Annotated in this window: 413 protein-coding genes, 23 tRNA genes, 3 rRNA genes, 1 other RNA gene, 3 pseudogenes, 3 riboswitches and 2 other annotated features (2 of these 448 cut by a window edge); of the genes and pseudogenes, 320 read left to right on the forward strand and 123 right to left on the reverse strand. The window is 43.7% G+C overall.

The features are described from left to right. From ACXAFV_RS04705 to trxB, 10 genes are all read left to right on the forward strand, one after another. Window positions 1-48, forward strand: partial view of an ATP phosphoribosyltransferase regulatory subunit gene (locus ACXAFV_RS04705; protein WP_475124788.1) — the final stretch only. It extends 1,146 nt beyond the left edge of the window; only the last 48 of its 1,194 coding nucleotides appear in the window; its start codon lies beyond the left edge, outside the window; it ends in the stop codon at window positions 46-48. Further along, window positions 45-671 (forward strand): ATP phosphoribosyltransferase, encoded by a 627-nt coding sequence (gene hisG, locus ACXAFV_RS04710; protein ID WP_475124790.1) that lies wholly within the window; start codon window positions 45-47, stop codon window positions 669-671. Before ACXAFV_RS04705 ends, hisG begins: the two co-directional genes overlap by 4 nt. Before the next feature lie 31 nt (window positions 672-702). After that, the gene (gene hisD / locus ACXAFV_RS04715; protein WP_475124792.1) at window positions 703-1,977 is read left to right on the forward strand and encodes a histidinol dehydrogenase; all 1,275 of its coding nucleotides are present in this window, start codon (window positions 703-705) and stop codon (window positions 1,975-1,977) included. A gap of 54 nt (window positions 1,978-2,031) precedes the next feature. After that, a complete protein-coding gene (gene hisB / locus ACXAFV_RS04720) occupies window positions 2,032-2,619 on the forward strand; it encodes an imidazoleglycerol-phosphate dehydratase HisB (RefSeq protein WP_475124793.1) in 588 nt (195 codons plus the stop codon). Window positions 2,620-2,622: 3 nt separating this feature from the next. Then, window positions 2,623-3,261 (forward strand): imidazole glycerol phosphate synthase subunit HisH, encoded by a 639-nt coding sequence (gene hisH / locus ACXAFV_RS04725; RefSeq protein WP_475124795.1) that lies wholly within the window; start codon window positions 2,623-2,625, stop codon window positions 3,259-3,261. Then, window positions 3,258-3,998 carry a 1-(5-phosphoribosyl)-5-[(5-phosphoribosylamino)methylideneamino]imidazole-4-carboxamide isomerase gene (hisA, locus tag ACXAFV_RS04730; protein WP_475124796.1) on the forward strand — a complete coding sequence of 247 codons (741 nt, stop codon included), beginning with the start codon at window positions 3,258-3,260 and terminating at the stop codon, window positions 3,996-3,998. Before hisH ends, hisA begins: the two co-directional genes overlap by 4 nt. Beyond that, complete coding sequence (gene hisF / locus ACXAFV_RS04735; RefSeq protein WP_475124797.1) at window positions 3,992-4,750, forward strand: imidazole glycerol phosphate synthase subunit HisF; 759 nt, start codon at window positions 3,992-3,994, stop codon at window positions 4,748-4,750. The genes hisA and hisF overlap by 7 nt, the downstream gene beginning before the upstream one ends. Further along, a complete protein-coding gene (gene hisIE, locus ACXAFV_RS04740; protein ID WP_475124799.1) occupies window positions 4,747-5,394 on the forward strand; it encodes a bifunctional phosphoribosyl-AMP cyclohydrolase/phosphoribosyl-ATP diphosphatase HisIE in 648 nt (215 codons plus the stop codon). The genes hisF and hisIE overlap by 4 nt, the downstream gene beginning before the upstream one ends. Window positions 5,395-5,822: 428 nt before the next feature. Continuing rightward, on the forward strand, window positions 5,823-7,331 hold the full coding sequence (locus ACXAFV_RS04745; RefSeq protein ID WP_475124801.1) for a tetratricopeptide repeat protein: 1,509 nt from the start codon (window positions 5,823-5,825) through the stop codon (window positions 7,329-7,331). Between the two features lie 115 nt (window positions 7,332-7,446). Then, a complete protein-coding gene (gene trxB / locus ACXAFV_RS04750; protein ID WP_475124802.1) occupies window positions 7,447-8,394 on the forward strand; it encodes a thioredoxin-disulfide reductase in 948 nt (315 codons plus the stop codon). A gap of 39 nt (window positions 8,395-8,433) precedes the next feature. On the opposite strand, the gene ACXAFV_RS04755 is transcribed toward trxB, so the two are convergent. Then, window positions 8,434-8,580 (reverse strand): hypothetical protein, encoded by a 147-nt coding sequence (locus ACXAFV_RS04755; RefSeq protein WP_475124803.1) that lies wholly within the window; start codon window positions 8,578-8,580, stop codon window positions 8,434-8,436. 170 nt (window positions 8,581-8,750) lie between these two features. Here ACXAFV_RS04755 and ACXAFV_RS04760 point away from each other — a divergent pair, with 170 nt between their 5' ends. The 14 genes from ACXAFV_RS04760 (at window position 8,751) to ACXAFV_RS04825 (ending at window position 26,976) form a co-directional block, all read left to right on the forward strand. Continuing rightward, complete coding sequence (locus ACXAFV_RS04760) at window positions 8,751-9,065, forward strand: MerR family transcriptional regulator (RefSeq protein WP_175990317.1); 315 nt, start codon at window positions 8,751-8,753, stop codon at window positions 9,063-9,065. Between the two features lie 366 nt (window positions 9,066-9,431). Beyond that, window positions 9,432-10,148: a GDSL-type esterase/lipase family protein gene (locus ACXAFV_RS04765; protein ID WP_475124804.1), complete on the forward strand. Its 717-nt coding sequence runs from the start codon at window positions 9,432-9,434 to the stop codon at window positions 10,146-10,148. 482 nt (window positions 10,149-10,630) lie between these two features. After that, entirely contained in the window at window positions 10,631-11,089 is a 459-nt protein-coding gene (locus ACXAFV_RS04770) for an NUDIX domain-containing protein (RefSeq protein WP_475124806.1), read from the forward strand. Window positions 11,090-11,300: 211 nt separating this feature from the next. Continuing rightward, window positions 11,301-12,197, forward strand: a complete 897-nt coding sequence (rapZ, locus tag ACXAFV_RS04775; RefSeq protein ID WP_475124807.1) for an RNase adapter RapZ — start codon at window positions 11,301-11,303, stop codon at window positions 12,195-12,197. Next, complete coding sequence (locus ACXAFV_RS04780) at window positions 12,194-13,153, forward strand: gluconeogenesis factor YvcK family protein (RefSeq protein WP_475124809.1); 960 nt, start codon at window positions 12,194-12,196, stop codon at window positions 13,151-13,153. Before rapZ ends, ACXAFV_RS04780 begins: the two co-directional genes overlap by 4 nt. Before the next feature lie 57 nt (window positions 13,154-13,210). After that, entirely contained in the window at window positions 13,211-14,158 is a 948-nt protein-coding gene (whiA, locus tag ACXAFV_RS04785) for a DNA-binding protein WhiA (RefSeq protein ID WP_475124810.1), read from the forward strand. Window positions 14,159-14,183: 25 nt separating this feature from the next. Then, window positions 14,184-14,441: an HPr family phosphocarrier protein gene (locus ACXAFV_RS04790; RefSeq protein ID WP_475124812.1), complete on the forward strand. Its 258-nt coding sequence runs from the start codon at window positions 14,184-14,186 to the stop codon at window positions 14,439-14,441. A gap of 382 nt (window positions 14,442-14,823) precedes the next feature. Beyond that, window positions 14,824-16,425, forward strand: coding sequence for a diguanylate cyclase (locus ACXAFV_RS04795; protein ID WP_475124814.1), 1,602 nt, complete (start codon window positions 14,824-14,826; stop codon window positions 16,423-16,425). Between the two features lie 4 nt (window positions 16,426-16,429). Next, window positions 16,430-17,470, forward strand: a complete 1,041-nt coding sequence (locus ACXAFV_RS04800; RefSeq protein ID WP_475124816.1) for a HEAT repeat domain-containing protein — start codon at window positions 16,430-16,432, stop codon at window positions 17,468-17,470. Beyond that, window positions 17,470-18,882, forward strand: coding sequence for a glycosyltransferase family 2 protein (locus ACXAFV_RS04805; protein WP_475126066.1), 1,413 nt, complete (start codon window positions 17,470-17,472; stop codon window positions 18,880-18,882). The genes ACXAFV_RS04800 and ACXAFV_RS04805 overlap by 1 nt, the downstream gene beginning before the upstream one ends. After that, entirely contained in the window at window positions 18,879-22,106 is a 3,228-nt protein-coding gene (locus ACXAFV_RS04810; RefSeq protein ID WP_475124818.1) for a hypothetical protein, read from the forward strand. Before ACXAFV_RS04805 ends, ACXAFV_RS04810 begins: the two co-directional genes overlap by 4 nt. 2 nt (window positions 22,107-22,108) lie before the next feature. Next, window positions 22,109-22,480: a response regulator transcription factor gene (locus ACXAFV_RS04815; protein ID WP_475124820.1), complete on the forward strand. Its 372-nt coding sequence runs from the start codon at window positions 22,109-22,111 to the stop codon at window positions 22,478-22,480. Beyond that, window positions 22,467-25,328: an ATP-binding protein gene (locus ACXAFV_RS04820; RefSeq protein ID WP_475124822.1), complete on the forward strand. Its 2,862-nt coding sequence runs from the start codon at window positions 22,467-22,469 to the stop codon at window positions 25,326-25,328. Before ACXAFV_RS04815 ends, ACXAFV_RS04820 begins: the two co-directional genes overlap by 14 nt. 718 nt (window positions 25,329-26,046) lie before the next feature. Next, a complete protein-coding gene (locus ACXAFV_RS04825; protein ID WP_475124824.1) occupies window positions 26,047-26,976 on the forward strand; it encodes a DUF6454 family protein in 930 nt (309 codons plus the stop codon). 252 nt (window positions 26,977-27,228) lie between these two features. Here the strand turns inward: ACXAFV_RS04825 and clpP are convergent. Next, window positions 27,229-27,828 (reverse strand): annotated as a pseudogene (clpP, locus tag ACXAFV_RS04830) (ATP-dependent Clp endopeptidase proteolytic subunit ClpP); the annotation flags it as partial. 238 nt (window positions 27,829-28,066) lie between these two features. On the opposite strand from clpP, the gene ACXAFV_RS04835 reads away from it, so the two are divergent. From ACXAFV_RS04835 to ssrA, 15 genes are all read left to right on the forward strand, one after another. Then, window positions 28,067-28,138 (forward strand) — tRNA-Arg (locus ACXAFV_RS04835). Between the two features lie 214 nt (window positions 28,139-28,352). Continuing rightward, on the forward strand, window positions 28,353-28,772 hold the full coding sequence (locus ACXAFV_RS04840) for a GNAT family N-acetyltransferase (RefSeq protein ID WP_475124826.1): 420 nt from the start codon (window positions 28,353-28,355) through the stop codon (window positions 28,770-28,772). A gap of 211 nt (window positions 28,773-28,983) precedes the next feature. Beyond that, window positions 28,984-30,306 (forward strand): RNA polymerase factor sigma-54, encoded by a 1,323-nt coding sequence (gene rpoN, locus ACXAFV_RS04845; RefSeq protein WP_475124828.1) that lies wholly within the window; start codon window positions 28,984-28,986, stop codon window positions 30,304-30,306. A gap of 340 nt (window positions 30,307-30,646) precedes the next feature. Next, window positions 30,647-30,892, forward strand: a complete 246-nt coding sequence (locus ACXAFV_RS04850; RefSeq protein WP_475124829.1) for a glutaredoxin family protein — start codon at window positions 30,647-30,649, stop codon at window positions 30,890-30,892. 240 nt (window positions 30,893-31,132) lie between these two features. Then, a complete protein-coding gene (locus ACXAFV_RS04855) occupies window positions 31,133-32,155 on the forward strand; it encodes a sugar-binding transcriptional regulator (protein WP_475124831.1) in 1,023 nt (340 codons plus the stop codon). Window positions 32,156-32,212: 57 nt separating this feature from the next. Further along, window positions 32,213-33,220, forward strand: coding sequence for a type I glyceraldehyde-3-phosphate dehydrogenase (gene gap / locus ACXAFV_RS04860; protein WP_475124832.1), 1,008 nt, complete (start codon window positions 32,213-32,215; stop codon window positions 33,218-33,220). Between the two features lie 179 nt (window positions 33,221-33,399). Next, a complete protein-coding gene (locus tag ACXAFV_RS04865) occupies window positions 33,400-34,584 on the forward strand; it encodes a phosphoglycerate kinase (RefSeq protein ID WP_475124834.1) in 1,185 nt (394 codons plus the stop codon). 41 nt (window positions 34,585-34,625) lie between these two features. Then, window positions 34,626-35,387: a triose-phosphate isomerase gene (gene tpiA, locus ACXAFV_RS04870; RefSeq protein WP_475124836.1), complete on the forward strand. Its 762-nt coding sequence runs from the start codon at window positions 34,626-34,628 to the stop codon at window positions 35,385-35,387. Then, window positions 35,380-36,915 carry a 2,3-bisphosphoglycerate-independent phosphoglycerate mutase gene (gene gpmI, locus ACXAFV_RS04875; protein ID WP_475124838.1) on the forward strand — a complete coding sequence of 512 codons (1,536 nt, stop codon included), beginning with the start codon at window positions 35,380-35,382 and terminating at the stop codon, window positions 36,913-36,915. The genes tpiA and gpmI overlap by 8 nt, the downstream gene beginning before the upstream one ends. A gap of 231 nt (window positions 36,916-37,146) precedes the next feature. Next, a complete protein-coding gene (gene eno / locus ACXAFV_RS04880) occupies window positions 37,147-38,439 on the forward strand; it encodes a phosphopyruvate hydratase (protein WP_475124840.1) in 1,293 nt (430 codons plus the stop codon). Between the two features lie 617 nt (window positions 38,440-39,056). Next, on the forward strand, window positions 39,057-39,284 hold the full coding sequence (gene secG, locus ACXAFV_RS04885) for a preprotein translocase subunit SecG (protein WP_341985205.1): 228 nt from the start codon (window positions 39,057-39,059) through the stop codon (window positions 39,282-39,284). A 427-nt stretch (window positions 39,285-39,711) separates the two neighbouring features. Beyond that, entirely contained in the window at window positions 39,712-40,458 is a 747-nt protein-coding gene (locus tag ACXAFV_RS04890) for an alpha/beta hydrolase (RefSeq protein WP_475124842.1), read from the forward strand. A 27-nt stretch (window positions 40,459-40,485) separates the two neighbouring features. Continuing rightward, window positions 40,486-42,813, forward strand: coding sequence for a ribonuclease R (gene rnr / locus ACXAFV_RS04895; protein ID WP_475124844.1), 2,328 nt, complete (start codon window positions 40,486-40,488; stop codon window positions 42,811-42,813). Window positions 42,814-42,993: 180 nt separating this feature from the next. Continuing rightward, on the forward strand, window positions 42,994-43,464 hold the full coding sequence (gene smpB, locus ACXAFV_RS04900) for an SsrA-binding protein SmpB (RefSeq protein WP_475124846.1): 471 nt from the start codon (window positions 42,994-42,996) through the stop codon (window positions 43,462-43,464). A gap of 158 nt (window positions 43,465-43,622) precedes the next feature. Beyond that, window positions 43,623-43,963: a transfer-messenger RNA gene (gene ssrA, locus ACXAFV_RS04905) on the forward strand. Window positions 43,964-44,367: 404 nt separating this feature from the next. Here ssrA and ACXAFV_RS04910 read toward each other — a convergent pair. Next, the gene (locus tag ACXAFV_RS04910) at window positions 44,368-45,936 is read right to left on the reverse strand and encodes an alkaline phosphatase family protein (protein ID WP_475124848.1); all 1,569 of its coding nucleotides are present in this window, start codon (window positions 45,934-45,936) and stop codon (window positions 44,368-44,370) included. Window positions 45,937-46,204: 268 nt separating this feature from the next. On the opposite strand from ACXAFV_RS04910, the gene ACXAFV_RS04915 reads away from it, so the two are divergent. Both ACXAFV_RS04915 and ACXAFV_RS04920 read left to right on the forward strand, forming a co-directional pair. Continuing rightward, the gene (locus ACXAFV_RS04915; RefSeq protein ID WP_475124849.1) at window positions 46,205-46,588 is read left to right on the forward strand and encodes a cupredoxin domain-containing protein; all 384 of its coding nucleotides are present in this window, start codon (window positions 46,205-46,207) and stop codon (window positions 46,586-46,588) included. 201 nt (window positions 46,589-46,789) lie between these two features. Continuing rightward, window positions 46,790-47,350 carry a hypothetical protein gene (locus tag ACXAFV_RS04920; RefSeq protein WP_475124851.1) on the forward strand — a complete coding sequence of 187 codons (561 nt, stop codon included), beginning with the start codon at window positions 46,790-46,792 and terminating at the stop codon, window positions 47,348-47,350. Between the two features lie 3 nt (window positions 47,351-47,353). On the opposite strand, the gene ACXAFV_RS04925 is transcribed toward ACXAFV_RS04920, so the two are convergent. Beyond that, window positions 47,354-48,766 carry a PQQ-dependent sugar dehydrogenase gene (locus tag ACXAFV_RS04925; protein ID WP_475124853.1) on the reverse strand — a complete coding sequence of 471 codons (1,413 nt, stop codon included), beginning with the start codon at window positions 48,764-48,766 and terminating at the stop codon, window positions 47,354-47,356. An 893-nt stretch (window positions 48,767-49,659) separates the two neighbouring features. On the opposite strand from ACXAFV_RS04925, the gene ACXAFV_RS04930 reads away from it, so the two are divergent. The 9 genes from ACXAFV_RS04930 (at window position 49,660) to ACXAFV_RS04970 (ending at window position 65,385) form a co-directional block, all read left to right on the forward strand. Beyond that, complete coding sequence (locus ACXAFV_RS04930; protein WP_475124855.1) at window positions 49,660-50,919, forward strand: helix-turn-helix domain-containing protein; 1,260 nt, start codon at window positions 49,660-49,662, stop codon at window positions 50,917-50,919. Window positions 50,920-51,238: 319 nt separating this feature from the next. Then, on the forward strand, window positions 51,239-55,408 hold the full coding sequence (locus ACXAFV_RS04935) for a S8 family serine peptidase (RefSeq protein WP_475124856.1): 4,170 nt from the start codon (window positions 51,239-51,241) through the stop codon (window positions 55,406-55,408). 619 nt (window positions 55,409-56,027) lie between these two features. Beyond that, entirely contained in the window at window positions 56,028-59,444 is a 3,417-nt protein-coding gene (locus tag ACXAFV_RS04940; RefSeq protein ID WP_475124857.1) for a S8 family serine peptidase, read from the forward strand. 224 nt (window positions 59,445-59,668) lie between these two features. Next, window positions 59,669-60,052 carry a protease inhibitor I9 family protein gene (locus ACXAFV_RS04945; RefSeq protein ID WP_475124858.1) on the forward strand — a complete coding sequence of 128 codons (384 nt, stop codon included), beginning with the start codon at window positions 59,669-59,671 and terminating at the stop codon, window positions 60,050-60,052. A gap of 350 nt (window positions 60,053-60,402) precedes the next feature. Further along, entirely contained in the window at window positions 60,403-61,632 is a 1,230-nt protein-coding gene (locus tag ACXAFV_RS04950) for a helix-turn-helix domain-containing protein (RefSeq protein WP_475124860.1), read from the forward strand. A 16-nt stretch (window positions 61,633-61,648) separates the two neighbouring features. Next, the gene (locus ACXAFV_RS04955) at window positions 61,649-61,909 is read left to right on the forward strand and encodes a hypothetical protein (protein WP_475124862.1); all 261 of its coding nucleotides are present in this window, start codon (window positions 61,649-61,651) and stop codon (window positions 61,907-61,909) included. Window positions 61,910-62,067: 158 nt separating this feature from the next. Beyond that, a complete protein-coding gene (locus tag ACXAFV_RS04960) occupies window positions 62,068-62,859 on the forward strand; it encodes a LysM peptidoglycan-binding domain-containing protein (protein ID WP_475124863.1) in 792 nt (263 codons plus the stop codon). 418 nt (window positions 62,860-63,277) lie between these two features. After that, window positions 63,278-64,708, forward strand: coding sequence for an aspartate ammonia-lyase (gene aspA, locus ACXAFV_RS04965; RefSeq protein ID WP_475124865.1), 1,431 nt, complete (start codon window positions 63,278-63,280; stop codon window positions 64,706-64,708). A 158-nt stretch (window positions 64,709-64,866) separates the two neighbouring features. Beyond that, complete coding sequence (locus ACXAFV_RS04970; RefSeq protein ID WP_475124866.1) at window positions 64,867-65,385, forward strand: undecaprenyl-diphosphatase; 519 nt, start codon at window positions 64,867-64,869, stop codon at window positions 65,383-65,385. Window positions 65,386-65,406: 21 nt separating this feature from the next. Here the strand turns inward: ACXAFV_RS04970 and ACXAFV_RS04975 are convergent, their stop codons facing one another. Next, the gene (locus ACXAFV_RS04975; protein WP_475124867.1) at window positions 65,407-66,321 is read right to left on the reverse strand and encodes a superoxide dismutase; all 915 of its coding nucleotides are present in this window, start codon (window positions 66,319-66,321) and stop codon (window positions 65,407-65,409) included. 206 nt (window positions 66,322-66,527) lie between these two features. Here ACXAFV_RS04975 and ACXAFV_RS04980 point away from each other — a divergent pair, with 206 nt between their 5' ends. After that, entirely contained in the window at window positions 66,528-68,063 is a 1,536-nt protein-coding gene (locus tag ACXAFV_RS04980; protein ID WP_475124869.1) for a BCCT family transporter, read from the forward strand. Window positions 68,064-68,120: 57 nt separating this feature from the next. On the opposite strand, the gene ACXAFV_RS04985 is transcribed toward ACXAFV_RS04980, so the two are convergent. Beyond that, window positions 68,121-68,621, reverse strand: a complete 501-nt coding sequence (locus ACXAFV_RS04985) for a hypothetical protein (RefSeq protein WP_475124871.1) — start codon at window positions 68,619-68,621, stop codon at window positions 68,121-68,123. Window positions 68,622-68,783: 162 nt separating this feature from the next. Between ACXAFV_RS04985 and ACXAFV_RS04990 the strand changes: the two genes are divergently transcribed. The 5 genes from ACXAFV_RS04990 (at window position 68,784) to qoxD (ending at window position 73,863) form a co-directional block, all read left to right on the forward strand. Further along, complete coding sequence (locus ACXAFV_RS04990) at window positions 68,784-69,611, forward strand: DUF2935 domain-containing protein (protein WP_475124873.1); 828 nt, start codon at window positions 68,784-68,786, stop codon at window positions 69,609-69,611. A 330-nt stretch (window positions 69,612-69,941) separates the two neighbouring features. Beyond that, entirely contained in the window at window positions 69,942-70,964 is a 1,023-nt protein-coding gene (gene qoxA / locus ACXAFV_RS04995) for a cytochrome aa3 quinol oxidase subunit II (RefSeq protein ID WP_475124874.1), read from the forward strand. Window positions 70,965-70,983: 19 nt separating this feature from the next. Continuing rightward, a complete protein-coding gene (gene qoxB, locus ACXAFV_RS05000) occupies window positions 70,984-72,948 on the forward strand; it encodes a cytochrome aa3 quinol oxidase subunit I (RefSeq protein ID WP_475124875.1) in 1,965 nt (654 codons plus the stop codon). Window positions 72,949-72,950: 2 nt separating this feature from the next. Continuing rightward, window positions 72,951-73,562 (forward strand): cytochrome aa3 quinol oxidase subunit III, encoded by a 612-nt coding sequence (qoxC, locus tag ACXAFV_RS05005; RefSeq protein ID WP_475124877.1) that lies wholly within the window; start codon window positions 72,951-72,953, stop codon window positions 73,560-73,562. Window position 73,563: 1 nt separating this feature from the next. Beyond that, window positions 73,564-73,863 (forward strand): cytochrome aa3 quinol oxidase subunit IV, encoded by a 300-nt coding sequence (gene qoxD / locus ACXAFV_RS05010; protein ID WP_475124879.1) that lies wholly within the window; start codon window positions 73,564-73,566, stop codon window positions 73,861-73,863. A gap of 175 nt (window positions 73,864-74,038) precedes the next feature. Here the strand turns inward: qoxD and ACXAFV_RS05015 are convergent, their stop codons facing one another. Next, window positions 74,039-75,604, reverse strand: a complete 1,566-nt coding sequence (locus ACXAFV_RS05015; RefSeq protein WP_475124880.1) for a phosphodiester glycosidase family protein — start codon at window positions 75,602-75,604, stop codon at window positions 74,039-74,041. A 269-nt stretch (window positions 75,605-75,873) separates the two neighbouring features. Here ACXAFV_RS05015 and ACXAFV_RS05020 point away from each other — a divergent pair, with 269 nt between their 5' ends. Together ACXAFV_RS05020 and ACXAFV_RS05025 are read left to right on the forward strand one after the other, a co-directional pair. After that, window positions 75,874-76,497 (forward strand): TetR/AcrR family transcriptional regulator, encoded by a 624-nt coding sequence (locus ACXAFV_RS05020; RefSeq protein WP_475124882.1) that lies wholly within the window; start codon window positions 75,874-75,876, stop codon window positions 76,495-76,497. Beyond that, complete coding sequence (locus tag ACXAFV_RS05025) at window positions 76,494-77,786, forward strand: MFS transporter (protein WP_475124884.1); 1,293 nt, start codon at window positions 76,494-76,496, stop codon at window positions 77,784-77,786. The genes ACXAFV_RS05020 and ACXAFV_RS05025 overlap by 4 nt, the downstream gene beginning before the upstream one ends. A gap of 83 nt (window positions 77,787-77,869) precedes the next feature. On the opposite strand, the gene ACXAFV_RS05030 is transcribed toward ACXAFV_RS05025, so the two are convergent. Beyond that, on the reverse strand, window positions 77,870-78,508 hold the full coding sequence (locus ACXAFV_RS05030) for a spore coat protein (RefSeq protein ID WP_446244247.1): 639 nt from the start codon (window positions 78,506-78,508) through the stop codon (window positions 77,870-77,872). 549 nt (window positions 78,509-79,057) lie between these two features. Between ACXAFV_RS05030 and ACXAFV_RS05035 the strand changes: the two genes are divergently transcribed. The 4 genes from ACXAFV_RS05035 to ACXAFV_RS05050 all read left to right on the forward strand — a co-directional run bounded on the left by ACXAFV_RS05035 (window position 79,058) and on the right by ACXAFV_RS05050 (window position 82,918). Then, the gene (locus tag ACXAFV_RS05035) at window positions 79,058-79,690 is read left to right on the forward strand and encodes a LysE family transporter (protein ID WP_475124886.1); all 633 of its coding nucleotides are present in this window, start codon (window positions 79,058-79,060) and stop codon (window positions 79,688-79,690) included. 64 nt (window positions 79,691-79,754) lie between these two features. Then, entirely contained in the window at window positions 79,755-80,495 is a 741-nt protein-coding gene (locus tag ACXAFV_RS05040; protein WP_475124888.1) for a YqcI/YcgG family protein, read from the forward strand. A gap of 322 nt (window positions 80,496-80,817) precedes the next feature. Beyond that, a complete protein-coding gene (locus tag ACXAFV_RS05045) occupies window positions 80,818-81,762 on the forward strand; it encodes an arginine deiminase family protein (RefSeq protein WP_475124890.1) in 945 nt (314 codons plus the stop codon). A 175-nt stretch (window positions 81,763-81,937) separates the two neighbouring features. Further along, entirely contained in the window at window positions 81,938-82,918 is a 981-nt protein-coding gene (locus tag ACXAFV_RS05050; RefSeq protein WP_475124892.1) for a zinc-binding dehydrogenase, read from the forward strand. A gap of 91 nt (window positions 82,919-83,009) precedes the next feature. Here ACXAFV_RS05050 and ACXAFV_RS05055 read toward each other — a convergent pair whose 3' ends face one another. Beyond that, a complete protein-coding gene (locus ACXAFV_RS05055; protein ID WP_475124893.1) occupies window positions 83,010-84,227 on the reverse strand; it encodes an iron-containing alcohol dehydrogenase in 1,218 nt (405 codons plus the stop codon). A 229-nt stretch (window positions 84,228-84,456) separates the two neighbouring features. Between ACXAFV_RS05055 and ACXAFV_RS05060 the strand changes: the two genes are divergently transcribed. After that, window positions 84,457-84,648: a hypothetical protein gene (locus tag ACXAFV_RS05060; RefSeq protein WP_175990372.1), complete on the forward strand. Its 192-nt coding sequence runs from the start codon at window positions 84,457-84,459 to the stop codon at window positions 84,646-84,648. Between the two features lie 99 nt (window positions 84,649-84,747). Beyond that, window positions 84,748-85,194: a DUF4385 domain-containing protein gene (locus ACXAFV_RS05065; RefSeq protein ID WP_475124894.1), complete on the forward strand. Its 447-nt coding sequence runs from the start codon at window positions 84,748-84,750 to the stop codon at window positions 85,192-85,194. Window positions 85,195-85,278: 84 nt separating this feature from the next. On the opposite strand, the gene ACXAFV_RS05070 is transcribed toward ACXAFV_RS05065, so the two are convergent. Then, on the reverse strand, window positions 85,279-85,470 hold the full coding sequence (locus tag ACXAFV_RS05070; RefSeq protein ID WP_475124895.1) for a hypothetical protein: 192 nt from the start codon (window positions 85,468-85,470) through the stop codon (window positions 85,279-85,281). A 353-nt stretch (window positions 85,471-85,823) separates the two neighbouring features. Here ACXAFV_RS05070 and ACXAFV_RS05075 point away from each other — a divergent pair, with 353 nt between their 5' ends. The 3 genes from ACXAFV_RS05075 to ACXAFV_RS05085 all read left to right on the forward strand — a co-directional run bounded on the left by ACXAFV_RS05075 (window position 85,824) and on the right by ACXAFV_RS05085 (window position 89,236). Next, window positions 85,824-86,804 carry a nuclease-related domain-containing protein gene (locus ACXAFV_RS05075; RefSeq protein WP_475124896.1) on the forward strand — a complete coding sequence of 327 codons (981 nt, stop codon included), beginning with the start codon at window positions 85,824-85,826 and terminating at the stop codon, window positions 86,802-86,804. A gap of 215 nt (window positions 86,805-87,019) precedes the next feature. Next, window positions 87,020-88,369, forward strand: a complete 1,350-nt coding sequence (locus ACXAFV_RS05080) for an aspartate aminotransferase family protein (RefSeq protein ID WP_475126068.1) — start codon at window positions 87,020-87,022, stop codon at window positions 88,367-88,369. An 18-nt stretch (window positions 88,370-88,387) separates the two neighbouring features. Beyond that, the gene (locus tag ACXAFV_RS05085; protein ID WP_475124897.1) at window positions 88,388-89,236 is read left to right on the forward strand and encodes a MurR/RpiR family transcriptional regulator; all 849 of its coding nucleotides are present in this window, start codon (window positions 88,388-88,390) and stop codon (window positions 89,234-89,236) included. An 84-nt stretch (window positions 89,237-89,320) separates the two neighbouring features. Here the strand turns inward: ACXAFV_RS05085 and ACXAFV_RS05090 are convergent, their stop codons facing one another. Continuing rightward, on the reverse strand, window positions 89,321-92,389 hold the full coding sequence (locus tag ACXAFV_RS05090) for an efflux RND transporter permease subunit (RefSeq protein ID WP_475124899.1): 3,069 nt from the start codon (window positions 92,387-92,389) through the stop codon (window positions 89,321-89,323). Window positions 92,390-92,662: 273 nt separating this feature from the next. Here ACXAFV_RS05090 and ACXAFV_RS05095 point away from each other — a divergent pair, with 273 nt between their 5' ends. Next, on the forward strand, window positions 92,663-93,538 hold the full coding sequence (locus ACXAFV_RS05095) for a TetR/AcrR family transcriptional regulator (RefSeq protein WP_475124901.1): 876 nt from the start codon (window positions 92,663-92,665) through the stop codon (window positions 93,536-93,538). A gap of 121 nt (window positions 93,539-93,659) precedes the next feature. Here the strand turns inward: ACXAFV_RS05095 and guaC are convergent, their stop codons facing one another. Both guaC and ACXAFV_RS05105 read right to left on the reverse strand, forming a co-directional pair. Beyond that, window positions 93,660-94,643 carry a GMP reductase gene (guaC, locus tag ACXAFV_RS05100; protein WP_475124903.1) on the reverse strand — a complete coding sequence of 328 codons (984 nt, stop codon included), beginning with the start codon at window positions 94,641-94,643 and terminating at the stop codon, window positions 93,660-93,662. 590 nt (window positions 94,644-95,233) lie between these two features. Next, a complete protein-coding gene (locus ACXAFV_RS05105) occupies window positions 95,234-95,668 on the reverse strand; it encodes a MarR family winged helix-turn-helix transcriptional regulator (RefSeq protein WP_475124905.1) in 435 nt (144 codons plus the stop codon). 182 nt (window positions 95,669-95,850) lie between these two features. Between ACXAFV_RS05105 and ACXAFV_RS05110 the strand changes: the two genes are divergently transcribed. Next, complete coding sequence (locus ACXAFV_RS05110; protein ID WP_475124907.1) at window positions 95,851-97,053, forward strand: MFS transporter; 1,203 nt, start codon at window positions 95,851-95,853, stop codon at window positions 97,051-97,053. 62 nt (window positions 97,054-97,115) lie between these two features. Here ACXAFV_RS05110 and ACXAFV_RS05115 read toward each other — a convergent pair whose 3' ends face one another. Then, on the reverse strand, window positions 97,116-98,321 hold the full coding sequence (locus ACXAFV_RS05115) for an MFS transporter (RefSeq protein WP_475124909.1): 1,206 nt from the start codon (window positions 98,319-98,321) through the stop codon (window positions 97,116-97,118). A 399-nt stretch (window positions 98,322-98,720) separates the two neighbouring features. On the opposite strand from ACXAFV_RS05115, the gene ACXAFV_RS05120 reads away from it, so the two are divergent. From ACXAFV_RS05120 to ACXAFV_RS05150, 7 genes are all read left to right on the forward strand, one after another. After that, window positions 98,721-100,070 (forward strand): diaminobutyrate--2-oxoglutarate transaminase, encoded by a 1,350-nt coding sequence (locus tag ACXAFV_RS05120; RefSeq protein WP_475124911.1) that lies wholly within the window; start codon window positions 98,721-98,723, stop codon window positions 100,068-100,070. 5 nt (window positions 100,071-100,075) lie between these two features. Continuing rightward, window positions 100,076-101,602 (forward strand): pyridoxal phosphate-dependent decarboxylase family protein, encoded by a 1,527-nt coding sequence (locus tag ACXAFV_RS05125; protein WP_475124913.1) that lies wholly within the window; start codon window positions 100,076-100,078, stop codon window positions 101,600-101,602. Next, window positions 101,595-103,391 (forward strand): IucA/IucC family protein, encoded by a 1,797-nt coding sequence (locus tag ACXAFV_RS05130; protein ID WP_475124915.1) that lies wholly within the window; start codon window positions 101,595-101,597, stop codon window positions 103,389-103,391. Before ACXAFV_RS05125 ends, ACXAFV_RS05130 begins: the two co-directional genes overlap by 8 nt. A gap of 16 nt (window positions 103,392-103,407) precedes the next feature. Beyond that, entirely contained in the window at window positions 103,408-103,938 is a 531-nt protein-coding gene (locus ACXAFV_RS05135) for a GNAT family N-acetyltransferase (RefSeq protein WP_475126069.1), read from the forward strand. Beyond that, window positions 103,935-105,272: a lysine N(6)-hydroxylase/L-ornithine N(5)-oxygenase family protein gene (locus tag ACXAFV_RS05140; RefSeq protein WP_475124917.1), complete on the forward strand. Its 1,338-nt coding sequence runs from the start codon at window positions 103,935-103,937 to the stop codon at window positions 105,270-105,272. The genes ACXAFV_RS05135 and ACXAFV_RS05140 overlap by 4 nt, the downstream gene beginning before the upstream one ends. A gap of 40 nt (window positions 105,273-105,312) precedes the next feature. After that, on the forward strand, window positions 105,313-107,124 hold the full coding sequence (locus tag ACXAFV_RS05145; RefSeq protein ID WP_475124919.1) for an IucA/IucC family protein: 1,812 nt from the start codon (window positions 105,313-105,315) through the stop codon (window positions 107,122-107,124). A gap of 90 nt (window positions 107,125-107,214) precedes the next feature. After that, window positions 107,215-108,447, forward strand: coding sequence for an aspartate kinase (locus ACXAFV_RS05150; protein WP_475124920.1), 1,233 nt, complete (start codon window positions 107,215-107,217; stop codon window positions 108,445-108,447). 37 nt (window positions 108,448-108,484) lie between these two features. On the opposite strand, the gene ACXAFV_RS05155 is transcribed toward ACXAFV_RS05150, so the two are convergent. Together ACXAFV_RS05155 and ACXAFV_RS05160 are read right to left on the reverse strand one after the other, a co-directional pair. Continuing rightward, complete coding sequence (locus tag ACXAFV_RS05155; RefSeq protein ID WP_475124922.1) at window positions 108,485-109,234, reverse strand: sugar phosphate isomerase/epimerase family protein; 750 nt, start codon at window positions 109,232-109,234, stop codon at window positions 108,485-108,487. A gap of 122 nt (window positions 109,235-109,356) precedes the next feature. Continuing rightward, window positions 109,357-109,572, reverse strand: a complete 216-nt coding sequence (locus ACXAFV_RS05160) for a hypothetical protein (protein WP_475126071.1) — start codon at window positions 109,570-109,572, stop codon at window positions 109,357-109,359. Between the two features lie 205 nt (window positions 109,573-109,777). On the opposite strand from ACXAFV_RS05160, the gene ACXAFV_RS05165 reads away from it, so the two are divergent. Both ACXAFV_RS05165 and ACXAFV_RS05170 read left to right on the forward strand, forming a co-directional pair. Continuing rightward, the gene (locus tag ACXAFV_RS05165; RefSeq protein ID WP_446244221.1) at window positions 109,778-109,933 is read left to right on the forward strand and encodes a DUF1540 domain-containing protein; all 156 of its coding nucleotides are present in this window, start codon (window positions 109,778-109,780) and stop codon (window positions 109,931-109,933) included. 388 nt (window positions 109,934-110,321) lie between these two features. Further along, window positions 110,322-111,338 carry a nuclease-related domain-containing protein gene (locus ACXAFV_RS05170; protein WP_475124924.1) on the forward strand — a complete coding sequence of 339 codons (1,017 nt, stop codon included), beginning with the start codon at window positions 110,322-110,324 and terminating at the stop codon, window positions 111,336-111,338. A gap of 8 nt (window positions 111,339-111,346) precedes the next feature. Here ACXAFV_RS05170 and ACXAFV_RS05175 read toward each other — a convergent pair whose 3' ends face one another. Beyond that, a complete protein-coding gene (locus ACXAFV_RS05175) occupies window positions 111,347-111,661 on the reverse strand; it encodes a winged helix-turn-helix transcriptional regulator (protein WP_475124925.1) in 315 nt (104 codons plus the stop codon). 149 nt (window positions 111,662-111,810) lie between these two features. Between ACXAFV_RS05175 and ACXAFV_RS05180 the strand changes: the two genes are divergently transcribed. Then, window positions 111,811-112,662 carry a VOC family protein gene (locus tag ACXAFV_RS05180; RefSeq protein ID WP_475124927.1) on the forward strand — a complete coding sequence of 284 codons (852 nt, stop codon included), beginning with the start codon at window positions 111,811-111,813 and terminating at the stop codon, window positions 112,660-112,662. A gap of 46 nt (window positions 112,663-112,708) precedes the next feature. Here the strand turns inward: ACXAFV_RS05180 and ACXAFV_RS05185 are convergent, their stop codons facing one another. The 6 genes from ACXAFV_RS05185 to ACXAFV_RS05210 all read right to left on the reverse strand — a co-directional run bounded on the left by ACXAFV_RS05185 (window position 112,709) and on the right by ACXAFV_RS05210 (window position 116,973). After that, on the reverse strand, window positions 112,709-112,873 hold the full coding sequence (locus tag ACXAFV_RS05185) for a hypothetical protein (RefSeq protein ID WP_475124929.1): 165 nt from the start codon (window positions 112,871-112,873) through the stop codon (window positions 112,709-112,711). 207 nt (window positions 112,874-113,080) lie between these two features. Continuing rightward, entirely contained in the window at window positions 113,081-113,653 is a 573-nt protein-coding gene (locus tag ACXAFV_RS05190; RefSeq protein ID WP_475124931.1) for a DUF6944 family repetitive protein, read from the reverse strand. A 239-nt stretch (window positions 113,654-113,892) separates the two neighbouring features. Next, window positions 113,893-115,080, reverse strand: coding sequence for an NAD(P)/FAD-dependent oxidoreductase (locus ACXAFV_RS05195; protein ID WP_475124933.1), 1,188 nt, complete (start codon window positions 115,078-115,080; stop codon window positions 113,893-113,895). Window positions 115,081-115,218: 138 nt separating this feature from the next. After that, a complete protein-coding gene (locus ACXAFV_RS05200; protein ID WP_475124935.1) occupies window positions 115,219-115,629 on the reverse strand; it encodes a VOC family protein in 411 nt (136 codons plus the stop codon). Between the two features lie 220 nt (window positions 115,630-115,849). Beyond that, on the reverse strand, window positions 115,850-116,386 hold the full coding sequence (locus tag ACXAFV_RS05205; protein ID WP_475124936.1) for a flavodoxin family protein: 537 nt from the start codon (window positions 116,384-116,386) through the stop codon (window positions 115,850-115,852). A 131-nt stretch (window positions 116,387-116,517) separates the two neighbouring features. Beyond that, window positions 116,518-116,973, reverse strand: coding sequence for a hypothetical protein (locus ACXAFV_RS05210; RefSeq protein ID WP_475124937.1), 456 nt, complete (start codon window positions 116,971-116,973; stop codon window positions 116,518-116,520). Window positions 116,974-117,065: 92 nt separating this feature from the next. Between ACXAFV_RS05210 and ACXAFV_RS05215 the strand changes: the two genes are divergently transcribed. Beyond that, complete coding sequence (locus ACXAFV_RS05215; protein WP_475124939.1) at window positions 117,066-118,496, forward strand: DEAD/DEAH box helicase; 1,431 nt, start codon at window positions 117,066-117,068, stop codon at window positions 118,494-118,496. 516 nt (window positions 118,497-119,012) lie between these two features. Next, on the forward strand, window positions 119,013-120,593 hold the full coding sequence (locus tag ACXAFV_RS05220; RefSeq protein ID WP_475124941.1) for a long-chain-fatty-acid--CoA ligase: 1,581 nt from the start codon (window positions 119,013-119,015) through the stop codon (window positions 120,591-120,593). A 54-nt stretch (window positions 120,594-120,647) separates the two neighbouring features. Here the strand turns inward: ACXAFV_RS05220 and ACXAFV_RS05225 are convergent, their stop codons facing one another. Next, on the reverse strand, window positions 120,648-121,265 hold the full coding sequence (locus ACXAFV_RS05225) for an acetate uptake transporter (protein WP_475124942.1): 618 nt from the start codon (window positions 121,263-121,265) through the stop codon (window positions 120,648-120,650). Between the two features lie 394 nt (window positions 121,266-121,659). Here ACXAFV_RS05225 and ACXAFV_RS05230 point away from each other — a divergent pair. From ACXAFV_RS05230 to ACXAFV_RS05245, 4 genes and pseudogenes are all read left to right on the forward strand, one after another. After that, window positions 121,660-121,875: pseudogene (locus ACXAFV_RS05230) on the forward strand (KGG domain-containing protein); the annotation flags it as partial. 164 nt (window positions 121,876-122,039) lie between these two features. Next, window positions 122,040-122,255 (forward strand): annotated as a pseudogene (locus tag ACXAFV_RS05235) (KGG domain-containing protein); the annotation flags it as partial. A 285-nt stretch (window positions 122,256-122,540) separates the two neighbouring features. After that, window positions 122,541-123,401 carry a dimethylarginine dimethylaminohydrolase family protein gene (locus ACXAFV_RS05240; protein WP_475124943.1) on the forward strand — a complete coding sequence of 287 codons (861 nt, stop codon included), beginning with the start codon at window positions 122,541-122,543 and terminating at the stop codon, window positions 123,399-123,401. 172 nt (window positions 123,402-123,573) lie between these two features. Next, window positions 123,574-124,953, forward strand: coding sequence for an alkaline phosphatase (locus ACXAFV_RS05245; protein ID WP_475124944.1), 1,380 nt, complete (start codon window positions 123,574-123,576; stop codon window positions 124,951-124,953). A gap of 39 nt (window positions 124,954-124,992) precedes the next feature. Here ACXAFV_RS05245 and ACXAFV_RS05250 read toward each other — a convergent pair whose 3' ends face one another. Next, on the reverse strand, window positions 124,993-125,172 hold the full coding sequence (locus ACXAFV_RS05250; RefSeq protein ID WP_475124946.1) for an H-type small acid-soluble spore protein: 180 nt from the start codon (window positions 125,170-125,172) through the stop codon (window positions 124,993-124,995). Window positions 125,173-125,286: 114 nt separating this feature from the next. Here ACXAFV_RS05250 and ACXAFV_RS05255 point away from each other — a divergent pair, with 114 nt between their 5' ends. Further along, window positions 125,287-125,442, forward strand: coding sequence for a hypothetical protein (locus ACXAFV_RS05255; protein WP_475124948.1), 156 nt, complete (start codon window positions 125,287-125,289; stop codon window positions 125,440-125,442). Window positions 125,443-125,523: 81 nt separating this feature from the next. Here the strand turns inward: ACXAFV_RS05255 and ACXAFV_RS05260 are convergent, their stop codons facing one another. Then, window positions 125,524-125,664 carry a hypothetical protein gene (locus tag ACXAFV_RS05260; RefSeq protein ID WP_475124949.1) on the reverse strand — a complete coding sequence of 47 codons (141 nt, stop codon included), beginning with the start codon at window positions 125,662-125,664 and terminating at the stop codon, window positions 125,524-125,526. Window positions 125,665-125,884: 220 nt separating this feature from the next. Between ACXAFV_RS05260 and ACXAFV_RS05265 the strand changes: the two genes are divergently transcribed. From ACXAFV_RS05265 to ACXAFV_RS05285, 5 genes are all read left to right on the forward strand, one after another. After that, window positions 125,885-126,880, forward strand: a complete 996-nt coding sequence (locus ACXAFV_RS05265) for a permease (RefSeq protein WP_475124950.1) — start codon at window positions 125,885-125,887, stop codon at window positions 126,878-126,880. A gap of 13 nt (window positions 126,881-126,893) precedes the next feature. Then, on the forward strand, window positions 126,894-127,796 hold the full coding sequence (locus ACXAFV_RS05270) for a TIGR03943 family putative permease subunit (protein WP_475124951.1): 903 nt from the start codon (window positions 126,894-126,896) through the stop codon (window positions 127,794-127,796). A 99-nt stretch (window positions 127,797-127,895) separates the two neighbouring features. Then, window positions 127,896-129,047 (forward strand): FAD-dependent oxidoreductase, encoded by a 1,152-nt coding sequence (locus ACXAFV_RS05275; RefSeq protein WP_475124953.1) that lies wholly within the window; start codon window positions 127,896-127,898, stop codon window positions 129,045-129,047. 18 nt (window positions 129,048-129,065) lie between these two features. Then, entirely contained in the window at window positions 129,066-130,247 is a 1,182-nt protein-coding gene (locus ACXAFV_RS05280) for a GTP-binding protein (RefSeq protein ID WP_475124954.1), read from the forward strand. Between the two features lie 150 nt (window positions 130,248-130,397). After that, a complete protein-coding gene (locus tag ACXAFV_RS05285; protein ID WP_475124956.1) occupies window positions 130,398-131,852 on the forward strand; it encodes an esterase/lipase family protein in 1,455 nt (484 codons plus the stop codon). Between the two features lie 65 nt (window positions 131,853-131,917). On the opposite strand, the gene ACXAFV_RS05290 is transcribed toward ACXAFV_RS05285, so the two are convergent. After that, window positions 131,918-132,232: a thioredoxin family protein gene (locus tag ACXAFV_RS05290; RefSeq protein WP_475124957.1), complete on the reverse strand. Its 315-nt coding sequence runs from the start codon at window positions 132,230-132,232 to the stop codon at window positions 131,918-131,920. Between the two features lie 146 nt (window positions 132,233-132,378). Between ACXAFV_RS05290 and ACXAFV_RS05295 the strand changes: the two genes are divergently transcribed. Further along, complete coding sequence (locus tag ACXAFV_RS05295; RefSeq protein ID WP_475124958.1) at window positions 132,379-133,422, forward strand: oxidoreductase; 1,044 nt, start codon at window positions 132,379-132,381, stop codon at window positions 133,420-133,422. Window positions 133,423-134,133: 711 nt separating this feature from the next. Here the strand turns inward: ACXAFV_RS05295 and ACXAFV_RS05300 are convergent. The 4 genes from ACXAFV_RS05300 to ACXAFV_RS05315 all read right to left on the reverse strand — a co-directional run bounded on the left by ACXAFV_RS05300 (window position 134,134) and on the right by ACXAFV_RS05315 (window position 139,343). Continuing rightward, window positions 134,134-135,234 carry a Ger(x)C family spore germination protein gene (locus tag ACXAFV_RS05300; protein ID WP_475124959.1) on the reverse strand — a complete coding sequence of 367 codons (1,101 nt, stop codon included), beginning with the start codon at window positions 135,232-135,234 and terminating at the stop codon, window positions 134,134-134,136. Beyond that, complete coding sequence (locus tag ACXAFV_RS05305; protein WP_475124960.1) at window positions 135,231-136,337, reverse strand: GerAB/ArcD/ProY family transporter; 1,107 nt, start codon at window positions 136,335-136,337, stop codon at window positions 135,231-135,233. Before ACXAFV_RS05305 ends, ACXAFV_RS05300 begins: the two co-directional genes overlap by 4 nt. Next, complete coding sequence (locus ACXAFV_RS05310) at window positions 136,334-137,836, reverse strand: spore germination protein (protein ID WP_475124961.1); 1,503 nt, start codon at window positions 137,834-137,836, stop codon at window positions 136,334-136,336. The genes ACXAFV_RS05305 and ACXAFV_RS05310 overlap by 4 nt, the downstream gene beginning before the upstream one ends. 541 nt (window positions 137,837-138,377) lie before the next feature. After that, entirely contained in the window at window positions 138,378-139,343 is a 966-nt protein-coding gene (locus tag ACXAFV_RS05315) for an ABC transporter substrate-binding protein (RefSeq protein WP_475124963.1), read from the reverse strand. A 204-nt stretch (window positions 139,344-139,547) separates the two neighbouring features. On the opposite strand from ACXAFV_RS05315, the gene ACXAFV_RS05320 reads away from it, so the two are divergent. Genes ACXAFV_RS05320 through ACXAFV_RS05340 form a run of 5 tightly spaced genes read left to right on the forward strand, consistent with a single transcriptional unit; the run spans window position 139,548 to window position 143,493 of the window. Beyond that, a complete protein-coding gene (locus ACXAFV_RS05320; RefSeq protein WP_475124964.1) occupies window positions 139,548-140,537 on the forward strand; it encodes a FecCD family ABC transporter permease in 990 nt (329 codons plus the stop codon). Window position 140,538: 1 nt separating this feature from the next. After that, window positions 140,539-141,594 (forward strand): FecCD family ABC transporter permease, encoded by a 1,056-nt coding sequence (locus tag ACXAFV_RS05325; RefSeq protein WP_475124965.1) that lies wholly within the window; start codon window positions 140,539-140,541, stop codon window positions 141,592-141,594. A 15-nt stretch (window positions 141,595-141,609) separates the two neighbouring features. Beyond that, window positions 141,610-142,425, forward strand: coding sequence for an ABC transporter ATP-binding protein (locus ACXAFV_RS05330; protein WP_475124967.1), 816 nt, complete (start codon window positions 141,610-141,612; stop codon window positions 142,423-142,425). Next, the gene (locus ACXAFV_RS05335) at window positions 142,422-143,195 is read left to right on the forward strand and encodes a (2Fe-2S)-binding protein (RefSeq protein ID WP_475124969.1); all 774 of its coding nucleotides are present in this window, start codon (window positions 142,422-142,424) and stop codon (window positions 143,193-143,195) included. The genes ACXAFV_RS05330 and ACXAFV_RS05335 overlap by 4 nt, the downstream gene beginning before the upstream one ends. Before the next feature lie 34 nt (window positions 143,196-143,229). Further along, entirely contained in the window at window positions 143,230-143,493 is a 264-nt protein-coding gene (locus tag ACXAFV_RS05340) for a DUF2573 family protein (protein ID WP_475124971.1), read from the forward strand. Between the two features lie 446 nt (window positions 143,494-143,939). Here the strand turns inward: ACXAFV_RS05340 and ACXAFV_RS05345 are convergent, their stop codons facing one another. Both ACXAFV_RS05345 and ACXAFV_RS05350 read right to left on the reverse strand, forming a co-directional pair. Further along, a complete protein-coding gene (locus ACXAFV_RS05345) occupies window positions 143,940-144,302 on the reverse strand; it encodes a spore coat protein (RefSeq protein WP_475124972.1) in 363 nt (120 codons plus the stop codon). Window positions 144,303-144,318: 16 nt separating this feature from the next. Beyond that, window positions 144,319-144,582, reverse strand: coding sequence for a hypothetical protein (locus tag ACXAFV_RS05350; RefSeq protein WP_475124974.1), 264 nt, complete (start codon window positions 144,580-144,582; stop codon window positions 144,319-144,321). Between the two features lie 297 nt (window positions 144,583-144,879). Between ACXAFV_RS05350 and ACXAFV_RS05355 the strand changes: the two genes are divergently transcribed. Continuing rightward, complete coding sequence (locus ACXAFV_RS05355) at window positions 144,880-145,797, forward strand: proline dehydrogenase family protein (protein ID WP_475124975.1); 918 nt, start codon at window positions 144,880-144,882, stop codon at window positions 145,795-145,797. Window positions 145,798-146,063: 266 nt separating this feature from the next. Beyond that, window positions 146,064-147,527: a potassium/proton antiporter gene (locus tag ACXAFV_RS05360; protein WP_475124976.1), complete on the forward strand. Its 1,464-nt coding sequence runs from the start codon at window positions 146,064-146,066 to the stop codon at window positions 147,525-147,527. A 36-nt stretch (window positions 147,528-147,563) separates the two neighbouring features. Here ACXAFV_RS05360 and ACXAFV_RS05365 read toward each other — a convergent pair whose 3' ends face one another. Then, window positions 147,564-148,520 (reverse strand): bile acid:sodium symporter family protein, encoded by a 957-nt coding sequence (locus tag ACXAFV_RS05365; protein WP_475124978.1) that lies wholly within the window; start codon window positions 148,518-148,520, stop codon window positions 147,564-147,566. 172 nt (window positions 148,521-148,692) lie between these two features. Between ACXAFV_RS05365 and ACXAFV_RS05370 the strand changes: the two genes are divergently transcribed. Further along, window positions 148,693-149,391: a DUF421 domain-containing protein gene (locus ACXAFV_RS05370; RefSeq protein WP_475124979.1), complete on the forward strand. Its 699-nt coding sequence runs from the start codon at window positions 148,693-148,695 to the stop codon at window positions 149,389-149,391. 15 nt (window positions 149,392-149,406) lie between these two features. Continuing rightward, the gene (locus ACXAFV_RS05375; protein ID WP_475124980.1) at window positions 149,407-150,114 is read left to right on the forward strand and encodes a DUF421 domain-containing protein; all 708 of its coding nucleotides are present in this window, start codon (window positions 149,407-149,409) and stop codon (window positions 150,112-150,114) included. Window positions 150,115-150,143: 29 nt separating this feature from the next. On the opposite strand, the gene ACXAFV_RS05380 is transcribed toward ACXAFV_RS05375, so the two are convergent. Both ACXAFV_RS05380 and ACXAFV_RS05385 read right to left on the reverse strand, forming a co-directional pair. Continuing rightward, a complete protein-coding gene (locus tag ACXAFV_RS05380) occupies window positions 150,144-150,773 on the reverse strand; it encodes a YczE/YyaS/YitT family protein (RefSeq protein WP_475124982.1) in 630 nt (209 codons plus the stop codon). 508 nt (window positions 150,774-151,281) lie between these two features. Further along, complete coding sequence (locus ACXAFV_RS05385) at window positions 151,282-151,416, reverse strand: YuzL family protein (protein ID WP_475124983.1); 135 nt, start codon at window positions 151,414-151,416, stop codon at window positions 151,282-151,284. A 334-nt stretch (window positions 151,417-151,750) separates the two neighbouring features. On the opposite strand from ACXAFV_RS05385, the gene ACXAFV_RS05390 reads away from it, so the two are divergent. The 33 genes from ACXAFV_RS05390 to ACXAFV_RS05550 all read left to right on the forward strand — a co-directional run bounded on the left by ACXAFV_RS05390 (window position 151,751) and on the right by ACXAFV_RS05550 (window position 184,438). Further along, on the forward strand, window positions 151,751-154,135 hold the full coding sequence (locus ACXAFV_RS05390; RefSeq protein ID WP_475124985.1) for a 3-hydroxyacyl-CoA dehydrogenase NAD-binding domain-containing protein: 2,385 nt from the start codon (window positions 151,751-151,753) through the stop codon (window positions 154,133-154,135). A 33-nt stretch (window positions 154,136-154,168) separates the two neighbouring features. Beyond that, entirely contained in the window at window positions 154,169-155,347 is a 1,179-nt protein-coding gene (locus ACXAFV_RS05395) for an acetyl-CoA C-acetyltransferase (protein WP_475124987.1), read from the forward strand. A gap of 398 nt (window positions 155,348-155,745) precedes the next feature. Continuing rightward, entirely contained in the window at window positions 155,746-157,530 is a 1,785-nt protein-coding gene (locus ACXAFV_RS05400) for an acyl-CoA dehydrogenase family protein (protein WP_475124988.1), read from the forward strand. Window positions 157,531-157,894: 364 nt separating this feature from the next. Beyond that, on the forward strand, window positions 157,895-158,677 hold the full coding sequence (locus tag ACXAFV_RS05405) for an SDR family NAD(P)-dependent oxidoreductase (protein ID WP_475124990.1): 783 nt from the start codon (window positions 157,895-157,897) through the stop codon (window positions 158,675-158,677). 32 nt (window positions 158,678-158,709) lie between these two features. Beyond that, complete coding sequence (locus tag ACXAFV_RS05410; RefSeq protein WP_475124992.1) at window positions 158,710-159,012, forward strand: ArsR/SmtB family transcription factor; 303 nt, start codon at window positions 158,710-158,712, stop codon at window positions 159,010-159,012. A gap of 150 nt (window positions 159,013-159,162) precedes the next feature. After that, on the forward strand, window positions 159,163-159,519 hold the full coding sequence (locus tag ACXAFV_RS05415) for an arsenate reductase family protein (protein ID WP_475124993.1): 357 nt from the start codon (window positions 159,163-159,165) through the stop codon (window positions 159,517-159,519). Window positions 159,520-159,665: 146 nt separating this feature from the next. Beyond that, window positions 159,666-160,049, forward strand: coding sequence for a glycine cleavage system protein GcvH (gcvH, locus tag ACXAFV_RS05420; protein ID WP_475124994.1), 384 nt, complete (start codon window positions 159,666-159,668; stop codon window positions 160,047-160,049). 94 nt (window positions 160,050-160,143) lie between these two features. Then, a complete protein-coding gene (locus tag ACXAFV_RS05425; RefSeq protein WP_475124996.1) occupies window positions 160,144-160,380 on the forward strand; it encodes a YusG family protein in 237 nt (78 codons plus the stop codon). A 250-nt stretch (window positions 160,381-160,630) separates the two neighbouring features. Continuing rightward, on the forward strand, window positions 160,631-160,993 hold the full coding sequence (locus tag ACXAFV_RS05430; protein WP_475124998.1) for a toprim domain-containing protein: 363 nt from the start codon (window positions 160,631-160,633) through the stop codon (window positions 160,991-160,993). A 2-nt stretch (window positions 160,994-160,995) separates the two neighbouring features. Continuing rightward, the gene (locus tag ACXAFV_RS05435) at window positions 160,996-161,319 is read left to right on the forward strand and encodes a thioredoxin family protein (RefSeq protein WP_475124999.1); all 324 of its coding nucleotides are present in this window, start codon (window positions 160,996-160,998) and stop codon (window positions 161,317-161,319) included. A 296-nt stretch (window positions 161,320-161,615) separates the two neighbouring features. Beyond that, on the forward strand, window positions 161,616-161,969 hold the full coding sequence (locus ACXAFV_RS05440) for a hypothetical protein (RefSeq protein WP_475125000.1): 354 nt from the start codon (window positions 161,616-161,618) through the stop codon (window positions 161,967-161,969). A gap of 117 nt (window positions 161,970-162,086) precedes the next feature. Beyond that, window positions 162,087-162,192: riboswitch (SAM riboswitch) on the forward strand. Window positions 162,193-162,350: 158 nt separating this feature from the next. Further along, window positions 162,351-163,373, forward strand: a complete 1,023-nt coding sequence (locus tag ACXAFV_RS05445; protein ID WP_475125001.1) for a methionine ABC transporter ATP-binding protein — start codon at window positions 162,351-162,353, stop codon at window positions 163,371-163,373. Further along, window positions 163,370-164,038 carry a methionine ABC transporter permease gene (locus tag ACXAFV_RS05450; RefSeq protein ID WP_475125003.1) on the forward strand — a complete coding sequence of 223 codons (669 nt, stop codon included), beginning with the start codon at window positions 163,370-163,372 and terminating at the stop codon, window positions 164,036-164,038. Before ACXAFV_RS05445 ends, ACXAFV_RS05450 begins: the two co-directional genes overlap by 4 nt. Before the next feature lie 15 nt (window positions 164,039-164,053). After that, window positions 164,054-164,875, forward strand: coding sequence for a MetQ/NlpA family ABC transporter substrate-binding protein (locus ACXAFV_RS05455; protein ID WP_475125005.1), 822 nt, complete (start codon window positions 164,054-164,056; stop codon window positions 164,873-164,875). Between the two features lie 132 nt (window positions 164,876-165,007). Beyond that, a complete protein-coding gene (locus ACXAFV_RS05460; protein WP_475125006.1) occupies window positions 165,008-165,373 on the forward strand; it encodes a carboxymuconolactone decarboxylase family protein in 366 nt (121 codons plus the stop codon). A 575-nt stretch (window positions 165,374-165,948) separates the two neighbouring features. After that, window positions 165,949-166,095: a YuzK family famiily protein gene (locus ACXAFV_RS05465; RefSeq protein WP_475125008.1), complete on the forward strand. Its 147-nt coding sequence runs from the start codon at window positions 165,949-165,951 to the stop codon at window positions 166,093-166,095. A gap of 340 nt (window positions 166,096-166,435) precedes the next feature. Beyond that, complete coding sequence (sufC, locus tag ACXAFV_RS05470; protein WP_446244158.1) at window positions 166,436-167,221, forward strand: Fe-S cluster assembly ATPase SufC; 786 nt, start codon at window positions 166,436-166,438, stop codon at window positions 167,219-167,221. Between the two features lie 17 nt (window positions 167,222-167,238). Then, complete coding sequence (gene sufD / locus ACXAFV_RS05475) at window positions 167,239-168,549, forward strand: Fe-S cluster assembly protein SufD (protein WP_475125009.1); 1,311 nt, start codon at window positions 167,239-167,241, stop codon at window positions 168,547-168,549. Continuing rightward, window positions 168,549-169,778: a cysteine desulfurase gene (locus ACXAFV_RS05480; protein WP_475125011.1), complete on the forward strand. Its 1,230-nt coding sequence runs from the start codon at window positions 168,549-168,551 to the stop codon at window positions 169,776-169,778. Before sufD ends, ACXAFV_RS05480 begins: the two co-directional genes overlap by 1 nt. Continuing rightward, on the forward strand, window positions 169,768-170,211 hold the full coding sequence (gene sufU, locus ACXAFV_RS05485) for a Fe-S cluster assembly sulfur transfer protein SufU (protein WP_475125012.1): 444 nt from the start codon (window positions 169,768-169,770) through the stop codon (window positions 170,209-170,211). The genes ACXAFV_RS05480 and sufU overlap by 11 nt, the downstream gene beginning before the upstream one ends. Before the next feature lie 41 nt (window positions 170,212-170,252). Next, the gene (gene sufB / locus ACXAFV_RS05490) at window positions 170,253-171,650 is read left to right on the forward strand and encodes a Fe-S cluster assembly protein SufB (RefSeq protein WP_175990449.1); all 1,398 of its coding nucleotides are present in this window, start codon (window positions 170,253-170,255) and stop codon (window positions 171,648-171,650) included. A gap of 578 nt (window positions 171,651-172,228) precedes the next feature. After that, window positions 172,229-173,080 (forward strand): DUF72 domain-containing protein, encoded by an 852-nt coding sequence (locus ACXAFV_RS05495; RefSeq protein ID WP_475125014.1) that lies wholly within the window; start codon window positions 172,229-172,231, stop codon window positions 173,078-173,080. Window positions 173,081-173,147: 67 nt separating this feature from the next. Next, window positions 173,148-173,972: a sulfite exporter TauE/SafE family protein gene (locus ACXAFV_RS05500; protein ID WP_475125016.1), complete on the forward strand. Its 825-nt coding sequence runs from the start codon at window positions 173,148-173,150 to the stop codon at window positions 173,970-173,972. 25 nt (window positions 173,973-173,997) lie between these two features. Beyond that, window positions 173,998-175,356, forward strand: a complete 1,359-nt coding sequence (locus tag ACXAFV_RS05505; protein WP_475125018.1) for a bifunctional metallophosphatase/5'-nucleotidase — start codon at window positions 173,998-174,000, stop codon at window positions 175,354-175,356. A gap of 57 nt (window positions 175,357-175,413) precedes the next feature. Further along, window positions 175,414-175,716 (forward strand): YunC family protein, encoded by a 303-nt coding sequence (locus ACXAFV_RS05510; protein WP_175990453.1) that lies wholly within the window; start codon window positions 175,414-175,416, stop codon window positions 175,714-175,716. Between the two features lie 177 nt (window positions 175,717-175,893). Beyond that, on the forward strand, window positions 175,894-176,127 hold the full coding sequence (locus tag ACXAFV_RS05515) for a hypothetical protein (protein WP_475125019.1): 234 nt from the start codon (window positions 175,894-175,896) through the stop codon (window positions 176,125-176,127). A gap of 93 nt (window positions 176,128-176,220) precedes the next feature. Further along, window positions 176,221-176,529 (forward strand): hypothetical protein, encoded by a 309-nt coding sequence (locus ACXAFV_RS05520; RefSeq protein ID WP_475125020.1) that lies wholly within the window; start codon window positions 176,221-176,223, stop codon window positions 176,527-176,529. 178 nt (window positions 176,530-176,707) lie between these two features. Beyond that, the gene (locus ACXAFV_RS05525) at window positions 176,708-177,820 is read left to right on the forward strand and encodes an HD-GYP domain-containing protein (RefSeq protein ID WP_475125021.1); all 1,113 of its coding nucleotides are present in this window, start codon (window positions 176,708-176,710) and stop codon (window positions 177,818-177,820) included. 58 nt (window positions 177,821-177,878) lie between these two features. Continuing rightward, a complete protein-coding gene (yunB, locus tag ACXAFV_RS05530) occupies window positions 177,879-178,643 on the forward strand; it encodes a sporulation protein YunB (protein WP_475125022.1) in 765 nt (254 codons plus the stop codon). A 422-nt stretch (window positions 178,644-179,065) separates the two neighbouring features. Further along, window positions 179,066-179,248: riboswitch (Lysine riboswitch) on the forward strand. 114 nt (window positions 179,249-179,362) lie between these two features. Beyond that, window positions 179,363-180,925 (forward strand): Na+/H+ antiporter NhaC family protein, encoded by a 1,563-nt coding sequence (locus ACXAFV_RS05535; RefSeq protein WP_475125023.1) that lies wholly within the window; start codon window positions 179,363-179,365, stop codon window positions 180,923-180,925. A gap of 171 nt (window positions 180,926-181,096) precedes the next feature. Then, window positions 181,097-182,572, forward strand: coding sequence for a flavin monoamine oxidase family protein (locus tag ACXAFV_RS05540; RefSeq protein ID WP_475125025.1), 1,476 nt, complete (start codon window positions 181,097-181,099; stop codon window positions 182,570-182,572). A gap of 230 nt (window positions 182,573-182,802) precedes the next feature. After that, entirely contained in the window at window positions 182,803-184,329 is a 1,527-nt protein-coding gene (locus tag ACXAFV_RS05545; protein WP_475125026.1) for a sodium-dependent transporter, read from the forward strand. A 1-nt stretch (window position 184,330) separates the two neighbouring features. Next, a complete protein-coding gene (locus ACXAFV_RS05550; protein WP_224876331.1) occupies window positions 184,331-184,438 on the forward strand; it encodes a methionine/alanine import family NSS transporter small subunit in 108 nt (35 codons plus the stop codon). Between the two features lie 109 nt (window positions 184,439-184,547). On the opposite strand, the gene ACXAFV_RS05555 is transcribed toward ACXAFV_RS05550, so the two are convergent. Continuing rightward, window positions 184,548-185,540 (reverse strand): M23 family metallopeptidase, encoded by a 993-nt coding sequence (locus ACXAFV_RS05555; RefSeq protein WP_475126073.1) that lies wholly within the window; start codon window positions 185,538-185,540, stop codon window positions 184,548-184,550. A gap of 232 nt (window positions 185,541-185,772) precedes the next feature. On the opposite strand from ACXAFV_RS05555, the gene lipA reads away from it, so the two are divergent. Continuing rightward, entirely contained in the window at window positions 185,773-186,693 is a 921-nt protein-coding gene (gene lipA / locus ACXAFV_RS05560) for a lipoyl synthase (protein ID WP_475125028.1), read from the forward strand. 151 nt (window positions 186,694-186,844) lie between these two features. On the opposite strand, the gene ACXAFV_RS05565 is transcribed toward lipA, so the two are convergent. Next, window positions 186,845-187,567 carry a YhcN/YlaJ family sporulation lipoprotein gene (locus ACXAFV_RS05565; RefSeq protein WP_475125030.1) on the reverse strand — a complete coding sequence of 241 codons (723 nt, stop codon included), beginning with the start codon at window positions 187,565-187,567 and terminating at the stop codon, window positions 186,845-186,847. 106 nt (window positions 187,568-187,673) lie between these two features. Here ACXAFV_RS05565 and ACXAFV_RS05570 point away from each other — a divergent pair, with 106 nt between their 5' ends. Next, on the forward strand, window positions 187,674-187,949 hold the full coding sequence (locus ACXAFV_RS05570; RefSeq protein WP_475126074.1) for a YutD family protein: 276 nt from the start codon (window positions 187,674-187,676) through the stop codon (window positions 187,947-187,949). Between the two features lie 44 nt (window positions 187,950-187,993). Here the strand turns inward: ACXAFV_RS05570 and ACXAFV_RS05575 are convergent, their stop codons facing one another. Then, window positions 187,994-188,296, reverse strand: coding sequence for a cytosolic protein (locus ACXAFV_RS05575; RefSeq protein WP_475125032.1), 303 nt, complete (start codon window positions 188,294-188,296; stop codon window positions 187,994-187,996). Window positions 188,297-188,681: 385 nt separating this feature from the next. Then, entirely contained in the window at window positions 188,682-188,951 is a 270-nt protein-coding gene (locus ACXAFV_RS05580) for a DUF3055 domain-containing protein (protein WP_475125034.1), read from the reverse strand. Between the two features lie 138 nt (window positions 188,952-189,089). Between ACXAFV_RS05580 and ACXAFV_RS05585 the strand changes: the two genes are divergently transcribed. The 3 genes from ACXAFV_RS05585 (at window position 189,090) to ACXAFV_RS05595 (ending at window position 190,917) form a co-directional block, all read left to right on the forward strand. Continuing rightward, a complete protein-coding gene (locus tag ACXAFV_RS05585) occupies window positions 189,090-189,527 on the forward strand; it encodes a DUF86 domain-containing protein (RefSeq protein ID WP_475125036.1) in 438 nt (145 codons plus the stop codon). A 92-nt stretch (window positions 189,528-189,619) separates the two neighbouring features. Continuing rightward, window positions 189,620-190,384, forward strand: a complete 765-nt coding sequence (locus tag ACXAFV_RS05590) for a TIGR01457 family HAD-type hydrolase (protein WP_475125037.1) — start codon at window positions 189,620-189,622, stop codon at window positions 190,382-190,384. Between the two features lie 290 nt (window positions 190,385-190,674). Beyond that, window positions 190,675-190,917 carry a helix-turn-helix domain-containing protein gene (locus tag ACXAFV_RS05595; RefSeq protein WP_475125039.1) on the forward strand — a complete coding sequence of 81 codons (243 nt, stop codon included), beginning with the start codon at window positions 190,675-190,677 and terminating at the stop codon, window positions 190,915-190,917. Here ACXAFV_RS05595 and ACXAFV_RS05600 read toward each other — a convergent pair. Further along, window positions 190,898-191,038, reverse strand: a complete 141-nt coding sequence (locus ACXAFV_RS05600; RefSeq protein WP_475126076.1) for a sporulation histidine kinase inhibitor Sda — start codon at window positions 191,036-191,038, stop codon at window positions 190,898-190,900. The two genes, ACXAFV_RS05595 and ACXAFV_RS05600, sit on opposite strands and share 20 nt — an antisense overlap. Window positions 191,039-191,335: 297 nt before the next feature. Next, a complete protein-coding gene (locus ACXAFV_RS05605) occupies window positions 191,336-191,836 on the reverse strand; it encodes a phosphatidylglycerophosphatase A family protein (protein WP_475125041.1) in 501 nt (166 codons plus the stop codon). Window positions 191,837-192,061: 225 nt separating this feature from the next. On the opposite strand from ACXAFV_RS05605, the gene yutH reads away from it, so the two are divergent. Further along, on the forward strand, window positions 192,062-193,063 hold the full coding sequence (yutH, locus tag ACXAFV_RS05610; RefSeq protein ID WP_475125042.1) for a spore coat putative kinase YutH: 1,002 nt from the start codon (window positions 192,062-192,064) through the stop codon (window positions 193,061-193,063). A 72-nt stretch (window positions 193,064-193,135) separates the two neighbouring features. Next, the gene (locus tag ACXAFV_RS05615; protein ID WP_475125043.1) at window positions 193,136-194,098 is read left to right on the forward strand and encodes a 2-hydroxyacid dehydrogenase; all 963 of its coding nucleotides are present in this window, start codon (window positions 193,136-193,138) and stop codon (window positions 194,096-194,098) included. A gap of 45 nt (window positions 194,099-194,143) precedes the next feature. Here the strand turns inward: ACXAFV_RS05615 and ACXAFV_RS05620 are convergent, their stop codons facing one another. After that, a complete protein-coding gene (locus ACXAFV_RS05620; RefSeq protein WP_475125044.1) occupies window positions 194,144-194,599 on the reverse strand; it encodes a hypothetical protein in 456 nt (151 codons plus the stop codon). Between the two features lie 214 nt (window positions 194,600-194,813). Further along, on the reverse strand, window positions 194,814-195,050 hold the full coding sequence (locus ACXAFV_RS05625) for a NifU family protein (RefSeq protein WP_032086472.1): 237 nt from the start codon (window positions 195,048-195,050) through the stop codon (window positions 194,814-194,816). A gap of 514 nt (window positions 195,051-195,564) precedes the next feature. On the opposite strand from ACXAFV_RS05625, the gene ACXAFV_RS05630 reads away from it, so the two are divergent. Next, the gene (locus ACXAFV_RS05630) at window positions 195,565-195,891 is read left to right on the forward strand and encodes a YuzD family protein (protein ID WP_475125046.1); all 327 of its coding nucleotides are present in this window, start codon (window positions 195,565-195,567) and stop codon (window positions 195,889-195,891) included. A 97-nt stretch (window positions 195,892-195,988) separates the two neighbouring features. Here the strand turns inward: ACXAFV_RS05630 and ACXAFV_RS05635 are convergent, their stop codons facing one another. Beyond that, window positions 195,989-197,056: an NAD(P)/FAD-dependent oxidoreductase gene (locus tag ACXAFV_RS05635; RefSeq protein WP_475125047.1), complete on the reverse strand. Its 1,068-nt coding sequence runs from the start codon at window positions 197,054-197,056 to the stop codon at window positions 195,989-195,991. Window positions 197,057-197,354: 298 nt separating this feature from the next. Here ACXAFV_RS05635 and ACXAFV_RS05640 point away from each other — a divergent pair, with 298 nt between their 5' ends. Beyond that, complete coding sequence (locus ACXAFV_RS05640; protein WP_175990762.1) at window positions 197,355-197,597, forward strand: YuzB family protein; 243 nt, start codon at window positions 197,355-197,357, stop codon at window positions 197,595-197,597. 147 nt (window positions 197,598-197,744) lie between these two features. On the opposite strand, the gene ACXAFV_RS05645 is transcribed toward ACXAFV_RS05640, so the two are convergent. Next, window positions 197,745-198,452: a DUF2225 domain-containing protein gene (locus tag ACXAFV_RS05645; RefSeq protein ID WP_475125048.1), complete on the reverse strand. Its 708-nt coding sequence runs from the start codon at window positions 198,450-198,452 to the stop codon at window positions 197,745-197,747. Window positions 198,453-198,772: 320 nt separating this feature from the next. On the opposite strand from ACXAFV_RS05645, the gene ACXAFV_RS05650 reads away from it, so the two are divergent. Further along, complete coding sequence (locus ACXAFV_RS05650) at window positions 198,773-199,135, forward strand: HesB/IscA family protein (protein ID WP_475125049.1); 363 nt, start codon at window positions 198,773-198,775, stop codon at window positions 199,133-199,135. 59 nt (window positions 199,136-199,194) lie between these two features. On the opposite strand, the gene ACXAFV_RS05655 is transcribed toward ACXAFV_RS05650, so the two are convergent. Beyond that, a complete protein-coding gene (locus tag ACXAFV_RS05655; protein ID WP_475125050.1) occupies window positions 199,195-199,836 on the reverse strand; it encodes an SDR family oxidoreductase in 642 nt (213 codons plus the stop codon). A gap of 130 nt (window positions 199,837-199,966) precedes the next feature. Continuing rightward, complete coding sequence (gene yumC, locus ACXAFV_RS05660; RefSeq protein ID WP_475125052.1) at window positions 199,967-200,965, reverse strand: ferredoxin--NADP reductase 2; 999 nt, start codon at window positions 200,963-200,965, stop codon at window positions 199,967-199,969. A gap of 657 nt (window positions 200,966-201,622) precedes the next feature. Between yumC and ACXAFV_RS05665 the strand changes: the two genes are divergently transcribed. Continuing rightward, window positions 201,623-202,840: an NAD(P)/FAD-dependent oxidoreductase gene (locus tag ACXAFV_RS05665; protein ID WP_475125053.1), complete on the forward strand. Its 1,218-nt coding sequence runs from the start codon at window positions 201,623-201,625 to the stop codon at window positions 202,838-202,840. A gap of 373 nt (window positions 202,841-203,213) precedes the next feature. Next, complete coding sequence (locus tag ACXAFV_RS05670; RefSeq protein ID WP_475125055.1) at window positions 203,214-203,696, forward strand: NUDIX domain-containing protein; 483 nt, start codon at window positions 203,214-203,216, stop codon at window positions 203,694-203,696. A 53-nt stretch (window positions 203,697-203,749) separates the two neighbouring features. Here the strand turns inward: ACXAFV_RS05670 and ACXAFV_RS05675 are convergent, their stop codons facing one another. From ACXAFV_RS05675 to ACXAFV_RS05685, 3 genes are all read right to left on the reverse strand, one after another. Further along, on the reverse strand, window positions 203,750-204,712 hold the full coding sequence (locus ACXAFV_RS05675) for an alpha/beta hydrolase (protein ID WP_475125056.1): 963 nt from the start codon (window positions 204,710-204,712) through the stop codon (window positions 203,750-203,752). Next, window positions 204,709-205,344, reverse strand: a complete 636-nt coding sequence (locus ACXAFV_RS05680) for a GNAT family N-acetyltransferase (RefSeq protein ID WP_475125057.1) — start codon at window positions 205,342-205,344, stop codon at window positions 204,709-204,711. The genes ACXAFV_RS05675 and ACXAFV_RS05680 overlap by 4 nt, the downstream gene beginning before the upstream one ends. A gap of 240 nt (window positions 205,345-205,584) precedes the next feature. After that, window positions 205,585-206,352: an STAS domain-containing protein gene (locus ACXAFV_RS05685; RefSeq protein WP_475125058.1), complete on the reverse strand. Its 768-nt coding sequence runs from the start codon at window positions 206,350-206,352 to the stop codon at window positions 205,585-205,587. 323 nt (window positions 206,353-206,675) lie between these two features. Between ACXAFV_RS05685 and ACXAFV_RS05690 the strand changes: the two genes are divergently transcribed. The 3 genes from ACXAFV_RS05690 (at window position 206,676) to ACXAFV_RS05700 (ending at window position 209,079) form a co-directional block, all read left to right on the forward strand. Beyond that, the gene (locus ACXAFV_RS05690) at window positions 206,676-206,801 is read left to right on the forward strand and encodes a YuiA family protein (RefSeq protein WP_162266043.1); all 126 of its coding nucleotides are present in this window, start codon (window positions 206,676-206,678) and stop codon (window positions 206,799-206,801) included. A gap of 1,011 nt (window positions 206,802-207,812) precedes the next feature. Next, window positions 207,813-208,130, forward strand: a complete 318-nt coding sequence (locus ACXAFV_RS05695; protein WP_475125060.1) for a YuiB family protein — start codon at window positions 207,813-207,815, stop codon at window positions 208,128-208,130. Between the two features lie 241 nt (window positions 208,131-208,371). Further along, window positions 208,372-209,079 (forward strand): 3D domain-containing protein, encoded by a 708-nt coding sequence (locus ACXAFV_RS05700; protein WP_475125062.1) that lies wholly within the window; start codon window positions 208,372-208,374, stop codon window positions 209,077-209,079. Window positions 209,080-209,147: 68 nt separating this feature from the next. On the opposite strand, the gene ACXAFV_RS05705 is transcribed toward ACXAFV_RS05700, so the two are convergent. Beyond that, window positions 209,148-209,951 carry a cobalamin-binding protein gene (locus ACXAFV_RS05705; protein WP_475125063.1) on the reverse strand — a complete coding sequence of 268 codons (804 nt, stop codon included), beginning with the start codon at window positions 209,949-209,951 and terminating at the stop codon, window positions 209,148-209,150. A 10-nt stretch (window positions 209,952-209,961) separates the two neighbouring features. Continuing rightward, window positions 209,962-210,441, reverse strand: coding sequence for a divergent PAP2 family protein (locus ACXAFV_RS05710; protein ID WP_475125065.1), 480 nt, complete (start codon window positions 210,439-210,441; stop codon window positions 209,962-209,964). Between the two features lie 158 nt (window positions 210,442-210,599). Here ACXAFV_RS05710 and ACXAFV_RS05715 point away from each other — a divergent pair, with 158 nt between their 5' ends. The 3 genes from ACXAFV_RS05715 (at window position 210,600) to ACXAFV_RS05725 (ending at window position 214,735) form a co-directional block, all read left to right on the forward strand. Further along, complete coding sequence (locus ACXAFV_RS05715; protein ID WP_475125067.1) at window positions 210,600-212,105, forward strand: leucyl aminopeptidase; 1,506 nt, start codon at window positions 210,600-210,602, stop codon at window positions 212,103-212,105. A gap of 647 nt (window positions 212,106-212,752) precedes the next feature. Further along, on the forward strand, window positions 212,753-214,069 hold the full coding sequence (locus tag ACXAFV_RS05720; protein WP_475125069.1) for a Na+/H+ antiporter family protein: 1,317 nt from the start codon (window positions 212,753-212,755) through the stop codon (window positions 214,067-214,069). Window positions 214,070-214,522: 453 nt separating this feature from the next. Then, a complete protein-coding gene (locus ACXAFV_RS05725; protein ID WP_475125071.1) occupies window positions 214,523-214,735 on the forward strand; it encodes a hypothetical protein in 213 nt (70 codons plus the stop codon). 119 nt (window positions 214,736-214,854) lie between these two features. On the opposite strand, the gene ACXAFV_RS05730 is transcribed toward ACXAFV_RS05725, so the two are convergent. Beyond that, window positions 214,855-215,259, reverse strand: coding sequence for a YuzC family spore coat inner layer protein (locus tag ACXAFV_RS05730; protein ID WP_475125073.1), 405 nt, complete (start codon window positions 215,257-215,259; stop codon window positions 214,855-214,857). A 285-nt stretch (window positions 215,260-215,544) separates the two neighbouring features. On the opposite strand from ACXAFV_RS05730, the gene ACXAFV_RS05735 reads away from it, so the two are divergent. Beyond that, a complete protein-coding gene (locus ACXAFV_RS05735) occupies window positions 215,545-215,928 on the forward strand; it encodes a PaaI family thioesterase (RefSeq protein ID WP_475125074.1) in 384 nt (127 codons plus the stop codon). 108 nt (window positions 215,929-216,036) lie between these two features. Beyond that, window positions 216,037-216,405 carry a DUF2188 domain-containing protein gene (locus ACXAFV_RS05740; RefSeq protein WP_475125075.1) on the forward strand — a complete coding sequence of 123 codons (369 nt, stop codon included), beginning with the start codon at window positions 216,037-216,039 and terminating at the stop codon, window positions 216,403-216,405. Between the two features lie 88 nt (window positions 216,406-216,493). On the opposite strand, the gene mnhG is transcribed toward ACXAFV_RS05740, so the two are convergent. The 7 genes from mnhG to ACXAFV_RS05775 are packed head-to-tail and all read right to left on the reverse strand — an operon-like array spanning window position 216,494 to window position 222,249. Next, on the reverse strand, window positions 216,494-216,853 hold the full coding sequence (gene mnhG, locus ACXAFV_RS05745) for a monovalent cation/H(+) antiporter subunit G (RefSeq protein WP_475125076.1): 360 nt from the start codon (window positions 216,851-216,853) through the stop codon (window positions 216,494-216,496). Continuing rightward, on the reverse strand, window positions 216,837-217,121 hold the full coding sequence (locus ACXAFV_RS05750; RefSeq protein WP_446244111.1) for a Na(+)/H(+) antiporter subunit F1: 285 nt from the start codon (window positions 217,119-217,121) through the stop codon (window positions 216,837-216,839). The genes mnhG and ACXAFV_RS05750 overlap by 17 nt, the downstream gene beginning before the upstream one ends. Then, on the reverse strand, window positions 217,121-217,597 hold the full coding sequence (locus tag ACXAFV_RS05755) for a Na+/H+ antiporter subunit E (RefSeq protein WP_475125077.1): 477 nt from the start codon (window positions 217,595-217,597) through the stop codon (window positions 217,121-217,123). Before ACXAFV_RS05755 ends, ACXAFV_RS05750 begins: the two co-directional genes overlap by 1 nt. Before the next feature lie 6 nt (window positions 217,598-217,603). Further along, on the reverse strand, window positions 217,604-219,085 hold the full coding sequence (locus tag ACXAFV_RS05760; RefSeq protein ID WP_475125078.1) for a Na+/H+ antiporter subunit D: 1,482 nt from the start codon (window positions 219,083-219,085) through the stop codon (window positions 217,604-217,606). Beyond that, window positions 219,078-219,419, reverse strand: a complete 342-nt coding sequence (locus ACXAFV_RS05765; protein WP_475125079.1) for a Na(+)/H(+) antiporter subunit C — start codon at window positions 219,417-219,419, stop codon at window positions 219,078-219,080. The genes ACXAFV_RS05760 and ACXAFV_RS05765 overlap by 8 nt, the downstream gene beginning before the upstream one ends. After that, a complete protein-coding gene (locus ACXAFV_RS05770) occupies window positions 219,419-219,847 on the reverse strand; it encodes a Na(+)/H(+) antiporter subunit B (RefSeq protein WP_475125080.1) in 429 nt (142 codons plus the stop codon). The genes ACXAFV_RS05765 and ACXAFV_RS05770 overlap by 1 nt, the downstream gene beginning before the upstream one ends. Then, window positions 219,844-222,249: a Na+/H+ antiporter subunit A gene (locus ACXAFV_RS05775; protein WP_475125082.1), complete on the reverse strand. Its 2,406-nt coding sequence runs from the start codon at window positions 222,247-222,249 to the stop codon at window positions 219,844-219,846. The genes ACXAFV_RS05770 and ACXAFV_RS05775 overlap by 4 nt, the downstream gene beginning before the upstream one ends. 316 nt (window positions 222,250-222,565) lie before the next feature. Between ACXAFV_RS05775 and ACXAFV_RS05780 the strand changes: the two genes are divergently transcribed. Then, entirely contained in the window at window positions 222,566-222,835 is a 270-nt protein-coding gene (locus ACXAFV_RS05780) for a hypothetical protein (RefSeq protein ID WP_475125084.1), read from the forward strand. A gap of 185 nt (window positions 222,836-223,020) precedes the next feature. Then, window positions 223,021-223,596 carry a DUF5366 family protein gene (locus ACXAFV_RS05785; RefSeq protein WP_475125085.1) on the forward strand — a complete coding sequence of 192 codons (576 nt, stop codon included), beginning with the start codon at window positions 223,021-223,023 and terminating at the stop codon, window positions 223,594-223,596. 303 nt (window positions 223,597-223,899) lie between these two features. On the opposite strand, the gene ACXAFV_RS05790 is transcribed toward ACXAFV_RS05785, so the two are convergent. Together ACXAFV_RS05790 and ACXAFV_RS05795 are read right to left on the reverse strand one after the other, a co-directional pair. Then, on the reverse strand, window positions 223,900-225,750 hold the full coding sequence (locus tag ACXAFV_RS05790) for a transglycosylase domain-containing protein (protein WP_475125087.1): 1,851 nt from the start codon (window positions 225,748-225,750) through the stop codon (window positions 223,900-223,902). A gap of 17 nt (window positions 225,751-225,767) precedes the next feature. Then, window positions 225,768-226,982: an MFS transporter gene (locus ACXAFV_RS05795; RefSeq protein WP_475126077.1), complete on the reverse strand. Its 1,215-nt coding sequence runs from the start codon at window positions 226,980-226,982 to the stop codon at window positions 225,768-225,770. Between the two features lie 277 nt (window positions 226,983-227,259). On the opposite strand from ACXAFV_RS05795, the gene kapD reads away from it, so the two are divergent. Then, a complete protein-coding gene (gene kapD, locus ACXAFV_RS05800; protein WP_475125089.1) occupies window positions 227,260-227,880 on the forward strand; it encodes a 3'-5' exonuclease KapD in 621 nt (206 codons plus the stop codon). Window positions 227,881-227,962: 82 nt separating this feature from the next. Here the strand turns inward: kapD and kapB are convergent, their stop codons facing one another. After that, window positions 227,963-228,370, reverse strand: coding sequence for a kinase-associated lipoprotein KapB (gene kapB, locus ACXAFV_RS05805; protein ID WP_475126078.1), 408 nt, complete (start codon window positions 228,368-228,370; stop codon window positions 227,963-227,965). 93 nt (window positions 228,371-228,463) lie between these two features. Here kapB and ACXAFV_RS05810 point away from each other — a divergent pair, with 93 nt between their 5' ends. The 3 genes from ACXAFV_RS05810 to ACXAFV_RS05820 all read left to right on the forward strand — a co-directional run bounded on the left by ACXAFV_RS05810 (window position 228,464) and on the right by ACXAFV_RS05820 (window position 230,695). Further along, a complete protein-coding gene (locus ACXAFV_RS05810; protein ID WP_475125091.1) occupies window positions 228,464-229,204 on the forward strand; it encodes a peptidylprolyl isomerase in 741 nt (246 codons plus the stop codon). A gap of 388 nt (window positions 229,205-229,592) precedes the next feature. Next, entirely contained in the window at window positions 229,593-229,796 is a 204-nt protein-coding gene (locus ACXAFV_RS05815; RefSeq protein ID WP_475125093.1) for a hypothetical protein, read from the forward strand. A gap of 362 nt (window positions 229,797-230,158) precedes the next feature. Continuing rightward, complete coding sequence (locus ACXAFV_RS05820) at window positions 230,159-230,695, forward strand: superoxide dismutase family protein (RefSeq protein ID WP_475125095.1); 537 nt, start codon at window positions 230,159-230,161, stop codon at window positions 230,693-230,695. Window positions 230,696-230,805: 110 nt separating this feature from the next. On the opposite strand, the gene ACXAFV_RS05825 is transcribed toward ACXAFV_RS05820, so the two are convergent. Together ACXAFV_RS05825 and ACXAFV_RS05830 are read right to left on the reverse strand one after the other, a co-directional pair. Continuing rightward, window positions 230,806-231,969 (reverse strand): MalY/PatB family protein, encoded by a 1,164-nt coding sequence (locus ACXAFV_RS05825; protein ID WP_475125097.1) that lies wholly within the window; start codon window positions 231,967-231,969, stop codon window positions 230,806-230,808. 280 nt (window positions 231,970-232,249) lie between these two features. Continuing rightward, window positions 232,250-233,152, reverse strand: coding sequence for an alpha/beta fold hydrolase (locus tag ACXAFV_RS05830; RefSeq protein WP_475125099.1), 903 nt, complete (start codon window positions 233,150-233,152; stop codon window positions 232,250-232,252). A gap of 166 nt (window positions 233,153-233,318) precedes the next feature. On the opposite strand from ACXAFV_RS05830, the gene ACXAFV_RS05835 reads away from it, so the two are divergent. Next, entirely contained in the window at window positions 233,319-233,819 is a 501-nt protein-coding gene (locus ACXAFV_RS05835; protein ID WP_475125100.1) for an Lrp/AsnC family transcriptional regulator, read from the forward strand. Next, a complete protein-coding gene (locus ACXAFV_RS05840; protein WP_475125101.1) occupies window positions 233,816-234,991 on the forward strand; it encodes an aminotransferase in 1,176 nt (391 codons plus the stop codon). Before ACXAFV_RS05835 ends, ACXAFV_RS05840 begins: the two co-directional genes overlap by 4 nt. Before the next feature lie 833 nt (window positions 234,992-235,824). Here ACXAFV_RS05840 and ACXAFV_RS05845 read toward each other — a convergent pair. Further along, window positions 235,825-236,184, reverse strand: a complete 360-nt coding sequence (locus ACXAFV_RS05845) for a helix-turn-helix domain-containing protein (protein ID WP_475125103.1) — start codon at window positions 236,182-236,184, stop codon at window positions 235,825-235,827. Window positions 236,185-236,327: 143 nt separating this feature from the next. Then, entirely contained in the window at window positions 236,328-237,668 is a 1,341-nt protein-coding gene (locus tag ACXAFV_RS05850) for a sodium-dependent transporter (protein ID WP_475125104.1), read from the reverse strand. Window positions 237,669-238,024: 356 nt separating this feature from the next. On the opposite strand from ACXAFV_RS05850, the gene ACXAFV_RS05855 reads away from it, so the two are divergent. From ACXAFV_RS05855 to ACXAFV_RS05890, 8 genes are all read left to right on the forward strand, one after another. Next, window positions 238,025-238,321, forward strand: a complete 297-nt coding sequence (locus ACXAFV_RS05855) for a spore morphogenesis/germination protein YwcE (protein WP_475125105.1) — start codon at window positions 238,025-238,027, stop codon at window positions 238,319-238,321. A 182-nt stretch (window positions 238,322-238,503) separates the two neighbouring features. Continuing rightward, complete coding sequence (locus ACXAFV_RS05860) at window positions 238,504-239,061, forward strand: RNA polymerase sigma factor (protein ID WP_475125107.1); 558 nt, start codon at window positions 238,504-238,506, stop codon at window positions 239,059-239,061. Next, window positions 239,054-240,337 (forward strand): hypothetical protein, encoded by a 1,284-nt coding sequence (locus ACXAFV_RS05865; protein WP_475125108.1) that lies wholly within the window; start codon window positions 239,054-239,056, stop codon window positions 240,335-240,337. Before ACXAFV_RS05860 ends, ACXAFV_RS05865 begins: the two co-directional genes overlap by 8 nt. A gap of 208 nt (window positions 240,338-240,545) precedes the next feature. Beyond that, window positions 240,546-240,953, forward strand: a complete 408-nt coding sequence (yugI, locus tag ACXAFV_RS05870) for a S1 domain-containing post-transcriptional regulator GSP13 (protein ID WP_224945389.1) — start codon at window positions 240,546-240,548, stop codon at window positions 240,951-240,953. Window positions 240,954-241,065: 112 nt separating this feature from the next. After that, window positions 241,066-241,632: an MEDS domain-containing protein gene (locus ACXAFV_RS05875; RefSeq protein WP_475125109.1), complete on the forward strand. Its 567-nt coding sequence runs from the start codon at window positions 241,066-241,068 to the stop codon at window positions 241,630-241,632. 185 nt (window positions 241,633-241,817) lie between these two features. Beyond that, a complete protein-coding gene (adh, locus tag ACXAFV_RS05880; protein ID WP_475125110.1) occupies window positions 241,818-243,338 on the forward strand; it encodes an aldehyde dehydrogenase in 1,521 nt (506 codons plus the stop codon). Between the two features lies 1 nt (window position 243,339). Continuing rightward, window positions 243,340-243,672 carry a DUF779 domain-containing protein gene (locus tag ACXAFV_RS05885; protein WP_475125112.1) on the forward strand — a complete coding sequence of 111 codons (333 nt, stop codon included), beginning with the start codon at window positions 243,340-243,342 and terminating at the stop codon, window positions 243,670-243,672. Window positions 243,673-243,863: 191 nt separating this feature from the next. After that, window positions 243,864-245,324 (forward strand): catalase, encoded by a 1,461-nt coding sequence (locus tag ACXAFV_RS05890; RefSeq protein WP_475125113.1) that lies wholly within the window; start codon window positions 243,864-243,866, stop codon window positions 245,322-245,324. 379 nt (window positions 245,325-245,703) lie between these two features. On the opposite strand, the gene ACXAFV_RS05895 is transcribed toward ACXAFV_RS05890, so the two are convergent. Beyond that, window positions 245,704-247,095, reverse strand: coding sequence for a sigma-54 interaction domain-containing protein (locus ACXAFV_RS05895; protein WP_475125114.1), 1,392 nt, complete (start codon window positions 247,093-247,095; stop codon window positions 245,704-245,706). 263 nt (window positions 247,096-247,358) lie between these two features. Here ACXAFV_RS05895 and pruA point away from each other — a divergent pair, with 263 nt between their 5' ends. The 4 genes from pruA (at window position 247,359) to ACXAFV_RS05915 (ending at window position 253,220) form a co-directional block, all read left to right on the forward strand. Beyond that, on the forward strand, window positions 247,359-248,903 hold the full coding sequence (gene pruA, locus ACXAFV_RS05900) for an L-glutamate gamma-semialdehyde dehydrogenase (protein WP_475125115.1): 1,545 nt from the start codon (window positions 247,359-247,361) through the stop codon (window positions 248,901-248,903). A 142-nt stretch (window positions 248,904-249,045) separates the two neighbouring features. Then, window positions 249,046-250,242, forward strand: coding sequence for an ornithine--oxo-acid transaminase (locus ACXAFV_RS05905; protein ID WP_475125116.1), 1,197 nt, complete (start codon window positions 249,046-249,048; stop codon window positions 250,240-250,242). 196 nt (window positions 250,243-250,438) lie between these two features. Further along, on the forward strand, window positions 250,439-251,683 hold the full coding sequence (locus tag ACXAFV_RS05910) for a Glu/Leu/Phe/Val family dehydrogenase (protein ID WP_475125117.1): 1,245 nt from the start codon (window positions 250,439-250,441) through the stop codon (window positions 251,681-251,683). 139 nt (window positions 251,684-251,822) lie between these two features. Beyond that, entirely contained in the window at window positions 251,823-253,220 is a 1,398-nt protein-coding gene (locus ACXAFV_RS05915; RefSeq protein ID WP_475125118.1) for an aldehyde dehydrogenase, read from the forward strand. A gap of 267 nt (window positions 253,221-253,487) precedes the next feature. Here ACXAFV_RS05915 and ACXAFV_RS05920 read toward each other — a convergent pair whose 3' ends face one another. Then, window positions 253,488-253,721 (reverse strand): DUF378 domain-containing protein, encoded by a 234-nt coding sequence (locus tag ACXAFV_RS05920; protein ID WP_032086367.1) that lies wholly within the window; start codon window positions 253,719-253,721, stop codon window positions 253,488-253,490. A 188-nt stretch (window positions 253,722-253,909) separates the two neighbouring features. Here ACXAFV_RS05920 and ACXAFV_RS05925 point away from each other — a divergent pair, with 188 nt between their 5' ends. The 3 genes from ACXAFV_RS05925 (at window position 253,910) to ACXAFV_RS05935 (ending at window position 257,561) form a co-directional block, all read left to right on the forward strand. After that, on the forward strand, window positions 253,910-255,073 hold the full coding sequence (locus ACXAFV_RS05925) for an iron-containing alcohol dehydrogenase (RefSeq protein ID WP_475125119.1): 1,164 nt from the start codon (window positions 253,910-253,912) through the stop codon (window positions 255,071-255,073). A gap of 467 nt (window positions 255,074-255,540) precedes the next feature. Then, window positions 255,541-256,890, forward strand: coding sequence for a glucose-6-phosphate isomerase (locus tag ACXAFV_RS05930; protein ID WP_475125121.1), 1,350 nt, complete (start codon window positions 255,541-255,543; stop codon window positions 256,888-256,890). Window positions 256,891-257,153: 263 nt separating this feature from the next. Beyond that, window positions 257,154-257,561, forward strand: coding sequence for a YugN-like family protein (locus ACXAFV_RS05935; protein ID WP_475125122.1), 408 nt, complete (start codon window positions 257,154-257,156; stop codon window positions 257,559-257,561). 61 nt (window positions 257,562-257,622) lie between these two features. Here ACXAFV_RS05935 and ACXAFV_RS05940 read toward each other — a convergent pair whose 3' ends face one another. Together ACXAFV_RS05940 and ACXAFV_RS05945 are read right to left on the reverse strand one after the other, a co-directional pair. Beyond that, window positions 257,623-258,636 carry a potassium channel family protein gene (locus ACXAFV_RS05940; RefSeq protein WP_475125123.1) on the reverse strand — a complete coding sequence of 338 codons (1,014 nt, stop codon included), beginning with the start codon at window positions 258,634-258,636 and terminating at the stop codon, window positions 257,623-257,625. A gap of 197 nt (window positions 258,637-258,833) precedes the next feature. After that, complete coding sequence (locus tag ACXAFV_RS05945) at window positions 258,834-259,385, reverse strand: GNAT family N-acetyltransferase (RefSeq protein WP_475125124.1); 552 nt, start codon at window positions 259,383-259,385, stop codon at window positions 258,834-258,836. Window positions 259,386-259,758: 373 nt separating this feature from the next. Between ACXAFV_RS05945 and ACXAFV_RS05950 the strand changes: the two genes are divergently transcribed. Both ACXAFV_RS05950 and ACXAFV_RS05955 read left to right on the forward strand, forming a co-directional pair. Continuing rightward, the gene (locus ACXAFV_RS05950; protein WP_475125125.1) at window positions 259,759-260,037 is read left to right on the forward strand and encodes a hypothetical protein; all 279 of its coding nucleotides are present in this window, start codon (window positions 259,759-259,761) and stop codon (window positions 260,035-260,037) included. 155 nt (window positions 260,038-260,192) lie between these two features. Continuing rightward, window positions 260,193-260,477, forward strand: coding sequence for a hypothetical protein (locus ACXAFV_RS05955; protein ID WP_475125126.1), 285 nt, complete (start codon window positions 260,193-260,195; stop codon window positions 260,475-260,477). A 44-nt stretch (window positions 260,478-260,521) separates the two neighbouring features. Here the strand turns inward: ACXAFV_RS05955 and ACXAFV_RS05960 are convergent, their stop codons facing one another. Further along, window positions 260,522-261,175, reverse strand: coding sequence for a hypothetical protein (locus tag ACXAFV_RS05960; protein WP_475125127.1), 654 nt, complete (start codon window positions 261,173-261,175; stop codon window positions 260,522-260,524). Continuing rightward, window positions 261,168-261,722 carry a sigma-70 family RNA polymerase sigma factor gene (locus ACXAFV_RS05965; protein WP_475125128.1) on the reverse strand — a complete coding sequence of 185 codons (555 nt, stop codon included), beginning with the start codon at window positions 261,720-261,722 and terminating at the stop codon, window positions 261,168-261,170. Before ACXAFV_RS05965 ends, ACXAFV_RS05960 begins: the two co-directional genes overlap by 8 nt. 171 nt (window positions 261,723-261,893) lie before the next feature. Between ACXAFV_RS05965 and ACXAFV_RS05970 the strand changes: the two genes are divergently transcribed. Both ACXAFV_RS05970 and ACXAFV_RS05975 read left to right on the forward strand, forming a co-directional pair. Beyond that, the gene (locus ACXAFV_RS05970) at window positions 261,894-262,328 is read left to right on the forward strand and encodes a hypothetical protein (protein ID WP_475125130.1); all 435 of its coding nucleotides are present in this window, start codon (window positions 261,894-261,896) and stop codon (window positions 262,326-262,328) included. A gap of 35 nt (window positions 262,329-262,363) precedes the next feature. Then, a complete protein-coding gene (locus tag ACXAFV_RS05975) occupies window positions 262,364-262,531 on the forward strand; it encodes a hypothetical protein (RefSeq protein ID WP_475125131.1) in 168 nt (55 codons plus the stop codon). Between the two features lie 35 nt (window positions 262,532-262,566). Here the strand turns inward: ACXAFV_RS05975 and ACXAFV_RS05980 are convergent, their stop codons facing one another. Continuing rightward, window positions 262,567-263,964, reverse strand: coding sequence for a cryptochrome/photolyase family protein (locus tag ACXAFV_RS05980; RefSeq protein WP_475125133.1), 1,398 nt, complete (start codon window positions 263,962-263,964; stop codon window positions 262,567-262,569). Window positions 263,965-264,450: 486 nt separating this feature from the next. Between ACXAFV_RS05980 and ACXAFV_RS05985 the strand changes: the two genes are divergently transcribed. From ACXAFV_RS05985 to ACXAFV_RS06000, 4 genes are all read left to right on the forward strand, one after another. Beyond that, window positions 264,451-266,130, forward strand: a complete 1,680-nt coding sequence (locus tag ACXAFV_RS05985) for a serine hydrolase domain-containing protein (protein ID WP_475125136.1) — start codon at window positions 264,451-264,453, stop codon at window positions 266,128-266,130. 18 nt (window positions 266,131-266,148) lie between these two features. Beyond that, window positions 266,149-268,254 carry a glycoside hydrolase family 3 N-terminal domain-containing protein gene (locus tag ACXAFV_RS05990; RefSeq protein WP_475125138.1) on the forward strand — a complete coding sequence of 702 codons (2,106 nt, stop codon included), beginning with the start codon at window positions 266,149-266,151 and terminating at the stop codon, window positions 268,252-268,254. A 26-nt stretch (window positions 268,255-268,280) separates the two neighbouring features. Continuing rightward, window positions 268,281-269,558 carry an exo-beta-N-acetylmuramidase NamZ family protein gene (locus tag ACXAFV_RS05995; protein ID WP_475125139.1) on the forward strand — a complete coding sequence of 426 codons (1,278 nt, stop codon included), beginning with the start codon at window positions 268,281-268,283 and terminating at the stop codon, window positions 269,556-269,558. A 539-nt stretch (window positions 269,559-270,097) separates the two neighbouring features. After that, on the forward strand, window positions 270,098-270,712 hold the full coding sequence (locus ACXAFV_RS06000; RefSeq protein WP_475125140.1) for a PH domain-containing protein: 615 nt from the start codon (window positions 270,098-270,100) through the stop codon (window positions 270,710-270,712). A gap of 63 nt (window positions 270,713-270,775) precedes the next feature. On the opposite strand, the gene ACXAFV_RS06005 is transcribed toward ACXAFV_RS06000, so the two are convergent. Continuing rightward, window positions 270,776-271,189 (reverse strand): hypothetical protein, encoded by a 414-nt coding sequence (locus ACXAFV_RS06005; RefSeq protein WP_475125142.1) that lies wholly within the window; start codon window positions 271,187-271,189, stop codon window positions 270,776-270,778. Window positions 271,190-271,343: 154 nt separating this feature from the next. Here ACXAFV_RS06005 and ACXAFV_RS06010 point away from each other — a divergent pair, with 154 nt between their 5' ends. Beyond that, window positions 271,344-272,801, forward strand: coding sequence for a L,D-transpeptidase (locus ACXAFV_RS06010; RefSeq protein ID WP_475125144.1), 1,458 nt, complete (start codon window positions 271,344-271,346; stop codon window positions 272,799-272,801). 91 nt (window positions 272,802-272,892) lie between these two features. On the opposite strand, the gene ACXAFV_RS06015 is transcribed toward ACXAFV_RS06010, so the two are convergent. Next, window positions 272,893-272,965: transfer RNA gene (locus tag ACXAFV_RS06015), tRNA-Ala, on the reverse strand. 198 nt (window positions 272,966-273,163) lie between these two features. Here ACXAFV_RS06015 and ACXAFV_RS06020 point away from each other — a divergent pair. The 6 genes from ACXAFV_RS06020 to ACXAFV_RS06045 all read left to right on the forward strand — a co-directional run bounded on the left by ACXAFV_RS06020 (window position 273,164) and on the right by ACXAFV_RS06045 (window position 281,172). Beyond that, on the forward strand, window positions 273,164-273,985 hold the full coding sequence (locus ACXAFV_RS06020; RefSeq protein ID WP_475125146.1) for a PRD domain-containing protein: 822 nt from the start codon (window positions 273,164-273,166) through the stop codon (window positions 273,983-273,985). A 245-nt stretch (window positions 273,986-274,230) separates the two neighbouring features. Then, window positions 274,231-275,754, forward strand: coding sequence for a glycine betaine uptake BCCT transporter (locus ACXAFV_RS06025; RefSeq protein ID WP_475125147.1), 1,524 nt, complete (start codon window positions 274,231-274,233; stop codon window positions 275,752-275,754). A 241-nt stretch (window positions 275,755-275,995) separates the two neighbouring features. After that, window positions 275,996-277,369, forward strand: coding sequence for a sucrose-specific PTS transporter subunit IIBC (locus ACXAFV_RS06030; protein WP_475125149.1), 1,374 nt, complete (start codon window positions 275,996-275,998; stop codon window positions 277,367-277,369). Window positions 277,370-277,449: 80 nt separating this feature from the next. Further along, on the forward strand, window positions 277,450-278,403 hold the full coding sequence (locus ACXAFV_RS06035; RefSeq protein WP_475125151.1) for an aminoimidazole riboside kinase: 954 nt from the start codon (window positions 277,450-277,452) through the stop codon (window positions 278,401-278,403). Window positions 278,404-278,406: 3 nt separating this feature from the next. Then, on the forward strand, window positions 278,407-279,852 hold the full coding sequence (locus tag ACXAFV_RS06040) for a glycoside hydrolase family 32 protein (RefSeq protein ID WP_475125152.1): 1,446 nt from the start codon (window positions 278,407-278,409) through the stop codon (window positions 279,850-279,852). Window positions 279,853-280,350: 498 nt separating this feature from the next. Then, window positions 280,351-281,172 (forward strand): Cof-type HAD-IIB family hydrolase, encoded by an 822-nt coding sequence (locus tag ACXAFV_RS06045; RefSeq protein ID WP_475125154.1) that lies wholly within the window; start codon window positions 280,351-280,353, stop codon window positions 281,170-281,172. Between the two features lie 564 nt (window positions 281,173-281,736). Here ACXAFV_RS06045 and ACXAFV_RS06050 read toward each other — a convergent pair. Together ACXAFV_RS06050 and ACXAFV_RS06055 are read right to left on the reverse strand one after the other, a co-directional pair. Further along, window positions 281,737-282,225, reverse strand: coding sequence for a CotY/CotZ family spore coat protein (locus tag ACXAFV_RS06050; protein WP_475125155.1), 489 nt, complete (start codon window positions 282,223-282,225; stop codon window positions 281,737-281,739). Between the two features lie 81 nt (window positions 282,226-282,306). After that, window positions 282,307-283,509 (reverse strand): ATP-grasp domain-containing protein, encoded by a 1,203-nt coding sequence (locus ACXAFV_RS06055; protein ID WP_475125157.1) that lies wholly within the window; start codon window positions 283,507-283,509, stop codon window positions 282,307-282,309. Between the two features lie 377 nt (window positions 283,510-283,886). Here ACXAFV_RS06055 and ACXAFV_RS06060 point away from each other — a divergent pair, with 377 nt between their 5' ends. Next, the gene (locus ACXAFV_RS06060; RefSeq protein WP_475125158.1) at window positions 283,887-285,137 is read left to right on the forward strand and encodes an ATP-grasp domain-containing protein; all 1,251 of its coding nucleotides are present in this window, start codon (window positions 283,887-283,889) and stop codon (window positions 285,135-285,137) included. Between the two features lie 185 nt (window positions 285,138-285,322). Here the strand turns inward: ACXAFV_RS06060 and ACXAFV_RS06065 are convergent, their stop codons facing one another. From ACXAFV_RS06065 to ACXAFV_RS06075, 3 genes are all read right to left on the reverse strand, one after another. Continuing rightward, window positions 285,323-286,429, reverse strand: a complete 1,107-nt coding sequence (locus ACXAFV_RS06065; protein WP_475125159.1) for a UDP-N-acetylmuramoyl-tripeptide--D-alanyl-D-alanine ligase — start codon at window positions 286,427-286,429, stop codon at window positions 285,323-285,325. A gap of 13 nt (window positions 286,430-286,442) precedes the next feature. Beyond that, complete coding sequence (locus tag ACXAFV_RS06070; RefSeq protein ID WP_475125161.1) at window positions 286,443-287,492, reverse strand: YheC/YheD family endospore coat-associated protein; 1,050 nt, start codon at window positions 287,490-287,492, stop codon at window positions 286,443-286,445. Between the two features lie 123 nt (window positions 287,493-287,615). Further along, window positions 287,616-289,634 carry a DUF2817 domain-containing protein gene (locus tag ACXAFV_RS06075; protein WP_475125162.1) on the reverse strand — a complete coding sequence of 673 codons (2,019 nt, stop codon included), beginning with the start codon at window positions 289,632-289,634 and terminating at the stop codon, window positions 287,616-287,618. A gap of 288 nt (window positions 289,635-289,922) precedes the next feature. Here ACXAFV_RS06075 and ACXAFV_RS06080 point away from each other — a divergent pair, with 288 nt between their 5' ends. The 6 genes from ACXAFV_RS06080 to ltaS all read left to right on the forward strand — a co-directional run bounded on the left by ACXAFV_RS06080 (window position 289,923) and on the right by ltaS (window position 298,767). Continuing rightward, on the forward strand, window positions 289,923-290,318 hold the full coding sequence (locus tag ACXAFV_RS06080) for an N-acetyltransferase family protein (protein ID WP_475125163.1): 396 nt from the start codon (window positions 289,923-289,925) through the stop codon (window positions 290,316-290,318). Between the two features lie 19 nt (window positions 290,319-290,337). Continuing rightward, window positions 290,338-291,732: a UDP-N-acetylmuramoyl-tripeptide--D-alanyl-D-alanine ligase gene (locus tag ACXAFV_RS06085; RefSeq protein ID WP_475125164.1), complete on the forward strand. Its 1,395-nt coding sequence runs from the start codon at window positions 290,338-290,340 to the stop codon at window positions 291,730-291,732. 16 nt (window positions 291,733-291,748) lie between these two features. Continuing rightward, the gene (locus ACXAFV_RS06090) at window positions 291,749-293,134 is read left to right on the forward strand and encodes a Mur ligase family protein (RefSeq protein WP_475125165.1); all 1,386 of its coding nucleotides are present in this window, start codon (window positions 291,749-291,751) and stop codon (window positions 293,132-293,134) included. 51 nt (window positions 293,135-293,185) lie between these two features. Next, window positions 293,186-294,571, forward strand: coding sequence for a Mur ligase family protein (locus ACXAFV_RS06095; protein ID WP_475125166.1), 1,386 nt, complete (start codon window positions 293,186-293,188; stop codon window positions 294,569-294,571). A 151-nt stretch (window positions 294,572-294,722) separates the two neighbouring features. Next, the gene (locus tag ACXAFV_RS06100) at window positions 294,723-296,231 is read left to right on the forward strand and encodes a C40 family peptidase (RefSeq protein WP_475125168.1); all 1,509 of its coding nucleotides are present in this window, start codon (window positions 294,723-294,725) and stop codon (window positions 296,229-296,231) included. Between the two features lie 562 nt (window positions 296,232-296,793). Continuing rightward, window positions 296,794-298,767, forward strand: a complete 1,974-nt coding sequence (ltaS, locus tag ACXAFV_RS06105) for a lipoteichoic acid synthase (RefSeq protein ID WP_475126080.1) — start codon at window positions 296,794-296,796, stop codon at window positions 298,765-298,767. Window positions 298,768-298,873: 106 nt separating this feature from the next. Here the strand turns inward: ltaS and ACXAFV_RS06110 are convergent, their stop codons facing one another. After that, window positions 298,874-299,083: a hypothetical protein gene (locus tag ACXAFV_RS06110; RefSeq protein WP_475125170.1), complete on the reverse strand. Its 210-nt coding sequence runs from the start codon at window positions 299,081-299,083 to the stop codon at window positions 298,874-298,876. Between the two features lie 718 nt (window positions 299,084-299,801). Between ACXAFV_RS06110 and ACXAFV_RS06115 the strand changes: the two genes are divergently transcribed. From ACXAFV_RS06115 to ACXAFV_RS06130, 4 genes are all read left to right on the forward strand, one after another. Further along, on the forward strand, window positions 299,802-300,554 hold the full coding sequence (locus ACXAFV_RS06115; protein WP_475125171.1) for a DeoR/GlpR family DNA-binding transcription regulator: 753 nt from the start codon (window positions 299,802-299,804) through the stop codon (window positions 300,552-300,554). Further along, window positions 300,551-301,462, forward strand: coding sequence for a 1-phosphofructokinase (gene pfkB / locus ACXAFV_RS06120; RefSeq protein ID WP_475125172.1), 912 nt, complete (start codon window positions 300,551-300,553; stop codon window positions 301,460-301,462). Before ACXAFV_RS06115 ends, pfkB begins: the two co-directional genes overlap by 4 nt. Before the next feature lie 15 nt (window positions 301,463-301,477). Further along, window positions 301,478-303,352, forward strand: coding sequence for a PTS fructose transporter subunit IIABC (locus ACXAFV_RS06125; RefSeq protein WP_475125174.1), 1,875 nt, complete (start codon window positions 301,478-301,480; stop codon window positions 303,350-303,352). A gap of 264 nt (window positions 303,353-303,616) precedes the next feature. Continuing rightward, window positions 303,617-304,288, forward strand: a complete 672-nt coding sequence (locus tag ACXAFV_RS06130) for an MgtC/SapB family protein (protein ID WP_475126081.1) — start codon at window positions 303,617-303,619, stop codon at window positions 304,286-304,288. Between the two features lie 165 nt (window positions 304,289-304,453). Here ACXAFV_RS06130 and ACXAFV_RS06135 read toward each other — a convergent pair whose 3' ends face one another. Continuing rightward, entirely contained in the window at window positions 304,454-305,146 is a 693-nt protein-coding gene (locus ACXAFV_RS06135; protein WP_475125175.1) for an MgtC/SapB family protein, read from the reverse strand. 143 nt (window positions 305,147-305,289) lie between these two features. Here ACXAFV_RS06135 and ACXAFV_RS06140 point away from each other — a divergent pair, with 143 nt between their 5' ends. Further along, the gene (locus ACXAFV_RS06140; protein WP_475125176.1) at window positions 305,290-306,219 is read left to right on the forward strand and encodes a DMT family transporter; all 930 of its coding nucleotides are present in this window, start codon (window positions 305,290-305,292) and stop codon (window positions 306,217-306,219) included. After that, the gene (locus ACXAFV_RS06145; protein WP_475125177.1) at window positions 306,200-306,697 is read left to right on the forward strand and encodes an N-acetyltransferase family protein; all 498 of its coding nucleotides are present in this window, start codon (window positions 306,200-306,202) and stop codon (window positions 306,695-306,697) included. The genes ACXAFV_RS06140 and ACXAFV_RS06145 overlap by 20 nt, the downstream gene beginning before the upstream one ends. A gap of 62 nt (window positions 306,698-306,759) precedes the next feature. On the opposite strand, the gene ACXAFV_RS06150 is transcribed toward ACXAFV_RS06145, so the two are convergent. Next, window positions 306,760-306,939 carry a hypothetical protein gene (locus ACXAFV_RS06150; RefSeq protein WP_475125178.1) on the reverse strand — a complete coding sequence of 60 codons (180 nt, stop codon included), beginning with the start codon at window positions 306,937-306,939 and terminating at the stop codon, window positions 306,760-306,762. A 356-nt stretch (window positions 306,940-307,295) separates the two neighbouring features. Here ACXAFV_RS06150 and ACXAFV_RS06155 point away from each other — a divergent pair. The 34 genes from ACXAFV_RS06155 to ACXAFV_RS06320 all read left to right on the forward strand — a co-directional run bounded on the left by ACXAFV_RS06155 (window position 307,296) and on the right by ACXAFV_RS06320 (window position 330,471). After that, window positions 307,296-308,847, forward strand: a 16S ribosomal RNA gene (locus ACXAFV_RS06155). Between the two features lie 207 nt (window positions 308,848-309,054). Then, window positions 309,055-311,990, forward strand: a 23S ribosomal RNA gene (locus ACXAFV_RS06160). Between the two features lie 152 nt (window positions 311,991-312,142). Beyond that, window positions 312,143-312,259, forward strand: a 5S ribosomal RNA gene (gene rrf / locus ACXAFV_RS06165). Together the 16S, 23S and 5S rRNA genes with 21 tRNA genes alongside form the textbook arrangement of a ribosomal RNA operon. A gap of 7 nt (window positions 312,260-312,266) precedes the next feature. After that, a tRNA-Val gene (locus ACXAFV_RS06170) sits at window positions 312,267-312,342 on the forward strand. Between the two features lie 97 nt (window positions 312,343-312,439). After that, window positions 312,440-312,515, forward strand: a tRNA-Thr gene (locus tag ACXAFV_RS06175). A gap of 24 nt (window positions 312,516-312,539) precedes the next feature. Then, window positions 312,540-312,615 (forward strand) — tRNA-Lys (locus tag ACXAFV_RS06180). A 39-nt stretch (window positions 312,616-312,654) separates the two neighbouring features. Continuing rightward, window positions 312,655-312,739: transfer RNA gene (locus ACXAFV_RS06185), tRNA-Leu, on the forward strand. Between the two features lie 5 nt (window positions 312,740-312,744). Next, window positions 312,745-312,819, forward strand: a tRNA-Gly gene (locus tag ACXAFV_RS06190). 8 nt (window positions 312,820-312,827) lie between these two features. Beyond that, a tRNA-Leu gene (locus tag ACXAFV_RS06195) sits at window positions 312,828-312,916 on the forward strand. Between the two features lie 95 nt (window positions 312,917-313,011). Beyond that, window positions 313,012-313,088: transfer RNA gene (locus ACXAFV_RS06200), tRNA-Arg, on the forward strand. Between the two features lie 7 nt (window positions 313,089-313,095). Continuing rightward, window positions 313,096-313,172, forward strand: a tRNA-Pro gene (locus ACXAFV_RS06205). An 8-nt stretch (window positions 313,173-313,180) separates the two neighbouring features. After that, window positions 313,181-313,256, forward strand: a tRNA-Ala gene (locus ACXAFV_RS06210). 118 nt (window positions 313,257-313,374) lie between these two features. Further along, a tRNA-Met gene (locus ACXAFV_RS06215) sits at window positions 313,375-313,451 on the forward strand. Window positions 313,452-313,455: 4 nt separating this feature from the next. Then, a tRNA-Ile gene (locus ACXAFV_RS06220) sits at window positions 313,456-313,532 on the forward strand. 16 nt (window positions 313,533-313,548) lie between these two features. Beyond that, window positions 313,549-313,641, forward strand: a tRNA-Ser gene (locus ACXAFV_RS06225). 172 nt (window positions 313,642-313,813) lie between these two features. Beyond that, a tRNA-Met gene (locus ACXAFV_RS06230) sits at window positions 313,814-313,887 on the forward strand. Window positions 313,888-313,964: 77 nt separating this feature from the next. Continuing rightward, window positions 313,965-314,041, forward strand: a tRNA-Asp gene (locus ACXAFV_RS06235). Between the two features lie 160 nt (window positions 314,042-314,201). Next, window positions 314,202-314,277, forward strand: a tRNA-Phe gene (locus ACXAFV_RS06240). Between the two features lie 26 nt (window positions 314,278-314,303). Beyond that, a tRNA-His gene (locus ACXAFV_RS06245) sits at window positions 314,304-314,379 on the forward strand. An 8-nt stretch (window positions 314,380-314,387) separates the two neighbouring features. Next, window positions 314,388-314,461 (forward strand) — tRNA-Gly (locus ACXAFV_RS06250). Between the two features lies 1 nt (window position 314,462). Beyond that, window positions 314,463-314,539 (forward strand) — tRNA-Ile (locus ACXAFV_RS06255). 9 nt (window positions 314,540-314,548) lie between these two features. Beyond that, a tRNA-Asn gene (locus ACXAFV_RS06260) sits at window positions 314,549-314,623 on the forward strand. A 3-nt stretch (window positions 314,624-314,626) separates the two neighbouring features. After that, window positions 314,627-314,717, forward strand: a tRNA-Ser gene (locus tag ACXAFV_RS06265). Window positions 314,718-314,721: 4 nt separating this feature from the next. Then, window positions 314,722-314,793: transfer RNA gene (locus ACXAFV_RS06270), tRNA-Glu, on the forward strand. A gap of 300 nt (window positions 314,794-315,093) precedes the next feature. Then, the gene (locus ACXAFV_RS06275) at window positions 315,094-317,007 is read left to right on the forward strand and encodes a PTS mannitol transporter subunit IICBA (RefSeq protein ID WP_475125179.1); all 1,914 of its coding nucleotides are present in this window, start codon (window positions 315,094-315,096) and stop codon (window positions 317,005-317,007) included. A gap of 153 nt (window positions 317,008-317,160) precedes the next feature. Then, a complete protein-coding gene (locus ACXAFV_RS06280) occupies window positions 317,161-319,239 on the forward strand; it encodes a BglG family transcription antiterminator (RefSeq protein ID WP_475125180.1) in 2,079 nt (692 codons plus the stop codon). Between the two features lie 5 nt (window positions 319,240-319,244). Then, the gene (locus ACXAFV_RS06285) at window positions 319,245-320,384 is read left to right on the forward strand and encodes a mannitol-1-phosphate 5-dehydrogenase (RefSeq protein ID WP_475125181.1); all 1,140 of its coding nucleotides are present in this window, start codon (window positions 319,245-319,247) and stop codon (window positions 320,382-320,384) included. Window positions 320,385-320,607: 223 nt separating this feature from the next. After that, window positions 320,608-321,624, forward strand: coding sequence for a phosphotransferase family protein (locus ACXAFV_RS06290; RefSeq protein WP_475126082.1), 1,017 nt, complete (start codon window positions 320,608-320,610; stop codon window positions 321,622-321,624). A 20-nt stretch (window positions 321,625-321,644) separates the two neighbouring features. Continuing rightward, complete coding sequence (fosM, locus tag ACXAFV_RS06295; protein WP_475126083.1) at window positions 321,645-322,064, forward strand: FosM family fosfomycin resistance protein; 420 nt, start codon at window positions 321,645-321,647, stop codon at window positions 322,062-322,064. 474 nt (window positions 322,065-322,538) lie between these two features. After that, window positions 322,539-324,410, forward strand: coding sequence for a 1,4-alpha-glucan branching enzyme (glgB, locus tag ACXAFV_RS06300; RefSeq protein ID WP_475126084.1), 1,872 nt, complete (start codon window positions 322,539-322,541; stop codon window positions 324,408-324,410). A 1-nt stretch (window position 324,411) separates the two neighbouring features. Then, window positions 324,412-325,569, forward strand: coding sequence for a glucose-1-phosphate adenylyltransferase (locus tag ACXAFV_RS06305; protein ID WP_475125182.1), 1,158 nt, complete (start codon window positions 324,412-324,414; stop codon window positions 325,567-325,569). A gap of 36 nt (window positions 325,570-325,605) precedes the next feature. Beyond that, window positions 325,606-326,634: a GlgC family sugar phosphate nucleotidyltransferase gene (locus tag ACXAFV_RS06310; protein WP_475125183.1), complete on the forward strand. Its 1,029-nt coding sequence runs from the start codon at window positions 325,606-325,608 to the stop codon at window positions 326,632-326,634. Continuing rightward, the gene (glgA, locus tag ACXAFV_RS06315) at window positions 326,631-328,076 is read left to right on the forward strand and encodes a glycogen synthase GlgA (RefSeq protein WP_475125184.1); all 1,446 of its coding nucleotides are present in this window, start codon (window positions 326,631-326,633) and stop codon (window positions 328,074-328,076) included. Before ACXAFV_RS06310 ends, glgA begins: the two co-directional genes overlap by 4 nt. Beyond that, window positions 328,066-330,471: a glycogen/starch/alpha-glucan phosphorylase gene (locus ACXAFV_RS06320; RefSeq protein WP_475125185.1), complete on the forward strand. Its 2,406-nt coding sequence runs from the start codon at window positions 328,066-328,068 to the stop codon at window positions 330,469-330,471. Before glgA ends, ACXAFV_RS06320 begins: the two co-directional genes overlap by 11 nt. Window positions 330,472-330,884: 413 nt before the next feature. On the opposite strand, the gene ACXAFV_RS06325 is transcribed toward ACXAFV_RS06320, so the two are convergent. The 4 genes from ACXAFV_RS06325 to ACXAFV_RS06340 all read right to left on the reverse strand — a co-directional run bounded on the left by ACXAFV_RS06325 (window position 330,885) and on the right by ACXAFV_RS06340 (window position 335,609). Beyond that, window positions 330,885-331,751, reverse strand: coding sequence for an RNA polymerase sigma-70 factor (locus tag ACXAFV_RS06325; protein ID WP_475125187.1), 867 nt, complete (start codon window positions 331,749-331,751; stop codon window positions 330,885-330,887). Next, window positions 331,752-332,972: an NAD(P)/FAD-dependent oxidoreductase gene (locus ACXAFV_RS06330; protein ID WP_475125188.1), complete on the reverse strand. Its 1,221-nt coding sequence runs from the start codon at window positions 332,970-332,972 to the stop codon at window positions 331,752-331,754. It abuts the gene before it with no gap. Between the two features lie 435 nt (window positions 332,973-333,407). Next, window positions 333,408-334,169, reverse strand: coding sequence for a TraR/DksA C4-type zinc finger protein (locus tag ACXAFV_RS06335; RefSeq protein WP_475126085.1), 762 nt, complete (start codon window positions 334,167-334,169; stop codon window positions 333,408-333,410). 516 nt (window positions 334,170-334,685) lie between these two features. Further along, the gene (locus ACXAFV_RS06340; protein WP_475125189.1) at window positions 334,686-335,609 is read right to left on the reverse strand and encodes a 1,4-dihydroxy-2-naphthoate polyprenyltransferase; all 924 of its coding nucleotides are present in this window, start codon (window positions 335,607-335,609) and stop codon (window positions 334,686-334,688) included. A gap of 637 nt (window positions 335,610-336,246) precedes the next feature. Here ACXAFV_RS06340 and ACXAFV_RS06345 point away from each other — a divergent pair. The 6 genes from ACXAFV_RS06345 to menC all read left to right on the forward strand — a co-directional run bounded on the left by ACXAFV_RS06345 (window position 336,247) and on the right by menC (window position 343,716). Then, window positions 336,247-337,656, forward strand: a complete 1,410-nt coding sequence (locus ACXAFV_RS06345) for an isochorismate synthase (RefSeq protein WP_475125190.1) — start codon at window positions 336,247-336,249, stop codon at window positions 337,654-337,656. Beyond that, on the forward strand, window positions 337,649-339,388 hold the full coding sequence (gene menD / locus ACXAFV_RS06350; protein ID WP_475125191.1) for a 2-succinyl-5-enolpyruvyl-6-hydroxy-3-cyclohexene-1-carboxylic-acid synthase: 1,740 nt from the start codon (window positions 337,649-337,651) through the stop codon (window positions 339,386-339,388). Before ACXAFV_RS06345 ends, menD begins: the two co-directional genes overlap by 8 nt. Beyond that, window positions 339,385-340,209: a 2-succinyl-6-hydroxy-2,4-cyclohexadiene-1-carboxylate synthase gene (gene menH / locus ACXAFV_RS06355; RefSeq protein WP_475125192.1), complete on the forward strand. Its 825-nt coding sequence runs from the start codon at window positions 339,385-339,387 to the stop codon at window positions 340,207-340,209. Before menD ends, menH begins: the two co-directional genes overlap by 4 nt. A 1-nt stretch (window position 340,210) precedes the next feature. Then, window positions 340,211-341,029, forward strand: a complete 819-nt coding sequence (gene menB / locus ACXAFV_RS06360; protein WP_475125193.1) for a 1,4-dihydroxy-2-naphthoyl-CoA synthase — start codon at window positions 340,211-340,213, stop codon at window positions 341,027-341,029. A 79-nt stretch (window positions 341,030-341,108) separates the two neighbouring features. After that, window positions 341,109-342,620: an o-succinylbenzoate--CoA ligase gene (locus ACXAFV_RS06365; protein WP_475125195.1), complete on the forward strand. Its 1,512-nt coding sequence runs from the start codon at window positions 341,109-341,111 to the stop codon at window positions 342,618-342,620. After that, on the forward strand, window positions 342,610-343,716 hold the full coding sequence (gene menC / locus ACXAFV_RS06370) for an o-succinylbenzoate synthase (protein WP_475125197.1): 1,107 nt from the start codon (window positions 342,610-342,612) through the stop codon (window positions 343,714-343,716). The genes ACXAFV_RS06365 and menC overlap by 11 nt, the downstream gene beginning before the upstream one ends. Window positions 343,717-343,846: 130 nt before the next feature. On the opposite strand, the gene ACXAFV_RS06375 is transcribed toward menC, so the two are convergent. The 4 genes from ACXAFV_RS06375 to yidD form a co-directional block, all read right to left on the reverse strand. After that, window positions 343,847-344,875: a cytochrome d ubiquinol oxidase subunit II gene (locus tag ACXAFV_RS06375; protein ID WP_475125199.1), complete on the reverse strand. Its 1,029-nt coding sequence runs from the start codon at window positions 344,873-344,875 to the stop codon at window positions 343,847-343,849. 20 nt (window positions 344,876-344,895) lie between these two features. Then, on the reverse strand, window positions 344,896-346,254 hold the full coding sequence (locus ACXAFV_RS06380) for a cytochrome ubiquinol oxidase subunit I (RefSeq protein ID WP_475125200.1): 1,359 nt from the start codon (window positions 346,252-346,254) through the stop codon (window positions 344,896-344,898). Window positions 346,255-346,417: 163 nt separating this feature from the next. Then, on the reverse strand, window positions 346,418-347,386 hold the full coding sequence (locus ACXAFV_RS06385) for a metal ABC transporter solute-binding protein, Zn/Mn family (RefSeq protein WP_475126086.1): 969 nt from the start codon (window positions 347,384-347,386) through the stop codon (window positions 346,418-346,420). Between the two features lie 177 nt (window positions 347,387-347,563). Next, a complete protein-coding gene (yidD, locus tag ACXAFV_RS06390; RefSeq protein ID WP_475125201.1) occupies window positions 347,564-347,815 on the reverse strand; it encodes a membrane protein insertion efficiency factor YidD in 252 nt (83 codons plus the stop codon). A 224-nt stretch (window positions 347,816-348,039) separates the two neighbouring features. Here yidD and ACXAFV_RS06395 point away from each other — a divergent pair, with 224 nt between their 5' ends. Beyond that, window positions 348,040-348,513 carry an S-ribosylhomocysteine lyase gene (locus tag ACXAFV_RS06395; protein WP_446244008.1) on the forward strand — a complete coding sequence of 158 codons (474 nt, stop codon included), beginning with the start codon at window positions 348,040-348,042 and terminating at the stop codon, window positions 348,511-348,513. Between the two features lie 407 nt (window positions 348,514-348,920). Here ACXAFV_RS06395 and ytzI read toward each other — a convergent pair whose 3' ends face one another. Continuing rightward, on the reverse strand, window positions 348,921-349,106 hold the full coding sequence (gene ytzI / locus ACXAFV_RS06400; RefSeq protein ID WP_475125202.1) for a YtzI protein: 186 nt from the start codon (window positions 349,104-349,106) through the stop codon (window positions 348,921-348,923). A gap of 182 nt (window positions 349,107-349,288) precedes the next feature. Here ytzI and ACXAFV_RS06405 point away from each other — a divergent pair, with 182 nt between their 5' ends. Continuing rightward, window positions 349,289-349,471 carry a polyribonucleotide nucleotidyltransferase gene (locus ACXAFV_RS06405; RefSeq protein ID WP_446244006.1) on the forward strand — a complete coding sequence of 61 codons (183 nt, stop codon included), beginning with the start codon at window positions 349,289-349,291 and terminating at the stop codon, window positions 349,469-349,471. Window positions 349,472-349,526: 55 nt separating this feature from the next. Here ACXAFV_RS06405 and ACXAFV_RS06410 read toward each other — a convergent pair whose 3' ends face one another. After that, a complete protein-coding gene (locus ACXAFV_RS06410) occupies window positions 349,527-349,772 on the reverse strand; it encodes a DUF6154 family protein (protein WP_032087259.1) in 246 nt (81 codons plus the stop codon). A gap of 333 nt (window positions 349,773-350,105) precedes the next feature. Between ACXAFV_RS06410 and ACXAFV_RS06415 the strand changes: the two genes are divergently transcribed. Both ACXAFV_RS06415 and ytkD read left to right on the forward strand, forming a co-directional pair. Then, complete coding sequence (locus ACXAFV_RS06415) at window positions 350,106-350,429, forward strand: hydrolase (protein ID WP_475125203.1); 324 nt, start codon at window positions 350,106-350,108, stop codon at window positions 350,427-350,429. 85 nt (window positions 350,430-350,514) lie between these two features. Continuing rightward, window positions 350,515-350,979: an RNA deprotection pyrophosphohydrolase gene (gene ytkD / locus ACXAFV_RS06420; protein ID WP_475125204.1), complete on the forward strand. Its 465-nt coding sequence runs from the start codon at window positions 350,515-350,517 to the stop codon at window positions 350,977-350,979. On the opposite strand, the gene ACXAFV_RS06425 is transcribed toward ytkD, so the two are convergent. From ACXAFV_RS06425 to ACXAFV_RS06435, 3 genes are all read right to left on the reverse strand, one after another. Further along, window positions 350,969-351,769 carry an ABC transporter permease gene (locus ACXAFV_RS06425; RefSeq protein WP_475125206.1) on the reverse strand — a complete coding sequence of 267 codons (801 nt, stop codon included), beginning with the start codon at window positions 351,767-351,769 and terminating at the stop codon, window positions 350,969-350,971. The genes ytkD and ACXAFV_RS06425 overlap by 11 nt on opposite strands. Further along, window positions 351,750-352,526, reverse strand: a complete 777-nt coding sequence (locus ACXAFV_RS06430; RefSeq protein WP_475125207.1) for an ABC transporter ATP-binding protein — start codon at window positions 352,524-352,526, stop codon at window positions 351,750-351,752. Before ACXAFV_RS06430 ends, ACXAFV_RS06425 begins: the two co-directional genes overlap by 20 nt. Before the next feature lie 91 nt (window positions 352,527-352,617). Further along, entirely contained in the window at window positions 352,618-353,619 is a 1,002-nt protein-coding gene (locus tag ACXAFV_RS06435) for an ABC transporter substrate-binding protein (RefSeq protein ID WP_475125208.1), read from the reverse strand. A gap of 190 nt (window positions 353,620-353,809) precedes the next feature. Between ACXAFV_RS06435 and ACXAFV_RS06440 the strand changes: the two genes are divergently transcribed. From ACXAFV_RS06440 to ACXAFV_RS06455, 4 genes are all read left to right on the forward strand, one after another. After that, a complete protein-coding gene (locus ACXAFV_RS06440) occupies window positions 353,810-354,595 on the forward strand; it encodes an alpha/beta hydrolase family protein (RefSeq protein WP_475125210.1) in 786 nt (261 codons plus the stop codon). A gap of 12 nt (window positions 354,596-354,607) precedes the next feature. Then, on the forward strand, window positions 354,608-354,850 hold the full coding sequence (locus ACXAFV_RS06445; protein WP_475125211.1) for a DUF2584 family protein: 243 nt from the start codon (window positions 354,608-354,610) through the stop codon (window positions 354,848-354,850). 83 nt (window positions 354,851-354,933) lie between these two features. Continuing rightward, entirely contained in the window at window positions 354,934-355,464 is a 531-nt protein-coding gene (locus ACXAFV_RS06450; RefSeq protein ID WP_475125212.1) for a CBO0543 family protein, read from the forward strand. Window positions 355,465-355,542: 78 nt separating this feature from the next. Next, the gene (locus tag ACXAFV_RS06455) at window positions 355,543-356,106 is read left to right on the forward strand and encodes a biotin transporter BioY (protein ID WP_475125213.1); all 564 of its coding nucleotides are present in this window, start codon (window positions 355,543-355,545) and stop codon (window positions 356,104-356,106) included. Window positions 356,107-356,244: 138 nt separating this feature from the next. Here the strand turns inward: ACXAFV_RS06455 and ACXAFV_RS06460 are convergent, their stop codons facing one another. Continuing rightward, window positions 356,245-357,030, reverse strand: coding sequence for a GNAT family N-acetyltransferase (locus ACXAFV_RS06460; protein WP_475125214.1), 786 nt, complete (start codon window positions 357,028-357,030; stop codon window positions 356,245-356,247). A 149-nt stretch (window positions 357,031-357,179) separates the two neighbouring features. On the opposite strand from ACXAFV_RS06460, the gene ACXAFV_RS06465 reads away from it, so the two are divergent. After that, window positions 357,180-357,329 carry a lmo0937 family membrane protein gene (locus ACXAFV_RS06465; protein ID WP_446243996.1) on the forward strand — a complete coding sequence of 50 codons (150 nt, stop codon included), beginning with the start codon at window positions 357,180-357,182 and terminating at the stop codon, window positions 357,327-357,329. A 417-nt stretch (window positions 357,330-357,746) separates the two neighbouring features. On the opposite strand, the gene pckA is transcribed toward ACXAFV_RS06465, so the two are convergent. Then, window positions 357,747-359,336 carry a phosphoenolpyruvate carboxykinase (ATP) gene (pckA, locus tag ACXAFV_RS06470; RefSeq protein ID WP_475125216.1) on the reverse strand — a complete coding sequence of 530 codons (1,590 nt, stop codon included), beginning with the start codon at window positions 359,334-359,336 and terminating at the stop codon, window positions 357,747-357,749. 370 nt (window positions 359,337-359,706) lie between these two features. Continuing rightward, window positions 359,707-359,852, forward strand: a riboswitch (SAM riboswitch). A 236-nt stretch (window positions 359,853-360,088) separates the two neighbouring features. Here pckA and metK point away from each other — a divergent pair. Then, window positions 360,089-361,288: a methionine adenosyltransferase gene (metK, locus tag ACXAFV_RS06475; protein WP_475125218.1), complete on the forward strand. Its 1,200-nt coding sequence runs from the start codon at window positions 360,089-360,091 to the stop codon at window positions 361,286-361,288. A gap of 466 nt (window positions 361,289-361,754) precedes the next feature. Here the strand turns inward: metK and ACXAFV_RS06480 are convergent, their stop codons facing one another. Continuing rightward, entirely contained in the window at window positions 361,755-362,270 is a 516-nt protein-coding gene (locus ACXAFV_RS06480) for a gamma carbonic anhydrase (RefSeq protein WP_475125220.1), read from the reverse strand. Between the two features lie 84 nt (window positions 362,271-362,354). Between ACXAFV_RS06480 and ACXAFV_RS06485 the strand changes: the two genes are divergently transcribed. The 4 genes from ACXAFV_RS06485 (at window position 362,355) to ACXAFV_RS06500 (ending at window position 367,954) form a co-directional block, all read left to right on the forward strand. Then, window positions 362,355-363,158 (forward strand): lysophospholipase, encoded by an 804-nt coding sequence (locus ACXAFV_RS06485; protein WP_475125222.1) that lies wholly within the window; start codon window positions 362,355-362,357, stop codon window positions 363,156-363,158. A 14-nt stretch (window positions 363,159-363,172) separates the two neighbouring features. Further along, window positions 363,173-364,237 carry a tetraprenyl-beta-curcumene synthase family protein gene (locus ACXAFV_RS06490; RefSeq protein WP_475125224.1) on the forward strand — a complete coding sequence of 355 codons (1,065 nt, stop codon included), beginning with the start codon at window positions 363,173-363,175 and terminating at the stop codon, window positions 364,235-364,237. Between the two features lie 237 nt (window positions 364,238-364,474). Then, complete coding sequence (locus ACXAFV_RS06495; RefSeq protein ID WP_475125226.1) at window positions 364,475-366,841, forward strand: immune inhibitor A domain-containing protein; 2,367 nt, start codon at window positions 364,475-364,477, stop codon at window positions 366,839-366,841. A 111-nt stretch (window positions 366,842-366,952) separates the two neighbouring features. Next, window positions 366,953-367,954, forward strand: coding sequence for an LLM class flavin-dependent oxidoreductase (locus tag ACXAFV_RS06500; protein WP_475125227.1), 1,002 nt, complete (start codon window positions 366,953-366,955; stop codon window positions 367,952-367,954). A gap of 47 nt (window positions 367,955-368,001) precedes the next feature. On the opposite strand, the gene mnmM is transcribed toward ACXAFV_RS06500, so the two are convergent. Beyond that, window positions 368,002-368,574 (reverse strand): tRNA 5-(aminomethyl)-2-thiouridylate-methyltransferase MnmM, encoded by a 573-nt coding sequence (mnmM, locus tag ACXAFV_RS06505; protein WP_475125228.1) that lies wholly within the window; start codon window positions 368,572-368,574, stop codon window positions 368,002-368,004. Continuing rightward, complete coding sequence (mnmL, locus tag ACXAFV_RS06510) at window positions 368,571-369,524, reverse strand: tRNA modification radical SAM protein MnmL/YtqA (protein ID WP_475125230.1); 954 nt, start codon at window positions 369,522-369,524, stop codon at window positions 368,571-368,573. Before mnmL ends, mnmM begins: the two co-directional genes overlap by 4 nt. A gap of 210 nt (window positions 369,525-369,734) precedes the next feature. On the opposite strand from mnmL, the gene ACXAFV_RS06515 reads away from it, so the two are divergent. From ACXAFV_RS06515 to ACXAFV_RS06525, 3 genes are all read left to right on the forward strand, one after another. Beyond that, window positions 369,735-370,028: a YtzC family protein gene (locus ACXAFV_RS06515; protein WP_475125231.1), complete on the forward strand. Its 294-nt coding sequence runs from the start codon at window positions 369,735-369,737 to the stop codon at window positions 370,026-370,028. After that, window positions 370,025-370,189, forward strand: a complete 165-nt coding sequence (locus ACXAFV_RS06520) for a glycogen biosynthesis protein GlgD (protein WP_475125232.1) — start codon at window positions 370,025-370,027, stop codon at window positions 370,187-370,189. Before ACXAFV_RS06515 ends, ACXAFV_RS06520 begins: the two co-directional genes overlap by 4 nt. A gap of 307 nt (window positions 370,190-370,496) precedes the next feature. Then, window positions 370,497-371,684, forward strand: a complete 1,188-nt coding sequence (locus ACXAFV_RS06525; RefSeq protein ID WP_475125233.1) for an MDR family MFS transporter — start codon at window positions 370,497-370,499, stop codon at window positions 371,682-371,684. Window positions 371,685-372,584: 900 nt separating this feature from the next. Here ACXAFV_RS06525 and ACXAFV_RS06530 read toward each other — a convergent pair. Then, the gene (locus ACXAFV_RS06530) at window positions 372,585-373,106 is read right to left on the reverse strand and encodes a cupin domain-containing protein (protein WP_475125235.1); all 522 of its coding nucleotides are present in this window, start codon (window positions 373,104-373,106) and stop codon (window positions 372,585-372,587) included. Between the two features lie 189 nt (window positions 373,107-373,295). On the opposite strand from ACXAFV_RS06530, the gene ACXAFV_RS06535 reads away from it, so the two are divergent. The 6 genes from ACXAFV_RS06535 (at window position 373,296) to ACXAFV_RS06560 (ending at window position 380,856) form a co-directional block, all read left to right on the forward strand. Beyond that, window positions 373,296-374,660: a sigma-54 interaction domain-containing protein gene (locus ACXAFV_RS06535; protein ID WP_475125237.1), complete on the forward strand. Its 1,365-nt coding sequence runs from the start codon at window positions 373,296-373,298 to the stop codon at window positions 374,658-374,660. Between the two features lie 273 nt (window positions 374,661-374,933). Further along, window positions 374,934-376,256: a GntP family permease gene (locus ACXAFV_RS06540; RefSeq protein ID WP_475125239.1), complete on the forward strand. Its 1,323-nt coding sequence runs from the start codon at window positions 374,934-374,936 to the stop codon at window positions 376,254-376,256. A gap of 15 nt (window positions 376,257-376,271) precedes the next feature. Further along, the gene (locus ACXAFV_RS06545; RefSeq protein ID WP_475125241.1) at window positions 376,272-377,048 is read left to right on the forward strand and encodes a 3-hydroxybutyrate dehydrogenase; all 777 of its coding nucleotides are present in this window, start codon (window positions 376,272-376,274) and stop codon (window positions 377,046-377,048) included. 175 nt (window positions 377,049-377,223) lie between these two features. Next, window positions 377,224-377,445 (forward strand) — a binding site (T-box leader). A gap of 109 nt (window positions 377,446-377,554) precedes the next feature. Beyond that, complete coding sequence (gene leuS, locus ACXAFV_RS06550) at window positions 377,555-379,969, forward strand: leucine--tRNA ligase (protein WP_475125242.1); 2,415 nt, start codon at window positions 377,555-377,557, stop codon at window positions 379,967-379,969. 275 nt (window positions 379,970-380,244) lie between these two features. Beyond that, window positions 380,245-380,559, forward strand: a complete 315-nt coding sequence (locus ACXAFV_RS06555) for a rhodanese-like domain-containing protein (protein WP_475125244.1) — start codon at window positions 380,245-380,247, stop codon at window positions 380,557-380,559. Between the two features lie 114 nt (window positions 380,560-380,673). Then, entirely contained in the window at window positions 380,674-380,856 is a 183-nt protein-coding gene (locus tag ACXAFV_RS06560) for a sporulation protein Cse60 (protein ID WP_475125245.1), read from the forward strand. A gap of 47 nt (window positions 380,857-380,903) precedes the next feature. Here the strand turns inward: ACXAFV_RS06560 and ACXAFV_RS06565 are convergent, their stop codons facing one another. Further along, window positions 380,904-382,163 (reverse strand): BaiN/RdsA family NAD(P)/FAD-dependent oxidoreductase, encoded by a 1,260-nt coding sequence (locus ACXAFV_RS06565; protein ID WP_475125247.1) that lies wholly within the window; start codon window positions 382,161-382,163, stop codon window positions 380,904-380,906. A 306-nt stretch (window positions 382,164-382,469) separates the two neighbouring features. On the opposite strand from ACXAFV_RS06565, the gene ACXAFV_RS06570 reads away from it, so the two are divergent. Then, window positions 382,470-384,089, forward strand: coding sequence for a putative polysaccharide biosynthesis protein (locus ACXAFV_RS06570; RefSeq protein WP_475125248.1), 1,620 nt, complete (start codon window positions 382,470-382,472; stop codon window positions 384,087-384,089). A 55-nt stretch (window positions 384,090-384,144) separates the two neighbouring features. On the opposite strand, the gene ACXAFV_RS06575 is transcribed toward ACXAFV_RS06570, so the two are convergent. After that, window positions 384,145-384,372, reverse strand: coding sequence for a hypothetical protein (locus tag ACXAFV_RS06575; RefSeq protein ID WP_475125250.1), 228 nt, complete (start codon window positions 384,370-384,372; stop codon window positions 384,145-384,147). 139 nt (window positions 384,373-384,511) lie between these two features. On the opposite strand from ACXAFV_RS06575, the gene ACXAFV_RS06580 reads away from it, so the two are divergent. Further along, window positions 384,512-385,228 (forward strand): pseudouridine synthase, encoded by a 717-nt coding sequence (locus ACXAFV_RS06580; protein WP_475125251.1) that lies wholly within the window; start codon window positions 384,512-384,514, stop codon window positions 385,226-385,228. Window positions 385,229-386,047: 819 nt separating this feature from the next. On the opposite strand, the gene ACXAFV_RS06585 is transcribed toward ACXAFV_RS06580, so the two are convergent. Beyond that, the gene (locus tag ACXAFV_RS06585; RefSeq protein ID WP_334219342.1) at window positions 386,048-386,269 is read right to left on the reverse strand and encodes a DeoR family transcriptional regulator; all 222 of its coding nucleotides are present in this window, start codon (window positions 386,267-386,269) and stop codon (window positions 386,048-386,050) included. 372 nt (window positions 386,270-386,641) lie between these two features. On the opposite strand from ACXAFV_RS06585, the gene pepV reads away from it, so the two are divergent. From pepV to ACXAFV_RS06600, 3 genes are read left to right on the forward strand one after another with little or no spacing between them, the layout of a single operon-like run. Continuing rightward, window positions 386,642-388,042 (forward strand): dipeptidase PepV, encoded by a 1,401-nt coding sequence (gene pepV / locus ACXAFV_RS06590; RefSeq protein ID WP_475125252.1) that lies wholly within the window; start codon window positions 386,642-386,644, stop codon window positions 388,040-388,042. 21 nt (window positions 388,043-388,063) lie between these two features. Further along, window positions 388,064-388,930, forward strand: coding sequence for a D-amino-acid transaminase (gene dat / locus ACXAFV_RS06595; RefSeq protein WP_475125254.1), 867 nt, complete (start codon window positions 388,064-388,066; stop codon window positions 388,928-388,930). A gap of 13 nt (window positions 388,931-388,943) precedes the next feature. Next, window positions 388,944-389,231 carry a hypothetical protein gene (locus ACXAFV_RS06600; RefSeq protein WP_475125256.1) on the forward strand — a complete coding sequence of 96 codons (288 nt, stop codon included), beginning with the start codon at window positions 388,944-388,946 and terminating at the stop codon, window positions 389,229-389,231. A 135-nt stretch (window positions 389,232-389,366) separates the two neighbouring features. Here the strand turns inward: ACXAFV_RS06600 and cysK are convergent, their stop codons facing one another. Beyond that, the gene (cysK, locus tag ACXAFV_RS06605; protein ID WP_475125258.1) at window positions 389,367-390,296 is read right to left on the reverse strand and encodes a cysteine synthase A; all 930 of its coding nucleotides are present in this window, start codon (window positions 390,294-390,296) and stop codon (window positions 389,367-389,369) included. Window positions 390,297-390,546: 250 nt separating this feature from the next. Between cysK and thpR the strand changes: the two genes are divergently transcribed. The 5 genes from thpR to ACXAFV_RS06630 all read left to right on the forward strand — a co-directional run bounded on the left by thpR (window position 390,547) and on the right by ACXAFV_RS06630 (window position 396,227). Beyond that, on the forward strand, window positions 390,547-391,113 hold the full coding sequence (thpR, locus tag ACXAFV_RS06610; protein WP_475125259.1) for an RNA 2',3'-cyclic phosphodiesterase: 567 nt from the start codon (window positions 390,547-390,549) through the stop codon (window positions 391,111-391,113). 26 nt (window positions 391,114-391,139) lie between these two features. Then, a complete protein-coding gene (locus tag ACXAFV_RS06615) occupies window positions 391,140-392,117 on the forward strand; it encodes a nuclease-related domain-containing protein (protein ID WP_475125261.1) in 978 nt (325 codons plus the stop codon). Then, window positions 392,114-393,067 carry a diacylglycerol/lipid kinase family protein gene (locus tag ACXAFV_RS06620; protein WP_475125263.1) on the forward strand — a complete coding sequence of 318 codons (954 nt, stop codon included), beginning with the start codon at window positions 392,114-392,116 and terminating at the stop codon, window positions 393,065-393,067. Before ACXAFV_RS06615 ends, ACXAFV_RS06620 begins: the two co-directional genes overlap by 4 nt. Beyond that, window positions 393,061-395,208 carry a type I pullulanase gene (gene pulA, locus ACXAFV_RS06625; RefSeq protein ID WP_475125265.1) on the forward strand — a complete coding sequence of 716 codons (2,148 nt, stop codon included), beginning with the start codon at window positions 393,061-393,063 and terminating at the stop codon, window positions 395,206-395,208. The genes ACXAFV_RS06620 and pulA overlap by 7 nt, the downstream gene beginning before the upstream one ends. A gap of 245 nt (window positions 395,209-395,453) precedes the next feature. Further along, a complete protein-coding gene (locus ACXAFV_RS06630) occupies window positions 395,454-396,227 on the forward strand; it encodes a phosphotransferase (protein ID WP_475125267.1) in 774 nt (257 codons plus the stop codon). Here ACXAFV_RS06630 and ACXAFV_RS06635 read toward each other — a convergent pair whose 3' ends face one another. Further along, complete coding sequence (locus ACXAFV_RS06635; protein ID WP_475126087.1) at window positions 396,228-396,506, reverse strand: YtzH-like family protein; 279 nt, start codon at window positions 396,504-396,506, stop codon at window positions 396,228-396,230. 314 nt (window positions 396,507-396,820) lie between these two features. Here ACXAFV_RS06635 and trmB point away from each other — a divergent pair, with 314 nt between their 5' ends. Both trmB and ACXAFV_RS06645 read left to right on the forward strand, forming a co-directional pair. Further along, the gene (gene trmB, locus ACXAFV_RS06640; protein WP_475125268.1) at window positions 396,821-397,462 is read left to right on the forward strand and encodes a tRNA (guanosine(46)-N7)-methyltransferase TrmB; all 642 of its coding nucleotides are present in this window, start codon (window positions 396,821-396,823) and stop codon (window positions 397,460-397,462) included. 542 nt (window positions 397,463-398,004) lie between these two features. Then, a complete protein-coding gene (locus ACXAFV_RS06645) occupies window positions 398,005-398,847 on the forward strand; it encodes a YtnP family quorum-quenching lactonase (RefSeq protein WP_475126088.1) in 843 nt (280 codons plus the stop codon). Window positions 398,848-399,010: 163 nt separating this feature from the next. Here the strand turns inward: ACXAFV_RS06645 and ACXAFV_RS06650 are convergent, their stop codons facing one another. After that, window positions 399,011-399,328, reverse strand: coding sequence for a PepSY domain-containing protein (locus ACXAFV_RS06650; RefSeq protein ID WP_475125269.1), 318 nt, complete (start codon window positions 399,326-399,328; stop codon window positions 399,011-399,013). A 167-nt stretch (window positions 399,329-399,495) separates the two neighbouring features. On the opposite strand from ACXAFV_RS06650, the gene ACXAFV_RS06655 reads away from it, so the two are divergent. From ACXAFV_RS06655 to ACXAFV_RS06665, 3 genes are all read left to right on the forward strand, one after another. Beyond that, on the forward strand, window positions 399,496-400,569 hold the full coding sequence (locus ACXAFV_RS06655; RefSeq protein ID WP_475125270.1) for a M42 family metallopeptidase: 1,074 nt from the start codon (window positions 399,496-399,498) through the stop codon (window positions 400,567-400,569). A 133-nt stretch (window positions 400,570-400,702) separates the two neighbouring features. Then, the gene (locus ACXAFV_RS06660) at window positions 400,703-401,227 is read left to right on the forward strand and encodes a DUF84 family protein (RefSeq protein ID WP_475125271.1); all 525 of its coding nucleotides are present in this window, start codon (window positions 400,703-400,705) and stop codon (window positions 401,225-401,227) included. Between the two features lie 113 nt (window positions 401,228-401,340). Further along, entirely contained in the window at window positions 401,341-401,655 is a 315-nt protein-coding gene (locus ACXAFV_RS06665) for a hypothetical protein (RefSeq protein WP_475125272.1), read from the forward strand. Window positions 401,656-401,756: 101 nt separating this feature from the next. Here the strand turns inward: ACXAFV_RS06665 and ACXAFV_RS06670 are convergent, their stop codons facing one another. Further along, window positions 401,757-403,250, reverse strand: coding sequence for a peptide MFS transporter (locus ACXAFV_RS06670; RefSeq protein ID WP_475125273.1), 1,494 nt, complete (start codon window positions 403,248-403,250; stop codon window positions 401,757-401,759). Between the two features lie 246 nt (window positions 403,251-403,496). Beyond that, window positions 403,497-403,943 carry a YtoQ family protein gene (locus ACXAFV_RS06675; protein WP_475125274.1) on the reverse strand — a complete coding sequence of 149 codons (447 nt, stop codon included), beginning with the start codon at window positions 403,941-403,943 and terminating at the stop codon, window positions 403,497-403,499. Window positions 403,944-404,145: 202 nt separating this feature from the next. Here ACXAFV_RS06675 and ACXAFV_RS06680 point away from each other — a divergent pair, with 202 nt between their 5' ends. From ACXAFV_RS06680 to murC, 9 genes are all read left to right on the forward strand, one after another. Next, window positions 404,146-404,652 carry a hypothetical protein gene (locus tag ACXAFV_RS06680; protein ID WP_475125276.1) on the forward strand — a complete coding sequence of 169 codons (507 nt, stop codon included), beginning with the start codon at window positions 404,146-404,148 and terminating at the stop codon, window positions 404,650-404,652. A 534-nt stretch (window positions 404,653-405,186) separates the two neighbouring features. Then, a complete protein-coding gene (locus ACXAFV_RS06685; protein WP_475125277.1) occupies window positions 405,187-406,221 on the forward strand; it encodes a PTS sugar transporter subunit IIC in 1,035 nt (344 codons plus the stop codon). 1 nt (window position 406,222) lies between these two features. Then, the gene (locus tag ACXAFV_RS06690) at window positions 406,223-406,540 is read left to right on the forward strand and encodes a thioredoxin family protein (RefSeq protein WP_475125278.1); all 318 of its coding nucleotides are present in this window, start codon (window positions 406,223-406,225) and stop codon (window positions 406,538-406,540) included. 141 nt (window positions 406,541-406,681) lie between these two features. Beyond that, window positions 406,682-407,476 carry a DUF1444 domain-containing protein gene (locus ACXAFV_RS06695; protein ID WP_475125280.1) on the forward strand — a complete coding sequence of 265 codons (795 nt, stop codon included), beginning with the start codon at window positions 406,682-406,684 and terminating at the stop codon, window positions 407,474-407,476. A gap of 15 nt (window positions 407,477-407,491) precedes the next feature. Beyond that, window positions 407,492-408,097 carry a YtpR family tRNA-binding protein gene (ytpR, locus tag ACXAFV_RS06700; RefSeq protein WP_475125281.1) on the forward strand — a complete coding sequence of 202 codons (606 nt, stop codon included), beginning with the start codon at window positions 407,492-407,494 and terminating at the stop codon, window positions 408,095-408,097. Window positions 408,098-408,962: 865 nt separating this feature from the next. Continuing rightward, window positions 408,963-411,776 carry a DNA translocase FtsK gene (locus tag ACXAFV_RS06705; protein WP_475125283.1) on the forward strand — a complete coding sequence of 938 codons (2,814 nt, stop codon included), beginning with the start codon at window positions 408,963-408,965 and terminating at the stop codon, window positions 411,774-411,776. A gap of 87 nt (window positions 411,777-411,863) precedes the next feature. Beyond that, a complete protein-coding gene (locus tag ACXAFV_RS06710) occupies window positions 411,864-412,967 on the forward strand; it encodes a nicotinate phosphoribosyltransferase (RefSeq protein WP_475125285.1) in 1,104 nt (367 codons plus the stop codon). A gap of 26 nt (window positions 412,968-412,993) precedes the next feature. Continuing rightward, complete coding sequence (locus tag ACXAFV_RS06715) at window positions 412,994-413,641, forward strand: hypothetical protein (RefSeq protein ID WP_475125286.1); 648 nt, start codon at window positions 412,994-412,996, stop codon at window positions 413,639-413,641. Between the two features lie 387 nt (window positions 413,642-414,028). Beyond that, window positions 414,029-415,345, forward strand: a complete 1,317-nt coding sequence (gene murC, locus ACXAFV_RS06720; RefSeq protein WP_475125287.1) for a UDP-N-acetylmuramate--L-alanine ligase — start codon at window positions 414,029-414,031, stop codon at window positions 415,343-415,345. Window positions 415,346-415,559: 214 nt separating this feature from the next. Here the strand turns inward: murC and ACXAFV_RS06725 are convergent, their stop codons facing one another. Further along, complete coding sequence (locus ACXAFV_RS06725) at window positions 415,560-416,675, reverse strand: aminopeptidase (protein ID WP_475125288.1); 1,116 nt, start codon at window positions 416,673-416,675, stop codon at window positions 415,560-415,562. Window positions 416,676-416,875: 200 nt separating this feature from the next. Here ACXAFV_RS06725 and ACXAFV_RS06730 point away from each other — a divergent pair, with 200 nt between their 5' ends. From ACXAFV_RS06730 to ACXAFV_RS06745, 4 genes are all read left to right on the forward strand, one after another. Beyond that, the gene (locus ACXAFV_RS06730; RefSeq protein WP_475125289.1) at window positions 416,876-417,391 is read left to right on the forward strand and encodes a DUF948 domain-containing protein; all 516 of its coding nucleotides are present in this window, start codon (window positions 416,876-416,878) and stop codon (window positions 417,389-417,391) included. Between the two features lie 17 nt (window positions 417,392-417,408). Next, the gene (locus ACXAFV_RS06735; protein ID WP_475125291.1) at window positions 417,409-417,885 is read left to right on the forward strand and encodes a YtxH domain-containing protein; all 477 of its coding nucleotides are present in this window, start codon (window positions 417,409-417,411) and stop codon (window positions 417,883-417,885) included. A gap of 115 nt (window positions 417,886-418,000) precedes the next feature. After that, complete coding sequence (gene ytxJ, locus ACXAFV_RS06740) at window positions 418,001-418,315, forward strand: bacillithiol system redox-active protein YtxJ (protein WP_475125293.1); 315 nt, start codon at window positions 418,001-418,003, stop codon at window positions 418,313-418,315. A 585-nt stretch (window positions 418,316-418,900) separates the two neighbouring features. After that, the gene (locus ACXAFV_RS06745; protein WP_475125295.1) at window positions 418,901-419,467 is read left to right on the forward strand and encodes a YtxH domain-containing protein; all 567 of its coding nucleotides are present in this window, start codon (window positions 418,901-418,903) and stop codon (window positions 419,465-419,467) included. Window positions 419,468-419,509: 42 nt separating this feature from the next. Here ACXAFV_RS06745 and ACXAFV_RS06750 read toward each other — a convergent pair whose 3' ends face one another. Continuing rightward, the gene (locus ACXAFV_RS06750) at window positions 419,510-421,669 is read right to left on the reverse strand and encodes a cell division FtsA domain-containing protein (protein ID WP_475125297.1); all 2,160 of its coding nucleotides are present in this window, start codon (window positions 421,667-421,669) and stop codon (window positions 419,510-419,512) included. Between the two features lie 200 nt (window positions 421,670-421,869). Between ACXAFV_RS06750 and ACXAFV_RS06755 the strand changes: the two genes are divergently transcribed. From ACXAFV_RS06755 to motS, 4 genes are all read left to right on the forward strand, one after another. Then, on the forward strand, window positions 421,870-422,946 hold the full coding sequence (locus ACXAFV_RS06755; protein WP_475125298.1) for a bifunctional 3-deoxy-7-phosphoheptulonate synthase/chorismate mutase: 1,077 nt from the start codon (window positions 421,870-421,872) through the stop codon (window positions 422,944-422,946). A 624-nt stretch (window positions 422,947-423,570) separates the two neighbouring features. Continuing rightward, window positions 423,571-424,569, forward strand: coding sequence for a catabolite control protein A (gene ccpA, locus ACXAFV_RS06760; RefSeq protein ID WP_475125299.1), 999 nt, complete (start codon window positions 423,571-423,573; stop codon window positions 424,567-424,569). A 57-nt stretch (window positions 424,570-424,626) separates the two neighbouring features. Continuing rightward, on the forward strand, window positions 424,627-425,442 hold the full coding sequence (gene motP, locus ACXAFV_RS06765; RefSeq protein ID WP_475125300.1) for a flagellar motor protein MotP: 816 nt from the start codon (window positions 424,627-424,629) through the stop codon (window positions 425,440-425,442). After that, window positions 425,432-426,169 carry a flagellar motor protein MotS gene (motS, locus tag ACXAFV_RS06770; RefSeq protein WP_475125301.1) on the forward strand — a complete coding sequence of 246 codons (738 nt, stop codon included), beginning with the start codon at window positions 425,432-425,434 and terminating at the stop codon, window positions 426,167-426,169. The genes motP and motS overlap by 11 nt, the downstream gene beginning before the upstream one ends. A 134-nt stretch (window positions 426,170-426,303) precedes the next feature. Here motS and ACXAFV_RS06775 read toward each other — a convergent pair whose 3' ends face one another. The 3 genes from ACXAFV_RS06775 to ACXAFV_RS06785 form a co-directional block, all read right to left on the reverse strand. Then, window positions 426,304-427,479 (reverse strand): acetoin utilization protein AcuC, encoded by a 1,176-nt coding sequence (locus ACXAFV_RS06775; protein WP_475126089.1) that lies wholly within the window; start codon window positions 427,477-427,479, stop codon window positions 426,304-426,306. Continuing rightward, window positions 427,476-428,123, reverse strand: coding sequence for an acetoin utilization AcuB family protein (locus ACXAFV_RS06780; protein WP_475125303.1), 648 nt, complete (start codon window positions 428,121-428,123; stop codon window positions 427,476-427,478). The genes ACXAFV_RS06775 and ACXAFV_RS06780 overlap by 4 nt, the downstream gene beginning before the upstream one ends. Window positions 428,124-428,188: 65 nt before the next feature. Further along, window positions 428,189-428,821: a GNAT family N-acetyltransferase gene (locus ACXAFV_RS06785; RefSeq protein ID WP_475125305.1), complete on the reverse strand. Its 633-nt coding sequence runs from the start codon at window positions 428,819-428,821 to the stop codon at window positions 428,189-428,191. A gap of 266 nt (window positions 428,822-429,087) precedes the next feature. Between ACXAFV_RS06785 and acsA the strand changes: the two genes are divergently transcribed. Then, complete coding sequence (acsA, locus tag ACXAFV_RS06790; protein WP_475125307.1) at window positions 429,088-430,806, forward strand: acetate--CoA ligase; 1,719 nt, start codon at window positions 429,088-429,090, stop codon at window positions 430,804-430,806. A gap of 106 nt (window positions 430,807-430,912) precedes the next feature. Here the strand turns inward: acsA and ACXAFV_RS06795 are convergent, their stop codons facing one another. After that, a complete protein-coding gene (locus ACXAFV_RS06795; RefSeq protein ID WP_475125309.1) occupies window positions 430,913-433,837 on the reverse strand; it encodes a transglycosylase domain-containing protein in 2,925 nt (974 codons plus the stop codon). A gap of 181 nt (window positions 433,838-434,018) precedes the next feature. Further along, window positions 434,019-434,229, forward strand: a binding site (T-box leader). A 73-nt stretch (window positions 434,230-434,302) separates the two neighbouring features. On the opposite strand from ACXAFV_RS06795, the gene tyrS reads away from it, so the two are divergent. After that, a complete protein-coding gene (tyrS, locus tag ACXAFV_RS06800) occupies window positions 434,303-435,565 on the forward strand; it encodes a tyrosine--tRNA ligase (RefSeq protein WP_475125311.1) in 1,263 nt (420 codons plus the stop codon). Between the two features lie 471 nt (window positions 435,566-436,036). Here the strand turns inward: tyrS and rpsD are convergent, their stop codons facing one another. Then, on the reverse strand, window positions 436,037-436,639 hold the full coding sequence (gene rpsD / locus ACXAFV_RS06805) for a 30S ribosomal protein S4 (protein ID WP_475125313.1): 603 nt from the start codon (window positions 436,637-436,639) through the stop codon (window positions 436,037-436,039). 523 nt (window positions 436,640-437,162) lie between these two features. Here rpsD and ACXAFV_RS06810 point away from each other — a divergent pair. The 3 genes from ACXAFV_RS06810 (at window position 437,163) to megL (ending at window position 441,036) form a co-directional block, all read left to right on the forward strand. Continuing rightward, window positions 437,163-437,759, forward strand: coding sequence for a hypothetical protein (locus ACXAFV_RS06810; protein ID WP_475125314.1), 597 nt, complete (start codon window positions 437,163-437,165; stop codon window positions 437,757-437,759). 38 nt (window positions 437,760-437,797) lie between these two features. Continuing rightward, on the forward strand, window positions 437,798-439,636 hold the full coding sequence (locus ACXAFV_RS06815) for a sensor domain-containing diguanylate cyclase (RefSeq protein ID WP_475125316.1): 1,839 nt from the start codon (window positions 437,798-437,800) through the stop codon (window positions 439,634-439,636). Between the two features lie 197 nt (window positions 439,637-439,833). Further along, a complete protein-coding gene (gene megL, locus ACXAFV_RS06820) occupies window positions 439,834-441,036 on the forward strand; it encodes a methionine gamma-lyase (protein ID WP_475125318.1) in 1,203 nt (400 codons plus the stop codon). Between the two features lie 54 nt (window positions 441,037-441,090). Here megL and ACXAFV_RS06825 read toward each other — a convergent pair whose 3' ends face one another. Then, window positions 441,091-441,576, reverse strand: a complete 486-nt coding sequence (locus ACXAFV_RS06825; protein WP_475125320.1) for a GAF domain-containing protein — start codon at window positions 441,574-441,576, stop codon at window positions 441,091-441,093. Window positions 441,577-441,820: 244 nt separating this feature from the next. On the opposite strand from ACXAFV_RS06825, the gene refZ reads away from it, so the two are divergent. Further along, window positions 441,821-442,474: a forespore capture DNA-binding protein RefZ gene (gene refZ / locus ACXAFV_RS06830; RefSeq protein ID WP_475125321.1), complete on the forward strand. Its 654-nt coding sequence runs from the start codon at window positions 441,821-441,823 to the stop codon at window positions 442,472-442,474. A gap of 51 nt (window positions 442,475-442,525) precedes the next feature. On the opposite strand, the gene hisJ is transcribed toward refZ, so the two are convergent. Beyond that, window positions 442,526-443,323, reverse strand: coding sequence for a histidinol-phosphatase HisJ (gene hisJ, locus ACXAFV_RS06835; protein ID WP_475125323.1), 798 nt, complete (start codon window positions 443,321-443,323; stop codon window positions 442,526-442,528). A 216-nt stretch (window positions 443,324-443,539) separates the two neighbouring features. Between hisJ and ezrA the strand changes: the two genes are divergently transcribed. Further along, window positions 443,540-445,234, forward strand: coding sequence for a septation ring formation regulator EzrA (ezrA, locus tag ACXAFV_RS06840; RefSeq protein WP_475125324.1), 1,695 nt, complete (start codon window positions 443,540-443,542; stop codon window positions 445,232-445,234). A gap of 136 nt (window positions 445,235-445,370) precedes the next feature. Here ezrA and brnQ read toward each other — a convergent pair whose 3' ends face one another. Continuing rightward, window positions 445,371-446,708 (reverse strand): branched-chain amino acid transport system II carrier protein, encoded by a 1,338-nt coding sequence (brnQ, locus tag ACXAFV_RS06845; protein WP_475125325.1) that lies wholly within the window; start codon window positions 446,706-446,708, stop codon window positions 445,371-445,373. 317 nt (window positions 446,709-447,025) lie between these two features. On the opposite strand from brnQ, the gene ACXAFV_RS06850 reads away from it, so the two are divergent. The 6 genes from ACXAFV_RS06850 (at window position 447,026) to rarD (ending at window position 454,467) form a co-directional block, all read left to right on the forward strand. Then, the gene (locus tag ACXAFV_RS06850; RefSeq protein ID WP_475125327.1) at window positions 447,026-448,177 is read left to right on the forward strand and encodes a cysteine desulfurase family protein; all 1,152 of its coding nucleotides are present in this window, start codon (window positions 447,026-447,028) and stop codon (window positions 448,175-448,177) included. Further along, window positions 448,174-449,385, forward strand: coding sequence for a tRNA uracil 4-sulfurtransferase ThiI (gene thiI, locus ACXAFV_RS06855; RefSeq protein ID WP_475125328.1), 1,212 nt, complete (start codon window positions 448,174-448,176; stop codon window positions 449,383-449,385). Before ACXAFV_RS06850 ends, thiI begins: the two co-directional genes overlap by 4 nt. Window positions 449,386-449,474: 89 nt before the next feature. After that, window positions 449,475-449,681 (forward strand): alpha/beta-type small acid-soluble spore protein, encoded by a 207-nt coding sequence (locus ACXAFV_RS06860; RefSeq protein ID WP_175990678.1) that lies wholly within the window; start codon window positions 449,475-449,477, stop codon window positions 449,679-449,681. Between the two features lie 321 nt (window positions 449,682-450,002). Continuing rightward, window positions 450,003-451,586 (forward strand): acyl-CoA synthetase MbcS, encoded by a 1,584-nt coding sequence (gene mbcS / locus ACXAFV_RS06865; RefSeq protein WP_475125329.1) that lies wholly within the window; start codon window positions 450,003-450,005, stop codon window positions 451,584-451,586. A 298-nt stretch (window positions 451,587-451,884) separates the two neighbouring features. Further along, window positions 451,885-453,474: an amidohydrolase gene (locus ACXAFV_RS06870; protein ID WP_475125330.1), complete on the forward strand. Its 1,590-nt coding sequence runs from the start codon at window positions 451,885-451,887 to the stop codon at window positions 453,472-453,474. A 75-nt stretch (window positions 453,475-453,549) separates the two neighbouring features. Continuing rightward, window positions 453,550-454,467: an EamA family transporter RarD gene (gene rarD / locus ACXAFV_RS06875; RefSeq protein ID WP_475125331.1), complete on the forward strand. Its 918-nt coding sequence runs from the start codon at window positions 453,550-453,552 to the stop codon at window positions 454,465-454,467. A 192-nt stretch (window positions 454,468-454,659) separates the two neighbouring features. Here rarD and ACXAFV_RS06880 read toward each other — a convergent pair whose 3' ends face one another. Beyond that, entirely contained in the window at window positions 454,660-455,460 is an 801-nt protein-coding gene (locus ACXAFV_RS06880; protein ID WP_475125332.1) for an NAD kinase, read from the reverse strand. A 151-nt stretch (window positions 455,461-455,611) separates the two neighbouring features. On the opposite strand from ACXAFV_RS06880, the gene sppA reads away from it, so the two are divergent. The 7 genes from sppA to ACXAFV_RS06915 all read left to right on the forward strand — a co-directional run. After that, a complete protein-coding gene (gene sppA, locus ACXAFV_RS06885) occupies window positions 455,612-456,622 on the forward strand; it encodes a signal peptide peptidase SppA (RefSeq protein ID WP_475125333.1) in 1,011 nt (336 codons plus the stop codon). A gap of 14 nt (window positions 456,623-456,636) precedes the next feature. Then, window positions 456,637-457,203, forward strand: a complete 567-nt coding sequence (locus tag ACXAFV_RS06890) for an RDD family protein (RefSeq protein WP_475125334.1) — start codon at window positions 456,637-456,639, stop codon at window positions 457,201-457,203. A gap of 162 nt (window positions 457,204-457,365) precedes the next feature. Next, on the forward strand, window positions 457,366-458,079 hold the full coding sequence (locus tag ACXAFV_RS06895; RefSeq protein WP_475125336.1) for a DUF2953 domain-containing protein: 714 nt from the start codon (window positions 457,366-457,368) through the stop codon (window positions 458,077-458,079). A 15-nt stretch (window positions 458,080-458,094) separates the two neighbouring features. Beyond that, window positions 458,095-458,589: a GerW family sporulation protein gene (gene ytfJ, locus ACXAFV_RS06900; protein WP_475125337.1), complete on the forward strand. Its 495-nt coding sequence runs from the start codon at window positions 458,095-458,097 to the stop codon at window positions 458,587-458,589. Window positions 458,590-459,055: 466 nt separating this feature from the next. Further along, window positions 459,056-459,556 carry a thiol peroxidase gene (gene tpx / locus ACXAFV_RS06905; protein ID WP_475125339.1) on the forward strand — a complete coding sequence of 167 codons (501 nt, stop codon included), beginning with the start codon at window positions 459,056-459,058 and terminating at the stop codon, window positions 459,554-459,556. 130 nt (window positions 459,557-459,686) lie between these two features. Next, window positions 459,687-460,673: a class I SAM-dependent methyltransferase gene (locus ACXAFV_RS06910; RefSeq protein WP_475125341.1), complete on the forward strand. Its 987-nt coding sequence runs from the start codon at window positions 459,687-459,689 to the stop codon at window positions 460,671-460,673. A gap of 270 nt (window positions 460,674-460,943) precedes the next feature. Next, window positions 460,944-461,373, forward strand: partial view of an acetate kinase gene (locus tag ACXAFV_RS06915; RefSeq protein WP_475125342.1) — the beginning only. It continues 764 nt past the right edge of the window; only the first 430 of its 1,194 coding nucleotides appear in the window; the start codon lies at window positions 460,944-460,946; its stop codon lies beyond the right edge, outside the window.

Consider the following 461,373-nt stretch of genomic DNA (forward strand, 5'->3'; position numbering starts at 1 on the left):
TTTGTCGTGGGACAGGACCGGAACGGAAATGGTGGTGAAAATCGATGAGCAGTTTGACGATTGCCATGCCAAAAGGCAGGATTTTTGAAGAAGCGCTTGAACTTTTAAGAAAAGCGAATTATGATCTGCCTCCGGAATTTGATGATTCAAGAAAACTGATCATCGAAGTGCCGCAGGAGGATCTGCGGTTTATTTTAGCAAAACCAATGGATGTACCGACGTATGTCGAGCATGGAGTCGCGGACCTTGGGATCGCGGGGAAAGACGTGATGCTTGAAGAGGAGCGCGATGTGTATGAACTGCTCGACCTCAAGATCAGCGGCTGCTACCTGGCTGTTGCAGGACTTACCGATACAAAAATGAACGATGTGGCTCCGAAAATCGCGACCAAATATCCGAACGTGGCTTCATCCTACTTCAGGGAACAAGGTGAGCAGGTGGAAATCATCAAGCTAAACGGTTCCATCGAACTTGCGCCGCTGATCGGCCTCGCCGACAGGATCGTCGACATCGTATCAACGGGGAGGACGCTGAAGGAAAACGGCCTCGTGGAATACGAAACGATAGTGGACATCACCTCAAGACTGATTGTGAACCCGGTCAGCTACAGGATGAAGGACGAGAAAATCGAGGACCTTGTGGCAAGGCTGACCCGGATTATTGAAGGTTAAGGAACTTTTTTTATAAAGGCTGGTGGAATGAATGAAGATTATCAGAGAGGTCGAAGGTGCGTCGATTAAGCGCTCAGTCGACAGCGGAACCGAAGAACAGCGCAAAGCCGTTCAGGAAATCATCGCAGCTGTCCGTGAAAAAGGGAACACCGCCCTGACTGGATACACTGAAAAATTCGATGGGGTTTTAATAGAGGATCTCAGCGTATCCGAAGAGGAAATCGCTAATGCCTTTGCGGACATGGACACGGAAATGATCAAAGTAATCCAGGAAGCGGCAGATAATATCAGGGCGTTCCATGAAAAGCAAAAGCAGTCCTCCTGGTTCACCACTCAGCCGGACGGCACGATGCTCGGACAGAAGCTGACTCCCCTTGATTCGGTCGGAGTGTATGTACCGGGTGGAACGGCGGCATACCCATCTTCCGTATTGATGAACGTGATGCCAGCAAAAGTGGCCGGGGTCGAACGGATCTCGATGGTCTCGCCGCCTGGAAAAGACGGCAAGCTGTCACCGGGCGTGCTCGTCGCCGCAAAGATCGCCGGAGTGGAGGAAATCTATAAAGTCGGCGGTGCCCAGGCAGTGGCCGCATTGGCGTATGGAACGGAGACGATTTCTCCGGTTGATAAAATCACCGGTCCAGGGAACATCTTTGTGGCACTCGCCAAACGGGAAGTGTTTGGAGACGTGGATATCGATATGATTGCCGGTCCGAGTGAAATCGTCGTGCTGGCGGACGGAGACCAGCATGCGGATGAAATAGCGGCAGATTTGTTGTCGCAGGCTGAACATGATGCACTGGCATCTGCGGTTCTCATTACGACATGTGAAGAACTTGCCGAAAACGTATCGAGGGAAGTCGAGCGGCAATTATCGACGCTGCCACGCGAGGACATCGCCCGGCAGTCCATCGGCGATTTCGGGGCGATCTATGTGGTTACCGATATGGAAAAGGCTGTTGAGCTGGTCAACCGGCTGGCCCCTGAGCACCTGGAAATCCTGACGGCAGATCCGTTCGAAACGATGGCCGGGATACGCCATGCCGGAGCCATTTTCCTGGGACGATACAGCTCGGAACCGGTCGGCGACTATTTTGCAGGACCGAATCACGTATTGCCGACAAACGGGACGGCACGATTCTCAAGTCCCTTGAACGTCGATGAATTCATGAAAAAATCAAGCATCATTTCCTACAGCGAAAGAGCACTGAAGGAAAATGTAGATAAAATAGCGAAACTTGCGCGGCTCGAAGGCCTCGAAGCCCACGCCCGTGCAGTCGAAATACGATTCAAAAAGAGGGACTGACGCTTTAGTGCGCTAAACGCCCGTCCCTCGGTACTTTAAAGGAGTGAAGCAGCGATGGAGAGAAGAGCGGAGATTGTGAGGAAGACGAATGAGACGGATATCCGTTTGAGTTTTGGAGTAGATGGTGAAGGGAATTCGGAGATTGAGACGGGTGTTCCGTTCATGAGCCATATGCTGGATTTGTTCACGAAGCATGGCCAGTTTGACTGCAAGATCGATGCGAATGGAGATACGGAGGTGGATGACCACCACACGACGGAGGATATCGGGATCTGCCTTGGACAGGCACTCGTGAAGGCCCTTGGCGACAAGAAAGGCATCAAGCGTTACGGTTCGGCGATGGTTCCGATGGATGAAGCGCTGGCAACGGTCGTCGTCGATCTCAGCAACCGTCCGCATCTGGAATTCAGGGCGGATCTTCCAAGCCAGAAAGTCGGTACGTTCGACACAGAAAACGTCCACGAATTCCTTTGGAAGCTTGCGCTTGAGGCAAGGATGAACCTTCATATCATCGTTCATTACGGCCACAACACGCATCACATCATAGAGGCGATATTCAAGGCACTCGGCCGTGCGCTTGATGAAGCGACGACCATCGACCCGCGGGTCAAAGGAATTCCTTCCACAAAGGGGATGTTGTAACTCATGATCGGCATCGCAGATTACGGAATGGGAAATCTGTTCTCAGTCAGCAAAGCGCTCGAGCGGCTGAACGTCCCTTATTTTATCAGTGACGACCGTGAAAAACTGCTCGAAGCAGACGGTTTGATTTTACCTGGAGTCGGCGCCTATAAGGACGCCATGAACCTCCTAGAGTCCACTCATCTGAAAGAGACGATCCTGACCTTTGCAGACAGCGGAAAGCCGCTGCTCGGGATTTGCCTCGGGATGCAGCTTCTTTTTGAAAAAAGTGAAGAAAACGGCCGTACACCGGGCCTCGGCCTGCTTCCCGGCGAAGTCATCCATATCCCCAAGCGGGACAATGAAGGAAACGAATATAAAGTCCCTCATATGGGATGGAACCATCTTTCGTTTAAAAAAGAATCCCACCTTCTTGACGGATTGGTAGAAGGCTATGTCTATTTCGTTCATTCCTACTATGTACAAGGTTCTGAAGAAGTACTGACAGCGACTGCAGACTACGCAGGCGTTGAAATCCCGGCGGTCGTCAGCAAAGCTAACATTTACGGTATGCAGTTCCACCCTGAAAAAAGTGGACAATTGGGCATGCAGCTACTGGAAAACTTCACAAAACGAGTGAAAGAATCGGAGGCAGTCTCATGAGTTTTACAATCTATCCCGCCATCGATATGCGCGGCGGAAAATGTGTACGATTGATTCAAGGCGACTACAATCAGGAGACGGTCTACGGCGACTCCCCTTTTGATATGGCAAAAAAATTCTCGGATGAAGGCGCGGAATGGATCCATATGGTCGATCTCGACGGAGCAAAGGAAGGCACGCGGATCAACGATGAATTCGTCGTTGCCGTTGCTGAAAAACTGGACGCCAAAGTCCAAATCGGCGGAGGGATCCGTTCGGCAGAAGATATCGAGCACTATCTCAACCAGGGTGTCGACCGCGTCATCATCGGCAGCATCGCTGTGTCCAACACGGCATTGGTGAAAGAATGGCTGGCGGCATACGGCGGTGACAAGATTGTGATAGGACTCGACGCCAAGGATGGCTATGTCGCCACGCACGGCTGGATCGAAACATCCTCCTTAAAGGCGGTCGACCTAGGAAAAGAATTGGCTGCAGCCGGAGCGGAAACGTTCATTTTCACCGATATCGCGACAGACGGCATGCTTTCCGGACCGAACGTCGAAGCGGTAGTCGAGCTTGCCAGGGAAACGGGAAAATCAGTCATTGCATCCGGAGGAGTCAGTTCTTTGGAAGACCTGGCTGCTCTAAAAAAATTGAGTGAGCAGGGAGTTTCCGGTGCAATTTGCGGAAAATCTCTTTATACCGGCAAGTTCACTGTCGCTGAAGCGCTAAAAGAGGTGAAGGAATCATGCTGACAAAACGGATCATTCCCTGCCTTGATGTAAAAGACGGACGTGTAGTAAAAGGCGTTCAATTCGTGGAACTGCGGGATGCCGGAGACCCGGTTGAGCTTGCCAAAGTCTATGATAGACAGGGTGCAGATGAACTTGTCTTTTTAGATATATCGGCTTCCCATGAAGGCAGGAAAACGATGGTCGAAGTCGTCCGGCATGTGGCGGCGGAACTCGCCATCCCCTTTACAGTCGGCGGGGGCATCAATGCTGTTGAGGATATGAAAGCTATTTTAAGAGCCGGTGCCGACAAGGTTTCCTTGAACACTGCAGCCGTTCTGCGCCCTGAACTGGTCCGTGAAGGGGCACAGTATTTCGGATCACAATGTATCGTGGTCGCAATCGATGCGAAGTTTGACGCAGAAAGCGAAGGCTGGAAAGTCTACACGCACGGCGGACGAAAGCTTCGCGACCTCGATGCAGTGGAGTGGGCCAAGCAGGTTGAAGAGCTTGGTGCCGGAGAAATCCTGCTGACATCCATGGACAGCGACGGAGAGAAAAAAGGATTCAATGTTGCGTTGACGAAAGCTGTAAGCGAGGCTGTCTCGATCCCGGTCATCGCTTCGGGCGGAGCCGGCAATGCAGAACATTTTAAAGAAGTGTTTACTGAGGGGAAAGCCGATGCAGCCCTCGCAGCGTCCATTTTCCACTACAAAGAAACGAGCATAGAAGAAGTGAAGAGTTACCTTAAAGAGCAGGAGGTGCATGTACGATGACGAACAACGACTGGATTAGTGACGTAAAATACGATGAAAAAGGCCTGGTGCCGGCAATCATCCAGGATGCGGATACCAAGGAGGTCCTGACGTTGGCTTATATGAATGAGACATCTTTGGCGAAGACGCTTGAAACAGGCGAGACCTGGTTCTACTCACGGTCCCGCCAAGAGCTCTGGCACAAAGGCGGAACGAGCGGCAATACGCAGACGGTCAAGAGCATCGTCTGGGATTGCGATAAGGATGCGCTTCTCGTCGTCGTGGATAAAAAAGGCCCGGCCTGCCATAAGGGTGAGGAGAGCTGCTTCCATGAGAAGGTGTCCGAAGATAGCACCACCCGACCTGAGACTTCTGAGTCTGAGGAAAACATACTGCTGACGCTTGAAGCACTCATCGCCGACCGACAAAAAGAACGTCCGGAAGGCGCCTACACCACCTACCTGTTCGAAGAAGGAGTCGACAAGATCCTGAAAAAAGTAGGCGAAGAGGCATCCGAAGTGATCATCGCGGCGAAAAACAGGGACGCAGAGGAACTGAAATGGGAAGTGGCAGATCTGCTCTATCACGTATTGGTGCTGCTGCGCGAACAGGAACTTCCGTTGGAAGAAGTCCTCGGGGTTCTTGTGGAGCGGCATAATAAATAATGATTTTTGGAGAGGGGCGGGCCTTCAGTCAGTTGAAGCCCGTCCCTTTTATGTGTTTTCTGAACGAAATTGATAAGATTTCTTTTGAGATGGATCTGAATGGTATGATTTCCTCAAAATTGTTCCTGAATAGTGGAGGTCTGCTAGAGTGTATTCTTTATTGAAGAGCGGGATTGCGCCTATTTCTATATAATTGCGCCGGAATCCAGATTATTGCGCCAATTTCCACATAATTGCGCCGGAATCCAGATTATTGCGCAAGAATCTTGATAATTGCGCCGCATGTCGAAAAATCCCTGTCTTCATCAAACCTCCTCCCCCTGCATCCCCCGACGAAACTCCCACCCCCTCAAAATATGGTAGTTTAGTCCAACTATGTTGTATGTTATACTATCTTAGTTATACTATGAACGTTTCGGAGGACTTTGATGAGAAAAGGGTCAAAATTAAGAAGTGAGCAAGCTAAGGTGTTGTCTTTTGTCCCGACAGGTGAGTATTACTACAACAAGGGAATGAAAGCTTATCAGCGCCGCGAGCTTAAGCGGTCGTTAAAATATTTGAATAGAGCGTTTCAATTGGAACCTTTAGAGCCGATGATTGCGTGTCAGTTATCGATTGTCTATACAGAGCTTGGCGAGTTCAAGCACGCGAATGAATTGCTGAATGAAATCCTTAACAATCTGGATCCGCATATGACGGAATGCCATTATTTTTTGGCCAATAATTATGCGCATTTAGGGTTGTTCAAGGAAGCGTATGACCATGTGAGCGTTTATCTGGATAAAGAGGAACATGGCGAGTTCATCGAGGATGCCGAGGATCTCCTTGAATTGCTGGAACTCGATTCCGATCTGACTGTGGAAGATTTATATGAACACGATGATTTGATCATGCAGCAGGAGAAGGCAAAGGACCTGCTGGAATCAGGTCATTTTCAAAAAGCCGTTGAGACTTTGAAAAAAGTGATCGAAGAATATCCGGAATTCTGGTCTGCTTATAATAATCTTGCACTTGCGTATTTCTACTTGGGTGATGTCGATCAAGCTTCTGCCACACTTGAAGAGGTGCTCGAGAAGAATCCGGGAAATCTTCATGCGCTTTGCAACACGGCTGTTTTTTATTTTTATCAAAAGAGGAATGCCGAACTGGATGAGTTGGTCGCGGGGCTTGAAAAGGTCCGTCCGTTACTGCATGAACATCGTTTCAAGCTTGGGGCGACCTTCGCATTGATCGGTCAATCCGAAAAAGCATATGAGTGGTTGAAGTCGCTGCAGAAGATCGGGTTTGAAGGAGATGCGAGCTATTACTATTGGCTGTCCCATTCAGCATATGAAACCGGGCACCATCAGACAGCGCGCAATGCCTGGAAAAAGGTTATCGAGCTCAACCCTGAAAAAGAGGGGAACGAGCCTTGGAATGATAACCGTGCTTCAGGATTTGAGAATCACGTCACATCGATTTTAAAGAAGCTTCAAAGTGACTATACAGAAGAGAAGCTATTCGGCCTTTTCCTTACTTCCGTGTCGGAACATCAGAAGTCGGTGCTTACACATGCCGATTTTTGTGAGGTGGAGGAACTGTCGATTGTCGAAAAGGTGTACCTTGCCCATGTACTGAACACCAATGGGAATACCTCGATGAAGGTGAATCAGGAAATCAAGAATATGCATGAGGTCGCGCTTCATCTATATGATTCCCATCACCCGATTTCAAGCGTTGATTCCGGTTTGTTCCTTACATGGTTCACGGTTGCATACCGGGGCTTGAAAGAGCGTGAGACATTCAAGAATACAAAAGCATTTGCGGCGGCAGCAGACTATGTATGGAACCGCCTTAGAAATGAAAAGGTGACAAAGAAGCAGGTGTGCGACAGCTACAGTGTTTCTGCAAGCACGCTGACTAAATATATTTCCGTGGTGGAAAGCTACCTTCCATGAGCATATTTTTGGACGATACAACCCTGTTTTTTATAGGATAGGGATAGACAGTAAATACTATATAGGGAATATAAAAAACTTGCTTAGAAGAACGTATCGGAAGGAGTAATTTAGAATGTCAGAAGAAAAAATCTATGACGTCATTATCGCCGGTGCCGGTCCTGCTGGAATGACCGCGGCTGTATATACGTCACGTGCAAGCCTTTCAACGCTGATGCTTGAAAGAGGTGTGCCGGGCGGACAAATGGCAAACACGGAAGAAGTGGAAAACTATCCAGGCTTCGACCATATACTTGGTCCGGACCTGTCGAATAAAATGTTTGATCATGCGAAGAAATTCGGTGCGGAATACGCATACGGAGACATCAAGGAAATCGTCGACGAGGGCGATTACAAGCTTGTCAAAGCGGGATCGAAGGAATACAAGGCACGTGCTGTCATCCTTTCAACAGGTGCCGAATATAAGAAAATCGGCGTGCCTGGTGAAAAAGAACTTGGCGGACGCGGAGTATCTTACTGTGCCGTTTGTGACGGGGCATTCTTCAAAGGGAAAGACCTTGTAGTCGTAGGCGGAGGAGACTCTGCAGTCGAAGAGGGCGTGTACCTCACAAGATTCGCGAACAAAGTGACAATCGTTCACCGACGCGACGAACTTCGTGCGCAGAAGATCCTTCAGCAGCGTGCATTCGATAACGAAAAAGTTGATTTTATCTGGAATCACACAGTGAAGGAAATCAATGATAAAGAAGGCAAGGTTGGCAGCGTCACGCTTGTTTCAACTGAGAACGGCGAAGAAACAGACTTCCAAACGGATGGTGTCTTCATCTACATCGGAATGATTCCATTGACGAAACCATTCCAAAACCTTGGCATCACCAATGACATGGGCTACATCTTGACCAATGAACAAATGGAAACGAAAGTCCCTGGTATCTTCGCAGCAGGCGACGTACGTGAAAAAGAACTTCGTCAAATCGTTACGGCAACAGGTGACGGAAGCATCGCGGCTCAGGCAGCCCAGCACTATGTAGAAGAATTGAAGGAAAAAGTTAAACACGTTTAATAGATAAAGCCTTGGGAAACGAACCCCAAGGCTTTTTTATTATTTTCTGAGGTGCTTATCGTAAATCGCAATCAATTCGGTCAGCGTCCATTTTTCCACTTCCGGACCTTCCGCAACTCCATTTTGCACTATGAGACGAATAAAATGCTCGCGCTGCTTCTGGACAGCTTCTCTTAAAAATGGCATAGCATTCACTCCTTTAGTTAGCGTAGTTTCATTGTAAAACCTTCCAGGCATACATTCCGCAACTTTGTCAGGTTTCCTATCAAATAAAAGATTGTTTGTCAGACTTTCTTACATAAACCTCAAGTTACCTGCCAATCCATGTATAATGAAGCAAAGAGGAGGAGGGTAGTGTGGGACAGGAATCTTCCTATAAGGATAAAAAAGTGATCTCGATCGGCGTAGTCAGTGAATTAACAGGCCTGACAGAAAGAAAAATCAGGTACTACGAAGAAAAGAACCTTATCTTCCCAGAACGGACCAACCGGGGATACCGGAAATACTCTTTCAACGACGTAGAACGATTAATGGAAATTGCGGACCATAGAGAAGAAGGCGTCACAACCAAAGAAATCAAGTACGAACTGACCAAAAAAGAGAGACAAGAAGCGAAACAGAAAATGATCAGGGGCCAAATAAACGCACGGTTCGGAATCCAGAAGAATTGATGGATTCCAGGAGGAGAGGCAAACTCTATTGGGGGAGTTTGTCTTTTTTGTTGTTGCTTTAAAAGGTGTTAATTGGAAAAATGAGAGATTATGCCGGATTTCTCATAGATTAATTCAGGTTTCTCATAGAATAAACCCTCAAACTCATAGAATAAAGGCTATTTCTCGTTGAATAGTCACCAAAACTCATAGATTGACCCGGCAGACGGGAGGTCGAGAAACGCATATCCTGCCTCAGAAGAGCAAATGTCTGCAGCACAAAGGAACAGTCGAAGTTGGTACCAAAAATATACAGGATTACACCCCCGCCAAAAGGGAATAAACACAGCATGAACGGCAGCACAGACCAGGAAGGTATGATCATCAATGTCAAAATGGAAAATCATCATCCCAATCATGGTATTGGCACTTATACCTGTCATCTACTTCAGTTTCTTTGCAGAAGAGAGCAAGTCTGAATCGAAGAAAAGGGTCATCGCCCTCGGAGATTCGCTGACGTATGGTTATGGGGATGACAAGGATACAGGCTATATCGGCCGCCTTGAAGAAAAGGTGAACGAGAAGAATACGAAAGAAAGTTACCAGTTTCAGAACCTCGGGATTCCAGGCCAAAAATCATCGGGCCTTCAAAAGCAGCTGATGAAACCGAGTGTGGCTGAGGACTTATCCGAAGCAGATGTATTTATCTTGAACATCGGAACCAATGATTTGATCAAAAGTAATGGAGGAGATTTAGTCCCCCTCCAACATGATAAAATCATGGAAGCAAAACAAGAGTATGTGGATAACCTGAACTTCATTCTGGATATGCTTGAAGAAACGAATGAGGACGCAGAGATCCTGGTAATTGGGCTTTATAATCCTTATCCAGACAAAGATAGTGATAAAATCGAAGCGTATGTCGATGAATGGAATCAAACGATCGTAAAAGAAGTGAAGAAGCACGGGAAAGTAAAATATGTATCTTCCAATCCATTATTCAAGGGGAAGGATAAAGAGCAATACTTCCATGATTCCCTCCATCCGAATGGGAAAGGATATGAACTGATGGCAGATCAAATCATGAAAAAGTATGACTTTTAAGAATAACCATTCATGCATATGAATGTTCATTCACGGAGTTTTATACAAATTCCTGCAAAATTCGATTCACTATTAATAAAAATTCGTCAAAATTAACAATTCCGTAATACCGTTTTAAATCTGTTGTAACACTAGTGAAACAATTATCGGGTATTATAGAAAGTAAGAAATTGACCCCCTTTTTAGTAATAAATCCCGTAGACGACACAGGAATCGCCTGTGTCTATTTTTTTTGCCTTTTTTCCTGTTATAGTGACGGAGAAAGGGCTGTACCACTCGAAATTTAGGGAAGCTTGTCAGTTTCTTTGTAAAGGTAAATCGACAATTTTTATTTAAAAGAGCCTCCGATTTATTCTTCCAGGGAATCTTAGATGTTTACATCGAATGCAGAGACATTGTGGCTTGTCTGCAATCATAGTATAATATAAGGAATGAGAAAGGACGGAACGATGTCCTAATGAACTAGACTTGAGGTGAAGGAAGTGCAGCGTGTCACAAATTGCTTATATCTGGATGGAGACAAAGTACTCCTTCTCCAAAAACCCCGCCGGAATTGGTGGGTGGCACCGGGCGGCAAGATGGAGCCGGGTGAATCGATTCGCGATGCGGTCATACGCGAGTACCGCGAAGAGACAGGGATTTATCTGAAGAATCCCGATCTGAAAGGTGTATTCACATTCATCATCAAAGACGATGAAAAAGTCGTTTCCGAATGGATGATGTTTTCCTTCTTTGCAACGGAAGCTGACGGTGTGAACCTGCAGGAATCGGAAGAAGGAAAGATCAAATGGCATAAATTCGAAGACATCAAGGACCTGCCGATGGCTGAAGGGGATTACCATATCCTTGACTATCTATTGCACGGAAAGAAAACCATCTACGGAACATTTACGTATACACCGGATTTCAAGCTGTTGTCATACCGCTTAGATCCGAGCTGATAGAAGATACAATTATGTTAGGACTGTTCTAGCAGGTTGATTGGAGTGCAAGACGAAGACTCCTGCGGGAAGAGTAGCTAATGTGAGACCCCGCAGGAACGCAGTGACGAGGAGGCTCACGGGCTACCCGCGGTAAGCGAAGTCTTGCACGGAAATCAACTGCGGTATTCAGAAGCGAAACACAAATTTTAAAATAAAGCGGGGGAAGAGTATGAGTACAGGTGCTACGAATGACGTACAATTAGTGATCATAACAGGAATGAGCGGAGCCGGTAAAACCGTCGCCATTCAAAGCTTTGAAGATTTAGGGTTTTTCTGCGTAGATAATTTGCCGCCGACTCTTCTGCCTAAATTTCTTGAACTGATGAAAGAGTCCGGTAATAAGATGAATAAGGTCGCGCTGGTCATGGACCTCCGCGGAAGGGAATTCTTCGATCATCTATTCAAGGCGCTGGACGATTTGGCGGAAACTTCTTGGGTGACGCCGCAGATCCTCTACCTGGATGCGGATGATTCTGCCCTTGTCAGACGCTACAAGGAAACGCGCCGTTCGCATCCTCTTGCTCCATCTGGCCTTCCGCTTGAAGGGATCAAGCAGGAACGTGAGCTGCTCGAAGAATTGAAAGGCCGGGCTCAGTTGATTTATACAACTTCAACGATGAAGCCGAGAGAGCTGCGCGAGAAGATCCTTACAGAGTTCTCTGTGAACAAGAAAACGATATTTACGGTGAATGTCATTTCATTCGGATTCAAGCACGGGATCCCGATCGATGCGGATCTTGTATTCGATGTGAGATTCCTGCCGAATCCTCACTATATCGATCATATGCGTCCGAAAACAGGGCTTGATGAAGAGGTTTCAACCTATGTCCTGAAGTGGAATGAAACCCATAAATTCCTCGATAAGGTAACGGATCTGCTTTCGTTCATGCTTCCTCATTATAAGCGTGAAGGGAAGAGTCAGCTGGTGGTGGCCATCGGCTGTACAGGCGGACAGCATCGCTCGGTTGCGTTGGCGGAACATATCGGCCATCACTTTGAAGACGATTATCATACTAAAATCTCTCATCGTGATATCGAAAAGAGAAAGGCTGTTCAGACACCATGACCACACTGCCAAAAGTTGTCGTCATCGGAGGGGGAACAGGGCTTCCTGTCCTCCTGCGCGGACTGAAACGCCACCCGCTGGATCTCTCTGCGATCGTGACAGTTGCGGATGACGGTGGAAGCTCAGGGCGGCTCAGGGATTCACTGGACATTCCGCCGCCGGGGGACATCCGGAATGTGCTGGCCGCACTATCAGAGGTGGAACCCCTTGTGGAGCAGATGTTTCAGCACCGTTTCGAAACAGAGAACGAGCTGTCGGGGCATGCGTTAGGCAACCTGATCATAGCCGCCCTTGCTTCGATTACGGGTGATTTTGTCCACGCCATCCAGGAAATGAGCCGGGTCCTGAACGTGAAAGGAAAGGTCCTGCCTTCTGCCAATCAGAGCGTCATTTTGAATGCCGAGATGGAAGACGGTACGATCGTAACGGGGGAATCGACCATTCCGAAGGCTGGAAAGAAGATCAAGAGAGTCTTTTTAAAGCCTGACAACATCAAGCCCCTCGCAGAAACGCTGAGGGTAATCAAAGATGCGGATCTGATTGTCATGGGACCTGGAAGTCTTTATACAAGCATTATACCGAATCTCCTCGTACCTGGGATCGGTGAAGCGGTCTGCCAGTCGGGGGCCAAGAAGCTTTATATCTGCAATATCATGACTCAAATGGGTGAAACCCTCGGGTACACGGCAAGCGATCATGTAGACGCCATATCGAAACATATGGACCCTTCATGCATCGATGCGATCCTGGTCAATAACAAGCAGGTGCCGGTTGAAGTGCAGGCCCGTTATGATAAAGAACAGGCGAGTCCGGTACATTTTGATATCGATCGTTTGAATTCCATGGGGATCGAGGTTCTTGCCCATGATATTCTTTCATATAATAATGGACTGGTACGTCACAATACGGAAAAAGTAGCGAAGATCATTCATTCCTATATGGAATCCAATAAATGACAGAAAAGAATTTCTGTTGTATAAGCTTGTGCAAGCGTTTGCTAGGAGGTGATGGGGTTGTCGTTTGCGTCAGAGACAAAAAAAGAACTAACCAATATCGAAGTCAAGGATTGCTGTGCCAATGCTGAATTATCAGCTCTCATTAGAATGAACGGCTCGCTTTCCTTCTCGAACCAGATGCTGGTCGTCAATATTCAAACGGAAAACGCCGCGATTGCCAGAAGGATTTATACATTGATAAAAAAGGGATACGACACCCCTGTAGAACTTTTAGTGCGGAAGAAAATGCGCCTGAAGAAAAACAATGTCTACATCGTGCGGATTAAAGAAGATACGAAAAAAATCCTCGAGGACTTGAAAATCCTTGGTGAGGGATTCACGTTTATTCATAATATTTCAGATGATCTGATAAAAAAGAAGTGCTGCAGACGATCCTATTTAAGAGGAGCATTTCTGGCAGGGGGATCCGTGAACAACCCGGAAACATCTTCCTACCATCTCGAGATTTTCTCCCTTTATGCCGAACACAACGAAGCGTTGTCGGAGCTGATGAACACATTTGGTTTAAACAGCAAGACCCTCGAACGAAAAAAAGGGTTCATTACGTATCTGAAAGAGGCAGAGAAAATTACCGAGTTCCTCAATATCGTGGGAGCCCATAATTCTCTCCTTCGATTTGAGGATGTCCGGATTGTAAGGGATATGCGTAACTCTGTGAACCGTCTTGTCAACTGTGAGACGGCCAACTTGAATAAAACCATCGGGGCGGCATTAAGACAGGTAGAGAACATCAAGTTCATCGAAAAGCATGTCGGCCTGGGAGTGCTTCCTGATAAATTACGTGAAATTGCAGAACTGAGAGTGACCTATCAAGACGTCACGTTGAAAGAACTGGGGGAAATGGTTTCAGGCGGTACCATAAGTAAATCGGGAATCAATCACCGCTTACGGAAAATCGATCAAATAGCCGAGAAAATCAGAGCGGGAGAGAAACTAAGCAAATAATCAGAAGCAAAGGGGAGAAATGACAATGGTAGAAAAACAAGTGGAAGTGAAATTGAAAACAGGTCTTCAAGCGCGTCCTGCAGCACTATTCGTCCAGGAGGCAAACCGCTTCTCATCCGAAATCTTTTTAGAAAAAGGCGGAAAAAAAGTTAATGCCAAAAGCATCATGGGTCTCATGAGCCTTGCGATCAGCACAGGTTCCGAGATTACCCTGGCAGCAGACGGCAGTGACGAAGAAGAAGCGATCGCTGCCTTGGAAAAGTTTGTAGGAAAAGAAGGATAAGGTCAACTTCACATTTTAAAAGCCAGCAGCCCAAAGGGGCTGCTGGCTTTTTTCGGCTTGTTGACATATGCATCCTTGCTTTCCGCTCGTATAGTCCATCAACATCCAGATGTATGGATTCCACCCTTTCATTAAACTGTAATTTTTAGTTGGAAATGATCATGGATATGTATGGTATTTTTTGTTACATTTATATTTTCAGGGGATATTTCCATCTGCTGAAAACAGTCAAATTTTGATAAGTTTAATACCAAGCAAGAAACATTCAAAAAAACTATTAAACTTTCAAAGCCAGCAGTATAATAGTACAAATTGGCTCAGATAAAGCTAAGAAAAGAGAATTACCCCGAAAGAATTCCAATAAAAAGGCAGAAGATGATATATGGAAAAATACCAAAAACATTTTTTAAATAACTTTCGAAAGAAATTAGAGGAGTGGGAATCGAAACCGGAAGTCCCGCATAAGGACGTTTATCGGTTTGTCCACTCCCTGGCAGGATCTGCTTCAACCCTTGGTCTGGATCACATCGGAAACCTTGCCAGACAATTGATGGACACGATGGATGAAAAGGATGACCGATTGTTGACGATTCCTGAACTGAGAACCATGCTTTTTGACATCATTGAAGCGTATTATCGATTAGAGGAAGGGACGGTCTCTGATTTTAAAGGCAAGCAGGACAGACAGGGAGAGGAGCCTGTCGTGCTTGTCATCGACGATGATACGTCCTTCCTCATGTACATGAAAGAGGAGCTTGAAAATATCGGGTGGTATGTCGTACCGATCGCTAACCCTAAAAAGGCCGTGATGTCTTATTATGATGTCAGGCCGGATTGCGCCATCATCGATATTCATATGGATGAGGCGAATGGTTTTGAAGTACTTGATTTCTTCAAGCAAAAGCTGAAGCAGCAGTTCATCCCCACTGTCATGGTCAGTGGCGATGACCGGAAAGAAACGAGAATGAAGTGTTACGAATTAGGAGCGGATGATTTCATCCAGAAGCCCTTTGATCTCGACGAGTTCGTTGTCCGTGTAAAGAGGCAGATCGAGCGGAAAAAGCAGATAGAAGAACTCATATTACTTGATGAATTGACTCATGTATACAATCGTAAATACCTGGCTCAAGCATATGACCAGGTCAAGAGCATCTGGAACCGGAGAAAAGAACCTTCTTCCATTGCCGTGATTGATATCGATCATTTCAAAAAGGTGAATGATCAATATGGTCATCTTGCAGGAGACAAAGTATTGGCGGAATTTGCTTCATTTTTAAAGAAGAATACAAGGGGACAGGACGTAGTGGTTCGATATGGAGGCGAGGAGTTTGTCGTCATATGCCTGAGCACCCCTGTTCAAGATGCATATACCTTCCTTGATCGCTGCCGTAAGGAATTCAGCAAGCTCATTTTTAATGATATTGACCCTTTCACTTGCACGTTTTCTGCCGGAATCTCTGAAATTACTGATCCGTCCAAGCCAATGGATGAGTGGATAAGGTTAGCCGATCAAGCCCTTTATGAGGCAAAAGAAAACGGAAGGAACAAGGTGGAAATCGACTCGAAATCAACCGATATACAACATAACAAGACCATTAAGGTTGCCATCGTGGATGACGATCCGATTATCCGGACGGTGATGAGGGATATTGTTTCAAAGCTGCCGGCAGAGCAGAATGTTAAGTATGATATCAAAAGCTTTAAAGATGGTGCGGTTTTTCTGGAATCGGAGTGGCACCGGGAATCTCTTTGTCTGGTGATACTGGATGGTGTGATGCCGAAGATGGATGGACTAGAAGTTCTTGAGAGGCTCCGTAATCAGGAAGAGTCAGACCGTTATAAGGTCCTGATGCTGACGTCGCGCAGCAGCGAAAAAGACATTTCAAGATCTCTTCAGTTGGGAGCGGATGATTACATGACAAAGCCATTTAAACTGCTTGAGCTTGAAGCGCGCTTAGGTCAAATTTTGAAGAGGATGAGGTAAGAACGTGTTTGAAAATGAGATTTTTTATTTCTCTGTGGCGCTTGTCAGCTTACTGCTCATACTATTTTTGTTGTTCAGTTATTTAGTCATAACGAAATTAATTGAAAATGACAGGCGGGCCAAGGTGGAGAAGTATAAGGAAGACTACCAGCTTCCCCTTTTCCAGTATTTTAAAGATGAAGCGGATGAAAAGGCACTCGATTTCCATTCACCGCTCGAAATAAAAGCATTCATTGAATTGACGGCAGGCTTTGCCAAGGTACTTGACGGTGACACGATTCATGAACGTATCAGGAAGTTTGCTGAAACCCGGTTCGAGTCGTATATTCGATCACGATTGACTCATCGGCGCTGGAGCATGCGGATGAATGCCCTTTATTGGATTCAGGAATTCGACATGAACAATATGTTTGAGCATCTTGATAAATTGTATGCTTCAAAGAAATTAACGAAGAGTGAAGAGGTACAGCTCCTGAAGATATATATTCTAAACGACGATGCAAAAATCGCTGGAAAAATGACCACTACTAAACATCCGTTAACAGAATTTGATTATAGTCTGCTGTTTAAATCATTTAACGGTAAACAGCTCGATCGATTCATACGAATGTTTGATGAATTGCCCCAGGAGATAAGGTATGCCCTGGTTGATTCCATCGGGCTCAGGAGCAGGCAGACTGACAGCCAGTTCCTTGAAAAGCTCCTCGACGATCAATCGGTGGAAATCCGTATCCGTGCATTGAAAGCAATCGTTGAAATGGAGTATTTCCTTGCGCCATCCAAATTGACGAAACACCTTCTTTCATCGTCCTGGCAGGAGCGCCTGATGGCCATTAAAGCATGCGAATACATCAGGAGCCCTGAACTCCTCCAGTATCTTGAGGACCTTATGAGCGATTCATCCTTTTATGTTCGTTCTCAAGCGGCCAAAAGCTTATTAAGGCTGGAGACAGGTAAAGAGGTATTAAAACAGATTGCTGCCTCCAAGGAGGATATGTACGCAAGCAATATGGCGGAACAATGGCTGGAAAGAGGGTCGGTATGATGGATATAACAGCACAATGGGGAACATTCCTGATGGCCATCGGATGGGTTGTCCTGGTCTATATGATCCTCGTCATTTCCTTTTATTCTATTTTACTGCTGATCTCTTTCGTTCAGTTGAGGAAGACGTATCAATTGGATGAACGGGAGCCCTATGAGGAGCTGCTTCATTTACACCAGACCAAGCCTGTATCCATCCTGGTGCCCGCTTACAATGAATCGGTCGGGATCATGGCTACTGTCCGGTCTTTGCTCAGTATTGAATACCCGGAATATGAAATCATCATCATCAACGATGGTTCGACGGATGACTCTCTCGAGAAGCTCATCGATTCTTTTCAACTCGTAAAGATAAAGTGGGTCATCCGCCAGCAGTTGAAAACGAAACAGGTAAAGGCTGTGTATCAATCAAAGATTTACAAGAACCTGCTAGTCGTCGATAAGGAAAATGGAGGGAAGGCCGATGCCTTGAATGCCGGCATCAATGTGTCCAACTATCCTTTTTTCTGCTCGATTGATGGTGATTCCGTCCTTGAACGTACAGCTTTCTTAAAAGTGATGAAGCCGATTGTCGAATCGGACGGCGAGGTCATAGCTTCAGGAGGGAGTATCCGCATTGCGAATGGCTGTGAAATAGAAAGCGGTGAAATCGTGAAAGTCGGGTTGTCGCGGTCACCCATCGTTGTGATGCAGGTGATCGAGTATTTGAGGGCATTCCTGATGGGCAGAATCGGCTTGAGCCGACATAACCTCCTCCTCATCGTTTCTGGGGCGTTCGGCGTTTTCTCAAAGCGCTGGGTCGTGGAAGCCGGGGGATATTCGCATACAGTCGGTGAAGATATGGAACTCGTAGTCCGGCTGCACCGCTATGTAAAAGAGCAGGAAGCAAATAAGAAAATCGTTTATGTCCCGGACCCTGTCAGCTGGACGGAAGCACCGGAATCATTAAAGTATTTACGCCGTCAGCGTAGAAGGTGGCACAGGGGACTCTTTGAAAGTCTATGGATTCACCGCAGGCTGATATTCAACCCGAAATACGGGTCCATCGGAATGGTCTCGATCCCCTACTTTCTCATTATTGAATTCTTAGGCCCCGTGGTCGAGTTGATGGGGTATTTGGTGATGATCCTTTCTTTATTCATGGGGGGAGTGTACCTCGAATTCGCCATTCTATTATTCTTGCTGTCTGTCATCTATGGTTCCATCCTTTCAATGGCTTCCGTGCTCCTTGAGGAGTGGACCATCCGGAAGTATCCAAAGGCGGCGGATATCATCCGCTTATTTTTCTATTCCCTGACAGAAACGCTCTGGTATCGTCCATTGACGGTATTGTGGCGCTGTGAAGGGATCCTTGACGTACTGCGGAGAAAGACAGGCTGGGGAGAAATGGCCAGAAAAGGAGTATCAAAATGACAAAGCTCAAATTATACGGATTCCTCTTATTCATTGTAGGAATTGTACTCGTTATTTCGTCTCCATTCTGGCTCTGGCAGTTGAAGGACAATCGGAAGCTTGATGTCCTGATCATTGATAAGACCGTACCTGACACGACGTACCGTGAACATAAGGGATTGGTTTGGCTGCTGAATCAGCAGAAATTCACTAAATCAGACGGCAAGCCATATGAGCTGAATGAAGATTATATCGGATTCGTCCCTGATGCAGAGGAACATACAAATACGAAAGACTTTCCGTCTTCGCTAAAAAGCTACGATGCTGTCTATGTAGCGGATACGTATGGTGTATATAAAGAAGACCTAGACAATGAGAATACTTCCGGGAAGCGCTCTTCGAAAGTGTACGGCGGATTGACCAATGAAGATATGGATGCTTTAAGGGAAATGGCAATGAAAGATGGTAAAACTCTCATTGCTGAATTTAACTCAATGGCGCATCCGACGACGGAAGAAACCCGTCAATCCTTTTATTCCCTATTTAACTTAGAGTGGTCAGGCTGGATCGGGCGGTACTTCCCTGATCTTAGAAGCAGTGAAGTCCCTGCATGGGTTCAAGAAAACTATGAGAATCAATACGGGAAACCCTTTACCTTTACAGGACCTGGATATGTTTTGGTGGATAAAAACGACAGGCTGGTCATCCTTGACAAGAATGCCATTGGAAAAGAAGGCGTTGTCTTTTCCACGACTTCTGAAGGAGAAAAACAGTTTGGTGAAAAAATGAATGTTCCATACTCCTATTGGTTTGATATCGTCGAACCTATCAATGAGGAAGACGTGCTGGCCAACTACACATTATCTCTTTCAAAAAGCGGGAAGGAAACCTTAAAAGCTCTTAATCTTCCGGAAACGTTCCCGGCAGTTGTTCACGGAGATAACCAGGTGTATGAAACCTATTATTTCAGCGGGGATTATGCAGACCATCCGGACGTTCCGAATCTCTACCAGACGACAGGCTTTTCAAAATGGAGAAAATGGACGGAAGCTTCGAGCCCGGACAACTCATCTGCCTTCTACTGGAAAGCGTATGTCCCGATGATGACAAGCATCCTGGACCGGATTCATACAGAAAAAGATCATGAACCTCCGGAAAACATTGAAATCAGATCGGAAAATGATGTAAAGATGGCCGGTAAAGCCGGATCTGACTATATTCAAATCAATAAGAATGGTAATTGGGAAGACCTGCTTATAAAGGGAGTCAATATGGGGATTGCAAAGCCCGGTTCATTCCCGGGTGAAACAGCCATAACCAAAGAGGAATACTTAAGGTGGTTCAAGCAGATAGGCGCCATGAACGCAAATGCTTTGCGTATCTATACGATTCATCCCCCGGCATTTTATGAAGCATTCTACGAATATAATCGAATGGCGGAAGAGCCCCTTTATCTATTCCATGGTGTGTGGGTGAATGAAGAAATCTTTTTAGAGACAAAAGATGCCTTCGCCAGTGAGAATACAGAGGAATTCCGCACCGAAATAAAGCGTACAATCGACCTTATTCACGGAAAAGCAGAGCTTCCTGAAAGAAAAGGCCACGCATCTGGTGCTTATAACTATGATATTTCTCCGTATGTACTCGGCTGGATCTTCGGAGTGGAGTGGGATCCTGAAGTCGTTCTGTCTACAAACGAGAAACATGAGGGCATGGAAGACTTCCAGGGCGATTACTTATCTACGGAAAGTGCAGAGCCGTTCGAGATTTGGCTCGCAGAAGTGATGAATGAAGGGATCGCTTATGAAACGGAGAAGTACAAGTGGCAGCGCCCGGTCAGTTTCACGAACTGGGTGACGACAGACCTGCTCCATCATCCAAGCGAACCATCTGAAAAAGAAGACATGGTATCGGTTGACCCGAATGTAATGAAGGGGACAGGCAATTTGCACACAGGCTTATTTGCCTCTTATCATATCTATCCATACTATCCGGATTTCCTGAACTATGAGCCTGAGTACGTCAACTATGTCGATCACCGCGGCGAGAAGAACAACTATGCCGGTTATCTGAATGATATGAAAAAGGCTCATTCCATGCCGCTGCTGGTGGCGGAATTCGGTGTCCCGGGCTCACGCGGCCTTACCCATCGAAACGTGTATGGGTGGGATCAGGGACACCATTCAGAAAAAGAGCAAGGAGAGATCAACCGCCGCTTATTCGAGGATATTGTGGAAGAAGGAGCAGCGGGCGGACTCGTCTTTGCCTGGCAGGATGAGTGGTTCAAACGAACGTGGAACACGATGGATTATGATAACCCTGACAGACGCCCCTACTGGTCCAATGCCCAGACGAATGAGCAGCAGTTCGGGCTCTTGAGTTTTGACCCCGGTCCAGATGAAACATCGATGATCCATGTGGACGGACGCAATGGAGATTGGCAGTTGAACGGAGTGGAACCTGCCTTTACGGATGACAGCCATTCCATGTATGTCACAAGTGATGAGCGTTACTTGTATGTGAGGGTGGATACCGATGAGGTCACTGAAGGAAAAGACACCTATCTTTTATTTGATACGGTGGGTGCTCAAGGACAGTCTTCACTCCCGGGGGTGTCTGATGTGAAAACATCGGGCGTGGACTTTGCCCTTCACATTCAAGGGGAGGAAGAGGCCCGTCTATTAGTAGATAGTTATTATGATACGTTTCATTATCATTACGGCGAAGTCCTCGACATGATTCCACGCGAGGAGTATGCGAACAAGAAGGATAACGGAAACTATCACCCGATCAGGCTGACGTTGAATAAAGAATTGAACATAGACGGGAAGGTGCTCCCGTTTGAATCCTACGAAACTGGTACATTGACATTTGGGAATGCACATCCGGATGATCCTGAATATGATTCTCTCACAGATATCAGTGTCAGCCCGACAAAAGACAGCTATGAAATCCGGATTCCTTGGCAGCTCTTGAATATCAAGGATCCAAGCCAGAGAGAGGCGATGGGGGATGTCTGGAATAACGGGCTGGATTCAAGCAGGACGATCGACGGCATAAAAATCGGACTGTACGAAACGAATGGAAATCAAACATTTTCTTATCCGGAACGAAAAGCAAACAACATGGATCCGGCTGGATTTTATCATTACTCCTGGGGAACCTGGAATCAGCCTGCATTTCATGAGAGGTTAAAACAGTCATATTACGAAATGAAGAAGGCTTTTGAAAAAGGAGAGGACTAACCATGGCGAAGATCTTAATTGCCGAGGATGAAGAAGTATTGAGGATGCTTGTGGTAGATACGCTGGAGGATGAAGGTCATGAGCTTGATGAAGCATCGGATGGCCAGGAAGCCATCACAAGCATCATGGAAAATGACTATGACCTGATCCTTCTCGACTATATGATGCCTTTATATACAGGCCTTGAAGTCATTGAAAAAGTACGGAGCATCCCGGAGAAAAAAGACGTGAAAATCATGATGGTATCGGCAAAAAGCCAGCAAGCGGATAAGGAACGAGTCATGCAGTCCGGTGCCGATTATTTCATTGCAAAACCTTACAGCCCGATGGAGTTAGTACAGCGAATCGAGGGCATTTTGAATGAAGAGAATTAGGGAGTTCTTCCAAACGAGTCTGCGGAATCAGTTCATCGGTGTAATGAGCAGTTTCATACTGATCTTTCTGGCCGGTGCTGCGTGTTTATTCTTATACGATCAGTACATTACGAGTGAATATCAGGAACTAAGAAGTAAGCTTGATGAAAAAGAAGGGGTAGCAGAACGTCTCAATAAGGAGTTTAATCAGGCTTTCTTTGACGCACGCGGTTATATCGCATTCGGCAGAGTTGAATTTAAAGAGAGCATTTATCGTCAGGAAATAGAAGTGGAGAATGCTATTGAAAAATTAAGGACGATTGCGACAGAACCCGAGGATCAAAAATTTACAAAAGATGTAGAAGAATTCTCTTCTTACTATTTTCAGCAAGTTGTCGCAAATGCGATATTCAATTATGAAAACGGCGATATAGAAGCTGTCATGAAGGCTTCGGCTGACGGGGCGACTGCTTCCATCGATACCTTCCAGAATCAGTTGAACAGATATGTCACTCAGATTGAACAACAGAGCGATGAAGCATATCAAGAAGTTCAGACAAAGGAATCCATCAGCCAAGGTGCATTCGTTCTCTTCATCTTCCTGATGCTCCTGGTATTGATGAGGATCATGAGGATCCTTGCCAAGCAGATTGGATCACCCCTCACTCAAGTGGCAACTGCAGCTGAGAGAATTGCAGAAGACGAATCGTACCGGCGCTGGTCCTTTGAAAACAATCGCAAAGATGAGATCGGGAAGGTGTCACGCGCGTTTGAAAAAATGATCCATAGAATCCAGTTGAAGGAAGAGGATTTGCTTGCTCATAATGAAGAGCTGGTTGCCCAGCAGGATGAGCTTGAGTCACAGCAATCCAAGCTTGAACATTTACTCAATGATGCCAATATCCGTGAGGAACAGCTGGAGCGGCGCAATGATTTCATCAATGGGATTTCACATTCCCTCAATAAACAGGAAGTACTGGACAGTATCGTACAAACGATGTGCGGAGTCCTGGGCGCATCCCGGGGCATGATTGTCCTGTTGGATGAGCATAAGTCCCATGCTGCCTTTGGGATTTCTGAGAAGGGCGCGAATCAATTCCTGGGCTATATGTACAATGGTTTACACCAGCGTCTGTTTGAACAAAAGGAACCTTTCTCCATTAAGCGTGAATTGGTGGATTCAGAAAAGGGCTATCATGAAGAGATTTCATATTCCTATGATCTCTTTATCCCCGTCCTATCGTTGGAAAAAGAAGTGGAAGCCATCATGGTCTTCAGCCGCTTTGGACAAGATTTCAGCCCAGAAGAGATCGAAGAGTATAGAAGCCTAAGCAAACAAATTTCGATTTCCCTGCAAAAGATTCACCTTTTCGAAGAATCGGAAAAAGACCGCCATATGAATCAGGACATCCTGAATAATATCCAGGAAGGGATTCAGCTCGTTGATAACATAGGAAACAGCCTGTTGATGAACACGAAATTATCGAAAATCATTAAAGGCGAACTATGCACTCTTCAGCAGGCTCATTATGAGGAGTGGAAGCAGGCCCTTCTGAGTCAGGTAGAAAATAAAAAAGGACTCAACAAATATTATGAAATGGTCATCGAAGCAGGAAAAGCCGGCAGGCATCTTCATACGTACCACCTTGAGGATGGCCGGACGGTCTATCAGGTATACTCGGAATCCCTATATCGCGGGGATGAGAAAGTAGGGACCATCTTCGTTCACAGGGATATCACAAAAGAATTCGAAGTGGATCAGATGAAATCGGAATTCGTCTCAACCGTCAGCCATGAACTTCGCACCCCGCTGTCGAGTGTCCTCGGCTTCACTGAATTAATGCTGACCAAAGACTTAAAGCCAGAAAGAACGAAGAAGTATCTGACAACGATCTATCAGGAAGCGAAACGATTGACGTCTCTTATCAATGATTTTCTAGATGTCCAGAGAATGGAATCCGGCAGGCAGACCTTTGATAAACGGTACGAAGATATCATCCCAATCATACAAAATGTCATCAGTACCCAGAAAGTCAATGCACCGGATCATACATTCACCATTGAGAAAGAAACGGATTGTACGATGGTACTTGGCGATAAAGATAAATTATCTCAAGCCTTTACGAACCTGATCAGCAACGCCATCAAGTATTCTCCTGATGGAGGGAATATCACCGCACGGGTTTATGAAAAACAAGATAAGGTGTTCATCAATATCATCGATGAAGGCCTGGGAATCCCGGACGATGCATTCCCGAAATTGTTCACAAAGTTCTATCGGGTCGATAATTCAGACCGCAGAAGAATAGGTGGAACAGGATTAGGCCTGACGATCGTGAAGGAAATTATCGAAAACCATGACGGCAGTATCAGAGTAGCCTCTGAAATTGGGAAAGGAAGCACATTCACCATCAGCCTGCCGATGGTGACCCTGCAAACCTTTAAGGAAGAAGAGAGCAGCGGGGACGGAATGACGATCACTGTCATAGAAGATGATATCAACCTGGCTTCTTTACTGACCACAGAACTTTCAGGCAGCGGATTCCAAGTGCAGCACGCCAAAACCGGGGAAAGTGCGATTGAAAAAATCAATAAGCACAAGCCAAATGCGGTCGTCCTGGATATCATGCTGGAAGGAAGCATGACAGGATGGGATGTTCTCGAAGCCCTTAAGGCAAATGAAGAGTTGTGCGACATTCCAATCATCATTTCATCCGCACTTGATGAAAAAGAAAAGGGAATCACACTCGGCGCAGTCGACTATCTCGTGAAACCCTATCATCCAAGTGAACTATCAAAAACCATCCTCCACCTGTTACTGAAACAAGGGAGAAATGGGGAAGTGCTCATCCCGTTTAAAAAAGAATAAAAATTGAAGACCATTTTTGAAGGCCCGTCCCAGAATGCGTTAACGTATCAACGCATCGAGGGACGGGCCTTTGGTGTTTATGGAAGCCTCTTTTCGCATAGATTGTTGCTATTTTGACCATCCTTATAAGAGGTGATAAAATACTCAGATAATGCCTTTATTTTTTCTCATAGTTCAGATGATAACTGCAATTGTCATAAGCCAAAAACAGGAATGCTTTAATTTATATGATTGAAATTCCTTGTAAAAATCATCGAGAGTAGCTTCACCTCTACTAATTCTATGTTGATTAGTACAAGCAAAAGTTTTAATATTATTATCCTTTAAAATTTGTAATGTATCTCTACTGAACGAATATGGAAATAAATCTTTTGGATGTATAAAGTGTCCATTGCCATAGTTCCATCACGGTCAACAAAAACTGCTTCAATATTCATTGGTATGGTATTCCCCCTTTTATTCCATATTCAACTTTCCTTCCCGTTCGCTGAATAAGCCTCTCTTTACGTAATACCATAAAAAGTAAATTATTCCTTGTTCTAATTAAAAGCAACAATTTTTACGAAAAGAGTCTTGTGAATTATTTAAAGCTGATGTAATTTCTGTGTAAAATCTTTGTAGGAATCTATCGTTCCTTCTAATTTGCTTTTAAAATGCTAGTGAAAAGGGATAATGCCAAATTATTTCTTTATCACAGATAGTCATTAGGAGGAATCGTATGAGAAACGTAATGGCATTACTTACAGGTGTTTTGTTCATCAGTATGATATCAACGGCAGTAGTTGCGGAAGATAATCAGAATTTGGAAGGTTCATTCAAAGAGCTTTCACGCAATACTGAATGGAAAAAAACAGATCGGATTGAGCTTCAATTCGATGCCTATCATCCTCAAGGAATGACAAAGGTCGGGGATACATACTATATGTCTTCTGTAGAAATCCTTGAAAAACCCGAGAAATATGAGACTCCTGAAAATGGATATGACCGGTCTGCCGGGAAAGGTATCGGCCACTTATTCATTTTCGATGAGCAGGGGAAATTATTGAAAGATATTAAGCTGGGCGAAGCTGATATGTATCACCCGGGCGGAATTGATTTTGATGGGGAAAATATTTGGGTCCCTGTTGCAGAATATCGTCCAGATAGTGAGTCGATTGTCTATAAAGTTGATACAGATACACTTGAAAGCAAAGAAGCATTTCGTGTGAATGACCATATCGGCGGCGTCGTTCATGACGATAAAACGGGGAAAAATCTCGGTGTCAGCTGGGGATCCCGTGAATTCTATGAATGGGGAAAACAGGGTAAAGGGTTGAAGAAAGAAAAGAATGACAGCCACTTCATCGATTATCAAGACTGTGAGAATGCAGGCGGAGGGAAAATGATTTGCAGTGGTATTGCCGAATTGAACAATCCGGCATCCGAAACAGGAAAATACGAACTTGGCGGTTTAGCGCTGCTGGATATGAAAGACTTTTCTGTTGAACATGAAGTCCCTCTTGCTGAGTTTTCTTCCCAAGGGCATGTCATCACTCGTAATCCAGTCTTTTTAGAAGAATCTGATGGCAGGCTTCAACTTTTTGCTGTACCTGATGATGATGACGAAGCGTCGCTTGTCATTTATGAGACAGGTATAGATGAGGAATAAACAGGGTCATTCGCTATTGAGGAACCTCACTTAAACTCAGACAAGTTCATCACATCATCATTCTGAAAAATGATCTCGTAGTTGCTGCGGGGTCATTTTTTTGAAAGGGATTTTCTCGTAACAAGTATTCGTTGTTGTAGACAGTCTAAATAGTCTACAGTATTAATACGAAAAGCAACAATCTATTAGAAAACAGCCTTATGAAAAAACCCCGACGGCATTAACCGTCGGGGCAGTCTCTCAATAAGAGAATTATTTATTGTTCATTTCGTTGCGAGTGATGATGCGGTCGATCAATCCGTATTCAAGTGCACGTTCAGCAGTCATGAAATTGTCTCGGTCCGTATCTTTTGAGATCACTTCAAGCGGCTGCCCAGTACGGTCTGCAAGGATTTGGTTCAGTTTTTCGCGAAGGAATAGAATACGCTTCGCAGCGATTTCGATTTCCGTCGCCTGACCTTGTGCTCCGCCAAGTGGCTGGTGAATCATCACTTCTGCATTTGGAAGTGCAAGACGTTTACCCTTTGCACCTGCAGCAAGAAGGAATGCACCCATAGAAGCAGCCATACCGATACAAATCGTTTGTACATCAGGCTTTATGTACTGGATTGTATCGTAAATCGCCATTCCGGCCGTAATGCTTCCGCCAGGGGAATTGATGTAGATGGAGATATCCTTCTCAGGGTTTTCAGACTCCAAGAAAAGAAGTTGTGCTACAATAGAGTTCGCCACATTATCATCGATGCCGCTTCCAAGCATGATGACACGGTCTTTTAACAGACGCGAATAAATGTCGTACGCACGCTCACCGCGGTTTGTTTGTTCAATAACTGTAGGAATTAAGTTCATCCTTCGTTCCTCCTTAGATACGCATTTTTCTTTTTAATAAATACATATTCACTTTGTACTGTAATCATACACTGTTGGTCAATAAAGGTCAAACCTAACGCATCAGTGAATCATACACTATGTAATCCTTTCTACATCATACCCATCCATTCCTTTTTTAAACAGAGAAAACGTATTGCAATCCTCAAAAAAGTAACTTATAATATACTTTCGTACGATAGTTTTTCAAAATCCTATACATGCCCTCGTGGTGCAACGGATAGCACGTAAGATTCCGGTTCTTAAAATGGGGGTTCGATTCCCTCCGAGGGCGTACGATGAAGCGTCTCAACTCTGAAAAAGTGTTGAGACGCTTTTTTATGTACGAACTATCATTTTTATCACGCTTCTTTGGTTAAAAAACATTTCCATTGTACGGTTAACCATTTAACATAGATATAAGTCTGCATAATATGGACTAACTTCGGAATTTGTATGAAATCGAATCTATTTATGGACATAAATATCAATCAGGAGTGGTGTGAATCATGGAGTATGAGTTTGTCGAAAAATTGACCGATGATCAGATTCAATGCCTGCATCAGTTATTTCAAGCGGAATGGTGGACGGCAGACCGTGAGTTAGACGATATCAAAGTCATGGTGGAAAACTCAGATGTGATTCTAGGAATCTGCCAACCAGAAACGAATGAACTTATTGCTTTTACAAGGGTCCTTACAGATTATACATATAAGGCATTGATCCTCGATGTCGTTGTGAAAAGAGAGCATAGGGGTAAACAATTGGGAAAAATATTGTTTGATAGAGTGGTCGAACATCCTTCGATAAAGAGGGTCAAACATATTGAACTATATTGTAAACCAGAGATGCTCGCATTCTATCAACGCTGGGGATTCTCTGAGGAATTGGGAGAACTGCACTTTATGAGGATGACAAGGGGTTCTTAGTTCACTGTCAGAATGGTACATATAGTTGGTGTTTTTGAGAAACCTTCAAGATGCAATGGAGCCTTCCACGTGTCCTTCTACTAATCTTGCAGACAACCATACATCTTTCCCCCTTCACCCTCATAAAATGAAGGTGAAGAAACCGTTACCAAACAATTCCCATTAACGAAAGCCCCATTTTCATGTAAAATGAAGGGAGGAGGTTAGAAGGATGAATTTGAACACAGGATTATGGCAAAAACAACAAATGAAACTTCAAATGACACAGCAGCTTTCTCAAGCCATCACCATCCTCCAATATTCCACAATGGAACTGAATGCTTTCCTTGAAACGAAGGCATTGGAGAATCCCCTCATACAATTAGAAGACCCCGTTATGGACATACCCAATCGAGGAGAGTCTTATCAATATAAAGGCAAAGACGCGATAGATTTCACAGAGTTTCTATCAGTCTCGAAGAAAACGCTTGAGGAACATCTTTTTCTTCAATTAAATTTGAAATCGCTTTCTAATGTTGACTTGAAAGTCATGAAAGACCTGTTTTACAGCTTGGATGATAACGGCTATTTGCGAATCGAGACAGAAGACTTCCTGTCCCGGAACAACCTGCAACCGTTTCAGCTGGAACACTATATCGGCAAGCTGCAGGAATTGGAACCTGCAGGAATCGGAGCGTGCTCCCTTCAAGAATGCATTTCCCTTCAATTAAGGCGCAAGGATTCCACGGAATTGGCCCTGGCGATAGTGGAGGGGCATTTCGATGATTTTGCCGCGAAAAGGTGGAAGGGAATCGCGAAAGAATTGAATGTGGAACTGAAAGACATCCAGAAAGCCGCTGATCTCATCCAGCAATGCAATCCGCGTCCGGGCGCCATTTACAGCGATGGACCTTCTCATTACATCGCCCCGGAATTAATGGTGAAAGTAATGGACGAAAAGGAAGTCACCGTCTCATTATTTGACGGTACGACAGTTAAAGTGATCTATAATGACGAATATAAGGATTTTCTTGAGCATCACCCTGATAAGGAAGTCGGGAGCTACCTTCGGGAGAAAGAACAGGAATTTCAGTGGCTGCTTCAAAGCTTACAGCAGCGCAAACAGACGATTCTAAAAGTGGGAAAATTGATTGTTGAAAAGCAGAGACCTTTCTTCCTGGAAGGACCAGCCGGCCTGCAGCCCCTGACGTTAAAAGAAGTAGCGGAAGAAGCCGGTGTCCATGAATCAACGATCAGCCGTGCTGTGAAAGGGAAGTATATGCAAACGCCATATGGTATCTTTGAAATGAAATACTTCTTCAGTGCTGCCATCAAATCGGCCCATTCAGAAGACAGCGGAGCCGCTTCTTCCACGACGATCAAAAATGAAATCCAGCGCCTTGTGAACGAAGAAGATAAGAAAAAACCGCTGTCTGATCAGAAAATCGTCAATATGTTAATTGATAAAGGTTACGACGTTTCGCGCCGGACCATCGCAAAATACCGCGATCAGCTCGGGATATCTTCTTCAACGATGAGGAAGCGGTATGAATAGAGCTGGGAAGCATCACGGTTAGCGGCCGAATTGTGGGATTCAGACCAACCCGAGGTATTGCGGACAATTTTTTCTGGAATACCGACGAAAAATAGAATTTACAAACATTTTCTCGGGTTTACCACCAATAATTAATGAGTTACCAACAATTTTCGATTACTTACCGACAATTCTACATCATCCGACAAATTTCGCCGAATTGGTCACATGCCCATACCATTTCCAACGAACCAGCATATATAGTACTATCGGTTGTACCAGGTACAAACATCCTGAATTGTACCAGGTACAACTCACACTATACACTCGGCCCATAATCACTTAACGGAGGACCAGCCCAATGAACCCAGTCATCTTCTACACAAGAAACCAATGCCATCTATGCACCGACGCCAAACTAAACCTGAAACTCGTCCAGGACGATTTGAAGTTCGACATCATTGAAAAGGATATCGACCAAAGCGATGAGTTGACGGAACGTTTCGGTTTGATGATTCCTGTGGTGGAATACGATGGAGAAATCATTCAATACGGGCAAATTGACTATTTTACACTTAGCAAGCGTTTACATGAAAAAACTCAGTAGTTTCTAGTTGAATTACGATTTCCACCCTGATAGAATGAACGTTGAAAGCAGGGATGAATTTTTTTTGGAGGTAGTGGGACATAATATGTCTATGCGGGACTTTTTTAGTCCAACGGCATGATTCTGCAAAAGTACAGAACAGCCTTCCGCAATGCAGCGTGCAGTGTTTAAATGCGTGATACTTGTGGAACTACATTTGCGAAAGGCAGTCACTCACTTCCATGTAAGGAGCTTTTACCGATGGAATCCATTATTGATATACAAAAGCGATTATTACCAGACCTGCTTGAAGTTATGCAAAAAAGGCATCAAATTCTCCGTTCGATTCAATTCTTACAGCCGGTCGGCCGCAGGAGTCTCGCGCAGAACCTGGGACTGACGGAACGGGTGCTTAGAAGTGAAGTGGAATTCCTGAAGAATCAGGATCTCATTTCGATCAAAACGTCCGGGATGATCATGACCGAGGATGGCATGAAGCTGCTGGATAAAATCGAAAACATGATGAGAGAGATTTCGGGAATCAATGAAATGGAGAAAAAATTACAGTCTTTACTCAATCTTAATGAAATTGTCATCGTTCCTGGGAATAGTGATGAGTCTCCTTGGGTAAAAGAAGAATTGGGGCGTGCGTCAGCTTTTAGTATGAAACAGCGCCTTGAGGGGAATAATATCATCGCTGTGACTGGCGGTTCGACCATGGCGGCTGTAGCAGAAATGCTTACACCCGACTTTTCCGGGTCCGATACCTTGTTTGTTCCTGCGCGGGGCGGAATCGGGGAAGATGTAAAGAACCAGGCCAACACGATCTGCGCGAAGATGGCAGAGCATACAGGGATGCGGCATCGCGTTTTGTATGTTCCCGATCAGGTTAGTAAAGAAGTTTACAAGTCCTTTTTAAAAGAACCAATGATTAAAGAGGTCTTAAATTTAATTCAGTCAGCAAACATGGTTCTTCATGGAATTGGAGATGCTATTACAATGGCAGAAAGACGGAAGACGTCGCCGGCCGATTTTGAAAAAATCACCGCCGGGCACGCTGTCGGTGAAGCATTCGGTTATTATTTCAATGAGTCGGGGGAAGTGGTACATAAAGTGCCGACCATTGGACTCCAGCTTGAAGACCTGAAGAACATTGAACATGTATTTGCCGTAGCTGGCGGCAGCTCGAAGGCGAAAGCGATTCGGGCATATCTGAACAGTGCTCCCTCTTCAACGATCTTGATCACAGATGAAGGAGCAGCGAGAGAGCTTTTAAAAGGCTGATGGCCTTTTGAAATATAAAAAATCATCCTTACAAACACTAAAGGAGGAAATAGTATTATGGCAACTAAAATTGGTATTAACGGATTTGGACGTATCGGACGTAACGTTTTCCGTGCAGCACTTAAAAACGATAACGTAGAGGTAGTGGCAGTTAACGACTTAACTGATGCAAACATGCTTGCTCACCTTTTACAATATGACACAGTTCACGGAACTCTTGAAGAGAAAGTAACTGTAGACGGTGACACTCTTATCATCGGCGATAAAAAGGTAAAAGTACTGGCTGAGCGCGATCCTGCTCAACTTGGCTGGGGAGATCTTGGTGTAGAAGTGGTAGTAGAATCCACTGGACGTTTCACGAAGCGTGCGGACGCTGCTAAACACATCGAAGCAGGTGCGAAGAAAGTCATCATCTCTGCTCCAGCAACAGATGAAGACATCACGATCGTTATGGGTGTTAACGAAGACAAATACGATGCAGGAAGCCACGATGTTATCTCTAACGCTTCTTGTACTACAAACTGCTTAGCGCCATTCGCGAAAGTATTGAACGAAAAGTTCGGCATCAAGCGTGGAATGATGACAACGATCCACTCTTACACAAACGATCAGCAAATCTTAGACTTACCACATAAAGACTACCGTCGTGCTCGTGCGGCAGCTGAAAACATGATCCCGACAACTACGGGTGCTGCTAAAGCTGTATCACTGGTACTTCCTGAATTAAAAGGTAAACTGAACGGTGGAGCAGTACGTGTTCCAACTCCAAACGTTTCTCTAGTAGACTTAGTGGCTGAGCTTGACAAGAACGTAACAGCTGAAGAAGTAAATGCAGCGTTCAAAGAAGCAGCTGAAGGCGACCTTAAAGGAATCCTTGCATACAGCGAAGAGCCATTAGTATCAACTGACTACAACGGAGCTCCTGCTTCTTCTACAATCGATGCATTATCAACGATGGTGCTTGAAGACAGCATGGTGAAAGTCATCTCTTGGTATGACAACGAGAGCGGATACTCTAACCGTGTCGTTGACCTTGTTGGTTACATCGCTTCTAAAGGTCTTTAATCCGTCATTGACAAAATTGACATTATAAAAAGGGTGAGGATGGATAAATTCTGTCCCACCATCTATAATGGAAAGGGATGAAGGGGAGCGGGGAAGATTCCCCACTCCCCTTTTCTCATTGCTATTACTGAAAATTTCTTTTCGCTTTTGAAAAGAAAAACAAAAGGAGGCCTTTTACGATGAATAAGAAATCAATCAAAGATGTTGATGTAAAAGGGAAACGCGTATTTTGCCGAGTGGACTTCAACGTACCGATGTCAGAAGGCAAAATCACTGATGAAACCCGCATCCAAGCTGCACTTCCAACAATCAAGTATTTAGTAGAAGGCGGCGCAAAAGTCATCCTGGCGAGTCACTTGGGACGTCCTAAGGGTGAAGTAGTAGAAGAACTTCGTTTGACTCCGGTAGCAGAAAGACTTTCCGAGTTACTTGGTAAAAACGTTGCAAAAGCAGACGAAGCATATGGGGAAAACGTACAATCAAAAATCAGCGAAATGGCTGACGGTGATGTACTCGTTCTTGAAAACGTGCGTTTCTACGCAGGTGAAACGAAGAATGACCCTGAACTTGCAAAAGAATTCGCGGCACTTGCCGATCTTTACGTAAATGACGCATTCGGTGCAGCCCACCGCGCTCACGCTTCAACTGAAGGGGTGGCAAAACACCTTCCGGCTGTCGCAGGACTTTTAATGGAGAAAGAGCTTGAAGTATTAGGCAAAGCTTTATCCTCTCCAGAGCGTCCGTTCACGGCCATCATCGGTGGAGCGAAAGTGAAAGACAAAATCGGTGTTATCGATAACCTTCTAGATAAAGTGGACAACCTGATCATCGGAGGCGGACTTGCTTACACATTCGTGAAAGCGCAAGGCCACGAGGTTGGAAAATCCCTTTTAGAAGAAGATAAAATCGATCTTGCAAAGCAATTCATGAAAAAAGCTGAAGAAAAAGGCGTTAACTTCCTTATGCCTGTCGATGTAGTCGTTGCTGATGACTTCTCAAACGACGCAAATACGAAAGAAGTAGATATCGAATCTATTCCATCTGATTGGGAAGCACTTGATATCGGTCCTAAGACAAGAGAATTATTCCAAGCGACAATCAAGGATTCCAAGCTTGTCATCTGGAACGGACCTATGGGTGTATTCGAATTGGACACATTTGCAAACGGAACAAAAGCCGTAGCTGAGGCGTTGGCCGATGCGACAGATACATATTCTGTCATCGGCGGCGGTGACTCTGCAGCAGCTGTCGAAAAGTTCGGCTATGCTGACAAGATGAGTCATATTTCTACAGGAGGAGGCGCATCCCTTGAGTTCATGGAAGGTAAAGAACTTCCAGGTGTTGTGGCCCTTAACGACAAGTAATTCAGCATTTTAAATATGGTAGCTAAGAAAGGATGAGCAGTATGCGCAAGCCGATCATTGCAGGTAACTGGAAAATGCATAAGACTGCATCAGAAGCAAAGACTTTTACAGAAGAAGTAAAAGGATTGGTTCCTGACACAGACAAAGTTGACTCTGTCATCTGTGCACCAGCCCTATTTTTAGAAAACCTGGTTGAACAGACAAAAGAGAGCAAGGTTTCAATCGGAGCTCAAAACATGCACTTTGAAGAAAGCGGAGCCTTCACTGGCGAAGTAAGTCCGGTGGCACTTGCTGACATCGGTGTGGAATATGTGATCATCGGTCACTCCGAGCGACGTGAAATGTTCAATGAAACAGATGATTCTGTCAACAAAAAGACGTTGGCTGCATTCAAACACAACCTTACTCCGATCGTGTGTGTCGGTGAAACATTGGAACAGCGTGAAAACAACGAGACGAAAGATCTTGTGGGAGCTCAAGTGAAACAAGCACTTACTGGCCTTACAGAAGATCAAGTCAAGCAAACAGTCATCGCCTATGAACCAATCTGGGCTATCGGAACAGGCAAATCTTCCACAGCAGAAGATGCCAACGAAGTTTGCGCTCACATCCGTCAAGTCGTGGCAAGTGAATTCTCACAAGCTGCAGCTGACTCTGTACGCGTACAATACGGCGGAAGTGTAAAACCGAACAACATCAAGGAATACATGGCTCAATCTGATATCGATGGTGCTCTGGTAGGCGGTGCAAGCTTGGAACCTCAATCGTTCCTGCAACTACTGGAGGCAGGTTCACATGAGTAAATCACCAACAGCTTTAATCATCTTAGATGGCTTTGCATGCCGTAACACAAAAGAAGGGAACGCTGTTGCACAAGCGAACAAACCGAACTTTGACCGTCTTTGGAACAAGTACCCTCATAACCAGCTGACAGCGAGCGGCGAAGCGGTAGGGCTGCCTGAAGGACAAATGGGGAACTCCGAAGTGGGCCACTTGAATATTGGGGCCGGCCGTATTGTGTACCAAAGTCTTACTCGTGTGAATTTGGCGATCCGCGAAGGTGAATTCGAAACGAATGCAACCTTCCTCGATGCCATCAACCATGTGAAAACAAAAGGGACAGACCTTCATGTCTTTGGTCTCCTCTCAGATGGCGGGGTACACAGCCACATCGAGCATTTATATGCACTCCTTGGCTTAGCAGCACAGGAAGGCGTGGAAAATGTCTATGTCCATGCGTTCCTTGATGGACGTGATGTGGGACCTCAGACAGCACCAAAATACATTGAAGAAGCTGAAGCGAAGATGAAGGAAATCGGCGTCGGTCAATTTGCCACGATTTCCGGACGCTACTATTCAATGGATCGCGACAAGCGCTGGGAACGTGTAGAAAAGTCTTACCGTGCCATGGTGTACGGTGAAGGACCTGATTACACAGATCCAATGCAGCTGATCAATGATTCATATGAAAAAGGAATCTACGACGAATTCGTCCTTCCTTCTGTCATCACAAAAGAAAATGGAGAGCCGGTAGGAACGATCAAGGATGACGATGCTGTTATTTTCTATAACTTCCGCCCTGACCGCGCCATCCAGATTTCAAATACATTCACGAACGTAGATTTCCGTGATTTCGTTCGCGGTGAAAAGCATCCGAAGAACCTTCACTTTGTGTGCCTGACAAAGTTCAGCGAAACGGTTGACGGCTTCGTTGCCTTCAAACCGACGAACCTGGATAACACACTCGGTGAAGTACTGTCTCAAAACGGCTTGAAGCAGCTCCGCATTGCCGAAACGGAAAAATATCCTCACGTCACGTTCTTCATGAGCGGCGGCCGTGAGAATGAATTCCCAGGGGAAAAGCGGATCCTGATCGATTCTCCTAAAGTTGCAACATACGACCTGCAGCCGGAGATGAGTGCATACGAAGTGACAGATGCGCTGCTTGCCGAAATCGAAGCAGACAATCACGACGCGATCATCCTGAACTTCGCCAACCCTGATATGGTTGGCCACTCCGGAATGCTTGAGCCGACGATTAAGGCAGTCGAAACAGTCGATGAGTGCCTTGGCAAAATCATCGACCTGATCGAGAAAAAAGGCGGAACAGCCATCATCACAGCCGATCACGGAAACGCTGACGAAGTGATCACAGAAGAAGGCAATCCAATGACCGCCCACACAACGAACCCGGTTCCAGTCATCGTGACAAAAGAAGGAATCGAACTGCGTGACGGCGGTATCCTTGGAGATCTTGCTCCAACGATGCTGGATCTTCTGAATGTTGATCAACCGAAGGAAATGACCGGGAAATCATTGATTAAAAAGTAAGTTCGCAGGACTTATACAGAACTTAGTAAGGGTTATTGGGTTAATACCCAGAGTTGATTGGAGCGGAAGGCACTCGACTCCTGCGGGATATGCGGGACAGGTGAGACCCCGCAGGCGAAGCCGAGGAGGCTCACCGCCCGCCCCGCGGAAAGCGAGTGCCTGCAGCGGAAATCAACGGCCCTTTTTAGAAGAGTATGATAAAAAACCTAACTATAAAGGAGAGTTATTTTTATGCCATTCATTACAGACGTATACGCACGTGAAGTACTAGATTCACGCGGAAACCCAACAATCGAAGTAGAAGTTTACACTCAATCAGGCGCTTTCGGACGCGCACTTGTTCCATCCGGTGCATCTACTGGTGAATACGAAGCAGTAGAACTACGCGACGGCGACAAAGGCCGCTACCTTGGTAAAGGTGTAGAAAAAGCTGTAGATAACGTAAACAACGAAATCGCTGAAGAGATCATCGGTTTTGACGTAACTGAGCAAGTGGCGATCGACCAAGCAATGATCGCGCTTGATGGTACAGAAAACAAAGGTAAATTAGGTGCTAACGCAATCCTTGGTGTATCCATGGCTGTTGCCCGTGCAGCTGCTGACTTCTTCGGAGTGGAATTATACCAATACCTTGGCGGATTCAACTCTAAGCAGCTTCCAGTTCCAATGATGAACATCGTTAACGGCGGAGAGCACGCTGACAACAACGTTGATATCCAGGAATTCATGATCATGCCTGTAGGAGCTCCTACTTTCAAAGAAGGACTTCGCATGGGTACTGAAATCTTCCACAGCCTGAAATCAGTTCTTAAGTCTAAAGGCTACAACACAGCTGTAGGGGACGAAGGCGGATTCGCTCCAAACCTTAAGTCTAACGAAGAAGCTCTATCTACAATCATCGAAGCAATCGAAAATGCAGGCTACAAGCCAGGAGAAGAAGTTCTTCTTGCAATGGACGTAGCTGCATCTGAAATCTTCAACAAAGAAGACGGCAAATACCACCTTTCTGGTGAAGGCGTAGTTCGTACTTCAGCTGAAATGGTTGACTGGTATGCTGAAATGTGTGAGAAATATCCAATCATCTCAATCGAAGATGGTCTTGACGAAAACGATTGGGAAGGTCATAAACTTCTGACTGACCGCATCGGTAACAAAGTTCAGCTTGTTGGAGACGACTTATTCGTTACAAACACAAACAAGCTTTCTCAAGGTATCGAACAAGGCGTTGGTAACTCAATCCTGATCAAGGTTAACCAAATCGGTACACTTACTGAAACATTCGACGCGATCGAAATGGCGAAGCGCGCAGGCTACACTGCAGTTATCTCTCACCGCTCTGGTGAAACAGAAGACAGCACAATCGCTGACATCGCAGTAGCGACAAACGCTGGTCAAATCAAGACAGGTGCACCATCACGTACAGACCGTGTAGCGAAATACAACCAATTACTTCGCATCGAAGACCAATTGGCACACACTGCACAATACCTTGGTGTGAACACATTCTATAACGTTAAGCGCTAATTGATTTGAGATTAGTGATAGGAAGCAGCCCCGTTTGGTGACGGGGCTGTTTTTTTGGTGTTTAGGTGTCGTGTGGCATCTGCTGCCGGACTGAGCGCTCGGTCGGCGAGGGTGAGAGACTTATCAGCGGCAGAATAAGTAGTTTTTCATCGGAATGCATTCGTTTTCCCTGTTTTTTATTAAAATAGACAAATTAGTCTTTTAAAAAAGCTGCCGGGAGGCAAAACAGCGGTGGTTTATTGATGGGATATCCTTTCGAAGAGGGTTTTCATGCCACTTTTTCAACTTTTCAATCCACTTTTCGGATTTACATTCCACTTTTTAAAAATACGTTCCGGTTTTCTAAAATACGTGCAACTTTTCATTTTTATGAGCCACTTAGAATCATTCTAATCTGCCGGCACAGTACAGTACCGTACCCAATGCTTAAAACCTTAATTAGTCTGTTTTGGCTGCCCTGGTTCCATTTTATATAGGGATTCATCCTGGCCCGGAATAGGATCAGTCTCTGCCCAATCACCAACACTTTCCACAATTATGCGAATATTACCTTGTCCGTACCATATCCCTATGGTAAACTAATAATGTTGTAATGTTCGTATCAGGAGGTGGGACTCATGCACGCTTTATTAGTCACTTTACTTATCATTGATTCAATCGCACTTATCGCTATTGTTTTACTTCAATCAGGTAAGAGTGCTGGACTTTCAGGGGCCATCTCTGGTGGTGCAGAACAGCTTTTTGGTAAACAGAAGGCACGTGGTATCGACTTAGTACTTCACAGAATCACAATTGTGTTATCTGTTTTATTCTTTGTTCTAACAACTGCAATCGTAGCTTTATAATACAAAACCTGATCTCTCATAGGGTCAGGTTTTTTTATTTTTGGCTTGTAACCTGTTAAACGATTGATAGCAGAATGGGCTAATCTTTTGAATGGTGTTCAGTTTAAGGCTCACGGGTCACCCGCGGAAAGCAAAGTCTTGCACGGAAATCAACAGCGAAAATATAAAACGAAATATTGGATTATAACCACCATCTTTGCTAAAAATAAAGGGTAAACCATTTAAACGATCGTTTAACATGACGAGCCCATACGTACCAAGGGTTCCCTAATTTTAATCAAACGTTTGTTTAAAAAATATAAGCAAAATCCCATTACATAAACAATCTATTTAAACAACCGTTTAAACCAATAAAGCCCGAAGCGTCAGGCTTTTACAGTTTTAATCAAACGTTTGTTTAAATTCAGAAGAAAAGGAGTTCTTATAAATGAAGACCGTTTTACCAAAACCATTTACATTCGAAGCCGGTCCGAGAGCCGTACTTCTGCTGCATGGATTCACAGGAAACTCGGCGGATGTGAGAATGCTCGGCCGCTACCTCGAGAAGAAAGGCTACTCGTCACATGCACCGCATTACAAAGGACATGGAGTCCCGCCAGAAGAATTGGTCCACACAGGCCCTGAAGATTGGTGGCAGGATGTCATGAATGGATATCAGCATCTGAAGGATAAAGGCTACGATGAAATTGCGGTGGCAGGACTTTCTTTAGGTGGGGTATTTTCCTTGAAATTAGGTTACACTGTACCTGTAAAGGGTATTGTACCAATGTGCGCGCCTATGTATATAAAAAGTGAAGAAGTCATGTATAAAGGGGTAGTGGAATACGCCCGCGAGTTTAAAAAATTTGAAGGAAAACAGGAAGATCAAATTGAAAAAGAAATAGAAGAGTTCAAGAAAACACCGATGAACACATTGAAGGCTCTTCAGGAACTGATTGCCGATGTACGTGAAAATGTCGACATGATCTACTCGCCGACGTTTGTCGTGCAGGCAAGAAACGATCACATGATCAACACAGACTCGGCGAACATCATTTATGATAACGTTGAATCTGATGTGAAGGACCTGAAATGGTACGAAGAATCTGGCCATGTGATTACATTAGATAAGGAAAAAGAACAGCTTCATGAAGATGTTCACAGTTTCTTGGAAAAATTAGATTGGACTGTTTAATGAATAGTAAGAGCAGGAGGGATTGTCATGGACGAAAATATTAAAGAGCATGTGGATAAACTCCTTTCCTACATGAAAGAAGAGGCCTATAAACCGCTGACGGTACAGGAGCTTGAAGAAGCATTCGGGATTGAAGGCTCGACCAACTTCAAGGATTTTGTAAAGGCGCTCGTGGTCATGGAGGAAAAGGGGCTAGTGGTACGTACCCGCAGCAACCGCTATGGTCTGCCAGAAAAAATGAATCTAGTAAGAGGAAAGGTATCCGCCCATGCAAAAGGGTTTGCTTTCGTCATACCTGAAGAATCAGGTCTGGATGATATCTTCATCCCTCCGAATGAAACGAACAACGCGATGCATGGGGACATCGTACTTGTCCGCGTATCATCCAATACGTCAGGGTCGAGACGAGAAGGAACGGTTGTACGCATCGTGGAACGGGGCGTCGACCAAATCGTCGGAACGTTTACTCAGAGTAAGCATTTCGGATTTGTCATCCCGGATGATAAAAAGTTTGCAAGCGACATCTTTATTCCGAAGTCTGCCCAAAAGGGAGCGATCGAAGGGCATAAAGTCGTTGTGAAATTGACGTCGTATCCTGAAGGACGCAAGAGTGCTGAAGGGGAAGTTGTCGAAATCCTCGGCCATAAAAATGATCCCGGGGTCGATATCCTTTCGATCATCCATAAGCACGGTATCACGGTCGATTTCCCTGAGGAAGTGATGGAACAGGCAAATAAGGTTCCGGATACGATCGATGAATCCGAGATTCCGAATAGAAGGGACCTTCGTGATCAAACCATCGTAACAATTGACGGAGCGGACGCGAAAGACCTGGATGACGCAGTAACGGTGACAAAGCTCGACAACGGCAATTACAAGCTGGGTGTACATATCGCTGACGTAACCTACTATGTAAAAGAAAGCTCTCCGATTGATGAGGAAGCGTTTGACAGAGGAACTAGTGTGTACTTGGTTGACCGGGTGATCCCGATGATTCCGCATCGCCTGTCGAACGGAATTTGTTCATTGAATCCGCAGGTGGATCGTCTGACGCTTTCCTGTGATATGGAAATCTCGCCTGAGGGGGATGTCGTCAAACACGAAATCTTCCAGAGCGTGATTAAGACAACGGAAAGAATGACTTACTCCGATGTAAATAAGATTCTTGTCGATAAAGACGAGCAGCTTCGTAAACATTACGAGCCGCTTGTGCCGATGTTCGAACAGATGGAAGACCTTGCTCAGATCCTCCGTACAAAACGCATGAAGCGCGGCGCCATCGACTTTGATTTTAAAGAAGCAAAAGTACTTGTCGATGATGAAGGTGAACCGACGGATGTGGTTCTCCGTGAACGTTCTGTTGCTGAAAAACTGATTGAAGAATTTATGCTTGTTGCCAACGAAACGGTGGCGGAGCATTTCCATTGGATGGAAGTGCCGTTCATTTATCGTATCCATGAAGACCCGAAAGAAGACAAGCTGCAGCGCTTCTTCGAGTTCATCACGAACTTCGGATTGATTGTAAAAGGGACAGCCAATTCCGTACACCCGCGTGCCCTTCAGGAAATCATTGAAGATGTACAGGGTAAATCGGAGGAAATGGTTGTATCCACGATGATGCTTCGTTCGATGCAACAGGCGAAATACGATCCGGAAAGCCTGGGTCACTTCGGACTGGCGACAGAGTTCTATACTCATTTCACATCACCGATCCGCCGTTATCCTGACTTGATCGTTCACCGCCTGATCAGGACGTATCTGATTGAAGGGAAGATCGATCAGTCAACACGTGAAAAATGGGGAGCGCAAATGGGTAATATCGCTCAGCATACCTCAAGCCGTGAACGCCGAGCAGTAGATGCAGAACGTGAAACGGACGAACTGAAAAAAGCGGAGTACATGGAAGACAAGGTCGGGGAAGAATACGACGGCATCATTTCTTCCGTCACAAACTTTGGTTTGTTCGTCGAACTGCCGAACACGATCGAGGGTCTTGTCCACGTAAGTTACATGACAGACGATTACTACCGCTTTGACGAACGTCACCTCGCCATGATCGGTGAGCGGACAGGGAATGTATTCCGAATCGGTGACGAAATCACGATCCGCGTCGTCAGCGTCAACAAAGACGAACGCGCCATCGACTTCGAAATCGTCGGTATGAAAAACAACCGCCGGGACCGCGGTACAGAAGTGCGATCCAGCCGTCCAGACAGCGGAAAAGGAAAATCCCCTTCCCGCAAAAAAGAAGACGGAGAATGGTCAACCCGACCGCCAAAAAACAACAAAAAGAAAAAGAAAAACAAAAAACACTACGAAAACGCCCCAAAAAGCAAACGTAAAAAGAAGAAGTAGGTTGTTTTCTAAAATGAGTTTTGCTTTTTGATTTAATTAGAAGGGAAAAATGATTTCAAGCGGTTTTTAAGAGGGGAGCAATCGGTTTTCACCGTTGCTCCTTTCCTTTTTATACAAATCTTCACCAAAATATGAGATAATAATAAACACACTCGACAGAAAGAGAAAAGAGGGGATCATATGCCAAAGGGAGAAGGCAAACTCATTGCCCAAAATAAAAAAGCACGCCATGACTACTCGGTAGAAGAAACATACGAAGCGGGACTCGTGCTGCAAGGTACCGAAATCAAAGCCATCCGTGCCGGACGCGTGAATCTGAAGGATTCCTTCGCCCGAATCCGAAACGGTGAAGTATTCGTTCACAACATGCACATCAGTCCATATGAGCAGGGTAACCGTTACAACCATGAACCGCTGAGAACACGTAAACTTCTGCTTCATCGCTCGCAAATCAACAAATTAATCGGTGAATCGAAAGAAGCAGGCTATTCAATCGTTCCGCTTAAGCTCTATATCAAAAATGGTGTAGCGAAACTGTTGATTGGCCTGGCGCGAGGTAAGAAGAAGTATGATAAACGCGAAGATCTAAAGCGCAAAGAAGCAAATCGTTCCATCCAAAGAGAACTGGCACACAGACAAAAAGGAATGTAAGAATACTGATTTCCGGAATCTTACAATTGCATTCTGCTGTAGATTTGTTATAATAATAAATGTCGCGAGGTAATCAAGCGGCTGTAAGAACAATTGAATAAGTGACTTACACGCTGAACTTATTCTTTCCCGTTCTTCCCTTTCTAATATGGGGACGTTACGGATTCGACAGGGATAGTTCGAGCTTGGGTCGCGAGCCGTAGGGATCGTCTACGTTAAAACGTCAAAGCCAATAATAACTGGCAAAACTAACAACAACTTAGCTTTAGCTGCGTAATAGCGCTTTAGCTGTTCCTCCCTCCATCGCCTATGTGGTAGGGTAAGGGACTCACTCTTAGTAGGCTACGCCGGAGTCCACCGTCTGAGGACAAAGGAAGAGACCAATCAGACTAGCTGCACGGACGCCCGTCGATAGGCAGAAGCTGCAGTGAACTTGCGAATATATCGACTACGCTCGTAGACGCTTAAGTGGCGATGTTTCTGGACGTGGGTTCGATTAGTTAATAGTCGCCTTATGTGGCAACACATAAGTGAAAATTTGGCTTTATCGGTGAAACCTAAGTCACACACAGTGTGATAAGGCAATGCCGAGCGGTATGTGGAGCAATCCAACAGCCGTGTATCGACTTATAGGCTGCCAAGCTTTGGCAGTACTAGGATGCGGGATCCTATCTGACAACAGATAAATCTATATTTCGCATAATACGCCAAAGGACCTCTACTACAGGTTCAAGATATAGTCAGTGCCATGTCGAAAGCATGGAAGTGCACGTCCCACCGTCTCCACCAAATACATATTTGGTGGTTTTTTATTTTTCCGACAAAATCACGCTTAAAATAGTAATATTTTGCGTCAATATTTGAATAAAAGCCATGCTTGTATACAGCAAGCATGGCTTTCTTTTATCTTTGGATAATCTCCATAATCCAGTCCTTTAAATCAACGATTCTTAAGTTCTCAATGCTTTTATCTGTTCCTGCCACGATGAGTGGAACCGTTGAGTCCACCTTATGCATCGAGCCATGGGCACCTCCGCCGGAATGCTCCGGTGAACTTTCTCCTATGAATTCATATCCTGGTTTGGCATCCGTGATAAGAAAGCGGCCATTTTGTGATTCTGCTGCTCCATATAGCCTTGCTAAAGCATCGGGATAATTTACGAAGTTGATTTTATTCTCTTCAATTTTCATATCAAGGATATCATTGTTTCCTTTTACGGACCATGACTGATGATATTGGTCCATATAGGGGCCCCCTGGTTGAAATGACAGTTCTCCCTGATGATCAGGGGAAATAACTTTAATACCTTCGTTGTCCTTCCATGCTATCCAAGAAATACGTGACTCTTTTTGTAGTTTTTTCGCCATTTGCCGCAGCTGAATGTCCTTTTTAAGAATATAAAGATACGCCATCCGTTCATTTGCGGTGATAACAATTTCGTCTTTAGCCCGGACAGCTTCGCCCAGCTCCAATATATTGTATTCAGATAGTTCTTTTCTTAGGTCTATGAGAGCTTCTTTTTTATTTGATTTCACTGTGGACTGGTTGCTGTCACCCATAATAACCCACACGATGTCATTGAGTGCATCGTTCCAATCAGGGAAGCTGTTCAGAACATTTTGGAGCTGTTTATCTGTATCTTCTATCCCCTTAATCGATGAAGGACCTTTTCTGTGTACCGTATAATCATTTTCCGGTAAGTACAGGATTGTAAAGGAAGGCAGCGTGTTGTTCTTAAGAAGGTAGGTCAACTCCTCGGCTGCAAAAGTATCATTCAGGCCAATCCGATTGACGATATGATTGTTTTCCTGATTCACCTTTGAAAACAATCCTAATGACAGCGTTTCAGGGCCCTTCGTTTGTATTTCATCAGGAAGTTTGGTCACTGCCGAAATGAAGCCGGGAACCTTCAGAGTGTGAGGATAATTTCCGCGGTAAATCAACGCGTTTATAGAAGCAGTCTTAAAGCCTGCATTGTCCAGGTCTTCATGTATGGTTGTTACATTGCTGCTCAAGTCTTGATTGTTATAGGAATAAAGTCCATTTCTTGCAAAATCGGAAACGCCAAGCTTTAAGATTTCAAAAAATCCATTTCCATAGGTTATGATTCGTTTTTCTTCATCATCAAACCAGACAAGTCCTGGAATTTTATGCTGATCTGGATAAGTGCCTGTTATTAAAGAACTGTCTATCGTGACCGACATGGTCGGATACGAACTTACCAGGTCAGTGCTGTACTGGCCGTTCTTTTTTAAAAATTCCAGTGCGGGAGCTTTACCTTCCTCAATTGCCTTGTTCAGCGATTTATCCATTAAAGAGTCAATGACGAGGACAATCACTTTCGGATGGGACTGGCTGCCGGTTTGCAGAGGAACCGGTATCTTGGTATCGAGGGGAGAGACCTGGCTCCTGCCTGTACACCCGATAGCAAAAATAAGAAAAGAAAAAATGATTACGAAACGTTTTATCATGGCTTCATCCCCAGTAATGGTTTGTTTCTTACCTTTTAGTATGAACAGATGAATTAAATTAATGAGTTATAAAAATTAATGGGGGAGGGTACTGTTCTATGGTTATTGAGTAAAGTTTTAAAAGGTCAGAAATAATTCCTGATATGCTTGACGATCTTGACCGTTATCAATAGACATCGGTTGGCATAAGGGGACAGTCCGGCCGATATTTATTGGATAATTTCATATGAATTAGAAAAAATACTGCTTAGAAAGGAGGTAATTTCGAATGTCTGTGAAAAAGGTAACAGGATTGTTTGTGGTACTTGCAATGTTCATGGTGACAACGATTGGGGCACTTAGCGTATTTGCGGAATCGGGTGCGGTAACTCAGCCTGTGGAAACGGAGAAACCGATGGAGATCGAGCTGAAGGATGATTCCTTTAATCCGAAAGTCATCACGATCCCAAATGGAACAAGCACAACGTTGATATTGAAAAACAAAGGTGTGAAAGAGCACACGTTCACAGTGGAAAAGCTCGGAGTAGACGCGGAGGTCCAGCCTGGAAAAGAAAAAACCATTACCGTGAACCCGAAACAGCCCGGTACATATGAACTGATATGCCGGTACCATTTCCAGGAAGGAATGGTTGGGAAAGTAATAGTCAAATAAAAGCGGGCCAATATCGGCTTGCTTTTTATTTTGGCCAAGGAAATCCACTTATATTACCGTGCCGTCAAGCTGGATTTCCTCCACAAAAGGACATTCTTTTTTACAGGGTATTGATGTTTGGTTTATTCATAGTAGTTCCATCTCTAATAAATGATAAATATCATGTAAGATAACCAATACCATTTAGAAAGAGGGGGAAAAGTGAGTTTTTTTAAACCTATCTCTGATGACGTTCGTTCATCTCAAATTATTTTCAATAAACATACAAAAACGATGAAGTTCAGTTTGGTATCTCTTTTTGCTTGTATTGCTGCTATCCTGCAGGCTGCAGGCGGATTTTTACCGGGTATAGGGTATCTGATAAGCCCACTTGCCACTGCACCTATTCTGTTAAGTACCATGTATTCCATTCCATTTGGAGTAATGTCGTACTTCCTGACAATTATGTTGTTATTCATCCTGCAGCCGACTGAACTTATTGTATTCCCTTTTACAACAGGGTTGTTGGGACTTGGTATAGGGGGCTCTTTTTCCTTTTATAAGAAGAGATTAAGTATCATTGTAACAGGTGCAATTTTTTTAATGACCGGGATTATGAGTCTGTTAGTTATTTTTCATTTTCCTGTTTTAGGTCCAGCGTTCCCAGCTTCCTTTTCATTTCTCACAATCGGGAGTATCTTTTTATTTGCTTTCTTTTACAGTTGGTTATGGGTTCAAATTGCTTTACTAATTTTTAAAAGAATAAAAGTGATTATCCTTTAGTGATCATGGAATTATTTCAAATACAGTACCTCGGTTATAATCAGTCACTTTCGTGGAACCATAAACCCCTAAATATAATCTGGTTTGATTCAGATTTGTTCCCAAGTTAACAAAATAGGCTGATTGAGATCCAAAATCATAATCGGTTTCTATCACACTAAAATCATTTTGCTTACCATTTGGCCTTGCGGTGGTGTAAGCTAATGCCCCTCGAACCCGGGGTTGAGAATCTTTCCGGGCAAGATCGGTAAACACAACGGTTCCTGTTAAACCAGGGATCCTATTTCCCATATATGGCTGGACGCCTGTAAGTGCAGTTCCCCAAAACTTATCGGGTCTAGTGTCTTTATGAAAATAACTGGTTAAAGGCTGAAGGCGGCTCCCTGAAAGTGTTACTGCTTCATTGTAATAAGCAATTATATTCTCTTCCAAATCCGGATCACTTGTGCAGCTTCTTATAATCGGTGAAGGAAAAGCACCTTCCCAGCCTCGCCAGCCAAAGTTAATGAATCCTTCTTTGTCATATTCAAAATTCATGTTAGAAGCTTGAACAAGCTGGGTAACCGGTATTGGCTTATAATGAACAAATGAAAAAATCGACTCGGCCAAATGCTGGCCGACATTTCCCACATATTTAATATATTGATTATAAAATCTTTGGAATGAAATGCCTGGTATATTGCGGACCCCTTTGGCCATTACCGAGAGCGTTTCCTGAATAGCTGTGGGAAGTTCATTAAAACGAGTGACAATGGGAGGGTTTGTGAAGTGTGTATTCTTACCTATATCAATTTCAATTATTTTACCGGCGATCTCCAGGTCGTCCTGACTTAAGTTAAATGGATCATAGCCCGATCCGCCATCTCCGGTTGTTAACACAAGTTTACCTGTTTCAGGTGAGAAATTTAAACTATTGAATCCATTATGGTTATAAAATGGTCTTCTTACATTAAGTAATGTCCGCCGTTTCCTGGGTTTCCCATTCGATTGTAAAATCCATTCTTCAAGTGTATCAATATGATCGTATTGCTTTTCTCTATTACTCCACTTTAGATTTAACGTTGCAGGATCACACGGGTCAGGCTCAAAAGATTCAGAAAGAGCCCCTGGTCCTTGTGTTCCAGCTGCTGAATAATGAAGATAAAACAGACCGTTATAATAAAACTCTGGATGAAACGCCAGTCCCAGCAATCCCCGTTCATCATATCCGCGGCGAGAAACGCCCAGTTTTATAATTCGAGGGCGAATATCTAAAAAAGTTCTTAGACTTTCGTTTCCTATGAAAAAGATCTCTCCCACCTGTGTTGCAATAAAAAGTCTTTCCTTAGAGTCACCTGGGAATAAAGCTGTTTTCAAAACAGTGGGTAAATTTATCTTATTTACGATGGGCCGTAAACCAACCTTCACTTTTTTCAACAGACTTTGCACCCCTTCTTATTGTTTTCTTTTAATAAGAATATGATTTCTACTGTCTATTAGTACAAAATAAGGCCGGGTAATCTGAGAGGGTATTGTGCACTATCTTCCAAAACAACGAATGAGGTGGTTCTTTCTTAATGGAGGATGGGAGAAGCAGTAAAGGAGTGGAATTGGGGAAGTTACAAAGGTAGGCGTGCTCCTGACTAAGAGGGTTACACCATAATGATTGAGCCACATTGTTAAAGAATTAAATCCCAATGTCTTAGTGTTATATGAGACATTGGGATTTCTAATGCCGTAATATCATTAACGTTGTAAATATGATTTTAATGTTAGCGGTACCCTGATTACTGCATAAAATGTATCAGGTGATCAACAACGGGTATCTCAAAAGGAACGCTAAAAAAGCAGACATGAAAATTTTAGTAAAAAAGATATGAAGGAGGAAAATATGGATAGAAAAAGTCATTTACAATTTGTACAGTGTGGTAAGGTGTTTAATCGTGATTTACCATTTTCAGTTAGATGCAAGTGAACCTCCCTAGTATTAGGAGAGGTGAATGTAATTCCAAAGCTCTTTTCCAAAGTGAATTTCCAGGGTGAAAGATGCTCCGAAACCAAAGGATAAGTATAAAGGTCAACGTTGGAAGACATAAAAGTTCAATTGGGAATTGAATAATCAATAGAAAGAAGCTGGCTTATAACCGATGTATATGAGCCAGCTTCTTTTACGATTGAACTAGATTTTCCCTATAAAAGGAATAAATGTATATTTATTTAGAGTTTATATATTTTATCCACCGTAATAAGGATAACTACTTAGTTTATTAGCTTATAAGATTCGGATTTCCTATGTATAATGATAGGTATATACAGGGGGGAGTGAAACGATGTCTATCGGCAGGATTATTTACTATCATCGGAAAAAACAAAATAAAACACAAGAACAGCTCTGCAGAGGGATATGTTCAACCACCCATCTGAGTAAGATTGAGAATAGTTCTAAAGAGGGCAATCTGGAAACATTGGAATTACTCTGTAAACGACTTGGAGTATCGATTGAAGAGGAAACGAAGAAGACGCTGTATTTAAAACGACAGCTCTCGCAATTCTATGAAGCGATGGAAAGACTTCATAGGGATCATGCCGAAAGGCTGCATGGGGAACTGGAAATGCATCGGGACTACATACAATGTACGGAAATGGTGTATCTGTATGAGCTTTACATGCTTCGATATTTGTTGTTTACGAATAACTTGACCGAGTATGAGCAGGCATCCCTTGGATTAAAGAGAAATATGAGTAAGTTCTCATCCTTTGAACAATATCTGTGGGAATTCTTCCAGGGAATCTTTTATGGTCAAAAACAGCAATATTCCAAGGCGATATCCACCCTAGATAAAATCGAGGATAAAGCGGAATTCTTCAGTGAAAAAGTAACAGATTTTTATTATTATAAAGCCGCCAATCATGGGCTGTTAAAACATTTTACGCTCTCCCTTCATTATTCACATAAGGCTTTGCGGATCTTTCAGAATACAGGGAATATCTTACGGATCCTGCACGTGAAAATAGGTCTATCAGCGAACTTAATCTATATTAACGATCTTGAACGGGCAGAAGTCATGCTGCATACAGCCTTGAACGATGCAGAAATGTTGAAGGATAACGAGACCAAAATTACGGCTCTTCACAATTTTGGCTTGTTATTCAATAAAAAAGGAAGGCTTCAAAAGTCTTTAGAGTATTTCTCCCAATCCCTCAATCTGAAGAAAAAGCATACAATCAGTTATTACGGTACATTGGTTGAGTTGGCACAAGTCATGTTGGACTTAAATGAGAATGAGCGCGTAGAAAGCCTTCTGAAAGACGTACTGAGAGATTTTAAAGAACAGCAATCCAGTAAATATATTGCATTGATGGTGTTGTATCTAGAAGCGATAAAAGATGAGAAACGATTGACCGATTACCTAATCGATTATGGTCTGCCAATGATGAAGCAACATGATCTTTATAAGGCCATAAAATACTCGGAGAGGTTGGCCGATTACTTTAATCAGAAGGGAGATCTTGTCTCTTCCAATCAATATTTGCGTTTATCAAATGAACTGTTTAAAAAACTGCTTTTCAACCATCCAGAACCAAGGTAAAAGAGTAAACAAGCAACTGTTGACGGTTGCTTGTTTTTTCATTCGTTCACCATTGTCATAATTAGTTATTTATACCTGTTTATCTGGCGGGATGAGAAAGAAAAATAGGTATTTCGACTTCTCCGCAAGAAACTTTCCCAACTTTCCCTCTAACTTTGGAACATTGATTGAGGGAAACATACCTTTCCATCAGATAGGCCGAATAACGAAAGCCTGAAGGTGTATGGAATTTTCCCAATTAACAGACTTCTCTCGAAGGGATACCATGTAGGTTGTAATCAAATATCAACTTGAGTGATTTTTAAAGAGGGGGAAGAGTATGAATAAGAAGCGCTCCGTCAAACTATTGACCGCAGCATTGACCGTAAGTCTATTGGGGACATCAGGTGTACCGATGAATGTGATGGCCGAAACGAAGCCTGTATTCAAACAAGTCAAAAATGCAGAAGAAGTGTTGATGAATCTATCAGATGAACAAAGAAGTGCCCTCAAACAAATTGAGGCACAGCCTGATTTTAAGATTTCTCCGAGTATCAATACCGAAAGTGACGGTATGGTAGACATCATCATCGAATTCAATCAAGCACCAGCCAAAGTTGAAGTAATGAAGCAGGCGGCAAAGGGACTCCGTACCACTGCAAAAGATGTTTCAGTAAAGGTAGAGAAGGCGCATAGTAAATTTAAACAGAGTGTCGACTCTCTTAAAAACCAAAAGAGTGCGAGCCCGCAATTAAAAGAGGTAAAAATTACGAGGGAATACCGATCGGCCATTGTCGGTGTTGCGATGTCCATACCTGGAAATGAGATTGAGAGCTTACTTGATTCTGGAGTGGTGAAACGGGTTTGGAAAGATGAGACGATTCAGCTTGATCTCCCTGACATCGAAGAAGCAGGAGCGTCCCAATCCAAAATGATGGATAGTATCCCGCAGATCAATGTGGACAAGCTTCATGCTGAAAACGTGACAGGTGAAGGAGTCAAGGTTGGGGTACTGGATACAGGAATCGATTACAACCACCCTGATTTGAAAGAGTCATATAAAGGCGGATATGATTTCGTAGATAATGATGATGACCCGATGGAAGCAACATATGAAGATTGGAAATCATCCGGTCTGCCTGAAATCAATCCGGCTTCAGGGACTTCCTACTATACCGAACACGGAACACACGTATCAGGAACGATCGCTGGAAATCAAAAGAACTCAATTGATTATGCCGTGAAAGGGGTAGCACCCCATGTAGATCTTTACGGTTATCGTGTTCTTGGACCGTATGGATCCGGAGCGACAGCAGGGATCCTTGCAGGGATTGACAAAGCCGTAAGTGATGGAATGGATGTTATTAACCTTTCATTGGGAGCTGCAACGAATGATCCTTTGTATCCGACCTCCGTAGCTGTTAACAATGCGATGCTGTCGGGAGTGGTCACGGTTGTCGCGGCAGGAAACAGCGGACCGAACGAAGGGACTCTCGGAGCTCCGGGTGCAGCTGCGCTCGGGATAACGGTCGGGGCAAGTGATTTTGCCATGGATATCCCTTCATTTGAATCCATGAGTGTGAATGGTGAAACATTTGAGAATGTTTTATTGATGGGCAAGAATTTTTCTGACGATCTTACTTCTCTTCAAAATCAGTCCAAAGAAGTGGTTTTTGCCGGGCTTGGATTTGCTGCTGATTTCGAAGGGAAAGACTTAACGGGTAAAATCGCACTGATTCAGCGTGGTGACATTACGTTTGTCGATAAAATGAAGCATGCGAAAGATGCAGGTGCGGATGCTGTTATCATCTACAATAACGTTGACGGAAATATTCCGGCTTATTTAGGGGAGGGGTCTGAATATATCCCGACCTTCCGTATGACAAAAGCCGACGGTGAACGGTTAAAAGGATTAGGAGATAACGTTGCCATTACGTTTGGTGATCTGGCAAGTGTTCAAACAGAGGGCGACAACTTGGCTGACTTCAGTTCAAGGGGACCAGTGGGCGGCAGCTATGATATCAAGCCGGATGTTGTGGCACCAGGGGTAGCGATCTTCTCAACGATTCCAGAATATATCAACAGTCCGGAAGAAGGAGTAGATTACTCATCAGCATATTCCCGTCTGCAGGGAACTTCGATGGCAACCCCTCACGTTGCAGGAGTGGCTGCCCTTATGCTTCAAGAAAATTCGGATCTATCACCATTTGATGTAAAAGCAGCCCTGATGAACACAGCGGAAGACTTGAATGGTGACGTATCCGTATTTGAACAAGGAGCAGGGCGCATTGATGCCTATGAGGCGGTGCACGCAGATGTGTCCATTAAAGTGATGGATAAAACAGAGAATATCGAAAATGGTGCTGTCGTAGAAATTGAAGAAGAAACAGCTTCCATCTCTTTCGGAAGTCACTACAAAAATGACAATGGAATAAAAGCAGACAGCAGCATGGTCATAGAGAACAACGGTGAAGAAGAAAAGTCATTCAAGGTAGAAGTCGAATACCATGGAGAACGTCCAGGTATTAAGGATTCAGCCGAAAACGGTATTGTTTTAGACGTACCAACGAGTGTAGCGGTCTCCGCTGAAGGATCAAAAGAACTTTCCCCAGTGATCACGGTTCCGGCAGATGCAGAAGAAGGTCGTTATGAAGGGTACATCCATCTGACGAATGCAAATGATGCTGGTGAAACGTATCAGGTTCCGTATGCCATCAGAGTTACAGGAAAAGGCTTCGACTACCTTGAAACAAACCGTCCGGCACTAGCTAATAATACACCTAAGTGGCAGTACTACAATCCATTCATCTCAGCAGCATTCCAAATGAAAAACCCGCTGACGAGGATCGATGTTGTGGTGAAAGATGGACAATCAGGTGATGCAATCGGATTCATTGCTTCCCTCACACAAGCGAATGCAAAGCCTGACTTCAGGTATTACATTCCGGCTGTTTTTGCTGGAGGCGTTTATCCATTCACAAATGACGAACAAAATCCGATATCAGATCAATTCATTGATTTGCCAGAAGGGGACTATGAAATAGAATTCATAGGGCATGATGAGGAAGGAAAAACGTATACAATTGACACTCCTGTCTTCGTTGATAATACAAAACCACAAGTGGAATTTGATAAAGCTCCTGGTGTGTATGAAATCAGTGAAGATATGTACACAGAAGAGTTTGGGCACAAAGCTTTCTGGATCCATGGAAATGTGCAGGATGAAACAGTGGAGGTCTTACAATCAAAAGGGATGGAGTATGATCAATCATCGAACAAATTTTTGATAGCGACCGGATTCCGCGAGTACTTCAATTGTTGTTTCCCACCAGCGGATTCTGAAGGGGATACGCAGTTTGGAATAGAGCCTTCTGATATTGCAGACGAACCATTAAGATTGAGTCTGGCAGCTACTGATATTGCAGCAAACGTCAATTACCAAAGATATATCTTCCTACAAGAAGGCACGGAGTATCTAACATCCGATTACAACAGGGAAGAAGTCGGGTTGGACGATACTGTGACCATGACTCTGAGCCTTAATAATGTAAAAAATCTTATTTCCGGAGAGTACACGATTCAGTATAAAGGGGAAATGTACTCATTCGAATCGGCAAAGCTGAATGATGAATTTAAAGCTTTTGCAGAAGAAAACGGACTTCAAGCATCTCTTAAAGATCCTGTTGTCAGCGGTTCAGGCTATTACCAGACCGTAACGGTAGGAGCTTCATTGAATGAAGAAGGATACTCCGGCTTGAATGGGGACATGCCTGTAGTGGACGTTACTTTTAAGATCACTAAAGATGACTGGTTTTATGGATATGACAAACTTGATGTCACAAAGTCAAGCTATACAAAAGTCGGTGAAGATAAGACTGCATCTCTTCCATATTACAGCACTTCATCCTATGATTTCGTGTCCAAACATTCAAGAGTGGAAGGGAATATTAAACCGGAAGCATTTTTGAAGACAAGTGGAAGTGGCAATCTTTTTTTACCAAATGGTGTAGCTCAAAATATCGGAGCGAAGGTATATGCCTTATCACCGGATGGTGAAAAATATGAAGGCAGCATCGCTTCAAATGGGAAGTACACAATCTATGGTGTCCCGGCTTCACGTGAGACATACAATGTCGTAGTGGAAATCCCAGGACATGTAAAGACCTACACGCCATTTATACCTGGATTTGAATTGAAAGGGGAAGAGTATGGAAGGTTCATTTCAGGAGGAACCAAAATCAGTCTTGCCGGAGATGTTAACAGTGACAGCTTGATCGACATAAAAGATGTCCGTGACATCGTTGAGTACTACGGTAAAGAGAACCCTGAAATTCAAACCTATGACGTGAATCAGGACGGTGTTGTAAACGAGACAGACGTTCGATTCATTGAAAAGAACTTCCTGACAAAAGGACCGGATGCCCCTAAAGGGAAATCACCAAAGGAAACTAACGGGAAAAAAGATCTGACCCACTACTTAAATGAAATGGGACTGGAACTAACTGAATAATAAGTTGGAGAAAGAATCGTCCATGGGCGGTTCTTTCTCATTTTTATAGGCTCTTTCTTACTGGTCTAATAGAAAGTAAATTCGAAAAGTAACACTCCCTATAAATCGATTGGTAAATGTCAATCCAAAAATATAAATGGTTCTAGCTGTTGGTTGGAGTGCAAGACGAAGACTCCTGCGGGAGAAGTGGCCAATGTGAGACCCCGCAGGCGAAGCCGAGGAGGCTCACGGGTCACCCGCGGAAAGCGAAGTCTTGCACGGAAATCAATAGCGGTGATAAAAAGAGTTCAGGAATGAAATAACCCAACAAATATTTGTAATATTCATTCTTTCAACCTATCAATCAGTCGTATTAGGATGAAATCATCAATGATTAAGGGTGAATAGTCCCGTTTATGAAACAGTCATAGACTCCGAAATCCCCCAAAAGGATGATTCTCAACTTCATAGAAATAGAAAAGTAGCGCTCACAATTAAAGAGAGAAGAATCAAGAGGGAGAAGGGGGAGAGGATCAAACCTTAATAAGGATGGCCTAGTAAGCCAGGGGATTTAAAGAACCAGGTGAGTGCTTAAGCCAAATACCAAACTATTGAAAAGGGTGAAAAGATGAAGGGTTCCATGAAAAGTAAACTATCCATCGGATTAATGACGGTGTTACTGGGCAGCACCATGACCACACCGGCCAGTGCTGAATTCTATCAATCTAATGAGGGACAGGCGCCTGCTCAGATCCAAAAAGCAAAACTTCCATTGGCTGATTTTGATAAGAAGTCAAGCGACGATCCGTTATATGGACAGGATCTCAAAGCTTTCAATCCAAATGAAAATGTTCGCTTAATCGTAGAAGTGGATGTGAATGAGAAACAGCAAACATCGCCTGAAAAGCATGTAGAGCAAGTGAAAAATACGTTTATGAAAAAGAGGGATGCATCTTCTAAAGTCATACATACGTATTCAACAGGATTTTATGGATTCAGTATGGAAACGACGATGAAAGACGCAGAGAAAATCAAAGTTATAGAGGGTGTTAAAGATATCCGTGTCGCTAAAACATATGAGCATATGGACATAAAGAGCAATGAACTCGTGGAAGCGATGAATGTATGGACGAAGTATAATTACAGCGGCGACGGGATGGTCGTGGCAATCGTGGACTCTGGAATCGATTATCGCCATGAAGCCATGACTCTTTCAGAAAAAGGAAAGAAAAATGCTAAGTTCAATGAAACGAACATCCAAGAGAAGCTTGAAGAATCAGAAGTAAAGGACGTTTGGTATACGGATAAAGTACCGACGGGTTATGACTGGGCAGATCATGATACCGATGTCATCCCGGCAAGTGATTCACATGGGACACATGTAGCCGGGATTGTCGGGGCTTACGAAGAATCCCAGAAAAAAGCGATGGGAGTGGCACCGGACGTACAGCTGTTAGCAGAAAAAGTATTCTCTGATAAGAGAAGCGGTGCGTATGATGATGATATATCAGCCGGGATCTATCATGCGGTGGAGTTGGGGGCAGATGTCATCAATTTGAGCTTGGGATCTGACGCAGGAAATGTGGATCCGAACGATCCTGTACAGCGTGCAATCCAATACGCAACAGAAAATGGGGTGCTGGTCGTAGCCGCTGGAGGTAATGCTTCTTACAGCACGAAACAAAGTTTATTGGAAAGGTCTCAATTGCCGTTGGCGAAAAATCCTGATATCGGACTCGTTGGTGACCCTGGTGTTACACCATCCGCCCTGCAGGTAGCTTCTTCAGAGAATGATCAGATGAGTGTTAATGCTTTTCAGTTAAGTGATGGAAGCATGCTTGGTTTCCAAACACAATACAGTTCCAAAAAGCTCAGTGATGTACTTGAATCTGGTAAAGAATACGAATTGGTTTTCGGCGGTGAAGGGTTTGGCAGCCACCTCGATGGCCTGGATGTACAAGGGAAGATCGTGGTGGCAAAACCGGCAAAATTGTATTCGATTTATTCGTCCCTGCAATTTGACGCAGCAAGAAAGGGGGCGGCTGCCATTATCGTGATCCCGCCAGATAAATCTCCGTCGTATGCGAATTTGAATTTCTCACGCTACACCATTCCAGCCGTTACGACTGGGCATACAGAAGGAGATCAACTGGTTGAAAGATTACAAGGCGGCGAGAAGATCTCGGTACAATTATCAGAGGAAACAATATGGGTGCAAAACCCGACGACAGAGCCGATGTCTTCATTCTCATCATATGGTTCACCGACAGACCTAAGCTTTAAACCGGAAATCACTGCCCCTGGTGGAAAAATCAGCTCAACCGTGTTGAACAATGAATATGAAACAATGAGTGGAACATCCATGGCCACGCCGCACGTTGCAGCCGGAGCTGCTTTATTGCTTCAGAAGTATTATGAGGAGCTGGGGCTGCCAAAGAACGAAGAAACCATTTTAAAAGCAAAGAATGCGTTAATGAACACTTCTGAAATATTGACAAACCCGGATCATGATAATTCACTGTATTCACCAAGACGACAAGGATCTGGATTGATGAAGATTGAACAAGCGATCAAATCTCCATATCTATTGAAGCAAGAGGGTGCTCCGCTGGAGAAGGCTGCATCAGTGGCGTTAAAAGAAGTGGAACGCACATTTGATTTCACATTGGATGTAGAGCCGTTGGCAAAGAATATGGAAAAAGCTAACGACCAATATGAAATCGTCATAGATGTACTGACGGATGAAACAGAGAAGAAAACCTATGATGGGGTGGAACGGGAATACCTTACGTTGCATTCGATCCCTATCGATGGTGCTGTTGTCAAAATCAATGGAAAGCAAGTGACGGATGATAGTAAATTTCAATACAAACCACGCCGTGATGACGAAGTGACAATCTCGGTCACGCTTCCGGAAGACTTAAGTGAAGGGCGCTTCGTGGAAGGGTTTGTCCGTTTTGTACCGAAAGGCAGCTCTGTAAAAGACTTAACGACTTTGACGATGCCGTTTATGGGCTTTTACGGTGATTGGGATTCACTTGATAATATTGACGAGAGTCCGGTGAACGGAGATCCATATTTAGGGTATACGGTGCTTTGGAATGATATGCTGAATTATCCTTTGGGATATGACACCTCGAAAGGTACATTTGATCCAACACATGTAGGCTATTCGCATAATGCCATACCTACAGGGATTTATCCATCCTTTACGGCGTTTAGAAATTTGAAGGAAATGTCACTGAAAGTTGAAGATGAAAATGGCAATACTGTTGCTCATATCACGAATTTTGGTGAATTTACTGAAGATGGTAGTCCTTACTCTTTCAGAAAAAACATCATGTCATATGGTAACTATTTGTATAAGTTCGATGGTATGTTCTGGAGCGGTACAGATGATGAAGGAAATAAGCTGCCTGATGGCAATTACCAGTATGTATACGAAAGTACGTTGAACTATGAGGGAGCAGAACCGCAGCAAACGAAAATTCCGTTTAAAATTGATTCTGTTGCACCGACTGTAAAAAACATCAATATTTCTGAACAACCTGATGGTAAATACAAAATTACGTGGGATGTCACGGAACAAGGAAGCAAACATATCGGAAACTTCATTTGGGTCAATGATGGGTATCAGAAAGCTGTCAACTCAGACCTCAACGAGTATATTTCAGATGCGAAGCCAGAGGTTGTCATGATTTCAGCCATTGATGCTTTCCGGAATGTCGGCGTCGGATATACTGGCAATGAAGAATTGCTGCATGCAGGTCCATTTATCAACTATCTTCAGGTTTCAGGGACCAATGTAAATGAAACAAAGCCTGCTTCCATTTTAATTTTTGGATATAAACGAATGGATTGGCATATCGAAATTTCCAATTCGGAAGGCGATGTCATCGAGTATGCTGATATCGAAGATGAGCATTCCATTTATGGTTTGAAATGGTACGCTGGATCAGAGTACCCGGATGGTGACTACTTTGTGACCGTAACGGGGACAGATGAAACAGGATTATCTTTGACATCCGAAAAGAAGAAAATCACAGTGAAACATTAATATTGAGAGGCCAGGCATACCCGTCAACCGTATGCCTGGCTTTTTATTATTAGGTTGCTCCATTTGGAACAACTGCAGTTTAGAGATTCTAATCTTTTCGGGACTGTACACAAATATCATTTAAAAAGCGTGAATATAATCGTGAGTATATTGGAAGGAAATACAATTGTATGAGAAACTGCAATTAGTAATGATATTACAGAAAAAAGGTGGTGGAATGAACAATGAGAGCTCCTGTCGAGATAGATCCGCGCATCAATCTTTCAAGCACTCAGACCATCTCGATCATCATACAGTTCATCATCAAACCTGCGAAAGCAGCTGTGCTTGAAGCCAAATGGAAGGGAATCGACCTGACGCTGGAAGAAGCCGTGCGGCAGGTGGAGTATAGTCACATGCAGTTCCAAGAGGAAATCCGGCTGGCTTTAGAACATAATCAAATACCATATCGGATCAACCATCGATATAAGTCGGCCTTTAACGGAGTATCGATGGAGATGCCAGCCAACGAAATCTTGCGCTTGGCAAATTCCTCTGTCATCCAAAAAATCTATCCAAATGAAGAAATAAAGATAGATCCGCCCATACATCCTTCAGGACTGTTTTAGAAAAAATGAAGAAGAGCCACCGTCATTCTAGAGGAAGATGTGGTTCTTTCTTTTTGGAGGGAGGGGAAAGGAGGGGCTGAGCAACAAATTTGGGAAAGTGTGAAAGGTCTAAAGTCATGGTTTTCTGGTGAATGACAGGAACATTCGATTTGAAATGATTCGTCCTTTTCCCTTTGTAACGGGAATTTCTCCGCCGGAAGGCAGGTGATTAAGGGTTTATGTAATGGGCACATAGTCCTTGAACTATGTGATGTCGCTGCCAGCGAATAACCCAATTTTGTCAGGGGTGCCTCTTGGTATAATAGTCGTAGACGCTTATACTGCTATTTCATTCCTGGAGGTCTAAAGTAATGCATATCGGGACGTTCATTAAATATTGTCGGATTTTTAGGGGGCTGACCCAAAAGGAAATCAGTATCGGGATTTGCTCGCCTGCCCATATGAGAAGGATAGAAAGTGGAGAGAACGTTGTTACAAAAGATACGATTCGGAAAATTAACCAAAAGGTAAAAATGGATATCGAAATGATGCACCGTTCCTATAAAAAATGGCAAATGGACCTTGAATTATGGCATGATTTCATGGTGAAAGATGTCACAAGAGAAATTGAGTTATTAAAAGAAATCATTGAGCAGAACCAGTTGGTCCAGATTGAAACCATGAACGGAACGTACAAGCTGTTAAAAGCGAGATATTTGATCATGAATGGAAAGTTGCTGGAAGCTGAGTCGTATTTGAACTTATTCCTGAATATAAAAAGTTCTTTTTACATGTCAGGCTACGATTTTCAATTATATTATCACGTAAAAGGGATGCTGGAGCTTTCAAGAGGAAATCATCTTAAGGCAGCCGAATTATTGGAAAGCATTCATAAAGCTCAGTATCCGAACAGGGAATATTATCTTCACTTAGCATTTGCGTATCTGGGGTGCAGTGAAGAGGATAAGTCAAGACGATGTATTGAGATTGCAATGAATCATTTCAAAGAGACTTATAATTTTTCTCGAATGATGGACGGCTCTATTTTTCTTTTGAAAGCAGAGGGAACAAAAGGGAATATAAGCATGAGAGTGCTCGAAAAAAAATATGACAAATTGATACAGCGTTGTGAACATCTTCAAGATGATAAGAGTAAATCGATTCTTTATATTAATTTGGGGAATGAATATGTTAACGCTAAAGAATATCAACGTGCAGTAGACACCTATTCTATAGCGTATCATCTATTAAAAGAGAAGCCTGACTCTGCAGATTATTTTGTGAGCTTAATAGGAGTGGTCAGAAGTTCGGCTCTCTTGAATAACCATAAAGATAAAGAACGCAATCTTGTCATGCTGGATAAAGGAATCTATTTTGCAGAAACAATAAGAGATTCATATAATTGCACACTGTTGAAAATGCTTAAGAGACGTATAACCGAAGGGGAATATGCGTATATACAATACATTGAAGAGATCGTTATACCTTTGCTGATAAAAGAACGAAGATATGCAGAACTCAGCAAGTATATGAATGAGGTATCCTTATATAAAAAAAATAATAGCTGTCTGATTCAGGATCCCAATATGGCAGTGTACTAAAAGGGAGAGGTTGATGATGAATAATCCGGATCGTCTAATGAATACATTTGAAGAAGTGACCTTAAGTGATTTCAAACTACCAATCATATGCATATATTGGAGTCCTGAAGATTATAAAGGGATGTATGTAGCAAGGGTTTTCGATGTTGAAAAACCGACTCAGCACATACTGATGAGGCCGACACTGGAAGCGATCAGGAGTGAAATTCCGGAGAGGTTTTCAAGGATTTCGAATTCTGCTCAGGAGGAATTGAGAGTTGTAGAAACTTGGATTTGAATAAGGAAGGGCTACAGCAGTTGAATGGAACGGACCATTATTAATGGATATAAATGGTTTCATAGGAATATTTTTATTTAACACCCTCAAAAAGACCCCCTACGTTCGAATGGTATAAGGTTGAAAATATTTAAACGAGCACATTGGGGGATGTAAAATTGACTGCGATTACAATGAAGAGAAAACACAGAATAGCAGAGGCCCGAAAGAAAAAGGTAAGAGCGAGAAACAAAAAAATTGCAGCGGCAACCGCTGCCGGCACCATTACCGCACTGCTTCTGGCGAATGGCAAGGCAGACGCATGCAGTACGGAATACACGGTCAAAAAAAACGACACTCTATATAGTCTGGCTAAAAAATATGAAGTGACTGTCGAACAGCTGTTGGAAGCGAACGTCTTGTCATCAGATAAGATTGTCGCCGGCCAGCAATTGCTTGTACCGGATAGAGAGCATCGTAAGGGTTTTATCACTTATAAAGTTAACAAAGGAGATACGCTATACTCCTTGGCGAAACAATATGGGACCACAATCGAGGAAATAACATATATAAATAAAAAAGATACAGACCAAATAAAAATTGGTGAGAAACTTTCTTTACCAACCGGACAAGCCTCAAGCGAAGTTGGAGAATATTATACCGTCGTGGCTGGAGATACTCTTTGGGGAATCTCTCATCGCTATGGAGTGAACCCCAAAGAAGTAGCGAAGGCAAACGGATTGAAACTGGACATGGTCCTGATCGGCCAAAATCTCTTTATACCAGGGGAAGCTGAAGTGTCCCAGGCTGTCATAATTGGAGCGGTTGACAATTTTTCAGTGGAATTCAAAGGCGAACACCGGGAATTCGTCTTAAAAGTCCCGTATGGAACCTCCCAAGGATATCAAAAGAAGTCCGGACAGTTGGTCACGGTCATACAAAAAAATGGTGCTGTCATTTCCACATATTAATTGATAAGACTGGGACAGAAGTATTTTAGAGTAAGTAAAACCCGAACTAGTTTGCGTTCTAAATGGCAAATTATTTCGGGTTTTTAATTTGTTTAAATGTACACTTAGATTTTAGCTCTTTCCAGCGGTTGATTGGAGTGCAAGACGAAGACTCCTGCGGGAGAAGCGTGTTAGGTGAGACCCCGCAGGGAGGTACGACTGAGGAGGCTCACCAACCGCCCGCGGAAAGCGAAGTCTTGCACGGAAATCAATAGCGGCAATAAGAGCCTATACTGAAATTGTTTGTCTTTATAGGTGGTTTTATCGTTTTGCCCCAGCCGCTTTTCTTTAAGATGCGATTAAAAACCATTGCTTACTCCCCCATAAATTGATAGAATCTCGAATGGTAGTACTGAAAACGAACAAGAGGGGTAGAGACATGATAACTGCTGCTAGCGGATATAGAGTTGAAAAAGATTTTCTTGGGCAAAAGGAAGTGCCTGAGCATGTATATTATGGGATTCAAACGTTACGGGCGGTTGAAAACTTCCCGATAACAGGTTATAAAATTCATAAAGAAATGATCGATGCGCTGGCTGTGGTCAAAAAAGCGGCAGCGCTTGCGAATATGGAGACGACTCGTCTATATGAAGGAATCGGTCAGGCCATCGTACAGGCTTGTGATGAAATCCTTGAAGGGAAGCTGCATAAACATTTCATCGTCGACCCGATTCAGGGAGGCGCAGGGACGTCCATCAATATGAATGCAAACGAAGTCATTGCCAATCGTGCGCTTGAACTGCTTTCCCATCATAAAGGGGAATATGGGAAAGTCAGTCCGAACAGTCACGTGAATATGGCGCAGTCGACCAATGATGTGTTCCCTACGGTCATCCATATTTCGACACTAACGTTATTGGATAAGCTGCTGATCACAATGGAAGATATGCTGGATGTTTTTAAAAAGAAAGCCCAGGAGTTTGATCATGTCATCAAAATGGGCCGCACCCATCTGCAGGATGCCGTGCCAGTCAGACTTGGTCAGGAATTTGAGGCGTATAGCCGGGTACTTGAAAGAGATATCAAGCGAATAGGACGGACTCGTGAGCACCTGTATGAAGTGAATATGGGAGCGACAGCTGTTGGGACAGGTTTAAATGCCGATCCAGCATATATCAAGAGTGTCGTGAAGCATTTGGCTGAAATCAGCGGATTGCCATTGACGGGAGCCGAGCACCTTGTTGATGCGACGCAAAATACAGATGCCTATACAGAGGTTTCTTCTGCTTTGAAGGTATGTATGACGAATATGTCCAAGATCGCCAATGATTTACGCTTGATGGCCTCAGGGCCGCGCACCGGCTTGGGGGAAATCTCCCTTCCTGCAAGACAGCCTGGTTCCTCCATCATGCCTGGAAAAGTCAATCCGGTCATGCCGGAGCTCATTAATCAGGTAGCATTCCAGGTGATGGGGAATGATCAAACGATTTCCCTGGCTTCTGAAGCGGGCCAGCTTGAACTGAACGTAATGGAGCCTGTCCTTGTGTTCAATCTCCTTCAATCCATCAGCATCATGAATAATGCGTTCAGAAGCTTCACCGACAACTGTCTGAGCGGCATCGAAGCGAATGAAACGCGAATGAAGGAATATGTGGAAAACAGTGTGGGCATCATTACAGCAGTCAATCCGCACTTAGGGTATGAAGTGGTTTCAAGAATCGCCAGGGAAGCGATCCTGAAAGGGAAATCAGTAAGGGACCTTTGCTTGGAATACGATGTTCTGACAGAGGAAGAACTTGATTTGATCTTAAACCCTTACGAAATGACCAACCCGGGGATTGCGGGCCGAGTGCTGTTTGATCGGGAATAAATAGAAAAATAATAACCTGCAGACAGCTTCTGCAGCAAAAAGCTTGTAGACAGAGTCCATGAATTGGACCAGGTCTACAAGCTTTTTTGTTTTGTTGGTTACATACTTCCTGCGTAACAGGGAATTTTATAGGTATCTGCGAAAAAGGAGGCATACTTATGGACTACAGACTATTCAGGGCAATCAATCTGCTTTCTGGACGCTCGGCCCCGATTGATTGGCTGATGATCTTTTTATCAAAAAAGGTTCGATATGTGTATATATTTGTATTGATATTCATGTGGTTACGAAATGACCATTATAGAAAAGTGTCTTGGAATGCAATGGTGTCATCAGGTATATCTTTGATTCTTCACACTTTGATCAAGTTGTTTTACTTTAAGCCGCGTCCATTTGTCAAACGAAGGGTGGGCATACTCATCCCCTCAAAAATGGATTCTTCATTTCCAAGTAAGCATACCCTGCTTGTGTTTGCCGTATCTACTTCTATCTGTCTTTATGACCGTGCCTTTGGATCAGTGATGTGGCTATTATCATTGTTGACAGGTATTTCTCGTATTTGGCTGGGGCACCATTATCCATCTGATATTATCGGCAGTGCTTTTATTGGCACCATGACCAGTATTGTAGTGGGTGAACCTGCTGGTAAATGTTCGGATAAAGGAACACCCGACTGAGTGAAGGTTTCACTTTACTGATCAATAAGCCTTCCATTTTACTTTTCTGGCTTCGTTGTAACGTTTTTCAACTTCGTTCCAATTGACGACATTCCACCAATTATCTACATATTTTCCTCTGTTATTTTCATATTGCAAGTAATAGGCGTGCTCCCAGACATCCAGCACGAGGAGAGGAATGACGTCCCATTGGCTCAGGTTTTGATGTTTCTCCGCCTGCAGTATTTCAAGGCGTTGTGATCGCGGTGCCCATACGAGAATCGCCCATCCGACCGCTTCCACTTTTTTCGCGGCTTCTGAAAAATGACGCTTGAATTGATCGAAACTTCCAAACGACTGATTGATTTCAGATAAAAGGGCACCTTTAGGTTTTCCGCCGCCTTGAGGTTTCATTACGTTCCAGAAGATTGTATGCAAATAATGCCCCGCACCATTGAATGCCGCTTCCCGTTCCCAATGCTTGATCAATGAATAATCATTGTTCCTTCTGGCTTTCTCCATTTCCTTTTCGGCTTTATTGAGTCCATCTACATAGCTTTGATGATGTTTATCGTGATGAAGTCTCATGATTCTCCTGTCAATGTAAGGTTCGAGGGCATCATAGGAATAAGGGAGTGGGGGAAGTGTATGGTTGCCAATGGGAACAGGGGAGTGGCTTCTCTCTTCATATGTTTCCCGTAAGTCCCATAGTGTTTTCCATTGTTCGGTTAAACTGGTGCAAGTTAGTTCCAGTTGATGTGCCGTATGATGATCAAACATGTTGCGGTTCATTTTGATTTGTTCTAAGTGATTGAGGAAATCGTCCAATTGGTCGCTGTATTGTGTAGTCTCTTCGCAAACCGGAAGTTGGTTGAGATCGCATGCTTTGTTCCATTCCTCGATTAAAAGCAAAGCCCGCCGGTCCATGCCATCCAATAATTTCTGTAACTCGCTCATGTATAATCCCGCCTTTCTTCATCGTTACACTATATGTACTTCAGGCAATTTTTAATTCTAATAAATGCTTTTCATGTCATGATTCTTGTCGAAAATGGCCATGGATTTATTTTTCTTCAAATTATCAGTTTTTATCTAGTAAGAAAGGGTAATGGAATATAGGGAAATAGGCGTAGATTTACTGAAAGAGGAGGACTTAGGTTTCAATGGGTAATAAGCATTTGATCGATTACAGAATTTTTCTTCCCTCATTACTGATTGTAATAGGGATCAGTATTCCCTTTGCCTTTTATGAGGCAGAGTCTTTGGAGCTGCTGAACTCCATTTTTAATTTTATTGTAGACGTATTCAGCTGGGGCTACCTTTGGTATGGGGTGATCCTAGTAGGAGCGGCATTGTATTTTTCTTTTTCAAAATACGGACAGGTGGTCTTAGGAGATCCGGCTGAGAAGCCCCGCTTTACGTTATTCGAATATGCGTCGATTCTGATTGCGATGGGGATCGGATCGACGATTATGAGAACGGGGATGCTGCAGTGGACGTCAGTGGCAAATGATCCGCCTGCTGGAGTGGACCCCGGATCTGCCGAGTCTTTATTGTGGGGTAATTCCTACAGCATGTTCCTCTGGGGATTTCAGGTGTTCGCGATATTTGTGATGATTGCGCCGGCAATGGGATATGTTCTTCATGTTCAGAAGCGGCCATTAATGAGAATTTCAGAAGCATGCAGGGTTCTGTTTGGTAACCCGTTTACTGATGGATGGGGCGGAAAGGTCCTCGATATCTTATTCCTTATCAGTATTTTGACAGGTGCCGCCGTGACACTTGGGCTCGGGGCTCCGATCATTACACATAATTTATCAGCACTATTAAATATGGAAGTAACCTTTGGAATGACGATCATCGTCACTGTTATCTGGGTATTCTTATTTTCACTCAGTGCGTATTTGGGAATCGAGAAGGGTATTAAACGCTTAAGTACATTCAATATGTATTTGGCTGGATTTTTTGCGATTTTAGTCCTTGTTGCAGGACCAGGCGTCTTTATTTTAAATTATTTCACCGACAGTGTTTCATTTTTATTCAGTCATTATCTTACATTTTCTTTAAATACGGATTCCGTGCACCAGGGAGTGGCATCCCATATACAGAGCAATACTGTGTTCTGGTTTGCCTATAGTGCAACATGGGCCATGCTGCACAGTGTGTTTGCCGCTAAGATTTCCAGGGGGCGCACGATCAAAGAGATGATCCTTACCTATCTCTTGGCACCGACCCTGATTTCCTGGATAGCGACAGGTGTTCTGGGCGGATTGGGGGTTCATCGCTATTTGACAGGGGAGCTGTCCATCCTGCAGCTTGTCAAGCAGGATGAACGGATGGCGGCGATCCCCGAGATCCTTAATACCCTGCCTATCGGCGGCATCATGATTGTGATCTTTATGATCGTAGCACTGATATTCCTCACGACTACACTTGATTCGACTACCTATACCGTAGCGGCCTATACAAGTACGAGGGATATGAGTGAACATGAACCTGCCAAGCTGCTCCGCATCGTGATTGCAGGAGTAATCGCAGCCCTTGCTTTATTACTGATGCGCATCGGCGGGCTGGCGCCGCTTGAAGTGATCTCCGGCCTGATGGGGCTGCCGATCATAGTCGTTCAGTTCATACTGATATATGCTGCGAAGAAGATGATGGATAAAGATAAAGCGTGGAAATATAATATACGAAAATAGTAATGGCATATAAAACCTCTTATCGTCCGACTGCGATGAGAGGTTTATTTTATGCAGTTACCTTTTCGGGATACTTTCCATTTGTTCGTCATTTTTCATCCTGCTGGAAAAAAATCTTTCATATAAATATTGAAACCCATACATGGATAATGATTTCAGTAAAAAGAGTAACGATAGCTGTATTCTGGTAAACCTGATCAAGGTGACATACCCGATTTTCTTAAACCAATTCAGCATGATCGTGGTGAAAAAAGAATCAACGATCAAGTTCAGGAGGAAATACATTAAGAATCTGCCATACGTGAATTTAAATATCCAAAGTGAACCAACAAAGAAAGGACCCAGTATCAGAGGAAGTTCAGCTGCTACGTTCGGTTTTACGTGGAAAGGGAACCACCACCATTTCCTTTTCGTTGCTATAGTGCCTTCTGCCAGAAGATATACGCTCATAAAAAGTGTGCCTGGTAAAAATCTTTTGAACGTTTTATTGTCCAGAAACGGGATGGATAACCAGGGGAGCAGGGCCATTAACGTTATCATCAGTGTTCTATTTTTCATGAAAGGACACCCTTTACATCATAGTCGTACATCTATTTTTCCTTTTTTATGAAAATTTTATGTATCCTTGCTCGGGAACTTTTCATAGCATGAAAGTTGTAAATGAATCCTTCTTTTTTACCTCCTAACTAAATATATACATAATAAAAAGGAGGTAAAGATGTGGCTAATCAAATGATCTCGATCTGGGAGGAGCATTTATTCTGGCTCGAAGTTTTACAGGATCATGCCTATTTCATCAGGGACCACTTATCTGTAGTAGAAGAAGAGTATGTGGATGCTTCACAGCAGTACATTCAGCTATTTGGGGAGCTGATCGAATTATTGAATCATGTTCCTCGTACAGCCGGTCATGGGGATGAAGTCATGGTTCAGTTTTCAACCAGAGTATGGCCGGTGGCAAAAGGCTACTTTGAATTCGAGGGAATGCTGCAATCGTTAAGAATCGATAATAAGGTAAACCTGGATTTTTCACCAACTTACTTGAACGGCACGCTTGCAGAGAACCAGGAATACTTGCGGTTTCTGGGATATCTGCTGAAAGGGGAAAAGCCGGAGCCTCTTCCTCTGGTGGATTTGATGGATTTGTGGCTGGAAGATCAGCTGGGGCACGTGTTATTATTCCAAAACTTGCTGGATCCGATTGAGATAGGTGCCAGCATGCGGGCAGAGGCGTATATTGACCAATATCAGGTATATATCATTCAAAACCGGCATCTGAAGGGGTATCTCAGATTTAAACAGCCGGGATTTGCCAGACAGAGGGAATTTGCACTTGAAGTTGGGCAGACGACTTTGGAGATGAGTCAGTATATCTCCGGAATGGTTGAAAAGTACGATAAAAAGAAACTGCTGAATAAAACGACCCTTCGATTCTTAGAGCATCACTTTCCGGAAACCTGTTATTTCATCAAAAAGCTCAGCTATTATTCTCCAAAACTAAAGGAAGCTGCCGGGGCTTGTTCTTTAAAAAGAGCTTCCTATTTATGATTTTTTGAAGGTTATAAAAAAGTGTCCTTTATTATTGCCTTTGAACTTCTTAATAGAAGGTGAATGGCAGAAGTGAGGATGCTTTGTAAATCTTTATTATTCGGAATATTTTATTCATAAAACGCTCTCAACGTTATTCAAAAATAATGTTGAGAGTTATTTTTTTGCCATAAGAACATTTCTTTCCAACATTGTTACCGTTTTGTGAATAACTTTCGTCTAAATTTCGAAAATCAGGTTACAGTTAGGTTAAATGAGGGTACCTTCTTTAAAGAATTTGATAATATGGTGCTACAACTGATAAATACGAGATAAAGGAAGGTGAACCCTTTGTTTGATAAATTCAAGCCATACTTGATTGTTTTGATAAGTTTGGTTTCTTTATTTTTCATCATCATTTTCAGTTCGGGAAGTGAGATGATCATTCTCGATCCGAAGGGACCTGTAGGGGTCGTACAGAAAGACCTGATCATGCTGTCGATTTATTACATGCTTGGCATTATGATCGTTGTTCTATCATTCTTTACATTTATTCTATTAAGATATCGAAGCAGCCGGAATGGTGATTATAAGCCTGAGATGCATGGAAGCACGAAGCTTGAGATCATCTGGACGCTGATTCCTGTATTGATCGTCATCGCTTTGTCGATTCCGAATACGAAGGCACTGTATGAGTTAAAAGAGGCTCCTAAAGCGACTGCTCATAAAGAGCCGATAGTGATTCATGCTACGGCTGTCGACTGGAAATGGATCTTCAGTTATCCGGAGGAAGGGATCGAGACGGTGAACTATGTCAATGTGCCGGAAGATCACCCGATTTTGTTCAAGGTGACAGCTGCAGACTCCATGGCTTCATTCTGGGTGCCGCAAATCGGCGGTCAAATTTATGGAATGCCTGGAATGGTGAATGATTTATACTTACAGGCTGATGAGCCGGGAACATACGATGGACGTAACTCAAACTTCACCGGTGAGGGAATGACACACCAGAAGTTTGATTTTGTTGCGATGGAAGAAGGAAAGTATGAGACGTGGGTAAAAGATGTTCAGGCCAATGAACCGAAGCTTACCGAAAAAGAATATGAACAGCTTATTCTGCCTGGGCATGTTGAAAAGATGACATTCTCCTCCACTCACTTGTCCATTGTCGATCATGGCAAGAATTCTGAATATGCATTTGCGATCCGTGAGAAATACGGCGTCACTGAAAGATCGCATGGTGCGGATGCGGATGCCGAATCCACCCATAGTGGGCACGGTGACCACGGAAGTGACCACGAAAACCATCAAGATCAAGAAAGTCATGATGGGCATTCTGAAGACAAAGAAAAACAAGAAGGACACGAGCATTAAGAAAGGAGGACCACTCTAGATGTTTGATTTTATCAAGGATAATTTAATCCTCAATGATCCGTTGATCCTTGGAGCAAATATTTCGATTGTATTCACAGTAATCGGGATTGTCGCCACACTGACATATTTTAAAAAGTGGAAATGGCTTTGGAACGACTGGATCACGAGTGTTGATCATAAAAAGATAGGTATCATGTATATTCTCGCTGCATTGGTCATGCTCTTCCGCGGAGGGGTCGATGCACTATTGATGAGGGCACAATTGACGGTGCCGAATAACGAATTTTTATCATCACAGCACTATAACGAAATCTTTACGACTCATGGTACGATCATGATCCTTTTCATGGCGATGCCATTCTTACTTGGATTGATGAACGTTGTTGTACCTTTACAAATTGGTGCAAGGGACGTTGCATTCCCTTACTTGAATAACCTTAGTTTCTGGTCATTCATGTTCGGGGCGATCCTGTTCAATATGTCATTCGTATTTGGTGGTTCACCGGATGCCGGGTGGACGAACTATGCGCCGCTTGCGATTGAAGGAAGCCCTGGTCCGGGTATCAACTATTATCTACTCGGATTGCAGATTTCAGGGATCGGTACGTTACTGACAGGTATCAACTTTGTTGTCACGATCATTAAGATGCGTGCGCCGGGTATGACGCTCCTTCGCATGCCGATGTTCACGTGGACGACATTGATCACTGCATTCATCATCGTGTTTGCATTCCCGATCTTGACAGTGACACTTGCACTGATGACATTTGACCGTTTGTTCGGCACACACTTCTTTACGCTGACCGACGGCGGGAATCCGATGCTTTGGTCGAACCTGTTCTGGTTATGGGGACACCCGGAAGTGTATATCGTTATTTTACCGGCTTTCGGTATCTTCTCAGAAATCATTGCTACTTTTGCAAGAAAGACATTATTTGGTTATAAATCGATGATCATCTCACTTGCTGCCATTTCATTATTGAGTTTCGTCGTGTGGGTCCACCACTTCTTCACGATGGGCGGAAGTGCGGCAGTGAACAGTGTATTCTCGATTTCGACGATGGCGATTGCCATCCCGACCGGTATCAAGATATTCAACTGGCTGGGGACCCTTTATAAGGGACGGATTGAATTTACGACCGCGATGATGTGGTCTGTTGCATTCATCCCGACATTCCTGATCGGTGGAGTGACAGGGGTCATGCTCGGTATGGCCGCAGCTGACTTCCAGTATCACAACAACTATTTCTTGGTTGCTCACTTCCACTACACGCTGATTGCCGGTGTTGTTTTTGCCTGCTTCGCAGGACTCGTCTACTGGTATCCGAAGATGTTCGGAATCAAGATGAACGAGCGAATCGGGAAATGGGCTTTCTGGTTCTTCTCAATCGGTTTCAACGTATGTTTCTTGCCGCAATTCGTATTAGGATTCGCCGGTATGCCAAGACGTGTGTACACGTACGGACCTGAAGACGGATGGACAGCATTGAATGTCATTTCTTCTGTCGGTGCATTCGGTATGGGTGTAGGATTCATGATCATCGTGTACAACGTGTATTACAGCTACCGTTATGCGAAGAGAGAGGTTTCAGGAGATGCTTGGGATGGCCGCACACTTGAGTGGGCAACAAGCTCAGCGATCCCTCCACACTACAACTTTGCACACGTACCTGAAGTGAAGGGTGTGGATGCATTCCATTACATGAAACAGGAATGGAAGGAATCAGGCAAGCCTGAAGATCCGGAATACAAACCGATTCACATGCCGAACAATGCAGGGGTGCCGTTCATCATGTCGGGTCTCTTCTTTGTCGCAGGATTCGGATTGGTGTTCGAGCTATGGTGGATGGCGATCCTTGGACTTGTGGGTATCATCGGAACCATGGCACATCGTTCACTGACTTCACACTCGTATGATAAAGGCTATTATGTAAGTGTGGATGAAATAGAAAAGACTGAAAATCGGTTCAAGAGGGAGGCGTGAGTATGGCACATAGTACAAATGTAAATCCAAACACGCCACTGGAATATCAATCGGAAATCGGGAAGCTGAATATTTTCGGTTTCTGGATTTTTATCGGAGCGGAAATGGCGCTCTTTGCCACCATTTTTGCCACGTTCTTTGCCCTTGAAAGCGGAACGGTCGGCGGTCCGCTGCCAGGTGAAGTGTTTGATCTGAAGAATACGATCATCATGACGCTGCTATTGTTAATCAGTAGTTTCACGTCAGGTTTATCGATAAATGAATTAAGAAGAAGAAATGTCAAAGGAATGATGATCTGGCTGATCATCACACTGCTCTTCGGTGCAGGATTCCTCTACATGGAGATAGCCGAGTTCCTTCACCTCATTCATGAAGGAGCGACGATGGGAACCAATGCATACTGGTCTTCCTTCTATCTGTTGACCGGGACGCATGGTCTCCACGTTTCATTAGGTATTCTCTGGATCATCCTTGTCATGTTCCAGGTGAAGAAACAGGGATTGAACCCTGATACCGCGAAAAAACTATTTGTATCCAGCTTGTACTGGCACTTCCTTGATTTCGTATGGATCTTCGTGTTTACAAGCGTGTACTTGTTAGGGATGGTGGGATAAAATGTCAAATAACACATCAAACCACAGCCGTATACCTTGGACTCAAATCATTGGATTTCTATTGTCAGTAGGATTGACCTTCCTCGCAGTCTGGTGGGGACTATACACAGACCTTGCCCGCGGAACCATCGTGGCCATTGTCTTCGTCCTTGCATTCCTGCAAGCGGCAATCCAGCTGTTCATGTTCATGCACGTAAATGAAGGAGAAGGAAAATGGCAGGTCGGCAAAATGCTCTCCGCCAGCTTCATCGCCATCGTCATCGTAGCCGGATCCGTCTGGGTCATGAACAGCATGCACTAAAAACGGGACATGGGGACAGGTTTGTTGTCCCAATGGTTAAATAGAGGAAACATGAAAAAGGAAGCTTCTTAAAGCAGAAGCTTCCTTTTATATTGGGGAACGAATAGAACGGCCATCAAAGGAGATAACAATCATAAAGGTCAGGCACGGTAATGTGCCTGACCTTTCGTATCCATTATTCTAGTATGAAAATCCCATCTGATACCGGGCGTTCACCAGTGGGATCTGAAGGCTGGTTGACCAGCTTGTCATCAACGACCATCGCTGATGAACCTCCACCATCAAGGTTCAATCCTTTAACGGCCCCAAGGGACTGAAGTATTTGGGCACTCTCCAGGAAACTGACTCCAATGCTCTCTTCAGGGCTGCGGCCTTCAACGGTGACAAGCAAAATATTTCCGTTTTCCTTGATCCCTGCAAACGATCTTGGATGACGATATTGTGCAAAATGATAGTAGAAATCATTGCTCCATGCAAAGCCTTCTTCTTTTGCCTGAATATCGATCTTTCCTTCATCTAGTAGTTGAGGTGCCCCGCCGATGATATCTAAATTTGATGGGGTTTTCAACTGCTTCTCATCAGCCGTGATGTTTTGGTTGATCGTTAATGTTTCTCCTTTTGAAACATTGTGTTTCAGCCATTCTGCCCGGTCACCTGTTGCTGAGAGGACGATTCCGCTCTCTGGGATGTTATGGCCCCTCTGGGAGTAAGTCTCAACCACTTCTCCACTTGCATTCAGCACAACTTCGAAGCCTTCTCCTTTAGGAGTTGTATCTCCGAAATAAGCGTTATATTCGATGATTTCCTCTGGATCAGTACAGGTCACATCATGCTTTGGCTGATTGGTTTCCGTGTCATCGACCCCGCCGCAGCTCCTGATCAATCCAGGCTTTCGGTTGATTCCGTCAATCACAGCCGTTTCTCCGTTTTTCGTTTTTACATGTGATGTAGTCGACGTTTCTGCAATCTTTGCTTCGTTCCCCGAAAGAAGAAGACTTGTGCGCTCTCCAATCGCTTCGCTGACCAATTGGCCGTCGACAACTGATATCCCAGCCGGATCCCCGGGTACACCATCGTTTGGACCTACGACAAAGTAGCCGCCATTCATCCCAGCTAAAGCTTGATTCCGTTCAGCCATGGAGGAAACCGTTTCACGTCCGGTAATTTCATCATTTGCCAGGACGTTCGTCAGTTCACCTTCAAATGTTGACGGATCGATTTCAAGTACATCAATCTTCCATGGTCCTGTTGTTTTGGTGGTCCCGTCATATTCTGAAAAAGTGACCTTTGCTTTTTCATAACCACTTGTACTCAATTGATCAGCGTGTTCTTTTGCTCCATTCTCATTTTCAAACTCACCCGAACGAACCACATAACCAATTTCTTTTTCTTCAACATCTGTATATTTAGACTGTTTATTTTTTACTTCATGAAGCGTTGCATCGTACCCTTTTTCTTTCAGCTCATGTAACAGAGAGTTTGCTTGTCCCCTTGTTTCAAAGAAAGATACATCCACCGTATAATAGGCTTTCTTTGAATAATAGCCTCTAGTAATGTCGGTATGGGTAACACCTTTGGTTACTTGTTTAGTAATTCGTGATTCTGGCAAGTCGGACTCTCCTATTGAAAGTGTCTCTTGAGATGTGTTGGCCTGTACATCTTCCCCTGCTGGCAAAATTGAAAGTACAGTAGAGAGTGACAGGGCAGATACAATGGCCGTTTTTACAAATGGGCGGTACATGGCATAAAACCTCCAAACATATTGTTGATACACCACCATACTAGAGGGTAATTAATAATAGAAAGTTACATGGGATTAAAGATTTGGTTAACAATAGGCGGTCCATTAATCTATCTTATTCATTTGCAGTAAAGGGTTTGAAAAGGGCTGCTTTTAATAGAATGGGTTTTGTCGAATTTTCATGTAAGAAAGGGTGTTGACTTTGGAAGTAAATTACAATAATATAATGATTGATTAATCAATCAATTTTTAAAAGGGAGAGATTTCACATGTCTGCTTCACTTTCACTAGAAGAAAAAAAGAAACGGAAAAGAGCGGTGATTCTTCAGGCTGCTGTAAAACTGTTCAGCGAGAATGGGTTTGCAGAGACTCCAATTGCTGCTGTCGCTAAGGAAGCAGGGGTCAGCTTCGGGTCCGTTTTTACGTATTTTGAAACAAAGGAAGTCCTGTTTCAGGCTGCTGTCCTGGAGCCCCTCGAAGAGATAAAGCCTTATTTTTATGAAATAGAAGAACGCTACAGTGGAAATCCAATGGAGATGATAAAACAAATGATCCATTGCCAGGCTGATATATTTTCAAAGAGCAAGGATTATCTGCGTCTGATCCAGCAGGTGCTTGCTAGACCTGAGAGGTATCCGGTGCTATTTAATGAGCTTGATGATTTTGTCAATGTATTCATCGATAAAATCTATCCGGTAATCGCCGAAGGGCAGGAGATGGGGCTCTTCTACAAGGATGAACCGCCTTTGATCGCCCAGTCGTATTTATCCCTGATCAACGGGATGCGGTTGACATTTGTCGATGACTATACCAACTTGGTATGGAGCGATATGAAAATACAGGCACTTCGGCTGTTTGGACCGGTACCGAACGCAAGGGAGGAAATGCGATGAAACTGCGGGACATCCATCCCAACATCAAATTACGGCTTGGCATGCAGTTCCTGGGCGGACTTGTGTCCATGGCCGTCATTCCGTTCCTGGCCATTTATTTTTCACAAAAAATCGGGGCAGCCGTCACAGGCGTCATTCTCATTTTGATTGTCATCAGCGGAGTGATCGGGGGATTTATCGGCGGGCACATATCAGATAGGATCGGACGCAGGAAGATCATGATTTATTCTGAGGCAGGTGTGTTGATTACATATCTGTTCATTGCTTTTTGCAACTCTCCCTGGTTCGACCTTCCGTATGTATCGGCTGCTTTTTTTCTGCTCAACATGTTTGCAGGCGGGATGTTTCAGCCGGCTGCCCAGGCGATGATCATCGATGTGACGGATTCAGAATCGAGAAAGCTCGTGTTCACGATCAGCTACTGGCTGGGGAATCTTGCCACGGCACTCGGGGGCATCATCGGCGCATTCTTGTTTAAGAGTTATTTGTTCGAACTGTTTATTGGAATTTCGGTCATCTCCCTTTTATCAGTTGTCATCACCATCTTCTTCATCTCAGAAACCTACACGCCAATTTCGAAGGCAACTTCAACAGCACCACCCAAATCTTCACCTTTAGAACTCTTCCACAGCTATTCAGCCGTTTTGAAAGACAAACTTTTCATGTTTTACATCATAGGGGCTGTGTTCATTTTTACTTTGGAACAATCATTGACCAACTATATCGGGATCCGCCTGGAAAGGGATATACCCGAGCAAGGCGCTTCCCTCTTAGGCTTTGACTTCACGATCGACGGCACAAAGGTACTTGGATTTCTCAAAACAGAAAATACACTTCTGGTCGTCCTTTTGTCCGCTGTTGTCTTATTCTTGTTTAAAAAATGGAAGGACCGCTGGACACTCGTAACGGGAATGTTCATTTTTTCTGTCAGCTTCAGTGCACTTGCTTTCACCAACAGTATCTTGTTTCTTTTTATCATCATTTTTGTCGGGACGATAGGTGAACTTATGTATGTTCCTGTCAAACAGGCGATGATCGGTGACCTTGCACCTTCGAATGCCCGCAGCACTTACATGGCATTTTACAGTCTGACGTTTTACGGGGCGATGATCATCGCATCGCTTCTGATCATCATCGGCGAATGGATCAGTCCCCTGATGATGGGAGGCATCTTGCTGGCTCTTGGACTTACGGGTACTTTCCTTTACTACTTGATCACCAGATCCTTGGCGTCCAACGTAACCGATGCAAAAGAAATAAAAGAAGTGAAAGCTTCCATTCCTTCGTAAAAAAGGGACACCGGGACAGGTTTCGTGTCCCGGCATTAAATTGAAATGGGACGCAGGACTGAGTCCCCGCGTCCCACACTGCTTTAGTGAGGCATGTTGCCAGGCTGTTGAGGGACCGTTGTGTAGCTTTGAAGCATCGCCGTCATGTCCTGGTTGTTCAGCTGCGGTACCTGGTAATATCCGTGCTTATTCTGGTACAAGAAAATTTCGTAGCTCATCTCGATGAAGTTCGGAACGCTGTCCGCTACGACACGGCGCAGGACCGGATTGGTCATCTCAAGGGCAGTCATCGCAAGCAGGGAAGCGAGTGATTTCGTTTGCCCGAGCATGTAAGCTGACAGTCCTTTGTCTGACAGGTCGTTGACTGATTGGTTCGGTTTCTTTGGCTGTCCCGGTTTGATTCCATAAACCGTGTCATTGTTTTGCGTCATTTTATATTGCTGGGTCGGCACTTGGGGATCGCGGCCTGTGGAAAAGCTTCCGACGATCGTATTGTACATGGTCGTCACAAAGGCAGTCTGGCGTTTGACGATATCTTTCAGCTCGGGATCCTGGATGTGCTGATCATACATTTGATACTGATCGAGCATGCTGATGATCCCTGCAATGATCTCATGTGCGTCAAATAATTCGTGGCCGCCATGGTTTGTATTCATTTGATTCATTCCCTGCTGGGGATTGTTTTGAGTTTGGTTTTGCTGGTTATTTTGTTGATTGAACATGATGTTTCCCTCCTTAGTCGTTGACATCGGTGTTAGATTTCCCTTTGGAGATGGAATCATGTATGGAATTCCTTTGCAGTTTTTAAAAGGCTTTTTTCTAGAAGAATCTTATTTAAAATAAAAAGTATATATATGTAAATAGTGAATTTTCTGATAAAATAATAATATCTAAAAAATGGAAACTTCCTTTTACAAGGGGGTGATGTTCTTGACCGAACTCATAATAATTTTTATTAGTCTCTTGATATCTGATATTGTTTCCGATTGGACACATTCTCTATTCGGTACTGATTATAATTGGGTTACTGATCAATTTGATTTGTTATTGCTATTGGTTGATTTCAGTATTCTCTTGATAATCTACTTGACAATTTATATGATTTTAAAAAAGTTAATCATTAGAAAAGAAAATTAGACCTCGTCTGGGGTCTTTTTTAATCCTTTTGAAAACTGCCTTTTTTTAAAAAACAGTCAATATCACCAGAGACTAATACATGAGGGCCCGTCCGAATATAATAGGGAGAAGTAATGTAGAGGTGGTTTTGAAGAATGAGCGTATTCATCAGTTATATTGCATTGGGATTATCGCTGTCAGCACCGATGGGCCCGATCAATGCACTCCAATTGGACAAGGGGATCCGGTTCGGGTTCTGGCATGCATGGCTTGTAGGAGTAGGCGGCATGGCGGCGGATGCCATATTCATGCTCCTCATCTATTTCGGTCTCGCTCAGTTTGCGGACATGCCTATCGTTCAATTGTTTTTATGGCTGTTCGGTTTTTTTGTGCTCGTTTATACAGGGATTGAAAGTGTGGTGAAGGCTGGTGCTGCCGCTCAGCAGCATCAACATAGAGGACGGGAAACGAAAGCGAAGGCGTTTCGTACCGGTTTTCTAATGGCGATTTCAAATCCCCTGAGTATTTTGTTCTGGCTCGGGATTTACGGGTCGATCCTGGCCGAGACCTCCAGTAAATATCAAGGCGGGCAAATATTGATATACAGTATGGGGATTTTCCTGGGGATTACGCTTTGGGATTTCGCGATGGCGTCTGTCGCGGCAGGAACCAGGAGATGGTTCAATCAAAACATCATTCGGTGGATCTCGATCATCTCCGGCATCGTCCTGATCGGATTCGGGATTTATTTTGGTGTGAAGGCTGCCGGGATCATACTCGGAGCATAGACAGACACCCAATCGAACACCTCCTAATAGGATAGTGTGTAGTCTTTTAGGAGGGATTTGTCCGATGTTACTTTCAAAAAACTGGATCGACAAACATATAGATGAACTTACCCCATGGCAGCAGTCTGCCTACACCGATTTCTCAGACATGATGTGTGATGAACAGCGTCCATATCCATGTGTACCGGGGAAACAGGGGTTTCAAAGAGATATGCTGCGATTTGGGTTTGCGGATGACCCGAGAACACCCGGATCCATTGAACAGCTCGCTTCGCTGCTTAAGGATTATGGAGAAATCTCAAGGGATACCGGGAATTATGCTTCACTGGTAGTTTTCTTTCACTCAGAAGGTTTGGAAGGGGCAAATATTGATAACTATCAGGACTTGTTCTGGACAGTATTGAACAAGGTGCATGATCTTGATGAAACACCTTGGCCGAAAGATATCTCAAGAGATCCCCATCATCATACTTGGGAATTTTGCTTTGGCGGTGAGCCATACTTTGCGTTTTGTGCTACGCCTGCACATAAAATAAGAAAAAGCCGGCATTTTCCTTATTTCCTCATCGCCTTTCAGCCGCGCTGGGTATTTGATGAAATCAATTCCTCCACCGCCTTCGGTCAGAAATTGAAAAAAGTGATCCGGAAACGGCTGGTGGAATACGATGAAATCGATGTGCACCCGAGCCTTAAATGGTACGGACAGGAGGATAACCACGAATGGCAGCAGTACTTCCTCAGTGATGATGATTCGTCACTTTCGAAGTGCCCATTTATGAATAGCCAAAAAAGGATCAAGAGTTGAAGCGTCTGCTTTGGCTCTTTTTTATATAGGGTTGCGGTCTGTATACAGTGATGGGTATATGCGTCTTCGATTTGTCGAATAATCTTTAATTCGAGCATAAATTCCCGATTTCGCGCATAAAATGAAAATTTCGCGCATATATCGTGGATTTCGCTCATAAAATAAAATTTTCACTCATAAACATTTCAGGATACCCCATACCCCTCATCAGAAAACTCCTCCAATATACGGCCTCACATTCATTTTCTGAATCGGTGCACTTGCCGAATGTTTTTCATAAATAAAGGAGAAAGTAAAGGGGTAATCAAAAGGAGGTCCGCGAATGCTCAACATATATCCAAACTGCTGGAGTGAACACGAAGAATTAAAAACGGTCGTTGTTTGCTCGCCTACAACAATAGATGTCCCAGATCAGCGCACCGCGGATTATGTCGGCTGGGAAAAACCTGTTAAGCAGGAAAAGGCACGTGAAAATCATGAAAAAATGGTACAGGCTATGGAACGTGCCGGAGTAAGGGTAATCGATTATTCCACCTATTTAAACGGTGAACACGCAGAACTCAATCATCAGCTCATCAATCGGGTATTTGTCCGTGACCACGCTTGTGTCTTCGGGAATAAGCTGATCCCGGGAGTTGCGGGGTCGACGATGAGAATGCCGGAATATATTCACTGTCATCAGATCCTCCAACAGTGGTTTGACGAGAAGACATTCTCAATAGAAGATAATAACCGGGTTAAGGCCTGGGAAAATGGCGACGTATTAGTATTGAATAAAGATGCCGTGTTTATCAACACTGGCCTCAGAACGAGCATCGAGAGTCTGGAAGTGATGAAAGAAAAGATCTTGGAAGCGGGATTCTCTGAAATTGGAGTAATCGATCTGCCCCGGAAGACTGAAACGATGCATCTTGATATGAATTGCAATGTGGCAGGACCTGATCTTATGATCTCTAAAAGCTACATGCGGCTGTTTCCAGTACAGATCATCACAGAAAAAAACGCCACGTACAGGATGACGGAGGAATTCCTGAACCGCCATGGATTCGATGTACTGTGGACTGACAAAGTAAAGCACACCGTTGCAGATATTAACTTCTTGAATCTGAACCCGGAAACACTCCTTGTCAGTAACAAAATGAACAAGAGTATCTTGCATGACCACCCAAAATTAAAGAACAAAATGATTGTAGAAGTAGAAGTGAATGAATTGGAAAAAGGGGGAGGCGGCATCCGCTGCATGACGCTTCCGTTGGAGAGGAGATAACGATTTGAAAAAGGACTTGTCGATTTGGGACAAGTCCTTTCCTTTTCCATAAAGTTCAGCACAAGGTATCCAAAGGGTAAGTAGGTTACAAAATAGTGCCTGCTTGTTTCACTCGTTGACAGTAGTTATCATATACCTTGAGACAAGATACAAATGATTATAGGAGTGGCCAAATATGAAAGCATTGCTTTTAAAAGATAAAGGTTTATGGAAAGACATGAAAGTGGAAGAAATCGATGCACCCAGTCCCGGGAACGGGGAGCTGTTAGTAGAAGTGCATGCTGTCGGATTGAATCCGGTTGATTATAAGACGGGGACAAACGGGATTCCGAGCTGGTCTTATCCGCATATCCTCGGGCTGGATGTAGCCGGTGTTGTTGCAGGAGTTGGTGAAGGTGTGACTGGCTGGGAACCGGGTGACCGTCTCGTCTTCCACGGGGATTTAACGAAAAAAGGTGGTTTTGCAGAATTTACGCTGATCAGTGCGCACACAGCATCTAAAATTCCAGACGCCATTTCGTTTGAAGAAGCGGCTGCCCTGCCGACTGCAGGCTACACAGCTTATCAGGCACTACACCGCAAACTGCCGATGGATCAAATGAACACGATCCTGATCCATGGCGGTGCCGGCGGAGTGGGCGGATTCGGTGTCCAGCTGGCGAAACTCGCAGGAAAAACAGTGATTTCCACGGCATCCTCACACAACCATCAGTATGTGTCATCACTTGGAGCGGACTACGTCATCGACTATCGTGAGGAGGATGTGACGGCAAGGGTGATGGAGATCACGGATGGCCGCGGAGTGGATGCGGTCGTTGATGCGGTCAGCAGGCAGAGTGCAACCGGCTCGCTGGACATGCTCGCTTACATGGGACATATCGTCTACATCGCAGGCTTGCCTGATTTTACAAAAGTAAAACCATTCACCAAGGTCATTTCATATCATGAAATTGCCCTGGGGGCCGGCCACCAATCCAATGACGTGCTTGCTCAGAAGGATTTTGCCGTCATAGGTGATCACATGATGTTACTCCTGGAGCAGGGAAAATTGGATGCGATGTTAAAAGAGGTCATTGGGCTCGATGAGGTTCCGGAGGCGCTTATCCGTTTGTCGGAACGCCATGTAAAAGGGAAGATCGTGGCGAAAGTAAAATAATTAAAGAAGGTGCTCATCCGTTTTGGATGGGCACCTTTTTACATGAGATGGGAAAGTGGGTTTAATAAAAACGTCTATTCTATTTGCAGAATTATACGATACTCTGCTGCTGTTCCCTGATCATTTCATAAAGAATGTTCATGTCGTTTTCCGAAAGAATCTTTGGAACCGGATAAAACGGATTGGCTTCTGTCAAAGCCCGTTTAATCATGAGCGGGATATCACTGTCTGAAATACCGGTTATTTTAGTGGGGATGTTCATGTCTCTGTTGAGCTTTTTGATGGCTTCAATGAATGCGATAGCCTTTTGACTGGCCGTATCGGAATTTCCGCCGATGCCGGCTGCGTCCGCCAATTCTGCCAATGGCTGATGAATCGATTCCCCGTAATACTCGAGGACATAAGGAAGGATGACTGCGTTAGCCAGCCCATGGGGAGTCGAGTAGAATCCGCCGAGGGTATGAGCGATGGCATGCACATATCCGACGTAGGCACGCGTGAACGCAATGCCCGCCAGATAGGAGGCTTTCTGCATATTCGTCCGGGCCTTGATATTCTCTCCGTTGGAAAAGGCCTCATATAGATTGTTGAATATCAGTTTTACAGCCTGCTTGCTGCACGCCATGGTCTCTGCTGTCCTGCTTCTGCCGATGTACGCCTCCACAGCATGTGTCAATGCGTCCATTCCGGTCGTCGACGTGATATGCGGAGGAAGTTTTATCGTAAGCAGGGGGTCGAGCACCGCAGCATGCGGAATCAGCGACAGGTCATTGATTGCATATTTTTCATGGGTATCAGGGTTCGAAATGACAGCGGCAAGCGTTGCTTCGCTTCCTGTACCGGCCGTCGTCGGAATGGCAATAAGGAAAGGAAGCTGTCTCCTGACCTTGAGCTGCCCCTTCATCTGAGGGATGGTTTTATCCGGTCTCACAACCCGGGCACCCACAGCTTTGGCGCAATCGATCGGAGACCCCCCGCCAAAGGCGATGATTCCTTCACACTTATTTGCGTGATACATGTTCAAAGCCTCTTCAATATTATCGATGGTCGGATTCGGGACGGTCTTATCATAGACGGAATAATCGATTTTATCCCCATTTAACGCATCGAGCAATCCATTCATCAAACCGAGTGTAGAAATCCCTCTATCGGTGACAATCAAGACGCTGTTTATCCCTTTGTCTTTTAAGACAGCCGGCAAACTGTACAGGCTGTTTTCCCCTTCGATCAACTCCGGTTTCCGCCATGGTAAGAAATATAAAGCGCCCCGATAAGCGGTTTGATAAGCCCTGCAATACATTTTGTACATGACAATCCCTCTCTTTTATAAAAAATAGGTATCATTTATGGCCGGTCTAAGGGTGTCGATGTCTCTTCTAATATATATTTGTGTTTTATCTTATTTATAAGTTTCATTTTCTAATCTGTATCTATGATTTTATCAAGCATCCATACAGGAGACTAGCGAAACTTTGTTTAATCCCAAAAGGTTGTTATAATGGTACTTCATTGTAATGCTAAAAAGGAGTTGAAAACCCTTGAAATATATACGTTCTCAAATGAAACGGCTGATGAAAGATGAAAAAGAACTGCAGGACCGTTTAAAGAAATTGATGGATGAACAAGGCTTGGAGAGAAGTTTTGCCATGAAGGCCCTGTACCATTCGGAAGTGGCGGATGGCGGTAAGTATCAGGCTAAGTACCAGGCGCTGGATGAGCCGAAAAAGTAGATTTTACCTGTATAGAGTTGCTCTATACAGGTTTTTTACAGTTTGAGGGGTTACTAACGGAAACACCCGGGTAAGGTGAAAAGTAAAAAGGATGATACGATGCCATTCGATTATTCACTGGACTTTGACGCCACCGATTTCAGGGAAAAACCGGAATTGTACCGGGTCGGCAGGGGAGAGCAGGGGGTCCTGCTCGTGGAGCCATATAAAAGTGAGATCCTGCCGCATTGGCGTTTTAAAACCCCGGATATTGCGAAGGAATCTTCGGATGAAATTTATGACATGTTCCTCGACTACAAAGAAAAGGACGACTTCGTCGGAATGGACATGGCCCGGAAATTCCTTCAAATGGGCTACACCAGAGCCCGCCGCTATGCGAATTATAAAGGCGGCCGGAAATATGATGAAGACGGGGATGTGAAGGAAAGGCAGATCGATTCGGAGAAAGCAGAATCCGCCGCCATTTTTGAAGAGAAATGGAAGCTTGCAAGAGAAGACGAAGACTATCTCAAGATGAAGCGGGAGCATCAGAAGAAATATGGATGAAGAAAGTGAAGGCCAATAGTGAAGGCCCGTAGTGAAGGCCCGTCCCTGAACTGCACTAAAGCAGTGAGGGACGGGCCTTTTTCATTATGATCTCCTGCTGTCGATCAGATGGATGACACCTTTGAGAATGAGAACGATTGAGAATAAAAGAACAGCCAATACCCCAATGACATCTACAATCGGGTTAATCGGCGCCAAAAATCCTGTCAGCGGCACCCGGAGCAGTGCAAACCCTGAAAGAATGCCTAAAAAAAATAACCAAATTGAACTACCCATTTGAATTCACTCCTTCCTCATGATTAATTTATTCGGGGAGTGGTAAAAGCGTTTGAAAAATGGTAGATTTGGCCTAATTAGAGCATCGTCTGCGATTCGGAAAAAAAGTTGTAGTATTTTGAAAGAACATATTGTTATAATATGGTAAAAGGAGGCGGTATTTATAAAACTGAAAGATTATTAAGCAAAACTCGAAGATTAATAGGTGTTTCTCGATGATTTTCACTAAAAACTCGATGATTATTAGAGAAAACTCGATGATTCTCATCACCATCACTCTCCACGCTCTGAAATGCCTTCAAATTTCTGTCCAATCCCTATCAAAAACTCATTTTTCCAAAAGGAGTGGTCGATTGATCAAGAAAATGCACGTTCCCCCAATCAAAATCCTTAAGTTGTATGCCCTCTTAAGAAGGATTCTTCCAAATCACCCATTAAAACAAGAGATTGAAGGAGAGTTAAGGAAACTTGAAGCAGGATATAAAGGGGAGATTTCCCTCGATTATCATTTAAGCTTTTTACCCGATAAAGAGTATTTGATTTTGCATAATCTGCGCCTTTCTTATAAAACATTTTTCTTCCAGATTGATACTTTGGTTCTTCATACCAACTTTATTTTGATCTTGGAAGTTAAAAATATAGCGGGTGAAATATATATTGACACTGAATTCAATCAGATGATCCGCACAAAGAATAATACTTCAGACATTTTTCCTGATCCGATCCTCCAGGCATACAAACAAAAGGAAAAGCTTGAGAGTTGGCTGATTTCAAAGAGTTTCCCCGGCATTCCCGTTGAATATCGTGTCATTCTTACCAACTCACATACTCTCATTAAAAATACTTCGCAAAACAATTTGGTTTTAAATCAGCTGATTCGCAGCGAAAGGCTAGCCTATGTAATAAAAAACTTATCGGTAAAATATACGAAGCAGGTGGTTACTGCCAAAGAGCTGAACCGAATTGCGAATCGACTCATTAAATCTCATGTCCCTCATGACCCTGATGTCCTGTCACAATTCCAACTTTCTAAATCGGATGTACGATCCGGAGTGTATTGCACCCAGTGCAAATCCCTTTCAATGGAAAGAATCAGCGGAACATGGAAATGTTCATTTTGTTTATTGAGGCAAAAAGATGCCCATATAGCAGCTTTAACAGACTACGCACTGCTCATGGACACAACGATTTCCAATAAAGAAACGAGGAAATTCATGAATTTGAAGAAGCCTTCCACTGCAGCCAGGTTGCTTTCTCAGATGAACCTCCCCTTCGAAGGAACCACAAAGGATAGAAGATATTACCTTGATTCATTAATTACGAATTTGAATTAAAAAATGTTAAGCATCTTGAATTTCAAGGTTGCTTTCTTAGAGGGTTGTGTTTTGCCGAACGTACTCAACTTTTTACAAAAACTTTACCACCATTAATCTTCCATAACAGAAAGGGGTATCAACTTAATGAAATAAATGTTTCATGATAACCTAAATAAAGAAATAAATATTCAACAACGGAGGTCTTACTTTTGCATCAAAAAAAGCTCAACCTAATGTCCCGAGACACGAAGAATTCAGCTGAATTATTTGAGAGAGCCAAAAACGTCATCCCCGGAGGTGTCACGGCCAATATCAAGTATATGGCACCTCACCCGATCATGATGGAAAAAGGAGACGGCAGCAGGCTGATTGATGTGGATGGAAATGAATACATCGATTATCTGCTCTGTTATGGAGCGTTGATCCTCGGTCATGGTCATCCGCGGGTGTATGAAGCAGCGATGAACCAAATGAAGGAAGCGGGAACGACCATATTCGGCACCCCGCACAGGCTGGAGACCGTCATGGCTGAAAAATTGATTTCGCTATTCCCCGGAGTTGAAATGGTCCGGTATACGAATTCAGGTTTGGAGGCCACTTTGCTTGCCATCAGAACTGCGGCGGCATATACAGGAAAACCGAAGATCGCGAAATTTGAAGGCCATTATCATGGCGGGTATGATCAGGTGCTGCTTAGCGTGAATCCTGAAATCGACAAGGCAGGGGAAGAAACAGAACCGAATGTGGTTCCTGAATCACCCGGTATTCCTGATTACTATCGGAAGAATACGGTCATACTTCCTTTTAATGATATCGAGGCAACAGAACTGATTTTACGGAATAGCGCCCATGACATCTCCGCCATCATCATGGAGCCGGTTCAAGGAGGATTCATTCCTGCTGAGCAAGCATTCATGACAAGGCTCAGAGAGATAACAGAAGAGCTTGGGATCCTCCTGATTTTTGATGAAGTGAAAACCGGTTTCCGCCTCACCGTTGGAGGAGCGCAGAACCTATATAATATCAAACCGGATCTTACGGCTCTCGGAAAGGTGCTTGGCGGAGGATTTCCTGTAGGCGCAATCGGTGGAAAGAAAGAAATCATGGAAATCAGTGCGCCGGATGGAGGCAGGGACATCCTTACAGCCGGTGCTGAAAACGGAAGCAAAAAAGATCCGTTATTTCACAGCGGAACCTACAACGGTCATCCGACAATCCTGGCATCCGGGCTTGCGACGATTGAGATACTCGAAGAACAAGGGACGATGGACAGCCTTCTCGCTAAAACGACTTCACTGAGGGAAGGGCTTGAAGAAGTATATAAACGAAATGATATCCCAATGCAGACAGTCGGAAGAGGGAGCATTTTTAACATCATCCTGGCTGAAGGAAACATTAAAAATTATCGCGATATGGGGAAAGCCGACAGTGACTTAAGAAGCAAAATCGACTATGAGCTATTAAAGCTTGGAATCTATACAAAGCCCCTTAACCGGTATTCCATGTCTGCCGTACACAGCGGGGAAGATATCGAAAGAACCATCAATGCGCACGAAAAAGCGATTAAAATGGTCCGGAAATAAGTCAGAAAGAGGTGAAATATGAACATAAATGTGTACAAAGTCATCACAGGGAAAATGCCGGAAATGAGTAAGGCACAGGTTAAAATTGCACACTTTATACTCGGAAATCCGAATCAAATTCCATTTTTAACAGTCGGTAAGCTGGCGAAGATCGTAAATGTCAGTGATGCTACAGTCGTTCGCTTTGCCACCTTTTTGGGTTTTTCAGGATATCCAGAGTTTCAGCGCCACATCCAGTCTTCTGTTCAGCAGCAATTGACGGCGACTGAGAGGCTGAAACTGTCAAAAGAAGTTTATGGTCAAGAAGATCAAGGAATATCCCACATTATTGGGGGAGACATTGAAAACATCCAGCTGACGCTTAAAAATCTGGATGTTGAAAATTTCCGTAATATGGTCGCCTCCTTACTGGAGGCAAGTAGAGTCTATATTGTGGCGAATAGAAGTGCCGGAGCCCTGGGAGTTTTCCTTCACTATTATTTAAACATGATTCTAGACCATGTCGAATTGCTGGATTCAATTGAGAAGAATGCAGATCGTCTTCACGACCTGGGGGAGGATGACTTCGTCTTGGGCATCAGCTTTTCCAGATATACAAAAAGCACGGTGGACATACTTCGATTTGCAAATGAAAAGAATGCAAAAACGGCAGCGCTGACCGACAATCTATTATCTCCGCTCATCCAGCACGCAGATATTTCACTGACAGCAGAAAGTAATATGCCTGCCTTCATCGACAGCTTCACCGCACCGCTCAGTGTCATCAACGCACTCATCATCTATGCCGCCAAGCAAAAGCAGGATGGGTTTGAGAAGCGGCTCGATGAACTCGAAGAAGTGTGGGAAAGATTCGATGTATTCCATTAAACGCAAAAGGCCCGCCTTCACTGCTCTAAAGCAGTGAGGGACGGGCCTTTAGCGATTTAGAGAGATGAGGGACGGGCCTTCATATCAATGTGCTGCTCGTTCTCTTTTTTTACGTCGGAATCGATCGAATACTAGGTAAAGCATCGGCACGATCATCAGCGTGAGGATGACCGAGAATGCGATTCCGGAGATGATGGTGACTGCAAGCGGTGTGAATAGGGCATCCCCGCTGACCGCCACAGGAATCAAAGCGACAATTGAAGTTATCGCAGTCAAAACGATCGGACGTAATCTTGCGCGCCCGGCTTCGACGACTGCTTCTTTTACATGCATGCCTTCCCTTAATCGCTGTTCGATGAATTCGATGAGTACGATCGAGTTCCGTACCACTATCCCCGTCAGTGAAACCATCCCCATGACAGCAAGGAAGCTGATCGGAGTCTGGGTGACGAATAGTCCAAGTATGGCTCCGGCAATGGCTAAATATACGGCAACCAGTACAAGGAAAGGCATCGATAAAGAATTGAATTGAAGAGCGATCAGCAGGTAAACAAGGAAGATCACGATCGTGAACAGAATGGTGATTTCCGAGAAGAAGCTGTCTTGAGCTTCGTTTTCCCCGCCGAGAGTCACACTGTATTCAGGAGCAAGGTCTTTCTTGGCCTCATCGACGATTTCCTGTACTTTTTCTTCATACCCTTCTTCGTTCTCAGGAAAGGCGCGGATTGTAATAGCGCGTTCTCCGTCGACATGAGGGATTTGCTGGATTTCTTCTTTCTTTTCGACAGTCACCAGTTCATCCAGCGAGACAAGTTTAGGCGGTCCGGCAGGGGTCTGGCCGCCAACAGCCGGTAATTCTAACGAAGAAAGATCGACTTCCCCTTCATTGCCGTCAAGCACAAGGTTCATGTCACGCTTCGTGACGCCATTATCAAACGCTTTAAGCGGGATTCCTTCAGTCGCCAGGCGTATTTGTTCACTGATCTGGTTAACGGTGATGCCATTTTCCTCAAGGGCTTCCCGGTCAGGGATATATTCCTGAACAGGAGAGAGTTCCCCTACATTATCAACGACAAGATTTGTTTCAAGATTTCCGATTTCATTTTTGATTGAATCGCGTAGCTCGAGAAGCTTCTCCATTTCAGGTCCGGACACGGTCACCGTTACAGGTGCTCCAGCCGGCGGTCCCTGTTCAATGGTTTCCATGAAAAGAACCGCGTCAGGGAATTCACTGCGGAGCTTTTCGGTCCACTCCTCAATCAAGCCTTGGGCCGTCTGGTTTTCCCTGTCAACGCGGGCCACGATCTGGCCTGTATGTTCACCCGCATTTTGGAGGGAACTGTTGAATAGATTCGGAAGTCCTGTACCGGCGAATACGCTTGTTTCATAGACTCCTTTATCGGTTTTCAACCTGTCTTCCATCTCAGCAAGCGTATCTGACGTTTCTTCCAGTGTCGTCCCGATCGGAAGGGTGACGTCAATCGTCACTTCTTCGCGATCTGCAGATGGGAAGAATTCAAATGGTGTAAATGCGATCAGACCGAAGATGGCTGTCGTGAACACAAGTCCCAGAGCGGCTGTCAGGAAAGGTTTCTTGGAAAATCGTTTTAATATGACGTCTGCGTAAAAATCTGCAAGCTTATCAAGCGGTTTTCCAATCAAGCCTGGTGAATCTGATATTTGTTTCTTCGTTTTACTGTACATCATATAACGGAGCACAGGTACAAATACCAAAGCAGCCAGCGTCGACGCAAGAATCGTTGTAATCAAAACGGTCGGCAGCGCCCGGATAAATGCTCCGTTCCCGCCTGATAAAAAGACAAGCGGCAGGAACGTAAACACAATGGCTAGTGAAGACGTTAAAATGGACACCCACATTTCCTTCACGCCATTCACTGCGCCTGCCAGGGCATTGTCACCGAGTTTATAGCGGCGCTGGATATTGTCATTCATGACGATCGAGTCATCAACAAGGATACCAAGTGCGATAATTGCCCCGATGACTGATATCTGGTTAAGGTCGACTCCTGCATAAGGAAGGGGGATCAAACCAGCCAGAACAGAAATCGGTATTGCCAATGCGACTACGATAACCCCGGATCCGGTAAGTCCCAAGGCTGTTGTGACGATGACTGCCAATACGGAAATCCCCAGCGAAGTGAATAACCCTTTGAATATATCCGTCACAAGGCTTGCCTGTGAATAATAAGGAACTAACTTCACGTCTTCCGGAAGGTTAGTGGAGAGTTCCACCACTTTGTCGCTCACACGTTCATCGACTGAAGGGATATCTTCCCCTTGTTTTACAAAAGCAGTGAAAGATACAGCAGGTTTCCCTTCGAATGTGATGATATCCTCTGCGTCTTGAGGTGAAATCTTCACCTCAGCGATATCGCCGAGCAGCACGGATTCCCCTCGAGGATTCTTTCCTACAAATACCTCTTTCATCTCGTCAATCGTCGAATAATGTTCTACCGTCAGCTGGACGACTTCATTATCGATCGTTTCCTTTCCTAGAGGGGTAGGATAGTATTCATCGTTGATGGCTTTCATGACATTGGACACATTAAGTCCTGATTCTTTTAAGTCTTGAACATTAAGTTCAATGAGTATTTGCTCCTCTGGCAGTCCCTTCACGGCAACTCCGGAAACACCTGATAATTCTTCGACTTCCGATTTCCAGCGGTCCACCTCATTCTTGAATTCTTGCAGACTCTCACGGTTTTCACTTGTGAGTTGATAAGAAACAATCGGCATCTTCACCGTGGATTCATTGATCTCAGGGTCAAAAACCTCTTCTGGAAACGATGCGGAAGCATCGGACACTGCCTGCCGCACATCGCTGAACACTTCTTTTTTGTCTTCACCATCCTCTACCTCTACAATAACAGTAGAGAATCCGGCAGCAGACGACGAACTCAGCTCCTTGATTCCATCGATGGATTGGAGCGAATTCTCAATCGGATTCGTGACGGTCCGTTCCACCGTACCAACGGTAGCTCCCGGATAAACGGTAGAAACCGTCCCGATATTCACTTCTGTTTCAGGGATTTCTCTCTGAGGCAGTTGAAAAAATGTGAAAATCCCGATAATGGCAAACAGCAGGACAAAAATCAATGTGATCTTTGAACGCTTCAAGATTGCTTGAATCATCAAATTCCCTCCTATTCCGTTGCTTGACTCAATGGTCAAATGGATATTTTTAAATGCTTTGTTTTACTGTTATAATAACGTTTAATTAAGTTGACTCATAAGTCATTTTTTCATGATTGTCATTTTTAGTCAAGGAATAATGTGCCGGTATCGGGAGGGAAGGATTGACAGGTAAAAACTATGATAAAATGGTTTTGAACAGGTGTATAATTCCATTCCACCATCATGTTAAAATAGATATTCTGAACTTCAGATAGAAGACAGGTGATAAATGTGAATAAACGAAAAGCAATACTAGAAGCGGCAGTAGAACTATTTGCAGAACAAGGCTACAACCAAACCTCGATGCAGCAGATCGCAGACAGCATCGGAATCTCCAAAGGTTCTTTGTACTCATTTTTCCAATCCAAGGAGGATTTAATCATCTCCATCTATGAACATTATCAGCAGCTCGTGTTCGAGCGGGCGTTTGTGGTCGGACTGGACGGGAACATGCCTCCGGAGGAACGCTTGGCTAAACAGTTTCAGGTCCAATTCGAAGGGATCCTTGAGTACAAATCATACATGAAGATGCATATGAGGGGAGAAACCGCCAAGAACAGCGAAAAGCTTGCCGCAATGGAGCACAGGATGAGGGGCCGGTTATTCAGCTGGCTGCAGCATAATCTCCAGCGGTTGTATGGAAATAAAATCGATCCATATAAATGGGATTTGATGTGGATGACCCAATCCATATATTCTTCCTATATGATGCTCCTGATTTCTACGGAGAGTGATCTAAAACCTGCCGATCTCGGCAAGCATATCGTCAGACAGATCATGATTCTGGCAAATGACTATTTCGAAGGGAAGAGCACCGCGCTCCTTGATGATGATATGATGAAACCATTCTCTGTCGACATGGATCGTGAAGGGGCATTTATTTCATTTGAAAAAAGGGAAGAGGCCTGGACGAATCTTTATGATAAGATACATTCCTTAAAAAGTGATGAAGCAGGGGAATATGTAAATATTGCAGACAGGATTTCGGAAGAATGCAAGAAATCAAAACCCGATGAATTAATTATTAAAGGGATGTTCCGGTTGCTCGCCGATGCAGACGGGTTGAAAAAGGAAATATCCGAATTGGAAAAACAGCTGCTGCCTTAGTCTATCCTATGGCAGCAGCTGTTTTTTTTTAAAAAAGTGATTTAACAATCATTGTTTGTAAAACTTCACACTCTAAAGCGGTGAGGGACGGGCCTTCGAAAAGGTCCGTCCCTTGAAATGTTTAATATACTTTATCTCCGTTAAAGATAGAGTTCTTCACGACTACATAATCGACATGACGGATCGCGTCAAGATTTGTTCCTCCTGCGTAAGAGATGGAGGACTGAAGATCCTGTTCCATTTCGATCAATGTATCTTCAAGCGTTCCTTTATGTTCCACGAACATTTTCTTTCCTTCGACGTTTTTCTTTTCGCCTTTTTGGAATTCGGACGCTGAACCGAAGTATTCTTTAAAGAGCTTGCCGTCTTTCTCGAATGTCTCACCAGGAGACTCTTCGTGTCCTGCAAACAATGAACCGATCATGACCATTGATGCACCAAATCGGATGGATTTCGCAACATCACCGTGTGTACGGATTCCGCCATCTGCGATAATCGGCTTGGATGCCGCTTTGGCACACCAGCGAAGTGCTGCCAGCTGCCATCCCCCGGTACCGAATCCTGTTTTGATTTTCGTAATGCATACTTTACCAGGTCCGATGCCGACCTTAGTCGCGTCCGCACCCGCATGCTCAAGTTCTCTGACCGCTTCGGGAGTCCCGACGTTGCCGGCGATCACAAAGCTTTCAGGAAGCTGTTTTTTGATGTGCTGGATCATATTGATCACGGCATTGGAATGGCCGTGTGCGATGTCGATTGTAATATATTCAGGAGAAAGCTGCTCTTCTGCCAGCTGTTCCACGAAGGTGTATTCTTCCTCTTTCACACCCACGCTGATGGAAGCGTATAAGCCCCGTGCGTTCATATCTTTTATAAAACTGATTCTTTTTCCGGGTTCAAAACGGTGCATGATATAGAAATAATTATTTTCTGCCAAATAAATAGCGATTTTTTCATCTATGATCGTCTGCATATTTGCAGGAACGACTGGAAGCTTGAAGGAACGGCCGCCAAGTGTAATGGACGTATCACATTCCGAACGGCTGTTTACCACACATTTTGCAGGAATTAATTGAATATCTTCGTAATCAAATACATTTTCCATGAATAACACCCCTAAAAACGAATATTAAAGTTATTTTAATTTAAAAATGTTCGTTCCTATCGTAATATACAACATTTTCTATCAGGGTGTCAAAGGTTATTTTCTGAAATTTTTTCCTGATTTGCAAAATAAAAAAGAGCAGGGGACAAAACTAAAAACCCCCTGCCTCAAGACGAACATTTTTATGCAGACTCTAATCAACGCTATTGATTTCCGTGCAAGACATCGCTTTCCGCGGGTAGCCCGTGAGCCTCCTCGTCGCGTTCGCTCCTGCGGGTTAGAAAAGCGGAAGGGCTTTGGTTAGAGGCGGGTGGCATAAGGCGAATCGGCCATGAAGGCGTTCTTTGCCTTCTTGGACGAGTTGACTTATGACATGTGCCTCTAAGCCCTGGAGCTGGACAAGTCTCACATTGGCCACTTCTCCCGCAGGAGTCTTCGTCTTGCACTCCAATCAACCGCTGGAAAAGCTAAAACTAAACGAACATTTAAACAAAACTATAAAAAAACCGAACCAATATGAATTCAGGGATCCACATTGATTCGGATTTTACTTAGAATAAAACACTTTTGTCCTACCTCGTTTTTGTAGTTCAGGATCTTTCAATATTTTCGTTCATTTTCACAAGGACACTTCGGTAAACCATCAGCTCTTCTTCAGAAATACCGGATAGGATGTTCTCTTCCCATATCCCCTCGATAATAGGTGTCAATTCCTCTTTGAGGGCGATTCCTTTATCTGTAATAAACAGGATGAACGAGCGGCGGTCCTCTTTATTTTTTTTCTTGATAATCAGCTCTTTCCGCTCAAGGATATCAAGGATTCTGGTGACGGTTGGCTGATCCTTTTCAGCTTTGACCGCCAATTCCTTCTGATTGATTCCATCATTTTCAGATAGCCGCTTCAGAACGGTCCATTGTTCTGGAGTGATATCGAAATTCTTAATGTTCATAGATAAGAAACGGATAATGTTCTTAACCGTATTACTGGTAAAAAGTCCGATTGATTCATCACGTGTATCATGCATGCCTTATCACCTACTACGAATATTGTCTGCTTCTATCATACTACAAAAGTCACTGGGAATGAGAACGATTTCAATTTAATTGTTATAACAAGTATATTTACTTTTGTTATTGTTGTATATATAATTAGTATAACAACTAATTGATAAAACATACTTGAGAGCTTTAAAGAAAGGGGATATTCATGAAAGATACGACAAACAGCATTTGGACAAAGCCCTTTTTGATGGCTTTATCAAATAACTTTTTCGTCTTTTTAGTATTTTATTCTTTGTTGACTGTGCTGCCTGTCTACGTCATTGCTGAGCTTCAAGGCAGTGAAGCACAGGCCGGACTTGTGACAACGATGTTTTTATTGTCGGCGATCATCGTTCGGCCATTTTCAGGGAAAATCATCGATAGGCTCGGGAAAAAGAAAACCTTGGTGATTTCGGTGTTTTTCTTTGGTGCTTCTTCCTTCTTTTATTTTCTGATAAGCGATTTGTATCTATTACTGGGATTGCGCTTTTTCCATGGAATCTGGTTCAGTATCGCTTCGACCGTTTTGGTTGCGATAGCAGCGGATATTATTCCAGAGCATCGAAAGGGAGAAGGAATGGGATACTTTGCGATGTCGATGAATCTTGCCGTTGTAGCCGGTCCCTTCCTTTCATTGGCACTGGTTCAATTCATTCCTTACTCTGTGCTCTTTCTTCTTTTAGCTGGCATGATGGTTATCGCATTCATCCTTACTTTCGCCATAGAAACAGCTGAAGCTCCTGCTTCCGTAACGAAAGCTGCCAAGCGTCTTACAGTGAAGGATCTGATTGAATTAAGGGCGATACCTATTGCATCGGTAGGGTTCCTGACTGCATTCGCATATTCGGGCATCATGTCGTTCATCTCCGTCTACGCCAAATCGGTCGGCCTTTTTGAATCAGTCAGTGTATTTTTCGCTGTCTTTGCGGCAGTCATGCTGTTATCAAGACCTTACACAGGGAGGCTATTTGATCATAAGGGACCCGATTCGGTCATTTATCCCTCCTTATTTATTCTTGCGGGCGGGCTCATCGTTTTGAGTGTCACGCATTCCACTGTTATTCTCCTGCTCGCAGGTGCACTGATCGGGCTGGGATACGGTGCGTTGCTGCCCAGCTATCAGACGATGGCGATCCAGTCTGCAGCGAGGGAGAGAACGAGTCACTCAACAGCCACATTCTTTATTTTCTATGACCTTGGAATCGCAGCCGGTTCCGTCATTCTTGGAATGATTTCTGCAGGACTTGGGTTCACAAGTCTTTATCTGGTTTCGGGTTTCGTTGTTCTGCTGACCATCTTTATTTATAAACTTGTCTCAGATCAATCTCAGAAAAAGCAGTCCCGAAACGCAGAAGTGATGGAACAATAAAAAATCTGCCCTGAATCGGTTGTACGATGAACCGATGGGGGGGCAGATTTTTTTATTGTTTATCAGCTTGCCTGTTCAGCCAGCACGGTATGTTTCAGCTGACGGTATTTTGAATAAAAAAGTCCGGTCATGATCAGGGACAGGCATCCAAATAACACAGTCATGATCTGTAAGCCGACCAGATCCAAAAGTAAGCCTGTAATGAGCAGGACAACCTGGAAAATCAAGCGGTCCAGCATGTTTCGGAATGAGAAGAAGCGGCCATGGAATTCCTTGGGCATCCTGGTTTGGAAAATAGTCGCAGCCGTCGGGAAGAAGCATCCCACCGCAAATCCGAAGATGGCAAACGAAACAACCGACATCACAGGATTGTCTGCGAAATAAAGCAGCAGCTGTGAAATCCCTATGACAAACGAAAAGAAGAATAATATTCTATATGGGGACATCATTTCCCCCATTTTTTTCACAAAAAACGCACCAGTCATAAATGCAATTCCTTCAGCCGTATAAATCCACCCTTTGATCGCAGAGCTGTCCTGAAGCTCACTGATATTGATGACCATGAGATTAAACCCGCCGATGAACAAGAGTGGAACCAGCGTCAAGATCAGGGTCATCAGTACAATGGGAAGCCCTTTGATGATAGGGAAGACCTCATTGAAGCTGGCGCCTTTTGCTTTCTGTCCTTTGACTTCTGGTGTAATGGACTTTTCATCAATCGACAAGAACCATGTCAGTATAAACAATGCGATATACGCTGCCAGCGACAATATATAAAGCATTGACAATGACATGACGACTAAGAGTATACCTGCAAGTGCAGTACCGAGGATCCTTGAAAGCGTGGCTACATTCATATGCACGCCATTCATCTGCAGTAAATCCTTCTCTTTGACCACCATGGGAATGGCAGCTTGGAGAGCTGGAAAATAAAAGGCTGCCGAGATTTGAATACTCACAAGGAAAACAATCATCCACAGAACAGAACCTGTTTCAATCGCGATCAGCATGAAAATGACGCTCAGTGCCCGTGTGAAACCAGAGACCAGCATCACTTTTTTCTTTTTCACCTGATCCGTCAATCTTCCGGCAAGGGGGCCGACAGCGAGTCCGGCGAGCAGGCCTGAAGCGAGAATCAGTGACTTAAGAAAATCGGACGGCACCTTTTCCTGCATGAACTCCAGATTCCCTATAATCCCAAGCCACAGACCGAGACCTGCCACAAATTCCCCTATCAATAAAATCCAAACATTTTTGTTTTTCCACATGCTGTACAGCTCCTCATCACGTTCTAAAATATTTCGATACCCTAAATATACTACGAAGTGAGATGGTTTGAAATAGTTTTATAGCAGTCAATATTTTCTCATTATCATTTTCATACCTCTGGGTCTAATTTCCCTTTTTACACAAAAGTGTATGGATGCAGTTTTAAAAAAAAATCCACAAGATCGGCCGTGATATTTTCAAGCCAGACCTTTTCAAAAGCTGCTGTCATCACATCAGAAGGCCATATGAGTGCCATGAAAGATTGTATGACAAATGAACCAAGGTGTCCGTCAATTACTGAGAACGGTTATCAATTACTCATTGACACTGATAATCATTATCAATTAATATGACGAAGAAAGCAAAAACGGAAACAACCAATGAAAGGATGATAACGAATGACAGTTCAAACTTTGAATTCAAACAAAGAATTACTAAGCCAGCAGGAGAAACGCGAATCGAATGCAAGATCCTATCCGAGAAGGATTCCTCTTGCTATCAGTGAAGCAGAGGGAATCCATGTGACCGATATGGAAGGGAAGAAGTATTACGACTGCCTGGCAGGAGCCGGTACATTGGCTCTGGGGCACAACCATCCTGCGGTCATCGAAGCGATGGAGCAAGTGATCCGTGATAAACGTCCATTACATACATTAGATCTTACAACGCCGGTGAAAGAAGAGTTCGTAAATGAACTATTCGCTTCCCTGCCGGAAGGATTCCGCGACCGTGCAAAAGTACAATTCTGCGGGCCGACCGGGGGAGATGCGGTCGAAGCTGCCCTGAAGCTGGTCAAGACAGCAACCGGCAGACAAAGCATCCTGACCTTCCAGGGAGGCTACCACGGTGCCACTCACGGAACGATGGCAATATCTGGGAACCTCAGTCCGAAGAAAAACGTCAGCGGCCTCATGCCTGATACACATTTTCTTCCTTACCCATACACGTACCGCTGCCCGTTCGGGGTTGGTGGAGAAGAGAGCCACCGCATCTCGGCACGCTATATCGAGAACTTGCTTGATGATCCTGAAAGCGGCATCCTGCCTCCAGCTGCGATGATTTTCGAGACGGTACAAGGTGAGGGCGGTTCGGTTCCGGCACCGATCGAGTGGCTGCAGGAAATGAGACGGATCACAGAAGAGAGAGGCATTCCTCTTATCATCGACGAAGTGCAGACCGGAATCGGACGGACAGGGAAGCTATTCTCATTCGAACATGCAGGAATCGTACCGGATGTATTCGTCCTTTCGAAAGCAATCGGCGGCAGTCTCCCGTTATCAGTAGTTGTGTATGACAAGAATCTGGACTGCTGGGAACCGGGAGCGCATATCGGAACGTTCCGCGGAAACCAGATGGCGATGGCCGCGGGTACGGCGACCCTGAAATATATCAAGGAAAATGACCTGGCTCAGCATGCTGACAAAATGGGACAAAGACTCCTCCAGTCGTTAAGCGGACTTCAAAGCGAGTTTCCTGAGATTGGTGATGTGAGAGGAAGAGGCTTGATGCTCGGCGTCGAAATGGTGGATCCTTCCCTGCCGCAGTCAACTTCCGGGAGCCATCCGGCAAATCCTGAACTCGCAAGCCGCATTCAACAGGAGTGCTTCAAACGCGGCTTGATCCTTGAAGTAGGAGGCAGACACGGAGCCGTCGTCCGATTCCTTCCGCCGCTCATCATTACGGGGGAGCAATTGGATGAAGTCTTCGCCATCTTCAATGAAGCTGTCTCGGCTTCAGTCGTGAGGTAATCCAAATGAGCGCAGTCATGATGTCAACATATAAAAAAACGGCGTTTGACTCCTTCTTTCTTCACCAGGGGAAAGAAGGGCTCACCGCTTTTGAACAAGGAATGGAACAAGTAAGTAAAAAACTGAAAGACGTTTATGAGGATACCGGGCAGCCTTTTATAGGAAAAACACCTTCTGAAATAGAGAAAGAAATCGCGGGGATCATGAATTTTTCCCGGGAAGGCAGATCGATTCAGGAAGTCCTCGATGAGATCGAAGGCCCTGTCCTAAAGAACAGTCTTCATATCTCACATGAAAAGAGCATGGCTCATCTACACTGTCCGCCGCTTCTCCCGGGGATCATCGGCGAATGCATCATCGGTACATTGAATCAGTCCATGGACTCCTGGGATCAAAGCACCGCAGCTACGTATGTAGAAGAAGGAATGGTGGAATGGCTGAAGGAAACCGTCCTTTATCCAGCAAACTCAGACGGTGTGTTTACAAGTGGCGGTACGCAATCCAACTACATGGGGCTTTTACTTGCCAGGGATTCCTTCTGCCAAAACCTTTGGGGCCATAACGTGCAGAAGCATGGTTTGCCGGCCGACTTTCAAAGGCTGCGCATCCTTTGTTCAGAAGATGCCCATTTTACCGTAAAGAAGTCAGCCTCTCAGCTGGGTCTGGGTGAACAGGCTGTCATCACGGTAAAAACGGATGAGCATCATCGTATGTGCGTGAACGATTTGCAAACTGCACTGGGCAGGCTGGAGGAAGACGGCATGCTGCCGTTCGCCCTCGTCGCTACATGCGGTACCACTGATTTCGGAAGCATCGATCCATTGCCGGAACTCGCTTCCATCTCTGAGGAATATTGCCTTTGGTTCCATGTGGACGCGGCTTTCGGAGGAGGATTGCTCCTGAGTCATTCTCACCGCGATAAGCTTGAAGGCCTTGAAAAGGCAGACTCGATCACAATCGATTTTCATAAATTATTCTATCAGCCTGTCAGCTGCGGGGCGTTCATGGTGAAGGATCGCCGGCATTTCGGATTTCTTTCTCACCATGCTGATTATTTAAACCCCTTAAAAGATGAAAGTGACGGCATCGTGAATCTCGTGACGAAATCGACCTCTACGACTAGAAGGTTCGATGCATTGAAGCTGTATCTTTCGCTCAAGACAGCAGGGATTAGAACTTTTGGAAAAATGATCGACCATACGATGGAGCTGGCCCGCTATACAGCAGGGTACCTTGAAGGGCTTGACAGCATCGATCTCAAAAATAAACATCCTGAAATCAATACCATCATCTTCAGGTACAAGCCGGAGACTGAAATCGGCATCGGCCTTGATGAACTGAACAGGGCGATTCAGCAGTCGCTCCTGCATGAAGGAAAAGGTGTCATCGCAAAGACAACCGTTGAGGGAGAAACCTTCTTGAAGCTGACTCTCCTGAATCCGAGAACAAGGGAAGAAGATATCCATGAGCTGATGGATGAAATAGAAAAGACTGCAACTCAACTAATGAACGGAGGTTTGGCCCGTGTATGATACGAAGCAACTAGCCGAGAACGCGACGATACAAAGCTTTCTGAATTGTTATTTAAGGGAGACCGGGAATTTTGAAGAAGCGCCCGAGTATAAGGAACATCCTTTATTGATGACCGAAGGAATAGAAAAAGTGCTCGTCTCTAAATTGGTCCTTCAGAAAATTGAATTGGTAGCCGGGTTGACATACTGGTCTGAAACAGACCGCCATTTATTCTCTTTCCCGATCTACTATCGCACCGCAGGCAGCGAGGACTTGCAGCCGATTGACTATATCACGCTTACGTCCCTAATCGTAAAAGAATTCTTATTGGATAAAAGTTTCAGTGGAGCCGAGGATGAACTCATTTACCGTGTCATCCTGAGCTGCCGCAGTATCAAGACGTATCTGGAGGACCGCGTGGAGGACGCGGAGTCTCTGGCACAAGAAGACTTTGAATTCATCGTAGCGGAGCAGTCACTTTTATTCGGGCACCTGCTCCACCCGACCCCTAAAAGCAAACAGGGTCTGACGGAAACGGAGGATGCGACCTATTCCCCCGAGCGTAAGGGAGAGTTCCAGCTTCACTATTTTGCAGCGGAGAAATCACTCGTTCTCCAGGATTCCAGCCGACAGCTGTCTGCAGCATCGATCATTTTCGAAGAATTGCAGAATGATGCCGAAGTCGATCAGAATTGGCTGAGCGAGATCATTGAAAAAGAGGAGAAAGTACTTATCCCCGTTCACCCGCTCCAAGTGAAGGAACTGATGGAGCAGCCGGAAGTCCAAACGAGGCTCTCTAATGGGGAGCTTGAGTATATAGGTCCCGTAGGGAAGAAATTTACGGGCACTTCATCATTCAGAAGCGTGTACAGTAAAGACTCTAAATATATGTATAAATTCTCTGTGCCTGTCAAAATCACAAACTCCCTCCGCATCAACCAGGCGAAAGAGCTTGCAAGGGGAGTGGAGGTTTCAAGACTTCTGGAGACTGAGGTTGGACTAAGTATCAAACGGAATTTTCCCAACTTTCGGATTTTGGAGGATCCGACTTACTTGAATCTTGTATCGCGACATGAACTTTCAGGATTTGAAGTGGTGATCCGCGACAATCCTTTCTATGAAAATAGCAAAAATGTCAGCCTAATCGCAGGACTGTGTCAGGATCATGCCTACGGTGGAAAACCAAGGCTGCATAGCATCATCAAGGGGATCGCCGACCGTGAAAATCGTTCGGTGGAAGAAGTCAGCATCGACTGGTTCAACCGTTACCTGTCCATGACGCTCGACCCGATGATATGGCTCTTTGGCACTTATGGAATCGCGCTTGAGGCCCATCAGCAGAACTCGGTCATCAAGCTCAAGGACGGTTACCCTGAAACCTTCTATTACCGCGACAATCAAGGGTACTACTACAGCGAATCAAAGGCAGGCAAATTGATGGAGCTGCTGCCTGAATTGAATACGCTGAGCGACACGATCTGCGCTGATGACGTGGCTGAGGAGCGCCTGAGATATTACTTCTTCTTCAATCATCTGTTCGGTCTCATCAACGGCTTTGGAGTCAGCGGCTTGATCAAGGAAGAAAAGCTGATCAATGTATTGAAGGAGCGTTTGAAGACGCATGAAGAAACGATGCCATCAGACCTTCTAAGCAGCCTGTTGTATCAGCCGGTGCTTCCTTGTAAAGCCAACCTGCTGACCCGTTTCTATGACATGGACGAGCTTGTCGGCCCGATGGAATCACAATCCGTTTATACGATGGTGAAGAACCCGATTGCGGGAGAGGTGGAGATTCTCCATGCGCTATGAGTTTTATGATGAAGAAATAGGAAAGAAGATTTCTTTTGAAAAAGTAGAGTTTGAGCGGGATGTGGAAATGATTCACGACTGGATGACCGAGGAGCATGTTCATCCGTTCTGGAACCTTAACATCCCTCTTGATAAGTTTAAGGAACATTTGAAAAACGCATTGAACGATGACCACCATACGCTTTATATCGGGTATTTGAATGATGTACCGATGAGCTACTGGGAGGTCTATTGGGTCAACGGAGATGTGCTGGAAAAAACGTATGACGCCGCTCCTCATGACCAAGGTGTCCATTTATTGATCGGTGATACAGAATTTTTAGGAAAGGGATACTCTTTACCGCTGTTAAGGGAAATGGTCCGGTTCCAATTCCAGGATGACCGGACAGAAAAGGTCATGGCGGAACCCGATATCCGGAATGAGAAAATGATCCATGTGTTTACAAAATGCGGCTTCAAGAGAATCGAACCGATTGAACTGCCGGATAAAACCGGACTGCTCATGACATGTGAGCGGGAAGAATTCGAAAAGAGGTGGACCTCATGAACAACAATGAAATCTATGACGTAATCGGCATCGGGATCGGTCCCTTCAACTTAGGTTTGGCAGCCTTGCTTGATGAAGTGCCGGATATAGAGGCACTGTTCCTCGAAAAGAAATCGGAATTCAATTGGCATAAGGGCATGCTGATTGATGGGACGACCCTGCAGGTACCGTTCTTCGCAGACCTCGTTTCGATGGCCGATGTCAGAAGCAAATACAGCTTCCTCAACTATTTGCAGGCTCACAACCGGCTGTATCACTTTTATTTTCTTGAAAAGTTCCATATTCCGAGAAAAGAATACAACCATTATTGCCGCTGGGTCTCCGAACAGTTGACACAATGCCGGTATGGAATGGAAGTGGAGCGGGTCGTGCCGGTTAAGTTGGAAGGCGGCGGACAGGGCTATGAAGTATCCGTTTGGAATAACGGGACGCACACTGAAGAACAGTTCGTGACGCGGCATCTCGTGATGGGCATCGGATCTGTCCCTTCTGTGCCTGAACATTTCAAAGAACATCTCGGAAGAAGCGTCTTCCATTCTTCAGAGTATCTGGAGAAAAAAGAAATCTGTAAAAAGGCACGCTCAGTAACGGTCATCGGCTCGGGCCAGAGTGCAGCAGAGGTATTCCTGGATGTTGCAAAAGAACAGGAGGAGAGCGGATTCACCCTGAATTGGTTCACCCGTTCAAAAGGATTCTTCCCGATGGAATATTCCAAACTCGGTCTTGAATACTTCTCACCGGATTATACGAATTTCTTTTACAGCCTGCCGCAGGAAAAGAAGGATGCTCTCCTGAAGGATCAGGACCTCCTGTATAAAGGAATCAGCGCCGACACGATCGAGGAGATCTATGACTATCTGTACGAGCGCTCGATCGGAAGTGAATACCCTCCGATTTCCCTGCAGGCCATGACGGAAATCACCGGGCTTGAATCTCGAGGCCGTGGCTATGAAATCCATGGTTATCAGCGTGTGAAAGAAGAAGGATTCACCCAAGACACCGACGTCGTCATCTTCGGAACAGGTTACAAAACGACGGTCCCATCGTTCCTGTCCGGGATAAAGGATGATTTGGCATTTGATGACGCCGGCAGATTCAAGATTACAAAGGATTACCGCCTGGAGACCTTCTTCGGCGATGCTGGCAGCATCTTCATTCAAAACGGGGAAATGCACACACATGGTGTCGGAGCACCGGACCTTGGACTCGGCGCACACCGGAATGCAGTCATCATCAATCAATTGGCTGGAAGGGAAGTATATCCGGTTGAGACGAAGAATGTTTTTCAGACATTTGGCGTGGAGAAGGTTTCAAAATCACCGGTTACAACGTAACGAAACGTTTTAAAAATAATAGACAGAAAGAAGGGTTACAATGCAATTTGCCAGCGAAATACAAAAGGTATTGAACAAAGACAACTGGAAAAAGGTCAACCGCAAACTGATTGCAAAGATGTTATCGGAGTATATGTACGAAGATATGCTTCAGCCTGACATTCTTGGCGAAGAAGAAAAGACCATCACATACTCCTTACAGATTTCAAAGGACAAACAGTATCGCTTCCAGGCCGAGAAACGATTCTTTGACAGCTTCGATGTGAAGTGGGACACGATTGACATCGCAAAGGGTGGAGAAACAAAGCCGGCAGAGAGCGCGATCGAGCTGCTGGTCGATCTTCAGGGACTCATACCGATGTCATCCGAGACAGTCGGACATCTGATCAAAGAATTGAACGCCACCTTGATTGCCGATGCCCACCTGCTCGAAAAAGAGTCGAAATCATCAGATGAACTCATCCATGTTGATTATGCAGAGCTTGAAGGCTTTATGACCGGCCATCCCTGGATTACATATAACAAGGGCCGCATCGGCTTCGGCTACGATGACTACCTGAACTATGCTCCCGAACATGGGAACGAGATCCGCCTATCATGGATTGCCGTTGCGAAAGACATTGCTTCTTTCCAATCAATCGATCGTTTGAAATATGATGACCTGCTTGCGTCTGAACTGTCTGAAACAGAAAGAACTTCTTTTGAAGAGATAGTGAAGGAGCAAGGGGCAGATCCGGCAGATTATTTCTTCATGCCTGTGCATGAATGGCAGTGGAAGAATGTCCTGATTCAGAATTTCCCGGAAGAGCTTGCCGGAAAATCAATCATTCCTTTGGGAGAAGGCAACGACAGCTATCTTCCTCAGCAGTCGATTCGCACATTCGTGAATATGACGAGCAAAGAGAAGCACCACGTCAAGCTTCCGATGAGCATCCTCAATACCCTGGTATATAGGGGGCTGCCGTCCGAACGGACATTGATTGCTCCGCAGGTGACTGAACTCATCAAAGGCATCGCTGACAACGATTCATTCCTGAAGGACGAATGCCGTGTCATCCTGCCGGGAGAGAACGCAAGCATGAACGTCGATCATCGTTATTATACCGGGATGAAACAGGCTCCTTATCAATATCTTGAGATGCTCGGGACGATTTGGAGAGAAAGCATTTATACGTATCTTGACGAAGGCGAACAAGCCATCACACTTGCAGCGCTTCTTTATGAAGATCATGTCGATAAACCATACGTGCAGAGTTTGATTGAAGACTCCGGACTTCAGGCCGACGAATGGATGAAGACGTTCTTCAAGGTGGTCATGGATCCGCTGCTTCATTACCTGTATCAATACGGGACAGTATTCTCGCCGCACGGTCAGAACACCATCGTCGTCCTAAAGGATTCCGTTCCACACCGGTTAGCGATCAAAGACTTTGTCGATGACGTCAATATTTCAGACCAGGACTTCCCTGAGCTCAGGGGCTTATCGAAAGAATTCAAAGAGGTGCTGAGAAGCGAGCCGCCGGAAGGGTTGACTCAATTCATCTTCACTGGTTTGTTCATCTGCCATCTGCGTTACCTGAGCAATATACTCGTCAACCATGAACTTATGGAGGAAGAAACATTCTGGAGCCTGCTGGCGCAGTCCATCCAGGATTATCAGGACAGATTCCCTAAGCTGAAGGAACGTTTCGAGCTGTTCGACTTCTTCAAGCCCCAGCTGACGAAACTTTGCCTGAACCGTAACCGCATGGTGGATTACGGATATTCAACCGGCGATGACCGTCCTCATGCTTCAGAGTTCGGCAAAGTGAACAATGCCCTGGCGTTATTCAAGGTGAAAGAAACGGTTTAAAAAAGTGATAAAAGCAGCCGCCAACATAGTTCGGGCAGCTGGAGATCATAACGGATCAGCACCAGATCCTCAAGAAAGAAGGTTTAGCATATGAGTATAATCGTACAGAAATTCGGCGGGACCTCTGTCGGTTCTGCAACAAATATCAAACGGATGGCTTCAAGGGTGATTGAGGAAAAGAATAGGGGAAATGATGTCGTCGTAGTCGTCTCAGCCATGGGGGATACTACCGACACCCTGACAAGGCTTGCAAGCGAAGTATCCATCCAGCCGAAAAAAAGAGAAATGGATATGCTCCTGTCAACAGGGGAGCAGGTGACGATCGCTCTCCTAGCCATGGCCCTCCAGGAAAAAGGGGTGGAATCGATTTCATTCACCGGCGGACAGGCAGGGATTCATACAGATTCTGTTCACGGCAACGCCAAAATCAAAACGATTGACCCCAAGCCGATTTTAAAAGAGCTCGATGCCGGGAAAATCGTGGTGGTGGCTGGTTTTCAAGGCGTAACCGAAGAAGGGTATATCTCTACTTTGGGCAGGGGCGGATCCGACACGACAGCAGCCGCGATCGCAGCCCAGCTTGGTGCGGAACGCTGTGATATCTATACGGACGTCGATGGCGTGTACACCTCCGATCCCCGCTATATCAGGAAAGCTGCCAAAATTTCATCCCTTACGTACGATGATATGCTGAACCTGGCAGCGAGAGGAGCGGGTGTCCTGCACCCAAGATCAGTCAAGTACGCGAAAAAACATGGGATCCCGATGGTGGTCCGTTCCAGCCTGACAAAAGAAAGGGGGACGTTCATCAACTATTCCTCCAAACGGTCAGACAGATACCCTGTCATCGGAATCGTCTTTCAAGGCGAAAGAACAAGTATCACCCTCGGTGCATTTGACGGCGGAAGCGAAATTCAATCAGCTATAAGATCGACCCTTGCAACCCGGAACATCGAGTGTGACTTTTTCAAGAAGCCACAGGATAGCGAACTGACACTGCTCGTCCAACACAGTGACTTGAAAGAGTCACTGGAGCTTCTTTCAGAAAGAAAAGAGCAGCTCAAGTTTGACCGGTTCAATACCCAGGAGGATCTGGCAAAAGTAGCGGTCATCGGAAGCAACATCCATACGCACCCTGTCATCCAGGGAAAAGCCGCCAAAGTGCTGGCTGCTGCACACATTGAATTCAAGCTCATCGAGGATTTGCCTGGAAGTGTCACTGCAGCCGTGAAACAACATGACATGTACCGGGCCGCGGAGCTTCTGCATACTGCTTTTGGATTGGATGTTCAGGAAATGAGAAAGGTTGTTGCGATTCATTGAAAAAAAAGGAAACTTCCTGCCGGGAAGTTTCCTTTCGTCATTTTGTCTTTAAAAACTGCAAACTTCGCTCTACACTTTCGATCGGGGAAGTCCCGCACTCATCCTGCTCGACGATCCACCAATCAATGCCTCCTCCATTCCCGAACCCCAGCACCGTTTCAAGATTTACTCCGCCAGTTCCGAGTTCTGCAAAAAAACGTTCGCCATCCGTGGTCATATCCTTTAAATGAACAAGAGGAGAGCGGTCCCTGTAGCGATTCAGCCATTTATCAGGTCTTTCCCCGGCAAAGGTCAACCAGTAGATATCAAATTCCGCTTTGACCCAATCGGGGTTTGTTTCATCCAGGATGGTCTCCAGCGCGGTCCGTCCGTTGCTTAATGCTTCTAACTCAAAATCATGATTGTGATAACAAAGAGATATGCCTTCACGCGCACATTTTTCACCGATTTCATTCAAATCATCAATCAACCGGAAATAGTCCTTTTCCGTTCTTTCTTCAGGCTCTAGATATGGGCACACCACAAAGCTCGAGCCTAATTCCTTTTGATCATATATGACCTTGTCCGCATCTGATCTTAATTCAGAAAGCGCGATATGACTTGAAGCGGCTTTTAGCCCCAAGTCATTAAGCACCCGCCTTAATTTTTTCATTGTTAAATCTCCGTAACCTGCAAGCTCCACTCCATCGTAACCAATCTGGGCGACCTTTTCCAGTGTACCTGTAAAATCGCGGTCGGCTTCATTACGCAGCGTGTACATCTGCAGCGCGATGGGAATGTGATTCATTTTATGTACCTGCCTTTCTGGACCCCTTTTAATAAGACTTCTGAAAGTAAGGCAGAAATCCTTTATTACATATAAAAAAACTGCCCAAAACGGTTGGTTGCAACCAGCTTGGGCAGGCTTTTTTATTTTACGGCCGGTGACTTGACTTTCAGACACGCAAGCTTCTTTTTATTTTGAAAAACAGAATAATGTGCTGCCGCAATTTTTTCTTCTACATAATCCAATGAAAATGTACCAGAAGGATCAGCCAGACTCCCGATGGCCCTCGACAAATGATCGACCACATGCTTCAAATCAACTCTATCTCCAAGCTCGCTGTCAGCGTTCATTTCATCCATAATTTCATAAGCGAGATTTTGAACATGATACAAACGTCTCTGCTCCAATTTGAATCCCCCTTTGTCATATTCGTGTCTTTTCTGATTATATGGCCGGAAAGGGATGGTTATGATAACGAACATTAGGGTATAGGTTTTTAACACCCCAAGGTATGAACAGAAGAGAAATAGTGAATTCTAATGATAACTGAGGAGGTGAAGAAACATGGCACAAGATGTACTATGTGAAGTAAGCAACTGCAAATACAACAAAGAAGGTAAACAATGCTCAGCCGACCAAATCTTCGTCGTGAGCCACAAAGGGAACAAAGCTCATAACAGCGAAGAAACGGATTGTAAAACGTTCGAACCTGGTATGTAATCGATCTGTTAAATGATATTAGGAGCCTATTCATTTTTGAATGAAGTTCCGGCAGGCAACCATTGGCGTGGTTGTCTTGTTTTTAAATAGTATTGATAATAATTATCATTCTTATTCGTGGATTAGGTGATTTTTGTTAGAATATGAACGGGGGAAGGGTGTGTAGTGTCGATATTTGTCGGGAATTCGGTGGTTCGCCCATAAATTTAAAATATCGCCCCTATATTCAATATTTAGCCCTTATATGGAGAATTTAGCCCATATATCGCAAATATCGCCCATATTAAGACTACCAAAGGATAATTTTTACAATTTTTAACCTGAAATAAAGGATTTTCACCTCCCGATAGAGAAGTATAAGAAGAAAATATCTGATTGGAGTGGTGAAATGATCATACAAGATCGCGAAATACCCCGAATTATACTAAAACTGCAAGCTTTACTTCGAAGACTTCCTCTGCATCATCCGAAAATACAAGTCCTAGTGGACGAACTTAACAGAAGGTCGGCAGGGTATAAAGGAGAAGAGGCACTAGATTACCCGCTCAGCCTTCTAGATCCTAAGAAATACCTGATTTTCCATGGACTTCGTTTGCAAATAAACAATAACTTCTTTCAAATCGACACGTTGGTCATATCCAAGAATTTTATTCTCCTTATTGAAGTGAAAAACTTAGCTGGCAGTATTTATTTTGACCCTGTTTTCAGTCAGTTGATTCAAATGAAAGATGACCAGAAAATTGCTTTTCCGGATCCTCAAATCCAGCTTCAAAGGCAAGCAGAACAATTTAAAAAATGGCTTCTTCAAAATGGATTTTCAACTATCCCTGTATTCAGCCTAGTAGTAATAAGTAATGATAAAACAATTATTAAAACTTCTCCCGATAATATTAATCTTAATTCCAAGGTAATCCACCGTCACCTTTTCCCAATGCAAATCCACAAATATGAAAAATCTCACCAATATGAAAATTATAATGACAAAGAAATTAAAAAGTTGATTCGCTTATTAAAGAAAAAACATGAGATGGCAGACCATTCAATTTTAGAGAGATTCAATCTATCTCCAAGTGAAATCAGGCAAGGGGTCATATGCGACTCATGTGATCATAGTCCTCTAGTCAGGAAACACGGGTCCTGGTTCTGTATTAAATGCAAAAATAAAAATACTGATGGACATATCCAGGCTTTAATTGATTACCAGCTGCTAATCAACCCGACAATCACAAATGGAGAAGTAAGAAGATTTCTTAATGTCGAATCAAGATACGTTGCCAAAAGACTTTTAATATCTCTCAACCTCCCAACCACCGGGACAAAAAAAGGCACCACCTACGACCTCACCAAACTCACCAAGCAAAAACCTCACCCAAATCCAAACAAAAAACCCGCCACCACCAAGTGACGAGTCCATCATTCCTTCTCAATCCATTCCCGGGACCACTTTTCAATATTTTTCATCAGCGGTTGCAATGAATATCCTTTTTCAGTAAGGGAATATTCAATTCTCACCGGGGTTTCCGGATACACTTTACGTTCAACGATGCCTTCTTCTTCAAGCTCTTTCAGGCGTTGGGATAGAAGTCGGCCGCTGATGCCGGTTGCATCTTTTATTGTGCAGTTGCGCTGGGGGCCGGATAGTAATTGGTAGATGATGAGTGCGCTCCAGCGCTGGCTTATGATGCTGATGGCTTTTTCAAATCTCGGGCATATTTCTGAAGTATTCACCTGACTATCCCTCCTTTTGAAAGGATTATACCATAATAGATAATAAAATATAAATTAGTTACTTGACTATAAATGGTTATTAAAATACTATAAGTTACATAAAGTAACTAAACGCCAAATCAACCAACTTTAAAAAGGAGATCAACTTAATGAACTTTCACCAACCTCCAAATACTCATGTAGGTCAAGTCACGATAAATGTCCAAGATCTAAAAAGATCACTGAATTTCTATCAAAAAGTCATCGGCTTCAACGTCTTAGATCAATCACAAAACAAAGCACACTTGACTGCGGATGGCCATACACCGCTGCTTACAATCGTGCAGCCGGAAAATGTCACTGGAAAACAGCCACGAACGACAGGGCTCTACCATTTTGCGATCTTATTGCCGGAGAGGGCTGACTTAGGAAGAATATTAAACCACTTTGTCCAATTGAGTATCCCTCTAGGATCGTCCGATCATCTTGTGAGTGAAGCACTTTACCTGAGTGATCCTGATGGAAATGGAATAGAAGTCTATTGGGATAAACCTTCATCCGACTGGACTTGGAATGGCGGACAGGTAGAGATGGCAGTCGACCCGATCGATGCAGAAGCCATCTTAGCGGAAGGGAAAGGAGAACCATGGAAGGGACTGCCGCCGCAAACACTGATGGGTCATATTCATTTGCATGTTGCCGAACTAAATGAAACTGCAGATTTTTATACGAGGGGACTCGGCTTCGAAGTCGTATCCAGATTTGGGAATCAGGCGCTGTTTATCTCTACAGGAAGCTACCATCATCATATTGGGCTGAATACGTGGAACGGGGTAGGTGCGCCGCAGCCCGCCGAAAACAGTGTGGGATTAAGTTCGTTTGACATATGTTTCCCAAGCGAAGATGAAAGGAAAATGGCAATCACCCGTCTTACAACTCTCGGGGTGAAAATAAACCATGAACAAAACGGAAAGATTTCAACAGTAGATCCGTCAGGAAACAAGATGTACTTATCGATCTAATAGCAAAGCCGCCACGGAACCAAAACGAGGCGGCTTTTTCAAAACGTCATCCTTCACTGGGATCATACTCATCATAGATGAGCCTTGTGACCATTGTTGCTTCTCCCTTTTTTACATCCTCTTCCGTTGCTTCTTCACCAAACGATTGTTCTTCATCATAAGTGGGTGCCACTTTGCTTTCTTCTGATTGGTATGGATTTTTCTTTTTCATATAGGATCCTCCTGTTATCGATTTCTTACTTAGTGTGAAAGGAAAACTGAAAAGTATACCGTTTATTTTTAAAACGGAGAAGGAGGGGGGAACCAAGGCGTACGAGTATATACGCCGGAATAAATAAAGGAAGGGCTGCAGGTGGAATTTATGTTATGGACAATGGATGATTGAGGGTGTATCAGATTTTGAAAGTAAATGAAGGTATTATGAATGGCTTGCGGGGGCACTGCAAGATGAAGAGGTGGATTGACTTTGAACCAAAGCGGACAGGATCGATCCGACCGCCTGGATCCAGCTTCCGATTACATTCAGGTCCCCGCTGTCTTCGTTGTTTAATTCCAGGATTCCCGAGATGGCCTGTAAAGAGTTGCCGATTACCTGCAGGGCATTTCCGTATATCGAAAGCAATTCGTCCAATGTTCGTTCCTCATCTAAGGAATCGGCGACAGCGGCAGAACCACCCAAAGCCTGAAGGAGGTTTCCTTTGATATTGAGTTCTTGGTTCGTCACTTCATTAAAATGAATCATCAGACCGGTAATGACCGTTAAATTTCCAATGGATTGAATTTGGTTGCCGATTTTTGATAAGCTGACTGGATCTTTGATTGTATCGGCTTCGAGGGCATTCCCTGTAGCCTGCAGTTCATTTCCAATGATGTCGATGTTTTGGAGTGTGTCCTCAGACACATACTTGTTCGGAGTATTTCCTATCGCAGAAAGGACTGTCCCGATCGCTTGAATCCAAGCTCCAAATGTGGCTTTAAACTCATTCCCCATGTAAATCGCCTACTCTTTGAGTTCTACGATAGTTTATACAAAAGTGGCGGAGATGGTTAATCGCATATGTTGCTGCTTAACATTTGTACGTCCGTTTCTCGTATGAGCTTGAGTTCGAAAGAGCACGTACACACGTTACATTCAGACCACTGGCCTATGTAAGAAAAGAAGCAAACTCTCAGAAAATACCTGTCATTTAAAGTGAAAAGGCAGAAGCGGGAAGGTCTTCTGCCTTTTTATTATCTGTCAAGCTTCACAATATCTGCATCGGGGTTTGGACGATCGAGTATCAGGTCCCTTAATATCCGGGAGCCGAGCATGCTGTATACGGTGCCGTTTCCACCATAGCCAAGTAAATAGTAGGTCCGCTTTTTATCAGGATGCCTCCCGATATACGGCAGGTGATCGAGGGACTCACCGAAACTCGCTCCCCATGCATATTCCATTTCAATGTTCAAATCGGGAAACATCTTCTGCAATTCTTTTTCAATCCGTTTTCCTTGTTTCTCGATTTTTTCTTTCGTTTGCGGAGCCTCAGGCGGATCTTCATCCAGTCCGCCGGCAATGATTCGATTATCCACGGTGGTCCGCAGATACAAGTAGGGTCTGTTTGTTTCCCAAATCAACGATCTTTCATGCCACTGCGATAGATCATCAACCGGTTTCGTGGCGATAGCATAGGAACGATTGATTTCTGTGCCGATATTTTTACCAAGAGAAGTTGTCTCGTAACCTGTCGAATAAACGACGTGAGAAGCCGATAGCGTTCCTTTAGTCGTTTCGATTAACACCTTGTCCCCGTCTTCTTTTACCTCGACCGCTTCTGTCCCCTCAAATGCGGACATATTGTGTTCTTTTAAAAATTCGAATATTCCATTCACAAACCGGAATGGGTTCACTTCCGCATCTCCGTGGGTGATCAGCGCTCCCGTCTTTGAGAATGGAAGATGTTCTTTCATATCCTTGCGTGACCAATAGTCCACAGGAAACCCATGCTGTTTCAGAGTTTTGTACTCTTTTTTCAGTTTGGGCAGGTGGAGTGGTGTACTCGCATAATAAATACTCTTTCTCCGGGTGAACTCCGGAGAAACCGGCACACTCATCGCCACCTCTTCCAGATGATCAATCGCTTCCTGACACAGTTTATAAAATCGGACGGCTTTCTCCTCACCGATTTGCTCGATCAGTTCGTGCAGCATGATATCATTCGAAAAATGAAGCAGCCCGGTGTTGGCGGAAGTGCTGCCGGAAGCCAGCTGCTTTTTTTCAATGATCGCGACTTTCAAATCTTCCTGAGAAAGGACATAGGCACAGAGTGCACCTGACATGCCCCCTCCGATGATCGCCACATCGTAATGCGTTCGAAAGTCTTTCTCTGCATCGTTATAGGTGGTCGGCCAAAAAAGTTTCCCGTTGTGTAATTCCATCTTCTATTGATCCCCCAATGAGTAGTGACTATTAGAATTTGTTTCTATTGCATTCCCTTTGGGAAGGGGATTGAAACTTAGATTAGTATTAAACCATCAGGAAGAGGCCGGGATGCTGCATCCCGGCCCCAGTTTTCATCATTCTTTTGTATAATTCAAATCCCAAGTCACTCCAAATGGATCTTGTACTTTTGCGTAAACGGCTCCCCAGAACGTATCTTGCAGCTCCATGTGGACAGTACCTTTTTGTGAAAGGCGTTGATAATATTTTTTAATATCTTCTTCATTTTCAAATTCAAGGACGAGGGAAATGTGGTTTCCGGGGGTGACGGACTGATCCCCGAATGAATCAGACACCATTAGGAATAACGCTTCTTTTTTAAACTGGGCATGCATGATCCGCTCATCATATTCGGGAGGTGTTGGAAAGTCTGCGTCACCAAACGTCTGAACGTTCATCACTTCACCATCGAACACTTCTTTGTAATAGGCCAGTGCTTCTTTAGCTTTTCCGTCAAAAGTCAAATAGGGTGTAGCTTGATGTTTCATGAAATCCACTCCAGTCATTTTGTTTTATGTATTACTCCTTTATTATAGACGATTCGGGTTTTAACAATCATGTAAAATGATAGGTTGATTGCCTTTTATAGCTGTTACACATCTTTGCTGGTTTTCGAGCGAGGCTCTGCTTTTCCTCAGAAGTCTATCTTGAGCTTCAAATAACAGCTGGACTAAAAAAAGGATGACCCCAAAAGGATCATCCATCAGCTTATCTAAATAATACATTCCAGCGCTCAGCCTTTTCAAGTGCGGCATGGTCATTGACCACTTCGCCCGGTTTCACACCGGCACCGATCATGTAGTCTGCAAATTCCATGTTAACGAATTCAAAGATATAATTGAACTGCTGAACCAGGGGCAGCCCCTTGATACGGGCGCTTGGTCCGCCGCTGATGACGACATAGGCTTTTTTCTTTGTCAGCTCTTCTTTCAGATTAAACCGTTCATCACGTAAGTATTGACTCCAGCGGTCAAAGAAATTCTTCATCGGTCCGCTCATGCCGTACCAGTATAGCGGAGTGGCAAACAGAAGGATGTCGTGTTCTTGAATCAATTCAACGAGTTCTTCATAATCATCTTCGACAGGTGAGAAGCCTTCTTCAGAATGTCTCATATCCACGATCGGCTTGATATCCAAGTCTGCAAGCGTCACAATCGTATGGTCGGTTCCCTCGACGATTTTCTTGGCAAGATATTCAGAATTCCCGTCTTTCCTCGTACTTCCCAGCAAGGCTAATACTTTCATCTGTAACTCTCCTTCTCTTATATCAGCTGTTATCCTCAGTATATTCAACCATGGGCGAACAGGGAATGGACCCGGAAGCTTCATGGGTTGTCTTTCGTTTATTTGACAGGGTTAAGTCCCTTTTTTAAAATTTATCGAATCTTAAATCCTTCTTCTCTTAAATACAAAGCAGCTTCATCATACCCGCCAAAACTGTCCTCCAAATTTTCACCCGCGTAAATATTCCAGCGGTCATCTTCTTCCACCAGCAGAAGAGTATGGCCTTCGGAATCTTTCCACGTTTGTTCGACTGCAGGTTCGATTTCTTCCTCTTCAGAAAGATATGAAATGGAAGCGGTGATGATTTCGCGAAGCTCATCTTCATTGAACTCCCGGATATTAACGAGCCCTTTTTTATCAGCTTCATATTGGGGAAGATCTCCCGTATAAACAAATCCGTTTCCGTTAGGATGCAGATGATAGACTACGATGGTCTTGTCATAAAGACTCTCTTCAAAATGAAAATTCACCCGATTGAGTGACACATCTTTCTTTGTGAGCTCATCGAATGTTTCAATGATATCCAGTTTCTCTTGGAATGTCAGCATGTAAATTCCTCATTTCTATATCAACGATTTTTTCATTATAGCACAGTCCCCTATTTTTAAAGAAAAGTTAGGGGTATAATGAGGGGAAAGAGGTGACCAAATTGAAAGATTTCACATCCTTAGGCCTGCAGCCTAAGTACGCAGATGCATTAAAAGAACAATCCATTACAGAACCGACACCAATCCAGGTTGAAACGATACCTGTTTTATTAAATGGCGAAGATGTTATTGGACAAGCACAGACAGGTACGGGAAAGACAATGGCCTTCCTGCTGCCGATGCTTGCTAAAATCGATAAAGAAAAAGAAAGTATTCAATCCCTGATCGTCACTCCCACAAGGGAACTGGCGATACAGGTGACGGCGGAGCTCAACCAGCTTCTGTCCGCTTCAAAAGAAGAAATCAATGTGCTCGCCGTTTACGGGGGACAGGACGTTGAGAAGCAGATCAACCGATTGAAAAATAGGGCGATCCACATTGTCATCGGGACCCCGGGACGGATCCTGGATCACGTACGCCGTGGAACGATCGATTTTTCAGAAGTATCGTTCCTTGTTTTGGATGAAGCGGACCAGATGCTTCATATCGGATTTTTTGATGAGGTAGAGGCGATTATCCGCGAGACCCCTTACACGAGACAGACTGCCTTGTTCTCAGCGACCATGTCAAAGGACATCCGGAAAATCGGAAAGCGCTATATGAACAATCCTCATAACGTACAGATCCGTGAAAAAGAAAAGATCGTCGAGGAAATCCATCAGGAAGTCGTCGAAACGACCGACCGCCAGAAGCTTGACGCCCTCAGTCAAACAATCCATGATGTCCAGCCGTTTCTCGGCATCATTTTCTGCCGGACAAAAAGACGGGTAAGCAAGCTGCACATGGATCTGAAAGCAAGGGGATTCCTTGTCGATGAGCTTCACGGAGACCTTTCCCAGGCTAAAAGGGAAGCCGTCATGAAAAAGTTCCGCGAAGCCAAAATCCATTTACTGATCGCGACGGATGTTGCGGCCCGCGGTCTGGACGTGGAAGGCGTCACACACGTCTTCAACTATGACATCCCGCAGGATCTCGAGAGCTATATTCACCGGATCGGCCGTACCGGTCGTGCCGGAAAAGACGGACTCGCGATTACCTTCTCTGCATTGAAAGATAAGCAGGCACTTGAAATGATCGAGCAAGGAATCGAGCGTTCATTGCCGAGGCGAGAGGTTGAAGTGTCTCCTTCATCCGGCCAAAGCTCTTCCCGCAGTAAAGGGAACAATGAGAGTGCCAAAGAAAGAAGAGAGCGGAACATCCAGGCAAGCCGGGAACGCAGTGGGAAAGGCGGACGGGCATCAGCCGGACGGGGCGGCAGTCGCGGATCAAGCGATCGTTCATCTGCTAAATCTGATGGTAGAAGTCCATCTGGAAAAGGTTCTTCATCTGCTGGCAGAGGCGGCGGCCGTGGAAGCGGCGGAAGGTCCGGGGGACGCAGGGGCAGCTCAAGCCAGGGCTCAGGCGGCAGAAGAGGCCGGTCTTAATTTAATTTTTTATTATAGGGAAAAAGCATGGTGCGTGGTGGTGCGCAGCCATGCTTTTTTGTTGTAATTTTGTGGTTAATATTGGTAAGTGACGGAATTATCCGCAGAATCGAAAGAATAATGGGGTAAACTCGAAGAATCTAGGTGAAAACTAAAAGATTAATAACTGAAACTCGAAGATTATGACCCAAAACCGAAAGATTAGCCTATTTTACTCCAATTCAGCCTGCTCCAATCCCCCAATTCTACTCCATTGGGTTCCTTCAACCTAGCCCCATCCCCAAAATTCCACTCCATTGCCTTCCTTTAACCTAGCCCCATCCCCAAAATTCCACTCCAAACCGGGTCAATCTCTAAAGCTTCAACCCTCAATTCCAACAAGCATAGGTTCGGTTTATCATAAATGTTACTCTTGATTTGTCAGAAAATTAACATAACTAACTTGATATCTATCTCTCATTCCCTTATAAATATAGTAAACGCTTTACTATTTTGGAAAGGGGATGGAATGACGGAATGCATGTACCTTTAGTGTTAACGGAATTTCTTGATCGGGCAGTCGAGCAATATGGGGATAAGACTGCCATCATCGATGATGAAAAAAGGCTTACGTATAAGCAATTGAACGCACGGGTGAATCAATTATCACGCGGGCTTCAAAAACTAGGCATCGAAAAAGGGGATAAAGTCGCTTATCTCGCACCGAATACGACGGAAATGCTGGAAGGGTTCTATGGAGTGTTCGGGGTCGGCGGTGTAATGACCCCCCTGAATACCCGCTTGAAGCCTCTCGACTATGAATTCATTTTGACCCACAGTGAAAGTAAAGCATTGTTTGTCGATGAGGAGCTGTACCCTCTTGTTCAGCCGATTCTATCAAACGTTCCAAATCTAAAACATGTCATCATCCATGGGGACTCCCGAGACGATTACCCTGGATATGACGATTGGCGGGGCGAATTCAGTCAGCAACAATTTGCCAGGGTGCCGCTTGAAGAAACGGATATCGCCTCCCTGCTGTACACGAGCGGGACGACCGGGGATCCGAAGGGCGTTCTCCTGACGCATCGTTCCAATTATCTTCACGCACTGTCAACCATGCATCATTTGAAGGTTTCAGATCAGGATACGCTGCTCCATGTATTGCCGATGTTTCACGTGAATGGCTGGGGATCTCCTTTTTATTACACGGCGAACGGTGCGACTCAAGTGATGCTGAGGAAGGTCGACCCAAAGTTCATTTTGGAAAAAGTAAAGAAGCATGGGGTATCGGTCATGCATATGGCCCCGACCGTCCTGAATATGATCTTGGAACAATATGAATCTGATAAATCGGCCATCGACCAGCCGCTGAGAGTCGTGATTGCAGGCTCGGCACCTCCTCCGGCTTTTGTAAGGAAAGTGGAAGAGGATTTGAAGTGGGAATTCATACAAGTGTATGGAATGACGGAAATTTCGCCGCTCATCACGACTTCTGTGATCCGTTCAACTGAGCTTGATAAGACGAAGGAAGAGAAGTACCGATTAAAGGCTAAGGCGGGATACAGCATGGTCGGAGCAAAGGTCAAGGTCGTAGATGAGTTAGGGAACGAGGTCCCGCATGACGGGAAAGCAATCGGAGAAATCGTCACCAGGACGAACACGGTCATGGAGGGTTATTTTAAAAATCCGGAAGCGACGAATGCAGCGATCCGTGATGGCTGGTTACATACAGGCGATATGGCGGTCGTCGACGGGGACGGTTATATCGAGATTGTCGATCGTATGAAAGACGTCATTATCAGCGGCGGGGAAAATATCTCTTCCATCGAAGTTGAGGGAGCGCTTTATGAACATCCTGGTATCCTGGAAGCAGCGGTGGTCGCCGTACCTCATGAACGATGGGGTGAGGTGCCGCACGCGGTGGTCGTCACCCGCGATGGCCACAGCCTGAGTGAAGAAGAACTCATCTCCTTCTGCAGGGGGAAATTAGCCCATTTCAAAGTGCCGAAGGGCATTACATTTGCTGAAGAGCTTCCGAAAACCGCATCGGGCAAAATCCAAAAAGTCGTCATTAGGAAGGAATTCTGGAAGGACCATGACCGGATGGTTCATTGAATAGAAAATGAATAGATAAAAAAATGACGTGTGGGCCCACACGTCATTTTTTTCTTATTTAAATATCCCGAATGGTTTCCCGACCGGAAGCGTCACTTTTCCAAAATGGGTATTCAGCACACTTGCTGCAGATCCATAGAAACTGAAGATCGAAATCAGAAGTTCTGAAATGGCGGCCAGTTCATGCATGGCCTCAGGCATGATCCCCAATGTGGAAAGCGAAAGACCGATGAACAAGAAATCGATCAATACGAAAATGATAAACAATACTTTATGGGTCTCCATCGCCCCGATGGTCATAAATAAGCTGAAGATCAAGTAACCGATGAATGCGATTCCTAATTGCTCAGTATCGACGGCTGCTGCCGCTTCCTTGCCGAATACACCGAACTGGATCAGCCAGGACGTCCCGACACCAAGCCAGAACAGCCCGAACGCACCAAATGCAGTCGTACCGAATGTATTGTTGTGTTTGGCATCTTGGATGCAGGCAAAAAGCTGAGCGAATCCGCCGAGAAAGACCGCCCAAGGCAAGACAAATGATACCCCGTCAGTCCAGCCAAGCTTGGCAGATGAAGCTACAAGCGTAACCATTGCCAATCCGAATAACCCCAAAGCAGAGGGGTCCGCTGACGTTATTTGAACTCGTTGAGTTGTTTGTGATTGATTCATGATGATTCCTCCTAAAAAAACATACCTGACTAATTTACAGAAAAAATCAGCCCGGCACAATAGAAAAAATCATGTAAGCGAAACTTTCATAAAAAGTTTTAAATGGGCGAAGATTCGTCTTAACAGGGTTCGGATGTTTTTACAAAAAATTACAGAGTATCGGGATGTTTATCTTTCCAAAAAGATGGTAAATAAGCAAATGTATCATCAAAAATCAAAGGAGGATTCTTACAATATGGCCTTCCGTTTTAAAAGAAAAGATAAGCCATAGGGAAGCTGAGAAAGAAGTCACAAGAGAATTCTACTTGGGTTTTAGCAAAGTCATTGGAAACATCACTTCTGAAAAAGGGTCATTGGTCATTACACTAATCACACTTAAAGGAGAGGAAACAAAATGGCAAACAACAATAATCGAAACAACAATAATAACAATGGAACAATGAGTCGTGAGGAAAGAGGACGTAAAGGCGGAGAAGCAACCTCCCGCAATCATGACAAGGAATTCTATCAGGAAATCGGGGAAAAAGGCGGAGAAGCCACTGCCAGCAATCACGATAAAGAATTCTACCAGGAGATTGGTGAAAAAGGCGGCAGAAACTCGAGCAACTCAGGGAACTCAAGTCAATCACGAAGCAACAGTTCTAACTCTAATAACTCAAACAACAGTTAAACGATTAAGTTTTAATCAACGTGCTATCGACTGTCATTGGAAACGTCTTTTCTTGAAAGAGTCATTGGGTAATCACTAATCACACTTAAAGGAGAGGAAACAAAATGGCAAACAACAATAACAACAAAAACAACAACAAAATGAGTTATGAAGAAGCAGGTCGTAAAGGCGGAAAGGCTACAGCCCGCAACCACGATAAAGAGTTCTATCAGGAGATCGGGGAAAAAGGCGGAGAAGCCACCTCAAACAATCACGATAAAGAATTCTATCAGGAAATCGGTGAAAAAGGCGGCAGCAGCTCCAATAATAGCTCCAATCGTTCGAGAAACAACAATTCAAATAACAACAATTAATTTTATCGTAACAAATAAAAGGGATCCTTCGCAAAGGGTCCCTTTTTTGATGGGTGAATGGAAGTTTGGGTTACTCCCGCCAATGAACACCTTACTCATTCATAAAAGACATCCTCCCACCCAGCACCCGACTCTCTCTTTTCTAACATTCTACCCAATCGCCTTTCGAAGAAAAAATGATTTCCAAGGTTTTATCTCAAATCAAACAGGGAATAATCCTTTCGTAACGAATTTATCGGGAGGTAAAACCCTATGAACCTGTCAAGGAAAGCAGTAGAGGACAATGCAGTGAATTGCCCTGCTGAATATGGAAAGCTGAAAAAGGTATTGGTGGTTTCACCTCAGAATATGAGGATTACCGAAGTAATCAATGAGACTCAAAAACATTTCTTGAAAGACAATATCAATATAGATAAAGCCATCCGGCAGCACGAGGAGTTTGTTAGTATCCTTGAGGAAAACGGAGCGGAAGTGAATCATTTAGAGCCAAGGGAAAAATTCAACGAGCAAGTATTCACCAGGGACATCGGTTTCTGCATCGGAAATGAGTTCATCGTTTCATCCATGAATACAAGCTTGAGAGAGGGAGAAGTGAAGGTCCTCCTTCAATGGCTGGAGGAAAACAAGATTCCCCACACACATTTGGAGGCTCACTCCATCGAAGGCGGAGATGTGCTCGTAGATGGGAAAAACGTATGGGTGGGAATCAGCGGACGGACAAATCGTCTGGCGATACAATCCTTGAAAAAGCTGCTGCCCGATTATACCGTCCATGCTCTTCCCATAAGAAGCGATATCCTTCACCTGGATTGTGTCTTCACGATCATCTCGGAAGAAGCTGCACTCGTATATCCGCCTGCCTTTACAAAAAAAGATCTGGAAAAAATCAAAGAGCACTACAACATCATCGAAGTTAGTGATAGGGAACAGTTCCAGATGGGACCGAATGTACTGGCGATCGGTGATAAGAAGATCATCAGTCTCTCTCAAAATAAACAGTTGAATGAGAGAATCAGGGAGAAAGGCTTTATTGTGATTGAAACCGACTTCTCTGAAATCATTAAATCAGGCGGATCCTTCAGATGCTGCACCCTTCCTGTTATAAGAGAATAAACCTAGGCCCGTCCCTCAATGCTTTAAAGCAATGAGGGACGGGCCATTAATTTTATCTGAAGACTAATTGCTCCTTTACAAACCTTTTACACGATTGTAGCCTCTTTGCAAAAGGTTCTTTATAATTCTCTACTATTCTAGTAACTGTATTCATAACTTAGGAGGTAGGGAAATGAAGAAATCTATGAAAAAAATCCTGCCACTGGCAGTTGTATCATCTTTGGCAATTGGCAGTGTAATAGGAATGAATCAAGAAAACCCTGAAGCAAAAGCTCAAGAATCTAAAAATGGCAAAGCCAAGAATGTCATTTTCATGATTGGCGACGGCATGGGTGTTCCTTATACAACAGCACTTCGTTATATGAATGACAATCCGGAAACACCGGAATTTGAAAAAACGGCATTTGACCCATATCTGGTGGGTCTGCAATCGACTCATCCGGAAGATGAACATGAAAACGTGACAGACTCAGCGGCTGCTGCAACAGCGATGAGCGGCGGAGTGAAGACGTATAACAATGCGGTGGCGGTTGAAAATGACAAGTCAAGAGTGAAAACAGTGCTGGAGCAGGCTAAGGAAAACGGTATGTCAACTGGTATCGTTTCAACGTCTCAAATCACGCACGCAACACCAGCTTCATACGGTGCGCATGATGAACACCGTGACAATGAGAATGAAATTGCCAATGATTATTTTGATGAAATGATCAAGGGTGAACATAAAATCGACGTCATGTTGGGTGGAGGGACGGACTTCTTCGAACGTGAAGACCGCAACCTTACAGAGGAATTCAAGAAAGACGGATACAGCTATGTGAAGTCAGCAGAAGAAATGAAGAAAGATGATAACGAACAGATCCTTGGTCTTTTTGCCGAAGAAGGCATGGACAAGATGATCGACCGTGATGAGAAACAGCCTAGCCTTGCTGATATGACGACATCTGCACTTGATCGTCTGAAAGGTGACGAAGACGGATTCTTCTTGATGGTGGAAGGAAGCCAGATCGACTGGGCTGGTCATGACAATGATGCGGTCGCTGCCATGAGTGAAATGAGAGATTTTGAAAAAGCATTTGAAAAAGTTCGTGATTTTGCGAAAGAAAATGGCGAAACATTAGTCGTTGTTACGGCTGACCACTCAACTGGAGGATTCTCTATCGGTTCTGATGGCGAATATAATTGGAATCCGGACGTAATCGATGCTGCAAAACGCACGCCTGACTTTATGGCAGAAGAAATCGCAAACGGCGCTTCTGTAGAAGACACATTAGCACAATATGTTGATCTGGAACTGACAAGTGAAGAAATTGCTTCAGTAAAAGAAGCGGCAGCAACAAAGGACAAAGTTGAAATCGACAATGCGATTGAAAAAATCTTCGATAAGCGTTCCGGTACAGGCTGGACGACGGATGGGCATACAGGCGATGATGTTCCTGTCTATGCATTCGGTCCTCAGAAGGAAAAATTCGCAGGAATGATCGATAACACGAATCAAGCACAATTAATCTTTGAGATCTTGAAGAATAAAGGCAAAATCAAAGAAGATAAATAATGAGAAAAGCCACGCGGATATGGACCGCGTGGCTTTTTCTTAGGTTTCTTGCAGATCTGCTATGCTGACTTGCGATCTTTCTTCAAGGGGACCGCGAAGATGCACGACTGCTGTCTGCCCATCTTCCATTACTTCATCAATCCAGACAGAAGTATCATTATATTTCACTTCTATGTCTGCGGAAGAAGATAAGATTTGTTTCACACGTTTAAGTTCCATAGTCCATTTCCTCCTGAATATCGTTTTCCTTTGTTTAGTGTGTCCAACTGCTTTAAGAAAATGCCGGTATACTTTATATTCTTGAAGAGATTCTATAATAGAAAGGGTGATTTCATGAAGGAAAAAGAACAAATGTCAACGACTCAGGCAAATATGGAAATGAATGAACGTTTTTACGGTAAAGACGAAGCAAAACAAGACTCACATGCACCGACCTACCTTCAAGCTGGCGGTACCCCGGCGATTAAAATTACCGGAGACGAAAAGTAAAGGATGGCCGATTTCAGGATTAATACTGGAATCGGTTTTTTTATGCGTATAAAAAGCCGCCTATTACAGGCAGCTCACTCATCAATCTGTCTTATTTTTTTGATCTTTATTATGTTTGTTGCCTTTACTGTTGTCGCCGCTTGTCAGTTCAGCAGCAAATTCAGTTGTCCCTCGTTTAGGGGAGTTTTGATTGCTGCTTCCTTTGTTGAATTTCTTGGTCATGAGGCATTCCTCCTTTGTCTATTCAGGTTAGTTTTTGAAGGAATAGTTAAAGTTATGCGTGAAATCAATTTACATCATCACTATTGATTCTGTGCAAGACTTCGCTTTCCGCAAATTTTTCAGAAAAGGAAAAAATAATCATAGTTTTTTCATATGGACATACGTTATAATATAAAGCGTAATGATTACGATTTAATAATAGAATAGAAAGGATTACGACATGAATTCTTTAAGAAGTCTTGGTCAAGATACGCTGGGTATATTACTGTTTCTGGGAATCATCGCTCTGTTCCTGGCAGGTGACTTGATTTCAATCCCGGATGAAGTGATGTCTTCTTCGGTTGTGAACGTCACGACCATCTTCCTGAGTATTTTGTTAGAAGCCATTCCTTTTATCTTAATAGGTGTTTTTGCTTCAGCGGTGATACAGGTATTTGTATCGGAAAACATGCTGAGAAAATGGATTCCCAAGCGGTATCCGTATCTTGCCCTTTTTCCTGCAGCGATGGTGGGGGCACTGCTTCCTGTCTGTGAGTGTGCAATCGTCCCGGTTGCGAGAAGGCTGATCAAGAAAGGGGTCCCGGCTCATCTTGCCATTGTTGTCATGGTGACCGCACCCATATTGAACCCGATTGTGCTCGCATCGACCTATTATGCTTTTCAAAACAATATGACGGTTGTATGGGGAAGAATGATTCTCGGATTCATCGCGGCGATTTTAATCGGTGCATTCGTGTACAAGCTCTTTGGTAAACGAAATCCATTGATTGAGGAGAAGCATACTCATCACCATGAGCACCATCACGCCAGCCATGGGAAAATCATGCAAACCATCGTACATGCAAGTGACGAATTCTTTGATATGGGGAAGTATCTTGTCATTGGTGCATTCGTGGCTGCTGTTTTCCAAACATACCTGGATCGCGAACTATTGGTGGGAATCGGATCCGACGCTGTCGCCGGACCGGCTGTTATGATGGCATTCGCATACATCGTTTCACTTTGCTCAGAAGCGGATGCGTTTGTAGCTTCATCATTCGGCAGTCTCTTTACAACCTCATCACTACTGGCATTCCTGGTTTATGGACCTATGATTGACTTTAAAAACACACTATTGATGCTTGCTTATTTCAATAAAAGGTTCGTTCTCACATTTATAGCGATTGTCACGATCGCTGTGTATATCTGTACATTCATTTTTGGAATGCTGGTGTAAAGGAGGAGATCATTTGAAATCATCGGAACAATTTCACACATACATAAGGGGCATTATCTTAATCGGTTACGCGCTCTTAGTTTTGAAGCTTTTCCTGACGTTCAATCTGCAAAATTTCGTCGCACCAAAGATGCATATCTATATGTATTTCTCGCTTGGCGTCTTCCTTGTGCTTGGTGTGATCCAGATCATTCGGGGAACCTCTTCAAAAGGGAAAGCGCATCATTGTGACTGTGAAGGACATGAGCTTCCAAAAGGATTCCTGCGTTCTACAATTGTCTACTCGCTTTTCGTCATTCCGGTTGTTCTCGGATTCCTGATGCCTGATAACCTTCTGGACAGTTCGGTTGCAGCTAAAAGGGGGGTAAAGGTTGGGAATGGTTTATTTACTACCGCTCCTCAAGCAGAAAAAGGGCCGGATGTAAGCAATGAAGAGAACAAGGAGACACAACAGCATACGAATCAACCGACCCTTGGATCATACGAAGAGTTCCCGATAGAAAAAGACTTTGATAAGCTTAAAGAACTTATGGCTAAACAAGATAAAATCATTGTCCGGGATGAGCAGTATATCCAAACGCTGAGTGCTGTAGATGAAAACCTGGATGAATATGTCGGGAAGGAAATTCAATTGACGGGCTTTGTGTATAAGGATGAAGGGTTTGCCGAAGATGAATTGGTCATATCTCGCTTCACTGTTACATGCTGTGTAGCGGATGCTTCGGTATATGGAATCCTTGCTAGAGATGGTGAGCTTGGTAAACTGGAGCCTGATACATGGATCAATGTCAGCGGCATCATCGATAAGACAGATTTCAATGGGATGCAGATGCCGGTCATCAAGAACCCTGTGTTCGAAGTGGTAGATCCCCCGGAGAATCCATATGTAGAAGAATTTTATATTAAAATTGAATAGTAAAAAAACCCCTGTCCAACCAGATAAGAAGGGCCGGGGTTTAATTTTAAGAGTTAAATCGTAATAATTACGATTTATCGAGTGTAAGGAGGCTGGATAATGTTTGAATGTGTCATTGCAGGCGGGGGTATTCATGGATGCACCGTCGCAAATTATTTAGTCAAAAAGAAAAAGATACCGATCGATCAACTATGCATCATAGATCCTCACCCTGAGCCATTAGCAAAATGGAAGATGCTGACGCAAAGAATTGAGATGCCCTATTTGCGTTCTCCTTCAGTTCATCATCTTGACCTGAATCCATTCAGTTTGCAATCGTTTAAAGAAAAGGACAATAACTCCTTCTATGGATACTATAAGCGTCCTGCACTGAATTTGTTTAATGAACACAGTGAGTCTGTCCTGGGTGAAATTGAAATCCGCAAGGCGTGGAAGCAGGGATCTGTTCAGAAAGTGAGAAGAAACAATTTCGCGTGGGAGGTTCAGCTGGATTCGGGACAAACGATTAACGGGAAAAATTTAATCATTGCAACGGGCATGAACGAAACCCTTTCTTATCCGGATTGGGGACAAGAGCTTGTAAAAGAATATCCCGAACAGGCAGGTCATGTGTTTCAAAATAATATACCTCCAATGAAGCCGCCTATAGCGGTGATTGGTGGGGGAATATCGTCAGCACATCTCATCGTGAAACTCAGTAAAAAGTTCAAAGGCGAAATATATCAAATCTCACGACATCCATACAGAGTGCATGACTTCGATAGTGATCCGGGCTGGCTCGGCCCAAAATACTTGAATGACTATCAAAATATCACATCATTTACAGAAAGAAGAGAGGTCATACAAAAAGCCAGACACAAGGGGTCGCTGCCAAAAGAATTAGTAAATCGACTAAGGTGGCTTCAAAAGGAACATGCTTTCACCTTTATCCAGGATGAAGTACAGTCATGGGAAAAGGATTCTTCAGGGATTAGGCTGAAGCTGAAAGAGACAAAAGACATGAACGTGCAAACAGTTCTTTTTGCGACTGGATTTTCCCCGGAGCCAATGAGGGTGGAATGGCTGGAGAATCTTATTAAACAAGAAAAACTGATGTGTGCCAATTGCGGTTTTCCGGTGGTGAAAGGGAACTTGGAGTGGTGCGATCATTTATTCGTGTCAGGCCCGCTGGCTGAGCTTGAAATAGGCCCGTCAGCCCGGAATATCTCAGGGGCCAGAAAAGCAGCACAACGTATAGCGGACAGTTTATAAAAAAGGAGATTGGCTTAAATGAAAGTACCAGTTACAGTATTAAGCGGCTATTTAGGATCAGGGAAAACGACACTGCTTAATCATATATTACACAACAAAGAAGATAAAAGAATCGCTGTGATCGTGAATGATATGAGCGAACTGAATATTGATGCTGCCCTCGTTAAGGACGCAGGTTTTTCACGGACAGAGGAAAAGCTTGTAGAGCTGCAAAACGGCTGCATATGCTGTACCCTGAGGGAAGATTTATTAGTAGAGGTAAATCGTTTGGTCGAACAGGGAGATATTGATTATATCGTCATTGAATCTACCGGTATATCAGAGCCGATTCCCGTTGCGCAGACATTTACTTATAGCGATGATGATACGGGAGTGGATTTAACCGATAAAACCCGACTGGATACCATGGTGACAGTAGTGGATGCGAATCGCTTCTGGCATGATTTCGCGAGCGGAGAGACATTATTGGATCGACGGCAGGGGAATGATGAGCGTGATCAGCGTGAGGTGGTTGATCTTTTGATTGACCAGATTGAATTTGCCAATGTCATATTGCTGAATAAAATCGATTTGGTAGAAATGGAAGATGTACATGAACTAAAGGCGATTCTCAAAAAGCTCAATCCGGGAGCAAGAGTGATAGAGTCAGCTCATTCGAGGGTCGAGCTCGGCCAAGTGCTGAATACGGGTTTATTCGATTTTGAATCGGCAAGCCAAAGTGCCGGTTGGATCAAAGAGCTTCATGAAGAACACACTCCCGAAACGGAGGAGTATGGGATATCTTCCTTTGTATACCGTAGGAAGAGACCGTTTCACCCGGAGCGTTTCATGAAATGGATGGAAGAATGGCCGGTTGATGTGGTAAGGGCAAAAGGGTTCTTCTGGCTGGCAAGCCGCAATGACATGACCGGACTTCTTTCTCAGGCAGGCCCTTCCATCACCATTCAAGGTGCAGGTGAGTGGGTGGCTGAATATCCGGAAGAGGAAATCCAGGAAATTTTAAAAGAAGAAAAAGAATTAGCGGACAAATGGGATCCAATCTATGGTGACCGGATGAGTGAAATCGTCTTGATCGGACTTGAAATGAATCGTGAGGAGATTGAGAGCTCTTTGGACCAGTGTTTGTTGACCGATGATGAAATGAGGATGGACTGGACAGCCTTTCTTGATCCCGTTCCTCCATTTATTGTAGCTGAATAAGTGTAAAAAGCCTGGTTCTCGGCTTCCGAGAGTCAGGCTTATTTATTGCTTCAGGGGGTAACCCATGAGCAATCATTCCTATTAAACAAGTGAATAAAGGAATTTACGTGATGAAGAGAGAATGAAGAAAGAAAAAGGAGGTGCCAAGCTGTGAATGAAAAATCAACGATCTTCCCGTCACATCAACAAAAAGGAGCTGTCTATGGAAGCTGGTATTCCGGGGAAAAGCCAGAGAGAATAAAAGAAGGAAGCTATCCGATTCTTTTCATCCACGGAATTAATACCACTTCTGAAACATGGTCGATTGACGGAAATGACATCGGTGAAACAGCCCGTTCCCGTGGGTTTGAAACAGCGTTTATCAATTTGTCCGGCACTGATGACATGTGGACAAACGGCTTGCTGCTTGCTGAAAAGCTTGGAGAGATATCCGGGCACTTCAAGAAAAAAGTGGTCATCGTCGCTCACAGCAAAGGGGGAATCGATGCCCAGACGGCATTGGTTTACCACGGTGCATCCCGATATGTTAAACGAGTGATTACCCTTTCAACCCCTCATCATGGGTCTGAGCTTGCAGATCTTGCTTACAGTAAGTGGGCGGATTGGCTGGCGGAAACCCTAGGAAGCCGGAGTGATGCAGTATTCTCGCTTCAGACTGGATATATGAAGGCCTACCGTAATCGGACGGATTCAGTCGCTGATCGGCTGGAGCCGCGGTTCTATACCTTCGGAGGTACGGGGTGGGGCGGCATGGGTTCCGAATTGTTTTGGGGAGGACTGTATCTGAGTCGATTTGGTACAAGTGACGGAGCGGTGACGGTGGAGAGCTCCCGGCTTCCTTACGGGCAGGAAGTGATGGTTGATGATTGGACCCATAAAACGATCAAGCAGGGCGAAGAGATATTTGCTTATCTAGAAAGACTGGTATTGGAAAAAGTCGACAAAATCCCCGTATCAGCTTTCTCTACTTCGGATGAAGAGGAGGTTCAAACATCGGTGCTTCACAGGGGAGGAAAGTATACCGGTGTTCGAAGAGAAAGGTTTTTAGTGGAAGATAGAGTGGATAAAATCACGGTCGATTGGATCAGCTGTTTCAGGGAAGTATCATTGGTATTGAAAGATCCTGAAGGCAGGACATATACAAGCTTTTTGACAACAGGAGATGAGACAGGATTCTTTCCAAATGCTTTTCATCATTCGCTGATGATCGATAAGCCATCTTACGGTAAATGGGTACTCGAAAGCCGGAACGATCAACCTGAAACGTATTTGTTGAACGTGATGTTTTCAAACGGAGTGAATCCACAAATGGACGACATCTTCAGGGGCTCAGAGACTGATGTAAGGAATGAAGGAATGAAAATGGCCAGTACACCAAATCTCATTCATCATACTCATCTGACTCACTTTCCGGTTACAAAACAGGATAGTGAGAAATCCATCGAAAATCCAGCCAGTCTCAGCTCAGGCTATTTAGCACAATACGGAGAAGGCATCCACAATATCACAATAGACATAAAAGGGACTACCCTGCGTGGAAATGAATTTGAACGGACAATCGTCAAAACCCTTTTTGTCGACAAGGATGGAAATATCCATGAATAGGCCAATACAAAGGCCCGTCCCTCACTGATGCTTTAAAGCATTGAGGGACGGGCCTTTGCATTTGGTTATATTGATTTCATGAAGTCTGTCACCTGGTCCGGTGTTTTGGCATTCGCGCTGTGAAGATGGGCGATTTTTTCGCCGTTTTTCCAGACGAGCAGGCTTGGGATTCCCATAACATCATATTTTTCCGCTATTTCCGGAAGTTCATCTTTGTTGATGTCATACCATTTATATTGGTTGTATTGGTCCACGATCTCATCAATGAACATGTCCATGCGGCGGCAGTCAGGACACCAGTCGGCATGGAATTTTACGACTACGGGCTGTTCCGAAGAAATGATCTCTTCAAACGTTTCTTTATTTTTGATCGATTGCATGTGTAACCCCCCTTTCCCTTTTATTTTAACCACATGTGAATCTGACGTAAACTGCAAGGTTTCATAAATGACCAGCAAAGAATTTCCCCGGCATCACGTGAACATGATAGTATAGAAAATACATTCTAAGGAAAACAGGTGATAACATGAAACCGATCAATGTAGGATTAGCAGGCTACGGATTCTCGGGGCAAAGCTTTCATCGCCCGCTCCTGCAGCATTCCAAAGACTATAACATACATACGGTTATGACTTCGAATAAGGAGAAAGTACAGAAAGACTTAGAAGGCGTCAACGTGGTCCCGACATTGGATGAACTGCTTAGGGAAGACATTGAACTTGTGGTCATCACGACTCCCAACCATCTGCATTATGACATGATCAAGCAGTCACTCAAGGCAGGGAAGCATGTTGTGGTGGAAAAACCATTCGTTACAAAGAGCAGTCAGGGCGAAGAGTTGATACAGCTTGCCGAAGAAAAGGGCCTCCTGCTGTCTGTCTTCCATAACCGCCGCTGGGATGCAGACTTCCTGACGATCCAGAAGCTGATGGAAAAAGGGCAGCTAGGTGATGTCACTACATATGAAGCACATTTTGACCGTTACCGTCCTGCTGTAAAGGATCGCTGGAAGGAAAACAAAATCGAAGGCGGAGGGGTATTGTATGATCTAGGCGCACATTTGATCGACCAGGCATTGACTCTCTTCGGGAAACCGCAATGGGTGTTTGCAGATGTCTTCCCACAGCGTGACCCTGAAAAAGCAGAGGATTATTTTCAGATTACGTTTGGATATGACACAGCTAGGATTGGTCTCTACTCCCGCTCGATTGTGTTGGAACCGGGCCCCCGCTATCAAGTGCATGGCCGGAAGGGAAGCTTTGTGAAATACGGTATGGATCGTCAGGAAGCTGACCTTAAAGAAGGACTTGATCCTTATTCCGAGACTTGGGGCAAAGAAGTTGAGGAGTCCTGGGGAACTTTATCCCTGGTGGAGGGTGAAAAGGTGAACTCCGTTAAGCTTCCGTCTGAAAAAGGTGATTATACTCGATATTACCAAGGAATTCATCAAGCCATTAGAAACAACCAATCACTTCCGGTGACCCCAGTAGAAGCTCTTGATGTCATACGCATCATTGAAGCCTGCATGCAAAGTGCCGAGGAGAAAAAGGCTGTTTACTTGGGAAAATAAATTTTTCACGTTGCAGGGAAATAGCTAAACGTCTGCAAGAAGAAAAAAGAAGAGGCTGGGACAAAACTAAAAAACACCAAATAAAAAACGAACAATTTATGTTTAGGCTCTTAATACCGCTAATGATTTCCGTGCAAGACTTCGCTTTCCGCGGGTAGCCCGTGAGCCTCCTCGTCACTGCATTCCTGCGGGCTAGAAATGCGGAGGCGGCTTGCCTAGAGGCGACAAGCATAAGGCGAGAAAGCCGGAAAGGCGATTTTTGCCTTTTTGGCTTTCTTGACTTATGACCTCGAGCCTCTAGCCGCCGGAGCTGGACAGGTCTCAATTGTCTAGCTGCAGGGCTTAGAGGCACATGTCATAAGCCAAACCGACCAAGAAGTCAAAGAACGCCTTCGTGGCCGATTCGTCTTATGCCACACACCTCTCTTCAAAGCCCTTCCGCTTTTCTAATTAGCTACTCTTCCCGCAGGAGTCTTCGTCTTGCACTCCAATCAACCGCTGGAAAGTGCTATATCTAAATCTCTATTTGATCAAATTAAAAACCCGAACTAATTTGGCTCATAAATGGCAAATTAGTTCGGGTTTTACTTAGGCTAAAACACTTTTGTCACAGCATCTTCTCTTTTATTAAACAGGTCTGTTAAGTTTCAGGTTATTTTTAACCTCTAGCCGCTGCACTTTATTCAAACCGAACAGTTCAATAAAAAATCTTTATTCCACCGTACCACCTTCTACAATTTCAACGTTTGGTTCTACTTTAAATTGAACATTGGGATAGAGCTTGCTTTCCCACTCTTTAATGTCGAATCCTCTTACTCCATGTTTTTGAATTTGTCCGATACCGATCGGGTCGACACCATTCTTTTGAAATTTAGTAAGCATTTGTATTGCTTTGTCTTTAATATCCTTCTCCATGGTTTTTTCAATATCGGTGATTTTATCAGGTGTCAATTTTTCGCCTGTGTATTCTTTTATGATACCTTTTATTTTTATTTTTATCGTAACCTTAACCGGGTTCTTTTTGTACGTAACTTTAATCCTGTGTTTCGCTTTGAGACTTGTGATGGAGGCTTCTACTTTTTGGCCGCCTTTTTTATTCTCTTCATCAAGTCTCACCACGTGGCTGCCTTCCGAGACTTTATCCACCAGGATTTTGAAGAAGAACATGTCTTCAGCAGCGATCGTATCCACCATTTTATCTTTATGGAATAGGGCAATTCCATCGACTTTCAGCGTGGTATCTGAAATTTTCCGGATGATCGGCAGGTAAGGCGTCTGTCCTAATTGGTAATAATCGAAAAGGAACATGTGAAGGTTCGTTTCAGGCAGTTCCCGTCTTTTTATGTTCTGCTTAAGCAAATTGGAGATATACATCCCGTTTCCTCTAATCCCATATTGTCCTTCAAGAATCTCTCTAGCTTCCCCTTTGCTGACCATCATATACACCCTTGCTCCGATACTGGCATCCCTCTGCATGGAATCGGCAATATCGATGACCCCTTTTTTCGCAAGTTCCTCTCCTAGGACAACCACATCAAGCCCCCCTCTGACCAAAGGCTGCTGGGACATTCTTGAGAGAGTTTCCAGTACCTCCCTGGTGGAAGAAGCTTCAGCGGAAATCGTCATATTTTGAATTGATTGATCAGGCTGATAGATAGGGAACATGGCAGTCCCTCGAATGGTGTTTTCTTCTACCAAGTCATATCCTTTTCCTGTCTCGATATATAAGTCATCCAGAATTTCTCTTTCTACACATCCTGAAGTCAAAAACGAAAGAATCATTACTATTCCACATATAAGAAACTTTTTCATGATTTTTTTCTCACCTTCTTCATAAGAATGACGAGTACTAAAAGGAGCGGAATATAAATGTAATTGATATAGAATCCGATTTGACCAGCCATATCATTCAGCAGGTTGACTTGTTTTCTGTTAGTGAAAAAAGTAAGCGTGCCTATACTTACCAAAATGATGCACACTAAAGATTGCCGATGTTTGAGAGGGGTCATCCGTTTTAAAATCCTGCTTGCACACCAAAGTGTGATACAAACGTTTGGAAGAATGACAAGACACCAATTTGCAATCCCGATATATTCAAAACGTTCTACAAAAGGTATCTCTACAATTTTCCACATGGATAAGGTGGCCCATACCGTTTTTTCAAGCTGCTTCTCACTGAAGAAGGCAAAAGAAATGATGGCGATGAGTGTATAGACAGCAGTGGTGGTGAATAATCCCCATTGAGCATATTTTTGGGATTTCTTAGCATCTTTAATGAAAGGGTAGAGCAATAGTATTGATTCATAGCCTAAGTAAGTAAGAGACATGTTCTTCATTGAGATTAAAATGTCTTTCATTGAATGATCGAAGACAGGCAAGATATTCCTGTAGTCAGAGAACGGAATTGTAAAAGCAAACGTAAGCAGCAGGTAACTGGGTAAAATCGTGCCGAAAAAGGCCGTTCCTGCAATGATCCGTACCCCGCCGCTGACAAAGTAATAGCAAAGGATAAGAAAAGACAGTGAAAAAATAAATGTGCTTAGCCTTGGGTACATCCAAACTTGGAGGACCTCGACGTACGTTCTTAAGATGGTGATGACAAGAAGAGTGAAGTATAGGACAAATACAGCGTCAAATACTTTTCCAATCCATTTCCCAAAAGCCAGTTTGTGAGCTGATACAAGATCTCCTCCGCTTTTATCCAAAAGCTTATACATAATAAACATCAAAACATGTGTGAGTATGCCGGCAAGGATAACAGAAATCCATCCATCGTAACCGGCATTCATGGCGATGATTCGTTGAAATCCCAGGACCCCTCCCCCGACTTGAATGGAATGGATGAGAAAGAAAATCAAAAATGGGCTGACTTTTCTTCTTTCAGGAATCGCTTGCATCATTTCACCTCTATTCATTCATCAATATCCAGCTTTTTCTTCCCTTCCTGAGAATTGAAGCGGACCTTCTTATTCGTCCGAAGGTAATGAGGACGGGCTGCTTGTTTATGAAATGGAAACCTGATGAGTGCATCCTTTAAATCCTTCATTCGCGGTGGATACAAAGGCGACAGGAAAGGCCGTCCCAATGACGTGAGCCTTAAAAGATGCCCCATAAGGAAACAGAAACAAAAGACGATCCCAAGTAATCCCCATAGTTGTGCAAGAAGCAAGAATGGAAAACGCAGTATACGGATTGTATTACCCATTCTGTAGACCGGTGTCGTAAACGATGCCAGGGCTGCAAGTGCAACGAGAATGAGCAGTACGTTACTTGTCAGGCCTGCTTCAACCGAAGCAGTCCCGATCACGATTCCGCCAACGATACCGATTGTCTGACCGACCTTTGTCGGCAGTCTTGCCCCGGCCTCGCGTAAAAGTTCAATCGTCAATTCAAGAAACAATGCTTCCAGAATTGGCGGTAAAGGGATCTCCTGCCGGGACGTGACAAGTGTGGCCATCAGGTCTTTAGGAATCAATTCATAATGATAGGTGAGTGCTGCCACATAGATGGGTGTGATTAAGATGGAAAACGTAACAGCGAATACTCGTACCAATCTTAAAAAAGAAGCCACAATGAAATTAAGAAAATAATCCTCATAGGCACTAAAGAACTCAACCAGTGTGGTCGGACCGATTAACGCATGGGGAGAACCGTCCACCATTACGGCAACTTTCCCCTCGATCAACACAGAAGCTACCCGGTCAGGACGTTCAGAATCGAGCAGCTGAGGAAATGGAGAATAGCTGTTATCCGCAATGAGCTGTTCAATGAATGAGGAGTCCATGACCTGATCAAAGTTAATATCTTGCAGGCGCTGTCGCATCGTATTCACATTCGCTTCATCTGTCAGACCATCCAAATAAAGAAGGGCGACTCTTGTGTGCGTAATGGATCCGACATTGAATTCTTCAACAGTCAATTCCTTTATAGGAATGCGCTTTCGCAATAGATTTAAATTATCACTCAGAGATTCAACGAATGCTTCTTTAGGGCCGACAACGCTGAACTCCACTTCCGGTTGGGATACCTTTCGTCCCATTTCATTCTTCGTGGCGATGAATGCGAACTTACGATTCGAAGCATCCATCGTTAACATGGAATATCCATTAAATAATTTTTGTTCTATGATGGATTCATCTTTTGAAATTTGTATGTCAACGATCGGCACCAAGGTCTTAAGGTCTTCGAAATCATGGAAATCCTTTGATAGCAAAGAAGGAAGTACATCCTCCTGCAGAATTTTCCCGTCAATCAAGGTGGTGATGAAGTGGAGACTGAACTTCGCCCCAGTAAAGGGATTTTGGTAAAAGGCCTGTTTATAATCAGCCGATTTTTCCATTTCTGATTTAGTGCTTTCATATGACTGTTTCTTTTGCGTTTTATCTGAATTCTTATTTTTAAAGAATGAAAACATACGAATCCCTCATGTTCATGTGGTGTATTCTGTAGTGTTTCCGAAATAGGGAGAATTATGAAAAGTTGAGGAGAGGTGAAAATGGTAAAGAGGGTTCTATAAAAATAAGGTTTTTTTGAAAAAGCACTTTTAACACCGCAGTTGATTTCCGTGCAAGACTTCCCTTCCGCGGGCGGCCGGTGAGCCTTCTCGTCGCTGCGCTCCTGTGGGTAAGAAAAGCGGAGGGGCTTTGCCCAGAGGCGGATGGCATAAGGCGAATCGGCCATGAAGGCGTTCTTTTTCTTCTTGGTCGGTTTGACTTATGACATGTGCCTCTAAGCCCTGCAGCTAGACAAGTCTCACCTGTCTCGCTTTTCCCGCAGGAGTCTTCGTCTTGCACTCCAATCAACTGCTAGTACCCAGTTAAAAACAACTATAATATTCAACAGAGCCGAGTTGAAAAATTTGTGGTCGAACGGGGTATTCAAAAACACTCAACATCAACAATTAGTAAACACTAAATAAAAAAAGACCAGGGAATCATCCCTGGTCTCTTAATTACTTATTGCTCCATGAAAAATTTCTCGATATCATCAAGCATTTTGTTCGCTGCTATGACACCGCCGGCAGTGTTCCAGATGTCATCACTTACTTCGTGTACGTTTCCTGCTTTAGCAGCTTCAAGATTCTTGAATAACGGGTCATTGATCCATTCTTCTGCTAATTTGTTCGCTTCTCCGTCTCCAGTTTCATATGTGAAGTAGAAGAGAACATCTCCATCCATTGCAGGGATGCGTTCTTTCGTTACACCTTTTTCAGCAAAGTCATTCACATCCTGACCTTCAGGGCGTGCAAATCCTAGTTGGTCAAGGATGACGCCTGAGAATGAATCTTTATGGTAGATACGAACGTCACCGGCAAGGAAACGGACCATCGATACTTCCTGGTTCAGCTTATCGCCTAATTTCCCTTTCATGTCTTCGATGCGCTGATCGTATTCAGCAATGACTTCTTTCCCTTTTTCTTCTTTATTCAATGCTTTGGAATATAGTTCGAAATTTTCTTTCCAGTTACCCTTAAGAGTTTCGGACATTACCGTTGGAGCGATTTCTTTCAATTGGTTGTATTGCTCTTCCTGACGAAGTTTTGTTCCGATGATAAGATCCGGTTGAAGCTTGGCGATCGCTTCGATGTTCAGTTCACTTTCAGTACCAACCACTTCAACATCTTTCATGTCGTCAGCGATGTGATCATACCAAGGATCACCAGTCCATGATTGAACTGCACCTACAGGAGTGACATCCATAGCCAATAGTGCTTCAGTTCCTTCATTTGTAAGGATGACTACCTTTTCAGGTGTCCCTTCAATTTCAGTTGTACCCATTGAATGTTCTACTGTATACGTTTCTTCTTTTTGCTTGTCATCTTTACTTGCTGATGTATCTTTTTCTTCGTCTTTGTTCCCGCAAGCTGCAAGGAAAAGAAGAGAAGCAATCAGCAGTAATGATAATAAACTTCTTAATTTCATATGTATAATTCCTCCTGAAATATGTATTGATTGATAATGATTATCATTCACAAACCTAATGATAGATGAGAAGGTTTTCATTGTCAACAACTAATTGATAATGATTTTCAAAGTCATTGACGACGATATCAATCTTCTCTAAAATAAGAAGTAGGTAATAGAAGATAATATTTTCATTTAAACAGTGATCTGAAAGGTAAACATATGATTAAATCGCAAAAACAATTTATTTTATTTTTAGGGACTACATTGTTCCTTATATTGTGTATCGGGATAAGCATTGTCTATGGGTACACAGATACATCGTGGAAACTGGCACTTGAAGCATTTACGAACCCGAATCAGTCGACTGAACACCTGGTGCTGCAGACAATCAGGCTGCCAAGGGCGCTGGTTGCTGCCGTTGTCGGTGCATCACTCGCCATTTCGGGAGTCCTCATGCAGACATTGACGAAAAATCCGCTTGCATCACCGGGGATTTTTGGAATCAATGCAGGCGGCGGGTTCATGGTGGTAGTGGCAGTGACATTGTTCGGCGTGTCGGATCTTCAGACATTCACCTGGCTTTCCTTCCTGGGAGCGGGGATTGCGGCATTTGGCGTATATGCCATCAGTGCTGCCGGTAATAACGGACTGACACCGATGAAGCTGACATTGGCAGGGGCTGCGATTACGGCCATGTTTTCTTCCTTTACACAAGGGCTGCTTGTACTGGATGAATCGGCGCTTGAACAAGTGCTTTTCTGGCTTGCAGGATCTGTGCAGGGAAGAAGCCTCGGGATATTGTCCGGAGTTTTTCCTTACATCCTCATAGGCTGGATCGGGGCTCTCATACTCGCCGGCAAAATGAATATATTAGCTATGGGTGAAGATGTAGCCAAGGGCTTGGGCTTGAAAACCAACCTTATTAAGTTTCTTGCGCTGCTGGTCGTGGTTCTTCTTGCAGGCGGTTCTGTCGCGATTGCAGGACCGATCGGGTTCATTGGGATTGTCATTCCTCATCTGGCCAGAAAGTTGATAGGTGTCGATCACAAGTGGCTTATTCCTTATGCAGGCTTATTGGGCGCGGTCCTTCTGCTGACTGCCGATGTTGCTGCACGCTACATCATCATGCCCCAAGAGGTGCCTGTAGGAGTGATGACCGCTGTCATCGGTGCTCCATTCTTTGTGTATGTGGCCAGGAAGGGGTTCTAAAATGAATAGATTCATAGGAAAACGATGGTTTAAAGATCAAATATCTCTTCTGATAGATTTGTCTGCATTAAAAAAAGTGACGATACTTGGACTTTTAGTCATCCTTGTATTAATTGTCAGTACTGGAATTGGAGATATGAAGATTGCCCCTTGGAAGGTAGTCAGTGTCTTTTTTGGAGGGGGTACGGGTCTTGAACAGCTGGTTGTGAAAACTTTCCGGCTGCCGCGTATCATCATCGCCCTCCTTGCAGGGATGGCACTTGCGGTAGCGGGCGGTATTTTACAGGGAATGATCAGAAACCCGCTTGCTTCTCCGGATATCATCGGCATCACTGGTGGCGCGGGAGCAGCGGTAGTTGCATTCTTGACGATTTTCAGCAATGAAGATGGTACGCTTCCGGTCAGTATTCAATGGATGCCTGTTGCCGCCTTTATTGGCGCAGCAACAGTCGCCTTTCTAGTCTATTTTCTGGCATGGAAAAAGGGTGTTTCTCCCGTCAGGCTCGTCCTTATCGGTATAGGGATTTCAGCGCTGACCCAGGCAGTGACGACCCTTTTGATGATCATGGGTCCCATTTACAGGGCCAGTCAGGCAAATATTTGGATCACTGGTACAGTCAATGGATCAGACTGGCAGGATGTAGGGATCCTGCTGCCATGGAGTATCGTGTTCATACTTATAAGCTTTTTTATCACACGTCAATTGAATATCCAGGAACTTGGAGAAGAGCTGGCCAAGGGAGTGGGAGGACACGTTCAACGGCAGCGGTTCTTTCTTCTTCTAATGGCAACAGTTCTCGTAGGAGGGGCGGTTTCTTTTGCAGGCGGCATCGGCTTTGTCGGTTTGATGGCTCCTCATATGGCCAGAAGAATGGTAGGGTCTTCTTACGGGGCATTGCTACCGGCCTCTGCCTTCATCGGGGGGATCCTTGTGATGCTCGCTGATCTGATCGGCCGCACGCTATTCCTGCCTCTCGAGGTTCCTGCAGGTGTATTTACCGCTGCAATCGGTGCACCATATTTTATCTATCTGCTATTTAAAACGAGAAATTCTTAAGGAGTTGGCCGCGAAATGAGCATGCTGCAAACAAAAGACTTGACCCTTGCTTATGGTGAAAGAACGATCATCGATGAACTGAATATTGAGATTCCAAAGGGAGAAATCACCGTATTCATCGGTGGAAACGGATGCGGGAAATCGACTTTGCTGCGTTCCATCGCACGTTTATTGAAACCGAAGCAGGGATCTGTACTTTTAGAAGGGGATGCCATCGCCAAGTTGTCCACTAAAGAGGTGGCCCGTAAAATGGCCATTCTTCCTCAGTCGCCGACAGCTCCCGAAGGACTTACCGTACTACAGTTGGTAAAGCAGGGAAGATACCCTCATCAGACGTGGCTGAAACAATGGTCGCATGAAGATGAAGAAATCGTCCAGAACGCATTGAGGGCAACCAAAATGGAAGAACTGCAGCATCGCAAAGTCGATGAACTGTCTGGCGGACAGCGCCAGCGTGCCTGGATCGCACTCACCCTTGCACAGGATACGGATATTATTCTATTGGATGAGCCCACTACCTATTTAGATATGACTCATCAAATCGAGATCCTCGATTTATTGTTTGAGCTAAATGAACAAGAAGACCGGACGATCGTCATGGTACTCCATGACTTGAATCTTGCCTGCCGTTACGCTCATAATATCGTGGCCATCCGTGATCAGAAAATCTATGCACAGGGTAAGCCCGAAACGATCATCAGCTGTGAGTTGGTGAAGAATGTGTTTGATATGGATTGTCAGGTAACGAGCGATCCGTTATTCGGCACCCCGCTTTGCATTCCATTCGGTAAAGGCAGATGCATTCTTAAACAGATCGGTGAACCTGTATGAAGATTTCTTCCTTAACGGATCAACAATGGTCTCTGTTGAAGCAATATCGCTTTCAGAAGTGGAATCCGTCTGATGGGGAAGGAACCGTTGCACGGACACTTTTAGATGAACATGAAATGGTGAATTATCTGCAGGACCGGCTCTCGTTGATGGGAGCCCATGACTTGAAGACCGCCGGCTCCCTTTTTTTGAAGCGTTATGCATTTGTCGCTGCACTGGGGATGCTTTCCATGACCTTTTGGAACAAGAAGCTGAATGTTTCACCGGAAAATCTTGTGCTGGTCGATTACGTGAATGAAAACGGCTTGTGGCTGCCGCAAATCTGCCTGAAGGATCCGAGTGTGGAAGAATTTACGTCCTGGTCCGAAAAAGAAGAGTTTATCCGGTCCCTGTTCAGCGGACACCTTGATCAATTCATAGGAGTAATGAAACGCTCTGTTAAGCTTTCCAATCTGATACTGTGGGAAAATATTGCTGTCTATCTCTATTGGATCTATGAAAACGACGCGTTGATTACGGATGAAAAAGTGCTGGGCAGGAGAGAACATGATTATGCACATTTATTAAGCAATGAAAACAGTCATTGGTTTGGAGAGTATAATAATAATCCTCTGAACAGATATTATACTGAAAAAGTCCGTGTAGAAGGTCTTGATGATAAAATCCGCGTACGGAAGACATGCTGTTTTTCTTATCGATTAGAGAATGGCGAGCAATTTCGCTGTAATAGCTGCCCGCAGACCTGCAAGGTGAAGCGGATGGCTTACTAGAGGAGACTAAACTTTAAACTGGAGGTTCTAATTCATGAGCGAATTCCCGAAACAATTTGACGCACTGCTGGATAAATACACCGAGCTTCTCATTGGAGAATCCTCTCATGAGAAAAAAGAAATGGTGACCCAATATGCCCTTTACACCTTTATTGCCAAAAACATGCCGGCACTCGTGAAGCATTGGAACTCACTTTATCCTGAAGGAAAAGAAGAAATGAAGAATATCGTCGGTGAAATCAAAAAGTTGAACGACGCTCATCGTGAAGAGATGAACCGAAAGAAGAAGGATGAATAGCCTTGAGTTAGGTGAAGAGAGTACCCTGGGATGGGTGCTTTTTTTGTGGGACGGAGGTTCGGGTCTATGCTGTGGTTTTAATGTACAGCTTGGGAACTGGGGTGTCCCTTTCAATTTAAAGAAAAATCGACAAGTTGGTCCGTAAATCGTGAAAGTGGAATGTAAACCTTCAAAGTGGAATGTATTTTGGAAAAGTGGCTCGTAAATCTGAAATCTGGAATGTATTTTTGATGAACGACGGATGCTGCAGGGAAATGCAGCACGAATTTTCAATAGAAGGAACAGTTTCAATTCATATCCCGAGTTAAATGGATGAATTTAATCAAATTCCATTTTAAATGGAGCGAGCGCAGTCCCATTAATTTCCCACCAATTCAAAAAACACTCTCCCAAAAGCGCCACACACAAAAAAGCGACCCCACAAAGGAGATCGCCACGCCAAAAGCTTATTGAAGCTGTCCGCCGCCGGCACTAGTCCCATATGGGAACTGGGAAGAGTACTGCTGATGCTGCTGGTAGGACTGCTGGATTTTCTGGCTGTCTTCAGCTTCAAGCTTGTACCAGCCTTTACGGAACATTTCATTGAATAACTCGCGCTGGGCATTTTGCGTTTCGTTGAAAATAGTCAATAAGTCTTGATACAGTGCTTGGTGACTAGCTTCATTAAGGGCTGTGCAGTAAGAAGCTGTCATATATTTTTCATGTGAAAGGACGTCAGTAATGAAGTCCCGATCATTCATTTGCGGAGTGGACGGCACTTGGGTTTTAGGATTTTGGATTTTTTGTTGATTTTGATTTTGCTGGTTCATGCGATTCGTCTCCTTTCTACATCATGCCTTGGTTCTGGTTTGACGTGTTCAAGTGCGCCAATAATTGTTCGTAGTGGCGCTGGTGCATTTGACCGCACTTATCGAGTTCTGCTTTGATTTCCTGATCCTGGCACTGAGTGGCTGCAAAATGACATTTTTTCATCGCCGTTAAGTTCCAGGCCAGCATGTCATTCAAGTATAGTGAATCCTTTGTCGTTAACATTTGCGGCGGCTGTGTGTACGTTTGCTGCTGATTTCCTTGTTGAGGTTGTTGCTGCATCTTTTATTCCTCCTTGATAAATGCTGATTCGATGGGTCCATAGGCCTATTGTGCTTTATGCAGATGAAACAATTTTCAGGCTTTAACAAACGTTATTCTGCCTAATTTCCCGCAGGTTATGCACCGCTTACAAATTTCGATAATATTCTACTAAGAAAGTAACAAAAGTATATTCAAAACGTTTAAATGGTGATAAAATGTTGGTAAACAGAATACTACTCGAAATCTTTTCTTTTTATCAAATAAGAAAACGTTTTCATAGTATGACATATATGTTCTTTTCAGGGAGGTAGCAACATGGAGCAAGCTATGCGTAATTTCTTTTTATTCCTTTCTAAAAACAAGCCGATCACCAAACTGGCTAAGAAATATGGCCTACGTTTTGGGGCGGCGAGATTTGTTGCAGGTTCATCAATCGAGCAAGCAGTCGAAGTCATTCGTGAATTGAATAAACAGAACCTTGTGGTAACGATTGATTATTTGGGGGAGTTTGTCGATAACGTTGAGGAAGCCAATGAAATGGCCCTTGAATGTGTGGAAGCTGTCCGTGCAATTGGCAGAGAGAAACTGCAATCTCAACTATCGCTCAAGATGACTTCAATGGGACTTGATCTTAAAGAAGATGTCGTGACGAAGAATATGAGGATGATCCTGGATGAAGCAAAGAAACATGGTGTCTTTGTGACCATCGACATGGAGGATTACTCACGGTGCGGCAAGACGCTCGAAATCTTTAAGACACTGAAATCAGAATATGACAACATCGGTACTGTCATTCAAGCCTATTTATATAGAACAGAAAAGGACATGGAAGAGTTAAATGCGTATTCCCCGAATCTGCGTCTTGTGAAAGGGGCTTATAAAGAGTCGCCTAAAGTTGCATTTCCTGATAAAAAAGATGTTGATGAGAACTTCAAGAAAATCATCAAGATGCATATGTTAAACGGAAACTACACGGCCATCGCCACTCATGATGATAATATCATTGAATATACAAAGAAGCTTGCTGAAGAACATAATATCCCTCGTGATCAGTTCGAGTTCCAGATGCTCTTTGGTATCTGTGTAGAGCGCCAGCATGAACTTGTGAAGGAAGGCTACAAAATGCGCGTCTATGTTCCGTATGGCACAGACTGGTACGGCTATTTCATGAGACGTCTGGCTGAACGCCCTGCGAACGTGGCATTCGTACTGAAAGGCGTTATAAAAAAATAATAGAATCGAACTTCACGGATGGATGTCTGTGAAGTTTTTTCTTTGTTAAAGGTGCGGTTACATGGTTATCGGCGTTGGAATTGCCTTAGGACGAGACTCGCAGGTCATGTGCAAAAATTTAAGAGGATCAAGCTGGAGGCTGGATACCATAATATGTGCGTGGAACTAAGGTCGCATGCCGATCCTCAGTAGGCATATCAATTGTTACGACTTTCACAATATAGTATAATTTTTCATAAGAACATTTTATAATATGAGGCGATTACATGGATTTTTCGATTCAAAATGTTTTAATGCTATTAGCCCTCTTGCTCCTTGTTGGAGTCATTTTTGCCAAGTTTTCCTCCCGTTTAGGCGTTCCCTCACTCATTCTCTTCATCGCAGTAGGAATGATCTTAAATACATACTTTTTCTTCGACAATGCCCATATCACACAATTTATAGGAACCATCGCCCTGATCATCATTTTGTTTGAAGGTGGTCTCCAGACGAAGTGGAGCAATGTGAAGAGTGTTTATAAACCAGCCCTTTCGCTGGCTACAATCGGGGTCCTGATCACGACTCTTTCCATTGGTGTAGCAGCAAAGTTCATTTTGGACTTGAACTGGCTTGAAGGTATGCTATTTGGTGCCATTGTAGGGTCGACCGATGCAGCTGCCGTTTTCTCTGTGTTGGGTAATAAAAATATCAAAACGAGAATTTCATCCACCCTGGAGGCGGAATCGGGAAGTAACGATCCGATGGCGATCTTTTTGACGGTTGCCTTTTTACAACTGATCCAACTCCCAAACTTAAATCCATTCAATTTGATTTTAAGCTTCTTCTGGCAGATGGGGATGGGGCTTGTTCTGGGGGCACTATTCGGAATGGCTTCTGTATGGATCATCAACAAAATCAACCTGGATTCTTCCGGATTGTATCCCGTACTTTCTGTTTCCCTGGCTATTTTGACATATGCCCTGACATCGATCATCGATGCCAGCGGACTGCTTGCCGTTTATGTCATGGCCATCATCGTCGGCAATCAGGAATTAACCTACCGCCATTCGATCATCAAATTTAATGAAGGTTTTGCATGGATGCTGCAGATTGTCATGTTCATCTTATTGGGATTACTCGTGTTCCCGCAGCACCTTCCTGGAATCGCGCTGCAAGGAATACTTCTATCCGTGCTCCTGATTTTCATTGCAAGACCATTAGGGGTATATATTAGCCTTGCTTTTGATAAAAGCTTCAATGTAAAGGAGAAATTCTTTATCTCTTGGGCAGGGCTGAAAGGAGCTGTACCGATTGTACTGGCGACATTTCCGATGGTGGCCAATTTGGAAAACAGTGAAATCATTTTTAACGTCGTCTTCTTCGTCGTCCTGTTATCTGCTCTTGTTCAGGGGACGACGATCAGCCCTTTGGCGAATTACTTGAAGCTGGCTGGAAAAGAAAAACCACCGCTCGCTCATACGCTTGAGCTGGTCAGCATCGGAAAGACCAATAATGAAATGATTGAAGTCCACATCAACCAGGGTGCTTCTATCACCGGAAAGGCAATCAAGGAAATCGAATTGCCGGAAAAAACCTTGATTTCAGCGGTCATCAGGAAAGATGACGTGATCACCCCGACTGGAGACACTGTCATAAAGCCAGAGGATACGTTATATGTCCTTGCCAATAAGAGTCAAAGAAAGCGCATCAATCAGCTGTTAAATGCAAATAAAGAATCTGAATCAAGTTAAAAAAGGATCCTGTCAAAAGGATCCTTTTTACTCATTTTAAGTATCTGCAGCATGAACCCGCAGTTCATACCGGTGAAAGAGAAATCCGAAGAACGAAGCAAGCACTTGCTGAAAGAGCATGCCGATCACGACGGGAACTGCAACGGCAGCAGGGAAGTATTGAACGGCGATGACGGCACCTGCGCTGATGTTTCTCATCCCCCCGGTGAATAGAAGGCTTGCCTTGGTATCTCTTGTTTGTTTAAGCAAGGATCCAAGCAGCCATGCCAGAGCGAATCCCGAGATAGCGATGAACAGCACTGTGAAAGCAATCAGGAACAGCTTTAGACTGATATTTTTTAAATATGGAGCGACAGCCGAACTATTGATGGCGACCACCACCCCGATGCCGATTTTAGTAAAAGGGGATAAATGTTTCCCGACTGTGTCCTTGATGGCTCCTTTTGTAAGGTGATTACAAAGCATCCCGATGATGGATGGAATCACCACCATCCATAATAATCCACTCATAATGCTCCAGCTGTCCATTTCAACCTTCTGGCCGACAATCAGCGACAGGCTGGCAGGCACGATAAAGGGGGAAAGGATCGTATCGACAAGTATGATGGAAAGGGCAAGCCCAATGTTCCCCTTGTAAATGGTCACCCATACGAAGCTTGTGATCCCGGTCGGAATGACCATCGCAAGCAGCAAGCCCGTCACTGTCAACCCATCCTCTGGAAAGACAATGCTTCCCATTCCGAACGCCCAAAGCGGCATGATGATGTGGAGGATGAGGAGAGAGGTCAATAATGGCAGCGGAAATTGAACGGCCCGCTTAACAGAATGGAAGTTCGAGCTCAGGGACCCGGAAAACGTCATAAGCGCGAATACCCAAGGCACAATGAACGTCAAAGGTGATAAATAGGGAGCAAACAATACGCCGATCAAAACGGCCGAGGGTGTGATGAACGGCATAAGCTTCTCCAATTTCTTATTTAATACCTGCAGCATAAAAAACGCTCCTAATAATTAAATAGAATAATAGAATCATCATATCATTTTTGGGATTATTTTTGATGTAAAAGGTATTAAGAACAGGAGTTTATGTTACCGATGTATTGTCTGCAATAAACGAACAAACAATAGGAGAAAGGACTTAGCAACACGAACAGGAGGAATTGAGGTGGAATGGAAAGATATACTTTTTAAGGCAGAAGAACTGAGTTATCTGGAATTGTTCCTCCGTACGACAATTTTATATTTTGTCCTTTTCCTTGCTGACAAATCATTAGGCTTTAGGCAGCCGGGCATTATGACACCTTATAATTTCCTGGTTGGGGCGGGGATCAGTCATATTGCAGCTTCGCGTATGGTGCAGCCTGAATCCCGTCCGATCGACGCCATATTGATCATAACAGTTTATATTATCATCATACTCTTGCTTTCCTACAGTTATTTAAAACTGTCACCCTATTTTGCATCAAAAAGACAGAGTATCATTGTAGAAAAGGGGAAGGTAAACAAAAAGAATTTGAGAAAGACGCTGCTTACCATTGATAATATGTTTTCAATCCTGAGACAGAAGGATGCCTTTGATTTGAAAAATGTGGAATACATGATCGCAGAGCCAAACGGGGATTTCAGTGTGGCTAAAAACAGTAACACCCTGCCAGTAACAAAGGCTGTCATGCAAATTCCAATGACCACTAAGCAGTTATCGGATATCGTCATTTACGAAGGCAGGATTGACAAGAACGTAATAAAGAAACGGAAGCTGGATGTGAACTGGATCATGGCAGAATTGGAAAGACAGAACATTGCAGGTTTGGAGAAGATCTATATCGGACTTCTGACTCCTGCAGGTGAACTGTACATTAATTAAGCGGGAGGGGTATAGATGCCGGAAGTATTTGGAATAGTTGAGGATATCACCTTGGCAGGCTTTCTGATTAGAACGGTGATAGTAGGGTGCATAGGGTATTTGGTCGGGAGAAATGTATATAAAAGGGCCGTCAATCAGCTGACCACCTACGATTTTGCACTTATATGGATCCTTGGTGCCATTACCGTATCACCTGTACTTGACGGAAAGGTTTCTTTCACCTATATGATTGTACCCTTGCTCACCCTTTTTTTCTGGCATACCTCATTCAGTTTCATTTCGTTGAAAAATCGAAAGTTCAGCTTCTTCTTTAATGGAAAACCAGCCATTTTGATCGATAATGGTAAAGTGGTAGTGAAAAACCTGAAACGTCAGTTCATCAGTGTTGATTTACTTCTATCTGAACTGAGGATACATAATGTTTTTGATATAAGCGAAGTGAAGTATGCGATCTTGGAGCCAAATGCCCAAATATCCGTCATGAAGTTTGATTCAGGATCACCTGTTACCCCTGCAGATATGAACCTGACAGTGAAACCTTTAAACATCCCTATGATTGTCATAAATGAAGGAAAATTCATCCGTGAAAATCTTGAAAAAGCGGGTGTGGATGAGAGATGGGTGTTGAATCAACTGAATATGGAACAAGTAAAGGATATCGATTCCGTCTTTCTTGCCACCCTGGACAGTTCAAAAAAAGTATATCTATTAAAAAAAGGATGAAACCCTCTGGGTCACATCCTTTCAGACATTTATTCAGTTGGAACTGCCGCTTTGGAATAAGATTTTTTCTCAAACAATTGTTCAAAGATCGGATACATATATTGAACGACGAACCCTAATAGAACCGTTACAAGAATCGTTCCGATCCCGATGTCCCCTTTGAATAAGAAAGCAAGTGTCAATGCAAATCCCTCAGAGAGGATCCTTGAGTTTCGAAGGTTCAATCCGAAGCGGGTATGAATCGCCACCATAAGTGTGTCCATAGGACTTGCAGGGAATTTGGCCTGCAGGTAAATGGAAACACCTAATCCGACCGTAAGGATTCCAATACCAAGTGCAATAAATTGATTGACCAGCATCACTGGAGCAAAGTCAGCTAATATAATCAGCAGCCAGAAATCAATTAATAGTCCAATAACAAAAATCGTCAGTGTCGCCAGGATATCTGGGCGTTTTTTCATAATGACTGCGTTGAGTATGATCAACACGATTCCATTTATGAACACCGCAGTACCGACCGTGATTCCGAACATTCTCGACTCACCCACGGCAAGAGCATCCCAGGCAGAAGCCCCAAGGCCCGATTTAATAATCAATGAAACACCCATCGTCAAAATGAATAATCCTATAGTAAAAAATGCTGATCTGCGAATCATCATCAATTATCTCTCCTTATCTGTAAACGTTATCATTAAGCAGCCGGGTTGTCCTCCTTTAACTGATTGAAGTAGGAGGTCTGACAACCAAACACAATACACTTAGTTTACTCGATAACGTACAGGGAAGCAAAGTTAATTTTTGCATTTCAATGTAATTGTTTTGTCAGTTTGGTGTCTGTACTTTAGTACTTTATCGTAGCGAGGGACGGGCCTTTGGGGAATCGACTGTAGTTAAGGTGAGGTACATTTCCAATTATTTCTAAAATCAGCATATATTTAAATAATTCAGCATAAATGAAAATTTTTCAGCATATATTAGAAAAAGTCAGCATATAATGATATTTTTACGCATAAAACGAAAAAAGTCAGCATAAACCCATTCCGACTGGATTAAGAAGTTGGTCCAAGCAGCCGAATCCTTCCTGTTTACTCCTTAAAATCACCAATCAACCTAAAAATTGAACAAAAAACAATCACAGGAGCCCTCAAAGACGCCTGTGATCATACCTTATTGCTTTTTAAATTGATTGTTTTGACTGTTTACTTTTTTGCCGCCGTCTTCTTCGACTGTCGGACCGGCATTGCCTTTCACACTGGCAGCACTGACTCCAGCTCTAGAAGGATCTTTTTTGCGTTTTGCCATGAAAAAACACCTCCATTCATAAAGTGTCCTGGAAGGAGGCAGTTTATAACTTATAAATTTTGGGCTCTGTTCATGGGGAATAGTTCTTGCAAACGGACATCAAAACGTAATAGACAGTAGAGTAAGAAAAAAATTTGTAAAAACATACATTTTTAAACGTTTAAATATTGCGATATTTTAGAAAATCCGATATATTATAGATAACAGAAATTCATTCGGGTCTTTTTTTTGACCAAAAAATGAATGAGTATTCATTCAAAGTTGTCCGGACTGCATGTCAGACCGGTTATCCAATGAAATCATTATCACAGTGCAACCAAAGGGGGAGAACACATTGACGCGCAGAATTCAGAAAGCTGCAGTATTAGGTTCAGGAGTCATGGGATCGGGAATTGCAGCACATTTAGCGAACATCGGTATTCCGACAATGTTATTAGACATCGTGCCACGCGAATTAACAGAAGAAGAGAAAGCGAAGGGTTTGACAGAAGAGAGCACTGCATTTCGTAATCGCTTGAGTGAAAACGCTTTAAAAAAGCTCTTGAAGCAAAAACCAGCTCCTTTAACCACTAAACAAAATTTATCGCTGATTACAGCAGGTAACTTTGAAGACGATATGGAGAAAATCGGCGAGTGCGACTGGATCATCGAAGTTGTTGTGGAAAACCTGGATATCAAAAAGAAGGTATTCGAACAGGTTGAGAAATACCGTAAACAAGGAAGCATCGTAAGTTCAAATACATCTGGAATATCAATCGAGGCAATGGCAGAAGGACGTTCAGAAGATTTTCAGAAAAACTTCCTGGGAACTCATTTCTTCAACCCGCCTCGTTACCTGAAGCTTCTTGAAGTCATCCCGACGAAGAAGACGGATGGGGATGTAGTGGATTTCATGAAAACATTCGGTGAAGATGCCCTTGGCAAAGGCGTGGTCTTTGCAAAAGATACACCGAACTTCATCGCGAACAGAATCGGAACATACGGCCTTCTGGTAACCGTACAGGAAATGCTCAAAGGCGGTTACAGCGTCGGAGAGGTCGATTCCATCACAGGTCCTGCAATCGGCAGACCGAAAAGCGCTACCTTCAGAACGCTTGACGTTGTTGGTCTTGATACATTCGCGCATGTTGCGAAAAATGTCTACGACCAGGTGGATGGCGAAGAGAAGAAGGTATTCGAAGTACCGGCATTCATGCGCAAGATGCTTGAAAACGGCTGGTATGGAAGCAAGAGCGGCCAAGGATTCTTCTTGAAGCAAGGAAAAGAGATCCTTGAACTGAACCCTGAATCACTTGAGTATGAACCTCGTAAAAAGCTTAAAACTGCTTCTATTGAGATGAGTAAGAATGAAAAGGGACTCCCTAATAAAATCAAGTCCCTGGTCTATGCGAAAGATAAAGCTGGTTCCCTGCTATGGAACATTTTATCACCGGTGCTCAACTATTCCGCTCAGCTTCATGGAGAAATCGCAGATGACATCACAGCCATCGACCGTGCAATGAAATGGGGATTCGGATGGGAGCTCGGACCTTTTGAAACGTGGGATGCGATCGGTGTTGAAAAGTCCGTCACACGTATGAAAGAAGAAGGCGTAACCGTACCGCAGTGGGTAGAAGAAATGCTTGAAGCGGGACACACTCATTTTTACAAAGAAGAAGAGGGTGAGCTGTATTTTTATCATAATGGAGAATACAAGCTTGTAGAGCGCAATCCGAAAGTGATCGACTTGAAGCTTCTGAAGAAGCAAGGAAAGCTGATCAAGAAAAATTCCGGAGCCAGCCTCATCGATATCGGGGACGGCGTGGCGCTTCTTGAGTTCCATTCTCCAAATAATGCGATCGGCCTGGACATCATCCAGATGATCAATTTCGCTGTAGATGAAGTGGAGAAAAACTTCAAGGGTCTTGTCATCGGAAATCAGGCGAAGAACTTCTGCGTGGGGGCCAACCTCGCCATGATCCTGATGGAAGCTCAGGATGATAACATTTTTGAAATCGACATGGTCGTACGTCACTTCCAGCAGGCCATGATGAAGATCAAGTACTCCTCTAAACCGGTTGTCGCAGCGCCATTCGGCATGACACTGGGCGGAGGAAGCGAAGTCTGTCTGCCTACTGCCCATATTCAAGCCTCCATGGAAACGTACATGGGTCTTGTAGAAGTCGGTGTCGGCCTGATCCCGGGCGGCGGCGGAAACAAAGAGCTGTATATGAAGCACTTGGCGAACCTTCCGAATGGAGTGGAATTCGACCTGCAGAAGATAGCAAATAAAGTATTCGAAACGATCGCCATGGCAAAAGTTTCAACTTCAGGCGATGAAGCGAGAGATAACAACTTCCTAAGCAAAGCTGACGGAGTGAGTGTAAATGGAGACCACTTATTATTTGACGCGAAACAGGCTGCCCTGGCACTTTTTGAAAGAGGTTACAAAGCACCGGTTCGCAAGAAGGTCCCTGTAGTAGGGGAAACTGGCTACGGAACTCTCTTACTGGGAGCACAATCGATGTATCAATCAGGTTTCATTTCTGAACACGATCTATTGATCGCCAAGAAACTGGCGTACGTGATTGCCGGCGGAAAAGTGCCATTTGGAACGGAAGTCGATGAACAATATTTATTAGATCTTGAAAGAGAAGCATTCCTGAGCCTGATCGCTCAGCCGAAATCACAGCAAAGAATGCAGCACATGCTTGTTAAAGGTAAGCCACTACGCAATTAATCATAAAACCTATTCAGAAAGCGGGGGAACATCATGCGAGAAGCAGTCATAGTGGCTGGTGCCAGAACACCAGTCGGAAAATCAAGAAAAGGGTCATTGGCAGGAGTTAGACCGGATGACCTTGGTGCCCTTGTCGTAAAAGAAACGTTGAAGCGTGCGGGGAACTATGAAGGAAATATCGACGATTTGATTATCGGTTGTGCGATGCCGGAAGCCGAGCAGGGATTGAATATGGCAAGGAATATCGGAGGTCTTGCAGGGCTTCCTAGCTCGGTTCCTGCAATCACGATCAATCGTTATTGCTCATCAGGATTGCAGTCAATCGCTTATGCAGCAGAAAAAATCATGCTTGGCCACTCAGATACGGCAATCGCCGGCGGAGCGGAATCGATGAGCCTGGTACCGATGATGGGGCACGTGGTACGCCCGAATGCAAAGCTTGCTGAAACGGCTCCACAGTACTACATGAGCATGGGTCATACCGCAGAAGAAGTGGCGAAGAAATTCGGCGTTTCCCGTGAAGACCAGGATGCGTTTGCAGTGAGAAGCCACCAGAAAGCTGCAAAGGCGATTGCAGAAGGGAAATTCGATGATGAAATCGTCCCGGTGGATGTCGTCCAGCGCTCAGTGAACGCTGAGAACAAACTGATTGAAAAGACGTTCCAATTCACAAGGGACGAAGGTGTCCGTGCTGAAACAAATTCACAGGTTCTTGGCAAACTGCGCCCTGCCTTCAATGTAAAAGGTTCAGTCACAGCAGGGAACTCGTCTCAAACGAGTGACGGGGCAGCTGCAGTGATGGTCATGGACCGGGAGAAAGCAGTTGGACTTGGCCTGCAGCCGATGGCGAAATTCAGAAGCTTTGCTGTAGCAGGAGTGCCGCCTGAAATCATGGGAATCGGTCCTGTCGAAGCGATTCCGCGTGCACTTAAAATGGCTGGCCTTGAGCTGTCGGATATCGGATTATTTGAATTGAACGAAGCATTTGCTTCGCAGTCGATCCAGGTCATCCGCCAGCTGGGGCTGGACGAAGACAAAGTGAACGTAAACGGGGGAGCCATCGCACTCGGTCACCCGCTCGGATGTACAGGTGCAAAGCTGACCCTGTCACTCGTACACGAAATGAAACGCCGCAATCAGCAATTCGGTATCGTCACGATGTGCATCGGAGGCGGAATGGGAGCAGCCGGGGTGTTTGAACTGATTGGGTAAATCATAGCCATAATTGAAATGATAATTGATTGTGTACATTTCAATAAAGAAGATTAGAATAGATACTTTTAAATTCCACATTGAAAACGAGAGTGGATTGGAACGGAAGGCACTTGACTCCGACGGGATATAGAGGAAAGGTCGAGACTTGTCCAGCTCCGGCGGCTAGCCCCTCGAGTTCATAAGTTAATTGGCCCAAGAAGGTAAAGAACGACTTCACGGTCCATTCATCTTATGCTTGTCGGGTCTGAGCGAGCCGCCTGCGCTTTTCGTCCCGCAGGAGCGCAGCGACGAGGAGGCTCGACTTCCTCCCCGGGGAATCTTGTGCCTGTAGCGGAAAGGAACGGTCTGCGTTTTAAAGTTTCTCAATTATAAAAAACGTTAAGGGGATGTCAAATATGGCAAATCAAACAGACAAATTGATTAAGGGTGGAAGCTTTTTAATTGAAGATGTGAGCTTTGAACAAGTATTCACACCGGAAGAGTACTCTGATGAGCAAAAAATGATCGCGAAAACAACGGAAGATTATGTTCTGAATGAAGTGGTTCCTGTCATCGATAATCTTGAAAACCACGAGTTTGACCACTCTGTGAGATTATTGAAAGAAGCAGGAGAACTTGGTCTACTTGGAGCGGATGTTCCAGAAGAATACGGCGGACTTGGTCTTGATAAAGTGAGCTCAGCCCTAATCGCTGAAAAAATGTCCCGTGCAGGCGGTTTCTCCATCTCCCACGGTGCCCATGTCGGAATCGGTTCACTTCCGATCGTTCTTTTCGGTAATGAAGACCAAAAGCAAAAGTACCTTCCAGCGTTGGCATCAGGTGAAAAACTTGCGGCTTATGCTTTGACAGAACCAGGTTCAGGATCTGATGCACTGGGTGCGAAGACGACTGCGAAACTGAACGACGCGGGTACGCACTATATTTTAAATGGTGAAAAGCAATGGATCACAAACTCTGCCTTCGCTGATGTATTCGTCGTTTATGCGAAAATCGACGGCGAGCATTTCTCGGCATTCATCGTTGAAAAAGATTATCCTGGCGTTTCTACAGGTCCTGAAGAAAAGAAAATGGGAATCAAGAGTTCTTCCACACGTACATTGATTCTGGAAGATGCTGAAATCCCTGCTGAAAACCTTCTTGGCCAGGCAGGAAAAGGCCATATCATCGCATTCAACATCTTGAATATCGGCCGTTACAAGCTTGGAGTAGGTGCGGTAGGTGCAAGTAAGCGTGCGTTTGAAGTAACGGTTGGATACACAAATCAGCGCCAGCAGTTCAAGACATCAATTTCTTCTTTCAACCTCACGAAAGAAAAACTGGCGACGATGGCAGCGAAATTGTATGCAGCTGAAAGCTCCGTATACCGTACTGTCGGCTTATTCGAAGATCGCATGAGCAAACTTACGGATGAAGAGGTCAAAAACGGAACGGAAGTAGCGAAGTCAATCGCCGAATATGCAATCGAGTGTTCACTGAATAAATTCTTCGCGACAGAAGTACTCGACTATGTGGTCGACGAAGGCGTTCAGCTTCACGGCGGTTACGGATTCATGCAGGAATATGAAATCGAAAGAATGTACCGCGATTCCCGCATTAACCGTATCTTCGAAGGAACGAATGAAATCAACCGTCTTCTTGTACCGGGGACATACCTGCGTAAAGCAATGAAAGGTGAACTGCCGCTCCTTCAAAAAGCACAGGCTCTTCAAGAAGAATTAATGATGCTTATGCCTGAAGAAGTTGGCGACGAGCCATTGGCGCAGGAGAAATACCTTGTGAAAAACGCGAAGAAAATCGGCTTGATGCTTGCTGGATTGGCAGCTCAGAAGTTCGGTAAAGCTTTGGAAAAAGAGCAGGAAATCCTTGTGAACATTGCAGATATCGTATCGAATGCATACGCAATGGAATCTGTCGTTCTTCGTACAGAAAAAGCGCTCGAGAAGGGTGGAGCTGAAAAAGCGAAACAAAAACTACTTTACACTCAGATTTTCTGTCAGGAAGCGTTCAATGAAATTGAAGCTCATGCAAAAGAAACACTTGTGGCGACGGAACAGGGCGACACTCTCCGCATGATGCTTTCAGCACTCCGCAAATTCACACGCCATACACCGATCAATGTGATCGCGGTTAAGCGTGAAGCGTCTGAAAAGCTGATCGATGCTGAGAAGTATGTTGTTTGATAAGTGAATTTTTGATAAGAGCAACGGACCTCCGAATGGCGGGGGTCTGTTTTTTATGGTTGGGGGGATATTTTTAAGGGGGAATATTTTAATTCCGTCATAAGTTCAATTAATTCCATCACAAATCAATTTAATTCCGTCATAAGTTCTATTAATTCCATCAACTACTCAATTAATTCCGTCAATCAGCCTCTCAATTCAATCAACCGATCTTCTATCCCAATTGGCGCCCAAGGTACAAACTCCATGCCATTCACAATACCTGTTCTCTTGACTTATCCCCCAACAACAATTATTATATGTTTAAACACTTAAACGTTTAAGTGTTTAAACATAACAAAATAAAAAAGGTGGTAACATATAAATGAACAACAAAACCGTACTGATAACAGGAGCATCAAGCGGAATTGGGCTGCATTTCAGTCATAAATTTGCACAAGCTGGCCATAACTTGGTCCTTGTAGCGAGAAGCGAGGATAAGCTTCTTTCTCTTGCAAAAGAATTAGAAGGGAAGTACAACATTAAAGCACACGTAATTAAGGCAGATTTAGCCGAGCCAGGAGCATCCCGCTCAATATACGAACAGGTTACTGCAAAAGACATTCAAGTTGATATTCTCATAAACAATGCCGGGTTTGGGTTGTTCGGTGAATTTGAACAGACTGAGATACAAAAAGAAGTAGATATGATTCAAGTGAACATTACAGCCTTGACGGAGCTTAGTAAGTATTTCGGCAAAGAAATGGTGAAGAGGAAAAGTGGGCAAATCCTGAATGTTGCTTCCACTGCCGCATTTCAGCCGGGACCGTTAATGTCTGTATATTATGCTACCAAAGCGTATGTCCTGTCACTATCTGAGGCACTTGCGAATGAGTGGGAGGGACACGGCGTTCAGGTGATGGCGCTATGTCCGGGTGCTACCAAAACGGGGTTCAGTGATGCAGCCGAACTTCAGCAATCAAAACTCTTCCAATCGGGTGTCATGACCGTAGAGGAAGTCGTAGACGAAGCGTATAAGCAGATGACCGATCATAAGAAGGTGGTCATCATACCGGGGGTGAAAAATAGATTGCTTGCCGGCTCCATTCGTTTCATGCCGCGTAAAATGGTCACAAATATTGTCCGCAAAGTCCAAGAACGGATATAATAAAAACTGAATGAAATAGAAGGGGGAAAATTATGGGGCAAAAAGCCATTGATACATTTCGTGCTTGTACACCTTTATTTCAAGCATTAAGTGATCCGTATCGGCAGGACATCATTGTCCTTCTTGCTGAAAAAGAGCCGCTGACGGTCAATCAAATCACAGAGCATCTTACACTTTCCCGTCCGGCAGTCTCCCACCATTTAAAGATTCTGAGAGATCAGCAGCTTGTATCCCTTGAGCAAAAAGGGACGCAGCGTTTTTATTCGTTAGAGCTTGATAAGGCGGTTGAACTTCTAAAACAACTGGTGGGTACTATAGAAAATCACTGTGAATAAACCTTCTGCAAAAGAAGGAAAATAACGAAGGCTGTCGAATGTAGTCTAGTAGGTGACACTGAAAAACAAGGGAACGGTGATTCATCCGGTTCCCTACTTTTTAATATTGAAGGGTAATTTCCAATAGCAAAATCGAAAGGTGGTGGTAACATGTCATTGTCTTTTTATTCATATCCAAAATGCGGGACGTGCCGGAAAGCAAAAAAATGGCTTGAAGACAATAACGCAGATTTTAATGAAATACATATCGTTGAAAATCCCCCGTCCAAGGACGAACTGAAAAGCCTCTATGAAAAGAGCGGGCTGCCGTTGAAAAAGTTTTTCAATACGAGCGGGAAAAAATATCGCGAGCTTGGATTGAAGGATAAAGTGAATACTGCTTCTGATGAAGAACTGCTTGAAATTCTGTCTTCTGACGGCATGCTGATCAAGCGTCCAATCACGTCAGATGGTTCCAAGGTGACGGTCGGATTCAAAGAAGAAACGTTTGAAGAGACATGGAAATAAGAGCAGTTCCATATTGTGTGAACCGGTCAGGAGAGCTCCTGTAACGGCTTATAAAAAGTTTTGAAGGAAACTCTTTGTTTTCTTGCTTTTTTATGAAAGAGTGTGTCAATATTAGGTTGTATACCAAGTATTTGGAGGGATTTGAAATGAGTACACCGAAAGATCTTCGCTATTCTGAAGAACATGAATGGGTCAAAACCGAAGGGGAAAACGTACGTATTGGAATTACTGCATTTGCACAATCTGAACTTGGCGATATCGTATTCGTTGAACTGCCTGAAGTAGGCGACGAAGTAACGGCTGACGAACCATTCGGAAGCGTTGAATCAGTAAAAACTGTTTCTGAGCTGTACGCACCTGTTTCAGGTAAAGTCGTTGAAGTAAATGAAGAACTTGCTGACAGCCCTGAGTTCGTAAACGAGTCCCCTTATGAAAAGGCTTGGATGATCGTTGTTGAACCAACTGATGCTGGTGAAGTGGACAAGCTCATGACAGCAGAACAATATGATGAAATGATTAACGAAGGTTAATACGATGAAAACACCTTGAGTATATTCTCAAGGTGTTTTGTTTTTTATTTGGGGCATTCTAATTGTAGACGCCATTAAGGAAAGGATGTCCGCTATGACTCTTGAACCAAAGAAACTGGATGTCACAGACCGTGTGACTGGAAAACTGAAAAATGGAGAGTTGGAATTGTATCTCGATAATCAGCCGATCGGCAGAATGGCTGTGCCCCTTGAAGGAATCTCCATGGAACCTAATTTTGAAGCGAAAGAAAATAAAATCTTTCAAAACTACACCGCCACCGAAGGAACTGAAGCACGTTATACTGACTGTGATGAAGGCGGCTGGTGTTGAGTTTCACTACTTGAAAGGGTGCCAGACTTCTCCCGATGGAAAGCCGGCACCCTTTTGCTTATTTTCAAGCAGGGACTTTGACCTGTGAAGAAAGAAGATGTGTGAATCCAAATCATCAGCGGAGTAAAAACAGCCTTTTTTCTTTCTATTTCCAAAAAAAAATGAGAAGATATAAGTAAGTAGTGGACATCATCTCTAATTAATTGAATATACTATCCTAATCTTATTTTTGAAAGATAAGGTGATGACAATGTTGGAAATTGGTGATGAAAAAGTAATTATCGTAGAAGGTACAACAGATAAACGAAAAGTGGAAGGAATCATTAAAGAACCCATTGAGATTATCTGTACAAATGGAACCATCAGTATTACAAAAATGGACGAACTGATTGATTCGCTGGAACAGAGAGATGTTTATATATTGGTGGATGCCGATCACGCTGGGGAAAAGCTTCGAAAACAATTCAAGCGTGAATTTCCGGAGGCAGAGCACTTATATATCGACCGGATGTATAAAGAAGTGGCCTCTGCGCCTGAATATCATCTGGCTTCTGTACTGATTGGCGCCAATATTGATGTACACACGGAATATTTGGAAAAAAGGATGAGTTGACGTTGAATGAGGTAAGTAGTACAAGTGCGCTATATGATTCCATAAACACACACGATTTAAATGCCGTTTATCTCTACACCCCGATGTGTGGGACATGCCAGGTAGCAGGAAAAATGATGGAAGTCGTCAAAAAGCTTCCGCAATCCTTTCATTTTGATAAAGTCAATTTGAATTACTTACCACAGTTTGCAGAAGAACAATCTATTGAAAGTGTACCATGTTTAATCCTGTACAATAATTCTGAGGAGATGGAAAGGATCTATGCCTTTCAATCTGTTCCCTATCTATATGAAATGTTGAAGAAAACGGAGGCCTTTAGTAGATAAAGGTCTTTTTGTTTGGCTATTTTCGCAAGCACTTCACGTATCGGGAAAGCAAGCGGCTACACGTGAAAATCAAACAGCCTTTTTAGCAGTTTCATCATAAAACCTTTCTACAAACTAGGACATATTTCTTGGGAAATGAAGAGAAATTGCTCAGAATTTATATTCTGAATATTCAAAACTATCTATTTCGACAGAAACTCATTACCTCTTTTAAAATCATGTCGAGCGACTAAAAAAGGATAAAATACCCAAAAGTAGAATTAAGTAGTAGTAAGAAGATTCGCGGGAGGGTATGTATGAGAAACTATTTACAGGCGCTAATTGACCAATGTCATTCGAAGTACCATCTGCAGCTATTATTTCCTTCAAATCCATTCATTCTTACATTTGAATGTGAAGATCAGCTTTACTCAATTTCCCTGTCAAATAAAGAATGTTTTATTGTGGAGGATGCTATTGAATGTGATCCTCAATTTGTCATTGATGGAAGTGAAGAAATGATCACATGTGTACTTAAGGGGCATGAGCTATTGTCGCGAATGGTCGAGAACAATCAATTATCTGTTCGGGGAGGTTACCGCCCTCTGTTGTTCGCCGAGTCTGTGTTATGGCTCACAAGACCCATGATAAAAGAAACTGTTGAAATATAGCGATTACTTTAATCTTCTGAAAAAAAGAATTGACACCCCCTATACGTGGTGATAAAATCACTTTTGTAGTAAATTTTCTGAGACTTTACACTCATTAACTTAATATATTTAGACTTACTCTTATTCAGAGTGGTGGAGGGACGTGCCCTATGAAGCCCGGCAACCGTCAATTTTATTGAAATGGTGCCAATTCACTCAAAGCATATGCTTTGAAAGATAAGAGGAAGGATAGTCATATGATTATGCCTTTCTGCTTATCTGCGGAAAGGTTTTTTTATTGTTCATTTATTAATGGTGACTGACACGCATAGTAGATTAGAGAGAACATTAATTCGTATTAGAACGATCGTTTTACTTGGAAGAAAGAAGGTGGCTGACAACATGATCACGATCTCAGACGTGAAGAAAATCTATCAATCAAAAGCAGGACCCATTTCAGCAGTGGATGGGGTAAACCTTTCCATTCAGGAAGGAGAAATATTTGGAGTGATCGGCTATAGTGGCGCCGGTAAAAGTACGTTGATCAGGATGCTGAACGGACTAGAGGTTCCGTCTGAAGGAACAATCGATGTGAACGGTCAGACGGTGTCAAAGATTAAAGGCAAGAAGCTGCGTGAAGCACGACAGTCCATCGGAATGATCTTTCAGCACTTCAATCTATTATGGTCAAGGACAGTCCTTGAAAATATTCAGTTCCCGTTGGAGATAGCCGGGGTTTCTAAAAAAGAAAGAAATCGCAGAGCCAAGGAACTGCTGACACTGGTCGGTCTTGAAGGGAGAGGGGATGCGTACCCTTCACAACTGAGCGGAGGGCAGAAGCAGCGTGTTGGAATCGCCAGGGCACTGGCGAACAATCCAAGTGTACTACTGTGTGACGAAGCAACTTCTGCACTGGATCCCCAGACGACTGATTCAATTCTGGATTTATTGGTCGATATCAATAAGCGTCTTGGACTGACCATCGTTCTGATCACTCATGAAATGCATGTCATCCAAAAAATCTGTCACCGTGTGGCAGTCATGGAGAATGGAATCGTTGCTGAGCTGGGAGATGTGCTTGAAGTATTCCGTAATCCTAAGCAGCAAGTGACGAAGCGTTTTGTAAAAGAAGTGTCGCAGGATCAGGATTCAGAAGAAGTGATGAACCAGTTGATCAACCGCTATCCAACCGGGAAGGTTCTGAAGTTTACCTTTGTTGGAGAGTCGACCGGACAGCCGTTGATCACTTCGCTGATCAGGAGGTTTGACCTTGAGGTAAACATCCTGCAAGGCCAGATTTCCCAGACACAGAAAGGTGCATATGGCACACTGTTTGTTCATTTGGACGGAGAAGAATCACAGCTTAGAGAAGCTCTTCAGTTCGCTGAAGGCCAGCTGGTGAAAGTGGAGGTGATGGCAGGATGATGGAAACGATATTTCCGAATGTTGATTGGGAAAAACTTTGGGAAGCAACGGTGGAAACCCTGTATATGACAGGGATGTCTGTTATCATCACATTTATTTTAGGTATCATTCTAGGTATCATTCTATTTCTGACTTCCAAAGAAAACCTATGGGAAAACAAACTGACTTACACTGTAACAAGCTCTGTGGTGAATGTATTCAGGTCAATTCCGTTCATTATTCTGATTGTACTGTTGATCCCATTTACTAAATTTTTGTTGGATACAATCCGCGGAGCCAATGCTGCATTGCCGGCATTGATCATTGGAGCAGCACCGTTCTACGCCAGAATGGTCGAAATCGCGCTCAGAGAAGTGAATAAAGGGGTAATCGAAGCTGCCAAGGCGATGGGAGCAAAAACGAGTACGATCATCCTGAAGGTTCTCCTGCCGGAATCAATGCCTGCATTAATTTCGGGAATAACGGTCACAGCCATTGCACTTGTTGGTTATACAGCGATGGCAGGTGTCATTGGAGCCGGCGGCCTGGGTAACCTTGCTTACCTGGATGGTTTCCAGAGAAGCCGTGAAGATGTAACACTTGCGGCAACGATTATGATCTTGGTCATAGTGTTTGCCATTCAAATCATTGGTGATTTCTTTACAAATAAATTAGATAAACGATAAAAGGAGAGAAAGAACATGAAAAAATGGGTAGCAGGAGTTATTGCAGCAACAAGTATTTTTGGATTGGCAGCTTGCGGAAGTACAACAGGAGGAAGCGAAGATAAAAAGGAATTGGTGGTGGGGGCTTCAAATATCCCTCATGCAGAAATTCTTGAAGAAGTAAAACCGATTCTTGAGGAAAAAGGAATCGAATTACAAATCGAAACGTACCAAGACTACATTTTACCTAACAAAGATCTTGAAAACAGCGACTTGGATGCCAACTACTTTCAACATATCCCGTACTTGGAATCCCAAAAAGCAGAGCACGGCTACGAATTTGAAAACGCGGGCGGAATCCACATCGAACCAATCGGCGTTTATTCCAAGAAATATGATTCATTAGAGGAGCTGCCGGAAGGCGCGACGATCTTAATGAGTAATTCCGTCGCAGATCATGGGCGTATCCTTACCCTGCTTGAAGAAAAAGACTTGATCACCCTCAAAGATGGTGTGGACAAAACGAAAGCGACGCTTGAGGACATTAAGGAAAATCCGAAGAAGCTGAAGTTTGATTATGAATATGAAGCTGCCCTTCTGCCTCAATTATATGAAAACGAAGAGGGCGATGCTGTCCTGATCAATTCAAACTATGCGATTGATGCGGGGTTGAATCCTTTGAAAGATTCGATTGCAATCGAAGATAAAAATTCACCTTACGTAAACGTAATTGCAGTTAACAAAGGTGATGAGAACAAGGAAGAAGTAAAAGCACTTGTAGAAGCTCTCCGTTCAGATGAAATCCAGGAGTTCATTACGAACGAATGGGGCGGAGCAGTCGTCCCTGTAAAAGAATAAATATGAATGCAGAGAACCTGTGGCGCGGCCATGGGTTCTTTTTTGACGGGAGATGTATTTTCTTAACATAAAACACCAGTGAAAAGACCATACTATTTTCGATAATCTAATTCGAAAATGGAGCTGAATAAGATGCAAATGGAACCAAGAAATACAACTGAAGCTGCACTTCATGATTATAAAATGGGTCTTGGGATCTTTACGGAAAAAATGCCTGAGCTTGCCGAGCATTATAATACATTCACTGAACATTGCTTTAGAGAAGGGGTCCTTACGAAAAAAGAAAAGCAGCTCATCGCTCTCGGAATCAGCCTTTACTCCCAGGATGAATATTGTATCATCTACCACACTAAGGGGTGTCTCGATCAAGGATGTTCTGAACAGGAAATCCTGGAAGCGGTCGGTGTCACTGCAGCATTCGGCGGCGGGGCGGCAATGAGCCAGGCTGTGACCCTTGTGCAGCAATCGGTGCAGGAACTGAACCAGCTTAAACAATAACTAGAAAGCGGAAGGGCATGGATAGCAGCCCTTCCGTTTTTTAGTTTCTTCTATTATATGTAGGACTTTAGTTCATGATTGGCATGCAGGGTGGTGGCTGCTGCTCCGAATGCATAAAGATTATTCGACAAGTTGCACGTAAATGGGAAAAGTGGCATGTATTTTCGAAAAGAGGATTGAATAACAGATATTTGGTTCGTATTTTTAAAAAATGGAACGGAAACGTGGGAAAGTGGAACATAAATAAAAATGGACTTGGAGTTACATCCAAGTTCAAGGGTGTCCCCCCCCTATTTTAACCATTTTACCAATGTAAGCGCTTTATCTTTATACAAGCATCTGGATATTTACTAACTTACCTATTATTTGCTAGTATAATGGCGGAATTTTGTGAAAACTTAATGATACCCTCTTGTAAAAATCTTCTGTACATGATTTTTCAGAAAAAATGAAGAAATTCGGGTTTTGTATTTAGAAAGAGGGGGTAGTATAGTTATGAATATAAAATTTGAAAGGAATGATTCACTATCGACTCTCTTGAGGGTTTAACGTACACAAGTGAAATGGAAAAGGCGATGCATAGTGCCCATGGAATTGGATACGAGGTGTACAAACGAAAGCATGATGTCAGAATGCAAGTAGAGAAACAAAGAGAGCAGGAATACAAGGAAAGCCGAAGAATGATTGCTGCACTTGATAGAAAAGTGCATGCTAATATATAATAAAAGCAAAGAAAAAACCAGTGTTGATCCAACACTGGTTTTTTTCGTGAAGGTGACAATCAACAGCGTGCTGGATAACCACGTACAGGGTATCATGTAATTTCTTCCTATTTATATAAGAAGAAACCCGGACAGGCTCCTTCACAGCAGGCCCTACATTTTTATGGTGTTTTCAGCAAACAATAGTGAAGGATGTACATGCCGGATAACCTTGTCCACTGGTGCTGAAAAAGTTGATTATACCTTTTATTTGTTATAAGATTGTAATGATAATAAATTGAGAATGAGTAAGGGAGTAAACTCTTACATTCATTTTATAAAGTCACGGAGGTATATACACATGGCAGGTTCTACTTTAACGATTAAAGATCTTCATGTTGAGATTGAAGGAAAGGAAATCCTGAAAGGGGTTAACCTTGAGATTAAGGGTGGAGAAATCCACGCAGTAATGGGACCGAATGGTACAGGTAAATCTACTTTATCTTCTGCTATTATGGGTCACCCTAAGTATGAAGTTACGAAAGGAAGCATCACGTTTGACGGTGAAGACGTTCTGGAAATGGAAGTCGACGAGCGTGCACGCGTAGGTCTATTCCTTGCTATGCAGTACCCAAGTGAAATCAGCGGTGTTACAAATGCGGACTTCTTACGTTCTGCAATCAACAGCCGTCGCGAGGAAGGCGATGAAATTTCATTGATGAAATTCATCCGCAAAATGGATTCTGAAATGGAATATCTTGAAATGGATCCGGATATGGCACAGCGTTACCTGAACGAAGGTTTCTCCGGCGGTGAGAAGAAGCGTAATGAAATTCTACAATTGATGCTGCTTCAGCCTAAGATCGCAATCCTTGATGAGATCGATTCAGGTCTTGATATCGATGCACTTAAAGTTGTATCCAAAGGAATCAACAAGATGCGCGGAGAAGAGTTCGGTTGCTTGATCATCACTCACTATCAGCGTCTTCTTAACTACATCACACCTGACCGCGTTCACGTCATGATGCAAGGGCGTATTGTGAAATCAGGCGGTGCGGAATTAGCACAGCGTCTTGAGGCGGAAGGTTATGACTGGATTAAAGAAGAGTTAGGAATCAAAGACGAAACTGTTGGCCAAGAAGCGTAAGTGTTAGGGGGATAATAATGACTGTAGAAACGAAACTATCAGTAGATCAGGACTATGTCAGCTCCTACTCAAAGCAGCTTGGAGAGCCAGAATGGTTAACAACCCTTCGTACAGATGCCTTTAACAAAGTTAAGGATCTAAGCCTTCCGGTTGCAGATAAGACGAAAATCACGAACTGGAATTTTACTCAATTCCAAAAGCATACAGTTGAAAGTGATTCGTTCTCATCATTGAGTGAGCTGCCAGAAGAAGCAAAAGCACTAGTTGACTTAGACAGCAATGATCAAAGCTTATATATTCAACGCAATAACACACCGGCTTATCTTTCACTTTCAAATGAATTAAAAGACAGTGGTGTTATTTTCACAGATATCTTCACAGCGGCAAAAGAGCACAGCGAACTTGTTCAGAAGTATTTCATGACAGAAGGCGTGAAAACGGATGAGCACAAGCTTACAGCTCTTCATGCAGCATTGATGAATGGAGGAGCGTTCCTTTACATTCCGAAAAACGTGGAATTGGCTGAACCGATTCAAGCAGTTTATGTTCACGACAATGCTGAAGTTGCGATGTTCAACCACGTATTGGTGGTTGCGGAAGACAACAGTTCAGTGACATATGTGGAAAACTATATTTCTACAACGGATGTTGAAGACGGCGTATACAATATCGTGACCGAAGTAGTTGCGAATAATAATGCCAAAGTGTCCTACGGTGCAGTGGACAATCTTGCAAGCGGATTGACGACTTACGTGAACCGCCGCGGTGTTGCAGCCAGGGATGCCCGCATCGAATGGGCGCTCGGACTGATGAATGACGGTGACACTGTCTCTGAAAACGTGACGAACCTGATGGGTGACGGTTCTTACGGTGATACAAAGACGGTGGTTGTCGGCAGAGGCAAGCAGAAGCAGAACTTCACGACAAAGATTGTTCACTTCGGCAAAAATTCCGAAGGTTACATCCTTAAGCACGGCGTCATGAAAGATGAAGCTTCTTCCATCTTTAACGGAATCGGTAAAATCGAACACGGTGCATCAAAGTCGAACGCAGAGCAGGAATCACGCGTATTGATGCTGAGCGAAAAAGCACGCGGGGATGCAAACCCGATTCTTCTGATCGATGAAGATGATGTAACGGCTGGACACGCAGCTTCAGTCGGACGCGTCGATCCGCTGCAGCTTTACTATCTGATGAGCCGCGGAATTCCGCAGAAAGAGGCTGAACGTCTTGTCATTCACGGTTTCCTAGCTCCTGTGGTAAACCAATTGCCGATTGAAGGAGTTAAGAAGCAGCTTGTCGAGGTAATCGAAAGGAAAGTAAACTAATGGATGTTAAAGAGATTCGTAAGCATTTTCCGATTCTCGACCAGGAAGTAAACGGCCATCCACTCGTTTATTTAGACAGCGCGGCGACTTCCCAAAAACCGATTTCCGTCATTGAAGCGATCAATGATTATTATCGCGGCTATAACTCGAACGTTCACCGCGGTGTACACACGCTGGGGACAAGAGCGACGGATGGCTATGAAGGAGCCCGTGAAAAGGTTCGTACATTCATCAACGCTTCGTCTACTCAAGAAGTCATTTTTACACGCGGGACGACAACCGCGATCAATACGGTAGCGGCAAGCTATGGTCGTGCAAACCTGGATGAAGGCGACGAGATCGTCATCACTCACATGGAGCACCACAGCAATATCATTCCTTGGCAGCAGCTTGCTAAGGAAACAGGTGCCGTATTGAAATATGTTCCTCTTCAAGAGGATGGAACGATCACACTTGAAGATGTAAAAGAAACCGTAACAGCCCAAACGAAGATTGTTTCAATCATGATGGTATCGAACGTACTCGGTACGATGAACCCAATCAAAGAAATCACGCAAATTGCACATGATCACGGTGCAGTGATGGTCGTGGACGGGGCACAGGCTGCTCCTCACATGAAAATTGATGTTCAGGATCTTGACTGTGATTTCTTCGCTTTCTCAGGCCATAAAATGGTCGGTCCTACTGGAATTGGTGTTCTTTACGGTAAGAAAAAGCACTTGAACAAGATGGAACCGGTCGAGTACGGCGGCGAAATGATCGACTTCGTCGGGCTGCAGGAATCCACTTGGAAAGAGCTTCCTTGGAAGTTCGAAGGCGGCACTCCGATTATTGCAGGCGCAATCGGTCTCGGGGCAGCAATTGATTTCCTGGAAGATATCGGGCTGGACAATATCGAAGCATATGAGCACAAGCTTGCTGCTTATGCGTTGGATAAAATGAATCAAGTTGAAGGGATGACCATCTACGGTCCAAAAGATCCAGGCCAGCGTGCCGGACTTGTTACGTTCAACATTGATGATGTACATCCTCATGATGTTGCGACTGTTCTGGATGCAGAAGGAATCGCTGTCCGTGCCGGCCACCACTGTGCACAGCCGCTGATGAAATGGCTGAATGTCTCGGCGACTGCACGTGCCAGCTTCTACCTGTATAATACGGAAGAAGATATTGATAAACTTGTTGCAGGCCTAGTGAAGACAAAGGAGTTTTTCAGCGATGTCTTTTAATAATTTAGATCAGCTGTACAGACAAGTCATCATGGACCATTATAAAAACCCCCGCAATAAAGGGTCTTTGGAAGATGGCAGCTTTACAATCGATATGAATAATCCGACCTGCGGCGACCGTATACACTTAACATTGAAAGTGGAGGATGGCGTCGTTCAGGATGCCAAGTTTGACGGCGAAGGATGTTCGATCTCGATGGCATCGGCATCCATGATGACACAAATCGTAAAAGGTAAAGAAATTGACGAAGCCCTTAAGCTATCGAAGATTTTTTCTGATATGATGCAAGGTAACGAATATGATGAAGATGTGGATTTAGGAGATATTGAAGCACTTCAAGGAGTCGCTAAATTCCCTGCCCGCATTAAATGTGCGACACTGGCGTGGAAAGCGATGGAAAAAGGAGTGAAAGAAGAAGAGCAGGAGGAATAAGCTCTTCTCCCTACACTCTATCAAAGAATGGAGGAATCAACATGGCAAAGAAAATGCCTGAGATCGGAGATTATAAGTACGGATTTAGTGATAAAGACGTCTCAATTTTCCGTTCAAAACGTGGTTTAACGCGTGAGATTGTAGAAGAGATCTCCCGCATGAAGGAAGAGCCTCAATGGATGCTTGATTTCCGTTTGAAGTCACTTGACCATTTTTATAACATGTCAATGCCACAATGGGGCGGCGACTTACAAGAACTGAATTTCGATGACATTACGTATTACGTAAAGCCTTCTGAAAAGTCAGAGCGCAGCTGGGATGAAGTACCTGAAGAAATCAAGCAGACGTTTGATAAATTGGGTATCCCTGAAGCTGAGCAAAAGTATCTTGCAGGGGTATCTGCCCAGTACGAATCTGAGGTAGTATACCACAATATGCAGGAAGACCTTGAAAATATGGGGATCGTATTTAAGGATACAGATTCTGCCCTTAAAGAAAACGAAGACATTTTCCGTGAGCACTGGGCAAAAGTCATTCCTCCGACGGATAACAAATTTGCTGCATTGAACTCAGCGGTATGGTCCGGCGGATCGTTCATCTATGTTCCTAAGGGTGTTAAGGTCGATACGCCGCTTCAAGCGTACTTCCGTATCAATTCTGAGAACATGGGTCAGTTCGAACGTACACTGATCATTGTTGATGAAGGCGCAAGCGTGCACTATGTAGAGGGTTGTACAGCACCGGTGTACACAACGAATTCCCTTCACTCCGCGGTTGTTGAAATCATCATCAAAAAAGATGCGTACTGCCGTTACACAACGATTCAAAACTGGGCGAACAACGTATTCAACCTGGTAACGAAGCGTGCTGTGTGTGAAGCAAACGCAACAATGGAATGGGTAGACGGAAACATCGGATCAAAACTGACGATGAAATATCCGGCTGTCATCCTTAAAGGAGAAGGCGCACGCGGTATGACACTTTCCATTGCACTAGCAGGTAAAGGTCAGCACCAGGATGCAGGAGCTAAGATGATTCACTTGGCACCGAATACTTCTTCAACGATCGTGTCGAAGTCGATCTCGAAACACGGCGGTAAAGTAACATACCGCGGTATCGTTCACTTCGGACGCAAAGCGGAAGGTGCCCGCTCAAACATCGAGTGTGACACTTTGATCATGGACAATCAGTCAACTTCCGATACGATCCCTTATAACGAAATTCTTAACGACAATATCTCGCTTGAACACGAAGCGAAAGTATCGAAAGTATCAGAAGAACAATTATTCTATCTGATGAGCCGCGGAATTTCAGAGGAAGAAGCAACAGAAATGATCGTAATGGGCTTCATCGAGCCATTTACGAAAGAACTTCCAATGGAATACGCAGTTGAAATGAACCGTCTGATCAAGTTCGAGATGGAAGGTTCGATTGGATAATCGATATTGAATTTAAACCCCCTTTTGCTCCGGCAGAAGGGGGTTGTTTTGTTTGTTTAGTCCAGATGGTTGTAGAGGTGGAATGAGGATAGTCTAATTTTGTTGTTTAATCGGTAGTTCGCACTTAAATAATATATATCGCACATAAAATGGGGATTTCGCACATATATTCAAAATTTCGCACATAAATGATCCTATCGAGTCCATGTTTACTAGTGAAGCATCCTTTTGAAAGGAGAGAGGTCACAAAACGGAAATCATACTTGGATTCTTTTAATAACATGAAATTCTTCAAGCTAAATCAGTAATTCTTTAATAAAAGTCTTCAGTACCATCCTCATCATAGAGCCCAAAAGAACAAATAAAAGTTGAGGAGATTAACCTGAACAGCATTCAATATTATTAAAAAATCATGAGAGCCATCAACATTCTCCATCTCCTTAAAATGATCTGTAAAACCCTATACTATCCACTACCAGCTAATAAAAATACCAATCACTACGACTCCGAACACCTCTTATGATAAAATGAAAACCAAACCAAAAGAAGTTCATCATTAATAAAGAAGGTGAATACGGATGATCTATGTAGGAGTCACAGGTTGGGGAGATCATGATTCTCTTTATGAGAATGTTTCTCCGCGGGACAAGCTGAAAGAATATGGTGCGCATTTTCCGGTTGTGGAGGTCGATGCGAGCTTTTATGCTGTGCAGCCGGTTCGAAATGCTGAGAAATGGGTGAAGGATACCCCTGAGGATTTTAAATTTATTGTGAAGGCCTATCAGGGCATGACTGGACACCAGCGCGGTGACATTCCTTTTGAAACGAAAGAAGTGATGTTCAGTGCTTTTAAGGAATCTCTTGTGCCATATCTGAAAGCTGATAAGCTTGCGATGGTGCTTTTACAGTTTCCGCCATGGTTTGATTGCTCGCGTGACAATGTCGCCTATATCAGGTACTGTAAGGAGCAGTTAAACGATTTGCCGTTAGCACTCGAGTTTCGCCATCAAAGCTGGTACAGTCCTCCATATAAAGACAAGACACTCACTTTCATGAAGGAACAGGACTGGATCCACAGTGTGTGTGATGAACCCCAGGCAGGGGATGGGTCGATACCGAGAGTATTGGAAGCCACCCATGAAGAGGCGACCTTGATCCGTTTCCATGGCCGTAACGTTCATGGCTGGAACAAAACCGGCAGCGGGGATGAATGGCGTGAAGTCCGGTATTTGTATCGGTATAATGAAGCAGAATTAAAAGAGTGGATTCCTCATATTCATAAGCTTCACCAGCAATCCAAGGATGTGTATGTCCTTTTTAATAACAATTCGGGCGGGGACGCAGCGGACAATGCCAAACAGCTGATTGATATGCTCGGGGTTGAATATAAAGGTCTTGCACCGAAGCAGCTGGATTTATTCCAGGAATAGAATGATTTGAGAGATGACTCTCACATGGAGAAACGTTTTTGTCAATTAGAACTGGAGATGAAAGTTAGTGGAATGGATCGTATTGATTTGCATTGGTTTATTTGCAGGAACAGTCGGCTCTCTTGTCGGCCTCGGCGGCGGGGTCATCGTGGTTCCCGCATTGATTTATTTTGGTACATATACAGCATGGCTTGAAAACATAACACCTCAAACGGCTGTCGGTACTTCATTGATGGTCATGATCTTCACCGGATTGTCATCGACACTCGCTTATTTAAAGCATAAGACCGTCGATTATAAAAGTGGATTCATTTTCTTTGCGGGTGCCGGGCCTGGATCGATCATCGGTGCCTGGGTAAATAAATATTTGAATATGGAAGACTTCAATCTTTATTTTGGGATTTTCATGATCATCATGGCGATCATCCTGATGGTCCGTAATAAGCTGAAGCCTATTGAAAAATTTAAGACGGCATCCTTTCAAAGGGAATTCACCGATCCGAGCGGGGAAACCTTTCAATATGGCTATCCGCCCCTTATAGGGGCATTGATTGCGCTAGTGGTGGGGTTCACGTCAGGGCTGTTTGGCATCGGCGGCGGATCGCTGATGGTGCCTGCGATGATTCTGATTTTCCTGTTTCCGCCTCATGTAGCGGTAGCGACTTCGATGTTCATGGTCTTTCTGTCCGCGCTGGTGAGTTCCGGGACACATGTGGCATTAGGTAACGTTAAATGGCTGTATGCGCTGGCTCTGATTCCTGGAGCATGGTTCGGGGCTAAATTGGGATCATATTTAAATACAAAGCTGGAATCGAAAGCACTGGTGAGCGTGCTGCGCATTATACTGATCTTAATAGGAATTCGATTGATTTATCAAAGCATAACGGGATAACCTCCATCGGGAGAGTGAGCATACAATGAAAGAATTTATTCATATCTATCATACAAACGACCTTCATAGTCATTTTGAGCATTGGTCGAGAATACGGGATTTTCTGCAAAAAAGAAAAGCGTGGCATATCAATGAGGGAGAAGATGTATTCCTCTTCGATATCGGTGATCACGTCGACCGCTGGCACCCTTATACGGAAGCTACTTTGGGCAAAGGAAATGTCGGTTTATTAAATGAAGCCGGATACGACGCTGTGACGATCGGGAATAACGAGGGCATCACCCTTGATTATGGGGACTTGGATACTTTGTATCAAGATGCTGAATTCCAGGTCATTGTAGGCAACTTGTTAAACAGGGAGAAGAAGGTTCCGGACTGGATCAAAACTCATCATATCTATGAAACAAAATCAGGATTGAAGGTTGCGGTGCTTGGTTTGACCGCTTATTTCTTTCCTTTTTACAGAGCGCTTGGCTGGAATATCACCCCTCCGCTGGATGAACTGAAAGAGCAGGTGGAACAGCTGAAAAGCGAAGCGGATGTATTGGTGCTCTTATCCCACTTGGGGATTAGGGATGATGAACTCATTGCCGGGTCCTTCCCGGAAATAGACGTGATCCTGGGTGCGCATACCCATCATATTTTACATGAGGGAAAAGAAATAAACGGCGTCATGCTTGGGGCGGCAGGTAAGTTCGGGAATTATGTCGGTCATATGATGATTGAAGTGGATCCGGATAGGAAAGAAGTGCTCTCAAAAAAAGCGCAGCTGTATGCACATGACGATCTGCCTCACTCATCTCAAGAAGAAGAAGAGAAGCTCGAGTGGTTTAAGGAAGGGGAAAACCTGCTTAGGACAGAGGTTACGAATCTGCCGGGACCATTATCGGCAGATTGGTTCAAAGAATCACCGCTTCCCCAGCTTTTGAGTGATGCCTTGAAAGAATGGTGCAAGGCGGATTGTTCATTCCTGAATGCGGGCCTTCTCATAGAAGGGCTGAATGAAGGTCCGGTAACCAAGCATGACCTTCACCGCATCCTTCCTCACCCTATCAACCCTTGTCTGATCGAGCTTTCAGGGGCAGAACTTAAGGAAATCATCAAACAGACGTTTAATGAAGAATGGCCGCATCTGCAGCTGAAAGGGCTCGGCTTCAGGGGGAAAATCATGGGTGAGTTTGTGTATACCGATATTGCTTTCGAAGAAGATAAACAAAGCATGTATATCAAAGGGGAGCCGTTAAACCCCAAAAAAATCTATAAGCTTGCAATCCCTGATATGTTCACATTTGGACACTTCTTTCCTGATCTACAGAGGCTGGAGAAGAAATACTTTATGCCGGAGTTCCTAAGGGATATCCTTGCCTGGAAATTAGGTCAGTAAATGTTTCACCGTTCTTCCGCTCTTATCATACATATGAGTTGAGAGGAGTGATGCAGAATGATGAATCTTTCTCCGATTACCATTCAAGGACATACCTTTTTAGCTATTTCTGTTGCGTTACCGAAAACTAACCTGCTCGTCGTGACGAGCGATAAGGGATATATCATGTGCGGGGCACTGGATGTTGCTTTACTCAATGAAAAATTAAGTGACAGAGGAATCATTGCTGGCAGAGCCGTGGGAGTCAAAACGATCGACCAGCTTCTGGATGCTCCCCTTGAATCGGTGACGATTGAAGCGGAAAACCGTGGAATAAGTCCGGGTATGATCGGTCGCGATGCATTATTGAAAATGCTGTAAACCTTGATGGGATGATTGCTTCTATGCCATGTGCATGGAAGCTTTTTTATATTGGATCATTGCAACCCATGCTTTAAGCCTTGATTTGCGGTAGTGATGAAATTTTACACTATGTATAGAAGACACGTCCTTTCTTCGGTAGAATGAGGGAAACTAGTTCTATATAGAGGTGTAAATATGCATGATAAAATTGGGATTCAAATGATGTACCCATTGACAAGGACCCAGCGCAAAGCTGTTAAACCTTATACTAAACGTTCCCGTGTAGCTGGGGCGGGTCCTGAAATGATATTTCAGCATCAGCGCTTACATGCCGTGATGTTTTATAAAAAATCACTTTTCAATGTCAGCCACGATATCAGTGAATTCGTGGTTCTTGACGACCTAGATGAAGTCATTCACGATGCTTAACTGTCGCTTGAAGTGTTAAAGCTCTATAAAATTTTATATTTTACATTCAGAACAAAGATGCTTATAACCGAGACTCTGACAGTAAGCAAATTCTTGGTTGAAGAAAGAGATTATTTACATAGCTTGAAGTTTCACAATGCAATGGTCGAATTATTCGGATACGAGAATGAGAGATATGGACTGACTTTTGATAGGTTAAAGCAATTAGTGAATACGGGTGCAGCAAATAAGGAATCCGCTCACTTGAAGAAGGACATCACTGATTTTTATGATACCATTCTGGATAAAAGTACGTTCTCTGAGAAAGAAGGGACAGAATTGAAAGAAAAGACTGCTGACATGCTGAATGTAGACTACATTGCCTCAGAGACATTGAAGGAAGCGTGGGTACTGAATAACTAATTCTAAAAATCCCCTTCAACCTGCATAGACATGCCCCACCTTTACATCCGCTTAATATTCTTTCATGAATATTTACTATGTTTTGCTTAAATTCAGCTTGCATCGGCCTTTTTATCCATTATAATGGAGGTACTAGTAAAATATGTCGAAAAATGAAAGAATTACATAGGAGAATTCTATGAGGCTGATATCAACTAGGGCTTTGAGGCCGGGAATGGTTATGGCGACAACTGTATATAATGTAAGGGGTCATGCGCTGATCCAGCAAAATGTTGCGATCACGGAACGGATGATTTACCGGTTGCAGGAACTTAATATTCAGTATGTCTATATTGAAGATTCTCTGTCTGACGGTATTAAAGTGACTGAGTCTGTACCGAGCAAAGTAAGGCATGAAGCGGTTGCGGGTATTGAAAATGTGTTCAGCCGGATCAATGAAGCAAAGATGCCTCAGAATTTAGTTGTATTAGAGGACAGTGCTAAACAATTAAAGCAAATTATCGATGTTGTCTTAAAGGAAGTAAAGGCAAATGACGAGCTGCTGACCGTTCTGACTGACGTCTTTACATATGATTCTTACGTATTTCATCATTCATTCAATGTAACTTTATATACTCTTTCGATCGGGATTGAACTGAATCTTTCCCCAAAACAGCTGGAAGAGCTCGGAATAGGGGCGATTCTTCATGATGTTGGTAAGATGCTGGTTTCTGAAGACATTCTTATGAAACCAGGAAGACTTACAGAAGAAGAATTCCTTGAAGTCAAGAAACATACCGAGCACGGCTTTGATATTCTTAGAAAACTTCAGTCTGTATCTCTGCTGGTGGCTCATTGCGCATATCAGCATCATGAAAGATTAGACGGATCAGGATATCCCCGGGGACTAAAAGGGGATGATATACATCCTTTTGCTAAAATTATTGCAGTCGCAGACGTCTTCGATGCGATGACATCCAATCGCGTGTATCGTAAAGCCATGCTTCCTCATGAAGCGCTCGAAATCCTTTACGCAGGGTCGGGTTCCTTATTTGACATGAATGTCATCGAAGCGTTCAGGAGATCCGTCGCGATTTATCCGAACGGGATGGTTGTTGAATTGAACGACGGAAAAAAAGGGATTGTCACTGGTCAGAATAAAGGTCTGACGGACAGGCCAGTCATTCGGGTGATTGAAGAAAAAGGGGAAGAGCTTTATTCTCCTTATGAATTGGACTTGCGGAACGAGCTTGATAAGGTCATCGTCGGTTTTGATGCCGATTATGAACCAGCAGCCACTAAAATAAAATAAATTTTTGCGTTAAACCCTCCTTAAAGAGCATAAGAATAGCTTGTAAGGGGGGATTTTTTTGTCAAAGTTTAAAACACACAAACCCCGAAGAGGAGGACCGCTGCCTTTTCGCCACGTGATGATCATTACCATCGTTTTCTTTATCTTTTCCACAGGAGCGGGTCTTTGGATCGTAAACCTGGGTTTGAAGCCAACCCTGCTTGCCTATGCAGAAACGCAAACGAGCAGAATCGGTACGATGGTCATCAATAAAGCGATCAACAAAAAAGTGGCCGGATCCATTGAGTTAGAGGAGATAACAGAAGAAGTAAAAAATGCAGAAGGGGAGGTGGTCTCTCTCAGTTTCAATACACAGAACATCAACCGCGTTCAGGGAGAAATCACTAATTTAGTACAATTATATTTAAAGGAAGCTGAAAAAGGAAATATCGAAAATCTGGAATACATCACCGACATTGAAATAGACGAGGAAGGAACAAAGGCGGATGAAGGAATCGTTTATTCCGTTCCTCTTGGTCAGGCTACAAACAATGCCTTACTCGGGAACTTGGGACCTAAAGTTCCGATCAGGTTCCATTCTATCGGGGACGTGCGTTCGGACATCAAACATACGGTAGAAGAGTTCGGGATAAACAATGCTCTCGTCAAGGTCTATGTGACCCTGACCGTAAATGTCCAAATCATCATCCCATTTGCAACCAAAACAGAAACCATCAAACAGGATGTATTAATCGCTATGGATACTGTTCATCTAGATGTTCCTCAGTTTTTCAATAACAGCGGCGACGGTGCATCACCATCGATTGAAATCCCGACGAACTGATTTAGGTTTTCTGATTTCAATGTTTACTTTTTTGCTAATAAATGATCTGAAGATTTCAGCAGGTTCCATCAATTGATTGGAGTGCAAGACGAAGACTCCTAACAGAAAAGCGGAAGGGCTTTGAAGAGAGGCGGGTGGCATAAGACGAATCGGCCATGAACGCGCTCTTTGCCTTCTTGGTCGGTTTGGGTTATGACATGTGCCTCTAACCTGCAGCTGGACAGATGGAACCCCTCAAATCTATACGACCAAAAAGGCTCACCAACTGCCAGCGGAAAGCGAAGTCTTGCAAGGAAATCAATTGCGGTAATCACGGATGGAAAAACCTGCCCATCCCCCATCCCGAATAAAAAGTTGTCAAAATAATGATAGTTTGATATATTTAAAAAGGAAATTTTAATATTATAACCACATCATCAATCCGATGGGGTAGAGGTGCAGGGTTCAAGAGTAAGCTGTTTGAGGATGACAACTGAGAGAACAGATGAAAGGGAACCTTTGCCGAAGCTGATATACTTGTCAAAAGTATATTTGCTGGGGTTATCTTGAAAAAGGGTAACACTGTCATTATAGGGGATACTCTATGATGGGGAGCTACAGATCGTGATGGAGCACTTACATTACTTATTAAAGGTAATGATAGGATCCTCTATCATTGCCTTTTTTTATTCCTCTGTCATGCTATGAGGTTCCCCCCTATCAAATAGGAGGAGGACATTATGGAAAACACGATTTATTCAATCATCCCGCCCCTTTTAGCCATTCTGATGGTTATCTTGACGAGACGCGTACTGCTTTCGCTGGGTGTAGGGATCATCGCTTCAGCACTTCTTATCACAGATTTCTCAATCACAGGCACATTCAGTAAGATATGGGAAGCCGTCAAGGGCATTTTCGTCTCCGACGGTGCATTGAATACCTGGAATGTGTACATCATTTTATTCCTATTGATTCTTGGAGTCATCACAGCTTTCGTTAACATTTCAGGCGGAAGCCGAGCATTCGGTGAATGGGCAATGAAACGGGTGAAGACAAGAAGAGGCGCGCAATTATTGGCGGCTGTTTTAGGTATCATTATCTTCATTGATGATTATTTCAATGCGCTTGCGGTCGGACAGGTTGCTAGACCGATTACGGACCGCCACAAAATCTCACGTGCGAAACTCGCTTATATCATTGACTCGACATCGGCTCCGGTCTGTGTGGTTTCACCGGTATCAAGCTGGGGAGCATATATCATCGGTATCATCGGATCGATTCTTGCCGCACACAGCATCACTGAATACACAGCTTTCTCAGCATTCATACAAATGATCCCAATGAACCTCTATGTATGGGCAGCTCTACTATTAGTGTTGATCGTTGCTTACAGAGGATTTGATTTCGGGAAAATGAAGGAACATGAAGAAAGAGCGATTTCGACTGGAAATCTTTATGACCCGAATAAAGATATCCCGGGTGAACTTAAGAACGACCTGCCTGTAAGCTCTAAAGGTTCGGTCGGTGATCTGGCATGGCCGATCATCGCCCTGGTTGTCGGAACAGTCGGTATGATGCTATGGACGGGATATAAGGCAGTTGGTTCGTTTGATATCCTCCCTGTATTTGAAAATACAGATGTTACAAAATCATTATTATATGGAAGTTTATTCGCATTGGCAATTGCATTTATTCTTTTCTTCCGCCAAGTCAGCTTGAAGGGAGTTGGAGGAAGCGCAGCTGGAACAGCAGTTGTCGAAGGAATCAAATCCATGCTTCCTGCTGTTTACATCCTTATCTTTGCATGGGCGATCGTCACTCTGATCGATGAGCTTCAAACAGGAACGTATTTAGCTGGATTGGTTGAAAAATCGAACATGCCAGTTGAGATCCTGCCTGTGCTGCTATTCTTGGTGGCCGGCGTCATGGCATTCTCTACAGGGACTTCCTGGGGATCATTCGGAATCCTGCTTCCGATTGCGGGAGAAATCGCAGCAGCAACCGATGTAAGTGTCTTACTTCCTGCAATGGCAGCTGTTTTAGCAGGTGCGGTCCTTGGAGACCATTGTTCACCAATTTCCGATACTACGATCCTGTCTTCAACCGGAGCCGGAAGCAATCATATCGACCACGTACTCACGCAGATTCCGTATGCACTCATCGGCGCAGTGGCAGCTTCGATCGGTTACCTCGTATTAGGATTCACCGGAAGCACCCTGCTTGGATTACTCGTAGTCATCGTGCTGGTCGCGGCTCTTGGATTTATAAAAGGAAAGAGTTCAGATACAACAGTTTCACAATAAGTGCACTCCAAAAACCAGAGGCAGATTTGCTTCTGGTTTTTTTGTTGTCCAGCTCCAGGGCTTAGAAGCACATGTTGACTAAATCTTCCATTAAATAGAAGATAAGTCATTAGACATGCTTCTACCAGTCCCCATTTTCTCATATCTATAGGAGGAGAGAGGTGAGTTGACGTGAAGGTAAAGGTGATTGGTTATGATGACTTGCACTATCCCCAAGACTTATTATCCATTGTAAGAAACGGGCTGCCGGAAACTGAGTCGGACCCAAAACGTGTATTGATATTAGGAGCGGGGATGTCTGGGCTGGTTGCGGCATCCCTGCTTAAAAGAGCTGGTCATAAAGTGATCGTTTTAGAAGGGAATGATCGGATAGGCGGCAGGGTCTATACGGTACGAGAACCATTTACGTACGGAAATTACCTTGATTTTGGGGCGATGAGGATCCCTGAAAATCATGAGCTTGTATTCGAATACATCAATAGATTTAATCTCCCTGTTAATCGCTTCTTGAATTCCACCCCTCAGGATATGTTATTTGTAAACAATGTCCTGGTCTCGAAAAAGGAGTATAGAAGAAATCCGGATATATTGGGCTTCCCTCTTGAAGGAGAAGAAAAAGGAAAGAGCGCAACTGAGCTTTTCCTTGAGGCGACCCGGCCTTTCTTTGATGTGTATTCCGCCAGCACTCAAGAACAGAAGGATGAGTTGAAGCAGAAATTTTCCACTTACTCCATGGGCGATTATTTACTTGCCAATCCGTATGGGAAATCACTTTCAGAGAACGCAGTGCGGAAAATTGCTGTCATGCTGGGGATTGAAGGCTTCCCTAACTTCTCTTTCATAGATATAATAACGGACATCATTTACCCGATATTCAGTGAAAAAATAAAGTTTTATGAAATAACAGGTGGAAATGATCAACTTCCCCGTTCCTTCATCAGCGAGCTTCAAAAAGAAATCAAGCTAAATCGCAGAGTGGAGAAAATCATCCAGGAAGATCATGGCGTATCAGTACGTACTGTAAACCCGGTTACAGGGAAGATATACCGATATACGGGGGACTATGCCATCGTAACCATGCCGTTCACTGTCCTTCAATTCGTCGACATTGTTCCATATGATTCAGTTTCATTTAAAAAATGGCAGGCAATTAGAGAAGTGAATAATGTCCAGGCAGTGAAGATCGGAATCGAGTTTAAAAGCAAGTTCTGGGAGAAGATGGGGTATGGCAATATAACCAGTGACCTGCCGTTAAAATTCACTTACATTCCAAGCCACGGGATTGGTTCTGATGGTCCGGGGATATTGCTGGCAAGTTACAGCTGGGGAAGCGATGCCGTATTATGGAATAGCTTATCGAATGAAGGTTTGGTTCGACTCGTGCTGAAGGATTTAGCAAAGATATATGGAAACATCGTATATACGGAATTTTTGAAGGCAGTTTGGTTCAATTGGAGTCAAAACCCTTACTCTGCGGGATGTTTTACACTCTTTACCCCGCAGCAGCAGAAAAATTTTGATGAGATTACCCGGAAACCGGAAGGAAGGCTCCATTTTGCGGGAGAACATACTTCCTCCTTCCACGGATGGATAGAAGGGGCCGTAGAATCAGGAATCCGGACGGCCTATGAAGTCCATCATAGATAAACACAAAGTAAAATTTACTAGTAAATGGGATTAAAAGTGATTATTTTCCATCTAATTCTCTGATAGAGGGCAAATCGAACTATAAAAGTAGATATTGTCTCGAAAATAGAAAATTTTGCTTTGACAATTGTCCTAGAACTAGCTATACTGACTTTAGATTAAATAATCTGAAAATATAAAAATTTCAATTACCTTTTAATTGGTAGTTGGAAACATTGGGGGGAACCAACATGGAAAAACGTGCCCAGTTTGGAACACGTGCAGGATTTATCCTGGCTGCAGTAGGGTCTGCTATCGGGTTGGGAAACATTTGGCGTTTTCCGGCGGTAGCGTATGAAAATGGTGGAGGAGCATTCTTTATACCTTATCTTTTTGCTCTTTTGACTGCCGGTATTCCATTACTGGTATTGGAATTCACGATAGGACATAAGTACCGCGGCTCTGCACCATTATCTTATTTCCGCATGAATAAAAAGACAGAATGGCTTGGATGGTGGCAGGTACTCGTGGCATTTGTCATTTCCACCTATTATGCCGTCATCATAGCATGGGCGATGGCTTACAGTGTATTCGCTTTCAACAAAGGCTGGGGAGACGATACAGAAGGATTCTTATTCGGTGAGTATCTGAAGCTTTCCGTAGATCCTGGGCAGACCGGAAGCATTGTCGGCGGAGTTTTCATCCCGCTTGTCATCGTTTGGGTCATTACACTTGGCATCCTCTTTAAAGGTGTAAAGAAAGGTATCGAAGTAGCGAACAAGATCTTTATTCCTGCACTTGTTATTTTATTCCTGATCATTGTGGTTCGCGCTTTAACGTTACCAGGGGCACTTGATGGACTGGATGCATTCTTCAAACCGGATTTCAGTAAGATTGCAGATCCAGGTGTATGGGTCGCTGCATACGGACAGATCTTCTTCAGTTTATCGATTGCATTTGCGATCATGATCACGTACTCAAGTTATCTTCCGAAGAAATCGGATATCACGAACAACGCATTCATCACAGGATTCAGTAACTCTGGATTTGAGCTTCTTGCCGGTATCGGTGTATTCGCGGCACTTGGATTCATGGCTCAAACACAGGGAGTCGGGGTTCAGGAAGTAGTAAGCGGGGGAGTTGGCTTGGCATTCGTTGTCTTCCCGCAAATCATCAATGAATTCCCTGCTCTGAATGGTCTGTTCGGATTCTTGTTCTTCGCTTCACTTGTACTGGCGGGATTATCATCACTTATCTCGATTTCAGAAACTTATGTAGCGGCGATTAAAGAGAAATTCGGCATTTCCCGTACAAAGGCAGTAGCATTCGGTGGAGGGCTTTCTGCAGTCATTTCACTTCTGTTCGCAACGCAGGGCGGATTATTATTCCTTGATGTTGCCGACTACTTCATCAACCAATTCGGTGTAGCGTTCATCGGATTAGTGGAAGTAATCGTAGTGGCATGGTTCTTGCGTAAGATCAATACGTTCCGTGATCATTCAAACGGTATCTCAGACATCCAGCTTGGCGGCTGGTGGAAGGTTTGCCTTGGTGTCATCACACCGGTTGTGCTCGGATGGATGATGTTTGGATTATTCAAGATGAACCTTCTTAAAGAATTCGAGACGGAAACAGGGAACTATGGAGGATACTCAGATGCCTTTGTCCTTTACAGCGGCTGGTTCGTAGCAGCCTTTGCTATAATTGTCGGAGTGGCATTAACCTTCAAACGCTGGCATTCCAAAACAGAAGCTGAAAGCTATAAGGAGGTAAGCTGACATGAGCGGTAGTGCAATCATTATGTTAGTTGTCGGTGTCGTCATCATTTGGGGAGGCCTTGCAGCAAGTATCACTAATGCAGTGTCCAAATCAAAAAAAGCATCATAATATGAGCTGTATGAAGAAGCAGGCGATGGAGCATCCATCGCCTGTTTTTCTTTACTCCATTAAAGGCCCGTCCCGCATCGCTTTAAAGCGGTGCGGGACGGGCCTTCTGTTATCGTTTTTTGCTTTTGATACGGTCTTGCCGTTCCCATTGCCGCAGATGTGGATAGGGATCGAAGGACCATTCTGTCAAGCCGTTGTCTTTGTACATACCGTAATGGAGGTGAGGAGGGAATTTACCGGATGTTCCGGGAGGTCCGTACCCTGAGCTGCCTACTCCCCCAATCACCATCCCGGGTTCAACAACTTGACCGACTTTCAGATTTTCCGAAAACCCGCTTAAATGTGCGAAGTAATGATAGGTGTTATTAATATCCCTGATACCGATTCTCCACCCGCCATAGCGGTTCCAGCCTTTCATTTCAATGATGCCGTAGGAGGTCGCTCTCACGGGAACACCATAGTCCGCAAATAGGTCAGTTCCTTCATGAATGCGCCGGCCGCCCCATCCGCGTGCGTCCCCCCAAGTATTACGGTAGCTGTAATTAAATCTGAGCGGGAGAGGGAATGCTTTGTCATTCAGATGAATCGTACCGAAGTGCTTGTAGATCTTCGCTTTGCCCATAATGATACTGACAGTCTTATCACGTTTGTAGTAATCCCATAAAGCCAATTTGAAATTATCACGGTCGATTCCGTACTGTAAAATATAATCAGTAAAGGCTGCCAGGATATCTTCATCACTTTTGATATTTGCCTTACCGTCAAAATCCCCGTCTCTTCCGAATCCGTTAAATAGAGTGATGGTCTTCGGATTTTCGTCTTGGATATTGGGATTTAAAGGGCCTGCCCATTTCTCTGGATCGATATAAATGGAAATCAATGAGGAGGGCTTTTCTCTATCTTTACGCGCAAAGCGCAAGCTGCGTTCGTATTGATCCACAGCTGCAAGATAATACCAAGGAATATGAGTAAGAGATTCACTTTTTTGAAATAACTCCATTCGTTTCGTGTGTATCTGTTCCTCTGACAACTTCTCTTCTGCTTGTGTCTGGACAGGACATATAAGAACAAGGAGTAAGGTAAGTGTCAGAACTAATCGTATATACAAGTCAATCCCTCCAACTTATAGTTCTGCCCTTAGTTTGTGACGAGCTATCAGGAATCATAATCATCAATAAATGGTAAAAGAGTAACATGCTTGTTTTCATTTTTTTAGTATGATAAAGTGACAAAAGAAGTATATTGATGATGGCTTTATTTACATAGAATGAACGATCAGTAAGCGTTTCACTCTTTGCCTAAATCAGAAATTGTTGGGATTGGAGATGAGGGGTATGACGAAGAAAGACGAATATGTTCGTAAACCGGATTGGCTTAAGATCAAGCTGAATACGAATGATAACTATATGGGCTTAAAAAAAATGATGCGGGAAAAAAACCTTCACACAGTTTGTGAAGAGGCAAAATGTCCAAATATCCACGAGTGCTGGGGGACAAGAAGAACCGCAACATTTATGATTCTAGGGGATATTTGTACTCGTGCCTGCCGTTTTTGTGCAGTTAAAACAGGATTACCGAACGAACTGGATCTGAAAGAGCCGGAACGCGTAGCCGATTCCGTTCAACTAATGAACTTGAAGCACGTTGTCATCACGGCTGTTGCACGTGATGATTTAAAAGACGGCGGATCGCAGGTATTTGCTGAAACAGTGCGTGCCATCCGCCGCAAAAGTCCTTTTACATCCATTGAAGTACTGCCTTCCGATATGGGCGGAGTGTTTGACAACATCAAGACACTAATGGATGCAAAACCGGATATCATGAACTACAATATTGAAACGGTCCGCCGATTGACTCCAAGAGTTCGTGCGCGTGCAACATATGACCGTACTCTCGAGTTCCTGCGCCGGGCAAAAGAACTGAATCCTGATATTCCGACGAAATCAAGCATCATGGTTGGACTTGGGGAAACCAAGGAAGAAATTCTTGAGACATTCGATGACCTACGTGCAAATAATGTGGATATCGTAACCCTTGGTCAATATCTGCAGCCAACGAAGAAACACTTAAAGGTGCAGAAATACTACCATCCGGATGAATTTGCCGAACTTCGTGAAGCGGCTATGGAAAAAGGCTTCAGCCACTGTGAAGCTGGACCGCTTGTGCGTTCTTCTTATCATGCCGATGAGCAGGTAAACGCAGCTGCCAAAGCGAAGCAAGAAGCAGGAGAGAAAGAACTGAAACAGCAGGCATAAATGTAGCAAGGACTGACTATTTGAGATGTCTCTCGTAGTCAGTCCTTTTTTAAAAACTCTTTGAAACGTTGATGGTGTTTATGGGATGACAAGCCGCTGGACTTATCCACCATTCACAAACGATTAGCTGCGTACTGATTGGGATTAATCGTTAGTCCATCATTGTTTGTGAGTTATCAATTCGCTTTTGACGTTCTTTATTGATTTGATGTACATCATCTTCATTCATATTCTGTTCATCAATCATTTCACCGTTGGCATTTTCACCTGCATCAATGTTTTTACCTTGCGGAGATGCTTTTAGCATCAAGTTAATCGTATCATCGATGGCTGTATTGACATTTTTGCTGTCGCTGTCCATTTTTGCAAGGTTTTCTACATTCTGCATCAAGTTAGGGTCATCGGTCACATACACATGGTACCAGCGCGGGATGACGGACATTGCCGTTTTCTTTACCTGATCGGAGACATTAAAACGGGCATCCTTGTCCTTTTTATCGGTTTTATAAGAGATCAACACCTCTTCATCCGTGACAAGGGTTGCACAATCATCCACGTTAGGTATGGCTACGCTCATTTTACTGATGCTGTCGGCAACCTGCTCCCGGTCTAAACGATACATATTTTCATTCGAAATGGCTTGTCCTTGCACAGGGCTTTTTTGCTGACGGACATATCCGAAATCTTCCCCGTTTCGTTTAGCATTCTTGCTGACATTTTCATTAAAAAGTTCTTCCTGGTCGTTTACATTGATGGTGTTGCCATTATCGTGGAACATCTCTTCGTTTGCCTTATCAATACCATTACAGGCAGCACCGAACAACGCAAAACTCAATACCGTTGTACCGAGAATATATTTGTTCAATTGAAACACCCCCTATTTGTTAGGGTGACCATCTCATTTTATAATTTTTCATAGTAATTAATGGACAATCCGTTATAATTTAAAGTAAGGATAAGGAAGAAAGAGGGTGGATGGAATGATCTGTGTGCAAAACATTTGCTATGAAATCGTGGAAGAATTCAGGGACGGATTTAATGAAGAAGCATTCAAAGAGAGATACAGCGATATTTTAAATAAATATGACTTTATCCTCGGTGACTGGGGATATGGCCAGCTGCGCCTTAAAGGTTTTTTTGATGATCAGAATCAGAAAGCATCCTTCGACACAAAGGTGAGTACGCATAAGGATTATCTTTATGAATACTGTAACTTTGGATGTGCATATTTTCTTTTGAAAAAAGTAAAAAAATAAGGGTGCAAAAGGAACATCTCTTCGTTACGAGATGTTCCTTTGTTTTATTCATTCTCCGTATACGGAGGTTCTTCATTTCGTTCCTGGTCTGCGTGGACTGGATGAGAACCGGGTTCCTGACGGGGGATATCCTGGTGAAGGGACTTATTTTCATAATTGAAGGCACTGTAATATCGCTGTCCCTCTTCCCAATTTGTACTCTTATTTTCAACCGGTGTATATTTTCCGCGCGGAGATCCATATGGTCCTTCTGGTAGCGTCTCGGGCACCAGGAAATTACGCTGTGTCTCTACAGTGGAAAAATCGCTGTATACTTCTTCTTCCTTGTCGCGCTGCTCTTTTTTCATTTATCTCCCACCTTTCTTAGGTTTAGTATGTGAGAGGCAGGAGAGGTTCATTCGGAATGTTTGTTGATTAGGGTGTGAAATATGGGAGTGGGAATGCTGTTGTTGTGTAGAATGAGGAATGAGATGTGGATGAGGAGGCTTGGCTGTGGAGAGGGAGTGGAGAATTTGTCGGAAATTGAAAAATTGTCGGTAAATGCATGTTTTTTGTCCGTATATTTGAAAAAATGTCGGTAAAATCAATTTTTCGTCCGTAAATCGTCCGCATTCGTGAAAGCATTTTCCGGTTTCATCAACAATTTCAAAAAGCGGCAAATTTCGCAAAGCCCCAATCCCACATAAACGCCAACTCCACATAAATACCTAACTCACACATTCAATAAAAAAATCATATAATCGTTTCACTCAAAAAGTCCCGCAGCTCGGCTGCTTCTTCTGGCGTCAGTTTGTAAACACTCTCCAGGTAGCCAGGTTCATCGAGGTCGTCGCGGCCGATGATGGCGAAACGGCTTCCTTGAAGGTCGAGTACGAGTGATTTTCCATAATATCGATCGGTCTGGGTGATAGCCAAATCATAGCGCTGGTTTTCTCCCATAAAACTTACAAAGCGTGTTTTTGTCTGTTCGATATCATCATATAAATAAAATCGGTCTGTCATCACGATTCCTCCTCTAATTCGTCAGCTTTCTTCATCATAACAAACTGAAGCGCGAATTGCAGTGAAGACGCCACTATATAGACTGCACAAAAATTATGTTAAACTATAAGAGGATGTCAATCAGAAGAGGTGAACAGAATGTATTTCGTGGACAGAGAAAAAATTGAAGAAATTTTACTATTTATGAATCATCAATTAAGCATGTTAACTAATCAATCAGAATGGGAATCCAACATGGAAAAGCTCGGTCTTGAAAGAATCGGCCATATTCTTATCGAATCGGTACTTGATGTGGGGAACAGCATGATTGATGGTTTTATCATGAGAGATCCCGGCAGCTACGAAGACATCATTGATATATTGCTGGATGAAAAAGTCATCAATGAAGAGATGAGCGAGGATTTAAAACGATTGATCGAACAGCGTAAAGTTTTGGTTCAAGAATATACAAACGTCGATCATGAAGCACTACAGCGGATCCTTCATGACGTACGTTATACATTAAAGCAATTTCCTGTTCATGTACGCAGCTATTTGGAAAATGAACTTGGACCCGTTTCAGCATTCAAAAAATAATGCACATCACCGGCGCTTTCTTTTAAGAAAGCGTTTTCTTTATATAATTCAAAAAAACTTACATACTAAAAGTATCAAAATGGAGGTACAAAATGAAACAATACAAAGGCTATTTAATCGACTTGGATGGAACGATGTATAGAGGAAAAGAAGTCATCAAGGAAGCGGGAGACTTTGTCCGCCGCCTGCAGGAAAAAGGGCTGCCATATCTGTTTGTGACGAATAATTCATCACGCCGCCCTGAACAGGTCGCTGAAAAGCTCCAGACATTCGGCATTTCAGCTGAGAAAGAACAGGTATTTACGACTTCAATGGCGACTGCCCAATTCATTGCTGACAAAAAGCCCGGCAGCACAGCCTATGTCATCGGAGAAGAGGGAATCCGCTCGGCATTGGAGGAAAAAGGCATTACCCTGCAAGACGAAAACCCCGATTATGTCGTGGTAGGGATCGACCGCGGCATCAATTATGAGAAACTTGCCCTTGCATGTCTTGGGGTGCGTAATGGGGCGACGTTCATTTCAACAAACGGGGATATCGCCATTCCTACAGAAAGAGGTTTGCTGCCCGGAAATGGTTCACTGACTTCTGTCGTTGCGGTTTCGACCCAGACAGAGCCGATCTTCATCGGCAAGCCTGAATCCATCATCATGGAGCAGGCATTGGAAGTGCTTGGTGTCGCAAAAGAAGATACATTAATGGTCGGCGATAATTATGATACAGATATTAAAGCCGGAATGAATGCAGGATTGGATACTCTTCTCGTCCATACCGGTGTCACAACAAAAGAGATCTTGAAACAGATGGAAAAACAGCCCACATATACAATCAACACGCTGGATGAGTGGGATGTTTAGAAAAGGAAAAGGTGATGGACACTTAGTCTATCACCTTTTTTAATAAAAATGATGTTCTGGAACATATTTGAATTAGACAAGATCTTTTTATGTAGGTAAAATAAATCAGGGAAATGAAATATATTTCCTGAAACTTTGTACAAAAGGGGAGACGGAATAAATATATAAAAGAAAAGGAACGAATGACGTTTTAGTCATTTTTTTTAGGGTAGAGGGGTAGTAATAAGTAAAAATTAATCCTGTCCTATTGACTCTTTTATTTGGTAAAAATGAAAAAGGTAGTGTGAATGATGAGTATTACTGAGTTGATTGGAAAAAACATCAGAATGCACAGGCGGGCGAAAGACATTACAATTCAAGAGCTCAGCGAAAGAAGTGGATTGACTGTAAATTATATTTCTTTGATTGAAAAAGGGGATGCAAATGCATCAATAAACAAAATTCATGCGATCATTCAAGGCTTACAGATTCACTGGGTAGACATCATACCTACTCCTGAAGAAGAGAAGATGCTCAATGCTGTTTCTGAGTAAAGAAAATGAGGTTTCTTCTGGACATCTCGTGCTTGATCAATTGTATAAACTCTTTGTCTAAATGCAATGCATTTGCTTTTTTATACGCTTCTAATAAGGCTTGATCACTGAGTATCTTAATTTGGACTCACCTCGATCCTTTTCATTGTTGCAACCAATGGAAAAGGTGGGAATTTTTATGAATCGTGATAGCCTTATATTGTGTATAAGAAGTAATGATTTTACAAAAATAATTACAATTATTACAACTATATTTGTAATTATAGTGAAAAAATTTTTAGCATGCAATAAAAAACTTTCTAAAACATAAATGTTTTTACGAAATGTTGTATGCTGTTTACACGAAAAAACAGACACTCGAAAAAGAGGTCTGTTTTTCTTTTTATAAACATTTTCCAATATGATTTGCAGGTTTCATCTATTCCTGATTCTCATTCCGATGAGCAAGACGGCTTGAAGCGGCAGCTGCAATGGCCCCGACGATATCATCTAGGAAGGTATGGCACATACCAGAAGATTTATCATTTAAATTCTTCAAAATACCGGGTTTCTGTTTATCGATAAAACCGTAGTTAGTAAAGCCGATCGATCCATACACATTCACAATCGAGAAGGCAAGGATTTCATCCACTCCGTATAAACCTTCATCCACTTCCACAATCGATTGCAGGGGCTCTTCAAGCATTTTCTTTTCTGCTAACCGGTCCAATTGAATTCCCGTTAGAATGGCATTCTGAACTTCACGTTTTGTTAACACTCTTTCCACGTTATAAATGCATTCTTCCAGTTCAAGGTCAGGATGGTATTTCTGTTGAAGGTACATAACTAAATTGGCGATGTCTTCAATTTCGACTCCTCTTTCATGCAGCCATCTTCTTGAGGTTTCTTTTAATATATCCATTGATTTTTTGTCCTTCATCCAATTCACCTTTTCTGTTTATAAATATTATTCAAGCGACAGAGCCTTGTTTTACTCATATGATTCCCTTTTTAAAAATAGACATAATAATAGCTTCTATCCTCATTCTTGCCCATCAGTACAGGGGGATATTCCTTGGAAAATTGATTTAATGTAAAAATGAAGAATCTAAGGCAGCGGACTTCACCATGAAAGCCGCTTTGTATAAAGATAGGAGAGGGTAATATGTCTCATGAGATGTTAGCGAAGCATTACGGGTTGACCCCTGAACGCACCTACTTTGACGGTGTGATGGACCGCTATATGGCCGGGGAATTATTATATAGTATTGTTGGCGTTTCAAATGTGGAACAGGAAACTTTGGTGGAAATCTATAAATTAACAGAGCATATGAAGTCACAAGGGGACCGTTATGTTTCTTCGTTCGTGCAGAGTACCGAGGGACGTTATCTAGTAACTGAAAATAAACAGGATTATGCGGTGGTGCGAAATGAAGAACTTCCCCCCGTTGCTGACAGCAAGGTGGGAAGAAAGCTCGGGAAGTTTCATTTTCGCGGCAGGTTATTCGAAGAGAAAGTAGAGAAAATCAGCAGGATGGGGCAGTGGAAAGCGTTATGGGAACGAAGGCTGTCGCAACTGGAAAAAGCCTACTTCGGGGTGCTGGAGAATCAGCCGATTGATGAATTTGAACGCCTATTCGTTGAAAGCTATCCTTATTATAATGCATTATCCGAAAACGCCATTCAATATCTTGTCGATACTGAGCTCGATGAAGATCCGAAACCTGAAGATGCAGGTACGATCTGTCACGAACGTTTTCAGCACACTACATGGGGGACCGAGACCTGTATTCACTTTCCGTTTCACTGGGTCTTCGATCACGCGAGCCGGGATCTTGCTGAATGGGTCAGGGAGCAATACCTCATGAAGAGCCAAACATTTCATCCCGGCATGCAGGAATTCTTAAGGGAATACGAAACGATTGCGCCGCTTTCACCTTTCGCATGGAGACTGTTGTACTCAAGAATTCTATTCCCGCTCCATTATTTTGAATGTATAGAAGAATACTATATCTCACAGTCAGATCAGCAAAAGAAAACGGCAGAAGATAAACTCGAGCGCTACTTGAAAAACTCAAATCATTACGAATCATTCTTGTCTGATTTTTATCACTTGTCTGAGGTACCGGTGAAAAAATGGGGGATTCCATTGGTAGGCTGGCTGTAAACCTTCGAACCATCAATGAAAGCCCTTTTATGGTACACTGTAAGGAAACGGAAGTGAAGGCAGGGAATCTCTATGAAACCATCTATTTTTATCACAAGAAAATTACCTCAGACAGTAATTGAACCATTGAATCAGGAATTTCAGGTGGAAATGTGGGAAAAGGAAGACGTGCCGGTTCCAAGAGACATTCTGCTTGAAAAGGCGAACGGGGCAACGGCATTGATCACCATGCTCTCAGATAAAGTGGACACAGAACTCCTTGAGCATGCCCCGTCACTTAAGGTAGTCGCGAATCTGGCAGTAGGCTATGATAATATCGATCTCGAAGCTGCCAAGCAAAATGGAGTGGTCATTTGTAATACTCCCGATGTGCTGACCGATACAACAGCTGACTTGACTTTTGGTTTGCTGATGGCGGCTGCACGCCGGATCGTCGAGGCTGACCGATATATAAAAGAAGGTAAGTGGGAAAGCTGGTCCCCTCTGCTTCTGGCAGGGGCAGACATCCATCATAAAACGATTGGAATCGTCGGGATGGGGAGTATAGGGGAAGCGGTGGCAAAAAGAGCGAAAGGCTTTGATATGAACATCCTCTATCATAATCGGTCAAGAAAGCCTGAAGCAGAAGAAACGTTGGGCGCCGTTTATGTGTGTCTGGAGGAGCTTCTGGCCGAATCTGATTTTGTGGTCGTTCTTGCCCCTCTTACTGCAGAAACGGAAGGGTTATTCCAAAAAGAACAATTTCAAGCCATGAAAAAGTCTGCCTTCTTCATCAATGCTGCACGCGGCGCAATCGTGAATGAAGAGGCATTGACAGAAGCGCTGAAGACAGGTGAAATAGCAGGTGCGGGGCTGGATGTATTTGTGAAGGAGCCGATCGATTCAGATCATCCGCTGCTCTCTTTTGAAAATGTCGTGGCACTGCCTCACATTGCAAGCTCTTCTACCGAAACCCGAATGGGGATGATGAATCTGTGTGTACAGAATATCCAGGCAGTTTTAAAAGGGGACAAGCCTAAGACGGAGGTAAAATAAAATTCAAAAAAACACGCATGGCATCATGCGTGTTTTTAACTGCCATTATGCAGGTAAAAGGTCTTTTTCAACAGCCAGGTAATATGGAGCCATCGACTGGCACTCAATCTTTTCAAGGAAAGAAGGTGCCACATCCGGTAATATACTCCGGGCGAATTTCCAAGCATTTTCTTCGATCCTCAGCATCAATCTGTTTCTTTCACGTTCATCGGCGCAACCTAAACTGTCAGCCAATTCCTCAAGCTCTTCGTCATGTGCATGCCCAAGTTCATGGGCAAGAACAACTTTAAAATAATCAGGTAAGCATTCATCTTCAGGAAACAGGCGAAGACATTGCTCAGTGACATCATCGGTGAACATTGTGATGGAATGGGTACTCATGCTGTACTTCCCTCCAACAAGCCGCCTGCCGGGGAAAGCATCCTCCAATGTCACACTCAGCACAGAATCCAAACGGCCTAACATCTCATCAACAACGTTTTGAAATATCTTTTTAGTCAATCCTTCTCTTTCTCCCCTTAAAATAAAAATCTTCGTCATTATAAGATGTATATGGGAAAAAGGAAACAGCATGCGTCAATAAGTTAATGGGAAAATTGGTATTTATTGTATTTAAGGGTGGGGAAGTAAGGAGAAATCCTATGGAAACCGGTGGAATGGAACTGGAGGACATAAAAAAGATGACTCAACATGTTGAGTCATCTGTACGTTTAAATTAGAAAACTTGTTCTACTTCAACGATTCCTGGTACTTCTTCGACTAGCGCACGTTCAATACCAGCTTTAAGAGTGATTGTTGAACTTGGGCAGCTTCCGCATGCGCCTAACAGACGAAGCTTCACAATACCATCTTCCACGTCAACCAGTTCACAATCTCCGCCATCGCGAAGTAGGAACGGACGTAATTTATCTAGTACTTCCTGTACGGAATCAAATTGTGCTTGATCAGCCATCATTATCTACTCCTTTCCTTACTCTCTATTATAATGACATATCTGTAAAAAATCTATCAACCCGCAAACAATTGGGAATTTCTTTTTTGTTGTTTACAGATTTTTACGCATCATTTGATCTCCGTGGGAGGCTTCGCTTTCCGCGGGCAGTTGGCGAGCCTTTTTGGTTGTATAGATTTAGGGGTTCCATTTGTCCAGCTTCAGGGCTTAGAGGCACATGTCATAACCCAAACCGACCAAGAAGGCAAAGAACGCCTTCATGGCCGATTCGTCTTATGCCCCCCGCCTCTCTTCACAGCCCTTCCGCTTTTCTGTTAGGAGTCTGCGTTTTGCACTCCAATCAACCGCTGGAAACGGTTAAAATACCTCTTAATTTTATTTGTATGAAAATTCAATAACAGGGGGAGAGGACAATGGACATAGTTTTATCTGGTAATCTGCCATTTTTGTTCCCACTTTGCTGATTTTTTTGTAGAATGGGTGTATGAGGGGAAATAAAGGGGGAGAAGAGAGTATGGAGCGTAAATCAGTTGAAATTCATGTTTACGGCACTGAGGTCCTTTGCCCGAGCTGCGTGAATCTTCCATCATCAAAAGAAACATACGAATGGCTTGAAGCGGCAGTCGGACGCAAATACCCGGATCAGCCATTCATCATCAAATATATAGACATCCATAATCCGCCGGAAGACGAAGCCATTAAAAGCTTTGCGGCCAAGGTGATTGAAGAGGATATGTTCTATCCAATCGTCCTCTTGGAAGGCACAGTCGTAGGAGAAGGTAATCCGCGTCTGAAGACGATTTATTCCGAGCTAGAGAAGCATGGTTATAAGGCGGTATAGTATTCTTTAATAAAAAGACTTTTCCTTAGGGAGAGTCTTTTTTATATTGGGGAAATCAAAAAAGAAACCGCACGTAAAACGCGGTTTCTTCATACAATCATCCATTATGATATTTATACATCCATAAAACACCCGATTTCAGCAAACGGGCGACGCGCCCTGTGATGGAACGCTCGTTCACCAATCCGAATCCGTGCTTCTTACCGAGTGATCCGAGGATACCTTTTAGTTTGATTTTAGGCAGTTCTTCCGGAAGCGGCTCGTTTTTCCAGCGTTTCAGGAGAATCTGTACGATCTGCTCAGCCTGTCCTTCGGCTAACTGTGCACTTGGAGCTTGTGGAAGGCTCGCACAGTCTCCGACGACATACACGTGTTCATCGTCCGGGAGGTTATGATATTTTGAAATCACAACACGGCCGCTTGAATCTTTCTCGACATCCATTTCACGAACAACCTGTGTAGGCTGGATCCCCGCTGTCCAAACGATGGCATCGCAATAGATTTGTTCTTCGTGGTTATGAAGCGTATTAGGCTCCACTTTTGTTATGTTTGAATTATTGACGATTTCCACATTATTCTCTTCAAACCAGCCGTGGACATAGGAGCTTAAACGTTCCGGGAAGGCGTTCAGGATACGGGTTCCACGATCGAAAAGCTTAATTTTTAAATCAGAACGACTTTCTCGCAGCTCACTGGCAAGCTCGATTCCGCTCAGTCCGGCACCGACGATTCCGACGATTGAGCCAGCAGGAAGATTATTCAGTGTTTGATATGTTCTACGCGACTTGTCGATTGTTTGGATGCTGTAAGTGAATTCATCTGCACCGGGTACATTATGATATTTGTCCTCACAGCCAAGACCGATGACAAGGTCATCATACGGTACAGCATCCTGATCTTGAAGCTGGACCGTTTTATTTTTTGTATCAATCTTTGAAATCTCACCGTACACATAGGATAAACGGGCATGTTCCGGGAATGATACACGTACATGATGATCAGAAATCGTTCCGGCAGCCAGAGCATAGTATTCTGTTTTCAGGCTGTGATATGGGTTGCGATCAATTAATGTAATGGACACGTCTTCCGGGAGTTGGTTAGGTAACAAGCGAAGAAGCACGCGCATATTGCCATATCCTCCGCCAAGCAGCACTAATTGTTTCATGTTAATTTCCCCTTTTTGGCTCTCTGCAATTTTGTCGAAATGGTGTGTTTATATAAGATTCTCTACAAAGTAGAGGGAAAAAGGACTTTTGTCCTGATAAGTAAGCATTTTCAATATGATTCATAATTAGACGTTTTTTTCAATAAGTAAACCTATTAACATTAAAAGTATATCGAAATAACCTCGTTTTCACAACAGAAATAAGGGAAATTGTTCACAATCTGTTATACGGATATACAATGCACCATGATTGACGATTTTCTCAAAAAAAGGTAGCATTACAAAGAGTAGTGAGGTGATGGAATTGCAGCCTATTATTGAATTTTGTATTAGTAACTTAGCTAGCGGTGCGCAAAAAGCGCTTGAAATATTAGAAAGAGATCCGAACCTCGATGTCATTGAGTACGGATGTTTAGGCTATTGCGGAAAATGCGCTTCATCTTTTTACGCATTAGTGAACGGAGAGCCTGTCGAAGGGGATACTCCTGAAGAACTGGTGGAAAATATCTATCAGTTCTTAGAAGAAAATCCAATGTTCTAATGGTAGAAGCTGATCTTAGGATCGGCTTTTTTTGTTTTAGCAGTATTAAAATGCCTAAAACTTAAAAAATGACTATTAAAGATAGCTTATTTAAATAACACCAAAAAAGCTGGAGTTCATCCCCAGCTTTTTATTATGAAAATATATTCAAGCAAGGTTATTCTGCTTCTGCTCCTTAAAGCTTTCCCTCATTTCATACCACTGTTCTTTTGCCATTTCTACAATCTTTGGCTCGGTTGATAGATGTTGTTTCTCAATCACCTTTGACAGGTATTTCACGGATTCTTCAAATTTATCCTGACGTCGCAGCAGTTCAGCTATTAGGTATAGAAGCTTCGTTTCAGACATTGCGGTTCCTTTAAAGTCATCGTTTAAGTAAGATTCGATGTATTCATGAGTGGCGAGATTAATGAATCTTCTTTCCTGTTCTTCTTGATTTGTTTTCCGGTATAGCCAGGCTGTCCTTAAATATAACCCGGCGATGGTGATTTTCTTTTCTTTTTTGATCAGCGCACAATAGGCAGCGAGCTTGTACGTTTTGATTGCCTCATCCACTGAACGGATATGGCCGTAATCCTGAGGCTGCCAGTGACGGCTTATTTTCTTTTCCAGATCTGTTTTTAAAACCGGAACGATATACTTGGTGAATTCATCGGTGAATGAAAAGCCGCATTGAGGGCAGACGGATACATTGTAGAGTAAAGGGTTGAGTTCATCAGAGCCATAGACAGGACAAAAATCACTTTCATGACCTTTGACTTTGACGAAACGGGAGCGGATTTTAGTAGTGGAATAGGAATGTTTACAAGCAAGACATTGGACTTTTTTATCGTAAAAGGGGGTTACTTCAGTCATTATTCTCACCTCGATTTAGGGACTATTTTCCTTATTATACCTTGAAAGGGGAGAATTGGACTAGTGTTTTTTGTGGTTGAGTTAAAAATAACCGGGACTTTAGGGCGTGTTCAGCGCTTGGAGCTTTAGATGACAGGTTTTGAGACATGCACGAATGGAATCGATTGAGTCAGGCTCAATGTACTGTTCCTCTTTGACATCCCAAAAAGCTGCACTTGTTTTGAAAGTCAAAATCAGTCACATAGTTTCCCTCGGTTGAGTAGTAAAATAGAAAGGAGTATACTAATGAATAAGAAGAGAAAAGGTTGGAGGTGTAGTGAATGAGTGAAATTGTGAATCTGACAGAAGCTGCTGCCCTTCAGATTAAAGATATGATGAAGGAGCATGACGAAACGGATGCCCTATTGCGTGTCGCGGTAAAAGGGGGAGGCTGCAGCGGCCTTTCTTATGGAATGGGTTTTGAGCATGAAATTCAAGATGGTGATGAGGTGCTGGAACAGCACGGGATCAAGCTTGTCGTAGCGAAAAATGATGCAGCCATTCTGAACGGCACAAAAATCGATTACAAGCAATCCATGATGGGTGGAGGCTTCACGATCGACAATCCAAACGCCATCGCGTCATGCGGGTGTGGATCATCATTCGTGACGGCGACGAATAAAGGTACGCCTGAGAACTGCTAAATGATAAATAGGGAAGGACCAGTGCTCAGAAGAGCGCTGGTCCTTCTTAATTGAATCGCTTATATTTTCTTTAGCGCTTCTTCGATCGGAGCTTCCCCATTTAGGATTTCAAACACCTTGTGATTTGTTTCTAAAGTAGTCAATGATTCCACGAGGACTTTGGCTACGTCCGCCCGCGAGATGCTGCCGCTTTTATCGGCTATAGAGCGTTCTGCGATGATATTTCCGGTCGCATCGTCAAAGGTCAGGGCACCCGGCCGGACAATCGTATAGTTCAGGCCGCTTTCTTGAAGGTGCACATCCGCTTCATGTTTGGCTTTTAAATAGACGTGCATGCCTTCAGGAGCATTCTCCGGCTGATCAGATCCCATCGAACTTAACATGATAAAACGTTCGATTCCCTTTTGCTTCGCGTAATCAACCGCTCTCTTTGCTCCCTCTTGATCGATTGCAATCGTTTTATCCTCGCCTGTTTTGCTTCCGCTTCCCGCAGCAAAAATGACAGCATTGACATTTTCAAGGGCATAGGAAAAATCTTGTTCAAGATCGGCGACGATTGGTCTGGCACCGAGGTCTTCCATATCTTTTGTCTGTTCGGACATGCGGATCATGGCTTTTGCGAAGTGCTGAGTACTGTTTACAAGTTCTTTTATAATGAGGCGGCCGGTGTGCCCATTTGCTCCAATAACAAGTACATTCATCTCATCTCAACATCCTTTTTTGAGTTTTTTCCTTTATTATTGGTCTACCCATTACTTTCGAAAATAAACAAGGCTTAATTTCATACAAAAAAAGATCCAGGAACAATCCCTGAATCTTTTTTGGAAAAATTTAATCTGAAAACATGGACGTACTGTGCATCGGCTGGACTCTTGCTTTCGGATCCATGTAGGCTTTTGCATTGTTGACGGCAGTAGGGGCTTCACCGAAACCGCTGGCAATCAGCTTTACTTTTCCATCGTAAGTGGAGATATCCCCTGCTGCGTAAATACCTTCTATGTTCGTTTCCATCCGTGAGTTGACGACGATTGAGTTTTTCTCGATTTCAAGTCCCCAATCTTTGATAGGTCCGAGTGAAGAGACAAACCCGAAGTTGACGATCAACTCATCGATATCGAGGATTTCTTTTTCATCTCCACGGACTTCTTCTAAAATAATCTGATGAACCTTTGACTCATCCCCAACAATTTCTGCAGGTACATAAGGTGTCTTAAGCTCCACAGAAGAATTATGGAGATTTTCCACACTGTGCTCATGGGCTCTGAACTTATCCCTGCGATGGATCAGGTAAACCTTATCAGCAATCGGTTCGAGCATGAGTGCCCAATCGACCGCGGAATCCCCGCCGCCGCAAATCGCCACTTTTTTGCCTCTGAACTGCTCCATGTTATCGACAAAGTAATGAAGGTTTTTGCCTTCATATTGAGAGGCGTTCTCCAGTTCCAGCCGTCTCGGCTGAAATGCTCCGTTCCCGGCCGTGATGATGATAGTCCTTGAATAGTGAACTTCTTTATCAGTTGAGAGCTTGAAGCAGCCGTCACCTTGCTTTTCAACACTTTCTACCGCCTGCTCCAGACATATGGTCGTTTCGAACTTAGCCATTTGTTCCTTCAGGTTATTGACAAGGTCCTGAGCCTTCACCTTTGGGAAACCTGCCACATCATATATGTATTTTTCAGGATAAAGGGTGGATAACTGCCCGCCCAGTTGCGGTAAACTTTCGATGATCTTTACTGAAGCTTTTCTCATCCCGCCATAGAAAGCCGTGAATAACCCTGTTGGGCCGCCCCCTATGATCGTTATATCATAAACTTTTTGATCTTCCTTCAAGTAGATCCCTCCCAGAATAAGATACATCATTTTAATTTATTCTATCATAGAGAAATCAATCCTTCCCAAAATTTAGATTGTTTTTTTTAGAATAGTCAGTTCAAAAAAACTTCTATATTATAGAACAAAAAAATATTCCATTTTAAATACAGAAACAGATATGTTTCATTACACGTTGACCTGCCAAATCATGCTAATAAACGGGATTGCACATTGGTCATGCCTCCAACCGATATTTACAACGCAGCTCATAACTTACTCCATAACGGCATTTTACCTTATTTCAGCATCAAACGGATGCCTGAATCGCAACATATTGTCGCAATTTTCCCAAGAATGATTATTTATCTTTAATACCTTGAAAAGATAGGGTAAAAAGAATATTATGTAATGTAGGCATATTGTTAAGAATTTATGACAATTTTCGCGTTGTGCCTTAGTACGTGAAAGATGTCACATACTTATTGTTTTGTTTTTATACTACTTATACAGTAATCTCTTTTCATTTGAAAAGAATCATCCCGCATAATTTGTTTTGAATTCCGCTTTAACGGGGAATGAGATAGTAGCAGCAGATTGACGGGATAAAAAAGACCCATGTGGAGGACTCTAAAAGTATCCGACGCAAATTCAATCAAAAAGGTGGATGTGATTCAGTTGAGAAAGCCAAGAATCGTTGTTTTAGGTGCAGGTTATGGCGGGCTTATTACAGTAACTCGTCTTCAAAAGCAATTAGGTACGAACGAAGCGGAAGTCATCCTTATTAACAAGAATGATTACCATTATGAAACAACATGGTTGCATGAAGCTTCTGCAGGAACTCTTCATCACGATCGTGTACGTTATAACGTACAGGATGTTGTGAACACAAGCAAAGTGAACTTCCTGCAGGCAAGTGTTGAAGATATCAAAGTTGAAGAAAAGAAAGTCATCACAAGTGAAGGCGAAGTAGAATTCGATTATCTAGTCATTGCACTTGGTGCGGAGTCTGAGACTTTCGGTATTCAAGGCTTACATGAGCATGCTTTCATGATTTCAAACATTAACACTGCTCGTCAAATCCGTGAGCATATTGAACTTCAATTTGCTACGTACAAGAACGAAGAAGAAAAGAATGATGAGCGCCTGACAATCGTAGTAGGCGGAGCAGGCTTCACTGGTATCGAATTCCTTGGTGAACTTGGTAACCGTGTTCCTGAGCTTTGCAAGGAATACGATATCGACCGTTCCAAAGTACGTATCGTATGTGTGGAAGCAGCTCCAATGATTCTTCCTGGCTTTGATCCTGAGCTTGTGAAATACGCACGTGCCGCTCTTGAGAAAAAAGGCGTTGAATTCCACATCGGAACTCCGCTTAAAGAAGCAAAAGAAGGCAGCGTACTGATTGCAAAGAGTGAAGAAGAAGTAGAAGAAATCAAAGCAGGTACGATCGTTTGGGCAGCAGGTGTCCGCGGTAACCGTATCATTGAAAAAGCCGGCATCGAAAACATGCGTGCACGCGTCAAGATTAACAAAGATCTTCGTGCTCCAGGACATGACAACATCTTCGTCATCGGTGACTGTTCACTGATGATCAACGAAGAAACAGAGCGCCCATACCCGCCGACTGCTCAAATCGCGATGCAGCAAGGTGAAGTATGTGCACGTAACATTGCAGCTCTTCTGCATGGCAAAGACCATCTGGAAGAATTCACTCCAGACATCAAAGGTACTGTATGTTCACTTGGTGAAGACGACGCAATCGGTGTTGTGTACGGCAAAAAACTTACAGGTACAAAAGCATCATTCATGAAGAAGGTAGTAGACAACCGTGCATTATACATGGTTGGCGGACCTTCACTAGTATTCAAAAAAGGTAAATTCAAGTTCTTTTAAGATGAATAGTACGTGAAAGAGAAGAGTGGGATTTAATTCCACTCTTCTTTTTTATGTGAGGGGGTAAGCGTGGAACATGTGCGGAATTTGTCGAATCTTGAAGAATGGCAGATATAATGAGATTTTGGCAGATAAAAATTTTTTTTGGCAGATAAAACGAGAATATGGCAGATAAATTTAATTTTTGGCAGATTAAACGAAAAAACGGCAGATATCCAAGTCGTCCTCACCCATAGATTCGTACAGATCCCATTTCGAAACAACAATTAACACCTAGACCATCCTTCCTAAAAATCCACACATGACTTTTCTATCTTCCCAACCTGTAGTACCTTAAAGTAAAGAGAACTTCTATAAGAAGAGGAGGAGTAGGTTGAAAAGGGGAAAGGTGTGGCTGGCTGTTGCCGGACTTGTTATAGATAAAGATGGAAACTGGCTTGTTGTAAAGAAAAAATACGGCGGATTGAAAGGCATGTGGTCACTGCCTGCCGGATTCGTCGATGAAGGCGAAACAGTGGATGAAGCTGTTCTTCGCGAGGTTAAAGAGGAAACAGGCCTCACGACTACCGTTAATGGAATCATCGGGGTACGCACAGGTGTGATCGGGAATGAAATCAGTGATAATATGATCATTTTTCATTTGAATCATGTCGATTCGGATCTGTTAAAAATAGAAAAAAGTGAACTGTTCGATGTGCAATGGAAATCTCCCAATGCTCTGATGGTGGATGGAAAAACATCCGTCATGATTCATGAAATGCTGAAGCAGGGTGATTTATTCCAGCGCCATCAGGCCATTGAAGGATTGGATCCCGGTGAGCAGTTTGGATATACGAGTTATAAATTGTTTATGTAAAACTAAAGGTTATAGAAGCGTGCTTCTATAACCTTTTTCGATGTGTGCGTATCTCAGGAATGCATGATATCACGGAGAGCAGCAGTCATTTCATCAAGTGCCAGCTTGGCTCCTTCAACAGTTCCAATCATATTAATGAAGCTGTGAACGAGGTCTTCATAATGAAGATTCTTTACAGGTACACCGGCGCTTTTCAACCGTTGTCCAAATGCCAATCCTTCTTCACGGAGCGGATCGAATTCAGCCGTAACAAGTAATGTTTTTGGAAGGTCACAAACGCTTGGGCTCCTGAGCGGCGAAGCGAATATTTCATCGCCTTGGGCAGGGTCGATCAAATAGTGATTCCAGAACCATTTCATCTTTTCATTCGTTAAGTTATACTGATGATTTTCCCGGTAAGACTCAGTGTTAAAATGATAATCCATAACAGGGGTGATCAGGAATTGAGCAGTAAGCGGAAATTGTTTATCATTTTTTAAATAAATGGCTGCAGCAGCTGCCAGGTTGCCGCCGGAGCTTTCACCGCCGACCGCAAACTTTTTCGAATCGCCATTCAATTCCATTGCATTCCTGAAAGTCCATCTAATCGATTCCACTGCATCATGAAAAGCGGCTGGGTATTTATGCTCCGGCGCCAGGCGATAGCCCACCGATACAATGACAGCACGGGCATGTCTTGCAAAATAACGACAGACATTGTCAGAGCTGTCCAAATCACCGAACACCCATCCTCCGCCATGAAAATAAATCAGTACAGGAAAGGGGCCTTCACCAGGTGGAGTATAAATTCGGAGCGGTATGTCATATCCGTCAGCAGATGTGAAATATGTATCATTTACCGTAACTTCATATACAGGGATACTGGTAAAATAGCCTCTTGCCACCCTATAGAAATCTCTTGATTGCACGGGGGTAAGTATGTCAAGCGGAGGATGATCAAGCTCCTTCATTTTATCACCTATTGTTTTGAGTAAGGCGCTGACTGCCGGGTCAACTGCTGTTTTCACTTTTATCATATTAACGTATTCTCCAGTCTCGAAATCGATTTAAGCATTTCAACGCTGAGGTTCATTTCTTTCATTTTAGTATTTACTTTATGCCTCTCTCCCACGATTAAGGTTGCCTTTTTATTGGGCAGTTCAATTTGGCCGAATACCTCACCACCTAATTCTTTCAATATTGGAATGACAATTCGATTGCGGATATCAGGTTCACCGATGATCCGTTTTGCACCATACTGATGAAATAAGAATACAATCATCGCTCTTATGAGTGATAGACCATCTTTTTTATTCAAATATGGACGCGGGCCTATCAGTAAATGCATCCCTAAATCCCCATATTGATAATCATAATATTCTTGAATAGGATCATCTTTTACCGAATATGCAATTAAGTAACATACTGGCTCTCCGTTGTAATAACCGATATAAACGTCTTTATGTTTTGCTTCTATTGACCCCGACAGCCATTCTTCAAATTCCGGCATGGGAAGGTCCAGCTTCCAAAACGGTGCAATATGGCGTTCATGCATCCACTCATATAACATAGTCAAATCTTTATCGAAATCCACCGGCCTGAATAAGAAGTTGTCGGCATGGTCTCCATCTATGATAAAAAATTCTGATTCAGATAATAATTTAATCATGAAATTCCTCCTGTTCCAATATTTCCTTTTGTTGATAATGATTCTCATTATCATATATGTATATTGTAAGAATATGTGATTATTCTTGTCAATAAAGCTTTTGTCCTATAAAGACAGGTTGAATAGTTGAAACAAAGAGGGAAGAAAGGGAAGAAAAGGAAGAAAATAAAACAAGAGAACCTGATTAAGTTCTCTTGTTCACTTAGTTTTATAGGATTTTTACACAAAAGGAATCTAAAATTAGAGCAAATCTTTATCTAATCTGCCCATGATATATTTAAGCCCTGTACTTGAATCACTGTAAGTCAACACGTTTTCAAACTCCCCGATACTCATCGCAAGTTCCGGGGTAATCCCAACAATGATGCATTCAACCCCGATCAATTTTAAACAATCATACAGATTCTGGAGGTTTTGTCTGATACTATCGTCAAACCTGCTGATACCACTGATACTGATCATGACGTATTCAATCCGATTAGATACACACTCCTCAAGTACAGTGCTGATCACTATTTCCCCCCGATCAAGATCAAGCTCGCCTTTTAGCGGCAGGGCAATAGTTTTATCCCAGATATGTAAAATAGGTACTGACAGCTCCCGGATCATTGTTTCCCTACTCTTTTCTTCTTCAGCTTTTGACGTAACATCCATGAGCATGACCATGTAGCCTTCCACTTGTCCGGATTGCGTAGAACTTGTGATAGGTGTGATCACGATATCTGCAGCGAGCCTGTCCCTGATTTTGATTCTCGCTCGATGTCCTTCTTGAAGATTGTCCATAATCCTGCGCTGATAATCAGGTATTTTATGAAATTCATCCATATTCATTCCGATCATGTCTTCTGAGCTGTTAAGTCCGAATAAAGGGGCGATGGCTCTCATTGACTTGGCTGCTTTTGTATTCATCCACGTAACGATATAATCCTTATCGGCAATAATGATATTTTCACCTATGCTGTTTAACGCATCGGTGCTGGTAATCTCAATCGGAATCGGTCGATTCATTTTGGTATTCCACCTTGTTTATTCGATTTATACATGTATTTCTAATACAAGTATATCTCAAACAAGTAAAATGTAAAATGAATTGGGAGAGGCGAGGCGGGTGAAACCCCCTGATAAGTAGTGTAATGGAGATAAAAGTACGAGCTTCCATAATTTATTTAAAAATTCAGTAAATTATGTGAAAAAGAGAGATATTGAAAGATAACAAGCAATGTATTCGCTTTCTTAGAGGTACATCCTCTAATATGTCCCTTTTCATTCACGAAGATAGATGATATATTATCAGAAAATTAAGAAATTAAACTCAAAAAGGAGAGGGAATCATGAGAGCTACTGCAAGTACGAAAACAAAATTTTGTCTATACTGTTCAGGAAAAGGATACTTTCAGTTAGTGTTGGGTGGTTCTGAAACATGTCCTTGCTGCGGAGGCAGCGGAAAGCAAAAATAGAACGCACGGTCATCTGGACATATAAGCAGACCCGGGGGATCCGGGTCTGTTTTTGCTTGGCATCAGTTTTTGAAATTCAGATGCGGAACGGAATGCGAGTTATAACCTTGAAATCAAGAATTTTCGAAAAGCAGGCTATTATCGATAGATACATATCCCATTTTAGATATCCCAGCTTAAATTTGAATAAACAAATCGTCTTCAAAGAGGATTTAGGGTTGATCATCAGAAATTCAAGTGAAATGCGCATCTTTCTGTCATGCGAGATGGAAATATGCTGACCTTTTTCGATTTATGCTGAAAAATATGAGTTTATGCTGGTATATGCTGAAAAATATGAGTTTATGCTGGTATATGCTGAAAAATATGAGTTTATGCTGAATTATTTTAATATATGCTGACTTTAACAATAATTGGAAAAGACTACACTCAATCACTGCCCGCCCCCTTAAAACCCAAACTCAGCACGTTAAAACCTTTCAGTCAATTTTGCCATTCAAATTATTCTTGTCGCTTCTGAACGAGCTGCCTCCGCTTTTCTCTTGTCCAGCTCCAGGGCTTAGAGGCACATGTCATAAGCGAAACCGTCCAAGAAGGCAAAGAGCGCCTTCCAGTCCGGTTCGTCTTATGCCACCCGCCTCTGAGCGAAGCCCTTCTGCTTTTCTCTTGTCCAGCTCCGGCGGCTAGAGGCTCGAGACATAAGCCATGCCATCCAAAAAGGCAAAAAACGCCTTTATGGCTGCCCTGTCTTATGCTTGTCGCCTCTGAACGAGCTGCCTCCGCTTTTCTCTTGTCCAGCTCCAGGGCTTAGAGGCACATGTCATAAGCCAAACCGGCCAAGAAGGCAAAGAACGCCTTCCAGTCCGGTTCGTCTTATGCCACCCGCCTCTGAGCGAAGCCCTTCTGCTTTTCTATTTTTGTTTATTTTGTGAATACCTCTTTCAAAAGATTGACGCTTTCATAAACATTGAGTACACTAAACTTTAGTGTTTATGGAGGTGCAGACGGTAAATGCCTATACATGTAATGATTATTTCGATGCTACTTTTCCTGGTTCTGTTTTTCGGAATCGGCTTTTTGTTAAATATGTTATTGCGTATGACATGGATTATGGCGATTATCTATCCGATCATTGTCATATTTATCGTAGATGATGTCCGTTTTATTGAATATTTCCGGAGTGCAGGCGAGTCGTTTTCGGAATTGGGGACTAAGATCAGTAGTTTAGCTTTGGCTGATCTTTTGATACTTGGCAGCGGACTTGCAGGAGCGATTCTTTCGGGAATTGTGATGAGACTCTTGAGAGCCAAGGGATATAGAATGTTTTAATTTGTTTCCGTTTACCCCGTGAATGCCCGGGTTGAACGGATTTTTTTGTGGAGTTTAACAAATAGTAAGAGAGCAATGATGCTCAAAATTTCAGCGTATTTCCCATGGAAAATCCTCATTTTCACCTCGAAAACTCTCAATCCTAATATTTTCCAAAAATTGAAACTATTCGATTTTTTTATCAATTTATGAATAAATACCATCCTTGTGGGGAAGGAATAAGGGTGGGAGGAGTGAATTCATGAATTTGGTAATAAAATGGACGAAACGAATCATCATGGTTAGTTTATTTGTACTAGCCTTAGGCACCACCTTTCAATCGGTATCGGGGGTAGAAGCCCAGACGTTTAAATCCTGGCTGAACGAAAATAAAGGAAGTCAGTCGGAACGCTATTCAGAAAATCATAAAACAAATCATATATCATTGTCATTTAAATTTTTGAAGAGATTAGCAGGTGTAAAGACGATGATCTCTTCTAGCAAACCTGTGGAAGGGAAGCTTCCGACATTGGAAGAATCGGTCAATTGGGAGCAGTATCCGAAGAATACCGTTGTGGCAACCGGATATACGGCCGGTGTCGAATCAACGGGCAAAAGTCCGGGTCACCCTGGATACGGGATTACATACTCGGGAGTAAAAGTGAAAAGAGACTTATATTCTACGATTGCAGCAGATACATCCGTCTACCCGATCGGTACGATCCTCTTCATACCTAACTATGGCTATGGGGTCGTGGCTGATACGGGGAGTGCAATCAAAGGAAATAAGCTCGATTTATATTACGATACCGTTGAACAGGTCTATGATGAATGGGGAAAACAAACCCTTGAAGTGTATGTCGTTCAAGTGGGAACAGGCAAGCTGACAGAGGAAGACCTGGTGGAGTTGAACAATAATGAAGCGATGCAGGTCTTCAGGCAGCAAATTCTATCAACTAAAGTGGAATAATGAAAAGCTCGTACGCAGACATTCTGTGTACGAGCTTTTTTTACGAATTAGAAAAGAAAGTGTAAATTCTACCTCAAGAGTTGAAGGTCCAATCCTTCGTATTCAGCAGGATGAAGCTTTCTGGCAAGCTCCACAGCTCCTTTTAAGAGAAGGGGGGAAGGCCTGCAGTAAAGGGCTTCTTCCAGGATGAGTATCCGGTTTTCCTGAACGGCTTTCATGCTTTCCCAATCTGGGCGTTTCTTCACAATTCCGGGATTCACCCGCTTCTGCTGGACACCTACCCATGCAAGGCAGATATAATCGGGATCGCGCTTCCTCACATCTTCCCAGTCTGTTTGGACGCTCGCAAGTTCCACATCCCGGAAACAGTTTTTGGCTCCTGCCAGCTCACTCAGTTCCGTGAGCCAATTTATTTTTCCAGGAGTAAATACGGGCTTTGGCCACCATTCCCAGTAGAGGACCGGCTTGTTGCCGACGGTTTTGCTCAACCTCTTTAGCTCCTCGACCGTATGTAAAAAGGTCTGATGCATTTGGACCGCAGTTTCTTCTATTCCACACGCTTTTCCGACCGTTAAAATATCCTCGGCGATATCCTGGAAGCTTTGAGGATTGAGGGTGATATGCGGAATGTTCCTGCTATTTAATTCTTCGATATTCTTTTCCATGCCAGGGACGCTAAGTGAAGAAAAGACGAGATCAGGTTTCAATGCCTGCAGTTTATCCATATCGATGGATAGGTCAGGTCCTAGCCTTGGAAGTGAACGGACCTCTTCAGGATAATCGGAAAAATCATCAACACCGACCAGACTGGAGGTGAGACCAAGATAATCAATGATTTCAGTATTACTGGGGCAAATAGAGACAATTCTCACTGAATCACTCCTAGCTAAATAATAGATAATGCAGAAGCAGGGTCAGTACAATTCCTGAAAGGCCGCCGAAGAAGACCTCGATTGGTTTGTGTCCAAGCAGTTCCTTCAGCTCTTTCCGTTTTTCCTGCTCAGGTTTGTTCTGCCAGCCTTTGGCTTCTGTCATGAATTTTTGAAAATCGATCGTTAACTGGTTCAATACGATTGCCTGCTCACCCGCCTGTCTTCTGACACCTGTCGCATCAAACATGGTGATGATTGCAAAAATCGCCGACACGGCAAATATAGGGGATGCTAGGCCGGTTTCCAAGGCGACACCTGTTGATAAAGCCGTAACTGCGGCAGAGTGGGAGCTTGGCATACCGCCTGTAGAAGTAATCAATGACCAGTTTAATTCCCTCGTCGCAATAAATTGTATGGGCACCTTAACAAATTGTGCAAAGAAGATTGCAAACAAAGAGGCCCACAATGGAAAATTCAAAAATATTTCCATGCTGTCTTATTCCACCTTTTTAAAGAGTCTGAATTAAAATAATGTTCTTATTATATCATACCCGGTTGAAAGCAGAACTAACTTGCACTCTCTAAAAGCCAGTAAGTCGAAATAAACTGACATCTCCGTTATAATGGAGGGTGGAGGTGTCAGGGGAAATGAATTTTACAATCAATCAAAAAGACATAACAGAAGCAGCCGGGGAATGTTTAGTGGTCGGAGTTTATCATCAGCCATCATTTGAAGGGGAGCTGAAAGAGCTTGATCACGCATTTGAAGGATATCTGACTTCATTAGTGAAGGATGGAGACATTTCATCAAAACCTAAGAAAATATCAAAAATACATACGTACGGAAAAATCGGCAGCAAGCGGATCCTGTTTGTCGGTCTTGGAAAACAAAAGGAGTTAACCTTCGATCTTTTAAAAGAGGCGATGGGTGTGGCATCGAAAGCACTGAAAGAAATGAAAGTTTCCGCTTTTTCAGTGGCGATTGATACGTTTTCATCAGAAGAACTGCCTGCAGTAGACGCGGCTCATGCCTTCACGGAAGCATTCACGATGGCTACGTATACATTCGACGGCTACAAGCAAAAATCAAATGAACCTGAAGTCAATATAGACAGCATTGAATTTTTTACAAAAGAAGACGAAAAAGAAGTTAAGACTGGGCTCGAAGTGGGAGCAGCTTTCGGAAGAGGAGTCAACTCTGCCCGTACACTGGTGAACACACCGGGAAATCTGCTCACATCCACCAAAATGGCGGAATATGCGCTTGAACTTGCAAAGCGCTATGATTTCGAAGCGGAAATCTTGGACAAAGAAGAGATGGAAAACCTGGGAATGGGAGCGCTTCTTGCCGTCAATCAGGGGTCGGTTGAGCCGCCTAAGATGATCGTCCTGAAATACAACGGCAAAGATGAATGGAAGGATGTCATCGGGTTAGTCGGAAAAGGGATCACCTTCGATACCGGCGGCTACTCAATCAAACCGAAGGACGGCATTGTCGGAATGAAGACGGATATGGGAGGAGCTGCAGCTGTCCTGGGTGCGATGGAAATCATCGGGGAAACAAAGCCTGAGCAGAATGTGGTAGCCGTCATTCCTTCAACAGACAACATGGTCAGCGGTTCAGCATTCAAGCCTGATGACGTGATCACGGCGATGAGCGGTAAAACGATCGAGGTGCTTAATACGGATGCAGAAGGACGCCTCGCGCTGGCTGACGGGATGACGTATGCGAAGCATCACGGAGCGAATTACCTGGTGGATGTAGCGACACTGACCGGCGGTGTCATCGTGGCGCTGGGAGAAGATAAAACAGGTGCGCTGACAAACAATGAAGCATTCTTCGAACAGGTACTAGAAGCCTCAAGCGAGTCCGGCGAATTCATCTGGCAGCTGCCGTACACGGAACATGATAAAAAACGTGTCCGCAGCAGTAAGATTGCAGACCTTAACAATTCACCCGGACGGGCAGGACATGCCATCATGGGCGGTGCTTTCGTTGGCGAATTTGCTGAAGGCCTCCCGTGGGTCCACCTGGACATCGCAGGAACAGCCACGACGAAGAGTCATTATGAACTTGGCCCTTCAGGTGCCACCGGAGTCATGGCCCGTACACTGGCAATCCTTGTGGAACGATTCCAGCCGTTAGAAAAATAAATGAGAGTAAATAAAGCCTTTTCCTATCCAGCTTTGGATCGGGAAAGGCTATTTTTATATAGATTTTTTAATAGGTGTAGATTCTAACATGATTGGATACAGTTCGTATGAGGAGATGGAAATTCAAAAGTATATGTTGAAAGATTTTCTGGATTTAGAAGCGGTTCCAGTTGTTGATTGGAGTGGAAGACGTAGACTCCTAACAGAAAAGCGAAAGGGCTTTGAAAGAGGCGGGTGGCATAAGGCGAATCGACCATGAAGGCGTTCTTTGCCTTCTTGGTCGGTTTGGCTTATGACATGTGCCTCTAAGCCCTGCAGCTGGACAGAAACTACCGAAGCCGAGGAGGCTCACGGGCCGCCCGCGGAAAGCGAAGTCTTCCACGGAAATCAACAGCGGTGTTTAAAACCACCGCCCCCTCCTTAAGAACCATACAAAAACTTACCAACAAACATTTTAATGATTCATCAGACTAAAGTATTGACAACCTCTCTTTATCTTGTTAAAGTTAAACACGTTGTTTTATCGCTCTACCAATTTAGCGAACTAAAGTAAAATAATCTATTGAACTACTAATAAACGAATCAGCTGGTGGTAGTATAGCATTTTTAAAACAGGCTGAAGAACATTTTTAAGGGAGGAATAAACGATGAACGCAGTTGTCATTGCTGTTCTGGTTATGCTCATATTGAGTTTAGTGCGTGTCAATGTCGTCTTTGCCCTAATCACGGGTGCACTGATCGGAGGTCTGATCGGCGGCATGGGCATGAGTGAGACGATCACGGTTTTCTCTGAAGGATTATCAGGGGGTGCCAATATCGCCTTAAGTTATGCATTACTTGGGGGATTCGCTGTAGCGATCTCTTATACAGGGATTCCGAATCTTCTAGTAGACTGGGTATTGAAAGTTGTCGGGAAAAAAGGAGATTCAAGAAAAGCAGCCCTTTCTAAAGCACTTATTGTCTTTGCTATTTTAATCATGGCTGTCTTTTCGCAGAACTTGATTCCGATTCACATTGCATTTATCCCTATCCTGATTCCGCCGCTGTTGAAGGTCATGACGGAACTGGAATTGGATAGACGCTTGATCGCTTCAGTCATCACATTCGGTTTGACTGCTCCTTATATCCTTTTACCAGTAGGGTTCGGTTTGCAGTTCCATGAGATCATTGCACAGAATATGGCAAGCAGTGGAATGCAGGTTGCTCTGGGAGACATCCCTAAAGCCATGCTCATCCCTGTCGGAGGTATGTTCATCGGATTACTGATTGCGGTGTTTGTAAGCTACCGCAAACCAAGAAAGTACAGTGAAGCAAAAGAAGTCATTTCTGTGGAAAAAATGGTCTACAACAAAAAAGCGATGGTCTTCGCCTTTATTTCGATCATTGTGGCGTTGTATGTGCAGCTTCAGCTTGAATCCATGATCTTTGGTGCACTGGCGGGTATTGCCGTTCTTTATCTGTCAGGCTCAGTGAAGTGGAAGGAAGCTGACGGGCTGTTGAATGAAGGAATGAAAATGATGGCGTTCATCGGGTTCGTGATGATCACAGCTTCAGGATTTGCCGAAGTGATGACATCGACAGGACACGTCGAATCACTAGTTGAGGCGACTTCGGATGCGATCGGGGGCAATAAAGCATTGGCAGTACTTCTTATGCTTGTTGTTGGTCTCCTTGTTACGATGGGGATCGGTTCATCGTTTGCGACGATCCCGATCATTGCGGCGATTTTCGTGCCTCTTTGCATGGAGCTTGGTTTCAGCCCGATGTCGACAATCGTCATTGTTGGAACAGCCGGTGCCCTGGGTGATGCGGGTTCTCCTGCTTCAGACAGTACGCTTGGACCGACAGCCGGGTTGAACGCGGATGGTCAGCACAATCACATTTGGGATACATGTGTGCCGACATTCTTGCACTATAATATTCCGCTGATCATCTTTGGATGGATTGCGGCGATGATGTTTTAAGTTTTATTTGATTTTTTAGCAGGGGATTTTTTAGTCCTCTGCTTTTTTTATGGTAGAAGAGGCACTTTCATAAAAAACGAGCAGCTTTTATAGGTAGATAAAACCCGGTTTCAGAAAATACGTTCCACTTTTCGGATTTCCAAGCCACTTTCAGGAAAATACGTTCCACTGTCCAGATTTACAAGCCACTTTCTCAAAATACGTTCCACTTTCCAAAAATACGTTCCACTTGTCGAAAAATCTTCACATGAAAAAATCCGCACTCATACCACCTACATATAGAATCCAACACTTGAATCTTACCACCCCAACACCGTCATCTTTCCTCCAACTCCATTCTCAGAAGTAAATCATTAGCCCACTCAAAACCACCCTCATCCGCATAAAACAGTAGTAAAGCCGATAAAAATAGATGGCTGTCCCAGGTAAACTGAAGAAGAGGAGGAAGTGCGAATGTATAGTCGAGTGTATGATAGAAGACCAAGACCAAGGCCGTATGGAGTCGGCAGAAGACCATTCTACGGAGGGGGCTTTGGCGGACCGTTTGTTGGCGGCGTGTTAGGCGGTCTTTTGGGTTCTGCTCTCTTATATCCAAGACCATATTATCCATATTATCCGCCATACGGGTATGGTTATGGATATCCGGGGTATTACCCATATTATTGATCATAGATGAATAGGGGCTTCAAGGATCATCCTTGAAGCCCCTTTTTTCAATTAATCGCATGGGGGAACATCACCAAGCGGTGCATTCCTTATGTCAAGCAAACCTGCACGTGAATAAACTACATTTCCCTCCAGCGCACGTCGACAATCAGATGGCAGCAGTCCACTTCGCCAAGTTTCTCATCAAACACCATGTGGATCCCGTCGGGATTAAATGAGACGACGGGCACGACCTTTACCCCGGTCCTGCGGATGAGCTTAAGGACCTCTGGAGTGTTTGACTGCTGAGCTAACTCCATGATCTGATGGGCGAATGAAGAATCATTCTTTATTTTCGTCAATACAAGATTGGCACTTTCCATTAACGTTAATGTTTTATCTGCAGAAGACATAAATGTTTTTGTTTCAACTGGAGGGAAGTTATTGCGATAATGAAAATTAGGGTATAGTGGATAATTTCTTCTCGAATGATGGGGCTGATAGGGGCTCTGGACAGGATGGTAAAATGGGTGATATCGATTCATGGAATACCTCCTTATTCCTGGCAAATAGGCTCTAAGGAAATGTATGTAGCTGAATACGATATTATTCTTGCAGGCTGTTTCCTAAACGGCGTCTGTTTTTTGTATGTTGTTTAATAAGTCTGTATGAAGCGGGTGTATGTGTTTTAAAAAACTCCGGAAGCCCGAGTTGCGACCGAAATACCATATATAAAAACAACAATGTATGCATAAAGCGCCTTCTAAAAAAGGGTTTTTACTCTTTATACCGAAATTCTACTATATGAAGACTATAATGAGGTGAACAGAATGAAAATTGAAAATACATTAATCAGTGCGCTTGGAATTGAGTTTGTGGAATTAGGTAAAGGAAAGGTGATCGCGACCATGCCTGTAAATGAGGCAACCCGCCAGCCTTTCGGGTTCCTCCACGGCGGAGCGTCGGTGGCACTCGCAGAGACGGTGGCGAGTGTGGGAGCTGTGGAATTAATCAATCTTGAGAAAGAAATCTGCTTCGGTCTTGAAATTAACGCAAATCATATAAAAGCAAAGCGTGATGGAGTGGTTACCGCGACGGCAACGGTCATGCACCAGGGGAAAACGACGATGGTCTGGGATATCAAAATCACCGATGAAGAGAATCAATTGATTTGTGTCTCACGCTGTACGATGGCGGTTGTGCCGAAACGCTGACCTGTTTTCGGTAGCGGTTCACTGCTAAGGGAGAGTACATATTCAAGGGACGTTTAAAAGCTGTCACAATGGGAAATCAATAAGTAACCAACATAAGGAGGTTACACGATGCCTTGGAGCAAAAATGATTATCCCGCTTCATTAAAAAATCTCCCTGCAGATGTCCGGAATAAAGCAATAGAAATTGCGAACGCCCTCCTGGATGAAGGGTACGATGAAGGAAGAGCCATTGCGATTGCCACTGATCGGGCTCATAAGTCCGAGGAAGGGAAGGTTACAGATAAGACCGAGTATCATGTAAAAACGCATGAAGATGGCTGGCAGTTGATCAAGAAGGGCAGCAGCCGTGCCATTATGGTAGAAGGGACGAAAGATGACCTTCTTTCAAAAGCGAAGGATTATGTGAATGACCATTCCGGTACGCTAGTCATCCATAAGCAGGATGGCAGTGTGGATAAGGAATTGTATGATCAATAAAAGAAGCTTGACTGGAAGGGGCATCCCTCTACCAGATCAAGCTTCTTTTGTTGAGGAAGGACAGACCTGAAGGGCCTGCTTTCCTTTTCTATGAATTCTGCTTCTCATATTCCTCTTTATCTTTTAAATCATCCTTAACACTTTTATCCCACAGTCTGACGCCGGAATTGTAAGCCGCACGTGCAATGAGATGACCTGCCACAGGAGCGGTCACAAAGATAAAGATGATGGCCAGTATCAGATTGGAGTTGAAGTGGCCGTGCTCTTGGTAAAAGTAGAGGAACGTCGCAATCAGAATCGACATGATTCCAAGCGTCGCACCTTTGGATGCTGCATGGTTCCTTGTATAGATATCAGGAAGCCTCAGGACCCCAAATGTGGCGACCAGGCTTAGCAGTCCTCCGACCAGTAAGAAAAATCCGATGATCCAACTAATGATTACGCTCACGTTCGATGATCTCCCCTTTCTCCAAAAACTTTGAAAAGGCTACGGTTCCCAGGAATGCCAGGATTCCGAGAAGGAGAATCACCGATAAGAAGGCATACGTATCAATGACCATTGAAATAAGGGCAACGATCGCAATCAGATTGATGCCGATTGCATCCAGCGCAACGACCCTGTCAGGGGTTGTCGGTCCCTTAATGACCCGATACACAAGGCCAAGCATGGAAATGGAGACGAGGAGCAGGGTGACTTGAATGATTGTATGCAGCATCAGCGGCTCACCTCCATAATGGCTTTTTCAAATGAATTCTTGATTTCATCAATGGCTTCATCAACATCAGCGATATCAATCGCATGGATGTAGAGAATTTTATTGTCAAAAGAAACATCCACTACCAATGTCCCGGGAGTCAAGGTAATGAGATTTGCGAGTAACGTAATTTCCCAGTCTGTTTTTAATTCAGTCGGGAGGGCGAAAATGCCGGGTTGAAAATCGAGCTTAGGCTTCAATACCACTTTTAACACCGAAATGTTCGCCAGGATCAGCTCTTTAATAAATAAAAATAGTAAACTGATCACCGCTCCCACTCTTAATAGATAGAAGCGGGACGTGAAAAATCTTCTGAATGCAAAAATCACAAGCAATCCTAATATGAAGCCGATAAGAAATGACTGTGCAGTAAAGGACACCGAAAGAAACATCCAGACAAAGGCTAAGAAAAAGTTTAATAAAATTTGAAAGGCCATTCTACATTACTCCTTTAACACTGCGTCTATATAGAGATTCGGGTCCATTAATACATCTGCAGCCTGCGTGAACAACGGTCGCAGGGCTTCTGCCCCAAAACCGTAAAAAACGGCTAATGCAACCAGTACGGCCGATGTCATCCATAAATAACGGGCGTGCCCTTTGGTAATACCGTTATATTCTTTAGGTGCTCCCCAAATACCATTCAAGAAGATTTTAATCACTGAATAAAGCACCAGTAGGCTTGAAGCCAGGATGACCCCTGCTCCGACATAGGCTCCTTCACTAAAGCTTCCTTTCAGGATCATCAATTTTCCGATAAAACCGCTTAAAGGAGGAATCCCTGCCAGTGAGAATGTCGCTACTAAGAAGGTCCAGCCGAGCCACGGATACTCTTTAATGAGTCCGCCCATTTTTTTCAGGTCTGTTGTGCCGGTGATTTTGATCATGACGCCGATAAGCAGGAATAAAGCTGCTTTGATGATCATGTCATGAACGAGATAATAAACCGAACCTTCCATTGCATCCGGGTTCATCGTTGATACACCGAATAAAATGACACCAACTGCAATGATGATGTTATAGATGATGATCTTCTTAACATCCCAATACGCGATGGCTCCGATGCATCCGAACACAATCGTAAGAATTGCAAGGATCGCGAGGATCTGATGCGTATAGCCGATATCGTGATGGAAGAACAACGTATAGGTTCTTAAAATCGAGTAGATCCCCACTTTGGTGAGCAGGGCCCCGAATAATGCGAGAACCGGTGCAGGCGGCGCATAATAAGATCCCGGAAGCCAGAAGTACAGCGGGAATATCGCACCTTTTAACCCGAAGACTACGAGGAAAAGGACGGCGATTGCCGTAAGGATCCCAGGCTGGTTCACTTCAGCTATCTTTCTCGAAATATCGGCCATGTTCAACGTTCCCAGTACAGAATACAAATAGGCAACCGTGATGACAAATAGTGCGGAAGAAATGACATTCACAAGAATGTATTTGATCCCCTCACGCAGCTGACCTTTTGTTCCGCCCAATACAAGGAGCACATAGGAACTCATCAGCATCACTTCAAAGAAAACGAATAGATTGAAAATGTCTCCTGTTGTAAAGGCCCCGTTCACTCCGACAAGCAGGAATTGAACGACGGGATAATAATAAAAACGTTCTCTGTCCACTCCAATCGACTTAAAGGAATAGAAGAGGACGATCAGCGTGATGATACTCGTTGTTGTCACCAGCAATGCGGAAAGCATGTCTGATACGAGTATGATCCCAAATGGAGCTTTCCAGCTTCCGAGTTCAATCGTCTGGATGCCGTCCCGATGAATTTTATTGATGAGTACAAGGGATGCTGCAACAGTCGCCAAGGTTGAAACGACTGATATCCCTCTTTGTACTTTAATAAATTTGCTGATAAACATTAAGATGACCGCTGTAAATAGCGGAATTAAAATTGGTAAAATCAATAAGTTAGTCATTGCCTTCAGTTCCCCTCATCTGATCCACATTATCCGTGCCGAGCTCTTGATATGCCCTATAAGCAAGAACAAGGAAAAAAGCTGTAACCCCGAAGCTGATGACGATAGCTGTCAAAATCAAGGCTTGCGGTAATGGATCCACATAAGATTCAGCGTGTTCGCCCAAAAGAGGGGCAGCTCCCTCTTTTAGACCGCTGATTGAAAGTAGAAGCAAATGAGCACCGTGACTCAATAAAGCAGTGCCGATGATGATCCTGAGCAAGCTCTTAGATAACATCAGGTACACAGCGCTTGTAAATAGTATTCCAACAACAATTGCCATAAGTATTTCCATTATTCACTCACTCCTATTGTTTGAATAATGGTCATCGTTACACCGATAACAACAAGATACACTCCTGTATCGAACAATACTGCCGTATGCAGGGAGGTTTTCCCCAAGAGAGGCAGGTAGAAATAATCGTACGCATGGGTCAGGAACGGGGCATTGAATAACAGTGCTCCCGCCGAAGTAGCGACGGCAAACAGCAAGCCGATGGCCGTGATGATTTTATAATCCACCGGCAGGATGTTAGCTACTGTCTTAATATCATAAGCCAGTAACAGTAAAACGATTGCGCCTGAAGTCATTAAGCCTCCAATGAAGCCGCCTCCTGGAGTGTAATGACCAACGAAGAAGATCCTCAATGAAAACAAGATGATCAAGAAAGCGACAACGTTCGTTACAGTTTGTAAGATGATGTCATTTGTTTTTGTTTTCATCCTTCTTTCCTCCTAGTCAGACGTAATTTGATCATGGAATAAATGCCAAGAGAAGCAATGGCCAGCACACAGATTTCAAACAGTGTATCGAATCCACGGAAATCAACAAGGATGACGTTCACCATGTTTTTCCCGCCTGCTTCTTCATAAACATTCTCTATATAATAGCTTGAGATCGAATCGAACAGCTTTGAACTGTAAGAAGAAATGGCGAACAGTGTAACAACGACCCCGACTCCAATCGAAATCAGCGCATTTTCCAGTTTGAACTTCATTCTTTCCTCATGTCTGCTGAGTTTCGGCAGGTGATAGAAGCATAGAAGGAATAAAGCAACGGATACGGTCTCGATCACGAGCTGGGTAAGTGCCAGGTCAGGGGCTCGGAATAATACAAAGAACAGGGAAACCGTGTAACCTGCAGCACCCAGCGAGATGATGGATGTCAGTCGTGACTTCGCGAATAAAATGGTCACGGAACTAATCACCAGCAGAAGTGCAATCGCTATTTCATAGATACCGATAGGAGCCAGCTCCTCGGTGTTGATCGTAAATGCTCCTTTGAACCATAAGCTGAACATCAGAATCCCAATGAAGAAAGCAAATATATACACCAGGTAAGAACGGATGAACCCGGTCATGTATCCTCTGGTGAAAGAGAAAGCAGCACGTTCGCCTCGCACCAATCCTCCATCATACATTGAATTAAGCGTTAAGCGTTCAGGGATCCATGAGTAGATTTTCTTCCATTTTGGAAGTAAATGATAAAGCAAGGTACCGAACAGAATGACACCGATTGTCATAAATAGTTCTGGCGTAGGACCATGCCAGAAGGTAATATGCGCTTTAACTGCATGACCTTCTTCGACCAGACTTGGAGTAATTGCTTCAACAGCAGGAGCAATGATCCGTTCGGACAGTATGTTAGGGAAGAACCCGAACACAATCACAAGTGACGCCAGAATGATCGGAGAAATCAACATACCGAACGGTGCCTCATGAGGTTTCTTCTCCAATTTTTCAGGCTGGTGTTCACCTGTAAATGTCTTGAACACGAGGATCATGCTGTAGATGAACGTAAATACGCTTCCTACCCAGGCAAGGACAGGGAAGATTATTCCGGCTGTATCCAGGCTGAAAATATCCATCTCAAGTACACGGACCATCCCTGTAAAGAACATTTCTTTACTCAGGAAGCCGTTGAATGGAGGAAGACCTGCCATGGAAAATGCACCAATCATCGCAACTGTAAAGGTAATCGGCATAAAGCTCATCAGCCCGCCGAGTTTACGTATATCCCTTGTGCCGGTTTCATGGTCGATGATACCGACAACCATAAAAAGGCTTCCCTTGAAGGTAGCGTGGTTGATCAAGTGAAAAACGGCTGCAAGAGTTGCAACCATATAAATATTGTCGTCCAAGTAAGTGTAGTGCAGGGCGGCTGCACCAACTCCGAGCAGCGACATGATAAGACCAAGTTGACTGACAGTGGAGAATGCAAGGATCCCTTTTAAATCAGTCTGTTTGACAGCATTGAAAGATCCCCAGAATAATGTGAAAATCCCGAATCCGCCGACAAGCCATAACCATAAGCTTGTCTCAGCAAATATCGGACTCATGCGGGCAACAAGGTAGATCCCCGCTTTTACCATCGTTGCCGAGTGCAGATAAGCACTGACAGGTGTCGGGGCTTCCATTGCATCCGGAAGCCAGATATGGAATGGGAATTGAGCCGATTTAGTGAAAGCTCCCAGCAGTACGAGAAGCATTGCCGGAATGAAAAGAGCGTTCGTCATGAGCTGGTCTGATTGTGAAACCAACTCGCGGATACTGAACGTTCCGCCCATAAGATAAAGAAGGATGAATCCCCCCAGCATGGACAATCCGCCAAAAACAGTGATCAGCATTGATTTTTGGGCACCGTATCTTGAGCGTTCGCGATGATACCAATAACCGATCAATAGGAAAGATGAAATGGACGTAAATTCCCAGAACATATAAAGGACGATCAGATTATCGGACAGGACCACACCAAGCATGGCTCCCATGAACATCATTAAATACACATAGAAGTTATGTAATTGTTCTCTTTTCTTATCGAGATAGTAAATCGAATAAAGAACGACGAGCGAACCGATACCGGTTATGAGAAGTGCGAATAGCAGCCCGAGCCCGTCTATGTACGCAATGAAATCGATGCCGAAAGAAGGCATCCATTCAGCTGTTTCCTTTATCGTATTTCCATCCCTCGTAATCGGCATGAACTGAATGAAATAGCTGAATAACGCTACCGGCAGCAGCAATACGAACCAGCCGGTATGGACCCTCCTAAATGCCTTATAAAGAAATGGAATAAGAATTGCAAATAAAAAGGGCGTTATAATTGCCCAATGTAACAATGTCATAAAAAACCCCCCTCTTATAAAATTCATGTATTCTTCAACTTAGTCTTATGTAGATTCATTTACACATTCTAGAAAATTTGTCATCCGCTCTCCCAGTATGCCCGGAAATCTTAACCTAAAGAGCATTATAACGTAAAAAAACAATGCTTGCATTACTCAGGCTTCTGGCTCAATCGATTTTTACTTTGCGTATTAAATATGTAGAAACGCGGTTGATCACCACGAAAATTTTTAAGGATTTCCTTTTAGAAATACGGCTTTTTAAGAATAGTTTTGGTTATTTTGGAGAATCCTATCCATAAGGTGGTGGTTAAAAATGAAAAGGAAAACAGTGGCGTTCACGACGATACTTTTTACATTCATCGGATTTGGGTGGCTGGTTGAATCTCAAGACCGGTTTAACCGCGGCATCATTGAAACAGATGATCCGGCAACGGCTAATTTGCAGCCTGTACAATATGACGGCACAGAAGAGATGGAGGAAGTGCCGGCGAATAACCAGGGAATCCGTCAACCGTTTAGATCGAGGGAATACATCCGCATTGTACCGAACAGATCTACAAAAACTGATGAAGTATTTGACTGACTGTCTTTTTCATGTCCGCATGGGAGAGGCAGTCAATTTTATTTCTCGCTATTTCGAAGTATTTTCGCGTTGGAGTCAGCACGACAAAATGCCCAGGATTTTCTTATTAATACCCTTTTCAAGACTCCTATAAACGATTATGATGTAAGTGCTGTATGGAATAATCATTATAGGAGAGTACTTAATTGAAGAATACATATTTAACAAGCTACCTGCCTTTGTTTGCCATCCTTTTATTCAGCTTGACCTTCTCCGTCTACGGGGTGGAAGTGTTTGTCGACCTTTTCAAGAAAATCGGCGTCTATCCGGGGATGCGCGAATTTCTATCAGATATTCAACTGAAATTTGTGTTATTGATACTCTTGATGATCGTCTTCTTCATGGTGTTTGCAGCCTTGAAACTCATAGCCGAAACCATCAATGGGGTCTCCATGCTGTTCTTCTCGAAAGATTCCGAAGGCCAGCTGTATAACCGGGTCAGATCCGGCTCCATGATCTATTTCATCGGTGGTCTCGTATCGGTTGTCAGCCTCAAATCCTTCATGGGGTTAATCGCGATTTTCGCCGTCACTTCTGTTGTTTATTTTGTTTACTTTGTTTATAAAATAAGCGTCACCGTTTCCAAAGCAGGTATCATCGGCGTCATCAGCCTGCAATTGTTTACATGGTCATCGCTCTTCATGACGATCTTTTTTGTGATTTTAAAATTATATAATGGTGTCATGGCGAGTTTACCGATCATGTCGAAGGTGAAGCTGTGACTGTTGTTTGAAGAGTATGAAACGGTTGTTTTGTACTCTTTTTTTATAGGGTGAAAAAAAAGCAGGGCGTTGTGAATGTTGTAGAAGAACAATCGACAGTTCGAGCAAATATCTCGGATTTCGAGCATAAGTAGAGGGATTTCGAGCGGAAACTTGGGATTTTCGAGCAAAAGCCAATGAGTTTCGAGCATATGTATTTGATTTGGGGGGATGCAATCATTTCGTCTGTCCCGCACAATGGCATGACATCTTCAATATGCCGATCCATATTGAAAAAAACGCCCAGAGACGAATCTCCAAGCGCTATTTCATAATCGTCTGCCATATCTTATGACTCGGCCGCAGTCTTTCGATTCTGCTCATGTTCTGCGGGATGTCATGGCCGACCCAGACACCCGTTGTGTATTCATTCGTCAGTCCCATCACCCAGTAATCATGATAATTGTTGGTGGTTCCTGTTTTAATGCCGACATAAGGCTTGGATACGTAAGCGGCTTTTCCAGTACCGATCGATGCTGCATTTGCAAGCATCTGCCTCATTTTTGCCGTGGTATCTTCAGACCATATTTGCTTCGGCTTATCTTTCCATTCGTAAAGGATCTTTCCATTTCCGTCCTTCACGTTCACGATGGCGTGGCTTTTTTTATAGCTTCCGTCGATGAAGGATGTATAGGCATCTGTCATTTCGAGCGGGCTGAAACCGTAGGTGAACCCGCCGATCGATGCCGCATATGTGTGATCCTCTGCTGTCATACGCTCGAAGGAAAAGGATGACAGCTTTTTGAATGCTTCTTCGACACCGACTTTTTCCATCAAACGGAGAGCGGGCGTGTTGTACGATTGAGCCAGCGACTGATTTAGCGTGACTGTCCCCGGCTGTACGCCTCCGTAGTTGATCGGGCAATAATTTCCGATACAGTAATTGTTGGCGTTCACTTTTTCTTGAATGGACGCCTTGGATTTGTCCAGATACGGTGCATATACGAGCAGCGGCTTGATGGAGGAGCCAGGCTGCCTGTAGGCTTGGAAGGCATGATTGAAATTATATTTCTGATAATCTTTACCGCCGGTCAATGCAGCGATCCTTCTGGTTTCATTATCGATGGTGACAGACGCACCCTGCAGTTTTTCACCACCGAGACCGGTGTTCAAGGCTTCTGCGCTTTTTTTCTGCAGTGCAGGGTCAAGGGCAGTCTGAATTTTGACGCCTGAGGAAATCACGCTTTCAACCCGGTCATCCAGTTTTTTGATGATCTGGTTCTTCTCCTGAGGTGAAGAGGCGTTTTCAAGCTGTACCTTGTAGCCTTCATGAATTGAAATCAGCTCTCTTAATTCCTCTTCCACATAGAATGCATAATCAGGATAGCGGTCTATTTTCTTGCGGATATTCAGCTTGATAGCAACTTTTTTCAGTTTGTCCGCTTCTTCTTTTGCGAGCTTTTCAGTGTTCACTAGGATGTCAAGCAGACGCTCCTGGCGAACTTTGGTCTGATCGAAATGGTCGACAGGGTCGTACTTGCCTGGATTATTCGGGATCGAGGCAATGAACGCCATCTCTGCTTTGTTCAATTCAGAAACACTTTTTTGAAAATAATATTGGGAGGCCGTTTCAATTCCATACACACCATTGCTGAAATAAATGACATTTAGATATAGCTCCAGTATTTCATCTTTTGAAAGGGAGCTTTCAATCTCGTGTGCGTAGAAGAGCTCGGTCAATTTCCGATTGTACGTTTTTTCCTGGCCTAAATATAAATTTCGGGCGAGCTGCTGGGTAATCGTGCTCCCGCCCTGCTGAATATGGGTGAACACCAAATTTTTTACGACTGCCCTCAATATGGCGCCGGCATCAAATCCCACATGCTCATAAAAATGCTGATCTTCTGAAGCGACCAGGATATCTTTTACGAATGGGGGGATCTTTTCATCTTCTACATATAATCGAAAGGGACGATTGACCTCTGAAAATACATTTCCGTTTTTGTCCAGCAGTAAACTGGTCTTGTTCAGGTTCAGCTGGTCTGTATTCACCGTGCTTTCGAGTTCATCCTGGAATCCCTGGACTTTATCGACTTCTTCGGTCGTGAAGAACAACGTGGTAAAAAACAAGGACATAAAGCAAATCACTGTTAGAAATCCTGCAAACACTCTCATACTTCCACTCTACTTTTCTAGTAATCTTGATTCACGTGACCGTCAACTTCAGAATGTCTTATACTCCACCATAATAATCCAAATGCACCCAAGAATAAAGCACCTGTTACATAAAAAACGGAAGAAATTCCAATATATCCGGAGACTGTGCCTCCGAATGCCGGTCCAATCACGTTTCCAAGAAAGCGAAAGCTCTGGTTGTAGCCTAACACTTCACCCTGCATGCTGAGCGGAGCTTCCTGACGTATATAAGCTGTCACGCACGGAATCATCCCTCCGATGGCAATTCCGAATAAGAAACGTAGAAGGACAAGCTGCCAAAGCTCAGTCACAAGTGCCTGTGGCACGATAAGAATGGAAGCAAGCACCAACAGGATGGAGAGTACCTTCTCATATCCAATTTGATCGCCAAGTTTTCCCCATTGCCGGGTAGCGATGAAGTTCCCGAATCCCGTAGCCGAAAAGGCAAGGCCGGCTAGAAGTGCAAGGTTGGCGGAAGATGTAAGTTCATCAACATAAAGTGCCAGAAGCGGCTGAATACTGAAATTCGCTACTTGGATGATCAAGGATAGAATAATCACCGTCACAAGGAGTTTTTGACTGAAAATGTGCTGAAGCACCTGCTTGCTTGAATATTTGTTTTGCTTATTCCTCTGTTCATCATTCCGCTGCTCGTTTATTCCGAACAATACTACGGTCGCAGCGATCGAAATCGATATCGCCGTTAAAATAAAGGTATAAGAAAAACCAACATTATCAGCAAGAATCCCTCCGATGACAGGTCCGAACAAACCGCCAGAAACAGTGCCCATCTGCAGGGTACCCAAAGTTTTTCCTGCTTCCTTTTTGGATGTCTGGGAAGAGATAAGCGCCATTGATGTGGGGATAAATCCGGTCACAGCCCCCATCAGCAGCCTTAAAATAAACATTCCCTGCACGGAATCCATGAAGCCCATAAAGAAAATGGAGGCCGAGATGCCGTATCCTGTGATTAAAAGAATCGGTTTGTAGCCATAACGGTCACCAAACCTTCCCCATAAAGGAGAAATAAAGAACGCCGTCAGAAACGTGATGCCGAAAACAAAACCAGACCAGCGCTGCACATACTCAGCACTATAGTCACCGAACGTTTCTATATAAAGAGATAGGAACGGCAGGACCATAGTGGCGCTGGCAGCCACTAAAAAATTGGCCATGACCATAATGACAAGATTTCTTTTTTCCATCGAAATGATTAACACCTTCTCATAATCTATTTATTTCGCTTCCCTAAATATTCATTGTATTAAAGATTTCATCAAGAGTCCACTGAGTGAGATTTTTTTGCAGATGATTAAAAGGATTTAGTCATATTTTTCAGGTTGAACATGATATAATATAAGAATAAGAATTATGTATTCTCACCCAAAAAGCGAATAAGCTGGTGATTGAACATAAACTCGTTCGTATTCACAATAGAATTTTATTAGAATAAAATTGGGGTCTGTACAAGATTGAGGAGGGAGTTACGTGGTAAAAGCAAAGCAGCTTGTGTTCATTGACTTTGAGTTTTCAATGCCGGAACGACATAGAGTCCCCAAAGGCTTTTTCCCTGAAATAATCGAAGCAGGTGTGGTAGTGGTTCAGAATGGGCAAGTGATAGATACGTTTTCAACTTATGTAAAACCATCTGCCTTTCCCAGACTAACCAATCGCTGCAAACGATTCTTATCGATCACACAAGATAAAGTAGACGGAGGCATCTCCTTCCAGACCCTCATCGATTATTTCAATCAACTGAATTCAAAAGGTATTGAGAAAGTAGTAACATGGGGCAACATGGATATGAAAGTGCTAAGGGACAACTGCACCCAGTCTGGCATCGCCTTTCCTTTTCAAGCTCAATTTGTCGATTTATCGATGGAATACAAACGATTTTTCGGCGATCAAAATCAAACGGGCTTATGGAAAGCCGTCCAGGAATACGGACGGGAAGGTGTCGGAAAGCATCACAAAGCACTGGATGATGCCCTTACTACCCATCATATTTACAATCTCGTGGAAAAAGATAAAAAGTATCTCGACAAAGCTGAACCAACAACCATCGGAGACCGGATTGATTTGAGCAAGTTTTATAATCAGCTGGCTTGAGAATCATCGATATATACAAAAATATACAAAAAACGTGCCTATGATCGGCACGTTTTTTTGTAGTTCTGGATGTATCATTAATCTACCTCTCAAACGTAAGCCCATACATGAGCTCGTACTCCCGCTGTACTCCCTTGAGAGCTTCCAGACTTTTAATGGCATGCGGGGATCCGTCTGCTTCCAATTGCTTTTTCAATTCGCCGAAAGCAGCCAGGAGTGTTTCATTGTATTCCGGTATTTCCCCTTCATAAGACTTCACCATTTTTTCAGGCATGTTGGCCTGCTCACGAAAAGCCAGTGCCTTTCGTTCGTGGAATAGTGGAACATCTACATCCGCAGGGTTATGTAAATCGCCTTGGCGAGGGTGCTTGAGTACAGCAAGAATTCTTACGACGTAAGCACCTGGACGTTCTCCCGTCACCTCTCCAATATATTTTCCCGTTTTATAAAAAGCTGTGACTTTATCCCCTATTTGAAAATTTTGCAAAATAACCCCTCCTCTTAAGTGTCCAAGTCTATTATAATGGAACACAAAGTGATTTTGATTAAGCTTACTATAAAAGTAACATGCGGAGGTACATATATGAAGAGATTGGTATTATTATCCTTGTGTCTGATAGGTTTAATTCTTGCCGGATGTGGACAAACAGAGAAGGATAACAGCAGCGAAGAAAAACCTGCTGAAACAGAAGAAAACAAAACAACTGATGCAGAATCTGGAGGAGATGACAAGATGACTTACCCGCAACTGACAACGGATGTAGCAGAAAATGAAAAAGTAGTGGAAATGAAAACTTCAATGGGCACCATTAAAATAAAATTGTTCCCTGAACAAGCACCAAAAACGGTTGAAAACTTTATCACGCACAGTGAAAACGGCTACTATGACGGATTGAAATTCCACCGTGTGATCAATGAGTTCATGATTCAAGGCGGAGACCCAAGTGGTAACGGAACAGGAGGGGAAAGTATTTGGGGAGAATCTTTCGAAGATGAATTCTCTAAACAACTTTTCAACATCCGTGGAGCACTTTCAATGGCAAACGCCGGTCCTGATACGAACGGAAGCCAATTCTTCATCGTTCAGAACAGTGAAATGAATCCTGGTTTCGAAGAGAAAATGAAGGAGGCAGGGTTCCCGCAGGAAATCATCGACGCCTATATGGAACGCGGAGGAACCCCGCACCTTGACTTCAAACACACTGTATTCGGACAAGTGATCGAAGGAATGGATGTCGTAGATAAAATCGCGAATGTGGAAGTGGGGCAGAATGACGCTCCTAAAGAAGATGTGATCATTGAAAAGATCACAGTCGTGAAGTAAAGAAAGCAGGAAGCGGTCTATATCGGTGAAATGTGTATCGCGACCCGATATGCTGGCAAACTTCCTAATTAAACATGTTGAATAGAAAAGAACCTTGATGATGCAAGGTTCTTTTCTTGTCGCTCAAAATTGGCTTATTGAAGAACAACATGGGCTGTCCTTTGATAATTGCAGGTGTTTATTGGCGAAAACGGTCGCTTATTTCCTCGGAAATTGTCGGATTGCAGATACTCGTCCCTTGTTGCTTTAAAGCAGTGAGGGACGGGCCTTCAAGATGTTCCCAGCTTGTTCATAGAATCGTTAAATTATTTATGCGGGGAAATGGTTTCTCCTTTTTTATCTTGGTATAATGGGAAAAGAGTTTGTTTTGAAAGGAAAGGAGCTAATTATGCTTTCTTCATTTGTATTGAATTTGTTTTTATACTTTCCGGAAGATAAGACAGAGTACATTCCAGCCGCGATTTGGATGGTCATCTTTTTTATATTGACGATTTTGACATTCCGTTTGATCAAAAAGGTTTCCAAGAAGGAAGAGCTTAAGACGAAAGCTATCGAGGAAGAAGTAAGGCAGCGGAATCGCGAAACTGAATGATTGTTGAGAGAGCACGCCTGATTGAGATAGGGGCGTGCTTCATTTATTAGAGGCATTATACCCTGAAGGTAGAATTAGTGTCGATATTTGTTGAATTGTCGGTAAGTGATTTGCTTTTGTTGATAAATCTAGAAAAACGTTGAAAAATCCAAGTTTCCGTAGATAACCCCACAAAAACGTTGAAAAATCCAAGTTTCCGTAGATACCCCCACAATATCGTTGATAACTCTAAATTTCCGTAGATAACCCTTAATTACAGTTAAACTCTTCAACTACATTTATTATTCCATAATTATTAAGAATACTTTCCCTGCATCTAGTCAAAAATGGAGGAAGAGTATGTACATTTGGAGGAGTAATAAATGAAAAACAACAAATTACTTTACATAGTTTTGTCGGCGATTCTCCTTGGGGCGTGCGCCATTGAAAACCCTAAGAAGACGGAAGTCGATATGAAGAATGATACGGGGGATTCGCTGGGAAAGGTGATCCTCCAGGAGAAGTCGGATGGAGTGGAAGTAGATCTTAAGCTTGAAGGATTGCCGCCCGGGGAACACGGGATCCATTTTCATGAAAAAGGGACGTGTAAACGCCCAGACTTTGTATCGGCAGGTAATCATTTTAATCCGGATGATAAAAAGCACGGGCTTATACATCCTGAAGGAGCCCATGCCGGTGACCTTCCGAATATTATCGTAAAAGATGATGGCTCTGTTAAGGTGAAGCTGATGGCACCTCTTGTCACGATGACGAAAGGGAAGACGTCCTTGTTTACAAAAGAAGGAACATCCCTGATCATTACAGAAAACATAGATGATGGCATGACGCAGCCTGCCGGAGATTCGGGAGCGAGGATTGCCTGTGGTGAGATTGCCAAAGAAAAAGAGAAGAAAAAATAAAAGGAGCCCACTGCTCAAGTTTCGAGCAGTGGGCTTTTTTTAGCCTGAATCGGCAGAGAAAGAAAGCAGGGAAGGGCAGCAAGGCTTTCCTGCTCTCATCCTATCTATCATTATCCCAACGCTTTGCGAAGTCTTTCCAGCCCATCTAACAGAACTTCACGAGGACAGGCGATATTCATCCTAACAAAGCCCTCGCCGCCTTTTCCGTATTTCGGACCCGGCTCCAATCCAAGCTTCCCTTTTTCAAGCAGACGTTCTTTGAGTTCTTCATCTGAAAGCCCTAGTTTATTGCAATCGATCCAAAGAAGGTAGGTTCCTTCCGGATCAACAAGATGAAGGTCCGGAAGATGTTCTTCAAGGAATGATTTCGTGATCTGCACATTTTCCGATAAATAGTTCATGATGTTCTCGAGCCATACTTCACCATGGAGATAGGCAGCTTCCATGCCGGTGATACCAAATGTATTCAGGGTAAAGAAGCCCTGTTTTTTATGAACATCGGCTATTTTTTCACGAAACTCTTTGTTCGGCGTGATCATGGCTGACGCCTGCAGTCCGGCGAGATTGAAGGTCTTGCTTGGTGCGATGCAGGTGATGGTCATGTCTCTGAAGCTTTCATCGATTGCCGCAATCGGCGTGTGAGTATGAGTTTCGTAGACGAGATCGGAGTGAATTTCATCCGATACGATGATGACATTGTACTTTTTGCAGAGCTCTGCCATCTTTGTCAGTTCTTCTCGTGTCCATACGCGCCCGCTTGGATTATGCGGATTGCAGAGGAGAAATAATTTCACGCCTTTTTTAAGTGATTCTTCAAAGTCTTCAAATGAAATGCTGTACGTTCCGTTTTCGTACACTAACGGAGCGTTTTCAATCACACGGTCATTTTCTTCTGTCATCGTGAAGAATGGTGTGTAGATTGGTGACTGAACCAATACCTTGTCATCGGGTTCTGTGAGTGCCTGTATGATGGCAGCGATGGCAGGCACGACACCCGGGCTGTATTGAAGCCAAGATTTATGTATGCTCCATCCGTGTCTTTTCTTGATCCATTCAGTGATGGCTTCTGCGGGACCGTCACCCACAAAGGTATAGCCGAAGATACCATGGTCCAAACGGTTCTTTAGTGCCTCGCTCACTTCAGGCGGCGGGAGGAAGTCCATATCAGCCACCCACATCGGCAGAACATCATCTTTTCCAAAAACGGTTTTGGTCATATCCCATTTCACAGAAGATGTCCCTTTTCGGTCGATTATTTTCTCGAATTCATTCAATGTCTTTACCCCTTTCACGATTAAAAATGGTAAGTGCCGGAAGCTTTCGTTCGGCTCATATTGCCCGTCATCAAGCTTCTGGAGAATTCTTATGATATATCCATCTTATTATGTAAGTCGAAAAGATGAAAATTATTTGTTTATCATTTGTTCTTAGTATCAGAAACTATAAATACAGGTGATTCCGTTTGAAGAATGCGCATGAATAATCCCTATGCATTACTCTCATTCAAGAACTGTGGGACATGCTCGATTTGAACAAAAGTATAAGGGACCCCCCTTACGTTTCTGTAAGAAGCGTATTGGGGAGTCCTTTTTTATACTGGGCTTGTCCTTGTTTTACGTATGCATCTGCTTCGGAATTTACAAACTGCTGGATGTGCTGCAGTACTTCGTCAGGTTTTTCTTCAGGTACAAGGTGGCCGGTTTCTTTTAAAACGATAAGCTTTGATTGAGGAAGGTCTTTCGCCAGCCTGTGTCCGGTCGTGAGGGGGACAACGCGGTCATGTTCTCCCCAGACAAGGAGGCAAGGTGTCTCGATTTTCTGTAATTCCCCTATTGATAAATCCCCTTCGCGGTCACGGATCATGCGTGTCAGGGCTTTGAATATATCATCTTCAAGAAATGGCTTTAAGTAGCCGAACATCATCTCGTCATCGATCATTTCCTTGTTATGGACAACATTCTCCAGATTTTTCCGTATGCCTGACCGTGTCAGCCAAAGCTTTACATACAGATGAAAAAAAGGGATGCGGCTCGCCATCAGGACCGGCCATTTCATTTTCTTGAGATAACCCGAGCTGCATAGAAGGACACCTTTTTCGACGAGTGAAGGCTCTTTTTTCATGACATTCAATGCAATCTGTCCTCCCATTGAATGTCCGGTAAGGTGGATATTCTTCACATTCAGGTGATCGAGCAGCGATATGACGGTATTGGCCAAATTGTCATAGGAATAGATGAAACGGTTGGATTTGTCGCTGCTTCCGAAGGGAGGCAAATCAATCGAAATGACATTATATTTTTCTTTTAAAAGAGGAGTCAGTCGTCTGAAGCTGAAGGTTGAAGATAGAAATCCATGAAGAAGCACGAAGGTTTCGGATGCTGTCGGGTGCTGATGATATTCATAATAAACCTGGGCTCCATTGACGTTTACCGTTCTGGCAAAATCGTTTCCCTGCATGATTCGTCACTCCTCACAATGTTTGTTTATCGTATTTTACCCTTCTTTTGTTATTTAACACCTTTAACAATTTGATTTCATGATAAGAAAAACGGGGAGTAACGCTTTCTATTTTTACAGCTTCTGCTATAATGTAACCATTTAAGTGGTTTGAAGGAGGAGCATTATGCAGCTTAGCGAATTGGAGCTTGATTTACTGAAAATTTTACAGAAGGATGCAAGAATTTCATCAGAGAGCCTAGGAAAGATGCTTCAAGTATCATCAGAGGAAGTGGAAAAGGCCCTTGCCAAGCTTGAAAAGGATAATATACTGGTACGATACAGCTCGATTGTGGACTGGTCAAAGGTTGAAGGACATGAAGGCGTGACCGCGATGATCGACGTGAAGGTGGCCCCGAAAAGAGGCGTCGGATTTGACGAAGTCGCCCACCGGATCTACCGTTATAAAGAAGTGAAGAGTGTGTACCTGATGTCGGGGGCATATGATCTATCAGTGACGGTGGAAGGACGATCCATGAATGAAGTCGCTACCTTTGTCTCTGAAAAGCTTTCGACACTTGATTCAGTCCTGTCCACAACGACCCATTTTCAATTGAAAAAATATAAGCATGACGGCACCATTTTCGGTGATTCTCATGAAGATAAACGAATAGTGGTGTCCCCATGACGACGAAGACATCATATATCGCGAAGTCGGTTGAAAACCTGAAGCCGTCGGGAATCCGAAAATTCTTCGATCTGGCGGCCAATATGGAAGGGGTCATTTCCCTTGGAGTCGGGGAGCCGGACTTCATTACATCGTGGACGGTAAGGGAAGCGGCCATTCTTTCATTGGAGCAGGGCTTTACCTCCTATACGGCTAACGCAGGTCTCTTGGAGCTCCGCGAAAAAATCAGCAGCTATATGAAGAGTGGATATGGAGTGGAGTATGATCCAAAAACCGAAATCATCGTGACCGTAGGGGCGAGCCAGGCTCTCGATATCAGTATGCGGGCCATCATCGACCCAGGGGATGAAGTGGTGGTTGTCGAACCTGGCTTTGTGTCGTATGTCCCGCTTGTGCAGCTTGCAGGGGGAACACCTGTAACGGTTGAAACAAAGCCTGAGAATGGCTTTAAGCTGACGGCAGAAGAACTTGAGGCGGCGATTACGGACAGGACAAAGGCTGTGTTGTTGTGCTCACCTAATAATCCGACCGGGACCGTATTGGAAAGAGAAAACCTGGAGGAGCTTGCAGAAGTCATCCGCCGGCATGATTTGGTTGTGCTTTCAGACGAAATCTATTCCGAGCTTGCTTATGACCGAGGCCACGTATCGATCGCCTCCCTCGAAGAAATGAGGGACAGAACGATTGTGATCAACGGTTTTTCCAAAGGATTTGCTATGACCGGCTGGAGGCTCGGTTATATATGCGCTCCAGAGGAGATCGCAGCACCGCTGTTGAAAATTCACCAGTACGCTATGATGTGCGCTTCGACTCCTGCCCAATACGCTGCCGTCGAAGCACTTGATAAAGGAATGGAAGAAGTATTTGAGATGAAACGCAGCTACCGCCATCGCAGGCATTATTTTATCGATTCCTTGAATGAGATGGGCCTTACGTGCCATCTACCGGGTGGTGCATTTTATGCGTTCCCGTCTGTTGCTAAAACAGGGCTGTCCTCTGAAGAGTTTGCAGAAAAGCTGCTGATGGAAGAAAAGGTGGCCGTCGTACCGGGTAATGTGTTCGGCAAAGGCGGGGAAGGGCATATCCGATGTTCGTATGCGTCTTCCATGGAACAGCTGCAGGAAGCCGTGAAGCGGATGAAGAGGTTTGTTGAGAATCATAGTGACAAGTAAATTTGTTGGAAACCGGGTTCCGAAGTTGCGGGACCCGGTTTTTTATATTGGGAATGGATTCTTTGAACGTGAAGGTGTTCTGTCGGCACCACTGCCGAGTCCCAACTTTTTACCTGGGAGTGAACGGACAGTTAATTAGAATCATTCTTAAAAGATCATATTATTGTAAAATGGATCATAAATCCCTGAACAGGATCATAAATCTTCAGAATGGATCATAAATCCCTGAACAGGATCATAAATCTTCAGAATGGATCATAAATCCCTGAGCAGGATGATAAATCTTCAGAACGGATCATAAATCCCAGAACAGGATCATAAATCTATTTGCTGCAGATTTTCCAACTTATAAAAATGACTCCCAGAACCCTTTTTCATTTAGTTCAGTCCGATTTCATAAGTTTTCATTAAAAAAGTGGTGGAATTCCTAATGAACTCATCTAAATTAAACCAAAAAAAATAGGACGATTCGATAATCGTCCAACAAATGAAAACAAAAGGGGGAATACTTAGAAAGCTTAGTCTCAGTATGACCCGTTTTGAAGACGTATATACATAAATTTTAATATTTTCACATGAGGAATTGTCCAGCTCCGGCGGCTAGAGGCTCGAGGTCATAAGTCAAGCAAGCCAAAAAGGCAAAAAACGCCTTTCCGGCTTGCTCGCCTTATGCTTGTCGCCTCTGGGCAAGCCGCCTCCGCTTTTCTATATTGTCCAGCTCCGGCGGCTAGAGGCTCGAGGTCATAATCTAAATGGTCCAAGAAGGCAAAAAACGCCTTCCCGGCCCATTCATCTTATGCTTGTCGGGGCTGAACGAGCCGCCTCCGCTTTTCTTATTCGTATTTTACTTCATACAGCATTTGCATGACACGGAGAAAATCGTCCTCTGAGAATTCCTTCGCTTTGCGGAGGATCAGCTTTGTCCGTTTGGGGCCGATTTCTTTAATGAGCTGCTCGATCTCTGAATCGATTCCTGCAGGATGATGGTTGATCATTTCACGTTCCAAAAGCTCTGATGCGGGGATATCAAGAACGGTTGACAGTTTTAATATGGTTTGTGTATCAGGGATCTGTTCATTGTTTTCATACTTCTCAATCGTACTCGCGCCTAAGCGAGCTTTCAGGGCCAGCTCGCGCTGAGAAATGTTTCGATCTTCTCTGACTCTCTTCAAATTCTCACCAAAGTGTGACATCTTAAAACCCCTCCCAAATATCAAATCTTCTTCTTACTTCTATTTTATCACCAAAAGAAATTAATTAGACTGTCCACCCGTGAACAAAATGTTAAAAAAAGGCCCGTCCCTCAACTCGTTAAAGTGTTGAAGGACGGGTATTCTTATGGTACCAGTTTAGATATGAATACGAATATGATGGCTATCGGGACAATGTAGCGAAGAAGGATGATCCAGGCGGTGAACAGTCCTTTGGAAGTGGACGACCCTTGCTGGATTTCATTCAATACTTCTTCCCTTGTTAGACGATAGGATACAAAGATACTTATAAACAATGCTCCGATCGGAAGTCCGAAACTGCTTGTGATAAAGTCTGCAAAATCAAAGAAATTCCGGCCGAGAAGAGTGAACTCGCTGAAGACCCCAAATGACAGTGCACTTGGAATTCCGGCGATAAACACCATGATCCCCATCAACCACGTATAAGGCATTCTCTTTTTTTGATTCCCTTTCGTTAACGCGGCTACGCCGATTTCAAGTATTGAGAATGCCGATGTCAACGTCGCAAAGAGAAGCAGAATCAAGAATACGGTCAGGAAAATTCCGCCGAAAGCTATTTCATTAAAAACGGCCGGTAGAACGACAAAGGCTATTCCTGGGCCTTCATCAGGCTGGAACCCCAATGCATAGACAGATGGGAAAATCACCAATCCTGCCAATAGGGATATGAAAATATTCAGCCCTGAAACAGAAATCGCCGAACGCGGCATGCTGTCCTCCTTTGAAAGGTAGGAAGCATAGGTCACCATGACAGACAGTCCGACACTCAAGGAGAAAAAGGCTTGTCCAAGTGCAAGTAATGCCGTTTCGCCCGTCAGGTATTTCCAGTCAGGGACCAGCAGGAAACGTACACCTTCCATAGCGCCGTCGAGGGTGAGCGAGCGTGCCACCAGAATAAGAAATAAAATAAATAAAGACGGCATCATATAGCGGCTCGCACGTTCGATTCCTTTTTGAATCCCTCCTTGTACGACCATAACAGTCAGTACGATAAACAAGGCTTGCGTAATCATGATTTCCCATGGATTCGCAATGATGCCTTCAAACATTGCCCCGTACTGTTCCTGTGTTTTGCCAGAGAGAGCCCCAGTAAAGCTTCTGGCAAGATAAGAAAGAATCCAGCCGCCCACAACACTGTAGAACGATAGGATGATAAAGGAAACGATCGTACCAAGATAGCCGATTAAGTGCCAGGCTGATCCAGGCGCCAGCTTTTTATATGAAGTAACGGCATCGGCACCGGCTCTTCTTCCGATTACAAATTCTGCAAGTAAGATCGGTGTACCGATCAATATCGTGAAGATGATGAAAAGGAGGAAGAAAACTCCCCCGCCATTGGCCCCCGCCATATATGGGAACTTCCAGATCGCCCCGAGGCCTATGGCAGACCCCGCTGCTGCCAGGATAAATCCTATTTTTGAAGACCATTGTTGTTTCTTTGCCATGTAGATGCTCCTTTCTAAAGGCTTTTTATAAAGGTTTAAAAAACAAATGATTTTTCCATACTACTATGTTTTTAATGACGTGTACACCGGATTTTTTAATTTTCAATTTATATTAAAAATGGTTGTAACTGTAATGAATTAAAGGATTTTTCAAAAAAATCATGATGTCTTCCATATTAGTATGGTTGTAAACGTTTTAATCATGAAAAAATTCCTATTTTACTTAAAAAATAAAAACGGGCTGGAAAAGTTAGCAAAGTATAGTATACTAGTGGTAACGAGATGTTCACAAATTGGACAATAATTAGACATTAATTAGTCAAAATTGAAAGCGCTTAAATCAGGAGGGATCAAATATGGATATGTTTATGGTGTATTTATTCGTTGCCACGGCTACTCCGCTATTCTTATGGATCGAGCATCGGAAATGGGCATTGATTCATATTCCATTTTTAGTAGCATTATGGGCCATCTTCATTTATTACGTTGCAGTCCCGGAAATGGGCGGCTGGGGACACGTGACATTCTGGAGTCTATTCATCTTTAACTTTGCGTTCGCACATCTTGCAGCGTTCTGGTTATACGCGGCTCCTTATTTGAAAAAGCACAGAAAGAAAATGATGGAGACGCGCACATACAATGTTGAAAAATAAATCCCCGGAGACGAGGGATTTATTTTTTTTTGCCTTCAGAGCCATAAGAAAAAACACCAATGTTAAAATGAAATGAGCCACCATCCATTTTAATGAAAAAATTCCTCTTTTATGCAACAAAAACCATTCAGCCTCCGTTACATAGATAAGAAGATTCATAAAGAAAGGAGAGGTTTACAGCAGTGGACGAATTTCTGCTCATCGAAAAGGCAAAACAGGGCGACCTTTCCGCCTACAGCAAACTGATCAGTGATTATTCCCCCATCGTGGAGCGGTTCGCCTATCAGATGGGGAATAACATGCACGACATACCTGATATCAGTCAGGAGGTTTTCATACGGGTTTACCGGTTTATCGACGGTTTCACCCATGCGAAATTCACGACCTGGCTATATAAGATAACGTTAAATGTATCAAGGGATTTTAAGAGAAAAGAAAGTCAGTATAACAAAAGGGTTCATAAGGTGATGAACGAACCCTTACAGGAATCGGCCGGCGCACATGCAACCGTTCTGAGGGAGGAAGAGGACCGCGTACTTCACGAATGCATTCAAGAGCTTGAGGAAAAGTACAGAGCTCCGATCATCCTGTATTATTTTCATGAAAAGAAATACGAGGAGATTGCAGATATTCTCTCCGTCAATCTTTCTACGATTAAAACCCGGATATTGAGAGGGAAAAGCCTGTTGAAAAAAATGCTTGAGGAAGCAGAAAAAGGGGAGGGGACCATCAATGGATGAGAAAATGTTCGAGAAGCGGATGGAACTATTGGACCGTTCGTATAAAAAAATGCCTGCTCAAACGGATTCGAATGCCATCCTTAAAGTCATTAAAGAAGAACAAAACAGGTCCAATAAGAAGCGTTCCCGAACTGTCATTCACTGGCCTTATGCTGCAAGCTTTATCGGTGTCATTCTAATTGGAACTGTATTGGCCCTGCAATTGACGATGGGCGGTGACATTCAGGGTGATCAAGGCGAACAAAACCAGCAAGCGGCTGAGCACCACTATCAAGGCGAAACAAGTAAAGAGTTGCTGGCAGAAATGGATGATGCAGAAGCCCTCTATGAACTCCGGAAAACACAAGCGATGGAGCGTCTTGGATTCAACGAGTCCACATTCAGTCAAACACAGCTGGATAAGGAGGCACAGGGACATTTGATCTATGTTGAATCCATTCCTAAACGTGATTATCCGCTTGATATGAAACTCCAATGGGTGGAGAGAGGAAAAGAGTGGATTGAAGAATCTTTGAGGACACCTGACATGATGATCAGGAGCCTTAAAGGCGGAATCACGATGTTGGAAGCAGAAGCCTGGACAGGAGATTTTTTGGAAAAACAAAGCGGATTACTGCCGATTTACGAAGAAAAACTGCAGAAATATAAAGAAAGGTGGAAGCCTCATATTGAAAACGGGGAAATCAATATGAAGAGCTTGAATTCACCTCAACCTTATCCGAGTGAGTTCAGAATGCTGCTTGGGGGAATCACGAACAATGCGGTTAAGCTTACTTACAATGAAAAGGAAGATACTCTTGGAACGTCCATTGACTTTGAGTATGTCAGCATGATATCAGGTGAAGCCCTTCCTGATGTATATGTTTCCTACATGAAAACACGCGAATCTTCTGTATTGAAAGCAGGAGAGTTTACAACGGGATGGAAAGAGGCAGGAGACCGGCTCATGCTCCTTGAACACATCCTCAAAAAGCTGCCTGAGGATTCCAGGTTCAGAAACGAAGTGGAACTTGAGTATGATCTCCTCTATCAATATTATGTGAACGGAGGCGTCAACCAGCCGATCTTTACAGAAAAGGGCAAATTGAAGCCGGAAGTGCGGGAAGCGTATGAGTATCTTGCAGAGAACTATCCTTCATATAAAACCGCTGAAAGTCTGCAAGGGGTTTTGAATGAACTGAAGGAATCGAATGGTGTAAAGCCGGAACGATGGGTGCAGCATTCACCGGTCATCATCTCGTCAGAAGTAGAAAGGATATACGAGGGCCATGATTAACGGTTTAGGTTTATTATCAGAAAGTGAATAATGTTTTAATAATAAGAAAAATAGGGAAACATAACTAGTGAGATGCGTTATTTTAGATGTATAATAGGAATGATTTTTTGCTCCTGTATAATTCCTTTTTGCCGAAAACCATAATCTATGGTATAATCTAAAATTGCGTGTAAAAGAGAAAAATAATATATATACTAGGAGTGTTACCATGACTACAAAATTCGAAACAGGATCTGTCGTAACAGGTAAAGTTACAGGCATCCAGCCATACGGAGCATTTGTTGCATTAGACGAAGAAACACAAGGACTTGTTCACATCTCTGAAATCACACACGGCTTTGTTAAAGACGTAAGTGAGCACCTTTCAGTAGGCGACGAAGTAAAGGTCAAAGTATTATCAGTGGACGAAGCTGCTGGTAAAATCAGCCTTTCAATCCGTGCTACAGAAGAAGCTCCTGCACCACAAGCCAAGCCTGCAGCAGCAAAAAAACCTCGCCGTCAAGGAAGTGTAAAGCCGGCAGCTGAAGAAACAACTCCAGCAGGCTTCAACACACTTAAAGACAAGCTTGAAGAGTGGATCGAGCAATCTGAACGTGAAGATCTAATCAAGAAGTAATGAGTTTTAAAGACCGCCCCAGTATGAGAGGGTGGTCTTTTTTGTTTGGATAAAGGATTTCAAAGAGTTATCACGAATACTTGTTATATAGGGAAAAAGGGGGTGTAATAATATGGAAGAAGTTAACCGTCTTGTGAAAACCAATCCATGCACACACATCCTATACTGTTACTACAATAAAGAGAAATATATAAAGAATGTCCTTGCTTATCTTGTCGAGGGGATCGAGTCAGGGGAAACGGTCATCCTCATTGAAAGTGAAAAAAACTTGAAAATGCTGGTCGATCGATTAAAAGAAAAGATAACAGACAATCAATTCAAGCAAGTCCACACAATCAGTAATTTCGAATTTTACCTATCAAGCGGGAGCTACCATCCGCCTGCGATCTATGAACAATTAATCAACATTTACACACCTTATTTTGAAGGTGATGCCCCATTTCGAACCTGGACGAACGTAGAATGGGGGGCACTGGAAGAACCTTCTCACATCGTAGATTGGTTCGAACAAGAAACGGATAAAATTGTGAATGAACAAAAATTAACACTCGTATGTGCGTATGAAGCAGAAAAAATGCCTGCTGACATGCAGTCAATTTTAGAAAAAAGCCATCCTTACATCATGACCGATGAGGAGGATCTTATTGACTCCGCGCTGTACAATAAAATCCAGCTGTAAAAAGGTAAAGCGATGAATCCAGATGACGGGATTCATCGCTTTATTGCTGTAAATGTACATGTCAGATATAACAAAAAATCTAGAATTTTTAAACAATATACTTGTCCGTACAACTCAGATAGAATATAATGAAAAATGAAAGCGCTTTTACAAAAAGAAATACATAACAATCGGGAGGGACTAGAATGCTTTATAATAATCCGAATACAGAAGGTTCACTGGTTCAATTCAAAGACAAATATGATAACTTCATTGGCGGGGAATTTGTTCCGCCGGCAAGTGGTGAGTACTTCGATAATGTATCACCGGTAACGGGGAAGGTATTTACGAAAATCGCCCGCTCAAATGAGGCGGATGTGGAAAAGGCACTGGATGCTGCGCATGCAGCAAAGGATGCATGGGGCAAAACATCCGTTGCTGAGAGAGCATCGATTTTAAATAAAATTGCTGACCGCATGGAAGAAAACCTGGAAATGCTTGCTGTAGCAGAAACGTGGGATAATGGTAAGCCGGTACGCGAAACGCTTGCTGCCGATATGCCGCTGGCAATCGATCATTTCCGCTATTTCGCTGGTTGCATCAGAGGGCAGGAAGGAACGCTTGGCGAAATTGATAATGACACGGTTTCTTATCATTTCCACGAGCCGATCGGGGTTGTCGCTCAGATCATCCCTTGGAACTTCCCGATTCTGATGGCCGTATGGAAAATCGCTCCGGCGCTCGCTGCAGGGAACTGTGTGGTGTTGAAGCCCGCTGAACAGACTCCGGCTTCCATCATGGTTCTTGTTGAACTGATTCAAGACCTTCTTCCTAAGGGCGTATTGAACGTGGTACAAGGTTTCGGTGTAGAAGCAGGTAAACCTCTTGCCCAAAGTAAGCGTGTCGGTAAAGTTGCCTTCACTGGTGAAACGACGACTGGACGCTTGATCATGCAATATGCTTCTCAAAATATCATTCCGGTGACACTTGAGCTTGGCGGGAAATCTCCGAATATCTTCTTTGAAGATGTCATGAATGAGGATGATGATTTCCTTGATAAAGCAGTGGAAGGTTTCGTCATGTTTGCTCTTAACCAAGGGGAAGTATGTACATGTCCTTCAAGAGCACTGATCCAGGAATCCATCTACGACAAGTTCATGGAAAGAGCGATCGAACGCGTGAAACAAATCAAGCAGGGGAATCCATTAGATACGGAAACAATGCTTGGGGCTCAGGCTTCTGAAGAGCAGCTGGATAAGATTCTTTCTTATATCGAAATCGGTAAACAAGAAGGAGCGGAGTGCCTGATCGGCGGAGAGCAAAATAAATTGGAAGGTGACCACGGATCTGGTTACTATGTCAAACCGACTGTATTTAAAGGTGACAATTCCATGCGTATCTTCCAGGAAGAAATTTTTGGGCCAGTTGTTTCCGTTACAACATTCAAAACGAAGGAAGAAGCACTGGAAATCGCAAACGATACACTTTACGGACTTGGAGCGGGTGTGTGGACTCGTGATATGAACACGGCTTACCGTTTCGGGCGTGAAATCCAGGCTGGACGCGTGTGGACGAACTGCTACCACGCATATCCTGCGCATGCAGCATTCGGCGGCTATAAAATGTCGGGTATCGGACGTGAAACACATAAGATGATGCTGTCCCACTACCAACAAACGAAGAACCTTCTCGTAAGCTACAGCCCTAAGAAGTTAGGATTCTTCTAAAATGGAAAACAGACTGGAGGCGACAGAGCAGGCCCTTCAATTGATAGAAAAGCTTAAGAGAAAACATGGACCTTTGCTTTTCCATCAATCAGGAGGATGTTGTGATGGAAGTTCCCCGATGTGTTTGAGCCAGGATGATTTAATCATAGGTGACAGCGACGTGTTAGTGGGTACTGCAGCCGATTGTCCTTTCTATATGAATTCACAGCAATATGAGTATTGGAAGCATTTTAAGATCATATTGGATGTGAAACCTGGAAGAGGAGGCGTCTTCTCTTTGGAATCCACTGAAGGAATGAGGTTCATCACGGATTCCGAATTGATCAAGTCTTAGTTTCCAAAGATAGTTCTATTTTCAAAAAGAGAATAATAGCTTTAAAAAGACAACTTATTTGTATAAGTTGTCTTTTTTTTAATGGTTATTAATTTAAAATAATTATAATTTGTTATTGACTTTCATTCTCAATTGAGTAAAATAAAAATATACTTACTTAATAATCATTCTAATTTAAAGGAGAGTTCGATATGGATAGAAAAAAATTAACGACAAATCAAGGTGCGCCGATCGGTGATAATCAAAACTCGATGACAGCCGGACAGAGAGGCCCATCATTACTGGAGGATTATCAACTGATTGAAAAACTGGCCCATTTTGACAGGGAGCGGGTACCAGAAAGAGTCGTTCACGCAAGAGGAGCGGGGGCTCATGGGGTATTCATCACGAAAAACAGCATGAAGAAATATACGAAGGCGAAATTATTCCAACATCCAGGGACAGAGACACCGGTGTTTGCACGTTTCTCAACGGTCATTCATGGACAGCATTCCCCTGAAACATTAAGGGATCCACGCGGGTTTGCCGTTAAGTTTTACACGGAAGAAGGAAATTGGGACTTTGTAGGGAACAACCTTCCTGTCTTCTTTATCCGCGATGCAATGAAGTTTCCGGATATGGTTCATTCATTAAAGCCGGATCCGCGTACGAACATCCAGGACGGGGAGCGCTACTGGGACTTCATGTCACTTTCCCCGGAATCGACAAATATGCTGGTGCATCTATTTACTGATGAGGGGATTCCTGCAAATTATCGTCAGATGCGCGGTTCAAGTGTTCACTCCTTCAAATGGGTGAACGAAGCAGGGAATACCGTCTATATCAAATTGAAATGGAAAACAAAGCAGGGTGTCGTGAATCTGTCTGCTGAGGAAGCGGCAGAAATCCAGGCACATGACTTCAACCATGCAAGCCGTGATTTATACGAAGCGATTGAAAATGGCGATTATCCTGAATGGGATCTATATGTTCAAGTATTGGATCCGATGGATACGGATTCATTCGATTTCGATCCGCTCGATGCAACAAAAGATTGGCCGGAAGAAGAGATCCCATCTCATTTCGTGGGCACGATGATTTTGAATAAGAATCCTGAGAACGTGTTTGCGGAAACGGAATCCGTCGGTTTTAACCCGGGAGTTTTAGTGAACGGCATGCTTCCATCCGAAGATAAGCTGCTGCAAGGGCGACTATTCTCTTATTCTGATACGCAGCGCTACCGCATCGGGGCGAACTATCAGCAGCTGCCGATCAACTGCCCGTTTGCAAGAGTAAACAATAACCAAAGAGACGGTGCGATGCCATTCAAACAGCAATCGAGCCCGATAAACTATGAACCGAACAGCTACGACGATGAGCCGCAGGAAGTGGAAGACTACACCGAAGTGAACCAGCCTATGTCGGGTGAAAGAGGCCGTCAAAAGATCCAGAAAACCGATGATTTCGGTCAGGCGGGACGTGTGTATCGAAGCTACTCCCCTGAAGTGAAAGCGCAGCTGATCAAGAACCTTACGGATGAATTGAGCGCTGTCAGCGAAAGAATTGCGCTGCGTGCGATCTGTAACTTTTACCGGGCTGATGAGGAGCTTGGGAAGAAGGTGGCAGAGGGAGTGGGAGTGGATTTGACTCCTTACTTACAGTATGTGAAATAGAAGATTGATAGAGTGCCAGGCTTTTCTCAGCAGCTGCTGGGGGAGGACTGGTGCTTTTTTATGTCAAGAGAATAGTGAGAGGCGAATTGAATGTGTGCCGTGAAGAAATAGTGTGGAAGAAGGGACGGCGGGAGTTTTCTACGAAAATTTGGATTTTATCAACTTTTTTTGGGTATTATAAACAAAAATTTGAAGTTACCAACGTTTTTTCAAATGTATCAACAAAAATGACTCACTTACCAATAATTCTTCAAAAATCGACGAATTTCGGCAGCCGCTAACACGAACGCCAGCCCCGCATCACCCCTTCCCCACAAACAAAAAGCCATACCCATAATCACGGGCATGGCTCTCGCTCATAAACTCCTCACCACATCATTCAATACCCCACCCCACGCTCAATCCCATACTTCCTGATTCGATACTGCAAATTCTGGCGGCTCATGCCAAGAGATTTTGCAGTCTGGGTAATATTGTATTCGTGATGCTTCAATGCTTTTTGGATATAATACGTTTCTGCTTCTTCAACAAACATCTCCAGCGGCTTTATGTCGCTTCCTTCCTGATAAAGAAAGTCTGATTCTTCCTGGATTTCCTGGCTGGAAGTACCATGGTGGAGGCGCTGTCTGAAGCCGATCGGCAGATGATTGAAATCGATCCATTCTTCGAAGCCGACAAGGTTGAAGGCCCCTTCTATTACATGCTCCAATTCCCTTACATTCCCCGGCCATTCATATTCTAGAAAAACATTTTGGACTTCTTCAGTCAGCCCTCTTATGTTCATGGCGAAGTGATGGTTGAACTGATTGATGAAAAATGAAATCAGCTCCTTCATATCTTCTTTCCGGTCACGAAGCGAAGGGATGAAGATCGATACGACACTCAAGCGATAATATAAATCTTTTAAGAGACGCCCCTCAGCAATCGCGTCGATCGGGTCTTCGTTCACCGTTGCGATCAACCGGGCATCATATGGAAGGTCCGTCCCTCCCTGCAGGATGTTTACCAGCTTTTGCTGAAGGGAAGGGGTTAATGAGTTGATTTCATCGAGCAGCAATGTACCGCCCTGTGCCTGTTGGAAAAGGGATTGATGATTCTCTGTTTCATCCTTGCCAGATGCCCCGTTACTTCCTTCAAAAAGAAGGCTTTCAAGCATGTCTTCCGGTATGGAAGTGCAGTTCTGGGCGATGAACGGACGGTCGGAACGGGAGCTGCCGTTGTGGATGCTTTGGGCGAACAGCTCTTTTCCCGTACCCGCTTCTCCGCAGATCAAGACCGGAGAAGAGATTTTCGTGGCTCTTTTGCCGGTTTCGACAGCTTCCTGTAAACGGATGTTTTCGCCTACGATACTGTCGAATGTATAGAGGCTGTTCGTCCGTTTGTGCAGATTATCACGCATCATTTTCTCAAGCATGGTAACATCCCTTGCAATTTCGATCGCCCCGATCAGTACATCGTCATGAAAAATTGGAAAGGTATCATTAATTGTCGTGATTTCAATTCCGTTTATATTAAAGTAGGTTTGTTTAACATTGAGTGCAGGTTCCTTGGTTTTCAAGACTTGAAGAAGGGTGCTTTCTTCTTCGGAGTGAAATTGAAATACATCCAGAAGGTTTTTATCAAGTACGTCTTCGATATCCATCCCTTCAATTTCACGCATTTTTCGGTTATAGATGATGGTTTTGCCCCTGGAATCGATGACATGGACACCTGATTCGAGATGTTCAGCTACTTTTTCATACATATATAAACGTTTTTCAAATTCCTGCATGCTGTCTCTCTCCTCGATATTTATGGTACGAATACTTTGTCTGACAGGTTTCATAAGCAGTGGAAATTGTTATTTCAGTAAATTAAATTCAATTGAAAGCGCTTAATGAAAAAATTTTAAAAAAACTCTTGAAAAATGCAACTATCTTTTGCATTATTATAAGTGTAAGGGTTTTCTAAATGCAAATTTTTTTTGCGCACCTGTTAGCTAGCCTCGCTTCAGAGGATGAATAAAAATCTTTGTTCAAAGGGGGATATACCCAAATGATTCCTTACAAGCACGAACCATTCACAGATTTCTCGCAAAAAGAGAATCAAAAGGCATTCAAAGAAGGTTTAAAAGTAGTTGAAAGTTACTTAGGTCAAGATTATCCGCTCGTTATCGGCGGTGAGCGTGTGATGACTGAAGATAAGATTGTTTCCGTTAACCCGGCAAACAAGGAAGAGCTTATCGGACGCGTTTCAAAAGCTGACAAATATCTTGCTGAAAAAGCAATGAATGTTGCGTATGATTCGTTCCAGACTTGGCGCAAAGTGAAGCCTGAAACACGTGCAGATATCCTGTTCCGTGCTTCTGCCATTGTTCGTCGCCGTAAGCATGAATTTTCTGCTTTATTAACGAAGGAAGCCGGTAAGCCATGGAAGGAAGCGGATGCTGATACAGCAGAAGCGATCGACTTCATGGAATATTACGGGCGCCAGATGCTTCGTATTAAAGATGGGTTCCCTGTAGAAAGTCGTCCTGGTGAGTACAACCAGTTCAATTATATCCCTCTTGGTGTGGGTGTAGTGATCTCTCCTTGGAACTTTGCGTTTGCAATCATGGCTGGTACAGCTGTAGCTGCAATCGTTTCAGGTAATACCGTTCTTCTTAAACCAGCTTCAACGACATCGGTCGTGGCAGCTAAATTCATCGAAGTATTAGAGGAAGCAGGACTTCCTGCAGGTGTTATCAACTATGTTCCTGGAAGCGGTGCTGAAGTGGGCGACTACTTAGTAGATCATCCGAAGACACGCTTTATTTCATTCACAGGTTCACGCGAAGTGGGTACCCGCATTTATGAAAGAGCCGCGGTTGTTCACAAGGGCCAAAAATGGCTGAAACGTGTGATCGCTGAAATGGGTGGTAAAGATACAATCGTCGTGGACAGCGAAGGGGATCTTGAGCTTGCAGCGCAATCGATCGTTGCTTCTGCATTCGGATTCTCCGGACAAAAATGTTCTGCCTGCTCACGTGCAGTCATCGTGGAAGATGTATACGATCGAGTGCTTGAGCGCGCGGTTGAATTAACTAAAGAACTAACGGTTGGTGATCCAGTTGACCAGGATAACTTCATGGGTCCAGTGATCGACCAGGCGTCATTTGATAAAATCATGAGCTATGTTGAAATCGGTAAAGAGGAAGGCAAGCTGATGATCGGCGGCGAAGGGGATAACTCTAAAGGATTCTTCGTGAAACCGACGATCTTTGCAGATGTTGCACCTGATGCACGTCTTATGCAGGAAGAAATCTTCGGACCTGTTGTTGCATTCTCTAAAGCAAAAGATTTCGATCATGCTCTTGAGATTGCGAATAACACAGACTACGGTTTGACTGGTGCTGTTATCACGAATAACCGTGCGAAGATCGAACAGGCACGTGAAGACTTCCACGTTGGTAACCTTTACTTCAACCGTGGCTGTACGGGTGCGATCGTTGGATACCAGCCATTCGGTGGATTCAACATGTCAGGTACCGACTCCAAAGCGGGCGGACCGGACTACCTGCTTCTACACATGCAGGCAAAAACGACTTCAGAAACACTTTAATACCCAATAAGGAGGAGCCTTTGTGAGCAGAGGCTCCATCCTTTTGTATAAGCATTTAATTGTTGCAGTGGAAGAAAGATTTCCGTAAGCTGTAACTTTTTTATAAAAAGCTATCTGCATCTCTAAAAGGAGGAACTTTAATATGTCAGTGAGTACACATTCCATTATCGAACAAACAGAAAAGTATGGTGCGAAAAACTATCATCCGCTTCCGATCGTCATCTCTGAAGCAGAAGGTGTTTGGGTGAAAGACCCTGAAGGAAATAAATATATGGATATGCTGAGTGCCTATTCAGCGGTCAACCAGGGCCACCGCCACCCGAAAGTAATCCAAGCACTGAAAGATCAGGCAGATCGTGTAACCTTGACTTCACGTGCATTCCATAATGATCAACTGGCTCCTTGGTATGAAAAGATCTGCAAGCTTACAGGTAAAGACATGGCACTTCCGATGAATACGGGTGCTGAAGCCGTTGAAACAGCAATCAAAACGGCACGCCGCTGGGCTTATGATGTGAAAGGTGTGGAAGAAAACAGAGCCGAAATCATCGCGTGTAACGGAAACTTCCACGGCAGAACGATGACAGCTGTTTCCCTTTCTTCAGAAGAAGAATACAAACGCGGATTCGGACCGATGCTTCCAGGGATCAACCTGATTAATTACGGCGACCTTGAAGCGCTAAAAGAAGCGATCACGCCGAATACAGCTGCCTTCCTGATCGAGCCGATCCAGGGTGAAGCGGGCATCGTCATTCCTCCTGAAGGGTTCCTGAAAGCGGCTTACGAGCTTTGTAAAGAAAATAATGTATTGTTTATCGCTGATGAAATCCAGGCTGGCCTTGCACGTTCCGGTAAGATGTTTGCATGTGAGTGGGAAGATGTAGATCCTGATATGTACATCCTTGGAAAAGCACTTGGCGGCGGAGTGTTCCCGATTTCTTGTGTCGTAGCAAGCAATGAAGTGCTCGGAGTGTTCAATCCTGGCTCACATGGTTCCACTTTTGGCGGAAATCCGATGGCTTGTGCGGTGTCAGTCGCTTCTCTTGATGTACTTCTTGATGAAAAGCTTGCCGACCGCTCATTGGAATTGGGAGAATACTTTATGAGTAAACTCCGCGAGATAGATAATCCTATGATTAAAGAAGTACGCGGAAGAGGATTGTTCATCGGAGTCGAGCTTCATGAGCCGGCACGTAAGTATTGTGAACAACTGAAAGAGGAAGGTCTGCTTTGTAAGGAAACGCATGATACAGTGATCCGTTTCGCTCCTCCGCTTGTCATTTCACAGGAAGAACTTGATTGGGCAATCGATCGCATTAAAAAGGTGCTTTCAAAATAACACTGATGGATATGGGTGGCACCCTGAAAATGCTTTATTTTAACGTTTTTCATCAGCATTGAATAGATAGTTAGTGTCCCTTTAAAGCGCGAAATCAAGAATAATAAATTTTTTGAAAATGCCAATGGTTTAGTACAAGGTAATATGTTACAATTACTACGTTTCAGATCACATAATAAAGAGGCGAATGTTTAAAATGGGAGAAAACCTTAATCTGTTTACTTCTACACAGCATGTCATAAGTGATGCTTTATCAAAGCTTGGTTATTCCGAGGAAATGTATGAACTTCTGAAAGAGCCGATCCGCATGTTGACCGTCCGGATTCCAGTGCGAATGGATGACGGCAGCATCAAAGTGTTTACCGGTTACCGTGCGCAGCATAACGATGCAGTCGGTCCTACTAAGGGTGGCGTTCGTTTTCACCCCGAAGTGGATGAAGAAGAAGTAAAAGCCTTATCCATGTGGATGAGTTTAAAATGCGGTATCGTCGACCTGCCTTATGGCGGAGGAAAAGGCGGGATCATTTGTGATCCTCGTACGATGTCTTTCACTGAGCTTGAAAAATTAAGCCGCGGATATGTTCGCGCGATCAGCCAGATTGTAGGTCCTACCAAGGATATTCCTGCACCTGACGTATATACGAACTCGCAGATCATGGCTTGGATGATGGATGAGTACAGCCGGCTTCGTGAGAATGATTCACCAGGCTTCATCACCGGGAAACCGATTGTGCTTGGCGGGTCTCAGGGACGTGAAAAGGCAACGGCTCAAGGGGTAACCATCTGTATCGAGCAAGCGGCCAAGAAACGCGGCATCGATATCAAAGATGCACGCGTCGTGATCCAAGGCTTCGGAAACGCAGGAAGTTTCCTGGCGAAGTTCATGCACGATGCCGGTGCAAAAGTGATTGCCATCTCTGACGCCCAAGGTGCGCTGCACGATCCTGCTGGTCTTGATATTGATTACCTATTGGATCGCCGTGACAGTTTCGGAACCGTAACGACATTATTCGAAAATACGATCACGAATAAAGAACTGCTGGAACTTGACTGTGATATCCTTGTCCCGGCAGCGATCTCAAATCAAATCACGGAAAAGAATGTCCATGATATCAAAGCATCCATTGTGGTAGAAGCTGCAAATGGACCTACTACTCTTGAAGCGACACGCATCCTTTCAGAGAGAGGAATCCTGCTTGTTCCCGATGTACTGGCAAGTGCTGGGGGAGTAACGGTATCCTACTTTGAATGGGTCCAGAACAATCAAGGGTACTACTGGTCCGAAGAAGAAGTAAACGAGAAGCTTGAAGCTAAACTTATTGATGCTTTCAACAATGTATACGAAACATCTCAGAATCGCCGGGTTAATATGCGCCTTGCCGCATACATGGTCGGCGCACGCAAAATGGCAGAGGCGTCAAGATTCAGAGGTTGGGTATAATCCCATCATATAGTAAGAACCTGTTCTCGAGTTATTCGGGGGCAGGTTCTTTTGTTTTTCAGAGTTTTATAAAAGAATTAAAATGCCTTTTCATGCTATATTTACAATAAGGTGAAAATTATTTTTAGGAGGGATCTTATTGACGACAGTAAGTAATGAAGCATCCCGAGAATCCATACAAAACGCAATAGGCAGACAAAAGCAATTTTATAAAGAAGGCAAGACGAAGCAGCTGGACGTGCGAAAACAAACGCTTGAAAAGCTGGCTGAAGTCATAAAAGATCATGAAAAAGAAATCCTGCAAGCATTAAAACAGGATTTGAATAAATCTGAAATGGAAACCTATGCTACAGAAATCGGGATTCTGCTTGAAGAAATCAGATTTACGCTAAAGCATATCGATGAATGGGCTGCCCCTGTTAAGGTAAAAACAGCGAAAACGCATGTCGGGTCGAAAGCATATAAAGTCCCTGAACCATACGGAGCTGCACTCATCATCGCACCGTGGAATTACCCTCTACAGCTGGCGCTTTCTCCTATCATCGGTGCGATTGCTGCGGGTAATACGGTAATCATCAAGCCTTCAGAGCTGACACCTCATACGTCTAATTTGATCGCCGGTATGATTCATTCACATTTCGACCCGGAATATATCTCGGTCATTGAGGGCGGAGTAGAAACAACACAGTGTTTACTGGAACAGCCCTTTGATTATATTTTCTTTACGGGAAGCGTACCTGTAGGGAAGGTGATCATGGAAGCGGCAGCAAAACAGCTTATCCCAGTAACATTAGAGCTCGGAGGAAAGAGCCCCTGCATCGTGGACGAAACAGCAAATATACCGCTTGCTGCCAAACGCATCGCCTTCGGTAAAGTGACGAATGCCGGGCAGACCTGCGTTGCGCCAGATTATCTCTTCGTTCATCAGAAAGTGAAAGAAGCATTCGTTAAAGAATTTCAGAAAGCAGTCCGGGATTTTTATGGGAAAAATCCGTTGACGAATGATACCTACGGAAAAATAGTGAATGAACGACACTTCAATAGGCTGACGGACTATCTGCAGGACGGCGAGATTGTGACTGGCGGCAGGGTGGACCATGCCAGTCTAAAAATCGAACCGACTCTCATGGTTCCTAAAGACCAATCCGTCCCTGTCATGCAGGATGAGATCTTCGGACCGATATTCCCGGTGTTGGAATATGTGAGCCTGGATGAAGTGATCGAGTTCATCAATGAACGTCCCAAGCCTTTGGCCCTTTACTTGTTTACAAGTGATGACAATGTGGCGGATAGAGTAAACAGTTCCATTTCCTACGGAGGGGGATGTGTAAACGACACGCTTATGCATCTTGCCACCCCTTATCTTCCCTTCGGAGGAGTGGGGGAAAGCGGAATCGGGAATTATCATGGGGAGTCTAGTTTCGCTACGTTCTCTCATTATAAAAGTATTCTGAAACAGACCACCAAATTTGACTTCAGTTTCCGTTATCCGAACGCGAAATTTGGATTGAAAATCCTAAAAAAACTGCTGAAATGATGGTTGGGTGACTCACGCTTAGGCGAATGAGTCACCTTTTTTGTGTTTTTTGGATAGATTTACTGATGGTTTTTGTCTACTTTTAGTGGCAGGAATAATTTTATGCTGACTTTTTTCGTTTTATGCTGACTTTTCACGATATATGCTGGATTATTTGGATTTATGCTGACTTTAACAAATAAAGGAAATTGCCAAGTCTGTAAATCAAAAATATAAAAAGCCCGTCCCCCTTTGCTTGAAAAGAGGGGCGGGCCTTTATCATTAGAGTTAGCGTGTAGGTTCTGTGTGCGGTTCTCTCTCGATCTCTTCTGTTGGCTTGAATAATAATCCGAGATTTATGAGACCGGCGATTCCTACTAAACCGTAGATGATGCGAGATAGCGCAGAATCTTGTCCACCGAAGATGGCCGCTACCAGGTCAAATTGGAAGAATCCGATTAGTCCCCAGTTAATGGCACCGATGATCGTCAGAACCAGAGCAATACGTTGAATTGCACTCATGTCATTTTCCTCCTTAAACAATGGCTCATTTATAAGATGTCCAAACCCTTTACACTTATTCCACACTTGAAAGTATTTCTGTGTGCAAGTTCTTTGCAATTTGGGAAAGATATATTCGATAATAGAAAGGTGAGTGAACAGGCAGCATGGATTGTCAAGTCTGTCATTATAAAAGGAGGTAACATAGGATGAATACTTTTACTTACTATAACCCGACCAAGCTGATCTTTGGTAAGGGTCAAGTGGAACAATTGAAAGAATTGGTACCTCAATATGGAAAGAAAGTGCTTCTCGTATATGGTGGAGGAAGCATTAAACGTAACGGACTCTATGATGAAGTGGTATCCATTTTAAATAGTATTGATGCTGAACTGCATGAGCTTCCGGGTGTGGATCCGAATCCCCGTCTTTCTTCTGTTAGAGAAGGGGTGAAGATCTGTAAGGAAAACGACATCGATTTCCTCCTTGCAGTCGGCGGAGGCAGTGTCATCGACTGTACAAAAGCAATTGCAGCCGGAGCAAAATATGATGGCGATGCATGGGATCTGGTCACGAAGAAAGCTGTGGCACACGAAGCCCTTCCATTCGGGACGGTGCTGACACTTGCTGCGACAGGTTCTGAAATGAATGCAGGATCAGTCATCACGAATTGGGAAACACAGGAGAAGTATGGCTGGGGCAGCCCGGTTACATTCCCGCAGTTCTCGATCCTTGATCCGGTGAATACATTCACAGTGCCTAAGAACCACACTGTCTACGGTATGGTGGACATGATGTCTCACGTATTCGAGCAGTATTTCAATGATGCAACCAATACTCCGTTACAGGACCGCATGTGTGAAAGCACATTAAGAACAGTCATTGAAACGGCTCCGAAATTGATCAATGATCTAGAAAATTACGAGCTTCGTGAAACGATTCTGTATTCAGGAACGATTGCGCTGAACGGTATGCTTCAAATGGGCTACCGCGGCGACTGGGCAAGCCATAATATCGAGCATGCGGTTTCAGCGGTGTATGATATCCCTCATGCAGGCGGTCTTGCAATCCTCTTCCCGAACTGGATGAAACATAACCTGAAAGTGAACCCGTCTCGTTTTGCACAAATGGCCGAGCGTGTATTTGATGTCGATCCCACTGGAAAGACAGAAGAAGAAACGGCGCTTGAAGGAATCAGGAAACTTCGTGAGTTCTGGAGCTCCATCGGTGCACCATCAACCCTTGCAGATTATGATATCGATGACAGCAAGCTGGACGTCATGGCCGACAAAGCCATGGCCAACGGGGAATTCGGCAACTTCAACAAACTCAACAAAGAAGACGTTCTTTCAATATTGAGAGCTTCTTTATAATATCCATCAAAGAGAGCAGCGTTTATGGCTGCTCTTTTTTGTAGGATGATATTAGTGAAAAATCTGACATGAAACGAAAGTTGCTCTCAATTTATAAGAAAAACCTAACCTTGTGTTTAATTTATGAAATCGTCCATTATTAATTTCAGGGTGATTCCAGCTTTTGATTGGAGTGGAAGACGAAGACTCCTGCGGGAAAAGTAGCTAATGTGAGACCCCGCAGGGAGGTACGACTGAGGAGGCTCACGGGCTACCCGCGGAAAGCGAAGTCTTCCACGGAAATCAACAGCGGTATTCAACGTCGAATCTTTGTTTTGAATCACTTAAATCAGGGCAAAATCAACTAGAAAGAATGTTTTAAGAAAAATTCCATCATGACTGCGCTTTCAAAAAGGGAGCATTCTTGATTATCGTCTCAGCATTCGATAAAGTGAGATAGAAGAAAATAATTTAATCGGAGGATGGTTATGACACACATTCGTTTTGATTATTCAAAAGCGTTATCGTTTTTTGGAGAACATGAACTTACATACTTAAGTGATGCAGTGAAAGTTGCGCATCATTCTTTACACGAACAAACAGGTGCAGGAAGTGACTTCTTGGGATGGGTCGATCTTCCGGTGGATTATGATAAAGAAGAATTCTCCCGCATCCAGAAATCATCTGAAAAAATCAAGAATGATTCTGATGTCCTGCTTGTCATCGGGATCGGCGGATCATACCTTGGAGCCCGTGCTGCAATTGAAATGCTGAACCACAGCTTCTACAATGCTCTTCCGAAAGAGAAGCGTTCTACTCCTCAGGTTCTTTTCCTTGGTCAGAACATCAGCTCGACTTATATGAAAGACTTGATTGATCTGCTTGAAGGAAAAGACTTCTCTATCAACGTGATTTCGAAGTCTGGAACGACTACTGAGCCGGCGATCGCTTTCCGTATCTTCCGTAAGATGCTGGAAGAGAAGTATGGTCTCGAAGAAGCACGCAAGCGTATCTATGCAACAACCGATAAAGCAAAGGGTGCCTTGAAAACACTTGCTAATGACGAAGGCTACGAAACGTTTGTTGTACCTGATGATGTTGGCGGCCGTTATTCTGTTCTTACAGCGGTTGGTCTTCTTCCGATCGCGGTGAGCGGTGTTGAAATCGAACAGATGATGAAGGGTGCTGCCGAGGCGCGCGAAGACTTCAGCAAGTCTGAACTGACTGAGAACGCGGCATATCAGTATGCTGCAGTCCGAAATGTCCTTTACAATAAAGGCAAGACAATTGAAATGCTGATCAACTATGAGCCTGGTCTGCAATATTTCTCTGAATGGTGGAAGCAGCTGTTCGGCGAAAGTGAAGGAAAAGATCAGAAAGGGATCTTCCCTTCATCCGCTAACTTCTCGACAGATCTTCATTCTCTTGGACAATATGTTCAGGAAGGGCGCCGTGACCTTTTTGAAACGGTTATCAAAGTACAGGAGCCTCGTCACGAGCTGAAGATTGAAAAAGCAGAGAGTGACCTGGATGGATTGAACTACCTTGCTGGTGAAACGGTTGATTTTGTGAACAACAAAGCATTCGAAGGTACGCTTCTTGCACATACAGATGGCGGTGTGCCTAACCTGATTGTTGAAATCCCGGCGATGGATGCATATACATTTGGCTATCTGGTATACTTCTTCGAGAAAGCATGTGCGATGAGCGGATACCTTCTTGGTGTCAATCCATTCGACCAGCCTGGAGTTGAGGCATACAAAGTGAACATGTTTGCTCTTCTTGGCAAGCCTGGATTTGAAGAAAAGAAAGCTGAACTTGAAAAGCGATTGAAATAAATTTTCATAGAAAAAGAGCACGCGGATCCAAATCCCCGTGCTCTTTTAAATAAATAGAAGTTGTAAATTTCCCTTCGAGAATTGTCCAGCTCCGGCGGCTAGCCCCTCGAGGTCATAAGCTAAATGGTCCAAGAAGGCAAAAAACGCCTTCCCGGCCCATTCATCTTATGCCTGTCGGGGCTGAGCAAGCCTCCTCCGCTTTTCTTATACATCTTTCCCCCGCTTTAGGAAAAACTACTCCTAAAGAAAGGGGATTGATGTGAGTGATTGAGCTTTCATCCACTATTGAAGGTAAACATTATCAATTGTACAAGCTCGAACAGCTGCTGAAGCCGCTCGGATATACAATCGGCGGCAACTGGGATTACGACCATGGATACTTTGATTATAAAATAGACGACGAGGTCGGCTATCAATTCCTGCGTGTCCCGTTCAGGGCGGTTGACGGTCAGCTTGATTCCAGAGGGGCGACAGTTGAATTCGGAAAGCCGTTCCTGCTTGGACATAAGTACCAAAGAGGTCTTGATGACTTTGCCTCTGCAGGTGACTTCTCAGGGACAGTCAATCAATTTTCCGAGCCCGAGGATCCTGACTCAAGTATTCCAGACAAATATGTGGACATCGGCCGGGAATTGGTAAAAGAGCTGGAAGATGTCATCATGACAAATTAAGATTTCAAGAATGGTGAACCAATTTTAAGAAGCTGACCCAATGGTAAGAGAGGAGTCAGCTTCATTTTTTTTGAGAAGTTGTTTCATTAGTGATGACAAGCAATTCATCAGAAGCTTCAACAATTGTCGTCAAAGAGGGATTCACTGATGTTTCATCTCCCTTTTTAATTCCGAGCAGAATGATATTTCGTTGCAGAAGCCTCTGGCTTAAACTTTGAAAGGTTTCATTCACACAATCCTCTGTAATCGGTACAAGCTGCAGGTGATTCCCTTTAAGATGATTCAACAGCTTCAGGATTGTTTTTGACATTCCCTGTGAAATGACGCTGTTGATCATGACATAGCTGGTTTGCATATTGGTTTGAACCACTTCATCCGCCCCCGCACGCTCAGCATTTATGACCTGGTCCTTCTGAAGGATTTCCACCACGGTATACACATCGGGATGATTCCCTTTCACCGCGAGCAGCGTCAGGACCGTATGCATATCTGCTTCCACTTCATTGCGATTCTGATCCGCGGTGATGATGGCGACGGAAGCTTCCTGCATACTTGCTTTTTTCAGGACCTTATCCTTAAACGGAGTCCCCTTGATAAAATGGATATGGTGATTCCTGTATGGATTCTTTTCAAGCGTTTCGTCAATCAATATGATTTGTCCGCGGAAATGAAGCGAGTTCAACTGACCGATAATTTCCCTTGCACGTTCATTCCAGCCTATGATCACCACATGTCCTTTTCCTTTGAATTCCGCTTTTCCTTCCATATAGGCGTTTTGCGACATCACTGTATTGGTCGCTAATGTAATAAAGTATGTAGACAGGAATCCCGCACCGACCAGGATAAGGAGGATTCCAAAAACCCTGCCTTCATTTGAAGCGGGAACCAGGTCACCATACCCCACTGTCGACATCGTAATGATGGCCCACCATATCCCATCAAAATAGGACGGAAACGTGTCAGGTTCGATAAAGTGTATAAGGATGCCAAATAACGTCATCAAACTTATGGCTATTAGGAAAATCCGCAATAATAAAGGCCAGCGCAAGAATTGATGAAACAGCTGCTGAACCATTCAACCAGCCTCCTTCTTCATAATGGACGAGGTCGTCCCGCGCCGGCATCCTGGCTCGTTAATAAAAGGCGAGCTTGCTTAAAGGCAAAAGAACGCCTTTTATGCAAGCTCGCCGTATGTGTGCAGGGCATGACCAGGTGCTTGCGCATTTGTTAATCCGCACTGACCATTATTGCCCAAACAGGGTTATCTCATAACTAATCCAGCCATTCTTTCTTTAACATACTATACATATAGGCATCATACATGATGTCTTCCTGCAGAATATATTCCCGCAGCAGCCCTTCGCGGCGGAAACCCAGCTTTTCCACGACTCTGGATGAAGCCTGGTTATTCGGTACGATAACCGCCCCTATGCGGTTCATTTCTCTTTCGATAAAAAGATACGTAATAAGCGGTTTTAACGCTTCCCCCATGATGCCGTTCCCCCAGTAATCCGGATGAAGGTCGTATCCAATTTCGCATCGTTTATAGGGCTTTGCGATTCCGTGGAAACCGCATGTTCCCATCATCTGATCCGTGCTTTTATCCACGATCGCCCAGCGCATCGGGCCTCCGACGTCGAGCTGTTTTTCGAAGTTCTCCACCATTTTCTCGGCCACTTCTTTAGAAGAGATGGGGCTCATGCCGAAATATTGCAGGACTTCCCTCGAAGTATAGTGTTCAAATAAAAAATTGACGTCCTCTTTGGTGATCTGCCTTAAGATCAGACGCTCCGTTTCAAAGATCGGATAAGTTGTCGTTGTCATCTTCATCTCTCCTTTAGGCTCTTTTCGCATACTTTGCCGCTTTACACATGGTATTTTCGATGGTAAGTCTGTCTCTAACATAGCTTGAGTGCGAAAAGAGCACGTCTACAAGTTGCAATCGGACAGCTAGACTATGTACGAAAAGCAGCAATCTTTTGGAAAATAGCTCTCCTTTAAAAAGAGTATATCACGAGTATATTAGAAAATAAGGAAAATTTCGAAAAGTAAAGTGTGAAATTTTCCCTTTTAAGAGACTGTTTTGCTGGAGGTTTTTTATTTTAATCTTTTGGTGGGAGGGAGCATGTTTTGGTTCCAGCTGTGGCGGGTACTAAAAGCGTAAAACGATAAACTTTAAGACAAGGAGAGTTGTGCTGTGAACGTTCACTTTTGTATAGAGGGACAGTCGGACATTTTTCACAAGCAGAAGTTTGAAGATATTACGCCTTTATTGAAGATGAAAGAGGCAGGGACCCTTTTAACGTTTAAGGATGAACGGGAAGAATCCTGCTTTATTGAAGGAAGAATCATTAAAACCTCATTTGAGACACTTCTGGATTCGAACAAGGAAATAAAAGAGCAAATCCTTGTTGTTCATTTATACGTTGAGAACGAAGAAATGAGGGCTGAAACCATTGCAGGAGAAAGAAGGTAGAATCATAATAGACTGCCGATGATCTACCATGCTCCCCCAAACGACCATTTATTACATCCTTTTTATCTATTACTCTATTGAAAAATACAATAAATGGAATTATGCTAAGAGAGTATTGTAATTTGTAATAAATGGAATAGTAGGGGGATGGAAGGGTGAAAAGCGCATGGAGAAAAGGAATGAAAGCACTACTTGCGTTGGGGCTTATTTTTTCAGCGATGACAGTCATTGGAATCCAAGCTTCGGCAGCAGGGGATTTCAACAGGAGCATCGAAGGGCCTCCGGGAGGATACGGAAGTCTATCATGGAAGTATGAGGGGCTCAACAGAACGACCTCTTATGTTATTTACAACTACTCTGATACGAGTGAGCAATACTGGAAAAAAGTTTATTATGATAAAAACAATAACTATGTTAAAACAACCTATGGTTCTCATTAGATAAAAAAAAATGATTATGTCCAGCGACATAATCATTTTTAAGTTCAGTTCTGAAAGGACTCCGCAATCCTGACCATATCTTCTTTCCTCAGAACGACATCAGATGTGCGTGGATTGTAGCCTATTGAGTAAAAGGTGCCATCTTTATACCAGGAAAGGTTACTCGTTTTCCATTCCCTATTTTCACGGTAGCTGCCTGTTACATCACCGATTTTCACAGGTTCGTACATTGCTGGGGTACCTGATTCAATACCGATATCCAGGGTGATCGTCAATCTTTGCTTTTCCGGGCCTATTAATTTGATAGAAAAGATATCAAATTCATCTTGAGGAGTATGTTTGTAGGTTCGATCCACAACTTCAAAAGGAATGATCGTCGGCAATTCGATCTTTTCACTCCATTTTGCAGCATCTTCATCCACATGAAGGTCCAGTTGATAAAAATCAGCTTGACTCGCATTCTTACCGTCTTGGAATAACCCAAGCTGGCTCCCGCCGAAATAAACAAACAAGCTAAGGCAGGCCATCATGAATACTGCTGACATTACCGGGGCAAGCACAGGCTTTCTGTTATGGAAAGATTTGCTTCTGCCAGAATGTATCTCATCTAAAATATTCCTTCTCATTTTTTCAGTGAACCCGTGATCCTTGAACGTTTCTTTTTTCATCCTTGCACGGAGACGGCTCAATTCATCCATTGTTATACACCTCACTGTTTTGGTAGGCGGCACCCAGCAATTTTCTTCCTTTTGCTAAACGTGTCTTGACTGTGTTGATGTTCAAATCCATGCACTGTGCAATCTCGGCCAGCTTCATTTCTTCAAAATAAAATAAAAAGATGATTTCACGATATTTCACTGGCAATGATAATAAATTCTGTATGAGTTCACTGTTGGTTTCTTCTTGAATAAGGTTTTGCTCAGGTGTGCCGAATTTTCCCTTCACCATGTCATTGATGGTATGTGTGAACGAGATCATCCTCGTATCCCACCGCCTTAGATAGTCCTTGCAGTGATTGATCGCCATTCGGACGATCCATGTCTTTAAAGAGGATTCTTCGCGAAAGGTGTCCATCTTCTTGTAGACCTTCACAAACACTTCCTGGGTCAAATCTTCAGCCAGGCTGTGATCCTTCACGTACGAATACACTATGTAATAAATATCGTTGCCATACTCACTCATCGCTTTTTCCAGAATGAGGTCCCTTGATGAGTCAGGAAAGGCTACTTTTTGATTTTTTTGCAAAAAATCACCCGCTTTCGTCCTCTCCATTCTACCAATTTGACGTATACATTTGAGGAAAAGTTTTGAAATTTGTGGAAAAAACCTAGGGGGATCTTTTTATGGAGACTTTTTCCAATTTTGTGGAGTATAATTGAATGGAGCAGTCTTGCTTAGGGGAGAGGGGATCTTTCCATGAACTTTTATATGTATTTGGTTTTTCCGATTTTCCTGTTGATAATTTTGACGCCATTTGTTTTTTTAATTGACTTTGTATGTAAGATCCTTGAGAAAAGGGTAAACCCTAAATATTTGAAACTAACGATCATCATGATTCTTCTGTTCATAATGGCTGGCAGCTCATCCATCATGAGTGTCCTTAGCGGGTTGGGGATGATTAATACCTTTTTTATATCAAGCCTATGCTTTTTTGGGCTGGGCTGGGTCACGAATATCACGAATAAAGCCCATAGGAATATGGACAGCACCTTCGCTAAGTTTGTAACAAACAACTCTTATAAATATCAATATGAAGCGTCCGGTACCCCTGAAGTGAGTCTGTATTTCATTTCAAGCCTGATCTTCCTTGGAGGAAGCTGGGCTGTGGCGTTTGCTGTGGCTTTATTATGATCGTAAATCAGAAACATGAAAGGGGGGAGATCTCTTTGCGTACCAGCAGCATCATTCTAACAGCCATCATGGCAGGAATTTATTCTGGGATATTAGACGGTTTTGAAGAAAGCATGGGGCTTACCTCGATTGCCAGCGTCTTTATTTTGATCTTTATGACATTTAGTACGGCACTCTTATTCAAAAAGGTTCTTCCCAAATAAAAGGAGTACCGCTCCATGATTGAGCGGTACTCCTTTTATTTTATCTCCTCGAACCGATCGAGCGCTCTTTTTCTTGCCGCTTTATGATCGACGATCGGATAAGGATAATCCTTGCCAAGCTTCACTCCGGCTTTCTCCAAAACCTCATCAGGGGCAGTCGAAGGAGAATGGATATACTTGTCAGGCATGTCATTCAGTTCAGGTACCCACATCCGGATATACTTCCCGTCTCCATCAAATTTCTCGCTTTGGAGGGTAGGGTTGAATATGCGGAAGTAGGGCGACGAGTCAAAGCCGCTTCCGGCAACCCATTGCCAGCCCATCGAATTGTTTGCAGTATCGGCATCGATCAACGTATCAAGGAACCACCCCGCACCTTTTTGCCATGGGATCAACAGCTGCTTGGTTAAAAAGGAGGCGGTGATCATCCGGACACGGTTGTGCATGAATCCGGTCGCCCATAATTCCCTCATGCCGGCGTCGACGATTGGATAACCGGTTTTTCCTTTGGCCCAGCTTTGCCAATGTGAATCATTGTCTTCCCACTCGAATGCTTTGAACTTCTCATGGAGAGGCTCTTCTTCCGATTGCGGGAAGTGCATGAGCACGGAGTAGGAGAAGTCTCTCCATATCAGCTGTTTGATGAACGGCTCGGTTTGTTTTTCCATACGTTCAGTGAAGTGAAGAAACACTCTCCTAACAGAAACAGCGCCGACTGCTAAGTAGGGGGAAAGAGTGGAATGGAGGCCTGCCGCTGGATAATCCCTTCCCTCATCATAATCCTGGACTTCTTTGCTGAACCGCTTCAATCGTTTAATCGCCGCTTCCTCGCCTGGATCCCAGATGTTCTCCATGATCTTATACCAGGTGATTTTCGGAAATAGATGTAAGTCCTTAAGCAAAAGTCCCTTTTCATCAGTATAAGGTACAGACAATGATTTTACCTTTGGAACAGGCTTAGGAATATCTTCTTTTCTAAGAGCCTTATAGTATGATGTGTATACTTTATAAGGAGACCCATCACTTTTCGTAATCTTCCAAGGTGGAAGGAGCAGGGTCCCTTCAAACGTTTTAACCTCAAGACCTTGCGAAGACAGCTTATCGGCAAGCTTCTTATCCTTTTCAAATGTCACAGGTTCATATACCCGATTCCAATAGACAGCACTTGCCCCTGTCCTTTCAATCCACTTTGGGAGCACATCTTTCAGTTCCCCTCTATCAAACAGCAGGTAACCGCCGATCGCTTCCAGAGATTCCTGAAAATACTCCAGGTTCCGGTGGAGCCACCATTTCTTTGCCTCACCTAATCCTGACAGGCTTCTATCATGAACGTAGAGCGGAATGACCTGCCCTGCCTTGGATGCATGATAAAGAGCGGGATGGTCATGCAGACGGAGATCCTGCCTGATCAGGACGATGATCGGTTTACCCATACAACCGCCTCGCTTTCTTGATTTAATTCTTATGAAGATTATATAAAAGTTATTGGTTCGGGTTCAAAAATGGATGGGTTTTTAGAATTTTAATCGAATATAACAGCTGCCAGAGGTTTTTCAAGGGATTCTTGGAGTTTTGGAGACAAAACGCCGGATATATTATCAAAAACCGGCATCATATTATCAAAAATCCAAATATTTTATCAAAAACAAACTTTTTATTATCAAAAAAACAATTATATTATCAAAAACCATTATATGGAAACTTTAGTTGAAGAGCATTCACCCATGCGCACATATGCCTGATTTTTCAATATAAATAATCGAAATTTTCAAAACAGTTCATATGTCATACCTAATTCCGACATTCTGCTCGTTAACAGGACTTAAGTGGTATAGACATCTATACTTTTAATTCCATAAACTAGAATAGTAGAGTAATTGGAAACCCTTACATTAATAACTAAAAGGAGGGAAAGATGGATGAAAAAGAAATCAGTTTCAATGGCTTTAACCGCTTTGATGTGTACTTCGTTATTTAGTCCCGCAGTACTTGCTCAAGGTGGGGAAAATGACAGGTCAGTATCGGAAGCGGAACAAGTTCGGGCACATCCTGCATTCTCATGGGGGAATCCTGCACCATCATCACCTGTCCTTCACCCCGGTTCAGCACGGGGAGCAGGTATGATGCAATCGACGTTGGATCAGATCGACCCTTTGATGGAAGAGAAGATTGCTGAAGGTGTCATGCCGGGGGCTGTCGCGCTTGTCGCGAGAAGCGGACATATCGTAAAACATGATGCTTACGGAGATGCTTACCGGTATACGGATGGTGATTTCACTGAAGCAGACTCGCCGATCGCGATGGAGAAGGATACGATTTTCGACCTCGCATCCATCAGTAAAATCTTTACCACGACAGCAGCGATGATCCTTTATGAGGATGGAGCATTCGGGCTGGATGATCCTGTTGCGGAGTATATCCCTGAGTTTGCTGAGAATGGGAAGGAAGATGTCACGATCAGACAGTTGATGACTCATACATCCGGATTCACGGCATGGATTCCACTTTATAGTAAAGGGAATGATAGAGAAGACAGGATGCAGATTGTCTTTAATCATCCGCTTGCGAACGAACCCGGCACCGCCTATACATACAGTGATTTAAACATGATTACATTGGGTGCCATAATTGAACGATTATCCGGGCAGCGCCTTGATGAATTTGTGAAAGAAAATATCACAGAGCCCATCGGAATGGAAGATACAATGTATAACCCTCCAGCTGAACTGAAAGAAAGAATCGCTGCAACAGAATATCAGCCTGCGGTCGGAAGAGGGCTAGTATGGGGGGAAGTGCATGATGAGAATGCCTGGTCACAGGACGGTGTTGCAGGGCATGCAGGTGTTTTCTCCACTGCAGAAGATCTGGCTAAATTTGCTCACATGTTTGTAAAAGAGGGACGCTATGGAAATAAGCAGATCCTGAAGCCTGAAACGATCAAACTGCTTTCTGAAAATCAGATTCCGGAATTTCCCAGCGATGACCACGGACTTGGCTGGGAGCTGAACCAGGGGTGGTTCATGGATGGGTTATCAGATGAGAACTCTCTTGGTCACACAGGTTATACCGGGACATCAATCGTCGTGAACCAGGATAATGATACGATTGCCATCCTGCTGACCAACCGTGTCCATCCATCAAGAAGCACGGTATCGACCAATACGGTCAGACGTCCATTTGCGCGTTTCGTTGCAGATTCGATCCCGGTAGAAATGCCTAAGAAAGAGGAAGCTTGGTTTTCAGGATATGGTGATCAATTGAACCGCAGTTTGACGGCAGAAGTGAATATTGAGGAGAATGCTTCTTTATCTTTTGATACCTGGTACCGGATTGAGAATGATTCGGACTTCGGTCATGTAGAAACATCGACTGATGGAGAAATATGGACGGCTGCCGGAACTTCTTTTACAGGAAACAGTGAAGACTGGTCGGAAAAAGAAGTCTTGATACCGGCAGACACAAAATTCATTCGTTTTAACTACGAAACAGATTCGTATGCGAATTACCGCGGCTGGTACGTAAAAGATATTCAACTGAACCTTTCAAATGGTGAAAAGCTTCAACCCGTATTCACAGGCTGGGAGAAACGAAGCTATTAAATAAAAGGAGGAGAAAAGATGAAACATGCTTACAAGGTATTTTCTTTATCCATTCTGGTACTCGCGATGATCATCTCGGGATTGCCGATGAATCATGCGAAAGCAGAGAGCCCGTTGAAAGATCTCGTGATCTATCAAAACGCTCCGCAAGTGGATGTGTCGAATTCCGGTAAGGGAATCGGATTGAAGGCCCTGAATGTTTATGAGGACGGTCACTTCACATTTGTATCGGAAGGCCTCGACTGGAGCTCATCCAACAAGAATGTAGCGGCTGTAGATGATAATGGAAATGTAACGTTAACAGGTAAGAACGGTAAGTCCTTTATAAAATTGACAAACGGCGAATTCACAGACCGCATTGCCGTCCATGTAAAACCTGCTCCTGAAAAAGGGAAAAAAGGTAAACCGGCATCCAAGGCTATGATCGTAAAGGAAGAAGGAGAGCGCTATGACCTTGTAGATGAAGCCATCACGAACATGACAATCGAAGAAAAAATCGGTCAGATGCTGATGCCAGACTTCAGGAACTGGGACGGAGAAAACGTAACGGAAATGCTTCCTGAAATCGAACAGCTGGTTAAGGATTATCATCTCGGCGGGGTTATTTTATTCCGTGAGAATGTTGTCACAACGGAACAAACGACAAAATTGGTAGCCGATTATCAAGATGCTTCAGAAAAATATGGATTACTGATGACAATTGACCAGGAAGGCGGGATCGTCACACGTCTTCAATCAGGTACCGACTTTCCAGGGAATATGGCATTAGGTGCCACAAGATCTCCTGAGATTGCTCACAAAGTTGGAAAAGCAATCGGTGAAGAGCTGCATTCGCTTGGAATCAACGTTAACTTTGCACCAGTGATGGACGTCAACAATAATCCTGACAACCCGGTAATCGGTGTTCGTTCTTTCGGGGAAGATCCTGAATTGGTCGCTGAAATGGGTGTGGCTTATACGGAAGGACTTCAATCAACCGGTGTAGCAGCGACAGCCAAGCATTTCCCTGGTCACGGTGATACGGCTGTGGACTCTCACTTGGGACTTCCTGAAGTGCCGCATGATAAAGAGCGCTTGATGGAAGTGGAGCTGTATCCGTTCCAGAAAGCCATGGATGCAGGAATCGATGCCATTATGACAGCACACGTCACGTTCCCTAATATTGACGATTCCAAAGCCATCTCCAAAAAAACAGGGGAAGAAATTGCTGTTCCAGCCACTCTTTCTCACAAAGTCCTGACAGAACTGATGCGTGAAGAAATGGGCTATGAAGGTGTCATCACGACCGATGCGATGAACATGAAAGCGATCGCGGATCATTTCGGTGCAGTGGACGCGGCTGTCCGCGCGGTGAAAGCAGGAACGGATATCGTCCTTATGCCAGTTGGACTAAGTGAAGTGAGACAAGGCCTGCTTGATGCAGTCGACAGCGGGGAACTGACAGTCGATCGAATTGAAGCATCCGTTGAAAGAATCCTTTCACTGAAAATCAAGCGTGGTGTCATCAAGGAAGAAACACCTCTTCCAATAGAAGAGAAAATCGCACAGGCAAGTGCAATCGTCGGATCCCAAGAACATAAGCAAGTTGAAAAAGAAGCGGCAGAACGCTCCATCACACTAGTAAAAAATGAACAGGCCCTGCCTTTGAACCCATCTGCAGACGAAAAAGTAGTGGTAGTGGGCAGATCCTTTATTGAAGATCTGGGGAATGCAGTGAAACAGCAGCATGACAACACATCAGTCATCGAAATTGGGTCAAACTATCAGCTGACAGAAGCACAGAAAACTGAAATTAGAGAAGCATCAGCTGTCATTGTCGGCACCTACACCTATAATGTTTCGGGCAGATCTCCTGAAAGTGCGCAGATGCAGCTGGTAAAAGCTTTAGGGGAAGAAACAGAAGCACCGGTGATTGCACTGGGCATCCGTAACCCATATGACGTCATGGCCTTTAACAACGAAGTGGACGCGTATCTTGCTCAATACGGCTTTCGTACAGCAAGCTTCAAAGCAACAGCAGCGACCATCTTTGGAGAAAACAACCCTGGCGGCAAGCTCCCGGTATCAATTCCAGGCGTGGAAGAAGGCACCTTGTACGAATTCGGTCACGGCTTGACGTATTAATTTTATATAAACAGGAGGGGAAGACCTTGAAAAAGTGGATGATCGCATTACTCACACTGGTCCTTATTCTTTCAACGATGTCAGCAGGATCTGCCCATGACAACGATGGAAAAGGAAACGGCCATGGAAAGTGGAAAGGGAAGCACAAAGATTTCTCACTTGGTGTAGAGCAGCTTCTTGAAGAAGATAAGCACCTGATTGAAGGGAAAAAAGTAGGCCTGATCACCAACCCGACAGGAGTCGATCAAGAGCTGAACAGTATCGTAGACACATTGCATAATGACCCCGATGTTGAATTGACAGCCCTTTACGGACCGGAGCATGGTGTCCGCGGGGATGCACAGGCTGGTGAATATGTTGAATTCTATATCGATGAAAGAACGGGTCTTCCAGTATACAGCTTATATGGCGCAACGAAAAAGCCGACACCTGAAATGCTTGAAAACGTTGAAGTCCTGCTATTCGATATCCAGGATGTAGGAACCCGCTTCTACACATACATCTACACAATGGCGTATGCAATGGAAGCGGCCAAAGAAAATGATATCCCGATTATCGTTCTGGATCGTCCAAATCCATTAAGCGGTAAAGAAGTTGAAGGACCGGTACTTGAAATGGAGTATTCTTCATTCGTCGGTAAATACAGCATCCCGCTTCGCCACGGTATGACAGTCGGAGAACTTGCCAAATTATTCAATACAGAATTTGAAATTGGTGCCGACTTGACTGTTGTGGGAATGGAAGGCTGGAAGCGCAGCATGTATTATAATGAAACACCACTGGAGTTCGTGATGCCTTCCCCGAATATGCCGACCCTTGAGACGGCATTGGTATATCCGGGTGCGGCGTTGATCGAAGGAACGAACGTATCCGAAGGCCGCGGAACAACGAAGCCATTCGAGCTGATCGGTGCACCATTCATCAATGCAGCAGAACTTGCAGCAGCACTGAATGACCTGGAGCTGAAAGGCGTTACGTTCAGAGCGGCGTCCTTCACTCCGGCATCATCCAAACATGCTGGAAAACTGTCACACGGAATCCAGATCCATGTCACTGACAGAAAAGACTTCAAACCTGTTGAGACAGGATTGCATATCGTCAAGACAATCCATGACATGTATCCCGAAGACTTCCAATTCCGCGCAGAAAACAGCGCAGGCATCTCATTCTTCGACAACCTCATCGGAAACGGATGGGTGCGCCAAGGCATTGAAGAAGGAAGAAGCGTAGAGGAAATGGTAGAACAGTGGGAAACCGAATTAGACGAGTTTAAAGAAGTACGTGAAGAGTATCTGATATATTGATTCCATTGTTGAAAGAGCCTGAGGCCCTGCTGCCTTGGGCTCTTTTGCATTACGCTAAAATAGAAGGAATAAATGATTCTCTTCAGCATATGAATAAAGGTGTTGTGGTTCTATCAAAATACTTAAAATTCACCCGTATTATTGATAGCATAGTAGTGTAAGTTTGTAGGTGAAGAATCAGTTAATGCTTAATGTTGTATTTAACTCGTTCCAGCTGTTGATGGGAGTCCAAGACGAAGACTCCTAACAGAAGAGCAGAAGGGCTTTGTTCAGAGGCGTGTGGCATAAGACGAATCGGCCAAGAAGGCGTCGTTTGCCTTCTTGGTCCGTTTGGCTTATGACATGTGCCTCTAAGCCCTGCAGCTGGACAGATAAAACTCCTTTAAACTTTGCGACGAGGAGGCTCACGGGTCACCCGCGGAAAGCGAAGTCTTGCACGGAAATCAACAGCGGTATTTAAGGCGGTATAAACGTACGCTTAATTTTGTAGCGGAATGCTTAAACTGCCGAATCAATAATAAGAAAAGAGGTTATCAATCATGCTAAAGAAATTCGCAAGTGATGCATTGGGTATCAGTGATATCGGAAAAATCATTAAAAGAGAAGACTTTGATAAAACACAGTCAGATGATTACGTACTGAATGAGGATGGGGAGAAAATCCACTTCCTGATCAAGTCCAAAACGGACGAATACTGCTTCACCAACCGTGCGCTCATTCATTTAGATGGTGAGAAAGCCTCCAGCAGCAAACGAAATCTTTACCGTTATGAGTACTATCAGAACCCGATCAGCAACGTGTCCATCGAAACAGCCGGTACCATCGATCTGGATCTTGAAATTAAATTTACGATGGGCAATCAAGCCTTCTCCGTGGATATCGATAAAAAAGAAGGAGAGGCAATCGCCGACCTTTACAAGTCACTTCTTTCAATCTCCCACATTCAGCAGGAAGGTAAGCGGAAAATCGATTCAGCAGAAAAAAGCTTATCAATGGCCAGGGATCTCATCGCGAATAACCGCTTCCATGATAATGATATTTCAAATGAATTCAAGCAAACGACGGGCTTTGCATTTGAATGGTTGAACGATCATTATAATGCGAATACGAGAAAAGATTTCGGAGAGGTTTTTAATCGATATATTCAAAACTAGAAGAATGAAAGAAGCGTCTGCCCCTTTGATGTGGCAGACGCTTTTCTTAACATGGTTCACTTATTACAACAATACTTTATCCAATTCATGCATTTTATCGTAAGCACTCAACAACTCTTCAGGCACCAGTTTCCGCCCATAAATCCAGGCGTTCTTCTCGATCTGCGCCTTTAACTCGTTTATTTCCTTATCGTCACCATACATCAGAATCCTCGTATCATGCTTATTCTTCTTAAAATCCAGATAATAGCCGAGAACTCGGTAGAGAACGATTTTTACAAGGTTCTCCTTTGTCTCCTTTATATTCAATTTCGCGATATAACCATTGATTTTCAAGTAATTAAATCTGATTATGTTATGGGATACGTTATAACTCATAGGCACGGTGAGTTGGTTGTTCGATTCATAATTGATATCTAAGTTGTGATCGGATAATGTTTGCTGGATGATTTTCTCGATATTCCATATGTAAAGCATTCTATATCACTACCCTTCGACGACTATTGTTTCAGTATAAGGAGGATTTCTTGCTTTGTAAAATATCCGCTCCGTTCATCGATTTCCGCTCAAAGGGCACTTGGTCTATTAGTCCCGTTTCCATAATAAATATAAGGTGAAGGGGGAACGGTCGATGAGCTTATTTGAGAGTCATGTGAAGAAGAATTTATTGAGGCTGCACCGGAATTTGTATGTCTCACGTGACGACCCGCAGTATTTTGAGAAGGTCCTCCGGTATAAGGACCCCGACAATTCCGAAGCGAACTACTATGTCGGAAAGAAATATGAAGAAGAGGGAGCACTGGTGAAGGCTTATCTTCATTATAAACATGCAGCAGATGCAGAGTCCCCATATTATTTTAAGGCAAGAAAGGCATATAAGGCCCTCGAGGAACAATTCAATCCTCCCCCGACACCAATGCTGCCGGATCGGAAAAAGCTTCCTATTTATATGAAATCCCTTATCGTGTTCCTAATTCTATTTAACTTGTTTCTTCTGGCCATCATGTTTTGGAAGGTAGATTCTCTCCGCACGATCGCCTCCAGTGTAAAGGGGTGGGGTACAGATAAGGAGGTGGTGTTTGAGACGGAAGATATACCTTACGTATTTTACTTTCCTGAAGATACATCGCTTCAAGAGGTGGAGAATTCGATTTATAACAAAGCGGTCCGCATAGGAAACGGGCTATCGAACAAGAGTGTTCTGTTATACGGTGTGTGGACAGCCGATCCCGGACTTTCCCTTGAGGTACGCCCATTAAAGAGCGAAAGGATAAAGTCCCAGGCATTTGTCATTGCAGAATACAATTCTGCGATTGATGACTCTGTAAAAATACGGTTCTTGAACAACCATCAGGCTGCCAGTGACCCCTACTCGAATACCTACATTGGAACAAACCTTTTGCGAACCGCCCTGAAGGCGTACATGGATGAAAAAGGGTCGGCGCCGCGTTCTCTGGATGCACTTGTGGATGATTATCCGGAAAATTACCTCAGCTACATCCCAAAGGAGCTATATCTTGGGTCGAATGGGGTCTCACCTACTCATTCAGGCAAAGGAGGCTGGGTGTATGATCCGAATGCTTCAAGCATAGACAAAATGGTCTATCCCAATATCGCAGACGTCATTCAAATCCCTTTTCATCCTGTCGAGGTCGTCGTGGATAAGAGGTCGTTTACTCTCATGGTGAAAAGCTCTCCCTATATGATCGATTTGAAACCAGTAGGGCTGGGTAAAGATGATTCCACTCCGGAAGGGACGTTCACTGTTCAGAATCGTGTTGTGGGACCTGTAGGAATCCGTGCCAATATGTTTGGTGCTGCAGGATTGGGTATGGGGGTTTACGCCATTCACGGCACGTATGAGGAGGAATCCATCGGTAAGGAACGATCGCTCGGTTGTATCCGGCTGTCCAATGAAGATGTTCAAGACATTTTTGACATCGTGCCCAAGGGAGCGGTTGTGAGGATTGTTGATAATCCGCTATTGATGACGGGGTATAAAGATGTGGGGGATATGGATATTGCACCACCTGAGGAAAAGCCGGGGATCAATCAATCAACAAAGAGAATCTTTGATTGGGCAGGGTGAAACATATCAATCACGATATTTTGTGATTAGGAAAACCCGAAAATTATAAAAGAACAGGGAAAACCTTAAAGGTTTTCCCTGTTCTTTGGTATGGAGCATAGCGGGATCGAACCGCTGACCTTTTGGCTGCCAGCCAAACGCTCTCCCAGCTGAGCTAATGCCCCTTGATTCTTTATGTATGCCGTGTTAATGGCTATGAAAATATTTTAATGGATTGTCTATTTTATTGTCAATAACATTTTTGAAGATAAGCACTTAATTTTCTGCGAACTTGTAAGCGGAAGAATCAAACTCTTTATCAATGTAATCTTTCACCCAATCATGGTAACATTAAATCTAATGAATAGTACGGAGGATACCTTATGCGTATTTTTAGGGTTTTGAACAATAATGCGGTGGTGGTAGTGGACGGGCCGCAGGAGAAGATCGTGATGGGAAGCGGGATTGCGTTCCAGAAGAAGCGGAATGATATCATCCCGAAGAACAAAATCGAGAAGATATTTGTGCTGCACGGAAATTCCTCTGAGAAGTTTCAGCAGCTGCTGGCCACTCTGCCGGAGGAGCACATTGAAATAGCGGAGAATATTATCTCTTTTGCGGAAGGCCATTTACATGCCCCCCTAAGTGATCATATCCACATCGCACTGACGGACCATCTTTCTTTTGCACTTGAAAGGCTGCAGCAGGGAATTCCGATTAAGAATAAACTGCTGAACGAGATCAAGATGTTGTATAAAAAGGAATATGAAGTCGGGATGTGGGCGAAAGAGGAGATCAAGAAGAAACTCGGAATCGACATTCCAGAGGATGAGGTCGCTCACATAGCACTTCACATCCACACGGCCAAAATGGATGCACCATCTATGAGCGAGTCTTTGAAGCAGGCCACGATTCTAAGAGACTTTGTCGATAAAATCGAAGAGATCCTGAATATCGAAGTCCAAGAGTCCAGTATTAATTATCAGCGCCTCATCACCCATCTAAGGTTTGCCCTGAACCGAATTCAGCAGGGTGATCAGTTCGATCCGATCGATGAGGATATGTTCGATCTCATCAAAATGAAATATGAATCTGCTTATCAAACGTCAAAACAATTAACGGAATATTTGCAGGAAGAATACGGCATCCAATTTCCTGAATCCGAAATTGCTTACATCGCCCTTCATATCCAAAGGTTACTTTAATGACAGTGTGAAACAATAGCTGAGCGATTCGTGATTGGACCTGAATATTTGGTGCTGCATGGCAGCCCTTCTAAAAGTGAATGAACCAAGGCGGCGATTGCTTCCTTGGCTCATTCATTTTATTTTCCACAGAATTTACCACTGAGTATGATATATCCTTCCCTGATTGATAAAAGGTGGTTTTCTAAATTGAAATTAGAGGTATGTTAACATAGGTAAGGTACATAATTATCGAGAGGTGAAGCATGAAACAGGCAACAAGAGTATTTTGGTATGCATTATTTATTACATTGATCGTTGTCGTTTGGGGTTCTGCAGCTCCAAAGAATTTGGAGAAATTCACAGCATCGGTCACACAAGGGATTTTAGATAAATTCGGCTGGTTTTATTTATTGATTGTCATTGCCATTCTTCTTTTCTGCGTTTACTTGATGTTTTCGCGTTACGGAAAAATTAAGCTTGGTAAAGAAAATGATAAACCTGAGTTCAGCAACTCATCATGGTTTGCGATGCTCTTCAGTGCCGGGATGGGGATGGGCCTTGTCTTCTGGACAACTGCCGAACCGATTTCCCATGCATTTATCAGCAGTCCTGCAGCAGAACCCGGGACTGATGCAGCCGTGAAAGATTCATTGAAGTATTCTTTTTTCCACTGGGGAATCCATGCATGGGCCGTTTACGGAATCGTGGCACTGGTCCTGGCATACTTTAAATTCAACCGCGGGGCTCCCGGCTTGATCAGCGCCACCCTTATCCCGCTATTTGGAGAGAAGCGGATGAAAGGAATGCTGGGTCAGTGGATTGATGTATTGGCTGTTTTTGCGACGGTGGTCGGTGTTGCGGCCACTCTTGGTTTCGGATCTGCTCAAATAACCGGGGGACTTTCCTTCTTATTTGGAATACCGAACAATTTTACCGTCCAGTTAATCGTCTTAGCTGTTTCTACCATTCTATTCATATGGTCCGCATGGTCGGGTATCGGTAAAGGGATTAAATATCTGAGTAACATCAATATGGGACTCGCCGCCCTTCTGCTGGTGCTATTATTCATCGTTGGACCGACGTTGCTGATATTGAATATGTTCACACATACCCTTGGCAGCTATGTCGCCGATTTCTTTAAAATGAGTCTTAGGATTGCTCCGATGGATTCTGAAGCGCGGACATGGATTAATGGCTGGACCATTTTCTACTGGGCATGGTGGATCTCCTGGGCACCTTTCGTGGGAATATTCATAGCGAGGATATCAAAAGGGCGGACGATCAAGGAATTTTTATTTGGCGTTCTATTGCTTCCTTCCCTCGTATGCTTCATATTCTTCTCCGTATTCGGGGTTTCGGCATTACGATTGGAGAACCTGGGGATGGCGGCCATTTCGGAATTCAGTCTGGAGACTTCCACATTCGGAACACTCGCTGAGTATCCGCTCGGTACGTTTATGTCGATCCTGACGATCTTTGTCATCGCCATTTTCTTCATTACTTCTGCAGACTCTGCCACGTTTGTTCTGGGTATGCTCAGCACAAATGGACGGTTGAATCCAGGCAATCAGATAAAAATGGCATGGGGACTGATCCAGTCCATGATGGCGGCTGCAGTTGTCTACTTCGGCGGGACCCAGGGTCTTCAGAATATGCTGATCATCGCAGCCCTGCCGTTTGCGATCGTCATCATTTTGATGGGCGTGTCCTTTTTTAAAGATATACGAGTGGAATTACGTTCAAAGAAAAACGACCCAAAACACAATGTACTGAAAAAAGGCAGCTGATCGGCTGCCTTTTTAGACAACATAGAGAAAGTGCAAGAAAAAGAAAACGGTTGACGGTACCGTTTTCATATTGTAGAATGATGTCGAAAACAACTTCAAATCGAGGATTGTTACTGATCATGCAGGCAAGACCTAGAATGTATAAGACAGCGGTAGAAGTCTATCTATGACCTACCTCTATTTTCTTATATATTTTAGGTCTTTTTTTGTTGCTGAATATAAAAATAGAGGAGGAATCATGATGAATCACCGCGAGGTTGCTGAGAAGCTTGTACCGCTGTTGGGCGGGAAAAATAATGTCGTCAGTGCGACTCACTGTGCGACACGCTTGCGTCTTGTCATTGAAGATGAAAGTCAGGCCGATAAAGAGGCGATCGAAGAACTTGACGGGGTAAAGGGGGCATTTTCAAGCTCGGGACAGTTCCAAATCATTTTTGGGACGGGAAACGTCAACAAAGTGTTTGAACATTTCGGCCCGCTTGTCGGGGCTTCAGTGGAAGACAAGTCCCCGACCGGAGAGTCTCACAGCGATGCAGCGAAGCGTAAGATGAATCCGTTTGCCAGGTTCGCACGTACTTTATCAAATATCTTCGTACCGATTATCCCGGCGATCGTTGCAGCCGGTATGCTGATGGGTCTTCTTGGATTGATGAAAACGTACAAATGGGTGGATCCTGAAAGCGGCCTGTTCGTCATGCTGGATATGTTTTCATCTGCCGCATTCATCATCCTGCCGATTTTGATCGGGATGAGTGCCGCGAAGGAATTTGGGGCGAATGGCTACCTTGGGGCAGTAATCGGGGGAATCATGACCCACCCTGCACTACTGAACCCTTGGGGGCTGGCGGATGCAAATCCTGAAACGCTTGATTTCTTCGGCATGGGTGTTGAAATGCTTGGTTATCAGGGAACGGTTATCCCGGTTCTATTGACAGTTTATGTGATGGCGAAGCTTGAAAAAGGCTTGCGCAAGGTAGTGCCAAACGCAGTAGATTTACTTGTTACGCCTTTCTTGACCGTTATCTTTACAGGATTTATTGCCCTGTTGGTTGTGGGTCCGTTAGGAAGAGTTCTTGGTAATGGCATCACAACCGTATTGGATGTTGTCTATAACACTGCCGGTCCGATTGCTGGACTTGTATTCGGAGGACTCTACTCAACCATTGTCCTGACTGGTGTTCACCACAGTTTCCATGCGATTGAAGCGGAATTGCTGGCGAATGTTGGCGGAAACTATCTGCTACCGATTTGGGCGATGGCAAATGTCGCACAGGGTGGAGCGACACTTGCTGTCTTCTTCAGAACGAAAAATAAAAAGACGAAAGAAATCGCCGTTCCGGCAGCTGTTTCTGCATTCCTTGGAATCACAGAGCCTGCGATCTTCGGGGTTAACCTGAAGCACCGCCGTCCATTCATCGGCGCGGCAATCGGCGGAGCTCTTGGCGGAGCCTATGTCGTATTCACACAGGTAATGGCAAACGGAATTGGGCTGACAGGCATTCCGATGTTTGCAATCGCGCAGGATCCCATCAATTACGGAATCGGTTTTGTGATTGCCGTAGCAGGTGCTTTCATTGCGACACTTCTGTTAGGATGGAAAGAAGAAACGAAATAAACCCTGAAGTCCTTACCAGCTTTTTGGCTGGTAAGGATTTGCTTTATATAATAAGAAGAAAGAAATGAGGAGGAACGGACATGAAGAAAGGAATCATCTCCCTTGGAGAAGTACTGATTGATTTTATCCCCCTTGATAAAGACAATGTCACTTTTCAAAAAAGTCCAGGTGGCGCGCCTGCAAATGTGGCAGTAGGTCTTGCCAGGCTAGGAGCGAAATCTACTTTTTTAGGAAAAGTGGGAGAGGACGTATTGGGAGAATACTTGATGCAGACATTGAACGATTACGGTGTGAGAACGAACCAGATGCACTTGTGCAAGGACGTACGTACTGGAGTCGTTTTCGTGACCAACGCGGAAGATGGTGAGCGCAGCTTCGACTTCTACATCGATCCGAGCGCCGATCGTTTTCTAGAAAATAAGGATATCGATGAAGAAGATTTCACGTCTCACAAGATCCTTCACTTCGGTTCGATTTCAATGATCAGCAGCCCTTCCAAGGAAGCGACTCACTATGCAGTTAGGCTTGCAAAGCAAAATGGAATGATCGTTTCCTATGATCCCAATCTTCGTCTCGGACTTTGGGATTCGGAGGAGGATGCACGCGAAACAATCAAGAGCATGCTTTCGCAGGCAGATGTGCTAAAGATTTCAGAAGAAGAGCTTGAGTTCATTACAGGTGAAAAAGAGGTAGAAGCAGGTGTGGAAATTCTTCAGGAGTACGAAATTCCTTTAGTGATCATTACGCTGGGGGCAGAAGGGAGCTATGTGTTCAAGGGAACCTCATATGAACGTGTGCCAGCGATGAAAGTTAAGGCGGTCGATACGACAGGGGCTGGCGATGCATTTGTTTCAGGAATCCTGTATTCACTTCATCAATTTGAAGAAGACATGAAATCCCTTACGCTTGAGCAAGCTGTCGAGATGGCCCGGTTTGCATCGGTATCCGGCGCACTTGCAGCATCGACAAAAGGAGCGATGACAGCACTTCCGACACTGGAAGAAGTGAACAGTCACCTAAGGGAGGAGGAATAGCAGATGACGAGAGATGAACAGCTGAGGCAGGAAGCGCATGCCGAAATGGATAAGAACAAGGAAATCGTTGAACGGGATCCTTATCGTCTTCACTATCATCTTATGCCGCCAGTCGGGCTTTTAAATGATCCGAATGGCTTCATCCAATCCAAAGGTGTCTATCACCTTTATTATCAGTGGATGCCGTTCAAGACAGGACACGGCGCCAAGTTCTGGGGGCATTATGCCTCAAGCGACCTGGTAAACTGGGCCCATGAAGATATCGCTCTTACGCCAGCCGAATGGTATGAGAAGAACGGCTGCTACTCAGGCAGCGCCATCGAACATGATGGGAAAATCCATGCGTTCTACACGGGGAACGTAAAAGATGACGAAGGAAACAGGGAAACGTATCAATGCCTTGCCGTTTCAGAAGACGGCGTTACTTTTGATAAAAAAGGTCCTGTCGTTCATCTGCCTGACGGCTTCACTCCCCATTTCCGTGATCCGAAGGTGTGGAAGCAGGACGGGAAGTATTACATGGTTGTTGGTGCTCAAACAAAGGACTTAAAAGGTGCGGTAGCCATCTTCACATCCGATCATCTTGCCGTCTGGACATATTCCGGCATCCTGACCGGAGGAGGAAAAGGGAAGCTTGCCGACTTCGGATATATGTTTGAATGCCCGGATCTCTTCACGCTGAACGGAGAGGATGTGCTCATTTTCTCTCCTCAGGGCCTGAAGGCAGAAGGAATGAAGTATCGGAATATGTATCAGGCTGGATATGTAATAGGAAGCTTTTATCCTGAAAGTGCAGCATTCGAGCATGGTGATTTCGAGGAGCTTGATCGCGGTTTTGATTTCTATGCACCGCAGACAACGCTCGATGACAAAGGAAGGCGACTCCTTTACGGCTGGATGAGTGTGCCTGATCAGAACGAACAGGATCACCCGACGATTGAATATAAATGGCTTCATTCGATGACGCTGCCGCGTGAACTGAAGGTAGTGGGTGATAAGGTCTGGCAGATTCCTGTCGAGGAGCTGTCTGAACTGCGTAAGGATGCTGCTGTCGAGCATGTTGTGACGTTAGAAAAAGAAAGCAAAGAGCTGGAAGGCGTCCAAGGCAAAGCGGTAGAATTGCAGCTTGATGACATTTTTATTGAAGATGGATGGTTAGACCTCACCATCAGTGATGGTGCAAGACTTTCATATCATCACAGCGACAAAATCTTTACATTTGAGCGTAAAAGCTATGTAGACGGAACGATGGAAAAGCGTCAATGCACGTTGAACGAGTTAACGTCCATTCAGATTTTCATCGACACGTCTTCAGTCGAAATCTTTATTAATGGAGGGGAAGAAACCTTTACCTCCCGTTTCTATCCATCCCCGAATCTGGATAGAATTACGTTCAGTGCTTCTAAAAAGGCAGAGTTCCGATTGAAGAAATGGTCCCTTCATCAATAGGCCGCCCTTGTGGCGGTCTAAATTTCTGGATTTTATCCGATTTTTTGGTGGTAATTGGTCTTTTTTGGGGAGAATCAAATGAAAAACTCTGATTGTCCGGTGTGAATAGAGTAAATTTTGTCTTTTTAAGCTGAAAACGTTAAAAATGAAAAGGATGCTGTGCGTCCACAAGGTCTTTATTATCGAATTTGAACTTTTTATTATCGGAAATCAAAGATGTAATATCGAAATCCAGCATTTTATTATCGAATCGTTAAATTCTTTTATCGATATAGACCTTGTTTTATCAAAACTAAACTATTATATTCAAATCGTTAACTTTATTATCAAAGGTTGTATGTCCCAAGTAATCAACCATAGTAATCACTCCAAAACACCACACGTTACCCAATGACCTTCACCAGCCCCTCTCCCATTAAAAGCTTTCCTTTTAATAAAAATCAATTTGATGTTATAGTAGGATAATATAATTTTCTTTGATGAAAGGAATTTTCATTCATGAGTTATAAAATGATTGTGCTTGATTTAGATGATACATTGCTTCGTGATGATCAGACGATTTCAGAACGTACGAAGAAAGCCTTGATGGATGCCCAGGAATCCGGAGTGAAGGTGGTCCTTGCTTCTGGACGTCCGACTTACGGCATGCGCTGGGTGGCAAAGGAGCTGAAACTAGACCAATATGGCAGCTACATTTTATCCTTTAACGGGTCTAAAATCATCAACTGCCGTACAAATGATGAAACATACAGCCGTACATTGTCAGCTGAAACGGCTCACAGATTATACGATTTAAGTAAGCGTGAGGGAGTCGGGATTCTTACGTATTCCGACGATGCCATCATTGTGGAAGATCCAAATGAATTCGCTGATATCGAAAGCAGGTTAACAGGACTGCCGGTGAAAGTGGTGCCCAATTTCAAAGAAGCGATCGAGGGACCTGTCGTCAAGGCACTTATGCTGAAAGAAGCAGAGCGGCTTGTTGAAGTGGAAAAGAAGCTTCAGACAGAACTTGACGGGGAGTTATCCGTCATGCGCTCAAAGCCATTTTTCCTGGAGTTCACGCAGCTTGGGGTAACAAAAGGTGCGAGCCTCGATTATTTGATCAAACCTCTTGGAATCAAGCGAGAGGAAGTCATCGCCATCGGGGACAGCTACAATGACCTGACCATGATTGAATTTGCGGGACTTGGCGTCGCCATGGGAAATGCGCCGGAAGATATTAAAGAGAAGGCTGATTATGTAACAGCTTCTAATATGGATGATGGAGTAGCAGAGGTGGTTGAGGAGTTCGTATTAAATAGGTTGACACGTGTGTAGGACTTGTAATCCGTTCGGTTGAGAGGGAGAAAATAAAATAAAAAAGAGGTGGCTGAGACAAAAGTGTTTTAGCCTAAATAAAACCCGAACTAATTTTCGTTGGGAGAAAAAGCAGTTCGGGTTTTTAATTTGTTCAACTGTACATTTAGAGATGATGCTTTCCAGCGGTTGATTGGAGTGGAAGACGAAGACTCCTGCGGGAGAAGTGACTAATGTAAGACCCCGCAGGGAGGTACGACCGAGGAGGCTTACGGGTCACCCGCGGAAAGCGAAGTCTTGCACGGAAATCATTAGCGGTATTAAAAGCCTTTACTGTAATGAAGGTTACTGCTCCTTTAATGGAACATCAAACAGAAATACAATTGGAAAATTATGATAATTAAAGTTTATCATAAGTTATATTCTGATGGCGACATCCACAAATATCTCCGTTGATCTTGCCTCCAAAATAATAAAGAATAGCAGACCAAAAATTTCACGTTTTGGCCTGCTGTTCTTCTATTCGGCTTCAACCCGTCCCGAAAAAAAAGAGCTAAACCTATTAATCAGATTCAGCTCCGCTCCTTACTTGGGATCGCACTCCCAATCGTATCCCGAACCATATCCCGGACCAATGCCCCGATTTTCGCTTGGACCGCTTCCCTGACCGTCTCCGTGATTGACTTCCGGAAGCTTCCGGTTGACTAATTTCGGAGGAAGGGGCTGAATTCCGAGGAAGCAGTTGCAGTCAATGGTGATACATTTGTCGGTTTTGTATAGTGCAAATAAATCTTCGACATCGTCGGTCATGTATCCGTCAATATCCACTCCGTCCAGTAACCGCAGTGTTGCACAGTCTTCATCGATATCGATGATCTTAAAGAAGATGGTGCTGCCTGAGTGTAAGTGGGCTTCAAATGGCTCACTATCTTCTTTTGTGTATAAAATAAATGGAATGGTATCTACCTTGTCGTGCTCACAAATGAACTTGAATTTTTGAGTAGCCAATTTACATTGTTCAAAGAGCAATTCATTCAAGGTTTCACATATACAGCTGTTGTGATGACAAATCATCGCCACAAATCCTCCTTTCAACTGTCTCTTATTATTAGTGTATTTTCGTCTTGAAAAGTGGTGTAGTGCATATATAACGGTTTAGGTTGATTCCAAATAAAATTGTATGTCTTTGGCGGCATTTTTTGCGCGCAGCTCTGATTCCTGCACAGATTCTCCGTACGCCATGACATACCCGTATCTGTGACCCATGGAAGTGGGGGGGCGGAGTATTTTTCCTTTTTTGGATTTTATATAAACTTCAATAATGCCTTCATGTTTTTCAGCTTTGTTTTGTCCTGTCACTTTTAAGAGCTTTCCGACCTTGTTTACTGTCATGTAGTAGGTGTAGATATGTTTTTCCCATTTGGGTTTAATCGTGTGAGGTTTTCTGAGATATACTCTTAACGTTTCTTCCACTACGCTCAGTCCGTATGCTTCTGCAATCATCTTGTTCATTGCTCCCCCTGAAATGCGTGGGTTGACTTCAATGAGTTTCCATTGATTCTTCACCAGCCTCATTTCCAGATGACAGCTTCCATTAATAAATCCCAGATCATTGATAATCTCTTCCACCTTTTTTACTAAAGCCGGATGATGGTTTACAGGTGAAACGCTATATCCGGTGACAATGAATCTTTTCTGATAGTTGATTTCCTGTTTAACGACCACTGCTATCACGGGCTTGCCCTCTTTGACCACTACTTCGATTAAGTATTGTGGTCCATCTAAATATTCCTCTACAAGGATGGTGGGAGGTTTTTTCCGATTTAATTTCTTTATGCCCCATTCCAACTCTTCCTCATTATGAATGAGCAGGACATCCTTGGATCCGTTGGAAACGGGGGATTTCAATATAAAAGGATAGGGGATCGTTTTTGCCCTCTCTTTTGAAAACGGAGGCTCCATTTTTATAAAATCAGATGAATATTCTTTTCCAGTCAGTTTCATCCTGAGCACTGTCTTATCCATGCAATCAGCTATTGGCGGCAAGGTTATATCGGTTCCGCAGAATTCATTGGAAAGCCGGGCTGACAAATAAACGTGAGCATCGAAAAAACTGATGATGCATGCTATTTTCTTCCCTGCCTGCTGAAGGGAAGTAATTTCTTTCCTTAACGCTTCTTCCTGCTTTAGATTTACTTCGACCATTTCATCCACTTCCGGAAAGAGATCCTTTTCTCTTAATATCTTTCTATTGTTAGTAAATAGGATGGTGGAATAACCCATTTTTTTCCCTGCTTCAATTCCGTCCCTGGAGGAGCCTGACCGGTGAGTCCCTATGAAAATGATGTATTCGTTCATAAGAGTAAGCAGCTCCTTTAAGAATGTTCTTTGGTTTTTAGTCTCTCCTCATTATATGAGCGGTCTTTGGATAAGTATGGGCAGTTGAATGTGAAATGAGATAAATGGAAGAACTTCCACTGAAAAACATTCAGGAAACAGCAAGGGGACAACAAGGACGGTTAAACAACCAAACACCAGATCGGGCAGAAAACGTCAAATATTTTTGAGAAGCGGCAGTACTCACAAAAAAGCATTCCATTAATAATTTACGAAATCATCAATGAATCAGCCTACACCGCACGTGTACTCAGAGAATAAACTATACAGTAAAGCATTGCTCGTACCCATTTTTGAGCTTTGAAAGAGAATATTAATAATGAAGGAGCGTACCTTGAATGAAGTCTATCATTTTTATTGAAACGACTAAGTCAGGTTCAAGCAGGGAAGCAATTAAGACGGCAGACAGACTTGGCTATTATACTGTCCTTTTTACTGAAAGACCTAACTTTGTCGCGAAACGGGAGGAATTTCCCGATGTTCATTTTATGAAATTATGCGATCTCAGTGATATAAATGGACTGGAAAAGGAAGTGAAGGCCCTTACTTTAAAGGGGTTAGAAGTGTCCGCTATCGTGAGCTATGTGGATCCGCACAGCTATACAGCATGTGTTCTTGCCGATACATTCAATGTGAATCATTTTTCCACTGAAGGAATGAAAAATATTCAAAACAAGATTCACTCGAGGCAGCTGATGAAGGACTCATCGGCAACTCCCGCATACTGGACGGTTGCAACAAATAGGGAGAGCAGGGCATTGGAACCGAAAATCAATGATAAGTTCCCTCTGATCATGAAATCGCCACAATCTACGGGCTCAAAGGATGTCTATAAGGTTGAAAATCTATCAGAATATCGTAAGCGGTATGAAGCATTGGTCAATCGTTATGAAAATCAGCCTATTTTAATAGAAGAATTTCTCCCGGAGCCTCAGTACCTGGTGGAAGTGGTGGTCCATAAAGGAAAGGTTCATATTATGGCAGTGATCAAACAGGATATTCAATATGATCGACGATTTATCGTCATGGGCTATAAATTAATGTTGAATGCTGGAAAAAACTTTTCTGAGGGACTGAAGAAAGCGATAGAAGAGATCGTAGCTCAACATGGACTCAAGTCAGGTGCTTGTCATTTGGAGCTTCGCCGAAAAGGAACTCAGTGGAAACTGATTGAAATAAATGCGCGTATCTCCGGGGCTGGAATGAACAATATGATCAAAGCTGCTTTTGGGATTAATCTGGTAGAAGAAACGTTAAAAATGGCGCTGGGGAAAAATCCAGATTTAAAGCCTAAGTTTCAAAAGAATGTATATATGCAATATGTGACAGTAGAAAAAAAAGGGACGCTCAAGAGAGTAACTGGAAAAAATAAAGCCCTCGCGTCGAAGGGTGTAGTAGAGGTTTATGTCAAGCCGCGTAAAGGTTCGATGATTACCCCGCCTTTGTCGATGGGACACAGGTATGCATATGTGACTGCTGTTGGAAAGACTGCAAAAGAAGCTGAGATGAATGCAAAGAAGGCAGCCGCTGAAATTCAGTTTTGGATTGAAGAGTCTCCAAAGGAAAAGATTACAACTGAAATTAAATAAGCAACAAGGGAGGGTTGTCATTTCCCTTCTTATTTTTATGTACAAGTCCCAAAGGATGATGAATAAATAAATGAAAACGCCTTGTTTAAGCTTATTTTAGCTTGAAACAAGGCGTTCAACTTTTATTTCGATCCTGTCAGCAGATATCATTTTGCTCAATCGGTTGGACTGTCTTATTCGGGCTTTCATCCAAGGTTCTTCTTACAATAGTCAACCGTCTCCACCATCTCCAGCCCGCTGGCCCCTTTGATGAGAATGGTCCAGTTTGGCTTGATGGTGTTAAGCAGTTTCTCATTTAATTGATTCATAGAGGTCCGGTTGAAGTGGAAAATCCGATGCTTGTTCATACCGGCTTCCCGGGCACCAGCTCCAATGTTTTTGGAAAGGTTGCCAAAGGTAAAGAGGTAATCGATCTTCTTCTCAGCAACATACCTTCCTACTTCTTTGTGGACTGCTTCATGTTGGTCTCCAAATCCCGCCATGCTTCCCAGGACTGCCACTTTCTTTTGCCCTTCCAGGTTCGTAAGTACGTCGAGGGCCCCTTTCATGGCATCCGGAAAGGCATGGACGGTGTCATCAATCAGCGTGATGTTGTTTTTCAGCTGCATGACATCCAGCCTGTGCCTTGGCTTTCTTACTTCACTCAAGCCTTGTTTAATTTCTTTGGGTGTAAAACCGAGGAGGTCTGCGATGGCGATGGCCAGAAGTGCATTGTATACATGGAATTCTCCATGATAAGGAATGGAAAAGGTATGAGATTTACCCGACAGCTCAAGGTCAAAGCTGATCCCTTCGACTTTGTAGCGCACATTCTTTGCCTGATAATCAGAAGCGGAATGAATGCTGACCTTTTTCAGCACTCCCGTGAAATTCTTTGTATGCAGAAGCTTTGACCGCTTGTCGTCTCCATTCAGGAATAAATGGCCATTACCATCCATTCCTTTAATAAGCTCCGATTTAGCTGCTGCTATTCCTCTGATATCGCCATTGAAGTTGCCGATGTGGGCAGTGCCGATGTTGGTGATCGCGCCTATGTTAGGCTGGATGATTTTACAATGTTTACTGATTACGCCGGGATACGCCATTCCGTATTCAAGTACGATGGCACGGTGGATGAAATGGATTTCATCCTGATGCTTTTCTGTATGGTCGGTCCGGTTCCAATAATCACTTGATTCGAAAATGATCCAGCGGGTTCTGAGAATGGATGCAATGAATGATTTGGTTGTTGTTTTCCCTGCACTTCCGGTTACAGCAATGATCGGTCTTTCAACGGAGAAATCGATACTCATAGTCATCCTCCTTTCATTGTGAACTTAGTGATTTTTTCTTGGCTAAATAGATGCAGTAGCCGATTGTATTTTTGACTACATCCATTTCCAGATAAAAGGTTGGGGGGCATCCGGGTCTCCAATTGACCTCATAGATCCATATCTTCCCCAGGTCGTCCAAAGCAACATCGATTCCAAGTTCATCGATTGTCTCTGAAAAGTGTTCAAGTTGTAATTCGTCCATATGACGGGCTAAATTCAAAGAAAAATTTTCTAAATAGCGCTTTACGTTAAAATAATCATCCCCAAATTCCTGTTTCAAAAAAGGAACTAGATAATTCATCGAACCGCCGCTATTAATGTTGGAAACAATCGTTCCCGGGGCACCGATTCTTGGATAGATAGAAGTAATGACCCATTTTCCTTTCCCGTCTTTTTGAACGTGAAGCCGAAAGTCAAATACACTGCCTTCTTTTGTCCGGCAATTGATATAGGGCTGTACGAGAAAGTCCTCTTCCCCGATAAGGGTGGAAACAAATGCTTTTAATTCATCATAAGAGTAAAGGTGTGCATCCGTGTCTATTAATAGCCTAAAATCATCTCCGACACGCTCGATAAGAATGATTGATTTTCCTTTACGTCCATTCACTGGTTTAAAGACGATCTTTCGATAAGCCTCCAGAAATGAAAAAAAGTGATTCGTCCCTCTGACAACCTCCGAGGGGATCAAGTATTGTCTGAACTCCCCGGATTCCATCAACCGCTTATAAACCGCCATTTTATTGCCAATCGAATAAGTGGTAAATGGAATATCGTTTTTCAGCTTCTGAATGACATCATCGGACTTAGCCAGCTTTTCAGGGCTTCCTGTGTTATAGATGACATGAGGGAACGGAAAAATTCCTTCCACCCACTCCCCGTCTTTATATTCAAATCCTGATATTGTTTTCGTCTCAAAGTCAACTCCACCGGGAGAAAAATAAATCATTTCCGTTCCTTCTGCCTTGGCCACAGCTGCATAAGCGTATGATTTAATGACACTTTCAGGATGCTTTCTGTGGTGCAGCATTCCAATTCGAATCAATTGACTGACCTCCTTCTGATAAATAATGACCTTCTTCCTAACTAGTAAATGACGATAGCCCCGTTTAGGGAACGACACTTGTAATAGGTAAACCGCCTTTTTTAACTCATTCCTTTTTGGTGATCATGAATAGATGGCATTCCACAAAAGTCTATATAGGTAACTCGTATGTCCCCTGAAACAAATCTCTAATCCAAAGAGTATGAGATTCCCCGTTTGATTGGTGATGATTGCAGCCTTCCCTTGTGCTTGGTGGTAGTCAGGCCAGTAACCTGCAAGTAATGCATCGTTACTCTCCCCATAAGATGCGACCACCTTCATCTTGCCGGTATTCGTAAACCAGGCTGGCCGATATACAAAGCCCGTATCTTCATCGAGGTATCCCTTCGTAATCGCATGGTCCTTATAATGGATCTTCAATAATGCATTCTTATTCCAGCCGCCTGAATGAACCTGAGCTTCACTTAGCTCAAAAATAGTCGTCAAAGCCTTGGATGCACCCGCGCCGATACCGATTACCTTTCCGCCCTTTTGTAAATAGTCATGAAGATTTTTGCGGCAGGCGTCCTGCTGGGCCACGGAATCGAGCACGAACTCCCGGTACAGGATCCTGATATTTGAAGGGGGATAAAATAAGTGCTCATATCCGTTATAAATAAGAACATTGATGGAGGATAACGCTTTTTTATAGGACAAATCCTTCGCCTTAAATTCCTTAAAAGGAATATTCATTTGCTGGAGGGCAAGCTTGAGACCTGAATGAGCTTTTTTATGAAAGAGACCATCATCTATTAAAATACCGACTGAAACTGGTGCTTCAGAATGTGTTTTTTCAGGTGAAGAAAGGGGATTAACGTCATTCTGGGCAGACTTGTAAGGCTTCATTCCTGCCATTATCTTTTCAAATACAGGGAGGCAATTGACTCCCCAGCTTAAAGGAAGACTCCAGGCGCAAAGTTCAGACATTCTTTCAGAACCCGACGAGAGATCTTCACCCTGCGTCAGGAAACAATAAGCCAAGTTAGCGCGTGCTTGATTCATTGGAACGATGGTGGTCCCTGGGGGGAATGAGTATCCTTCGTATGTGAATTCTTTTGTAGAGGAGTATAGCTTGATTCCATTCTGCTGAAGATGCAGGATCAGCTTTCTGTAAGCAGACTGAAGTCCGCTCTTTTCAGTCAGCAAAAAGTACTTGGGGAAATAGCCCGGTGAATGAGTGGGATGATGATTCTTGATTCCCCTTCGGTAAAAGATAGCTTGATTCGTTTTCAACTCCTCTATGTTCGTTGAAATATGGGAAAGAGCAGCTGAAACAGCTAAAAAAAGCCATGTGGTTCCGTCCTCAGAACGGCTTGGTGATTCGATGGTAAGACCGATGGCCCCTTGCAGCATCGAATACATCGAACAGCAAAATGGACTAAAGTCATCCCAGCCATTCTTGCCATCGCGATAGGGGATGTACGTGCCTTTGATCGACTTGAACTTTTTTGCGGAAAACTTGTCCCTTTCCGCAACCAAAAAGGCTTCCATTTGCTCAGCGAGAGGGAGCGCCCTTTTTAGATATAGATCGTATTCATAAGCTGGATTGTGAGGAGGGGTGCAGGGTTCAATCAATCCAAGGTGAGTATTAGTGGATTTTTTCCAAACATACCCATGCAAGTCCAATACGACTGCAGGCTTTTGCTTCACAATCAGATTGACTATGCTTTGTGTCTCCGGCTGTGATTGTGTAATGAAATCCCGGTTTAAATCAAAGCCCTCTGCGTTATAGCGGGTCTTATGCACATATCCGTCCGGATTACAGCAAATGACACAATAAACGACCAAATCATTCAGCCATTGTATGCTTTTGCCTTCTTTCTGAATTTTGTCTAACAAGCGCAGTAAAGCTGTCGAACCGGTGGCTTCATGTCCATGAATGGAAGCAGTAATGATGATAGGGGTTTTATTTTGTGACTGCCTGGACTGTTTTTTGTTTTGAACGTTTGTCCCGGAATCGGCCGGCTTTTCAATTGTCACACACCAAATGTCCCGCCCTTCAATGGACTTTCCGAGTGATGAGAGGGAAAGAAATGGACATTGCTCGCTCTTCTTTTTTATTAATGCTTCTAGTTTCCTGTAAGAAAAAATAGTACTTCCCATGTAGTCATAGCCTCCTTTCTATAGTTAATTCAAGAAGAGTTATTTCTGCCATGGACAAGTGTCCCATTATGACGAATATGGTCAATTTTCACCTCTTTCTTTTAGATCGTTGCCTCTTTCTAATCCCTCGTTTTACATATCAACATCTTGAAATACATAACTGTACCAGCATGTAAACAAGGAGAAAACTGCATGAAATATATAGTCTTCTGCCGTCTCCCCTGTGCGGACTTGTACATAGATTAATACATAGGAGTGGATTAACCGGTTAGAAAGAGGTGTATTCCCATGAATATGACGATTGAAAGATCCACGTTTAAAGAGCTTGAACCCCTCACTAAACTTGCTCGAAAAGATGGAATGAGGGTTCATGATGTACCGGGCTCTGTATGGTTTTGTGCAAAAGTGGATGGGGAAATGGCTGGCTTTGTCTCTTGCTATATAAGGGAGAAGCATGGTAAAGCGGTTTTTAAAAGTGATTATGTGCGGGAGGAATACAGACGTAAAGGCATCTACCGAAAACTATTTGAGACGAGATTGGAATACGTAAGGGATCTCAATGTGAAGCTTATCAAAGCATCGTGTACGAAGATGTCTTTAGGGTGCTTCTTATCTTACGGGTTTAAGAAAATAGAAACGAGATCAAGGAAATATACAGATGTTGTGAAGCATGTAGTTCATTAGATAATTTAGGGGGATCGAAATGATTAAACTGCATTTAAAGGAAATCAGAAAGGTATTGGGTGGAGTGCTCGTAAGTGGTTCTGAAAATATGGACATCCATGATGCGATCATCTTCCACCAGCATAAGCTGAAGATGACGAATACACTGGTCTTCATCGATAAAAGGAAGGCAATCAGTGAAAAGAAATGGAATAGAATGGTAAGGAATGCTCCTTGCGCCGTGATTACAGATCATGACCAAAATACTGTAAGCGGTGAAGAGGGGCTGACCATCATTAATGTTAGAAATGTAAGGGAAGCCTTCACGAAGTTTGTTAAATACTTCAGGGGAATTTATACACTCCCGATTGTTGCGATTACAGGAACATGTGGAAAAACAACGACCCGCGAGATGCTGACGCATATTTTAGAGGAAGGTCATTCCATCGTTTCCACGGAACAGAATGACAATACACCGCACCGATCATTTGAGTACCTCATGAAAATAAATGAAAGTACAGACGTAGGTGTATTTGAAACAGGTTTGGGCGGACCTGGTGATCTGCGCTATCACTGCAAGGTCTATCAACCGGATATAGGGATCATTACCAATATCGGAGTGTACCATCTGGACCGCTGCAAGACCTTTGAAGGATATCTGGCAGCCAAAGCAGAAATGCTTGAGGGGCTGCAGAATAAAGGCACGTTATTACTGAATGCAGATGACCAGAATATTTCTAAAATCAGCTTAGAAGAGTATAAAGGAACCGTTCGTTATTTTAGTATCCATCAGCCGTCCGACTTCAAGGGGACCCATATCTCAATCAGCGAAAAAGGTACGCATTTCACTTTACATGCAAACGGCCGCAAATATCCTGTGTTTATCCCTGAAATCGGTAAACATCACGTTTACAACGGATTGGCTGCTTTACGGGCGGCGGAAGAACTGGGGGTGGACATCGAAACAGGGATCAAAAGGTTACGTACCTTTAAAAACTTGGAAAGACATTTTCAACTGCGTAAAGGCAGGAACGGTTCAACGATAGTGGATGATACTTGGAATGTGAACCCTACCTCATTAAAATCAGCCATTAAAACACTTTCCCTGATAGCCAAAGATAAGAAGCGGATTGCTCTTTTAGGAAATGTTGAAAGGCTCAGCAGAAAAACAAAGGACGTTCACAAGGAATTAGGAAAGTATGTGGTTGAATGCGGAATCGATGTGCTATTTACGTATGGAAAGAAAGCGAAGATACTGGCGGAGCAGGCAGCGATGGAAAGTGAAAATATCATTGTATATCCATTTACCTCGATTAAAGGAATGGAAGAACTTATATTGAAACATCTCGATGATCAGTCATACATGCTGGTCAAAGGCCGTGCCGGCAGTAAACCTTTGATGAGATTAAAAGAACGTTTGATGAGTGAGGAATGAAAAGGAGAGGTGAATGATGAAAGTATTACAACTGAAGAGCGTAATCCAGGCAGTAGGGGGACAATTAGTTCATGGTTCGGGGGATTTATTGGTGAAAGATGCAGTCATTTATCACCTCCATGGAGTCAGCAAAAGTCATACAATCATCTTTGTAGATAGAAGAAAGCCATTCCAATATGAAGAAATCGAACATCTGCAGCCCTTCGTCATCATCAGTGATGCAAGAGATAGTAAGGAAAGGTATAAAGGAGCGTTTGCGGTAATTGAAGTGGACAATATCAGAAGGGCTATTTTTGCCTTCGCTGATTTTTATAGAAGCTTATTGAGGGTCCCCATTATTGCCATCACGGGAACAAACGGAAAAACAACGACAAAGGACATGATTGTTCATATTCTCAAAGAACGCTATTCCGTTCAGGCCACTGTAAGAAGCAGAAATGCGCCAAGGAAGTCCTTCGAATATCTGATGGGGATTGATGAAGATACAGATGTCGGGGTCTTCGAAACTGGTTTGGGAGCCCCTGGGAACCTTCGATATCATTGTGATATCTTCCAGCCTACGATCGGAATTATCACAAACATCGGAGTCTTTCATTTAGATAAATGTAAAACGATGGAAAATTATATTGAAGCAAAGGGGGAAATCATCGAAGGATTAAAGAATAAAGGGACATTACTGGTGAATGCAGATGATGAAAATATAGCCACCCTTCCTTTAAAAGATTATAAGGGGAAGCTCGTTTCCTTTGGGAAATCCGCAGCTGCCGATTTGAGGGCTGCTGACATCATAATCGATCTAAATCAAACCAGATTCACCATGACCTATCAAGATAAACAATATCCTGTGATTCTGCCTTGTCTGGGAGAACATCAGGCTTATAATGCAATGGCAGCGATCGGGGCCGTACTGGAGACAGGAGTGGATATCAAGTCTGCCATCGAAGCATTGAAATCGTTCAATGTGCTTGAAAAACATATACAAGTGAAACAAGGGATTAAGGGTTCCACCATCATTGATGATTCATGGAGTTTAACACCCGGAGCATTAAAGGAAGCTATGAAAGTATTACAATCGATTGCAGACGGCAGGAAAAAAATTTTACTGATTGGAAATATCGGCCGATTGGGGGATTACACTAAAAAAACTCATGAGGAAGTAGGAGACATGATATCCGAACAAGACATCGATGTTCTGGTGACATATGGACATAACGCCATGGATACAGCCAGAAGAGTGGCAGTTAAAAACAAGGAAATACAAGTACATTCATATATGAATGTAGAAGACGTCTTCTATAAAGTCTCTTCATTATTGTCCCCGGATAGCTTGTTTCTGTTTAAGTGTTCAAATACAGACAGTGATTTGATGATGCTGAAGGAACAATTTATGAAGAATGATTAAAAATTATGGAATCAGCGTGATGAACGAATACCTTAAGACAGGAGTGAAAAAATGAAACCTCTGCCACTGCGCGAATTAATTGATGTGATGAATGGAGAGCTCTTACACGGGGATGAAAATTTCATCGTAAAGGATGCGATGGTGTCACACTTGCACAGGATAAAAATGAGAAACACGTTACTATTTTTAAGAAAAAACGAAGCCTTTGACGTTCGTAAGGTGATTAGATATTCCCCTTATGTTGTCGTAACTGATAAAAGTGAAGAAGAAATGAAATACATTGAAGCTGCCGGTATCGTAAGGGTTCGTAATGTAGATGAAGCATTCTGGTCTTTCACCCGCTATTACCGGCAGTTATTTGAACTGCCGATCGTCGCCATTACAGGCACTTGCGGAAAAACCACTACCAAAGAAATTCTTTCCCACCTTTTATCTTCCACACATTCTATCCAATCTACCATCAGAAGCAGGAATGCCACTAGAAAATCTTTTCAATATCTTATGGGCATCGATGAAAATACGGATGCTGCTGTGTTTGAAACCGGCCTGCGAGGACCTGGTAACCTTCACTATCATTGCAAAGTATTTCAACCTACAATCGGAATCATCACAACAATCGGGGTCGACCATCTGGACAAGTGCAAGACGTTAGACGGCTATATTAAAGCAAAATCCGAGATTGTTAAAGGGGTCAGAAAGGGAGGCACCCTTATTTTAAACAGCGAGGATGAAAACACAAAGAAAGTATCACTTTCAGGTTTCACCGGGGAGGTCATTTATTGTGGCACAGGTGCCGATGCTGATTACCGGGCCAGTGATATAGTTTACAGAAAGAACGGAATGTCATTTACGCTGCATCATGAAGGAAAGACATATGGAATGTATATACCGGGTTTTGGTGAGCATCAGATTTACAATGCGCTGTTTGCCCTTGCAGCCGCCCATAAAATTGGGTTGAGCCTTAGGAAGGCTGCGTTCCGAATTAGGACGTTTGAAAATCTGGAACGCCACTTGCAGATTGAAAAAGGCATAAAAGCCTCTACGATCATTGACGATACATGGAGTACAAATCCAACATCGATCACTGCAGCCATTGAAGTACTTGAAAGCTTGGGAAATGATAGAAAAAGTGTTTTGTTGTTAGGTAATATTGCCTATCTGGGGAAGCATGAGAAGAAAGTGTATCATGAATTGGGAAAATTAATAGCATCTAAGAAAATCGATACCTTGATTGCTGTAGGGAAAAAGACTAAACATGTAGCGGAGCAGGCAAAAAAGGATGGGTTCAAAGGAGAAGTGTATACAGCAGATTCTCCTGCACACGTAAAGAAATATGTAGAAAATCTGCTAGATGAAAAAACCATACTTTTGATTAAAGGATCTATGATGGATACGGAATTAATAGGGCTTGCAAGCTCTTATAAAGTTGATGGATAAAGTAATGAGAAAAAAGACCTAGCCCTGTTACCCCTGGTAGTATCTAGCACAGTCTTGGCAATTATTACATCATTTTATGGAGAAAATCTTTGTTATACTTGCTGTGGATAAGAAATTAGAAAATTTCACTTTATTCACAGGAGGTAGAAACATGAAGAAATTAATGACAACCGCGGTATGCACAGTTGCTTTAACGTTCAGCTCTGTGTCGATTCCGCCTGTGCAGCAAGCAACTGCAGCAACTGCTTCCCAGCAACCTGAGGTAGAGCAGAAAGCTGATAATATTATCTCAACTGCCAAGAGCTTAATTGGTACAGCAACATACGAAAGATATGTATATAACCCGCCGCATCAATTTGGCTGCAGTGGATTCATTTACTATGCCTTCAAACAAAATGGTATTGACCTTGCAACAAGGGATACAAACGTACAGGCTCAATTGGGTGAATATGTACCAAAGGATCAGCTTCAAAAGGGAGACCTTGTTTTCTTCGATTCAAACCCGAATGATAATGATCCAGTTACACACAATGGAATTTATATTGGAGATAACAAGATCATCCATATGGCAGACGAAAAGAATGATATTCTAATCTCTGACTTAGATGGAAAAGACTATTATAAGAATAACTATAAAACTGCACGCCGTGTACTTCCTTCCTTTATGTATGATCAAGCAACTTCATCAACTGCAGAAAAGGTGGTTGAAGTTGCAGAAGGATTAATCGGAAAAGCTTCTTATGGTACTCCTTATAATGAAGAAACATTGACCTTCAATGGTGCAGGACTGACTTATTATACATTTAAGCAGGTAGGGATTGATCTTAAATCAAAAACAGCCAGTGAACAGTCTAAACTTGGTGAACCTGTGAAACGTCAAGATCTTCAAAAAGGTGACCTTGTGTTCCTTTCAAATAATTCAAGTAACGGAAAGATTGTTCATGTAGGTGTTTATGCCGGGAATAATCAAATTGTCCATGCTGCCGGCTCTGATTCAGGAGTCAAGAAGAGTGTCATTCTTAACGGCTACTACGATGAGCATTACGTGACAGCGCGCCGTGTGATTGATGTGAATGCTGCAGCTACGGAAGATCCAGCAGAAAATGCAAATCCTGAAACTGAAACACCTGCTGCACCTCAGGAAAAGCCTGAACCAGAAACGGATGTTCAACCAGAAACACCTGCGGAAAAACCTGAACCAGAAACAGACGGTCAACCAGAGGAACCAGCAGAAAAACCAGAAAGCACTGAAGACAAGCCTGCCGCTTCACAGGATAAAGGTGCTCAAGTTTCAGGTCTTGCAGAAGATCTAATGGGCAAGGCTCAGTATGGACGTTCTTATGATGAAAGCACAATGAGCTTTAACAGTGCAGGACTCGCTTATTATGTATATAAACAGAGCGGTATCGACCTTCAGGATAAAACTGCAGCAGGACAAGCTGCTAAAGGCCAATTCGTTTCTAAATCCCAATTGAAGGAAGGGGACCTTGTGTTCTTCTCGAATTCTTCAAGTGGTGGGGATATTGTCAACACAGCCATCTATGTTGGCAACAATGAAGTGATCATGTCTGCCGGTAAAACTTTGGGTGTTGTAAAACGAAACTTGGATAGAAGCTGGTATCAAGATAATTATGTGACAGCTCGCAGAATCATTCAATAGTCTAACGAATCGAACAAGGGGTATCTGCCCCTTGTTTTTTTTCTTTCCTATATAAATACCCTCATTCATCATATGTAAACTACTAAATAAACATTTCCTTCATTAATTAGTTTGATTCCCATTCAACGTTCTTTGTTAGGTAGTCAGGGGTCTTCTCTGTATACAACACCCACGTTTAACAGAGCCTAATATTTACATAATCAAGATTTTTGTTTAAATTTGAATCTGCCTGGGTAGAAATTTACATAGAATTAACGTTCCTATGGATATTTTTTACACCTGAAGTATATTCCGGTATCAATTTCTGGAAATTACGTAAAGAGTGAAAGCGTTACACCCCCTCATATGAGTAGATTCCCTAAAGGTTCAAGAGCTAATTGTCGAATTCCGATGAAATATTTTTGTTACGAATTACACTAAAATGTTATACAGCTGAAATTAATTTCTGCTATAATACTTTCTGTTGACTCAATTTTGATTTACAAAAAACAAATGAACTTTACTAAATCTTAATATAAAAAGGTGATGAAGTATGAACTTCTTTAAGAACCGTTTCAATGACATGCGCAGTGAGATGCGTACTGGGAAGTTAACTTTCTTCTTTACAGTCGTCATTTTATTTTGGTTAAAAACGTATGCTGTCTACTTGGCGGAATTCAACCTTGGAATTCAAAATTTCATGCAGCAATTCCTTCTATTCTTTAACCCGTTAAGTTCAGCATTATTTTTCTTTGCATTTGCTCTTTTCTGGAAAGGCAGAGGACGATATATTGCATTTATCGTCATTAACTTGTTGATGTCTTTCGTATTATATGCAAACGTCGTGTACTACCGTTTCTTTAATGATTTCATTACAGTTCCGGTTATTCTTCAGGCAAAAACGAATAACGGGCTTGGCGGAAGTGCCGTTGAGTTAATCAATCCTGTAGACATTCTTTACTTCCTGGATCTGTTCATTATCATTGGACTAATGATCCTAAAGAAAGTAAAGCCGCAGGAAAAACTTCGTTTCCGTTCAGTATTCGCGGTCATGACTTCTGCAGTTCTTGTGTTCTTATTGAACCTTGGCCTTGCGAATATCGATCGCCCGGAGTTATTGACTCGAAGCTTTGACCGCAACTATCTGGTGAAATATTTAGGAACACACAACTTTGCGATTTATGATCTTGTTCAAAACTCTAAGACACAAGCAAAACGTGCAATGGCCGACAGCAATGAAGTATCAGAGGTAGAGAACTTTGTGAAAGCTAACAAAGCGGCTCCAAACCCTGATGCCTTTGGAAAAGCTGAAGGTAAAAACGTGATTTATATTTCAATGGAATCCCTGCAAACATTCATGATCGGAAGAGAGTTGAATGGTCAGGAAGTTACACCATTCCTGAACTCATTGGTTGAAAATAAAGATGCCATGTACTTTGATAACTTCTTCCATCAAACAGGACAGGGGAAAACGTCCGACTCAGAGTTCATCATCGAAAATGGATTATACCCGCTTCCACAGGGGGCAGTGTTCATGACACATGCAAATAATACGTATCAGTCAGCTCCTGCCATTCTGAAGGATAAAGGATATACGTCAGCCGTGTTCCATGGTAACTATAAAACGTTCTGGAACCGTTCTGAAATGTACCGCTCCATGGGATATGACAAGTTCTTTGATGCAACGTATTATGATATGAGCAATCCGGAAGAGCAGCTTCCATACGGATTGAAAGATAAGCCGTTCTTTGAAGATTCCATTCCTATGCTGGAGAGCTTGAAGCAGCCGTTCTATACTAAATTCTTAACGTTATCAAACCACTTTCCATTTGACCGTCATGAGGAAGACACTGACTTTCCGACGGCTGAAACAGGAAATGGTGTTGTAGACCGTTATTTCCAAACGTCACACTATATGGACCAACAGCTTGAAGCATTCGTGAACGATCTGAAAGAAAAAGGTTTATATGACAATACGATGATTGTACTTTACGGTGACCACTATGGTATTTCAGATAACCATAAAAAAGCGATGTCTGAAGTCTTGGGCAAAGAAGTGAATGATTACGAAAGTGCCCAGTTGCAGCGTGTACCATTGTTCATCCTGAACTCTGGCGCTGAAGGTGGAGTCAACCATACGTACGGCGGACAGATTGATCTTCGCACTACGGTTATGCACCTTCTTGGACAAGAGACGAAAGATTATCTAAGCTTTGGTCAAGACTTGTTATCTGAAGAGCGCAAGCAAATTGTTCCTTTCCGTAACGGTGATGTTATTTCTGATAAGTATTCTAACATCAAGGGTGTTTGCTACGATAACGAAACAGGTAAGCCTGTTGAAGAAGGTAATGAAGAAGCAAACAAAGTGTGTGAAGATATCAGTAAAGATGCTCAGAAACGACTCGAGCTTTCAGACAAAGTAGTCTACGAAGATTTACTGCGTTTCCACAAACCGGAAGGATATACCCCGATTGATCGTAAAGATTATCAGTATGTCAATCCAAACCCTAAAAGCACAGAAAATCCTGAAGCGAAAAATGAAGAAAACCATGAATAAGATGGTAGGATAAAAAGCCAGCTCCAGTTTTAGGAGCTGGCTTTTTCTTGATGTATTGAAGGCTCGTCCTTAGCGCTTTAAAGCTCAAAGGACGGTTTTTTTGTGACTATTCAAAAGGTTCGATGTGGTCAATCTGATGCATGTGCAGGTGAATCACTTCTTTCGTATCATCCGCATAGAAAAGCAGGTGTTCATCATTTACCTGAAGCAGTCTCCCTGAAAAGGAACGCGTCCCTTTTTTTATTTTCAAATAATGTACACTCAGTAACTGATTCTCTTTAATCCAATTGGACATCATGCCGAGCCATTCGTTCATGTCAGGTCTCTCCTTCTGGTTGTTTGTGGTACCCATTTCTGCAGAGGAAAATGGATTATTTTTAAAGGCCATTGTCAATGCTGCTGCCTTGGAGTAGTGATGATAACAAGTTGTGTATAGACTTATTGTCCTTTTTATCGGTAAGTTGATATGGGTTGTTTAGTTGGTATTTATATACAGAAGTGAGAGGGTGTTGGTGGCAGAGTAGGGAGTGAGGGAGATTGGCGGGGGCGAATTGAGCGTTCGGTCGGATTCTTCCATGGATGTCCTGATAAAAAATACAATTTATTGACGGGATAATGACCAAAAAAACACATTGAACGGACATATTAATCAAAATACGTTATTTAATCAGTTATCTAGTTGTTTTTGAAACGGTTCTTGGATGAAGGATTATTAATAATTGTGCCGGAAATCAATTAATTGTGCCAGTTTCCGATTAATTGTGCCAGTTTCAGGATAATTGTGCTAATTAGAATGATTCTACCTAGCTTAAAGACAATCTATATAGAGAAACATACATACAAACAAACACAATATACATATGCCTAAATACAAACCAGGTTTAAGACACGAACCTCTCCATAAACAAACATAAACAAATGAATGTTTTTGAGTGATTAATGGTTGTTTATGAAAGTTATTGATAGAAAATGATTGATTTTTGAAAACGGTCTCATTATAATGGACTTAACTAAGAAAGTAGCAGGAGGAGCTTATGTTAACCGAAGAACGACACCGAATCATTTTAGACTTGCTTAAACAAAAGGAAGCAATCAAAATCCAGGAAATCGCAGATTTAACGGACGCCTCTGAATCAACGATCCGCAGAGATTTGACCCAGCTTGAACAGGAAAAATTTTTAAAGAGGGTTCATGGAGGAGCGTCGAGACTGCAAGGGAAGTTGAAGGAATTGACTGTTTCCGAGAAAACATCCAAAAACCTTCATGAAAAGAGCGTGATCGGACGATATGCTGCAAGCTTGATTGAAGAGGGGGACTGCATATTCCTTGATGCGGGGACCACGACGCTCGGTATGATCCAGTTCATTCCTGAAAGGGATATCGTGGTCGTGACAAACGGAATGACTCATGTGGATGCCCTGCTGCAAAAAGGATTCAAGACGTATATCATTGGAGGCAGCGTGAAACCGACAACGAAAGCAATGGTAGGGAGCGGTGCAATCGAATCTCTTCAAAAATACCGCTTTGATAAAGCGTTTCTAGGTACTAATGGTGTTCATCCTCAATACGGATACACCACACCGGATCCGGAAGAAGCGCAGGTAAAGAAGACGGCCATTGAACTTTCGAGAGAAGCGATGGTGTTGGCGGACGATTCAAAATTCGGGGAAATCGCGTTCAGTAAGATTGCTGATATAGAGAAAGCGATCGTCATCACGAATGGTAGTGAGAACGAGCTGGACTCAGAATATGCGAAACAAACTACAGTAAAGGTTGTGACTGCATGATATACACCTTAACGCTTAATCCTTCAGTTGATTATATTATGGAGCTTGATCAGTTCACAAAAGGGGGATTGAACCGGTCAGCGAAAGAAAATGCACTTCCTGGCGGAAAGGGGACCAATGTCTCGCGTGTCCTTCATGTCTTGGGTGTGAAAAGTACAGCCCTTGGTTTTGCGGGAGGTTTCACGGGTGAATACATCAAGCAGTTTTTAAGAGAAGAAAACATAGATACAGATTTTGTGGAAGTAGAAGATATGTCGCGAATCAATGTGAAGGTGAAGGCCGATGACGAAACGGAAATCAACGGGAACGGCCCCTCTATCAATAAAAAACTGCTTAATCAACTTCTGGGAAAAATCTCGAACTTATCAAAGGATGACACCCTTGTTCTAGCTGGAAGTATTCCCGCTTCTGTACCTGAATCTTTTTATCAGGAAGCGGCAGCTCTTTGTAAGAGAAGAGAAGTGCGTATTGTCATCGATGCTGAGAAAAAGTTGATTGAACCGGTTCTGTCCTTGAAACCATTTTTAATAAAGCCGAATCATCACGAACTGGGAGAAATGTTCGCTGTGATGATCGAAACGGTAGAGGATGCCATCCATTACGGTAAGAAGCTGAGAGAAAAAGGTGCTGTAAATGTGATTGTATCGATGGCGGAAAAAGGAGCGCTGCTTTTAACCGGAGAGGATGTATATGAGGCATCCGTACCTGAGGGGGAATTGAAAAGTTCGGTCGGAGCGGGTGATTCGACAGTTGCCGGTTTCCTGGCAGGACTCTCGAAGGGACTGAGTATGGAGGAATCATTCCGATTAGGAACTGCAGCTGGTTCTGCTACGGCTTTTTCCATCGGGCTGTGTGAAGCGGAAAAAGTGAATGAACTATATAAACAAATTGAAATCCGAAAAAGATAAAAGGGAGGAAGCACAATGCGTATAACAGAGCTTTTAACAAAAGAGACAATCGCATTGGATCTACAGTCGTCATCTAAAGCTGCTGTCATCGACGAGCTTGTTTCTGTTCTGGATGAAAGCGGGAACCTGCAGGATGCCGAAGAGTTCAAAAAAGCGATACTTAACCGTGAATCACAAAGTACGACCGGGATCGGCGAAGGCATCGCCATTCCCCATGCGAAAACAGCAGCCGTAAAGTCACCGGCGATTGTTTTTGGGAAATCGGCAGCCGGCGTTGACTACGAATCCCTGGACGGAGCTCCGGCACATCTGTTCTTCATGATTGCGGCAACCGAGGGTGCGAATCAAACACATTTGGAGGCACTCAGCCGGCTTTCATCCATGCTGATGGATGAGAAGGTCCGTCAATCATTGGTGAATGCTTCAACGAAAGAAGAAGTTTTAGAGATTATTAATCTTCATGATAAAGAGGAAGAAGAGGAAACCGTTTCCGAAGAGACTCCATCAAATGAAGGAAGAGTGTTGGCTGTAACGGCTTGTCCTACCGGCATCGCACACACATATATGGCTGCGGATGCCCTTAAAGCAAAAGCGAAAGAGCTCGGAATCGACCTTAAGGTAGAAACCAATGGCTCTGGCGGAGCGAAGAATGTCTTGACTCTTTCTGAAATTGAAAGCGCTGCAGCAATCATCGTCGCTGCAGATACGAAAGTAGAGTTGAATCGTTTTAAAGGAAAGCCTGTCATTGAAGTTCCAGTGGCTGAAGCAATCAGAAAGCCCCGGGAACTGCTTGAAAAAGCAGCAAAAAAGGATGCTCCAATCTACAGTGGAAGTAAAGCAGCAAGTCACACAGAGGAGCAGGGTCCTGAAAAACAACGTACGGGATTTTATAAGCATTTGATGAACGGTGTTTCGAACATGCTTCCTTTCGTTGTGGGAGGCGGGATTTTGATCGCGATTTCGTTCCTCTTCGGAATTCAGTCGGCAAATCCGGATCATGCTGAATACAACGAATTTGCAGCCATGCTAATGAAAATCGGCGGCGACAATGCATTTTACCTTATGGTGCCTGTCCTTGCAGGGTTTATCGCAATGAGCATTGCGGATCGTCCCGGTTTTGCCCCTGGTATGATCGGCGGGTTGATTGCCGCAACAGGACAAAGCGGGTTTCTCGGAGGAATCATAGCCGGTTTCCTTGCCGGATATGTTGTTGTTGGTATCAAACGTTTAACGAATAACTTCCCGGCAGCTCTGGAAGGCATCAAGCCGGTTTTGATTTACCCGCTGCTCGGTATCTTTATTACAGGTTTCATCATGCTTCAATTCCTGGTCGAGCCGCTCAGTGCAGTTAACAACGGTATCCAGAATTGGCTGGATGGACTGGGCACAGGAAACCTCATCGTACTTGGCTTAATCCTTGGTGGAATGATGGCCGTTGATATGGGTGGTCCGATCAACAAAGCTGCATTCACTTTCGGTATAGCGATGATTGAAGGTGGGAATCTTGCACCCCACGCCGCCATCATGGCAGGAGGGATGGTGCCTCCGCTTGGCTTGGCGCTTGCAACCACTTTCTTTAAAAAGAAATTCAAAGATAATGAAAGAAAGGCAGGTATCGCGGCTTACTTCATGGGGGCATCCTTCATCACGGAAGGTGCGATCCCGTTCGCTGCAGCTGATCCATTCCGTGTGATCCCTTCGATCGTGACAGGCTCGGCGGTAGCGGGTGCTCTGGCAATGACCTTTGGAATTGGGCTGCCGGCTCCCCACGGGGGATTATTCGTTTTCCCGGTAGTAGAAGGTAATCCTTTGTTGTACCTTCTGGCTGTACTGATCGGTTCAGTCATTACAGCGTTAATGGTCGGTTTTTTGAAGAAGCCTGTTCAATAAATAAAGATAGGTGCCAGGTAACGATTTTGTTGCCTGGTTTTTTTAATGTCAAAAATACCGCTGCTTGAGCAAGAAGGGTCAACCCTGAATCATTTTTATTTAAAAGCGATACATGCACCTCTACAAGTACAGGTTTTAAAATCTTCATTCTAGGTTAAAAGTATATTTAATAGAAGAATGTGAAGAGGGGAAACACTTATGGAATTTTTTGAAATTATAGATTTGGAATTGCCAGATGAATTTGAGCTCTCCTTGTACAGGATCATGTTAATCGTCATTTTAAGCGGCTTGATCGGAATCGAGAGAGAATCTAAAAACCATCCTGCGGGACTGCGGACACACATCCTGGTCGGAGTCGGATCCTGTTTATTGATGCTCGTTTCGCTATATGGATTCGAACCGTTCTTGGAAGAACACCCTAAATTAGTCGGCTTTGACCCAAGCCGTATCCCCTCCTACGTCATCTCTGGAATCGGATTTCTAGGCGCAGGGACGATAATGGTTCATGGGGGTGTCACGGTGAGGGGGCTTACCACCGCCGCGAGTATATGGGTAGTAGCGGGACTAGGTCTTGTTGTTGGAATCGGCATGTATTGGGAAGCCATTTTAACTACGTTCATCATCGTGATCACATTGTTTTTCTTAAATAAATTTGAAACTTTTTATAAAGAAAGAGTACGCCATAAGAAACTTCTTCTTTTAAGTCTGGTTGTAAAAAAAGGGGAGGGGAATATCAGCGCCATCAATAATGCCATTATCCAGCACGGAATTGAAATCACTCAGTATCAAATAGAAGATGACGATGACCTAAAAGGACTTGAACGATTTAAATATTCTCTTCTTCTCCTTACACCTGATACGGTTAATTTTAATGGTGTATTGGAAGTGGTGAAGGATCTGTCCTGCATTGATAAAATACAGCTCCATAAAAAATGACCCCTTGATGTTTTCAGGGGTCACTTTTTCAGAAAGTATAAAACTAATTCCATAATTGTCCAATTCGAGCACCTAGCACCTTGATCAACCAATGAAGTCAAAGGACTTAACTGGTCGGACCTAGAGCGTTTGCCGGGGCTGACCAAGGCGCATGCATTTTTGTTATTACAAGCTTTCGATTTCCACATCCTTGATTCCGCTGATTTCAGAAATCGTGTAATAAATATCGGTCGTCTTTTTCCTGAAATCAACGATGATCTTCAATTCCAGAAGATGCATATTGTTCTTTAAATCCTTGATATGGATGTTTTCAATCGCGATGTCTTCTTCTTTGATCCGCTCGATGATCGACTTGATTTCATGCTTCTCTTTGATGGTCGCCCGCAGTGATAATTCCTTTTCACGCAGTCGTTTTGGACCGATGAAGGTAATGATCGTTGGAACTACCTCAACAGAAACGATAAGAAGGATGACACCTGCGGTCGCTTCTAAATAAAAGCCTGCACCGACGGCAATACCGATTCCGGCAGCTCCCCAGATCATTGCGGCTGTTGTTAACCCCGAAATGCTGTCATTCCCCCGTCTTAAGATAACACCTGCCCCCAGGAAACCGATGCCTGACACAATTTGAGCTGCCAACCGCAGTGGATCCATTGTAATGTTCACTTTCTCAGATCCTTCGGATATATAGGCTGATTCAATTGAAACAACGGTCAACAGGCAGCTTACAATACATATGACCAGTGATGTTTTAAGGCCCACTGGCTTCCGCTTCAGTTCTCTTTCCAAACCGATGACCAATCCAAGAACCGCAGATATTCCAAGTTTCATGTAAAGTGCTGTGTCTATGAAGTCCATCTTACCCCCTCCATATCTCTAATAACGATTGTGAAAATTGATAAATGGATATAGTATTCTTTCTCTCTATTTATTAAAATGAAAACAATTAAACTTTTTAAGAAGAAGCATTACATCATTCAGAAAAACATGGGGGTGTTTCCGTGTCCGAAACCAAAGTAAATCCTTATCTGCTTCTTGCTGTCGGAGTGATCTCTGTTTCCACCTCAGCCATTTTGGTGAAAGTATCAAGTGCTCCGGCCGGTATTCTAGCGTTTTACAGACTCTTTTTCACAGTGCTTTTAATGTCCCCTGTATTTTTCTTAAAGTATGTGAAGGAGCTTAAAGTTATTACTAGGAGAGACTGGGCGTTTTCAATCATAGCCGGCATCTTTCTTGCTTTCCACTTCATCCTTTGGTTCGAATCACTAAACTACACTTCTGTAGCCAGTTCGACGGTACTTGTCACACTCCAGCCGTTGTTTGCCTTTATTGGAGCGTATCTATTCTTTCAGGAAAAGCTCACTGGGAAAGCAGTCATATCCGCTATCTTAGCAGTGGCGGGCAGCTTCATCATAAGCTGGGGTGATTTCAGGGTCAGTGGAGAGGCGCTATGGGGAGATATTTTAGCTTTGCTTGCCTGCTCATTAGTGACCGGCTATCTCTTATTTGGGCAAACCATCCGTAAACGGCTGTCATTGATCACCTATACGTATTTGGTCTATGCAATCAGCGCGGTTGTACTTTTATTCTATGCACTCCTCCGGGGTGAAAGTCTAGGACCTTATCCTAAAGAAGACTGGATTTACTTTCTGCTGCTGGCAATCGTACCGACCCTTCTTGGTCATTCATTATTTAACTGGTCATTAAAGTGGTTAAGCACCTCTACCATTTCAATGGCGATTCTGTTCGAGCCAATCGGGGCCTCTTTACTAGCCTATTGGCTGTTAGCGGAAAAAATACTTCTTACCCAAGTCATTGGCGGTATGATCATTATTCTGGGTGTAACCCTCTTCCTAATGGAAGAAAGAAAGCTGAAGAAAATGGTTCGACATGTGAATGAGGTGAAAAAGAATGAAGAATTACCTTATTAGAAAAGCAATGGGAACTGACGCCGCAGGAATTGCAAATGTCCACATCAAAAGCTGGAAAACGACTTATAAGAATATCGTTTCTGATGAGTATCTAGATTCATTAAAAGTGGAAGATAGGAAAGAGAGATGGGAAGGTATTCTAACAGGCACTCATCAAACTTATGTGTGCGAACTGGACAATGGGGATATTGCCGGTTTTGTTTCTGTAGGTACTGAGCGTGAAAAGCAATTTGAAGGTGAATTGTATGCCATATACTTGTTGAAAGAATATCAGAGGAACGGAATAGGAAGCGACCTATTTAAGTTTGCGATGACCACATTAAAGTCACAGGGACACGCCAACATGCTCGTTTGGGTGTTGAAAAAGAATCCCTCCAAGTACTTTTACTATTCATTCGAACCTAAAATCATCAAAGAACAAAAGATCTCAATCGGCGGAGAGGAACATGACGAAGAGGGTTTATTGTTTACATTATAATGAGATCACGAAAAAGACGCAGTTCAATGATGAACTGCGTCTTTTCATTATGATTGCACTGATTAAGAGAACGTATATGTAAAACCTGAAAAGACAAATGCCATAACGACCGAAAGAATAAAAGTAAAGCCTCTGACGGGTTTCGTGCTTTCACTAATTTTCAGTCCTGTTACATACGAGTAAGCGAATAGGTAAATGGCCATAAAGTAAGAGATGTATTGTGCTCCGTCTATAAGCGTCATATCCTTGAACTCCTTTCAGGGAATGTCTATTCCTATTTATATGAAACAAAACCTGAGGTAAGACCAAGAAAAAATGGACAAGGTTTAAATTTTTTGTAAAAAATATATTGCAATAATATTAAGGGCGTGATATATTAATAAACGTCGCTGATACAGCAAACAACATTTCAAAAAAAGAAATTAAAAAAGTTGTTGACGCGAAGTGATGAAACGTGTTATATTAATAAAGTCGCTTCAAACGGAGCGCATCAACAAATTGAACCTTGAAAACTGAACAAAACAAGACAATACGTCAACGTTAATTCTAGATTTACCGCAACGATAGAATCGTTGCAAAACAAGAGCTATTCAAACTTTTATCGGAGAGTTTGATCCTGGCTCAGGACGAACGCTGGCGGCGTGCCTAATACATGCAAGTCGAGCGGATCAAAGGGAGCTTGCTCCCTGAGATCAGCGGCGGACGGGTGAGTAACACGTGGGTAACCTGCCTGTAAGACTGGGATAACTCCGGGAAACCGGGGCTAATACCGGATAACTCAGTTCCTCGCATGAGGAACTGTTGAAAGGTGGCTTTTAGCTACCACTTACAGATGGACCCGCGGCGCATTAGCTAGTTGGTGAGGTAACGGCTCACCAAGGCGACGATGCGTAGCCGACCTGAGAGGGTGATCGGCCACACTGGGACTGAGACACGGCCCAGACTCCTACGGGAGGCAGCAGTAGGGAATCTTCCGCAATGGACGAAAGTCTGACGGAGCAACGCCGCGTGAGTGAAGAAGGTTTTCGGATCGTAAAACTCTGTTGTTAGGGAAGAACAAGTGCCGTTCGAATAGGGCGGCACCTTGACGGTACCTAACCAGAAAGCCACGGCTAACTACGTGCCAGCAGCCGCGGTAATACGTAGGTGGCAAGCGTTGTCCGGAATTATTGGGCGTAAAGCGCGCGCAGGTGGTTTCTTAAGTCTGATGTGAAAGCCCACGGCTCAACCGTGGAGGGTCATTGGAAACTGGGGAACTTGAGTGCAGAAGAGGAAAGTGGAATTCCAAGTGTAGCGGTGAAATGCGTAGATATTTGGAGGAACACCAGTGGCGAAGGCGACTTTCTGGTCTGTAACTGACACTGAGGCGCGAAAGCGTGGGGAGCAAACAGGATTAGATACCCTGGTAGTCCACGCCGTAAACGATGAGTGCTAAGTGTTAGAGGGTTTCCGCCCTTTAGTGCTGCAGCTAACGCATTAAGCACTCCGCCTGGGGAGTACGGTCGCAAGACTGAAACTCAAAGGAATTGACGGGGGCCCGCACAAGCGGTGGAGCATGTGGTTTAATTCGAAGCAACGCGAAGAACCTTACCAGGTCTTGACATCCTCTGACAACCCTAGAGATAGGGCTTTCCCCTTCGGGGGACAGAGTGACAGGTGGTGCATGGTTGTCGTCAGCTCGTGTCGTGAGATGTTGGGTTAAGTCCCGCAACGAGCGCAACCCTTGATCTTAGTTGCCAGCATTCAGTTGGGCACTCTAAGATGACTGCCGGTGACAAACCGGAGGAAGGTGGGGATGACGTCAAATCATCATGCCCCTTATGACCTGGGCTACACACGTGCTACAATGGACGGTACAAAGGGCAGCGAGACCGCGAGGTTTAGCCAATCCCATAAAACCGTTCTCAGTTCGGATTGCAGGCTGCAACTCGCCTGCATGAAGCTGGAATCGCTAGTAATCGCGGATCAGCATGCCGCGGTGAATACGTTCCCGGGCCTTGTACACACCGCCCGTCACACCACGAGAGTTTGTAACACCCGAAGTCGGTGAGGTAACCTTTTGGAGCCAGCCGCCTAAGGTGGGACAGATGATTGGGGTGAAGTCGTAACAAGGTAGCCGTATCGGAAGGTGCGGCTGGATCACCTCCTTTCTAAGGAATATTTTATGAAACGTTTGACAGTCGAAGTTTTGTTCAGTTTTGATGGTTCAACCATCAAGGTTTTTTACGAAGCGTAAGCGGAGTAAAAGAACCAACCATTAAGTTTGTTCTTTGAAAACTAGATAAAGATTTATTGATAGTCAAGAAATTACCGAGTATCGCCATTTTAGGTTTTAAACCTTATGTAACAACCAATTCGGTTAAGTTATGAAGGGCGCACGGTGGATGCCTTGGCACTAGGAGCCGATGAAGGACGGGACTAACACCGATATGCTTCGGGGAGCTGTAAGTGAGCTTTGATCCGGAGATTTCCGAATGGGGGAACCCACTGTTCGTAATGGAACAGTATCCTTACTTGAATACATAGAGTATGGAAGGCAGACCCAGGGAACTGAAACATCTAAGTACCTGGAGGAAGAGAAAGCAAATGCGATTCCCTGAGTAGCGGCGAGCGAAACGGGATGTAGCCCAAACCAAGAGGCTTGCCTCTTGGGGTTGTAGGACACTCTATACGGAGTTACAAAGGAACGGAGTAGACGAAGAAGTCTGGAAAGGCTCGTCAAAGAAGGTAACAACCCTGTAGTTGAAACTTCGTTCCCTCTTGAGTGGATCCTGAGTACGGCGGGACACGTGAAATCCCGTCGGAAGCTGGGAGGACCATCTCCCAAGGCTAAATACTACCTAGTGACCGATAGTGAACCAGTACCGTGAGGGAAAGGTGAAAAGCACCCCGGAAGGGGAGTGAAAGAGAACCTGAAACCGTGTGCCTACAAGTAGTCAGAGCCCGTTAACGGGTGATGGCGTGCCTTTTGTAGAATGAACCGGCGAGTTACGATCCCATGCAAGGTTAAGTCGATGAGACGGAGCCGCAGCGAAAGCGAGTCTGAATAGGGCGAATGAGTATGTGGTCGTAGACCCGAAACCAGGTGATCTACCCATGTCCAGGATGAAGTCCAGGTAACACTGGATGGAGGTCCGAACCCACGCACGTTGAAAAGTGCGGGGATGAGGTGTGGGTAGCGGAGAAATTCCAATCGAACTTGGAGATAGCTGGTTCTCTCCGAAATAGCTTTAGGGCTAGCCTCATGTGTAAGAGTCTTGGAGGTAGAGCACTGTTTGGACTAGGGGCCCTCATCGGGTTACCGAATTCAGACAAACTCCGAATGCCAAAGACTTATCCATGGGAGTCAGACTGCGAGTGATAAGATCCGTAGTCGAAAGGGAAACAGCCCAGACCACCAGCTAAGGTCCCAAAGTATACGTTAAGTGGAAAAGGATGTGGAGTTGCTTAGACAACCAGGATGTTGGCTTAGAAGCAGCCACCATTTAAAGAGTGCGTAATAGCTCACTGGTCGAGTGACTCTGCGCCGAAAATGTACCGGGGCTAAACGTATCACCGAAGCTGTGGATTGACACCTCTAGGTGTCAGTGGTAGGAGAGCGTTCTAAGGACAGTGAAGTCAGACCGTAAGGACTGGTGGAGTGCTTAGAAGTGAGAATGCCGGTATGAGTAGCGAAAGATGGGTGAGAATCCCATCCACCGAATGCCTAAGGTTTCCTGAGGAAGGCTCGTCCGCTCAGGGTTAGTCGGGACCTAAGTCGAGGCCGATAGGCGTAGACGATGGACAACAGGTTGATATTCCTGTACCACCTCTTTTCCGTTTGAGCAATGGGGGGACGCAGGAGGATAGGGTAAGCGCACTGCTGGATATGTGCGTCTAAGCAGTTAGGCTGATGATGAGGCAAATCCCATCATCGTGAAGGCTGAGCTGTGATAGCGAGCGAATTATAGTAGCGAAGTTCCTGATTCCACACTGCCAAGAAAAGCCTCTAGCGAGGAAAAAGGTGCCCGTACCGCAAACCGACACAGGTAGGCGAGGAGAGAATCCTAAGGTGAGCGAGAGAACTCTCGTTAAGGAACTCGGCAAAATGACCCCGTAACTTCGGGAGAAGGGGTGCTCTTTGAGGTGCATAGCCTCGAAGAGCCGCAGTGAATAGGCCCAGGCGACTGTTTAGCAAAAACACAGGTCTCTGCGAAGCCGTAAGGCGAAGTATAGGGGCTGACGCCTGCCCGGTGCTGGAAGGTTAAGAGGAGTGCTTAGCGCAAGCGAAGGTGCGAATCGAAGCCCCAGTAAACGGCGGCCGTAACTATAACGGTCCTAAGGTAGCGAAATTCCTTGTCGGGTAAGTTCCGACCCGCACGAAAGGCGTAACGATCTGGGCACTGTCTCAACGAGAGACTCGGTGAAATTATAGTACCTGTGAAGATGCAGGTTACCCGCGACAGGACGGAAAGACCCCGTGGAGCTTTACTGTAGCCTGATATTGAATTTTGGTACAGCTTGTACAGGATAGGTAGGAGCCTTGGAAGCCGGAGCGCCAGCTTCGGTGGAGGCGTTGGTGGGATACTACCCTGGCTGTATTGAAATTCTAACCCGCGCCCCTTATCGGGGTGGGAGACAGTGTCAGGTGGGCAGTTTGACTGGGGCGGTCGCCTCCTAAAGAGTAACGGAGGCGCCCAAAGGTTCCCTCAGAATGGTTGGAAATCATTCGCAGAGTGTAAAGGCACAAGGGAGCTTGACTGCGAGACCTACAAGTCGAGCAGGGACGAAAGTCGGGCTTAGTGATCCGGTGGTTCCGCATGGAAGGGCCATCGCTCAACGGATAAAAGCTACCCCGGGGATAACAGGCTTATCTCCCCCAAGAGTCCACATCGACGGGGAGGTTTGGCACCTCGATGTCGGCTCATCGCATCCTGGGGCTGTAGTCGGTCCCAAGGGTTGGGCTGTTCGCCCATTAAAGCGGTACGCGAGCTGGGTTCAGAACGTCGTGAGACAGTTCGGTCCCTATCCGTCGTGGGCGCAGGAAATTTGAGAGGAGCTGTCCTTAGTACGAGAGGACCGGGATGGACGCACCGCTGGTGTACCAGTTGTCTTGCCAAAGGCATCGCTGGGTAGCTATGTGCGGAAGGGATAAGTGCTGAAAGCATCTAAGCATGAAGCCCCCCTCGAGATGAGATTTCCCATCACTTTATGTGAGTAAGATCCCTAGAAGATGACTAGGTAGATAGGTCAGAGGTGGAAGCATGGTGACATGTGGAGCTGACTGATACTAATCGATCGAGGACTTAACCACAAAGAGTCATTTTTTAATGAACATAAACGGCAATACCGGTAATCTTGACATCAATCCTTTATCTAGTTTTCAGAGAATAAATTTTAAATTAACACTTGAAATTTTCTCTGAAAAAGATATAATAATACTTGTCCTTAAAAAAGGATGAACAGTCTGGTGACTATGGCGAAGAGGTCACACCCGTTCCCATGCCGAACACGGAAGTTAAGCTCTTCAGCGCCGATGGTAGTTGGGGGATCTCCCCCTGTGAGAGTAGGACGTCGCCAGGCATAATATGGAGGATTAGCTCAGCTGGGAGAGCATCTGCCTTACAAGCAGAGGGTCGGCGGTTCGATCCCGTCATCCTCCACCATGCTTTTTTACGATGCAAAGAGGAGTAAAATAAGCGTCCTTAATCTCTACAATATATTTAATGCTTCGTCTATCAGACAAGCCTGTAATATAATTATGCCGGTGTAGCTCAACTGGTAGAGCAACTGACTTGTAATCAGTAGGTTGGGGGTTCAAGTCCTCTTGCCGGCACCACTTCGGTTTTACTCATTATTGTATGAGCCATTAGCTCAGTTGGTAGAGCATCTGACTTTTAATCAGAGGGTCGAAGGTTCGAGTCCTTCATGGCTCACCATTGATTTTTGCTCAGGCAAAACATCATATCTTTTAACATGCGGGTGTGGCGGAATTGGCAGACGCACCAGACTTAGGATCTGGCGCCGCAAGGCGTGGGGGTTCAAGTCCCTTCACCCGCACCATATTTGCGGAAGTAGTTCAGTGGTAGAACACCACCTTGCCAAGGTGGGGGTCGCGGGTTCGAATCCCGTCTTCCGCTCCAAAGATTATGCCGGGGTGGCGGAACTGGCAGACGCACAGGACTTAAAATCCTGCGGTAGGTGACTACCGTACCGGTTCGATTCCGGTCCTCGGCACCAGAGTTTTTTGCAAAAGCAAAATAACTCTCAATAGTTTGCACTAGCAAAATATCTTTCCATGAATTTGCGAAAGCAAATATCCTTAATTAAATAATGCGCCCGTAGCTCAATTGGATAGAGCGTTTGACTACGGATCAAAAGGTTAGGGGTTCGACTCCTCTCGGGCGCGCCATCTATTTCGGGAAGTAGCTCAGCTTGGTAGAGCACTTGGTTTGGGACCAAGGGGTCGCAGGTTCGAATCCTGTCTTCCCGACCACCTTAGATGGGGCCTTAGCTCAGCTGGGAGAGCGCCTGCTTTGCACGCAGGAGGTCAGCGGTTCGATCCCGCTAGGCTCCACCAAAGATTTTTGCCTCAGCAAAATATCTTTCCTTTTACGCAGCGTAAGCGAAGTAAAATAATCTTCCTTCATTTTGCTACTGAAGCAAAATACTTAACATTATATTACAGAATGTTTCTTGGCGGTGTAGCTCAGCTGGCTAGAGCGTACGGTTCATACCCGTGAGGTCGGGGGTTCGATCCCCTCCGCCGCTACCAATACGGACCTTTAGCTCAGTTGGTTAGAGCAGACGGCTCATAACCGTCCGGTCGTAGGTTCGAGTCCTACAAGGTCCACCATTTACATTTTCAATACGGAGGAATACCCAAGTCCGGCTGAAGGGATCGGTCTTGAAAACCGACAGGGGTGTTAAAGCCCGCGGGGGTTCGAATCCCTCTTCCTCCGCCATATTTCCTTTCTCATTTTTATCGTCGCGGGGTGGAGCACGACCGAATAATCTTCGGAGCTTGCACTTCAGCGCACCGACTGAGCAGCATCTTGAATAAGCTCACTGAAGTCGGGGTGGTTCTAACGGATATTCATCCGTAAGATCAGAAATTGATTAAACATTTATTATCGTCGCGGGGTGGAGCAGTTCGGTAGCTCGTCGGGCTCATAACCCGAAGGTCGCAGGTTCAAATCCTGTCCCCGCAATACCATTTTTGACAAGCTAATACTTATCCTAATCGGTAACCGATGGATGAATATTTTGACTATCGTCAAAAATTCTTGGTCTGGTAGTTCAGTTGGTTAGAATGCCTGCCTGTCACGCAGGAGGTCGCGGGTTCGAGTCCCGTCCAGACCGCCACTAATTACATAGTGTGGCTCAGTAGCTCAGTTGGTAGAGCACGGTGAATAAGATTCATCGATTATGCATCAGCGTACAGCTTGAGCAGCATCTTGAATAGTCTTTCTGAAAGCTGGACGATGGACTATCACACTCTATGTTTAGGAAATTTACATATGATGGCTCAGTAGCTCAGTTGGTAGAGCAATGGACTGAAAATCCATGTGTCGGCGGTTCGATTCCGTCCTGAGCCACCATTTTTCATTTATATCATACTTTTATGGCGATTGTGGCGAAGTGGTTAACGCACCGGATTGTGGTTCCGGCATTCGTGGGTTCGATTCCCATCAGTCGCCCCATATTTATTGCGGGTGTAGTTTAATGGTAAAACCTCAGCCTTCCAAGCTGATGTCGTGGGTTCGATTCCCATCACCCGCTCCATGGGCCTATAGCTCAGCTGGTTAGAGCGCACGCCTGATAAGCGTGAGGTCGGTGGTTCGAGTCCACTTAGGCCCACCATCTTAATATTCCGCAGTAGCTCAGTGGTAGAGCTATCGGCTGTTAACCGATCGGTCGCAAGTTCGAATCTTGCCTGCGGAGCCATATGGAGAAGTACTCAAGTGGCTGAAGAGGCGCCCCTGCTAAGGGTGTAGGTCGGGCAACTGGCGCGAGGGTTCAAATCCCTCCTTCTCCGCCATTGAGGCCCGTTGGTCAAGCGGTTAAGACACCGCCCTTTCACGGCGGTAACACGGGTTCGAATCCCGTACGGGTCATTTAGGAAGACTATCGTTCAGATAGTCTTTTTTCTATTTTTACTCAGTTACCCATGCTTTAATCAGCTGATATTCTCTAATATTTTTAACGCCCTATGAGCTTTCATAGGGCGTTTTATTTTATGAACGTGATTTTGTAAGATGTGACAATACAGCATAGTATGAGACAGGTTCGGAGGAGAAACAATAGGTTTGTCGTCAGGTGTGTGACAAAGTTAGCTTTCATCTTCCTTGTTGTTCAGCATTTTGTACCATAAGATTGATATATGAGTACTTGATTTATTAGAAAGGAAGAGGAAAATGGCTCAATCAACTGTAAAAGTTAAAATACAAAAATTCGGTAACTTCCTCAGCTCGATGGTATTGCCGAATATCGGTGCTTTCATTGCATGGGGATTGATTACTGCATTATTTATACCTACTGGTTTTTTCCCAAATGAAAGCCTTGCCAAATTAGTCGGACCGATGGTGACGTATCTGCTGCCACTCCTGATTGGATACACAGGTGGTAAGCTTGTGCATGATCAGCGAGGAGGTGTCGTGGGTGCTATCGCCACAATGGGTGTCATTGTCGGTGCACCGGATACACCGATGTTCCTTGGCGCTATGGTAATGGGACCGCTTGGAGCATTTGTCATCAAAAAATTCGATAGTGCGATCGAAGGTAAGGTCAGAGCTGGCTTTGAAATGCTCGTCAATAACTTCTCAGCGGGTATTCTTGGAGGAATCCTGGCAATCCTTGCGTTTCTTGGTGTCGGTCCTGCCGTTCATGGATTCACAAATCTTCTTGTTGCCGGTGTTGACTGGCTTGTAGGGGCAGGTTTACTGCCGTTAACAAGCCTATTGATTGAACCTGCTAAAATCTTATTCCTGAACAATGCCATCAACCATGGTGTTCTTTCACCGATCGGTTTGGAACAGGTTCAACAAACAGGTCAGTCACTGCTGTTCTTATTGGAGGCGAATCCGGGACCAGGTCTCGGTGTCCTATTGGCGTTCATGCTGTTCGGCAAAGGGACCGCAAAGCAATCCGCTCCGGGTGCGGCGATCATTCACTTCCTTGGTGGGATTCATGAGATATACTTCCCGTACGTCCTGATGAAACCGATGTTATTCCTATCCGTCATCCTCGGTGGAATGAGCGGGGTCTTCACGCTAGTATTGTTGGGAGGGGGACTGGTTGCACCGGCATCTCCTGGTAGTATCCTTGCGATCACTGCCGTCACTCCGCCCGAAGGAATGGCGTATGTTGCCAACTTTGCTGCTGTCATCGTCGCAGCTGTTGTTTCATTCATCGTTTCTGCGATCGTATTGAAATCCAGCAAGAAACAAGAAGATGACATTGAAGAAGCAACTAAGAGAATGGAAGAAATGAAAGGCAAAAAGAGTTCCGTTGCCGGACAAATGAACCAGAATCAAGGGACACTGCCTGATATAGTGGATAAAATCGTCTTCGCATGTGATGCTGGGATGGGATCCAGTGCAATGGGTGCTTCCTTACTGCGCAAAAAAGTGAAGGAAGCAGGACTCAATATAGCGGTAACGAACACCGCCATCAGCAATCTGCCATCCGATGCACAGGTGGTTATCACGCAGGAAGAATTGACTCCACGTGCGAAAAACAAACTGCCGAATGCGTATCACATCTCGGTCGATAATTTTCTTTCAAGCCCTGAATACGATAAGCTGATTGGAAGTCTCCAAAACGACATCACAGAAGGTCAGGATGAGCTTGTCGAAACGGCAGAGAAAGAAGCAGTCGATGTTGAACCGCAGGCAGCTGCAGAGGATGATCTGTTACTTGAAGAAAACATCTTCATCGGCCAGGAGTTTGCAACGAAGGAAGAGGCGATACGCTTCGCTGGTGAAGCTCTTGTCAAAGCGGGCTATGTAAAAGACAGTTATGTCGAGGCGATGATCGAGCGTGAAGGAATCACGACCACATATATGGGGAATAACGTTGCCATTCCCCATGGCACGGAAGACGCGAAGAAAGCGGTCATCAAATCAGGGTTCACCGTAGTTCAAGTGCCGAACGGCGTTGACTTCAATGGTGAACAGGCAAAGCTAATCTTCGGTATTGCCGGTAAAGATGGCACGCATCTTGAGATCCTGTCAAGCATCGCAGTCATCTGCTCCGAACAGGAGAATGTTGACAAGATGGTACAGGCCAAAACGGCTAAAGAACTGAAGGAAATCATCAATAGCAACTAATATCCAATCCGGAAAGGTGTCTTTTGCCTTTCCGTTTTGGCTGTATTAATATAAAACGAAATATGACTAGATGGGATCATCCTTGAAAATGCACGACTGGAAAACTTACTTAAGAAATACGCCGACTGGCACTAAAAGAAACGGAGGGAGAGCATGTTCATTACATCAAGGGAAAAAGCAATCATAGAACTGATTGTAAAAACATCAGGTAAGCATACCGTTCATTCTCTCTCTGCTTTCATGAATGTCAGCGGCAGGACGATACAACGGAACCTGAAGTCCATCGAAGCCATTTTGAAACAATATCATCTGGAATTGAAGAGGACAGGAAGCGATGGACTGTTCATCGATGGGAAGAACGAACATATATACAAGCTGATCCAAGGGCTGGCAGAAGCGAGCCCAACCGACGAAACACCTGAAGAACGAAAGCTGCAGTTATTGATCATCCTGCTGCATGAAGGGCCTTCATTCAAAAAGCAAGTGCTTGCTCATCAGCTCGGGATCAGTGTCACCACATTAAGTGCCTATCTTGACGAGCTGGCGGACTGGCTGAGTAAGTTCAGCATCACCCTCACGAGGAAGAGAGGGGTGGGCGTGGAGCTGATTGCTGATGAATCAAGTAAGCGCCATGCACTCGCAAGCTTTTTCCTCGTCTATTTTTATGAAGATATCATTGAAAGCCTGTATTTAATGCAAAATGGACATTCGATCACTGAGCCGGTTCTGGGTTATTTCCAGCCGGATCATCTGAAGGCTGTCTATCAGACAGTCGACAGGCACTTATCCAAAGAGCAGCTGAGCCTGGTAGACAACGATTATATCGGCCTGGTCATCCATGTGAGCCTGAGCATCCAGAGGACTCAGAAAAACTGGGTCATAACGGACATGAATCGATTGGAAAGCAATTACTCCAGTGAATATAAAATGATGAAGGACATTGCTACAGAGCTTAAGGAGGTCCTTTCCATACGGATCACCGATTCTGATGTCAACTTTTTGACGCTCATATTAAAAGGCTCCAAGGTACAAGAATCGGATGCCGCTTATTATGACAGTATTTTTCTCGGTCATCTGATCAAGAAGGTTGTCAAGGATGTATCGACCAATCTGAATGTGGATCTGACTGACGACTTTTCTCTATTCCAGGGACTGCTTGCCCATATGGGGCCATCAATCTTCCGGCTGAAACAGCAAATGGATTTATTCAATCCGCTGACGGAGGAAATCAAGGAAAAGTATCCGGTGTTATTTTTGGCGGTTAAAAACAGCCTTGAGAACGAATTTTCGGATATTCATTTCCCTGATGCCGAAGTGGCGTATATCGTCCTTCATTTCGGCTCTGCACTCCTGATGAATGAAGAAAAGGTCAAAATCGACGCCGTCGTGGTGTGTCCGACAGGAATCGGTGCATCAAAGATGCTTGCAAGTCGTATTCAGAAAGAGTTGAAGATGATTCACTCTGTTGATATCTTATCGATTGCCGATTTCCGGACAGCGAACCTCAATGACTATGACGTCGTGGTGTCAACGGTAAGGCTTCCTTTCACCGAGGTTGATTACCTATTGGTAAATCCGCTATTAAGTGAAAAGGACATCGGATTCATCCAGGATTATTTGCAGAAAAACATCGAAAAAATCACGAGAAAAAAATATATGAAACCGGAGTCACGGGAAGAGGATCACAAACGCCCTACAGAAATCAGAGGGGTCCTGGAGGAGATAAAAGATGTTTATTCGAGCATTGAGTCCATCCTCGATCATTTCCGTGTCTACCGTAAATCCTCTGCTGAGAATCATTATGCTGTCTTACATGAGATGGTAGCCCATGCTGAACAGGATGGCCTGGTGACGAACACAGAAGCCGTACTGAATCAGCTCGTTGAAAGGGAGAGAAAAGGGGGACTAGGGATCCCGAACACCGGTATGGCACTCTTCCATTGCCGTGACAAGTATGTCAAGAAGCTCCTGTTTCAGGTGGCCCATTTAGATCAACCGTGCGTCATCAAGGGAATGGATGGGAAAGACCTAGAGATGAAAAACCTCCTTTTAATGATCGCTCCAGAGCATTTAAGGAAAAGGGAGCAGGAAATCCTTAGTATCATCAGTACGAGCCTCATTGAGGATCAGCGTTCGATGATGATTTACTCGTCCGCGAATGAAAACATGATTTCTCGAAAGCTTGAAAAACTTTTTCTCGATTACTTACAAAATAATTTGATAAAGGAATGATGATTGTGAAACGAACCGTTCATTTTGGTGCAGGAAATATTGGCAGAGGTTTTATCGGGGCTTTGTTCTCCAAATCCAGATATCATGTCACTTTTGTCGATATCGCAGAAGGGATCATCGGTAAACTGAATGAGGAAGGTACCTACCAGGTTAAATTAGCAACGGAAAAACATGAAAGTGAAACGATCTCCAATGTGTCAGGCCTTAATAATCTTCATCAGGAAAATGAAGTGATTGAGGAGATCACACAGGCAACTTATCTGACGACAGCCATCGGTCCGAACATCCTTCCTAGAATTGCGCCGCTGATCTCGAAAGGAATTGAAAAGCGCGTCCTCACGTCGGACGAACCATTGTACGTTATTGCATGTGAGAATCAAATCGGGGCGACGGACATTTTAAAAGGCCACATCATGGAGCAGTTATCCCATGACGTGAAGTCCAAAATGGAAGGAAAGATCCATTTCTTCAATTCCGCGGTTGACCGCATCGTGCCCATCCAGGATCAGGAATCGTTGGATGTACTCGTTGAACCATACTATGAGTGGGTGGTGGAAGCGAATGAAACAATCCCAACGGTTACCGGCATGACGATCGTAGGTGATCTTGCACCATTCATTGAACGGAAGTTGTTTACGGTAAACACTGGTCATGCTGTGATTGCATACCTTGGCTACTTGAAAGGGAAAACAACGATCGATGAAACATTGGCAGACGAAAGCATCGCTGAACAGGTGAGGGAGACGCTGAAAGAAACCGGTGCTTACCTGGTGAAGCAATACGGACTGGATGAAAGCGGGCACCTCTCATATATAGAGAAAAACATCGAGCGGTTCAAGAATGCATACCTTAATGACGGGGTCACCAGAGTGGGACGTGCGCCTATGCGCAAACTCGGTCCGGATGACAGACTGGTCCGACCGACTACAGAAGCTCAAAAAGCGGGCTTATCTTATTCTTACCTTGCCAAAGCCATTGCAGCCGCATTGATGTTTGATCATCCTGAAGATCAGGAAGCAGTCGAACTTCAGAATATGATTAAAGAAAACGGAGTTCCTTACGTGCTCAAAAAGGTCAGCAGCCTGGACGAATCGAGCTCGATCACGGAGGAAGTCGTTCGTCAGTACGAAGCATTGAAGAAGTAAGCAGAAAAAAGGAGAGTGGGGACACTATTCTTTTTTTATATTGTATTGGAGTATTATCCTATGCGATCAGCACCGATGTTGAGTAAGCGTGCCATACAAGAAAAAGAGTCGCTTGTATCCGGGAGTTCAGTTATAGAAGAATGTTACAATTAAACTAAGCAGATGAAAGTGCTGGATGAAGAAAAGATAGAGATATTTGAAATGGACCGGGAGGAATGTAGTGATGAAAGCCGGGTGGGAGCGTTCAAATGAGTATATCATGCCTGACTTACACGAAGTCAGAGATATGCTGAAAACCTTTTTAAAAGGTAGGTTTGTCGAGAAAATCGAGAGGTTGAGTGGCGGGTTGAACAATTCCAACATCAAGGTCACAACAGATTCTCATGAATACTTTGTTTTGCGGATTTATAATGAACGCAACAATCATATGAAGATTGAAGCAGAAATAGCCAGGCTCTTAGAGGGAAGAGTGCCGGTGCCTCAGACTTTGTACGCTGATTCAAGCTGTTCTGTTTTTCATTACCCGTTCATGCTGATGAAGTGGGTTCCGGGAGTGCAGCTTTCTGATATGGTAGATAGGGAGAATGAAAAGATAATATCGACTGCAGCCCATGCAGCAGGAGAGGCTTTAGCCAACATCCATGAAGTTACCTTTCCCGAATCCGGTTTCTTCGATGATGAGCTGAACATAAAAGAACGTGTTGAAATCACTGCAGACACATTTCTGGAGTTTATTGAAGAAATGGTTGAAAAAGGACATGTATCCAAACACTTAGAAAAGACACTATGCGGCAATGTTGTGAGATTTGCGCAGGAACATGCTTCTCTTATGGACGACCCCGGTGAACAACATTCGTTGGTACATAGTGATTTTAACCCGTTGAATATCCTGGTGGTGGAGGAAAAAGAAAGTGAGATGAAGATCTCTGCCATTCTGGATTGGGAATACGCATTCAGCGGTTCGCCTCTAATGGATATCGGGAATATGCTTCGATATGAGGGGATGGCCTCCACAGGCATGTTGAAGCCCTTTATTCTGAGTTATCTGGAGAACGGCGGCGTCCTTCCGGAAGACTGGCTGAAAAAAGCAAAGCTGCTGGACCTGATTGCATTGCTCGATTTGTTGAATAAGGAGGAATGCGGGGAAGTAAGAGTGAAAGATATAACGCGATTGATTATCAATATGATGGATGAATGGGAGAGGTATGAAGCTGTTCAGAGAACGTTTGAGCAGGTGTAAAGTGAGGAGGTGGAAACGTGTTGATACAAGGTCTTAATCACTTCTTATTTTCAGTTTCGAATCTTGAACAATCAATTGAATTTTATCAAAAGGTATTCCAAGCTAAATTGTTAGCAAAGGGTAGAAACACTGCCTACTTGGATTTAAATAGGATGTGGCTTGCTCTTAATGTTGAGAAAGATATACCGCGTCAGGAAATAAAGGAATCGTACACACATATTGCTTTCACTATTGATGAAGCTGAATTCGATAATGTATACAACAAGCTGATCGAATTAAAGGTAAGCATTTTACCGGGGCGGGATAGAGATAAGAGAGACAAGAAGTCCATGTATTTTACAGACCCGGATGGCCATAAATTCGAGTTTCATACGGGTACACTGGAAGATCGGCTGAACTATTATAAAGAAGCTAAGTTACATATGGAGTTTTTTGATTAAAGGGGAGCATCTCATCCAACCTTTAGAAGTATTCAAAAAGGTGAAACACATGCATCCAACCTCCAACCACCCGTAAAAAATTTCAAGGCCCGTCCATCGTTGCATAAACGCAATGAGGGGCGGGTTATATTTTTACATATTTATCCTTAAATACCGTGTATTCCCTTGGAATTCTACATCATTTTTATTCTCTTGTACGTAAACAATGGATAGTACTATTATCACGATTTCCCTACTAAATAACGGAATCCTTTTATTATCTTCATTTTTTTCCTCTTTTTTTACTCAAAAAACTTTCGACAAGATTCTGCAGTTTCTTTGAATGTAACCCTTATCATTTTCCTTAATATTACAATGCAAGCGTTTTCCTCCTAATCGGTGTAGGATTATGTCGTAATTGAGCGATGTTTTTAAAAAGGATTTTTTCATAAGTGGCAGAAAGTAGTTAATAGATTGAAAAATGTAGGTGAAGTGATGAACGCAATGATGTTATCTGATTATGATGTATTTTTATTTCATGAGGGAAGTTTACAGCAAGCGTATCAGTTTATGGGTTCTCATGTGAGAAGGGATTCACGTGGGACCTATACAGAATTTTGCGTTTGGGCACCGAATGCGAGAAGTGTGGCTTTGGTTGGTTCATTCAATGACTGGAATGGTTCCGGTTATGAACTTGAAAAGTGGAACCGGGAAGGTCTGTGGGTCATCCGGGTGGACCGTGATTTGACGGGGGAAACGTATAAATATGAAATTAGGACATTATCCGGGGAGAGGAAGCTTAAAGCGGATCCCTATGGTTTTGCTTCAGAGAAGCGCCCTCAAACAGCAAGCATCGTGTACGACCTGGAAGGATTCAGATGGAGCGACGAAGAGTGGCTCGAGGAGAGGTCAGGTTCGACGGTATACGATAAACCTATGTTCATTTATGAAGTGCATTTGGGGACGTGGAGAAAGAAGAAAGGGAAATTTCTTTCTTATAAGGAGCTTGCCGGCGAGCTGATTCCATATGTGAAGGAGCATGGCTTTACTCATATTGAACTGCTGCCGATTACAGAGCATCCTTTTGACCGTTCATGGGGCTATCAGAGTACAGGGTATTATGCGCCGACAAGCAGGTATGGAGAACCTCATGACTTGATGAATTTCATCAATGAATGTCACAGAAACGATATAGGGGTCATCCTGGACTGGGTTCCGGGGCATTTCTGTAAAGATGATCATGGCTTATATCAATTCGATGGATCTTTTGCATATGAGTACGCAGAAGAACGCGACCGTGAGAACTATACATGGGGGACGGCGAATTTCGATTTGGGGAAAGGCGAAGTAAGGAGCTTTTTGATTTCCAATGCCCGATTCTGGATGGAAGTTTATCATATTGACGGATTTAGGATTGATGCAGTGGCGAATATCATTTACTGGGCCAATCAGGGCCAGCAGTCGCCGAACCAGGGTGCGCTCGATTTTTTGAAAAAGCTGAATCAAGCGGTATTTGAATATGATTCTTCCATCCTGATGATTGCTGAGGATTCGACTGACTGGCCTCAGGTGACATCCCCGGTTCATTATGGAGGGCTAGGATTTAATTATAAATGGAATATGGGATGGATGAATGATGTGCTCGATTATATGGAGACGCCACATTCTGAACGGAAAGATGTACATTCCCTGATGACGTTCTCTCTTCTTTATGCCTTTTCTGAGAACTATGTTCTTCCTTTTTCACATGATGAGGTTGTGCACGGGAAGAAGTCATTATTGAATAAAATGCCGGGTGATTACTGGCAGAAGTTTGCACAGTACCGGCTTCTTCTTAGTTATATGGTGGCCCATCCGGGTAAGAAGCTTCTTTTTATGGGAAGTGAACTTGCTCCGTTTTCAGAATGGAAGGATCTTGAGGAATTGGATTGGCATTTAACGAGTTACGATTTTCATCACAAATTCAATTCATATTTCAAGGATCTCATGCATTTATATAAGGGTGCTGAAGCTTTATATGAGCTGGATCATCAATCCCGGGGCTTTGAATGGATCGATGTGAATAATTCAGATCAACAGATTTTTTCTTTTATAAGAAAGGGAAGGAAAATGAACGATCATCTGGTGGTGATCTGCAATTTCAGTCCGTTTGTCTATCACGGGTATAAGGTCGGCGTGCCGAGTGCCGATTCCTATATAGAGATATGGAATAGTGATGACGGGAAATATGGAGGTTCAAATCAGGTTAATCCTGCACCGCTTCCGGTACACCATGAAACCTATCATGGGAAAGAAGGATCAGTGGTCATGACGATACCTCCATATGGAGCAGTTTATTTAAAACCAGAATACGGAAGGGGAGAATAGAATGGCAAAGGGAAGATGTGTGGCCATGTTATTAGCAGGGGGTAAGGGGAGTCGACTGAGTTCATTGACGAAAAACTTAGCGAAGCCTGCCGTTCCATTCGGAGGGAAATACCGCATCATCGATTTTACCTTAAGCAACTGCACGAACTCCGGAATCGATACGGTCGGGGTTCTGACACAGTACCAGCCGCTTGTTCTGAATTCTTATATCGGGATTGGAAGTGCATGGGACCTGGACCGCAAAAATGGCGGTGTGACCGTACTTCCTCCGTATGCAGAATCATCTGAGATGCGCTGGTATACAGGGACGGCAAGCGCGATCTATCAAAATATGAATTATCTGGAACAATATGATCCGGAGTATGTTTTGATCCTATCAGGCGACCATATTTACAAGATGGATTATAGTAAAATGCTTGACTATCATATTGAGAAGAAAGCGGACGTGTCCATATCCGTCATTGAAGTGGATTGGGCAGAGGCAAGCCGTTTCGGTTTGATGAATACGAACGAAGAAATGAGGATTACGGAATTTGAAGAGAAGCCGGCATATCCGAAGAGCAATCTGGCATCCATGGGGATCTATATCTTTAATTGGTCCGTCTTAAAGGATTTCCTGGAGATGGATGAACGCAATCCTCATTCCAGTCATGATTTCGGAAAAGATGTGATTCCACTCCTGCTTGATGAAAAGAAGAAGCTGATGGCGTATCCGTTCCAGGGCTATTGGAAGGATGTAGGGACAGTCAAAAGCTTATGGGAAGCGAATATGGACCTCATTGATGAAAACAACGAATTGAATCTGTTTGATCATGAGTGGAGAGTGTATTCGGTCAATCCGAATGAACCGCCGCAATATATATCAGCTGATGCATTCGTTGAAGGGTCCCTTGTCAATGAAGGATGTACCATTGAAGGGACAATCAGCAAATCGGTGTTATTCCAAGGAACGACGGTGAAAAAAGGAGCCCATGTATCGCGCTCGGTCATCATGCCGGATGCGGTGATCGGGGAAAATGCCTATATTGAACAGGCGATTGTACCGCCGAAAGTAAAAGTACCGAATGGCGTCTGTATCATACCGGAAGAGGGATCTGATGAAGTGATCCTTGTAACGGAAGCATTCATCGAAACATTACTTGAGCAAGAAGAAGTGTAAGGATCTCTAAAGTACAACTTAAGAGGAGGAATTGTCGTGAAAAATTCATTGCTTGGAGTTATTGATGCCACTAGTTACTATAAATCTTTAGAGGATTTGCTCTTACATCGGTCCATGGCTGCCCTTCCGATCGGGGGAAGATACCGGTTGATTGATTTCGTGCTTTCCAATATGGTGAATTCAGATATAGGCTCTGTTGCGATTTTCCCTAAGTTCCAGTATCGCTCGTTAATGGACCATCTCGGTTCGGGGAAGAACTGGGATCTGAACAGGAAGCGTGACGGACTGTTCTTCTTCCCTGCACCGGGACTCGATGCTGTGGATGAAGGCGTGGGATCGTTCAATCATTTCGCCCATCACCTGGATTACTTCTACCGCAGCCGCCAGGAATATGCGCTGATCAGCAATTGTTACACGGTATGCAATATCAATTATCGTCCAGTTCTGGAACGGCACGCGATGATTGGTTGCGATATCACGGAAATCCGCCATAAAGGAAAGTCACTCGAAATGTATGTCGTGAAAACTTCGCTGTTAAGAGAGCTGATCGAAGCCCGGGAAGAGACCGGCTATACGTGCATGAAGGACGTTGTTGAAGACATGGACAGCGGTTATAAAGTATGCGGATATGAACATATCGGGTTCGTGGAAACCGTCGATTGCATTGAAAAATATTATGAAACCAGCATGAAGCTTTTAGATGTTTCTTCCTGGAAAGAGTTGTTTAAAAAAGAAATGCCTATCTACACGAAAGTAAAGGATGAGCCACCTGCCCGTTATACATCAGGGGCAAGCGTTAAAAACAGCATCATCGCCAATGGGTGTTATATTGAAGGGAAAGTACGTAATTCAACGATGTTCAGAGCGGTGAAGGTAGGGAAGAATACAAGTATTTCAAACAGTATCATTATGCAAAAGAGTCAAATTGGAGATAACTGTGTACTAGAGAATGTCATCCTAGATAAAGATGTGAGAATCGAGGACGGAGTAAAGCTTACAGGAGATCCCGATAATCCCATTGTCATTCGTAAAGGGATGATTCAAGGAGCGCTGATGAATTCGTGAAAGTCTTGTTTACTGTTTCTGAATGTGTGCCTTTTGTTAAATCAGGAGGCTTGGCGGATGTTGCCGGAGCCCTCCCGAAAGAGCTGCGAAGCCTGGGGACGGATATCAGGGTCATTCTCCCCAAATACGGGGGGATTCCCCATGAATTCCTTGGGAGAATGAAAAAGAAGAAAGAGTTTTTCGTCTCCGTCGGATGGAGAAATCAATATTGCGGGATTGAAGAGCTCCATCACGATGGAGTTACATATTACTTCGTCGATAATGAATATTACTTCAACCGTGACCGCATGTACGGTTATTTCGATGACGGCGAGCGGTTTTCATTTTTTACGAGAGCTGTATTGGATGCCATTGAGGAGCTTGATTTTTACCCTGATGTCATCCATTGTCACGACTGGCATACGGGAATGGTGCCGTTCTTATTACGGACAGAGTATCAGGATAAACCGGGATACGCGTTTATCCGGAGTGTCTTTACCATCCATAATCTACAGTTTCAAGGAATATTCCCTAAGTCGGTCATGACGGATTTACTGGGTGTGCCGGAGCGTTATTTCCATCCCGAGTATCTTGAGTTTTATGACAATATCAATTTCTTGAAGGGTGCGTTGATTTCATCGGACTATATCACCACCGTCAGCCCGACGTATAAGGAGGAAATTTTGACTCCTTATTACGGGGAAAAGCTTCATGGGATTTTAAGACAGAGATATAACCAGCTGCAAGGCATCCTTAATGGAATCGATGATGAGGTGTATAATCCGGAAGAAGCACGAATCCCTTATAGGGGCGGCAGTTTTGACGGTAAAGTCAGAACGAAGCTTGAGCTCCAGGAAAAGTTGAATCTGGAAGTGGATGAAGACATCCCGGTTGTATCGATCATTTCGCGTTTGACGGTTCAAAAGGGACTCGAATTGGTCAGGGGCGTATTCCACGAAATGCTTCAGGAGAACATTCAATTTGTTTTATTGGGGACGGGAGATTGGGAATTCGAACAGTTTTTCAGGGAGATGGAATCGCAGTATCCAGATAAGGTTAGGGTGACGATCGGGTTTAATGAAGAATTGGCGAAAGAGATCTACACAGCCTCTGACATCTTCCTCATGCCATCGAAATTTGAACCATGCGGACTCGGCCAGTTGATTGCTTTACGATACGGTGCACTGCCGCTTGTGAGGGAAACAGGCGGGCTTAACGATACCGTTGAATCGTATAACGAAGAAACAAAGTCAGGAAATGGCTTCTCCTTTAAAAACTTTAATGCGCATGACATGCTTCATACGTATAAACGAGCGCTTGATTTCTACCATAATGATAAGGAAACATGGAAGCATATCGTACAAACTGCCATGAATAAAGATTATAGTTGGGCTCAATCGGCCTTTAAGTACAACCAATTATATGCTGACCTTGTATCGAGGAGTGAAAGCCATGTTTTCTGATCACAACGAATTTAAAGAGATGTTTCTAAAAAAGCTTGAAATGATGTACGGGAAGACATTTCCGGAGTCCACTGCTCAGGATCAATTCTTCGCACTGGGGCACTTGATCAGAGAGTACATCAGCATGAACTGGATTCATACGAATGAGCAGTATCGTTTCAATAAAAGGAAGCAGGTGTATTATTTATCGATTGAATTCCTGCTGGGCCGGCTCCTGAGGCAGAACCTGATGAACCTGGGGATTTATGAAGTGGTCGATCAGGGGCTGAAGGACCTCGGGATCGATCTTTCCGACATTGAAGAAATTGAACATGATGCGGGGTTAGGGAATGGGGGACTCGGGCGGCTGGCTGCCTGTTTCCTGGATTCTTTAGCCTCTCTTAATTTGCCCGGACACGGTTATGGCATACGGTATAAACACGGATTGTTCGAGCAAAGAATAGTCAACGGCTTTCAAATGGAGCTACCTGAACAGTGGCTGCGTCATGGTCACGTATGGGAAGTCAGAAAGTCTGACTTAACGGTTGAGGTCCCTTTTTGGGGGAAAGTCGAATCATATACTGAGAATGATGTGCTGAAGTTCCGTCATGTGGATGCTGAACTCGTTTCTGCGGTCCCTTATGATATGCCGGTCGTCGGACACGAAACCTCGACCGTCAATACCCTGCGTCTTTGGAGCGCAGAGCCTGCAGCATACAAAGCCGGAAAAGACCTGATGAAATATAAGCGGGAAACGGAAGCGATCACAGAATTCCTGTACCCGGATGACACACATGATGAAGGGAAAATCCTTCGTCTTAAGCAGCAGTATTTCCTGGTGTCAGCAAGCATTCGTTCCATTATAGACTCGTATATTTACAGATACGGAGATTTAAAGGATCTTCATGAATATGTGTCGATTCACATCAATGATACCCACCCGGTTCTTGCCATACCCGAACTCATGAGGGTGCTTTTGGATGAGTACGAATTTGACTGGGAAGAGGCATGGGCCATTACAACGAAGACCTTCGCCTATACCAATCATACGACGCTTTCTGAAGCGCTCGAGAAATGGCCTGTCCGTATTTTTCAACCGCTGCTACCGAGGATCTTTATGATTGTCAATGAAATCAATGAGCGCTTCTGCCGCGCGTTATGGAAAGAATATCCCGGAGAATGGAAGCGGATCGAGGACATGGCAATCATTTCACATGGTGAGGTGAAGATGGCTCACTTGGCCATTGTCGGCAGCTTCAGTGTCAACGGAGTGGCTAAGATTCATTCAGAAATCCTGAAGCAAAGGGAAATGAACTTATTTTATCAATATTATCCTGAAAAATTCAATAGTAAAACCAATGGAATCACGCATAGAAGGTGGCTGCTGGGCAGCAACCCTCCTTTGTCGAAGCTGATCACATCGGCAATAGGGAACGAATGGGTTCATCAGCCGGAAAAGCTTAAGAACCTTGAGCCGTATAAGAGTGATGCTTCCTTCCTCCAGGACCTTTATAAAGTGAAGCAGATGAATAAGGAGAGGCTGGCACGGCGTATTCTTGAAAATAACGGAATGAAGGTCGACCCTGATTCCATCTTTGATATTCAGGTGAAAAGGCTTCATGCGTATAAACGGCAGCTGTTGAATGTACTTCATATCCTGCATCTCTATAACCGCTGTCTGGAGGACCCGCATTTTGACTTCCACCCGCGGACATTCATTTTTGGGGCAAAGGCTTCCCCGGGTTATTTTTATGCGAAGAAAATCATTAAGCTCATTCATTCGGTTGCGGACCTTGTAAACGATCATCCTGTCGTGAAAGACCGGATAAAGGTCGTCTTTTTGGAAAATTACCGTGTTTCGCTGGCTGAGGAAATCATCCCTGCCGCTGATTTGTCGCAGCAGATTTCAACCGCAAGCAAGGAAGCATCCGGCACGGGTAATATGAAATTCATGATGAATGGAGCACTTACGTTAGGGACGCTGGATGGTGCAAATATCGAAATCCTTGAGCAAGTCGGGGCAGACAATATTTTCATATTCGGCTTGACGGCAGAGGAAGTCATGAATTATCAGAAGCAGGGCGGTTATTACGCGATGGAATATTACCATCACGATCCCCGCATCAAGAAAGTGCTGAACCAGCTTATAGACGACACGCTGCCGGATGCGGATGACCACTTTGAAACGATTTATGATTCCCTTTTGGGTGAGAACGACCAATTTTTTGTGTTACGCGATTTTGATTCCTATGTACGGATTCAGGAAGAAGCAGGCAAAGCTTACGGGAAGAGGGAAGAATGGTCGCGCATGTGCTTACACAACATCGCCCATTCCGGCTATTTTTCGAGTGACCGGACGATTGAGGAGTATTCGAGGGATATTTGGAAGATTGTTCATGGGAGTTTGATAAGATAAGGGGCTCAATGATGTTGTTCTTCCTTACCTCGAACGTGTATTTTATTATGTAGTATTAAAATAGAGAGTAATCATTTGAAACAAAGTTTAAATCCTGTTGAATTAATGACAGGATTTTTTTGTTATGAAACGTCTATAAGGAAAGAATTGGTTGTGGAAGTAAAGGGTTTTTGACATTTATCAATTAAAGTAAGTGTGATGCAATAAGGTTTTCGTAGCAAAGCTTATTAACTAACGTGCATTACTTTAAAATCCAGCTTAAATATTTGGAAATGGAATAGAATGTTTATTCAGCTATTGCTTATTTATGAATAGGGCAATTTAATGGATTAAGACTTAGTAAATAATTATATAGGGCAGAAGAAAAAGGAACTTCTGCCTCACATATCTTTTATTATGAACTGAAGGGTTGCTCAGATAATTTTAAGATACTTTAGCTTATCTGGGTTCCTGACAAAATAGATATTGCAAATTGCATTTCTTTCAACATGCAGCAGAACTACGCTTTCAATTCCCTCGTTCGTTCGGATAACAAGCCCTGTTTGCCCATTTATAACTCTTAACTCAATATTGAAAAATTCTTCGTTAGATGAAGCTTTGCGATACAGGCCAACAAGAAACTTGGCAACGATATCGTGTGATCTAATAGGGTGAATGGCTGAAACTGCTTTCCCTCCACCATCTGAAATCAGCACAACATCTTCTGCCAGCAAGGAGATAATCTGGTCAACATTATCATGTTTTAGCGCCTCTAGGAATCGCACGATCCACTTTTCACTCTCTGTTTCAGATTGGATTGTCGTATCACCTGTAATGCCCATTTTTTCTCGAGCACGACTGTTCAGTTTACGGCAATTAACTTCACTTTTACCAATAATACTTGCAATTTCGGAATACTTAAACCTCATAGCCTCTCGAAGAACAAACACTGCTCTTTCAGTAGGAGACAGTTTTTCAAGCAACACAAGCAATGCGTAAGATAACTGCTCACTCTGGACAACCAATTCAAGAGTGGGGTCTTTCATGTTAACAACCGGCTCAGGAAGCCATTCACCCACATACTGTTCCTTCCGTTTTTGTGCACTTTTTAGTAAATCCCTGCACCGATTCGTCACCATTTTGCATAGATAAGATTTTGGTTCAAGCAGACGATCCAAGTCAACGTCATAAATCTTCAAGAATACGTCTTGTACAACGTCTTCCGCATCAATAGCCGATCCAGTCAGCTGGTAGGCAAGAGTAAACAGTAACCCTTTATATTGCGTATATAATTCCTTCACCTAACCAATCCTTTCGCTTTTACTGTCCTCTTTTACATTACTGATTAAACTTGCAGAATTCCATGTCCATTTCCTTATTCGCCAACCGAGCTTACCAGTTAATATAATATCTATTCCCCATTTTCGTATCCATGTCATTCCATCTTCAGGCCCTAACCCAAAGCAGAAAAAATCAATAAACTCCTTATGGATAGGTGATGGACGCCCTTCAAGGTCTGCCAACATAATCTTTGTTAACCTATCAGCTTGGGCAATTGCTTCTTTGCAAGTTTTCCCATCCTTTTTCCCTGTTTTAGGGTCTTTGATTTGAGCACAGTCACCGATACTGTACACACTTTCAGCACCTTGAACCCTATAGCTATCATCTACGTCCACGTAGCCTTCCAAAGTAGTCGGTATACCGATGGTACGAAGCATGGGGTTAGGCAACATCCCCATTGTCCATATACAAATTCCAACAGACATTTTCTTTCTATTTGATAATGTCAGTATCCCTTCTTTCTCCATCAGTACTTTGGTTCCGTGAAGGACTATAACCCCTTTCCTCTCAAGTTTGCGTTCTAATTTTTTTCCTACCTTTTCTGGGCCATCCGGAAATAATCTCATTTTCGAGTTGATTAAATATATCTTTACAAGACTTGGGTCAATCCCTAACTGATTAGCTTCTTCGTGAACATAATGAGACAATTCAGCAGCTGTTTCTATTCCACTTATACCTGCTCCAGCTACAGCGATTGTCATTAATCTGTGCCGTTCTTTCTCATTTACTTCCGTTTTGGCCTTCTTTAAATTGGCCCGCCACTTCGCGTGAATCTTTACCGCGTCGTCCAAGCTTGCTAAGGCTATTCCACCTTGTGAGGTATCTGGTCTTTTCATCACGCTGCCAACCGCCAAAGTGAGAAGGTCATAGTTCATCGAATTCATATTTCCATTTGAATCCTGAAGAAGAAGTTTTTTTTCTGTTGGATTTATTTTTGTTACGCTTGCTTGAACAAACTCAACCCCTTCTGAAAACAGTTTGTTTAGTGGAATCGTAATTTCTTTATTCCTTGCGGCAGGTTTAAAAAGTAATACTTTTCGTAAGTGGTAAGGGTTTTTATCAATTAAAACAATTCTGATTTGGCGTTGGAGTACTTCACTCCTAAATGATTTTTGAATATTTTTGATTGTATTAATGCCAGCGTATCCCCCGCCAATGACAATGCATGTTAATACTTTCATTCTCATCAACTCCATAATCTTTTTACAAATATAACGAGATATGAAGTGTTTTTGTGACACGAAACATTGATCATTTATCTCAGAAAATGTAATTGTTATCGTTGTAAAAAAGAGCTGTCCTATATTCGGAATTTAAATGTTTTACTTAACACTCATTTAAGGACAATTTTGATATTTATTTATAAGTGAGAGTTTAAGTTTTTGTTTAATCCTTGCTGTTCGATTTCGTGCAAGACTCTGCTATCAGCGGGCTGGCAGAAAACCACCTCAGCCCATTTCCATCCGTTTTGCTTTTCCCGCAGGTTTCTTCGCCTTGCATCAAATCAACAGCTAGAATTAGTTTGAACTGGTCAATTATGGATAACATAGGATTCCACACAAAATAAATCCCAAGGCTGAATTTATCAGCCTTGGGATTTATTTTCTTATTTTCATTTAGTCTTTCTTTTTAGAAACATATCCGTCCCCATCTTTATATGGAATATCTCCAATTGGGGATTCCAAGTCATTATCATCAAGCATTTCTTCATAATCTTCGTGCTTCTTTGATGGATAGGTTTTACGGTTGGAGCCGTCGATATCCGTTCCGACAAAGCTTTCGTAATCCTCGGTGAACCCTTCAGAGGAGTCTTCTCCTTGATACAATTCAGAGTAGTCTTCGTACTCACCTTCGAAATCAGATGGTGTTTCAGACGTTCCGTAGCGGGCAACCTCCTGGAAGCTGTCTTCATAATCCCGGACGTTGCCGTTTGTGCGATGCCTGAATTCATTATCGATCGGCGGCTGCAGTACGTCCTCTTCTACAGGGCGGTCTCCTGCTATGGATTGCTCTGGCGAGTGATCTCTACAATAGAGCGTCGTAGGAATCACTTCAAGGCGTTCATAAGGAATCTCAGCGCCGCACTCTTTACACTTGCCGTAAGTGCCATCTTCCATGGCTTTTAATGCCCGATCTATCTTGTTTAATTCGATTTTAGAATGATCATCAATTGCGTAATCCTTCTCACGTTCATATAGCTCTGTACCCATATCGGCAGGGTGGTTGTCATAAAGAGACAGCTCTCCTGAATTATCCCGTTCGTTTGTATCATGAAGACTCTCAAGATCCCGATGCAGATGCTCATTTAATTGAGATTGTTGTTGAAGCAGTTCTTTCTTAAGTGTTTCTTGCTGACTTTTTGTAAGCAACCTTCTCACATCCTTCATTTTAACGTCCGGCTTCCCGGACCACTTTTTTATGGTCTAATCATACTTTATCCGAAAGTCTGCTGATTAAAACATAAAAAAGAGCACTCTTGTTGTGAAGGTGCTTAATGGGAAGGGAGGGCTTGTATTTTTTTGTGAGGGAAAGTTATTGGGTGGATTGTTACCGAATTTTTAATTTTTTTGGATGTCCTGGTGCTCTTTTATAGGTATTAAGTTCATTTGCCCTCATTTTTGAGAATTATGGGCTTGGAATTTTTCGGGAAATTGATTTCAAATGCAGGCTTAATTGATAATTGTGCCACTTCTGGATTTAATGTGCCGGAATCCTGATAATTGTGCCGCTTTGGGAATTATTGTGCCAGAATTTTCATAATTGTGCCAAAATCCAAATTATTGTACCCCGGTGTCGAATTTTCTTTACCTCAACCTTGACTAAAACCGAACCAAAAAACAAAACAAAAAAACCGGACATCAACAGTCCGGTTTCCAAGCTCAAATCTGACTTAATTAGATGAAATATGCAATCAGCAATCCAATCGACAGCAAAAATCCAAAAATCGTGTTGGTCTGAGCTGTTGCTTTCATTGCCGGCATCATTTCGAGCGGCTGCGATTTTCCAATAAAGCCTTTCGTAGCTTTCACTGCTTTTGGAATACTAAGATAAGAAACAAACATCCAAGGAGACATGTCTCCGAATAGTACTAATCCGGCAACCCATGCATACGTCAAGAAGAACATGCTGCCGAGAAGTACGATGGCTCCTTTTTTACCAAGTAAAATGGCGACGGTTTTACGACCGTTTTCTCTGTCGCCATCCAGGTCGCGGATATTGTTTGCCAATAAAATCAGACCTACCAGTATCGAAACCGGAACGGAAACAAGAATGCTTTCAACAGTGATCGTTTCCGTTTGGATGTAGAAAGAGATCACGATGATGATCAGTCCCATAAACAATCCTGCGACGATTTCACCGAATGGGGTGTAGGCAATCGGCATCGGTCCACCAGTGTAAAAGTATCCTGCAGCCATGCATACAAGACCAACCACTGCCAGCCACCATGTGCTGTTCGCGACGATATAGAACCCTAATAGCAGGGCGATCCCATAAAAAGAAAAGGCGATATTCATGACCGTTGAAGGCTTCACGCCATTCCGGACAATTGCGCCGCCGATCCCGACGGAGTGTTCCGTATCGAGGCCGCGTTTATAGTCATAGTATTCATTAAACATATTCGTAGCGGCCTGGATAAGCAAAGATGCCACAAGCATCGCTAGAAACAGTGAAAATTGAATGTCTGTATATTGAAGAGCAAGTACCGTCCCGAGCAGTACCGGAACGAATGCGGCTGTCAGGGTATGGGGTCTCGTGAGCTGCCACCAGATCTTCCACCCTTTATCTGCCTCTATTGTATTTGTCATTTGATGTGCCATTCATCTCTCTCCCTTACAATCAAGGAATTTTTCTGAAATCATTACAATTCCTTTACAGATTAAAGTGTAGGTAATGGAGTGAGGAGTGTCAATCTTTTTTTACTGATGGCGAATTCTGCTATGAAAAACCTATGTGAACGAGGTGGCGCTGTGTTAATGAGTGCAAAAATTATGAATTTGTCGGTTCTAGCGATTGATTGGAGTGCAAGGCGAAGACTCCTGCGGGATAAGCCAGACAGGTGAGACTTGTGCAGCTCCAGCGGCTAGAGGCTCGAGGCATAAGTCATGCCATCCAAAAAGGCAAAAAGCGCCTTTATGGCTGCCCTGTCTTATGCTTATCGCATCTAAGCAAGCCGCCTCCGCTTTTCTAACCCACAGGAGCGCTGCGACGAGGAGGCTCACCGGCCGCCCGCGGAAAGCGAAGTCTTGCACGGAAATCATTAGCGGATTAAAAGGTTTTCCATTATTTGAGCACTTTTACAACCCTTTAGGTTTCTCAAATACGTAAAAAGGGTTTATTATATATAATAAGGATAAAATTGTTTAATTGTCATTCACAACGTTGACACACCATACAGTGAGGTGTATCTTAAAATAAGTTTTGAATCATGTACGTGATTGTTTGGGGGAATTCGGGTTGGTTACCATCCATAAAACCAATATTGAAAAAGCATATGATACAGCCAGGGAAAAGGCTAAACAATATCAACACCCCGTCCTGTTCAGCATCGTAGAAGAAATTGATTCTGTCGATCCGCTTTTCTTTTATAATGAGGGGAACTCGTTATTTAAGGGAACGCGCTTTTTATGGAAGGACCGGGATCATACGATTACACTCGCAGGCCTGGGTTCTGCATATACGATTTCTACACAAGATGACAGGGATCAGTTCTTTGCGGTTGAGAAAGAGTGGAAGCGCTTTATCGACGAGGGCGTCATTCTCTCACCGGAGAATTGGATCGGTACGGGACCGCTGTTATTCGGAGGTTTCCGGTTTGATCCTCTTAATCAACGTGGGCTGGAATGGAATGATTTTGAGAACGGTACCCTTCAGGTTCCATCCTTCATGCTGACAAAATCAAAGGATGCGGATTATCTGACTCTGAACATGTTATGCGGTCCTGACGGTGATGAAGATTCGTTTAATGAGATGATTCGTTTTAAAGATGAAATCCTCAGAAAGTCCAAGTATCCTTCCGTCCCTGAAGAAGCTGCTGTGAACAATGTAGAGGATTACAATCCGGAAGAGTGGAAGAAGTCCGTACAGAATGTCGTCCAAGAACTTAAGGATGGCGGTATGGAGAAGGTGGTCCTTGCACGTAAATGCAAAGTTACCTTTGATGCTCCTGTCACTTCTGACTTTGTATTGGACAACCTGTGGAAGCAGCAGCCTGACAGCTTCATATTCAGCTTTGAACAGAACAAAAGCTGCTTTATAGGTGCTACTCCGGAACGTCTTGTCAAAAAGACAGGCGAAGAAGTGCTGTCCACTTGTTTAGCAGGCTCTATTGCGAGGGGACGCACGCTCGATGAGGACGAAAAGCTTGGAGAAGAACTTCTGAACGATGAGAAAAATCGTTATGAGCATCATTTGGTTGTAGAGACCATTCAACAGGCACTTGAGCCATTCTGCAATGAACTTTCACTGCCGGAAAAGCCGGGTTTAATGAAAATGAAAGATATTCAGCATTTATATACACCTGTTGTCGGAAGGGCTGCGGCGCAGACATCTCTCCTCAATATGATTGAAAAGCTGCATCCTACACCTGCTTTGGGTGGGGTCCCTAGAGAAAAGGCACTTCATGTCATCCGTCAGGAAGAGAAGATGGACAGAGGGTTATATGCAGGTCCTGTAGGTTGGATGGATGCTTACGGTAACGGGGAGTTTGCAGTAGCGATACGATCGGGTCTCCTTCATGATGAAGGATCGTATTTATACGCGGGCTGCGGGATTGTAGCTGACTCTGATCCTGAAAGTGAATTCAAAGAAACGCAAATGAAATTTCGACCGATGCTCAGAGCATTAGGGGGAAACATCCATGGATGAACATCAACAACGATTAACAAGTTATTTAGCAGCATTTATCAATGAATTAGTCGGCAATGGAGTAGACGAGGTGGTCATCAGCCCGGGATCTCGTTCTACTCCTTTGGCGTTATTATTTACGCATCACCCAGGCGTGAAAACGTATATCAACGTAGATGAACGTTCGGCAGCATTCTTTGGACTCGGGATCGCAAAGGCTAAGAAAAAGCCTGTTGCGATTCTTTGTACGTCCGGAACGGCAGCAGCCAATTATTATCCGGCTGTTATTGAAGCTCGTTACGCAAAGGTTCCACTCATTGTACTGACAGCCGACCGGCCACATGAGCTGCGTGAAGTCGGAGCTCCGCAGGCGATCAATCAGCTCGATCTTTACGGGAAGCATGTAAAATGGAGTGTCGATATGGCACTGCCTGAATCTTCTCCTGGTATCTTGAAGTATGCAAAATCATCAGCTGCAAGAGGAGTTAGCCTGTCACTCTCAGCTCCGGCAGGACCGGTTCATTTTAACTTCCCGATCAGGGAGCCATTGATCCCTGCTCTCGAGGAAGTAGAATTTACTAAAGTCAGCCGCAGGGAAAAACGCGTAGTTGGCGGTGTCCGGGGATTATCTCCGGAAATGCGTGATGACCTGCTTCGTGTTCTTAGGGAAAAACAAAAAGGGCTGATTATTTGCGGACCTGGACTGGATGTATCTGCAATCGACTCGATTACGGACTTTGCCGAACATCATGGATTACCGGTCGTCGCAGATCCTCTCTCGCAAGTAAGGAGCGGAGAGCATTCCAAGGAGAATGTAATTGAAACGTATGATGCATTTCTGAAAACGAAAGAGATAAATGATGATCTACAGCCTGATTTGATCATTCGCTTTGGTGCTATGCCGGTTTCTAAACCTCTGACCCTTTTCCTCAAAGGACTGCCGGATGTTCCGTATTGGATTATCAGCAGCGGCGAGGAATGGCAGGATCCGATCGCGAAAGCTACTGAATTTATTTATTGTGATGAAAGATTGTTCTGCATGGACTTGAAAACCGGCGCGGACAATGAGGATGCCGGATGGTTACGTAAGTGGAAAAAGGTAAATGATCTTTCGAGGAACATTCTGCAGACAGACGACCAGCCATGGAATGAAGGGAAAGCTGTCAAAAAGCTGATTGAACAGCTGCCGGACGGGGCATTTGTTTTTGCAAGCAACTCGATGCCGATACGTGATATTGATACGTTCTTCTTCAATAGTGACCGGAAGATTTCCTTACATGCAAATCGTGGAGCCAATGGGATCGATGGAGTCGTTTCGACTGCGCTCGGGATGAGCACCGGAAATACCCCTCTGTATCTGCTGATCGGCGATCTTGCGTTTTTCCATGATCTGAACGGTCTTCTTGTCGCAAAAAAATATGGCTTGGATATCACCATTGTCGTGATGAATAACAACGGGGGAGGAATCTTCTCCTTCCTTCCGCAGGCAAGTGACGGAACTTACTTCGAGGAATTATTCGGTACACCGATGGATCTTGACTTTTCTTCAGCGGCAGCCTTTTACGGTGCACATTATTCGCTGGTGAAAGAAGAGAATGAGTTTGGTGAAGCCCTTAAAAACGCTGAACTGCATAAAGGGATCAAGATCATTGAAGTCCTGACAAATCGTGAAGAAAATGTAGCAATTCATCGTAAATTGTGGAATTATGTTTCCCAGGAAATAGTCACAAAGTTGAAGGGGAATTCTCCATGATTCTCCGGGTGAATGAGATCGATTATTTTGTAGATGTTAAGGGAGAAGGATTCCCGATTGTATTCCTTCATGGATTCACTGGTGATTCTCGTACGTGGGATGAAATCACCAGCCGGCTTAAAGAAACGAATCAATGTATCACAATCGATATCATCGGCCATGGGAGAAGTGATTCACCCTCAGATGAGAAGAGATACTCGATGGATGAAGTTTCCCTCGATATTAGTAATATATTGAACCGGCTGGACATCAAGAGAGCAGCCTTTATCGGTTATTCGATGGGAGGAAGGCTTGCTCTTCACTTCTCTAATCTCTACCCTGATTATGTCAGTGCCCTTATCCTGGAAAGTGCTTCCCCGGGCTTGAAAACGGAAGAGGAAAGGGCAGAAAGACGGGAAAGAGACCGTTCCCTTGCAGATAGGATCATGGAAGAAGGAATGGAGTCTTTCGTGAAGTTCTGGGAGGAGGTCCCGTTGTTCTCCACTCAAAAAAGATTGCCAGACGAGGTTCAAGAGGCGATCCGCAGGCAGCGGCTTCAGCAATCCCCAGTAGGACTTTCGAACAGCTTGAAAGGGATGGGGACCGGCGCGCAGCCATCCTGGTGGGGTAGGCTGCATGAGCTTTCTTTTCCGGTGATATTGATGATAGGAGAGCTTGACCACAAGTTTGCTGCGATTGCAAAAGAGATGGAAAAGCATATTCCTGACGTTGAAGTTATTACTTTTTTCGACACTGGGCATGCAATTCATGTGGAAGAACCTCGAAAGTTTGGTACAATGATAGAGGAAGTTTTATTCAAGTACATAAAGGAGGATGTTTAAGATGGCTTTTGAATGGGTTTCAGAAAGAAACTACGAAGATATTTTATATGAAACATATAATGGGATTGCCAAAATCACGATTAACCGTCCGGAAGTACGAAATGCGTTCCGTCCTAAGACGGTAATGGAATTGATCGATGCATTTGCCTATGCTCGTGACGATTCCAAGGTTGGAGTAATCGTCTTGACTGGTGCAGGTGAAAAAGCATTCTGTTCCGGCGGAGATCAAAGTGTACGCGGACACGGCGGTTACGTAGGGGAAGATGAAATTCCACGTCTGAACGTATTGGACTTACAGCGTTTAATCCGTGTCATCCCTAAACCTGTCATCGCAATGGTTGCTGGTTACGCAATCGGCGGCGGCCACGTGCTTCATGTCGTATGCGATATCACAATTGCTGCAGACAATGCGATCTTCGGTCAAACAGGACCGAAAGTGGGAAGCTTTGATGCAGGTTACGGTGCAGGATATCTTGCACGCATCATCGGACATAAGAAAGCGAAAGAAATCTGGTACCTGTGCCGTCAGTACAATGCCGAAGAAGCACTTGAAATGGGTCTTGTAAACACGGTTGTACCTTACGAAAAACTTGAAGAGGAAACCGTACAATGGGCATCTGAAATGCTTGAGAAGAGCCCGACTGCACTTCGTTTCCTAAAAGCTGCATTCAATGCGGATACAGATGGTTTAGCCGGACTGCAGCAGCTTGCAGGCGATGCTACACTTCTTTACTACACAACTGAAGAAGCAAAAGAGGGTCGAGACGCGTTTAAAGAAAAACGCAAACCTGACTTCGGACAATTCCCTCGTTTCCCTTAATAGAGGGCAGCCTGATGGATCTCGACAGATTCATCAGGTTTTTTTGTTTGACAAAGCATTTTATTAGGTAAATACCATTATGAATTGGAGAAGAAACGTTATGACATCCCACCAGCTGCCGAATTGGCTCAAACAAAGAACATATTTGACCCCTGACCGGATTGCCTTGAAAAGCGATGACCATGAGTATACGTTTAAAGAACTGTGGCACATGGCGATTGAAACGGCAGGAAAGATACATGGATATATGAAGGAATCTCAATCTGAATTCATCGGGTTGATGATTAAAAACACGGTCGAATCGGTCACGGTCATTCATGCTGTTCAACAGCTAGGTCTGTCAGCTGTACTTCTTAATCATCGATTGAGTCCTGCTGAACTGGCATTTCAGATTGATGACATGAAACTGCCAGCAGTCATTTTAGATGATGAGTTTTATAACAAGCTTCAAAATCAGCACGTGCAAAAAATGAAGCTTTCAGATTTACAGAAGGCCTCTTCGTCAACCTTTGAAATAAAGGATCATTTTCAGTTAGACCAAGTCTGTTCAGTCATGTATACCTCTGGTACTACAGGTGCACCAAAAGGGGTGCTTCAGACATACGGAAATCATTGGTGGAGTGCGATTGGTTCCTCATTGAATCTCGGTACAAGTGAAAATGATACCTGGCTGTGTTCGGTCCCGCTGTTTCACATAAGCGGCTATTCGATATTAATGAGAAGTGTCATTTATGGAATAAGCGTCCGGTTGTTTGAACACTTCGATGTAGAACGAATCAATGGTGAATTGATGAGCGGTTCCATCACCATTATGTCGGCAGTCAGCAATATGCTGCAGCGGATGTTGAAGGATCTAGGTGATGGATCGTACCATGGGAATTTCCGCTGTATGCTGCTCGGAGGAGGGCCGGCGCCGCTTCCTTTACTGGAAATCTGCAGGGATAAGAAAATCCCAGTGTTTCAAACGTATGGGATGACGGAAACGTCTTCTCAGATTGTCACGCTTTCCCCTGAATACAGCTTGTCGAAGCTTGGTTCGGCAGGTAAACCGCTGTTTCCTTCCGAACTGAAGATAAAGAAAGAAACAGGACCTGCGGCAGCGTATGAAGAGGGAGAGATTTTAGTGAAGGGCCCCAATGTGACCATAGGGTACTACAAGCGTGAAGAAGAGAATCAGGAAAGTTTTGAAGATGGCTGGCTTTCCACAGGTGATATCGGCTACGTCGACGACGAAGGCTTTTTATTCGTCTTGGACCGCCGTTCCGATTTAATCATTTCCGGTGGTGAAAATGTGTACCCGGCAGAAATTGAAAGTGTGCTCACTTCCCACAAAGAGATCGAAGACGTGGGTGTAACAGGGATTTCGAGTGATGAGTGGGGACAGGTTCCATGTGCTTTCATTGTAAAAGTCAGCATGAGTCCCCTTAACGAGGAAGATGTCCTTTCTTTCTGTAAAAATAACCTTGCTTCCTATAAACAGCCGAAAAAGATCGTCTTTGTGGATGATATTCCCCGGAATGCCTCCAATAAGATTCTGAGACGAGTACTGAGAGAGCGATGGGAGCAGGGGGTGTACCGCGATGAACATTAAAAAAATCAGATTGCACATCATATCAATGCCGTTGAAGAAACCGTTTGTCACTCATTTGCAAAGGGTTGAATCACGGGAAGGAATCATTATTGAGGCCGAGGACCAAAGCGGTGTGGTCGGCTTAGGTGAAGCAGTGGCTTTTACAACACCGTGGTATACGGAAGAGACGGTTAAAACGTGCCATCACATCCTGAAAGATGTATTGATTCCTTTGGTTGAACGTCATCCGGTCACCCATCCAAGAGAACTGAGTAAGTTGTTTGATACTGTACGGGGAAATGCAATGGCGAAAGCTTCCCTTGAAATGGCGATCTGGGATTTGTATGCGAGGCAGCAGGAGAAGCCCCTTTGGGATGTGCTTGGCGGCACACGTGAAAAAATACTGGCAGGTGCCGTCATTGGAGCCGATTCGATTGAAGGAATGATCACTCAGACACATGAGCTGATCGAGGAGGGGTACCAACGGATAAAAATCAAGATTTCGAAGGGTGCGGATATTAAAATTGTCCGTGCCTTAAGAAAAGAATATCCTCGACTGTCCCTTTTGGCGGATGCGAATTCTGCGTATGAGCTTGATGATGCCGAACATTTGAAATCCCTTGATGAATTCCACTTGGAAATGATCGAACAGCCTCTAGGAATTAACGACCTGGTTGAACACTCTATTTTGCAAAGTAAGATCAGGACCCCTATCTGTCTTGATGAAAGTATCGTATCGCCACACGATATGAAGAGTGCCATCCATTTAAAAAGCTGCGGTGTCGTCAATATCAAGCTGGGGAGAGTCGGAGGATATAATTCTGCACTGGAAATCTATCGTCTTTGTCAGGAGAATGGGATCAGAGTGTGGTGCGGAGGCATGATTGAATTCGGTGTCTCCCGTGCTCATAATATCAGCCTTGCAAGCCTGGAAGGATTCTCGATCCCAGGTGATATTTCTTCATCGAACAAGTATTGGGAGGAGGATATCATAGATGCTCCGATCGTGGTGGAGAACGGATTTGTGAAAAGGTTTGATAAGTCTGGCATTGGAGTAGGGCTAAATAAGAAGCGTCTGAAGGAAGTTTGTGAGTTTAGGGAAGAGTTTTTGTTATAGGTTGAGTGGACATGAGATCTGGGGATGATTTCATGTCTTTTTTTACTCACGAAAAAATCCAAACTAAAACAAAGCCCAGAGATGAACTCTGAGCCCTTGATCTAATGCCGGGATTGGAGTAGAGCACTTGTTAACTTTTTTGCTGCAAATATCGTTTGTCTTTCATAAACAGGCTCCAGAAATAAACGAATCCTGGGAAAAGAATGATGAACCCGACGATATAAGTAATGAAAACGGCCCTGAATGAATTCGGATCTGTAAAACCGGACTGAATTGTCACTTCCGGATAAATGATGTATGGGAGATGTGCGTTACCGTAGACATAGCTTGCCAATACATATTGAAACGTAACGGCAACCACTGCCACACGCGGCATTCCTTTCATCCCTTCCTTATTGGTGGGAAGAAACAGTGCTGCACCTGCAACCAAAAAGCCGATCAGGGAAACCAGTAGAATCGTCAAGTCCTCCATCATACGTTCATAAATCCAATTCGCTTCACTTTTCATTGTGAACATGATGAGAAAAGCCATCAAAACGGATATGGGACCGATAATCATAGCATCCCGCCTGTATACCTTATATGCCTCAAATTCCCGTGACGCTTTCGAGTAGTCTGCTAAGAGGAGCGATGATAGAAACAATGTACTCGCTACTGCAAACCCAAAGAACGCATATTCATGCGGACTGGTAAATAGCTTGCCCAAGAGCAGCGTCTGACCGTTATCAAAGTCAATATAAGGACCATGTGAAATCGGCAGAACGCTGATCAAGAGGCCCGGAATCAAAAGCCCCGTTATGCCGGTGATGTAGGTCAGCGGTTTCCGGTAATCATCTGCCACGTGCGAAAAGACTAGAAAGGCACTTCGGATCGCAAGCAGGAGGAGGATCAAACTCCCCGGCACCAAGAGGACGGTACCGAGAGAATAGGCAGCTCCCGGAAACAAGCTGTATACCGCCACGACAAGGGCGACGATGAACGTGTTCGTCACTTCCCACGTCGGGGAAAGATAACGGTTCGCAATATTGGTTGCTTTCGTTTTGTCATGATTGATGTAAAGCATCGACCAGAAGCCTGCTCCGAAATCCATCGTCGCCATTACGGCATAAATAAATACAAAACCCCAAAGGATTGTAATTGCGATTAACACCTGCGTCATGAATCATCCCTCCTTCTCATTTAAGTAGACAGCGGAATTCCCTTGCTTTCTGCTTTTGCTTTATCAAGATCTTTTTGCGGCGGATTCCGTTTGAAGTAATAAAGAAGTACAAGCACAACAGCTACCGCTAAAATGGCATAGACAGTGACAAAGAGAATAAACAGAACGGCAATGTTGCCGGTGGTCGTGACCGAGTCCTCGGTACTTAGTATCCGGTAAATGGTCCAGGGCTGCCGGCCGGTACAGGCAAAGATCCAGCCGAATTCAATGGCCAGGATGGAAAGTGGTCCTCCTGCCACAAACATCCACATCAGCCACTTCGGATAACGGTCCTTTTTCAACAGCTTTTTCCATACATAGGCAACCAGTGCAAGAAGGATCAGCAATGAACCGATGGCGACCATCGCGTTGAACAGGGTATGAACGAACAGTGGAGGCCAATATTCCTCTGGAAAATCATTCAAGCCGATCACTTTGGTATCAAAGCTGTTCCCCGCAAGGAAGCTCAGGGCCCATGGAATTTCGATTCCCCATTTGACTTCCTGTTCTTCCCGGTCGGTAAATCCTCCGATGGCAAGCGGGGCATGCGTCTGGGTTTCGAACAGCCCTTCTGCTGCAGCAAGCTTTTCAGGCTGATATTCGTGTAGCATCTGAGCGGATTCATGTCCATTGATCGCGGTGAAGAACGCGAAGACCCCTCCAACGAATAAACAAATCATGAGTGCTTTTCCGTGAAACTTATAAACTCTCGACCCGAATGGTGTGCGGAGCATTTTAAATGCAGCGACTGACGCAATCGTGAAGGATCCGACGACGTAAGCAGAAAGGGCGACATGCCCGGCCGTTACAAAAAAGCTTGGATTGAAAAAAGCTTTCCAAGGATCAACATTCGTGATTTCACCGTCGACGATATTAAAGCCGGCAGGAGTACCTTCGAATGCATGTACATTTGTGATCAAGACAGCAGATGCCAGTCCGCCGATTGCGACAAGGATCAAACTGATGATCCGCATCCAAGGGGCAATTCGATTTGCGGCATACACATATATGGACATGAAAAGAGCTTCAATGAAGAAGGCATAAATTTCGATTTGAAAAGGCAGGGCCATCACTCGTCCAATGACCTCCATGAAACCCGGCCAAAGCAGCGACAACTGCACCCCTGCAATCGTTCCTGTCGGGATACCGACCCCAAGAAGTACGGCGAATGCCTTCGTCCAACGCTTCGCCATCACTGAATAGTCCAGGTCGTTTGTACGCTGATACATAATTTCCGCCACAAGTATCATCAGCGGAATGCCGACTCCCAGCGTTGCAAAAATAATGTGAAAAGCCATCGTGGTGCCGAATAAAGATCTCGCTAGTACTAATTCATCCATTTCCAATTCTCCCTTACCATGTCATTAGCTTTCCTTATTGTCCACTTAATGGAAAATATTATGCATGTGATTGATTATTTAGAGAGAGTCATATTTTTAGTAGGATGGCTTGGATCGAGCTACAAAAAAAGCACCACTCTTAAAAATAGAGTGGTGCCAAACATTACTGCAGAGCCTTTTTCAGCGTCGCGATATTCTTTCTCATAAGTGAAAAATAATCCTCATTCTCATCACGATCATCTTCAGTCAAAACAGAGAGGTTATGAAGTTCAAGGGATTCAGCTCCCAGTTCTTTCTGAACGACTTCGGTTAAACGAGAAGAGACATTCTGTTCAAATAAAATATATCGGACATTTTTTTCTTTTCCTTTTTCAATGATTTTCTTTAATTCCTGCTGTGAAGGTTCGTCAGATGTATTCAATCCTGCGATAGCTTCCTGATGAAGCCCGTATCGATCTTCCCAGTAGCTGTAAGCCGCGTGGGAAACAAAGAACGTTTTATTCGGTGCGTCATCAGCCATCTGCATGAATTCGGCATCCAATGCATCGAGTTCACCATTCAACTCTTTCAGGTTCGTTTGAAAATCCTCTTCATGTTCGGGCATTTCTTTAGACAGTGTCTCTGCGATGACTTTGGCCATTTGTTTTGAGTATTCAGGATTCAGCCAAATGTGAGGGTCGACATCGTGTTGATGACCATGTTCATCTTCTTCATGTTCTTCTTCCTCGTGGCCATCATCAGAATGTCCTTCTTCCTCATGCCCATGGTCTTCTTCTGCATGTTCAATATCTATTCCTTTACTTGCTGGTACGACAGTCACTTCTTCATTTTCCAAAATCGTTTTTGCCTTTTCAACAAAGCCTTCGAGCCCCATGCCCACATAAAAGAAGACATCTCCCTCGGCCATTTTTATCATGTCTTTTTGGGAAGGTTCGAACGTATGCTCATCAGCACCCGGCGGATAAATGCTATGGACGTCGACATGTTCCCCGCCAATTTTCTTTGTGAAATCCTCGAGCGGATAAACCGTTGTATAGACATCGAGCTTACCGTCCTCAGCTCCTTTATCATCAGGAGAAGCTCCGCATGCTGACAGGAATAAAACAATTAATAATAACAAGCTTTTACGAATATAGTTCAAGAAGAATCCTCCTTTAATTTTCTGAGTATAAAATGGAATGATTACGATTTAGCACAAAAGCTATTTTACTCTTCTCCTGCGAAATAAGCAAGACAAAAGTTTTATGCTTTTTTATTTTTACCTAATCTCAAAAAGAAAGACAAAATAAAGAAAAAGACTACCTCCAACTTAAGAGCTAGTTTTTTCTTCTTTACTCCTGGGTGGCCATTCTTCGGGAACATGATCGATACCGCCAGGGTGGAAGGGATGACATTTAAGGATTCTCTTTATCGTGAGAAAGCTGCCGCGTAAAGCTCCGAACCTGCCTACTGCCTCGATTCCGTAGTGAGAACAAGTGGGATAGAAGCGGCAGGTCGGGGGTTTTATCGGTGAAATCACGACTTGATATAAACGGAACAGTAAAAGTATTGCGCGTTTCATTTTATTATCTCCCAGAGTGTTTTCTTCTACTATATCAAAGAATGAGCATCACATGAAAGAAGGTTGATTTTGAATTGAAATGAAACTGTAAAGAGGGTTGGAAGACAGGAATGGCGAAGTGTGTGGAAAGTGAGTATCCATTAAAATGGTTGAAAGCAGATTAAGTTGATGAAATTACTATGAATTGTTATACTGGTATTAGAAACGAATGGGAGTGATAATAAATGCCATCAGTAGAAAGCTTTGAATTAGATCATAATGCGGTAAAGGCACCGTATGTCAGACATTGTGGAGTGCATAAGGTAGGAAGTGACGGCCTTGTCAATAAATTCGATATCCGTTTTAGTCAACCGAACAAACAGGCGATGAAACCTGACTCGATTCATACACTTGAGCATTTACTAGCGTTTACCATCCGAAAATATGCAGAGCCATATGCTCACTTTGATATCATTGATATTTCCCCAATGGGCTGTCAGACCGGCTATTATCTGGTCGTCAGCGGAGAGCCTAAAGTGGAGGAAATCATCGACCTATTGGAAGCGACTATGAAAGAAGCAGTCGAAATCGAAGAAATCCCTGCTGCAAATGAGAAGCAGTGCGGACAGGCAAAGCTTCATGACTTAGAGGGAGCAAAGAAATTAATGAGATACTGGCTGAGTCAGAGTAAAGAAGACTTGAAGCAGGTATTTGCTTAACAATATGGAAAGATCCACCGGCATTTTAATTGCGGGTGGATTTTTCTATGTTTGAAGGATATTAAGGTTCGAGATGTTTAGCTTTTTGACGAGTGGAGTAAATGTTCAATTTAAATGCAGTGGTTTGAAACGGTTGGTCGGCCATTGTGAGGGATGATTTGGTCTGAGAGAACAACTTATGATCCGTTTTTCAGGTTTATGATCCATTTTGTGAAAATATGATCCATTCCACTGATATATGATCCATTCAGAGAATTTATGATCCATTTTACAAATATATGATCCTTTGGTAATCATTTTAATTAACGTCATGGCGACACAGTTCTATGGAAACGAAATTACCCTTAAGCTAGCCTAAATACAAACAAAAACCGGGTTCATCATTCCCGGTTTTCGATCAATTATTTTTATTCCTTTGGTTTTTCTTCAGATTCTGCCTTTTTTTCTTCCATATGCTTTAGATGTGGATTATTTTCGATTGGATCGACGGTATGTTTAACAGTCGTATATGCTTTGGACGTCGTCAGGGCACTAACAAATATCACTAAAATGCATATGGCGACAGCAATGATCAATACAAGCGTTAATGACACAGTACAGCCCCTCCTTTTTTCCTTATTTTATCATAGAAAAGACATATGTCATTTATAAAATCGCACAAATTATTGAATAGTGAGTGTAGTATAAAGGTCCTCCAATTTGTCAGGTAATATTCTGTTTTCAGTTGGTGAATTTTGGTATGATGAGAGAAACAGGGAGAGGAGGAGGGAATTTCATGAATGTATCCTCCATAATGGGGAAGCAGGTAGCAGAGCTTCAGCGGACCCTTAGTATGAATCTGCTGAAGAGCCAGATGTCCACCCAGGCTGCGCACGTGACGGTAATGCTCCAGGATATGCAGGAGGCAAATGCTGCACCGCATCCGAGCAAGGGACTTACTATTGATGTAAAAGGGTAAGAAAAAAGCCTTAAACAGTTGTTTAAGGCTTTTTATATTATGTCCCCTTCCTCGATCAGTGAAGGCTTTTTCGTTCCAATCTTACCCGTTCTTCGCTTTTGGACCATTTTTCTTTTAACGTCTCAAATATGTATAGTCGAAGGAAATATTCCAGTTCTTCTGTTTCCATTTCCTGAATCAGTTCGATGATCTCGTTTCTGGATGTATCTTCTAAAATCGTAAGGGCAATGAGGTCTAAGTCTTCATCTGTACCTTTGATTCTGCCGCGGTACATTTCATAGATTTCTTCAATCAACTTCATGCACTTCACCTCCCTTTCATTAATTTTAACAGAAATAGGATTGAATACTCTACAATTTATTTTGTATTTACCCGAAATTCCCCATCATAAGCATATCGCCCAGGAAAATCTAATCTTTTTCTTATTGATACTATACTAAAGAATAACGACTTTATTCGTGATAAAGGGAAATTTTTAAAATGTATCTGTTAAACAACGCTGACCGATTCCGTGTAAGACTTCGTTTTACACGGACAGCCTCAATAAATCGATCACAAGTGCATGTCAAGAAGTGAATAGAATCGGATGAATTGAGGAAAAAGAAGGGTAAGAAAATCGAAGGGGTTGGAAAGCTTGGACGAACGTCATGATTATTATATCGAAATAGCCACAGGTGAAATTTCAAGGAGCTCGACGGATTCACCATGGAACTTTAAAATCTCGGCAACGGACGAAGAGATCACGAAACTGAGGGAGATCTTTGATTCAAGTCACTCGATTGACTGGCAGAATTTCTACCGTGCACACGTCCCATATATACAGTATCACTTTGATCGTGAGAATGATGCTTATGATGAGAATCTTCATCAGGTATATGCGATGATTCATGAACTCGGTGATGAGGATGCAAAAAAACATATCGAGAGTATGGGGATCCTTGATCATCCAGCTCCATAAGTACAAATAAAAGTGTTGGTTCCAAAGCTAAACTTGTGGACCAATGCTTTTTATTTATGATTAGATTAGAGAGGGGGGATTGCAAATGGAACAATTTATCGATGTCAATGGATTAAAAGTGGAACTTGCATTTCAAAAACATTTTTTCGGGCAGGAATCCCATCATGTTCTGGTCGTTTGCAGATACCGTGATAAATGGCTGTTAACACAGCATAAAAAGCGTGGTCTTGAATTTCCGGGCGGCAAGCGTGAAAAAGGGGAAACACTTGAGGAAGCGGCCATCCGCGAAACGTATGAAGAAACCGGGGGAGTGATCAAAGACCCCGTTTTCGTAGGGGAATATAAAGTGTACGATCAATCGCCATTTGTGAAGACCATCTTCTTTGCAGAAGCTGAAGAATTGGTAAGGAAAGAGGATTACCTGGAAACGTACGGCTGTAAATTATGGAAGGGTGAGCTGGCCGATATGCAGACACACCCTGAATTCAGTTTTATCATGAAAGACAAAGTGGTGGAATTGGCTTTAAAATATTTGAACCTTACGACTTGATCCACTTCTTTTCGAGCAGTTCGACGATTTTATACATAATCGTGGCAAATACGGCGATCACAAGCAGGGAAAGAAGGACAAGGGTGAAATTGAACACCTGGAACCCATAGATGATCATGTAACCGAGTCCCTTTGCTGACACGAGGAATTCACCTACAATGACCCCTACCCAGGATAAACCCACGTTTACTTTCAACGTGGATATGATCGTCGGGAAGGAAGCAGGCAGGATGACCTCTTTAAACATCTGACCCCTTTTTGCCCCGAATGTCTTCATGACCTTCAAATAGTTTGGGTCCACCTCTTTAAAAGAGGTATATACGACGATGGTGGTGATGATGACGGAGATGACTGTTCCCATCGCGATGATCGATGTGAAGCCAGGACCAAGGCCGACGATCAGAATTGGACCAAGGGCCACTTTCGGCATGGCGTTCATTATCACAAGGTATGGATCCAACACTCGTGACAGGAAAGGTGACCACCAAAGGAGTGCTGCCAATAATGTCCCGAGAAGCGTGCCGAGAATGAATCCGAGAATGGTCTCCCCGAGTGTCACCGACAAATTTGCAAGGAGACTGCCGTCTGCCGCCTTATCCAAGAAAAGGCCCCATATCTTAGACGGAGAACTGAAGATCAGGGGATCGACCCAGCTGTTTCGGCTTGAAATTTCCCATACGGAGAAAAACACCAGGAAGATCAGAGCCTGATAGAACCACACCCACCGCTGTTCTTTTTTCAGGGATTGAATGTATTCGGCATGCTTCTGTTTAAGGGTTTCCTGATTCAAGATTCTCAAGCTCCTTCCATATAGATTGAAAAAACGGTGGATACGCTTCATGGTTCCTCACGGTAAACGGCTTTAGTTCCTTTAATTGCTGAGGCACCTCAAACACCCTGTGCACCCTGCCCGGCTTTGAGGCGAACAGAATGATCCTGTCACTCATAGCAATGGCTTCCCCGATATCATGAGTGACGAGCAAGGCCGTTTTATTCAGAGACTTCAAGGTAGTAAAAATAAGATCTTCAAGCTTTAATTTCGTTTGATAATCGAGTGCTGAAAACGGTTCATCCAAAAGCAGGATTTTCGGTTCCGTAATCAATGTCCGGATCAGGGCGACTCGCTGCCGCATCCCGCCTGACAGCTCTTTCGGATAGGAAGATGCCACTCCAGAGAGGTCAAATTCTTCAAGTAATTCATACGCTTCACGTTTCTTCTCTTCTGTTAAGTTCTCCATAATCTTCAACCCTATGAAAATATTCTCCTCGATCGTTTTCCATGGGAACAGATAATCCTGCTGAAGCATATACCCCATCTGATTTTTTTCGGAATTGACTGGTTTGCCGTGCAGGAGAACCTTTCCTTCTGTCGGCTTAATGAGCCCGGCGATGATTGAAAGAAGCGTGGTTTTCCCACAACCGCTCGGTCCGATAAAAGAGATAAATTCTCCTTCATTCACATCGAATGAAATAGCGGATAGGGCATTGGTTGCTGTTTTAGGGGAAAAATAAGTGTGATGAATTGAGTCAAGGGACAGAAAATTCACGGTAACGCGCCTCCAGTCTTTCTCTATTAAATGAAGGGCTGACGCAATGTCAGCCCGTTTAATGATGTTAACGTGGGAGTGGATGAATCCACTATTCACTCACTTTCTCAGCAACCGATGTGTTAACGAGCGTCTCATGGTCTACTTGTGCTGGGAGTTCTCCCGCTTCCTCCATAATGCTCTGCAGGTTATTCCATTCCTCTACATCCAGAATCGGATCTGTCGCGAATGAACCTTGTGATTTATAGCGGTCCACCACGGTTACGATAATGTCTAGTTCCGTGTCCTCGAAATACGGTTCAATGACTTCGGCGATTTCTTCAGGGGAGCTTTCATCCACCCATTTCTGGGCTTTGTAAAGAGCCTTTGTGAACTTTTCGATGGCATCTTTGTTCTCTTTCATGTAACTGTCCTTTGCCATGAAAGTTGTGTATGGGACATGGCCGGATTCTGTACCGAAGGAAGCGACGATATGCCCTTTCCCTTCTTTTTCAAATATCGATGCAGTAGGTTCGAACAACTGCACATAATCACCCGTGCCGGATGCAAAGGCGTTGGCGATATTGGCAAAGTCGATATTCTGGATCAGATTCAGATCGTTATGCGGATCGATTCCATGCTGTTTAAGCACAAATTCTCCGACCATCTGAGGCATGCCGCCTTTACGCTGGCCCAGGAAAGTGGAGCCTTTCAGCTGGTTCCAATCAAAATTATCCACTGTTTCCCTTGATACCAGGAAGGTACCGTCTGTCTGTGTGAGTTGAGCAAAGTTGATGACGGGATCATCGGACCCTTGAGCATGGACGTAAATGGATGTTTCAGAACCGACAAGAGCGATATCTGCACCATCGGATAGTAAAGTGGTCATCGTCTTATCCCCGCCCCACGTGGTGGTGAGTTCAATATCGAGACCTTCATCTTTAAAAAAGCCTTTTTCAATTGCGACATATTGGGGAGCATAGAAGATGGATCGGGTTACTTCTGCCACGCGTACTTTTTGCAGCTCATTTTTTTCGCTTCCGCATGCGGTCAAGCCGATGGTGAGTACTGTGGTCATGAGAAGGGTGAAGACGATTCGAGTCCATTTTTTCATTGATGTTTTCCTCCTTTGAATGAAACATGAACGCATACTAAAACCCTCTAAACGTTTTTTCATCATGATAGAGGGGTAGGATGCTCCTATAGGAACCAAGACAAGTTGAATATAAGGTTTGATAAAATAGTTTATGTGTAGTGTAAAAAATGTGTGAGTACCCAGTGCCCATTTTTGAAAGGAAGAGAGTATGAAAAACGGAACAATTGTGAAAAAGACGTTATTTCCTTCTCCAAACCCGCATGTCGAGCTCTATGAGATCGTCTATTTGTCAGGGGGGCTGCGAGTGAAAGGGATGCTTGCACAGCCGGTACAAGAAGGGAAGTATGATGGATTCCTGTATTTAAGAGGCGGAATTAAAGGAGTGGGGATGGTAAGGCCTGCGCGCATCGCCCAATTTGCCCAGGAAGGGTTTATCGTGTTTGCCCCATTTTACCGTGGGAACCGTGGAGGGGAAGGAAATGAAGACTTTGCGGGGGATGACCGTGAAGATGCTTTGTCCGCTTATCAGCTGTTGAGTCAGTATAAACGAGTACATAACGAGCGGATCCATGTATTCGGATTTTCCAGGGGAGGGGTTATGGCACTCTTCACCGGCATTGAAATAAAAGACGTCACTTCCATCGTCACCTGGGGAGGAGTATCCGATATGTCCCTGACCTATGAAGAACGAAAAGACCTTCGCAGGATGATGAAAAGGGTGATCGGCGGCAGCCCGAATAAATACCCCGAACGTTATGAGTGGCGGACCCCGCTGTATGAAATCGAAGAAATTTCAGCTCCTGTCCTGATTATTCACGGAAAAAAAGATCACAACGTTTCAATTGATCATGCATATAGATTAGAAAAAAGGCTGAAAGAGGCCGGGAAAGCCGTTGAATCTTATTATTTTTCAGAGTTCACGCATTATTTTCCTCCTCTGAAAAACCGTGAAATTGTCACTATGCTTTGTGATTGGATGAAAAAACAGAAGTAAAGGGGAATGACCATGGGAATGGGACTAGAGCTTAATACCATGCTTGTCACGAAAGGAAAAGAGGTCAGAACAGAAGACAACCTTTTTCAATTGCAAAAAATGGGCTACCGTTTATACCCGATGCATACTTCAATTGAAATACGGACGACAAAAAAAAGCCACTCGAGGGGTTACGCACGAATAGAGAAAATCCAGTGGCATGAAGGAAAGACAACGATTTTTTATAAATTGATATCGCTGAATAGAACCAATTAAGAGCCTGGTTATCAGGTTCTTTTTTATTTGCTAATAATTACAGGAAATACATCTCATACTAGTAAAAAAACTGAGGTAAGCGGATGATTGAAAAATATGACAGTGTACACAATGAATTGTTGAAAGCCTCGAAGTTGAACGTTGACTATTGGCTGGAATATAATTTTCTCACGTTTAAGTGGTGGTTGATTGTTGCGGTGATAATCATGTTTTGGCTGATTTTTATAAAATTGGTGAATCGTGAAGAGCTGCCGAAAATTCTATTTTTTGGACTCGTATGGATCATTGTAGCAGCAAACCTGGATGGGGTAGGATTTGAATTGGGATTCTGGGGATATCCGACAGAACTTTTGCCAGTCTACCCGAAAGCCTATTTATTCGATTATGCACTGATTCCGGTCACCTATATGCTCCTTTATTTTTACTTTCCACGGGGAAAGGCATTCTTTATAGCAAATATCGTGTTAGCGGGCGGTGCATCGTTCATCAGTGAGCCATTTTTCAGATGGCTTGATTATTACAAGGCTTATCATTGGAATCCTTGGTGGTCATTCTTGATATATTTTGTTGTGTCATATTTGATTCGCTGGTTCGTGGAAAAAATTTTCAGATAAAAGAATGTTCTTCCCGAAATTCGAGAATTGTGTTAACTTTATCTTGTTGAGAGTTTACTTAAAAGGGGAGAAAGATGAATGAATGGGGAAAAATTAAGAATGATCATCCAATGCAGTATTTTTGCTGCGATAACGGGAATTTTTGCGCAGATTGAGATTCCGCTGCCGCTTGTTCCCATCAGCGGACAGACATTGGCGGTAGGTCTTACAGCGACGATCCTTGGAAGTAGATACGGAGCCTTTGCCATGGTAGGCTATGCCGCACTTGGAGCGGTTGGGGTCCCGGTCTTTGCGGGATTCAGCGGCGGAGCACAGGTACTGGTCGGCCCTACCGGAGGCTACATCTTCGGGTTCATTGCAGCGGCATTTATAACAGGATTGATTTTAGAAAAGACGAAATTTAATCTGACAATGGCCATGGTTGCGAACACAGCAGGGATGATTGTCACTTTGTTACTTGGTACGATCCAATTGAAATATGTGGCCGATCTAAGCTGGACACAGGCTATGGCAGCAGGAGTATATCCTTTTATCGTAGTCGGGCTTATCAAAGCATTCCTGGCCAGCTGGATAGGTATTACGGTTAGAAAACGTCTAGTACAGGCGAAATTGATACAGGGCAGTGCTAAAGCGGCAGCTTAATCAAAAAAGCCGGATCTCTTTTTAAGGAGATCCGGCTTTTTTCTTAATCAGTTTTTAGTCTGTGTGGTGTTAAACGTGAATCGTTACAAGAATCAACCTTCTTCCTTCATCCTCAATCAAAATCAATCCCGCTTAAGCTTAAAATTTATACATCATCCAATGACCGATGTCCTCAAAGCCGATATTCTTATAAATCCTGCCTGCTTCAGGGTTATCATAAAAGAGGCAGAGCTCCTTGCCTTCTTGCAGCACATCCCGGCATAATTTTGTCATGCACTGGGTTGCATAGCCTTTTTTCTTGTGATCAGGGTGGGTGCAGACTGCCACAATCATCGCTGACATGCTGTTTTCGGCAGTAGTGGAAGCAGAGGAAACAAATATGCCATTTTCAATGTAGTAGCTGCGTGCTACTCCTTTTTCCATACCATGCTTTCTTTTCTCAACAGTGAAATTTCCACCGCTGAACTCAGGAATACAGTTGAGAAGCTCGACAAGCTTAGGAAGATCGTCGATGGATGCTTTTTCAACATGAGTCAGTTCCTCGTTTGACAAGGAATCTCTGTTATCCAACTTTGCATAGTACATCTGCCTCTTTGATTGAAAATCTCTAGTTAGAAAAGGCTCCACTTTTGAAGTGACTGCCTTTAGACCTGACATGATGCTAAAATCATTGCAGTGATTGATGATGTCAGCGAAACATTCTGCATCGAATTCTCCTATGGAGTACGGAATGAAGTTTTCTCTATATTTTAAAAGGATCCCTCTCAGATTTCCATTTTCGTCAAAATCACCCCAAATGGTTTGAAAATCCTGTTCATAGCCAAATGCCTCAATATCTCCGATGATGAACAAATTTTCGGCAGGCTGTGCTTGTATCAGCTGCTGGCATTGTTCATCATCTGCCTGGGTTAATACTCTGATCATTTCCCTATCCCCTTTATAGTTTTAATTGATATATTACCAAAATTTATAATATTTAGTAAAGGAGAATTTTCAAAAAAAAGTTGATGTTGTTTTAAAAATTGAGATATAGGGAAAGTTAGCAACAATACATGATGAAGGAGGCGGTAAACATGTTGTGGACCATCATCGGGATACTTGTTGTCCTGTGGTTATTAGGACTGATCTTCAAGATCGGCGGAGCCATCATCCATATATTATTGGTCATTGCCGTGGTCGTGTTCTTATGGAATCTGATTACAGGGCGGAAGAAAGGCTTATAGCTATTTAAAAGGAGGAGCAATCCTCTTTTTTTATTTGGATGAAACGGGGATGGGAATGGAAGTAGTTCGGCGGATGTGGAATTTGTCGTATTGTGTGGAATTGTTGATAAATTCGAAAAAACGTTGATAAATGAAATTTTTCGTTGATAAATCTTAAAAAACGTTGCCACATCCGAAAAATTGTTGAAATCTTAATTTCCGTTGATACAACTAAAATTGAAGAACAAATTCACTTTGATCATTCATCAGATGAGATACAGATGTGCAATCAGTTGAGGAGTGGCCACGATGCTGCCGTTAAAACCCAACTCTTGATCCAAGTCACCATACCATACTAAATCACTCAACCAAAACAAAAAAACAGACCAGTCAAACACTAAGGAAGTGTCTGACTGATCAGTCCTTGATCGATCGAGATTAATTTACAGCCGGACCGCCTTTTGCTTCGATCTCGGCAGGTACGTTGGTGAATTTCTTGAAGTTTTCGTTGAATTGGCGTGCAAGTTCAGTTGCTTTTACTTTGTACGCATCTTCATTTGACCATGTTTTAATCGGTTGAAGCACTTCATCAGGTACACCTGGCACGTTTACTGGAATGTTCAATCCGAAGATTACGTCTGTTTCCGTTTCAACGTTTGTCAGTTCACCTTCTAATGCTGCCTGTACCATTGCACGTGTGTAAGACAATTTCATGCGGTTACCCACACCATATTCTCCGCCGGTCCAACCAGTGTTTACGAGGTAAACCTCTGCATTGTGCTCATCAATTTTCTTCCCAAGCATTTCTGCGTAACGAGTGGCAGCAAGCGGAAGGAATGGAGAACCAAAGCAAGTAGAGAATGTTGCCTGCGGTGAAGTGATGCCGCGCTCTGTTCCTGCTAATTTGGACGTATAACCGCTTAAGAAATGATACATTGCCTGCTCTTTCGTCAGTTTGCTGATTGGAGGCAGGACGCCGAACGCATCAGCAGTCAGGAATACAATTGTATTAGGGTGGCCGGCAACACTAGGCTCCACGATGTTTTCCATTGCTTGAAGCGGATAAGCGGCACGCGTGTTTTCTGTTAAACTGTTATCCTCGTAATCTGGAATGCGTGAATCTTCATCAAGAACAACGTTTTCCAACACGGATCCAAAGCGGATTGCATCAAAGATTTGAGGCTCTTTTTCACGAGTCAGTCCGATACATTTCGCGTAGCAGCCGCCTTCGATGTTGAAAACGCCATTTGGTGACCAGCCATGTTCGTCGTCCCCGATCAGACGGCGGTTCGGATCTGCTGATAATGTCGTTTTGCCTGTTCCGGATAGACCGAAGAATAGTGCAACGTCGCCTTCGCGCCCTACATTTGCTGAACAGTGCATGGAAAGGATATCTGCTTCAGGAAGCATGTAATTCATGACGGAGAAGATCGATTTCTTCATTTCTCCTGCATATTCCGTTCCACCGATCAAGACGATGCGTTTTTCAAAAGAAACAATGATGAATGTTTCAGAATTTGTACCATCCACAGCAGGGTCTGCTTTAAAGTTTGGAGCTGATACGATCGTAAATTCGGATTTGTGAGAGATTAACTCTTCCGCACCCGGGCGAATGAACAGCTGGTGTGCAAATAGATTATGCCACGCAAATTCATTGATTACCTGGATCGGAAGTCTATGTTTTGGATCTGCACCTGCAAATCCGTTGAAGACAAATACTTCTTCTTTTTCTTTTAAGTATGCAAGGACTTTATGGTATAATTTATCGAATGATTCAGCGGAGATTGGCTGATTAACAGCTCCCCAATCAATTTTATCTTTTGTAGTAGGCTCCTCTACAATAAATTTATCTTTAGGAGAGCGCCCTGTATATTTGCCAGTTTCAGCTCTGACTGCACCTGAAGAAGTTAAAACGCCTTCATTTCTATGAAGAACTCTTTCCACTAATTGTGAAACAGACAGTTGATTTTTGATATTTTGACCGCTAAGTAATTCTGTTAACTCACTAGACATGCTCACTGAATTCATTAGAACCCTTCCTTTATATAAATTTAAATACCACTTTGTTGTTCTTTTCAAAAATAGTATAACACAATTAATTTATTAGTCTATACTATTTAGTGCTTTTTTATAATGTGACTTAAACTTGTAACATTTTCCTTTAAAAATGCAACTTATTTTCCCCTATCTAAGCAGTTTATGCTTGTCCTTAGGAAATTCCTCATTCATATACCCACGTTTCCATGTTTCTTCTTATATAAATGTCAGCTGCCTATCCGGATGTCAGCCAAAGTACTGTCAATAGCGGTAAATAGAGATACCTGCTGTTAATCTTTACATACTAAAAAATATTTGACACTCTTTGGTGTTAACGTTATTATTGTACCTTGAACGGATACTCTTATCCTGAGCTGGTGGAGGGAGCAGACCCTATGAAACCCAGCAACCTGCTAAATAGATAGTTGGTCCTTCTTTTAAAAGGAAGGATCCCATTAAGCGAAGGTGCTAAACTGAGGCAAGGTGGACAACCTTGAACGATAAGAGAGAAAAGGCGCGGCTATAATGTGAAACCTTTCCTCTTTGTACTTTTTCCCGAGGAAGGGTTTTTTCTATTTTATAGTGGAGCATTAGTGATAAAACTCATGTTTTTATATAAGGACGTTCTCTTATGCCTTATAAAAAAACCATGTTTACTTCATACTACTTAGGGAAATGAGTACCGTATCTGTTTAAATGTTTTGTCGGTGAAAATCGGCAAATATGCTTAAGGAGGAACCTTAATGTCAACAAAACGTCGTCTGTTTACATCTGAGTCCGTAACGGAAGGACATCCAGATAAAATTTGTGACCAAATTTCTGATTCAATTCTTGATGCCATTTTAACGAATGACCCGAATGCCCGCGTAGCATGTGAAACATCTGTGACAACAGGTCTTGTGCTTGTTGCAGGTGAAATCACAACAAATACGTATGTAGACATCCCTAAAATCGTCCGTGAAACGATCCGTGGAATCGGATATACACGTGCGAAATACGGATTCGATGCTGAAACTTGTGCAGTTCTGACATCCATCGATGAGCAATCTGCTGATATCGCTCAAGGTGTAGACCAAGCGCTTGAAGCACGTGAAGGACAAATGTCTGATGAAGAAATCGAAGCTATCGGTGCTGGTGACCAGGGGCTGATGTTCGGATTTGCCTGCAACGAAACGAAAGAGCTTATGCCTCTTCCGATTTCACTTGCTCATAAACTATCCCGTCAGCTAACGGAAGTCCGTAAAGAAGAAATTCTTCCTTACCTTCGCCCGGACGGTAAAACTCAGGTAACGGTTGAATATGATGAGAATGATAAGCCTGTTCGCATCGATACGATTGTCATCTCTACGCAGCACCACCCTGAAGTTTCACTTGAGCAGATCCAGCGTAATCTGAAGGAGTATGTCATCGATCCGGTTGTTCCGAAAGAACTGATCGACGAAAAGACAAAATACTTCATCAACCCTACTGGCCGCTTCGTAATCGGCGGACCTCAAGGGGATGCTGGTCTAACAGGCCGTAAGATCATCGTTGACACATACGGCGGTTATGCACGTCACGGCGGCGGTGCATTCTCCGGTAAGGATGCGACGAAAGTTGACCGCTCTGCAGCATATGCAGCCCGCTATGTAGCGAAAAACATCGTGGCTGCCGGTCTTGCTGAAAAATGTGAAGTTCAATTAGCGTATGCGATCGGTGTAGCACAGCCTGTATCCATCTCAGTTGATACATTCGGAACAGGTAAAGTTTCTGAGGATGTATTGGTTGATGTTGTACGCGATAACTTTGACCTTCGCCCTGCAGGAATCATCAAGATGCTGGACCTTCGCCGTCCGATCTACAAGCAGACTGCTGCTTACGGACACTTCGGCCGCAACGATCTTGATCTTCCTTGGGAGCGTACTAACAAAGCTGATGTATTGAAAGCTGAAGCTCTTAAGTAAAAACAGGTATGAGAAAACCAACACTCTTTCAGGGGTGTTGGTTTTTTTGATGGCTGGGGTGGAGGAGAGGGATTAGTTGTTGTAGTTGTAGTGGTAGTGGTAGTTGCGCAGAATTTGTCGTATTTTGAAGAATGGCAGATATATCGGAATTTTGGCAGATAAAACGGTAAAACGGCAGATATCTTTGCGGAAAAGTTGAGCCTGGCTCAAAACCCTCGAATCGAGCCAGGCGCTTACAAGAGAAGCTTAGCTAAATCTAAAATCAATCCAGCATAAAGTAGCGATTCTCAGTTATATCCAAAATCAATCCACTCCCAAACCAACCGATCACATCCAAATGAACAAACAGGCACCATTCACAGTGGCAACCTCATAAGGAAGCTGAAGGAATTGCATCGCGTATGTCCCCATCCCGTAATTTAACACGAGTAATCTCACTCAGGTTGGGGTATCACAAGTATAAGAGTTATAATGGTTTGATGCTTTTATAATACTGTCCTTTCTCTGCGTATTCCCGTGAAATGCGTTTCATTTCACTTATGTCATGTTCGTTCAGTTCCCGAATCACTTTTGCCGGACGGCCAAAGGCAAGGGTGTTTGGAGGGATGACTTTTCCTTGAGGAACCAGACTTCCGGCTCCTATAAAAGCACCTTCACCGATTTCGGCGTTATCAAGGATGATCGATCCCATGCCGATGAGGGCTTTTTTTCTGATTTTGCAGCTATGTAAGATGACACCGTGGCCGACCGTCACTTCATCTTCAAGGATAAGGGGGTTTTCAGGGCTTTGATGGAGGATTGAATTGTCCTGTACATTCACTTTGCTGCCAATCCTGGTAGGCGCGACGTCCCCTCTGATGACGGTGTTGAACCAGATGCTGGATTCTTCCCCGATTTCAACATCCCCAGAAATCGTTACATAATCGGCGATAAAAGCAGTTTTTGCAATAACAGGTTTTTTATCATGATATGGATAGAGCATTTTTCACTACCCCTTTCAATAATATTTACTATAATAATGGTAGCAGATGAAAACCATTAGAGAAACATTTAAGGAGGATTTGCCATGTGGAAATGGGAAACAGATCAAGAGGCAAAGGCAGTCATCGTCATCATTCATGGAGCAATGGAACATCATGGCCGATACGGATGGCTCATTGAAATGTGGCGAGCATCAGGTTTTCATGTCATTATGGGTGATTTGCCGGGGCAGGGCATGACATCGAGAAGGCAAAGAGGACATATCGATTCATTCGACGAATATATTATCGAAGTAAAAGACTGGGTTCAGGCTGCCTATCGGTTTGACCTCCCTGTCTTTCTCCTTGGCCACAGCATGGGCGGCCTCGTTGCCGTACGTATGCTTCAAGAGTCCCATGTCAAGTTGGCAGGGGTCATTCTATCTTCACCTTGCCTGGGGCTTGTGAACGGGCCCTCTAAACCAATCGAATTACTATCATATGGCTTGAATAAAATTGCCCCGATGATTAAATTTCCGTCAGGATTGACGATTGATATGGCAACCCGGAATGCAGATGTCAGGGAAATTGACAGTAACGACACTCTTTATATTACTAAAGTTTCTGTACGCTGGTACAGGGAGCTCGCGCAGGCGATCAAGCTTGCAACAGTCAACTTGAATAAAATGCCGGATATCCCTCTTCTTGTTCTGCAGGCGGGCGATGATAAAATCGTCGATAAAAGCGCGGTCAAGAAATGGTTCAATGAGCTGTCGCTATCAGAAATGCACTATAAGGAATGGCCGAAATGCTACCATGAAATCTATAACGAACCAGAAAGAGAAGACATCTTTGAATACTCAAAGATCTTTATCGAAAGCCGGCTGAAGGCGCTGGGATATATTTTATAAACGAGGTGGTAAGCTTGTCAGTACCTGCAAGTCCTTTTTCATTAATGACAAAAGTATATCGGGATATTTTTCCCCTGGTTCATCAAGAGCTGAATCACTGGAAAAAACGAGCCGCGGAGATCCCTAACGATGAGTTAAGAAAACAGGCATTAGCAAGTATTGAGCATAAAACCTTTCATTGTGAAGGCGGCGCGATCCTTTCCATTCTCTCACTAAAGAAGAAAAAGGAAACCATCCGCTTCACCGTTGCTTATCAAACAATCAGCGACTATCTCGATAATCTTTGCGACAGGAGTACATCCCTTGATCCAGAGGACTTCCGGCTCCTGCACCAATCGATGAAAGATTCATTGAACGTCAGTTCTGAACCCGTTAACTATTATGAGCTCAGAGAAGAACAGGATGACGGCGGCTATTTACGTGACCTGGTTATGGCATGTCAGGAAGCACTGGCTGATATTCCTCACTATCAAAGTATTAAAGATGAGCTGCTGGAACTATGCGAGTATTATTGTGATTTGCAAATTCATAAACATGTGAAAGCAGAAGAAAGGGAGATCAGACTTCAGTCATGGTTTGAAGGGCATCGCTCCCGGCTCCCGGAGATGGACTGGTATGAATTTTCAGCATGCTCGGGTTCCACTTTAGGAATCTTTTGCCTGGTGGCCTATGCGAGCAGGCCGGATTTTCATCCCTCTTATACAGAAAAAATCAAGGCAGGTTATTTTCCTTACATACAAGGTCTTCATATTTTGCTGGATTATTTTATCGATCAGGAAGAAGATCATGAGGGAGGGGACTTGAACTTCTGCTTTTATTATGAAAATGATGAACATTTACGCGAGAGGCTCATTCATTTTCTGCGTAAAGCAGATGAACACACACATGATCTCCCGCACTCCGGATTCCACCGGTTGATTAATAAAGGATTGATCGGAGTCTACCTGTCTGATGAGAAAGCCAGCCGGCAACAAAGGGTCCAGGCTTTTTCAAAAGAATTCATCGGAGAGGCCGGCTGGGTGACAAAGTTCTTCTTTTGGAATGGAAAAATGTATCGGAAATTGAAGAAGGTGAAATAAGTAACGTAGTTGTTTTGAACCATTAAATAATATGTCTGTGTCTAAAAAAGCTAGTCCTATTACTATAGGACTAGCTTTTTGTCGTTTTATATCGTTTTTTATTAGGGAAATATCCCCTTGTAAAATTTTCTCATAGGAGGAAATATTCGAATTATGTCAGAATATATGGATTTTTCTGAAAAATCTAGTATATTGTAATTAGTTGTAAAAACATAGTACATAAGGGGGGATGACGTGTTGAAAACACGTAAAGTTTTATCTATGGCTCTGACGGCTGCATTGGGTATCGGCGCATTTGCTGTACCTGCATCAGCGGGGACAGTAGTACCAGAGAAAGTGTTGGCAAAACCTTCGGTGCAAAAATCTCATTCACATCAAGAGGGACCTTTTGACCTTGCGATTGCCAATGAGGAAAAATTGATTGAAATGCTTCAAAAAAGCGGAAAGTTGTCTAAGCAAGCCACGGCTGAGCAAGCAGAAAAAGCCGTAAAGAAATTCCTGAAAGAAAAATCAGAAGGATTAAAAGAACTAGAAGATGACGGTGAATTAAAAGAAGAAAAAGAGAAGATTGAAAAAGACATCCAGAAACATAAAAAAGGCGACAAGCATAAAGGGAAAAAGAGAAACTTGGATCCTGTAGTCGAAGAGGAATATACAGGTGACAAAAGAATAGATAATGTACTTGTACTACTTATGGAATTTCCAGACTTCCCTCATAATTCAATACAGCCTGGTGAAACTGATATGTATTATGAGGACTATGTGAAAGAGCATTATGAAGATATGGTATTCGGTGAGAATGGTTATGAAGGTCCCAATGGGGAAAACCTCATATCTATGAAACAATTCTATGAGCAGCAAACGAACGGTGCCTACTCGGTTGAAGGTGAAGTAGCAGGGTGGTATATGGCTTCTAAGCCGGCAGCTGAATATGGCGGTAATAACCCTGAAGCAGGAGATAATGATAAAGATGCCCGAAGTCTTGTGCGGGAAGCTCTAGTGGCTGCTGCAAATGATCCAAATGTAAATCTGTCTGATTACGATCAGGAAGACCGCTATGACCTTGATGGTGACGGAAACACTCGTGAAGCTGATGGATTGGTTGACCATTTAATGATTGTCCATTCTGCAGTAGGTGAGGAAGCTGGCGGTGGAAGTCTTGGTCCGGATGCCATTTGGTCCCACCGCTGGAATTTAGGCAGTGTATTCCCTGTCGAAGGCACAGAAGCGGAAGTTCCTTACTGGGGAGGCAGCATGGCAGCCTATGACTATACGGTCCAACCTGCAGATGGAGCAGCAGGAGTGTTCTCTCATGAATATGGACATGATCTAGGATTGCCTGATGAATATGATACGCAGTATACCGGTCAGGGAGAAGCGGTTGCCTACTGGTCCCTCATGTCAAGCGGAAGCTGGGCAGGAAAAGTTCCTGGAACAGAGCCGACCGGATTTAGCGCTTGGTCCAAGGAATTCTTACAAGCTGCGCATGGCGGCAACTGGCTGCAATATGAAGAATTAGATCTTGAAGATATTGATAAAATGGGAATGGAAGTATTTCTTGACCAGGCAAATACGAAAGGGACGAATCCTGATGCAGTCAAAATTAATCTTCCAGAGAAAGAAACGGTCGTAAACACTCCATATAGCGGAGAATATGAATATTTCAGCGGCAGTGGTAATGACCTGGACAATTCAGCGGTCTTTAACGCAGATTTAACATCCGCCCAGAATGCAGAGCTTACCTTTAAAGCTTGGTATGACATTGAAGTAGACTGGGACTATGGTTCCGTTCAAGTAAGTGAAGATGGTAAAACTTGGACAAGCATCCCTGGAAATATCACTACTGAAACAAACCCGCATGATCAGAATCCTGGTCATGGAATCACTGGTAAATCAGAAGGATGGGTTGATGCAGTATTCGACCTGAGCCAATATGCCGGTAAAAACGTTCAAGTGAAGCTGAATTATTGGACCGATGTAGCAGCAGTGAATCCTGGTCTTTATGTAGATGACATCAAAGTCACTGCAGACGGAAGCGAATTGTTCTTTGATGATGCGGAAGGAGCCGAAAAAGTATCGCTTGAAGGCTTCAAGAAAGATAACGGAATAAAAACATCTAATCATTACTATCTTCTTGAATGGAGAAATCATCAAGGTGTGGATGAAGGGTTGGCCCATATTCGCAGAGGTGAAAGCCTGATGCAATACGATCCAGGTCTTGTCATCTGGTATGCTGATGAAAAGTACGGTGACAACTGGACTGGAATTCACCCTGGAGAAGGTTTCCTTGGAGTAGTGGATGCGGATCAGCGTGAGCTTCAATGGAGTGACAAATCAATGGCTTCCTCGAGATATCAAATTCACGATGCAGCATTCAGTATGGATAAAACAGAAAAAATGTTCTTGGATTATCGCGATCTTCTTGGACTCACTTTGGAAGATAAGCATACTCACAAAAATCCGGAGTTTAACGACAAACGCAGTTACCTGAACGAAAAAATGCCGGATGCAGGACGTAATGTTCCTGAATACGGTTTGAAGATCAAAGTTACTGGCCAAAGTAAAGATAAATCTGTAGGACGAATCGAAATTAAAAACAGATAAATTTTTTAAAGGGTGACGGCTTCCTGCCGTCACCCTTTAAGCATGTTATTGGACATTTTTCACTTGGGAATTGATAATAATACTCACATCAGCTAAAGGAGATGTCCAATATTGACGATCAAATTAAGTGTCTTGGATCAGTCACCGATTTCAGAAGGAATGAGCCCAAAAGAGGCTTTAAATCATACAGTAGAACTTGCACAGTTTGTTGAAAAACTGGGTTTCACCCGATTTTGGGTATCGGAGCATCATGATTCACCGAGCCTTGCCGGATCATCACCGGAGGTATTGATTGCCCATCTGGCGCAAAACACCTCGAAGATCCGTGTCGGGTCCGGCGGGGTCATGCTTCCTCATTACAGCTCGTACAAAGTAGCGGAAAACTTCAGGCTGCTTGAAGGGTTGAATCCTGAACGGATCGACCTTGGTCTAGGAAGAGCACCAGGGGGGATGCCTATGGCTTCAATGGCTCTCAGTGACGGCAAGCATCGGGATGTTCACCGTTATCCCGGCCAGATTGATGAATTGCTGGGGTATCTGACGGATTCCCTGCCTGATTCCCATCCTTATCAAGGATTGACAGCAGCCCCGATGATTGAAACGATGCCTGAGGTCTGGATGCTTGGTTCAAGTCCATCCAGTGCCATGCTTGCAGCGCAGAAAGGACTTCCTTATACATTTGCACAGTTCATCAATGGCGAAGGCGGTCCGCAGTTTACAGAGGCGTATCGCAATAACTTTGTACCATCCCGGTACCTGGATAAACCAAAAAATACTGTGGCAGTCTTCACGATTTGTGCAGAAACCGATGAGGAAGCGGAAAGAGTGGCATCAAGTATCGATTTGTCATTGATCATGCTGGAACAGGGCATACGTTCAAATGGGACGCCAAGCCCAGAGAAAGCAGCAGCCTATCAATACAGCACATTCGAACTTGCGCGGGTGAGAGAAAACCGAAAGCGCATGATCGTGGGAAACCCTGAAAAAGTAAAAACGGAAATCCTCGAGCTCAGTGAACAATACCAAACCGACGAAATCATGCTCGTCACCATCACATACGATTTTCAGGAAAAACTCAAATCATTCCAGCTCATCGCTGATGCACTGCTTTAAAGCAGTGAGGGACGGGCCTTTAGCATGCTAAAGGCCCGTCCCTGTTTTTATCTTTTCTCCAAGGCGAGGATGAATGGAGGGTTATTGAGTTGGTTGACGAATTGATAGCGTAAAACGTGTACGTAATTCTGATCTAATTTTTCTACATAACGGAGCAGATAGTCCCGTTCGACGGCTCCTTCGTGGTGACCGTGGTAAATGACGAGGATAAGGATACCTTCAGGCGCTAACATTTCAAGGATCTGATTCATTGCCGAAATGGTTGTCTTTGGTCGGGTGACTATTGTTTTGTCTCCACCTGGAAGGTAACCAAGGTTGAAGATGGCTCCAGTAATCTTTCCGTGATGAACAGGCGGGATGACATTCATGACCGTCTCGTGTCCCTGGTGAAACAGGGTCACACGGTGAGAAAGTTCATGAGTGGCAAGTTGGTCTCTTGTATTCTGCACGGCTTCCTCTTGGATATCGAAGCCGTAAACCCGGCCGTTATCACCGACGAGTTGAGCCAGAAACAATGTATCATGGCCGTTTCCGAGTGTTGCATCTATTGTGATATCGCCCGGTTTCACTGCGTTTTCCAATAGCTTTCGGGCAAAAGGTAAGATTCTTTCCAATTTCATGCTTTCACATCCACATTATAATATTTTCCTTGCCAGCTGTTGCGATTCTTCAGTTCATGATCAATTGCGTTCAGCACATTCCACTTATTTACACTCCACATCGGGCCAATCATGATTTCGATCGGTCCGTCCCCGGTGATCCTGTGGACGATCATGGCAGGAGGAAGGATTTCTAATTGATCGCAGACCAGGTTCACGTATTCATCAAAGTCCATGAATTCAAGGAGCCCTTTTTCATACTGCTTGACCATCGGTGTGCCCTTTAATAAGTGAAGCAGGTGTATTTTAATCCCCTGGACATCCAATTTTGCTACTTCACGTGCAGTTTCCATCATCATTTCTGCATTTTCCTGAGGAAGTCCGTTAATGATATGGGAGCATACACGGATTCCATGTTTTCTGAGCTTGTTCACGCCTTCAACATAGCATTGATAGTCGTGTGCGCGATTAATCAAGTCAGCTGTCTTTTCATGGACGGTCTGAAGTCCGAGCTCCACCCACAGATATGTGCGTTCATTGAGTTCTGCGAGATATTCGACAACATCATCCGGGAGGCAGTCAGGACGTGTGGCTATGGAGATTCCGACGACACCTTCCTGTTTTAAAACAGACTCATACTTCTCACGCAGAACCTCTACAGGTGCATGTGTATTGGTGAACGCCTGGAAATAGGCCATGTATTTGCCGTCTTTCCATTTATTATGCATTTTATTTTTTATATCGTTAAATTGTTTTTCAAGCGGGTCGACACGGTCCCCTGCAAAATCTCCTGACCCTGCTGCACTGCAGAATGTACAACCGCCGTGAGCCACTGTGCCGTCGCGATTCGGGCAGTCAAAACCCCCATCAAGCGCCACCTTGAAAACTTTATGGTCAAAATGATTACGCAAGTGGTAATTCCATGTATGATATCGTTTGTTATCAGCAGCGTACGGAAACGGGTTTGTCACGATGACAAACACCTCCTAATTTCTTCATCTAAGTTATGTATGTTAACCCTCATCAAAAAGATTTTAACATGAATGGGAACGTGAATGTATCCTCTCTCTTCAAATAGGCGAAGATTACCACTTCTGAATGCGGACAACAGGTTAAAACTAATGAAGAAGAAGAGCAGGCATATTCTCTTCTTTAGACCAAAGAAAGCAGGAGGTAGTCGCATGGCAACAAGACAATCCGTTGAAGACTGTATTCAAAAATGTGAAGATGCCATTCGTTACGCTCAAGAGCAATACAAATCCGGCATGGAGCAGGAGCATTATCACGATCAGGAATACACGAAAGCGATGCAGCAGATAGAAGAGTCAGTCAATGATGTCGCTGACCTGGCACACAGCGCGAATGCCCAGCAGCGCGAGCAGCTGCATCGGATGAGGCTTCAGCTGCAAAATCTTCAGAATGAGATGATTTTATTAGAACACGATCCAACTGTAGTGGGAGGAAAATTACATTGAAAAAACGTTCTAAACAAAATAATCCCGAACAAAAAACAAGAAGCGACTTTCGTAATTTAGATACAGAATTCGGAGCAGAACAAAACCCTGTAAAAGAAGCCAAGAAACAGTACGAAAAACAGGGACAGCCGGTCAAATCAAAGCAGAATAACGGGAAGTGATTTCAGAAACTAGGTGCTTTATGGGTGCCTAGTTTTTTGCTGGTTTGGATTGTTGGTGATGGAGAGATAGAAGGTATGACAATGGGGAATTGAGCCTGGCTCAAAATGGTCGATCCGAGCCAGGCTCAAAAAGCCCAAATCGAGTCTGGCTCAAAACAATTGATTTGAGCCAGGCACCCTTTCCCGCTGCTCAGGAGCTTGTTGAAATCCCTCGAAAAAATTCAAAAAAATAGTTCTTGCCCCTCCCGATCAAAAGGAGTAAAATTCTTTTGGGACTCGAAATAAATGGGAGAAAGGGAAGAAGAAAATGCCTAAATCTTTATGGTTACTTGTCATCGGGATGATGGTGAATGTCACAGGTTCTTCCTTCTTATGGCCGCTCAATACGATTTACCTCCATGAGCATCTTGGAAAGTCGTTATCTGTTGCCGGACTTGTGCTGATGATCAATGCAGGAGCAAGTGTCATAGGGAATCTGATAGGCGGAAGCCTTTTTGATAAATTGGGGGGCTACCGCTCCATATTGCTGGGAATCATCATTACATTAGCAGCGCTTGTCGGGATGAATTTGTGGCAGGGCTGGCCTTATTATGTTGTATTTTTAACTGTGATTGGATTTGGTTCAGGGATTGTATTTCCTTCCATGTATGCTATGGCTGGTTCCGTTTGGCCTGAAGGCGGACGAAAGGCGTTCAATTCCGTTTACGTTGCACAAAACATCGGAGTTGCGGTCGGTGCTGCTTTAGGCGGATTGGTGGCATCCTTTTCATTCAGTTATATATTCCTCGCGAATTTACTCATGTACCTCGTATTCTTCTTGATTGCTCTTTTCGGCTACCGCCATATTTCGGTGGAATCAGCGAGACAGACCTCTGTTTTGAGCGAGAAAAAAGTGATACGGAACAAATCAAAGCTGACTGCGCTTCTGATTATCTGTGCTGCCTATTTACTATGCTGGGTCGGCTATGTTCAGTGGCAGTCGACAATCGCAACCTATACACAGGAAATCAATATCAGTTTGAAGCAGTACAGCTTGCTTTGGACCATCAACGGTGCATTGATCGTGCTCGCGCAGCCTCTTTTATCGAAAATGATCAAACGATTTGAAGACAATCTTAAGTTGCAGATCATGATTGGAACGGTAATCTTCATGGTTTCCTTTGGAGTGGCTTCTGTATCGGATACGTTTGAATGGTTTGCGATCTCCATGATCATCCTGACAATCGGGGAAATGCTGATTTGGCCGGCCGTGCCGACAATCGCCAATTCACTAGCCCCGAAAGGACGCGAAGGATTTTATCAGGGAATTGTAAACAGTACGGCAACCGGAGGGAGAATGATCGGCCCATTTATCGGGGGAGTGATGGTTGATTTGTTCAGTATGCAGGTATTATTCATGACATTGATTGGATTCTTCATCGTTTCCCTGGTGCTTTCAAGCGTTTATGATCGTCCTTTGAAAAAGGAAGCACCGGTATCATTGCCTGTACAATAATAAAAAGCCAATGAAACTGCTCATTGGCTTTTTTCTGTAATTAGGGAATAGAAGTTTCTACGGGAATTGTCCAGCACCGGCGGCTAGAGGCTCGAGGTCATAAGTCAAGCAAGCCAAAAAGGCAAAAAACGCGCCTTTCCGGCTTGCTCGCCTTATGCTTGTCGCCTCTGGGCAAGCCGCCTCCGCTTTTCTATTGTCCAGCTCCGGCGGCTAGAGGCTCGAGGTCATAAGTCAAGCAAGCCAAAAAGGCAAAAAACGCGCCTTTCCGGCTTGCTCGCCTTATGCTTGTCGCCTCTGGGCAAGCCGCCTCCGCTTTTCTATTGTCCAGCTCCGGCGGCTAGAGGCTCGAGGTCATAAGTCAAGCAAGCCAAAAAGGCAAAAAACGCGCCTTTCCGGCTTGCTCGCCTTATGCTTGTCGCCTCTGAGCAAGCCGCCTCCGCTTTTCTATTGTCCAGCTCCGGCGGCTAGCCCCTCGAGGTCATAAGCTAAATGGTCCAAGAAGGCAAAGAGCGCCTTCCCGGCCCATTTAGCTTATGCTTGTCGGGGCTGATCGAGCCGCCTCCGCTTTTCTATATTGTCCAGCTCCAGCGCCTAGAGGCTCGAGGTCATAAGTTAAACCTACCAAAAAGGCAAAGAGCGCCTTTCCGGTAGGTTCACCTTATGCTTGTCGCCTCTGAGCAAGGCGCTTCCGCTTTTCTATGTAAAAAGGGCTCCCATTTCCTATGGAAGCCCACTTGCAAAAAATTGAGGCGGATGATCCAAACTCCACATAGTTTGCTGCCGTTAAGGCGTGATCACCGACTTACACAATTCAGCTCATCGCTTGTATAGAATAACACGGAATGAATCCAAACACAATCTTTTGTTGTCTAAAAATATATGGTTAAATCATCCATCCCTTTACTCGCTCACTTTTGTTTTGCTTTGAAGCCAGTATTTAATAATTGGGCCCTTGTCACCATACACGGGATCGAGTTCGGGGAGGGGAACATTTTTGATGTCAATTAGGACTTGCGGCCGTTCTTTCAAAGACCCTTCTTTCATATTATATTCTGCTCCATCGGGATAGGCACCGACTACTTTGAAACCGGGACTGGAGGATAATTTTTTGTGGCCGGTCCCTGCGGGAAGAATGATAATATCACCTTTTTTAATCGTGACTTCCACGCCTTTCTCACCGCCAAGTTGTACATTTGCTTCGCCTTGCATGACTCCAAGCACTTCGTGCGTATTGCTGTGAAAATGGTGATAATCATGGATGCCGTTCACCCAGCTGTTCAGCCACTTATTATGATAAAAGATTCTTTCTATCTCATCTGTATTTTCCACTGCATTTCGGTAGATAAGAACAGGCAAATCCGGATTGTTTGGGATGGTACCATCATCTTCTAAAAAGTAGATTTTTAAACGATCAATTTCCATTCCATCACCTCCTCGTATTTATAGAGAAAGATTCCCGTTCCCCCTTATTTATAAACCAGATTCCTCAGTTTGATATATTCTGGAAATTCCCTAAGTGGTGTATCGGTATGCTACTATAATAGTAAGGATTATTTTGAATAGATAGACGATTTTATAATAGATCATACAGCAGGAAAGCAGGGGGAAGAGATGAGCAGTCTGTTAAAGAAAGTCTCTGCCGAGATGATTGAGATCATCTTGGAGAATGCCTTTGAATGGCTGGTTGTAGTGGATAAAGATGGGAATATCATTTACATCAATGAAAACTATTGTAAATTTCTTGAGGTGGACAGGGAAAAAGCAATCGGGACCCATGTTACGAATGTGATTGAAAATACCAGAATGCATAAGGTCGTGGAAAACGGGAAAGAAGAAGTTGCCGATCTGCAGTATATCAAGGGGAATTATATGATTGCTAACCGTATCCCGATCGTTGTGGACGGGGAAGTGATTGGAGCGTTCGGCAGCGTCATATTCCGCGATACGAGTGAATGGATGCAGATGAGTTCACATGTCAAAAACATGATGTCAAAGATACAAAGCTACATACAAGATATCAATACAGGGGTGAAGTACAACTTAAATGACATCATCGGGGAATCCGAAGGGATCAGGGAGTTGAAAGATAAGGCTCAAATGATTGCCCCGAGTGATATCTCGATCCTGATCAGGGGGGAAAGCGGAACCGGTAAGGAATTATTCGCCCACAGTATACACCAGCTTAGTGAAAGGAGCGGTCAGCCCTTCATTAAAGTGAATTGTGCTGCGATTCCGGAACAGCTTCTGGAGTCGGAATTATTCGGATATGAAGAAGGTGCGTTTACCGGAGCCAAGAAAGGCGGAAAAAAAGGGAAATTCCAACTTGCCCATAAAGGCACCCTATTCCTCGATGAGATTGGGGACATGCCGCTAAATATGCAGGCAAAACTTCTCAGGGTGCTGCAGGAAGGAGAAGTGGAAGCGGTAGGGTCGTCCCGGGTGCACCAGGTGAACGTCAGGATCATTGCGGCCACCAACAGGCCCCTTGAAAAAATGATGGAAGAAAAAAGATTCAGGAGTGACCTCTATTATCGAATCAATGTGGTGCCATTTGTCATACCGCCTCTAAGGGAAAGGAAAGATGACATCGTCATGCTTGCTGAATTCTTCTTGGGAAAATCAATGAAGTCTTCCGGCAAAAGAATCCAGGGATTCCAGCAGGACGTTTTGGATGTATTCACTTCATACAGCTGGCCGGGGAACTTAAGGGAATTAGAAAATGTGATCAATGCGTCAACCTATTTATCGAATGAAAATCAGATTACATTAAGTTCCTTGCCTGAGTATATGAAAGCGGGGACTCTCTACAATGTAGAATCAAAGACTTTGAAAGAAATTCTCGATGATACAGAGAAGAGTGTGTTGGAGCAAAGTTTGAAAAGATTTCATCACGATAAGCGGAAGTTGGCTGCGGCACTCGGAGTCAGCAAATCGACACTATATGAAAAATTAAATAAATATCAGCTTCTGGATTAGTCCGGAAATCCGGAACTGAGTCCGATTTTTCGGAATTTTTGTTTTTGATAAGCAATTGTGTACATCCTGTGAATGAATATTGCATCCGTCCGAATTTCCGGACTGAAACGCCGTTAGAATACTGATATCATTAATCTGAAAGTTGGCACAATTATTGCATGTCTATTAAGTGAACGATTTGTATAGAAAGGAGCAGACATCTGTCAAACAGAGAAATGTAAACGATTGCAACAAAAAAGAAGAGAACATTTTTGAAATAAGGGGGATTACAAGATGTTAAGTATGATTGGTCTCATTGGTGGACTTATTTTATTAATCTTTTTAACAATGCGGGGTATGAACATATTGATTGTCGGCCCCATTTCTGCTTTATTCGTGGCTGTATTGAGCGGCATGCCGCTATTTCCGCAGCTGGCAGCTGAAGGGGAAGCGAATTTGGTCTCCAACTATATGTCAGGATTTACAAGCTTCGTAGCTGCGTGGTATTTAATGTTCTTACTTGGTGCTATTTTCGGTAAGGTAATGGAGGATAGTGGAGCTGCAGACAGTGTATCGCGTTTTGTCGTTGATAGATTGGGTATGAAATTTGCAGTCTTTGCAATCGTTTTAGCCTGTGCTGTTTTAACATACGGCGGGGTAAGCTTATTCGTCGTAGCCTTTTCAGTTTATCCGATGGCTGTCAGTCTATTTAAGCAGGCAGATCTGCCCCGTCGTTTCATCCCGGCTGCACTTGCATTCGGATCCGTTACCTTTACGATGACGTCGGCCGGATCTCCTGAAATCCAAAACTGGATCCCGATTGAATATTTAGGAACAACGCCATACGCAGGCTGGGAGGTCAGCTTGATTGTGGCTGTATTCATGGCGGTATTCGGTTACTGGTGGTTAAAGCGAATGATTTCCAAAGCGGTTAATAAAGGGGAAAGATTCCAGTCACGTGAAGAAGATCCAGTCATTGATGAAGGAAGGCCTTTGCCAAATCCATTGATGGGTCTGATCCCGTTATTAGTCGTTCTGATCCTTTCGTTTATTTTCCACGACTCTTTAAAGCAATCGGCTCTGATCATTGCGTTATTAGGCGGAGTCATTTCTGCATACGCTTTAAATCGAAAATATTTCAAAGGATTTTGGAGTGCGGTTTCAGAGGGTACGATCGGTGCCCTGATTGCCATCGGGAATACGGCAGCGGTAGTTGGATTCGGAGGAGTGGCGAAAGCAGTCCCTGCATTTGAGACGGCTGTTGATGTCATGACTAATATCCCTGGATCACCTCTTATCGGCGGAGCTATTGCGGTAAGTGTCATTGCGGGTATGACAGGTTCAGCATCCGGTGGTCAGGCCATTGCCCTTCCTATCCTGGCGCCCCATTATGTCGACATGGGTGTTAATCCTGAAGCCCTTCACCGGACTGTGGCGATTTCTTCAGGTGCCCTGGATTCCCTTCCGCATAACGGATATGTTGTCACGACGATTCGATCGATTTGTAATGAGACTCACGGAGAAGCCTATGGTGCAGTAGGGGCATTGACCGTCATTGTTCCGTTGATTGGATTGGCGATCGCCATCTTATTATTCAGCTTGGGAGTAGGTATCTAAGAAAGGAGTATCATCATGGTTGAAAACAAAGTCGTTTTTGTAACGGGTGCAGCACAAGGGATCGGTTTTGAAATCGGCAAGGAATTCGCTGCAAACGGTGCAAAAGTGGTCCTAACAGATCTGAAAGAAGATGGAGTGCAGGAAGCTGCACTCTCCCTGAAAAAAGAAGGATATGAAGCTCTTGGCATCCGCTGTGATGTTACTTCTGAGGAAGACTTAAAAGAAGCCATTGCCTCTACCGTGAATCATTATGGCAGACTTGATGTGCTCATTAATAATGCGGGCCTTCAGCATGTGTCACCAATTGAAGATTTCCCGACAGAGAAATTCGAATTTTTGGTGAAAGTTATGCTGACGGCTCCATTTGTGGCCATAAAACATGCTTTGCCCATCATGAAAGAGCAGGGCTACGGCAGAATCATCAATATGGCATCCATCAATGGACTAGTGGGATTTGCCGGCAAGGCCGCCTATAATTCTGCGAAACATGGAGTCATCGGCTTGACGAAGGTCGCAGCACTTGAAGCAGCAGCACATGGTGTCACTGTAAATGCTGTGTGCCCGGGGTATGTCGATACTCCTTTAGTGCAGAATCAGCTTGGCGATCTCGCTAAGACGCGAAACGTCCCATTGGAAAAAGTGCTGGAGGAAGTCATCTACCCGCTGGTACCGCAAAGAAGGCTATTGGAAGTAAAAGAGATAGCAGACTATACAATGTTCTTGTGCAGTGATGCAGCAAAAGGCGTGACAGGCCAGGCAGTGGTACTGGACGGGGGATATACGGTTCAATGATTCATAAAGAAACGACTCAGGGATGGGTCGTTTCTTTTTTTGGTCTTTCAATATTTATCAACACATTCCCCTGCAAAATCAAAATCGGTCACAAATTTACCAGATTCCTCAACATTGGGCTTGCGCTCCTGAATATTTTCTCCTAAAATAGTGAATACATATAATGATTCTTATATTTCAGACGTTGATCAGGAGTAGTAGTGAATGTTTCCTGTCTTAGAGAGTTGACGGGTGGTGGAAGTCAACCGGGAACATCATGAACTCGCCTGCTGAGTTGCAAGTGTGAACAATCAGTAAGACTTGCCGTTTTCCGCGTTAAGGATGAATGAAGCTGAGTGCGCGTACACTAATGTGGGTGGTACCGCGGGAGAATGTAAATACAACTCTCGTCCCAAATATTTATTTGGGATGAGAGTTTTTTTATTTTTAAAAAGAAAAGCGGCTGGATACAGACTACAGGTTGCATCAAGACCTTTTCTACCATCATGTTAAAGGAGGATCTCAATATGAGTTTTAATCATAAGAGTGTTGAGACGAAATGGCAAAAGTATTGGGAAGAGAACAAAACGTTTAAAACGACTGAAGACGAGTCGAAAAAGAACTTCTACGCGCTGGATATGTTTCCGTATCCATCTGGCGCCGGCCTTCACGTAGGTCACCCGGAAGGATACACAGCGACGGATATCCTATCCAGAATGAAGCGCATGCAAGGGTATAATGTCCTTCACCCAATGGGTTGGGATGCGTTTGGTCTTCCTGCAGAGCAATATGCGCTTGATACAGGGAACGATCCTGCTGAATTCACTGAGCAGAACATCAATAACTTCCGCCGCCAGATCAAAGCGCTTGGTTTCTCTTATGACTGGGACCGCGAAGTAAATACGACAGACCCTGGCTACTACAAATGGACGCAGTGGATTTTCCTGAAGCTTTATGAAAAAGGATTGGCGTATGTGGATGAGGTAGCGGTGAACTGGTGCCCGGCACTTGGAACGGTTCTTGCCAATGAAGAAGTAATCGATGGGAAGAGTGAGCGAGGGGGCCACCCGGTCGAACGCCGCCCGATGAAACAGTGGATGCTGAAGATCACGGCGTATGCGGATCGCCTTCTTGAAGACCTTGAAGATGTCGATTGGCCGGAAAGCATCAAGGATATGCAGCGCAACTGGATCGGCCGATCTGAAGGGGCTGAAGTCGTGTTCAACATTGACGGACATGATGCATCATTCGATGTTTTCACTACTCGCCCTGATACGATCTTCGGTGCAACCTATGCCGTGCTTGCACCTGAACATGATCTGGTTGAACAAATCACCACACCTGATCAAAAAGAGAAAGTGGAAGCGTACCTTGATAAGGTGAAGACCAAGAGCGACCTTGAACGTACCGATCTTGCAAAAGAAAAAACAGGTGTCTTCACTGGGGCGTATGCAATCAACCCTGCAAACGGAAGCAAAATGCCGATCTGGATTGCAGATTACGTTCTTGTGAGCTACGGCTCAGGAGCGATTATGGCCGTCCCTGCCCATGATGAAAGAGACTATGAATTTGCTAAACAATTCGATCTGCCGATCATTGAAGTGGTTGCCGGCGGAGACGTTGAAAAAGAAGCATATACTGGTGACGGAGAGCATGTTAATTCTGATTTCCTTAATGGTCTTGGTAAAGAAGAAGCGATCATCAAAGCGATTGCTTGGCTTGAAGAAAAAGAAATCGGTACGAAGAAGGTCACATACCGCCTGCGAGACTGGCTGTTCAGCCGTCAGCGCTACTGGGGCGAGCCCATTCCAGTGATTCATTGGGAAGATGGCACAACAACGGGTGTTCCTGAAAGCGAACTTCCGCTTGTCCTTCCTAAAACAACTGAAATCAAGCCATCAGGTACAGGCGAATCACCACTTGCCAACATCAGCGAATGGGTAAATGTAGAAGACCCTGAAACAGGCAAGAAAGGCCGCCGCGAAACAAATACAATGCCGCAATGGGCAGGAAGCTGCTGGTACTACCTTCGCTACATCGATCCTCATAACGAGGAAGCCCTTGCTGATGCGAAGAAAATGGATGACTGGCTTCCGGTCGATATGTACATCGGTGGAGCAGAGCATGCGGTACTTCACCTTCTTTATGCTCGATTCTGGCACAAATTCCTATATGACATCGGAGTAGTGCCGACGAAAGAGCCTTTCCAAAAGCTCTTTAACCAAGGTATGATCCTTGGTGAAAATAATGAAAAAATGAGTAAATCCAAAGGAAATGTCGTTAATCCTGATGAGATCGTCGAATCTCACGGAGCTGATACCCTTCGCCTTTATGAAATGTTCATGGGGCCGCTTGAAGCATCCGTTGCTTGGAGCACGAACGGGCTTGATGGTGCCCGCCGTTTCTTAGACCGTGTATGGCGCCTTCTTGTCGAAGAGGACGGTTCTCTTTCAAGCAAAGTGTCGGACACTGCTAACCCCGGCCTAGATAAAATTTACAACCAAACTGTCAAGAAAGTCACAGAAGACTATGAAGGACTACGCTTCAACACAGGTATCTCCCAGCTGATGGTCTTCATCAATGAAGCCTACAAAGCAGAGACCTTGCCTAAAGCATACGTGGAAGGATTCGTGAAGCTCCTTGCACCAATCGCTCCACATATGACGGAAGAGCTTTGGGAAAAGCTGGGTCATGAAGAGTCCATCACTTACGTGGAATGGCCATCATTTGATGAATCGAAACTTGTGGACAACGAAGTGGAAATCGTTCTTCAAGTAAACGGTAAAGTGAAAGCGAAAGTGATGATTCCTCGTGATATGAACAAAGACGACCTTGAGAAAACAGCGATGGAAAACGAAGACATCAAGAGTCAAATCGAAGGAAAAACAGTACGCAAAGTGATAGCAGTACCAGGTAAGCTTGTGAATATTGTGGCTAACTAGCCTGAATTGAGGGATGGACCTAACAATGGTCCGTCCCTTTTTGATTTATTGGGTGCCAGGCACAAAAGGTCTGATTTGAGCCAGGCACAAAAGGTTTGATTTGAGCCAGGCACCGTTTCAAGGTAGCTGCACCACCTGGTACAACCGACTTTTCATTCACAAATACCTGCACATAATTCAAGCTAAAGTTGAAAATACCCCCTTAAGTTTAAACTTTTTGTGAATGGGCATTCCTTTGATATAATCAAATTGATTACCGCGAAAGGGTGAAGAAAATGACTGAAATCAAAACAATCACAACGGATGAATTGAACACGAAGCTAAAAAATGGTGAAGACCTTTTATTAGTCGACGTACGTGAAGATGAAGAAGTAGAAGAGGGCATGATCCCGGGTGCACGCCATATCAAAATGGGTGATATCCCTGAGTCACTTGACAAATTTGATAAGGATAAAGAGTATATCTTTATTTGCCGCTCAGGCAACCGCAGCGGAAATGTCGCTCATTACATGAAGGAGCAAGGCTACAAAGTGGTAAACATGGAAGGCGGCATGATGAATTGGTCTGGGGAGACAGCGCCTAAGAAATAATAGACTCCTAAAAAACACATTCCTTCAGCGGGAATGTGTTTTTTTACGCGGAGTTGTTTGAAAATTTAAATATCTGACAATACTAGTGATGAATTATAGAAAGGCGGGATCGGAATGATTCAGGTGAAGGTGTTTGACTATGAGCATGAGAAGGATTTGGAGCAGGATATGAATCAGTTCCTGAGTAAAGTGGATGAGAAGAAAATCGTCGATATAAAATATCATATTGCTGCGTTGACAGAAGAGATGGAAGAACAGATTTACTGTTTCTCCGCAATGGTCATTTATCGAAAATAAAAAGGTTGATTCGTCGAATGGATAAGACGATCAACCTTTCTTTTTTTCTATATTTTTGCGGCGTTAAAGCCGGCAAGGCGGCCGGTCACCAGGGCACTGGTGATGTTATAGCCTCCTGTGTATCCGTGGATATCCAGTACTTCACCGCAGAAGAACAGGCCGTGCATTTTTTTTGATGCCATCGTTTTCGGCTCGATTTCCTTAACCGAAACGCCTCCTCCTGTCACAAAGGCTTTTTCGATTGAAAGGGTGCCGTTCACGGTAAACGTGAACTGCTTTAAGAGCTTTGCAAAATGGCGGACTTTCTCCGACGATAAATGATCTCCTTTTTCATCAGGATCCATACCAGCTTTGTCGAGCAGGAATAATAAATACCTTTCCGACACCAGGCCTTTAAAGATATTCTTTGCCGCTTTCTTCCCTTCCTCTTTTACCAGCTTGTAAAGAGATTGGAAGAGCTGCTCTTCGTTCTTGTCAGGAAGCGAGTCGATGACCATCGTGACATGGGTCAGGTTCCATTTCTTCATCGCTTTCACGACATATTGGCTGGAGCGTAAAACTGCAGGTCCCGAGATGCCTAAATGAGTGAAGATCATGTCCATTTTATGGGTGATCAGTTTCTTACCTTTAGGGTTCAGCACGCTCAGTTCAATGTCCCGGAGTGATAACCCCTGTAACGCTTTTTGCTTGATGAAAGGTTCATCAGATGTCAACGGAACCTCAGTCGGGAATAATTCAGTGATCGTGTGGCCGGCTTTTCTAGCCCAAGGGTATCCGTCACCGGTTGAGCCGGTATGAGGGACAGACTTTCCACCCACTGCAATAACTACGGCTTTTGCATGGATCATTTCGCCATTCATTAATCGGATCCCCTTTGTCTTGCCATCATCGTAAATCACTTCTTCAACCGAGGTATTCGTTCTGGTCTCCACCCGTAATTCTTTCATTCTGTTTAAAAGAGCCTCTACTACATCCAGCGCACGGTTTGATACTGGAAACATCCGTCCGTGGTCTTCTTCTTTCAATTGAATTCCCAGGTTTTCAAAGAAAGAAATGATATCTTCATTATTAAACTCGGAAAAAGCGCTGTACAAAAAGCGGCCGTTTCCGGGGATGTGTTTGATGATCTCATCGATCGGCAGGCGGTTTGTCACATTACAGCGGCCGCCGCCTGAAATCGCAAGCTTTCTCCCAAGCTTCGTTCCTTTATCTACAAGAAGGACCTTGGCACCATTCTCGCCGGCCGCGATGCTCGCCATTAATCCCGATGGTCCTCCACCTATAACGATTACGTCATATGCTGACATTTTTTCACCAACTTTATCGTTTTACTTCTCAACATTTAATAATATCAAAAACGGTCCCGCATAAAAAGTTTCAGTTAATTGTAGAATCGTTCATAACCACTAAGCTGCATATGCCGGGTGTTCGGAAATTGATGGATTTATTAGTATATTCACGTTAGCAAACCCCTTCATCAGGGTACTCTACTTACTATGTTCGAAAAAAATTGTCATTCGATACGTACAGTAGTAAACTATGATAGTATGTGAATTTATTAGAAGTACTAACGCATGTTTCTAATGGAACGTGCTTTTCCAGAGAGGGATACTATGTCATCTAAATTAATAAAAGGAACGTTTATATTAACGTTAGGGACCTTTATTTCAAAGTTTTTGGGTCTTTTTTATGTTATACCGTTTGATGAGTTATTGAAAGGGAACGAAGAAGGGGCATCACTGTATCAATATGGATATGTGCCTTATACGATCTTTTTGACAGTCGCGACAGCCGGGGTTCCATTGGCTGTTTCAAAGTTTGTCTCGAAATATAATGCAATCGGGGAATACGCCGTCGGGCGGAAGCTGTTTAAGTCAGGATTGCTGTTAATGACGTTAACAGGAGTACTGTCATTCCTGGTTATGTACATCTTTGCTCCGGTGTTTGCAGAGATGACCATTAAGAGTGAGGAACAGGTCATTTCAGTCGCCCAGGTAACGACGGTCATCCGCGCGGTCAGCTTTGCCTTGATCATCATTCCGTTCATGAGTCTGATACGCGGTTTTTTCCAGGGACATCAGTCGATGGGACCTACTGCTGTATCACAAGTCATCGAGCAGATTGTCCGGATTGTCTTTTTGCTTGGCGGGATTTATGTAGTGCTGCATATTATGGACGGCTCGGTCACGACTGCGATCAGTGTGGCGACATTTGCTGCATTTGTCGGAGGACTTGCCAGTCTTGGTGTGCTAATCTGGTATTGGTTTAAACGGAAGCCGCACTTGGATGAACTGCTAGAGGAAGACAGGGGAGAAGCAGAAGTTTCTCTTCCTAAGATGTACAAGGAGATTGTTGCGTACTCGGTCCCCTTCATTTTTGTGGGACTCGCTAACCCGTTGTTCCAGATGGTGGATCAAATCACTTTCAATAAAGCGATGGCTGCTATCGGGAATGCGAAAATTTCCGATTATGCTTTAGGGGTGTTGAACTTTTACACTCATAAACTTGTAATCATTCCGGTGTCATTAGCCACTGCATTTTCCATGACATTGATTCCGCTGATTACGACATCTTATACAAGCGGAGACCGGAAAACGATGCGCAGGAATATTGACCAAACCTTTCAAATCCTGTTATTCCTGACGGTCCCTGCATCCATTGGTATCGCACTGCTTGCAGAACCTGCCTATACCATGTTTTATCATAGTGATGAGTTAGGGACGGCTATTTTAAGAATTTATGCACCGGTTGCAATATTATTTGCTGTTTACGCAGTAACTGCTGCGATCCTTCAAGGAATCGATGAGCAGAAATTCACGATATTCGGCTTACTGGTAGGACTGCTCGTGAAGATGGTGCTGAATATTCCACTGATCAAGCTTTTTGAAACCCAGGGAGCTGTCTTTGCGACTACGATCGGATATGCGGTTGCGATCGCAATCAACCTGTATGTGATTAAAAAATACGCCCGCTACAAATTTGAGCTCATTATCCGGAGAACGGTGGCTATAGGTATCATGAATGCAATCATGGCCGTAGTTGTGCTGATTTTGTATGGTGTTTTAAAACAATTCTTAAATCCAGCTTCAGGATTCCAGGCAATCATCCTTGTTGCAATCTGCGGTGGAGCGGGGGCTCTGGTCTATTTTTATCTGAGTCTGAGAAGCAAGCTTGCAGATAAGTTGTTTGGAGAAAGAGTCAATAAGATTAGAAGCCGTTTGCGGATAGGATAATAGAAAAGGGGGATGACGCATAGTGTTCATCCCCTTTTTTATTGAATGGTAGATATCACTGGTTGTAATAACCAAGCTGCCTTTCAAGCCTTTCCACTTGTCTTTCAAGGCGGTCCACTCTGCGGTCCAGTCGCTGATACTGTCTTTCTAAACGATCCAGACGTTGGTCGAAGCTTCCGCCGCCTCCCGGATAACCTGGATAACCGGGATATTGCTGTCCGCCGCCTGGAAAGGGAATCGGGATTAAAATGCCGCCGGTTCCTTGTTGTCGAAAAGGATACATTCTTTTCACCTCGAGTTTAAGATAGGTTTCTTGCTTATCGTTAATAGCCTATGTATAAAATAGAATAATGAATGGGCTTTTACCCTAAACGGAAACCGAATTTCTAAAGGGATACATTAAATAAAGTAGGAGTGTCACTATGAGAATCGATAAGTTACTTGCAAACATGGGCTATGGAAGCCGAAAAGAAGTAAAAAAATTGCTCAAGGATGGAGGTCTGCAGGTAAATGGCGAAGTCGTCAAGGATGGAAAAGTCCACGTCGACACGGAAAAGGATACCGTCATGCTATATGGAGACAAGGTTGAATATCGTGAATTCATCTATCTGATGATGAATAAGCCGCCAGGTCTGATTTCAGCGACAGAAGATGCCAATGAAGAAACCGTCATCGATATCCTTCAAATGGACGACCAGATTTTCAATCCATTTCCTATAGGTAGACTCGATAAAGATACAGAGGGTTTGCTGCTCATCACGAATGACGGCCAATTATCTCACCAGCTTCTTTCTCCAAAACGGCATGTACCGAAAACATATTTTGCCGTTATTGAGGGCGAAGTGACTGAACGCGATGTTAAAGCCTTTAAAGAAGGTGTGACGCTGGAGGACGGCTATCATACAAAGCCGGGAGAACTTGTGATATTGAAATCGGGTATCACATCTGATATCGAGTTGACGATCACGGAAGGCAAGTTCCATCAGGTGAAGCGGATGTTTGAAAGTGTAGGGAAACGCGTTGTTTACTTGAAGCGTTTGTCGATGGGGCCGTTGAAGCTTGATGAGGACCTTGAGCTTGGTGAATATCGTGAACTGACGGATGAGGAAGTGGAGATGCTGAAGGAGTATCGTCCTTGATTTTACCCAAATTATGAAAAAATCCATCCAATCAAGTGTGTACGCTTAATTGGATGGATTTTTCTCTTTCTATTGTCCAGCTCCGCCTCCTTGTCCCTCGAGGTCATAAGTCAAGCCGTCCTGAAAGGCAAAAAGCCGCCTTTCCGGCCGACTCGCCTTATGCTTGTCGGGCCAAAGCAGTCGGCTCCGCTTTTCTGTTGTCCAGCTCCGGCGGCTAGCCCCTCGAGGTCATAACTGAAAAATCCCCAAAGGCAAAAAGCGCCTTAGGGGATTTCCCAGTTATGCTTGTCGGGGCTGAACGAGCCGCCTCCGCTTTTCTATTGTCCAGCTGCAGCGCCTAGAGGCTCGAGGTCATAAGTTAAACCTACCAAAAAGGCAAAGAACGCCTTTCCGGTAGGTTCACCTTATGCTTGTCGCCTCTGAGCAAGGCGCTTCCGCTTTTTTATTGTCCAGCTCCGCCTCCTTGTCCCTCGAGGTCATAAGTCAAGCCGTCCTGAAAGGCAAAAAGCCGCCTTTCCGGCCGACTCGCCTTATGCTTGTCGGGCCAAAGCAGTCGGCTCCGCTTTTCTGTTGTCCAGCTCCGGCGGCTAGCCCCTCGAGGTCATAACTGAAAAATCCCCAAAGGCAAAAAGCGCCTTAGGGGATTTCCCAGTTATGCTTGTCGGGGCTGAACGAGCCGCCTCCGCTTTTCTATTGTCCAGCTGCAGCGCCTAGAGGCTCGAGGTCATAAGTTAAACCTACCAAAAAGGCAAAGAACGCCTTTCCGGTAGGTTCACCTTATGCTTGTCGCCTCTGAGCAAGGCGCTTCCGCTTTTCTCTTTATGAAGACATCTTTACTTTCTTCTGAGTTGTTGTCCATTGGCCGCGACTTGGGCTTTGTACCAAGTCATTATACGCTAACACGTTGAGATCTCTTTGAATGGTGCGAGGAGTAATGCCAAATTCGTCAACGAGATCTTGAGTTGTTACAGTACCTTTCTTGTTGATGTACATGTATACAGCTTTAATTCTTGTTAGCATACGATTGGTTGAAGGTTTCAAAGAACCACTCCCTCATCATTTTTCCAAAGTCAAAGACTACATCGCCATGTGTGCACCTCACGTGCTACCTATGTACTATGCGCTTTAGACAACCCCTTTTCCTTTTAGAGTTTACTCATAAGATGTCTGACAATAATATTGTACCCTTAATTCTATAAAAATTCTATAATATTGTCTAAATTTACAAACAATTAACGTTGGGTACCGATGTTAACCCCATTGTATGAAGTCTTGGTGGAAAAGATGAATAATTCTGAAAATTAAAGACGCAAACTTTTTCACATAGGTCATTCTACATGTTTGGATTTCACCCGCAAACAGTATAAAATGGAACGTGAAATGAGTTTAAATACATAATGAGCAGGTGTAAAGATGAATTGGACGCAGGAAGTAGAAAAACGAAAAGATGATTTACTAAAAGATTTACAAAACTTTTTGCAAATTAAAAGTGTTTTAGATGAAGAGAATGCCACAGAAGACGCTCCGCTTGGAAAAGGCGTGAAGGAAGCGCTGGATTATTTATTGATGCTCGGGGAAAAAGACGGATTCACCCCTAAGAATGTCGACCATCTTGCCGGCCACCTTGAGTTTGGTGAAGGCGAGGACCTCCTTGGTATTCTTTGTCACGTCGATGTCGTTCCTGAAGGTGATGGCTGGAGTGTCGATCCGTTCGGAGGTGAAATCAAGGACGGAAAGATCTTTGCGCGCGGTGCGATTGATGATAAGGGGCCGACGATGGCCGCCTATTACGCCATGAAAATCGTAAAAGAGCTGAATCCGGAATTTACAAAACGAATCCGTATGATCATCGGAACGGATGAAGAAAGTGATTGGAGATGTGTCGATCACTATTTTAAGAAAGAAGAAATGCCTTCGATGGGGTTTGCCCCTGATGCCGACTTCCCGATCATCTATGCAGAAAAAGGGATTGCAGACTATGATCTTGTTCAGAAACTGAACAGTGATAGGAACGAATCACGCAATAAAGTCATTTCCTTCGAGTCTGGTCGCCGCTATAATATGGTTCCTGATTACGCAAAGGCTGTGGTCCATCTGGATGAAGATCATACCAAATGGGTCCAGCAGTTTGAAATCTTCTCGAAAAAAGAAGAGATCAAGGGCGGCTACTATATCGAAAATGGTGACGTAATCTTCGAAATGGAAGGTGTTTCGGCTCATGGGATGGAACCTGATAATGGGAAAAATGCAGGGCTGTATCTTGCTGCTTTCCTGACAGAGCTTCCTCTTGATTCGCAGGCAGAAGCATTCTTTGCTTTTACAAAAGAGACATTCTTTAAAGATTCACGCGGCGTAAAGCTTGGTGTGAGCCATCGGGATGACATCACGGGTGACTTGACTATCAACGTAGGGAAACTGCGTTATTCCCACGAAGAAGGCGGGCGTCTCGGTCTGAATATGCGGTACGGAGTCCATTACGATATGGACCAGGCAAAAGAGACTCTTCATGCCATTGAAGGTTTTACGGTTGAAAAATTTACAGACAGCAAGCCGCATCATGTAGCTTCGGATGATGAGCTTGTACAGACATTGAAAAAAGTGTACGAAGAGCAGACCGGGGAAAAAGGGGAACTCATCACGATCGGCGGCGGTACCTATGCCAGAAGCCTTGAGGCTGGCGTGGCATTCGGGCCGTTATTCCCTGGAAGAGAAGATATTGCCCATCAAAAAGATGAATATATGTATATAGAGGATCTTTTAAAAGCGACAGCAATCTATGCTCAGGCCATTTATGAATTGGCATGTAAATCCTAAGGATAGGGAGGAGAGAGGGAAATGGCGGCAGAAACGGTATTCCTTAATGGGGAATTTGTGAAAAGAAGCGATGCGAAAGTAGATATTGAAGACCGCGGCTATCAATTCGGTGACGGGATCTATGAAGTGATCCGTGTGTATAACGGGGAAGTTTTCACGATGAATGAACATATGGAGCGGCTGTATCAAAGTGCGGCAAAAATGAAGCTGAAGATTCCATTTGACCTTCAGGAACTCTCTTCAATCGTATTTAAATTGATCGAAACGAATGGCGTCGAAGAAGGAATTGTGTATATGCAGGTTTCAAGAGGTATTTCACCGAGACAGCATCACTTTCCGGGAGAAGGTGTATCCGGCAGTGTTGTTGCTTATACGAAAGATATTAAACGTCCTTTGAAACAAATGAACGAAGGTGTAACGGTTACGCTTCTAGAAGATATCAGATGGCTCCGCTGTGATATTAAAAGTCTGAATCTATTAGGGAATATTCTTGCCAAAGAAGAGGCGGCGTCCAAAGGACATTTCGAAGCAATCCAGCATCGGGGGGAGACGGTGACAGAAGGGTCTTCATCGAATGCCTTTATTGTAAAAGATGGCAACATCTATACACATCCTGTTACAAATCTAATACTCAATGGCATCACGAGAAGAGTCATCAAGGATTTAGCGGAAAAGAATGATGTGCCATTCATTGAAAATACATTCACGGTGAATGAACTGCTTTCTGCAGATGAAATATTCATTGCAAGCACGACATCAGAAGTGATGCCAATCATTAAAGTTGATGAAGTGGAAATAGGACAGGGAGTACCGGGACCTGTAACGATGGAATTGCAGGAACTGTTCACGGAAAGAATAATGGCAGAGTGTAAGGTTCAGCAAATTTGACGGAGGATACGGGATGGAATTGATTTGTGCGCAGGCTTATATGAAAAAAGAACGTCTGATTGAAGACAATCAGCAGTTTACGGTGGAGACGGAAGAATATCTGTATTTGTATAGCGATAAGATCGTCACTCCTAAAAGGAGCTTCACCCTTCATCAGGTGATGGATGTAACGAAAAAGCACCTTTCTGCCCACTACACGTTTCTCTACCTTCACACCATCGAAGGTGTCCTGACGTTCGTAGTGAAGTCTTCACCCGATCATTTCATCTCGCATTACCGTAAAGCAAAAGAAGACATATAGAGAAGGCCCGTCCTTCAATGCGTTAAAGCATTGAGGGACGGGCCTTTAAATTTAATCATAAGAGAGTATTACTTAAATTTGAGAAATGGCCAGCTCCAACGCTTGTCGGGGCTGAACAAGGCGCTTGTTCTTTTCTTAGAATCGGAATAGATCGCTTGAAAGGTATCTTTCTCCGGTATCACATGCGATACAGATGACTACATCGTCAGGTGATAATGTTTTTGCGACTTCGATGGCTGCGTAGCATGCTGCACCTGAAGACGGTCCGACCAGGATGCCTTCTTCGCTTGCCATTCTCCTTGCGATATCATACGCCTGTTCATCTTCTATCTTGTGGATTTTATCATACACCTCTGTGTTCAGTGTATCAGGGACAAAGCCAGGGCTTGTTCCGACCAATTTGTGCTTCCCTGGTTTTCCTCCCGAAAGGACGGGCGACCCTGCAGGTTCGACGACATGGACCTGGATATCAGGATAATGTTCCTTCAGCACTTCGCCGGTACCGGTAATCGTTCCGCCTGTTCCCGCTGTCGCGACAAAAGCGGAAAGAGGCTTGCCGATTTGGTCCATCGCTTCGATAATTTCAAGTGCCGTTGTTTTACGGTGGGCATTCGGATTGGCTGCATTTTCAAATTGCATCGGCATAAAGCTGTTCGGGATTTCATTCGTCAATTCCTTTGCTTTTTCGATCGCACCAGGCATCTTCTCATCGCCGGGCGTCAATACGACCTCTGCTCCGTATGCTTTCAGCAGGTTGATGCGTTCCTGTGTCATCGTGTCAGGCATGACGAGGATCGAGCGATACCCCCTTGCTGCAGCGTTCATGGCAAGTCCGATCCCAGTATTTCCGCTCGTCGGTTCAATGATCGTCGAACCTTCCTTCAGCAAACCTTGTTTCTCTGCTTCCACGATCATCTGGAAGGCTGCACGGTCTTTTACACTCTTGCTCGGATTATAAAACTCAAGTTTTACATACACATCCGCTCCATCAGAAGGATTCAGACGATTTAATTTAACAAGGGGGGTATCCCCGATCAATTCGGCAATATTCTGTACTACTTTCATGCTCAACTTCCTTTCGTTCAATGTCTAATTATATGGTACTCATTCACATAAATCTTATCAACTAAATAGGCTTTGTATTTCATTTTTATTGCATTTTCCTTCAGTGATTCTTTCTCTTAGCACATTTTGCTAAAATAGAGATAATTAAGTCATTTGAACATAGTTTCTCATGCATGAACAACTATAAATGTAAGCGGTACTATACAAACCAGGATCTCTAACAAAGCCAAACATAAAGGATGGTATGTTTATGTTAAAAACACACTATTTTTTCGCATTATCTTTGCCTGAGGGAATGAAAAAAGAGATATATGAATTGACGGCCCCTATGAGGGAGGACAACTCTTTTAAAAAGTGGGTTCATCTTGAAGACTATCATATCACTCTGGCTTTTTTAGGTGATGCTTCACAAGAAGATCTTAATTTGGCGATTGATAACGTTACAAGTTCTTTACATAACCTGGGAAGTTTCCCGCTGTCACTCAAGCGGTTTGGTACGTTTGGAAAAAGCGATGAACCGAGAATTTTCTGGATGGGCGTAAATCCTTCATCGACTCTTCATCAAATTCGTGAAAAAGTATATGAAGCCTGCGAAGAAGCCGGGTTTCAACTGGATTCAAGGCCATTCACCCCACATATCACGGTTGGACGCAAATGGAACAAGCCTGCTGCATTTTCGAAAGAATGGCTGAGTAAGTACAATGCCGCCGAAACGAACCGCTACACGATAAAAGAAATCGTTTTGTATCGAACTCACTTGGACCGCCTACCAAAATATGAAGTGGTCCATACCATACAATTGAATGAACTGCCCTAAAACATACTTGAAAGGAAGGACTCCTTATGGCGCAGCTGATTAAACTCCAAGATTATGTTTCAAGATATGAAACCGATTTATATAGATATCCTTCCCAATTTGTACGATTAAAAAAGCAGCAATGGGAAAAAATGAAACTTCACTGGGAAAGCGGAGGTGTGTTTTCTACACCTGAAAAAGAAGAAATCGAGAAAGAGAAATCATCCGTCACCAGGAAATTCATGTCTTTTTTTAAAAAGAAGGAAGGTGGTGATTCGGAGGAAAACGAATTTCTCACGCAGAAAGATGATGATGCGATTGAGCTTGAGATGAGCCCGCACTCCGATATCACGACAGAAGAAGAATTGAAGAAGCATTTCCTGGATTCCATACTTGATTTTCAATTAAGGTGGGCTAGCTCCACGATTTCAGAAAAATCCTATGTGGACAACAGCTATTGCTATGATGAGCGTCTGAAATACCTGCTGCAGCGATTTCCTGATAACACATTGGTTTTATATTATCCTGTTTTTAAGATAAAGAATGCCCCCGTTGAGTTAGAGGTCATACTGATTACGCCGACAGGCATCTGGTGCTTATCATTCCTGGAATTCGAGGATGGGACAGCCTATATTGGCTCCGGGGATCGCTTCTGGGTGAAAAAATGGGGAGATGCTGAAACAAGAGTGCTGAATCCGTTGATTTCCTTGAGGAGGATGGAACGCATCATTCAGCAAATTGTTGAATATGCCGGGGTTGAATTGCCCGTCCATAAAGCTGTCATCTCGAGAAATGGATATATCGATTACCCTCAGGCCCCTGCCGGTTATCGATTTATTGATAAACGGATGCATGAAAGCTGGTTCAATCAGCAGAGGTCAAGCCGTTCACCGATCAAAAGTGTCCAATTGAAAGCAGCCAAGGCCATTTTGGAATATTGTCAGACGACTTCGTTCAAACGCATGCATTATCAACATGAGACATTAAAGGAGTGGAATACAGCAGTGGAAGAGGATTCGCAATGAAGACAATCTTTATTGTGAATCCATCTGCAAAAAATGATCATTCCCTTTCCTCGTGGAAGAGGTTACAGAAGAACATCACCATTCCCCACATGATGTATATCACTGACCATCCGGACGATGTGAGGAGAATCGTGGAGGAGCTTGTCCGGACCTATCCGCATGACTCGCTATACATCATCGGAGTTGGCGGCGATGGGACGATGAATTCCATCATCTCGGGTACGGCCGGTTTTGATAATATCTTCATCGGGTATATTCCAGGAGGAAGCGGAAATGATTTTGCCCGGGGCTATGAATGGCCAGTGAGCCAACATAAGGCTTATGACCTGATTGAAGAAACATCTTCTGCGGCACATCCGATTTCACTGGATGCAGGTCTTTTCTCTATAGGAGGGGGGCCAAAACGATATTTTGTGAATAATATAGGTGTAGGGTTCGATGCATTGATCGCCCAAAAGGCAAATGCATCCCTTTTAAAGAAAAAATTGAACCGCTGGTCATTGGGCAAGCTGATCTATCCTATTCTTCTTTGTAGGGAAACATTTACCTTCAGCCCCTTTCAGATGACCATCGAGATTGATGGTAAGGAACAAACGTTGGAAAAGGTATGGTTCATCACCATATCGAATCAGCCTTATTTCGGGGGAGGGATGAAAATAGCCCCGGAAGCATGTCCAAATGATGGAGAGCTTGATCTGACCATCGTGTCCGGGCTTTCTAAATTGAAGCTTTTGTTTTTGTTTATTTCCGTCTTTTTCGGAAAACATACTGATTTGAAAGAAGTCCATACATTAAAAGGAAGAAGTATCACGATCGGAAGCGGGGAAGTCGTTCCTGTCCATGCAGATGGCGATTTTGCAGGAGTCATCGATGGAGAGACTGAAATGAACGTCAAGATTCTCCCCGGCAGCTGGAAAATGTTAAATAGAAGCAGGTGGCAGAAGTGTTAGTCATTAGTCGGCAGTACGAAGCATTCCTCGATACATTTCATACGGTTACATTGATCCTCCCTTATGCGTATCATGAGGGGCAGTCCAATCGATTTTCTTTATTGAAAGACGGGAACGAAATCGCACTTGAAATGAAGGAGAAGATTCCGTTAGATGATGCAATGAAATACACTGCATCCCTGCCGGAGGAACTCGAGCTTGGAAAAACCTATAATATCGTTGACGAACACAATACGGCAACGGACCTGCAAATCGGTGCAGTCATTCGTACGGAGGAATTCGATCAGCATTTTTTTTATGACGGTGATGACCTTGGTGTCACCTTTCAAGGGGACTCCGCCGTTTTTAAAGTGTGGTCTCCCACCTCTACCGAAGTGAAACTGAAATTAAAGGCACCGCATGAAGAGGAAACCGTTCAATATCATATGGAAAGAACCGAAAAAGGCGTCTGGGAACTGACTGTCAGGGAAGACGTTGAAGGATATTATTATACATTTATGACATGCATCAATCTTGTCTGGAATGAGCTTGTCGACCCTTATGCTAAAGCCGTTTCCTATAATAGTGAATGGGGGTGTGCAGTGGATCCTGAGCGCATTACACCCCGGTGTTCCTCACTGGAGCCCTTGCCATCCCCTACAGATGCTGTCATTTATGAATTGAATGTACGGGACTTTTCGAGCGCCAAAGAAAGCGGAATGAAGTTCAAAGGGAAATACCTTGCGTTTACAGAAAAAGAGACAACCACACCAAATGGCTTTTCTAGCGGCATCCGATACTTGAAAGAGCTGGGTATAACTCATGTTGAATTGCTTCCGGTGAATGATTTTGATGGTGTTTCGGATGATCCGGCAGATACCCGCTACAACTGGGGATACAACCCTCTTTATTTTAATGCTCCTGAAGGCAGCTATAGTATGAAGCCCAATGATCCCGCAGAACGTATACACGAATTGAAGTCTGCAATCCATTCACTGCACGAAGAAAATATCAGGGTCATTTTGGATGTGGTGTATAACCACGTTTATATAAAAGAAACATCGTCTTTTGAAAAACTAGTTCCGGGATATTTTTTCCGTCATGATGAAAACGGACTTCCATCCAATGGAACAGGCGTCGGGAATGATTTTGCTTCTGAACGCTCCATGGCGAGAAAATTCATCAAGGATTCCATTCTCTATTGGTTGAAAACCTTTGGAGTGGATGGATTTCGATTCGATCTGATGGGCATCCTTGATGTCACGACGATGAACGAAATCCGTGAAGAAGTAAACCGGGTCCTGCCTGATGCAATCCTGATCGGTGAAGGGTGGGACCTGAATACACCTCTTCCGCCGGGGAAAAAGGCCAACCTCAGAAACGCAAACAGTCTAAGAGGGATCGGTCAATTCAATGATTGTTTCAGGGATACAATCAAGGGCAGCACATTCAACCTGCACGATAAAGGATTTGCTCTCGGACACGGTAACTTGGAGGGAAAAGTGGAACAGGTGCTAATGGGCAGCATCGGCACTACTGGAGAAAGAGGTATTTTTATAGAGCCTGCCCAATCCGTCAACTATGTAGAGTCACATGACAACCATACGCTTTGGGATAAAATGAAAGCCTGCCTGGGGGAAGAGGATGTTACCCTTATGAAAAGGCAAAAACTTGCCACTGCTATGGTGTTATTTTCACAGGGAATACCGTTCCTTCATGCCGGTCAGGAGTTTTTCCGGACCAAACAGGGAATAGAAAACAGCTACAATTCGCCCATTGAGGTAAATCAGCTTGATTGGATGAGAAGAGAAAAGCATATTGGGGATATAGAGTATGTCCAGGGCTTGATCGCAATCAGGAAAAGTCACGGGGCATTTCGTTTCAGGCAGTCGGATCTCATCAGGAAATACGCTTCTGTCCAACATCCCGCAGAGAATCTGGTAACGGTTCATTATCAGGATGTTCATCCGTACGGACCTTGGAATGAAATAATATTGATTTTTCATTCCGGAAGCAGCAAACAGGAGGAGTTCCGACTGCCAAGAGGAAAATCCTGGTCTCTCCTGGCTGACGGACATAAGGCTAATGTGGATGGAATACGTAAGCTGAGCGGAGATTCCATAGAGGTTGAGGGTCTTTGTTCCTATATAATCGTTCGCTGACACATCGTTCCAATGCTTGACGAAATGAGAAGATGACGATAAAATCAAAAACAGATGGCTATTGATTGATTTGCCCAATAGCTGTCTTTTTTATTTTATGAAGACTTTTTTTGATGGAAATGTATTTTATGAATAGAAGACTTTTAATTGATGAAAATTTGTTTAATGAATTCTTTTACTTGACGATAATAAAAGTATGTATGTTAAAAATGAACATGACTAAGGACCAATAGAAGGTGAATATATTGGAACACTTATTTGACCAAGATTGGGAAATAGTCCCCGCAGGCGGTGCTACCGGAGAAGCTTTTTTCGCTCAATATCAAGAGCAGAAGCTGTTTCTTAAACGTAACTCTTCTCCATTTGTAGCCGTATTGTCGGCAGAAGGCATCGTGCCGAAACTGGTTTGGACAAAGCGAATGGAAAATGGGGACGTTATAACAGCACAGCACTGGTTAAATGGAAGAGAATTAAATCCTGAAGAGATGAAGAATGAACGGGTAGCCAGGCTGCTCAAGAAAATCCATTCTTCCAAACCTCTGTCCACGATGCTTGAGAGATTGGGTCAGGAACCTTTTCAACCCGAGCACATGCTGACGGAAGTTGAAACGGGACTGGAGTTTGATCTTCTATCATTACCTGTAGTCAGGCAAGCGTTATTATTTCTGCAAAAAGAACTGGAAGAGGTTCGGCAGGATGAATATGTGGTCTGTCATGGGGATGTCAATCATAACAACTGGCTGCTATCCGATTTCAACCAGCTGTACTTGATCGACTGGGACGGCGCGATGATAGCCGACCCTGCGTTTGACGTTGGAATGCTGTTATATTGGTACATTCCCGAAGAAGAATGGCAAGCATGGCTCACTCAATATGGGGTTGAGCTGACAGAAAATCTAAAACTTAGAATGAAGTGGTATGTAGTGGCTCAAACGATCCTTTCCATCCAATGGCATAAAGGAAAAGGACGTTTTCATGAAATGAACCACTGGATCGAATATTTGCACAAAATCGTTTGATCAGGAGAACTGATCCATATCCGTCACCCATTGGGACAGGTTTTGTCTATTGTTCGTAATATGTGAGCCAAGGTCAGAGCTGCCTGCTCCGCTTTGACTGTATTGATAAATTTCCTGCAGGACCGGCTTAATATTTTCATTTATATCAGCATTGACCATCAACGATTTAACCAATCGTTCGACTTGCTCACATTCAGATACTGAACCGCAGCAATCTGTTTGATGATTCGATAATATATCTTTCAACAACTGCATTTGATAATGGGAATCCAATGGCATACCGTACACCCTTTCATATAGATCTTTCATCGTTTTCTTTCTTGAAAACAAAAAAGGAATTCACGTTTAGTGTGTGGATTCCTTTTTCATTTATTCGTGGGATTTTTGTTTGAGGCTCTGTACTTTACCTGGTAATAATAATTAGTTCTTGCACTGTTTTCTTACTTCTGTTATTGTTTTTTTCGGTAGAGCTGTTTTCATATAGAATGTTTAATAAGGCTTAATAGAATTTGAGTTATTGTTAAGTAGTCGGCAGGCACAGAAAACATGATATATGAAAACAGCTTTAAAACTAATAAACGAGGTGTCACAGCATGCGTTTAAGACATAAACCATGGGCTTCTGAAAAAATCAGCGAAAATCCGCAGTATGTGGTCGCACAGCCCGAAGAGAAAAAAGGGAAATGGGATAAGGTATTTGGAAATGACAATCCGATTCATATAGAAGTTGGAACGGGAAAAGGCCAGTTCGTCACGGAAATGGCCAGAGCGAATCCTGATGTCAATTACATCGGAATCGAATTGTATGAAAGTGTCATCGTGACGGCACTGGATCGCTTGATCGAAGCAGAGCTTCCTAATGTAAAGCTGCTGAACGTAGACGCGCGCAGCTTAACCGACTTCTTCGCGAGTGGGGAAGTGAGCAGGGTTTATCTCAACTTCTCGGATCCTTGGCCGAAAAATCGTCACGAGAAACGTCGTCTCACATACGAAACCTTCCTTAAACTTTATGAGGATATCCTGATCAAACGCGGGGAAATCCACTTTAAGACCGACAACCAAGGATTGTTCGAGTATTCATTGAAAAGCTTTTCTTGGTACGGACTGCATTTGAAGTTTCTTAGCCTGGATCTTCACAACAGCGACTTTGAGGGTAACATTATGACCGAGTACGAAGAAAAGTTCTCGGCCAAAGGCCAGCGGATTTACCGTGTGGAAGCGCAGTATCAGAATTAATAATAGGTAGAAGAAGTGTCCTGATGTACTTGGGGCGCTTTTTTTGTTGAGTGTCAGCTTGAGTGGTTGATATCCTTCAAAATGGACAGTAAAATTCTAAAAAAGTTAGTGGTTTTTGAAAAGATAACACTGTTCCGCTTATTTTTAGCCTGGGACTATCAATATGATGGTGAAATGCATCCTTCCAGCAGCCCTTCCAAACGATAATTGCGTCCGTTTTAATCTTATTGCGCCACTTTCAGGATAATTGCGCCGGTTTTAAAATTAATGCGCCGGTTTCAGGATAATGTGCCGGTTTTAAAATTAATGCGCCGGTTTCAGGATAATTGTGCCGGTTTTAAACTTATTGCGCCACCTTCCAAATAATTGCTCCGGAATCCAGATAATTGCGCCTCATGTCAAATGTTCTATCATTTAGTAATGAACTCAAAACCTGTTACAGCCGTTGATTGAATGCAAAACGAAGAAGATGCATATCTATATAAGTTGTCCATCAATTCTGATAAAATAAAACCGTACGAACAAAGGAGGAATAAGACATGATGGAATCATTGAAAGTTGGAGATTTAACGATCCATTGGCTGAATGGGGGAGTGACCCATATGGATGGGGGAGCGATGTTCGGAGTGGTTCCGAAACCTCTTTGGTCAAAAAAATATGCAGTGAATGAATTAAACCAAATTGAATTGAGAACCGATCCTCTCTTTTTTCAATATCAGGGAAAAAACGTCCTGATTGAATCAGGGATCGGAAAAGGGAAATTAAATGACAAGCAGAAACGTAATTATGGTGTGCATGAGGAATCATCCATAGATTCATCGTTAGAGGAACTGGGATTGACCACTGCAGATATCGATATTATTTTAATGACTCATATGCATTTTGATCATGCATGCGGATTGACTAAGTATGAAGGGGAAAAGCTCGTTCCGGTATTTCCGAATGCGACGATCTATACGTCAAAGGTCGAATGGGATGAAATGAGAGAGCCGAATATCCGCTCCCGTAATACATACTGGAAAGAAAACTGGGAAAGCATCACTCATCAGGTGGAACCGTTTGAGGATGAAATGGAAGTGCTGCCGGGCCTTCGCATGATTCACACTGGCGGTCACAGTGACGGCCATTCGATCATTGTAATGGAGCATGGGGGTGAAACGTTCATTCATATGGCGGACATCATGCCGACACATGCTCATAAAAATCCGTTGTGGGTCCTTGCGTATGACGATTATCCAATGACGTCCATCCATGCGAAAGACAAGTGGATCAACCAGGCGATCGACAATGAGTGGTGGTTCTTGTTCTATCACGATGCGGTTTACCGGGCATTGAAATGGAATAAGGACGGAGAAATCATTGAAGAGGTGCCGAGAACTCTTTAAAAGTTGGCCGCTTTTTCATAGGCGGTCAAAGAGGTGGGAATGGCCACGTCCTTGTCAGTTTGAACCGTTGACCGTTTATGTGTTGAACCCTAAAGTATGTTCATGCAATAAAAGGATGACCCTTAAGTGAGGAGTCATCCTTTTAAACGTTATTGCTTCGACATTACTGCGAAAGCGGGTAAACGTCGATCACCGTCCCGGTATATGCATCGGCCAAAAATTCATATTGTTCCAATCGGCCTTCACTCCGGCGTGAAACTCCGCCCTTATACACTTTGGTGGACAAGGAGTGCTTTTGATAATCCTCTGGTTTCATCGCTATCCAGGACCCATCAATCTTCCCTTCTTTTTTAAACGAGAGCTTTACATCTTTTAATACTCTTTCGGCTGAAACAAAGCTTGCATCTTTCAGCTTACCGCTTAGTAATATGCCGCCCGCAGCACCGATTCCAATTCCTAAAATGAAAGACTTCCAGTTCATACTTATCCCCTCCACAGCCATGATTACAAACAGGTATATAGGTACATTCTAACAAAGAATCAGAAAAAAAGAGAACTGCTTTTGCCTTAATTGGTGGTAAGACGTGAGAAAGTTCTGTAAAATGAAACTATACATAACCAGATATCAAATAAAAAGGGGCAGAATAAATGAAACAAGATACATTGGAATTATTTAAAACGTTAACTGAGTTGCCTGGGGCACCCGGGAATGAACATGCCGTGCGCAAATTTATGAAGGAACAATTAGCCCAATACTCCGACGAAGTTGTCCAGGACCGTCTTGGGGGAGTATTCGGTATGAAAAGTGGTAAATCGGAGGATCCGACAGTCATGGTCGCAGGTCATATGGATGAAGTAGGCTTTATGGTCACTTCCATCACGGACAACGGAATGCTTCGATTTCAAACACTTGGAGGCTGGTGGAGTCAGGTCCTTCTTGCTCAGCGTGTACAAATCATCACGGATAATGGACCTGTTATCGGTGTAATCGGCAGCATCCCTCCGCATCTCTTGGGCGAGGAACAGCGCAGGAAGCCGATGGATATGAAAAATATGCTCATCGATATCGGTGCAGATAATAAAGAGGATGCACAGGAAATCGGAATCAAACCAGGTCAGCAGATTGTTCCTATTTGTCCGTTTACACCGATGGCAAATGAAAAGAAAATTCTTGCCAAGGCATGGGATAATCGCTATGGGTGTGGATTATCCATTGAGCTATTAAAAGAGCTTCAAGGTACGGAGCTGCCGAATACGCTTTATTCTGGTGCCACGGTTCAAGAGGAAGTAGGTCTCCGAGGAGCCCAGACAGCGGCGAATATGATCAATCCGGATATTTTCTTTGCGTTAGACGCAAGTCCTGCGAATGATATGTCAGGTGATAAGAACGAGTTTGGTCAATTAGGGAAAGGGGCACTTCTCAGAATTCTTGACCGGTCCATGGTGACGCATAAAGGAATCAGGGAATTTGTTCTGGATACTGCAGAGTCTAATGACATCCCTTATCAATATTTCGTATCGCAAGGCGGTACGGATGCAGGAAGAGTGCACATCTCCAATGAAGGTGTACCGAGTGCTGTAGTGGGAATCTGTTCACGCTACATTCATACACATGCATCTATGATCCATGTTGACGATTATGCAGCTGCTAAAGAACTTATTGTAAAACTGGTCAAACAATGTGACCGTTCCACAATAGAAACCATCAAACGTAACGGATAGTGGATTATCCACATTGGGATTGAGAAAACATATTACTTGAGAACTGTCTCCCCGGAGGCAGTTTTTTTAGGAAACAGGTATAAAGAAGTGAAGAGAGCAGAGCCGAAGTAATCTAGAAAAGAGGTATCGTAATTTGTTGAAAATCGCAATTGGGACACAGAACAAAGCAAAAGTCGAAGCTATAAAAAAAGGGTTTCGAGAGCATTATGATCATGTGAATTTCGAATGCCTAAAAACGGAATCAAATGTAAGTGAACAGCCTTTTTCAGATCAGGAAACAATTGAAGGGGCATTGAATAGGGCGAAAAACGTCATAAGGATGACGGAAGCCGACATCGGGATCGGTCTTGAAGGAGGGGTGACAGAATCTCTTTATGGCATGTTCCTTTGCAACTGGGGAGGACTCGTAGATCGAAATGGAAATGAAATCATTGCTGGAGGGGCTAGAATCTCGCTGCCTGCAGAAATTGGCAGGGGATTGAGACAAGGAAGGGAACTTGGTCCGCTCATGGATGAATTCACCCAACGGACGGGAATCAGGCAAAGTGAAGGGGCGGTGGGGATTTTCACCGACGGAATCGTCACACGGGATGCGATGTTCCTTCATGTTGTCCAGTTATTGATCGGACAGCTTAAATATAGAGAAAAACAAAGATGACAGGGTCAACATCTTCCTACTACTTGGCCCATACCAAACTACCAACCTCTTCATAAGATAAACTATATCAGAGTTTAGTATCTGATAATTTTTCAGGCAAGGAGGTTTGGTATATGGGTTGCAGAAATGATGATCGTGTCGGCGGACGTCGTGACAACTGTTGGGACGACCTTGTATTTGGTTCTCGCAGAAGACGCCGCCGCAGAAGAGATGATGATGTTCTTGGTGTGGGAGACGATCGCAAAAGACGCCGCAGAAGAGATGATGATGTTCTTGGTGTAGGAGACGATCGCAGAAGACGCCGCAGAAGAGATGATGATGTTCTTGGTGTAGGAGATGATCGCAGAAGATGCCGCAGAAGAGATGACGATGTTCTTGGCGTGGGAGACCGCAGAAGACGCCGCAGAAACTGCTGCAGGTTCTGGTAATGAGTGAAAAGGCTTCGCGTGTATGCGCGGGTCTTTTTTTGTGTCTTAAACAAGAGTATAAAAAAAACCCTCTGAATCTAATCAGAGGGCCGTGAACTTATTTATCTTATACCTTTCATAAATCCTTGAATTTTTGGTGCCAGAAGGAAAAGGATGATACTTAATAAGATTGCTGCTCCTCCAATGGAACCAAAATAAAGCATTTCTGAATCAGCTGAATAGAATCTTACAAGCTGAGCATTCAAGGCCTGTGCTCCTGCAGAAGCAAGGAACCATAGACTCATTGTCTGAGCCGAGAACGCTTCAGGTGCAAGCTTGGTAGTCGCTGACAGACCTACAGGTGAAATCATCAACTCACCAAGTACTACGATGAAGTAGCTTAGTACTAACCAAAGCGGACTTACTAATGCATCTTCTCCTGTGAAATAACCAGGTAACAGGATAACCAGGAATGATAAACCTGCGAACAGAAGGCCAAGAGAGAATTTTTGAGGAATCGTCGGCTGACGATCGCCCAGTTTTACCCACATACCAGCAAACATCGGTGCCAGGATGATAATGAATAGCGGGTTAAGAGATTGGAACCATGCAGGTGAAATCTCAAGTCCCAAAAAGTCTAATTGAGTACGTTTATCTGCATAAGCAGCCAGGATCGTTGAACCTTGTTCTTGAATTGCCCAGAACATGACTGCAGCAATGAACAATGGAATATAGGCAATGACACGTGAACGTTCTGTTGCTGTTGTTTTTGGGCTCTTGTACATGACGATAAAGTAAATAGTTGGAGCCAAGATACCAAAGATTCCGACTAAATTGATAAATAAATCTAAAGTGAACCAGCCGTTTGGAATTGTAATTCCAAGGACAATGGCAACGGCAACCAATACTAGTGCAGTGATCGAACCGTATTTTTTCTTTTCAGCAGCATTAAGCGGGTTTGGTACATATGTACCAGCCAGACCCAGGCTCTTCTTCTTTGTCACCATGAAGACGACTAGTCCGAAGAACATACCGATTGCAGCAAGTGCGAATCCCCAGTGGAATCCGTAGCTTTTCATAAGAGCCCCTGTAAGAAGCGGTGCCAGGAAAGCTCCTAGGTTGATACCCATGTAGAAGATACTGAATGCAGCATCGCGGCGGGTATCATTTTCAGCGTACATTTCACCGACTACAGTCGATACATTTGGTTTTAATAAACCAGTACCGATTACGATTAATACCATTGAAACGAAAAACATTGACAAGCTGCCCGGGAATGATAGAGCGATGTGCCCGAACATGATCAAGATTCCTCCGTAGAAGACGGCTTTTGATGTACCGAATAGTCTATCTGCCAGCCAGCCTCCGATGACACCGGACATATAAACAAGTGACCCATAAATAGACATGATTGCTAAAGCTGTGCCTTCTTCTAAGCCAAGGCCACCTTTTGAAACCTCGTAATACATATAGTACACAAGGATTGCGCGCATACCGTAATAAGAAAAGCGCTCCCAAAATTCCGTGAAGAATAGTGTGAATAGTCCTTTAGGGTGTCCGAAGAATCCCTTCTGTGGAACACTATCCACAATTTTCTGTTTATTGATTGACGACATATTACAACCTCCTTAGTTCTTTTACTATAATATTTTAATATTTTCATAAAGTCAAAAAAACTTTTAAAACTAGTTATTATAGCATAAAATGTTTTTATTTTACCAACATTTTATTATTTTAGAATAGTAAGATAATTTAGGTGTGAAGGTATTTTTTGACCATGAAAAAACATGCCGCAAATTATTATAACGGCATGCTTTTCATGAGTTAAAGATTAAATTACTGTCAGTAAAAGAATAATCTGGTTATTCCGTTTCAAAAATATACGAAAGTACTTTCATTGCCTGTTCGATTGTTGTACATGTTACATTTGCTTTATTCGACAGTTCTTTTAGGGGGTGATGCAGTTCTTCCGGGCGGATGAGGATCAGCGGTTTATTCATGGCAAGGGCTGTACTTGCATCCATGGCTGTATTCCATTGCTTATACTTTTCCCCGAATAACGCCACGACGAGATCCGATTTTTTCATGAGCAACTCGGTACGGAGATTATTGACGGCGGACGCAGCTTCATCACGAAGGATCTTGTCATGCTGTTCGCCGAGAATTTCTTCCCCGATGAAATCAGAGCGATCATGATTTTCCATTGGCCCGACAAAGGACAAAGGTAAGTCCAGCTGTTTCGATTGCAGCTTTAATTCTTCTCTCCAGCTGCTATGTATTTCCCCTGCAAGGTATACAGTAAATTCCATTCGGCACACTCTCCTTTTTTTAGTCATTTTATCATATATACCCTTTGCTGGTGAAAAGTAACCTGCATTGCCATGAAATAAAGGATTTTTCTTTGTGTAAGGGTTGTCAATGGTACTTTGTGACGGTATTATTAGCGTAGGTCCTAAGCGAGAAAAGTGAAGGCGGATGTCCGCCTGAGCGCGGAAAAAGGAGGATAAGAGGATGAAAACAAAGATTTCGATCGTTTTCTTCTTTCTTGTGCTTATATTAGCTGGATGCAATACAACCATAGATGATGAGAAAGAGCAGACAGCCCAGACTGTGGAAGATACGTTCAAAAATACAGAGAAGAGCGCGAAAGAAAAAGCAGGGAACCTCAGCTTTTATCTCCCGTTTGGAGCCAAGATTGAAAAGGAATCTCCGAATAATATCATTATTTCAGAAGGCTCTGATACATTTATTCTATTTACTAATCCTGAAGAAGATCGAAACAGTGAACTTCTATATAAAATGGCAATCAGCGACGAAAAGAATATCGTTCAAAAAGATACTTTCAAAGATGACAATCGTTTAGGATACTATGTCATAAAAAAATTGCCTGATTCAGAAGAGTATGAAGTGATCGTAGGGGTGGGAGGCACTAAATTGACCACTCAGTCCCAGTTAGAAGATCTCTCGGGTAATGCCGAAATGATGATGGAAATAGCCAACTCGGTAACACATAAATAACGATATTGACCGATTTTTTACTTTAATATAGTAGAAAATCGGTTTTTTTATTTACGGACAGAAGATGGATGGAATGGGAGCCAAATCGATCAAAAGCTTCTCAACCCATTGATCAATCACGCTTCTTCAACGTCTGAAGAGTTGATATTATCATGATTGAGGGTCAATCAAAGAGGACACCGTATATATATGGGAAAGCATCATTGAAAATAGGCTGGAATGATTTAATCTACGAGTTTTGGTCGGTAATCTATGGCTTTTTAGTCATAATCTATGAGTATTAAGGATTAATCTATGACTTTTCCTGCATAATCTATGAGTTTTAATCTATAATCTCTCGTTTTTCCACATAAACCCATTTAGACCTTCATTAAAATGAGATTGATATTGTCTCTTTTCTTTGAATGGTTCTTAGCCCGCTTGGACAGCTTACTATTTCAGAGGGGTACGGAAATAATATATAGACAAAATCAACATGTGTCTTTACACTAGTAAATGTGCAATTCCTTTATTATAGAGAAAAGGGGAATCAATATGAAGAATTACATGGAGAGCAAAGGGGTTAAGTTCTCTGGCAAAGTTTACTTTATAGATGCTTTAAGTTATATGGCCTTAGGTCTTTTCAGCTCACTGATTATTGGGTTGATCATCAAGACGATCGGCGAGCAGGCGGCGTTCCTGCCTATGCCGATGAAAACCTTTTTTATCGATATGGGAGCCCTGGCCATCAGTCTGATGGGACCCGCCATCGGTGTCGCCATAGCATACGGGCTGGGTGCCCCGCCGCTTGTTTTATTCGCTGCCGTCGTAACGGGTGCGGCAGGTGCCTCCCTTGGTGGACCTGCCGGTGCCTATCTGGCAGCGGTGGTGTCCACTGAAATCGGGAAGCTGGTCAGCAAAACGACGAAGGTGGATATTATCGTCACTCCGTTTGTGACGATTCTTGCCGGCTTCTCCGTGGCTTATTTTGTGGGGCCGCAAATAGGTGATTTTATGACCATGTTTGGAAGCTGGATCAGCTGGGCGACGGAACAGAGGCCGATCGTCATGGGGATCCTGGTTGCGGCACTCATGGGACTTGCGTTGACAGCACCGATTTCGAGTGCAGCGATTGCGCTGATGCTTGATTTGAGCGGGGTGGCAGCAGGGGCTGCAACAATTGGATGTGCCGCTCAAATGGTTGGATTTGCCGTAATCAGCTACCGGGAAAATAAAGTTGGGGGCCTGCTGGCACAAGGAATTGGAACCTCCATGCTGCAAGTACCGAATATTGTCCGCAACCCGCGCATTTTGCTGCCGCCTACGATTGCTGGGATGGTGCTGGCACCGATTGGAACGACGTTGTGGATCATGGAGAACAATGCTGCCGGAGCCGGGATGGGAACGAGTGGACTCGTTGGTCAGATCATGACATTTAAAACGATGGGCTTCACTTGGGATACGGCTTTGAAAGTGCTGCTGCTGCATTTTATTGGACCTGCATTCATCTCCCTGTTAATATCTGAATATATGCGTAAAATTGGCTGGATCAAGCCTAACCAAATGACGATAGATACAGGAGGAAAATAACATGCGTAAACTTGAAACGATGGAAGAATTTTATGAATTGAAAAATAACGGGAAACATGTGTTTATGTTTTCAGCCGACTGGTGCCCCGACTGCCGGGTGATCGAGCCGATCCTGCCTGAAATAGAAAATGAATACAGTGAGTATACCTTTTTATATGTAGATCGCGATCAATTCATCGATATCTGCATCGAACATGATATCTTTGGAATCCCGAGCTTCCTTGCATATGATAACGGAAAGGAAACCGGCCGATTTGTAAGCAAGGACCGTAAAACAAAAGAAGAAATACAAGGGTTCATGAACAGCCTATCTAAATAATGAAAAAGGGATATTCTTTCTGGGTATCCCTTTTTCTATGGACGGATTATTTTTGTATTATCGAGATTTTATTGTAAAATGTTAAAAGTGGCAGATTGTTTACTTGAACGGTGAATGATTAGTTTAAGAAGGAGGGGAACTATGGATATAAAAAAGTTAAAAGGCATCCTTCAGGAGCGATTAAGCAAACCGAATCGCACATTTACATATGATAGGGAAAAAGATTCCCTGCGCATAGAAAATACCGAGACCAATAAAGGGATCACGGTAGCACTTCCGCCCATTGTCTCAAAGTGGAAAGAAAATAATAAGTCGATCATCGATGAAGTCGTTTATTATGTAGAAGAAGCTCTGAATGTCATGGGAACCAAATCCGACATGGGAAGCAAAGAGAAAAATGTATTTCCTGTCATCAGGTCCACTTCCTTTGCAACAGAATCAAACGACGGCATCCCGCTTGTAACAGACGATCACACAGCCGAAACCAGGATCTATTATGCAATCGATCTTGGTTCGACCTATCGTCTGATCGATGAAAACATGCTGAAAGAAGAAGGCTGGTCCCATGAGCAGATGAAAGAAACCGCCTTGTTCAACGTAAGAGGTTTACCTACACAAATGAAGAAAGACGAAGTAGCCGGCAACATCTATTATTTCTTAAATAATAATGACGGCTACGATGCGAGCCGCATATTGAATGATGCTTTCTTAAAGAAGATCAGCGGTGATATACAAGGTGAAATGACAGTATCTGTACCGCATCAGGATGTGCTTGTAATAGGGGATATCCGAAATGAAACAGGCTATGATGTACTCGCACAGTTAACAATGAGCTTTTTCACCACGGGCAATGTCCCGATTACTGCATTATCATTTGTCTATGAAGACGGAGACCTTGAACCGATCTTCATCCTGGCTAAAAATCGTAAAAAGTGAAGGGAGAAAACATGAATGAACGTATTTTATAATCTTGAAGGAATCGGGGATACCCTTATCATTACACTCCAACCCGGATTTGAAGGGAAAGTGGAGCATGAAGGAAAAGGAGACGCTGTCCGCATCTTCGATGAAGAATCCGGGAAAACTGTCGGCTTTAATTTGTTCAGTGCCTCAACCTATATGGAGTTGAATGAAAAAGGGCAAGTTGAAATGAATGACGACAAACTCGAGAAAATTAATAAAGCTCTTAAGGAAAATGGATTTGAAGAGGTGCTGGAAGCGGACTTCTCACCTAAATTCGTTGTTGGTTATGTTGCTGAAAAAGAAAAGCACCCGAATGCCGACAAACTAAATATCTGTAAAGTGGATGTAGGCGGAGAAACCCTGCAAATCGTATGCGGCGCACCTAATGTCGACCAAGGACAAAAAGTGGTCGTTGCAAAAGTGGGAGCAGTCATGCCAAGCGGAATGCTCATCAAAGACGCAGAGCTGCGCGGAGTCCCTTCATCAGGAATGATCTGTTCAGCAAAAGAACTCGACCTGGCGAACGCTCCGCAGGAAAAAGGAATCCTAGTGCTTGAAGACAGTTATGAAGTTGGACAGCCATTTAATGGATGATAAATGATTGAAGGTTGCCCGGAGTCGTGATGGCTCCGGTTTTTTTGATTTTGGCAAAAATTTAGTGAGCTTATGATGATTTTGAAGATTCTTTTCGGCAAATGATGATTGATTTAATAAGCTTTGAGTTTAGACGGGTGACTTAAATGAATTTTTAACCGTCAAGTGGGAAAAAAACGGGGGAGACATTACTTAATTGTGCCTTATCGGGAATAATTGTGCTGGTTTTCGGTTTATTGTGCCTTATCGGGAATAATTGTGCTGGTTTTCGGTTTATTGTGCCTTATCGGGAATAATTGTGCCGATTATCAATTTATTGTGCCACTTTCCTGATAATTGAGCTATTTAGAATGATTAACGAATACTGACATGCATATTTTAAAGGCGTGGCTTTCCATCTGTGTCGCCTACCCCAAAATTGTTTTTTGTGATATTAATAGTCATTCTGTCAAAATCTGTTGTTATTTTAGCCTTAAAAAGCTAATGATTTCCGTGCAAAGCGAACTCTTCCGCCGTAACAAGCTAATGATTTCCGTGCAAAGCGAACTCTTCCACGGAACTCTTCCACGGAAATCATTAGCGGTAATGTATGGATTCAATAAGTTGAGAAGTCAAAATGAGATACTCTATTTAGGAGGCTCACGGGCTGCCCGCGAAAAGCGAACTCTTCCTTCCACGGAAATCAACTGCGGCATAAAAAGGCCATTCATTATTCTTCATTCTAACTTTTACCACCATAACAATATTACACCAATATTGCTTTCGACACATTTCCTTAACAATTCTCTAATTCTATCGAAATCACTCGAATTTTTCTCTTTAACTGATAAAATATAAAGTAAGTATCAAGGAAAGAGTGATTATTGTGAGTTGGATTAAAAAGATAATGAATAAACTATCAGATCAAGATGAGCCAATTGAAGAATATTATGAAGAAGAAGTTGAAGAAAGAGAGCCGCGGTCTGAAAAACGTATATTTAATAATAGAGTCTTAAATCATTCAAAAGACGTTGAAGCCAGAATGACCTATCAATATCCAAAAGGGAACTTCCGATTTCCGCTGATTTCCGACGGGGAAAACGTCAATGAGCCACGCCCGGCGAGAAAACGAAGGGAGCCGGAACAAAAAGAGAAACAGGAGACGAAGCGGGAAGAAGTACGGGGTATCGAACGGAAGCCTCGTAAAAACCAACTGCAAAAGTCAACCCATTCAGAAACCACATCGTCTGAGCGAACAAAAACGTCAGCGCGACAAATCGAAAATAGTAACAAGAAATCAATGACCAAAAAAGTTGAAAAAGGAAACAGCCGTCCGTTTCGTCCGACAGAAATCCCTTCTCCTATTTATGGTTTCAGAACGAGACCGGTTAAACCAGTTAAAAAAGATGAAGTGGAATATGAACTGAAAGAGTTCTTACATAATGGGGAAGCAGTGAAGGATGAAAAGTACGATGTTTACCCTCCCGAAATAAAAGAATTAAGTGAAGTTAAAGAAGATAATGATAGAATGCAAGAAAGCAGCAAAAGCTGGTCGGGAGTCGGAGCTTCCCTGATAGGGAATGAATTTTCTTTTGAAAATGAAAACGGAGCCGGGCCACAACGTCAACATGAACAAAATCCCGTTGACGAATCAACTGAAGAGGAGCCTGTCGAAGTACCGCAAGCAGAGCTATCTTCTGATGTCTCCCATGAAGAATCGCAGGGTGGTGGGGAATCGGTGGTAAATCATCCGGAACAACCGATTCAACAAGAAGTACAGCAGCCAGAACAAGAAATACAATTGATACAACAAGACGAAGTACAACAAGAAGTACAACCACTTCACCACGAAGCAGAACAATTACAGGGAGAGGTCCAACACCATCCGGCCGCACAACCGCAAGTTACCGTAATGTATGAAGAAACAACACAACCTGAAGAAGCAGTGCAAAAACAAGAAAGCAAACAGGGACCGCCTCCTGCAAAGAAAGAGGAAGTGGAACCAAAGCCTAGGAAAAGATCGCATCTCCCTTTCAACGTCTTGATGTTGAAGCAGGACAAACGTCAGATGAATCAGCGTAACAGAACACAGACAGCTCCGGACAGAAATCCAGTAACACTTTCATCTTCGAAAACTGAGGAGAGCAGTGAATCAACGGTTGCAGGACCGGCGTCTCAACAACAATCGATTATTTCTGAAAATGCAGCCGTCTCCCGGGAATCAGATAAAGTCCAAGGGGAAGAAGCGGCAAAAAGCTACAGTGAACTTGCATCTTCGGTGAAGAGCTCAAAAGGATATACGTTTCCAGAAATGGATTATTTAATGCCTCCCGTTTCGAAGAAGCTTAGCGGGGAGTGGCTCGAATCACAGAAAAATCTTTTGGATGAGACGCTTCATAACTTTAATGTCCGTGCGAGAGTGGTCAATGTCACACAGGGCCCGTCGGTTACACGATTCGAAGTGCAGCCGGAACCCGGGGTGAAAGTAAATAAGATTACGAATCTCGCGGATGATATTAAACTAAGCCTTGCAGCTAAAGATATCCGGATCGAAGCACCAATTCCAGGGAAGCATACGATCGGGATCGAGGTGCCGAACAGGGAAAGCCGTCCTGTATGTATCAGTGAAGTGATTGCAAGCCCTGCTTTCCAGGAATCAGAATCATCGCTGACTGCAGCCCTGGGACTCGATATTTCCGGTCAGCCAATCGTGACCGATTTGAGTAAGATGCCTCATGGGCTTATTGCGGGCGCCACTGGGTCAGGGAAAAGTGTATGCATCAATTCTATACTGGTCAGTCTTTTGTATAAAGCATCACCAGATGAATTGAAGCTCCTGTTGATCGACCCGAAAATGGTGGAGCTGGCACCTTATAACCGCATTCCACATCTGGTCAGTCCGGTCATCACCGACGTTAAAGCGGCAACGGCTGCATTGAAGTGGGCTGTAGAGGAGATGGAAAGACGGTATGAATTGTTTGCCCATACCGGTGTAAGGGATATCAAGCGTTTCAATGAACTGGCCAAGCGGAACAAACAATACAATGATACGCTTCCATATTTGGTCATCGTGATTGATGAGCTGGCGGACCTTATGATGATGTCGCCTGCAGATGTAGAAGAAGCCATCTGCCGTATCGCTCAGAAGGCCCGTGCCTGCGGGATCCACTTGATTATTGCGACACAGCGGCCGTCCGTTGATGTCATCACGGGGCTGATCAAAGCGAATGTACCGACAAGGGTTGCATTCTCTGTTTCTTCAGGGGTCGATTCCAGAACGATCATTGATGGAAGCGGTGCTGAGCGTCTGCTCGGTAAAGGGGATATGCTGTTCCTTGAAAATGGGTCTTCCAAACCTGTAAGGCTGCAAGGTACCTTTGTATCAGATGACGAAATTGATGAAATCATCAATCATGTAAGGGATCAAAGAGAGCCGGATTATATTTTTCAACAAGATGAACTGATTAAGAAGGCGCAAGTGACGGAAGAAGAAGATGAATTGTTTTTCGAAGCATGCGAATTTGTCATCGATCAGGGAGGGGCTTCTGCTTCCAGCTTGCAAAGACGGTTCAGAATCGGGTATAATCGCGCGGCAAGATTGATGGAAATGATGGAAAAGAGTGGAGTCATTTCAGAATCAAGAGGCAGTAAGCCAAGGGATGTCCTGATTTCCGAGAGCGAACTGGAGACATTGGCATAGACTAGTACAAACATGTAATACATGGTATTCTGTTTATGATATAAACAGAATACCTATTTTTTTGGTAAGCCATTAAGGAGCTTTATGATGAAAGAAATCGAATTGAAACTTCAAGGGGAAATCAAACGATTAACCAACCATACATTTAAATTTGACGAAAGGATCAAGGAAGGATGGTTTTCCGCAGTCTACTTTTTAAAAACAAGGGAAATTGCGCGAAAGTATAAACCTGATGCTGTGGTGACGATGCAATTTTTTCAAAAGAACCACTCCGTATTATGCGGCACTGATGAAGTCATTGCTCTTCTACATACGTTTGCCGATCAGCCGGAAAACCTTGAAATCCATTCGTTGAAAGATGGAGATCAAATTTCTCCATTTGAAACTGTGTTGACGGTAACTGGACGCTATCAGGATTTCGGTTACCTCGAGGGAATCATTGATGGGATTCTCGCCAGAAGAACATCCGTTGCAACAAGTGTATATAACGTGATGAAATCAGCTGCTCTTTCTGGTGAACAAAAGCCCGTCATTTTCATGGGTGATCGTGATGACCATTTTACCCAGCAGGCGGGGGATGGATATGCTGCTTTTATCGGTGGATCTACCGCGCAGGCCACCCATGCCATGAATGAATGGTGGGGAAAAAAGGGAATGGGGACAATGCCTCACGCGTTGATCCAGTTATTTAATGGGGATATCGTGGAAGCGGCCAAGGCCTATAAGGAAACGTTCCCTGAAGATGAACTGATTGCACTGGTCGATTACAATAATGATGTCATTACTGATGCATTAAAAGTGGCCAGGGAGTTTGGCTCTGAACTAAAAGGGGTACGAGTAGATACGTCCCGGATGATGATCGACAAATACTTCCTCCGCAATCAGCATGTGCTGGGAACATTCGATCCACGGGGAGTAAACAGTGAACTGATTTTTGCCCTCAGAAAAGCATTGGATGAAGAGGGATATCAACATGTAAAGATTGTCGTTACAGGAGGCTTCAACGAAAAGAGGATCCGTGAGTTTGAGGAGAGCAGGGTGCCGGTTGACATGTATGGAGTAGGCAGCAGCCTTTTGAAGATTCATGTCGGATTCACTGGTGATAACGTTGTCCTTGACGGTGTGCACCAAGCAAAAGCCGGAAGAAAGCTTAGACCTAATCCACGGCTTGAAAAAGTTGAATTCGAATAGGTGAGAGGATGCAGGATAAGGAACTCTTGGATTTAAGTCAATATCGGATGAAAAAACAGCGCATTGCACAAGAGCAAGTAGATGAATTATATCACCAGGCGTATCAATACGCGTTAAAAGAAACCAATATACGTGAAAAAGTAAGAGCAAAGATGATATTTGCAGAACGCTTTCAATTAAAGGAACCATCGCGTGTTTCAAAAAAAGCAGAAGAAGTTTTTCACGAATGGTTTCTTTTTGATTATAAGACAATAAAGGGTCAGACATTATTCTTTCAATTTCTGCAATCCCGAATGGTTAGCGAGCCGGTTAAGATGATGGGAGCCCTGCTGCTCTCGGCTGCTCCTGAACCGGTGATCGTCTCAGAAATCCATTCTGAGGGTAATGAAGTTTTTATTAAGGGTGAAAACATCATCCATGATCAAAAAGAATGCGTAAAAACATCCTTGGAGCGTTTAAACGTTGAAATACAGAAAGGATCGCTTTATTTTATGAGAAAAGTCCCTCTCGTCACAGATCCATGGCTCATAGGCCCTGTGTTTGGAGCAGGGAACAGCGATTTGCCGGCACTGATAAAAAAACATTACCATCAAAAGAATCATGAAACTGGAGTATTATGGAGAACATTTTTAAAAGAAGAAGCTCCTTCTTATATACTGAAGGGGGATTCATAGCTCGTTCATGGTCATAGGGTTTAAAAAATGATATAATGTTCAAGTTGAATGAAACAAGTAATCTTTTAAATAGGATGTCAGAAGATAGCCATTCTTCTTGAACTACCTTATACTTAAGAAGACAGCGGCAATTTGCCGCAGGGAATATTATAAGAAAATATTACTTCAATTCGAGAAATGGCCAGCTCCAGCGCCCAGCCCCTCGAGACGTTTCGGTCCGCCCAATGAAGTCAAAGAACGACTTCACCGGTCGGCCCTAAATCGTTTGCCGGGGCTGAACAAGGCGCTTGCGCTTTTCTCTGTAGCTCAAGTCCATAGCCATACGGATAGCAAAATAATATTCATTTCATATAATGCTTTAGATAGATGATTGTTGGAGGTTCTATTATGACTATATATCATTTCGTAGGAATCAAGGGTTCGGGTATGAGTGCATTAGCCCAAATACTCCACGATATGGACTACGAGGTCCAAGGATCTGATGTAGATAAATATTTCTTTACTCAAAAGTCTTTAGATGAATCAAATATAAAAATCCTTCCTTTCCAGAAAGAAAATATTGGAGGGGATATGCATGTGATTGCAGGGAACGCATTTCCCGATACACATGAAGAAATTGAAGCGGCAATCGAACAAGGGGTACCGATTACCAGATACCACAAATTCCTTGGTGACTTCATGCAGAAGTTTACAAGCGTGGCAGTTACCGGGGCGCATGGTAAAACGTCCACGACCGGTCTTCTGGCACACGTGATCAGCGGTGCAAAGCCTACTTCATATTTGATCGGCGATGGTACAGGTAAAGGGGAAGTGGATGCTCAATACTTCGTATTTGAAGCATGCGAGTATCGACGTCATTTCTTATCCTATTATCCTGACTACGCCATCATGACGAATATCGATTTTGATCATCCTGATTATTTCGCAAATGTCGATGATGTCTTTTCCGCCTTCCAGGAGATGGCGATGCAAGTGAAAAAAGGTATTATTGCTTGTGGCGATGATGAACAATTACAAAAGATACAGGCTCAGGTTCCGGTCGTATTTTATGGTTTCGCTGAAGAAAATGATTTTCAGGCAAGAAACGTGAACCGTGACCGCGAAGGGACTTCCTTTGACGTATTCGTACGGAATGAATTCTATGCAAGCTTTAAAATCCCTACATTCGGTGATCATAATATCCTCAATGCGCTGTCTGTCATCGCGATTTGCCATTATGAAGAATTGGATACAGCCGTCGTACAGGATAGACTCAGCAGCTTCAAGGGTGTAAAACGCCGTTTCTCTGAAAAAGAACTCGGGTCCCAGATTTTGATCGATGACTATGCCCATCATCCGACGGAAATTAAAGCGACGGTGGATTCCGCGCGCCAAAAATATCCGGAGAAGGAAATCATCGCGGTATTCCAGCCGCATACTTTCACACGTACGCAAACATTCCTTACCGAGTTTGCTGAAAGCCTTGATATGGCGGATAAAGTGTACTTATGTGAGATTTTCGGTTCAGCAAGAGAAAATCATGGCAAACTGTCGATCAATGATCTGCAAAGTAAAATTGAAGGATCTGAAATCATCGATGAACATGATACCACCCCTTTATTGGACCATGCCAACGGTGTCCTGATCTTCATGGGAGCGGGAGACGTCCAAAAGTTCCAGGAAGCATACGAAACGACACTAAAAGAAAAACTAGCAGAAAACTAATCAAATGATGCCGGCTCCTATGGGGCCGGCTTTCCATTTTAAAGGCCCTTTTTTCACTGCTTAAAGCAGTGAGAAAAGGGCCTTGATAGTGTCCAGCTGCAGGACTTAGAGGCACATGTCATAAGCTAAATGGTCCATGAAGGCAAAGATCGCCTTCCCGGCCCATTCATCTTATGCTTTGTCGCCTCTGAGCGAGCCGCCTCCGCTTTTCTAGTTATTTTAGATTTTCCGGGTTCAAAACTTCGAGTTCAGGAAGGACGAATTTTCCGTCTTTGCGGACAAGTACGTCGTCGAAGTAAATCTCGCCTCCACCGTATTCAGGCCGTTGGATCATGACCATGTCCCAGTGGATGTTTGAATGATTTCCGTTGTAGGCATCTTCATAGCATTCACCAGGAGTGAAGTGGAAGCTTCCATCGATTTTCTCATCGAACAGGATGTCCTGCATCGGATGCTGGATGTAAGGGTTGACTCCGATGGCAAATTCACCGACGTACCTTGCGCCTTCATCCGTATCGAATATTTTATTGATTCTTTCCGTATCATTTGCGGTCGCTTCCACAATCTTTCCATCTCTGAATGTAAGCTTTACATTCTCGAAAGTGAACCCGTTATATGGGGATGGAGTGTTATATGATATGGTTCCGTTTACAGAATCCTTGACAGGGGCAGAATATACTTCACCATCAGGTATATTCAATCTTCCTGCACATTTCACCGCCGGAATATCTTTGATTGAGAACGTCAGATCGGTCCCTTCTCCAACAAGACGGACTTTATCCGTTTTGTTCATAAGATCGACGAGGTTGTCCATTGCCTTGTCCATTTTACTGTAATCAAGGTTGCAGACATCAAAGTAGAAGTCTTCGAATGCTTCCGTGCTCATTTTTGCAAGCTGAGCCATTGATGAGTTCGGATAGCGCAGGACTACCCACTTTTTCTTCGGAACACGGATTTCCCTATGTACTTTCTTGCCGATCGTATTTCCGTGGATTTTCATTTTTTCATCAGGAACGTCTGATTGCTCGCTGATATTATCACCGGAACGGAGGCCGATATACGCGTCCATTTCCTTCATGACATTCGCCTCGAAACCAGCCATCATATGGTATTGCTCTTCCTGCGCCCCCATCAATAATGCCCGGTCCACCGAGTGATCTTTGATGGATACAAACGGGAAGCCTCCTGCAGCATATGCTTCTTTAACGAGTGCAGTGACCAATTCACGCTGCAGGCCGAAGTTTTCAATCAGCACTTTTTCACCAGGCTGCAATTGAACAGAGTATTGTATTAAATTCCTTGCCAGTTTTTCAATTCGCGGATCTTTCATTTGTGTGAACCCCCTTATATGAATATCATTCTTTATTGTACCCTAAAAATTACCGTGATGATAAACATGAAAATAAGAAAAGATAAAAAAGTATTTTTGAAATTTAGCAGGAATTTGCCTCCCACAGGAAGAAATCCTAGTATAATGTTTTATTTGTGTTTAGGGTGGGTAAAGAATTTTTATATATGGAGGTGTACTATATGGAAATAATTCTTTATCTAAGTGTAGCTGTCATAGCAATCGCATTTTTCATTTTAGTTATCAGCGTTATGAAAACCTTGAAATCACTGGGGACTACACTCGATAGTGTATCGACGACCTTGAACGGTCTTGAAACCCAGCTTCAGGGAGTGACAAAGGAATCTACTGAATTACTACATAAAACGAATTTGTTGGCCGAGGATATCCAGCGTAAGTCTGAGGATCTGAACACCGTTGTTTATGCAGTAAAAGATGTAGGTCATTCCATTCAAAACCTTAATAACTCGGTAAAGAAGGTAAGCACTTCAATCTCGACTGAACTTGAAAGGAATCAGGGTAAGATTTCACAGGTGGTTCAGTGGGGCAATGCGTTTATCGAGTTAAAGGACAAGTGGAAGCGAAAAAAGGATCAGCAGCCGACTCATTCCGATGAAGCTGTTCATAATCAACCCACACCCGAAGAAGTTCAATCTCGAGAAAAATTGATTAAAAGAGCAAGATCTTATAACAATTAGGAGAGGGGAATTTTCAAATGACACAAAACCAAAACCAAAATCAAAACCAGCAAACAAACGACAGCAGCAACATCAACTCAAAGGACTTCATGATCGGTACATTGATCGGAGGGATTGTAGGAGCTGCAACAGCGCTGTTACTTGCTCCTAAGTCCGGGAAAGATCTACGGAATGATCTTAATGAACAAGCAGTCGTAATAAGAGAAAAGTCAGGTCAGTGGAAAGATACAGCGGTTGAAAAGAGCAATGAGTTAGCGGCGGTCGCTAAAGAAAAGTCTGCTGCACTTTCAAAGACTGTTCAGGAGCAATCCAATACAGTGAAAGATAAGTTCAAATCTTACCGTTCAAAGAACAACAGCGAAGATGTAAATGACGAGCTTCAGGAAGTGCCTGTGGGAGATGCGACTCCTGTTCAGGAAACTGATGATGTAAATCAAAAGCTTGAGGAAACGAAAAAAGCTTTTGATGAAACAGAAAAAACGTATAACCAATAATAGTTGTCCTGACGAGCGGTGAAGTGATATGATTACTTCGCCGCTTTTTTGTGCAGGCTATTCTTGATGCAGCCATCTGTATAAGGATATGTGAAAGAAAGGATGAATACTGAAAATGCAAAAAATCGATACGGTACAGCAATTCGAACAACTTATAGAAACAAAGCCCCGCTTTTTCTTTATGAAGCATAGTTTGACCTGTCCGATCAGTTCAAGTGCGTTTAATGATTATCAAGCGTTCTTAAACAATAATAGGGAAGAAGAAGGATATTATCTTGCGGTACAGGAATCAAGGGAACTCTCAAACCATATTGCCGAGAAATACGCCATCAAGCATGAATCCCCGCAAGCATTCCTATTCATCGATGGAAAACCCGGCTGGAACGCATCCCACTGGAACATCACCGAAAAGGAACTGAGTAAACTATAAAAAGAATCTGCATGTGCAGGTTCTTTTTTTGTATGTGGTTTTCGCAAATTTGGCTGTGAATGATGATTATAGTTGAGAATACTCAAGGGCTTGACCAGGGTAATGGGGAATTCCTTCTCAAATTTGAATGGCTACCGAGTAAATTGAATCTTTTTTAAAAGCGTATAGTTGTTATTACTTGTTGCCAGCTTTTGATTGGAGTGCAAGGCGAAGACTCCTGCGGGAGAAGTGGCCAATGTGAGACCTGTCCAGCTACGGGGCTTAGAGGCATATGTCATAAGTCAAACCGACCAAGAAGGCAAAGAACGCCTTCGTGGCCGCTTCGCCTTATGCCAGCCGCCTCCTGAGCAAAGCCCCTCCGCTTTTCTGCCCGCAGGCGAAGCCGAGGAGGCTCACGGTCACCCGCGGAAAGCGAAGCCTTGCACGGAAATCAAAAGCGATGTTAACTGTCTACGCTCAAATACTAGTAAGAAAAGAAACCAACATCGGTAATAATAGGAATTTCCCCAATAATAGTTTATTTGCACCGGGAAGGGGAATTAAACGTAATAACAAATTAATCACACTATAGGAGGATCATTCAATATGGTACAGCCTTACCCAAATCGAAATACTGAAACGAACAATGTAGATCAAATCCCTACCTTAAAGGAAAAAAGAAGCGGCAAGCTTGTAAAAGGAATCGTACTCGGAGCCGTCGTTGGCGGAGCGGTTGCCATGATGGACAAGAATACGAGAAAGAAAATTTCAAACAATACGAGCTCAATGAAGGACTCCACAATGGGCATGGTTTCGAAGGTGAAAGAAAATCCATCAGGAGTCATGAATGACTGGCAGGAACGAATCAAGTCCGCTTCTTCTGTATTGAAAGAAGCGATCAATGATGCGCAAAAGCTTTATGAAAAAGTAAACGGGGAAGTCATCGATCAAGTGAATCAGGTAAAAGATGACTCTTCCGAAATCATCGCGACTACAAAAGAAGCGGCTGAAGATCTGAAGGAAATCGGCAGTAAAGTAAAGGAAGCGGGTGAAGAAGTGACATCTGAAGCATCACAAACTTCATCTGCATCGACGTCCATTCCATCTTCTAACAGAGATAATGTCCACAGCACGAATAAGCCGAGCAGTGTCCCTGGACAGATAGGATCATAATATAAAAACTGGCGCTTTACGCCAGTTTTTTTGTGTCCACTATCAATTTTTATAAGCATTTGTCCATCGTATCTCAAGACTGTCTCCAGCTTGTATTTCCTCATAGAAAGTGGTTTCTTCTCCATTTCGTATTAACTGAAAGGAAGCATTTCCGTGTTCAGGCATGGAAACTTCCACGTGATTAAAGACATCCTGGAAAATGAATGAATGACCAGCTTTTTCCTCGATCGTTATCGTATCTCCAGCATGGACGGTGTCATTTGAATTCAATGGTTTGCCTTCTTTATACACCTTTGCCGCTTCCTGCTTTAACATCACCGGGCTGCCATTAAACACGATCTCAATCGATCGTTCACGGTAATCATTTATTTTCATCAATAATTGTCCGACTGAAGGGTACTCAGGGGACTTTAACATGATTTTATCATTATGGGAAATGGCCGCAGAAGGTTTAGCTTCCAAATTATTAATGAATACCTTTCCTCCAAAAGACGGGATGAAGGTTTCTTTGCCGTTGATGGTGAGACGGAACGGTTTACACTTTTCCAGCCACTCATCGAGCCCTAACTTTCTCAATGCATCGGCAATCGTTTCTCTTGCTTCATAATGAATGGTGTCCCCGTCTTGGATCGTTTCATCCAGGGTGACATTCTTTCCGTTTCTTAATAGATTGGGTGACAGGGTATGAGATTTTTCATTGATTGACACTGTTTTATCCGGAATGTCATCCACTAACTCTCTTATTCTTACAGTGGGAGAGGCCCCGTCTGCGCCTTTTATGACCGTGATTCTGTCATGATTCATCAGTCTGTCGTCCACGGATGCTTCTTTCCCGTTCTTGGAAATGAGAGGGGGATGACCGTATCCTCCGGGGAAGGTCACTTTCTGTCCGTTGACGGTGATAAAGTAGGCATTACCTGGTTTTCCATACAATTTGTTTATTTTCAGGCCAGCAGCAAGCAGACCATCCCCGATGGTTAGATCCTTGACCTCGAACAGGCGGATCGGCTGGTCATTGACGTGAATGGTTACGTATTGGACAGGCGTTTGTTTGGCCGCTATTGCAATGCCGACAGGTGTAACCAGTTCCGGCCCTTTTGCGGAAGGGTCTGTAAACGTTAAATTCTGAATGGCTTCGATCCCTCTTACGGCTACTCTGTTTTCAGGCAGGTTCAATGATTTTGCCAACTCAACATTCAATTCTGGCGTTAAGCTTCCTCCACCGACGAGCATGACGGCCTGCGGGGACTTTTGATGGTTTAAGAGAAGAATTTCATGCGAGATCTTCCCAGCAAGATTTTCAATGGAAGGGTGTATCTTATCCACTACTTCCTGAACGGAAAGCTCCGATTCAAATCCTAAAATGTCCGTCACAGAAATGGTCTCGGATTGATGAAGTTCCCTTTTCGCTTTTTCCGCCAATGGGAAATCGAGCAGTAATACATCACTTATGGCCTCAGTGATTTCGTCCCCGGCGGTCGGCACCATCCCGTATGCGGTGACGGTTCCCTTATTTGTCAGAGCGATATCAGATGTTCCCGCTCCGATATCCACCAGGGCGACATTTAATCTTCTCATGGACTGAGGGATCAGGACATTGATTGCCGCGATTGGTTCAAGCGTCAATGCCTCCATTTCAAGGCTCGATCGACTTAATGCAGCAAGTAGTGATTCGACTACTACTCTCGGAAGGAAGGTAGCAATGATTTCCACACTGGCCTTATCCCCCTGCTGGTCGATCAGGCTGCCGATTTCTTCTCCGTCCAACCGATAATATAATACCGAGTAGCCGACACAGTAATAGTGATAGCTTTTGTCATCGCTCTCGTTTTCTGCTGCCTGCGTCTGCGCTTGCTGGACTGCGCTTAGTTCCAAATGGAGGATATCTTCTTTTTTCAGGAGAGGTTTTCCTTTAATGGAAAACGCGGCAACTGACTTTTCAGTTTTCAACGCTCTTCCAGCAGCAGCGACACATACTTTATGAAGCGGTCCATGCTTTTCTTCGAGCTTCTTCTTAATGGATGAAATGACATCCGAAACAGCGGGGACATCATGAATTTGTCCGTCGAGCATCGCCCGTTTTTTGTGCTCTTCCACTTCAATGTCGGATACGTGGTAATTCCCGTCTTTTTCTTCTAAAATGATGCCGACGACCGAACGCGTTCCTATATCTAATGAAAAAATTTTTTGCAAAGTAAACACCTACTTTTGATCAGTCTCATAAGATACTAAAATACTTTAGCGCTTAAAAGCGTTTAATTAATAAAGAAATTTATCGTGACATTTGGGAATTCTTCTATTATAATTAGTTTCAATATCTATAAAAAATGTATCATACTTTTATAAAACTAAAACAGTTTTTTATGTATGAACAGGATAAAATCAAGAAAGGGTGCTGTATTGTGAGTAATCAAGAGCTCGATCAATTACGAAAAAAAGTCGACGAGATGAACTTAAAACTATTAGACACCATTAATGAACGTGCTAAACTCGTTCAGGAAATCGGGCGTGTGAAGGAAAAGCAAGGAGTATACCGATATGATCCTGTTCGTGAAAGAGGAATGCTAGACCTGATCAAGGAAAATAACAATGGTCCTTTTGAAAACTCGACTATTGAACATATTTTTAAAGAGGTCTTCAAAGCTGGTTTAGAATTACAAAAAGATGATCATCGTAAAGCATTATTAGTATCCCGTAAGAAAAAGGCAGAGGATACGATTGTGAATATCAATGGAGATGCAATCGGTGATGGAAATCCACATTTCATCTTTGGTCCATGTGCAGTCGAGTCCTATGAGCAAGTGGCGCAAGTTGCGCAGGCTGTCAAAGCGAAAGGCTTAAAACTGCTTCGAGGCGGGGCGTTCAAACCAAGAACCTCTCCATATGATTTCCAGGGTCTTGGAATCGAAGGATTGAAAATCCTGAAGAAGGTTGCGGACGAATATGATTTGGCTGTTGTCAGTGAAATCGTAAATCCTGCAGATATCGAACCTGCCATTGAATACATTGATGTGATTCAGATTGGTGCGAGAAACATGCAGAACTTCGAATTGTTAAAAGCTGCCGGTGCCGTGAAGAAGCCGGTATTATTAAAAAGAGGTCTGGCTGCAACGATTGATGAATTCATCAATGCAGCTGAATATATTATTTCTCAAGGTAATGGGGACATCATCCTCTGTGAACGCGGTATCCGTACGTATGAGAAGGCGACACGAAACACGCTGGATATTTCAGCTGTTCCGATTCTTAAACAAGAGACTCACCTTCCTGTATTCGTGGATGTCACTCATTCAACGGGACGCAGGGACCTTCTGCTTCCGACTGCAAAAGCAGCTATCGCCATTGGAGCAGACGGCGTAATGGCAGAAGTACATCCAGATCCGGCTGTAGCCCTATCCGACTCAGCCCAGCAAATGGACCTGGACCAATTCGATCACTTCTACCAGGAACTATTAAAAGGCCGCACAATCAACGTTTAACCAACCCAAAGCGGGGTATAGAAAAAGGCTGGACTTTCAATGCAAAGTCCAGCCTTTTTAGGTGTTAATAAGACTTATATTTATTGTCAGTTAATATTAAAGGGAAAATGAATTGTTAAAACTCAGAGTGGATTGGAGCGGAAGGCATTTGACTCCGACGGGAGATAGAGGAAAAGTCGAGACTTGTCCAGCTCCGGCGGTTAGCCCCTCGAGGCCATAAGCTAAATGGTCCAAGAAGGCAAAGTACGCCTTCCCGGCCCATTCATCTTATGCTTGTCGGGGCTGTACGAACCGCCTCCGCTTTTCTAACCCACAGGCGGTACGCCGAGGAGGCTCGACTTCCTCCCAGCGGAAAGCAAATGCTGCAGCAGAAAGGAACGGTCTAAGTTTATTCGAAAAATTAATTAACAACTACTTAAAATAATCCCCAATCATTGCAGTCCAACAAACTCTGTCGTATGATAATCAACATAATTGCAGATAAATAGACTAAACACTGTTATAATGAATATTTTAACGCTAAATATGTGCATTTTTTAACAAACCAATGTAATCGCTTTTTTCTTATGGATTGTTTAGTGTAAAATAACAGTAATAAGTTGAGAAGTTAAAGGAGTGTCAGTAATGAATATCACAATATACGATGTAGCGCGGGAAGCTAATGTCTCGATGGCCACTGTATCACGCGTAGTAAACGGAAATCCGAATGTAAAACCGGCAACAAGAAAAAAAGTACTTGAGGTCATCGACCGCTTGGGGTACCGTCCAAATGCAGTAGCTAGAGGGCTTGCGAGTAAAAAAACGACAACAGTCGGAGTCATCATCCCTGATATTTCAAATATCTTTTATGCTGAACTGGCACGAGGGATCGAGGATATTGCGACCATGTACAAATACAATATCATCTTGAGCAACTCCGATCAAAACTCTGAAAAGGAACTTCATTTGTTGAACACAATGCTTGGAAAACAAGTGGATGGAATCCTGTTCATGGGAGGACACATCTCTGAAGAGCATGTTCAGGAGTTTGAACGTTCTCCGGTTCCGATCGTCCTTGCAGGTGCAGTTGAAGAAACCAATACAGTTCCATCTGTGAACATTGACTATAAGGCTGCGACATACGACGCGGTGAAGGAACTGCTTGATAAAGGACACAAACGAATCGGATTCGTGAGCGGTCCGTTCCACGATACAATCAATATGAAGTTCAAACTCGAAGGGTATAGAGAAGCATTGGCTTCTGCCGGAGTGGAATTCAGCGATGACCTTGTGGTAGAAGGCGAATACACATATGATTCCGGTCTTGAAGCTTGGCAGAAATTCTCGGAGCTTGATGACAAACCGACAGCGATTTTCGTCGGGAACGATGAAACTGCTCTTGGCGTGGTGCATGGAGCTCAGGACAGCGGTGTAACGATTCCTGAGGATGTGGAGATCATCAGCTTTGATAACACAAGGCTAGCACTCATGGTAAGACCTCAACTGACTTCAGTCGTACAGCCGCTGTATGACATCGGTGCTGTAGCGATGAGACTTTTGACGAAATACATGAATAAAGAAACGGTTGAAGAAGAAACCGTCGTATTACCTCACCGCATTGAACATAGACGCTCAACAAAATAAGGTATTTGTCGATAAAATAAATAAGACAAAAAGAACTTATTTACAGGGAGAGTCAAAATGAAGAAGATTGATGTTCTTACGCCTATCGGAGTAGTAGTAGGCTTTCTATTTGTAGCGTTTGCCATCATAACAAACGCAGGGCTTTCAGGATTTGGTTCATTTGTGGACCTACCCTCTATTTTTATTGTCATCGGCGGTTTGATTGCCGCCATGCTGGTCAGCTTCTCACTCAAAGAACTAAAAGCTCTTGGAAAAGTCATTCGTGAATCCTTCCGGGACGAGGATTATGACATTCATGGATTGATTCGCACCTTCATCATGCTTTCTGAAAAAGCCAGGAGAGAAGGCCTCCTGGCTTTGGAGGCGGAAGTGGAAGAAATTGAGGACCCTTTCATTCGAAAAGGGGTCCTTTTAGCTGTTGATGGGATCGAACCAGATGTGATGACAGATATCATGGAAGCTGAAATCATCGCACTCGAAGAGCGCCACCGCAAAAGCAGAAGCTTATTGGACAAAGCGGGGGAATATGCACCTGCGTGGGGGATGATCGGGACCCTGATCGGTCTTGTCCTGATGTTGAAGAACCTGAACGATCCGTCTTCCTTAGGGCCCAATATGGCGATTGCCCTCCTGACGACCCTGTATGGATCATTGCTTGCCAATCTTGTGTTTATCCCAATGGCATCCAAGTTAGCGATGCGTACGGAAAAAGAAGTGTTCATGAAACAAATCATCATTGAAGGCGTAGTGGGGATTCAATCAGGTCAGAATCCAAGAATACTTGAGGAAAAGCTCAAAGTCTTTCTGTCACACGACGAACTGCTGAAATATGCGGAAAATCTGCAGAAGGGGGCAACCCTTGATGAGGCGTAGGAGAAAACCGTCTGAGCCGAAATCAAATGCGCCGCGGTGGATGGTGACCTTTTCGGATTTGATCACTCTTATTCTCGTATTCTTTATTTTGCTTTTTTCAATGTCACAGATTGATATCGTGAAATTCCGCGCCATTGCCGATTCGTTTCAACAGAAGCAGATTCTTGAATTCTACCCATCTGTCATTCCTTTTGAAAAACCGTCAAGCGAGCCTCAAATTGAAATGAACGACGATCAACAAGAATCAAGAGCAGAGCGGGATAAAGACTTGCAGGAATTACTGATTGATATTCAAGCTTACTTAAAAGAAAACAAATTAAGTGACATCGTAATTGCGACAAGAACGGAAAGAGGAGTCGTCCTTGTCCTTCAGGAGCAGGCACTCTTTGCCTCTGGAGAAGCAGGAATCCTTGAAACGTCCTATCCGTTTTTGAATAAAGTAGGAGAACTGATATCTCAAATCCCCAACTTTGTAAAAGTGGAAGGGCATACGGACAACAGACCTATTTCTACATATCAGTTTCCTTCCAACTGGGAGCTCTCATCTGCGCGTGCCAGTGCTGTAATCCGATATTTGATCGGGGCCGAAAACCTGGATCCCAAACGATTCATTGCAGTAGGGTACGGCGATACTCGTCCGATTGCACCGAATGATACGTCGGAGAATTTGCAAAAGAATAGAAGAGTGGAAATCATCATCAGTGATCCTGCTTATGAAGAAGAATAGAAAAGAAGAAACCAGTCCAACAGCAGTTGGAGTGGTTTTTTGCTGCGGGCAGATCTGAAGGAGACGTAAAATAGTAAAGGCTCAGAGTAGACAGTGACTCTGAGCCTTTATTTAGAAAAAACGATACATGCCCCTCAACTTCCAGGTTTCTGTTTAAGCTGCTGGCGGAGCGGATAGAGGGCTTTTTCAAGGGTATGTCTATTCTTTTCAGTGATCTCACCTTTACGCGGTATCGCTGGATAGATATCTGGAGCGTCAGTCCATTCAGTGGGTAATGGGACACCAGCTTTGCTTTTCCACCGTTCGGTCCAGGCAGATGGAAAGGTGCCGGCTGCATCCGTTCGTCCGGTCATTTCGAGCCAGATCAAGGACCAGGCTCTTGGGACGACCCGCCAAATATCGTATCCGCCGCCTCCTACTGCAATCCATTTACCGTTGCAGTATTTCTCAGCCAGCTCGTGGGCGATACGGGGGATCTCCTTATAAATGTTCATCGTTGCAGAAAGATGTGTCAATGGGTCATAGTAATGGGCATCTGCACCATTTTGAGTAAGGATGACGTCGGGCTTGAAAAATTCCACGACCTCCCGGAAGCTCGTTTCGTATGCTTCGAGCCAGGATTCATCCTCTGTGAATGCATCCAATGGGATATTGAATGAAAATCCATACCCTTTCCCATGGCCGCGTTCATTGATATTGCCTGTACCAGGGAACAAGTATCTGCCGGTTTCGTGGATGGACAATGTACAGACATCGGGATCGTCATAAAAAGACCACTGCACACCGTCTCCATGATGGGCATCCGTATCGACATACAGCACTCTTGCATTATATTTTTCCTGTAAATACCGGATGGCAACTGAACTGTCATTGTATATACAGAAACCGGAAGCCTTCCCTTTAAAGCCGTGATGGAGCCCGCCGCCGAGGTGAAGCGCATGTTTCGCTTTTCCCGTCATTACATAATCCGCTGCTGTAAGTGTCCCTCCGACAAGAAAGGCGCTTGCTTCGTGCATTCCATCGAACATCGGGGTATCTTCAGTACCGATTCCGTAGCCTTCTGCCTGTTCAGGAGGGAGCTGGCCTGTACTGGCTCTCTTGACAGCGTTTACATAGTTAGGGTCGTGGTTAAGAAATAACTCTTCATCCGTAGCCATTCTTGCAGGAATGATTTCCTCTGGGTGAAGAGCCTGGATTTGCTTCAATAAATCGATCGTCAGCGTCAACCGGGTCTGGTTGAAAGGATGCTGATCATTGAAGCGGTACCCGAGAAGTTCATCGGAATAGATAAATACTGCATCTTTCATCATGAAGACATTCCCGGCATGTTTGGCCATAACACGTCATATCCTTCTTTCTTCAAATCTTCTATCACGTTCATCGGATTCATCGTTCTCACCCGGAAGACAAGTATTTTATATGATTCATCTTTTTTATCGGGGTATACAAGTACACTTAGAATATTGCTGTTATGGCGGCGGATGATACCTGCAACATCATATAATATCCCTGCACGATGAGGGACCTTTACCTCGATCTGTGAACCGGGCTGATTGGCTCCGGTCAGCTGGATCAGCGTGTGCAGGAGGTCTGTTTCCGTAATGATCCCAATCAGTTTGTTTTCCCGTACAATCGGAAGGCAGCTGATATGATGTTCATAGAATAAAGCGGCGACTTCTTCGACGAAATCCAGCGGATGCCCGGTTATGACATCCGTTTTCATAATATATTTAAGGGGTTTCTTAAGCTCTGGGGCTGAAGAATCCTTATCGAAAATGGACGGGGTGCCGTCTTTTACATCCCGGTCACTTACAATCCCGACGACTTCTGAATTCTCGTTCGTAATCGGTATATGCTTGATTTTCTTGTCCCTCATTAATTGAATGGCTGATTCGATTGTATCTTCCGGGTGCAGGACAGCCACGTTCGTTTTCATAATTTCCTCTACTATCACGGTTTCCACCTCTTTTTAGAAAGCTGTATTCTAATAGAATGTTATACCTTAAGAAAACTAAAGGGTTAATACATAAAACGGTTCATGAATCGAAGCTGATCGAATCTCTGGATCGACTCGGAATCGACCCTTTTTCCGATTCTCGCCATCAGGCAGTTGGCTGGATGGGAGCTGATTTCAGGATCGTCCGTCGCGTAATATTCCAGACCGCCGGCATTCATCATTTTCTCCATGATTTTGCGGTACTCCCAAACATTCAGCCCTGTCCCTTTCAAGTCCCAGTGCCAGTAATATTCGGTTGTAATGACGATGAAGTCTTCCATATTGTCATCCATCATTGATACTTTTAAAAGGTGTTTTCCGACCGATGCCCCCCGATACTTCGGAATGACTTCAATCGCACCAAGCTCGATCAGATTCTCCATTTTCCCTTGAGACCACCGTTCAAGCGGATCAGGGTATAGATATGTAACATAGCCTACAATCGTATGGTTATCCCTAGCGATAATAATTCTTCCTTCAGGCAACCCTGCAATCTCTACAAGCGCTTTATGCTGCTGTGCAGGAGGTCTGAAAGCGATCAAATCTTCATGAAAGTCAAGACGTGCCAGTTCCTCTGCATGAATAGGCCCTTCAATGATCAAATTTCCTTTTGTTGTCTTTAACTCAGTTGCATTATAGGTTTTCTTCAATTTCATCTGGACACCACCTAAAGATATTCCTCTCAATCTATTATACATGAAATAGAAAAAAGTAGAGCGCTTTCACGAAATTTTCAGACGTTTGAAATAAATTTTTGTCTGATTAACATTATTGTGAAATACCTATAAATCAATGATTTAAATGGGATCAACCCTATATACTATGAGGATAAACGATACAACTGATTTTTTAAAAAATTGAGAAAATATAATTTATATACTATAATAAGGTTGTAAATTCTTACATAAGGGGGATTCGGTATATGAAAGTGGAAGCGTTACCAGTCACGAAGGGGAACTATAATCTGGAAAGCTATGAAAATACGTATGATTCTTTTGATTGGAAGGAAGTTGAAAAAGAATTTTCATGGCATGAGACAGGACGGGTGAATTTAGCGTATGAAGCGATTGACCGTCATGCTGAATCATTCAGGAAAAATAAAGTTGCCCTCTATTATCGGGATCCTGAACGTGATGAGAAATATACGTTCACTGATATGAAGAAATTATCTAATAAAGCAGGAAACGTCTTGAAACAATACGGTGATGTGGAAAAAGGCGACCGTGTGTTCATCTTTATGCCAAGATCTCCGGAGCTGTATTTTTCCGTCCTTGGAGCTGTGAAACTGGGCGCTATTGTCGGTCCTTTATTCGAAGCGTTCATGGAAGGCGCAGTAAGGGACCGCCTGGAGGACAGCGAAGCAAAGGTGCTAATCACGACTCCTGAACTTCTGGACCGTGTTCCTGTAAGTGAACTGCCTCATCTTAAACATGTATTCCTGATCGGGGACAATGTGCAGGAAGACGATGTCCATGTTGATTTCAATGCGAAATTCAAAGAAGCAAGTGACAAGCTGGCTATCGAGTGGGTGGACCGAAATGATGGTCTGATCCTGCATTATACTTCCGGCTCTACAGGAAAGCCTAAGGGAGTGCTGCATGTTCACAATGCGATGCTTCAGCACTACCAAACGTCTAAATGGGTGCTGGATTTGCAGGAAGAGGATGTGTATTGGTGTACGGCAGACCCGGGCTGGGTAACAGGAACTTCATACGGAATCTTCGGCCCATGGCTGACAGGTACCTCAAATGTGATTGTAGGAGGTCGCTTTAAACCTGAAAATTGGTATAAAACAATTGAAGATTTCGGAGTGACTGTATGGTACAGTGCCCCGACCGCTTTCAGGATGCTGATGGGTGCCGGCGATGAGGTCGTTAAACAGTTCGACCTAAGTTCGCTTCGTCATATCCTTAGCGTGGGAGAGCCGCTTAACCCTGAAGTGGTGCGCTGGGGAATGAAGGTCTTCAACCTGCGCATCCATGATACGTGGTGGATGACTGAAACAGGGGGTCAGTTAATCTGTAATTATCCTTGTTTGGAAATCAAGCCGGGATCGATGGGTAAACCTTTCCCTGGAGTTAAAGCCGCGATTGTAGATGACCAGGGGAATGAGCTTCCTCCGAACCGCATGGGGAACCTGGCAATTAAAAAAGGCTGGCCGTCCATGATGAACCAGATCTGGAACAACCCGCAAAAATATGAATCATACTTCATGCCGGGTGATTGGTATGTATCGGGAGATTCTGCTTATATGGACGAAGAGGGCTACTTCTGGTTCCAGGGCCGAGTGGATGATGTCATCATGACATCCGGAGAACGTGTCGGTCCGTTCGAGGTGGAGAGTAAGCTTGTTGAGCACCCTGCAGTCGCTGAAGCCGGTGTCATCGGTAAGCCTGATCCTGTACGCGGTGAAATCATCAAGGCCTTCATCGCACTCCGTGACGGCTATGAAGTGACAGATGAGCTGAAAGAAGAGATCCGCCAGTTTGTCAAAAAAGGATTGGCAGCACATGCTGCTCCACGTGAAATCGAATTCCGTGAAAAACTTCCTAAAACACGAAGCGGTAAGATCATGCGCCGTGTCTTGAAAGCATGGGAGCTGGACTTGCCTACTGGTGATTTGAGCACGATGGAAGATTAATCGTTTGTTAGAAAACCCCCGCTTGTTGTTTGAAGCGGGGGTTTTTTTGCATCACTTTTCCAAAAAAAACGAGCACAGAATCAAATCTGTGCTCGTTTTCCATTTGTTATTCTGCACCTTCTTCAGGCGGTTTAGGATCTGTTGGCTCATCATCACCCGGAGGCTCAGGTGTGGTGCCGCCGTCAGTTGGAGGAGGTTCAGGTTTATCAGGCTCGGGAGGCTTTGGATCTGTCGGTTTATCCCCTCCTGGAGGCTTAGGCTCAGGTTTTGGCTTTTCAGGCTTAGGTTCTGCCTTTCCGACTTGAACCGTGTTGGAAGGAGACGATTCTTTACCGGCCACATCGACTGCCTTGACGAAATATTCTCCGTTACCCACTGAAACTGAATAGTTATCACCTGATTTGACGCTTCCTACTTTACTTCCGGATTTAGAATATACACGGTAACCGACGACATCCCCGCTTCCGGAAGAAGTCCATGTAATCTTATTTCCGTTCACTGAAGCTTTCACCGTACCTGGTGCAGCTCCATCATCTGAAATTTTATTCTCTGCAATCAGAACATTTTTGAAACGCTCATCTTCCTGAGGAATCAGTTTTGAAGCATCCCCAGGCACTTTACCGAATACATTTTTCACAAAATCAGGGTTTAGGATAACCCCTGGCTGTGAAAACTCTTCCGGTGTATTAGGAAGGGCCAGATATTTCTTTCCGTTGACCATCACGTAACGGCTCATCAGTAAGCTGTCATCCGTTTTGGTCGGTACAAATTTGGCATTGAACAAATCACTCTTGACCAATCCGGCTTTCGTACATGCTTCTGAAGGAAGCAGTCCGGAGATGGAACAGAATGAACGTCGTACGATTCCGCCCGGTTCTTTAAAGGAGCCTTCGGGATCGATCAGGCTTGGTGCAAGGTCTCTTGTATCATTCAGCAGGAAGGACCATAAACGAATGTTTCTTAGTCCGTAATGTCCATACTGCGCGCGGGATGCTGCCGTATTTAAATCTGAAGGTGTATCATACCCAAACCAGGTACCAAAGGTGATGCTCGGGTTGGAAGCGACAAACCAATGATCTTTATAGTCTTGGGAAGTACCTGATTTTCCTGCCCAATCCGATGAAAAGTTCAGGAATCTTTTCGCGTAGCGGCCAGTTCCAAGGGAATGGTCGAGCGTATCTCTCATCATATCGATCGTCAGGTAAGCAGTCTGAGGACTGTATACATCCACAGCTTCTGATTTATGCTCAAATACGATGTTTCCATCTTGATCGACGATCTTATCGATCATATAGGCGTCGACAAACTTTCCTCCATTGGCGAACGTTGCATAAGCATTGACGTTTTCTTCGACCGTCACACCATCTGTGGTGGCTCCGAGTGCAAGGGACAAGTTGTTATCAACCCGGCCCAATCTAGCAAAATCCATCTTCATCAGGAACTCATTGAATGGATTGCGGTCATATATGTTTGCATACGTTCTGACCGCCGTCAGGTTCAAGGACTCTGCAAGTGCATGTCTTGCAGGGAATAGTCCCCGCTCTCTCAATGAGTAGTTTTCCGGTGTCCAACCATTAATATTGACTCCGACATCAGGCAGGGGAGATCCCGGTGAAATATAGCCATACTCCAATGCCGGTGCATAAGCAAGCAGTGGCTTCATTGTCGAACCGTTAGAGCGGTAGGAAGAAGTTGCGTGATTCAACTGCTCAATTTTAAAATCACGGCCCCCGATGAAGCTTATGATTCTTCCAGTCTTGTTCTCTATCATGATGGCCCCGACTTGCACGGGTTCCTCAACTTGGACTTCTTCACCCGTTTCAGGATCGGTTGTTGTGACCGTTTTTGATGGACCGTACATGCTGTATGCATTTTTTGTCTTTTGCATTTGGTCATAGATTTTTTTATCGATGGTTGAATGGATTTCATACCCGCTTTGACGGACATTGCGGTCAGCCAGTGTGTGGTATTTCTCTTCCAATTCATCATTATTTTCAAGATCCTGCTTTGAATAGCCGTCTCTCTCGGCAAGAACCTCCGTCATGATGTCGATGGCCCTGCTTTCAAGTTCGGCTGTCAGCCAAGGATACTTTTCATTTGGAGAAGCTTTCGGTTCTATGAAATCCTTTGTTAAATCATATGCGACTGCGTCTTCATATTCCTTGTCGGTAATGTAACCTTCTCTATGCATACGATAGAGAACGGTGTTTTTACGTGACATACCCGGCTCCAGGTTCTCTTTGAGTTCTCCATTATTCAAGAATGGTGTGTAACTGAATGGAGCCTGAGGCAATCCGGCTATGAATGCTGACTGTGGAAGGGTCAGGTCTTTTGCATCCACACCAAAAATTCCCTGTGCGGCAGATTGGACTCCGCCGATATTACGGCCTGATGAATTTCTTCCCAATGTTGCAACATTGAGATAGGCTTCGAGGATTTCGTCCTTTTCAAAGAATCTTTCCAGTCGCAGGGCGAGAAGGATTTCCTTAGCTTTTCTTTCGAAGGATACTTCATTTGTCAGGATCTGGTTTTTGATGAGCTGCTGTGTGAGCGTGCTTCCACCAGATTGAGTGGAAGCATTGGTGAATTCCTGCAATACTGCACGCATAATCGCTTTTGGAACCACTCCATTATGCTCTTTGAAATACTCATCTTCAGTGGCGATGACAGCATTTCGCAGATGCTCAGAAACATTCTCAAGTTTCACTTCTTCTCGTTCAAGGTCCGTCCTTAATTTTCCGAGATAGACATCATCAGCGAAATAAAGCTGCGAGGTTTCTTCATAATTGTAGATATCCTTTTTCATTTGGTCGTAAGAACGAACCGGTTCTTCCTTGACGAGCGATGCGAAATAACCGGCACCCACACCACCGGCGAATGCCGTCCCGAGTACCAATACAACAAGGGTGATCAGTGCAAGGTTCCAAAATACTCCGTATGTAATTCTTGCTCGTTTTTGAACTTTGGTATTTGTAAAGAACCTGATGGCAGGATCTAATTTTTCAAGTAATTTGTTCCACGTTTCTCTCATATTTTCATTCCCCCTAGAACATTCCTATTATAGCATATCCGAGAGAACACTGTCGTAAAAAGTCATATAAAAAAGGTATTTTGACATAAAAAAATCTTGACTTTATTGACTAAAATCGTGCATTATGGTAAAAACCTAATATAGATTAGTATTGATTTTTCAATTCATTTGACATAAAAACCTTACCGCAATGAGAGGATCAAGTAGTTTGCATTCCCTGTTACCCAGAGAGTCAGTGGCCGCTGAAAACTGACACAAAATGCAGATGAATTACATCCTGGAGCTTTTGCTGTGAACTCATAGTAGCAGCAAACGGTGAAAGCCGTTATCTTTTTTGAGTGAAGGATGTATTTTCCTTAATTTGGGTGGTACCGCGCGACAGCGTCCCTGCATTTATGCAGGGACTTTTTTGTTTTTATGCGTGTGTGTTAAATGGATTGAAGAGAAGAAGGAGGAAGATTGGACATGGAATTATTGAAGGATTTAGAGTGGCGTGGAATTACGTACCAGCAAACAGACGCTGAAGGGTTGATGAACCTTTTAGATAAAGAAAGCATTTCCATTTACTGCGGAATCGATCCGACGGCAGACAGTATGCACATCGGTCACTTACTGCCATTTTTAACTCTTCGCCGCTTTCAGAATGAAGGGCACCGTCCGCTGGTTTTAGTCGGAGGGGCGACTGGTTTGATCGGTGATCCAAGCGGTAAAAACGAAGAGCGTAAACTTCAGACAATCGATGCAATCCGGCACAATGCAGCAAGTATCAAAAATCAGCTGGAAAGCATTTTCGATTTCGAAGGGGAAAACGGAGCGGTCATGGTGAATAACTACGACTGGATCGGCGCGATGGATGTCGTGACATTCCTGAGAGACTTCGGTAAGCATGTCGGTGTCAACTACATGCTGGCAAAAGATACAATCTCATCCCGCCTGGAATCGGGGATCTCATTCACTGAGTTCACATACACGATTCTTCAGGCGCTTGATTTTAATCACTTATACGACAACTACAATTGTAAGCTTCAGATCGGCGGAAGCGACCAATGGGGGAATATCACTACCGGTCTTGAGCTGATCCGCAGAACTCATGAAGAAGAAACAAAAGCATTCGGCTTTACGATTCCGCTTGTAACGAAAGCAGATGGTACGAAATTTGGTAAAACGGAGAGCGGAGCGATCTGGCTTGATCCGGAAAAAACGTCTCCATACGAGTTCTACCAGTTCTGGATCAACACAGCTGATGCGGATGTCGTGAAATACCTGAAATACTTTACATTCCTGTCTCATGAAGAGATCGAGGCACTTACTCAGTCGGTAGAGACGGAACCGCATTTACGTAAAGCACAAAAAGCACTTGCCGAGGAAATGACAAAAATGATCCACGGTGAAGAAGCGTTGGAACAGGCAATCCGTATTACCGCAGCACTATTCAGCGGAGACATCAAGTCATTATCTGCATCTGAAATCCTGGAAGGTTTCAAGGATGTGCCGTCATTCGAACAGCCTAAAGGAGACGCGATCGGTCTTGTTGATTTGATCGTGAGTGCGAAAATTTCACCTTCGAAACGCCAGGCGCGTGAAGACGTAGGAAACGGCGCCATCTACATCAACGGAGAACGTGTGACAGATCTACAGCATGTGATCGATGAGAAGGATATGATCGAAGGACAGTTCACGATCATCCGCCGAGGGAAGAAGAAGTACTTTAAGATTCAGTACGTGTAAGAAATGTTTGGTTGGGAGGACAGCGTAATCTCGAGTTTGGAGATTGCGCTGTTTTTTGTATGAATTCGGATGGAGGCAGGCAGATTTTAGATGATTTTGATTGAGGGAAGCTTGATTTTATTTGAAAGGGAGAGTTAACACAGGAGAAATGGGTCCGGAATGGGAGAATATAACTATATTCATATTTATTGCGCCGGATTCTGAATAATTGCGCCTCTTTCAAGATAATTAAGCCTCTTTCAAGATAATTAAGCCACTTTTAAAATTATTGCGCCACTTATTTCATAATTGAGCAACTTGTCGGATTTTCTTTATTGCCTGGATCCTAACCTTATCCAACTTGTCGAATTTTGATTTTTAAGTTGATCTTAACCCCTATCCCAAAACCGAAATTCCTGAAAGATGCGGATCCTCTTGCCAAAATAACAAAAAAACCCTGCCCAATAGGACAGAGTTTCTTCTTCACAAAGATTAACGAGAGTAGAACTCAACGATAAGAGCTTCGTTAATTTCAGCTGGTAATTCAGAACGCTCAGGAACGCGAGTGAAAGTACCTTCAAGTTTGTCAGCATCGAAAGTTAAGAACTCAGGAACAAAGCTGTTCACTTCAAGAGCTTCTTTGATGATGTCAAAGTTGCGTGACTTTTCACGAACTGAGATTGTTTGTCCAGGTTGTACGCGGAAAGATGGGATATCTACGCGAGATCCATTAACCGTTACGTGACCGTGGTTAACAAGCTGACGAGCTTGACGGCGAGTACGCGCTAAACCTAAACGATAAACAACGTTATCAAGACGAGACTCAAGTAAAGCCATGAAGTTTTCACCGTGTTTACCTTGTAATTTGCCAGCTTGGTCAAATAGGTTACGGAATTGACGTTCAGTTACTCCGTACATGTGACGAAGTTTTTGCTTCTCTTGAAGTTGTAAACCGTATTCAGAGATTTTTTTGCGTTGGTTAGGACCATGAGGACCTGGAGCGTAAGGACGCTTTTCTAATTCTTTACCCGTACCGCTTAGAGAGATTCCAAGACGACGAGATAATTTCCAACTTGGACCAGTATAACGAGCCATGAGAGACTCCTCCTTTATTGTTTTTATTTTGTTGTAAAATAAAAACACCTGTGAATTAACAATTATGTGTATTTTGTTTTCATGTACCTTCGCCCTAGCAGCAGAGGGTTACAAGATACACCTCAGTACAGAGGAACAAAATACGGACATAAAGGACTTCACTGAAGCTGCATTATTTTACACAAAGAACATTATATGACGTAGAAGAATATAAGTCAAGGAAGTATTTTAGATTCGTATAGTAAGACTAGATGATCCAGTATAGAAAAATACTTTTTCTTTATTAGGAATTTAAAACTTATCATTACCTTCTTCCGTCTAATATAGTGTTGCTTGTCATCAGTCTAATGTCCATGATCATACATTGCAAATAAAAATTGGCGGTTAGAACAATTGGGAATATTTACATAGTGCTGAACTGCAATTACCAATTCTCTACCTAAATATTGCAAAAATTTTCAGTCATACGGTTCTTCGTATGTTATAATAAAGAGTGGTAAATAAGTTAGTCAGGTGAATGCTTTTGAAAGAAACAAAGCGTGAAAAATACATACGATTTATACTGATTGCTTCATGTTTGCTTGTCGTGGCAATCGGTTTTGTATATTCTGCATCCTCCCGGGAGGTGGAATATAGTGAGGAACCATTTGTTTCCGCGCAGGTCCTCAAGAAACAGGATGGTGAACAAAACGCCGTTGCAGCAGTTGCTAAAATGTCCGGTGATCAGCCGGTTCTTGTATTATATGAAATAGAAAAAGAAGATAAGTTCCATTTTAACGTGCTTCACAGCGCAGCAATGAAGGAACATATCGAGGAAATGAAAATCCATGGTGACGGGGATGGCCTATGGGTAAAAATCAAGAAAGATGAATGGGTCCTTTTTTCAAATGGTTTAGAAGTGCTGACTAGAACAGAGCAGCCTGAAAATGGTCATTCAACTCGTCAATCATTTCGTTATGAGAAAAGCAATCATAAAGCCAGTGTGGCGATTAATCAACAAAAAATTGAATTACAACTGTTAAAAGAAACAAAGCCATTGGAAATACATCCGCTGTCCGCTGATGACTCTTTATGGCTCATCGTATATGAGGACGAACTGGTCCTTGCGAAATCTCATTAATCTTAGATTCACAAACCTTTTAAGGTACGGGTGAGGAAATGACCATTCTAACTGATAAATTACATGCTTATAAATCTAAATTATTCGATTTGATTCATGATGATATGTCTGACGGGCTGCAATCAAAATATGTTGATAACTGGCTCGAGTTGTTAAAGGAATGCCTGGGGATTGAAACAGCTTTCCTATATAAAAACAGAAAGGAGGGATTCTGCCTGCTTCAAAGCACCGAAGAGGGGGAGGTTCCTCTGGTACTGAGTGAGGGCTGCATAGGGAGATGTTTTGAAGGCGCTTCATATTTTGTCATGAACTGCAGTGATTCTGTTTTCCATTCAGGCTTCCGGTTTCAAACGGATGCCGAAGAGACGTACGTGTTGTTAATCCAAGGACAGGATGCAATGGAAACAGCTGAACCGGAATGGCTTTCTTCTTTCTGGAAAGCGAACGATCAGTTCCTGAAACATGCATCCAAGGTACAGAATGTGTATGAAGAAGAAAGGCGTTACCGGGAATTGTTTAAGGTAACGGAAGTTTTTCATTCCAACAGGGATGTACAGACGTTATTGGTGCAGATTATCGAGACGCTGTGCGAGGTTTTTCCGCAGGATACGTTCCAAATCCTTCTATCGAATGACCGATATGACTTCGGCTCTCTTCCGATTAAATGCTTTGATTTTGATAAGGCTAATCCTTTTGCCATGCAGGCTTTTGTAAATGGGAATATTGAGCTGGATGAAGAAACCATGCTTTATGCCCCATTGAGAGGGAAACAGGGGATTTATGGCGTTTTGGAAGTGGGAACAGCGTCTCATATGCTGTTTACTGAACAAAAAATCGAGTTTATCAAATTACTTGCTTATACAGCAGGAAGTGCGCTGGAGAATGCCAAACTGTATGAACAGTCGAAAAGGCTGATCAGTGATTTACAGCTCATCAATGAAACCTCCCATCAGCTGAATTTGGAGTCCCGATTATCCGATACCCTATTATTTTTGAAGAAACAGATACAGCGGTCATTTCATCCCAGCGCAATCGGATTCGTATTAAATGAAAAGAATGAACCAGTGATTCTGGAGCAGAGCTCTTCCGTGTTTTTTACAGATGAAGGACAGAAATACATTTCCTATGTAAAAGAACGGATCAAAAAGGAGCGGGATTCAATCTTTCTCGGAGACGTCAGTGACCGGATTGCTGCACCTGATTATTTATCTCTTATGGCTGTGCCAATGACCCAAAATGAAACACTGATTGGTTTCTGTGTCGTCCTACATATAGAGGCGTATATGTTTTCGTTTGATATGTACAAGCTCCTGCAGTCGTTTATTCATCATTCAGCCCTTGCGATCACGAATGCGACACTTAGAGAAGAGCTCGAGCATCTGGTCATCACCGATCATATGACGAAATTGTATGCCCGGCATTATCTTGATGAAAAAATGGAAACGGCGATGAAAGAAGATGAACTCGGCACGCTGCTGCTGATCGACATCGATGACTTTAAAGCGGTGAATGATAATTATGGCCATCAAATAGGGGATGAAGTCCTGATCCAGGTAGCCAGCCTCCTTAAGGTTCATGTAGCCGAGGATGGGTTAGCCGCGCGCTGGGGTGGAGAAGAAATGGCTGTTTATCTGCCCCGTTTTGAACGAAAGGATGCACTCATCATTGCTGAAGCCATTGTGGAAGAGATCGCCTGTAAAACACAGCCAAGGGTAACGCTCTCTTGCGGGCTTTCATCATGGGGGAAATCTGACAGCGCCGGCCCTGAATCAGTAAAGGAATTAGTTAAGAAAGCGGATGAAGCTCTATATATTGCAAAAAATCATGGGAAGAATCAAGTGGTGGAAGATCTGGATACACGTCTTCTAATAAAATAATCCCATAGGAATCCGGCGGCTTTTAGAGCTGCCGTTTTTTTGTGTGTCAATTTTAAAGAAGTAGTTCCTCTGACACCTATTTTTGAGATGAATCCTTTAACACTTTAATGTAAACGCTTTCTTTTTTAGTGGGATTATCATATTCTAGAATAGAAGAATAACAGAACTTAGAGGGAACATAGTGGGAGGAATACTTGATGAAAGATGAGAAACATTTTGAAACACGTGTGATTCATGAGGGGTATAAATCTTCTCAGCATTTTGATAGTTTAGCACCCCCTTTATATCAAACTTCAACCTATACTTTTGCCAATGCGAAGCAGGGAGAAAATCGCTTTTCAGGTGAAGAAGAAGGATATATCTATTCTAGGCTCGGCAATCCGACGGTAGGCATTTTAGAAGAAAGAATGGCATCTCTTGAAGGGGGAGAGGCGGCCCTTGCTTTCGGTTCCGGGATGGCTGCCGTTTCAGCGGTCCTTTTTTCATTGACCAAAGCAGGAGATCATATCCTTTGTTCTCAAGGAGTATACGGCTGTACGTTCGGCCTGCTCGAATTAATGAACGAGAAGTTTGCGATTCAGCATGATTTTTCTGCAATGGACACAGAAGAAGAAATCAGGGCAAAAATCAAAGACAATACAACATGCATTTATGTTGAAACACCGATCAATCCGACAATGCAATTGATAGATTTAGAGATGGTTGCCAGGATAGCCCACGAAAAGAGGATCCCTGTGGTTGTAGACAATACCTTCTGTTCTCCTTACTTGCAAAGGCCTCTGGAACTCGGCTGTGACATTGTGATCCATAGTGCGACGAAATACATCGGCGGACACGGTGATGTCATTGCAGGAATTGTGGTCGGTTCACAAGAGAAGATGGCTGAAATCAGAATGACGACACAAAAGGATATCGGCGGAATTATTTCTCCATTTGATGCCTGGTTATTATTAAGAGGATTAAAGACCCTGGCTGTGCGTCTGGATCGTCACTGTGAAAGTGCCGACAAGATTGCAGGTCTATTAGCAACACATCCTGCTGTGGAACAGGTCATTTATCCCGGGAGATCGGATCATCCCCAGCATGAAATCATGAAGAAGCAGATGAAAAAGCCCGGCGGCATGATTTCTTTTACCATTAAAGGATCGAAGGAAGATGCCCAAAGGTTCATGGATGATTTGCATATGATTAAGATCGCCGTCAGTCTGGGGGACGCAGAGACATTGATTCAGCACCCCGCTACGATGACACATGCAGTCGTTCCAGAAGAAGCGAGACAGAAGATGGGTATCACTGATACACTTCTCAGGCTTTCTGTCGGTCTTGAATCGTCAGAAGATATTTGGGATGATCTTGAACAGGCATTGAATAAAGTGAAGTTTCCAAGTGATGTGATGTAAAGTAAAATAAAAAAGAAGCGTGCAGGATTTAAATTCTGCACGCTTTTTTTTGTATTATAGGTGTTTCAGCAGCTCCTCGGTAAATGCTTCTAAATATTTCTGATCTTCTTCATCAAAACGGGCTTTTTCAGGGCTGTCGATGTCAAGTACCCCCAGAAGCTTTCCGTCTTTAACAAGTGGGATGACGATTTCGGATTGGGAGGCAGCGTCACATGCGATATGGCCTGGGAAGCTGTGGACGTCTTCAACGACAAGTGTTTTTCTTTCACTGGCGGAAGTACCGCAAACGCCTCGTCCCAATGGGATGCGGACACATGCAGGAAGACCCTGGAATGGCCCCAATACAAGCTGATCGGTTTCTTCTTCGTATAAATAAAATCCGACCCAATTGATTCGATCCAAAAATTGATTTAATAGCGCAGTGGCATTGCTTAAGTTAGCGATTTTATTCGGCTCACCTTCAAGCAGTGCACTAAGCTGCTTCGTTACAAGTCCGTAATTATCTTTTTTTGTTCCTTGATATTTTTCTGCTTGAAACATCATCATTTCCCCCAATTCTACAAAATCAGTGTGAATTCCTTGCAGTATCGCCTCTAGACAGGAAAAACTGTCGAGAAATACTTAAAGGAATTCTTCAGGTAAAAGCGAAATCATTGTTAAACACTATGTGAATACTCTATTAGAACATTTTTAGCATACTTTCAATGAAGCTTCAATAGATTCGATTTTTAACCGGTACATTACATTTTTGGGAAAACTTAAAAGAAGAGAAAAGAGGGAGAATATGAAAAAGGGACAAACCTCTACTTCGCCAAAGGAAGCCATTTTTCAAGCAGCCGTTTCATTGTTTTACGACCAAGGTTATGACGGGACCTCCGTGAGGGATATCGCCGGCAAGGCGAAAGTGAATCCAGCGACCATATCATACTATTTCAAAGGTAAACAGGGGCTGCTAGAGGCGTGCTTTACACATTTCTTCGAACAATACCTGCATTTCCTGCAAGAAGAAGTAGATGCACTCAAATACATCCGTGCAGATTTATGCCTGAAGCGTGCAGTATTCAAAATACTTAAATTCCAAAGTGAACATCATCAATTATCCCGCTTCATCTGGCGGGAGGTATCCATCGACTCGCAAATCGTAAGGGAAATCATTTCTTCCTATCTCATGAAAGAAAGGTTTTATATGAAATGTCTATTCGAGCAGGGGATGGTTGACAGGTCCTTTAAAAAACAACCGATCAGCTTCCTCGTCATTCAATTGAAATCGATGCTGACGATGCCATTTTTAAACAGCCAGCACTTGAGGGAAGTATGGCAGATGTTTCCACAGGAATATTATTTTGTCGATCAGTATTATCAGAATATCGATCAATGGATCAACCTGCTGCTGTCTCAGGAAGATTCAACGGATTTCAAGAAGGAACTCATCATTTGAATAACGAAAAAAAGAGATTGTCCAAACAAAGGGCAATCTCTTTTTGCTGTCTTACAGCTTCATGGCATGTCTTCCCTGATCGATGCCGCTTGCAGTATGGGCATCGGATCCATATACGGTCTTGATGCCGAGCGAACGAGCGCGCTCGATGATTTCCTTCGGAGGGTATGACTCCCCGCAGTGAGGTTTGATGACTCCTGCCCCGTTATAATCGAGTTCGAATCCTCGCAGTGCCACGGACTCAAGAATTTGATGGACTTCTTCAGTGAATGGCTTTGAGGCAGGATAAAGCTTTTGAAATTTTTTGACGAGCGTGATATGTCCGATGCGTTTCGGTTTGAAAGCACCGAGATCGGCATCGATGGATTTCTTCACTGTTCTGTAATAATGAGCATAGACAGCGTCTACTGAACCATACCGATCGATCATGCTGTGAAAAACCTCAGGACTGAAATCAAGGCAGTCCCACTTATTTTTATAATGTAAGAAATGGACTGAAAGGATGCTGTCATCCAATCGGGAACCCCATCTATTCAATAAATCGGCCGTTTCTTTTTCAAATCCTTCAATATAATCGACTTCCAACCCGGAGCGGATTATAATCTGATGTCTGTATTTCTCTTTCAGTTCCTCTATAGTATCGAAGTATGATGGAACATCTTCTTCAGCCATCGCGCTGTCCTGATCTGGCGTTGTATCTTTAAAGCCGGCAGGAAGGGGGGCATGCTCGGTAAAGGTGAGGTGAGTATATTGAAGGGAGATGGCTCTTTCTATATATTGACGGAAGGAATCAGAACTTCCATGAGGGCAAAAAGGAGTATGAATATGTCCGTCGACCTTTTTCATCATAAAAACACCTCCTTCATCCAAATTCATCAACTTCTTGTATGAATATTTCACTATTTTTAGAGAAAACACTAAAATTTAACTTTTTACAGTTGAAAAAATAGAATTTTTTAGTCAAAAAATGTCGTTCTCATGGTATCATTATAACAATGAGTATTTATTAATGAAACTTTCAAATTCATATAGATGTCTACTGAATAGTTGAACAGGGGGCTTAAGATGCAATATGTCATCGCTGGAATCATACTAATCTTGATTTTATTCCTTATAGGAGTCTTATCCAGAAAAAAATATTATACGGAAATTGACCGGTACGAAGCGTGGAAGGTAGATATTATGAACCGGCCGATTCCTGAGGAACTGTCTAAAGTCAAACAGCTCAATATGACTGGTCAGACTGAACAGCTTTTCGAAGGCTGGAGACAGGGATGGGACGAAATCGTGGCTGTGCAGCTTCCTGATATTGAAGAATTGCTATTCGATGCAGAAGATTACACAGATAAGTTCCGTTTTAGGAAAACAAAAGAGACACTGTCTAAAATCGATGGGGTTCTTACCGACACTGAATCCAAGATCGACAAGATCCTTCAAGAGCTGAACGAATTGGTCGGCAGTGAAGAAAAGAACAGGGAAGAGATCGAACTTTTACAAGAAGAATATCGTGGCAGCAAGAAGCAGCTGCTTGCATATCGTCATACATATGGTCAGGCGGCTAAGAAAATAGAAGTTGTACTGGACACGCTCGCAAAAGAGATCGAACAATTTAACGAACTGACAGATCAGGGTAACTATCTGGATGCACGTGAAATCGTATTGAACCTGGGTCAGGAAATGAAATCGATCGCCTATAAGATGGAGAGCATTCCTAAGCTGACCGCAGACTGCGAGAATATTCTTCCTTCACAGTTATCTGAACTGGAAGCCGGTTATGCCGAAATGACAGAGCAAGGCTACATACTCGATCATGTAGAAGTAGAAAAAGAAGTGAAGGCATTAAACGAAACGCTTGCAGGGTTCACTGATCGTCTTCAGTCTTTAGAAGTCGAAGAAGTGGAGCAGGGATTGCAGGAAATCAAGAGTAAAGTTGAAATGCTTTATGATTTATTGGAAAAAGAAGTACATGCCAGACATTTTGTTCTTCAATACAAGGACGAGACGACCGAAGGATTGATAAAAGCAAAAGAAGAGAATGATGATATTCAGTATGAAGTGAATCTGGTGCAGCAAGGATACCATTTGCATGAAACCGATCTTAAGGCACCGCAGGAGCTTCATAAGAAAATCATTCAATTATCAAAGCGTCATGAATTGGTTATCAATAAAGTTGAAAGCAATCAGACTGCTTACTCAGCGCTGAGTGAAGAACTGAAGGAAATCAGAAACGCACTCGAGGTACTTAATGGGGAACAGACGGAATTTGCCATATTCCTGCAGAATTTAAGAAAAGATGAATTAACGACGCGTGAAAAAATTGCAGAGCTCAAGAAAAAGACGGCAGAAGCTAGCAGGATGATCGCTAAAAGCAATGTGCCGGGTCTGCCTGCTGATTATGATGACCTTCTGAATGAAGTTCACCGAAAGATCGAACAAGTGAACGCAAGCCTGACAGAAAAACCGTTAAATATGAAATTCATCCAGGAAACGCTGCTGGAAGCGGCCGATACAGTTGATCATTTCTTTAACAAGACACAAGAGCTGATCGAGAATGTCCTGCTTTCAGAGAAGATCATTCAGTACGGAAACCGCTACAGAAGCCGCTATCATTCTGTACGGGAAGGGCTTCAGGCGGCAGAAGAAGCCTTCAGGCAATATGACTACCGCAAAGCTCTTGAAGAAGCAGCCACCACGATTGAAAAAGTAGAGCCGGGTGCTCTGAAGAAAATAGAAAAGATGATTAACCTCGAAGAACATTAATCATGTAAGTCAGTATGCCTTTTGGTGTACTGGCTTTTGTTTGTTACTGGGAAAACTCTGATTGATCTTGATGATATAAAAATCAAAAAGACCGTTGAAGAAGTGTAATCTTCTTCAACGGTCTTTTTCAATGGAATCAAGCTTCGATAATACGTTTTGATGCACCAGCCAGAACAGCTATGACGTATCCGATGACAGCTCCCGCTAATGCTGGGACGAGCCAGCCTATTCCTTCAGCATAAAAAGGAAGGAAGCTCAAGGCGCTGCTCACTCCACTTACATCCATTCCAGCTGTCTTAAGGCCATCAATCAAACTGATCAGTCCTGTCGGTATCAAAGCACCAACATAAACCATTGAGTAGCCATTGAACCAATTATGCATGAATGAAAGCAGGATCAATACGATCGCCAATGGATAAATCATGATCAGTACCGGCAGTGAAACGGCAATCAGCTGAGTCAATCCGATGTTGGCAATCAGCATGCTGAACGCAGACAAAATAATGACAAGCTTTGGATAAGATACGGGTAAAATCTTCGTGAAGTATTGTGCACAAGCCGATACCAATCCAACAGATGTAGTGATGCAGGCGAATGTAATGGCAAGCCCGAGAATCACAGCGCCTAAAGAACCAAACAAGTAGTTTGCGGCTGCAGAAAGAATCGCGCCCCCATTAGCCTGAACCCCGATCGATTCTGTACTCGTGGCTCCGATATAGCTAAGGGACAGATACACAAGGGCCAATCCCGATGCAGCGATGAAGCCCGCGATGATCGTGATCCTTGTCAAGGTTGTCCTACTTGTAATGCCGCGGTCCTTTATTGCATTGATGACGACAATCCCAAAGACTAGCGCTGCAATGGTATCCATCGTCAAATAGCCTTCGATGAATCCTTTAAAGAGCGCACCATCCTGGTAGGCAGGATTCGGTTCTCCGAAACTGCCCATTGGAGTTACAATGCTTTTCACCACTAATATTGTTAGAATGATGAGCAGAGACGGTGTCAAAATCTTTCCGATTCTGTCAACAAGCTTGGAAGGATTCATCGCAAGCCAAGCTGTAATTGCAAAAAAGATGATCGAATAGATAAGCAGGGAAATCCCGTATTTTGCTGCATCTTCAGATAAGAAAGGAATGATGCCAATTTCATATGCAACTGTACCTGTTCTTGGAATTCCGAAGAAAGGGCCGATCGCAAGATACATAATAATGGTGAAAACTAACCCATATATAGGATGGACACGGTTTGCCAGAGTTTGAAGATCTCCGCCGGATTTGGCGATGGCGATTACCCCCATCAATGGAAGCCCCACTCCTGTGATTAAAAACCCGATAATACCTGTCCATACTTGATCGCCTGCCTGCTGACCAAGGAATGGCGGGAAAATCATATTTCCAGCTCCTAGGAAAAGAGCGAAGAGCATAAGCCCCACAGTTAAAACACCGCTAAATGACAGCGCTTTCTCGTTCATATATACCCCTCCGTTTGTAAACGTTATCATGAGCAAAACTATCTTACCATATACGTGTAGAAGAATGTCGAAAAACTAAATAATCTTACAATTTAGTATATTTAAATAACTTCCTCCTTTTATTACCTAAATGATTGTCGCAAATTTTGTTAGAGTTATCAATGATTATTTTTATAAAATAATTAAAATTTGAAAGTTTTTCTCTAGTATCATTATTGTCATAATAATATTGGGTGTACATTTTTTCGATTTCATTTGGGAAAAAATGATTTTGTGATAAGATTAATGATTGGATAGAACTAAAGAAGGTGTATAACGTGATATATTTTGATAACGCTGCAACCACAAGACCATATAAGGAAGCTTTGGATGCTTATTTGAAAGTAAATGAAGTCTACTATGCCAATCCCTCATCCATTCATTCATTTGGTGGCCGGGTGGAAAAATTAATCGCACAGTCGAGGAAACAAATTGCCGGTCTTATGAAAATCAAGGAGAAAGAAGTGTTTTTTACTTCTGGTGGAACGGAATCGAATAACTTGGCGATCAAAGGGACGGCTTTACAATATCGAAATAGGGGGAAGCATATTATTTCCACCAAAATCGAACATCCTTCTGTATCCAATACTATGAAGCAATTGGAATCAATCGGTTACTCTGTAACCTATCTTGATGTCAATGAATCAGGAATTGTCGATCCTCAAGATGTGAAAAAAGCGATTCAGGGAGATACGATCCTCGTTTCGATCATGCATGTGAATAACGAAGTGGGTTCGATCCAGCCAATTGAAGAGATCGGCTCCATTTTAAAACATCATCCCAAAACCCTCTTTCATGTAGATGGTGTGCAGGCGTTCGGGAAAATTCCGGTTTCGCTGGAGGATAATCATATTGATTTATACAGTATTTCTGCCCATAAGATCCATGGAGTTAAGGGAACAGGGCTCCTTTTTGTAAGAGATGGTGTGGACATCTCTCCACTACTTTCCGGAGGCGAGCAGGAAGGGAATGTAAGAAGCGGCACAGAGAACACTGGGGGCATCGTGTCTTTTGCAAAGGCGATGAGGATGTATAGTGAAGAAAGCCATGAAAACCTGAGAAGAATGAAGGATATTCAAAGCTATTTACGGAAAGAACTAGTCAAAATAGACGGAGTGAACATTCATACGCCACAAGAGAAAAATGCACCACACATTCTTAACTTCTCCATTAATGATTTCAAAAGTGAGGTTGTGGTACATGCTCTAGACCGGCATGAGGTGTACGTCTCCACTACAAGTGCGTGTTCATCAAAGAAAAGCAAGCCTAGTCAGACACTCCTATCAATGGGAGTTGGAGAAGACCTAGCAGACCGGGCGATCAGAATAAGTTTGTCCTTTCAAAATACCATGGGAGAAGCAGAGCAATTTGTTCAGCTGCTAAAACAAGAAACAGCCCAATTACAGAAAACAATGAGGAGATCACGATGAAATACAATCGAATTCTAGTCAGATACGGTGAAATTTCTACAAAAGGAAGAAACCGCAAAAAATTCACATCAAAGCTTAGAGAGAATATTGTTCAGGCGTTAAAGGATTTCCCCGGGGTCTCAGTGTCTGCGAGCCGTGACCGTTTGCACATCCTATTGGGAGATGAAAACGGGGAAGAAATCATCCCGCGTCTCCAGAAAATCTTTGGCATTCAATCATTCAGTCCTGTAGTAAAGGTAGAACGTGATATAGAGGAAATTTGTAAGGCGGGAGCAGCTTTGGTGCATAAGAGCTTTGAACCCGGCAAAACCTTTAAGGTGTCGGCCCGCCGTGCAGATAAGCATTTCCCTCTCGAAACCAATGAAATCAATTATGAAGTCGGTTCCTACGTTTTAAGGAATACTGATGGACTGACAGTAGATGTCAAAAATCCCGATATTAAATTGAATGTAGAAGTTAGAAAAGAAGGCGTTTATCTTTCCTCAGAAATTTATCCCGGTTCCACAGGCATGCCCGTAGGAGCTAGTGGAAAGGCGATGCTGATGCTGTCAGGTGGAATCGACAGCCCCGTTGCCGGATATTTAACCATGAAGCGAGGCGTGGAAATTGAAGCCGTCCATTTTCACAGCCCTCCCTTCACAAGTGAACGTGCAAAGCAGAAAGTGATTGATCTTTCCAGAAAGCTTTCAGCTTTTAGCGGCAGTATCAAATTACATGTGGTGCCTTTTACAAAAATTCAGCAGACGATTCACGATCAGGTGCCTGAGAACTATACCATGACATCAACAAGACGAATGATGCTGAAGATAGCTGATAAAATCCGTCAACAGAATGAGGGTCTAGCCTTGATCACCGGAGAAAGCCTAGGACAGGTAGCAAGTCAGACACTCGAGAGCATGCAGGCGATCAATGACGTCACGAATACCCCGGTCTTGAGACCGCTTATCGCCATGGATAAACTGGAAATTATTGATATCGCCCAAAAAATCGATACTCATGATATATCGATCCTTCCATATGAGGATTGCTGTACAATCTTTACACCGCCGGCACCAAAAACAAGACCAAAAAAGGAAAAGGTTCAATATTATGAAAGCTTTGTTGACTTCGATATTCTAATAAATGAAGCAGTCAATAATACAGAGACAATCACCATTAGCGGAGCAGCAGATTCTGCAATGGAAGAAAGCTTTGATGACCTGCTTTAAATAGGAACATTTACCAGTGAGTTTCGTTGCATGAAGCCATGTGTTTTCGCACAATCTATACTCAACAAGCAACGAGGAGGTGAAAACACATGGCAGACAACAGAAGTTCTAACCAACTAGTAGCTCCTGGAGCTCAACAAGCAATCGACCAAATGAAATACGAAATCGCTTCTGAATTCGGAGTTCAACTTGGTCCAGATGCAACTGCACGCGCTAACGGTTCTGTAGGTGGTGAAATCACTAAGCGTTTAGTCCAAATGGCTGAACAACAAATCGGTGGCGGATACCAAAAATAATTAAATACAATGGCTACAAGGAGCGGGGCCTACCCGCTCCTTTTAATTTGTCCACTAGTGTAAATACCGCAGTTGATTTCCGTGGAAGACTTCGCTTTCCGCGGGCGGTTGGTGAGCCTCCTCGTCGCGATGCCGAGGAGGCTCGACTTCCCCCCCGGGGAATCTTGTGCCTGCAGCGGAAAGGAACGGTCTCCGATTAATCAAAAACGCTATTCAGCCCCCGGATAGTAAATTCTGATTTGTATTTTATAAATGAACAATTTAAAAAATTTGAATTATTTTGTATAATGGAGAAGTAAGTACAAACAAGGGGGAATTCGGATGAACAGACATGAACTAATTGCACCTGAAAAGTACAACTTGGTTGAGGAAGTGGAAAAGTTTGCAAGTGATGACACTAAACTCGCGATAAAATGGGAGAATGAAGCGGGGGAAAAGAAAGAAATCACTTACAAAAACCTGATGAAGGACGCAAATAAAATTGGAAACGTTTTCTCGGGATCCGGCCTTGAAAAAGGTGACGTCATCCTGGTGATGGTCCCAAGATTAGTCAAAGCATATGCCGTTTATTTAGCTGCTCTAAAATCAGGAATGATTGTCATACCAAGCTCTGAAATGCTTCGTACAAAAGACCTTGAATATAGAATTGAACATGGGGATGTAAAAGGGATCGTTGCGTATTCTCCATTCATCGGACAATTTGAAAATGTCCGCGGAATGGACAAGCTGAAAAAGTTTGTCATCGGCGATAAACAAGAGGGCTGGATAACAGTAGAGGAAGAAATGAAGAGTGTCTCTGACGAAATGACATTTGCTGACACGGCAAGGGATGATATGGCTTTCTTATCCTATACATCAGGCACGACAGGTAATCCTAAAGGGGTAGTACATACACATGGATGGGCATTCGCCCACCTGAGAACGGCGGCTAAAGGCTGGCTGGGAATCGAAGAAGGAGATATGGTTTGGGCAACGGCTGGTCCAGGCTGGCAGAAATGGATTTGGAGTCCGTTCATGTCCGTTCTAGGGTCTGGTGCAACGGGTCTCGTTTATCAAGGGAAGTTCGAACCGAATAAATATTTGCAATTACTTCAGGATAACGGCGTAAACGTCCTTTGCTGTACGCCGACAGAATATCGGCTGATGGCCAAGGTTGATAATCTGGGAACTTATGATCTTTCCCCGTTACATAGCGCCGTCTCGGCGGGAGAACCATTAAACCGGGAAGTCATTGATGCATTCAAGAAACATCATGGAATTGAAGTCCGTGATGGTTACGGGCAGACAGAAAATACCCTGCTCGTCGGAATCATGAAAGGCATGGAACTAAAGCCTGGTTCCATGGGCAAGCCGACACCAGGTAACCGTGTGGAAGTCATCAACGAGGAAGGGTTACCTTGTGAAGTTGATGAAGTAGGGGATATCGCTGTCCATGTAGAAACACCTGCCTTATTCAAGAACTATTATAAAGATCCTGAAAGAACCGCTATGCAGTTCAGAGGTGACTACTATATCACCGGGGACAAAGCGAAGAAGGATGAAGATGGATATTTCTGGTTCGAAGGGAGAGGAGATGACATCATCATCTCTTCGGGATACACAATCGGACCATTCGAAGTAGAAGATGCGCTTGTGAAGCATCCATTCGTTCAAGAATGTGCGGTAGTGGGAAGCCCTGATGAAGTACGCGGATTAATCGTAAAAGCTTTCGTCGTACTGCGTGAAGGAGTCAACCAGAATGATCCGGACCTTGTGCCGCAACTTCAGGAGCACGTAAAAGAATTAACGGCACCTTACAAATACCCTCGCAAAATCGAATTCGTCAAGGAACTGCCGAAAACAACATCCGGTAAAATCAGAAGAATCGAACTGCGTCAGAAGGAAATGAGCTCGGTTAAGAACTAAAGGTGGTAAGCAGGGAGCCTGTTTGATAGGGGCTCCCTTTTGTATGGTGACATATTGTCAATTTAATCCTTCTACTTCCCGATTCCTCCTATAATATGGTACATTTGAAAGAACATCTTAAAAAATAGTAGAAAGTAAAAATTTAATTTGAGAAATGGCTAGCTCCAGCGCCTAGTCCCTTGAGACGATTCGGTCCGTCCATTGAAGTCAAAGAACGACTTCACCGGTAGGCCCAAAAGCGCTTGTCGGGGCTGAACAAGGCGCTTGCGCTTTTCTTAGTAGAAAGGAAGCTTCTTAGATGGGTACGTTATGGACAAATGGAAAAATCTATACGATGCAGTCTGAAGGCCATTTGGTCGAAGCTGTATATACGGAAAATGGATACATTATGGAATTGGGTTCTGCAGAAGAATTAAGGAAGAAATACACAATAGAAGAAACCGTTGATTTAAATAATGGGGTCATGTTCCCCGGTTTTGTAGACAGCCATATGCATTTGATCGGCCATGGGGAGACATTGCTTCGCCTTGACTTGTCCCAGATGACGAGTAAGGAAGAGGTGTTGAATGCCGTTGCTGAAAAAGCGGAGAAACTTCCTGAAGGGCAGTGGATTTTTGGAGAGGGATGGAATGAAAATCTCTGGTCGGATGCGGAGGTCATTACAAAGAATGAATTAGACGCAGCCGTTCCAAATCATCCTGTTCTATTAAAACGCATCTGCCGGCATGCCATGGTCGTAAATTCACTTGCACTAAAACAGGCAAACATCGATGAGAGTACACCAGACCCTGCAGGCGGATTAATAGAAAAAGATGTTGAAGGTAATCTGAATGGATTATTAAAAGATAAAGCCCAGGACCTTATGGTGGAGGCTTTGCCGCCGATTTCCCCGGCTTATTTAGAAGAAGCTCTTTCAAAAGGGATTGAAAGCTGCTGGGAAAACGGCTTGGTCGGAGGTCATACGGAAGACTTAAGCTATTACGGTAATTTCAACAAAACGTATAATGCGTTCAAACAAACGATTACCGGTGATAAAAAATTCAGGGCGCATCTTCTCGTCCATCATGAGGTCATCAATGACTGGCATGCTGAAGGTCATCATTTCCTTGGAGGGAATGAATTTATCGAATTTGGCGCCATGAAGATTTTTGCGGATGGTGCATTGGGAGGGAGGACTGCTTTACTCAGCTATCCTTATGCAGACGATCCAAGTACAGAGGGTGTCAGCATACATTCTCAGGAAAGGCTCCTCAAACTTGTTGAAAAAGCGAGAAGCCTGCAGTTGCCTATTGCGGTGCACACGATCGGGGATCAGGCCTTCCAGAATGTCGTAGATGCCATCAAAGTACATCCTTCAGGGGAATCAAGGCGTGACCGCTTAATTCATGCACAGATCCTCAGGGAAGAATTAATAGAGGAAATTAAAGGTCTTCCACTGATTTTGGATATTCAACCGCGTTTTGTAGCATCTGATTTCCCATGGGTCATCGATCGGCTTGGTAAGGAAAATATGAAGTACAACTATGCATGGAAGACATTGCTGGATAACGGCATTCCATGTGCAGGAGGGTCTGATGCACCGATTGAGCCGATCAACCCTTTATGGGGGATTCATTCCGCGGTAACAAGGACCAATCCGCTCGATCCGGATAAGACCGTCCATATTCCTCAAGAAAAGCTGACGATGTACGAAGCGATTTCTCTTTTTACAAAAGGAAGTGCGTATGCATGTCACCATGAAGATGATCGTGGAATGATCAAGGAAGGGTACACGGCTGACTTCACCGTCCTTGAAAAAGATCCATTCGAATCTGATCCGGATGAACTTCTTGAGAAAATCGTGTCCATGACGATAGTGGACGAAACAGTTGTATTTAATAAAAAATAAAAAGATTGCCCTCAAAACTTTTCCCCGATATAATGAAGTTATTTCGGAAACAGAAATAGTTTTGGGGGTGTTTTTTTGAAGCAGAATGAACAGACAGGAATATTATACACAGCATTTTCCTATTTTCTCTGGGGAATACTCCCGATTTACTGGAAATGGTTAAACCATGTGTCTGCTGACGAAATATTGGCAAACCGGATTTTTTGGTCTTTCTGGTTTATGCTGTTATTTTTATTTTTCACGAAGAGATGGAAGACATTCACTTCCTACATAAAGTCTTCATTGACCAAGAAAAAACAGCTGCTTGCATTATTGCTTGCCTCGTTATTGATCAGTGCCAACTGGTTCATCTACATTTGGGCAGTGAACACGGATCAAATGGTGGAAGCGAGCCTCGGATATTATATTAACCCTCTTGTGAGTGTCCTTTTAGGGGTGTTCATATTAAAAGAAAGCCTGTCAAAAGCGCAGATTCTGTCCTTTGTTCTAGCCGCTGCAGGTGTAATGATCCTTACGCTTTCGTACGGGGAATTCCCATGGATTGCAATAGGGCTCGCATTTTCATTCGGCTTATACGGTCTCGCGAAGAAGCTGATCAAAGTGGATTCAGCAATCGGATTGACACTAGAAACGATGACGATCGCACCGGTTTCATTGATTTATATGGGATATATGTACGGCGCCGGAACGCCGTCGTTATTCACCATTTCTTGGGGGACGGATCTTCTCTTAATCGGAGCAGGAGCGGTAACCGCCATTCCATTGCTGTTCTTCTCGAAAGGTGCACAACAGATTCCGCTCTATATGGTCGGATTCCTACAATATATCGCACCGACTATCACATTGATCCTTGGAGTCACGGTCTATGGTGAAACATTCTCTGCAACACATCTGATATCGTTTATCTTCATATGGATTGCGTTGGCAATATTCACAGCATCCCGCATTCAGTTTGCCAGAAAACGAAGACGTGAAGCGAAGTTGTCAGCATGATAATGAAAAAGCTCCGGCACATTGCCGGAGCTTTTTACTAAGCCGCCTCCGCTTTTCATATCATATTGTCCAGCTGCGGCGGCTAGCCCCTCGAGGTCATAAGCTAAATGGTCCAGGAAGGCAAAAAAGCGCCTTCCCGGCCCATTCATCTTATGCTTGTCGGGGCTGGACGAGCCGCCTCCGCTTTTCTTATTATAAAAACGATCTCTTTACTTTTTCCCAGAAAGAGTTGTCCTTCAGTTTTACTGTTTTGATTATCTTATCACTTAACTGGGCTTCCACTTTCTCGACATGCTGGATGCTCAGTGCCTCATTGTCCATTCCCATCGCAGGATAGTCATTGCCATCCTGGACGATTTTTAATTCAAGGCTTCGTTTATCACTGAGGATGAATGATGATCCGAGTGTACGGTACCGGTTGTTGTTAAGGGAAGCCATTTCGCTGACCTGCAGACATGGGATCATCGGATCGACGACTGCTCCGTTAACCGATTTGTTATAAGCGGTGCTTCCCGTCGGAGTGGCAATGATCATACCGTCCCCCCTGAACGTTTCAAAGTGTATATCGTCAATGAAGACATCCATCACGAAGGTTTTGATGAGGCCGGAACGGATGCTGAATTCATTCAAACAAAGAAAAGATGTCTGCTCGTCCACCGTCACTTCGATGGTAGGATATTTTCTTACTTCTATTTGTTCTTTCGTCATCGCATCGATCATTTTGGACGTGTCGTCAATATGGAAATCACAATACATGCTCAGGGTTCCGCCTGTGGAAATACCTGCGTACAGACAGTCCTGCCTGAATCCGGTTTTGCGGACAGCCTGAAGGAATGTGCCGTCGCCGCCAACACTTACGATGATATTTGCATCTTTTGGGGATGTTACAATGGAAAAGTCGTAGCGTTTGGCAAGATCATATAATTTTTCAAGCTTGGGCTGGATGGCTTCATCTTTTAATACGTAAAAGTAAATATTTCGACGATTGTTCATTCTATGTACCTCCCAAAATTTAGTAGGATATTTTTTCCCATTCCATCAAAAGTCTGCTAAAATAACTTTGTGAATATTCTATCATGTTTTGACATGAGAATGATATTCATATCCTTACATAAGATAGGATAAACGAGGGAGGAATATACAGATGAATGCGAAAAGATGGATCGCACTGGCGATTGCCGCGGGTTTGTTCTTTGTCTCTGTTGTGGTGAACTTCGCCACTTCTGCTTTGACTGGGGATTTTAACAAGGCATTCGATGAAGTGCTCGGCAGTACGGAACAGGCTTTCGGGGAAGAAATCATTGAAGATGGAAATATGCAGAAGAGAATCGCGGTCCTTGAGGTGGACGGGGTCATCCAGGACACGGGTGATGCAGCGTCCATGTTCCAGAGTCCGGGATATAATCATGAACTTTTCATGGATAAGCTTGATGCCGTTCAGGAAGATGACTCAGTAAAAGGAATTGTCCTTAAAGTGAACTCCCCTGGCGGAGGAGTGGTGGAGAGTGCGCAAATCCATTCCAAGCTGGTTGAAATCATAGAGAAGTCTAAAAAGCCTGTCTATGTTTCAATGGGGAGCATGGCGGCTTCAGGAGGATATTACATATCTGCACCGGCAACGAAGATCTTTGCAAGCAAAGAGACGCTGACCGGCTCATTGGGAGTGATCATGCAAAGTATCAATTACTCCGAACTTGCTGAAAAGTATGGTGTGGACTTCGTCACGATCAAGAGCGGTCCTTATAAGGATATCATGAGTCCCACCAGAGACATGACTGAGGAAGAAAGAAAGATTCTTCAAACAATGATCGATAATTCTTATGAAGGGTTCGTCGAAGTCATCGCTAGCGGTCGTGACATGTCTGAAGCGCAAGTGAAAAAGATTGCAGATGGAAGAATTTATGACGGCCGACAAGCAAAAGAAGTAAATCTGATTGATGATTTTGGGTATGTAGAAGATGTCATTGCAGCACTGAAAAAGGATCATAAACTGAAAGGTGCACAAGTATTTGAATATACAAGCGGCGATCCCTTCTCTGAGTTCTTCAGTATGAGTGCGAAGAAAGTGATCGGCCAGGACTTTGAAGCGGCAGCACTCGTGAAGCTTCTGTCCAATCCGAATTCACCACGATTAATGTATCTATATTCTGAGTAAGGAAGGTGAATGAAGTGAGTGAAAATCAAGATACCTCTCGAGTAAACGAGGAAGGAATAGAGAAACACGAGGCAGACGATAAAGATATGACTGTGCAGCACTCCAATGTTCAGGCACCTCCTCCTTACAATCAAACAAAAGGATTTTTTCTAGCGGGTTTCTGGCTGAGGGTATGGGCATATCTGATTGATTTAATCGTCATCGGCAGCATTACACGCCTCATCGTCAAGCCGGTTTTCAAAGTGCTGGATATCTCGTTGGTGGATGGTTCGATGTTTGCGCCGATTTCCATTCTTTCTGCCATCGTTTTTTACAGCTATTTCGTCTTGATGACGAAGTTCTTCAGTCAAACAATCGGCAAGATGGTACTGGGAATTAAAGTAATAGATTTGAAAGGCCGCCGCCCAACCTGGGGGACCGTTATCTTCAGAGAGTTAATCGGCCGCTTTATTTCGTCTACCATTTTCATCTTATATATCGTGGTGGCGTTCACCACTAAAAAACAGGGGATACATGACTTATTTGCCGACACGACAGTTGTTCAGGAAAAGAAGAAACTGGAATTTTCACCTGCCGTATAGGTATCCGGAACCCGCTCTTTTAATAGAGCGGGTTCTTTTTTACATTGAGCTTCAAATACCAGCCAGGCAGAACATCATCTCACCATCTGATAAATAATTCACTCAGCACCGTTTATTTTTCCTTCCTTCGGCCATAATGAAAAGTTGAAGGGTTGTGAAAAAATGAGTGGTTGGGTATGGGCTTTACTCATTATTTTGGCATTTATATTTGTCATCATTATTCTTATTCTCATAACTAAATTAACCATCACCCTATCTTTGTACCACGGTAATGACAATGATCATTTCAAGGTAAAGCTGAGGGCTTGGTTCGGGTTGTTAAGATATACGATTGATGTACCATTGGTCAAGCTTGATGACGATGGCCCAAATATTGTAGTGGAAGAGAAAAATATCCGCGGGAAGGAAAACGAACCTTCCAGTGAAAAAGAGTCTAAAAAGAAGATTACACCAAAAGATTTCATAAACAGTTTAAATGACACAAAAGAAATTCTTACCCATGTGCAGGAATTGCATAAAATCATCCGCAGGTTTTTGAACAAAGTAAAAATAGATCATATTCATTGGAAGACGTTATTCGGCACTGGGGACGCCGCCTCTACAGGGACGATGACAGGGACGATCTGGGGGTTGAAGGGAAGCATCATCGGACTGATGAGCGGTTATATGAGACTTCAATCACATCCATCGATTGAAGTGATTCCTTCCTTCCAGAAAGCCATTATCCAAACTCATTTTTCATGTATTATCCAGTTTCGGGTAGGGAATGCTATCCTAGTAGGTTTCAAGATACTTCGGTACTGGAGAGGCGGGAAGGCGGACTTTAAAACAAAGCCTCTTTCCAAACTCTCAGAAGAACAACAACAATCAGTTTAATGAGGAGGACTTGTCATGTCTGAACATCCTATTGAAGGTCTAATGACCACTGCAATGGAAAACTTGAAAGAAATGATCGACGTAAATACCATCATCGGAGATCCCGTTGAAACACCGGATGGAAGCGTCATCCTGACGGTATCCAAGGTTGGCTTTGGTTTTGCTGCAGGCGGAAGTGAATTCAGCATCGATGGCAAAGGCAAAAACAGTGATTCGGAAGGCGGCAAAAGCGGCAGCGACGGTGGAGGCGGAGGCTCATCCAAAAAGCAGCCGTTTGGCGGCGGTAGCGGTGGAGGAGTATCCATCACACCGATTGCGTTCCTGATCGTCAGCTCAAGAGGAATCAAAATGCTCCACCTGGATGAAAGCACACATTTATTGGACCGTCTGCTCGACCTCGCCCCGGGTGCCATCGAAAAAATCCAGGGCATGATGAAAAAGAACGACCAGGGTAATCAAAATCAAAACCATAATCAAGGAAACGGATCAAAACAGAATATGGATTTCTAGAACCAGATGTAAGGGGCTGACTCCCATCAGGAAGAGTATTGTCAGTCCCTTTTTTAATGTGAAAAACATATCAAAATTGCACCACAGAGTGGATTGGAGCGGAAGGCACTTGACTCCGACGGAAAATAGAGGAAAGGTCGAGACCTGTCCAGCTCCGGCGGCTAGCCCCTCGAGGTCATAAGCTAAATGAGCCAAGAAGGCAAAAAGCGCCTTCCCGGCTCATTTAGCTTATGCTTGTCGGGGCTGAGAGAGCCGCCTCCACTTTCCTTGCCCGCAGGAGCGCAGCAACGTGGAGGCTCGACTTCCTCCCTGGGGAATCTTGTGCCTGCAGCGCAAAGATACGGTCTATGTTTTGGGGTAGGGTTAGGATAATGATAAGGTATGGTCAACCCTTATCATTTGCTTTGACCATCCGATTTTCTGTACTATAAACTTGTACATATTATTCATAGAGGAGGAACAAATAATGGCAAACATTACATTTAAGAACAACCCTGTAACACTGCTCGGTAATGAAGTAAAGGTTGGAGATAAAGCACCTGATTTCACGGTACTGGCAAATGATCTATCAGAAGTGACTCTGAATGACTCAAAGGGTAAGGTTCGTTTGATCAGTGTCGTTCCTTCAATTGATACTGGCGTTTGTGATGCGCAAACAAGAAAATTTAATGAAGAAGCCACTAAGTTTGATAATGTCGAAGTGCTTACGGTATCTGTCGATCTGCCATTTGCACAAAAACGCTGGTGCGGTGCGAACGGAATTGAAAATGTCCAAACACTTTCCGATCACCGAGACCTTTCATTCGGTGAAGCATACGGCGTGCATATTCAAGAACTGCGCTTGCTTGCCCGTGCTGTATTCGTTGTGAACAGCAACGATGAGGTCACCTATGTGGAATATGTGAGCGAAGCAACTGATCATCCTGATTATGATGCTGCCGTTGAAGCAGTGAAAAATGCTAAATAATACAACCTACTACTAGAACAAAAGACATGCTGACCTGCCGACTGATGTATGGTCAGCATTGTTTTTTTACAAAGTGCCCGTCGATGGGTAAAATAGAGGACAGAAAACGTTGGTAAAGGAATGAATGCATATGATGAATTCGCCAGTCGAATCTCTCTTCGGGATCATCGATGAAACATCCCAGCTTCTTAAAGAAGAGCTTGCATGCAGCTATTTAGAAGCCGTTGCAGAAACAGGGGAAAACCTTTTTCAAGATGATATCCTGCAAGATGAATTGAGCGAACTGACAAAAAAACGTCTACATAAAAAATATGAAGAAATAAAGATTGGCAGCATTGAAAATGAAGATATCCGCAAAGCCTTTCAATTTGCCATTTTAAAAGGCATGAAGGAAAATGTTCAGCCGAATCATCAAATGACTCCGGATTCTCTGGGATTATTTATCAGCTTCCTGGTCAATAAATTCACTCAGGGCAGTGAGAAGCTGACTGTTTTAGACCCTGCAATCGGCACAGGGAACCTGCTGACAACCGTGTTGAATCAGATGCCTCACGTCGAATCCCAATCCATTGGAGTTGAAATCGATGATGTATTGATTAAATTAGCTTATGTTGGTGCGAATCTTCAAAAGCACCCGCTGCAGCTTTTCAATCAAGATGCATTGGAGCCTTTGTTTATAGACCCTGTCGATATCGTCCTTAGCGATCTTCCGGTAGGATATTATCCAAATGATGTCAGGGCACAGGATTATGAGTTAAAAGCTGAAGAAGGCCACTCCTATGCACATCACTTATTCATCGAACAAAGCATGAAACATACAAAAGAAGGCGGATACCTGTTCTTCATCGTTCCAAATGGACTATTCGAATCACCACTCAGCAGCCAGCTGCATTTATTTTTAAAAGAAAAAGTGAACATCCAAGGCTTCCTTCAGCTGCCTCTTTCTCTATTTAAAAATAAAAACTCGGCGAAAAGCATCCTGATTCTTCAAAAGAAGAAAGAAGGTCTGAAAGCCCCGAAAGAAGTCCTGCTTGCGAATCTTCCAAGCCTTTCAAACCAACGGGGCCTTGAAGATATCCTTGCAAAGATCGATCAATGGCTGATTGAAAATAAATAACATCGTAAAAAGACTGCTTACAATTATTGAAGCAGTCTTTTTTCTTGCGTTTATTTTGTTTAGCAGGCAAGGTAATGCGGTAATATGAGAAAGAGCTTCCTTTTCGAATTTTGTGAAAATATTTAATTTAACATGAAAACGATGTCATTTCAAGCTTTTTCTTGAAATCGATAGTGTACAGTGATTAAATGGGGAATTGAGAGATAAAAAGTGATTCAATGAACACAATATAGATAGTTAAGATCCTATAAATTAAAGGAGCGATACAACGTGGCAAACAAAATCATTGCTATCAATGCTGGAAGCTCTTCGTTGAAGTTTCAGCTATTCGATATGCCTGAAGAAACAGTCATCACAAAAGGTCTTATTGAGCGTATTGGCTTGGACAATGCGGTTTTCAACATATCAGTGAACGGTGAAAAGAAAGAAGAAGTAACAGATATCCCAGATCATGAGGTAGCGGTCAAAATGCTTCTGGAAAAACTGACTGGCTTTGGTATCATCAATTCTCTTGATGAAATCCAGGGTATCGGCCACCGGGTCGTTCACGGCGGAGAAATTTTTAATGAATCTGTCCTGATCACAGATGAAGTGATTGAAAAGATCGATGAGCTTTCAGATTTGGCTCCGCTTCATAACCCCGCGAATATAACAGGTATCAAGGCATTCAAGAATGTGCTTCCGAATGTACCAGCAGTAG

This window comes from Rossellomorea sp. ABR4_012 (assembly GCF_056159545.1).

Coding starts and splice junctions, on each gene's coding strand:
- hisG (WP_475124790.1), top strand. CDS start 45: ATGAGCAGTTTGACGATTGCCATGCCAAAAGGCAGGATTTTTGAAGAA.
- hisD (WP_475124792.1), top strand. CDS start 703: ATGAAGATTATCAGAGAGGTCGAAGGTGCGTCGATTAAGCGCTCAGTC.
- hisB (WP_475124793.1), top strand. CDS start 2,032: ATGGAGAGAAGAGCGGAGATTGTGAGGAAGACGAATGAGACGGATATC.
- hisH (WP_475124795.1), top strand. CDS start 2,623: ATGATCGGCATCGCAGATTACGGAATGGGAAATCTGTTCTCAGTCAGC.
- hisA (WP_475124796.1), top strand. CDS start 3,258: ATGAGTTTTACAATCTATCCCGCCATCGATATGCGCGGCGGAAAATGT.
- hisF (WP_475124797.1), top strand. CDS start 3,992: ATGCTGACAAAACGGATCATTCCCTGCCTTGATGTAAAAGACGGACGT.
- hisIE (WP_475124799.1), top strand. CDS start 4,747: ATGACGAACAACGACTGGATTAGTGACGTAAAATACGATGAAAAAGGC.
- ACXAFV_RS04745 (WP_475124801.1), top strand. CDS start 5,823: ATGAGAAAAGGGTCAAAATTAAGAAGTGAGCAAGCTAAGGTGTTGTCT.
- trxB (WP_475124802.1), top strand. CDS start 7,447: ATGTCAGAAGAAAAAATCTATGACGTCATTATCGCCGGTGCCGGTCCT.
- ACXAFV_RS04755 (WP_475124803.1), bottom strand. CDS start 8,580: ATGCCATTTTTAAGAGAAGCTGTCCAGAAGCAGCGCGAGCATTTTATT.
- ACXAFV_RS04765 (WP_475124804.1), top strand. CDS start 9,432: ATGTCAAAATGGAAAATCATCATCCCAATCATGGTATTGGCACTTATA.
- rapZ (WP_475124807.1), top strand. CDS start 11,301: ATGAGTACAGGTGCTACGAATGACGTACAATTAGTGATCATAACAGGA.
- ACXAFV_RS04780 (WP_475124809.1), top strand. CDS start 12,194: ATGACCACACTGCCAAAAGTTGTCGTCATCGGAGGGGGAACAGGGCTT.
- ACXAFV_RS04790 (WP_475124812.1), top strand. CDS start 14,184: ATGGTAGAAAAACAAGTGGAAGTGAAATTGAAAACAGGTCTTCAAGCG.
- ACXAFV_RS04795 (WP_475124814.1), top strand. CDS start 14,824: ATGGAAAAATACCAAAAACATTTTTTAAATAACTTTCGAAAGAAATTA.
- ACXAFV_RS04805 (WP_475126066.1), top strand. CDS start 17,470: ATGGATATAACAGCACAATGGGGAACATTCCTGATGGCCATCGGATGG.
- ACXAFV_RS04810 (WP_475124818.1), top strand. CDS start 18,879: ATGACAAAGCTCAAATTATACGGATTCCTCTTATTCATTGTAGGAATT.
- ACXAFV_RS04815 (WP_475124820.1), top strand. CDS start 22,109: ATGGCGAAGATCTTAATTGCCGAGGATGAAGAAGTATTGAGGATGCTT.
- ACXAFV_RS04820 (WP_475124822.1), top strand. CDS start 22,467: ATGAAGAGAATTAGGGAGTTCTTCCAAACGAGTCTGCGGAATCAGTTC.
- ACXAFV_RS04825 (WP_475124824.1), top strand. CDS start 26,047: ATGAGAAACGTAATGGCATTACTTACAGGTGTTTTGTTCATCAGTATG.
- ACXAFV_RS04840 (WP_475124826.1), top strand. CDS start 28,353: ATGGAGTATGAGTTTGTCGAAAAATTGACCGATGATCAGATTCAATGC.
- rpoN (WP_475124828.1), top strand. CDS start 28,984: ATGAATTTGAACACAGGATTATGGCAAAAACAACAAATGAAACTTCAA.
- ACXAFV_RS04850 (WP_475124829.1), top strand. CDS start 30,647: ATGAACCCAGTCATCTTCTACACAAGAAACCAATGCCATCTATGCACC.
- ACXAFV_RS04855 (WP_475124831.1), top strand. CDS start 31,133: ATGGAATCCATTATTGATATACAAAAGCGATTATTACCAGACCTGCTT.
- gap (WP_475124832.1), top strand. CDS start 32,213: ATGGCAACTAAAATTGGTATTAACGGATTTGGACGTATCGGACGTAAC.
- ACXAFV_RS04865 (WP_475124834.1), top strand. CDS start 33,400: ATGAATAAGAAATCAATCAAAGATGTTGATGTAAAAGGGAAACGCGTA.
- tpiA (WP_475124836.1), top strand. CDS start 34,626: ATGCGCAAGCCGATCATTGCAGGTAACTGGAAAATGCATAAGACTGCA.
- gpmI (WP_475124838.1), top strand. CDS start 35,380: ATGAGTAAATCACCAACAGCTTTAATCATCTTAGATGGCTTTGCATGC.
- eno (WP_475124840.1), top strand. CDS start 37,147: ATGCCATTCATTACAGACGTATACGCACGTGAAGTACTAGATTCACGC.
- secG (WP_341985205.1), top strand. CDS start 39,057: ATGCACGCTTTATTAGTCACTTTACTTATCATTGATTCAATCGCACTT.
- ACXAFV_RS04890 (WP_475124842.1), top strand. CDS start 39,712: ATGAAGACCGTTTTACCAAAACCATTTACATTCGAAGCCGGTCCGAGA.
- rnr (WP_475124844.1), top strand. CDS start 40,486: ATGGACGAAAATATTAAAGAGCATGTGGATAAACTCCTTTCCTACATG.
- smpB (WP_475124846.1), top strand. CDS start 42,994: ATGCCAAAGGGAGAAGGCAAACTCATTGCCCAAAATAAAAAAGCACGC.
- ACXAFV_RS04910 (WP_475124848.1), bottom strand. CDS start 45,936: ATGATAAAACGTTTCGTAATCATTTTTTCTTTTCTTATTTTTGCTATC.
- ACXAFV_RS04915 (WP_475124849.1), top strand. CDS start 46,205: ATGTCTGTGAAAAAGGTAACAGGATTGTTTGTGGTACTTGCAATGTTC.
- ACXAFV_RS04930 (WP_475124855.1), top strand. CDS start 49,660: ATGTCTATCGGCAGGATTATTTACTATCATCGGAAAAAACAAAATAAA.
- ACXAFV_RS04935 (WP_475124856.1), top strand. CDS start 51,239: ATGAATAAGAAGCGCTCCGTCAAACTATTGACCGCAGCATTGACCGTA.
- ACXAFV_RS04940 (WP_475124857.1), top strand. CDS start 56,028: ATGAAAAGTAAACTATCCATCGGATTAATGACGGTGTTACTGGGCAGC.
- ACXAFV_RS04945 (WP_475124858.1), top strand. CDS start 59,669: ATGAGAGCTCCTGTCGAGATAGATCCGCGCATCAATCTTTCAAGCACT.
- ACXAFV_RS04950 (WP_475124860.1), top strand. CDS start 60,403: ATGCATATCGGGACGTTCATTAAATATTGTCGGATTTTTAGGGGGCTG.
- ACXAFV_RS04955 (WP_475124862.1), top strand. CDS start 61,649: ATGAATAATCCGGATCGTCTAATGAATACATTTGAAGAAGTGACCTTA.
- aspA (WP_475124865.1), top strand. CDS start 63,278: ATGATAACTGCTGCTAGCGGATATAGAGTTGAAAAAGATTTTCTTGGG.
- ACXAFV_RS04970 (WP_475124866.1), top strand. CDS start 64,867: ATGGACTACAGACTATTCAGGGCAATCAATCTGCTTTCTGGACGCTCG.
- ACXAFV_RS04975 (WP_475124867.1), bottom strand. CDS start 66,321: ATGAGCGAGTTACAGAAATTATTGGATGGCATGGACCGGCGGGCTTTG.
- ACXAFV_RS04980 (WP_475124869.1), top strand. CDS start 66,528: ATGGGTAATAAGCATTTGATCGATTACAGAATTTTTCTTCCCTCATTA.
- ACXAFV_RS04985 (WP_475124871.1), bottom strand. CDS start 68,621: ATGAAAAATAGAACACTGATGATAACGTTAATGGCCCTGCTCCCCTGG.
- qoxB (WP_475124875.1), top strand. CDS start 70,984: ATGTTTGATTTTATCAAGGATAATTTAATCCTCAATGATCCGTTGATC.
- qoxC (WP_475124877.1), top strand. CDS start 72,951: ATGGCACATAGTACAAATGTAAATCCAAACACGCCACTGGAATATCAA.
- qoxD (WP_475124879.1), top strand. CDS start 73,564: ATGTCAAATAACACATCAAACCACAGCCGTATACCTTGGACTCAAATC.
- ACXAFV_RS05015 (WP_475124880.1), bottom strand. CDS start 75,604: ATGTACCGCCCATTTGTAAAAACGGCCATTGTATCTGCCCTGTCACTC.
- ACXAFV_RS05020 (WP_475124882.1), top strand. CDS start 75,874: ATGTCTGCTTCACTTTCACTAGAAGAAAAAAAGAAACGGAAAAGAGCG.
- ACXAFV_RS05025 (WP_475124884.1), top strand. CDS start 76,494: ATGAAACTGCGGGACATCCATCCCAACATCAAATTACGGCTTGGCATG.
- ACXAFV_RS05030 (WP_446244247.1), bottom strand. CDS start 78,508: ATGTTCAATCAACAAAATAACCAGCAAAACCAAACTCAAAACAATCCC.
- ACXAFV_RS05035 (WP_475124886.1), top strand. CDS start 79,058: ATGAGCGTATTCATCAGTTATATTGCATTGGGATTATCGCTGTCAGCA.
- ACXAFV_RS05040 (WP_475124888.1), top strand. CDS start 79,755: ATGTTACTTTCAAAAAACTGGATCGACAAACATATAGATGAACTTACC.
- ACXAFV_RS05045 (WP_475124890.1), top strand. CDS start 80,818: ATGCTCAACATATATCCAAACTGCTGGAGTGAACACGAAGAATTAAAA.
- ACXAFV_RS05050 (WP_475124892.1), top strand. CDS start 81,938: ATGAAAGCATTGCTTTTAAAAGATAAAGGTTTATGGAAAGACATGAAA.
- ACXAFV_RS05055 (WP_475124893.1), bottom strand. CDS start 84,227: ATGTACAAAATGTATTGCAGGGCTTATCAAACCGCTTATCGGGGCGCT.
- ACXAFV_RS05065 (WP_475124894.1), top strand. CDS start 84,748: ATGCCATTCGATTATTCACTGGACTTTGACGCCACCGATTTCAGGGAA.
- ACXAFV_RS05070 (WP_475124895.1), bottom strand. CDS start 85,470: ATGGGTAGTTCAATTTGGTTATTTTTTTTAGGCATTCTTTCAGGGTTT.
- ACXAFV_RS05080 (WP_475126068.1), top strand. CDS start 87,020: ATGTCCCGAGACACGAAGAATTCAGCTGAATTATTTGAGAGAGCCAAA.
- ACXAFV_RS05085 (WP_475124897.1), top strand. CDS start 88,388: ATGAACATAAATGTGTACAAAGTCATCACAGGGAAAATGCCGGAAATG.
- ACXAFV_RS05090 (WP_475124899.1), bottom strand. CDS start 92,389: ATGATTCAAGCAATCTTGAAGCGTTCAAAGATCACATTGATTTTTGTC.
- guaC (WP_475124903.1), bottom strand. CDS start 94,643: ATGGAAAATGTATTTGATTACGAAGATATTCAATTAATTCCTGCAAAA.
- ACXAFV_RS05105 (WP_475124905.1), bottom strand. CDS start 95,668: ATGCATGATACACGTGATGAATCAATCGGACTTTTTACCAGTAATACG.
- ACXAFV_RS05110 (WP_475124907.1), top strand. CDS start 95,851: ATGAAAGATACGACAAACAGCATTTGGACAAAGCCCTTTTTGATGGCT.
- ACXAFV_RS05115 (WP_475124909.1), bottom strand. CDS start 98,321: ATGTGGAAAAACAAAAATGTTTGGATTTTATTGATAGGGGAATTTGTG.
- ACXAFV_RS05120 (WP_475124911.1), top strand. CDS start 98,721: ATGACAGTTCAAACTTTGAATTCAAACAAAGAATTACTAAGCCAGCAG.
- ACXAFV_RS05125 (WP_475124913.1), top strand. CDS start 100,076: ATGAGCGCAGTCATGATGTCAACATATAAAAAAACGGCGTTTGACTCC.
- ACXAFV_RS05140 (WP_475124917.1), top strand. CDS start 103,935: ATGAACAACAATGAAATCTATGACGTAATCGGCATCGGGATCGGTCCC.
- ACXAFV_RS05145 (WP_475124919.1), top strand. CDS start 105,313: ATGCAATTTGCCAGCGAAATACAAAAGGTATTGAACAAAGACAACTGG.
- ACXAFV_RS05150 (WP_475124920.1), top strand. CDS start 107,215: ATGAGTATAATCGTACAGAAATTCGGCGGGACCTCTGTCGGTTCTGCA.
- ACXAFV_RS05155 (WP_475124922.1), bottom strand. CDS start 109,234: ATGAATCACATTCCCATCGCGCTGCAGATGTACACGCTGCGTAATGAA.
- ACXAFV_RS05160 (WP_475126071.1), bottom strand. CDS start 109,572: ATGGATGAAATGAACGCTGACAGCGAGCTTGGAGATAGAGTTGATTTG.
- ACXAFV_RS05165 (WP_446244221.1), top strand. CDS start 109,778: ATGGCACAAGATGTACTATGTGAAGTAAGCAACTGCAAATACAACAAA.
- ACXAFV_RS05170 (WP_475124924.1), top strand. CDS start 110,322: ATGATCATACAAGATCGCGAAATACCCCGAATTATACTAAAACTGCAA.
- ACXAFV_RS05180 (WP_475124927.1), top strand. CDS start 111,811: ATGAACTTTCACCAACCTCCAAATACTCATGTAGGTCAAGTCACGATA.
- ACXAFV_RS05185 (WP_475124929.1), bottom strand. CDS start 112,873: ATGAAAAAGAAAAATCCATACCAATCAGAAGAAAGCAAAGTGGCACCC.
- ACXAFV_RS05190 (WP_475124931.1), bottom strand. CDS start 113,653: ATGGGGAATGAGTTTAAAGCCACATTTGGAGCTTGGATTCAAGCGATC.
- ACXAFV_RS05195 (WP_475124933.1), bottom strand. CDS start 115,080: ATGGAATTACACAACGGGAAACTTTTTTGGCCGACCACCTATAACGAT.
- ACXAFV_RS05200 (WP_475124935.1), bottom strand. CDS start 115,629: ATGAAACATCAAGCTACACCCTATTTGACTTTTGACGGAAAAGCTAAA.
- ACXAFV_RS05205 (WP_475124936.1), bottom strand. CDS start 116,386: ATGAAAGTATTAGCCTTGCTGGGAAGTACGAGGAAAGACGGGAATTCT.
- ACXAFV_RS05210 (WP_475124937.1), bottom strand. CDS start 116,973: ATGCTGACATTCCAAGAGAAACTGGATATCATTGAAACATTCGATGAG.
- ACXAFV_RS05220 (WP_475124941.1), top strand. CDS start 119,013: ATGCATGTACCTTTAGTGTTAACGGAATTTCTTGATCGGGCAGTCGAG.
- ACXAFV_RS05225 (WP_475124942.1), bottom strand. CDS start 121,265: ATGAATCAATCACAAACAACTCAACGAGTTCAAATAACGTCAGCGGAC.
- ACXAFV_RS05240 (WP_475124943.1), top strand. CDS start 122,541: ATGAACCTGTCAAGGAAAGCAGTAGAGGACAATGCAGTGAATTGCCCT.
- ACXAFV_RS05245 (WP_475124944.1), top strand. CDS start 123,574: ATGAAGAAATCTATGAAAAAAATCCTGCCACTGGCAGTTGTATCATCT.
- ACXAFV_RS05250 (WP_475124946.1), bottom strand. CDS start 125,172: ATGGAACTTAAACGTGTGAAACAAATCTTATCTTCTTCCGCAGACATA.
- ACXAFV_RS05255 (WP_475124948.1), top strand. CDS start 125,287: ATGAAGGAAAAAGAACAAATGTCAACGACTCAGGCAAATATGGAAATG.
- ACXAFV_RS05260 (WP_475124949.1), bottom strand. CDS start 125,664: ATGACCAAGAAATTCAACAAAGGAAGCAGCAATCAAAACTCCCCTAAA.
- ACXAFV_RS05265 (WP_475124950.1), top strand. CDS start 125,885: ATGAATTCTTTAAGAAGTCTTGGTCAAGATACGCTGGGTATATTACTG.
- ACXAFV_RS05275 (WP_475124953.1), top strand. CDS start 127,896: ATGTTTGAATGTGTCATTGCAGGCGGGGGTATTCATGGATGCACCGTC.
- ACXAFV_RS05280 (WP_475124954.1), top strand. CDS start 129,066: ATGAAAGTACCAGTTACAGTATTAAGCGGCTATTTAGGATCAGGGAAA.
- ACXAFV_RS05290 (WP_475124957.1), bottom strand. CDS start 132,232: ATGCAATCGATCAAAAATAAAGAAACGTTTGAAGAGATCATTTCTTCG.
- ACXAFV_RS05295 (WP_475124958.1), top strand. CDS start 132,379: ATGAAACCGATCAATGTAGGATTAGCAGGCTACGGATTCTCGGGGCAA.
- ACXAFV_RS05300 (WP_475124959.1), bottom strand. CDS start 135,234: ATGAAAAAGTTTCTTATATGTGGAATAGTAATGATTCTTTCGTTTTTG.
- ACXAFV_RS05305 (WP_475124960.1), bottom strand. CDS start 136,337: ATGAATAGAGGTGAAATGATGCAAGCGATTCCTGAAAGAAGAAAAGTC.
- ACXAFV_RS05310 (WP_475124961.1), bottom strand. CDS start 137,836: ATGTTTTCATTCTTTAAAAATAAGAATTCAGATAAAACGCAAAAGAAA.
- ACXAFV_RS05315 (WP_475124963.1), bottom strand. CDS start 139,343: ATGAAATTAAGAAGTTTATTATCATTACTGCTGATTGCTTCTCTTCTT.
- ACXAFV_RS05320 (WP_475124964.1), top strand. CDS start 139,548: ATGATTAAATCGCAAAAACAATTTATTTTATTTTTAGGGACTACATTG.
- ACXAFV_RS05325 (WP_475124965.1), top strand. CDS start 140,539: ATGAATAGATTCATAGGAAAACGATGGTTTAAAGATCAAATATCTCTT.
- ACXAFV_RS05330 (WP_475124967.1), top strand. CDS start 141,610: ATGAGCATGCTGCAAACAAAAGACTTGACCCTTGCTTATGGTGAAAGA.
- ACXAFV_RS05335 (WP_475124969.1), top strand. CDS start 142,422: ATGAAGATTTCTTCCTTAACGGATCAACAATGGTCTCTGTTGAAGCAA.
- ACXAFV_RS05340 (WP_475124971.1), top strand. CDS start 143,230: ATGAGCGAATTCCCGAAACAATTTGACGCACTGCTGGATAAATACACC.
- ACXAFV_RS05345 (WP_475124972.1), bottom strand. CDS start 144,302: ATGAACCAGCAAAATCAAAATCAACAAAAAATCCAAAATCCTAAAACC.
- ACXAFV_RS05350 (WP_475124974.1), bottom strand. CDS start 144,582: ATGCAGCAACAACCTCAACAAGGAAATCAGCAGCAAACGTACACACAG.
- ACXAFV_RS05355 (WP_475124975.1), top strand. CDS start 144,880: ATGGAGCAAGCTATGCGTAATTTCTTTTTATTCCTTTCTAAAAACAAG.
- ACXAFV_RS05360 (WP_475124976.1), top strand. CDS start 146,064: ATGGATTTTTCGATTCAAAATGTTTTAATGCTATTAGCCCTCTTGCTC.
- ACXAFV_RS05365 (WP_475124978.1), bottom strand. CDS start 148,520: ATGCTGCAGGTATTAAATAAGAAATTGGAGAAGCTTATGCCGTTCATC.
- ACXAFV_RS05375 (WP_475124980.1), top strand. CDS start 149,407: ATGCCGGAAGTATTTGGAATAGTTGAGGATATCACCTTGGCAGGCTTT.
- ACXAFV_RS05380 (WP_475124982.1), bottom strand. CDS start 150,773: ATGATGATTCGCAGATCAGCATTTTTTACTATAGGATTATTCATTTTG.
- ACXAFV_RS05385 (WP_475124983.1), bottom strand. CDS start 151,416: ATGGCAAAACGCAAAAAAGATCCTTCTAGAGCTGGAGTCAGTGCTGCC.
- ACXAFV_RS05395 (WP_475124987.1), top strand. CDS start 154,169: ATGCGAGAAGCAGTCATAGTGGCTGGTGCCAGAACACCAGTCGGAAAA.
- ACXAFV_RS05400 (WP_475124988.1), top strand. CDS start 155,746: ATGGCAAATCAAACAGACAAATTGATTAAGGGTGGAAGCTTTTTAATT.
- ACXAFV_RS05405 (WP_475124990.1), top strand. CDS start 157,895: ATGAACAACAAAACCGTACTGATAACAGGAGCATCAAGCGGAATTGGG.
- ACXAFV_RS05410 (WP_475124992.1), top strand. CDS start 158,710: ATGGGGCAAAAAGCCATTGATACATTTCGTGCTTGTACACCTTTATTT.
- ACXAFV_RS05415 (WP_475124993.1), top strand. CDS start 159,163: ATGTCATTGTCTTTTTATTCATATCCAAAATGCGGGACGTGCCGGAAA.
- gcvH (WP_475124994.1), top strand. CDS start 159,666: ATGAGTACACCGAAAGATCTTCGCTATTCTGAAGAACATGAATGGGTC.
- ACXAFV_RS05425 (WP_475124996.1), top strand. CDS start 160,144: ATGACTCTTGAACCAAAGAAACTGGATGTCACAGACCGTGTGACTGGA.
- ACXAFV_RS05430 (WP_475124998.1), top strand. CDS start 160,631: ATGTTGGAAATTGGTGATGAAAAAGTAATTATCGTAGAAGGTACAACA.
- ACXAFV_RS05440 (WP_475125000.1), top strand. CDS start 161,616: ATGAGAAACTATTTACAGGCGCTAATTGACCAATGTCATTCGAAGTAC.
- ACXAFV_RS05445 (WP_475125001.1), top strand. CDS start 162,351: ATGATCACGATCTCAGACGTGAAGAAAATCTATCAATCAAAAGCAGGA.
- ACXAFV_RS05450 (WP_475125003.1), top strand. CDS start 163,370: ATGATGGAAACGATATTTCCGAATGTTGATTGGGAAAAACTTTGGGAA.
- ACXAFV_RS05455 (WP_475125005.1), top strand. CDS start 164,054: ATGAAAAAATGGGTAGCAGGAGTTATTGCAGCAACAAGTATTTTTGGA.
- ACXAFV_RS05460 (WP_475125006.1), top strand. CDS start 165,008: ATGCAAATGGAACCAAGAAATACAACTGAAGCTGCACTTCATGATTAT.
- ACXAFV_RS05465 (WP_475125008.1), top strand. CDS start 165,949: ATGCATAGTGCCCATGGAATTGGATACGAGGTGTACAAACGAAAGCAT.
- sufC (WP_446244158.1), top strand. CDS start 166,436: ATGGCAGGTTCTACTTTAACGATTAAAGATCTTCATGTTGAGATTGAA.
- sufD (WP_475125009.1), top strand. CDS start 167,239: ATGACTGTAGAAACGAAACTATCAGTAGATCAGGACTATGTCAGCTCC.
- ACXAFV_RS05480 (WP_475125011.1), top strand. CDS start 168,549: ATGGATGTTAAAGAGATTCGTAAGCATTTTCCGATTCTCGACCAGGAA.
- sufU (WP_475125012.1), top strand. CDS start 169,768: ATGTCTTTTAATAATTTAGATCAGCTGTACAGACAAGTCATCATGGAC.
- sufB (WP_175990449.1), top strand. CDS start 170,253: ATGGCAAAGAAAATGCCTGAGATCGGAGATTATAAGTACGGATTTAGT.
- ACXAFV_RS05495 (WP_475125014.1), top strand. CDS start 172,229: ATGATCTATGTAGGAGTCACAGGTTGGGGAGATCATGATTCTCTTTAT.
- ACXAFV_RS05505 (WP_475125018.1), top strand. CDS start 173,998: ATGAAAGAATTTATTCATATCTATCATACAAACGACCTTCATAGTCAT.
- ACXAFV_RS05510 (WP_175990453.1), top strand. CDS start 175,414: ATGATGAATCTTTCTCCGATTACCATTCAAGGACATACCTTTTTAGCT.
- ACXAFV_RS05515 (WP_475125019.1), top strand. CDS start 175,894: ATGCATGATAAAATTGGGATTCAAATGATGTACCCATTGACAAGGACC.
- ACXAFV_RS05525 (WP_475125021.1), top strand. CDS start 176,708: ATGAGGCTGATATCAACTAGGGCTTTGAGGCCGGGAATGGTTATGGCG.
- ACXAFV_RS05535 (WP_475125023.1), top strand. CDS start 179,363: ATGGAAAACACGATTTATTCAATCATCCCGCCCCTTTTAGCCATTCTG.
- ACXAFV_RS05545 (WP_475125026.1), top strand. CDS start 182,803: ATGGAAAAACGTGCCCAGTTTGGAACACGTGCAGGATTTATCCTGGCT.
- ACXAFV_RS05550 (WP_224876331.1), top strand. CDS start 184,331: ATGAGCGGTAGTGCAATCATTATGTTAGTTGTCGGTGTCGTCATCATT.
- lipA (WP_475125028.1), top strand. CDS start 185,773: ATGACGAAGAAAGACGAATATGTTCGTAAACCGGATTGGCTTAAGATC.
- ACXAFV_RS05570 (WP_475126074.1), top strand. CDS start 187,674: ATGATCTGTGTGCAAAACATTTGCTATGAAATCGTGGAAGAATTCAGG.
- ACXAFV_RS05575 (WP_475125032.1), bottom strand. CDS start 188,296: ATGAAAAAAGAGCAGCGCGACAAGGAAGAAGAAGTATACAGCGATTTT.
- ACXAFV_RS05580 (WP_475125034.1), bottom strand. CDS start 188,951: ATGACAGACCGATTTTATTTATATGATGATATCGAACAGACAAAAACA.
- ACXAFV_RS05585 (WP_475125036.1), top strand. CDS start 189,090: ATGTATTTCGTGGACAGAGAAAAAATTGAAGAAATTTTACTATTTATG.
- ACXAFV_RS05590 (WP_475125037.1), top strand. CDS start 189,620: ATGAAACAATACAAAGGCTATTTAATCGACTTGGATGGAACGATGTAT.
- ACXAFV_RS05595 (WP_475125039.1), top strand. CDS start 190,675: ATGAGTATTACTGAGTTGATTGGAAAAAACATCAGAATGCACAGGCGG.
- ACXAFV_RS05605 (WP_475125041.1), bottom strand. CDS start 191,836: ATGAAGGACAAAAAATCAATGGATATATTAAAAGAAACCTCAAGAAGA.
- yutH (WP_475125042.1), top strand. CDS start 192,062: ATGTCTCATGAGATGTTAGCGAAGCATTACGGGTTGACCCCTGAACGC.
- ACXAFV_RS05615 (WP_475125043.1), top strand. CDS start 193,136: ATGAAACCATCTATTTTTATCACAAGAAAATTACCTCAGACAGTAATT.
- ACXAFV_RS05625 (WP_032086472.1), bottom strand. CDS start 195,050: ATGGCTGATCAAGCACAATTTGATTCCGTACAGGAAGTACTAGATAAA.
- ACXAFV_RS05630 (WP_475125046.1), top strand. CDS start 195,565: ATGGAGCGTAAATCAGTTGAAATTCATGTTTACGGCACTGAGGTCCTT.
- ACXAFV_RS05635 (WP_475125047.1), bottom strand. CDS start 197,056: ATGAAACAATTAGTGCTGCTTGGCGGAGGATATGGCAATATGCGCGTG.
- ACXAFV_RS05640 (WP_175990762.1), top strand. CDS start 197,355: ATGGAATTGCAGCCTATTATTGAATTTTGTATTAGTAACTTAGCTAGC.
- ACXAFV_RS05645 (WP_475125048.1), bottom strand. CDS start 198,452: ATGACTGAAGTAACCCCCTTTTACGATAAAAAAGTCCAATGTCTTGCT.
- ACXAFV_RS05650 (WP_475125049.1), top strand. CDS start 198,773: ATGAGTGAAATTGTGAATCTGACAGAAGCTGCTGCCCTTCAGATTAAA.
- ACXAFV_RS05655 (WP_475125050.1), bottom strand. CDS start 199,836: ATGAATGTACTTGTTATTGGAGCAAATGGGCACACCGGCCGCCTCATT.
- ACXAFV_RS05675 (WP_475125056.1), bottom strand. CDS start 204,712: ATGATAAAAGTGAAAACAGCAGTTGACCCGGCAGTCAGCGCCTTACTC.
- ACXAFV_RS05680 (WP_475125057.1), bottom strand. CDS start 205,344: ATGATTAAATTATTATCTGAATCAGAATTTTTTATCATAGATGGAGAC.
- ACXAFV_RS05685 (WP_475125058.1), bottom strand. CDS start 206,352: ATGAATCGACCGATTCCGATTGAGATTACCAGCACCGATGCGTTAAAC.
- ACXAFV_RS05690 (WP_162266043.1), top strand. CDS start 206,676: ATGAGAGCTACTGCAAGTACGAAAACAAAATTTTGTCTATACTGTTCA.
- ACXAFV_RS05695 (WP_475125060.1), top strand. CDS start 207,813: ATGCCTATACATGTAATGATTATTTCGATGCTACTTTTCCTGGTTCTG.
- ACXAFV_RS05700 (WP_475125062.1), top strand. CDS start 208,372: ATGAATTTGGTAATAAAATGGACGAAACGAATCATCATGGTTAGTTTA.
- ACXAFV_RS05710 (WP_475125065.1), bottom strand. CDS start 210,441: ATGGAAATATTTTTGAATTTTCCATTGTGGGCCTCTTTGTTTGCAATC.
- ACXAFV_RS05715 (WP_475125067.1), top strand. CDS start 210,600: ATGAATTTTACAATCAATCAAAAAGACATAACAGAAGCAGCCGGGGAA.
- ACXAFV_RS05720 (WP_475125069.1), top strand. CDS start 212,753: ATGAACGCAGTTGTCATTGCTGTTCTGGTTATGCTCATATTGAGTTTA.
- ACXAFV_RS05725 (WP_475125071.1), top strand. CDS start 214,523: ATGTATAGTCGAGTGTATGATAGAAGACCAAGACCAAGGCCGTATGGA.
- ACXAFV_RS05730 (WP_475125073.1), bottom strand. CDS start 215,259: ATGAATCGATATCACCCATTTTACCATCCTGTCCAGAGCCCCTATCAG.
- ACXAFV_RS05735 (WP_475125074.1), top strand. CDS start 215,545: ATGAAAATTGAAAATACATTAATCAGTGCGCTTGGAATTGAGTTTGTG.
- ACXAFV_RS05740 (WP_475125075.1), top strand. CDS start 216,037: ATGCCTTGGAGCAAAAATGATTATCCCGCTTCATTAAAAAATCTCCCT.
- ACXAFV_RS05750 (WP_446244111.1), bottom strand. CDS start 217,121: ATGCTGCATACAATCATTCAAGTCACCCTGCTCCTCGTCTCCATTTCC.
- ACXAFV_RS05755 (WP_475125077.1), bottom strand. CDS start 217,597: ATGGCCTTTCAAATTTTATTAAACTTTTTCTTAGCCTTTGTCTGGATG.
- ACXAFV_RS05760 (WP_475125078.1), bottom strand. CDS start 219,085: ATGACTAACTTATTGATTTTACCAATTTTAATTCCGCTATTTACAGCG.
- ACXAFV_RS05765 (WP_475125079.1), bottom strand. CDS start 219,419: ATGGAAATACTTATGGCAATTGTTGTTGGAATACTATTTACAAGCGCT.
- ACXAFV_RS05770 (WP_475125080.1), bottom strand. CDS start 219,847: ATGAAAACAAAAACAAATGACATCATCTTACAAACTGTAACGAACGTT.
- ACXAFV_RS05775 (WP_475125082.1), bottom strand. CDS start 222,249: ATGACATTGTTACATTGGGCAATTATAACGCCCTTTTTATTTGCAATT.
- ACXAFV_RS05780 (WP_475125084.1), top strand. CDS start 222,566: ATGAAAAGGAAAACAGTGGCGTTCACGACGATACTTTTTACATTCATC.
- ACXAFV_RS05790 (WP_475125087.1), bottom strand. CDS start 225,750: ATGAGAGTGTTTGCAGGATTTCTAACAGTGATTTGCTTTATGTCCTTG.
- ACXAFV_RS05810 (WP_475125091.1), top strand. CDS start 228,464: ATGAAGAGATTGGTATTATTATCCTTGTGTCTGATAGGTTTAATTCTT.
- ACXAFV_RS05815 (WP_475125093.1), top strand. CDS start 229,593: ATGCTTTCTTCATTTGTATTGAATTTGTTTTTATACTTTCCGGAAGAT.
- ACXAFV_RS05820 (WP_475125095.1), top strand. CDS start 230,159: ATGAAAAACAACAAATTACTTTACATAGTTTTGTCGGCGATTCTCCTT.
- ACXAFV_RS05830 (WP_475125099.1), bottom strand. CDS start 233,152: ATGCAGGGAAACGATTTTGCCAGAACGGTAAACGTCAATGGAGCCCAG.
- ACXAFV_RS05835 (WP_475125100.1), top strand. CDS start 233,319: ATGCAGCTTAGCGAATTGGAGCTTGATTTACTGAAAATTTTACAGAAG.
- ACXAFV_RS05840 (WP_475125101.1), top strand. CDS start 233,816: ATGACGACGAAGACATCATATATCGCGAAGTCGGTTGAAAACCTGAAG.
- ACXAFV_RS05845 (WP_475125103.1), bottom strand. CDS start 236,184: ATGTCACACTTTGGTGAGAATTTGAAGAGAGTCAGAGAAGATCGAAAC.
- ACXAFV_RS05850 (WP_475125104.1), bottom strand. CDS start 237,668: ATGGCAAAGAAACAACAATGGTCTTCAAAAATAGGATTTATCCTGGCA.
- ACXAFV_RS05855 (WP_475125105.1), top strand. CDS start 238,025: ATGGATATGTTTATGGTGTATTTATTCGTTGCCACGGCTACTCCGCTA.
- ACXAFV_RS05865 (WP_475125108.1), top strand. CDS start 239,054: ATGGATGAGAAAATGTTCGAGAAGCGGATGGAACTATTGGACCGTTCG.
- yugI (WP_224945389.1), top strand. CDS start 240,546: ATGACTACAAAATTCGAAACAGGATCTGTCGTAACAGGTAAAGTTACA.
- ACXAFV_RS05875 (WP_475125109.1), top strand. CDS start 241,066: ATGGAAGAAGTTAACCGTCTTGTGAAAACCAATCCATGCACACACATC.
- adh (WP_475125110.1), top strand. CDS start 241,818: ATGCTTTATAATAATCCGAATACAGAAGGTTCACTGGTTCAATTCAAA.
- ACXAFV_RS05885 (WP_475125112.1), top strand. CDS start 243,340: ATGGAAAACAGACTGGAGGCGACAGAGCAGGCCCTTCAATTGATAGAA.
- ACXAFV_RS05890 (WP_475125113.1), top strand. CDS start 243,864: ATGGATAGAAAAAAATTAACGACAAATCAAGGTGCGCCGATCGGTGAT.
- ACXAFV_RS05895 (WP_475125114.1), bottom strand. CDS start 247,095: ATGCAGGAATTTGAAAAACGTTTATATATGTATGAAAAAGTAGCTGAA.
- pruA (WP_475125115.1), top strand. CDS start 247,359: ATGATTCCTTACAAGCACGAACCATTCACAGATTTCTCGCAAAAAGAG.
- ACXAFV_RS05905 (WP_475125116.1), top strand. CDS start 249,046: ATGTCAGTGAGTACACATTCCATTATCGAACAAACAGAAAAGTATGGT.
- ACXAFV_RS05910 (WP_475125117.1), top strand. CDS start 250,439: ATGGGAGAAAACCTTAATCTGTTTACTTCTACACAGCATGTCATAAGT.
- ACXAFV_RS05920 (WP_032086367.1), bottom strand. CDS start 253,721: ATGAGTGCAATTCAACGTATTGCTCTGGTTCTGACGATCATCGGTGCC.
- ACXAFV_RS05925 (WP_475125119.1), top strand. CDS start 253,910: ATGAATACTTTTACTTACTATAACCCGACCAAGCTGATCTTTGGTAAG.
- ACXAFV_RS05930 (WP_475125121.1), top strand. CDS start 255,541: ATGACACACATTCGTTTTGATTATTCAAAAGCGTTATCGTTTTTTGGA.
- ACXAFV_RS05940 (WP_475125123.1), bottom strand. CDS start 258,636: ATGGTTCAGCAGCTGTTTCATCAATTCTTGCGCTGGCCTTTATTATTG.
- ACXAFV_RS05945 (WP_475125124.1), bottom strand. CDS start 259,385: ATGACAACGACAACTTATCCGATCTTTGAAACGGAGCGTCTGATCTTA.
- ACXAFV_RS05960 (WP_475125127.1), bottom strand. CDS start 261,175: ATGGATGAATTGAGCCGTCTCCGTGCAAGGATGAAAAAAGAAACGTTC.
- ACXAFV_RS05970 (WP_475125130.1), top strand. CDS start 261,894: ATGAACTTTTATATGTATTTGGTTTTTCCGATTTTCCTGTTGATAATT.
- ACXAFV_RS05980 (WP_475125133.1), bottom strand. CDS start 263,964: ATGGGTAAACCGATCATCGTCCTGATCAGGCAGGATCTCCGTCTGCAT.
- ACXAFV_RS05985 (WP_475125136.1), top strand. CDS start 264,451: ATGAAAAAGAAATCAGTTTCAATGGCTTTAACCGCTTTGATGTGTACT.
- ACXAFV_RS05990 (WP_475125138.1), top strand. CDS start 266,149: ATGAAACATGCTTACAAGGTATTTTCTTTATCCATTCTGGTACTCGCG.
- ACXAFV_RS06000 (WP_475125140.1), top strand. CDS start 270,098: ATGCTAAAGAAATTCGCAAGTGATGCATTGGGTATCAGTGATATCGGA.
- ACXAFV_RS06005 (WP_475125142.1), bottom strand. CDS start 271,189: ATGCTTTACATATGGAATATCGAGAAAATCATCCAGCAAACATTATCC.
- ACXAFV_RS06010 (WP_475125144.1), top strand. CDS start 271,344: ATGAGCTTATTTGAGAGTCATGTGAAGAAGAATTTATTGAGGCTGCAC.
- ACXAFV_RS06020 (WP_475125146.1), top strand. CDS start 273,164: ATGCGTATTTTTAGGGTTTTGAACAATAATGCGGTGGTGGTAGTGGAC.
- ACXAFV_RS06025 (WP_475125147.1), top strand. CDS start 274,231: ATGAAACAGGCAACAAGAGTATTTTGGTATGCATTATTTATTACATTG.
- ACXAFV_RS06030 (WP_475125149.1), top strand. CDS start 275,996: ATGAATCACCGCGAGGTTGCTGAGAAGCTTGTACCGCTGTTGGGCGGG.
- ACXAFV_RS06035 (WP_475125151.1), top strand. CDS start 277,450: ATGAAGAAAGGAATCATCTCCCTTGGAGAAGTACTGATTGATTTTATC.
- ACXAFV_RS06040 (WP_475125152.1), top strand. CDS start 278,407: ATGACGAGAGATGAACAGCTGAGGCAGGAAGCGCATGCCGAAATGGAT.
- ACXAFV_RS06045 (WP_475125154.1), top strand. CDS start 280,351: ATGAGTTATAAAATGATTGTGCTTGATTTAGATGATACATTGCTTCGT.
- ACXAFV_RS06050 (WP_475125155.1), bottom strand. CDS start 282,225: ATGATTTGTCATCACAACAGCTGTATATGTGAAACCTTGAATGAATTG.
- ACXAFV_RS06055 (WP_475125157.1), bottom strand. CDS start 283,509: ATGAACGAATACATCATTTTCATAGGGACTCACCGGTCAGGCTCCTCC.
- ACXAFV_RS06060 (WP_475125158.1), top strand. CDS start 283,887: ATGAAGTCTATCATTTTTATTGAAACGACTAAGTCAGGTTCAAGCAGG.
- ACXAFV_RS06065 (WP_475125159.1), bottom strand. CDS start 286,429: ATGAGTATCGATTTCTCCGTTGAAAGACCGATCATTGCTGTAACCGGA.
- ACXAFV_RS06075 (WP_475125162.1), bottom strand. CDS start 289,634: ATGGGAAGTACTATTTTTTCTTACAGGAAACTAGAAGCATTAATAAAA.
- ACXAFV_RS06080 (WP_475125163.1), top strand. CDS start 289,923: ATGAATATGACGATTGAAAGATCCACGTTTAAAGAGCTTGAACCCCTC.
- ACXAFV_RS06085 (WP_475125164.1), top strand. CDS start 290,338: ATGATTAAACTGCATTTAAAGGAAATCAGAAAGGTATTGGGTGGAGTG.
- ACXAFV_RS06090 (WP_475125165.1), top strand. CDS start 291,749: ATGAAAGTATTACAACTGAAGAGCGTAATCCAGGCAGTAGGGGGACAA.
- ACXAFV_RS06095 (WP_475125166.1), top strand. CDS start 293,186: ATGAAACCTCTGCCACTGCGCGAATTAATTGATGTGATGAATGGAGAG.
- ACXAFV_RS06100 (WP_475125168.1), top strand. CDS start 294,723: ATGAAGAAATTAATGACAACCGCGGTATGCACAGTTGCTTTAACGTTC.
- ltaS (WP_475126080.1), top strand. CDS start 296,794: ATGCGCAGTGAGATGCGTACTGGGAAGTTAACTTTCTTCTTTACAGTC.
- ACXAFV_RS06110 (WP_475125170.1), bottom strand. CDS start 299,083: ATGAACGAATGGCTCGGCATGATGTCCAATTGGATTAAAGAGAATCAG.
- ACXAFV_RS06115 (WP_475125171.1), top strand. CDS start 299,802: ATGTTAACCGAAGAACGACACCGAATCATTTTAGACTTGCTTAAACAA.
- pfkB (WP_475125172.1), top strand. CDS start 300,551: ATGATATACACCTTAACGCTTAATCCTTCAGTTGATTATATTATGGAG.
- ACXAFV_RS06125 (WP_475125174.1), top strand. CDS start 301,478: ATGCGTATAACAGAGCTTTTAACAAAAGAGACAATCGCATTGGATCTA.
- ACXAFV_RS06130 (WP_475126081.1), top strand. CDS start 303,617: ATGTTAATCGTCATTTTAAGCGGCTTGATCGGAATCGAGAGAGAATCT.
- ACXAFV_RS06135 (WP_475125175.1), bottom strand. CDS start 305,146: ATGGACTTCATAGACACAGCACTTTACATGAAACTTGGAATATCTGCG.
- ACXAFV_RS06145 (WP_475125177.1), top strand. CDS start 306,200: ATGAAGAATTACCTTATTAGAAAAGCAATGGGAACTGACGCCGCAGGA.
- ACXAFV_RS06150 (WP_475125178.1), bottom strand. CDS start 306,939: ATGACGCTTATAGACGGAGCACAATACATCTCTTACTTTATGGCCATT.
- ACXAFV_RS06275 (WP_475125179.1), top strand. CDS start 315,094: ATGGCTCAATCAACTGTAAAAGTTAAAATACAAAAATTCGGTAACTTC.
- ACXAFV_RS06280 (WP_475125180.1), top strand. CDS start 317,161: ATGTTCATTACATCAAGGGAAAAAGCAATCATAGAACTGATTGTAAAA.
- ACXAFV_RS06290 (WP_475126082.1), top strand. CDS start 320,608: ATGAAAGCCGGGTGGGAGCGTTCAAATGAGTATATCATGCCTGACTTA.
- glgB (WP_475126084.1), top strand. CDS start 322,539: ATGAACGCAATGATGTTATCTGATTATGATGTATTTTTATTTCATGAG.
- ACXAFV_RS06305 (WP_475125182.1), top strand. CDS start 324,412: ATGGCAAAGGGAAGATGTGTGGCCATGTTATTAGCAGGGGGTAAGGGG.
- ACXAFV_RS06320 (WP_475125185.1), top strand. CDS start 328,066: ATGTTTTCTGATCACAACGAATTTAAAGAGATGTTTCTAAAAAAGCTT.
- ACXAFV_RS06330 (WP_475125188.1), bottom strand. CDS start 332,972: ATGAAAGTATTAACATGCATTGTCATTGGCGGGGGATACGCTGGCATT.
- ACXAFV_RS06340 (WP_475125189.1), bottom strand. CDS start 335,609: ATGGCACATCAAATGACAAATACAATAGAGGCAGATAAAGGGTGGAAG.
- menD (WP_475125191.1), top strand. CDS start 337,649: ATGGATGAACATCAACAACGATTAACAAGTTATTTAGCAGCATTTATC.
- menH (WP_475125192.1), top strand. CDS start 339,385: ATGATTCTCCGGGTGAATGAGATCGATTATTTTGTAGATGTTAAGGGA.
- menB (WP_475125193.1), top strand. CDS start 340,211: ATGGCTTTTGAATGGGTTTCAGAAAGAAACTACGAAGATATTTTATAT.
- ACXAFV_RS06365 (WP_475125195.1), top strand. CDS start 341,109: ATGAATTGGAGAAGAAACGTTATGACATCCCACCAGCTGCCGAATTGG.
- menC (WP_475125197.1), top strand. CDS start 342,610: ATGAACATTAAAAAAATCAGATTGCACATCATATCAATGCCGTTGAAG.
- ACXAFV_RS06375 (WP_475125199.1), bottom strand. CDS start 344,875: ATGACGCAGGTGTTAATCGCAATTACAATCCTTTGGGGTTTTGTATTT.
- ACXAFV_RS06380 (WP_475125200.1), bottom strand. CDS start 346,254: ATGGATGAATTAGTACTAGCGAGATCTTTATTCGGCACCACGATGGCT.
- yidD (WP_475125201.1), bottom strand. CDS start 347,815: ATGAAACGCGCAATACTTTTACTGTTCCGTTTATATCAAGTCGTGATT.
- ACXAFV_RS06395 (WP_446244008.1), top strand. CDS start 348,040: ATGCCATCAGTAGAAAGCTTTGAATTAGATCATAATGCGGTAAAGGCA.
- ACXAFV_RS06405 (WP_446244006.1), top strand. CDS start 349,289: ATGAATGTATCCTCCATAATGGGGAAGCAGGTAGCAGAGCTTCAGCGG.
- ACXAFV_RS06410 (WP_032087259.1), bottom strand. CDS start 349,772: ATGAAGTTGATTGAAGAAATCTATGAAATGTACCGCGGCAGAATCAAA.
- ytkD (WP_475125204.1), top strand. CDS start 350,515: ATGGAACAATTTATCGATGTCAATGGATTAAAAGTGGAACTTGCATTT.
- ACXAFV_RS06435 (WP_475125208.1), bottom strand. CDS start 353,619: ATGAAAAAATGGACTCGAATCGTCTTCACCCTTCTCATGACCACAGTA.
- ACXAFV_RS06440 (WP_475125210.1), top strand. CDS start 353,810: ATGAAAAACGGAACAATTGTGAAAAAGACGTTATTTCCTTCTCCAAAC.
- ACXAFV_RS06445 (WP_475125211.1), top strand. CDS start 354,608: ATGGGAATGGGACTAGAGCTTAATACCATGCTTGTCACGAAAGGAAAA.
- ACXAFV_RS06450 (WP_475125212.1), top strand. CDS start 354,934: ATGATTGAAAAATATGACAGTGTACACAATGAATTGTTGAAAGCCTCG.
- ACXAFV_RS06455 (WP_475125213.1), top strand. CDS start 355,543: ATGAATGGGGAAAAATTAAGAATGATCATCCAATGCAGTATTTTTGCT.
- ACXAFV_RS06460 (WP_475125214.1), bottom strand. CDS start 357,030: ATGATCAGAGTATTAACCCAGGCAGATGATGAACAATGCCAGCAGCTG.
- ACXAFV_RS06465 (WP_446243996.1), top strand. CDS start 357,180: ATGTTGTGGACCATCATCGGGATACTTGTTGTCCTGTGGTTATTAGGA.
- pckA (WP_475125216.1), bottom strand. CDS start 359,336: ATGAATTCAGTGAGCATGTCTAGTGAGTTAACAGAATTACTTAGCGGT.
- metK (WP_475125218.1), top strand. CDS start 360,089: ATGTCAACAAAACGTCGTCTGTTTACATCTGAGTCCGTAACGGAAGGA.
- ACXAFV_RS06480 (WP_475125220.1), bottom strand. CDS start 362,270: ATGCTCTATCCATATCATGATAAAAAACCTGTTATTGCAAAAACTGCT.
- ACXAFV_RS06485 (WP_475125222.1), top strand. CDS start 362,355: ATGTGGAAATGGGAAACAGATCAAGAGGCAAAGGCAGTCATCGTCATC.
- mnmM (WP_475125228.1), bottom strand. CDS start 368,574: ATGAAATTGGAAAGAATCTTACCTTTTGCCCGAAAGCTATTGGAAAAC.
- ACXAFV_RS06515 (WP_475125231.1), top strand. CDS start 369,735: ATGGCAACAAGACAATCCGTTGAAGACTGTATTCAAAAATGTGAAGAT.
- ACXAFV_RS06525 (WP_475125233.1), top strand. CDS start 370,497: ATGCCTAAATCTTTATGGTTACTTGTCATCGGGATGATGGTGAATGTC.
- ACXAFV_RS06530 (WP_475125235.1), bottom strand. CDS start 373,106: ATGGAAATTGATCGTTTAAAAATCTACTTTTTAGAAGATGATGGTACC.
- ACXAFV_RS06535 (WP_475125237.1), top strand. CDS start 373,296: ATGAGCAGTCTGTTAAAGAAAGTCTCTGCCGAGATGATTGAGATCATC.
- ACXAFV_RS06540 (WP_475125239.1), top strand. CDS start 374,934: ATGTTAAGTATGATTGGTCTCATTGGTGGACTTATTTTATTAATCTTT.
- ACXAFV_RS06545 (WP_475125241.1), top strand. CDS start 376,272: ATGGTTGAAAACAAAGTCGTTTTTGTAACGGGTGCAGCACAAGGGATC.
- leuS (WP_475125242.1), top strand. CDS start 377,555: ATGAGTTTTAATCATAAGAGTGTTGAGACGAAATGGCAAAAGTATTGG.
- ACXAFV_RS06555 (WP_475125244.1), top strand. CDS start 380,245: ATGACTGAAATCAAAACAATCACAACGGATGAATTGAACACGAAGCTA.
- ACXAFV_RS06560 (WP_475125245.1), top strand. CDS start 380,674: ATGATTCAGGTGAAGGTGTTTGACTATGAGCATGAGAAGGATTTGGAG.
- ACXAFV_RS06565 (WP_475125247.1), bottom strand. CDS start 382,163: ATGTCAGCATATGACGTAATCGTTATAGGTGGAGGACCATCGGGATTA.
- ACXAFV_RS06570 (WP_475125248.1), top strand. CDS start 382,470: ATGTCATCTAAATTAATAAAAGGAACGTTTATATTAACGTTAGGGACC.
- ACXAFV_RS06575 (WP_475125250.1), bottom strand. CDS start 384,372: ATGTATCCTTTTCGACAACAAGGAACCGGCGGCATTTTAATCCCGATT.
- ACXAFV_RS06580 (WP_475125251.1), top strand. CDS start 384,512: ATGAGAATCGATAAGTTACTTGCAAACATGGGCTATGGAAGCCGAAAA.
- pepV (WP_475125252.1), top strand. CDS start 386,642: ATGAATTGGACGCAGGAAGTAGAAAAACGAAAAGATGATTTACTAAAA.
- dat (WP_475125254.1), top strand. CDS start 388,064: ATGGCGGCAGAAACGGTATTCCTTAATGGGGAATTTGTGAAAAGAAGC.
- ACXAFV_RS06600 (WP_475125256.1), top strand. CDS start 388,944: ATGGAATTGATTTGTGCGCAGGCTTATATGAAAAAAGAACGTCTGATT.
- cysK (WP_475125258.1), bottom strand. CDS start 390,296: ATGAAAGTAGTACAGAATATTGCCGAATTGATCGGGGATACCCCCCTT.
- thpR (WP_475125259.1), top strand. CDS start 390,547: ATGTTAAAAACACACTATTTTTTCGCATTATCTTTGCCTGAGGGAATG.
- ACXAFV_RS06615 (WP_475125261.1), top strand. CDS start 391,140: ATGGCGCAGCTGATTAAACTCCAAGATTATGTTTCAAGATATGAAACC.
- ACXAFV_RS06620 (WP_475125263.1), top strand. CDS start 392,114: ATGAAGACAATCTTTATTGTGAATCCATCTGCAAAAAATGATCATTCC.
- ACXAFV_RS06635 (WP_475126087.1), bottom strand. CDS start 396,506: ATGCCATTGGATTCCCATTATCAAATGCAGTTGTTGAAAGATATATTA.
- trmB (WP_475125268.1), top strand. CDS start 396,821: ATGCGTTTAAGACATAAACCATGGGCTTCTGAAAAAATCAGCGAAAAT.
- ACXAFV_RS06645 (WP_475126088.1), top strand. CDS start 398,005: ATGGAATCATTGAAAGTTGGAGATTTAACGATCCATTGGCTGAATGGG.
- ACXAFV_RS06650 (WP_475125269.1), bottom strand. CDS start 399,328: ATGAACTGGAAGTCTTTCATTTTAGGAATTGGAATCGGTGCTGCGGGC.
- ACXAFV_RS06655 (WP_475125270.1), top strand. CDS start 399,496: ATGAAACAAGATACATTGGAATTATTTAAAACGTTAACTGAGTTGCCT.
- ACXAFV_RS06665 (WP_475125272.1), top strand. CDS start 401,341: ATGGGTTGCAGAAATGATGATCGTGTCGGCGGACGTCGTGACAACTGT.
- ACXAFV_RS06670 (WP_475125273.1), bottom strand. CDS start 403,250: ATGTCGTCAATCAATAAACAGAAAATTGTGGATAGTGTTCCACAGAAG.
- ACXAFV_RS06675 (WP_475125274.1), bottom strand. CDS start 403,943: ATGGAATTTACTGTATACCTTGCAGGGGAAATACATAGCAGCTGGAGA.
- ACXAFV_RS06680 (WP_475125276.1), top strand. CDS start 404,146: ATGAAAACAAAGATTTCGATCGTTTTCTTCTTTCTTGTGCTTATATTA.
- ACXAFV_RS06685 (WP_475125277.1), top strand. CDS start 405,187: ATGAAGAATTACATGGAGAGCAAAGGGGTTAAGTTCTCTGGCAAAGTT.
- ACXAFV_RS06690 (WP_475125278.1), top strand. CDS start 406,223: ATGCGTAAACTTGAAACGATGGAAGAATTTTATGAATTGAAAAATAAC.
- ACXAFV_RS06695 (WP_475125280.1), top strand. CDS start 406,682: ATGGATATAAAAAAGTTAAAAGGCATCCTTCAGGAGCGATTAAGCAAA.
- ytpR (WP_475125281.1), top strand. CDS start 407,492: ATGAACGTATTTTATAATCTTGAAGGAATCGGGGATACCCTTATCATT.
- ACXAFV_RS06710 (WP_475125285.1), top strand. CDS start 411,864: ATGAAAGAAATCGAATTGAAACTTCAAGGGGAAATCAAACGATTAACC.
- murC (WP_475125287.1), top strand. CDS start 414,029: ATGACTATATATCATTTCGTAGGAATCAAGGGTTCGGGTATGAGTGCA.
- ACXAFV_RS06725 (WP_475125288.1), bottom strand. CDS start 416,675: ATGAAAGATCCGCGAATTGAAAAACTGGCAAGGAATTTAATACAATAC.
- ACXAFV_RS06730 (WP_475125289.1), top strand. CDS start 416,876: ATGGAAATAATTCTTTATCTAAGTGTAGCTGTCATAGCAATCGCATTT.
- ACXAFV_RS06735 (WP_475125291.1), top strand. CDS start 417,409: ATGACACAAAACCAAAACCAAAATCAAAACCAGCAAACAAACGACAGC.
- ytxJ (WP_475125293.1), top strand. CDS start 418,001: ATGCAAAAAATCGATACGGTACAGCAATTCGAACAACTTATAGAAACA.
- ACXAFV_RS06745 (WP_475125295.1), top strand. CDS start 418,901: ATGGTACAGCCTTACCCAAATCGAAATACTGAAACGAACAATGTAGAT.
- ccpA (WP_475125299.1), top strand. CDS start 423,571: ATGAATATCACAATATACGATGTAGCGCGGGAAGCTAATGTCTCGATG.
- motP (WP_475125300.1), top strand. CDS start 424,627: ATGAAGAAGATTGATGTTCTTACGCCTATCGGAGTAGTAGTAGGCTTT.
- motS (WP_475125301.1), top strand. CDS start 425,432: ATGAGGCGTAGGAGAAAACCGTCTGAGCCGAAATCAAATGCGCCGCGG.
- ACXAFV_RS06775 (WP_475126089.1), bottom strand. CDS start 427,479: ATGATGAAAGATGCAGTATTTATCTATTCCGATGAACTTCTCGGGTAC.
- ACXAFV_RS06785 (WP_475125305.1), bottom strand. CDS start 428,821: ATGAAATTGAAGAAAACCTATAATGCAACTGAGTTAAAGACAACAAAA.
- acsA (WP_475125307.1), top strand. CDS start 429,088: ATGAAAGTGGAAGCGTTACCAGTCACGAAGGGGAACTATAATCTGGAA.
- ACXAFV_RS06795 (WP_475125309.1), bottom strand. CDS start 433,837: ATGAGAGAAACGTGGAACAAATTACTTGAAAAATTAGATCCTGCCATC.
- tyrS (WP_475125311.1), top strand. CDS start 434,303: ATGGAATTATTGAAGGATTTAGAGTGGCGTGGAATTACGTACCAGCAA.
- rpsD (WP_475125313.1), bottom strand. CDS start 436,639: ATGGCTCGTTATACTGGTCCAAGTTGGAAATTATCTCGTCGTCTTGGA.
- ACXAFV_RS06815 (WP_475125316.1), top strand. CDS start 437,798: ATGACCATTCTAACTGATAAATTACATGCTTATAAATCTAAATTATTC.
- megL (WP_475125318.1), top strand. CDS start 439,834: ATGAAAGATGAGAAACATTTTGAAACACGTGTGATTCATGAGGGGTAT.
- ACXAFV_RS06825 (WP_475125320.1), bottom strand. CDS start 441,576: ATGTTTCAAGCAGAAAAATATCAAGGAACAAAAAAAGATAATTACGGA.
- refZ (WP_475125321.1), top strand. CDS start 441,821: ATGAAAAAGGGACAAACCTCTACTTCGCCAAAGGAAGCCATTTTTCAA.
- hisJ (WP_475125323.1), bottom strand. CDS start 443,323: ATGATGAAAAAGGTCGACGGACATATTCATACTCCTTTTTGCCCTCAT.
- ezrA (WP_475125324.1), top strand. CDS start 443,540: ATGCAATATGTCATCGCTGGAATCATACTAATCTTGATTTTATTCCTT.
- brnQ (WP_475125325.1), bottom strand. CDS start 446,708: ATGAACGAGAAAGCGCTGTCATTTAGCGGTGTTTTAACTGTGGGGCTT.
- thiI (WP_475125328.1), top strand. CDS start 448,174: ATGAAATACAATCGAATTCTAGTCAGATACGGTGAAATTTCTACAAAA.
- ACXAFV_RS06860 (WP_175990678.1), top strand. CDS start 449,475: ATGGCAGACAACAGAAGTTCTAACCAACTAGTAGCTCCTGGAGCTCAA.
- mbcS (WP_475125329.1), top strand. CDS start 450,003: ATGAACAGACATGAACTAATTGCACCTGAAAAGTACAACTTGGTTGAG.
- ACXAFV_RS06870 (WP_475125330.1), top strand. CDS start 451,885: ATGGGTACGTTATGGACAAATGGAAAAATCTATACGATGCAGTCTGAA.
- ACXAFV_RS06880 (WP_475125332.1), bottom strand. CDS start 455,460: ATGAACAATCGTCGAAATATTTACTTTTACGTATTAAAAGATGAAGCC.
- sppA (WP_475125333.1), top strand. CDS start 455,612: ATGAATGCGAAAAGATGGATCGCACTGGCGATTGCCGCGGGTTTGTTC.
- ACXAFV_RS06895 (WP_475125336.1), top strand. CDS start 457,366: ATGAGTGGTTGGGTATGGGCTTTACTCATTATTTTGGCATTTATATTT.
- ytfJ (WP_475125337.1), top strand. CDS start 458,095: ATGTCTGAACATCCTATTGAAGGTCTAATGACCACTGCAATGGAAAAC.
- tpx (WP_475125339.1), top strand. CDS start 459,056: ATGGCAAACATTACATTTAAGAACAACCCTGTAACACTGCTCGGTAAT.
- ACXAFV_RS06910 (WP_475125341.1), top strand. CDS start 459,687: ATGATGAATTCGCCAGTCGAATCTCTCTTCGGGATCATCGATGAAACA.